Annotated in this window: 332 protein-coding genes and 5 pseudogenes; 150 read left to right on the forward strand and 187 right to left on the reverse strand. The window is 73.3% G+C overall.

Translation table 11 applies throughout. The features are described from left to right. Nucleotides 1-128: 128 nt before the first annotated feature. The gene (locus ACGF5U_RS18295) at nucleotides 129-299 is read left to right on the forward strand and encodes a hydrophobic protein (RefSeq protein ID WP_392818840.1); all 171 of its coding nucleotides are present in this window, start codon (nucleotides 129-131) and stop codon (nucleotides 297-299) included. A 313-nt stretch (nucleotides 300-612) separates the two neighbouring features. Beyond that, nucleotides 613-1,167, forward strand: coding sequence for a GNAT family N-acetyltransferase (locus ACGF5U_RS18300; protein WP_392715728.1), 555 nt, complete (start codon nucleotides 613-615; stop codon nucleotides 1,165-1,167). A gap of 90 nt (nucleotides 1,168-1,257) precedes the next feature. Here the strand turns inward: ACGF5U_RS18300 and ACGF5U_RS18305 are convergent, their stop codons facing one another. From ACGF5U_RS18305 to ACGF5U_RS18315, 3 genes are all read right to left on the reverse strand, one after another. Further along, a complete protein-coding gene (locus ACGF5U_RS18305; RefSeq protein WP_392715726.1) occupies nucleotides 1,258-3,111 on the reverse strand; it encodes a transketolase in 1,854 nt (617 codons plus the stop codon). 14 nt (nucleotides 3,112-3,125) lie between these two features. Further along, nucleotides 3,126-4,532 (reverse strand): NAD(P)/FAD-dependent oxidoreductase, encoded by a 1,407-nt coding sequence (locus ACGF5U_RS18310; RefSeq protein WP_392715724.1) that lies wholly within the window; start codon nucleotides 4,530-4,532, stop codon nucleotides 3,126-3,128. A gap of 242 nt (nucleotides 4,533-4,774) precedes the next feature. Next, on the reverse strand, nucleotides 4,775-5,149 hold the full coding sequence (locus ACGF5U_RS18315; protein ID WP_392715722.1) for a hypothetical protein: 375 nt from the start codon (nucleotides 5,147-5,149) through the stop codon (nucleotides 4,775-4,777). Between the two features lie 145 nt (nucleotides 5,150-5,294). On the opposite strand from ACGF5U_RS18315, the gene ACGF5U_RS18320 reads away from it, so the two are divergent. Beyond that, the gene (locus tag ACGF5U_RS18320) at nucleotides 5,295-6,098 is read left to right on the forward strand and encodes a class I SAM-dependent methyltransferase (RefSeq protein WP_392715720.1); all 804 of its coding nucleotides are present in this window, start codon (nucleotides 5,295-5,297) and stop codon (nucleotides 6,096-6,098) included. Between the two features lie 48 nt (nucleotides 6,099-6,146). Then, nucleotides 6,147-6,494, forward strand: a complete 348-nt coding sequence (locus tag ACGF5U_RS18325) for a VOC family protein (protein ID WP_392715718.1) — start codon at nucleotides 6,147-6,149, stop codon at nucleotides 6,492-6,494. A 79-nt stretch (nucleotides 6,495-6,573) separates the two neighbouring features. Here the strand turns inward: ACGF5U_RS18325 and ACGF5U_RS18330 are convergent, their stop codons facing one another. From ACGF5U_RS18330 to ACGF5U_RS18340, 3 genes are all read right to left on the reverse strand, one after another. Further along, nucleotides 6,574-7,077: a GNAT family N-acetyltransferase gene (locus tag ACGF5U_RS18330; protein ID WP_392715716.1), complete on the reverse strand. Its 504-nt coding sequence runs from the start codon at nucleotides 7,075-7,077 to the stop codon at nucleotides 6,574-6,576. 102 nt (nucleotides 7,078-7,179) lie between these two features. After that, nucleotides 7,180-7,707, reverse strand: a complete 528-nt coding sequence (locus ACGF5U_RS18335) for a GNAT family N-acetyltransferase (RefSeq protein WP_392715714.1) — start codon at nucleotides 7,705-7,707, stop codon at nucleotides 7,180-7,182. 249 nt (nucleotides 7,708-7,956) lie between these two features. Continuing rightward, entirely contained in the window at nucleotides 7,957-9,414 is a 1,458-nt protein-coding gene (locus ACGF5U_RS18340) for an MFS transporter (protein ID WP_392715712.1), read from the reverse strand. Nucleotides 9,415-9,702: 288 nt separating this feature from the next. Here ACGF5U_RS18340 and ACGF5U_RS18345 point away from each other — a divergent pair, with 288 nt between their 5' ends. Beyond that, entirely contained in the window at nucleotides 9,703-10,452 is a 750-nt protein-coding gene (locus ACGF5U_RS18345; RefSeq protein WP_392715710.1) for a GntR family transcriptional regulator, read from the forward strand. A 75-nt stretch (nucleotides 10,453-10,527) separates the two neighbouring features. Beyond that, a complete protein-coding gene (locus ACGF5U_RS18350; protein WP_392715708.1) occupies nucleotides 10,528-11,625 on the forward strand; it encodes an adenosine deaminase in 1,098 nt (365 codons plus the stop codon). A gap of 76 nt (nucleotides 11,626-11,701) precedes the next feature. Here the strand turns inward: ACGF5U_RS18350 and ACGF5U_RS18355 are convergent, their stop codons facing one another. The 4 genes from ACGF5U_RS18355 to ACGF5U_RS18370 are packed head-to-tail and all read right to left on the reverse strand — an operon-like array spanning nucleotide 11,702 to nucleotide 16,833. Further along, on the reverse strand, nucleotides 11,702-12,655 hold the full coding sequence (locus ACGF5U_RS18355; RefSeq protein ID WP_392715705.1) for an LD-carboxypeptidase: 954 nt from the start codon (nucleotides 12,653-12,655) through the stop codon (nucleotides 11,702-11,704). Continuing rightward, a complete protein-coding gene (locus ACGF5U_RS18360; protein WP_392715703.1) occupies nucleotides 12,652-14,646 on the reverse strand; it encodes a prolyl oligopeptidase family serine peptidase in 1,995 nt (664 codons plus the stop codon). The genes ACGF5U_RS18355 and ACGF5U_RS18360 overlap by 4 nt, the downstream gene beginning before the upstream one ends. A gap of 20 nt (nucleotides 14,647-14,666) precedes the next feature. Further along, nucleotides 14,667-16,007: a M20/M25/M40 family metallo-hydrolase gene (locus ACGF5U_RS18365; RefSeq protein WP_392715701.1), complete on the reverse strand. Its 1,341-nt coding sequence runs from the start codon at nucleotides 16,005-16,007 to the stop codon at nucleotides 14,667-14,669. Continuing rightward, nucleotides 16,000-16,833, reverse strand: a complete 834-nt coding sequence (locus ACGF5U_RS18370; protein ID WP_392715699.1) for a M55 family metallopeptidase — start codon at nucleotides 16,831-16,833, stop codon at nucleotides 16,000-16,002. The genes ACGF5U_RS18365 and ACGF5U_RS18370 overlap by 8 nt, the downstream gene beginning before the upstream one ends. Nucleotides 16,834-17,055: 222 nt before the next feature. On the opposite strand from ACGF5U_RS18370, the gene ACGF5U_RS18375 reads away from it, so the two are divergent. Continuing rightward, nucleotides 17,056-17,796: an SDR family NAD(P)-dependent oxidoreductase gene (locus tag ACGF5U_RS18375; RefSeq protein WP_392715697.1), complete on the forward strand. Its 741-nt coding sequence runs from the start codon at nucleotides 17,056-17,058 to the stop codon at nucleotides 17,794-17,796. A 14-nt stretch (nucleotides 17,797-17,810) separates the two neighbouring features. Here ACGF5U_RS18375 and ACGF5U_RS18380 read toward each other — a convergent pair whose 3' ends face one another. Then, nucleotides 17,811-18,281 carry an Lrp/AsnC family transcriptional regulator gene (locus tag ACGF5U_RS18380; protein WP_392715696.1) on the reverse strand — a complete coding sequence of 157 codons (471 nt, stop codon included), beginning with the start codon at nucleotides 18,279-18,281 and terminating at the stop codon, nucleotides 17,811-17,813. A gap of 185 nt (nucleotides 18,282-18,466) precedes the next feature. Between ACGF5U_RS18380 and ACGF5U_RS18385 the strand changes: the two genes are divergently transcribed. Continuing rightward, complete coding sequence (locus ACGF5U_RS18385; protein WP_392715695.1) at nucleotides 18,467-19,438, forward strand: DMT family transporter; 972 nt, start codon at nucleotides 18,467-18,469, stop codon at nucleotides 19,436-19,438. Then, nucleotides 19,431-20,624: an aromatic amino acid transaminase gene (locus ACGF5U_RS18390; protein ID WP_392715693.1), complete on the forward strand. Its 1,194-nt coding sequence runs from the start codon at nucleotides 19,431-19,433 to the stop codon at nucleotides 20,622-20,624. Before ACGF5U_RS18385 ends, ACGF5U_RS18390 begins: the two co-directional genes overlap by 8 nt. Nucleotides 20,625-20,679: 55 nt before the next feature. Here the strand turns inward: ACGF5U_RS18390 and ACGF5U_RS18395 are convergent, their stop codons facing one another. After that, nucleotides 20,680-21,249, reverse strand: coding sequence for a potassium channel family protein (locus ACGF5U_RS18395; RefSeq protein WP_392715691.1), 570 nt, complete (start codon nucleotides 21,247-21,249; stop codon nucleotides 20,680-20,682). Nucleotides 21,250-21,413: 164 nt separating this feature from the next. Between ACGF5U_RS18395 and ACGF5U_RS18400 the strand changes: the two genes are divergently transcribed. Beyond that, nucleotides 21,414-22,166 carry a 2OG-Fe dioxygenase family protein gene (locus tag ACGF5U_RS18400; RefSeq protein WP_392715689.1) on the forward strand — a complete coding sequence of 251 codons (753 nt, stop codon included), beginning with the start codon at nucleotides 21,414-21,416 and terminating at the stop codon, nucleotides 22,164-22,166. 55 nt (nucleotides 22,167-22,221) lie between these two features. On the opposite strand, the gene ACGF5U_RS18405 is transcribed toward ACGF5U_RS18400, so the two are convergent. Then, nucleotides 22,222-23,382 carry a glutamate--cysteine ligase gene (locus tag ACGF5U_RS18405; protein ID WP_392715687.1) on the reverse strand — a complete coding sequence of 387 codons (1,161 nt, stop codon included), beginning with the start codon at nucleotides 23,380-23,382 and terminating at the stop codon, nucleotides 22,222-22,224. 10 nt (nucleotides 23,383-23,392) lie between these two features. Beyond that, nucleotides 23,393-23,980 (reverse strand): hypothetical protein, encoded by a 588-nt coding sequence (locus ACGF5U_RS18410; RefSeq protein WP_392715685.1) that lies wholly within the window; start codon nucleotides 23,978-23,980, stop codon nucleotides 23,393-23,395. 216 nt (nucleotides 23,981-24,196) lie between these two features. On the opposite strand from ACGF5U_RS18410, the gene ACGF5U_RS18415 reads away from it, so the two are divergent. Then, complete coding sequence (locus ACGF5U_RS18415; protein ID WP_392715682.1) at nucleotides 24,197-24,760, forward strand: hemerythrin domain-containing protein; 564 nt, start codon at nucleotides 24,197-24,199, stop codon at nucleotides 24,758-24,760. A 159-nt stretch (nucleotides 24,761-24,919) separates the two neighbouring features. Here ACGF5U_RS18415 and ACGF5U_RS18420 read toward each other — a convergent pair whose 3' ends face one another. From ACGF5U_RS18420 to ACGF5U_RS18435, 4 genes are all read right to left on the reverse strand, one after another. Continuing rightward, nucleotides 24,920-25,711, reverse strand: a complete 792-nt coding sequence (locus ACGF5U_RS18420) for a class I SAM-dependent methyltransferase (protein ID WP_392715680.1) — start codon at nucleotides 25,709-25,711, stop codon at nucleotides 24,920-24,922. A gap of 71 nt (nucleotides 25,712-25,782) precedes the next feature. Then, the gene (locus tag ACGF5U_RS18425) at nucleotides 25,783-28,341 is read right to left on the reverse strand and encodes a SpoIIE family protein phosphatase (RefSeq protein WP_392715678.1); all 2,559 of its coding nucleotides are present in this window, start codon (nucleotides 28,339-28,341) and stop codon (nucleotides 25,783-25,785) included. A 125-nt stretch (nucleotides 28,342-28,466) separates the two neighbouring features. Next, entirely contained in the window at nucleotides 28,467-31,070 is a 2,604-nt protein-coding gene (locus ACGF5U_RS18430; protein WP_392715676.1) for an MFS transporter, read from the reverse strand. 499 nt (nucleotides 31,071-31,569) lie between these two features. Next, nucleotides 31,570-32,013: an SRPBCC family protein gene (locus ACGF5U_RS18435; protein WP_392715674.1), complete on the reverse strand. Its 444-nt coding sequence runs from the start codon at nucleotides 32,011-32,013 to the stop codon at nucleotides 31,570-31,572. 143 nt (nucleotides 32,014-32,156) lie between these two features. On the opposite strand from ACGF5U_RS18435, the gene ACGF5U_RS18440 reads away from it, so the two are divergent. Continuing rightward, the gene (locus ACGF5U_RS18440) at nucleotides 32,157-33,218 is read left to right on the forward strand and encodes an Rv2578c family radical SAM protein (protein ID WP_392715672.1); all 1,062 of its coding nucleotides are present in this window, start codon (nucleotides 32,157-32,159) and stop codon (nucleotides 33,216-33,218) included. Between the two features lie 137 nt (nucleotides 33,219-33,355). Continuing rightward, complete coding sequence (locus ACGF5U_RS18445) at nucleotides 33,356-34,966, forward strand: alpha/beta hydrolase (protein WP_392715670.1); 1,611 nt, start codon at nucleotides 33,356-33,358, stop codon at nucleotides 34,964-34,966. A gap of 30 nt (nucleotides 34,967-34,996) precedes the next feature. On the opposite strand, the gene ACGF5U_RS18450 is transcribed toward ACGF5U_RS18445, so the two are convergent. Continuing rightward, nucleotides 34,997-35,569, reverse strand: a complete 573-nt coding sequence (locus tag ACGF5U_RS18450) for a HEAT repeat domain-containing protein (protein ID WP_392715668.1) — start codon at nucleotides 35,567-35,569, stop codon at nucleotides 34,997-34,999. 409 nt (nucleotides 35,570-35,978) lie between these two features. Here ACGF5U_RS18450 and ACGF5U_RS18455 point away from each other — a divergent pair, with 409 nt between their 5' ends. The 9 genes from ACGF5U_RS18455 to pssA all read left to right on the forward strand — a co-directional run bounded on the left by ACGF5U_RS18455 (nucleotide 35,979) and on the right by pssA (nucleotide 46,900). Further along, nucleotides 35,979-37,760 (forward strand): 3-hydroxyacyl-CoA dehydrogenase family protein, encoded by a 1,782-nt coding sequence (locus tag ACGF5U_RS18455; RefSeq protein ID WP_392715666.1) that lies wholly within the window; start codon nucleotides 35,979-35,981, stop codon nucleotides 37,758-37,760. Nucleotides 37,761-37,851: 91 nt separating this feature from the next. Continuing rightward, nucleotides 37,852-38,688: a TetR family transcriptional regulator gene (locus tag ACGF5U_RS18460; RefSeq protein WP_392715664.1), complete on the forward strand. Its 837-nt coding sequence runs from the start codon at nucleotides 37,852-37,854 to the stop codon at nucleotides 38,686-38,688. Nucleotides 38,689-39,096: 408 nt separating this feature from the next. After that, on the forward strand, nucleotides 39,097-40,434 hold the full coding sequence (gene ccrA / locus ACGF5U_RS18465) for a crotonyl-CoA carboxylase/reductase (protein ID WP_392715662.1): 1,338 nt from the start codon (nucleotides 39,097-39,099) through the stop codon (nucleotides 40,432-40,434). Nucleotides 40,435-40,444: 10 nt separating this feature from the next. After that, entirely contained in the window at nucleotides 40,445-42,466 is a 2,022-nt protein-coding gene (locus ACGF5U_RS18470) for a protein meaA (RefSeq protein WP_392715660.1), read from the forward strand. Continuing rightward, entirely contained in the window at nucleotides 42,463-43,434 is a 972-nt protein-coding gene (locus ACGF5U_RS18475; RefSeq protein WP_392715658.1) for an HpcH/HpaI aldolase/citrate lyase family protein, read from the forward strand. The genes ACGF5U_RS18470 and ACGF5U_RS18475 overlap by 4 nt, the downstream gene beginning before the upstream one ends. Nucleotides 43,435-43,439: 5 nt before the next feature. Further along, complete coding sequence (locus ACGF5U_RS18480) at nucleotides 43,440-44,009, forward strand: MaoC family dehydratase (RefSeq protein WP_392715841.1); 570 nt, start codon at nucleotides 43,440-43,442, stop codon at nucleotides 44,007-44,009. Between the two features lie 2 nt (nucleotides 44,010-44,011). Then, nucleotides 44,012-45,217: an acyl-CoA dehydrogenase family protein gene (locus tag ACGF5U_RS18485; protein ID WP_392715656.1), complete on the forward strand. Its 1,206-nt coding sequence runs from the start codon at nucleotides 44,012-44,014 to the stop codon at nucleotides 45,215-45,217. A 170-nt stretch (nucleotides 45,218-45,387) separates the two neighbouring features. Beyond that, nucleotides 45,388-46,044, forward strand: a complete 657-nt coding sequence (locus tag ACGF5U_RS18490; protein ID WP_392715654.1) for a phosphatidylserine decarboxylase — start codon at nucleotides 45,388-45,390, stop codon at nucleotides 46,042-46,044. Next, nucleotides 46,037-46,900, forward strand: coding sequence for a CDP-diacylglycerol--serine O-phosphatidyltransferase (gene pssA, locus ACGF5U_RS18495; RefSeq protein WP_392715839.1), 864 nt, complete (start codon nucleotides 46,037-46,039; stop codon nucleotides 46,898-46,900). The genes ACGF5U_RS18490 and pssA overlap by 8 nt, the downstream gene beginning before the upstream one ends. Nucleotides 46,901-46,954: 54 nt before the next feature. Here pssA and ACGF5U_RS18500 read toward each other — a convergent pair whose 3' ends face one another. The 6 genes from ACGF5U_RS18500 to ACGF5U_RS18525 are packed head-to-tail and all read right to left on the reverse strand — an operon-like array spanning nucleotide 46,955 to nucleotide 52,409. Continuing rightward, entirely contained in the window at nucleotides 46,955-47,482 is a 528-nt protein-coding gene (locus ACGF5U_RS18500; protein ID WP_392715652.1) for a GNAT family N-acetyltransferase, read from the reverse strand. A gap of 54 nt (nucleotides 47,483-47,536) precedes the next feature. Next, the gene (locus ACGF5U_RS18505) at nucleotides 47,537-48,805 is read right to left on the reverse strand and encodes an ABC transporter substrate-binding protein (protein ID WP_392818843.1); all 1,269 of its coding nucleotides are present in this window, start codon (nucleotides 48,803-48,805) and stop codon (nucleotides 47,537-47,539) included. Nucleotides 48,806-48,807: 2 nt separating this feature from the next. Continuing rightward, on the reverse strand, nucleotides 48,808-49,869 hold the full coding sequence (locus ACGF5U_RS18510; RefSeq protein ID WP_392715648.1) for a branched-chain amino acid ABC transporter permease: 1,062 nt from the start codon (nucleotides 49,867-49,869) through the stop codon (nucleotides 48,808-48,810). Then, nucleotides 49,862-50,761 carry a branched-chain amino acid ABC transporter permease gene (locus tag ACGF5U_RS18515; protein WP_392715646.1) on the reverse strand — a complete coding sequence of 300 codons (900 nt, stop codon included), beginning with the start codon at nucleotides 50,759-50,761 and terminating at the stop codon, nucleotides 49,862-49,864. The genes ACGF5U_RS18510 and ACGF5U_RS18515 overlap by 8 nt, the downstream gene beginning before the upstream one ends. Next, the gene (locus ACGF5U_RS18520) at nucleotides 50,758-51,603 is read right to left on the reverse strand and encodes an ABC transporter ATP-binding protein (RefSeq protein ID WP_392715644.1); all 846 of its coding nucleotides are present in this window, start codon (nucleotides 51,601-51,603) and stop codon (nucleotides 50,758-50,760) included. The genes ACGF5U_RS18515 and ACGF5U_RS18520 overlap by 4 nt, the downstream gene beginning before the upstream one ends. Next, the gene (locus tag ACGF5U_RS18525) at nucleotides 51,600-52,409 is read right to left on the reverse strand and encodes an ABC transporter ATP-binding protein (RefSeq protein ID WP_392715642.1); all 810 of its coding nucleotides are present in this window, start codon (nucleotides 52,407-52,409) and stop codon (nucleotides 51,600-51,602) included. The genes ACGF5U_RS18520 and ACGF5U_RS18525 overlap by 4 nt, the downstream gene beginning before the upstream one ends. Nucleotides 52,410-52,599: 190 nt before the next feature. On the opposite strand from ACGF5U_RS18525, the gene ACGF5U_RS18530 reads away from it, so the two are divergent. Then, entirely contained in the window at nucleotides 52,600-53,796 is a 1,197-nt protein-coding gene (locus tag ACGF5U_RS18530; protein ID WP_392715640.1) for a helix-turn-helix domain-containing protein, read from the forward strand. A 216-nt stretch (nucleotides 53,797-54,012) separates the two neighbouring features. Here ACGF5U_RS18530 and ACGF5U_RS18535 read toward each other — a convergent pair whose 3' ends face one another. Next, nucleotides 54,013-55,167, reverse strand: coding sequence for a glycerate kinase (locus ACGF5U_RS18535; protein ID WP_392715638.1), 1,155 nt, complete (start codon nucleotides 55,165-55,167; stop codon nucleotides 54,013-54,015). Nucleotides 55,168-55,280: 113 nt separating this feature from the next. Between ACGF5U_RS18535 and ACGF5U_RS18540 the strand changes: the two genes are divergently transcribed. Both ACGF5U_RS18540 and ACGF5U_RS18545 read left to right on the forward strand, forming a co-directional pair. Continuing rightward, on the forward strand, nucleotides 55,281-56,975 hold the full coding sequence (locus ACGF5U_RS18540; protein ID WP_392715636.1) for a BCCT family transporter: 1,695 nt from the start codon (nucleotides 55,281-55,283) through the stop codon (nucleotides 56,973-56,975). 158 nt (nucleotides 56,976-57,133) lie between these two features. Then, on the forward strand, nucleotides 57,134-57,625 hold the full coding sequence (locus ACGF5U_RS18545; RefSeq protein ID WP_392715634.1) for an NUDIX domain-containing protein: 492 nt from the start codon (nucleotides 57,134-57,136) through the stop codon (nucleotides 57,623-57,625). 136 nt (nucleotides 57,626-57,761) lie between these two features. On the opposite strand, the gene ACGF5U_RS18550 is transcribed toward ACGF5U_RS18545, so the two are convergent. The 6 genes from ACGF5U_RS18550 to ACGF5U_RS18575 form a co-directional block, all read right to left on the reverse strand. Then, nucleotides 57,762-57,962, reverse strand: coding sequence for a DUF2191 domain-containing protein (locus ACGF5U_RS18550; protein WP_392715632.1), 201 nt, complete (start codon nucleotides 57,960-57,962; stop codon nucleotides 57,762-57,764). Nucleotides 57,963-58,079: 117 nt separating this feature from the next. Continuing rightward, nucleotides 58,080-58,646, reverse strand: coding sequence for a hypothetical protein (locus tag ACGF5U_RS18555; RefSeq protein ID WP_392715630.1), 567 nt, complete (start codon nucleotides 58,644-58,646; stop codon nucleotides 58,080-58,082). Nucleotides 58,647-58,744: 98 nt separating this feature from the next. After that, complete coding sequence (locus ACGF5U_RS18560; RefSeq protein ID WP_392818845.1) at nucleotides 58,745-59,053, reverse strand: cold-shock protein; 309 nt, start codon at nucleotides 59,051-59,053, stop codon at nucleotides 58,745-58,747. Between the two features lie 217 nt (nucleotides 59,054-59,270). Beyond that, nucleotides 59,271-59,771, reverse strand: coding sequence for a methylated-DNA--[protein]-cysteine S-methyltransferase (locus tag ACGF5U_RS18565; protein WP_392715627.1), 501 nt, complete (start codon nucleotides 59,769-59,771; stop codon nucleotides 59,271-59,273). Between the two features lie 23 nt (nucleotides 59,772-59,794). After that, on the reverse strand, nucleotides 59,795-61,273 hold the full coding sequence (locus ACGF5U_RS18570; RefSeq protein ID WP_392715625.1) for an AlkA N-terminal domain-containing protein: 1,479 nt from the start codon (nucleotides 61,271-61,273) through the stop codon (nucleotides 59,795-59,797). Between the two features lie 162 nt (nucleotides 61,274-61,435). Next, nucleotides 61,436-62,110, reverse strand: coding sequence for a hypothetical protein (locus ACGF5U_RS18575; RefSeq protein ID WP_392715623.1), 675 nt, complete (start codon nucleotides 62,108-62,110; stop codon nucleotides 61,436-61,438). 202 nt (nucleotides 62,111-62,312) lie between these two features. Here ACGF5U_RS18575 and ACGF5U_RS18580 point away from each other — a divergent pair, with 202 nt between their 5' ends. Further along, nucleotides 62,313-63,749 (forward strand): helix-turn-helix domain-containing protein, encoded by a 1,437-nt coding sequence (locus ACGF5U_RS18580; protein WP_392715621.1) that lies wholly within the window; start codon nucleotides 62,313-62,315, stop codon nucleotides 63,747-63,749. A gap of 9 nt (nucleotides 63,750-63,758) precedes the next feature. Here ACGF5U_RS18580 and ACGF5U_RS18585 read toward each other — a convergent pair whose 3' ends face one another. Then, a complete protein-coding gene (locus tag ACGF5U_RS18585) occupies nucleotides 63,759-66,665 on the reverse strand; it encodes a heavy metal translocating P-type ATPase (protein ID WP_392715619.1) in 2,907 nt (968 codons plus the stop codon). Between the two features lie 216 nt (nucleotides 66,666-66,881). On the opposite strand from ACGF5U_RS18585, the gene ACGF5U_RS18590 reads away from it, so the two are divergent. Further along, complete coding sequence (locus tag ACGF5U_RS18590) at nucleotides 66,882-67,154, forward strand: SHOCT domain-containing protein (RefSeq protein ID WP_392715835.1); 273 nt, start codon at nucleotides 66,882-66,884, stop codon at nucleotides 67,152-67,154. 323 nt (nucleotides 67,155-67,477) lie between these two features. Here the strand turns inward: ACGF5U_RS18590 and ACGF5U_RS18595 are convergent, their stop codons facing one another. Beyond that, nucleotides 67,478-68,356, reverse strand: a complete 879-nt coding sequence (locus ACGF5U_RS18595) for a F510_1955 family glycosylhydrolase (RefSeq protein ID WP_392715617.1) — start codon at nucleotides 68,354-68,356, stop codon at nucleotides 67,478-67,480. Nucleotides 68,357-68,408: 52 nt separating this feature from the next. Next, nucleotides 68,409-68,903: a hypothetical protein gene (locus ACGF5U_RS18600; protein ID WP_392818847.1), complete on the reverse strand. Its 495-nt coding sequence runs from the start codon at nucleotides 68,901-68,903 to the stop codon at nucleotides 68,409-68,411. A 139-nt stretch (nucleotides 68,904-69,042) separates the two neighbouring features. Here ACGF5U_RS18600 and ACGF5U_RS18605 point away from each other — a divergent pair, with 139 nt between their 5' ends. Then, the gene (locus ACGF5U_RS18605) at nucleotides 69,043-69,585 is read left to right on the forward strand and encodes a GNAT family N-acetyltransferase (RefSeq protein ID WP_392715613.1); all 543 of its coding nucleotides are present in this window, start codon (nucleotides 69,043-69,045) and stop codon (nucleotides 69,583-69,585) included. A 136-nt stretch (nucleotides 69,586-69,721) separates the two neighbouring features. Here the strand turns inward: ACGF5U_RS18605 and ACGF5U_RS18610 are convergent, their stop codons facing one another. Next, nucleotides 69,722-70,243 (reverse strand): O-acetyl-ADP-ribose deacetylase, encoded by a 522-nt coding sequence (locus ACGF5U_RS18610; RefSeq protein WP_392715611.1) that lies wholly within the window; start codon nucleotides 70,241-70,243, stop codon nucleotides 69,722-69,724. 128 nt (nucleotides 70,244-70,371) lie between these two features. Here ACGF5U_RS18610 and ACGF5U_RS18615 point away from each other — a divergent pair, with 128 nt between their 5' ends. Together ACGF5U_RS18615 and ACGF5U_RS18620 are read left to right on the forward strand one after the other, a co-directional pair. Continuing rightward, nucleotides 70,372-70,836: an SRPBCC family protein gene (locus ACGF5U_RS18615; RefSeq protein WP_392715609.1), complete on the forward strand. Its 465-nt coding sequence runs from the start codon at nucleotides 70,372-70,374 to the stop codon at nucleotides 70,834-70,836. 31 nt (nucleotides 70,837-70,867) lie between these two features. Next, nucleotides 70,868-72,478 carry a phytoene desaturase family protein gene (locus ACGF5U_RS18620; protein WP_392715607.1) on the forward strand — a complete coding sequence of 537 codons (1,611 nt, stop codon included), beginning with the start codon at nucleotides 70,868-70,870 and terminating at the stop codon, nucleotides 72,476-72,478. Nucleotides 72,479-72,581: 103 nt separating this feature from the next. Here ACGF5U_RS18620 and ACGF5U_RS18625 read toward each other — a convergent pair whose 3' ends face one another. The 4 genes from ACGF5U_RS18625 to ACGF5U_RS18640 all read right to left on the reverse strand — a co-directional run bounded on the left by ACGF5U_RS18625 (nucleotide 72,582) and on the right by ACGF5U_RS18640 (nucleotide 77,951). After that, nucleotides 72,582-73,607: an SDR family oxidoreductase gene (locus ACGF5U_RS18625; protein WP_392715605.1), complete on the reverse strand. Its 1,026-nt coding sequence runs from the start codon at nucleotides 73,605-73,607 to the stop codon at nucleotides 72,582-72,584. A 66-nt stretch (nucleotides 73,608-73,673) separates the two neighbouring features. Continuing rightward, a complete protein-coding gene (locus ACGF5U_RS18630; protein WP_392715603.1) occupies nucleotides 73,674-75,116 on the reverse strand; it encodes a phytoene desaturase family protein in 1,443 nt (480 codons plus the stop codon). A 140-nt stretch (nucleotides 75,117-75,256) separates the two neighbouring features. Beyond that, on the reverse strand, nucleotides 75,257-76,099 hold the full coding sequence (locus tag ACGF5U_RS18635) for an inositol monophosphatase family protein (RefSeq protein WP_392715601.1): 843 nt from the start codon (nucleotides 76,097-76,099) through the stop codon (nucleotides 75,257-75,259). Nucleotides 76,100-76,139: 40 nt separating this feature from the next. After that, nucleotides 76,140-77,951 carry a gamma-glutamyltransferase family protein gene (locus ACGF5U_RS18640; protein WP_392715599.1) on the reverse strand — a complete coding sequence of 604 codons (1,812 nt, stop codon included), beginning with the start codon at nucleotides 77,949-77,951 and terminating at the stop codon, nucleotides 76,140-76,142. Nucleotides 77,952-78,064: 113 nt separating this feature from the next. On the opposite strand from ACGF5U_RS18640, the gene ACGF5U_RS18645 reads away from it, so the two are divergent. The 6 genes from ACGF5U_RS18645 to ACGF5U_RS18670 all read left to right on the forward strand — a co-directional run bounded on the left by ACGF5U_RS18645 (nucleotide 78,065) and on the right by ACGF5U_RS18670 (nucleotide 83,338). Next, entirely contained in the window at nucleotides 78,065-78,508 is a 444-nt protein-coding gene (locus ACGF5U_RS18645) for a MarR family winged helix-turn-helix transcriptional regulator (RefSeq protein WP_392715597.1), read from the forward strand. After that, entirely contained in the window at nucleotides 78,498-79,073 is a 576-nt protein-coding gene (locus ACGF5U_RS18650; protein WP_392715595.1) for an aspartate carbamoyltransferase, read from the forward strand. The genes ACGF5U_RS18645 and ACGF5U_RS18650 overlap by 11 nt, the downstream gene beginning before the upstream one ends. A 186-nt stretch (nucleotides 79,074-79,259) precedes the next feature. Further along, on the forward strand, nucleotides 79,260-80,453 hold the full coding sequence (locus ACGF5U_RS18655) for a hypothetical protein (protein WP_392715593.1): 1,194 nt from the start codon (nucleotides 79,260-79,262) through the stop codon (nucleotides 80,451-80,453). A 13-nt stretch (nucleotides 80,454-80,466) separates the two neighbouring features. Next, the gene (locus ACGF5U_RS18660) at nucleotides 80,467-81,510 is read left to right on the forward strand and encodes a hypothetical protein (protein WP_392715591.1); all 1,044 of its coding nucleotides are present in this window, start codon (nucleotides 80,467-80,469) and stop codon (nucleotides 81,508-81,510) included. Nucleotides 81,511-81,548: 38 nt separating this feature from the next. Continuing rightward, nucleotides 81,549-82,652 (forward strand): hypothetical protein, encoded by a 1,104-nt coding sequence (locus ACGF5U_RS18665; RefSeq protein WP_392715590.1) that lies wholly within the window; start codon nucleotides 81,549-81,551, stop codon nucleotides 82,650-82,652. 23 nt (nucleotides 82,653-82,675) lie between these two features. Then, complete coding sequence (locus tag ACGF5U_RS18670; RefSeq protein ID WP_392715589.1) at nucleotides 82,676-83,338, forward strand: hypothetical protein; 663 nt, start codon at nucleotides 82,676-82,678, stop codon at nucleotides 83,336-83,338. Here the strand turns inward: ACGF5U_RS18670 and ACGF5U_RS18675 are convergent. The 7 genes from ACGF5U_RS18675 to ACGF5U_RS18705 all read right to left on the reverse strand — a co-directional run bounded on the left by ACGF5U_RS18675 (nucleotide 83,316) and on the right by ACGF5U_RS18705 (nucleotide 91,778). Further along, nucleotides 83,316-84,746, reverse strand: a complete 1,431-nt coding sequence (locus ACGF5U_RS18675) for an amidase (RefSeq protein WP_392715588.1) — start codon at nucleotides 84,744-84,746, stop codon at nucleotides 83,316-83,318. The two genes, ACGF5U_RS18670 and ACGF5U_RS18675, sit on opposite strands and share 23 nt — an antisense overlap. Nucleotides 84,747-84,845: 99 nt before the next feature. Then, nucleotides 84,846-85,844 (reverse strand): TIGR03842 family LLM class F420-dependent oxidoreductase, encoded by a 999-nt coding sequence (locus ACGF5U_RS18680; protein ID WP_392715587.1) that lies wholly within the window; start codon nucleotides 85,842-85,844, stop codon nucleotides 84,846-84,848. Nucleotides 85,845-85,855: 11 nt separating this feature from the next. Continuing rightward, nucleotides 85,856-87,259, reverse strand: coding sequence for a dihydropyrimidinase (hydA, locus tag ACGF5U_RS18685; RefSeq protein ID WP_392715586.1), 1,404 nt, complete (start codon nucleotides 87,257-87,259; stop codon nucleotides 85,856-85,858). 23 nt (nucleotides 87,260-87,282) lie between these two features. Further along, on the reverse strand, nucleotides 87,283-88,566 hold the full coding sequence (locus ACGF5U_RS18690; RefSeq protein WP_392715585.1) for an aspartate aminotransferase family protein: 1,284 nt from the start codon (nucleotides 88,564-88,566) through the stop codon (nucleotides 87,283-87,285). Further along, a complete protein-coding gene (locus ACGF5U_RS18695; protein ID WP_392715584.1) occupies nucleotides 88,563-89,405 on the reverse strand; it encodes a nitrilase-related carbon-nitrogen hydrolase in 843 nt (280 codons plus the stop codon). Before ACGF5U_RS18695 ends, ACGF5U_RS18690 begins: the two co-directional genes overlap by 4 nt. Before the next feature lie 471 nt (nucleotides 89,406-89,876). Next, complete coding sequence (locus tag ACGF5U_RS18700) at nucleotides 89,877-91,259, reverse strand: hypothetical protein (RefSeq protein ID WP_392715583.1); 1,383 nt, start codon at nucleotides 91,257-91,259, stop codon at nucleotides 89,877-89,879. 114 nt (nucleotides 91,260-91,373) lie between these two features. After that, complete coding sequence (locus tag ACGF5U_RS18705; RefSeq protein WP_392715582.1) at nucleotides 91,374-91,778, reverse strand: PPOX class F420-dependent oxidoreductase; 405 nt, start codon at nucleotides 91,776-91,778, stop codon at nucleotides 91,374-91,376. A 111-nt stretch (nucleotides 91,779-91,889) separates the two neighbouring features. Between ACGF5U_RS18705 and ACGF5U_RS18710 the strand changes: the two genes are divergently transcribed. After that, entirely contained in the window at nucleotides 91,890-92,321 is a 432-nt protein-coding gene (locus ACGF5U_RS18710; protein ID WP_392715581.1) for a hypothetical protein, read from the forward strand. Nucleotides 92,322-92,465: 144 nt separating this feature from the next. Here ACGF5U_RS18710 and ggt read toward each other — a convergent pair whose 3' ends face one another. Then, the gene (gene ggt / locus ACGF5U_RS18715) at nucleotides 92,466-94,268 is read right to left on the reverse strand and encodes a gamma-glutamyltransferase (RefSeq protein WP_392715580.1); all 1,803 of its coding nucleotides are present in this window, start codon (nucleotides 94,266-94,268) and stop codon (nucleotides 92,466-92,468) included. A gap of 127 nt (nucleotides 94,269-94,395) precedes the next feature. On the opposite strand from ggt, the gene ACGF5U_RS18720 reads away from it, so the two are divergent. Beyond that, nucleotides 94,396-95,244, forward strand: a complete 849-nt coding sequence (locus tag ACGF5U_RS18720) for a hypothetical protein (RefSeq protein ID WP_392715579.1) — start codon at nucleotides 94,396-94,398, stop codon at nucleotides 95,242-95,244. A gap of 162 nt (nucleotides 95,245-95,406) precedes the next feature. Here the strand turns inward: ACGF5U_RS18720 and ACGF5U_RS18725 are convergent, their stop codons facing one another. Continuing rightward, the gene (locus tag ACGF5U_RS18725) at nucleotides 95,407-96,648 is read right to left on the reverse strand and encodes a cytochrome P450 (RefSeq protein WP_392715578.1); all 1,242 of its coding nucleotides are present in this window, start codon (nucleotides 96,646-96,648) and stop codon (nucleotides 95,407-95,409) included. Nucleotides 96,649-97,124: 476 nt separating this feature from the next. On the opposite strand from ACGF5U_RS18725, the gene ACGF5U_RS18730 reads away from it, so the two are divergent. Continuing rightward, nucleotides 97,125-98,309: an Ig-like domain-containing protein gene (locus ACGF5U_RS18730; protein ID WP_392715577.1), complete on the forward strand. Its 1,185-nt coding sequence runs from the start codon at nucleotides 97,125-97,127 to the stop codon at nucleotides 98,307-98,309. Between the two features lie 189 nt (nucleotides 98,310-98,498). Then, on the forward strand, nucleotides 98,499-100,091 hold the full coding sequence (locus tag ACGF5U_RS18735) for an alpha/beta fold hydrolase (RefSeq protein WP_392715576.1): 1,593 nt from the start codon (nucleotides 98,499-98,501) through the stop codon (nucleotides 100,089-100,091). A 129-nt stretch (nucleotides 100,092-100,220) separates the two neighbouring features. On the opposite strand, the gene ACGF5U_RS18740 is transcribed toward ACGF5U_RS18735, so the two are convergent. The 11 genes from ACGF5U_RS18740 to ACGF5U_RS18790 all read right to left on the reverse strand — a co-directional run bounded on the left by ACGF5U_RS18740 (nucleotide 100,221) and on the right by ACGF5U_RS18790 (nucleotide 110,487). Then, on the reverse strand, nucleotides 100,221-100,661 hold the full coding sequence (locus ACGF5U_RS18740) for a DUF6278 family protein (protein WP_392715575.1): 441 nt from the start codon (nucleotides 100,659-100,661) through the stop codon (nucleotides 100,221-100,223). Between the two features lie 107 nt (nucleotides 100,662-100,768). Continuing rightward, nucleotides 100,769-101,548 carry an exodeoxyribonuclease III gene (locus tag ACGF5U_RS18745; RefSeq protein ID WP_392715574.1) on the reverse strand — a complete coding sequence of 260 codons (780 nt, stop codon included), beginning with the start codon at nucleotides 101,546-101,548 and terminating at the stop codon, nucleotides 100,769-100,771. A 39-nt stretch (nucleotides 101,549-101,587) separates the two neighbouring features. Further along, nucleotides 101,588-102,220, reverse strand: coding sequence for an MBL fold metallo-hydrolase (locus ACGF5U_RS18750; RefSeq protein WP_392715573.1), 633 nt, complete (start codon nucleotides 102,218-102,220; stop codon nucleotides 101,588-101,590). A gap of 60 nt (nucleotides 102,221-102,280) precedes the next feature. Further along, a complete protein-coding gene (gene pcaC, locus ACGF5U_RS18755) occupies nucleotides 102,281-103,588 on the reverse strand; it encodes a 4-carboxymuconolactone decarboxylase (protein ID WP_392715572.1) in 1,308 nt (435 codons plus the stop codon). 172 nt (nucleotides 103,589-103,760) lie between these two features. Then, nucleotides 103,761-104,312 (reverse strand): hypothetical protein, encoded by a 552-nt coding sequence (locus ACGF5U_RS18760; RefSeq protein ID WP_392715571.1) that lies wholly within the window; start codon nucleotides 104,310-104,312, stop codon nucleotides 103,761-103,763. Continuing rightward, entirely contained in the window at nucleotides 104,309-105,493 is a 1,185-nt protein-coding gene (locus tag ACGF5U_RS18765; protein ID WP_392715570.1) for an ROK family glucokinase, read from the reverse strand. The genes ACGF5U_RS18760 and ACGF5U_RS18765 overlap by 4 nt, the downstream gene beginning before the upstream one ends. A gap of 115 nt (nucleotides 105,494-105,608) precedes the next feature. Next, nucleotides 105,609-106,433 (reverse strand): ATP-binding cassette domain-containing protein, encoded by an 825-nt coding sequence (locus ACGF5U_RS18770; RefSeq protein WP_392715569.1) that lies wholly within the window; start codon nucleotides 106,431-106,433, stop codon nucleotides 105,609-105,611. After that, nucleotides 106,430-107,485, reverse strand: coding sequence for an ABC transporter permease (locus tag ACGF5U_RS18775; protein WP_392715568.1), 1,056 nt, complete (start codon nucleotides 107,483-107,485; stop codon nucleotides 106,430-106,432). Before ACGF5U_RS18775 ends, ACGF5U_RS18770 begins: the two co-directional genes overlap by 4 nt. Beyond that, nucleotides 107,482-108,498, reverse strand: coding sequence for a sugar ABC transporter substrate-binding protein (locus ACGF5U_RS18780; protein ID WP_392715567.1), 1,017 nt, complete (start codon nucleotides 108,496-108,498; stop codon nucleotides 107,482-107,484). Before ACGF5U_RS18780 ends, ACGF5U_RS18775 begins: the two co-directional genes overlap by 4 nt. Before the next feature lie 116 nt (nucleotides 108,499-108,614). Then, the gene (locus ACGF5U_RS18785; protein ID WP_392715566.1) at nucleotides 108,615-109,613 is read right to left on the reverse strand and encodes a substrate-binding domain-containing protein; all 999 of its coding nucleotides are present in this window, start codon (nucleotides 109,611-109,613) and stop codon (nucleotides 108,615-108,617) included. A gap of 154 nt (nucleotides 109,614-109,767) precedes the next feature. Beyond that, the gene (locus ACGF5U_RS18790; protein ID WP_392715833.1) at nucleotides 109,768-110,487 is read right to left on the reverse strand and encodes a GntR family transcriptional regulator; all 720 of its coding nucleotides are present in this window, start codon (nucleotides 110,485-110,487) and stop codon (nucleotides 109,768-109,770) included. Between the two features lie 157 nt (nucleotides 110,488-110,644). Here ACGF5U_RS18790 and ACGF5U_RS18795 point away from each other — a divergent pair, with 157 nt between their 5' ends. After that, on the forward strand, nucleotides 110,645-111,652 hold the full coding sequence (locus ACGF5U_RS18795; protein WP_392715565.1) for a Gfo/Idh/MocA family oxidoreductase: 1,008 nt from the start codon (nucleotides 110,645-110,647) through the stop codon (nucleotides 111,650-111,652). 81 nt (nucleotides 111,653-111,733) lie between these two features. Here the strand turns inward: ACGF5U_RS18795 and ACGF5U_RS18800 are convergent. The 4 genes and pseudogenes from ACGF5U_RS18800 to ACGF5U_RS18815 all read right to left on the reverse strand — a co-directional run. After that, nucleotides 111,734-111,970, reverse strand: a pseudogene (locus ACGF5U_RS18800) (PaaI family thioesterase); the annotation flags it as partial. 18 nt (nucleotides 111,971-111,988) lie between these two features. Continuing rightward, nucleotides 111,989-113,173, reverse strand: coding sequence for a cytochrome P450 (locus ACGF5U_RS18805; protein WP_392715564.1), 1,185 nt, complete (start codon nucleotides 113,171-113,173; stop codon nucleotides 111,989-111,991). 9 nt (nucleotides 113,174-113,182) lie between these two features. After that, on the reverse strand, nucleotides 113,183-113,908 hold the full coding sequence (locus ACGF5U_RS18810; RefSeq protein ID WP_392715563.1) for a response regulator: 726 nt from the start codon (nucleotides 113,906-113,908) through the stop codon (nucleotides 113,183-113,185). Further along, entirely contained in the window at nucleotides 113,905-115,110 is a 1,206-nt protein-coding gene (locus ACGF5U_RS18815) for a sensor histidine kinase (RefSeq protein ID WP_392715562.1), read from the reverse strand. Before ACGF5U_RS18815 ends, ACGF5U_RS18810 begins: the two co-directional genes overlap by 4 nt. A gap of 157 nt (nucleotides 115,111-115,267) precedes the next feature. Between ACGF5U_RS18815 and ACGF5U_RS18820 the strand changes: the two genes are divergently transcribed. Beyond that, nucleotides 115,268-115,492 carry a hypothetical protein gene (locus ACGF5U_RS18820; protein WP_392715561.1) on the forward strand — a complete coding sequence of 75 codons (225 nt, stop codon included), beginning with the start codon at nucleotides 115,268-115,270 and terminating at the stop codon, nucleotides 115,490-115,492. A 64-nt stretch (nucleotides 115,493-115,556) separates the two neighbouring features. Here ACGF5U_RS18820 and ACGF5U_RS18825 read toward each other — a convergent pair whose 3' ends face one another. The 4 genes from ACGF5U_RS18825 to allB form a co-directional block, all read right to left on the reverse strand. Next, on the reverse strand, nucleotides 115,557-116,543 hold the full coding sequence (locus ACGF5U_RS18825) for a DMT family transporter (protein ID WP_392715560.1): 987 nt from the start codon (nucleotides 116,541-116,543) through the stop codon (nucleotides 115,557-115,559). Nucleotides 116,544-116,630: 87 nt separating this feature from the next. Then, nucleotides 116,631-117,251 (reverse strand): dihydrofolate reductase family protein, encoded by a 621-nt coding sequence (locus tag ACGF5U_RS18830; protein ID WP_392715559.1) that lies wholly within the window; start codon nucleotides 117,249-117,251, stop codon nucleotides 116,631-116,633. A gap of 331 nt (nucleotides 117,252-117,582) precedes the next feature. Next, nucleotides 117,583-118,704: an allantoicase gene (gene alc, locus ACGF5U_RS18835; protein ID WP_392715558.1), complete on the reverse strand. Its 1,122-nt coding sequence runs from the start codon at nucleotides 118,702-118,704 to the stop codon at nucleotides 117,583-117,585. Between the two features lie 4 nt (nucleotides 118,705-118,708). Beyond that, nucleotides 118,709-120,043 (reverse strand): allantoinase AllB, encoded by a 1,335-nt coding sequence (allB, locus tag ACGF5U_RS18840; protein WP_392818859.1) that lies wholly within the window; start codon nucleotides 120,041-120,043, stop codon nucleotides 118,709-118,711. Nucleotides 120,044-120,371: 328 nt separating this feature from the next. Here allB and ACGF5U_RS18845 point away from each other — a divergent pair, with 328 nt between their 5' ends. Next, the gene (locus tag ACGF5U_RS18845) at nucleotides 120,372-121,178 is read left to right on the forward strand and encodes an IclR family transcriptional regulator (protein ID WP_392715556.1); all 807 of its coding nucleotides are present in this window, start codon (nucleotides 120,372-120,374) and stop codon (nucleotides 121,176-121,178) included. Nucleotides 121,179-121,264: 86 nt separating this feature from the next. Here ACGF5U_RS18845 and ACGF5U_RS18850 read toward each other — a convergent pair whose 3' ends face one another. Together ACGF5U_RS18850 and ACGF5U_RS18855 are read right to left on the reverse strand one after the other, a co-directional pair. After that, a complete protein-coding gene (locus ACGF5U_RS18850; protein WP_392715555.1) occupies nucleotides 121,265-121,945 on the reverse strand; it encodes an ABC transporter ATP-binding protein in 681 nt (226 codons plus the stop codon). Beyond that, on the reverse strand, nucleotides 121,942-123,027 hold the full coding sequence (locus ACGF5U_RS18855; protein WP_392715554.1) for an ABC transporter permease: 1,086 nt from the start codon (nucleotides 123,025-123,027) through the stop codon (nucleotides 121,942-121,944). The genes ACGF5U_RS18850 and ACGF5U_RS18855 overlap by 4 nt, the downstream gene beginning before the upstream one ends. A 112-nt stretch (nucleotides 123,028-123,139) precedes the next feature. Between ACGF5U_RS18855 and ACGF5U_RS18860 the strand changes: the two genes are divergently transcribed. Together ACGF5U_RS18860 and ACGF5U_RS18865 are read left to right on the forward strand one after the other, a co-directional pair. Further along, nucleotides 123,140-124,336, forward strand: a complete 1,197-nt coding sequence (locus ACGF5U_RS18860; RefSeq protein WP_392715553.1) for a sensor histidine kinase — start codon at nucleotides 123,140-123,142, stop codon at nucleotides 124,334-124,336. Continuing rightward, entirely contained in the window at nucleotides 124,333-124,959 is a 627-nt protein-coding gene (locus ACGF5U_RS18865) for a response regulator (protein ID WP_392715552.1), read from the forward strand. Before ACGF5U_RS18860 ends, ACGF5U_RS18865 begins: the two co-directional genes overlap by 4 nt. Nucleotides 124,960-125,242: 283 nt before the next feature. Here the strand turns inward: ACGF5U_RS18865 and ACGF5U_RS18870 are convergent, their stop codons facing one another. After that, nucleotides 125,243-125,644 carry a DUF5955 family protein gene (locus ACGF5U_RS18870; protein WP_392715551.1) on the reverse strand — a complete coding sequence of 134 codons (402 nt, stop codon included), beginning with the start codon at nucleotides 125,642-125,644 and terminating at the stop codon, nucleotides 125,243-125,245. Further along, nucleotides 125,641-127,569, reverse strand: coding sequence for a protein kinase (locus ACGF5U_RS18875; protein WP_392715550.1), 1,929 nt, complete (start codon nucleotides 127,567-127,569; stop codon nucleotides 125,641-125,643). The genes ACGF5U_RS18870 and ACGF5U_RS18875 overlap by 4 nt, the downstream gene beginning before the upstream one ends. A 273-nt stretch (nucleotides 127,570-127,842) precedes the next feature. Here ACGF5U_RS18875 and ACGF5U_RS18880 point away from each other — a divergent pair, with 273 nt between their 5' ends. Both ACGF5U_RS18880 and aceB read left to right on the forward strand, forming a co-directional pair. Beyond that, nucleotides 127,843-128,466: an NTP transferase domain-containing protein gene (locus tag ACGF5U_RS18880; protein ID WP_392715549.1), complete on the forward strand. Its 624-nt coding sequence runs from the start codon at nucleotides 127,843-127,845 to the stop codon at nucleotides 128,464-128,466. A gap of 298 nt (nucleotides 128,467-128,764) precedes the next feature. Further along, nucleotides 128,765-130,387, forward strand: a complete 1,623-nt coding sequence (gene aceB, locus ACGF5U_RS18885; RefSeq protein ID WP_392715548.1) for a malate synthase A — start codon at nucleotides 128,765-128,767, stop codon at nucleotides 130,385-130,387. 189 nt (nucleotides 130,388-130,576) lie between these two features. Here aceB and ACGF5U_RS18890 read toward each other — a convergent pair whose 3' ends face one another. After that, nucleotides 130,577-132,424, reverse strand: a complete 1,848-nt coding sequence (locus ACGF5U_RS18890) for a hypothetical protein (RefSeq protein WP_392715547.1) — start codon at nucleotides 132,422-132,424, stop codon at nucleotides 130,577-130,579. A gap of 246 nt (nucleotides 132,425-132,670) precedes the next feature. Between ACGF5U_RS18890 and ACGF5U_RS18895 the strand changes: the two genes are divergently transcribed. Beyond that, nucleotides 132,671-133,450 (forward strand): ricin-type beta-trefoil lectin domain protein, encoded by a 780-nt coding sequence (locus ACGF5U_RS18895; protein ID WP_392715546.1) that lies wholly within the window; start codon nucleotides 132,671-132,673, stop codon nucleotides 133,448-133,450. Nucleotides 133,451-133,693: 243 nt separating this feature from the next. Here the strand turns inward: ACGF5U_RS18895 and ACGF5U_RS18900 are convergent, their stop codons facing one another. Next, nucleotides 133,694-134,620: a fibronectin type III domain-containing protein gene (locus ACGF5U_RS18900; protein WP_392715831.1), complete on the reverse strand. Its 927-nt coding sequence runs from the start codon at nucleotides 134,618-134,620 to the stop codon at nucleotides 133,694-133,696. Nucleotides 134,621-134,885: 265 nt separating this feature from the next. On the opposite strand from ACGF5U_RS18900, the gene ACGF5U_RS18905 reads away from it, so the two are divergent. Together ACGF5U_RS18905 and ACGF5U_RS18910 are read left to right on the forward strand one after the other, a co-directional pair. Beyond that, nucleotides 134,886-135,512, forward strand: a complete 627-nt coding sequence (locus ACGF5U_RS18905; RefSeq protein WP_392715545.1) for a hypothetical protein — start codon at nucleotides 134,886-134,888, stop codon at nucleotides 135,510-135,512. 30 nt (nucleotides 135,513-135,542) lie between these two features. Further along, nucleotides 135,543-136,139, forward strand: coding sequence for a TIGR03086 family metal-binding protein (locus ACGF5U_RS18910; RefSeq protein WP_392715544.1), 597 nt, complete (start codon nucleotides 135,543-135,545; stop codon nucleotides 136,137-136,139). 234 nt (nucleotides 136,140-136,373) lie between these two features. Here ACGF5U_RS18910 and ACGF5U_RS18915 read toward each other — a convergent pair whose 3' ends face one another. The 7 genes from ACGF5U_RS18915 to ACGF5U_RS18945 form a co-directional block, all read right to left on the reverse strand. Continuing rightward, on the reverse strand, nucleotides 136,374-137,723 hold the full coding sequence (locus ACGF5U_RS18915; protein WP_392715829.1) for a nucleobase:cation symporter-2 family protein: 1,350 nt from the start codon (nucleotides 137,721-137,723) through the stop codon (nucleotides 136,374-136,376). Between the two features lie 404 nt (nucleotides 137,724-138,127). Beyond that, a complete protein-coding gene (locus ACGF5U_RS18920; protein ID WP_392715543.1) occupies nucleotides 138,128-139,513 on the reverse strand; it encodes an 8-oxoguanine deaminase in 1,386 nt (461 codons plus the stop codon). A gap of 205 nt (nucleotides 139,514-139,718) precedes the next feature. Then, nucleotides 139,719-140,642, reverse strand: coding sequence for a factor-independent urate hydroxylase (pucL, locus tag ACGF5U_RS18925; RefSeq protein ID WP_392715542.1), 924 nt, complete (start codon nucleotides 140,640-140,642; stop codon nucleotides 139,719-139,721). An 8-nt stretch (nucleotides 140,643-140,650) separates the two neighbouring features. Next, complete coding sequence (uraH, locus tag ACGF5U_RS18930; RefSeq protein WP_392715541.1) at nucleotides 140,651-141,040, reverse strand: hydroxyisourate hydrolase; 390 nt, start codon at nucleotides 141,038-141,040, stop codon at nucleotides 140,651-140,653. After that, a complete protein-coding gene (uraD, locus tag ACGF5U_RS18935) occupies nucleotides 141,037-141,603 on the reverse strand; it encodes a 2-oxo-4-hydroxy-4-carboxy-5-ureidoimidazoline decarboxylase (protein ID WP_392715540.1) in 567 nt (188 codons plus the stop codon). Before uraD ends, uraH begins: the two co-directional genes overlap by 4 nt. A gap of 200 nt (nucleotides 141,604-141,803) precedes the next feature. Continuing rightward, nucleotides 141,804-142,181 carry a helix-turn-helix domain-containing protein gene (locus ACGF5U_RS18940; RefSeq protein WP_392715539.1) on the reverse strand — a complete coding sequence of 126 codons (378 nt, stop codon included), beginning with the start codon at nucleotides 142,179-142,181 and terminating at the stop codon, nucleotides 141,804-141,806. Beyond that, nucleotides 142,178-142,432, reverse strand: a complete 255-nt coding sequence (locus ACGF5U_RS18945; protein ID WP_392715538.1) for a hypothetical protein — start codon at nucleotides 142,430-142,432, stop codon at nucleotides 142,178-142,180. Before ACGF5U_RS18945 ends, ACGF5U_RS18940 begins: the two co-directional genes overlap by 4 nt. A 130-nt stretch (nucleotides 142,433-142,562) precedes the next feature. Here ACGF5U_RS18945 and ACGF5U_RS18950 point away from each other — a divergent pair, with 130 nt between their 5' ends. From ACGF5U_RS18950 to ACGF5U_RS18965, 4 genes are all read left to right on the forward strand, one after another. Beyond that, entirely contained in the window at nucleotides 142,563-143,420 is an 858-nt protein-coding gene (locus ACGF5U_RS18950) for a TIM barrel protein (RefSeq protein WP_392715537.1), read from the forward strand. Between the two features lie 35 nt (nucleotides 143,421-143,455). Continuing rightward, on the forward strand, nucleotides 143,456-144,349 hold the full coding sequence (locus ACGF5U_RS18955; protein ID WP_392715536.1) for a 2-hydroxy-3-oxopropionate reductase: 894 nt from the start codon (nucleotides 143,456-143,458) through the stop codon (nucleotides 144,347-144,349). A gap of 293 nt (nucleotides 144,350-144,642) precedes the next feature. Next, the gene (locus ACGF5U_RS18960; protein WP_392715535.1) at nucleotides 144,643-146,100 is read left to right on the forward strand and encodes a catalase; all 1,458 of its coding nucleotides are present in this window, start codon (nucleotides 144,643-144,645) and stop codon (nucleotides 146,098-146,100) included. Between the two features lie 634 nt (nucleotides 146,101-146,734). Next, complete coding sequence (locus tag ACGF5U_RS18965; protein ID WP_392715534.1) at nucleotides 146,735-147,769, forward strand: N-acetylmuramoyl-L-alanine amidase; 1,035 nt, start codon at nucleotides 146,735-146,737, stop codon at nucleotides 147,767-147,769. Nucleotides 147,770-148,147: 378 nt separating this feature from the next. Here the strand turns inward: ACGF5U_RS18965 and ACGF5U_RS18970 are convergent, their stop codons facing one another. Together ACGF5U_RS18970 and gcl are read right to left on the reverse strand one after the other, a co-directional pair. Continuing rightward, complete coding sequence (locus ACGF5U_RS18970) at nucleotides 148,148-148,318, reverse strand: hypothetical protein (protein WP_392715533.1); 171 nt, start codon at nucleotides 148,316-148,318, stop codon at nucleotides 148,148-148,150. Between the two features lie 112 nt (nucleotides 148,319-148,430). Beyond that, the gene (gene gcl, locus ACGF5U_RS18975) at nucleotides 148,431-150,215 is read right to left on the reverse strand and encodes a glyoxylate carboligase (RefSeq protein ID WP_392715532.1); all 1,785 of its coding nucleotides are present in this window, start codon (nucleotides 150,213-150,215) and stop codon (nucleotides 148,431-148,433) included. Between the two features lie 200 nt (nucleotides 150,216-150,415). On the opposite strand from gcl, the gene ACGF5U_RS18980 reads away from it, so the two are divergent. Then, nucleotides 150,416-151,270 (forward strand): hypothetical protein, encoded by an 855-nt coding sequence (locus ACGF5U_RS18980; protein WP_392715531.1) that lies wholly within the window; start codon nucleotides 150,416-150,418, stop codon nucleotides 151,268-151,270. A gap of 182 nt (nucleotides 151,271-151,452) precedes the next feature. Here ACGF5U_RS18980 and ACGF5U_RS18985 read toward each other — a convergent pair whose 3' ends face one another. Then, entirely contained in the window at nucleotides 151,453-153,075 is a 1,623-nt protein-coding gene (locus ACGF5U_RS18985) for an AMP-binding protein (protein WP_392715530.1), read from the reverse strand. Continuing rightward, on the reverse strand, nucleotides 153,072-154,748 hold the full coding sequence (locus ACGF5U_RS18990; protein WP_392715529.1) for an AMP-binding protein: 1,677 nt from the start codon (nucleotides 154,746-154,748) through the stop codon (nucleotides 153,072-153,074). The genes ACGF5U_RS18985 and ACGF5U_RS18990 overlap by 4 nt, the downstream gene beginning before the upstream one ends. 112 nt (nucleotides 154,749-154,860) lie before the next feature. Between ACGF5U_RS18990 and ACGF5U_RS18995 the strand changes: the two genes are divergently transcribed. Both ACGF5U_RS18995 and ACGF5U_RS19000 read left to right on the forward strand, forming a co-directional pair. Next, complete coding sequence (locus ACGF5U_RS18995) at nucleotides 154,861-155,799, forward strand: LuxR C-terminal-related transcriptional regulator (RefSeq protein WP_392715528.1); 939 nt, start codon at nucleotides 154,861-154,863, stop codon at nucleotides 155,797-155,799. A gap of 182 nt (nucleotides 155,800-155,981) precedes the next feature. Beyond that, nucleotides 155,982-156,644: a LysE family translocator gene (locus ACGF5U_RS19000; protein ID WP_392715527.1), complete on the forward strand. Its 663-nt coding sequence runs from the start codon at nucleotides 155,982-155,984 to the stop codon at nucleotides 156,642-156,644. 38 nt (nucleotides 156,645-156,682) lie between these two features. Here ACGF5U_RS19000 and ACGF5U_RS19005 read toward each other — a convergent pair whose 3' ends face one another. After that, nucleotides 156,683-157,795, reverse strand: a complete 1,113-nt coding sequence (locus ACGF5U_RS19005; RefSeq protein ID WP_392715526.1) for a winged helix DNA-binding domain-containing protein — start codon at nucleotides 157,793-157,795, stop codon at nucleotides 156,683-156,685. A gap of 127 nt (nucleotides 157,796-157,922) precedes the next feature. On the opposite strand from ACGF5U_RS19005, the gene ACGF5U_RS19010 reads away from it, so the two are divergent. From ACGF5U_RS19010 to ACGF5U_RS19020, 3 genes are all read left to right on the forward strand, one after another. Further along, on the forward strand, nucleotides 157,923-159,035 hold the full coding sequence (locus tag ACGF5U_RS19010; protein ID WP_392715525.1) for a magnesium and cobalt transport protein CorA: 1,113 nt from the start codon (nucleotides 157,923-157,925) through the stop codon (nucleotides 159,033-159,035). Nucleotides 159,036-159,106: 71 nt separating this feature from the next. Then, nucleotides 159,107-159,694 carry a TetR/AcrR family transcriptional regulator gene (locus ACGF5U_RS19015; RefSeq protein ID WP_392715524.1) on the forward strand — a complete coding sequence of 196 codons (588 nt, stop codon included), beginning with the start codon at nucleotides 159,107-159,109 and terminating at the stop codon, nucleotides 159,692-159,694. Continuing rightward, nucleotides 159,691-160,068: a hypothetical protein gene (locus ACGF5U_RS19020; RefSeq protein ID WP_392715523.1), complete on the forward strand. Its 378-nt coding sequence runs from the start codon at nucleotides 159,691-159,693 to the stop codon at nucleotides 160,066-160,068. Before ACGF5U_RS19015 ends, ACGF5U_RS19020 begins: the two co-directional genes overlap by 4 nt. A 119-nt stretch (nucleotides 160,069-160,187) precedes the next feature. Here ACGF5U_RS19020 and ACGF5U_RS19025 read toward each other — a convergent pair. Both ACGF5U_RS19025 and ACGF5U_RS19030 read right to left on the reverse strand, forming a co-directional pair. After that, nucleotides 160,188-160,448 (reverse strand): annotated as a pseudogene (locus ACGF5U_RS19025) (NAD(P)-binding protein); the annotation flags it as partial. A 117-nt stretch (nucleotides 160,449-160,565) separates the two neighbouring features. Then, the gene (locus ACGF5U_RS19030; RefSeq protein ID WP_392715522.1) at nucleotides 160,566-161,531 is read right to left on the reverse strand and encodes an FAD-dependent oxidoreductase; all 966 of its coding nucleotides are present in this window, start codon (nucleotides 161,529-161,531) and stop codon (nucleotides 160,566-160,568) included. Between the two features lie 181 nt (nucleotides 161,532-161,712). Here ACGF5U_RS19030 and ACGF5U_RS19035 point away from each other — a divergent pair, with 181 nt between their 5' ends. After that, complete coding sequence (locus tag ACGF5U_RS19035) at nucleotides 161,713-162,723, forward strand: SPFH domain-containing protein (RefSeq protein WP_392715521.1); 1,011 nt, start codon at nucleotides 161,713-161,715, stop codon at nucleotides 162,721-162,723. Further along, nucleotides 162,720-163,616, forward strand: a complete 897-nt coding sequence (locus ACGF5U_RS19040) for a hypothetical protein (RefSeq protein ID WP_392715520.1) — start codon at nucleotides 162,720-162,722, stop codon at nucleotides 163,614-163,616. Before ACGF5U_RS19035 ends, ACGF5U_RS19040 begins: the two co-directional genes overlap by 4 nt. 7 nt (nucleotides 163,617-163,623) lie before the next feature. Here ACGF5U_RS19040 and ACGF5U_RS19045 read toward each other — a convergent pair whose 3' ends face one another. Next, nucleotides 163,624-164,538 (reverse strand): MBL fold metallo-hydrolase, encoded by a 915-nt coding sequence (locus tag ACGF5U_RS19045; RefSeq protein WP_392715519.1) that lies wholly within the window; start codon nucleotides 164,536-164,538, stop codon nucleotides 163,624-163,626. A gap of 103 nt (nucleotides 164,539-164,641) precedes the next feature. Between ACGF5U_RS19045 and ACGF5U_RS19050 the strand changes: the two genes are divergently transcribed. Next, complete coding sequence (locus ACGF5U_RS19050) at nucleotides 164,642-165,745, forward strand: AraC family transcriptional regulator (RefSeq protein ID WP_392715518.1); 1,104 nt, start codon at nucleotides 164,642-164,644, stop codon at nucleotides 165,743-165,745. Between the two features lie 55 nt (nucleotides 165,746-165,800). Here ACGF5U_RS19050 and ACGF5U_RS19055 read toward each other — a convergent pair whose 3' ends face one another. The 3 genes from ACGF5U_RS19055 to ACGF5U_RS19065 all read right to left on the reverse strand — a co-directional run bounded on the left by ACGF5U_RS19055 (nucleotide 165,801) and on the right by ACGF5U_RS19065 (nucleotide 169,861). Further along, entirely contained in the window at nucleotides 165,801-168,005 is a 2,205-nt protein-coding gene (locus tag ACGF5U_RS19055) for an HAD-IIB family hydrolase (protein ID WP_392715517.1), read from the reverse strand. Between the two features lie 387 nt (nucleotides 168,006-168,392). Beyond that, nucleotides 168,393-169,334 (reverse strand): carbohydrate kinase family protein, encoded by a 942-nt coding sequence (locus tag ACGF5U_RS19060; RefSeq protein WP_392715516.1) that lies wholly within the window; start codon nucleotides 169,332-169,334, stop codon nucleotides 168,393-168,395. Between the two features lie 233 nt (nucleotides 169,335-169,567). Next, a complete protein-coding gene (locus ACGF5U_RS19065; protein ID WP_392715515.1) occupies nucleotides 169,568-169,861 on the reverse strand; it encodes a hypothetical protein in 294 nt (97 codons plus the stop codon). Nucleotides 169,862-170,103: 242 nt separating this feature from the next. On the opposite strand from ACGF5U_RS19065, the gene epsC reads away from it, so the two are divergent. Both epsC and cysK read left to right on the forward strand, forming a co-directional pair. Further along, entirely contained in the window at nucleotides 170,104-170,682 is a 579-nt protein-coding gene (gene epsC / locus ACGF5U_RS19070; protein WP_392715514.1) for a serine O-acetyltransferase EpsC, read from the forward strand. Further along, a complete protein-coding gene (cysK, locus tag ACGF5U_RS19075) occupies nucleotides 170,679-171,605 on the forward strand; it encodes a cysteine synthase A (protein WP_392715513.1) in 927 nt (308 codons plus the stop codon). Before epsC ends, cysK begins: the two co-directional genes overlap by 4 nt. 6 nt (nucleotides 171,606-171,611) lie before the next feature. Here the strand turns inward: cysK and ACGF5U_RS19080 are convergent, their stop codons facing one another. From ACGF5U_RS19080 to ACGF5U_RS19110, 7 genes are all read right to left on the reverse strand, one after another. Next, complete coding sequence (locus tag ACGF5U_RS19080; protein ID WP_392715512.1) at nucleotides 171,612-172,829, reverse strand: FAD-dependent oxidoreductase; 1,218 nt, start codon at nucleotides 172,827-172,829, stop codon at nucleotides 171,612-171,614. 132 nt (nucleotides 172,830-172,961) lie between these two features. Beyond that, entirely contained in the window at nucleotides 172,962-174,263 is a 1,302-nt protein-coding gene (locus ACGF5U_RS19085; RefSeq protein WP_392715511.1) for an NAD(P)/FAD-dependent oxidoreductase, read from the reverse strand. A 151-nt stretch (nucleotides 174,264-174,414) separates the two neighbouring features. Further along, nucleotides 174,415-175,764, reverse strand: a complete 1,350-nt coding sequence (locus ACGF5U_RS19090; protein WP_392715510.1) for a cation:proton antiporter — start codon at nucleotides 175,762-175,764, stop codon at nucleotides 174,415-174,417. 286 nt (nucleotides 175,765-176,050) lie between these two features. Then, nucleotides 176,051-177,133 carry a prephenate dehydrogenase gene (locus ACGF5U_RS19095; RefSeq protein WP_392715827.1) on the reverse strand — a complete coding sequence of 361 codons (1,083 nt, stop codon included), beginning with the start codon at nucleotides 177,131-177,133 and terminating at the stop codon, nucleotides 176,051-176,053. A gap of 28 nt (nucleotides 177,134-177,161) precedes the next feature. Continuing rightward, nucleotides 177,162-177,707 carry a flavin reductase family protein gene (locus ACGF5U_RS19100; protein ID WP_392715509.1) on the reverse strand — a complete coding sequence of 182 codons (546 nt, stop codon included), beginning with the start codon at nucleotides 177,705-177,707 and terminating at the stop codon, nucleotides 177,162-177,164. Nucleotides 177,708-177,861: 154 nt separating this feature from the next. Further along, nucleotides 177,862-178,845 carry a methionyl-tRNA formyltransferase gene (locus ACGF5U_RS19105; RefSeq protein WP_392715508.1) on the reverse strand — a complete coding sequence of 328 codons (984 nt, stop codon included), beginning with the start codon at nucleotides 178,843-178,845 and terminating at the stop codon, nucleotides 177,862-177,864. A 60-nt stretch (nucleotides 178,846-178,905) separates the two neighbouring features. Further along, on the reverse strand, nucleotides 178,906-180,423 hold the full coding sequence (locus tag ACGF5U_RS19110) for an FAD-binding oxidoreductase (protein ID WP_392818849.1): 1,518 nt from the start codon (nucleotides 180,421-180,423) through the stop codon (nucleotides 178,906-178,908). A 730-nt stretch (nucleotides 180,424-181,153) separates the two neighbouring features. On the opposite strand from ACGF5U_RS19110, the gene ACGF5U_RS19115 reads away from it, so the two are divergent. Continuing rightward, complete coding sequence (locus ACGF5U_RS19115; RefSeq protein WP_392715506.1) at nucleotides 181,154-181,843, forward strand: response regulator transcription factor; 690 nt, start codon at nucleotides 181,154-181,156, stop codon at nucleotides 181,841-181,843. A 150-nt stretch (nucleotides 181,844-181,993) separates the two neighbouring features. Here the strand turns inward: ACGF5U_RS19115 and aroH are convergent, their stop codons facing one another. Both aroH and ACGF5U_RS19125 read right to left on the reverse strand, forming a co-directional pair. Then, nucleotides 181,994-182,395, reverse strand: a complete 402-nt coding sequence (gene aroH / locus ACGF5U_RS19120; protein WP_392715505.1) for a chorismate mutase — start codon at nucleotides 182,393-182,395, stop codon at nucleotides 181,994-181,996. Between the two features lie 258 nt (nucleotides 182,396-182,653). Continuing rightward, nucleotides 182,654-183,880 carry an MFS transporter gene (locus tag ACGF5U_RS19125; protein ID WP_392715504.1) on the reverse strand — a complete coding sequence of 409 codons (1,227 nt, stop codon included), beginning with the start codon at nucleotides 183,878-183,880 and terminating at the stop codon, nucleotides 182,654-182,656. 362 nt (nucleotides 183,881-184,242) lie between these two features. Here ACGF5U_RS19125 and ACGF5U_RS19130 point away from each other — a divergent pair, with 362 nt between their 5' ends. After that, on the forward strand, nucleotides 184,243-184,782 hold the full coding sequence (locus ACGF5U_RS19130; RefSeq protein WP_392715503.1) for a peroxiredoxin-like family protein: 540 nt from the start codon (nucleotides 184,243-184,245) through the stop codon (nucleotides 184,780-184,782). 129 nt (nucleotides 184,783-184,911) lie between these two features. Here ACGF5U_RS19130 and ACGF5U_RS19135 read toward each other — a convergent pair whose 3' ends face one another. Beyond that, a complete protein-coding gene (locus ACGF5U_RS19135; RefSeq protein WP_392715502.1) occupies nucleotides 184,912-185,322 on the reverse strand; it encodes a MerR family transcriptional regulator in 411 nt (136 codons plus the stop codon). A 195-nt stretch (nucleotides 185,323-185,517) separates the two neighbouring features. On the opposite strand from ACGF5U_RS19135, the gene ACGF5U_RS19140 reads away from it, so the two are divergent. The 19 genes from ACGF5U_RS19140 (at nucleotide 185,518) to ACGF5U_RS19230 (ending at nucleotide 212,854) form a co-directional block, all read left to right on the forward strand. Further along, complete coding sequence (locus ACGF5U_RS19140; protein ID WP_392715501.1) at nucleotides 185,518-186,012, forward strand: hypothetical protein; 495 nt, start codon at nucleotides 185,518-185,520, stop codon at nucleotides 186,010-186,012. Between the two features lie 571 nt (nucleotides 186,013-186,583). Next, complete coding sequence (locus ACGF5U_RS19145) at nucleotides 186,584-187,678, forward strand: PLP-dependent cysteine synthase family protein (protein ID WP_392715499.1); 1,095 nt, start codon at nucleotides 186,584-186,586, stop codon at nucleotides 187,676-187,678. Next, entirely contained in the window at nucleotides 187,678-189,015 is a 1,338-nt protein-coding gene (locus ACGF5U_RS19150; RefSeq protein ID WP_392715498.1) for an MFS transporter, read from the forward strand. Before ACGF5U_RS19145 ends, ACGF5U_RS19150 begins: the two co-directional genes overlap by 1 nt. 221 nt (nucleotides 189,016-189,236) lie before the next feature. After that, entirely contained in the window at nucleotides 189,237-191,528 is a 2,292-nt protein-coding gene (locus ACGF5U_RS19155) for an N-acetylmuramoyl-L-alanine amidase (RefSeq protein WP_392715497.1), read from the forward strand. A 277-nt stretch (nucleotides 191,529-191,805) separates the two neighbouring features. Next, on the forward strand, nucleotides 191,806-193,125 hold the full coding sequence (locus ACGF5U_RS19160) for a cation:proton antiporter (RefSeq protein ID WP_392715496.1): 1,320 nt from the start codon (nucleotides 191,806-191,808) through the stop codon (nucleotides 193,123-193,125). Between the two features lie 254 nt (nucleotides 193,126-193,379). Beyond that, on the forward strand, nucleotides 193,380-194,237 hold the full coding sequence (locus ACGF5U_RS19165; RefSeq protein ID WP_392715495.1) for an HAD family hydrolase: 858 nt from the start codon (nucleotides 193,380-193,382) through the stop codon (nucleotides 194,235-194,237). 44 nt (nucleotides 194,238-194,281) lie between these two features. Beyond that, entirely contained in the window at nucleotides 194,282-196,696 is a 2,415-nt protein-coding gene (locus ACGF5U_RS19170; protein WP_392715825.1) for a glycoside hydrolase family 65 protein, read from the forward strand. A 241-nt stretch (nucleotides 196,697-196,937) separates the two neighbouring features. Continuing rightward, nucleotides 196,938-198,278, forward strand: a complete 1,341-nt coding sequence (locus ACGF5U_RS19175; protein WP_392715494.1) for a diaminobutyrate--2-oxoglutarate transaminase family protein — start codon at nucleotides 196,938-196,940, stop codon at nucleotides 198,276-198,278. A gap of 65 nt (nucleotides 198,279-198,343) precedes the next feature. Continuing rightward, nucleotides 198,344-199,771 (forward strand): pyridoxal phosphate-dependent decarboxylase family protein, encoded by a 1,428-nt coding sequence (locus ACGF5U_RS19180; protein ID WP_392715823.1) that lies wholly within the window; start codon nucleotides 198,344-198,346, stop codon nucleotides 199,769-199,771. Next, the gene (locus tag ACGF5U_RS19185; RefSeq protein ID WP_392715493.1) at nucleotides 199,768-201,159 is read left to right on the forward strand and encodes a lysine N(6)-hydroxylase/L-ornithine N(5)-oxygenase family protein; all 1,392 of its coding nucleotides are present in this window, start codon (nucleotides 199,768-199,770) and stop codon (nucleotides 201,157-201,159) included. The genes ACGF5U_RS19180 and ACGF5U_RS19185 overlap by 4 nt, the downstream gene beginning before the upstream one ends. A gap of 181 nt (nucleotides 201,160-201,340) precedes the next feature. Continuing rightward, entirely contained in the window at nucleotides 201,341-203,173 is a 1,833-nt protein-coding gene (locus ACGF5U_RS19190; protein WP_392715492.1) for an IucA/IucC family protein, read from the forward strand. After that, nucleotides 203,170-203,739: a GNAT family N-acetyltransferase gene (locus tag ACGF5U_RS19195; RefSeq protein WP_392715491.1), complete on the forward strand. Its 570-nt coding sequence runs from the start codon at nucleotides 203,170-203,172 to the stop codon at nucleotides 203,737-203,739. The genes ACGF5U_RS19190 and ACGF5U_RS19195 overlap by 4 nt, the downstream gene beginning before the upstream one ends. A 201-nt stretch (nucleotides 203,740-203,940) precedes the next feature. Beyond that, complete coding sequence (locus tag ACGF5U_RS19200; RefSeq protein WP_392715490.1) at nucleotides 203,941-205,506, forward strand: pyridoxal phosphate-dependent decarboxylase family protein; 1,566 nt, start codon at nucleotides 203,941-203,943, stop codon at nucleotides 205,504-205,506. Nucleotides 205,507-205,607: 101 nt separating this feature from the next. Further along, nucleotides 205,608-207,410, forward strand: a complete 1,803-nt coding sequence (locus ACGF5U_RS19205; RefSeq protein WP_392715489.1) for an IucA/IucC family protein — start codon at nucleotides 205,608-205,610, stop codon at nucleotides 207,408-207,410. Nucleotides 207,411-207,420: 10 nt separating this feature from the next. Next, entirely contained in the window at nucleotides 207,421-208,230 is an 810-nt protein-coding gene (locus ACGF5U_RS19210; protein ID WP_392715488.1) for an ABC transporter ATP-binding protein, read from the forward strand. 43 nt (nucleotides 208,231-208,273) lie between these two features. Further along, complete coding sequence (locus tag ACGF5U_RS19215) at nucleotides 208,274-209,263, forward strand: ABC transporter substrate-binding protein (RefSeq protein ID WP_392715487.1); 990 nt, start codon at nucleotides 208,274-208,276, stop codon at nucleotides 209,261-209,263. Then, entirely contained in the window at nucleotides 209,260-211,341 is a 2,082-nt protein-coding gene (locus tag ACGF5U_RS19220) for an iron ABC transporter permease (protein WP_392715486.1), read from the forward strand. Before ACGF5U_RS19215 ends, ACGF5U_RS19220 begins: the two co-directional genes overlap by 4 nt. A 169-nt stretch (nucleotides 211,342-211,510) precedes the next feature. Continuing rightward, the gene (locus tag ACGF5U_RS19225; RefSeq protein WP_392715485.1) at nucleotides 211,511-211,924 is read left to right on the forward strand and encodes an SsgA family sporulation/cell division regulator; all 414 of its coding nucleotides are present in this window, start codon (nucleotides 211,511-211,513) and stop codon (nucleotides 211,922-211,924) included. Nucleotides 211,925-212,197: 273 nt separating this feature from the next. Continuing rightward, nucleotides 212,198-212,854 carry a fasciclin domain-containing protein gene (locus ACGF5U_RS19230; protein ID WP_392715484.1) on the forward strand — a complete coding sequence of 219 codons (657 nt, stop codon included), beginning with the start codon at nucleotides 212,198-212,200 and terminating at the stop codon, nucleotides 212,852-212,854. Between the two features lie 114 nt (nucleotides 212,855-212,968). Here the strand turns inward: ACGF5U_RS19230 and ACGF5U_RS19235 are convergent, their stop codons facing one another. Together ACGF5U_RS19235 and ACGF5U_RS19240 are read right to left on the reverse strand one after the other, a co-directional pair. Next, entirely contained in the window at nucleotides 212,969-214,345 is a 1,377-nt protein-coding gene (locus tag ACGF5U_RS19235; RefSeq protein WP_392717252.1) for a cryptochrome/photolyase family protein, read from the reverse strand. Continuing rightward, nucleotides 214,342-215,931, reverse strand: a complete 1,590-nt coding sequence (locus tag ACGF5U_RS19240; RefSeq protein ID WP_392717254.1) for an SDR family oxidoreductase — start codon at nucleotides 215,929-215,931, stop codon at nucleotides 214,342-214,344. Before ACGF5U_RS19240 ends, ACGF5U_RS19235 begins: the two co-directional genes overlap by 4 nt. 117 nt (nucleotides 215,932-216,048) lie before the next feature. Between ACGF5U_RS19240 and ACGF5U_RS19245 the strand changes: the two genes are divergently transcribed. Both ACGF5U_RS19245 and ACGF5U_RS19250 read left to right on the forward strand, forming a co-directional pair. After that, nucleotides 216,049-216,546 (forward strand): MarR family winged helix-turn-helix transcriptional regulator, encoded by a 498-nt coding sequence (locus ACGF5U_RS19245; protein ID WP_392717256.1) that lies wholly within the window; start codon nucleotides 216,049-216,051, stop codon nucleotides 216,544-216,546. Nucleotides 216,547-216,781: 235 nt separating this feature from the next. After that, nucleotides 216,782-218,887, forward strand: a complete 2,106-nt coding sequence (locus ACGF5U_RS19250; RefSeq protein WP_392717258.1) for an MMPL family transporter — start codon at nucleotides 216,782-216,784, stop codon at nucleotides 218,885-218,887. Here the strand turns inward: ACGF5U_RS19250 and ACGF5U_RS19255 are convergent. The 7 genes from ACGF5U_RS19255 to ACGF5U_RS19285 form a co-directional block, all read right to left on the reverse strand. Further along, nucleotides 218,856-219,821 (reverse strand): glutaminase, encoded by a 966-nt coding sequence (locus tag ACGF5U_RS19255; protein WP_392717260.1) that lies wholly within the window; start codon nucleotides 219,819-219,821, stop codon nucleotides 218,856-218,858. The two genes, ACGF5U_RS19250 and ACGF5U_RS19255, sit on opposite strands and share 32 nt — an antisense overlap. 25 nt (nucleotides 219,822-219,846) lie before the next feature. Next, entirely contained in the window at nucleotides 219,847-221,982 is a 2,136-nt protein-coding gene (locus ACGF5U_RS19260) for a xanthine dehydrogenase family protein molybdopterin-binding subunit (RefSeq protein WP_392717262.1), read from the reverse strand. Nucleotides 221,983-222,074: 92 nt separating this feature from the next. Next, the gene (locus ACGF5U_RS19265) at nucleotides 222,075-223,100 is read right to left on the reverse strand and encodes an FAD binding domain-containing protein (protein WP_392717264.1); all 1,026 of its coding nucleotides are present in this window, start codon (nucleotides 223,098-223,100) and stop codon (nucleotides 222,075-222,077) included. Beyond that, nucleotides 223,097-223,627: a 2Fe-2S iron-sulfur cluster-binding protein gene (locus ACGF5U_RS19270; protein ID WP_392717266.1), complete on the reverse strand. Its 531-nt coding sequence runs from the start codon at nucleotides 223,625-223,627 to the stop codon at nucleotides 223,097-223,099. The genes ACGF5U_RS19265 and ACGF5U_RS19270 overlap by 4 nt, the downstream gene beginning before the upstream one ends. A gap of 52 nt (nucleotides 223,628-223,679) precedes the next feature. Further along, nucleotides 223,680-224,171 (reverse strand): DUF5709 domain-containing protein, encoded by a 492-nt coding sequence (locus tag ACGF5U_RS19275; RefSeq protein ID WP_392717268.1) that lies wholly within the window; start codon nucleotides 224,169-224,171, stop codon nucleotides 223,680-223,682. 240 nt (nucleotides 224,172-224,411) lie between these two features. Next, nucleotides 224,412-224,597, reverse strand: a complete 186-nt coding sequence (locus ACGF5U_RS19280) for a CsbD family protein (RefSeq protein WP_392717270.1) — start codon at nucleotides 224,595-224,597, stop codon at nucleotides 224,412-224,414. A gap of 107 nt (nucleotides 224,598-224,704) precedes the next feature. Further along, entirely contained in the window at nucleotides 224,705-224,878 is a 174-nt protein-coding gene (locus ACGF5U_RS19285; RefSeq protein WP_392717272.1) for a hypothetical protein, read from the reverse strand. 212 nt (nucleotides 224,879-225,090) lie between these two features. Between ACGF5U_RS19285 and ACGF5U_RS19290 the strand changes: the two genes are divergently transcribed. Beyond that, complete coding sequence (locus ACGF5U_RS19290; protein ID WP_392717274.1) at nucleotides 225,091-225,519, forward strand: nuclear transport factor 2 family protein; 429 nt, start codon at nucleotides 225,091-225,093, stop codon at nucleotides 225,517-225,519. Between the two features lie 76 nt (nucleotides 225,520-225,595). On the opposite strand, the gene ACGF5U_RS19295 is transcribed toward ACGF5U_RS19290, so the two are convergent. From ACGF5U_RS19295 to ACGF5U_RS19330, 8 genes are all read right to left on the reverse strand, one after another. Beyond that, nucleotides 225,596-226,696: a glutamate--cysteine ligase gene (locus ACGF5U_RS19295; RefSeq protein WP_392717477.1), complete on the reverse strand. Its 1,101-nt coding sequence runs from the start codon at nucleotides 226,694-226,696 to the stop codon at nucleotides 225,596-225,598. A gap of 372 nt (nucleotides 226,697-227,068) precedes the next feature. Beyond that, nucleotides 227,069-228,295 (reverse strand): GNAT family N-acetyltransferase, encoded by a 1,227-nt coding sequence (locus ACGF5U_RS19300; protein WP_392717276.1) that lies wholly within the window; start codon nucleotides 228,293-228,295, stop codon nucleotides 227,069-227,071. 167 nt (nucleotides 228,296-228,462) lie between these two features. After that, nucleotides 228,463-229,704, reverse strand: coding sequence for a glycoside hydrolase family 6 protein (locus ACGF5U_RS19305; RefSeq protein WP_392717278.1), 1,242 nt, complete (start codon nucleotides 229,702-229,704; stop codon nucleotides 228,463-228,465). Between the two features lie 189 nt (nucleotides 229,705-229,893). Then, a complete protein-coding gene (locus ACGF5U_RS19310) occupies nucleotides 229,894-231,054 on the reverse strand; it encodes an XdhC family protein (RefSeq protein ID WP_392717280.1) in 1,161 nt (386 codons plus the stop codon). Between the two features lie 56 nt (nucleotides 231,055-231,110). Further along, nucleotides 231,111-232,553 (reverse strand): NCS2 family permease, encoded by a 1,443-nt coding sequence (locus ACGF5U_RS19315; RefSeq protein WP_392717282.1) that lies wholly within the window; start codon nucleotides 232,551-232,553, stop codon nucleotides 231,111-231,113. A 388-nt stretch (nucleotides 232,554-232,941) separates the two neighbouring features. Then, a complete protein-coding gene (locus tag ACGF5U_RS19320; RefSeq protein ID WP_392717285.1) occupies nucleotides 232,942-235,350 on the reverse strand; it encodes a xanthine dehydrogenase family protein molybdopterin-binding subunit in 2,409 nt (802 codons plus the stop codon). A 5-nt stretch (nucleotides 235,351-235,355) separates the two neighbouring features. Further along, nucleotides 235,356-235,973, reverse strand: a complete 618-nt coding sequence (locus ACGF5U_RS19325) for a (2Fe-2S)-binding protein (RefSeq protein WP_392717479.1) — start codon at nucleotides 235,971-235,973, stop codon at nucleotides 235,356-235,358. 2 nt (nucleotides 235,974-235,975) lie between these two features. Next, nucleotides 235,976-236,866, reverse strand: coding sequence for an FAD binding domain-containing protein (locus ACGF5U_RS19330; protein WP_392717287.1), 891 nt, complete (start codon nucleotides 236,864-236,866; stop codon nucleotides 235,976-235,978). A 351-nt stretch (nucleotides 236,867-237,217) separates the two neighbouring features. Here ACGF5U_RS19330 and ACGF5U_RS19335 point away from each other — a divergent pair, with 351 nt between their 5' ends. The 3 genes from ACGF5U_RS19335 (at nucleotide 237,218) to ACGF5U_RS19345 (ending at nucleotide 241,123) form a co-directional block, all read left to right on the forward strand. Then, nucleotides 237,218-238,942, forward strand: coding sequence for a PucR family transcriptional regulator (locus tag ACGF5U_RS19335; protein WP_392717289.1), 1,725 nt, complete (start codon nucleotides 237,218-237,220; stop codon nucleotides 238,940-238,942). A 220-nt stretch (nucleotides 238,943-239,162) separates the two neighbouring features. Then, nucleotides 239,163-239,978, forward strand: coding sequence for a pentapeptide repeat-containing protein (locus ACGF5U_RS19340; protein ID WP_392717291.1), 816 nt, complete (start codon nucleotides 239,163-239,165; stop codon nucleotides 239,976-239,978). Nucleotides 239,979-240,361: 383 nt separating this feature from the next. Continuing rightward, nucleotides 240,362-241,123, forward strand: coding sequence for a hypothetical protein (locus ACGF5U_RS19345; protein ID WP_392717293.1), 762 nt, complete (start codon nucleotides 240,362-240,364; stop codon nucleotides 241,121-241,123). Between the two features lie 111 nt (nucleotides 241,124-241,234). Here ACGF5U_RS19345 and ACGF5U_RS19350 read toward each other — a convergent pair whose 3' ends face one another. Next, nucleotides 241,235-242,419: a hypothetical protein gene (locus ACGF5U_RS19350; RefSeq protein WP_392717295.1), complete on the reverse strand. Its 1,185-nt coding sequence runs from the start codon at nucleotides 242,417-242,419 to the stop codon at nucleotides 241,235-241,237. Nucleotides 242,420-242,439: 20 nt separating this feature from the next. Further along, nucleotides 242,440-243,354, reverse strand: coding sequence for a GntR family transcriptional regulator (locus tag ACGF5U_RS19355; RefSeq protein WP_392717297.1), 915 nt, complete (start codon nucleotides 243,352-243,354; stop codon nucleotides 242,440-242,442). 185 nt (nucleotides 243,355-243,539) lie between these two features. Between ACGF5U_RS19355 and ACGF5U_RS19360 the strand changes: the two genes are divergently transcribed. Continuing rightward, nucleotides 243,540-244,403 carry a (2Fe-2S)-binding protein gene (locus tag ACGF5U_RS19360; RefSeq protein WP_392717299.1) on the forward strand — a complete coding sequence of 288 codons (864 nt, stop codon included), beginning with the start codon at nucleotides 243,540-243,542 and terminating at the stop codon, nucleotides 244,401-244,403. A 206-nt stretch (nucleotides 244,404-244,609) separates the two neighbouring features. After that, on the forward strand, nucleotides 244,610-245,704 hold the full coding sequence (locus ACGF5U_RS19365; RefSeq protein WP_392717301.1) for a DUF2637 domain-containing protein: 1,095 nt from the start codon (nucleotides 244,610-244,612) through the stop codon (nucleotides 245,702-245,704). A gap of 44 nt (nucleotides 245,705-245,748) precedes the next feature. Here ACGF5U_RS19365 and ACGF5U_RS19370 read toward each other — a convergent pair whose 3' ends face one another. From ACGF5U_RS19370 to ACGF5U_RS19380, 3 genes are all read right to left on the reverse strand, one after another. Beyond that, nucleotides 245,749-246,123 (reverse strand): ATP-binding protein, encoded by a 375-nt coding sequence (locus ACGF5U_RS19370; RefSeq protein ID WP_392717303.1) that lies wholly within the window; start codon nucleotides 246,121-246,123, stop codon nucleotides 245,749-245,751. Nucleotides 246,124-246,490: 367 nt separating this feature from the next. Continuing rightward, entirely contained in the window at nucleotides 246,491-248,233 is a 1,743-nt protein-coding gene (locus tag ACGF5U_RS19375; RefSeq protein WP_392717305.1) for a pyruvate dehydrogenase, read from the reverse strand. 27 nt (nucleotides 248,234-248,260) lie between these two features. Then, nucleotides 248,261-250,075 (reverse strand): protein phosphatase 2C domain-containing protein, encoded by a 1,815-nt coding sequence (locus tag ACGF5U_RS19380; RefSeq protein WP_392717307.1) that lies wholly within the window; start codon nucleotides 250,073-250,075, stop codon nucleotides 248,261-248,263. 236 nt (nucleotides 250,076-250,311) lie between these two features. Between ACGF5U_RS19380 and ACGF5U_RS19385 the strand changes: the two genes are divergently transcribed. The 3 genes from ACGF5U_RS19385 (at nucleotide 250,312) to ACGF5U_RS19395 (ending at nucleotide 252,322) form a co-directional block, all read left to right on the forward strand. Next, nucleotides 250,312-251,364 carry a helix-turn-helix domain-containing protein gene (locus ACGF5U_RS19385; protein ID WP_392717309.1) on the forward strand — a complete coding sequence of 351 codons (1,053 nt, stop codon included), beginning with the start codon at nucleotides 250,312-250,314 and terminating at the stop codon, nucleotides 251,362-251,364. A 62-nt stretch (nucleotides 251,365-251,426) separates the two neighbouring features. Continuing rightward, complete coding sequence (locus ACGF5U_RS19390) at nucleotides 251,427-251,909, forward strand: DUF456 domain-containing protein (protein WP_392717311.1); 483 nt, start codon at nucleotides 251,427-251,429, stop codon at nucleotides 251,907-251,909. A 47-nt stretch (nucleotides 251,910-251,956) separates the two neighbouring features. Beyond that, entirely contained in the window at nucleotides 251,957-252,322 is a 366-nt protein-coding gene (locus ACGF5U_RS19395) for a PPOX class F420-dependent oxidoreductase (protein WP_392717313.1), read from the forward strand. 106 nt (nucleotides 252,323-252,428) lie between these two features. On the opposite strand, the gene ACGF5U_RS19400 is transcribed toward ACGF5U_RS19395, so the two are convergent. After that, nucleotides 252,429-253,811, reverse strand: coding sequence for an FAD-binding oxidoreductase (locus ACGF5U_RS19400; protein WP_392717315.1), 1,383 nt, complete (start codon nucleotides 253,809-253,811; stop codon nucleotides 252,429-252,431). Nucleotides 253,812-253,979: 168 nt separating this feature from the next. Continuing rightward, nucleotides 253,980-255,146, reverse strand: coding sequence for a ribosome small subunit-dependent GTPase A (gene rsgA, locus ACGF5U_RS19405; protein ID WP_392717317.1), 1,167 nt, complete (start codon nucleotides 255,144-255,146; stop codon nucleotides 253,980-253,982). Between the two features lie 482 nt (nucleotides 255,147-255,628). Between rsgA and ACGF5U_RS19410 the strand changes: the two are divergent. Further along, nucleotides 255,629-256,324: pseudogene (locus tag ACGF5U_RS19410) on the forward strand (transposase). Here the strand turns inward: ACGF5U_RS19410 and ACGF5U_RS19415 are convergent. The 6 genes and pseudogenes from ACGF5U_RS19415 to ACGF5U_RS19440 form a co-directional block, all read right to left on the reverse strand. Continuing rightward, nucleotides 256,296-257,036, reverse strand: a pseudogene (locus ACGF5U_RS19415) (IS3 family transposase); the annotation flags it as partial. The pseudogenes ACGF5U_RS19410 and ACGF5U_RS19415 overlap by 29 nt on opposite strands. Nucleotides 257,037-257,103: 67 nt before the next feature. Beyond that, the gene (locus tag ACGF5U_RS19420) at nucleotides 257,104-257,304 is read right to left on the reverse strand and encodes a hypothetical protein (protein WP_392818851.1); all 201 of its coding nucleotides are present in this window, start codon (nucleotides 257,302-257,304) and stop codon (nucleotides 257,104-257,106) included. Between the two features lie 497 nt (nucleotides 257,305-257,801). Continuing rightward, on the reverse strand, nucleotides 257,802-258,335 hold the full coding sequence (locus ACGF5U_RS19425) for an SMI1/KNR4 family protein (protein ID WP_392717322.1): 534 nt from the start codon (nucleotides 258,333-258,335) through the stop codon (nucleotides 257,802-257,804). Between the two features lie 70 nt (nucleotides 258,336-258,405). Then, on the reverse strand, nucleotides 258,406-263,136 hold the full coding sequence (locus ACGF5U_RS19430; protein WP_392717324.1) for a putative T7SS-secreted protein: 4,731 nt from the start codon (nucleotides 263,134-263,136) through the stop codon (nucleotides 258,406-258,408). Then, nucleotides 263,136-263,783 (reverse strand): hypothetical protein, encoded by a 648-nt coding sequence (locus ACGF5U_RS19435; protein WP_392717326.1) that lies wholly within the window; start codon nucleotides 263,781-263,783, stop codon nucleotides 263,136-263,138. The genes ACGF5U_RS19430 and ACGF5U_RS19435 overlap by 1 nt, the downstream gene beginning before the upstream one ends. Next, a complete protein-coding gene (locus ACGF5U_RS19440; protein ID WP_392717328.1) occupies nucleotides 263,780-264,331 on the reverse strand; it encodes an SseB family protein in 552 nt (183 codons plus the stop codon). The genes ACGF5U_RS19435 and ACGF5U_RS19440 overlap by 4 nt, the downstream gene beginning before the upstream one ends. Before the next feature lie 72 nt (nucleotides 264,332-264,403). Here ACGF5U_RS19440 and ACGF5U_RS19445 point away from each other — a divergent pair, with 72 nt between their 5' ends. Next, a complete protein-coding gene (locus tag ACGF5U_RS19445) occupies nucleotides 264,404-264,556 on the forward strand; it encodes a hypothetical protein (RefSeq protein ID WP_392717330.1) in 153 nt (50 codons plus the stop codon). 242 nt (nucleotides 264,557-264,798) lie between these two features. On the opposite strand, the gene ACGF5U_RS19450 is transcribed toward ACGF5U_RS19445, so the two are convergent. The 3 genes and pseudogenes from ACGF5U_RS19450 to ACGF5U_RS19460 form a co-directional block, all read right to left on the reverse strand. Further along, on the reverse strand, nucleotides 264,799-264,921 hold the full coding sequence (locus ACGF5U_RS19450; protein WP_392717332.1) for a hypothetical protein: 123 nt from the start codon (nucleotides 264,919-264,921) through the stop codon (nucleotides 264,799-264,801). Beyond that, nucleotides 264,918-265,166 (reverse strand): ATP-binding protein, encoded by a 249-nt coding sequence (locus tag ACGF5U_RS19455; protein WP_392717334.1) that lies wholly within the window; start codon nucleotides 265,164-265,166, stop codon nucleotides 264,918-264,920. The genes ACGF5U_RS19450 and ACGF5U_RS19455 overlap by 4 nt, the downstream gene beginning before the upstream one ends. 489 nt (nucleotides 265,167-265,655) lie before the next feature. Next, nucleotides 265,656-266,012 (reverse strand): annotated as a pseudogene (locus tag ACGF5U_RS19460) (GTPase RsgA); the annotation flags it as partial. Nucleotides 266,013-266,661: 649 nt separating this feature from the next. Between ACGF5U_RS19460 and ACGF5U_RS19465 the strand changes: the two are divergent. The 4 genes from ACGF5U_RS19465 to ACGF5U_RS19480 are packed head-to-tail and all read left to right on the forward strand — an operon-like array spanning nucleotide 266,662 to nucleotide 271,528. Then, nucleotides 266,662-268,161, forward strand: a complete 1,500-nt coding sequence (locus tag ACGF5U_RS19465; protein WP_392717336.1) for a Y4yA family PLP-dependent enzyme — start codon at nucleotides 266,662-266,664, stop codon at nucleotides 268,159-268,161. Beyond that, the gene (locus ACGF5U_RS19470) at nucleotides 268,158-269,477 is read left to right on the forward strand and encodes a pyridoxal-phosphate dependent enzyme (protein ID WP_392717338.1); all 1,320 of its coding nucleotides are present in this window, start codon (nucleotides 268,158-268,160) and stop codon (nucleotides 269,475-269,477) included. Before ACGF5U_RS19465 ends, ACGF5U_RS19470 begins: the two co-directional genes overlap by 4 nt. Before the next feature lies 1 nt (nucleotide 269,478). Beyond that, complete coding sequence (locus ACGF5U_RS19475) at nucleotides 269,479-270,741, forward strand: aminotransferase class V-fold PLP-dependent enzyme (protein WP_392717340.1); 1,263 nt, start codon at nucleotides 269,479-269,481, stop codon at nucleotides 270,739-270,741. 22 nt (nucleotides 270,742-270,763) lie between these two features. Beyond that, complete coding sequence (locus tag ACGF5U_RS19480) at nucleotides 270,764-271,528, forward strand: class I SAM-dependent methyltransferase (protein WP_392717342.1); 765 nt, start codon at nucleotides 270,764-270,766, stop codon at nucleotides 271,526-271,528. A 54-nt stretch (nucleotides 271,529-271,582) separates the two neighbouring features. Here the strand turns inward: ACGF5U_RS19480 and ACGF5U_RS19485 are convergent, their stop codons facing one another. From ACGF5U_RS19485 to ACGF5U_RS19495, 3 genes are all read right to left on the reverse strand, one after another. Continuing rightward, complete coding sequence (locus tag ACGF5U_RS19485; protein WP_392717344.1) at nucleotides 271,583-272,824, reverse strand: cation:proton antiporter; 1,242 nt, start codon at nucleotides 272,822-272,824, stop codon at nucleotides 271,583-271,585. A 2-nt stretch (nucleotides 272,825-272,826) separates the two neighbouring features. Next, on the reverse strand, nucleotides 272,827-273,297 hold the full coding sequence (locus tag ACGF5U_RS19490; protein ID WP_392717346.1) for a cation:proton antiporter regulatory subunit: 471 nt from the start codon (nucleotides 273,295-273,297) through the stop codon (nucleotides 272,827-272,829). A 138-nt stretch (nucleotides 273,298-273,435) separates the two neighbouring features. Then, the gene (locus tag ACGF5U_RS19495; RefSeq protein WP_392717348.1) at nucleotides 273,436-274,032 is read right to left on the reverse strand and encodes a DM13 domain-containing protein; all 597 of its coding nucleotides are present in this window, start codon (nucleotides 274,030-274,032) and stop codon (nucleotides 273,436-273,438) included. 164 nt (nucleotides 274,033-274,196) lie between these two features. Here ACGF5U_RS19495 and ACGF5U_RS19500 point away from each other — a divergent pair, with 164 nt between their 5' ends. After that, nucleotides 274,197-274,634, forward strand: coding sequence for a VOC family protein (locus tag ACGF5U_RS19500; protein ID WP_392717350.1), 438 nt, complete (start codon nucleotides 274,197-274,199; stop codon nucleotides 274,632-274,634). On the opposite strand, the gene ACGF5U_RS19505 is transcribed toward ACGF5U_RS19500, so the two are convergent. After that, nucleotides 274,535-275,308: a helix-turn-helix domain-containing protein gene (locus tag ACGF5U_RS19505; protein WP_392717352.1), complete on the reverse strand. Its 774-nt coding sequence runs from the start codon at nucleotides 275,306-275,308 to the stop codon at nucleotides 274,535-274,537. The two genes, ACGF5U_RS19500 and ACGF5U_RS19505, sit on opposite strands and share 100 nt — an antisense overlap. A gap of 95 nt (nucleotides 275,309-275,403) precedes the next feature. Further along, nucleotides 275,404-276,552 carry a YihY/virulence factor BrkB family protein gene (locus ACGF5U_RS19510; protein ID WP_392717354.1) on the reverse strand — a complete coding sequence of 383 codons (1,149 nt, stop codon included), beginning with the start codon at nucleotides 276,550-276,552 and terminating at the stop codon, nucleotides 275,404-275,406. A 17-nt stretch (nucleotides 276,553-276,569) separates the two neighbouring features. Between ACGF5U_RS19510 and ACGF5U_RS19515 the strand changes: the two genes are divergently transcribed. Next, nucleotides 276,570-278,207, forward strand: a complete 1,638-nt coding sequence (locus ACGF5U_RS19515; protein WP_392717356.1) for an acyl-CoA dehydrogenase family protein — start codon at nucleotides 276,570-276,572, stop codon at nucleotides 278,205-278,207. A 245-nt stretch (nucleotides 278,208-278,452) separates the two neighbouring features. Further along, nucleotides 278,453-279,772: a GAF domain-containing protein gene (locus tag ACGF5U_RS19520; protein WP_392717358.1), complete on the forward strand. Its 1,320-nt coding sequence runs from the start codon at nucleotides 278,453-278,455 to the stop codon at nucleotides 279,770-279,772. Nucleotides 279,773-280,066: 294 nt separating this feature from the next. Here the strand turns inward: ACGF5U_RS19520 and ACGF5U_RS19525 are convergent, their stop codons facing one another. Continuing rightward, entirely contained in the window at nucleotides 280,067-281,110 is a 1,044-nt protein-coding gene (locus ACGF5U_RS19525; RefSeq protein ID WP_392717360.1) for a M4 family metallopeptidase, read from the reverse strand. Between the two features lie 118 nt (nucleotides 281,111-281,228). On the opposite strand from ACGF5U_RS19525, the gene ACGF5U_RS19530 reads away from it, so the two are divergent. The 11 genes from ACGF5U_RS19530 to ACGF5U_RS19580 all read left to right on the forward strand — a co-directional run bounded on the left by ACGF5U_RS19530 (nucleotide 281,229) and on the right by ACGF5U_RS19580 (nucleotide 291,525). After that, nucleotides 281,229-281,795, forward strand: coding sequence for a GNAT family N-acetyltransferase (locus tag ACGF5U_RS19530; protein ID WP_392717363.1), 567 nt, complete (start codon nucleotides 281,229-281,231; stop codon nucleotides 281,793-281,795). A gap of 328 nt (nucleotides 281,796-282,123) precedes the next feature. Next, nucleotides 282,124-283,821 (forward strand): nitrite/sulfite reductase, encoded by a 1,698-nt coding sequence (locus ACGF5U_RS19535; protein ID WP_392717365.1) that lies wholly within the window; start codon nucleotides 282,124-282,126, stop codon nucleotides 283,819-283,821. Between the two features lie 31 nt (nucleotides 283,822-283,852). Next, entirely contained in the window at nucleotides 283,853-284,032 is a 180-nt protein-coding gene (locus ACGF5U_RS19540) for a hypothetical protein (protein ID WP_392717367.1), read from the forward strand. Next, the gene (locus ACGF5U_RS19545) at nucleotides 284,029-284,730 is read left to right on the forward strand and encodes a phosphoadenylyl-sulfate reductase (protein WP_392717369.1); all 702 of its coding nucleotides are present in this window, start codon (nucleotides 284,029-284,031) and stop codon (nucleotides 284,728-284,730) included. The genes ACGF5U_RS19540 and ACGF5U_RS19545 overlap by 4 nt, the downstream gene beginning before the upstream one ends. Then, nucleotides 284,727-285,326, forward strand: coding sequence for an adenylyl-sulfate kinase (cysC, locus tag ACGF5U_RS19550; RefSeq protein ID WP_392717371.1), 600 nt, complete (start codon nucleotides 284,727-284,729; stop codon nucleotides 285,324-285,326). Before ACGF5U_RS19545 ends, cysC begins: the two co-directional genes overlap by 4 nt. Further along, nucleotides 285,323-286,267, forward strand: coding sequence for a sulfate adenylyltransferase subunit CysD (cysD, locus tag ACGF5U_RS19555; RefSeq protein ID WP_392717373.1), 945 nt, complete (start codon nucleotides 285,323-285,325; stop codon nucleotides 286,265-286,267). Before cysC ends, cysD begins: the two co-directional genes overlap by 4 nt. A gap of 2 nt (nucleotides 286,268-286,269) precedes the next feature. Further along, complete coding sequence (locus tag ACGF5U_RS19560; RefSeq protein ID WP_392717375.1) at nucleotides 286,270-287,604, forward strand: sulfate adenylyltransferase subunit 1; 1,335 nt, start codon at nucleotides 286,270-286,272, stop codon at nucleotides 287,602-287,604. A 213-nt stretch (nucleotides 287,605-287,817) separates the two neighbouring features. Then, nucleotides 287,818-288,930 (forward strand): aliphatic sulfonate ABC transporter substrate-binding protein, encoded by a 1,113-nt coding sequence (locus ACGF5U_RS19565; RefSeq protein ID WP_392717377.1) that lies wholly within the window; start codon nucleotides 287,818-287,820, stop codon nucleotides 288,928-288,930. Between the two features lie 25 nt (nucleotides 288,931-288,955). Continuing rightward, nucleotides 288,956-289,756 carry an ABC transporter ATP-binding protein gene (locus tag ACGF5U_RS19570; protein WP_392717379.1) on the forward strand — a complete coding sequence of 267 codons (801 nt, stop codon included), beginning with the start codon at nucleotides 288,956-288,958 and terminating at the stop codon, nucleotides 289,754-289,756. Beyond that, entirely contained in the window at nucleotides 289,743-290,633 is an 891-nt protein-coding gene (locus tag ACGF5U_RS19575; RefSeq protein ID WP_392717381.1) for an ABC transporter permease, read from the forward strand. Before ACGF5U_RS19570 ends, ACGF5U_RS19575 begins: the two co-directional genes overlap by 14 nt. A 7-nt stretch (nucleotides 290,634-290,640) precedes the next feature. Further along, nucleotides 290,641-291,525, forward strand: a complete 885-nt coding sequence (locus ACGF5U_RS19580; RefSeq protein ID WP_392717383.1) for a sirohydrochlorin chelatase — start codon at nucleotides 290,641-290,643, stop codon at nucleotides 291,523-291,525. On the opposite strand, the gene ACGF5U_RS19585 is transcribed toward ACGF5U_RS19580, so the two are convergent. From ACGF5U_RS19585 to ACGF5U_RS19605, 5 genes are read right to left on the reverse strand one after another with little or no spacing between them, the layout of a single operon-like run. Then, a complete protein-coding gene (locus ACGF5U_RS19585; RefSeq protein ID WP_392717385.1) occupies nucleotides 291,522-292,388 on the reverse strand; it encodes an STM4011 family radical SAM protein in 867 nt (288 codons plus the stop codon). The two genes, ACGF5U_RS19580 and ACGF5U_RS19585, sit on opposite strands and share 4 nt — an antisense overlap. A gap of 9 nt (nucleotides 292,389-292,397) precedes the next feature. Then, on the reverse strand, nucleotides 292,398-293,828 hold the full coding sequence (locus ACGF5U_RS19590; protein WP_392717387.1) for an STM4012 family radical SAM protein: 1,431 nt from the start codon (nucleotides 293,826-293,828) through the stop codon (nucleotides 292,398-292,400). Further along, a complete protein-coding gene (locus ACGF5U_RS19595) occupies nucleotides 293,825-294,631 on the reverse strand; it encodes an STM4013/SEN3800 family hydrolase (protein WP_392717481.1) in 807 nt (268 codons plus the stop codon). Before ACGF5U_RS19595 ends, ACGF5U_RS19590 begins: the two co-directional genes overlap by 4 nt. Nucleotides 294,632-294,650: 19 nt before the next feature. Continuing rightward, nucleotides 294,651-295,832, reverse strand: coding sequence for an STM4014 family protein (locus tag ACGF5U_RS19600; protein WP_392717483.1), 1,182 nt, complete (start codon nucleotides 295,830-295,832; stop codon nucleotides 294,651-294,653). A gap of 38 nt (nucleotides 295,833-295,870) precedes the next feature. Continuing rightward, a complete protein-coding gene (locus tag ACGF5U_RS19605) occupies nucleotides 295,871-296,875 on the reverse strand; it encodes an STM4015 family protein (RefSeq protein WP_392717389.1) in 1,005 nt (334 codons plus the stop codon). A gap of 204 nt (nucleotides 296,876-297,079) precedes the next feature. On the opposite strand from ACGF5U_RS19605, the gene ACGF5U_RS19610 reads away from it, so the two are divergent. Continuing rightward, the gene (locus ACGF5U_RS19610) at nucleotides 297,080-297,406 is read left to right on the forward strand and encodes a hypothetical protein (RefSeq protein ID WP_392717391.1); all 327 of its coding nucleotides are present in this window, start codon (nucleotides 297,080-297,082) and stop codon (nucleotides 297,404-297,406) included. Nucleotides 297,407-297,733: 327 nt separating this feature from the next. Here the strand turns inward: ACGF5U_RS19610 and ACGF5U_RS19615 are convergent, their stop codons facing one another. Continuing rightward, nucleotides 297,734-298,291, reverse strand: coding sequence for a DUF1697 domain-containing protein (locus ACGF5U_RS19615; RefSeq protein ID WP_392717393.1), 558 nt, complete (start codon nucleotides 298,289-298,291; stop codon nucleotides 297,734-297,736). Between the two features lie 28 nt (nucleotides 298,292-298,319). Then, complete coding sequence (mgt, locus tag ACGF5U_RS19620; RefSeq protein WP_392717395.1) at nucleotides 298,320-299,513, reverse strand: macrolide-inactivating glycosyltransferase; 1,194 nt, start codon at nucleotides 299,511-299,513, stop codon at nucleotides 298,320-298,322. Nucleotides 299,514-299,620: 107 nt separating this feature from the next. On the opposite strand from mgt, the gene ACGF5U_RS19625 reads away from it, so the two are divergent. The 3 genes from ACGF5U_RS19625 to ACGF5U_RS19635 all read left to right on the forward strand — a co-directional run bounded on the left by ACGF5U_RS19625 (nucleotide 299,621) and on the right by ACGF5U_RS19635 (nucleotide 301,587). Then, nucleotides 299,621-300,556 carry a phosphotransferase enzyme family protein gene (locus tag ACGF5U_RS19625; RefSeq protein WP_392717397.1) on the forward strand — a complete coding sequence of 312 codons (936 nt, stop codon included), beginning with the start codon at nucleotides 299,621-299,623 and terminating at the stop codon, nucleotides 300,554-300,556. A gap of 197 nt (nucleotides 300,557-300,753) precedes the next feature. Next, a complete protein-coding gene (locus ACGF5U_RS19630; RefSeq protein ID WP_392717399.1) occupies nucleotides 300,754-301,326 on the forward strand; it encodes an alpha/beta fold hydrolase in 573 nt (190 codons plus the stop codon). 24 nt (nucleotides 301,327-301,350) lie between these two features. Further along, nucleotides 301,351-301,587, forward strand: a complete 237-nt coding sequence (locus tag ACGF5U_RS19635) for an alpha/beta fold hydrolase (protein WP_392717401.1) — start codon at nucleotides 301,351-301,353, stop codon at nucleotides 301,585-301,587. A gap of 9 nt (nucleotides 301,588-301,596) precedes the next feature. Here ACGF5U_RS19635 and ACGF5U_RS19640 read toward each other — a convergent pair whose 3' ends face one another. Together ACGF5U_RS19640 and ACGF5U_RS19645 are read right to left on the reverse strand one after the other, a co-directional pair. Then, nucleotides 301,597-302,346 carry a 3'-5' exonuclease gene (locus ACGF5U_RS19640; RefSeq protein WP_392717403.1) on the reverse strand — a complete coding sequence of 250 codons (750 nt, stop codon included), beginning with the start codon at nucleotides 302,344-302,346 and terminating at the stop codon, nucleotides 301,597-301,599. A 117-nt stretch (nucleotides 302,347-302,463) separates the two neighbouring features. Beyond that, the gene (locus tag ACGF5U_RS19645) at nucleotides 302,464-303,705 is read right to left on the reverse strand and encodes an SAV2148 family HEPN domain-containing protein (protein WP_392717405.1); all 1,242 of its coding nucleotides are present in this window, start codon (nucleotides 303,703-303,705) and stop codon (nucleotides 302,464-302,466) included. A 553-nt stretch (nucleotides 303,706-304,258) separates the two neighbouring features. Here ACGF5U_RS19645 and glgX point away from each other — a divergent pair. Together glgX and treY are read left to right on the forward strand one after the other, a co-directional pair. Next, entirely contained in the window at nucleotides 304,259-306,382 is a 2,124-nt protein-coding gene (gene glgX / locus ACGF5U_RS19650) for a glycogen debranching protein GlgX (RefSeq protein WP_392717407.1), read from the forward strand. A 213-nt stretch (nucleotides 306,383-306,595) separates the two neighbouring features. After that, complete coding sequence (gene treY / locus ACGF5U_RS19655) at nucleotides 306,596-309,013, forward strand: malto-oligosyltrehalose synthase (RefSeq protein ID WP_392717409.1); 2,418 nt, start codon at nucleotides 306,596-306,598, stop codon at nucleotides 309,011-309,013. Between the two features lie 31 nt (nucleotides 309,014-309,044). On the opposite strand, the gene ACGF5U_RS19660 is transcribed toward treY, so the two are convergent. After that, nucleotides 309,045-309,593, reverse strand: coding sequence for a DUF1707 and FHA domain-containing protein (locus ACGF5U_RS19660; RefSeq protein WP_392717411.1), 549 nt, complete (start codon nucleotides 309,591-309,593; stop codon nucleotides 309,045-309,047). 143 nt (nucleotides 309,594-309,736) lie between these two features. Here ACGF5U_RS19660 and treZ point away from each other — a divergent pair, with 143 nt between their 5' ends. Continuing rightward, complete coding sequence (gene treZ / locus ACGF5U_RS19665; RefSeq protein ID WP_392717413.1) at nucleotides 309,737-311,575, forward strand: malto-oligosyltrehalose trehalohydrolase; 1,839 nt, start codon at nucleotides 309,737-309,739, stop codon at nucleotides 311,573-311,575. A gap of 146 nt (nucleotides 311,576-311,721) precedes the next feature. On the opposite strand, the gene ACGF5U_RS19670 is transcribed toward treZ, so the two are convergent. Then, nucleotides 311,722-312,348, reverse strand: coding sequence for a nucleoside/nucleotide kinase family protein (locus ACGF5U_RS19670; RefSeq protein WP_392717415.1), 627 nt, complete (start codon nucleotides 312,346-312,348; stop codon nucleotides 311,722-311,724). A gap of 41 nt (nucleotides 312,349-312,389) precedes the next feature. Here ACGF5U_RS19670 and ACGF5U_RS19675 point away from each other — a divergent pair, with 41 nt between their 5' ends. The 3 genes from ACGF5U_RS19675 to ACGF5U_RS19685 all read left to right on the forward strand — a co-directional run bounded on the left by ACGF5U_RS19675 (nucleotide 312,390) and on the right by ACGF5U_RS19685 (nucleotide 313,877). Further along, nucleotides 312,390-312,797 carry a VOC family protein gene (locus ACGF5U_RS19675; protein WP_392717417.1) on the forward strand — a complete coding sequence of 136 codons (408 nt, stop codon included), beginning with the start codon at nucleotides 312,390-312,392 and terminating at the stop codon, nucleotides 312,795-312,797. Then, complete coding sequence (locus tag ACGF5U_RS19680; protein ID WP_392717419.1) at nucleotides 312,794-313,057, forward strand: hypothetical protein; 264 nt, start codon at nucleotides 312,794-312,796, stop codon at nucleotides 313,055-313,057. Before ACGF5U_RS19675 ends, ACGF5U_RS19680 begins: the two co-directional genes overlap by 4 nt. 157 nt (nucleotides 313,058-313,214) lie before the next feature. Next, a complete protein-coding gene (locus tag ACGF5U_RS19685) occupies nucleotides 313,215-313,877 on the forward strand; it encodes an HAD family acid phosphatase (RefSeq protein WP_392717421.1) in 663 nt (220 codons plus the stop codon). 107 nt (nucleotides 313,878-313,984) lie between these two features. Here the strand turns inward: ACGF5U_RS19685 and msrB are convergent, their stop codons facing one another. The 4 genes from msrB to ACGF5U_RS19705 form a co-directional block, all read right to left on the reverse strand. Beyond that, complete coding sequence (gene msrB, locus ACGF5U_RS19690; protein WP_392717423.1) at nucleotides 313,985-314,392, reverse strand: peptide-methionine (R)-S-oxide reductase MsrB; 408 nt, start codon at nucleotides 314,390-314,392, stop codon at nucleotides 313,985-313,987. A gap of 7 nt (nucleotides 314,393-314,399) precedes the next feature. Next, a complete protein-coding gene (gene murC / locus ACGF5U_RS19695; RefSeq protein WP_392717425.1) occupies nucleotides 314,400-315,803 on the reverse strand; it encodes a UDP-N-acetylmuramate--L-alanine ligase in 1,404 nt (467 codons plus the stop codon). A gap of 43 nt (nucleotides 315,804-315,846) precedes the next feature. Continuing rightward, nucleotides 315,847-316,332, reverse strand: a complete 486-nt coding sequence (locus ACGF5U_RS19700) for an indole-3-glycerol phosphate synthase (protein WP_392717427.1) — start codon at nucleotides 316,330-316,332, stop codon at nucleotides 315,847-315,849. A 164-nt stretch (nucleotides 316,333-316,496) separates the two neighbouring features. Next, on the reverse strand, nucleotides 316,497-317,354 hold the full coding sequence (locus ACGF5U_RS19705; protein WP_392717429.1) for a pyrimidine reductase family protein: 858 nt from the start codon (nucleotides 317,352-317,354) through the stop codon (nucleotides 316,497-316,499). Between the two features lie 69 nt (nucleotides 317,355-317,423). Between ACGF5U_RS19705 and zapE the strand changes: the two genes are divergently transcribed. Next, nucleotides 317,424-318,461, forward strand: coding sequence for a cell division protein ZapE (zapE, locus tag ACGF5U_RS19710; protein ID WP_392717485.1), 1,038 nt, complete (start codon nucleotides 317,424-317,426; stop codon nucleotides 318,459-318,461). Between the two features lie 53 nt (nucleotides 318,462-318,514). Beyond that, nucleotides 318,515-318,940 carry an OsmC family protein gene (locus ACGF5U_RS19715; protein ID WP_392717431.1) on the forward strand — a complete coding sequence of 142 codons (426 nt, stop codon included), beginning with the start codon at nucleotides 318,515-318,517 and terminating at the stop codon, nucleotides 318,938-318,940. Nucleotides 318,941-319,032: 92 nt separating this feature from the next. Here the strand turns inward: ACGF5U_RS19715 and ACGF5U_RS19720 are convergent, their stop codons facing one another. From ACGF5U_RS19720 to leuC, 3 genes are all read right to left on the reverse strand, one after another. After that, entirely contained in the window at nucleotides 319,033-319,839 is an 807-nt protein-coding gene (locus ACGF5U_RS19720; protein ID WP_392717433.1) for a winged helix-turn-helix domain-containing protein, read from the reverse strand. Between the two features lie 334 nt (nucleotides 319,840-320,173). Then, nucleotides 320,174-320,806 carry a 3-isopropylmalate dehydratase small subunit gene (gene leuD, locus ACGF5U_RS19725; protein ID WP_392717435.1) on the reverse strand — a complete coding sequence of 211 codons (633 nt, stop codon included), beginning with the start codon at nucleotides 320,804-320,806 and terminating at the stop codon, nucleotides 320,174-320,176. 48 nt (nucleotides 320,807-320,854) lie between these two features. Beyond that, nucleotides 320,855-322,246: a 3-isopropylmalate dehydratase large subunit gene (leuC, locus tag ACGF5U_RS19730; RefSeq protein WP_392717487.1), complete on the reverse strand. Its 1,392-nt coding sequence runs from the start codon at nucleotides 322,244-322,246 to the stop codon at nucleotides 320,855-320,857. A gap of 335 nt (nucleotides 322,247-322,581) precedes the next feature. On the opposite strand from leuC, the gene ACGF5U_RS19735 reads away from it, so the two are divergent. Both ACGF5U_RS19735 and ACGF5U_RS19740 read left to right on the forward strand, forming a co-directional pair. Further along, on the forward strand, nucleotides 322,582-323,724 hold the full coding sequence (locus ACGF5U_RS19735; RefSeq protein ID WP_392717437.1) for an alpha/beta hydrolase: 1,143 nt from the start codon (nucleotides 322,582-322,584) through the stop codon (nucleotides 323,722-323,724). 174 nt (nucleotides 323,725-323,898) lie between these two features. Then, entirely contained in the window at nucleotides 323,899-325,140 is a 1,242-nt protein-coding gene (locus ACGF5U_RS19740; protein ID WP_392717439.1) for an acyltransferase, read from the forward strand. Nucleotides 325,141-325,236: 96 nt separating this feature from the next. On the opposite strand, the gene ACGF5U_RS19745 is transcribed toward ACGF5U_RS19740, so the two are convergent. Continuing rightward, complete coding sequence (locus ACGF5U_RS19745; protein ID WP_392717441.1) at nucleotides 325,237-326,601, reverse strand: class II 3-deoxy-7-phosphoheptulonate synthase; 1,365 nt, start codon at nucleotides 326,599-326,601, stop codon at nucleotides 325,237-325,239. 323 nt (nucleotides 326,602-326,924) lie between these two features. Here ACGF5U_RS19745 and ACGF5U_RS19750 point away from each other — a divergent pair, with 323 nt between their 5' ends. Both ACGF5U_RS19750 and ACGF5U_RS19755 read left to right on the forward strand, forming a co-directional pair. Beyond that, entirely contained in the window at nucleotides 326,925-328,466 is a 1,542-nt protein-coding gene (locus ACGF5U_RS19750) for an anthranilate synthase component I family protein (RefSeq protein WP_392717443.1), read from the forward strand. After that, a complete protein-coding gene (locus ACGF5U_RS19755) occupies nucleotides 328,463-329,185 on the forward strand; it encodes an anthranilate synthase component II (protein WP_392717445.1) in 723 nt (240 codons plus the stop codon). Before ACGF5U_RS19750 ends, ACGF5U_RS19755 begins: the two co-directional genes overlap by 4 nt. Here ACGF5U_RS19755 and ACGF5U_RS19760 read toward each other — a convergent pair. Beyond that, complete coding sequence (locus ACGF5U_RS19760) at nucleotides 329,180-330,661, reverse strand: PLP-dependent aminotransferase family protein (protein WP_392717447.1); 1,482 nt, start codon at nucleotides 330,659-330,661, stop codon at nucleotides 329,180-329,182. The genes ACGF5U_RS19755 and ACGF5U_RS19760 overlap by 6 nt on opposite strands. A gap of 229 nt (nucleotides 330,662-330,890) precedes the next feature. Between ACGF5U_RS19760 and trpD the strand changes: the two genes are divergently transcribed. Beyond that, on the forward strand, nucleotides 330,891-331,955 hold the full coding sequence (gene trpD, locus ACGF5U_RS19765) for an anthranilate phosphoribosyltransferase (RefSeq protein WP_392717449.1): 1,065 nt from the start codon (nucleotides 330,891-330,893) through the stop codon (nucleotides 331,953-331,955). Nucleotides 331,956-332,450: 495 nt separating this feature from the next. Here trpD and trpC read toward each other — a convergent pair whose 3' ends face one another. The 17 genes from trpC to ACGF5U_RS19850 form a co-directional block, all read right to left on the reverse strand. Further along, on the reverse strand, nucleotides 332,451-333,242 hold the full coding sequence (gene trpC / locus ACGF5U_RS19770) for an indole-3-glycerol phosphate synthase TrpC (RefSeq protein WP_392717451.1): 792 nt from the start codon (nucleotides 333,240-333,242) through the stop codon (nucleotides 332,451-332,453). Then, nucleotides 333,239-334,924, reverse strand: a complete 1,686-nt coding sequence (locus ACGF5U_RS19775; RefSeq protein WP_392717453.1) for a 2-isopropylmalate synthase — start codon at nucleotides 334,922-334,924, stop codon at nucleotides 333,239-333,241. The genes trpC and ACGF5U_RS19775 overlap by 4 nt, the downstream gene beginning before the upstream one ends. A gap of 117 nt (nucleotides 334,925-335,041) precedes the next feature. Further along, the gene (ddaH, locus tag ACGF5U_RS19780; protein WP_392717455.1) at nucleotides 335,042-335,902 is read right to left on the reverse strand and encodes a dimethylargininase; all 861 of its coding nucleotides are present in this window, start codon (nucleotides 335,900-335,902) and stop codon (nucleotides 335,042-335,044) included. Nucleotides 335,903-335,992: 90 nt separating this feature from the next. Further along, nucleotides 335,993-336,508, reverse strand: a complete 516-nt coding sequence (locus ACGF5U_RS19785) for a flavin reductase family protein (RefSeq protein ID WP_392717457.1) — start codon at nucleotides 336,506-336,508, stop codon at nucleotides 335,993-335,995. Nucleotides 336,509-336,514: 6 nt separating this feature from the next. Then, a complete protein-coding gene (locus ACGF5U_RS19790; RefSeq protein ID WP_392717459.1) occupies nucleotides 336,515-337,789 on the reverse strand; it encodes a cation:proton antiporter in 1,275 nt (424 codons plus the stop codon). Between the two features lie 37 nt (nucleotides 337,790-337,826). After that, the gene (locus tag ACGF5U_RS19795; RefSeq protein ID WP_392717461.1) at nucleotides 337,827-339,440 is read right to left on the reverse strand and encodes a tryptophan halogenase family protein; all 1,614 of its coding nucleotides are present in this window, start codon (nucleotides 339,438-339,440) and stop codon (nucleotides 337,827-337,829) included. A gap of 112 nt (nucleotides 339,441-339,552) precedes the next feature. Beyond that, the gene (locus ACGF5U_RS19800; RefSeq protein WP_392717463.1) at nucleotides 339,553-340,095 is read right to left on the reverse strand and encodes a YbaK/EbsC family protein; all 543 of its coding nucleotides are present in this window, start codon (nucleotides 340,093-340,095) and stop codon (nucleotides 339,553-339,555) included. Then, nucleotides 340,092-341,222: a branched-chain amino acid aminotransferase gene (locus ACGF5U_RS19805; RefSeq protein ID WP_392717465.1), complete on the reverse strand. Its 1,131-nt coding sequence runs from the start codon at nucleotides 341,220-341,222 to the stop codon at nucleotides 340,092-340,094. The genes ACGF5U_RS19800 and ACGF5U_RS19805 overlap by 4 nt, the downstream gene beginning before the upstream one ends. A gap of 33 nt (nucleotides 341,223-341,255) precedes the next feature. Continuing rightward, nucleotides 341,256-341,642: a nuclear transport factor 2 family protein gene (locus tag ACGF5U_RS19810; RefSeq protein WP_392717467.1), complete on the reverse strand. Its 387-nt coding sequence runs from the start codon at nucleotides 341,640-341,642 to the stop codon at nucleotides 341,256-341,258. Beyond that, on the reverse strand, nucleotides 341,639-342,661 hold the full coding sequence (locus ACGF5U_RS19815) for a TauD/TfdA family dioxygenase (protein ID WP_392717469.1): 1,023 nt from the start codon (nucleotides 342,659-342,661) through the stop codon (nucleotides 341,639-341,641). The genes ACGF5U_RS19810 and ACGF5U_RS19815 overlap by 4 nt, the downstream gene beginning before the upstream one ends. 188 nt (nucleotides 342,662-342,849) lie before the next feature. Then, nucleotides 342,850-343,059, reverse strand: coding sequence for an MbtH family protein (locus ACGF5U_RS19820; RefSeq protein ID WP_392717471.1), 210 nt, complete (start codon nucleotides 343,057-343,059; stop codon nucleotides 342,850-342,852). Nucleotides 343,060-343,112: 53 nt separating this feature from the next. Next, the gene (locus ACGF5U_RS19825) at nucleotides 343,113-351,074 is read right to left on the reverse strand and encodes an amino acid adenylation domain-containing protein (RefSeq protein ID WP_392717473.1); all 7,962 of its coding nucleotides are present in this window, start codon (nucleotides 351,072-351,074) and stop codon (nucleotides 343,113-343,115) included. 173 nt (nucleotides 351,075-351,247) lie between these two features. Continuing rightward, the gene (locus ACGF5U_RS19830; RefSeq protein WP_392818853.1) at nucleotides 351,248-365,614 is read right to left on the reverse strand and encodes an amino acid adenylation domain-containing protein; all 14,367 of its coding nucleotides are present in this window, start codon (nucleotides 365,612-365,614) and stop codon (nucleotides 351,248-351,250) included. Nucleotides 365,615-365,861: 247 nt separating this feature from the next. Further along, nucleotides 365,862-367,211 (reverse strand): serine hydrolase domain-containing protein, encoded by a 1,350-nt coding sequence (locus tag ACGF5U_RS19835; protein WP_392713701.1) that lies wholly within the window; start codon nucleotides 367,209-367,211, stop codon nucleotides 365,862-365,864. 154 nt (nucleotides 367,212-367,365) lie between these two features. Beyond that, nucleotides 367,366-367,791 (reverse strand): hypothetical protein, encoded by a 426-nt coding sequence (locus ACGF5U_RS19840; RefSeq protein WP_392713699.1) that lies wholly within the window; start codon nucleotides 367,789-367,791, stop codon nucleotides 367,366-367,368. Nucleotides 367,792-367,999: 208 nt separating this feature from the next. Next, nucleotides 368,000-370,648: an FtsX-like permease family protein gene (locus tag ACGF5U_RS19845; RefSeq protein ID WP_392713752.1), complete on the reverse strand. Its 2,649-nt coding sequence runs from the start codon at nucleotides 370,646-370,648 to the stop codon at nucleotides 368,000-368,002. A gap of 137 nt (nucleotides 370,649-370,785) precedes the next feature. After that, nucleotides 370,786-371,604: an ABC transporter ATP-binding protein gene (locus ACGF5U_RS19850; RefSeq protein ID WP_392713697.1), complete on the reverse strand. Its 819-nt coding sequence runs from the start codon at nucleotides 371,602-371,604 to the stop codon at nucleotides 370,786-370,788. Between the two features lie 345 nt (nucleotides 371,605-371,949). On the opposite strand from ACGF5U_RS19850, the gene ACGF5U_RS19855 reads away from it, so the two are divergent. Both ACGF5U_RS19855 and ACGF5U_RS19860 read left to right on the forward strand, forming a co-directional pair. After that, nucleotides 371,950-373,161 (forward strand): sensor histidine kinase, encoded by a 1,212-nt coding sequence (locus tag ACGF5U_RS19855; protein WP_392713695.1) that lies wholly within the window; start codon nucleotides 371,950-371,952, stop codon nucleotides 373,159-373,161. Further along, on the forward strand, nucleotides 373,149-373,814 hold the full coding sequence (locus ACGF5U_RS19860; protein WP_392713693.1) for a response regulator: 666 nt from the start codon (nucleotides 373,149-373,151) through the stop codon (nucleotides 373,812-373,814). Before ACGF5U_RS19855 ends, ACGF5U_RS19860 begins: the two co-directional genes overlap by 13 nt. 287 nt (nucleotides 373,815-374,101) lie before the next feature. Here the strand turns inward: ACGF5U_RS19860 and ACGF5U_RS19865 are convergent, their stop codons facing one another. Then, a complete protein-coding gene (locus ACGF5U_RS19865; protein WP_392713692.1) occupies nucleotides 374,102-374,533 on the reverse strand; it encodes a hypothetical protein in 432 nt (143 codons plus the stop codon). A gap of 73 nt (nucleotides 374,534-374,606) precedes the next feature. Continuing rightward, the gene (locus ACGF5U_RS19870; RefSeq protein WP_392713690.1) at nucleotides 374,607-374,816 is read right to left on the reverse strand and encodes a hypothetical protein; all 210 of its coding nucleotides are present in this window, start codon (nucleotides 374,814-374,816) and stop codon (nucleotides 374,607-374,609) included. 268 nt (nucleotides 374,817-375,084) lie between these two features. Here ACGF5U_RS19870 and ACGF5U_RS19875 point away from each other — a divergent pair, with 268 nt between their 5' ends. Both ACGF5U_RS19875 and ACGF5U_RS19880 read left to right on the forward strand, forming a co-directional pair. Next, nucleotides 375,085-376,524, forward strand: a complete 1,440-nt coding sequence (locus ACGF5U_RS19875; protein WP_392713688.1) for an MFS transporter — start codon at nucleotides 375,085-375,087, stop codon at nucleotides 376,522-376,524. 5 nt (nucleotides 376,525-376,529) lie between these two features. Beyond that, nucleotides 376,530-377,384 carry a thioesterase II family protein gene (locus ACGF5U_RS19880; protein ID WP_392713686.1) on the forward strand — a complete coding sequence of 285 codons (855 nt, stop codon included), beginning with the start codon at nucleotides 376,530-376,532 and terminating at the stop codon, nucleotides 377,382-377,384. On the opposite strand, the gene ACGF5U_RS19885 is transcribed toward ACGF5U_RS19880, so the two are convergent. Beyond that, nucleotides 377,341-377,916: an ATP-binding cassette domain-containing protein gene (locus ACGF5U_RS19885; protein WP_392713685.1), complete on the reverse strand. Its 576-nt coding sequence runs from the start codon at nucleotides 377,914-377,916 to the stop codon at nucleotides 377,341-377,343. The genes ACGF5U_RS19880 and ACGF5U_RS19885 overlap by 44 nt on opposite strands. A gap of 571 nt (nucleotides 377,917-378,487) precedes the next feature. Between ACGF5U_RS19885 and ACGF5U_RS19890 the strand changes: the two genes are divergently transcribed. The 3 genes from ACGF5U_RS19890 to ACGF5U_RS19900 all read left to right on the forward strand — a co-directional run bounded on the left by ACGF5U_RS19890 (nucleotide 378,488) and on the right by ACGF5U_RS19900 (nucleotide 381,864). Then, complete coding sequence (locus ACGF5U_RS19890; RefSeq protein ID WP_392713684.1) at nucleotides 378,488-379,870, forward strand: alkaline phosphatase PhoX; 1,383 nt, start codon at nucleotides 378,488-378,490, stop codon at nucleotides 379,868-379,870. Nucleotides 379,871-380,014: 144 nt separating this feature from the next. Then, entirely contained in the window at nucleotides 380,015-380,893 is an 879-nt protein-coding gene (locus tag ACGF5U_RS19895) for a polyphosphate kinase 2 family protein (RefSeq protein ID WP_392713682.1), read from the forward strand. A 170-nt stretch (nucleotides 380,894-381,063) separates the two neighbouring features. Further along, nucleotides 381,064-381,864 carry a polysaccharide deacetylase family protein gene (locus ACGF5U_RS19900; RefSeq protein ID WP_392713750.1) on the forward strand — a complete coding sequence of 267 codons (801 nt, stop codon included), beginning with the start codon at nucleotides 381,064-381,066 and terminating at the stop codon, nucleotides 381,862-381,864. A 142-nt stretch (nucleotides 381,865-382,006) separates the two neighbouring features. Here the strand turns inward: ACGF5U_RS19900 and ACGF5U_RS19905 are convergent, their stop codons facing one another. Further along, nucleotides 382,007-382,498 carry a MarR family winged helix-turn-helix transcriptional regulator gene (locus tag ACGF5U_RS19905; RefSeq protein WP_392713681.1) on the reverse strand — a complete coding sequence of 164 codons (492 nt, stop codon included), beginning with the start codon at nucleotides 382,496-382,498 and terminating at the stop codon, nucleotides 382,007-382,009. A gap of 60 nt (nucleotides 382,499-382,558) precedes the next feature. On the opposite strand from ACGF5U_RS19905, the gene ACGF5U_RS19910 reads away from it, so the two are divergent. Continuing rightward, nucleotides 382,559-383,689, forward strand: a complete 1,131-nt coding sequence (locus tag ACGF5U_RS19910) for a hypothetical protein (protein WP_392713680.1) — start codon at nucleotides 382,559-382,561, stop codon at nucleotides 383,687-383,689. Between the two features lie 26 nt (nucleotides 383,690-383,715). Here the strand turns inward: ACGF5U_RS19910 and ACGF5U_RS19915 are convergent, their stop codons facing one another. Then, nucleotides 383,716-383,907, reverse strand: coding sequence for a hypothetical protein (locus ACGF5U_RS19915; RefSeq protein ID WP_392713679.1), 192 nt, complete (start codon nucleotides 383,905-383,907; stop codon nucleotides 383,716-383,718). 42 nt (nucleotides 383,908-383,949) lie between these two features. Here ACGF5U_RS19915 and ACGF5U_RS19920 point away from each other — a divergent pair, with 42 nt between their 5' ends. Continuing rightward, complete coding sequence (locus tag ACGF5U_RS19920) at nucleotides 383,950-384,459, forward strand: hypothetical protein (protein WP_392713677.1); 510 nt, start codon at nucleotides 383,950-383,952, stop codon at nucleotides 384,457-384,459. A 55-nt stretch (nucleotides 384,460-384,514) separates the two neighbouring features. Here ACGF5U_RS19920 and ACGF5U_RS19925 read toward each other — a convergent pair whose 3' ends face one another. After that, nucleotides 384,515-385,192: an AIM24 family protein gene (locus ACGF5U_RS19925; RefSeq protein WP_392713675.1), complete on the reverse strand. Its 678-nt coding sequence runs from the start codon at nucleotides 385,190-385,192 to the stop codon at nucleotides 384,515-384,517. An 81-nt stretch (nucleotides 385,193-385,273) separates the two neighbouring features. On the opposite strand from ACGF5U_RS19925, the gene ACGF5U_RS19930 reads away from it, so the two are divergent. From ACGF5U_RS19930 to ACGF5U_RS19940, 3 genes are all read left to right on the forward strand, one after another. After that, complete coding sequence (locus ACGF5U_RS19930) at nucleotides 385,274-385,963, forward strand: peptidyl-tRNA hydrolase (RefSeq protein WP_392713673.1); 690 nt, start codon at nucleotides 385,274-385,276, stop codon at nucleotides 385,961-385,963. A 110-nt stretch (nucleotides 385,964-386,073) separates the two neighbouring features. Continuing rightward, on the forward strand, nucleotides 386,074-386,838 hold the full coding sequence (locus ACGF5U_RS19935; RefSeq protein WP_392713748.1) for a DUF4142 domain-containing protein: 765 nt from the start codon (nucleotides 386,074-386,076) through the stop codon (nucleotides 386,836-386,838). A 154-nt stretch (nucleotides 386,839-386,992) separates the two neighbouring features. Beyond that, nucleotides 386,993-388,309 carry a DUF692 domain-containing protein gene (locus ACGF5U_RS19940; RefSeq protein ID WP_392713671.1) on the forward strand — a complete coding sequence of 439 codons (1,317 nt, stop codon included), beginning with the start codon at nucleotides 386,993-386,995 and terminating at the stop codon, nucleotides 388,307-388,309. Between the two features lie 260 nt (nucleotides 388,310-388,569). On the opposite strand, the gene hemQ is transcribed toward ACGF5U_RS19940, so the two are convergent. Together hemQ and hemG are read right to left on the reverse strand one after the other, a co-directional pair. Then, nucleotides 388,570-389,283 carry a hydrogen peroxide-dependent heme synthase gene (gene hemQ, locus ACGF5U_RS19945; protein ID WP_392713670.1) on the reverse strand — a complete coding sequence of 238 codons (714 nt, stop codon included), beginning with the start codon at nucleotides 389,281-389,283 and terminating at the stop codon, nucleotides 388,570-388,572. Nucleotides 389,284-389,287: 4 nt separating this feature from the next. Continuing rightward, a complete protein-coding gene (hemG, locus tag ACGF5U_RS19950) occupies nucleotides 389,288-390,742 on the reverse strand; it encodes a protoporphyrinogen oxidase (protein WP_392713669.1) in 1,455 nt (484 codons plus the stop codon). A 147-nt stretch (nucleotides 390,743-390,889) separates the two neighbouring features. Here hemG and ACGF5U_RS19955 point away from each other — a divergent pair, with 147 nt between their 5' ends. Further along, complete coding sequence (locus tag ACGF5U_RS19955) at nucleotides 390,890-391,957, forward strand: DUF4349 domain-containing protein (RefSeq protein ID WP_392713667.1); 1,068 nt, start codon at nucleotides 390,890-390,892, stop codon at nucleotides 391,955-391,957. Nucleotides 391,958-392,047: 90 nt separating this feature from the next. Further along, nucleotides 392,048-393,481 (forward strand): FAD-dependent oxidoreductase, encoded by a 1,434-nt coding sequence (locus ACGF5U_RS19960; protein WP_392713665.1) that lies wholly within the window; start codon nucleotides 392,048-392,050, stop codon nucleotides 393,479-393,481. A gap of 28 nt (nucleotides 393,482-393,509) precedes the next feature. Here the strand turns inward: ACGF5U_RS19960 and hemE are convergent, their stop codons facing one another. Next, a complete protein-coding gene (gene hemE, locus ACGF5U_RS19965; RefSeq protein WP_392713663.1) occupies nucleotides 393,510-394,574 on the reverse strand; it encodes a uroporphyrinogen decarboxylase in 1,065 nt (354 codons plus the stop codon). A gap of 92 nt (nucleotides 394,575-394,666) precedes the next feature. Between hemE and ACGF5U_RS19970 the strand changes: the two genes are divergently transcribed. Then, nucleotides 394,667-395,347, forward strand: a complete 681-nt coding sequence (locus ACGF5U_RS19970; RefSeq protein ID WP_392713662.1) for a DUF3000 domain-containing protein — start codon at nucleotides 394,667-394,669, stop codon at nucleotides 395,345-395,347. Between the two features lie 471 nt (nucleotides 395,348-395,818). After that, nucleotides 395,819-396,481 (forward strand): response regulator transcription factor, encoded by a 663-nt coding sequence (locus ACGF5U_RS19975; protein ID WP_031131797.1) that lies wholly within the window; start codon nucleotides 395,819-395,821, stop codon nucleotides 396,479-396,481. Nucleotides 396,482-396,601: the final 120 nt, after the last annotated feature.

Below are 396,601 nucleotides of genomic sequence, written 5' to 3' on the forward strand. Positions count from 1 at the left end.
TTCCGGATCATGTCGTCCCACCCGGTGCGGCCGGTGCGCGGCGTACGGCCGACACGACGACGACGCGCGGCCGCGAGCCCCGTGTACACCGGCGCCACCTGGGCACTCGTAGGGCGGAGGTGCAGATCATGGTTCCCATCCTGCTGGTTCTGCTGCTGGCGATCCTTCTCTTCGGCTTCGGATTCGCCGTGAAGGCGCTGTGGTGGATCGCGCTGGCGGTCCTGGTCATCTGGTTGCTCGGGTTCCTGTTCACGGGCACGGCTGCCGGTGGCGGCCGGTCCCGCTGGTACCGCTGGTAGCGGCCGGGAGACCGCGGGGCGCGCGAAGGCGCCCCGCGCCCGACCGGCCGGGCGGGCCCCCCGCGCGCGGGGGGGGGGCGCCCCCCCCCCCCCGGGGGGGGCCGGGCGGGGGGGCAACGGTGGGGGGGGGGGGGCCCGGGGGGGCCGGGGGGGGGGGGGGGGGGGGCGGGGGGGCCCGGCCCCCCCCCCCGCCCCCGGCGGGGGGGGGGGGGCCGGGGGGGGGGGGCGCCGCCCCCCCCCCCGCTCCGGGGGCCTTCCGTCGCGGGGCGAAATCGTGTTGCGCGGTGGCGCCCCGGCCTTCGACGATCGCCGTATGACCGTGTTCCTGCAGACGCCCCGGCTGACCCTGCGCCCGTTCCACGAGGCCGACCTGGACGAGGTGGTCGCCCTCGACAACGACCCCGAGGTGATGCGGTACCTCAACGGCGGACGCCCCACGTCCTGCGACGAGGTGCGGACCCGGACCCTGCCGCGGCTGCTGGGGCACGGCTTCTGGGTCGCCGAGGCCGCCGGGGACGGCGCCTGGCTCGGCTGGTTCCAGCTGGAGCCGCAGGCCGCGCCCGGCGACGACCCGCACACGGTCGAACTCGGCTATCGGCTGCACCGCAGGGCGTGGGGGCGCGGGTACGCGACGGAGGGCTCCCGTGCTCTGATCGACAAGGCGTTCGAGGAGCTGGGGGTGCGGCGGGTGACCGCGACGACGATGACGGTGAACACGGGTTCGCGCCGCGTCATGGAGAAGTCGGGGCTGCGGTACGTCCGGACGTTCTTCGAGGAGTGGCCGGAGACCATCGAGGGCTCCGAACAGGGCGATGTGGAGTACGCCCTGACGCGGGAGGAGTGGCAGGCCGGCCGCGCCGGGCGCTGACGCCACGCCCGGCGCGGTCGGCACGGCGCGGTCGCGGCCGGCACGGCGCGGCCCGGTCGGGACGGCGCGGTCGGCACGGGGGCATCCGTGTCAGCCGTGCGCCACGACCCGTTCCACGAGCAGCTTCACGGCCGCGACGATCGCCTCGGCGTCGATGCCCGCCTCACGCAGCTGCTCGTCAGGGGTCGCCGAACCCGGCATGCCGCGCACCGCCAGCCGGGCTGTGCGGGGCGCCGGACGGCCGTCGGCGAAGGCGTCGGCCACCGCGTCGCCGATGCCGCCCTCGGGGTGGTGGTCCTCGACGGTGAGGAGGCAGCCGGTGGCTCCGGCCGCGTCGTCCAGCGTGGCGGTGTCCACGGGCTTGACGGAGTACAGGTCGATCACCCGCACCGGGATGCCGTAGTCGGCCAGCAGGTCGGCGGCCTTCAGCGCCTCGTGGACCGTCACCCCGGCGGCGACGACCGTCGCCCGGTCGTGGGCGCCGGCGCGCAGGACCTTGCTGCCGCCGACGGGGAACTCCTCGTCCGGCCCGTAGATCACGGGGGTGTCGCCGCGTGACGTGCGCAGGTAGCGGATGCCCTCGCGGCCCCGGTCGGCCATGGCCGCGACGAGCTTGGCGGTCTGGTTGGCGTCGCACGGGTACAGGACCGTGCTGCCGTGCACCGCGCGGAACATGGCCAGGTCCTCCAGGCCCATCTGGGACGGGCCGTCCTTGCCGATGGCGACGCCCGCGTGCGAGCCGACCAGGTTGAGCCGGGCGCGGCCGACCGCCGCCATGCGCACGAAGTCGTGGGCGCGGGTCAGGAAGGCCGCGAACGACGACGCGTACGGCAGGTAGCCGCGCGACTGGAGCCCCACGGCGGCCGCGACGAGCTGCTGTTCGGCGATGTAGCACTCGAAGAAGCGCTCGGGGTGGGCCTTCGCGAAGTACTCGGCCCGTGTGGAGTCGCTCACCTCGGCGTCCAGCGCGACCACGTCCCCGCGCGCCGCGCCCATGGCCTCCAGGGCCCGCCCGTAGGCGGTACGGGTGGCGACCTCGTCGCCCACGTCGAAGCGGGGCAGCTCGGGCTCCGAGTCGCTCACGGCGTGCAGCACCCGCCCCTCGGGGGGCCGCTGTACGTCCACGTGGAGGGCGCGCGGCCCGCCCAGTTCGGCGATCGCCTCCTCGGCGTCGGGTACGGGCTTGCCGTGCATGCCCTCGCGGTCCTCGACGGCCTCGACACCGCGCCCTTTGTGGGTGGTGGCGAGGATCGCGGCGGGCTGCCGGATCGTGGAGCGTGCCTCGGCGTACGCGGCGTCGACGGCCTGGACGTCGTGCCCGTCCACCTCGATGACGTGCCAGCCGAAGGCGTGCAGCCGCCGCGCGTAGGCGCCGACGTCGTGTCCGTGCCGGGTGGGGCCGCGCTGTCCGAGCCGGTTGACGTCCACGATGAGGGTCAGGTTGTCGAGGTGCTCGTAGGCGGCGTGCTCGACGGCCTCCCAGACGGAGCCCTCCGCCATCTCGCTGTCACCGGACAGGACGTACACGCGGTAGGGGATCCGGTCGAGCCGCTTCCCGGCGAGCGCCACGCCCACCCCGACGGGCAGCCCCTGCCCGAGGGAGCCGGTGGCGACGTCGACCCAGGGCAGCCGGGGCGTCGGGTGCCCTTCCAGCCGGCTGCCGAGCGTGCGGTAGGTGCGCAGCTCCTCGTCGTCCACGGCGCCGGCCGCCCGGTACATGGCGTAGAGCAGAGGTGACGCGTGTCCCTTGGACAGGATGAACCGGTCGTTGCCGGGGTGGTCGGGCCGGTCGAAGTCGTAGCGCAGGTGGTGGGCGAGGAGGACGGCGGCGAGGTCGGCCGCCGACATGGAGGACGTGGGGTGGCCGGAGCCCGCCGCGTCGGCGACGCGTACGGCGTCGGCCCTCAACTGCTGGGCGAGCGAGGCGATGTCTTCGTACTGCATGGCGCTCCTTCCGGTCACCGCGCGGGCCGGTCCTGACCGGACCCGCCGGGTCCGCCGGGTCCTGCGGGTCCGCCCGGTCCTCCGGTCGCGTGGACGAGTTCCGGCGACGCCGTGTCCAGCGGCACCTGCCAGGAGCGGACGAGGCCGAGCTGTACGGCCTGCCGGGGCAGTGCGGCGTCCAGCAGCCAGTCGGCGGCGACGCGCACCCGGTTGCCCGGCATCGCGGCCAGGTGGTAGCCGCGGGTGACGGCTCCGGCGACCGGCCCCGACAGCGGGACACCGAGCGGGTTGGCGGCGGCCTTGACCCCGCCGAGGTCCACGGCGAAGCCCAGGTCGCCGTGGTGGTACAGGGCGGGTTCGCCGTGTCCGAGGGACGCGGCGACGTTCCGTGCGGCCGTACGCCCCTGCCGGGACGCGTGCTGCGCCGTCATGGCCGTGAACTCGCCGGGCCGGCTCAGATCGGGTACGGCGGCGGCGTCGCCGCACGCGAAGACCTCGGGCCTGCCGGGGACGCCCAGCTCCGGCGAGACGAGGAGGCGGCCGCGCTCCACGGGCAGGCCGAGTTCCGAGACCAGCGGGTCGGGACGGACGCCGACGCACCAGATGAGCGACCGGGTGCGGACGAACTCGCCGTCGCTCAGACGGACTCCCCGGGAGGTGGACTCCTGGACGGACGTGCCGGTGCGCACCTCGACCCCCCGGTCGCGGAGCACCCGGTCGGCGGTGGCGGCCAGCCGTTCGTCGAGGCCCGGCAGGACGCGCGGCGCCACGTCGAGGAGCATCCAGCGGGGCCGTACGCCGGTGGGCCACACGGGCTGCCTGCGGACCAGCGCGTCGGTGAACATCTTGCCGTGCGCGGCGACCTCGGTGCCGGTGTAGCCGGCGCCGACGACGACGAACGTGCAGCGGGACGCGCAGTGGGCGGGATCGCCCTCCGCCGCCGCCAGCTCTATCTGCCGGGTGATGTGATCACGCAGGTACAGGGCCTCCGGCAGGCCCCGGAAGCCGGTGGCGTGCTCGGCCACGCCGGGGATCGGCAGCAGCTTGCTGACGCTGCCGACGGCCAGGACCAGCCGGTCGTACGCGATGGCGCCGCCCGCGCCCTCGGGGTCGGTGAAGTGCACCCTCCGGTCGTCCAGGTCGATCCGGTCGGCGTGGCCGAGGACCAGCCGGACGTGGCGGAGGGTGCCGGGCAGGGACACGGTCACGCGGCGAGGCTCCAGGATCCCGGCGGCGACCTGCGGCAGCAGCGGCAGGTAGAGGAAGTAGTCGGTCGGGTTGAGGAGCACGATCTCGGCATGGCCGCGCAGGCGGTGGCTCAGGCCGCGCGCCGCCTGATAGCCGGCGAATCCGGCTCCGACGATCAGAATGCGCGGCCTGTCGCCGGACGGGCCGGCGAGCGGGCTGGCGGACGGGGTCACGGGTGCCTCCAGCGTCATGTCCGGGTGCGGTCGGGTCGTCCGGCCGGGCCGGACGGGACCTTCCCGGTGCCCCTGAGACCCACCGCCAAACCGCGCCGCCCGGACCGCGCGAGCCACCCGAGCCGCGCGACGAGGCCTTGGCAGCCCGCACCGCCCGCGCGCCCCGTGAGGGAAGGCCGCGGCCCCGGGTGGGCCGGACGCGGGGGGTGTCCGCGCCCTGGCGGGTCGGGCGCGGTGGTGGCTCAGGCGCGGTGGTGCGGCGTCTCCGGGTCGGTGGGCGGCAGCGGCGGTACGCCCTCGTCTTCCAGCGCCCCTGTGTCCAGGGGCTCCGTGTCCTCGGGCTCCGTGTCCAGGGGCTCCGTGTCCAGGGGCTCCGTGTCCAGGGGCTCCGTGTCCAGGGGCTCCGTGTCCAGGGGCTCCGTGTCCTCGGGCTCCGTGTCCAGGGGCTCCGAGTCCAGGGGCTCCGTGTCCTCGGGCTCCGTCCCCTGCGGGGCCGTGCCTGGGGCGGCGGGTCGCGGTCCGCGTGCCGTCTCGCCCTCTGGGGCGTCGGCGGCTGACCGCCGCGCGGGGCCCCGCCCCACCAGCGCGCGGAGGGTGTCGAGCAGCTTCGCGTCCATGCGGCGGCGGGTACCCGCGCCCCCCGACCGGCTAACGACGCCCCACTCACCGTCCCAGCATACGAGAAGCGGGTCTCATCATTCGACATGATCGCGTACCGTGACGGCTCTGCCGCTCCATCGGACGAGAGGACGGAACGCCGCCATGACGGACGCTGTCTACACCCACGGGCACCACGAGTCGGTCCTGCGCTCGCACCGCTGGCGCACGGCCGCCAACTCGGCGGCGTACCTGCTCCCCGAACTGCGCCCCGGCCTGGACGTCCTGGACGTGGGCTGCGGCCCCGGCACCATCACGGCGGACCTGGCCGAGCGGGTCGCTCCCGGCCGGGTGACGGCCGTGGACGCCGCCGGTGACGTACTGGCGCAGGCGCGTGCCGTCGCCGTCGAACGCCATCTGCGGAACGTGGAGTTCGCGGTCGCGGACGTGCACGCCCTGGACTTCCCCGACGCCTCCTTCGACATCGTGCACGCGCACCAGGTGCTCCAGCACGTCGGCGACCCGGTGGCGGCGCTGCGCGAGATGCGCCGGGTGTGCCGGCCCGGCGGTGTCGTCGCGGTCCGGGACAGCGACTACGCGGCGTTCGCCTGGTACCCCGAGCCGCCGGTCCTGGACGAGTGGCTGGAGCTCTACCGCCGGGTGGCCCGCGCCAACGGCGGTGAACCCGACGCGGGCCGCCGGCTGCTGTCCTGGGCGCGGCAGGCCGGGTTCACGGACATCACCGCCACCGCGTCGACCTGGTGCTTCGCGACGGACGCCGAGCGCGCGTGGTGGAGCGGGCTGTGGGCCGACCGCACCACGGCCTCGGTGTACGCGCGGCTCGCCGTGGAGGGCGGCCACGCCACGGAACAGCGGCTGGCCGCGATCGCCGACGGCTGGCGCGACTGGGGCCGGAGCGACGACGGGTGGTTCATGGTGCCGCACGGCGAACTGCTCTGCCGGGTCTGACGGAGGAACGGATCTCACTCCCCGGCCGGGGCAACTACCCTCGTCCTCATGGAGATTCTCGGCACCACGCTGCGCGTCTGCGTCGACGACCTGGAGTCCTCGGTGGCGTTCTACGAACGGCTCACCGGCGGTTCCGCGCTCCGTTTCGAGCGCGGGGGCGTCTCCGTGGCGGCCGTCGGCTGCTTCCTGCTGATGAGCGGACCTGAGGCGGAGCTCGACATCCTGCGGAGGGTGACGGCGACGATCGCGGTCGAGGACGTGGACACGGCGCACGCCGCACTCACCGAGGGCGGCGCACGGGTGCTGGCGGGCCCGGTGCCGACGCCGGTGGGCCGCAATCTGATCGCGGTGCACCCGGACGGTTCGGTCTTCGAGTACGCCGACCGCCGCCGCTGAGCCCCGAGCCGCCGCCACGGGGAGTCGTGGGCGACGGCCGGTGGCGGCAGCCGGTGGCGACGGTCGTGCGCCGACGGCGTCAGGCGGGCATCTCCGCGGTGATCGCCCAGCGTTCGTGGTCGCGCCAGGCTCCGTCGATGTGCAGTATCGCCGGTGAGAACCCCTCCAGCCGGAATCCCGCGCGGCGCACGAGCGCCAGCGAAGCCGCGTTGCCGGGCTGGATGTTGGCCTCCAGCCGGTGCAGGGACAGCGGGCCGAAGGCATGGCGCAGGACGAGCCGTAGCCCTTCGCTCATCAGGCCGCGGCCCGCCGCGTGGGCGAAGGCGCCATAGCCCAGCGCGCCGCACTGGAAAGCGCCGCGGACGATGTTGTTGATGTTGACGAACCCGGCGACGGCGCCCGAGTCGCGGGCGCAGACGAGGAACGACTCCCTCGCCGGATCCTCGATCAGGGCGCGCGCCCAGGGCGTGTACGCCCCGGTCGTCTCGGGCGGGAACAGCCAGGGCCGGTGCAGTTCCCGGCTCTCGGCGGCGCGGGCGGTGAACTCGTCGGCGTCGGCGAGGCGGAGCGGCCGGATGCCCACCGTCGGCCCTTCGGCGACGAAGGCGGGGCGAGCACCGGAACGGGCGCCGAGCCGGGGACCGTGAGCGGGGCGGGGACCGGACCCGCCGATGGCGGACACCGGTCACGCCCCCGCGACGGACGTCGACCGGGGCTGGGGCTGGGGCCGGGGCTGGGGCCGGGGCTGGGGCTGGGGCTGGGGCTGCCAGAGGTAGCGGACGTCCGGCTCCCGCTCCTCGTTGCGCCCGCCGTCGGTGTACTCGACGGCGACGAAGCCGTGCCGCTCGTAGAACCGCCGCGCAGGTCCGTTGACCTGGAAGGCCCACAGGCCCAGTCCGTCGGGCCGCCGCCGCTTGGCGAGGTCCATGAGGCGGTCCCCCACCCCGCGGCCGCGCCACGACGGATCGAGGTAGAGCTGCTCCAGTTCCGCGCCGTCCAGCACCAGGAGCCCGACCACCGAGTCGTCGGCGACCGCCACCCACGACTCGGCGCGCGGCACGACCACATGACGGAACCAGGCCCGCACCCCGTCGTCGTCGTGCGCGCGGCGCACCTGCGGCAGCGCGGCGGTGAAGGAACGCAGCCATACGTCGGCCATGTCGGCCGCGTCGGAGTCCTCGGCACGCCGGAGGACGAGCTCAGTGGTGTTCACAGCGCGCGACTATCGCAAACAAACGGGCGCGGCGCATCCCGATAAGGGCGCGGGCCCCCGCGAGCCGCCCCGCCAGCCCGGCGGAACGCCAACCCGGCGCCCATGCCCGCCCGGCGGAACGCCCGCCCGGCGGAACGCCCGCCGCCCCCGGTGGCCGGGACGGTGGGTCCGGCCGCCGGGGGCGGCGGTGTGAGCGGGAGGGGGAACCCTCGCGGGCGGTGTCCGCCTCAGTAGCCGCTGGTGTCCGCCTCAGTGGCCGCTGACGATGAGCGGCTCATCGGACCCGGCGGTGTCGGCGGTGTCGGGGCGCCGGATGAGCAGCGCGGTGAGCACACCGACGCCGAGCATGCCCAGGGCGATGTACATGGCGTGCTGGTAGCCGGCCTCGGTGACGCCGCCGGCGTCGCTGCCCGCGGTGATCATCGCGGAGGCGAGGGCGATGCCGAGGGACGCCCCGATGCCGAAGCAGGCTCCGTTCAGACCGGAGAGGGAGCCGGGCTTGTCCTTCGGGGCGGTGGTGACGGCGAGACCGTTGAGGCCGGTGAGCATGAAACCGCCGTACGTCACACCGAGCGCGGCCAGCGAGGTGATCAGGATCCACTGGGTGTGCAGGAAGAGCGTGGCGACGAGGAAGATCGCGAAGTTGGCGACCGCGCCGACGACCACGATCGTGCGCCAGCCGATCCTCGGCCCGATGCGGCCGGTGAGCGGTGCGGAGATGACGCCGATGAGCTGGATCGGGGTGAGGAACAGGATCGCGGTGGTGACGGCGGTCATCCCGAGGCCGACCCGGGCGTCCTGGGCGAACAGCGGGATGGTGAGGGCGATCGCGCCGAACGCGCCGCCGAGGGTGCAGATGGTGGTGAGGAGCAGCGGCCAGGCGCGGCGCGACGCGAGCACGTCGATGTCGATGACCGGGTCGTCGGCGCTCTTCTGGGAGACGACGAAGAAGGCGAGCGAGGCCACGCCGCCGAGCAGGAAGCCGAGGGTCAGCCCGGAGGTCCAGCCCCAGGTGGCACCCTGGGCGAGGCCGACAAGGACGCCGGTGAGGCCGAGCGAGAGCGCGGTGATGCCGCGGGAGTCGAAGCGGCCGCCCGCGACGGTGGTCGGCGGGGTGTCGGGGACGTGACGGCGGACGAGCAGCAGGCCCGCGACGGCGATCAGGGCCGAGCAGACGAAGATGCCGCGGAAGCCGATGGTGTCGGCGATCTGACCGCCCGCGATGGCGTCGACGCCCGCGAGGCCGCCGTTGACGGCGGTGATGATGCCGGCCGCCTTGCCGAACCCGGCGGGGGTCAGCACCTGGTTGAGGGTGAGGAAGGCCAGGGTGAACATCGCGGCGGAGACGCCCTGGAGGACGCGGCCGAGGATGAAGACCTCGATGTTCGGCGCGAAGACGCAGAACAGGTTGCCGATGATCAGGACGACGGCGCAGATGAGCATCATCGGCTTGCGGCCGCGCCGGTCGCTGAGCCGGGCCAGGGTGACCTGGCCGATGGCCGCCATCAGGAAGAAGAGGGTCTGCGACAGGCCCGCGGCGGCGGGAGTGGTGCCGAGACGCTCGATGACATCGGGGAGTGCGGGGCTGAGCATGGTCGCGTTGATCTGGTAGCCGAGTACGGCCAGTACCAGGGCGAACAGCATCGGGCCACGGCCCGCGAGATCGGATTCGGCTCCGGAACGGGTCCGGGCGAGCATGGTCGACATGTCGGCCCCTTTGCCTTGGATGTCAGGTCGAGAACGGGTGCGATGAGCCTTGCCATCCATGCTTGTCAGACAAGTGCTGACCTCAGATTGGAATCTACGCGCGTAAAACGCAAGGTCCACCGGTCCGTGGAACCGGCCACAAACGGGCCGAAAGTCCCTCCCGGCCCCGTCATGCCGCCCCGCACCGCCACTTCCGCCCCGCCGATCCGGGCGACCCGCGCCCCGGGCGCATTGCCTCGGCCGGGCAGGCTCCGCTTAGCTTGGCGACAAGTGAGCCGAGGAGGAGCAGTGGTGGTCAGCGCAGAACAGCGGCGGCCGGTGGTGGTGCTGTACGAGCGGATCGCCGACGCGATCCACGCGGGCGTCTACCCGCCGGGCTCCACCCTGCCGTCCGAGCCCCGGCTCGCCGCCGAGCTCGGCGTCAGCCGCCCGGCCCTGCGCGAGGCGCTGCTCCTGCTCCAGGAGGACGGTCTGCTGACCGTGCGGCGCGGGGTCGGCCGCACGGTCAACGACCGGCCGCCCCGGCGCGGCTTCGAGCACATCCAGCCGCTGGAGGAGCTGATCGGCGGCGGCGCGCACGTCCGCGTACGGGCGCTGCTGCGCACCGTCGAGGAGCCGACCGACTTCACCACCCAGCACCTGCTCGCGCCCGCCCGCGCCGAGCTGCGGTTCTGGGAGTCGCTGCTGGCGGCGGACGGCGTGGCGGCGGCGCTCAGCCAGGAGTGGGCGGCCGCCGACGACGTGCTGGACCGGGCGCACCCCGGCTTCGCGCGGGCGCTGCGGGACGAGCCGGCCCCGGAGCGCACGTCGATGCTCGCCGTGCTGGTCGGCGCGGAGCGGGGAGTGGCGCTCAGCGCGCACAGCGCGGTGACGGCGACGCTGGTGGGGCAGCGGCGGGGCGAGCAGCTGAACCGGGCGGCCGACACCCCAGCCGTACTGATCACGCAGGTCGTACGGGTCGGGGACACGCCGATCCTGGCGGCCAAGCACATGCTGCCTACGGGTGCTCCCGCGCTTCCGCTGCTCCAGTCGAACTGAGCCGTCCGGCGCCGGGGCGGTGGCCCTGTCGGCCACGTCACGGCGCCCGTCCGGGGCGTGCCCTACACTCCCGTCATGCACTTGTCTGACAACCTCGCCCCCGCTGCCCCCGCCGTGAGCGACTGGATCCGCCAGGCGCCGAAGGCCGTCCTCCACGACCACCTCGACGGCGGCCTGCGCCCCGCCACGATCATCGAGCTCGCCCGCGCGTGCGGCTACACCGGTCTGCCGACCGAGGACCCGGACGAGCTCGCCGTCTGGTTCCGTGACGCGGCCGACTCCGGCTCGCTGGAGCGGTACCTGGAGACGTTCGCCCACACGTGCGCGGTGATGCAGACCCGTGAGGCGCTGTTCCGGATCGCGGCCGAGTGTGCCGAGGACCTGGCGGCGGACGGCGTGGTCTACGCCGAGGTGCGGTACGCCCCCGAGCAGCACCTCGACGGCGGTCTGACCCTGGACGAGGTCGTCGAGGCCGTCAACGACGGCTTCCGTGAGGGCGAGCGCCGCACCGGCGGGCGGATCACCGTCGGCACGCTGCTGACCGGGATGCGGCACACGGACCGGTCCCTGGAGATAGCCGAGCTCACCGTCGCCCACCGCGAGCGCGGCGTGGCCGGGTTCGACATCGCGGGCGGCGAGATCGGCAACCCGCCGGCCCGGCACCTGCCGGCCTTCCAGCACCTCAAGCGGCACAACTGCCACTTCACCATCCACGCGGGCGAGGCCGTCGGCGCCGAGTCGATCCACGAGGCGGTGCAGGTCTGCGGCGCCGAGCGGATCGGCCACGGCGTGCGCATCACCGACGACATCGCCGACGACGGCACGCTCGGCCACCTCGCCGCGTACGTCCGGGACAACCGCATCGCCCTGGAGGTCTGCCCGACCTCCAACCTGCAGACGGGCGCCGCGAAGGACTACGCCACGCACCCGATCGACCAGCTGCGCCGGCTGGGCTTCAGGATCACTCTGAACACGGACAACCGGCTGGTCTCCGGCACCACCATGAGCCGGGAGTTCCAGCACATGGCGGACGCGTTCGGCTACGGGCCCGAGGTCTTCGAGGAGTTCACGGTCGCCGCCGTGGAGGCCGCGTTCCTGTCGCTGCCCGAGCGCCGCCGCATCATCGACGAGATCGTCCGTCCCGGGTACGCGGCCCTCACCGACGCCGGCTGACACCGACCGACCGACCGCCGACCGACCGCAGACCGGCCCCCGCTCGCCGACGCGCGGGGAGCGTTCCGCCGCCGCGTCACGCGGAGCCGTCGGCGTCCAGCGCGGGCACCTCCACCGTGAGCGTGCCCGCGTCGGCGTCCAGCAGCGCCGGCACCCCGAGCGGCACGGTCAGGGTCGTCGGGCCGTGCCCGAAGCCCAGCTCCTCCACGACCGGGACACCGAGCCCGCCCAGCCGGTCCAGCAGGACCGCCCGCACGTCGTCGTAGGGGCCGCACTCCGCCCAGGAGCCGAGCGCGATCCCCGCCACGCCGTCCAGCAGCCCGCTGCGCAGGAGCTGGGTGAGCGCGCGGTCCAGCCGGTACGGCTCCTCACCGACGTCCTCGAGCAACAGCAGCCCGCCGCGCAGCGACGTCCGCCCGTCGGGCGTACCGATCCCGGCGGTGAGCAGCGACAGGCAGCCGCCCACGGTGACGCCGCGGGCCCGCCCCGGCACCAGCGCCCGTGCCTTCGCGTGGCCGAGCGTGCGCACCGTCTCGGGGGCGAGGAGCGTCGCCCGCAGCGCCTCCCGGGTGGCGGCGTCCTCCAGGAACGGCACCGCCGCGGGCATCGGCGCGTGCAGCGTGGCCAGGCCCATGCGCAGGGCGAACGCCTCGTGGAGCGCCGTCGCGTCGCTGAACCCGGCGAACACCTTGGGTCCTGCCGCCCGCATCGCGTCCCAGTCGAGGAGGTCGACCACGCGGTGCGCCCCGTAGCCGCCGCGGGCGCACAGCACCGCGGCGAACGCGGGGTCGCACCAGGCGTCCTGGAGGTCCCGGGCACGGGCCGCGTCGTCGCCCGCGAGATACCGGTGCCGGGGGTGGGTGTCCAGGGCGTGCGGCATGGCCACGGGGTCGAGGCCCCAGCCGCGCAGCAGGTCGAGCCCGGCCCGGAGCCGTTCGGCGCGTACCGGTCCGCTGGGGGCGACGACGGCGACCCGGTCGCCCTGGCGCAGCCGCCGGGGGCGTACGGACGGCCGGATCGGCACCGTCACTTCTTCAGCTCCAGCGGCGGGACGTCGAAGCGGGTGATGCCGAACGTCTGCAGGTACAGGGAGAGTTCGGACTCCAGGACGCGGACCATGGTGTCGGCCCTGCGGAACCCGTGGCCCTCGCCCTCGAAGGCGATGTAGGCGTGCGGGACGCCGCGCCCCGCCATCCGGGCCAGGAACCGTTCGCTCTGCACGGGCGGGCAGATCACGTCGTCCAGCCCCTGGAGCAGCAGGAACGGGGCGCCGATCCGGTCGACATGGGTGAGCGGCGACCGTTCGCGGTAGCGGCCGGGGACCTCCGCGAGCGGCCCGATCAGGGACTCCAGGTACCGCGACTCGAAGTCGTGGGTCTCGCCGGTGCCCCAGCCGGTCAGGTCCAGGATCGGGTAGAGGATCGTGCCGCAGGCGTAGACGTCGGTGGTGGCGAGCGACGCGGCGGCCGTCCAGCCGCCCGCGCTGCCGCCGCGGATCGCGAGCCGTGCCGGGTCGGCGGTGCCCTCGGCGGCGAGCGCCTCGGCGACGGCGGCGCAGTCCTCGACGTCCACGACGCCCCACTGTTCGCGCAGCCGCTCGCGGTAGGCGCGCCCGTAGCCGGTGGAACCGCCGTAGTTGACCTCGGCGACGCCGATGCCGCGTGAGGTGAAGTAGGCGATCTCCAGGTCGAGGACGAGCGCGGCGTGTCCGGTGGGGCCGCCGTGCGCCCACACCACGTAGGGCGGCAGTTCGTCGTCGGGGGCGACCCGGTCGGGGTTGTGCGGCGGGTAGACGTGGGCGTGGATCTCGCGGTTGTCGGGCCCGGTGAAGGTGCGGATCTGGGGTTCGGGGTAGTACGCGGGGTCGACCGGGTCGTCGTGGGCGGAGCCGACGACCCGGGCGCGCCCGGTGCCGGTGTCCAGCTCGACCACCTCGTAGGCGCTGCGGGGGCTGGCGGCTACGCCGATGACGCGGCTGCCGTGCGCGGCGAGGGTGGGCGCCCACTCGGTCCAGGGCCCAGCGGCGTCCACGAGTTCGCCGGTCTCGGGGTCGAGGATGGCGAGGGCGGTGGCGCCCCGGCCGTGGATGACGGCGACGAGGCCGCTGTCCAGCGGCTGGAACCACTTGAGGCCGATCTTCCACAGCGGCCCGCCGAACTCCTCCGCGCGTCCGGCGCACAGACCGGTCCCGGATGTGCCGGTGTCTCCGGGCCGTACGCGGTGCAGTTCCCACCAGCCGGTGCGGTCGGAGACGAACAGCAGGGAGCCGTCCGCCGCCCAGTCCACCTGGCAGATCGACTCGTCGGGGCCGCCGACCACCTGCGTTACGCCGGTGAACGGGCCCGTCCGCGTGATGTCGCCGACCATCGCCACCGTGCCGTCCCACGGCATGCGCGGGTGGTCCCAGGCGATCCACGCGGCCTGCCGCCCGTCCGGCGAGACCCGGGGTCCTGTGACGAACCGGTGCCGGTCGTCGGTCAGTTCGCGTACGGCGGCCCGGTCGTCGGCGGCCGACCCGTCGAGCGGCACCGCCGCGATCACCCGGCGGACGTCCTCGGGTCCTTCGCCGGTGAACTCCTCCAGGACGCACCAGACCTCGCCCAGGTCCTGGCGGATGACCGGGTCGGCCCAGCGCAGCCCGCCGCCGACCGGGGACACCGGGGTGAGGGGGCGCGGATCGGCGGTGCCGTCCGGTTCGTACGCGTACAGCCGCTGGTCGGGGAAGTGGCAGAAGACGACGAGCGGTCCGGCGCCGCCGGGTCGTGCCGTGCCGGCCCAGGGCTGTCCGCCGTACTCGATGACCCTGCTGCGCACGTTCCACGGCGCCGGCAGGACCGGTTCCTCGGTGCCGTCCGCGCGCTTGCGCACGAGGGCGCGTCTGCCGGCCTCGGCCGGGCGCGGCTCCGTCCACCACACCTCGTCGCCGACGACGCCGGCGTACTCCGGATGGCCGTCGTGCGCGGCGGCGAGGCTCGCGTCGATCGGTGACGGCCAGGTTCCGTAGGCCCCCATGGGCACCATGGACGGGTCCCCCCTCTGAACTATGCGGACTGCAGGTAGTGGTCGAGGACGCGCACACCGAAGTGCAGCGCCTCCACCGGAACACGCTCGTCGACGCCGTGGAAGAGCGCCGGGTAGTCGAAACCGATGGGCAGCCGCAGCGGTGTGAAGCCGTAGCCGACGATGCCGAGCCGGGAGAACTGCTTGGCGTCGGTGCCGCCGGACATGCAGAACGGGACGACGTGCGCGTCGGGGTCGAAGCGCTCGATCGCGGCGCGCAGCTTGGCGTACGTCGGTGAGTCGACGGGCGCCTGGAGGGCGACCTCCTTGTGCTGGAACTCCCACTGGACGTCGGGGCCGGTGAGCCGGTCCAGGGTTTCGGTGAACTCGGCTTCGCCGCCCGGGACCATCCGGCCGTCGACATGCGCGGTGGCGAGACCGGGGATGACGTTGACCTTGTAACCGGCCTGGAGCATGGTCGGGTTGGCGCTGTTTCGGATGGTGGACTCCACCAGCGCGGCGGCCGGTCCGAGCTTGGCGAGCAGTTCGTCCACGTCGAATCTGGGCGCGTCGAGGTCGGCGTCGATGCCGTGCAGGGCGGCGAGTTCGGTGAGGGCGGAGCGTACGGTCGGAGTGAGCCGTACGGGCCACTGGTGATCGCCGATCCGGGCGACGGCCGACGCGAGCCGGCTGACGGCGTTGGCGCGGTTGACCTTGGAACCGTGGCCCGCTCGGCCCTCGGCGGTGAGCTTGAGCCAGGCCGTGCCGCGTTCGCCCGCGCCGATCGGATAGACGGCCAGGTCGGGTCCGGCGTGGAAGGTGTAGGCGCCGGACTCGCTGATGCCCTCGGTGCAGCCGTGGAAGAGCGCCGGGTGGTGGTCGGCGAGGAAGCCCGAACCGTCGACGGCGCTCGCCTCCTCGTCGGCGGTGTACGCGATGACGATGTCGCGCCGGGGACGGATGCCGCGGCGCGCCCAGTCGCGGACGACGGCCAGGACCATCGCGTCCATGTTCTTCATGTCGACGGCGCCCCGGCCCCACACCACTCCGTCGCGGACCTCCCCCGAGAAGGGGTGCACGGTCCAGTCGTCGGGTTCGGCGGGGACGACGTCGAGATGGCCGTGGACGAGGAGTGCGTCGGCGGACGGGTCGGTGCCCTCGATCCGGGCGACGACGTTCGTCCGGCCGGGGGTGCGCTCCAGGAGCACCGGTTCGAGTCCGGCCCCGGCGAGGCGTTCGGCGGCGTATTCGGCGGCCGGGCGTTCCCGGCAGTCGCCGCTGCCCCGGTTGGTGGTGTCGATCCGGATGAGTTCGGAGGTGAAGGTCACCACCTCGTCCAGGGCGCGGTCGGTCACGCCGTCCCGCTGTGCCGTGTCAGCCATACTGCTCCTCCACTGCGGCCGAGACGATCGTGGTGACCGCCTTGAACGTGCGGATGGCCTCGTACATCGTGCCGCTGGTGTAGGCGACACGCCGTTCTCCGCCGGCCACCACGCCCGGGACGACGGTGGCGACCGCGGCGAGATGCTCCGCGTCGAACTCCAGCTCCACGGTGAACGGCCCTCCGCGCACCGGTTCGTACCGTACGGCGAGCCGGGTCGCGTCCTTGGCCGCGGCGCGGATGTCGGCCGCCGTACGGGCGGGGGTGCGGCAGACGGCGGCGTAGCGCGAGACATGGTCCTTGACCGCGACCTTGCGGGCTTCGGGTGCGTAGCCGAGTGCGTCGTCGCAGGTCAGGTCGTCGCCGGTGACCAGGATGACGGGCACGCCGTACTCGGCGACGACCTGCGCGTTGAGCAGGCCCTCGCTGGCGCGTACACCGTTCAGCCAGACGCCGGTGATGGAGTTGGCGAGATACGTGTGGGCGAGCACGCCCTCGGTGCCCGCGCCCGTGTGGTAGCCGACGAAGGCGATGCCGTCGACGTCGCCGTGCTGGACGCCCTCCACCATGGACAGCGACTTGTGACGGCCCGTGAGCATCTCGGCCCGCTCGTCGAGGCGCTCCAGGAGCAGGTTGCGCATGGTCCAGTGTGCCTCGTTGACGAGCACCTCGTCCGCGCCGCCGTCGAAGAAGCCGAGAACGGCCGCGTTCACGTCGGAGGTGAACATGGCCCGGCACCGCTCCCACTGGGGTGTCCCGGGCAGCACGTCGGCCGGCCAGGTCACCCCCGTGGCACCCTCCATGTCGGCGCTGATGAGGATCTTCATGGATCTCCTGTTCCCGCAGCTCAAAACAGCCGACGCCGCTACCCGGACGGCGGCGTTCGGCAGTGGTTCGCCAGTCTTGAGCAGAGCGTGCGCCCTGTCCAGCGCCACGTGCCGCACCACACCCCGGACTCCGCCTCGCCGCCACCCGGGTGCGTCGGGGGAGGCCGCGTGCGATACGACTGGCTGCCGAGGTGTACCCGCCATCGATCACGGGAGGCACGTATGTCACGTCCAGTCACCATCGTCACGGGCGGCAGCCGGGGCATCGGCGCGGCGACCTGCGTCCGGCTGGCCCGCGAAGGACACGATCTGGTGCTCGGGTACGTGCGCGACGAGGCCGCCGCGGACCGCACCGCCGACGCGGTGCGCGCGGCCGGGGCGCGCTGTGCCACCGTACGGGCCGACACCTCCGCCGAGGCGGACGTGGAGCGCCTGTTCGACCGCGCGGCGAGCGAGTTCGGGCGGGTCACGGGGCTCGTCAACAACGCGGGCGTGACCGGGCCGCTCGGCCGGCTCGCCGATGCGCGCACCGAGGTCCTGCGCCGCGTCCTGGACGTCAACGTCCTGGGGTACCTGCTGTGTTGCCGGCGCGCGGCGCGCGACATGGCGGCGCACGGCTCCGGGGCCATCGTGAACGTGTCGTCGGCCGCCGCGACGCTCGGCAGCCCCGGGGAGTACGTGCACTACGCCGCGAGCAAGGCGGCCACCGACGCCCTGACCGTCGGTCTGGCCAAGGAACTCGGCCCCGACGGCATCCGGGTCAACGCGGTCGCCCCCGGCACGGTCAAGACGGACATGCACGCCGCGATGGGCGACCCCGACCGTCCCGCGAAGGTCGCCGCCCGCACTCCGCTCGGCCGCGCGGGCGAGCCGGAGGAGATCGCCGCCGCCGTCGCCTGGCTGCTGTCCCCCGACGCCTCGTACACCACGGGCACGGTGCTGCGGGTGTCGGGCGGCCGCTGAGGGGCCCGGCAGGTTCAGCGGGCGGGCGGGGCGGGCCGGGGGTAGGTCCTGGACTGTTTGACACTGCCGAACGCGAAGCTCGACTCGATCGACGCGATCCCCGGGATGGCGTGGATCCGGGTGCGGACCAGGACCTCGTACGCCTCCAGGCTCTCGATGACCACCCGGAGCAGATAGTCGCTGCTGCCCGCCATCAGGTAGCAGTCCTGGATGTGCTCGATGAGCCCGACGTGCTCCTCGAAGGCGTTGACGGCTTCGGCCGTGTGGCGCTCCAGGCGGACCCGGACGAAGACGGTGATCGGCAGCCCGTAGGCGACCTGGTCGACCATCGCCGTGTAGCCGCTGATGAGACCGGACTCCTCCAGCCTGCGGACCCGGCGCAGGCAGGGCGACGGCGACAGCCGGACGCGGTCGGCGAGGTCCTGGTTGGACAGCCGGCCGTCCGCCTGCAGCTCCCGGATGATTTGGAGATCGACGGCGTCCATGGCCTCTCCCGCCCTTTCCTCGCGATCCTTGGCAGATTCTGTCCCTACGCTATGGCTGAGCGGCAGAAGTAGCAATCGGCTGCCCCGGCGGACGCCCTAACGTTGCCCGTTGGGCGGGGGGATCCTTCCGCACCGACTCCGCGCGGCGTGCACGGCGCACGCGCGCTTGCGTTGAAGGAACTCCCTTGGTCGCGACGAACATCGTGGGGGCGGACGCCCCCGTGCCGATACGGGCGCGGGTACGGTCCGCGGGCAGCGGGCCGTCCCCGCACACCGCGGGCATGGCGGCACTCCTGCTGACCGTGGCGATCTGGGCCGCGTTCGCGCTGAGCGCCCGCGCCCTGAGCGCCTCCACCCTGCTGCCCGCCGACGCGGCGCTGCTGCGCTTCGGCCTCCCGCCGCTGCTGCTGGCACCCGCGCTGTGGCGCCGCCGGCGCGCGCTCGCCGCGGTACGCCCCGGCGCCGCCGCGAAGATCGTGTGCGGCGCCGGGGTGCCGTTCTTCCTGGCCGCGATGTACGGCGGCTCGCTCACGTCGGCTGCGTTCGTCGGGGCGATCGTGCCCGGCATGGTGCCGCTGTTCGTGTCCGCGCTGATGGTCGCGCGCGGCGGCCGGGTTCCCCGGGGCACCCGGGCGGGCGGGCTCGTGCTGATCGCGGCGGGGGTGGTCACCCTGGTCGGGCGCTATGTCACCGCGCTCGACGCCGACGTGCTGCTGGGCTCCGGCACGCTCCTGCTCGCCAGCGGCCTGTGGGCGCTGTACACGGTGGGGCTGAAGGAGGTCGACCTCGACCCGGTGGGGTCGATCGGACTGCTGTGCCTGCCGTCGTTCGCCGTGATCGGGCTGCTGGTGCTGACCGGGGTGCTGCCGACCGGGTTCGCGCACGCGGCCGCGGGTGACATCGCCCTGTTCCTGGTCGTGCAGGGCCTCGGTGTCGGGCTGTGCGCCGGGCTGCTGTACGCGTTCGCGATCCGCAGGCTCGGCGCCGAGCGCAGCTCCGTCGTCGGCAGCCTCAGTCCGGTCGCCGTGGTCCTCCTCGCCGTCCCCCTGCTCGACGAGTCGCCGACGCTCGCCGTCCTCGTCGGCGTTCCCCTCATCACCACCGGCGTCGTCCTCGCCAACCGCCGGCCCCGAACGGAGGTCTCCCCCGATGCTTGAGCTGCTGCCTCCCCCGCCCGTCGACCCGCTGTGGAACCTGGCCGCCGAGTTCGGCGCCGACCCGCGCCCCGAGCGGCTGAACCTGGTCCTCGGCGTCTACCGCGACCACACCGGCGTCACCCCCGTCATGGCCGCCGTACGGGATGCCGAGATACGGCTGGCGGAACGATCCGCCTCCAAGGAGTACCGGGGCCTGTCCGGCAACATCGCCTTCAACGACGCCATGCTGGCGACGGTCCTGGGGCCCGACGGCCCTGGCGCGCGGGCCACCGCCGTCCAGACCGTCGCCGGTACCGGGGCGCTGCGGCTGCTGGCCGATCTGGTGCGGCAGACCCGCCCCGGCACCACGGTGTGGATCAGCGACCCGGCGTACGTCAACCACCGGCCCATCCTGGAGGCCGCCGGCCTCCACGTCCGCACGTACCGCTGGCTCGACGCCGACGGGCGCCTCGACTCGGACGGCCTCATCGGCGACCTGCGCGAGGCCCGCCGCGACGACGTCGTCCTGCTCCAGGGCTGCTGCCACAACCCGTCGGGCGCCGACCCGTCCGCGGCGGACTGGGAGGCGCTGGCCGCCCTGGCGGGGACGGCCGGCTGGATCCCGTTCATCGACCTCGCCTACCACGGCCTCGGCGACGGCCTGGAGGCCGACCTGTGGGCGACGCGGATGCTCGCGGAGCGGGTCCCGGAGATGCTGATCGCCGTCAGCTGTTCGAAGAACTTCGGTCTGTACGCCGACCGTACGGGCTGCGCGATCGTGCTGGGCTCGTCCCGTACGGCGCTGCGGCACGTCGAGACGGCCCTGCAGAACGCGGCGCGCACGCTCTACTCGATGCCGCCCGAGCACGGCGCCGCCATCGTCGCCACCATCCTGGGGGACGACACGCTGCGGGCCTCCTGGCGCGCCGAACTCGACACGATGCGGGACCGTATCGCCGCCAACCGGGCCGACCTGGTGGCCCGGCTGACCGCACTCGGCCATGGATCGAAGGCCGAGCCGCTGGCCCGGCAGAAGGGCATGTTCGCCGGCCTGCCCCTCACCCCGGAGCAGATGACCCGGCTGCGCGAGCGGTACGCGGTCTACGGCACCGCGTCCGGCCGCGTCAACATCGCGGGCATCCCGGCGGACCGCGTCGCGTGCCTGGCGCGAGGCATCGCCGGAGTGCTCGAACCGGTCGGCGTGTGACGGACGAGGCGGGATGGTCGGCGGCCCGTGCTCGCCATGGCACGACCGCCGTCCGTCAGCGGTGACGCGCGGGGGCGTCGCGCCGGCCGATACGGGTCTTGACGTGGCGTGAGAGGGCGGTCGCCGCGCCGGTCAGGAGCACCAGGTCGTAGACGATCTGGAGCAGCACGACCAGGCGCGCGGCCTGCCCCCGCGCGGTCACGTCGCCGTAGCCGACGGTCGCGAGGGTGACGACCGTGAAGTACAGGGCGTCCAGGCGGGTCTCCAGCCCCTCGAACTGGCCCGGGTGCCGGGCGAGGGCGCGGCAGGCCGTGGCGAAGACCAGCAGTGTCAGGCACATCAGGACGCCGAGGGCGATGCCGGAGTGCGTGCCGGGCCGGTCCAGGAGCACATCGCGGATGTGCTTGAGGATCAGGACGGCGATCACGGCGAGGGCCGTGACGAACACGGTCCAGCTCAGCACGGGGCGGTGCGGTCCGAAGACGCCGAGCGGCAGCAGGAAGTAGGCCGCCAGCAGGACCCCGGCGGCCCCCGCGACCACCGCCCACGCCCGGGCGGGTTCCGCGCGGCGACGGGGTCCCGCGCCCCGGTCGCCGCGCGGGGGCGGGCCGGCGGGTTCGGTCATGCGCCCATGGTCGGTGCCTCGCACGGCGGCCGCCCCGTGGCCGTGGCCAGGGGAGTGACGCGCCCCCCGGCGGGCCGGTCCCGCGTGCACCCGGCGGCGGTCCGCCCGACCATGGGTACGGAGAGGAGCCGCGAGGCACACCACTGAGGAGGGCGGCGGTCCCCATGGGCGACGTGATCGGCAGCGACGGTACGGCACGGGTCGGCCCGGTGGAGGCCGCCATGCGCGACCTGATCACCGAAGGGGCGCATGTGATGCGGCCCGACGCGGTCGGCGGGTACGTGGGGACGGGCCCCGGTGGGTGGGCCCGGTTCGCCGCCCACTGGGAGGAGCTGACGCCCGACCCGTACGCGGAGGAGAGCGGCACCCGGCGGCTGCGGCGCTACGGGCACTTCACGTACACGGCCGGGGCGGCGGAGCTGGTGCCCGAGGAGCACGAGACGTTCGTCCAGCCGGAGGACTCGAACCCGATGTACGTGGGCGTCGACCGGCACTTCGACCCGCTCACGGACGCCTTCGCCGCCGACCCGCTGCTGACGTCCCTGGTGGAGCTGCTGGGCGAGGTGGCCACCTGTCTGGACGGTACGGAGGCGTGGAGCGTGAAGGTGCACCCGTTCCGGGTGATCGCCTCGGCCGGTTCGACGGGGAACCCCACCCCGGAGGGCCGTCATCGCGACGGGGTCACGCTGGTGTCGTCGCTGCTCGTCGACCGGAGCAACGCCGACGGGGGCGAGAGCTCGGTGTTCGAACCGGACGGCACGATGGTGCTGACGACCGTGCTGGACGAGCCGGGCACGCTCCTGCTGGGCGACGACCGGCGCACGCTCCACGAGGTGTCGCCCATCCGGCCCGTGCACACCGACCGCCCCGCCCGCCGCGACGTGCTGGTCGTCACGCTGACGCCCGCGCCGGCGTGACGGTCTGACGGTCGGGACGCGGTGGGGACGGCCCTGAGGTCGGGACGCGCGACCGTCAGGGCCGGGTGTCGTCACCGCGGGTGCCGGCGGCCGTGTCCGCCACGAGCGCGTCCACGACCCGGCCGGGCCAGTCGTCAGAACCGGCCCCGGCCGCCTGACGCGACGCTACGGCGCGCTGCCGTTCCGCTCCCCCGCCCCGTACCGCCGCACGCCGCAGGAACGCCGCCACCCGCGCCATGTCGCCGTACTCCTCCAGCGCCGGACGGACCTCGGCCACGAGCCGCCCGGCCTGCTCGGCCACCGGCATCACACGCCCGCTGAGCGCGTCGACGCCCGTGCCGCTCCAGCCGTCCCTGGCCGCCCGCCAGTACGCGGCGCGCAGCAGCTCGCTCTCCGGACGGGGGCCGGGGTCGCCGCGCTCGACCCGAGCCGCCGACGTCATGACGAGCGCCCTGATCAGGGCCGTGACGGCGGCCGTGTCGTCGATGTCCGGCAGGACGTCCATGGCGCGGACCTCCAGCGTCGGCAGGCGCGGATTGGGGCGGATGTCCCAGAACGGTGTGGCCGCGTCCAGCATGGCCTCCGTGTCCGCCATCGCGGCGGCGAGCCGCTCGTGGTGGGCGAGCGAGGTGGCGTAGGGGGGCGGGCCGAGACACGGGAAGCGGATCCTGATCACGGACCGCCAGGAGGCGTAGCCGGTGTCACGGGAGCGGTGGTACGGCGAGTTGGCGGTCAGCGCCACCAGGAGCGGGAGCCAGGGCCTGAGGTGATTGCCGGTCAGTACGGCGAGTTCACGGTCGGGCAGTCCGACATGGGCGTGGAACGCGCAGATGGTGTAGTCATCCAGCATGGCCCGGTACTGGCGGACCCCGGCGCGGTAGCGCGGGTGGTCGCCGATCTCCGGGGGCTCGGCGTCGCCGACGACGGGCGTGCCGGACGCGCACAGGCCGAGGCCCTCCGCACGGGCGGCGCCCACGGCCGCGGCCCGGACCCGGGCGAGTTCCGCGCGGAGCCGGTCGATACGGGAGCAGGGCGGTGTCCTGCCCTCGATCTGGTACGCGGTGAACTCACCGGACAGCAGACCGTCCACGGCCGCCCCGGCCCGCGCGACGACCCGGTCGCCGGCCGCCTCCGGCCGTCGCGTGCCGGGGTGGACGAGGAGGAACTCCTCCTCGACGCCCACCGTCGGCGCGCCCTCCGGCCCGGAATCGGTCACCCCTTCAGCATCACGTGCCGTCCCGGGCCTGTCGCGCGCAGCCCGCCAACCGGTCGAGGAGCTCGGCGCGGTGCAGGTCCGCTATCGGGGCGAGAAGGTCGGGGTGGCGCAGGAGCGCGGCCGCCCGCAGATCCCGTTCGCCGGGGCTGACGAGCCGGGGGAACCCGACCGGGGCCCCGCCGGCCGCTGCGGCGGGCACCACGGCCGCGACGGCGCCGGCGGCCAGCGACGGACTGCCGAGCAGGGCGGCGGCCCAGCTGGCGACGGTCTCGTCCACCCAGGTGCGCCAGGCGTTTCCGTCCCCGGCCCCGCGATCCCCGGCCGTACCGTGGCCGTCCGCGCCGTCCGCGCCGTCCTCGTCCGTGCCGTGGCCGTCCGCGCCCGTGATCCAGTCGAGTCGGTGGGAGCCGCCCGCGCCCGTGACGGCGACCAGCGCGGCGTCCAGGTCCGTCGGGTAGCGCAGCCAGGCGGCGACGGTGACCGCCTGCCGTGCCTGGGCCTCGGCGAGGGCACGGTCGATCGCGCCGCCACCCGCCGGGTAGGCGTGCGTCAGCCAGCGGGTGGTCGCCGCGATGAGCGGGGAGAGGTCCGGGTGCACAGGGGGGTCCGTGGGTCGGGAGGGTCCGTGGGGCGGAGGGTCCGTCGGGCGGAGGGTCCGTCGGTCGGGGCCATGCAGCGTAACGCGCGGGACTCACGCCTCGAAATGAGACATATCACTCCCATGGGGTGGTAATCGCCCCTCACGGATCGTTCAGACCGCTGAGACCGCATGAGGCCGGCAGGGCCCGTGCGGCCGTTGCGAAGGAGCAGGCACATGGCACACGGCGGAAACGTCATCGAAGAGCTGATCAACGACCATCAGGAGGTCGAGGAGCTGTTCACCACGATCGAGGAGACCCCGTCGGGCGACAGCCGGCGCAAGGACCTCGCCGACCGCGTGACCATGGAGCTGGTCCGGCACTCGGTGGCCGAGGAGTCGTATCTGTATCCGGCGGTCCGCGAGCACATCCCCGGCGGCGACGCGCTCGCGGACAAGGAGCTGCGGGACCACGCGGAGGCCGAGCGCACCATGAAGGAGCTGGAGGAGTGCGCGGCGGACGACCCCCGGTTCGACGAGCTGGTCACCCGGCTGATGGCGGAGATCCGGGAGCACGTGACCGACGAGGAGAACAACCTCTTCCCCCGGCTGCGGGCGGCCTGCCCGCCGGACACGCTCATGAAGCTGGGCGACAAGGTCCGCCAGGCCAAGAAGACGGCGCCGACCCGCCCGCACCCGTCAGCGCCCGACAAGCCGCCGGCGAACAAGCTCCTCGCGCCCGGCACCGGCCTGGTCGACCGGCTGCGCGACGCGTTCACGGGCCGCGGCAAGCACACCTGAACCGCCCGGCGCCCGGCGCCCGGCGAGGGGAGGGAAGGGGAGGGGAGTGAACGACGCGGCGGCGCGCACGGCCCCGGGCGGCCGGGTCCGTGCCGCCGCCACCTTCACGCCTCCGCTGCCACCACCGCCGCTGCCGCTGGCGCCGCCGCTGCCGCCGCGTCAGCCGGTGGCGGCCGGGCGGCCCACCACGAGCCAGGTCGACGGGAGCTCGATCCGGGTGCCGTCCGGCGTGTGCTCCGTGGTGGCGAGCGGGAGCTCGCCGGAGGACAGGACGGCCAGGCCGGCCGTACGGAACAGCCCCGGGACGTCCGCGTCGGCGAGCGTGCCCGGGGCGATGCCGTGGCGGAAGACCGGCAGCATCTTCGGCGGGGGCCCGGCCGGGCCCCCGACCATCTCCTGGAGGGCCGCCCCGGCCGCTTCCGACGGTTCCACCACGAACGCTCTGCCGCGCCGCCCGACGAGCGTGGCGATGGACGCGGCGATGCGCCTGCGGTCGTCCGGCTCCGCCTGGTGCAGGACGCCCCGCAGGTAGACGTTGCTGTCGCCGAGGGAAGCGCGCAGCCCGGCGACGGTGTCCGCGTCGGCGGCGTCGCCGCACAGGAACTCCACCGCGTCGTGTGCGTGCTGCTTCCTGGCGTGCTCGACGGCGGCGGTGGCCACATCCAGCCCGATCACGCGGCCGGCCGGTCCACCGCCGGACGGCCCACCGCCGGTCGGCCCGCCGCCGGACGGTCCGCCGAACCGTTGGGCGATGAACGCGGTCTGGGTGCCGTTGCCGCACCCCAGGTCGACGAAGGGCAGACGCGGCTCCGTGAGGTGCGGCGCGAACAGGTCGAGGTGGACGGCCGCGGTGATCTCCGGCTCGGCGTCCCAGAAGACGGCGCCGGGCTCCCCCGGGGCCTCGCGCCAGAAGCCCTCCCAGGCGTCCTTGTAACGTTTCGTCACGCTCATGGCCAGCTCCCCGGTTACCGGTCCCCCCGCCTCGCGGCGTCATCGCCGTGACGGAACGGATCTCTGTGTCCTCAGAGTCCGGTCTTCCTCGGCAGCGCCAGTTCGAACCACACCGTCTTGCCGTCGGCCGCCCTGCTGGCGCCCCACGCCCGGGCCAGCGCGTCGACCACGCGCAGTCCGCGCCCGTGCGCGTCGTCCGGGCGCGCGCTGAGGAGCGTGGGCAGGGTGTGGCCGCCGTCGATGACCTCGCACAGCAGCAGGTCGGTGCGGACGAGCCGGAGGGCGATCCGGTGGCCGCCCGCGTGCCGCACCGCGTTGGCGACGAGTTCGCCGACGAGCAGCTCGACCGTGCCGTCGAGTGCGCCGAGTCCCCAGCGGGCCAGCCGGTCGCGCACCAGCCGTCGGGCGCGGCCCGCCGTACGCGGCTCGGCGGGGAGCTCCCAGTGGGCGACGTCGTCGGGCGCGATGCCGTTGAGCCTGGCCATCAGCAGGGCCACGTCGTCCTTGCGGCCGCCGCGCGTGTTCAGGGCCCGGATGATGGTGTCGCAGGCGTCGTCCATCGAGGCGGCGGGGTGCGCCGCCGACTCGCAGAGGGTCGCCAGGCCGACCCCGATGTCCTCGCCGCGCACCTCCACCAGCCCGTCGGTGCACATCACCAGCCGGTCCCCGGCGGCCACCGGGACCCGGACGGTCTCGAACGGCACTCCCCCGACCCCGATGGGGGCGCCCGACGGCAGGTCGAGCAGGTCACTGCGGCCGTCGGCGGCCCGGACGACCACCGGCGGCACGTGCCCGGCGTTCGCCAGCTCCAGTACGCCGCCGATCGGGTCGTACACGGCGTACAGGCAGGTGGCGAGATAGTGCTCGCCGAGGCGCTGCGCCAGGTCGTCCAGATTGCGCAGCAACTGGGCGGGCGGCAGGTCCAGCGCGGCCATGGTCTGTACGGCGGTCCTCAACTGGCCCATCATGGCGGCCGAGTTGAGGCCGTGGCCCATGACGTCGCCGACGACGAGCGCGGTGCGCGACCCGGGCAGTTTGACGGTGTCGAACCAGTCGCCGCCGACGCGGCCGAGCAGGGTGCCCGGCAGGTAGCGGGTCGCGGTGTCGCAGCCGGGCATGCGCGGGCTGACCTGCGGCAGCATCGCGTCCTGGAGCGTCTCGGCGACGCTCTCCTGGTACGTGTACATGCGCGCGTTGTCGAGGACGAGCCCGGCCCGCGCGGCGAGTTCCGCGCCCGTCACCCGGTCCATGTCGTTGAACAGGGCCCGGCCGGGGTGCCTCAGCAGGATCATGAAACCCAGCACCACATCGCGTGCCTTCAGCGGCACGACGAGCATGGAGCGGCCGTTGATCAGGGGCCGGATGTCCCGCTTGTCGAACTGGGCGGCGATGGCCGTGCCCAGCTCGTCGCTGATGCGGGGGACGAGGACGGGCTCGCCGGTCGTCATGCACTGGAAGAACGGGGTGTGCACCGGGAACGGCATGGCCTCGCCGACCGGCACCACGTCGTCCCAGCGGCCGGGTTCGTCGACATGCTCGACGGCGACCCGGTGCCACATGGTCGTGGCGTCGGGCGGCCCGTCGGGGAACCCCTCGCCCGCGACGACCTGTTCGCGCAGGTACGTGCCGGCCACGTCGGTGAAACGGGGCACCACCGCCGCGCTGACCTCGTGGATGGTCCGCGCCAGGTCCAGGGAGGAGCCGATGCGGCCGCTGACCTCGTTGAGGAACTCCAGCCGCTCGCGTACGGCGGCGTATTCGAGATCCTCGGCCAGATCGGCCAGATCGGCCAGATCTTCCGGAACGGCCGGGTCGGCCGGGTCGAGGGCGTGTCCGCGCTCGGCGGCCTCCTCGGCGGCGCGGCGGCGTGCGCGGCGCTCCGCACGCCGGGGGATGCCCCAGTCGGGTGTGACCGGCACCCGGTCCCGTTGGCTGAACTCCAGGACGGGATAGCCGAGGGCGAGGATCTGGGAGACGATCCGGCCGGCTTCCCTGACGCTCATGCTCGGCAGGATCTCGGGGAGCCGCCGGGCGAGCTCGCCCGAGCCCGGGAGGTCGGTGTGCGGCGCGAAGCCGGGGGTGATGCGCTCGAAGTTCTCCGCGTCGGCGAAGTCGCCGCGGAACCGATCGGCGTCCGTGGCGAGGACGAGCAGCCGTTCCCTTCCGGGTCCGGCGAGCGGGTACGCCCACCACAGCACATCGACCCGGGTACGGCCGTCCCGTCCGTCGTCCGCCCGGTCGTCGCCGGCGCCGCCGTCCGGTGCGGTGAGGCGGGCGCGGCCCGTGGCGGGGTAGGAGCCGAGCCCGCCGAGCCAGGTATCGGGGTGGCCGGGATACGCCGTGCGCCCCTCGCGCTCCTCGTACGCCCCTAAGCTCCCGTACGGGCCGCCGTGCCCGCTCCCGTAGGGGATGTCGTCCGCGTACCGGCTGTCATCGCCGAGCGCGCCGAACACGGGGAGCAGCTCGGCGGCGGGGCGGCCCAGCGCGTCCTGCCGGGCGGTCCCGAACAGCCGCCGCGCCCCGGTCGACCAGTGCGACACCAGGCCGTCGCTGTCCACGACGACCACGGCCAGCGGAACACGGCCGGCCGCGCCGAAATCCGGCGTCGCCTGCGGAACGCCACTGTCCATGGGTGGAGGGCTCCTTTCCCCGCCGCGACGATCCGCGGCCGGCGGCACCACGGTACGGCTCCGCGCCGGGCGTGCGCCGGGCATCGGCCGAATCCCGCGCCTACGGGCCGGTAACTGACCGATCGTCAATCACCGTGGCCGAGACGGAGATCGCGGTCGGTGCGGGCGCCGCCCGCCACCTTGAGCACGGTGGCCACCGGCGGGTAGCCGGACGCGATGACGGTGTAATCGCCGGACACCAGCTCCGTGAAGCCGAAGACGCCGTCGGCGCCTGTGGTGAGCGAACCGACCACATTCCCCGCCCCGTCGAGCAGGATCACCCGCGCCTCCTCGACGGGGCGGCCGCCGGGCGTCCGTACCGTGCCCCGCAGCGTGGCCGCGCCGACCAGTTCGATGTCCTGGCGGGTCTCGCCCGCCGGGCGCACGGTCACCGGGAGGGCGGTGGGCCGGAACGCGGGCGCGTTCGCGGCGAGGGTGTACTCGCCCGCCACGAGCCCGCCGACGGCGTAGGAGCCGTCGCGTTCCGTCCGGGCGCCCGCGACGACCTCGCCGCGCACGTCGGTCAGCGTGACGGCGGCGTCGCGTACGGGGCTGCCGTCCGGGGCGACGACGGTCCCGGTGAGCCGCCCCGCGCCGCCGAGCACCACGTCGAGCTGGACCGGCCGGTCGGCGACGGTGACCGGGACGGCTTGCGGCCGGTGCCCGCCGGCCGCCGCGATCAGCACGTAGGCGCCGGGGCCCGGCACGCCGAGCGCGTACCGCCCGCCCTCGCCGCTCGCGCCCCGCCCGACCTGGCGCCCGTGCGCGTCGACGAGGGTGAGCGCGGCGTGTGCCACCCAGGACCCGTCGTGGTGCCGGACGGTGCCGCAGACGGGGACCGCGGGGGCTGCGGCTGCGGCGGGGGCGGTGGCGTTGGTGGTACGGGCGGCTCCTGCCTGGACCGGGGCGGTACGGGCGGCTCCGGCCGGGACCGGGGCGGTACGGGCGGGTTCCGGCTTCCCGGCCGACGCGGGTGCGGGGGCGGGTACCGGGGGCGACGGCGCGGCGGGGGGCGTGGCCGCCGTCGCGGGGTGAGCCGGCGCGGTGGCGGATCCCGGCCCGCGCGCCGGGGGCACGGCGGCGCCACCGGCGGGCCGGGCCACCGGCGGCCGCTCCCGCAGGAGGAACAGCGCGAGAAGACCGGCCGCGAGCACGGGCACCAGCAGCAGGAGCGCGCGCGGCGCCCCGTCGGCGTACGCCTGGAGGTGTCCGTCGCGCAGCGCGGGCGGCACGGCGCGTACGGCCTCGGCGGTGACCGCCCACGGGCCGCCCGCCGGGGACGGCCCCGGGGCGGCCTCCGTGGGCGCGGGCAGCCGGGCGCCGATGACGGTCCCGGCGACGGCCGCGCCGGCGGCGCCGCCGAGGAGGCGGAAGAAGGTGTGCACTCCGGTCGCGGTGCCGACGTCGCCGGGCGGAACGGCGTTCTGCGCGGTGAGGATGAGGACCGGCAGGACCAGGCCGAGGCCGGCGCCCAGGACGGCCGCCCAGACGGCCGCGTGCAGGGGCGGAGTGCCGGGTTCCACCCGGGACAGCAGCCACATGCCGACGACGGCGACGGCGCCGCCGGTCACGGCATGGACCGTGGAGTGCCCGGTGCGGGCGCTGAGCAGCCCGGACACGACACCGGCCACGGCGAGAGCCCCGGCGAGGGGCGGCAGCACCAGCCCGGCCTCCACGGCCCCCGCCCCCTCCACCACCCGGAGGTAGGCGGGGAGGCAGGCGGGGACGACGGAGAGCGCGGCGCCGACGGCCGCCCCGGCGACCGCGGTGACGAGGAAGGCGGGGTCGCGGAACAGCCGGAGCGGGATCAGCGGTTCGGGTGCGTAGTGCTCGACGACCGTGAACAGCAGGAGCGTCCCCGCCGCTCCGCACGCGAGGCCGAGGGCGACGCGGGAGTCCCACGCGTACCGGGTTCCGCCCCATGCGGCGAGCAGGAGCAGGCAGGTGCCGGCGGCGGTGAACAGCAGCGTGCCCAGCACGTCCAGGCGCCCCCGTACGGCGGGCTTCGGCAGCCGTGGCGCGCACGTGACCACGGCGAGGGCGAGCAGGCCGAGTGCCGCGCCCGCCCAGAAACACCAGCGCCATGAGAGGTGCTCGGTGACGGCGGCGCCGAGCAGCGGCCCCGTCGCGGTACCCGCGCCGATGGCGGCGGCGACCGCGCCGATGTGGCGGGCGCGGCGCCGCCCCGGCACCAGGTCGGCGACGAGCGCCTGTGCCCCGATCAGCACGCCGCCCGCGCCCAGGCCCTGGACCGCGTGGAGGACGGTGAACTGGCCGGTCGTGCGGGACCAGCCGGCCAGGGCGGAGGCGACGACGAAGACGGCGATGGCCAGGAGGAGAAGCGGCTTGCGGCCGTAGCGGTCCCCGAGCCTGCCGTGCAGCGGCAACGCGACGGTGGCGGCGAGGAGATGGCCGGTGATCGCCCAGGTCGCACGGCCGTCCGCGCCCCGGCCGGGGCCATGGCCCCGGAGGTCGCCGACGGCGGCGGCGAGCGCGGAGACGGCGACGGTCTGCGCCGACGCGGCGAGGAACAGGGCGAGCAGCAGCCCGGTGAGGACGAGCCCTACGCGGCCGGCCCCGGGCCCGGCGGGGGCGGCCCGGTCGGGTGGCGGGGCGGAGGGGGGTGGTGCGGTGTCGTCCGGGGATGTCCCCGTGGTCTGTGCGTCGATCGCCGGCGTGATCCCACCCACGGAAAGCCGCTCCCCTCGTTTCGCTCACATGCGCGGCGTCATTCTTCGCATCACGTGTGGAGCCGGGGCAACCGGAGCATTCCCGGAGAGAGGGAGCGGACCGTGGGGATTCGGGTGCGGGTCGCATGGACGCGTACGCGGGGCGCGCGGCGGCACGAGTGCACTCCCCCGCCCCCCGCTTGTTCGCCCGTTCGGCCCCCATCAGGGGCTTTCCGGGGTGACCCCGCGTGCTCCGGGGCGCCGGCGAACGGTGTCGCGCGCCGTCGCGCGGGCCGCGCGCCCCGCCGGGCGGGGCGCGCGAGGCGGCACGGCTGCGACGCGGGCGCCGGGGAGAACCACCCGAACCGGTGACATCCCGGGGTGCGGGCCGGGGCCCGTGACCCACCGGTTCGGGTACGTGCCGCCCGACGACCGGTTCGGGTACGCGCCGCCCGACGCCGCGCGCGGCGCACGGGTGCCGCCGCCGGGCGCCGCCGGCCGGCGGCGCCCGCGAGATGCCCTACTTCTCGACCTCGGCGGCGAGCTTCTCCAGCACGGCGTCGTAGATCCGGCCGAGGCCCTTGGGGGCGAAGGCCCTCTCGAAGAAGCCGCCGATGCCTCCGGCGCCGTTCCAGACGGTGGTGACGACGGCCTTCGACCTGCCCTCACCGGCGGGGGTGACGGTCCAGGTGGTGACCATGGAGGAGTTGCGGTCCTTCTCCACGAGCTGCCCGTCGGTGGGCTCGGTAACCTCCAGCAGGCAGTCGCGGATGCGCTTGCTGGTGGCCTGGAGCTTCCAGCGGACGACCGTTCCCTCGCCGTCGCCGCCCTCGCGCACCTCGTACTCGCTGAAGTGCTCGGGCAGCAGCTTCGCGCGGGTGTCCTTGTAGTCGGCCAGCGCGTCGAACACCGTCTCCGCGTCCGCCGCGATGACTCGCTCCGTCGTGGCCTCGACCTGCGCCATGCCTTGTCCTCCAGCAGTCGTTCCTCAGGGGGCACCAGCCAACCACCTGAGGGGGAACCGCCCAAATCCGGGTGGCGGCGATCATGGGAACACATGTTCTATTGTGGGCGCGAGCCGTTCCCGCCCCACCGAGGAGGCGCCCCATGCGCTGGGAAAATCTGAGCGACAGCCGGGCGACGGCCGCGGAGGCCGCGCTGTTCGGCGCCGACGCCGTGACGACACGGACGTTCGACACGCCGGAGTTCCAGGGCATCACCTTCCACGAGGTCCGGGCCCGTTCGATCGTCAACCGGGTGCCCGGAGCTTCACGCATGCCGTTCGAGTGGACGGTCAACCCTTACCGGGGATGCACACACGCCTGTGTGTACTGCTTCGCCCGCAAGACGCACAGCTACCTGGACCTCGACACCGGGCTCGGCTTCGACTCGCAGATCGTGGTGAAGGTCAACGCGCCGGAGCTGCTGCGCGCCCGGCTGGCGTCACCCCGCTGGGACGGCGCGCACATCGCCATGGGCACCAACGTCGACTGCTACCAGCGCGCGGAGGGCCGCTACCGGCTGATGCCCGGCATCATCGCCGCGCTGCGCGACCACGCCAACCCGTTCTCGATCCTCACCAAGGGCACCCTGATCCTGCGGGACCTGGAGCTCCTGCGGCAGGCCGCGGACGTCACCGAGGTGGGCGTCTCCGTCTCCGTCGGGTTCACCGACGGCGAGCTGTGGCGCACCGTCGAGCCGGGTACGCCCGCGCCCGAGCGGCGCCTCGACGTCGTACGGACGCTGGGCGAGCACGGCATCGGCTGCGCGGTCCTCATGGCCCCGGTCGTCCCGTTCCTCGGCGACCGGCCGGACCAGCTGCGCGAGACGGTCCGCGCCATCGCGGACGCCGGGGCCACGTCGGTGACCCCGCTCGTCCTGCACCTGCGGCCCGGGGCCCGCGAGTGGTTCACGGCCTGGCTGCACGAGCACCATCCGGCGCTGGTGCGGCGCTACGAGGCCCTGTACGCGGACGGGGCGTACGCCCCCACCTGGTACCAGCGCCGGATCACCCGCCAGGTGCACGAACTGGCCGCCGAGTTCGGCATCGGGCCCGGACGGCGGGGAGCGGGCCGGCGCCCCGGCGGCGAACCGGCGGCGCCCGAACAGGCGGAACCGGCCCCCCGGTTCGCGCCCGGCCCCGGGCCGACGCAGCTGACCCTGCTCTGACCCCAGCCTGACCCCGCCCTGACCCCTCTCTGACCCCTCTCTGACTTGCGGCCCCCGGCCCCGCCAATCGGGTCACATAACGGCACAACATGCTCATCCAGCAGGATTCCGGCCAGCGGTCGCCGGAGACTGTCCGGATGCAGAAACGCGCAGGAGTACTGATCGCCGCGGGAGCACTCGTCGCGGGTGCGGTCACCGCGGCACCGTCGAGCGCCGAACCGGCCCCGGCCGGACAGGGGGCGGCACGGCCGACGGCCGCGCCCGCCTGGACCGGGTGCGCCACCAAGCAGTACCCGAGGCTGCAGTGCGCGTCGGTCCAGGTGCCCCTGGACCACGACCGGCCTGACGGGAAGCGGATCACGCTGGCGCTGTCCCGGATCCCGCACACCGCGAAGACGTCGCTGGGGCCGCTGCTCGTCAACCCCGGAGGGCCCGGCGCCAGCGGCAGGGCGATGGCCGGGTTCGTGGCGGCATCGCTGCCCGCCGACGTCGCGGCACGGTACGACGTCATCGGCTTCGACCCGCGGGGCGTCGGGGCGAGCAGGCCCGCCCTGGACTGCAGGCCCGGCCACTTCGACCCCGTCAGGCCCGACTCCGTCCCGGAAGACGACGCCGGCGAGCGGGCCAACCTGGCGCGGGCCGCGGCGTTCGCGCGGGGCTGCGCCGAACGGCACGGCGACCTGCTGGCGCACATCGACACGGTGAGCGCGGCCAGGGACATGGACGAGATCCGCCGGGCGCTGGGCGCCCCGCGCGTCAGCTACTTCGGCTACTCGTACGGGACGTACCTCGGCGTCGTGTACGCCAAGCTGTTCCCGGAGCGGGTGCGACGGCTCGTACTGGACTCCGTGGTCCATCCGGGCGGTGTCTGGTACGACGCCAACCTGGCCCAGGACATCGCCTTCGACGCCCGCCACAAGGCGTTCATGGCCTGGGTGGCCCGGCACGACGCCACGTACCGGCTCGGCACCGACCCGGCGCGGGTCGAGGACCGGTGGTACGCGATGCGGGCGGCCGTGAAGGAGAAGCCGGCGGGCGGGAAGGTCGGCCCGGCCGAGCTGGAGGACACCTTCCTGCCGGGCGGCTACTACAACGGCTACTGGCCGCTGCTCGCGCAGGCGTTCGCCGCGTACGCGATCGACCGTGACACCGCGCCGCTGGTCGAGGCGTACGAGGCGCTCGCGGCGGGCGACGCCGCCGGGGACAACGGCTACTCGGTGTACGCGGCGGTGCAGTGCCGGGACGCGGGGTGGCCCGGCGACTGGGGGGTCTGGCACCGCGACAACTGGTCCGTGCACGCGAAGGCGCCGTTCTCCACCTGGAACAACGCCTGGTACAACGCGCCGTGCGCGTTCTGGCCGGTGCCGTCGCTACGCCCGCTCGACGTCTCCAACGACCGGCTGCCGCCTGTGCTGTTGTTCCAGGCGACCGACGACGCGGCCACTCCGTACGAGGGCGGGGTCGCCGTACGACGGATGCTGAGCGGTTCCCGCCTGGTCGTGGAGGAGGGCTCCGGCAACCACGCGGTGACGCTGAGCGGCAACGCCTGCGTGGACCGGTACCTGGCCCGGTACCTGGCCACGGGTGAGGTGCCGCGGGGCGACGGAGGCGGCGGCGCGGACGCGGTGTGCGCGACACTCCCGGACCCGAAGCCCGCGCCCCGGACGGGCGGCCCGGCGAAGGACGGGACGAAGGCGGCCACGGGCGGGGCGGCCCTGCACGGTCTGCTCGGCCGGCCCGGCAGCTGAGGCGCGCCGACCGCCGCCGGCGGGCCGGGGTCAGGACCCGTTCAGCCGCCGGAGCGCCTCCATGGCGGCGCCGGCCAGGCGCGGGTGGCGGCGGGCGGCCTCCAGGGCGGGGCGCGCGCGGGGGTCGGCGAGCGCGCCCAGGCCCTCGGCGCAGGCCACGCCCACGCGCCAGTGCGGGTCGTCCGCCGCGAGCCGCCGTTCGAGCACGGTGATCAGGGCCGGTACGGATTCGGGCGCCCGTAGCGCGGCGAGCAGCCGCACCGGCACCATGGCGTAGGCGACGCGGAGCTCGTTGGTGGCGAGCGCGGCCGCGGCCCTGGCGGTACGCGGGTCGGCGAGCCGGGACAGGGCGTAGGCCGCGGACACGCAGCGCTCGGGGTCCCGGTGGTTGAGGAGCAGGACGAGCGCCTCGAACGCGCGCCGGTCCCGGGCGAGTCCGAGGCGGAACGCGGCGATCTCGCGGGCCCACAGGGGGCGGCCGGATGCGGTGAGGACGGCGGCGAGCTCTTCGTGATCCTCCGTCACGACGAGCCGTCCGTACGCCGCCGGGTCGTCGGCCTCGTCCTGCAGCCGGTCCATGAGCGAGCCGAGCTCCGCGTCCATGGCGGTCAGCGTAGCGACGGGCGGGCCCGGCGATCCAGATCACACTGTCGCGGGACTGGCGCGCTCGTTACCCGCGAGTTAATCTCAAGTGAGCGGGGCACACCCCCGCACCCCTCATGGCGGCCTGGTGACGCAGCCGCCGTGGGTGCCCGTCGGTTCAGCACTTTCCACGACGTGACTCCGGGACAGAGTCCGCCGTATCCCTCACCGCGCGATCCGTACCACCGGCGCGCGGTGCACCGCTCGACGCGATCGCTCGACGCCATTCCCGGCGCCCCGCCCGCCTCGTCCGGTACCGCCCGCACGGCGGTCCCGGCCGGCTCGGCGCGTCCGTCTTCTCGGCACCCCGCGTGCGTGCGTGTCCGCACGCGTCCCCTCATCAGTCGTCACTCATCCCTGGAGTCCCCTGATGGACACCCCTCTCTCCACCATCGCCGTCGTCGGTCTGGGCACGATGGGCACCGGTATCGCCGAGGTCCTCGCCCGTTCCGGCCGTGAGGTCATCGGTATCGACATCAGCGAGGCCGCCGCCCGGGGCGCGGTCACCGCGCTGGAGGCCGCCACCGCCCGCTCGGTCGCCCGCGAGCGGATCACCGAGGAGGAGCGGCGCGACATCCTCGCCCGGTTCCGTACCTTCTGCGACCTCCAGGCCGCGGCCGACGCCGACCTCGTGATCGAGGTCGTGCCCGAGTCGTACGAGGTCAAGCAGCAGGTGCTGGCGGCGCTGGACTCCGTCGTCCGCCCGGAGGCGATCATCGCCACCGGCACCAACGCGCTGTCCGTGACCCGGCTGGCCGCCGACTCCGCCCGCCCCGAGCGGGTCCTCGGGCTGCACTTCTTCAACCCGGCCCCGGCGATGAAGCTGGTCGAGGTGGTCTCCTCGGTGCTGACGGCCCCGCAGGCGGTCGAGGCGGTCACCCGGCTCGCCCACGACCTGGGCAAGGAGCCCGTCGCGGTCGGCGACCGGCCCGGGTTCGTCGCGGACGGGCTGCTCTTCGGCTACCTGAACCAGGCCGCGGCGATGTACGAGGCCAAGTACGCGTCCCGGGAGGACATCGACGCCGCGATGAAGCTGGGCTGCGGGCTGCCGATGGGCCCGCTGGCGCTGCTCGACCTGATCGGCGTCGACACGGCCCGTACGGTCCTGGAGGCCATGTACACCGAGTCGGGGGACCGGCTGCACGCCCCGGCGCCCGTGCTCAAGCACCTCAGCGAGGCCGGGCTGACCGGCCGCAAGTCGGGCCGCGGCTTCTACACGTACGAGGAGCCGGGCAGCGCCGTCGTCGTGCGGGACGCGCTGACGCCGCTGGAGACCGCGGAGGGCGGCGGCGGCCGCGAGGTCCGTTCGGTGGGTGTCGCGGGTTCCGGCACGATGGCGTCGGGTATCGCCGAGGTGTTCGCGAAGGCCGGATACGACGTGGTGCTCGCCGCCCGTTCGCTGGAGAAGGCCGAGACGGCGAAGGCCAGGATCGCCAAGTCCCTGGCCCGTTCCGTCGACAAGGGCCGGCTGACCGCCGAGGCGCGGGACGAGACGCTGGCCCGGATCGCCCCGGCCGGCTCGCTGGACGCGTTCGCCGAAGTGGACCTCGCCCTGGAGGCCGTCGCCGAGGACCTGGAGATCAAGCAGCAGTTGTTCGCGACGCTGGACAAGGTGTGCAAGCCCGGCGCGATCCTCGCCACGACGACGTCGTCGCTGCCGGTCGTCGCCTGCGCCCGCGCCACCTCGCGCCCGCAGGACGTCATCGGGATGCACTTCTTCAACCCGGCGCCCGCGATGAAGCTGGTGGAGGTGGTCCGTACGGTGCTGACCGCCGACGACGTCCACGCCACCGTCCGCGAGGTCACGGCCAGGATCCGCAAGCACCCGGTGGACTGCGGCGACCGCGCCGGCTTCATCGTGAACGCGCTGCTGTTCCCGTACCTGAACAACGCGATCAAGATGGTCGAGGACCACTACGCCTCGCTGGACGACATCGACGCCGCGATGAAGCTGGGCGGCGGCTACCCGATGGGCCCGTTCGAACTGCTCGACGTGGTCGGGCTCGACGTGTCGCTCGCCATCGAGCGGGTGCTGCACCGCGAGTTCCGGGACCCGGGCCTGGCGCCGGCGCCGCTCCTGGAGCACCTGGTGGCGGCCGGCTGCCTGGGCCGCAAGACGGGGCGCGGCTTCCGCGAATATGCCCGGCGCTGAGCCGTACGGGGAGTGGGGCGGGCTGTTCGACCGGTCGGGCGGCCCGGCCCCTCAGGCGCGCTCTCCTGCGCGAATGCAGTACGTTCGGGTCATGTCCCAGCCCGCTGACCCCGCCCGACGGCCCGTTCGCCCCACCTCCGCCCCCGACGCCCCGGAGACCTCGTCGGGCAGCCGCGCCGCCGCCCAACGGCTCAAGATGCGCCGCGAGCTGGCCGCCGCGGCCATGGAACTGTTCGCCACGAAGGGGTACGAGGCGACGACCGTCGACGAGATCGCCGCCCAGGCCGGGGTCGCCCGCCGCACCTTCTTCCGGCACTTCCGTTCCAAGGAAGAGGCGATCTTCCCCGACCACGACGACACCCTGGTCCGGGCGGAGGCGGTGCTGAACGCCGCTCCGGCGCACGAGCACCCGCTGGACACGGTGTGCCGGGGCATCAAGGAAGTCATGAAGATGTACGCGGCGTCCCCGGCGGTCTCCGTCGAGCGCTACCGCCTCACGCGTGAGGTGCCGACGCTGCGGGAGCGCGAGATCGCCTCGGTCGCCCGGTACGAGCGGCTGTTCACCCGTTATCTGCTGGGCCACTTCGACGAGCGGGACCACCACGACGGCAACGACGACCCGCTGCTGGCGGAGGTGGCCGCGTCGGCGGTCGTCACCGCGCACAACCATGTGCTGCGCCGCTGGCTGCGGGCGGGCGGCCAGGGCGATGTGGAGGCGCAGCTCGACCACGCGTTCGCGATCGTCAGGGACACCTTCGGCACGGGTATCGGCGCCGGCCGGGTGGGCGGGGCGAGGCCCGCGCCCGCGACGCGCGCCACGGCGTCCACCCAGGGTGACGTGGTGGTGGCGGTCGCCCGCACCGACGCTCCGCTGAACGAGGTCATGCGGACCATCCAGCAGGCGCTGAAGGACCAGCGCGACGCCTGACGCGTCGTCCCGCCCCTACGGTGGCCGCTCCCCTTCCGGGAGCGGCCACCGGTGTTTTCCCGCGTTCCGTCCCGGTTCCTCCGGACCTCTCGATCGATCATCGCTCATCCGTGAGCCGAGGTACGCATCTGAGAGAAATTGTTGGCACGCAGTGTCTTGCCACCTGGCACGGGGTGCCATACGTTGATGTTGTCCGGGCGGCCGGCGTGCCGGGACACCTCGCACGCCGGCTGTCCCCGCGACCCTCGTGGTCGCGCGCCCGGCGCCTGCGTCACAGGCAACCTCCGCGCACCACCCCGCGCTGCCAGCACCACCCGGCCGAACCGACGGCACACCTCCACAGCACCAGCACCCCGACGTTCCCCTCGACGTCTCCCCGTAGAGACGTTCCTCGCCGGAGGCAACACCGTGAAGGAAATCCTGGACGCGATCCAGTCCCCGGACACCACGTCCGCGGACTTCGCCGCACTGCCCCTGCCCGAGTCCTACCGCGCGGTCACCGTGCACAAGGACGAGACCGAGATGTTCGCCGGTCTCTCCACCCGCGAGAAGGACCCGCGCAAGTCACTGCACCTCGACGAGGTGCCCCTGCCGGAGCTCGGCCCCGGCGAGGCCCTGGTGGCCGTCATGGCCAGCTCGGTCAACTACAACAGCGTCTGGACCTCGATCTTCGAGCCGCTGTCGACGTTCGGCTTCCTGGAGCGGTACGGCAGGACGTCCGAGCTCGCCAAGCGCCACGACCTGCCGTACCACATCATCGGCTCCGACCTGGCCGGCGTCGTCCTGCGCACCGGCCCGGGCGTCAACTCCTGGAAGCCGGGCGACGAGGTCGTCGCGCACTGCCTCTCCGTCGAGCTGGAGTCCTCGGACGGCCACAACGACACGATGCTCGACCCGGAGCAGCGCATCTGGGGCTTCGAGACCAACTTCGGCGGCCTCGCCGAGATCGCGCTCGTCAAGTCCAACCAGCTGATGCCCAAGCCCGACCACCTCAGCTGGGAGGAGGCGGCGGCACCGGGCCTGGTGAACTCCACCGCGTACCGCCAGCTCGTCTCCCGCAACGGCGCCGGGATGAAGCAGGGCGACAACGTCCTGATCTGGGGCGCGAGCGGCGGCCTCGGCTCGTACGCCACCCAGTTCGCGCTCGCGGGCGGCGCCAACCCGATCTGTGTCGTCTCCAGCGAGCAGAAGGCGGACATCTGCCGCTCGATGGGCGCCGAGGCGATCATCGACCGCAACGCCGAGGGCTACAAGTTCTGGAAGGACGAGCACACCCAGGACCCCAAGGAGTGGAAGCGCTTCGGCAAGCGCATCCGCGAACTCACCGGCGGCGAGGACATCGACATCGTCTTCGAGCACCCCGGCCGTGAGACCTTCGGCGCGTCCGTGTACGTCACCCGCAAGGGCGGCACCATCACCACCTGCGCCTCGACCTCGGGCTACATGCACGAGTACGACAACCGGTACCTGTGGATGTCGCTGAAGCGGATCATCGGCTCGCACTTCGCGAACTACCGCGAGGCGTGGGAGGCCAACCGGCTCATCGCCAAGGGCAAGATCCACCCCACCCTGTCGAAGGTGTACTCCCTGGAGGACACCGGCCAGGCCGCCCACGACGTCCACCGCAACCTCCACCAGGGCAAGGTCGGCGTGCTGTGCCTCGCCCCCGAGGAGGGCATGGGCGTCAAGAACCAGGAGATGCGCGACCAGCACATCGACGCCATCAACCGCTTCCGGAACATCTGAGGTCCCTTAGATGACAGAGCGTCAGAAGGACCGGCCGTGGCTGATGCGGACGTACGCGGGCCACTCCACCGCCGAGGCGTCCAACGAGCTGTACCGGCGCAACCTCGCCAAGGGACAGACCGGCCTGTCGGTCGCGTTCGACCTGCCCACGCAGACCGGCTACGACCCGGACCACATCCTCGCCCGCGGCGAGGTCGGCCGGGTCGGCGTGCCGGTGTCCCACCTCGGTGACATGCGGCGGCTGTTCCAGGACATCCCCCTGGAGCAGATGAACACGTCCATGACCATCAACGCCACCGCCATGTGGCTGCTGGCGCTCTACCAGGTGGTGGCGGAGGAGCAAGGTCTCGACAAGGAGGCCATCACCAGGCTCCAGGGGACGACCCAGAACGACATCGTCAAGGAGTACCTGTCGCGCGGGACGCACGTCTTCCCGCCGGGCCCGTCCCTGCGCCTCACCACCGACATGATCACCTACACGGTGAACCACATGCCGAAGTGGAACCCGATCAACATCTGCAGCTACCACCTGCAGGAGGCGGGGGCCACTCCGGTCCAGGAGATCTCCTACGCCATGTCCACGGCCATCGCGGTCCTGGACGCGGTGTTCGCCTCCGGGCAGGTCCCCGACGACCGCAGGGGCGAGGTCGTCGCCCGGATCTCCTTCTTCGTGAACGCGGGCGTCCGCTTCATCGAGGAGATGTGCAAGATGCGCGCCTTCGGCCGCATCTGGGACCAGATCACCCGCGAGCGGTACGGGATCGAGAACCCCAGGCAGCGCCGGTTCCGCTACGGCGTCCAGGTCAACTCGCTCGGGCTGACCGAGGCGCAGCCGGAGAACAACGTCCAGCGCATCGTCCTGGAGATGCTGGCCGTCACGCTGTCGAAGGACGCCCGCGCCCGCGCCGTGCAGCTGCCCGCCTGGAACGAGGCCCTGGGCCTGCCCCGGCCCTGGGACCAGCAGTGGTCGCTGCGCATCCAGCAGGTCCTGGCGCACGAGAGCGACCTGCTGGAGTACGAGGACATCTTCGCGGGCTCGCACGTCATCGAGGCCAAGGTGGAGGCCCTGGTCGCCGAGTGCCTCGCCGAGATCGACCGGATCCAGGAGATGGGCGGCGCGATGGCCGCCGTCGAGTCCGGCTACCTCAAGTCGCAGCTGGTGTCCTCGCACGCCGAGCGACGGGCGCGGATCGAGGCCGGCGACGAGAAGATCGTCGGCGTCAACATCTTCGAGACGACCGAGGAGAACCCGCTCACCGCCGACCTGGACACCGCGATCATGACGGTGGACCCGGCCAACGAGGCGCGGGTCGTCGCGGCCCTGCACGAGTGGCGCGACAACCGCGACGAGACCCGCGCCCAGGAGTCCCTGGCCGCCCTCAAGGCGACCGCCGCGGGCGAGGGGAACCTCTTCGAGGCCACCCTGGAGTGCGCCCGCGCGGGCGTGACCACCGGCGAGTGGGCGTGGGCGCTGCGGGACGTGTTCGGCGAGTTCCGCGCGCCGACGGGCGTGTCGTCCGCGCCGGTGGCGGTGGCCGCCGAGGAGGGCACGCCGCTCGCCGCCGTACGGCGGAAGGTGTCCCGCACGGCCGAGGAGCTGGGCGCGGGGCGGCTGCGGCTCCTCGTCGGCAAGCCCGGCCTCGACGGGCACTCCAACGGCGCCGAGCAGATCGCCGTACGGGCCCGCGACGCCGGGTTCGAGGTGGTCTACCAGGGGATCCGGCTCACCCCGGAGCAGATCGTGGACGCCGCGCTCGCGGAGGACGTGCACTGCGTGGGCCTGTCGATCCTGTCCGGGTCGCACGCCGAGCTGGTGCCGGACGTCCTGACCCGGCTGCGGGAGGCCGGCGCGTCCGACATCCCGGTCATCGTCGGCGGGATCATCCCGAACGCCGACGCCGCCGACCTGAGGCGCGCGGGCGTGGCCGCCGTCTTCACCCCGAAGGACTTCGGTATCACGGAGATCATCGGCCGTATCGTCGACGAGATCCGGAAAGCGAACAAGCTCGACCCTCTGGAGGTCCCCGCATGACCGAGACCCAGCCTGTGAACCGGCTGCGACCGCGCCGCTCCTGCCTCGCGGTGCCCGGCTCCAACCCGCGCTTCCTGGAGAAGGCCCAGGGCCTCCCCGCCGACCAGGTCTTCCTGGACCTGGAGGACGCGTGCGCGCCGCTCGCCAAGCCGGACGCGCGCCACACCATCGTCAAGTTCCTCAACGAGGGCGACTGGACGGGCAAGACCAGGGTCGTGCGGGTCAACGACTGGACGACGCACTGGACGTACCGGGACGTCGTGACCGTGGTCGAGGGCGCCGGGCAGAACCTCGACTGCATCATGCTGCCGAAGGTGCAGGACGCCCAGCAGATCGTGGCGCTCGACCTGCTGCTGACGCAGATCGAGAAGACGATGGGCTTCGAGGTCGGCAAGATCGGCATCGAGGCCCAGATCGAGAACGCGCAGGGTCTCAACAACGTCAACGCGATCGCCCAGGCGTCCCCGCGGGTCGAGACGATCATCTTCGGCCCGGCCGACTTCATGGCATCCATCAACATGAAGTCCCTGGTCGTCGGCGAGCAGCCGCCCGGCTACGGCGCCGACGCCTACCACTACATCCTGATGGCCATCCTGATGGCCGCCCGCGCCAACAACCTCCAGGCGATCGACGGGCCGTACCTCCAGATCAAGAACATCGACGGCTACAAGGCCGTCGCGCAGCGCGCCGCGGCCCTCGGCTTCGACGGCAAGTGGGTCCTGCACCCCGGTCAGGTGGAGGCCGCCAACGAGGTCTTCTCGCCCTCGCAGGAGGACTTCGACCACGCCGAGCTGATCCTGGACGCGTACGAGTACTACACGTCCGAGGCGGGCGGCAAGAAGGGCTCCGCCATGCTCGGCGACGAGATGATCGACGAGGCCAGCCGCAAGATGGCGCTCGTCATCTCCGGCAAGGGCCGCGCCGCCGGCATGACCCGTACCTCGAAGTTCGAAGCCCCGGAGGCGTGAGCACCATGCAGTTCGGCCGCACCTATGAAGAGTTCGAAGTCGGCGCCGTCTACAAGCACTGGCCGGGGAAGACGGTCACCGAGTACGACGACCACCTCTTCTGCCTGCTGACGATGAACCACCACCCGCTCCACATGGACACCAACTATGCGGAGAAGACGACGGACTTCGGCAGGAACGTCGTCGTCGGCAACTACATCTACTCGCTGCTGCTGGGCATGTCCGTGCCGGACGTCTCGGGCAAGGCCATCGCGAACCTGGAGATCGAGTCGCTGCGCCACGTGGCGCCGACCTTCCACGGGGACACGATCTACGGCGAGACGACCGTCCTCGACAAGACCCCGTCGAAGTCGAAGAACGACCGCGGGATCGTGTACGTCGAGACCAGGGGCTACAAGCAGGACGGCACGCTGGTCTGCGTGTTCCGCCGCAAGGTGATGGTGCCCACCGAGACGTACATCAAGGAGCGCGGCGGCGAGCAGCCCGGCCGCCCCGCCGTCTCCGACCACCACCCTCAACCGACGCCCCCGCGGGGCGGCACCGCTCATTCGGAGCCGAAGGCACAGGAGAAGTAGTCATGGCCCGACTCGCGCAGACCCACGGTCTCACCGACGTCCAGCAGGAGATCCTGTCCACCGTCCGGGACTTCGTCGACAAGGAGATCATCCCGGTCGCGACCGACCTGGAGCACCGCGACGAGTACCCGCAGGAGATCGTCGACGGGCTCAAGGAGCTGGGTGTCTTCGGTCTGATGATCCCCGAGGAGTACGGGGGTCTGGGCGAGTCCCTCCTCACGTACGCGCTGTGCGTGGAGGAGATCGCCCGGGGCTGGATGTCGGTCTCCGGCATCATCAACACCCACTTCATCGTGGCGTACATGCTCAAGCAGCACGGCACGCAGGAGCAGAAGGACACCTTCCTGCCGCGTATGGCGGTCGGCGAGGTGCGTGGCGCGTTCTCGATGTCCGAGCCGGGGCTCGGCTCCGATGTGTCGGCCATCACGTCCAAGGCGGTCAAGGACGGCGACGAGTACGTCCTGAACGGCCAGAAGATGTGGCTCACCAACGGCGGGACGTCCACTCTGGTCGCCGTGCTCGTCCGAAGTGACGAAGGACACCCCGAGGGCACGGCCCCGCACAAGTCGATGACGACCTTCCTGGTGGAGAAGGAGCCCGGTTTCGGAGAGGTCCGACCCGGCCTCACCATTCCGGGGAAGATCGACAAGATGGGTTACAAGGGTGTCGACACCACGGAACTCATCATGGACGGACTGCGCATTCCGGCCAATCGGGTCCTCGGCGGCACCACCGGCCGAGGGTTTTACCAAATGATGGACGGCGTGGAGGTCGGCCGGGTCAACGTGGCGGCCCGTGGCTGCGGTGTCGCTCAGCGTGCCTTCGAGCTGGGTGTCTCGTATGCCCAGCAGCGTCACACTTTCGGCAAGCCGATCGCCCAGCACCAGGCGATTCAGTTCAAGCTCGCCGAGATGGCTACCAAGGTCGAGGCCGCTCATGCCATGATGGTGAACGCAGCACGCAAAAAGGACTCCGGGGAGCGAAACGACCTCGAAGCAGGCATGGCGAAGTACCTCGCCAGCGAGTACTGCAAGGAAGTCGTCGAGGACGCCTTCCGGATCCACGGCGGATACGGGTTCTCGAAGGAGTACGAGATCGAGCGTCTCTACCGCGAGGCGCCGATGCTGCTCATCGGTGAAGGTACCGCCGAGATCCAGAAAATGATCATTGGTCGTCGGCTGCTCGAGGAGTACCGGTTCCAGGGTTGATTGCCAGGTTTGGGGCGGTTTGGCCGCGAAGAAGATCACACCGAGTCATCTTCTTCCGGCCTCCGACTCGGCCTCTGGCTTGCCCAGTTGCGGCCCGCAACCGATAGCATCGCCCGAAAAGCCGCCGTCCCCCGTTCCCAGCGCGGCATCATCCGCTACGAAGGTCATCCATGCCCCACAGCCAAACCTCTGCACCTCGCGACAGCCTCGCCGGCGTACGCCTCGCGCGCGGAGCATCGCCGTGGCTTCTGCCGACCGTCGCCACCGCAGCAGTCAGCCTCGTCCGCGCGCGCCGTTCGAGGCGCGCCGCGGCCGTCGCCGTGCCCGCCACCGCTCTGGCGGCGGGCATGCTGTGGTTCTTCCGCGACCCCGAGCGCGAGATCGCGCAGGGCCGGGTCATCTCGCCCGCCGACGGTGTGGTGCAGAGCATCATGCCGTGGAAGGACGGACGCACCCGGGTCGCCATCTTCATGAGCCCGCTGAACGTCCATGTCAACCGCGCTCCCCTGGCGGGCACGGTGACCTCCGTCGAGCACATCCCGGGTGGGTTCGTGCCGGCGTTCAACAAGGAGAGCGAGAACAACGAGCGCGTTGTCTGGCACTTCGACACCGAACTCGGCGACATCGAGATGGTGCAGATCGCCGGTGCCGTCGCGCGGCGCATCGTGCCGTACCTCGCGCAGGGCGCCAAGGTCGAGCAGGGCGAGCGCATCGGCCTGATCCGCTTCGGATCGCGCGTGGACATCTACCTTCCGGAAGGTGTGGACGTCGCCGTCGAGGTCGGGCAGACCACGACCGCGGGGGTGACTCGAATTGACCGTGATTGACCCTGAGACACAGGCCGGCTGGGTGGCCGAGGCCGAGGCGGACACCGCCGACGAGCAGGAGGAGATGCCTCTCTCGCTCCGGCTGTCGATAGCGGACACGCTCACCCTCGGCAACGCCACGTGCGGCTTCATGGCGGTGTACTTCACCACCACCGGGATCCTCATCCCGCACCTCACGGGCAGCGAGGAGACCGGGATGGCGCGGCACTCCGCCGCGACCGCCGTGATCCTGATGCTGTGCGCGGCGATCTTCGACCTGTTCGACGGCCTGGTGGCGCGCAAGCTGCGCTCCTCGCCGATGGGCGCGGAGCTGGACAACCTGTCGGACCTGATCAGCTTCGGTCTGGCCCCGGCGTACTTCGTGCTCGTGTACGGGATGGTCGCGGACGACGCGCACCAGCGGGTGTCCGCGGTGGCCGCCATCGTGGTGCTGCTCGCGGTGGTGCTGCGGCTCGCCAGATTCAGCTGCGTGACGATGAAGGACGGCATGTTCCAGGGCATGCCGAGCCCGTTCGGCGCGCTCACGGTCGTGTCGATCGTGCTGCTGGAGCTGCCGTTCATCCCGACGCTGCTGGCGATCATCGGTACGGCCTGGCTGATGGTGAGCCGGGTGGAGTACCCCAAGCCGCGGGGTGTCCTCGCGGTGGCGATGCTCAGCTGGATCGTCGGCGCGATGGGGCTGCTCGCGGCCTGGGCGTTCGACGCGCCTGGCGGTCAGCTGCTGCTCCAGACGGGGTGCGCGCTCCAGGTGGTGCTGGGTGCGGTGATCCCGCTGTTCGCGACGGCGCGGCGGGTGAACACGTTCCGTGACAACCGGCGCGAGAGCCGGGAGGCGCGGGCGGCGCAGCTGCCGTAGCGGAAGACATGGCGAGGGCCCGGGTGCGGTGCGCACCCGGGCCCTCGACATGTCTCAGGACAGGGCCTTGTAGTAGTACGTGGTGGGGCGCGGGACGCCCGCCGGGTCGCCCGCGTAGCCGGGGATCGTCCCGGCCGGGGTCCAGCCCGCGGTGCGGTACAGGCCCTCCGCCGCGCTGCCGGTCTCGGTGTCGAGGACCAGCAGGGTGAGCCCCGCGCCGGCGGCGGCGCGCTCGGCGGTCGCGAGGAGCCGGCGCCCGAGGCCCCGGCCCCGGGCGGCGGTGTGGACGAGGAGCTTGGAGATGTCGCCGCGGTGGCGCTGGTTCGGGTACGGGGCCCGGACGAGGGTGATCACGCCGAGAACGGCGTCCTCGGGCCCGTACGCCGCCCAGACACTCCGTACCCCTCGCTCGGCCTCGTCGGCCGCCGTACGCCACCAGGAGGCCGCGTCGGCCTCGCTCAGCGGCGCGAGGAAGCCGACGGACGCACCGTCGTGCACGGCGTCACGGAGCAGCGCGGCGAGCCCCTCGGCCGCCAGGGCGCGGATCCGCGCGGCGGTGAGGGGCTCGATGCGATCGTTCATGGCCAGAGGTTCACACAGGGGTGTTTCCCCGGTGTCACCGGGGCTTCGCGGTGATCAGCCGGCCGGTGTGAAGTCCTGTGCCACCTCCGATGTGTACGGCTCACGGACGGTCCGCATGCCGCCGACGGCCTTGCGGTCCGGCTGCAGGATGGCGCTGTCCAGCGACGACGGGGACTTCGGGCGGCTGAAGTCGTGCTTCACGCCGAAGCCGGCCTCGTGGCCCTCCAGGGTGAGCAGGGCCTTGCCGAGGCCCTCCCGGGTGAGGTCCTTCGACGCGCACGCCTTCTTCAGGGCCTCGCCGAAGACCTGCGCCGCCGTCCAGCCCGCGACGACGCCGTTGTCGAGGGCGTCCTTCGGGTAGGCCGCGCGGTAGTCGGCGACCAGCTTCTTCGCGACGGGGGTGTCCGCGCCGACCGGCAGGCTCGGCGACGCCACGTAGTACATCTTCTCCAGCGCGGGCGCGGCCGGGGTGGCGAGCAGCTGCGGGGCGAAGGCGGAGTTGTTGCCGATCACCGGCACGTTCAGCTTCACCGCGGCGGCGACACCGACGAGGGAGGCCGCCTGTCGCGGGCCCGCGCTGAGGACGATCGCCTTGACCCCCGCCTGCTTGAGCGCCGCGACCTGCGCCGACATGTCGTTGTCCGTCGGCTTGATCTTCTGCTCGACGACGGTGAGCCCGGCCTGCCGCGCCGCGTGCCGGGACCCGGCGAGCGCGTTCTCGCCGTAGTCGCCCTCGAAGTAGACGTGGCCGAGCTTGTCGCCCTTCTTCAGGCCCTTCTCCGTGAGCAGGAAGTCGACCGCGTTGATCGTCTCGATGTCGTACGTCGTGCCGATGACCCTGATGTACGGGCTGCCCAGCAGCGACGCCGACCACGCCTGCGGCAGCACGAGGCCCTTGTCCTGGCCGTCGACGCGCTGCTCGACCGCCGCGACGAACGGCGAGCCGATGAACTGGGGGAAGCCCAGCACGTCGGACTCCAGCTCGGTGTAGGAGGCGAGCGCCTTCTGCGGGTCGTAGCCGTGGTCGCGCACGGTGAGCTCCACGGTGCGGCCGCAGACCCCGCCCTGGGCGTTGAGCTGCTTGACGTACAGCTGCTGGGCCTGGGTGACGCTCTTGCCGAGGGTGGCGTACACGCCGGTCATGTCGGTGAGCACACCGAGCCTGATCGTCTTGTCGCCGACGCCCTCGCCGGTCTTCACGCCGTCGGCGCCGGTGCCGGCCCCGTCGTCGCCGCTCTTCGCCTTGGCGCTGCAGCCGGCGGCGGTGAGCGCCAGCAGGACCGCGAGCGTGGCGGCGAGCCGCCTGCGGGACTGTGCGGGCATGGTCATCGTTCCTCCCCAGGGGTGGGTGCGGGACGCCGGGTGGCCGACCGGACCAGGCCACCGGGCAGGAAGAGCACCACCGCGACGACGGCGGCGCCGTAGAGATAGCGCGACGCCTCGCCCGGTGCGATCCCGCCCGTTCCGGGGGCGGAGACCAGGGGCAGGGTGTCGCTGTAACGGGTCAGCAGTTGCGGCAGCAGGGAGACGAAGACCGCCCCCAGCACCGCGCCCGCCACCGACCCCAGACCTCCGATGACGATCATGGCGAGGTACTCCAGCGACAGGAGCATCCCGAAGTACTCGGGCACGGTGCGCTGGAAGACCAGCGCCAGCAGGACACCCGCCAGACCGGCGTACATGGAGGAGAGCACGAACGCCGCCGCGCGGTAGCGGGCGACCGGGATGCCGAGCACCCCGGCCGCGATGCGATGGTCGCGGATGGCGTTGAGGGCGCGTCCCGGGCGGCCGCGCAGGACGCCCCTGGCGAACAGGGCGCAGCCCAGCAGCAGGGCCAGCGCCAGGTACCAGAGCTTCTCGGCGGCGCCGAACGGCACCTGGGCGACGAGGAGTTCGCTCTCGTCGAAGGTGACGCCGAGCAGGTTGAGCGGCGGCACGGCGCGGCCGTTGAAGCCACCGGTCAGATCGTGGGCGTTGAACAGGACGTGCTGCCCGATGAAGATCAGCGCGAGCGTCGCGATACCGAGGTACGCGCCGCGCAGCCGTCCCGCGATGGGGCTGAACAGGCCGCCCGCCGCGCCCGCCAGCGCCACCGCGCCGACGGCGGCGAGCCAGCCGGGCAGGCCCAGGCCGGTGAGCCCGTCGGAGCCGTCGCCGGCCAGGGCGCAGTAGCCGTAGGCGCCGACGGCGAGGAAGAAGGCGTGTCCCATGGAGAGCTGGCCGGTCGAGCCGGTCAGCAGGTTGATGCCGATGGCGCCGATCGCGGCGGCCATGGCGAACAGGCCCGCCTGGAGCCAGAACCGGTCCAGGTAGAAGGGCAGGGCGAGCAGCAGGACCGCGCCGATGGCGACGGCCCAGGTGCGCGGGGCGCGCAGCAGGTCAGACACGGGCCAGCTCCTTCGTACCGAAGAGCCCCGCGGGGCGGATCAGCAGGACCGCGACCATCACCAGGTACGGGGCGAGGTCGCCGATGCCACGGCCGAGGAACGTCAGATCGCCCTGGTAGCCGGTGGCGAGGGATTCGGTGACGCCGACGATGAGCCCGCCGACCAGTGCGCCGGTGGTGGAGTCGAGGCCGCCGAGGATGGCGGCGGGGAACGCCTTGAGCGCGGCGAGCGAGGTGGACCTTTCGAGCCCGGGGGTGGGGAAGACGGTGAGGAACAGCGCGGCGACGGCGGCGAGCCCGCCGGCCACCGCCCACGCGCCGAGCGAGACCCGGCCGAGGCGGACGCCCATGAGGGCGGCGGTGGAGGCGCTCTCGGCGGCCGCGCGCATCGCGACCCCCCACGACGTGCAGCGGAACGCGAGCAGGAACGCGGTGATGAGGAGGCCGGCCGCGAGGAGCGCCGCGATCCGGGTCTGGGCGATGGAGACCGGGCCGACGGTGACGACGGAGGCGCCCCAGGGGTCGCCGAGCGCGAGCACGTCCGTGCCGATACGGCGTGCCAGCTCGGTGGTGAGGAGGATGTCCACGCCGATGGTGACGATGGCGAGGACGCTGTGGTCGGAGCCCCGGTAGCGGCGCATCACCAGGAACTCGACGGCGGCCCCGACGACCGCGGCGCCGGCGATGCCGGCCAGCAGCGCCGGCCAGAAGCCGATGGACTCGTGGAGGACGGCGGTGACGTAGCCGCCCGCGAGGAGCAGTGAGGCGTGGGCGAAGTTGACGACTTCCGTGGCGCGGAAGATGACCACGAAGCCGAGGGCGATCAGGGCGTAGACGGAGCCCAGGGAGACTCCGTTGATGAGCAGTTCGGTGAAGGTCGTCCACGCGGTCACGGGGTGGCCTCCTGGCCGAGATAGGCCCGGACGACGGCCGGGTCGTTCTGTACGTCGGCGGGGGTGCCGTCGGCGATGCGACGGCCGAAGTCGAGGACGGTGACGGAGTCGGCGAGCCGCATCACCAGCCCCATGTCGTGCTCCACGAGGACGATCGAGATGCCCAGGGAGTCCCGGACCCCGGCGATCACGGCGGCTGTGCGGCGCCGTTCGTCGGCCGTCATCCCGGCGACCGGCTCGTCCAGGAGGAGCAGCCTGGGCTCCATGCACAGGGCGCGGGCCAGCTCGGCCAGCTTCTGCTGCCCGTACGGCAGGGATCCGGCGGGCCGGTCGAGCTGGTCCTCGATGCCGACGAACGCGGCGATCTCCCGGACCCGCTCCCGGTGCCGGGCCTCCTCCCGGGTCGCGGACGGCAGCCGCAGCCCGGTGGCGAGGAACCCGGCCCGGGTGAGCCGGTGGCGGCCCAGCATGAGGGCGTCGGCGACGCTGGCCCGGGGCGGCAGAGCGAGGTTCTGGAAGATCCGTGCGACGCCCAGCGCGGCGATGCGGTGCGGGGGCAGTCCGGTCAGCTCGTCGGCGCCGAACCTGACGCTGCCGGAGGTGGCCCGGTAGACACCGGACAGCACGTTGAAGCAGGTGGACTTGCCGGCGCCGTTCGGACCGATGACGGCGTGGACGGTGCCGGGCGGCACGGTGAAGTCCACCGCGTCGAGGGCGGTCAGGCCCGCGAACCGTACGGTCAGGTCGCTGACCTGGAGGGTGGGCACCCCGGCGTCGGCCTCGGCGCCGGGCGCGGCGGGGGGCGGGGTGTCGGGCGCGGCGGGGGGCGGGGTGTCGGTCATGGCGCCTCCCAGCGGGTGAGGGTGGGGTGCGCGGCCTCGGCACGCGCGGCGTCGGCGGCGGCGTCCTCGTCCACCACACCGAGGTAGCGGCGGCGCACCTCGTCGGTGGCGGCGAGCTCGTCGGCCGGGCCCGAGAGGGCGACCTCGCCGACTTCGAGTACGTACGCGTGGGAGGCCAGGCGCAGCGCGATCGCGGCGTTCTGCTCCACGAGGAGGACGGAGGTGCCCTGGGCGTTGATCTCCCTGACCGTGTCGGCGATCCGCGCGGCCATCAACGGGGCGAGGCCGAGGGACGGTTCGTCGAGGAGGAGGAGACGCGGCGATGCCATCAGGGCGCGGGCGACGGCGAGCATCTGCTGCTCCCCGCCGGACAGCAGCCCGGCGCGCTGACGGGCGCGTTCGGCGAGGACGGGGAACAGCTCGTGGACGCGGCGCAGCGCGGCGGCCTTCGCGGCCCGGCCTCCGGTCGCGCCGAGCGCGCCGGCGCGGAGGTTGTCCTCGACGGTCATCCGGGCGAACACCTCGCGCCCCTCGGGCACATGGCAGACGCCGGCGGCCACGACCCGGTCGGGCGGCAGGGTGTGCAGCGGGCGCCCGGCGAAGGTGATGGTGCCGCCGGTGGCGGCGCCGCCGTGGAACGCGAGGGTGCGGGACAGGGCGCGGAGCAGGGTGGACTTGCCGGCGCCGTTGGCACCGAGGACGGCGACCACGCCGCCCTCCGGAACGTGGAGCGACACCTGCCGTAGCGCTGTCACCGGTCCGTATCCGGCCGTCAGACCCCGCACGTCGAGTGCGGCATCGGCCATGGGTCCCCCTTCGGGACTCGTCGGATTGCCTGAGTGGCGCTCACCCCAGCACCGGCGCGGGCCGCGCGTCCACGCCCTGCGGGAGAAACGCTGCGGGTGACCAGCGGGTAGCCGAAGGGGTTGTGCACGCGCACAAGACCGCGTGTCAGGGGTCTGCCGGGGGCCGGCGGGCGGTGGCATGCTGCCCGCCATGGGAGGACGCAGACCCCGTACGGGAGACGACTGGAAGGTCCTCGCTCAGGCGTGCGCCGCGCTGTTGGAACGGCTGCCCGAGCTGGTGGACACACATCTGCGGGAGCTGAACGAGCACTCCCCCGCGTACGGCCGGATCATCGGCCACGACGAGCACTGGCAGGAGGCGCACGAGGCGATGCGCATCGGCATCGAGACGATCTCGGCGCCGCGCGCGTCTCCGCGCCGCGACCTGGAGCACGCCGAGCGGCTCGGGCGGCGGCGGGCCGAGCAGGGGCTGCCGCTGGAGCTGGTGGTCCGGGCGTACCGGATGGCAGGGCATCTGGTGTGGGACGCGCTGCTGGAGGACGCGACGGACGACGCGCGGCGGCTGGCGGTGCTGACGCAGGCCGCCACCATGGTGTGGTCGGCGGTGGACGCGCAGGCCGACATCGCGTCGGACGCCTACCGGACGACGGAGCTCGAGCTGCGCCGGCGCACCGACGAACAGCTCCAGGCTCTCCTCGACGCGCTGCTGGAGGGCCCCAGGTCCGCCGAGCTCGCCGCACGCGCGGCGGCGGGGCTCGATCTGCCCGAGCGCGGCCGGTACGCGGTGGTGGTGCTGCGCGGGGACCGGCGGGAGCCGCCCTCGTCGTCGCACCGGCGGGTGGTGGACGCGGGGATGCGGTTCGTGTGGCGGATGCGTACGGACTGCGAGATCGGCGTGGTGTGGCTGGCGGACGAGACGGGCCTCGACACCCTCGCCGGGCTGCTGGAGGACCGGAGCGCGGGCCCCGGCGGGATCAGTCCGGTGGTGGAGGGCCTCAGCGAACTCGGCCGGGCACGCCGGCTCGCCGAGCTGGCGCTGCGCACCTGCCCGCCGGACGCGCGCGGGGTCGTACGGCTGGACCGCCGGATGCCCGGGGCGCTCGTGGTGAGCCAGCCGGAGCTGGCGGGCCTGCTGGTCGCGGACGTCCTGGGGGCCCTGCTCGAGCTGGACCCGGCGGACCGGGCGGTGCTCCTGGAGACCCTGGACGTCTGGCTGGACTGCGAGGGTTCGGCCGGGCGGGCCGCGAGCCGGCTCTACTGCCACCGGAACACGGTGTTCAACCGGCTGCGCCGACTGGAACAGCTCACGTCCCGGTCCCTGTCCCGCCCCAGGGACCTGACGGAGATGACCCTGGCCCTGGACGCGTTCCGGCTGGCCCCGGGCTGAGCCGCTCTGGGCCCGGCCGGGTCCGGAGCGGGCCCGGCCGGTCCGGACTGAGACCGGCGGGGTCCTGGGAGACCGTCCGGGTCCCGACCGTCCTGGCCGAGACCGTCCGCCCCGGCACCGGGTGGGACCCGCGGGGCGGGACGGACGGGCGGACAGGCGGAGGGGTCAGACGGACGGACGGGTCAGACCGGCGGACGGGTCAGACCGGCGGACGGATCAGGAGAGGAAGTCGCGGGCGATGTTCGCCGCCACCCGCTCCAGCAGCGGACCCGCCTCGGCGATGCACTTCGCCGTGTCGGGTTCCAGTTCCGTCAGCGGGTAGGCGCGGCGGATGCCCGCCCGGCCCAGGGCCTCCGGAGGCAGGGCGAGGCGGCCGCACACCGCGACGACCTCGAGGCCGGCCTCGCGCGCCGCGGCCGCGACGCCCGCCGGGGCCTTGCCGTGCAGCGTCTGCTCGTCGAGCGAGCCCTCACCGGTGATCACGAGGGTGGCGCGGGAGAGCGCGTCCGTGAAGCCGAGGATGTCGAGCATGAGCTCGATGCCGGGGCGGAAGCTCGCGCCGAGCCCGACCAGCGCCCCGTACCCGATGCCGCCCGCACCGCCCGCGCCGGGCGAGACGGCGGCCTCCGCGGCCCTCGGGCCGATGGCCTTCTCCAGCACGGTCACGTAGTGCGCCAGAGCGGTGTCGAGCGTCTCGACGTCCTCGGGGCTCGCGCCCTTCTGCGGGGCGAACACCGCAGGGGCGCCCTTCGGGCCGGTCAGCGGGTTGTCGACGTCGCTGGCCAGGACCAGGTCCACGGTCTCGAAGCGGGGGTCGAGCCCCGACAGGTCGGCCGTCGCCAGGTCCCGCAGCCCGCCGCCGCCGGGCCCGACCGGTTCCCCGGCCGCGTCGAGGAACCGCGCGCCGAGGGCTGCCAGCATGCCGGCGCCGCCGTCGGTCGTGGCGCTGCCGCCGACACCGAAGACGATGGTGCGGGCGCCCGCGTCGAGCGCGGCCCGCAGCAGCTCCCCGGAGCCGTACGTGGTGGCCGTGAGCGGGGCGAAGACCCCGGCGGGCAGCAGCTGGAGGCCGGACGCCTCCGCCATCTCCACCACGGCCGTGCCGTCGCGCAGCGCGTACGCCGCGGTGACGGGCTCGCCGAGCGGCCCGGTGACCCGCGTCTCACGCCGTTCGAACCCGGCCGCGACCGCGGCCGCGACCGTCCCGTCGCCGCCGTCGGCGACGGGCAGGGTCTCCACCGGGAGGTCCGGGACGATGTGCCGGAGTCCGGCCGTCACCCGCTCCGCGACCTCGACGGCCGTGAGCGAACCTTTGAACTTGTCAGCCGCGACGAGAACCCGCGCGGCCTCAGTAACTGCTCCGTCCGCCACTCTTGCATCCCTTGCTATCGAACAGGCAGTCGCGCCAGAGCCGACCCTATCCGTACCGTCAGACGGCGTGCCACCCCCCGCTGTGACGAGATTTCGCACCATAGTGGGGCGTCATGAGCACGGAACCGATCGATCAACCGCAGCCGGGGGCCCCGTCCGGCACCCCCGTGACCGGCGCACCCGACCGCGCCCTCGTCGGTATCGGGATGGCCGCCGTCGCCGGTGTGGTCCTGTGGGCGTGGCTCGGCGACGAGTCCTTCGACAGCGTCTCGTCCACGAGTCTGACGTGGGTCCTGAACAACTTCGGCTGGCTCTTCGTGGTCGCCGCCGACGTCTTCCTCGTGCTGTGCCTGGTGATCGCGTTCAGCCGGTTCGGCAGGATCAGGCTGGGCAAGGACGACTCCGAGCCGGAGTTCGGGAACCTCGCCTGGATCGCGATGATGTTCAGCGCGGGCATGGGCATCGGTCTGATGTTCTACGGCGTCGGGGAGCCGCTCACGCACTACCTGACGCCGCCGCCTGCGAGCGGGGTGCGGGCCCAGTCCGCCGAGGCGGCGCGCACTGCCATGGAGTACTCGTTCTTCCACTGGACGCTCACGCCGTGGGCGATCTACGGCATCGCCGGCCTCGCCCTGGCGTACGCCGGGTTCCGCAAGGGCCGGGGCAACCGGCTCAGCGCCGCGTTCGTACCGCTCATCGGGGCGCGACGGGCCGTGGCGTGGCAGGGCAGGGTGATCGATCTGCTCGCCGTGTTCGCGACCGTCTTCGGTACGGCGACGAGCCTGGGCCTCGGCGCGCTCCAGGTCGCCGAGGGGCTCGACCTCACGGCGGGGGTCACCGCCGACAGGACCACGGAACTGATCATCATCGCGGCGCTGTCGGCGGCGTTCGTCGTGTCGGCCTTCTCCGGTCTGCACCGGGGCATCAAGTGGCTGTCGACGCTGAACATCGTGCTCGCGGCGGGACTGATGACATTCGTCTTCCTGCTCGGCCCGACCGTCTACATCCTGGACTCGATCCCGGCGTCCGTCGGCGGGTACCTGCAGAACCTGCTGCCGATGGCCACGCGCACCGGCGCCTTCTCGGACCACGCCTGGCTGGGCACCTGGACGATCTTCTACTGGGCGTGGTGGCTGTCGTGGGCGCCGTTCGTCGGGACGTTCATCGCCCGTATCTCGCACGGCCGGACCATCCGCGAGTTCCTGATCGGTGTGCTGCTGGTGCCGAGCGGTGCGACCGTCGTCTGGTTCTGTGTGATGGGCGGTTCGGCGCTCCGGCTGGAGGCGACCGGTGAGGCGGATCTCGCGGGCGCCGTGGAGGACGGTGCCGAGGCGTCGCTGTTCGCGATGCTGGACGCGCTGCCGATCGGGACGGTCACGTCGTTCGTCGCGATGGTGCTGGTCATGACGTACTTCGTTACGAGCGCCGACTCGGCGTCGCTGGTGATGGGCTCGCTGACCAGCCGTGGCGCGCTGCACCCGCCGACGTGGCTGGTGGTGGTGTGGGGCGTGCTGATGGCGTCGGTCGCGGCGGTCCTGCTGGTGGTGGGCGGGCTGAACTCGCTGCAGACGGCGACGATCCTGGTGGCGCTGCCGTTCGTGGTGGTCATGCTGCTGCTGTGCGGGGCGCTGCTGAAGGAGCTGCGCGAGGACCCGGGCGCGGGCCCGGCGCGGCACCACGCCCTGCACGGCCTGCGGGACGTCGTACGGACGATGGTCGGCGACGCCGTCACGGAACAGGGCCAGGTGCGGCACTACCGGCTGCGACGGGCGGCGAGGTCCCGCTCGGAGTCCGACGACGGGACATGACGTCCGGGGACGCGCCACGTGCCGCACCCGGCGCCTCGACCCGTACGACGGCCCGAGCGGCGGCCCGCGCCTCGGCGCGTGCGACGGCCCGTACGACGCCCGGGGGAACGTCGATCGACACCCGGCGAGGTCGCCCGATCACCCTCTAGGCTGGCCGCGTGACCTCCACCGACTACGCCGCGTACATCGCCGGACTCCCCCGCGTCCTCGCCGGCGCCGCCTGCCTGTTCCGTGACACCGAGGGCAGGGTGCTGCTCGTCGAGCCCAACTACCGGGAGGGGTGGGCGCTTCCGGGCGGGACCATCGAGTCCGACGACGGCGAGACACCGCGCGGGGCGGCCCGCCGGGAGACCCTGGAGGAGATCGGCCTGGACGTGGAGCCGGGGCGGCTGCTCGCGGTCGACTGGGTGCTCGGCCCGGCCCGCCCGCCGATCGTCGCGTACGTGTACGACGGCGGCGTGCTCGACGGTGAGCAGTTCCGGTCCATCCGGCTCCAGGAGGAGGAGCTCGTCTCGTGGAAGCTGGTGCGGCGCGAGGAGCTCCCGGCGTATCTGCTGGGCACGCTCGGCCCGCGTGTGATGGCCGCGCTGGACACCCTGGCGGAGGGGCGGGGGCCGGTCGAGCTGGAGAACGGCCGGCCCGTGCGCTGACGGGTGCGCCGGGCGACCGACGCCTACGCCACGTACGCGCTGCTGGACAGCGGCCCGGCGCAGTCGCCCGGACTGCGCCGGCTCGCCCTGTTCGGGCTGTTCGTGGCCGTGACGGCGCCCTGGCTGCGACGGCGCCTCAGCCCTGGGGGTCCGGCGGCTCGGCCTCCGTCTTGCGCGGGTTCTCGTCCCGCGTCGCCACCCGGGCCTCGGTGCGGTGGCCGCGCTGGATGTAGTCACGGACGACCAGCTCCACGGCGTCCTGCGGGCTGCCGACGCCCGCCAGGACCATGACTTCCACGACGAGTTCGGCATCGAGTGACACGGAGACCTTGGCCATGGGCGGACCCTAGCAGCAGACCTCGGAAAGCGATGCGGCGTCCCGGGATGAGAGGGAGGGAGGGCGGTGACGAGTGGGGCGGGCCCCCGGACTTCGGCGTCCAGGGGGCCCGGGACGTCACGAGTCGTACGTGATCTCGAGGTCCGAGCCGAACTCGTCGTCCGTCGAGGCCGGCGGCGTCGCCTCGTCGCGCGGCGCCATCTTGCTGATGCCGTCGAAGAGCGAGTAGTTGAAGCGGAAGCCGAGGTTCGCGGTACCGGTCTTACCCCCGACCTTCACGCGGAACGTGCAGTTCCCGTAGAGGGTGTAGTCCTTGTTGCGTACGTTGTTCTTGACCGAGGAGTGCCAGAAGTAGTCGACGGCCACGTTGCTGTGGCTGTCGTGGTACGGCAGCTGCATGTGACCCGCCTTGCAGGTCATCTTGCCGGTGGCGATGGCCTGCACCTTGGGCGACGTGCGGAAGGACCACGCCATCGTGGCGGGCTTGCCGACGGTGGCCGCCATGTTCACCTGTCCGGTGAACTTGCCGTTGGAGTCGGTCTTCTCGTAGTACGGGGCGGACATCTTGAAGACGTGCTTCGCCTGCTGCACACCCGCGTGGGCGGGGGCGGTGGGCACGAGCAGCGCCGCGGCGAGAGCGGCGGAGCCGATCGCGCCGACACGCTTGGTGGTTATGAGAGACAACGGTGGGTGTCCTGTTCCGTCCACCGCATGGGCAGGGGTAACCACCCACCCGCCATGCGTGGCTTATGGATCCGGCCGGTCGCTTACCGGGGCTCCGATCAGGAATCGAAGGTGATGTCGAGGCTGGAGGAGTAGCCCGGCCCGTCGGCATCGCCGCCGCCTCCCGGCAACGGCCCGGGACCGGACGGCCAGACGCGCACGGCCCTCCAGTGGAACTGGTCCTGTTCGGCCCGCTCCACCGTGAAGGTGACCGCTTCCCCGGCGGTCAGCGCGCGAAAACCCTCGGCCTCGACGGCCGAGTAGTGCGCCCATACGTCGTCCGGCAGGGCAGGGGTCGCCAGGACACCCCACCCCTCCTCGCTGTGCCACTCCTGCACGTGCCCACTGAGCACGTCGTCGGATGTCACACCGGACACGGCTCGCTCAGGCACTACTCCCCCAGTTTTCGTGATCGTCGACCCGGTCATGGCAGTGCCGCTGGTCAGGCGGCACGCGACCGGTGAGCCGCACACTACCAGCGCCGCCCCGGAGCTCCGCCGCCGCGGGGTTCTCGCATCCGTGGAGCGCACGCTGACGGACGATCGGACGCCGGCCGTCCGGTCGGGGGCGCCCGGTCGCGGGCCTCTAGAACAGCGCGCCGGCCGCCTCCGGCGCACCGCCCTCGAAGGCGAGCAGGCGCCGCTTGCGGTCCAGGCCGCCGCCGTAGCCGGTGAGGCTGCCGTTCGCGCCGATGACGCGGTGGCAGGGGACGATGATCCCGATCGGGTTCCTGCCGTTGGCGAGACCGACGGCGCGGGAGGCGCCGGGGCTGCCGAGTTCATCGGCGAGCTCGCCGTAGGTGCGGGTCTCGCCGTACGGGATCGTCCGCAGCCGCTCCCAGACGCGCCGCTGGAACGGTGTCCCGGCCAGGCGCAGCGGCAGGTCGAAGGCGGTCAGCCGGTGCGCGTGGTAGGCGTCGAGCTGCCGGATCGCCTCGCCGAAGGGGCGGGGGTCGGGGTCGCCGAACGTCTCCTCGGGTGGCCGGTGACGCTGGTCGGTCATGTAGAGCCCGCTGAGGACGCCTTCGGTGGCGACCAGGGTCAGAGGGCCGTACGGGCTGTCCACGACGGTGTGCTGACGGATCATCGGAAAACGCGTCCTCGGGTTCGTCACGGGGTGGGGAGACGGTTGATCGGGTGGCTGTCGGTCGCCCACAGGTACTGCACGGCGTACGCGCGCCAGGGCCGCCACGCGGCGGCGCGGGCCGTCAGCGCGGCGGGCGTCGACGGAAGCCCCAGCCCGGCGGCGGCGCGGCGCATGCCGAGGTCGGTGGGGAGGAACGCGTCGGGGTCGCCGAGCCCGCGCATCGCGATCACCTCGACGGTCCAGGGCCCGAAGCCGGGCAGCTCTCCGAGGCGCGCGCGGGCCTCGTCCCAGTCGCTGTCGGGGCCGAGCCTGAGCGAGCCGTCGGCGAGGGCGGCGACCAGGGTGGTGAGGGTGCCCCGGCGGCTGCGCGGCAGGGCGAGGGCCTCGGGATCCAGGTCCGCGAGCGCCCCGGGCGTCGGGAACAGGTGCGTGAGCCCGCCCTCAGGGTCCTCGACGGGCACCCCGTGCGCGGTGACCAGGCGCCCGGCGTGCGTGCGGGCTGCCGCGGTGGACACCTGCTGGCCGAGCACCGCCCGTACGGCGAACTCGGCGGCGTCGACGGTGCGCGGCACCCGGCGGCCCGGCGCCTTGTCCACGAGCGGTGCGAGCAGCGGGTCCGTGCGGAGCTGGTCGTCCACGGCGACCGGATCGGCGTCCAGGTCCAGCAGCCAGCGGCAGCGGCTGATCGCGTGGGTGAGGTCGCGCGGGTCGGTGAGGGTGAGCCGGCAGGCGATGTGGTCGGGCGTCGGGGTGAGGGCGGCGATGCCGTGCCCGTACGGGAGGGTGAGCGTGCGCCGGTACGCGCCGGCGCGCCACTCCTCGACCCCCGGGACCGCCGTCGCGGCGAGGTGGCCGAACAGGTTGTCGGGGTTGAGGGGCGCGCGGTACGGCAGCCGCAGCGCGATCACACCGGGGGTGCGCGGCGGTGTGGACGAGGCGCGCGCGACACGGGCCCGCAGGTCGCTCGGGGCGAGGGCGAAGACCTCGCGCACGGTGTCGTTGAACGTGCGGATAGAGGAGAACCCGGCCGCGAACGCGACCTCCGCCATGGGCATCGATGTGGTCTCGATGAGGATGCGGGCGGTCTGGGCGCGCTGCGCTCGGGCCAGGGCGAGCGGCCCGGCTCCGAGCTCGGCGAGGAGCTGGCGCTCCACCTGCCGCGTCGAGTAGCCGAGCCGGGCGGCCAGGCCGGGCACGCCCTCGCGGTCCACGACGCCGTCCCGGATGAGCCGCATGGCCCGCGCGACGGCGTCGGCGCGGGCGTTCCACTCCGGCGAGCCGGGGCTCGTGTCCGGGCGGCACCGCTTGCAGGCCCGGAAACCGGCCTGCTGACAGGCGGCCGCGCTGGGGTAGAACGTCATGTTCTCGGGCTTCGGGGGCACCACCGGGCAGCTCGGCCGGCAGTAGATCCGGGTGGTGAGGACGGCGGTGAAGAACCAGCCGTCGAAACGGGCGTCCTTGGACTGTACGGCCCGTACGCAGCGCTCGGTGTCGGTGTGCATGGTTCAAGCATCGGGCACGGTACGAGGCGGGGGCTGGCGGAAAACCGACATGAACCTACCGCTGCCAGCACCCGGCCGCGACTCCCTGGGCGCGGGCCCGCTCCCCTCCGGCGGGGCCGCGCCCAGGAACTCGGTGGAGCTTCCGCGACCGGAAGCCCGAGCTCAGTGGAGCTTCGCCACCGCTGTGGTGGTCGTCTTCTTGAACGCCTTCACCGGGGCGTGGCTGAGGGTTCCCATCTGCGCCCACTGCACGAGGGTGACCGTGCTTCCGTCGCGTCCGATGCCGATCAGATGGACGCCGTGCTCCGACTCCGGGACGGCGGTGTGCACGCCGTACACGTGCGCCCCCTCCTCGACCGCGAGCCTGCCGTAGTCCTGCCAGGACGCGGTGCCGCCGGGCGTACCGCGCAGCCAGTCGGCGGCGCAGCCCGCGGCGGCCTTCTCGGCGGCCGTGACGAGCTTGCGGGCGGCGGCCGCGTTCGGCGTCCGTACGGACACCTGCACCGCCCAGGTGTCGAGGTCCGTGCCGAACCGGCGGTGCCATGTGGTGCCCTGGGCGGGCAGCACCTTCTCCAGGCAGAACGGCTCGAACTCCGGCAGCCCCTTGGTCACCTTGCCCGCCGTCCAGGTGGTGCCCTTGGCCGGCGGCAGGTCCCGCGCGGCGAGGAAGCCGGGCGCCGTGGCCGCCCGCTTCGCCGTGCTCCCGGACGCGGCGGGCGCCGCCGCCGACGCGGGTGCGGCGGCCGGCTGGGCGGCGGCCTGCGCCCCCGCCGCGAGCGGGACAAGGAGCGCGCCGGCGAGGGCGGTGACCGTGAGCGTGTGCTTGCTGAGGTTCATGGGTGCTTCCCCGTTTCGTTCGTTCGGTCGGTGCGGCCAGCGTCCGGGCCGCGTCGCCGCGTCGGCAAGCACGGCGCGGGGGAACGGGACGGCGGGACGGGGACGCGTACCCTGGCCTGGGGAAACGTCAACTGCCTGGGACGGAGGGCGGGATGGCGGATCAGTGGGACGGCGAACGCCGGGACGGGGAACGGGGCGTGGCATGACGGGGCCGATCGAGGTCGAGGCGTTCGCGGAACACCTGCGGAACCTGAAGGACCGAACGGGACTGAGTTACGGCGCCCTCGCCGCGAAACTCCATGTGGGCCGGTCGACGCTGCACCGCTACTGCCTCGGGGAGACCGTCCCGGTCGACTACGCGTTGGTGAACCGCCTCGCCCGGCTCGCCGGTGCTCCCCGGGAGGAGTTGCTGGAGCTGCACCGCCAGTGGGTTCTGGCGGACGAGGCCCGGACCCGTGCGGTACGCCCGGTGGCCCCCGGCCCCGCCCCGGAACCGGCGCCTGCTCCAGCCGCTGAGCCCGAGCCGCCGCGCGACGCCGAGTCCGTGGCGACCGAACCCGTCGCAAACGAACGCGGCGCTACCGGACCCGTCAGCGAACCCGTCGTGAGCCAAACCGCCAGCGAACCGGTCGTGAGCCAACCCGTCGTGAGCGAACCCGCCAGCGAACCCGTCGTGAGCGAACCGGGCACGGCCGAACCCGTCGTCGCCGTGACGGGCGGCGGGCGGGGGCGCGGGCCCGAGCGGTCGGCGCGCATCGCCAGGGCGCGGTGGACCGTCGCCGCCGGTGCGGCCGCCGCGCTCGTCGCCGCCGTCGTCGCGGTGGACCTGGCGGACGGCGGATCCGGCGCGGGGCCGTCGGAGGCCCGCGCTCCGGTCACCGCCCCGGCCCCGCCCGGCACGGCGTCGACCTCGGCGTCGGCCACCGCCGCCCCGACGCCCACGCCGAGCGGCGGCGCGCCGGCCGGCCCGTCCGCCACGCCTCCCTCGCCCCGGCCCTCGGCCTCCTCCCCCGCGTCCTCCGTCACCGGCGCGACGCCCGCCTGGAGCGCCGACTCCCATGTGTGGGCGCAGGGCTGTGACCACCGCTATCTGGTGAACCGGCCCCCGTCCGCCGTTCCGCCGCCGCCGGTGGAGCAGGACGCCCGCCCGTGGGCGGCGTCGCTGGGCGCGGTGCACGGCGGTACGACGATCGTCCGCGCCACGATCACCGCCCCGCGCGGCGAGACCGTGGTGGTCCAGCGGCTGTCCGTACGGGTCGCCGCCCGGCGTGCGCCGCTGAGCTGGCCCGCGTACGCCATGGACAACGGCTGCGGCGGCATGCTGACCCCGGCCGCCTACACCGTGGACCTGGACGCGGCGCGGCCGCTGGCGCGGCCCGTCGACGGTTTCGACGGCGAGCGCCCGCTCCCCGCGACCCGCCTCCCGTACCGGGTGACCGACGGCGATCCGCTGGTCGTACGGGTGGAGGCGACGGCCGGGCGCTGCGACTGCGACTGGTACCTGGAAGCGGAGTGGACCAGCGGCGACCGGCGGGGGACGCTCACCGTCGACGACGGCGGCCGGCCCTTCCGTACGAGCGGCTACCCGGCCGCCGAGGAGTACGGCTACGCCGTGGAGAACGGCGCGTGGGGCCGCTAGGTGTATTGATCACGAGCGGGCGTCAGGTCCGTCGCCGGGGGCTCTGACGGTGCCGTAGCGGTCCGGGTCGGCGTCGAACGCGGCGGCGCAGTGCGCGGAGCAGAAGTACACGGTTCCGTTGCCGGTCTCGCGGCGTGCGGCGGCGGTCGCCGGGTCGATGGTCATGCCGCACACCGGGTCCACCACCGCGCCGACGTGCTCGGCATGCGGTCCGGCGTGCTCGGCGTGCTCGGTCTCGGCGTGTGGCTCGGCGTGTCCCGCGTGCTGGTCGGCGCGCTGTTCGGCATACGTCTCGACCTCCGGCTCGGCGGGCGTCGGCTGCCGCTCGGCGGGCGGCAGCGGTTCACCGCGCCAGCGGCGCAGCCGCGAGGAGTTGGTCACGACGGAGAGCGACGACAGGGCCATGGCCGCGGCGGCGATGATCGGGCTGAGCCGGACGCCCCACAGCGGGTAGAGGGCGCCCGCGGCGATGGGGACACCGACCGCGTTGTAGACGAGGGCGAAGAACAGGTTCTGGCGGATGTTGCGCAGGGTGGCGCGGGAGAGCCGGATCGCGGTGACGACACCGCTCAGGGACCCGGAGATGAGTGTGATGTCGGCGGCCTCGATGGCGACGTCGGTGCCCGTGCCGATCGCGAGCCCGACATCGGCTGCGGCGAGCGCCGGGGCGTCGTTGATGCCGTCGCCGACCATGCCGACCGTACGGCCCTCGCCCTGGAGACGGCGGATCTCGTCCGCCTTGTGCTCGGGGAGCACTTCGGCGAGCACACGGCCCACGCCGACCTGGCGGGCGATCGCCGCCGCCGTACGCGCGTTGTCGCCGGTGATGATGACGACCTCGACACCGAGGCGCCGCAGAGCGGCGATCGCGGCGGCGGAGTCCTCTTTGACGGTGTCGGCGACCGCGAGCACGCCCGCCGGCCGGCCGTCGACGGCGACGAGCACGGGGGTCTTCCCCTCGGCGGCGCACTCCGTCGCGACCGGTACGAGGCCGGAGGGGTCGACTCCGGCGCCGGTGAGGAGACCGGCGGTGCCGACGAGGACGGTGCGGCCTTCGACGGTGGCCCGGACGCCCTTTCCGGTGACCGAGTCGAAGCCGGTCGCGGTCGGCCGGTCCAGTCCCCGCGCGTCGGCGCCGTCCACGATGGCGCGCGCGAGCGGGTGTTCGCTGTCGGCCTCGGCCGCCGCGACGAGGCGTAGCAGTCCGTCCCGCTCCCGTCCGTCGGCGCCGGGCGGGCGGGCGCCGGGCGGGCGGACACCGGATGGCCGGACGTCGGTCAGGACGGGCTTGCCCTCGGTGACCGTGCCGGTCTTGTCGAGAACGACCGTGTCCAGCTTGTGCGCGGTCTCCAGCGCCTCCGCCGAGCGGATCAGGATGCCGGCCTGGGCTCCTTTTCCGGTGCCGACCATCACCGACAGCGGTGTGGCCAGACCGAGCGCGCACGGGCAGGCGATGATCAGTACCGCGACGGCGGAGACCAGCGCGAGGGTGAGCGCCGGGGCGGGACCGACGGTGAACCAGAGGGCGAACGTGCCGATCGCGATGGCGATCACGGCGGGTACGAAGTACGCGGACACGGCGTCCGCGAGCCGCTGGATGGGCGCCTTCGACGCCTGGGCCTGCTGGACCAGGCGGATGATCTGGGCCAGCATCGTGTCGGCGCCGACCCTGGCCGCGCGGACGCGCAGGGAGCCGGTGCCGTTGACGGTGGCGCCAATGACGGTGTCGCCCGCGTGCTTGGTGACGGGCATCGGCTCGCCCGTCACCATCGACTCGTCCACGGCGGAAGCCCCGGACAGGACGTCGGCGTCGACGGGGATCTTCTCGCCCGGCCGGACGACGAGTTCGTCGCCGACCTCGACCTGGTCGAGCGGTATCTCCCGCTCGTCGCCTCCGCGTACGACACGGGCGGTGCGGGGCTGGAGGCCCAGCAGGGCGCGGATGGCCTCGCCCGTACCCGCCTTCGCACGGGCCTCCAGCAGCCGGCCGAGGAGAATGAGGGTGAGGATGACGCCGACCGCTTCGAAGTAGACCTCCCGCACGTCGGCGGGCAGCAGCCGGGGGGCGAGCGTGACCAGCAGGCTGTAGCAGTAGGCGGCGGTGGTGCCGAGCGTGATGAGGCTGTTCATGTCCGCCGCGCGGTGGCGCATGGTCAGCCAGCCGGTCCGGTGGATGGGCAGGCCGGTGTAGAACATCACCGGAGTGATCAGCGCCAGTTGCAGCCAGTGGTCCATCAGCAGGTCAGGCACCCAGTCGGCGCCGAAGACCTCGTACGCCATCACGGCGAACAGCACCGGGGCGGTCAGCACCGCGCCGACGGCGACCCGCCGGGTCAGGTCCTTGATCTCCGCCTGTCGCTCGGCGGCGTCCGCCGCCTCGGCCTCGGCCGCCGTCCTCTCCGCAGGGGGGCCGCCGGCGGCCTCGCTGGGCGGTGCGGCGGCCGTGGCGCCACCGTCATGGCCGCCATGGCCGTGGCCGCGGGCGTCGGGGGGTTCGGAGGGTTCGGGGGGTTCGGAGGGTTCGGAGGGTTCGGAGGGTTCGGAGGGTTCGACGAGCAGCGTGCCGTGGATCATGTTCATCCCGCAGGCGAAGCCGTACGAGCCAGGCCGGTCGGGGTTCAGCCGTACCGTGGTACGGGTGTGCGCGGGCAGACCGGCGCCGACGGCGAGATCGGGGAACACGACGCGCGAGGTGCACTCGCCGGACTCCTGCCGGTCGAAGACCAGCTCGACCGGCGTACCTTGCCGGACCTTGATCAGGTCGGGGCTGTAGCCGCCCCGTACCGTCACGTCGACGCGCTGCACCCCGCCCTCGATCCGCGCGGCTCCGGCGCGGCGCGGCCCGAAGAAGAACCAGCCCAGCACCGCGATCAGCGCTGCCGAGCCCAGTAGGACGACCACATCAAGGGCAGCCACGGCGGCTCGCCTCCCCGCGTCGGCTCGGTGTCGGCTCACCTTCCAGCGTGCGCCTCCACGCGCCGTACGGCCCAGGGGCCGGTCGGCCCACCGGGCGGGGCCCGCCCGGCCCCGTGCCGGGGCCCGCGAACGGGTGCACCATGCGAGACAGGACACGAGTCCCCGCAGGAGCGGGCTCCCGGCCCGCACCGCGGCCACCTGAGCGGGTGAGTGACGATGATGGTCTGGTACGACCACGGCATGAACGGCTGGGGCTGGTTCGCGATGTCGGCTGGCATGGTCCTCTTCTGGGCGCTGATCGTCATGGCGGCCGTCCTGCTCTTCCGCGCCCTGAACCGGTCGCCGCACGAGCAGACTCCGTCCGCTGACCGGTCCCGCCCGGCGGGTCCCACGCCCGAGGAGATCCTCGGCGACCGGCTGGCCCGTGGGGAGATCGACGAGGAGGAGTACCGGCGGCGCCTGAGCGCGCTGCGTGCCGGCCCGCTCTAGGCGTCCGGCGGATCATGCTTGGGCCGCGTGCCCTGGCACGCACATCCGCGGCGTTGTCGTCGGTCGCCGATGCTCCGCAGTGGCTCCCTCCGCCTTGCGTCCGCATCGCACCAGACCCCGCTCACCAGCGGGAAAGCGCAACCGGCTCCCATGCCACCATGATCCGCCGGATACTCCCTACCCGGGCGACGACCGTGGCCGGGTCGCCGTGAGCACGCCGGCGACCGGGGGTGCCGGTGCTGCCCGGCCGGGACCGGAGGCGGGCGGCCGGGGCACTGGGCGACGATCGGCCACGGGGACGGCGACGGGCACGGCCACTGAGGTCAGTGACCGTCGCCCGCGTGGACCACGAGACGCTTGGTGAAGCTCTTGCCGCCGTCCCTGGACTCGTACACGCCGCTCTCCGTCGCGGCTAGGACGTGCTGGGCGTCGACCGCCGTCAGGGCCTGGACCTGGCCGCCGGGCACCGTGCCCGCCGGCTGCCAGGTCGTGCCGCCGTCGGCGCTCCGGCTCAGTTCGCCGGAGTCGCCGATGCCGTACAACGCGTCGGCCCCGGGCCAGGAGAGGAAGGCCATGGCGGGCGGCTCGCCCTCGGCGAAGGTCCGGCCGCCGTCGGTGCTCCGCGCGATGCCGTCGGCGGTCGTCGCCAGCACGGTGTCCGGGTTCTCCGGATCGACGGCGATGTCGAGGGCCTGGAGGCGGGCGCGGTCGTCCCAGGTGACGCCGTCCTCGCTGACGCGGAGCAGGGCGTTGGTGCTGTCGTAGCCGTAGACGGTGCCGTGCGCGTGGTCGAGGGCGTGGAAGTCGACCTCGCCGGCCAGCGACCGGGGCTTCCACGTCTTTCCTCCGTCGGTGCTCTCGATGAGCCCGAGGTCGCCGGGGCCTTCGGCACCGGACGCGGGGTGTCCGCTGGCGAGGAACCTCTTCGGCCCGGCCACGGTGAAGCCCATGAAGTCGTGGTGGCTCGGGCCCGCCGGTTCGGCGGCGCCGTTCTGGCCCACGACGAACAGCCCGTCGTGGGTGGCGACGTACAGCCGCCGGTCGGACGGGTCGACGCCGAGCCCGTGGACGTGGCTCACGGTTCCGAGGGACGGTTCGGGCGCGGCGGCGCCGGTGTCCGTGCCGCTCCCAAAGGAGCAGGCGGTGAGGCCGAGCGCGAGCACCGCGCCGAGGCCGATGGACCGGATACGAGTCGTGTTCATGTATGTGTCCTGAGCGGAGATGGGCTGTCGGGATTCGAGGCGTCCCGGGCGTCTAGATCCGCAGGACGACAGAGCCCATGGAGCTTCGCCACTCGGGGTGCACCGCACGGGGCGACTGAGGTGCGGGCTTCGCCGCCAGGAGCCCGGAGCAGGCCGCCGCTCCCCCGAGCCCGGCCGGGGCGGGAGCCGGCAGGACGTGCCCCTGCTGGGGCTGGCCGGAGACGCACTGCCCCGCGGGATGCGGCTCCTGCCCGTCGTGGTGGGGGCCTGGCGCGGCATCGTGGTGGGTACCGGGTGACACCGGAGCGTGGTGGGTACCGGGTGACACCGGAGCGTGGTGGGTACCGGGTGGCGCCGGAGCGCGGTGGTCCGTGGGCGCGGTCCGGACGACGGCGTGCGCGCTCAGGTGGCTCGCGGTCGTCTCGGCGCTCACCGCGTGCGTGTACAGCAGGCCGAACATCAGCGCGGCCAGCCACAGCAAGCCCGCGGGCCCCGCCGAGAGGCGGCTCCCTCCGGGCGTACCGGATCGCGACGATGCCATGGCCATCCCGCGAGGGTAGCCGCCGCTCCCGTGCCGCCCGCCGCCGCCTCCCAGGCCGCACTGCGCCCGCCTTCTCGGCGCCCGAGGCTGCGGATCCGGCCGTTATCGGATTGCCCCCGCCGGGCCGGCCGGATAGGAAGCTCGCATGCTGAGAGGTCACAAGGTCGGGCTGAGAGCCCGGCACGAGGACGACATCCCGGTCCTGCGGGCCGAGCTCTACGACGACGTGGTCAACGCCTCGCGGGCCGAAGGCGGACCGTGGCGGCCGGTCACGCCCGGCTCGAAGGACCCGCGGCTCGTGGTGGACGACAAGGAGCAGGGGCACGTTCCGTTCTCCGTGGTGGAGTTGGAAGGCGGCACGCTGATCGGCACCGCGACGCTGTGGGGGATCGACAACCACAACCGGTCCGCGCACATCGGCCTCGGACTGCTGCCGTCCTCCCGTGGCAGGGGCTACGGCACCGACGTGGTCGCGGTGCTGTGCCACTACGGCTTCGTCGTGCGCGGCCTGCGGCGGCTGCAGATCGAGACGCTGTCGGACAACGCCGCGATGCTGCGCTCCGCCGAGCGCAACGGCTTCGTCCGCGAGGGCGTGCTGCGGTCCTCGGCCTGGGTGATGGGCGAGTTCCTGGACGAGGTGCTGCTCGGGCTCCTCGTCGAGGACTGGAAGCCGGACTCGCGGGCGTAGGCCGCCGCCCGGGGCCGTGTCGCGGGCGGCGCGTCCGGACGCGTCGCCGTGTCGCCCGGCGTCGTGTCCGGACGCGTCACGTGCTCGGGCCGCCACGGCAGCACCCGAACGCACCCGAGCGCCGAAGAGGCAGGCTCTAGTCCAGCCGCCGGGCGAACGTCTCGTACGCCGCCTCGTCGAAGAGCACGAACCTGATCTCCTCGACCTCGGTCCCGGTGGCCCGCACGGTCTCGACGGCGACGCGGGCGCCGTCGTCCATCGGCCAGCCGTAGACGCCGGTGGAGATGGCGGGGAACGCGACCGTACGGGCGCCCAGTTCGTCGGCGACGCGGAGGGACTCGCGGTAGCAGGAGGCGAGGAGGCCGGAGCGGTCCTCCGTACGGGAGAAGACCGGGCCGACGGTGTGGATCACCCAGCGGGCGGGCAGCCGGCCGGCGGTGGTGGCGACGGCACGGCCGGTGGGGAGGCCGCGGCCGTAGTGGGAGGCGCGCAGGCGGCGGCAGTCGGCGAGGATCTCCGGACCTCCCGCGCGGTGGATCGCGCCGTCGACTCCGCCACCGCCCAGGAGGGAGGAGTTGGCGGCGTTGACGAGGGCGTCGACATGCTGCTCGGTGATGTCGCCGCGGACGAGCGTCAGGACCGGACGGTGCGTGTGCATGGGGCCATCCTGCCGCCTCGTCCGCGCCGTGCCGAGGTGCGGGCGGCGCCTCGGGCGGTGACATTGGACAGAGGAGGTCTGTCAGGGGCGGTGAGCGAGAACACGCCCCGTGGGTCAGCGGAGCGGACATGGCTGCACGGCATCATCTGATCGAACGACCGCCCGAGGCCGTCTGGGCGGTGCTCAGCGACCCCGGCATGTACGCCGAGTGGGTGGTGGGCACGGAGGACACGCACCCCCTCGAAGGCGTCTGGCCCGAGGTGGGCTCCTCGCTCCGGTACACGGTGAGACTCGGCCCGCGACGGTTCGAGGGGTCCACGGTGGTGCGCCGCATGGAGTACCCGGCCGTGCTGGAGCTGGAGGCCGACGGCGGCCCGGCGGGAAGTGCCCGCATCGCCATCGACGTACGGCCCTGGGGTGAGAACACCCTCGTCATCGTGGACGAGCATCCGCTGCGCGGCCTGGGCGGCCGGGCGCACAACGCGGTGCTGGAAGCGGCCCTCCAGTTGCGGCACCGCCGGATGCTCCGCCGGCTCGCCGAGGTCGTCGAGGGCCGGGACGGCCGGCGGGCCCGCGCCACGGCGTCCCGTTGACGGTGGACCGGCCCGCGCGGGAGGTGGTCCGGTGCCGGACGCCGTGGTGATCGGAGCGGGCCCCAACGGGCTGGTCGCGGCCAATCTGCTGGCCGATGCCGGCTGGTCGGTCGAGGTGCTGGAGGCGCAGCCGGAGCCCGGCGGTGCCGTGCGCAGCGACCGGGGTGTCGACCCCGCGTTCGTCAACGACCTCTTCAGCTCCTTCTATCCGCTGGCGGCCGCCTCACCGGTGGTGAAGGGCCTGCGGCTGGAGGAGTGGGGGCTGCGCTGGAGCCATGCGCCGGCCGTGGTCGCGCATCCGCTGACGGACGGACGGTGTGCCGTGCTGGAGCGGGACCGGCGGCGGACGTCGGCGGGCCTGGAGACCTTCGCGCCCGGGGACGGCGAGGCGTGGGAGCGCCTGTGCGACCTGTGGGACCTCGTCGGCGAGGACCTCCTGCGCGCCCTGTTCACCCCGTTCCCGCCGGTGCGGTCCGCTCTGCGCCTGGCGGGGCGGTTGCGGGGCGGCGGCGCGCTGCGGGTCGCCCGGACGATGCTGCTGCCCACCCGGCGGATGGGCGAGGAGGAGTTCGCCGGGGAGGGCGGGCGGCTGCTGCTCGCCGGCAACGCCCTGCACGCGGACCTGTCGCCCGAGTCGGCGCTGAGCGGCGGTTTCGGCTGGCTGATGTGCATGCTGGCGCAGCACCACGGCTTTCCCGTCCCCGTGGGCGGTGCCGGAGCGCTGACCCGGGCCCTGGTCCGGCGGCTCGTCGACCGCGGCGGCGCCGTACGCTGCGGGCGCCCGGTGGGTGAGGTGACGGTGCGCGGCGGACGGGCGCTGGGGGTGCGTACCGTGGACGGCGAATCGGTTCCGGCCCGCCGTGCGGTGCTGGCCGACGTGTCCGCGCCCGCGCTGTACGGGGGGCTCGTCGGCTGGGATCTGCTGCCGGGCAGGCTCCGGGACGACATGCGCAGGTTCCAGTGGGACTTCGGCACGGTCAAGGTCGACTGGGCCCTCGACCGTCCGATCCCGTGGGCGGCCGAGCCGGCCGCGCGCGCGGGGACCGTGCACCTGGCCGACGGCGTCGACGAGCTCACCCGCTTCGCCGCGCAGATCGCCGTGCGTCAGGTGCCCGACCGGCCGTTCCTGCTCGTGGGCCAGATGACGACGGCCGACGGTACGCGCTCGCCGGAAGGCACCGAGTCGGCCTGGGCCTACACCCATGTGCCCCGGGAGGTGCGCGGGGACGCGGGTCCCGACGGCATCACCGGCGTCTGGGACGACGGCGAGGGGCAGCGGATGGCCGACCGCATGGAGGCCGTCGTGGAACGTTTCGCGCCCGGGTTCCGTGGCACGGTCCGCGCTCGCCGAGTCCTGCCGCCACCCGCTCTGGAGGCACTCGACGCCAACCTGGGCGGCGGGGCCATCAACGCGGGCACCACGAGCCTGCACCAGCAGCTGGTGTTCCGGCCGGTGCCCGGCACGGGTCGCCCGGAGACCCCCGTACGCGGCCTGTACCTGGCGTCGGCGTCCGCGCATCCGGGCGGCGGCGTGCACGGGGCTCCCGGCGCGAACGCCGCCCGTGCGGCCCTGCGCGGCCGCCGGCTCGGCACCGAGCCGCTGCTGTCGGCCGGGCAGCGCCTGCTGGGCCGCCGCCGCTGAGCCGACGGCGCCGCCCGGCCCGCACCCCGGCCGTCGCCACCACGCCGCACAGCCCGCACCCCGGCCGTCGCCACCACGCCGCACGGACCACACCCGGCGGTCGTCAGCGCCCGTGGGGCCACCGGCATGCCGTGGCCCGCGACCGCCCGGCCGCCGTCGCCGCGGCGGCGGCGGCGCCCGCAAGGATCCCGGCAGCGGCCCCGGCGGCGAGCGCGCGCCGGCCCGCGGTGCGCGAGGCCCCGTGCCAGCCGCCGTGGACGGCGCCCGTGCCGGGAGGCGGCACATAGAGGGTGCCGTCGCTGTCCGGCGCGCTCGCGCCCCGTACGAAGTGCGTCCGGTCCACCTTGCGGGCCAGGGCCTTCTCCGTGAGGCCGGGCGCGACCACCGCCTGCAGGGCCAGGGCGCGGCCGAGCGGCCCCACGACGACCTCCCGTCGCGGGCGGGTCAGGAGACGGCGGATCGCGCGGGCGACCCGCTCCGGGGTGTAGACCGGCGGCATGGCGCGCACCGCGCGGCCCGTGCGGTTGGCGAGGTGCTGGAAGAACGGCGTGTCGATGGTGGCCGGCAGCACCGTGCAGACATGGATGCCGTGCCGCCCCTCCAGCCGGAGTTCCTGCCGCAGGGCGGAGTCGAAGGCGCGGACGGCGAACTTCGACATGGAGTAGGGCGAGTTGTACGGTGCGGCCACCAGCCCCACCGCCGACGACACGTCGATCAGCGTGCCGGTGCCCTGGCCGCGCATCACGGGCAGCGCGGCCCGCGCCCCGTTGACGCAGCCCAGGACGTTGACGTCGAGCACTCGCCGCACCTGGTCGAGCGGCAGTTCCTCGACGCGGCCGAACGCGGCGACGGCCGCCGCGTTGATCCAGACGTCGATCCGTCCGTACGCGCTGACGGCGCGCCGGGCGAGGGCGGTCGTCGCCGCCGGGTCCGACACGTCCGTCGGTACGGCCACCGCCCGCCCGTGCCGGAACGCCCGGCAGCGTTCCGCGACGGTCTCGAGGGCTTCCTCGGCGCGCGCGGCGAGTACCACCGAGGCGCCGTGCCGGGCGAGGTCGAGGGCGGTCGCGCGGCCGATCCCGCTGGACGCGCCCGTGATCACGACGACCAGGTCCTTAAGATCCTTCATCGCCGGTCCTCCCGGTCGGGGGATGTGCGACGGGTCGACTGGTCGGAGTACCCCCGGCCTGCCGTGCTACGCCCCCCGGGCCCTGCCCGTCCGGGTCCGGCCGGTCAGATGGCGCCAGACCGCCTTCGCCGCGTTGTGGCCGGACATGCCGTGCACGCCGGGGCCCGGCGGGGTCGCGGACGAGCAGAGGAAGACGGCCGGGTGCGGGGTGCTGTACGGGAAGAGGGACAGCCGGGGGCGCAGCAGCAGCTGCAGTCCGCTGGCGGCGCCGCAGGCGATGTCCCCGCCGACGTAGTTGGCGTTGCGCGCGGCCAGTTCGGGCGGCCCGGCCGTGGCGCGGGCGAGGACCAGGTCGCGGAAGCCCGGTGCGAACCGCTCGATCTGGCGCTCGACCGCCTCCGTGAGGTCGCCCCGCCAGCCGTGCGGCACATGGCCGTACGCCCAGAAGACGTGCTTCCCCTCGGGCGCGCGGGACGGGTCGACCAGGCTGGGCTGAGCGGTGATCAGGAACGGGGTGCGGGGGGCCGTTCCGCCGGCGGCCTGGCGCAGCGCGGTGCCGATCTCCCGGCTGCTGGGGCCGATCTGGACCGTTCCGGCGCGGCGCGGCTCCTCGGCCGTCCAGGGCACGGGGCCGTCCATCGCGTAGTCGATCTTGAATACGGAGGCGCCGTAACGGTAGTTGTCGTAGTACCCGCCGAATCCGGCGATGCGGGCGAGCGCGGTCGGTGACGTGTCGAAGACGTACGCGCGGGCGGGCGGCAGATCGTCCAGGCGCTTGACCTCGAACCCGGTGTGGACGGTGCCGCCGAGGTCCTGTACGTACGAGGCGAGGGCGTCCGAGATCGACTGGGAGCCGCCGCGCGGAAGGGGCCAGCCGTTCGCGTGCGCAGCGAGGGCGAAGACGAGCCCGATCGCCCCGGTGGCCAGGCCGTCGAGCGGGGCGATGACATGGGCGACGAGTCCGGCGAACAGGGCGCGCGCCCGGTCGTCGCGGAACCGGCGCATCAGCCAGGTGGACGGGGGCAGCCCGTCGATGCCGAACCGGGCGAGCGTGACCGGGTCCCGGGGAAGCGCGGTGAGCGGCAGGGACATGAAGTCACGGGCGAGGGTGTCCCATCTGCCGATGTACGGCGCGACCAGCCTGCGGTAGGCGCCCGCGTCCCGGGGCCCGAACGAGGCGGCGGTCTCCGCGACGGAGCGGGACAGCACCGCCGCCGTGCCGTCGTCGAAGGGGTGCGCCATCGGCAGGTCGGTGTGCAGCCACTCCAGCCCGTACCGGTCGAGGGGCATCGCCGTGAACGCGGGCGATCCGACGCCGAGCGGATGTACGGCGGAGCAGGGGTCGTGACGGAAGCCGGGCAGCGTCAGCTCCTCGGTCCGCGCCCCGCCGCCGACGGTGTCGAGGGCCTCGAACACGGCCACGGAGAAGCCCCTGCGGGCGAGTTCGGCGGCAGCGGTCAGTCCGTTGGGGCCCGCCCCCACGACGACGGCATCGAGCATCGACGGCACCTTCGGACTCCTTCATCAGCCAATGGCCAAGGCTCACAGGATATTCGGCCGGACCGGACATCCGGCGCCGGACGGCGGTTGTCGGCCACGAGGGGACGACGACGGGCGAACACGCGGCGGTGCGGCGCGGGTTCCGCGCGTCACCGCGCCTTCAGCAGTGACCTGATCCTTTCGGCCGTCCTCGTGTCCCGCGCGGCCGTGAACGGCAGGGCGTTGCCGCCCGAGACGCGGTACGGCTGCCCGGTGAGCGTGACATGGGTGCCGCCCGCCTCGGTGACCAGCAGCAGTCCCGCCGCGTGGTCCCAGGCGTACTCCCAGGAGAACGCGATCGCGTCGAGCTCGCCCCGCGCCACGTCGAGGTACGCGAGGCCCGCCGAGCCGCACGGCCGGGGCGCGACGCCCTCGGTGTCGAGGCCCAGGAGCGCGCGCTTCTCGTCGGGCGTGGTGTAGTCGGGGTGCGACGTGGCCACCCTGAGCGGCGCGCCCGGCTCGGGCGAGCCGGCCCGGAGCACCGTGCCGCCCAGCCGCGCGCCCCGCCCGCGCACGGCGACGGCCATCCGGTCCAGGGCCGGGGCGAACGTCCAGGACGCCAGCAGTTCGTCGTGGCGGGCGAGCGCCACGAGCGTGCAGAACCCGGGGTCGCCGTGCACGAACTGGCGTGTGCCGTCCACCGGGTCCACGATCCACACGGGCGTGTCGCCGTGCAGCGCGTCGTACACGGAGGGGTCGGCGTGGACGGCCTCCTCGCCGACGACGACGGAGCCGGGCAGCAGGGCCGTGAGCGCCCGCGTCAGATGCTCCTCGGCGTTGCGGTCGGCGATGGTCACCAGGTCGTGCGGGCCGCTCTTCTCGTCGACCTCGTGGGCGGCGAGCCGGCGCCAGCGCGGGACGATCTCGGCGGCGGCCGCCGCGCGGACCGCCTCTTCGACCGCGGCCAGGAAGCCCGCGTCGTCCAGTACGTCTCCAAGCGCGTCATCGATCATGTGTCCATCTCATCATGTCCCTCTGACACGCCGCGTGCGGTCACCGTCCCACGGCGTAACCCTGCATGCCCCGGGGGTTCGCCGCGGCCGACAGGATCCCGGTGCGCGGGTCGCGGGCGACGGCGCACAGCCGCCCCTCCGACCAGGGCGGGCCGACCGTGACGTCGTGGCCGCGCCTGCGGAGTCCGGCGACGACGTCCGCGTCCATGCGGGATTCGACGGTGACGGAGCCGGGTGTCATACCGCGCGGGTGGAAGGAGCCGGGGAAGGCGTCGTTGTGCCAGTTGGGCGCGTCGATGGCGCCCTGGAGGTCGAGTCCGCCGCGTATCGGCCGCCGCAGGGCGACCGCGAGGAAGAAGTGCGGCTGCCACTGGTCCTGCTGGTCGCCGCCGGGCGTGCCGAACGCCATGACGGGCTCGCCGTCGCGCAGGGCCAGCGTCGGAGTGAGGGTGGTGCGGGGGCGGCGGCCCGGAGTCAGCGAGTTCGGCAGCCCGGGGTCGAGCCAGGCCATCTGGAGGCGGGTGCCGAGCGGGAAGCCGAGTTCCGGTACGACGGGGTTGGACTGGAGCCAGCCGCCGCTGGGGGTCGCCGCGACCATGTTGCCCCAGCGGTCCACGACGTCGATGTGGCAGGTGTCGCCCACGGTGGCGCCGTCCGCCGCGACGGTCGGCTCCCCCGCGCCGACACCGACACCGACACCGGCACCGGCGGGGACGGCCGGCCGGCCCGCCGCGACGGCGGCCGCGTGCGCGCTCAGCACCGGTGTACGGCCGCCGGGGCTGCCCGGCCGGAGCGCGTACGACGCCGTGGCGCCGATGAGGGCGCGCCGTTCGGCGTTGTACGGGCCGGACAGCAGGGTGTCCAGGGGGACGTCGGCCGCGTCGCCGTACCAGGCCTCCCGGTCGGCCATGGCGAGCTTGCAGCCCTCGATGAGGAGGTGGACGTAGTCGGCGGAGCCGTACGGGGGCAGCTGTGCGGGGAGCAGGGCGAGCTGCTGGAGGAGGACCGGGCCCTGGCTCCAGGGGCCGGCCTTGCAGAGGGTCCAGCCGTTCCAGTCGTAGGTGACGGGGTCCTCGTACGTGGCGGACCAGCCGGCCAGGTCGGCGGCGCTCAGGGTGCCGGTGCGGTGGGCGCCGGAGGTGTCGAGGGTGGGGCGGGCGGCCTGCCGGACGAGCGCGTCGGCGATGAAGCCGGTACGCCAGATCCGCCGGGCGGCCTCGATCTGGGCGTCCCGGTCGCGGCCGCCCTCGGCCGTCGCCTCGTCGATCAGCCGCCGCCAGGTTCGGGCGAGGGCGGGGTTGCGGAAGAGCTCCCCGGGCGCCGGAGGCCGCCCGCCGGGCAGGTACACGTCGGCGGAGGACGTCCACTCGTTCTCGAAGAGCGGGCGTACGGTCTCCACGGTCGCGCCGACCCGCTCCACGGGTGCGTGCCCGTGCTCCGCGTAGGCGACGGCGTACCGCAGGACCTGGGCGAGGGACAGGGTGCCGTGGTCGCGCAGGAGCAGCATCCACGCGTCGAAGGCGCCGGGCACGGCTGCGGCGAGGGGGCCGGTGCCGGGGACGAGCCGCAGTCCGAGGGAGCGGTAGTGCGCGATGGTCGCGCCTCCGGGCGCGGGCCCCTGCCCGCACAGCACACGGACGTCCCCGCCGGCCGGGGCGAGGAGCAACGGGACCTCGCCGGCGGGCCCGTTGAGGTGCGGCTCCACGACGTGGAGGACGAACCCGGCGGCGACGGCGGCGTCGAAAGCGTTGCCGCCGCCCTCCAGGACGGCCATGGCGGACTGGGAGGCGAGCCAGTGGGTGGAGGACACCATGCCGAAGGTGCCCTGGAGCGTCGGCCGTGTGGTGAACATGGCGACGACCCTACCGACCGGCTTGCCCAACTCTCCTTGCCCGAGGCCGCCTTATCCGCGCACAGGAACCAAACTCGTTGCAGAATGGGACTGGATCGTTCTACATTGCAACCATGTCCGAGTCCCCTGACGACGTTTCGACCGAAGCGTTCTCCGATGCTCTCGTCCGCTTCGTCCGCTCCTTCGGCCTGCTCGACGCCGACCGGACACCCTGCGGCGCCCCCATGTCCACGGCTGAGGCGCACGCCCTCACCGTGCTGCGTGCCGGGCGCGTGCCGCAGCGGACCCTGGGCGAGGAACTGAACCTCACGAAGTCCACCACCAGCCGGCTGGTGGACCAGTTGGCGGCGCGCGGCTGGGCCGACCGCTCCCCGGACCCGGACGACGGCCGGGCGCAGCTCGTCGGGCTCACCGCGCCAGGGGAACAGGCCGCCGCCGAACTGGCGCGGCGCCGGGCCGACCGGCTTTCCGCACTGCTCGACCGGGTCCCCAAGGCGCGGCGCCCCGGCGTGATCCGAGCCCTGCGCCTGCTCGAGGAGGCAAGCCGTGAACCGTAGGAGCCCGACGACCCGCACGAGGCGGTGGCGCCGGGAGCGGCGGCACGACGCACCGACGGCCACGCCGTCGACGGCGGCCACGCGGAGCACAGCGGTCAGGCCCGCGACCGCGGTCGCGCTCCTGGCCTCACTCGTCGCGGGGCGCGCGCCGGCCGAGGGGTCCCGGCAGGAGCGGGTGGCGCGCGAGGGTACGTCGGTCATGCCGTTCGACCTGGACCGGACCACCCACCGGTTCACGCCGGAGCAGGACGGCCTGCGTGAGGAGGTGATCAGCGACGACCCGAAGGACGTCACCCAGATCCGGCTGATCCGCGAGCACCTGGAACACGAGGGACGGCGGTTCCGGCGGGGCGACTACGGCGACCCGGCCCGTATCCACGGCACCGCCATGCCCAGACTCGGTGAACTGACGGCGGGCGCGGGGCGCATCACCCTCACATACACCGAGCGCCCGGACGGGGCCGCCCTGCGGTTCCGCACCACCGATCCCGCACTGGTCGAGGCCCTGCACGCCTGGGGTGAAGCCCAGGTCTCCGACCACGGAGACCACGCGGAGCACTACTAGCGCACCCCGGCGGGAAGCATCTCCGGCAGGCTCCGGTTGGGCCATTCATCGCAATATGGCCGGCCCTCGGTGACATAATTCACCATCAGTAACGTTTCGTCACTCTCTGCGCTTCAAGCCTCGCGGGCGCGCTGCCGATGACCCGGCAGAACGTGAACCCGACCAGAGAAGACGGAGCGTACCGCCATGGGCGCGATCCCCTGGGCCGACTGGATCTACGCGCTGCCGCACCGGCGCGACGAGGTCAACCACCTCCACGACGCGGCTCTCACCGCGCAGGAGACGATCCTGAAGGACGGAAACACAGCCGCCACCCGGGTCGATCAGTACAAACGGATGGTCGCCACCAACCTGCTGCTGATGATGACCATCAACGAGGCCCATCTGGGCCATGACGACTATCTGCAGTACCGCCAGCACGTCCAGGCGCTGGAGGAGCCCGCGAACGGCTCACTGCCCGCCGAGATCGTCTCGTTCATCGCCGAATTCGCCGCCGGCAACTACGTCTTCAAGGCGCTCTTCCGCGCGAAGGACGCCCTCGTGAAGGCGATCCCCACATCGGTACGGCGGGGCATCGCCAAGGTGGCGCCCGAGGTGGTCGAGCCCGAGGCGACCCTGCCGGACGCCGGGGGCCGGTCCGGTGTCTCGTCGCCGGACAACGCGGGCCAGGCGATCGACCCGGAGAGCGAGACCGGCACCATCGAGCTTCCCGAAGGTGAGAGCGCCCCGCCCATCGGCGAGGAGACCGCCGAAATCGGCGAGGAGACCGTGGGCCGCGAGGTCGGCACCGAGGCCGCGGCCGAGAACATGGGCAAGGCCGCCCTCGGCGAGTGGGCCGGCATCGGCATCGGCCTCGCCATCGCGGTCGGGATCGACGTCGCCTTCGCCGCGCTGTCCGGAGCGAGCGAGAAGGAGCAACTGGACAAGGAGATCGAGCAGCTGCGGAAGGCGACCGACAAGATGAACGCCGCCACGGGCAAGCTCAGCCAGCGCATCACGGACGCCGAGCGCCTGATCATCGTGGAGCAGCGTCGACTGTCCGACTTCGTCGTCGGCATGGAGAAGATCTTCGGCTCCCGCCCCGAGATCCCCAGGCCGGCGAAGGTCGGAATGGCCTACTACTCGGAGTGGGTGGCATACGGCACGTCCACGGTGAACCACTACCACATCTTCAGCGACCTGAAGGCCAAGCGCGCCAACTACATGCTGCGCCACCCCCAGGCGACGATGAAGCAGTTCGTGGACTGGTACGTCGAGGGAGCCGGCGTCTCGATCGACGTCAAGAAGCTGGAGGAGTACGCGACGCTCCTCGACGAGGTGTCGAAGCGCGCATACCCCCAGGGCACGTCTCAGCAGCAGCTCTCCGACCTGAGCGTCTGAGGAGGGCCACCCCATGACCACCACGGCACCACGCTCGCCCGCCGCCCCCGACCTCACCGTGCGCCCCGACGAGCTCACCACCCGGCTCTCCTACGCCGAGGGAGTCCTGGCCACCCGGATCGCCCCTCTCCTGGGCGCACTGGAGACCCTTCAGTACGTCATCGCCGTCGAGATGCTCGCCCGGCTCGGACAGGCGTCGCTGTCCTCCCCTCCCAAGCCCTACCGCGAGTTCCACCAGAACCTGCACTCCGGCTCCTACGCGGCCGAACCGGCCGGCCGGCCCCTTCCCGGGTCCCTGCCCAGGACGGCATCCGCGCTCTTCCTGCACACCCGCCTCCCCAAGGTGTACACCGCGGCCCCATGGTGGTTCGGCAGCATCGCACGGGACGTCCTCGGCGGCGAGGACGCCTGCGCGGACCTGCTCCGCGCCGCCCGGCAGGAGGGTCTGACCTTCGCTCCCGAAGGACCCCCACGGCCGCTGACCGCCGCCGAACTCGGTCCGGATGTCGGCCTGCACGAGGTCGAGAAGCGGCTGCGGGGCTGCCCGGGATGGGCGCTGGTGAGGACGGCGGCACTGCTGCCTGCCGTCCTGGGGCTGCCCGCGCTGCGCCGCAGGTGGCACCGGCGACCGCAGGAGGGCCCCGAAGTGGCCTCGGCGATGGACCTCCAGGCGGCGAAGGTGGAACGACTGCTCGCCGCCGCCGAGGGCGCGCTGCCCGCCGCCACCGAAACGGCCGTCCAGCGGCAGCGGGCCTGCCACGCGCTCCTGAGCGGAATCGTGATGCCGCACAGGCAACTGCTGCCGAAACTCGCCGAAGCCGTCGAAGACACGCCGCCGGCCGCGGACTTCGCCGGGCTGCCCCGGGTGATGGGCCTCTTCATGGTGGCCGTGCCCACGCTCGCCCTGCCGGTCCGCATCCGCGACGAGGTGACCACGCATCCGCGCCCCGACGAAATGGCCATCGAGCACTGGCGGGACCGAGCCTTCGTCGAGGGACTCTCACCCGAATGGACGCTGGTGTGCCTGCAGCGGGCGCTCACCTCACCGGACTCCTGAACTCCCACCCCACCCTCCCTTCGAAAGCAGGTGAGTACGTGTCAGGCATGCCCGCCTTCCACTTTGCCGGCGACGCCGAGGTCAAGCGGCAGACCGTCGGATCGGTGATCTCCGAGGGCGTTTACCACGTCTCCGAACTGCACGCCCGAGCGGTCGCCCTCTACGGCTCCGCCCTGCTGCTCCACCAGCAGGTCACCACTCAGATCGACGGCCTGCGGTCCCGGCGGCGCGACTACCGCTCGCTCGCCGCGGCCGTCGCGATGCTCGCCGTCGTCTCCGAGGTCTCGCGCGACTCCGACGGGGACCTGGAGAAGCTCCTGACAGCGGCCGACGCCCAGGTCCCGAACCCGGAGAACCGGGGGCCGGGCACACTCCCGCTGGACATCGCCCAGACGGTCAACGGCTACGGCGGCGGGATGATCCTGGCCCAGTTGACGATCAGGGCCGGGCTGCTGGCCCGGCGGGGAATGCTGCGACTCGCCGGAGCCCTGGCCCCCGACGCGCTGGAGGCGCTGCCCGCGGCGCTTGAGGACCTCGGCGTCAGTGTCGCCGAACCGGCCGCCGAGGAAGCCGGGGCGGAGGTGGCCGCCGCCTTCGGTGAGGACGCCATGGAGGCGCTCTCGGGGGCCAGCGTCGCCGCCGCGGGCCTGGGATTCCTCGTCACCGCCGGGGTGGAGATCGGCGTGGGCTGGGTGACCGCGGAGAAGGACGCCGACAAGCTCAGGAACGCCATCGACGACTACCGGAAGAACATCGACCGGCTCACGACCTACTCCCGGGTGGTGACCGCCAGGTACAACGACACCTACGCCGCCATCGGCACGTGTCAGCGGCACATCAACGACATCGTCACGGCCCTGGCCCCCGTGTTCGGACCGCTGGGTCTCCCCCTGCCCGACCCCGACCCGACACGTGTCGCCGAGACGCTGCGCGTCGCACGCCAGGCCACCCGGCGCTACGGGCTCTACGCCGACGTGCGCATCCAGTGGGCGACATGGCGGCGGAGGCACGGCGACGGCACCGCCAAGGCCTTCGTCGACTGGTACCGGGAAGCGGCCCCCGAAGGCGTGACCCCTGAGCAGATCGACACCTGCGTGACCATCCTGCGCAAGTACTCCAAGACCTTCGCCGACTTCACCTGACAGCCCATCAGAGAGGAACTCCCATGACCACAACGGTCACCAAGGCCCGGGACACCGCCTTCACGGCGGCCATGGACGCCGTCCTTCACCATCACAGCGCGTTCATGGAGCACGCCCTGCTGGTCAGCGACTCCACCGACGGGACGGATGGCGCCTTCGTGCACCAGTCGTCCGTCTGTCCGCTCCCGGGTCCCCAGCTCCCCCTCGACCTGCTGAACCGGATGTTCCCCGACGCGCCCACCAGCGTGAGGGGCATCTGGGGAGACATGCTGAAGCAGCTCGACAACCACCAGCGGTCCATGGAGAAGGCGGTCCTGAACGCGACCGGGCAGCTGAGCAAGGACGGGGACACGACCGCGTGGAAGCGCGCACTGGAAGGCGAGAAGCGCGAACTGCGCACAGCCGTCGACGCGTCGGTCCGGGCGGCCTGCGAGAAGGTGGCGGCCCTCGCCAGGGACAACCCGAAGTGGCACGACTACATTCTGTCCTGGACGGCGGAGGTGGTGGGGTTCACCACCGACGTCGTGGCCACGGTCGTCAACTTCACCACCTACACCGCCAGGACGGGCGCCAAGGACCCCGAGCGCACCCAGGCGCTGATCGAGAGCTTCTTCACGCACTCGCGCGCCAATGTCGATCACTGGGTGCTGAGCAACCTGACGGTCATCGATCGCCCCGTCCGGTGAGGGACTGAGCCGGGTACCTCTCGTACCACCGCTGGTCGGCCTCCAGCTGGGCGGCGAGGGAGATGAGGCGTTCCTCGCCGCCGCCGGGGCCGAGTAGCTGCGCGCCGACCGGCAGCCCGTCCCGGGTGAACCCGGCGGGGACGCCGACCGCGGGCCAGCCGAGGACGTTCCACGGCCAGGCGTACGGGCAGGCCGCGGCCATCGTCAGGTCGGTGCGCCAGGCGGGCATGCCGTCGAAGGTGCCGACGTGCGGGGGCGGCGCGGCCGTGGTGGGTGTGAGGAGCACGTCGTACGCGCTGAACAGGGCGCCGATCCTGTGGTGTTGGCGCGCCTCGCGGGCCCGTGCCGCGCGCAGGGCACGGCCGCCGAGCAGATGGCCGGTGCGGGTGGCGGCGCGGGTGCGGGGGTCGAGCAGCGCGGGGTCGGGGTGCCGGTCGGCGTACGCCGCTATGCCGGCGGTGGCGCGGGGCAGGAAGCTCAGGCCGATGAGCCCGTAGCGCGGGCGGGCCTCCTCCACGGTGTGGCCCAGCCGGGCCAGGGCCTCCGCGAGGGCGGTGACCGCCCGTCGTACGTCCGGGTGGAGGGCGTTGCGGGTGGCGGTGAACGGGGAGCGCAGGGCGAGGGCGACTCGCAGCCGTCCGGGGTCGCGGCGGGCCGCTGCCGAGGCGTCGACGGGCGCCGGGCGGTGCCGTTCGCCGGGGTGCGACCCGGAGGCGGCGTCGAGCAGCAGCGCGGCGTCGGCGACCGTACGCGCCAGGGGGCCGTTGACGGTGAGGCCCTCGAAGCAGTCGGTGTACGGGTGGACGGAGACCCTGCCGCGCTGCGGCTTGATGCCGACGAGATGCGTCCAGGCGGCGGGGATGCGGATGGAGCCGGCGCCGTCGGAGCCGAGTGCGGCGGGGACGAGCCCGGCGGCGACGGCCGCCGCCGATCCGCCGGATGAGCCGCCCGGCGTGTGGTCGGGGTTCCAGGGGTTGCGGGTGGCGCCGAAGGCGGGTCCCTCGGTGAACGGCCACTGGCCGAGCTCGCAGGAGTTGGTCTTGCCGACGATCACCGCGCCCGCCGCGCGCAGGCGGCGGACCGGTTCGCCGTCGGCCGGGGCGGGCGGGATGTCTCCCGCGCAGCCGAAGCGGGTGGGGAGTCCAGCCACGTCGGTGTCGTCCTTGACCGCGACCGGGACGCCGAGCAGTGGTCGGGTCTCCCCCGCCGCGAGCCTGCGGTCGGCGTCCCGGGCCTCGGCGACGGCGGCATCGGCCCGTACGCAGCGGAAGGCGTTGAGGGTCGTGCGGGTCGCCTCGATCCGGTCGAGACTGGCCCGCACGAGGGCCTCGGAGGTGACCCGACCCTCCCTCAACTCCCGTGCCTGGTCGGCCAGTCCGAGATCGGCCGCCGCCGCGTGAGTGTCCATGCCGGCGAAGCCTACCGGCGCGTAGCCTCCGCGTCAGCGGCTCTCCCGGCCATCAGCGGAACGCGGGCGCGCATGCCGCCTGGCCCGGTCCCGCGTGCGTCAGGTGAGTGCCGGGATGATCTCGGAGCCGTACGCGTCGATGGTCGCCTCCTTGGCGTCGTGCATCGCGTAGACCGCGAACTGGTCGACGCCGAGGTCCCGGAGTGCCGTCAGCTTCCCGATGTGGGCGGAGGCCGGGCCGAGCAGGCAGAAGCGGTCGACGATCTCGTCGGGAACGAAGTCGGTGGAGGGGTTCCCGGCCCGCCCGTGGTGGCTGTAGTCGTAGCCCTTGCGGTCCTTGATGTACGCGGTGAGGGCCTCGGGCACCAGCCCGGAGTGCTCGCCGTACCGGCCGACGAGGTCGGCGACGTGGTTGCCGACCATGCCGCCGAACCACCGGCACTGGTCGCGGGCGTGGGCCAGGTCGTCACTGACGTACGCGGGCGCGGCGACGCAGATCGTGACGGACGCGGGGTCGCGTCCGGCCTCCTCGGCGGCCTGCCGGACCGCCCGTACCATCCACTCCGTGAGGAACGGGTCCGCGAGCTGGAGGATGAACCCGTCGGCCTTGCGCCCGGCCAGCGCGAGGGCCTTCGGGCCGTACGCGGCCATCCACACCGGCAGCCTGCCGTTCCGCACCCACGGGATGCGGACCGGTTTGCCGTCCACCTCCGCCTCCCTGCCCTCCGCCAGGTCGCGGATCACGTCGATGGCCTCGCCGAGCCTGGCCAGCGTGTCGGGTCTGCGGCCCGCGACGCGCATCGCGGAGTCGCCGCGGCCGATGCCGCACACCGTGCGGTTGCCGTACATGTCGTTGAGGGTGGCGAAGGTGGAGGCGGTGACCTCCCAGGTGCGGGTGCCCGGGTTGGTGACCATCGGGCCGACCGTCAGCTTCGTCGTGTGCTCCAGGATCCGGCTGTAGACGACGAAGGGCTCCTGCCACAGCACGGCCGAGTCGAAGGTCCAGCCGTAGCGGAAGCCGTTGCGTTCCGCGCGCCGCATCAGACCGACGACCTCCGAGGCGGGCGGATCGGTCTGGAGGACGAGTCCGAAGTCCATGCGGGAGCTCCTCAGTTCAGGTACTGGCAGGTGGAACGCGGGGTGTAGACGCCGTGTCCGGCCCGCCCGGTGTACGTGCGCCGGTCGATGACGACCTCGCCCCGGGACAGGACGGTCTCGACCTGGCCGGTGACGGTCCTGCCCTCGTACGCCGAGTAGTCGACGTTCATGTGGTGGGTCTCGACGGACAGGGTCTGCCGGGCGTGCGGGTCGTAGACGACGACGTCCGCGTCGGCGCCGGGCGCGATGGTGCCCTTCTTCGGGTACAGGCCGAACATCCGGGCCGGAGCGGCGCACGCGATGTCGATCCAGCGGCGGCGGCTGATGTGCCCGTCGACCACCGCCTGGTGGAGGAGGTCCATCCGGTTCTCCACGCCGGGCAGCCCGTTGGGGATCCGGGAGAAGTCGCCCCTGCCGAGTTCCTTCTGTCCGACGAAGCAGAACGGACAGTGGTCGGTGGACACCACCTGCAGGTCGTCGGTGCGCAGCCCGCGCCACAGCGCCGCCTGGTGCTCGCGCGGCCTCAGAGGCGTGCTGCACACGTACTTGGCGCCTTCGAAGTCCGGCTCGGCGAGGTTGTCGGTGGACAGGAACAGATACTGCGGGCACGTCTCGCCGAAGACGGGCAGGCCCCTGTCGCGGGCGGCGGCCAGCTCGGCGACCGCCTCCTCCGCCGACACGTGGACGACGTAGAGCGGCGCGCCCGCCACCCGGGCCAGCTGGATGGCGCGGTGCGTCGCCTCCGCCTCCAGCAGGACCTTGCGGACCTCGCCGTGGTAGCGGGGGTCGGTCTCGCCCCGGGCGAGGGCCTGCTCCACGAGGACGTCGATGGCGATGCCGTTCTCGGCGTGCATCATGATCAGTCCGCCGTTGACCGACGAGCGCTGCATGGCCCGCAGGATGCGTCCGTCGTCGCTGTAGAAGACGCCCGGGTAGGCCATGAACAGTTTGAAGGAGGTCACGCCCTCCTCCACGAGCAGATCCATCTCCTTCAGCGACGACTCGTCCACGTCCGAGAGGATCATGTGGAAGCCGTAGTCGACGGCGCACTTGCCGTCGGCCTTGGCGTGCCAGGCGTCCAGGCCCTCGCGCAAGGTGTGGCCCACGGTCTGGACGGCGAAGTCGATGATGGTGGTGGTGCCGCCCCAGGCGGCCGCCCGGGTGCCGCTCTCGAAGTCGTCGGAGGCGAAGGTCCCGCCGAACGGGAGCTCCATGTGGGTGTGCGCGTCGACGCCGCCCGGGATGACGTACTTCCCGGTCGCGTCGACGGTCCGGTCGGCGGTCCACGCCTCGGCGGCGCTGCTGCCGTGCGTGGCGAGGGCGGCGATCCGGCCGTCCTCGATCAGTACGTCGGCGTGGGTCTCCTCCGCGGCGGTGATGACGAGCCCGCCGCGGACGAGGGTGCGGGTGCTCATGGTGGTCGGCCCCCTTGCGTGGGTTACGGGACGGTGCGGAGGGCCTGTTCGAGGAGGGCGGCGCCCTCCTCGGCCTCGGCGACGGTCAGGGAGAGCGGCGGCGCGATCCGCAGGACGCTGGTGCTGTGGCCGCCGCCCTTGCCGATGAGCAGGCCGAGTTCACGGGCCGCCTCCAGGACCGCGGCGGCGGCCTGCGGGTCGGCCTCGTCGGTGCCGGGCCTGACCAGTTCGACGCCGATCATCAGGCCCCTGCCCCGTACCTCCCGTACGTGGGCGAGGCCGGCGCCGATGGCGCGCAGCCGCTCGATGAGGAGCCCGCCGACCCGCCGGGCGTTGCCCTGGAGGTCGTGTTCGAGGAGGTGGGAGAGGTTGGCGAGGCCGGCGGCCATGGTGACCGGGGAGCCGCCGAAGGTGGAGATGGAGTGGGCGGTGAGGCAGTTCATCACCTCGGCGCGGGCGACGACCCCGCCGATGGACATGCCGTTGCCGATGCCCTTCGCGAAGGTGAGGATGTCCGGCGGGCCGGCTGCCGCGTGGGCCTGCCAGCCCCAGAAGTGGTCGCCGGTGCGGCCCCAGCCGGTCTGCACCTCGTCGGAGATCCACAGGATGCCGTGGCGGTCCAGGACCTCCCGGAACGCCGCGTACAGCCCGTCGGGCGGGGAGGTGAAGCCGCCGACGCCCTGGACGGGTTCGGCGATCAGCGCGGCGACCTCGCCGGTGTGGCCGACGAGGTCCTCCAGGTCGGCGACGCACGCCGCGATGAACTCGGCGTCGCCGAGGTGGGCGAAGGGGCCGCGGGTGCGGACGGCGCCGTGCACGTACAGCGTCTGGAGCGGGGAGAGACCGGTGGGCGACCAGGAGCGGTTGCCGGTGACGGACACGGTCGAGAAGGACCGGCCGTGGTAGCTGTTGCGCATCGCCAGGATCTGGTTGGAGCGGCGGTACGCGGTGGCGAGGAGCAGGGCGGTGTCGTTGGCCTCCGTCCCGGACGTGGTGAAGAAGACCCGGGCGTCGGGGATGCCGGAGAGGGCCGCGATGCGCTCGGCGAGCTCGACCATCGGGCGGTTGAGGTAGAGCGTGGAGGAGTGGATGATCCGCCCGGCCTGCTCGCTGACGGCCTTGGTGACCTCGGGCAGGGCGTGGGCGGTCATGGTGGTGAGGATGCCGCCGAAGAAGTCGAGGTACCTGTTGCCCTCGGCGTCCCAGACGTGCCGGCCGTCACCGTGGGTGATCTCTACGGGGTCGTGGTAGTAGAGCGCGATCCAGTCGGGGATGACGGCCTTGTGCCGCTCGTACAGGCTGCTCACGGCCGCACCAGCCCCTCGTACGCGTCGGGCCGCCGGTCGCGGTAGAACGCCCACTGCTGCCGCACCTCGTCGATGACGTCGAAGTCGAGGTCGCGTACGACGAGTTCCTCCTCCTTGTCGGAGGCGACGTCGCCGACGAACCGGCCCCTCGGGTCCACGAAGTAGCTGGTGCCGTAGAAGTCGTTGTCGCCGTACTCCTCCTGGCCGACGCGGTTGATCGCGGCGATGAAGTACTCGTTGGCGACGGCGGCGGCGGGCTGCTCCAGCTGCCAGAGGTACGCGGAGAGGCCGCGGTGCGTGGCGGACGGGTTGTACACGAGCTGGGCGCCGTTCAGGCCGAGTTGGCGCCAGCCCTCGGGGAAGTGCCGGTCGTAGCAGATGTACACGCCGACCTTGCCGACGGCGGTGTCGAACACCGGCCAGCCGAGGTTGCCTGGCTTGAAGTAGTACTTCTCCCAGAAGCCCTTGACCTGCGGGATGTGGTGCTTGCGGTACTTGCCGAGGTAGGTGCCGTCGGCGTCGATGACGGCGGCGGTGTTGTAGTAGAAGCCCGCGCCCTCGACCTCGAAGACCGGGACGACCACGACCATGCCGGTCTCGCGGGCAAGGTCCCGCATCCGGCGCACGGTCGGACCGTCCGGAACGGGTTCCGCCCAGCGGTAGTGCTCCGGCTCCTGCACCTGGCAGAAGTAGGGGGCGTTGAACACCTCCTGGAAGCCGATGACCTTGGCGCCCTGCCGGGCCGCCTCGCGGGCGTGCTCCTCATGCTTGGCGATCATGGATTCGGTGTCGCCGGTCCAGGTCGCCTGGACGAGTGCGGCGCGCACGACGTGGGACATGAGCTGCTCCTTCGGCACGGCGTCAGGAAGCCTCTACGCACGTAGAGCGGTGCGTAGGAGGAGAACGTAAGCCTCGTCACATCGCGGAGCAAGACCGCCGCCGTCAACCGCTGGAGTCGATCATGTTTCGTACCCAAGTGGTCCACAACGGTCACGGGGCGGGTACGACCCGGTCAACGCCCCCGCCACCCCGGCGGCTCACGGGCGGACCCGGGGTGGCAGCGGGGCACGGGTGGCCGGGGGCGGGTGGGCGCGGGGGGGCGGTCGGGGGGCGGGTCGGGTGCGGTACGGGCCAAGGTGGCGGTCGGGTGCGGGTGGCCCGGGGTGGCGGTCGGGTGCGGGTGGCCCGGGGTGGCGGTCGGGTGCGGGTGGGCGCGTGGGTGGTGCTGGGGATCGCGGGTGGCCCGGGGTGGCGGTCGGGCGCGGGTGGGCCCGGGGCCGGGGGCCCGGTACGGGCCGGGCGCCTGGTGGTCAGGCGGTCAGGCCCGCCACCCGCAGGGCGTGGACGATCGCGCGCTCCTGGGCGTCCGGCACGGTCCGGGCCGCCGACAGGACCTGGGGCACCAGGCGGTCCGGGGCGTGCGCGGCGAACCTGGCCGTGTCCTCGGCCGTACGCGACCGGACCAGCGCCTCGACCAGCGACCTGGCGTGCGCCTGCCGACCCGAGTCGTCGAACTCCAGCACGACCGCCGCGGTGTCGCCCGGCGGCCCGGCCACGCCCTGGCGCAGCAGCCCGCGGGCGTCGGACTCGCGGCCCGCGGTGGTGAGCTCCACGGCCACGGAGGCGAGCCGCGCGGGCGGCAGCGAGGCCGCCTCCCACAGCAGGGTGGACCAGTCGGCGACCAGCCCGGCGCGTTCGAGTTCGACGGCGAGCGGCGGCAGCCACGACGCGGGGCGCAGGGCGGCCTCGCAGAGCAGCGCGTGTGCCTCGCCACCGCGCCCCTCGGCGCGCAGGCCGAGCAGGGCCGCGACCGTCTCGCGCGCGGACCGGCGGGCGGCGTGGTCGTCGGCGGTCGGCGCTGGTCCGGCGGATGCCGGCGCGGCCTCCGGGGTCTGCGCGGGTTCCGGTTCGGCGGCGCCTCCGAAGCGGGCGCCGCGCGGGGCCGGGGCGGCGGCGTTCGGCAGCTCCGGCAGGGGATCAGCGGCGCCGGCCTCCCCTGCGGCCTCCTCGAGCCACGCGTACCGCGCGCCACGAGGGCGTCTCCTGGCCCCGCCACGCCCCCACCGGCCCCGTTCTTCTCTCGCCTCGGCGGGGGCGGGTTTCGCCTCGGCGGAGGCGGGTCTCGCCTCGGCGGGGGCCGGGGGCTCCGGGGCCCGGTCCGCGCGGGCCCGCTGGCGGAACCAGGGCGCCTGGGCGGCGGCGAGACGGGCCCCGAGTTCCGTGATCCGCGCCGTCGCGCGGGCGTGGTCGTCCCGCAGCCAGGCCAGCTCGTGGGCGAGCCGTTCCGCCTCGGCCGAGCCGTCGGGCACCGTGCCGAGCTCGGCGACCAGCTCCGCTGCGCGCCGCGCCGCCCGCGCCTGCTCATGGGCCATGAGTTCGAGCCGCTGCCGGAGCGCGTCCCGCCCGCCCGGGCGCCGGTCGTGGGCCGTGGCGGCCGCCTCGTGGAGCCGCCGCGCGCGGGCGGCATCGGCCCACGCCGGGTCGGCGCCCGGTACCGCCGCGAGGTCCTGGAGCAGCGCTTCCACCACGTCCCAGGGCGGGACCTCGGCACCGGCGAGGCAGGCCCGCAGGCCGTCCGGGTCACGCTGCCGGAAGACGCCGTACCAGCCGCCGTCCTGGTCGATCAGTGCGGCGAGCCCTCGCAGCCAGCCCGCGAACTCCCGTACTTCCTCAGGTGGATGGTGCTCCGTCATCTACGCCCCTGCCCCTGCCCCCCGCCGACTGGACCTTCCGGTCGGGAGGCATTCGACCTCAGTCGTGTTACGGGACGGCTACGGGAACTTTTCCGGGCGGGGGCGCACCGGACCTCACGGCCGCCCAGCCGCGCCACCGGCGCCGTCGAGCCGAACGGCGATGCCCACGTGGGGCCGCTTTCCGCGCCGTACCACCATGGCGGGCCAGTCCACGGCCCAGAACTGCCAGGTGTACTTGCGGGCCAGCAGCCTCCGTACGCCCCGCAGGTCGTCCAGCAGCCTCGCGGTGCCCGGCACCCCGGTCGCGCCGTCCGCCACGCGGCCGCGCACGTCGCAGGGGGTGACGACGACGCGGCTGTCCCGGCGCAGCCGCTTGACCTTCCACGAGTCGGCACGCGTCCAGACGAACAGCTCGCCGTCGTCCACGGCGAACCACACCGGGGTGGCGACGCCGCTGCCGTCCTTGCGGAAGGTGGTCAGGCTGACATAGCGGCCCTGCCGCAGCTCCTCGGGAATCATGGGCTCACTCTTTCATCCCCGCCCGCCCCGTCATCCCCCTTCTCTCCGCTCCGCGTGGCCGGTACTCGCCGTTCCCGGTGGACGGTGCCCCGGAGCGGGCAGGACGGAGGTATGAGTTCCTGCCGCGTTCCGCCCGACCGCGACCTCGACGTCACCAAGACCGTGTACACCGTCGGCCGTGACCTCGGGGTCTCCGCCACCGTCATGCTGGCCGCGTTCGAGGCCGGCTGGGTGGAGTCCCATATGAACAACCTCGACTGCGGCGACAAGGACTCCCTCGGGGTGTTCCAGCAGCGCCCCAGCCAGGGCTGGGGCGCTCCGGAGCGCATAACCCGCGTCTCGTACGCCGCCGAGCGGTTCTTCGACCGTGCCGTCGAGGTCGAGGAGCGGCATCCCGGTCTCACGGCGGGGCAACTGGCCCAGCGGGTGCAGCGGTCGGCCTTTCCCGACCGTTACGACGCGGCGGAGGCCAAGGCCCGCGAGCTGCTGGCGGAGGCCAGGGACGCGGCGGAGGCCGCCGGGGCCGCGGAGCGGACGGACTGACCCACGACCGCCGCCACCGCCACCGCGACCGCGACCGCGACAAGCGTCACCACCGCGACAGCGCCGCCACCGCCGCGAAGGTCACCACCGCCGGCGCGGCCGCCGCCGACGTCACCACCGCCGGCGCGGCCGTCAGCGCGGCCGTCACCGCCCGCCCGCCGGGTGCACGACCATCGCCGAGCCGCCGCCCCTGCGGGTCTCCTCTGCGGCGGCCAGCCAGCGCCCGTCGGGCAGCCGCTGGACACCGGTCGCCGCGCCGATCTCGGGGTTCGGCCGGAACACGTGCCCGAGCGACTCAAGCCGGGCTCGCAGCGGGCTGTCGTACAGCCCGGGTTCGAGGTCCGTGACGGGCTGGTTGCGCTGGCTGGCGCGCGGCGCGGCGATCGCCTCGACGAGCGGCAGGCCCCGGTCGACGACACCGGTCAGCGTCTGCAGGACGGTCGTGATGATGGTGGCGCCGCCGGGCGAGCCGAGGGCGAGGACCGGCCGGTCGTGGCGGTCCAGGACGATCGTCGGCGACATCGAGGAGCGGGGGCGCTTGCCGGGGCCCGGGAGGTTCGGGTCGTGGACGGCCGGGTTCGCGGGGGCGAAGGAGAAGTCGGTCAGCTCGTTGTTGAGGAGGAAGCCCCGCCCGGGGACGGTGATTCCGCTGCCGCCGGTGGACTCGATGGTGAGCGTGTAGGAGACGACGTTGCCCCACTTGTCGGCGGTCGTCAGGTGCGTGGTGTTCTCGCCCTCGTACGTCGTCGGGGCGGCCGTCCCGCCGGTCGCGCACGGCACCGGGTCGGACGGGTCGCCGGGGGCGAGCGGGCTGGTGAGCGCGGTGTCGTCCTTGATGAGGCAGGCGCGGCTGTCGGCGAAGCGCTGCGACAGCAGGCCCCGTACGGGTACGTCCTCGAAGGCCGGGTCGCCGACCCACCGGCCCCGGTCGGCGAACGCGATCCGGCTGGCCTCGATGTACCGGTGGAGGTAGGTCTCCTGGGACGCGGCCCTCAGATCCGTGCCCTCCAGGATGTTGAGCGCCTCGCCGACGGTGGTGCCGCCCGACGACGACGGCGCCATGCCGTAGACGTCCAGGCCCCGGTAGGACAGCTTCGTCGGGCGCCGCGACACCGTCCGGTACGCGGCGAGGTCACGCGTCGTCAGGTCGCCCGCGCGTACGGTGCGGGTCGCGCCGTCCCGTACGGGCGGCGTGCGCACGGTACGGACGATGTCGTGGGCGATGTCTCCCCGGTACAGCGCCCGGGTGCCCTGGCGGCCGAGCTGCTCGTACGTACGGGCCAGGTCGGGGTTCTTGAAGACGGAGCCGACCACGGGGAGTTCGCCGCCGGGCAGGAACAGCTCGGAGCTGGCGGGGAAGTCCCGGAACCGCGCCTCGTTCGCCCGGGTCTGCGCGCGGAACGTCTCGTCCACGGTGAAGCCGTCACGGGCCAGCCGCTCGGCGGGCTTCAGCAGCTCCCGCAGGGACTTGGTGCCCCAGGCGTCGAGGGCCGCGTCCCACGTGGCGGGCGTTCCGGGCGTACCGACGCCGAGGCCGCTGGTCATGGCCTCGTCGAAGGGGACGGGGGCGCCGTTCTCCAGGAACAGGGACGCGTCCGCCGACCGGGGCGCGGTCTCGCGGCCGTCGACGGTGTGGACCCGGCGGGTGCGGGCCTCGTACAGGACGAGGTAGCCGCCGCCCCCGATGCCCGCCGAGTACGGCTCGGTGACGCCGAGCGCGGCGGCCGTGGCGACGGCGGCGTCCACGGCGTTGCCCCCGGCCCGCAGGACCGCGATGCCGGCGGCCGAGGCGTCCGGGTCCACGCTCGCCACGGCCCCTCCGTAGCCGACGGCGACCGGTTCCTTGGCGGGTGTGTCCCGGGTCGGCGGTGGCGCCGCCGCCCCGACGGCCAGCACCGTCACGGCGAGCGTGGCGAGGGAGACGTTCCGTGCTGTGGACCGACGCATCCTGACCTCCAGTCAACGAACGTCCGCGCAGCGTAACTTCGAGTCGGCCGCCGGACCAGGACGCCCCTGCCGGGTCCACCGGGGCCCCCTCGAACGGCGGTGCGTGTCGCCGCTAGGCTGCGCGCCCATGAACGAGGACCTCCGGAACATCGTGCTCGGTGTCGTCGCGACGGGGCTGAGCGCGTCGTTCGGCTGGCTGGCCCGGACAGCGCTGTCACGGCGCAGGCAGCGGCGCAGGCAGGACTTCTTCGGGCTGCCGGGGAACGCCGAGTGCCTGCTCATCGTGAACCGGGCGGCCGGCGGTGAACGCTCCGTCCACCGCTTCGACGTGTTCGCGCTGCTGGAACTGTCCGCGCTGATCAAGGACTGCGGCGCGCACGCCAGGATCGTGCAGGACGACACGGCCCATCAGGGCATCGGGGAGCGCACCGAGTTCTGCCTCGGCGGCCCCGCGTCGAACAAGCGGATGGCCGCGCACCTGCGGACCCTGCTTCCGGGTGTCGGGATCACGACGGAGGCCGATCCGGAGGGCACCTACCGCAGCGCGTTCCAGATCGGCTCCGAGTCCCACCTCATGGACCGGGGCATCGCCGAGTACGTGCTGCTGGCGCGGCTCACCACCGGCGACGGCGCGCGGCCGGTGTTCCTGTTCTGCGGGCAGAGCGCCATCACCAACCAGGCGGCCACGCGCTATCTCGTCCGCCACCACGAGAAGCTGGCGCGGAAGTACGGCCGGGGCCCGTTCGTCCTGCTGCTGAAGGTGGTCAACTCGGAGGCGTACGGCCCGGACGTCGTGGAACTGGTGGCCGATGTCACGCGAGCGGCCACCGCCCCGCGCCCCGCGACCGCCTCCTCCGCCTCCTCCGCCTCGACGGCGGCCCCGGACGCCGCCTCCGGAGCACCCGCGACAGCCGAGCCACCGGCCGCATCCGGCACCACCGCATCCGAAGCGGCCGGTACCTCCGACGCGTCCTAGTGCCGCGTCGGGCATCTCGCCCTGTTGTGACGCGCCGCCGGGTGCCGGTCCGGGCGACGCGGCCACGCCGTGCTGTCCTCGTGGCAGCGCGCATGCAGGTTCGGGAGACCGATGATGACGAGGGCCGGCGGCTGCTGCGGACCATCCGCAGACGCAAGACCTTCACGCTGCCCGAGCGCCGGGCGGTCGCAGGCGTACGGGCAGGGCCTGGTGTCCGTTGCTGATCAGGGAGGGAAGCGGCTTCAGCTCATCGGCGGGCACGGCGAGTTCGATCTCGGGGAACCTCTCGAAGAGCTGCTGGAGGGCGGTGGCGACTTCGAGGCGGGCGAGCGGAGCGCCGAGACAGAAGTGCACGCCGTGTCCGAAGGCCAGGTGCTCCTTCGTCGGCCGGGTGACGTCGAAGCGGTCGGCGGATTCCCCGTGCCAGTCGGGGTGGCGGTTGGCGGCGGCATAGGAGGCGAGGATCGCCTCGCCCCGGGCGATCACTTGGCCGTCGGGCAGAGGGATGTCCGTGAGGGCGTAGCGCAGCGGCAGGTGCTTGACCGCGGGTTCGTGCCGCAGGGTCTCTTCGACGACGCTGTTCCAGTCGGCGCGGCCGGACCGGAGATGGGCGAGCTGAACGGGGTCGGTCAGCAGGGCGGTGACGGCCTGGTCGATCACGTTGACGGTGGTCTCGTACCCGGCGGAGATCATCAGCAGGAGCGTGTCGCGGAGTTCGTCGTCCGTGAGGGTGCCGCCGTCCCCCTCCTCGTCGCGGGAGGTGATGAGAAGAGAGGTCATGTCGTCGCCGGGCTCGGCGCGTTTGGCCGCGATCAGCTTGTTGAGGGACTCGTACAGGGCGGCCGTGTTCGCGGTGGCCTGATCGGCGGTGAGTGTCGTGTCGAAGACGCCGTCGACTTCGGCGCGGAATCCGTCGCGCTGTTCGTCGGGGACGCCCATGAGCCGGCCGATCACCGCGATCGGCAACGGGTAGGCGAGGCGTTTGCGCAGGTCGACCGCTTCTCCGGCCGGCTCGGAAGCGAGGTCGTCGAGGAGCGCCGTGACGACCTCTTCGACTCCGGCCCGCATGGCCTGGACGCGGCGGGCGCTGAACGCCGGCGCGACGATGCGGCGCAGCCGTCGGTGGTCGCCGCCGTAGGCGGTGAACATGTTGTTCACCGCGACCCACAGGGCGAGAGGCCAGGTGGGCACGGTCTCGGCGAACGCCGGCCAGTGGGCGCGGGCGTCCTTGGAGACCTGCTGACCGGTGAGGAGTTCCTTGAGGAGAACGGGGTCGGTGACGGACCACGCGGTCACACCGAGGATGTCCACGCGGGTGGCCGGACCGCGGGCGCGCAGGGCTTGGTTCTCGGCGTGGTGGTCGGAGCCGGTGGGGTCCAGGACGAGTATCGGCTGCTGGGACACGGTGCTCTCCTTCAGTGGGCTGTCGGCGGAAAGGACGGGGGCTCCAGGGCGCGCTGGCGGGACCGGACCGCCGACGCGGCTCGGCGGGGACGGCGAGGTCTGTTCAGGGCTTGATGCCGAGCAGGGTTGAGGGGACGGTACCGGGAACGGAACACGACGTGGTCCGTTCGGCCGCAGGCCGACGGAATGCGCTCGCCGGTGAGACCGGATCACCTCGGGGTCGTTCGTGGGCAACCGAGGAGGGGTGCCGACCTGACCGGGGCCAGCTGCGCCGACGCGTCCTGTCGCCGCCGTACCGGAACCGAACGCCTGCTCCGAGGGTGCGCAGGTTCACTGAGGCGGCACCAGCCTCCAGGCCGGGAGGGCTGTCGCCGTCGTCACATCCGGCGACGGCGGAAATTCTCCGGTTCCCCGCAACCTGGCGGGGCTCTTCGCCCTCTCACCCAGCGACGAAGAACGCATCGGAGGTTTTCGAGTTGAGCCGCATACGCCCGCGTACCCCGCTCCGCACCGCCGCACTGGCCGGCACCGCGGTCCTCGCCGCGGCCCTCACCGCGTGCTCGGGTGGCGGTGGCCCGACCGCCACGGGCGCGGACGACAAGGCCAAGCCGGAGACCAGGATCTCGGTGAACCTGTCCGGCAAGCAGGCGGCGCCGGGTCAGCCGGTCAAGGTGACGCTGGAGTCGGGCAGGCTGACGCAGGTCACCGTGACCGACTCCAAGGGCGCGACCCTCGACGGCAAGGTGTCGGCCGACGGCCGGACCTGGACGTCGGTTCGCAAGGCCGCCCCCGGCACCGGCTACACGGTCGAGGCGCGGGACGAGGCCGGAGGCACCGCGAAGGCGGACTTCGCGACCGCCGCGCCGGAGAAGGTGAACAAGCTGACGCTGGCGCCGGGCAAGAACTCCACGGTCGGGATCGCCCAGCCGCTGTCGATCGTCTTCGACCACCCGGTGAAGAACAAGGCGGAGGTGGAGAAGAGCCTGAAGGTCACCACCTCGAACAACACGGTCGGCTCCTGGGGCTGGATGCAGGACTGGTCGGGCAAGGACCGGATCGACTGGCGGCCGAAGGAGTACTGGAAGCCGGGTACGAAGGTCACCCTGGACGCCGCGCTGAACGGGGTCGACTCGGGAGAGGGCGGCGGCTGGTTCGTCCGCGACTACCGGACCGGGTTCACCGTCGGGAAGAACCAGGTGGTGAAGGTGGACCTGGACAACCACCGGCTGAAGCTGATGCGGGACGGCGCGCTGGTCAAGGACGTCCCGATGTCGGCGGGTACGCCCGGCGGCGAGAAGGCGTCCTGGCGCGGCAGGATGGTGCTGATGTCCAAGGAGGGCACCATCAACATGCGCTCCGAGACGGTCGGGCTCGGTGACGCGTACGACAAGATGGTCGACTTCTCGATGCGGCTGACCTGGTCCGGGATGTACGCGCACGCCGCGCCCTGGAACGCCGCCTACTTCGGCAGCGCCAACCGCAGCTCGGGCTGCGTCGGCATGAGCGACTCCGACGCCAAGTGGGTGTACGAGCAGGTGCAGGTGGGCGACCCGTTCGAAGTCGACGGCGGCGACGCCAAGGGCACTCAGGCGCTGAACAACGGCTACGGCGAGTGGAACCTCTCCTGGTCGGAGTGGCAGACCAAGAGCGCCCTGCGCTGACCCCGGCCGGCGCGCGGCCCCACGCACGGCCGCTCCGGGGCCGGCGCACTGCCCCTGGCTCCCCCGGTCGGCGGCGGGCGGCGGGCCTCCTCACATCGTTACCCGGGCGTAACTTACCAATGGGTTACCCCGGGTAAGGGTTGGCGGTTACTTTCGGGTCACTTTCAACGACCGCGTGAGGAGTGACCCGTGGGACACCGCCGCAATGCCCTGCGTACGGCCGCTATCGGCACCGCCTCGGCCACTCTGGCGGCCGGGACGGCCCTCGGGCTCGCCCCCGCCGCTGCGGCCGGGACCGCCACCTACACCGAACCGGCCGGTATACGGTTCGTCGACATCGCCGGCGACGGCGGCACCGCCCTGAAGGCCAACGTGGTCACCCCGGCCGGCGCCGCCGCCGACCCGGGCCGCCGCTACCCCGTGATCGTCCTGCCCACCAGCTGGGCCATGCCCCAGGTCGAGTACCTCGCGCAGGCGCGGAAGCTCGCCGACGCGGGCTATGTGGTGGTCAGCTACAACGTGCGCGGCTTCTGGCAGTCGGGCGGCCAGATCGAGGTCGCCGGCCCGCCGGACGTCGCCGACGCCTCCAAGGTCATCGACTGGGCGCTCGCCCACACCCCCGCCGACCCTGACCGTGTCGGCATGGCGGGCATCTCCTACGGTGCCGGGATCAGCCTGCTGGCCGCCGGACACGACGGGCGGATCAAAGCCGTGGTGGCGATGAGCGGCTGGGCCGACCTCATCGAGTCCATCTACAGCGGCCGCACCCAGCACCTCCAGGCCGCCGCCCTGCTCGGCGGCGCCGGCCATCTCACCGGACGGCCGAGCGCGGAACTCCAGGAGATCCTGCGCGACTTCCTCTCCTCGAACCTCGCCGAAGAGCAGAAGATGATCGACTGGGGCCGCAAGCGCTCCCCCCTCACCTACCTGGACCGGATCAACGCCAACGGTGCCGCCATCATGCTCGGCAACGCCTGGGGCGACACCATCTTCCCGCCGAACCAGTACGCCTCCTTCTACGAGAAGCTCACCGGCCCCAAGCGACTGGAGTTCCGCCCCGGCGACCACGCCACCGCCGAGGCCACCGGTCTCCTCGGTCTGCCCAACGACACCTGGACCAACGCCCACCGCTGGTTCGACCACCACCTCAGGGGCGCCGACAACGGCGTCGACCGCGAGCAGCCGGTCCAGCTGACGTCACGGTCGACCGGCGGCTACGAGACCTATCCCGACTGGAAGTCGGTCGGCGCGAACGCCCGCAAGATCGCCCTGGGCGCCGATCAGCGCATCCACACGAACGTCGACTCCGGCGCCAACGGCGGCGTCGTGCTGCTGTCCAACGCCCTCGACCAGTTCCTGCGACTGCCCCCGATGACGTCGATCCCGCTGCTGCCCCGGACCTACGCGGCCGTCTGGCAGTCCGAGCGGTACGCGACCGCCCAGCACGTCAGGGGCACGGCCAGGCTGCACACCACGGTCACCCCGACAGGGTCGAGCGGCACCCTCGTCGCCTACCTCTACGACGTGGGCCCGCTCGGCCTCGGCAAGCTGGTCAGCAACGCGCCGTACACCTTCCACGGCCGGACCCCCGGCGAGCCGTTCACCGTGGACCTGGAGCTGTTCTCCACGGCGTACGACGTACCGGCGGGCCACCGGCTCGCCCTGGTCGTGGACACTGTCGACCCGCTGTACATCGAGCACAACCCGTCCGGCGCACGGCTGACCTTCTCCTCGCCGTCGGCCGACCCGTCGTACGTGTCGATACCGCTGCGCGAGAAGTGATCTCCGGCCGCGACCGAGGTCAGCGCAAACTCTCCAGCACCGAAAGGGACTTCACACACCGACACGCACGAACCGGGCATTAGCCGTATTTACTGAAGCAGTACGCGACACCTGGCCTGCCGGGCGCCGTCAGCCCTCGGCGGCCTCCGCGTACACCTGGGACAGCTCCGGCGAACCCGTCACCGCCCAGTCCAGTCCCGCCTCGACCACATGGATCTCCCGGCCGGAGACGAGGCGCACGACCGGCTGGCCGCCCGGCGGGACGTACCAGGAGGCGCCGGGGACGGTACGCACGATGACGGTGCCGAGGTACAGCCCGGCGTCGTTGCCGAGCCACGGCAGCTCCTCCGGATCGTCGCGCCAGCGCGGCGGCAGCTGGTCGATGGCCGCGAGGGAGTACGGGGTGTCGTCCAGCCGTACGCCGTACTCCTGCACGCGTGCGCGCAGCAGCTCGCACTCCGAGAGGAGTTCGGCCACCCCTTCCGGATCCTGATCGAACGCGCGGGCGAGCGGCGCACTGTGTCCGTCGTCGTGCCGTTTACGCCAGGCGTCCAGGAAAGGGATGTTCATACTGTTCAGACTCGCACCGACGAGCGCCGCGCACCACAGGGCGCGCGGACTCCGGCGGACACCGGCCGAACTCTCCGGCCACACCGCGGGGCCCGGCCGCGCGTGCCTCAGACGTCGAGGTCGACCACGACCGGGGCATGGTCGGAGGCGCCCTTGCCCTTGCGCTCCTCGCGGTCGACGAAGCTGTCCTCGACCGCGTCGGCGAACGGCTTGTTGCCGTACACCAGGTCGATGCGCATGCCCCGGTTCTTCGGGAAGCAGAGCTGACGGTAGTCCCAGTACGTGAACGGATGGTCGTACTTGAGGGGGCGCGGCACCACGTCGGTGAGGCCGGTGTCGCGCAGCCCGGCGAGCGCGGCCCGCTCCGGCGCGGTGACGTGCGTGGAGCCCTCGAACGCCGCGACGTCGAAGACGTCCTCGTCGGTGGGCGCGATGTTGAAGTCGCCGAGCACCGCGAACGGACGCGCCGCCGACGCGTCGTCGGCGACGGCCGTCTTGAGCGCCTCCAGCCAGCGCAGCTTGTAGGCGTAGTGCTCATGGGCGACCTCGCGGCCGTTCGGCACGTACACCGACCAGAGGCGGACGGGACCGCAGGTCGCGGAGATCGCCCGGGGCTCGCGCACGCCCTCGTACTCGGGGGCGCCGGGCAGGCCCATGCCGACGTCTTCGAGGCCGGCCCGGGAGATCAGCGCCACGCCGTTCCACCGTCCCGTGGCGTGCACGGCGGACTCGTAGCCCGCGTCGCGCAGCTGGTCCGCGGGGAACTGCTCCGGGGTGCACTTGGTCTCCTGGACGCACAGCACGTCCGTGCCAGTGCTCTCCAGCCAGGCCAGGAGCCGGGGCAGCCGGGCGGTGATCGAATTGACGTTCCAGGTGGCGATACGCATGACGGACAGCCTAACGGCGGGGTGTGACAGTCGCCGGGGTCAGAGCTCCGTGGAGTCCCCGGGCGTCAGCCGGCCGTGGTCGGAGCCGCCGAGTGCGCCGATCTGGCGGTCGTAGACGGGACGGGCGAGGTCGGTGAGCAGCGCGTCGTGGATGTCGACGGCGCGCCGCGGCGCGACCTCGCGCACGTAGTCGATGACCTCGGAGATCTTGTTCCACGGAGCCATCACCGGCAGCAGCAGGGTCTCCACCGGCCGGCCGGGCACGGTGAGCGCGTCGCCGGGGTGGAACACCGACTCCTCGACCAGATACCCGGCATTGGTGATCCGGGGGATGTCCGGGTGGATCACGGCATGGAGTTCGCCGTGCACCTCGACGTCGAAGCCCGCCGCGGTGAAGGTGTCGCCGTGGCCGACGGTGTGGACCCGGCCGGGGAAGGCGGCCGAGAGCTGGTCGGCGACGCTGCGCAGGGTCCAGATCTCGACGGCCGGGTCCGCCTCCAGGGCGGCGCGCAGCCGGCCCTCGTCGAAGTGGTCCGGGTGTTCGTGGGTGACGAGGACCGCGTCGGCGCCGAGGGCCGCGTCCGGCTCGCTGAACCCGCCCGGGTCGATGACGAGCGTCCGCCCGTCCTTGTGGAGACGGACGCAGGAGTGGGACAGCTTGGTCAGCTTCATACGGCCCATCCTGCCGCGCGCGGCCCGGTCCCGCCGGGTTCCCGGGCCGTTCCGGCGGGCTCAGAGGTCGGGCGTGGTCTCCTCCTGGATGACCTGCCGGGCGACCCGGAACGCGGCGTTCGCGGCCGGGACGCCGCAGTAGACCGCGGCCTGGATCAGGACCTCCCGGATCTCGGCCGGCGTCAGCCCGTTGCGGAGCGCGGCGCGGGTGTGGAACGCCAGCTCGTCCAGGTGGCCGCCCGCGACGAGGGCGGTCAGGGTGACGCAGCTGCGGGTGCGGCGGTCCAGGCCGTCCCGGGTCCAGACCTCGCCCCACGCGTACCGGGTGATCAGCTCCTGGAAGTCGGCGGTGAAGTCGTCGGCGGCGGCCAGCGCGCGGTCCACGTGCGCGTCGCCGAGCACCTCGCGGCGGATCTTGAGGCCCGCGTCGTACGGGTCGGGCCGCCGCGTTCCTGCGGGTTCGGCCGCCGGGGGCGGGGCCGCGTCGGCGAGCGGCGCGGCCGCCTGCGGCGGGGTGGCCGTCGCGGCGACCGGGGGCGGCACCGGGATGGCGGCCAGGGTGTCCTGCCAGCCGGACGAGAAGTGCCGTACGAGCAGGTCGGTGACGGCGCCGGGCTGTTCCACGGGCGCGAGGTGGGACGCGCCGGGGACGACGGCGAGCCGCGCGTCGGGGATGCCCGCGACGAGGGTGCGGGCCTCGGCGGGGCCGGTGACCCGGTCGTCGGAGCCGACCAGCACGAGGGTGGGTACGCCGACCCGGCCGAGTTCGGCGCGGACGTCGAAGGCGGCGAGTGCCTCGCAGGCGGCGACGTAGCAGCCGGCGTCGGTGGTGCGGACCATCTGCACGGCCCAGTCGACGATCGCGGGCTGGGCGGCGGCGAACCCGGGCGTGAACCAGCGCTCGGGCGCGGTGCGGGCGATCGGTTCGAGGCCGTTGGTGCGGACGATGACCCCGCGCTGCCGGAACTCGTCGGCGGTGCCGAAGCGGGGCGATGAGGCCACGAGGGCGAGCGAGGCGAGCCGGTGCGGCGCCCGCAGGGCGAGGTCGGTACCGATGGCCCCGCCGATGGAGCACCCGGCGTAGCCGAACCGCTGGACGCCGAGCGCGTCGAGGGTGGCGAGCAGCCGGTCGGTGAGGTCGGCGACGGCGACGGCCGGTTCGGCGGGGGCGCCGCCGTGACCGGGCAGGTCGAAGCGGAGGACCCGCCAGTGCCGGGTCAGCTCGGGTATCTGCCGGTCCCACATGTGCCAGGTGGTGCCGAGCGACGGGCCGAGGATGAGAACGGGTGCGTCGTCGGGTCCGTCGGTCCGGTACTGCAGCGTGGGGGCCGGAGGGGGCGTCGGGGGCGTCTGCGTCGTCTCACTCACTCGCTCCACAGTAGCGAGCGGGTCAATTCCAGCCGAGGGCGGCAGGCGCCGGGCGGCCGGAGGGCGGGTGACCGGGCGGAGGCGGCGGGGGTGACCGGATCGCGTGACCGGGCGGAGGCGGCGGACGGCCGGACGGCGGTCGCCGCCGGGTGGCCCTCGCGTGCCTCGCCGGTCAGGGCGTCGCCGTGGAGACGACGTAGACGCGCGGGACGGCCGGGTCCGTGAGGTCGACGGTGATGTCCCGGGTCGGCCGGGGCGGGTCCTGCCGGCGGGTGGTGCCCGCCCAGTCGCGGTCGTCGTCGAAGTCCCAGCCGACGATGCCGGCGTCGCGGTCGCTGACCGTGCGCTCGCCGGGCTCCAGCTCGGCGCGGCTGGTGCCGACGTCCTCCAGGAACTCGTCCAGGCGGGAGCCGGTGGTGGTGAACTGGACGTACAGCCTGCTCGACTTCCAGTTGCTGGTCTCGTAGTAGGCGACCTTCTTGGACTTCGCCGGGATCGGCACCTCGAAGACACGGCGCTTCATCTTGGACGGCCAGCTGTCCTGGAGGCCGACGACGGAGGACTCCGCCTCCTTGTCGCGTCCGCTGGAGCGGCTCTGCTCGGCCGAGACCAGCAGATAGCCGGCCGGGATGCCGATCAGCAGGACGATGATGATCGCGGTCGTCAGCCGGCGGCGGATCATGTGCCGCCGGTCCTCGGGGGCCGCGGGCGGGGAGACGCTCATGAGGGGGGTTCCTGGGTGGTGCCGGACGTGCGGGCGGTGCGGCCGGAGCCGCCGTTGCGGATGGCCTGGGCGTAGCGCTCGTACCGTTCGTACCGCTCCAGCCGGCGCCGGTTGGCGCGGCGGAAGCGGCGGGCGACGAGCCGGGCGAGGTCGGCGGCGCCTACCATACCGGCCTCGGGGCCGAGCTGGGCCTTGGCGATCCGGGCCTCGGGGCGGTAGCCGCGGCCGGTGAGGTGGCGGCGGAAGGCGTCCCTGGCGGGGCCGATGAGAAGGTCGTCGGCGGCGCTGACGCCGCCGCCGATGACGAAGCAGGACGGGTCGAGGGCGGCGGCCAGGTTGGCGATGCCGACGCCGAGCCACTGGCCGATGTCCTGGAGGAGTTCGACGCACATGGCGTCGCCCTCGCGGGCCAGCTCGGTGATGAGGGGTCCCGTGATGTCGGGGACGCTGCCCTTGACCCGCTCGATGATGTTGTACGCGACCGGGGAGTCGGCCGCCGCGAGTTCGCGGGCCTCGCGGACGAGGGCGTTGCCCGAGCTGTACTGCTCCCAGCAGCCGCGGTTGCCGCAGGGGCAGCGGTGTCCGCCGGGGACGACCTGCATATGGCCGAACTCGCCGGCGACTCCGTACTTGCCCCGTTTGACCTGGCCGTTCTCCAGGATCGCGCCGCCGATGCCGGTGCCCAGGGTGATCATGACGAGATGGTCCTCGCCGCGTCCGGCGCCGAACCTCCACTCGGCCCAGGCGGCCGTGTTGGCGTCGTTGTCGACCATGACGGGGACGGCGAGGCGGGCCTGCAGGGAGTCGCGCAGGGGTTCGTTGCGCCAGGCGAGGTGCGGGGCGAACAGGACGCGGCTGCGGTCGGCGTCGACCCAGCCGGCGGCGCCGATGCCGACGGCGTGGACGTCGTGCCGGTCGGAGAGGTCGAGGACGAGTTCGGTGATGGTGTCCTCGACGACCTTGGCGCTCTTCGACTTGTCGGGCGTCTCGGTCTTGATCTTCTCCAGGATGACGCCGTCGGCGTCGACGACACCCGCCATCACCTTGGTGCCGCCGATGTCGATGCCGACGGTGGGGACACGGGGCGCGGTCAGGTGGGAGCGGCGCTCGCGGGTGCCCACGGTCCGCAGGACGGTGGCCCGTGCGGAGCCGCGGGTGGTGAAGTCGCGGTACGTGCTCAACGGTCCTGGTCGTCCCTGCGGGTGGGTGGGCCGGGCGGCGCGGTCCCGGCGGCGGACGGCGCCCGCCGCCCTCGATTCTGCCAGGTGCGGGCCCGGGGGCGGCGGTGCGCCGTGCTCAGGCGGGGGTGGCGGGCGGCACGTCGTGGCCGCCGACGCGGGTGGGGGCGGGGGCCCTTTCGAGCTCGTGGCGGAGGTCCTCCAGTTCGCTGCCGCCTGCCATCTGGCGGGTGAGTTCGTCCAGGGTGATGGAGTCCCTGGTGTGGCTGCCGGCCATCACGCCGCGCTTGAGCAGGACGAACCGGTCACCGACCAGATAGGCGTGGTGCGGGTTGTGGGTGATGAGGACCACGCCGAGGCCGGCGTCGCGGGCCGCCGCCACGTACTTCAGGACGACTCCGGACTGCTTGACGCCGAGCGCGGCCGTCGGCTCGTCCAGGACGAGGACCTTGGCGCCGAAGTACACCGCGCGGGCGATGGCGACACACTGGCGTTCGCCGCCGGAGAGGGTGCCGATCGGCTGGTCGACGTCCCGCAGGTCGATGCCCATCCGGGCGAGTTCGGCGCGGGTCGTCTCGCGCATCAGGTCGGTGTCGAGGCGCTTGAAGGGGCCGGCGCCCCTGGTCGGCTCGGAGCCGAGGAAGAAGTTCCGCCACACGGGCATGAGCGGGACGACGGCGAGGTCCTGGTAGACGGTGGCGATGCCCCGGTCCAGTGCCTCGCGCGGCGACGACAGGGTGATCTCCTCGCCGTCGACGCGGAACGTGCCGGCGTCGTGGGCGTGCAGACCTGCGATGATCTTGATGAGGGTGGACTTGCCCGCGCCGTTGTCGCCGAGGACGCAGGAGATGCGGCCCGCGTGGACCTCCAGCGAGACGCCCTCCAGGGCGCGGATGTTGCCGTAGTACTTGCTGACGCCGTCGAGCTCCACGAGAGCGTTCACTTGGTGGCCTCCGCACGCTTGCGGACCCAGGCGTTGAGCAGGGTCGCGAGAAGGAGCATCGCTCCGAGGAAGAACTTGAACCAGTCCGGGTTCCACTCCGCGTACACGATGCCCTTGCTGGTCATGCCGAAGATGAACGCGCCGACGGCGGAGCCGATCGCCGAGCCGTAGCCACCGGTGATCAGGCAGCCGCCGATGACCGCCGCGATGATGTAGATCAGCTCGTTGCCGACGCCCTCGCCCGACTGGACGACGTCGAACGAGAACAGCAGGTGCTGTCCGGACACCCAGGCGCAGAAGCCGACGCCCATGTAGAGCCCGATCTTGGTCCGGCGGACCGGGACGCCGACCGCGCGGGCGGCGTCGGCGTTGCCGCCGACCGCGAAGATCCAGTTGCCGAAGCGGGTGCGCAGCAGGATCCAGGTGGCGAGGGCCACCAGGGCGAACCACCACAGGACGGTGGCCTTGAGGTCGACGCCCCCCACGGTGAACTGCGAGGCGAACAGGGCCTGCGCGGACGCGAAGCCCTCCATGTCGGCGATGGTCTTGGTGGAGACCGTCCCGCTGATGAGCTTGGTGAAGCCCAGGTTGAGGCCGGTGAGCATCAGGAACGTGCCGAGCGTGACGATGAAGCTCGGCAGTCGCGTACGGGTCAGCACGACCCCGTTGAAGACGCCGACGGCGACCGTGACCAGCAGCGACACCAGCACACCGACCCAGACGTTCGCGGTCAGCTGGTAGCTCACCATCGAGGAGATCAGTGCGCCGGTGGTGACCAGGACACCGGCGGACAGGTCGAACTCGCCGCCGATCATGAGCAGGGCGACGGGCACCGCCATGATGCCGATGGTGGAGGCCGCGTACAGGACCGTGCCGAAGCTGGAGGCCCGCAGGAAGCCGTCGGCGACGATCGCGAAGAAGAGGAAGACGGCGACGGCGCCGACGACGGAGCCGAGTTCGGGGCGGCCGAGGAGGCGGCGCAGCGGCGAGGTGCCGAGCAGCCGTTCGTCTCCGGTGGGAGCGTCCTTGACGGGTGGTGCGGTCGCGGTCATCGGGTCCCCCGGTCGGTGAGGTCCGCCAGCGTGGCCGCGTCCTTCGGCGTGATGATCTGCGGGCCGGTGAGGACGGGCCTGCCGCCGCCGAGGACGTCGGCGTTGTAGCGGTAGAGCCAGAGCAGGTCGACGGCCTCGTACCCCTGGAGGTAGGGCTGCTGGTCGACGGCGAAGCCGAGGGAGCCGCCGCGCAGGCCGGCGACCACCTTGGCGTTGAGGTCGAAGGTGTCGATCTCGGCGGTGGACCCGGCGGCCTTCTTCGCCCGGACGGCGGCGTCCGCGAACGGCGCGCCGAGGGTGACGACGGCGTCGATGGCGGGGTCGGTCTGGAGCTGGGCCTCGATGGATGCCTGGACGTCGGGCATGTTCGTGCCGTCGACGTACAGGTTCCGCACCGTGCCGTCGAAGGACTTCCCGACTCCGGCGCAGCGCTGCTCGTGACCGACGTTGCCCTGTTCGTGCAGCACGCACAGGGCCTTCCTGCGGCCGCGTTCGTCGAGCTCGTCGCCGACGGCCTCGCCGGCGACGGTCTCGTCCTGGCCGATGTGGGCGAGGGCTCCGAACTTCTTCGACTCGGCCGAGCCGGAGTTGACGGTGATGACGGGGATGCCCGCCGCGACGGCCTTGGCGACGGACGCCTTCATGGCCTCGGGCTTGGCGAGCGTCACGATCAGCCCGTCGACCTTCTTGGCGACGTAGGAGTCGACCAGCTGGGCCTGCTGCTGGCCCTCGTCGCTGTGGGCGTAGAGGAAGTCGATGTTGTCCTTGGCCGCGGCCTGCCGGGCGCCCTTCTGGACGATGTCCCAGAAGGTGTCGCCGTCTCCCGAGTGGGTGACCATGGCGATGGTCCACTTCGGGGTGGACACGGCGGCGCGGCCCTCCTCGGCGGCGGCCGCCTTGCGGGCGTCCTCCGCGCGCTTGCCGCCGGTGGCGCTGCATCCCGCGAGGGACGCTCCGAGCACCGCCGCCAGTACGGCGCCGACCGCGCGTACCCCTGTCCGAACCCTTGCCACGACGCCGTGCCCTTCTCGCAGTACTCCTCGGTGCGGCCGGGGCGCATTTCGCCACATCCCGACTGGCCAAGTATCGGTCATGGCCAGGGGCGGGGCGGTCATCGGGTGGGGCGGCCTCACCGGGTGCCCCGGGCGGTCAGCGCCTCCAGCGCCGGCACGTCCTTCTCGGTGACCAGGGCGGGGCCGGTCAGGACGGGCTTTCCGCCGCCGACGACATTGCGGTTGGTGCGGTGGAGCCAGAGCCCGTCGACGGCGAGGTAGCCCTGGAGGTAGGGCTGCTGGTCGACGGCGAAGCCGATCTCCTTGGCCTTGAGCTGGGTGACGACGGCCGCGTTGAGGTCGAAGGTGTCGATCTCGGCTGTGGAGCCCGCGCCGGCCTTGGCCTTGACCGAGGCGGCGGCGAACGGCGCGCCGAGGGTGACGACCGCGTCGATGTCCTCGGCGCTCTGCAGCTTGGCCTCGATGGAGGAGGTGGCGGCGGGCATGTTGGTGCCCTCGACGTTGAGGTTCTCGACGGTGCCCTGGAAGGTCTTGGCGACACCGGCGCAGCGCTCTTCGAGCGAGACGTTGCCCTGTTCGTGGATGACGCACAGGGCCTTCTTCCTGCCGCGCGCGTTGAGTTCCTCGCCGACGGCCTCACCGGCGACGGTCTCGTCCTGGCCTATGTGGCCGAGCGCCCCGAAGGGCCGGGAGAACTGGCCGCCGGAGTTGACGGTGACGACGGGGATGCCCGCGGCGACGGCCTTGGCGACGGACGCCTTGACGGCCTCGGGCTTGGCGAGGGTGACGATCAGCCCGTCGACCTTCTTGGCGACGTAGGAGTCGATCAGCTGGGCCTGCCCCTTGCCCTCCTTGTCGGCGGCGTAGAGGAACTCGACGCCGTCCTTGGCGGCGGCCGCCTCGGCGCCGCTCTGGACGATGTCCCAGAAGGTGTCGCCCTCGCCGGAGTGGGTGACCATCGCGATGGTCATGCGCTGGCCCGGGGCGGGGCTGCCGCCGGTCGCGCCCTTGGGCGGGTCCTCGGACTGCTTGCCGCCGGAGCCGCTGCATCCGGCGGCGGTGACGGTCAGTACGGCTGCGGTCAGCAGGGCTGCCGCCGTGCGGGTGGTGCGCATGGTGGGTCCGCCTCGTCTCCCCGGGCCGCCCGGTTGCGGCTGGGTGAGTTTCTACGGCGGTGGCACGACCCCGTCAATACTTTGTCCGAACATTCTTACGCGGCAGGCGCGGGCACACCGGGCGTCCGGCGCGCGGAGCCGGGCCGGACACGACCTACGGCCGGACGAGGAGCTGGAACTCGAAGGCGTACCGCGAGGCCCGGTAGACATGCGCGCCGAACTCGACGGGACGGCCCGTGTCGTCGAAGGTCGTCCGCTCCATGGTGAGCAGCGGCGCGCCCTCCTCCTCACCGAGCAGCTCCGCCTCCGCGCGGGTGGCGGCGCGGGCACCGACCGACTGCCGGGCGCTGTGCAGCGTGATCCCGGCACCGCGCATCAGCCGGTACAGGCCCGTGTCCGCGAGCCGGGCGGCGTCCAGGTCCAGCAGCCCGACGGGCAGATGGTTGCGCAGCCGGGCCATGGGCTCGTCGTGGGCGCTGCGCAGCCGCTCCACGAACAGCACGTCACTGCCCTCCGGGACGGCGAGGGCCGCGGCGACCACGGCCGTGGCGGGCTCGACGCGGTGGGCGAGGACCGTGGTGGCGGGGCGCTGTCCGGCCGCCTCCAGGTCGTCGTAGAGGCTGCTCAGCTCCAGCGGGCGCTTCACCTGGCTGTGCACGACCTGGGTGCCGACTCCCCTGCGTCGGACGAGCAGGCCCTTGTCGACGAGGGCCTGGATGGCCTGCCGGACGGTGGGCCGGGACAGGCCGAGCCGGCCCGCGAGCTCGATCTCGTTGCCGAGCAGGCTGCCGGGGGTGAGCGTCCCGCGCTCGATGGCCGCCTCCAGCTGCTGCGACAGCTGGAAGTACAGCGGGACCGGGCTGGTGCGGTCCACGCTCAGCGGCAGCTGGACGACGCGGCCTGTCTCTTCTCGGGTCTGCTTGGGCACGGGCTGAGCGTATCGGCAACGAAATGATGACGGGAAGTTGTGACGTCCGATTGTCAGGACAAATGCTTGACAGGGTGGCGGGGGCGGGCCCACCTTGGGGGCCATGCGCATCGGACTCATCGGAACGGGACGTATCGGCGCCTTCCACGCGGGCGTACTCAGCCGCCACGGGGAGGTGGGAGCACTCGTCGTCGCCGACGCCGACCCGGCGCGGGCGGCCGCCGTCGCCGACGCCACCGGCGCGACGGCCGCGCCGACCGTGGACGACGTCTTCGCCTGGGGCGTGGACGCCGTCGTGATCGCCTCGGCCACCGCCGCCCACGCGGAGCTCATCGCCCGCGCCGCCCGCGCGGGCCTGCCCACCTTCTGCGAGAAACCCATCGCCCTCGACCTGACCGGAACGCTGCGCGCCCTCGGCGAGGTCGAGGCGGCCGGCGTCCAGCTCCAGCTGGGCTTCATGCGCCGCTTCGACGCCGGCTACCGGGCGGCCCGCGACGCGGTACGGGAGGGCCGGCTCGGCCGGCTGCACACCGTCCGGGCGGTCACCTCCGACCCGGCGCCGCCGCCCGCCGCGTACCTGCCGCTCTCGGGCGGGCTCTACCGGGACTGCCTGGTCCATGACTTCGACATCCTGCGCTGGGTCACCGGGCGGGAGGTGGCCGAGGTGTACGCGACCGGCTCCGACGCGGGCCCCGCCATGTTCCGCGAGGCAGGCGACGTCGACACGGCGGCCGCGCTGCTCACCCTGGACGACGGCACCCTCGCCACGGCGACCGCCACCCGCTGCAACGGCGCCGGGTACGACGTGCGGATGGAGCTGGCCGGGGAGCGCGACCAGCTCGCGGTGGGCCTGGACGACCGCACCCCGATCACCTCGACGGAACCGCTCGGCCCGCCGCCGGCCGACAAGCCCTGGACGGGTTTCCTGGAGCGGTTCGCGCCCGCGTACGAAGCGGAGCTGGACGCGTTCGTGCGCCTGGCGAGCGGTGAGGCGGCCAACCCGTGCGACGGCCGCGAGGCCCTCCAGGCGCTGCGCGTCGCCGAGGCGTGCGAGCTGTCGCGCCGCGAACGCCGCCCGGTCCGGCTGGACGAGATCCCGTCAGGAGCCTGAGGCCCCGCCGGAACCGTCACCACGGCCGGGACCGCCGGGACCGCCGGGATCCGCACCACCGCCGGGGCCGCCGGGACCCGGCCCGGCCGACAGGACCGTGCCCTGGACGACCGCGCACAGGGCCTCGGTCCCGTCGTCGCCGACCGCCAGCAGGTCGCACCGCACCACCGCCTGACGGCGGCCCGCGTGGACCGCCTGGGCCCGGGCGACCAGCGTGCGTCCCGCCGCCGGACGCAGGTACTGGATGGAGAACCCGGCCGTCAGCACGGCCGGGCCCGACACAGGGAGAGATCGAGTGCGGGCGCGGGCGGGCCGGGTACGTGCTCGGTCAACGGGTCACCACCGGACGGGAAGGCGGCGGGTGCCGCGCATGAGGAGACCGGGCAGCCACGCGAGCGGCCCTTCGCCCGGATCGTGGTCGAGGGCGAGAGCGGGGAATCGTTCCAGCACGGCACGGATCGCGATGCGCCCCTCCAGCCGGGCCAGCGGTGCGCCCAGGCAGAAGTGCAGGCCGTGACCGAAGGCGAGGTGGCCGCCGGTGTCACGGCGGATGTCGAACCGCTCCGGATCCGGGAACCGGGCGGGGTCGTGGTCGGCCGCACCGGTGCCGACGAGCACGGCGCTGCCCGCCGGGATGACGGTGTCGCCGACGGCGACCGGCTCGCGGGTGAAGCGGAACGTGCTGGTCTCCACCGGTCCGTCGTACCGGAGCATCTCCTCGACGGCACCGTCGAGCAGTCCGAAGTCGGCCCGCAGCGCGGCCAGTTGGTCCGGGTGCGTGAGCAGCGCCCGCACGCCGTTGGAGATGAGGTTGACGGTCGTCTCATGGCCCGCGATCAGCAGCAGATAGGCCATGGCCCGCAGTTCGGCGGCGGACAGCCGGTCGCCGTCCTCCGCGCGGGTGCGCAGCAGCGCGGAGAGCAGGTCGTCGGCGGGGCCCGCGCACCGCTTGTCCTCGATGAGCCCGTCCAGGTAGGCGGCGAGCCCGTACACCGCGTCCCGTTCGGCCTCGGCGCCGGTCGGCGCCACGATCTCCGTGGACCAGGCGCGGAAGGCGTCACGGTCGGCGACGGGGACGCCCAGCAGTTCGCAGATGACGGTGATGGGCAGCGGGAAGGCGAGGGCGTCCACGAGGTCGGCCCGCCCGGCCGGTGCCATGGCGTCGATGAGGTCGTCGGTGACGCGCCGGATCCGGGGGCGCAGCGCCTCCACGCGCCGGGCGGTGAACTCCCGGGCGACCAGCTTGCGCAGCCGGGTGTGGTCGGGCGGGTCGAGTACCAGCAGATTCGGGCCGATGACCGCCTCGTCCAGCATGGTCAGGCCGAGCGTCGACGGCGACTTGGACAGCCGGGCGTCGGCGAGCGCGGCCCGTGCCTCCGCGTACCCGACGATCAGCCAGAAGGCGTCTCCCTCCGCGCCGCGCACCTCATGGACGGGTCCGCTCTCGCGGAGCTTCGCGTAAGAGGGGTAGGGGTCCGCGATGAAGTCCGGCCCGTACTCCCCCAGATCGATGACGGCCATCACCCCACCCTAGGTGGTGTCCTCCCGGGGTGTCGTCGTTCGCCCGGGTGTCGTCCGGATGTCGCCGCCGGGGTCCAGCAGCCCCGCGTCATGGACCAACAGGGCGATCTGCACGCGGTTGTTGAGGCCGAGCTTGGCGAGGATCCGGGAGACGTGCGTCTTCACGGTGGGCACGCTCATGTAGAGGCTCGTGGCGATGTCGGCGTTGGAGCCGCCCCGGCCCACCGCGACGGCCACCTCCCTCTCGCGTTCGCCGAGTTCACCGAGCCGGGCGGCGGCCGCGGCCCTGCGGGTGTGCTCCCGGCGGTCGTGGCCGGCCGCCACCTGGTCCATCAGCCGGCGCGTGACGGCCGGGGAGAGCACCGGTTCGCCGGCCGCGACCTTCCGTACGGAGGCGACGATCTCGGCGGGCGGGGTGTCCTTGAGCAGGAAGCCCGCGGCGCCGGCGCGCAGGGCGCGCAGCACCTGCTCGTCGGCGTGGAACGTGGTGAGGACGACGACCTCGGGGGCGTCGGGGCGGGCGCGGAGCCGTTCGGTGGCGGTGAGGCCGTCGACGCCGGGCATCCGGATGTCCATGAGGACGATGTCGGGGGCGAGCCGCCCTGCCAGTGCGGGCACCTCGGCGCCGTCGGCGGCCTCGCCGACGATCTCGATGCCGTCGGCGCCGCCGAGCATGAGCGTGAGTCCCGCACGGACCAGGGGGTCGTCGTCCACGATGAGCAGCCGGATCGTCATGAGGGCCACGGTAGCCAGGCGCGCAGGGCGAACCCGCCGTCGGGGCGCGGTCCGTGGTCGAGGCGGCCGCCGGCGAGCGTGGCCCGCTCGGTCAGCCCGATGAGGCCCTGCCCGGAGCCGGGGACGTGCGGGACGGGGCCCTCGGGGGCGGTGTTGCGCACCTCGACGGTGATCCCCTCGGCCGGGCGGCCGCGCACGGTGACGGTGACGTCGGTGCCCGGCGCGTGCTTGCGGGCGTTGGTCAGGCCCTCCTGGGCGATGCGGTAGACGGTGCGGCCGGTGGCGGCGGGGACGCCCGCCGGGTCGCCGACGCGGTTGTCGAGGGTGACCTTCATACCGGCCTGCCGGTCCTGGGCGACCAGCGCGTCGAGGGTGGCGAGGGTGGGCTGCGGCCGGTCGCCGTCGCCGGGGTCGCCGGGCGCGCGCAGGACGCCGATGATCTCTCGCAGGTCCTGGAGCGCCTCGTGGGCGCTGTCGCGGATGACCCCGGCCGCGCGGGCCACCTCGGCGGGTGGCGCGCCCGGACGGAACTCCAGGGCCCCGGCGTGGACGCTGAGCAGGGTGAGGCGGTGGGCGAGCACGTCGTGCATCTCGCGGGCGATGGCCTCGCGGGCGGCCCGCTGCGCCTGCTGGGCGCGGAGTTCCGCCTCGGTCTCGGCGCGGCGGGCGCGCTCGCGCAGCGCGGCGACGAGCCGCCGCCGGGAGCGGACGAGCATGCCCCAGCCGACGACGAGGAGCAGCAGGACGAACCCGAGGGCGAGGGCGGCGGCCGGATGGAGGGAGGGGTCCGGGCGGAAGACGGCCTGGAGGCTGCCGCAGACCAGGGCCACGGCCCACACGACGGCGAGGCGCCGGAACGGTACGCGGACGGCGACCCCGAACAGGGCGACGAGCACGGCGCCCCCGGTGGCGGGGAAGAACGTGCTGGCGATGGACACGCCGAGGGCGACGCCGACGGGCCACCGCCGGCGCAGCCAGAGCGCGAGGCAGGCCGCCGCGCCCGCGAGCTGGTCGGCGAGGACGATGGCGCCGGAGTCGTTGTACCGGCGGCTGGCCTCGGCGGCCAGCAGTCCCACGAGCGCCGCGAGGACGAAGGCGACGGTGTCGACGCCCCAGTCCCGTACGGTACGGCGACGGCGCCGCCCGGCCGCCGGATCCGTCAGGTCCGACGGCAGCAGCCAGGAGTAGTCGGCACGCGTCATGGCGACAAAGTTACGCAGGTGGGGGGCGTGGGGCCGCCCGTCGGGGGCGAACCTGGTACCGAAGTCGCACGGTCCGAGACTTTGGGACGACCCCCTGGCCGCGGCGCCATCCCGATGCCCGACGCGGCAGGTCCGGGGCGGCGAGCACGATCGCGGCATGAAGAAGCTGCTCGAAGTCGTCGGTTTCCTGCTGCTGGTCCTGGGCGTGTGCGGGGTGATCCGGGAGCTGACCGGCGGCTGGTTCCGGTTCATGGCCCTGACCCGGTTCCTGACCGAGAACGTGGGGTTCCTCCAGGGCCGGGAGATCTTCGCGAACGTGGTGATCGCGGTGGTCGGGTTCGCGGTGCTGATGATCGCCGACCAGCACGGCAGGGCGCGGTGAGCCGGCCGCCGGGGCGGAGGCCGGGGCGGCGGTGGCGAGCTGCCCGGGCGCGCGCCGCGCCGGATCAGTGCGCCGGGTCGGCGGCCCGGCGGCCCCAGGCGGTGCCCGCCAGGACCAGCGCGGCGCCCGCGAGTCCGGCGGGACCGAGGCGCTCCCCGCCGATGGCGATACCCGCGGCGGCCGCCCACAGCGGTTCCGTGCCGAGCAGCAGGCTGACCCGGGACGGCGAGGTGCGGCGCACCGCCCACATCTGCACGAAGAAGGCGATCAGCGTGCAGAAGACGGCGAGGAACAGCAGCCCGGCCCACTCGCGGGGCCCGAAGCCGACGGCCGTCGCCCACGGCGAAGCGCCGGTCCCGGGCACCGCCGCCAGCACGGCGAAGACCGCGACGGCGGCACCGAGCTGGACGGTGGTGAGCGACAGCGAGTCGGCGCCCCGTACGGATCTGATCCGCGCCATGGCGAGGACGTGCGCCGTCCTGGCGAGCGCGGCGAGCAGCATCAGCAGGTCGCCGCCCGACGGCGTGGTGAAGCCGCCGCTCTGGGTCAGCAGGACGACGCCCGCCACGGAGAGCCCGGCGGCGGTCAGGAACGACCGGGACGGCCTGGTCCGGGTGAGGGCCGCCTCGGCGAGCGGCGTGAAGATCATGGTGAGGCTGATGATGAGCCCGGCGTTGGTCGCTGAGGTGTGGACGACCCCGTACGTCTCCAGCAGGAAGATGCCGCTGAGGATCAGCCCGAGCAGGGCGGCGCCGCGCCACTGGGCGGCGGTCAGCGCTCGCAGCCGGCGCCGTCCGGCGGCGACGAGGGCGGGCAGCACGACCGCGAAGCGCAGCACCAGCACGGCCACCACGGTGTGGGTGGTGGTGATGCCCTTGGCGGCGAGGTAGCTGGCGCCCCAGACGACCGCGACGACCAGCACGGGCAGGTCGGTGAGCCGGGCTTTCGGCGTGGAGCTCCCCGGGATGGCGGTGCTCGGGGTGGCGGTTCCCGGGGTGGCGGTTCCCGGGGTGGCGGAGGGGGCGGCCGCGGGCGCGGTGCTCGACGTCATGGGCGGGCTCGGTCTCCAACGGACGGGGTGCCGTGGAGACTTCGGCGGCTCGCACGCGGGACGACGATCACCGTACCCGCGTGCCGGTCACTGGTCGAGCCCGAAGGTGCCGAACCGCGCGGGTCCGGTGGGGCGGTAGCTCTGGATGCTGACGCCGCTCGCGGTGGTGCGGTGGCCGGTGAGCGCGAAGGCGGTGGGGACGCCGCCGTCGGGGAAGAGCCTGCGGCCCTTGCCGAGGAACACCGGGTAGACGAGCAGGTGGTAGGCGTCGACCAGACCGGCCGCGATGAGGCTCTGGGCGAGCCGCGCGCTGCCGTGGACCTGGATCTCCCGGCCGGGCCGCTCCTTCAGCCGGCGCACCGCTTCGGCGAGGTCTCCCCGGACGAGTTCGGAGCCCGCCCAGTCGACCCTGTCCAGCGTCGTGGAGACGACGTGCTTGGGCAGGTTGTTGAGGCGGCTCGCGATGGGGTCGTCCGGGTCGGTGATCCGGGGCCAGTACGAGGCGAAGATCTCGTACGTGCGGCGGCCGAGGAGGAAGCCGTCGGCACGGTCGAAGACCTCGTTCATGAACCGGCCCATGTCGTCGTCCGCGAACGGGACGAGCCAGCCGCCGTAGTCGAAGCCGTCGCTGCGGTCCTCGTCGGGGCCGCCGGGGGCCTGCATGACGCCGTCGAGGGTGAGGAAGGCGGTGAGGGTGAGCTCTGCCATGGCCGGGCCTTTCGCCGGGGTGTCCGTCCTGTCTCTGCTGTCACAGGCTCGGACCTCGCCGGGGCCGGGAACTCATCGGCGCTCCGCACCGCGCCGAAACCTCACGTCGGTTTCCCGCCGGCGGAGCAATCGCGCGGCCGTCCGCGTGGACCTCGGTCGACGGTCGTCGCGGGAGTCGAGGGCTTCGAGGCACGCGAGGGAGCGCGCGGGGGCGCACCGGTGCTGTCGGGCCGGTGCGCCCCCGCGCGTACGGGCAGGTGTCGTGACCGCCCGGGTCCGGTGTCAGGAGGGAGTCAGGAGGGTGTCCGGCGGATCTCGCCGGACGCCTCCGCTAGCTCAGCTCCTGGTGACGGGTGGTCAGGCGCTTGGCGCCGTCCTCCGTGAGGGAGCCGAACAGCCTCAGGCGGGAGATGCCGCCGTCGGGGTAGATGTCGATCCGGACATGGGTGCCGACGGCCGGGGACGCCAGCACGAACCGGTGGTTGGTGTCCGGCTGGAGCCGGGTGCGGGGCAGGACCTCGGTCCACGGGGCGTCGTCGCCGTCGCGTACGGAGAGGGCGGCCCAGCCCGCGCTGTTGCCCTTGAGGTAGGCGGTGTCGATCTCGACCGCGCGGATCTCGGACTGCTCGGCGAGCCCGTAGCGGATCCAGTCGTTGCCCTTGTCGCGGCGGCGGCGGGTCTCCCAGCCGTCGTCCATCTTGCGGGAGCGGCCCGGCTGGATGGTGTTGGTCGCCGGCGAGTAGAAGCGGTCGGACGCGTCCTCGACGCGGCCGCCGTTCTCCAGGGCGGCGACGTCGAAGGTGCCGAGCACGGCCAGCCACTCGGGGTCGGGGGCCACCTCGCCGTACACCCGCAGGCGCGCGATGCCGCCGTCGGGGTGCTGGTTGACGCGCAGATGTGTGAACCGCCTCTCCACGTCCACGGCGAAGCCGTTGGCCGCGTGGCCGCCGATCGCGGTGCGCGGGACGAGGGTCGTCCAGACGACGTCCGGGCCGAGGAGCTGCTCGGGGGAGGGTGATCCGGCGACGGCGGTCGCCTCGATGGACACGGCCTGCGGGTAGTTGCCGCGGAAGTGGGCGGTGTCCACGACGATGCCGCGGACGACTCCGGGCGCGCCGAGGCGTACCAGCGCCCAGTCGTGGTCGTCGGCCGTCGGGTGCGGGGCTTCGGCGGAGGCACCACGGCGGCGGCGCGTCTCCCAGCCGTCCATGATCTTGCCCTTGTGGCCGAAGTGCTCCGGGTCGAACTCGGCCGGCTCGGGCTTGAGGAGGTTCTCGCGCTCGGCGAAGAACTCGTCGTTGGCGGCGATGACGCCCGCTCCGAGCCGCCGGTCGGCGAGGTCGGCGAGGCCGGTGAACGGGAAGTCGGCCGTGCGGTAGTCGGCGTACGGGTCGCCGCCTCCGTAGGGGCTGGCGTCGCCGGTGAAGCTGGGTATGCCGGAGGTGCCGGTCACGGTGTCACGTGTTCCTTTCGAGGAGCCGGCCGCTGGGCTCGGCGAGGGTGCCGTTGTCGGCGATGCGGGTGCCGCGCAGCCAGGTGGATCGGACGACGCCGTGCAGGGTCTTGCCTGCGTAGGCGGTGACCCGGTTGCGGTGGTGCAGTGCGGCCGGGTCGACGGTGAACGTCTCGTCGGGGGCGAGGACGGCGAAGTCGGCGTCGCGTCCGGCTTCGATGGCGCCCTTGCGGGTGAGTCCGGCGAGGGCGGCGGGGGCGGTGGACATCCAGCGGGCGACGTCCTCCAGGGTCCGGCCGCGGCGGCGGGCCTCGGTCCAGATCGCGGGCAGCCCGAGCTGGAGGGAGGAGATGCCGCCCCAGGCGGTGGCGAAGTCGGGGGTCTTGAGGTCGGCGGTGGAGGGCGAGTGGTCGGAGACGACGCAGTCGATCGTCCCGTCGGCGAGGCCCTCCCACAGCGCGTCCTGGTTGGCGGCCTCGCGGATGGGCGGGCAGCACTTGAACTCGGTCGCGCCGTCGGGGATCTCCTCGGCGGTGAGGGTGAGGAAGTGCGGGCACGTCTCGACGGTGACCTGGACGCCGTCGCGCCGGGCGGCGGCGATCATCGGCAGGGCGTCGCTGGAGGACAGGTGGAGTACGTGTACCCGGGCGTCGAGGCGCCGGGCCTGGGCGATGAGGTTCTCGATGGCGGTGTTCTCGGCGTCGCGCGGCCGGGACGCGAGGAAGTCGGCGTACCTGGCGCCGCTCTGCCGCGGCGCGGCGTCGAGGTGGTGCGGGTCCTCGGCGTGGACGATCAGCAGTCCGCCGAAGCCGGCGATCTCGGCGAGGGACGTGGCCAGCTGCTCCTGGTCGAGCTGGGGGAACTCGTCCACGCCGGACGGGGACAGGAAGCACTTGAAGCCGAAGACGCCGGCGTCGTGCAGCGGCCTGAGGTCCTTGACGTTGTCCGGCAGGGCGCCGCCCCAGAAGCCGACGTCGATGTGCGCCTTGGGGCGGGCGACGTCCCGCTTGATCCGCAGGTGCTCGACGGTCGTGGTGGGCGGCAGCGAGTTGAGGGGCATGTCGATGAGGGTGGTGATGCCTCCGGCGGCGGCCGCGCGGGTCGCGGTCCAGAAGCCCTCCCACTCGGCGCGGCCGGGGTCGTTCACATGGACGTGGGTGTCCACCAGGCCGGGGAGTACGACGTCGTCGCCGACGTCCTCCAGCCGGGCGCCCACGGGGACCTCGGCGTCGTACGGCAGGACCGCGGCGATGGTGCCGTCGGCCACGGCGACGGCCGCCGCCCGTGTCCCGTCGGGGGTGATGACGCGCGTCGAGCGCAGTACCAGGTCCACGTTCACGTCCACGCTCTCCCCATTCCCGATGTTTCGGTCATTCCCGTCCATTTCGGCGAACTTCAACGAACTGTTGAAGGAGTCTTCACCCGCCCGCCGCGCCCCGTCAAGAGCAGCCCGAGGCGCGGACCTCCGCTTAGAGGTTTCCATGAAGTGGAAGTACAATTCCGCACAGGAGAACGTAGCTCCGCACAGAAGACAGCGGGAAGGGAGCCCGTCGACACACGGACAAACAGCCCCTGACCGGCGAGGACGGGACCCAGGGCCCGATGTGGTCACGCAGGGCGCCCGGTAGGCTGCTGCCTTGTCCATCCGCCTCGAAAGGACCGTTGACGTGCCGACGTCCAGCGCCAGCACCACCGACGCCGCCAAGCCCGCGGGAGCGACCGGCGGCGTCCAGTCCCTTGAGCGTGCCTTCGACCTCCTGGAGCGGATGGCCGACGCCGGGGGCGAGGTCGGGCTCAGCGAGCTCTCCACCAGCAGCGGCCTGCCGCTGCCCACCATCCACCGCCTCATGCGGACGCTGGTCGCCTGCGGGTACGTACGCCAGCAGCCCAACCGCCGCTACGCCCTCGGGCCCCGCCTCATCCGGCTCGGCGAGTCCGCGTCCCGGCTGCTCGGCACCTGGGCCCGCCCGTACCTCGCGCGCCTGGTCGAGGAGACCGGCGAGACCGCCAACATGGCGCTCCTCGACGGCGACGAGATCGTGTACGTCGCCCAGGTCCCCTCCAAGCACTCCATGCGGATGTTCACCGAGGTGGGCCGGCGCGTGCTGCCCCACTCGACAGGCGTCGGCAAGGCGCTTCTCGCGCACACCCCGCCGGAGGAGGTGCGCGCCCTCCTCGCCCGTACCGGCATGCCCGCCGCCACCGAGAAGACGATCACCACGCCGGAGGGCTTCCTGGAGGCCCTGGAGCAGGTGCGGCTGGCCGGGTACGCGGTGGACGACAACGAGCAGGAGATAGGGGTCCGCTGCCTCGCGGTGTCGGTGCCCGACTCCCCCACTGCGGCGGCCATCTCGATCTCGGGACCCGCGGGCCGGGTCACGGAGGCGGCGACGGACAAGATCGTCCCGATCCTCCAGGAGGTCGCCCAGGACCTGTCGGCCGCCCTGGCCAACACCGGCGCGCCGCAGGTCTGACCCTCTCCCGCCCACGGACACCCCGAAGGGCCCCCTCGCCCGCGCGAGGGGGCCCTTCACCCGCGCGAGGGGGCCGTTCGTCGCGCTCAGGCCCCCGTCGGTGAGGACAGCCTGCCGTCCTGGACGGTGACCGTGCGGTCCATCCGGTCCAGGTGCGTACGGTCGTGCGTGACGAGCACGGTCGCCGTGCCGCGCGCACGGGTCAGGGTGACCAGCAGGTCCAGGACCGCCGCGCCCCGCTCGTGGTCCAGCGCGCTCGTCGGTTCGTCCACCAGCAGCACCGCCGGGTCGTTCATCAGGGCGCGGGCGATGTTCACGCGCTGCCGCTGGCCGCCGGACAACTGGTGCGGCCTGCGCCCCGCCTGGTCGGCGAGGCCGACCGCGTCGAGGAGCTCGCGCACCCGGTCCCGTACCGCGCGCGGGCGCCGGCCCGCGAGATGGGCCATCACCTGCAGCTGCTCGGCCGCCGTCAGCGACGGCAGCAGGTTCGGCTGCTGGAAGACGATGCCGACGTGGTCGCGGCGCAGCGCCGCCTTGCCGGCCCGGTCCAGCGTGCCGGTGTCGACCCCGGCCACGACGACCCGCCCCCGGTCCGGGGTCACCAGGGTCGCCGCGACCGCGAGGAGACTGGACTTGCCGGAGCCGGACGGGCCGACGACCGCCGTCAGGGTGCCCGCGGGCACCTCCAGGCCCACGGAGTCCAGCGCGGTCAGCCGCCCGTCCCCGTCGGGGTAGGTGAGCGTCACCTCGTCCAGGAGCAGGGTCATCGGGCACTCCCCAGCGCGGTCAGCGGGTCGACGGCGGTGATCCGCCGGATGGACAGGGCGGCGCCGAGCACGCCGAGGGCGATCAGCACGGCGGCCGGGCCGAGAACGGTCAGCGGGTCCAGGACGAACGGCACGTCGCCGCCGTCCACGAGCACCCCGATGCCCGCCGCGAGCGCGGTCCCGAGCAGCGTGCCGCCGGCCAGTATCAGCACCGCCTGCCCCAGGGCGTCCTTCAGCAGGTACGGGGTGGAGGCGCCCAGCGCCTTCAGCACCGCCACGTCGCCGCCGCGCTGGATCGTCCACACCGTGAAGAAGGCCCCGGTGACCAGCGCGGAGATGACGAAGAGGAAGCCGCGCATCAACTGCAGCGACCCGTTCTCGGCCTGGTAGGACCCTATGGCGGTGAGCGCCTCGTCGATGGTGCGGCTCTCCGTCCCGGCGGCCGCGTCGCCCGCCGTGAAGTCGGTGCCGTCGGCCGCGGTCAGCGCGATGACCGTGGCCTGCTCCACGGGCGTCGACCCGGTGTGTCCGATGCCCTGCCAGTCGTCCAGGGACGTCCACACGACCGGCGTGTGGCTGTACGAGGCGTCACCCGCGACCCCCGCGACGGTCAGGTCACGGCCGCCGAGCCGCACGCGGTCGCCCACCGCCACGCCCAGCTCGTCGGCGGCCGCATCGGAGAGCACCGCGCGCCCCGGGCCGAGCGCCGCCCCGCCGGGCGCGATCCCGGCGCCCGGCTCGGTGCCGAACGCCGAGACGGCCGCCGTACGGTCGCCGGCGCTCGCGTTGAGGGTGCTGATGCCGACCGGCTCGGCGGCGGTGACCCCCGGCTGCCCGGCCCAGGTACGCCAGGCGTCCTCCGTCACCGTCGACCGGGTGAAGGCGACCGCCCGCCCGGACGGCGGCGCGGCGAACGCGAGCCGGTCGGCGGGCAGCCCGGTGATCGCCGAGATGTTCTCCCGCGCGAGCCCGGCCGTCAGCCCGGACAGCAGCCCCACGAGCAGAGTGAGCAACACGATCACCGTGCTCATCAGTGCGAACCGCCCCTTGGCGAATCCCAGATCTCTCCATGCCACGAACATGCCGACCAGCCTGGCCGCGCGCGGACCCCCGCGGCATCGCGCCGCGGATGGGCCCGCGATCAAACTTTCGGTTGAGGGCGGCCGCCCGCGCCCCGCCTACGCTGGACGGGTCATGGATCCACGTTCCCTCACCCCCGCCCCGCGCGCGCTGCGCCTCTGCCTGCATCTGCTGACGGCCGGGCTGCTGGCGCTGGTGGCGGTACGGGCCGTCGCGGACGGCGGGCCGCGCGCGGCGGGGGTCGTCGCGGCGGCCGCCCTGACGGGGGCCGTCTACGGCACCGGCGCGCTGGTGCGGGCGGTACGGGAGTCGCAGACCGCCGCCACGGTCTGGCTGGGCGCGCTGTGCGCGGCCTGGCTGGTGCTGCTGGCCCTGACGCCGGACGGGCTGTGGGTCGCGTTCCCGCTGTACTTCCTGCACCTGCACCTGCTGCCCGCACGCCGTGCCCTGCCCGCGGTGGCGGTGACGGCGGGCGCCGCGGTCCTCGCGTACGTCGGCCATGGCGCGCCGCTCAACCCGGGCGTGTTCGTCGGGCCGCCGCTCGGCGCGGCGGTCGCCGTGGCCACGGTGCTGGGCTACCAGGCGCTGTACCGGGAGAGCGAGCGGCGCCGGCGGCTGATCGAGGAGCTGATCTCGACCCGCGAGGAGCTGGCAGCCGCCGAGCGGCACTCGGGCACGCTGGCCGAACGGGAACGGCTCGCCCGCGAGATCCACGACACCCTCGCGCAGGGCCTGTCGTCGATCCAGCTGCTGCTGCGGGCGGCCGAGCGGGCGCTGCCGGACGGCTCCCCCGCCGCCGGGCACATCGAGGAGGCGCGGCGGGCGGCGCAGGACAACCTGGCGGAGGCCCGGCGGTTCGTCCGGGCGCTGACCCCGCCCGGACTGGAGCACGGCTCACTGCCCGCGGCGCTGGAGCGGCTGTGCGAGCCTGCCGCCGGACACGGCCCGCGGCTCCGGTTCTCCGTGAGCGGCACACCGGTCGCGCTGCCCACGCCGTACGAGGTGGCGCTGCTGCGGATCGCCCAGTCGGCGCTGGCCAACACGGTGCGGCACGCGGGCGCCGGGCGCGCCGAGATCACCCTCACCTTCATGGACGCGTCGGTCACGCTGGACGTGGTGGACGACGGCAAGGGCTTCGACCCGGCGGCGCGCGCCCGTTCGTCGGACGGCGGATTCGGCCTCCCCGCGATGCGCGCCCGCGCCGAGACGCTGGGCGGCACGTTCGCCGTCGAGTCCGCGCCGGGCCAGGGCACGGCCGTGGCCGTCACCCTGCCGCTGCCGCTGCCGACGCCCGTGGGGGGACCCCGATGACGATCCGCCTGCTCCTCGCCGACGACCACCCGGTGGTACGGGCGGGCCTGCGCGCCGTCCTCGACACCGAACCCGGCTTCACGGTGGTCGCCGAGGCCGCCACGGCGGAGCGCGCGGTCGAGCTGGCCGCCGCCGGAGACGTGGACGTCGTGCTGATGGACCTCCAGTTCGGTGCCGGGATGCACGGCTCGGAGGCGACTGCGGCGATCACCGCCCGTACGGGCGGGCCACGGGTGCTGGTCCTCACCACGTACGACACGGACGCCGACATCCTGGCGGCGGTGGAGGCGGGAGCGAGCGGCTACCTGCTCAAGGACGCCCCGCCGGAGGAACTGGCGGCCGCGGTCCGCACGGCGGCGGCCGGGCAGTCCGCGCTGGCCCCGGCGGTCGCGCACCGGCTGATGGACCGGATGCGCACCCCGGCCGAGGCGCTCACGAAGCGGGAGCTCGAGGTGCTGCAGCTGGTCGGTGAGGGTCTCTCCAACCAGCAGATCAGCAAGCGGCTCTTCCTCAGCCAGGCGACGGTGAAGTCCCACCTGGTGCACGTCTTCGCCAAGCTGGGCGTCGACTCCCGCACGGCAGCGGTCGCCGCGGCGACCTCCCGCCGCCTGATCCGCCGCTAGCGAGCGTCCGGCGGATCATGGTGGCATCGGAGCCGGGTGCGCTGTCCCGCTGGTGAGCGGGGTCTGGTGCGATGCGGACGCACGGCGGAGGAGCGAGCCACTGCGGAGCATCGGCGACCGACGACACCGCAGCGGATGCGCGTGCCAGGGCACGCGGCCCAAGCGTGATCCGCCGGACACGACCTGGCCCGGGCGGCAGCGGCGAGTGCGAGCGGGGCGGGTGCGGGCGGGGCGGATGCGGGCGGCCGGGGCGGCAGCGGCGTGCGCGGTCGGGGCGGCGGGGTCACGGGCCGTCGGAGGGGGCGCGGGGTGGTGGCGTGCGCGGCCGGGGCGGCGGGGTGGCCGGGGGTGTTCCGGGGTGGTGGCGTGACGTTTCGCCGAACGCGTCGATCGCGTCGCGCACCTCGGTGAGCGCGGCGGCCAGCGCGCTCACCGAGCCGATCGCACCGGCGACCAGCAGCAGCGCCCGCCGCAGCCGGTGCGACTCGGGCGGCGCCCCGCCGGCCGCCAGGGCGCCCGCCGTCATGGCCGCGAGCGCGGCGAGCTCCTCCTCGGCGACGCCACGGTCCTTGACGTCGGCTCGCAGCAGCGCCAGTTCACGACGGAGCCGAGAGACGGCGGCGCCGAGCCGCTCGACTCTCGGATCGGCGCCGCCGTCGACGCCCGCGCCGCCGTTTCCGCTCAACTCGACTGTTCGACGTCCATCGCGCCGCGCCAGACCGTCAGGTCGAGGGTGACGTAGTCACTCGGATCGGACTCCGGGGAGAACCCCTGGACGGTGATGAGCGCGACATCGCCCGCGCCGTTCTGCAGGCAGAGCCGGGACCCCTTGGAGAGCTGGCTGCTGCGGACGTAGGTGGTGTAGCGGGTCTCGCTCAGGCACGTCGTCAGGCTCCCGTCCTGACCGGCGCGCAGGACGACGAGCCGGCCGCTGCTCGGCGTGGACAGGCCAGAGATGCCGTACTTGACGTCGCCGTTGTCGTCCTTGGGCTTGACCGGGTCGTCGGCGAGCGCGAGCTCGTACCCCTCGGTCAGGTCGATGGACCGGTACGAGACCGGCTCGGGCGGCGTGGAGGGGCCGCCGTCCGCGACCCCGCCGTCGCCCGCGCCATCGCCTCCGGTACCGCCTCCGGCCGTGTCGGCACCCGCCTCCTGGTCGTCGCCCGTGCTGCCGCTGTCCGGCGAGGCGGCCGGGGCGGCGCTGCCGGCCGCCCTGTCCCCGGTCTGTCGGCCCTGGTCGCCGGAGTCCTTGAGCAGGGCGTACGCGGTGACGCCACCGGCGACCGCGAACGCGACGACCGCCGCGAGGGCGATGAGACCGACACGGGGCCCGCGCTTCGGTGCCGCGCCACCGGGGGTGAGCGTGGGCGCGGGCGCCGGGTGCGCACCGTACGGCGCGCCGACGACGGGGTGTGTGTACGGGTGCGGTACGGGTCCCCGCGCGCCGGGCGGGGGTACGGGTCCCGGCGCCTGGCCGTGCGGCGGCGGGGTCGCCTGGTGCGGTCCCGCTGCGTCGGGGCCGGGGACGTGGCCGTGCGCCGGTGCCTGGCCGACCGTGGGCGGCGGGCCGAAGCCCTGCGGGGGCGCCGAGGGCGTGGCGTGCGCGGTCGGCGGATGGGCCGGTCCGGGTGCGGGCGAGGCGGGGGCGGAGGGGGCCGTGGCGGGGGGCGGCGGAGTGGTGGACGCGGCCGGGGCGGGCGCGGCCGCGCGGGTGGTGATGTCGGCGGCGACGGCGCCCGGCAGCCACTCCTCGGGGCGGCGCAGCGACGTCTGGTCGTTCGCCGCCTGGCACAGCGTCAGGACTTCGGCGACAGAGGGGCGTTCGGCCGGTTCCTTGGCGAGGCAGCGGGTCACCAGCTCCCGCAGCCGCTCGGGCAGCCCGTCGAGGGCGGGCTCCTCGTGGACGATGCGGTACAGCACCCCGTGCGAGGTGCCCTCGCCGAACGCGGGGCTGCCGAGCGCGGCGTACGCGGCGACCTGGCCGAGCGCGAAGATGTCGGTGGCGGGGGTGACCTTGCTGCCGGCGGCCTGCTCGGGCGCCATGAACGACGGGGTGCCGATGGTGACGCCGCTGCTGGTGAGCGAGGTGGCGTCGGCGGCGCGGGCGATTCCGAAGTCGATGACGCGGGGCCCGTCGGACGCGAGCAGCACGTTGCCGGGCTTCAGGTCCCGGTGCACGATGCCGGCGCCGTGGATGACCTGGAGGGCCTCGGCGATCCCGGCGACCAGCAGCAGCACGGTGTCGACGGGCAGCGGCCCGTGGTTCTGGACCGCGTCGGCGAGGGAGGGGCCGGGGACGTACGCCGTGGCCAGCCAGGGCTGCCCGGTGTCGGTGTCGGCGTCGATGACGGGCGCCGTGTAGAGGCCCTGGACGCGCTGTGCGGACTGCACCTCCTGGGCGAACCGCCGCCGGAACTCCTGGTCCTGGGCGAAGTCGGGCCGGATCACCTTGATGGCGACGGGCCGGCCGCCCGGTGTGTACGACAGATAGACCTTGCCCATGCCGCCCGCGCCGAGCCGTGCGGCGAGCCGGTATCCGGCGACTGCGCGCGGATCGCCGTCCTCCAGAGGCTGGAAGACCGTTCCTTGGCGCGACGGACCACCACTCATCAACCCATGTCTCCTGAACCGGACTTCACCCTGTGCACGTGCATGCTCGTCATGCACTCCCATGCCGGACCCGCACCCTATCCAAGGCGGGCCCCGCCGCTCCACGCGCGGCGGCCGCGAGAGCCGCGCGGGCCGTGCGATGGCCACGCGGACCGTGGGAGCCGCGCGGACCGTGGGAGCGGCGCGGGCCGCCCGTGCCGCCCGTGCCGCCCGTGCCGCGAGAACCGTGCGATGGCCACGCGGGCCGTGCGGTATGCACTCCTCATGGAACCCATGACGACTGGACCCCTCCCCCGGCCCGGACCGGCCGCGCCCCTGATCGCCGGGCTGCTGCTGGCGGCGGGAGGAGGGCGGCGGCTCGGCGGCCGCCCGAAGGCCCTGCTGGAGCACCGGGGGCGGCCCCTGGTGGAACACGCGGTGGCGGTGCTGCGGGAGGGCGGGTGCGGGGTGGTGCACGTGGTGCTGGGCGCGGCCGCCGACACGGTACGGGAGCGGGCGGCGCTGCCCGGCTGCGTACTGGTCGACAACCCGGAGTGGGAGCGGGGCATGGGCTCCTCGCTACGGCTGGGGCTGGAGTCGCTGGCCGGGTCGGGGGCGGACGCGGCGGTCGTGTCGCTGGTGGACCAGCCGGGCATCGGGGCGCGGGCCGTGGCGCGGGTGGTCGCGGCGTACCGGTCGCGGGCCTCGCTGGCGGCGGCGGTGTACGACGACGAGCGCGGCCATCCGGTGCTGATCGGGGCGGACCGTTGGGCGGACGTGGCGGCGAGTGCGGAGGGCGATCGGGGGGCACGCGTCTATCTCCGGACGCACGCGGAGGAGATCACGCCGGTGCCGTGTGCGGACGTGGCCGAGCCGTACGACATCGACACGGTGCGGGATCTGGGCCGCCTTGAGTGAGCCGGACGTATGAGCGGGGAGCGGGCCGGGCGTGGGAGCGGGAAGCGGGCCGGGCGTGTGAACCGGGCGTGCACGACGCGGCACTGAGAGCCACGTTCTGTCGACCCGAAGAATCTCGACATCAACAAACCATTGAACTTCCACCATAAGGAAACTACTATCCACTGATCAGAAGCGTTCGATCGTCAAAAGGCGCCTGCGACCGTTGGTCGGCTCCTGCGGCACTCAGTGCCGTCCGCCCCGGATCGTCGGCCGCGGTACGGCGCCCCGCCCAGCCCGCCGAAGGAAGTGACAGCACATGTCCGCACCAGCGCCGTCTCCGCTGGCCATCGTCGAAGCCGAGCCCCTGCCGCGGCAGGACGAGGTTCTGACCGACGCGGCCCTGGCCTTCGTGGCCGAACTGCACCGGCGGTTCACCCCGCGCCGTGACGAACTCCTCGCCCGCCGCGCCGAGCGCCGCGCCGAGATCGCCCGCACCAGCACCCTCGACTTCCTCACCGAGACCGCACGGATCCGGGAGGATGAGAGCTGGCGGGTCGCGCCGGCCCCGGCCGCGCTGAACGACCGCCGTGTGGAGATCACCGGTCCCACGGACCGCAAGATGACCATCAACGCGCTCAACTCGGGCGCCAGGGTCTGGCTCGCCGACTTCGAGGACGCGTCCGCCCCCACCTGGGAGAACGTCGTCCTCGGCCAGCTCAACCTGATCGACGCGTACGAGCGGAGGATCGACTTCACCGATCCGCGCACGGGCAGGTCGTACGCGCTGAAGCCCGCCGAACAGCTCGCCACCGTCGTGATGCGGCCGCGCGGCTGGCACCTGGAGGAGCGCCATCTCCGCTTCGACGGGCGCCCGGTGCCCGGCGCGCTGGTGGACTTCGGCCTCTACTTCTTCCACAACGCGAAGCGCCTGCTGGAGCTCGGCAAGGGCCCGTACTTCTACCTCCCGAAGACCGAGTCGTACCTGGAGGCCCGCCTCTGGAACGACATCTTCGTCTTCGCCCAGGACTACGTCGGCATCCCGCAGGGCACCGTCCGCGCCACCGTCCTCATCGAGACCATCACGGCCGCGTACCAGATGGAGGAGATCCTCTACGAGCTGCGCGACCACGCGTCCGGCCTCAACGCGGGCCGCTGGGACTACCTGTTCTCGATCGTCAAGAACTTCCGTGACGGCGGGCAGAAGTTCGTCCTCCCGGACCGCAACGCGGTCACCATGACGGCGCCGTTCATGCGCGCGTACACCGAACTCCTCGTCCGCACCTGCCACAAGCGCGGCGCGCACGCCATCGGCGGCATGGCGGCGTTCATCCCGTCCCGCAAGGACCCCGAGGTCAACAAGGTCGCCTTCGAGAAGGTGAAGGCCGACAAGGACCGCGAGGCCGCCGACGGCTTCGACGGCTCCTGGGTCGCCCACCCCGACCTGGTCCCGATCGCCATGGCCTCCTTCGACGCGGTGCTCGGCGAGAAGCCGCACCAGAAGGACCGCCTCCGCGAGGACGTCTCCGTCGCGGCCGGCGACCTGATCGCCATCGACTCGCTCGACGCGAAGCCCACCTACGAGGGCCTGCGCAACGCCGTCCAGGTCGGCATCCGCTACATCGAGGCCTGGCTGCGCGGGCTCGGCGCGGTCGCCATCTTCAACCTGATGGAGGACGCGGCCACCGCCGAGATCTCCCGCTCCCAGATCTGGCAGTGGATCAACGCGGGCGTCGTCTTCGAGAACGGCGAGACGGCCACCCCGGAGCTGGCCCGCAAGGTCGCGGCCGAGGAACTGGCCGCTATCCGCGCCGAGACCGGCGAGGAGGCCTTCACGGCCGGCCGCTGGCAGCAGGCCCACGACCTGCTGCTGAAGGTCTCGCTCGACGAGGACTACGCGGACTTCCTCACCCTCCCCGCGTACGAGCAGCTGATCGGCTGACCCGCACAGCAGCCGATCGGCCCACCCCGACACGACAGGCCCCGCCCCCGATCGCCGCACGGCACCGGGGGCGGCGTCATGTCGGTCAGGCGGTCGCCTGCGCGGTGGCGCTGTTCGCGGCGAGCCACCCGCCGCCCGCCCGCCGCCGGCTCCGAAGCGGAACGCGCCGGAAGTGGCCTCCCGCCCCGTTCAGACGTGTCCTTCCGCGCTCTCGGCCGTGAAGCGGGCGGCGATCGTCTCCAGGCCGCGCCGGAGTCGGCGGAAGTAGGTGGCTCGGCTCATGTGCAGGCGGTGGGCGACCTGGTGGTGGCTGTCGGCGCCGGCCAGGTAGTACGCCTGGAGGATCGCCGCCGCTTCGGCGTCGGCGTCGGCGTCGCTCGTGCCGAGCTCCAGCACCGCGTCGTGCAGCCAGGATCCCAGGCGCGCGGCCGTCGGCGTCACGGGCGAGCCCACGAGGGGGCTGCCGGCGAGGGAGCGCGGGTCCCGGATCCGGCTCAGCGCCCGGCTGACCTCGGCGACCAGGCGGTCGTCAGGGACGCGGCCGGGGTCGGCCGGGCGGCCGAGGCGGCGCAGCCACCAGGGCAGGGCGGTCGCGGTGAAGTCGTTGCTGTACACCTCGGGACGGCGCCCGCAGCGGTAGATGTCGTCGCGGATGCCGCCGTGCGGGCGGAACCCGAGCCCCTGGACGAGGCCCTGGTAGTCGGGGCTCGCCGTGGAGACGACCAGGTGCCCGGAGGCGACGGCGTGACGCAGGATGTACCGGAGGATCCGGGCGTGGGTCGCCGGCTCGGGGCAGTACGCGGCGCCGAGCAGGAGCCCGCCGCGCCCGTCGCCGCCGCCCAGCAGGCGCTCGGTGTGCTGCTGGAGCAGCGGCTCCGCCCCGTCGGCGGTGCGCTCGTCGAACGGGAGCAGCCCGGCCAGGCCGACGGGCCGGCCGTCGCGGTCGCGCGCCAGGTGGAACGCGCCGATGTCGTGGCTCATCCAGTGTTCGGCGAGCCGCCCGGCCCGGCCCGGGTCGAAGCCGCCGCGCAGCGCCCACCGGTGCATGAGCCCGGCGACCGCTTCGGCGTCGCCGTCCTGGGCGGGACCCACGCGGGCGGCCGACTCCGCGGGCGGGAACAGCGAGCCGCGCAGGCCGGGGTCCCCGGTCAGGAACAGTCCCTGCTCGACGAGGTCGGCGCGCTCGGCCTGGTCGCGTGCCCGCGCGAGGAGGGCGTGGCGGTACGTCACGGCGCGCGCCCGCACGGTGCGGTGCGCGGTCGGAAGGCGCCAGCGGTAGGCGAGTTCCAGGACCGTACGGTACGGCTCGCGTACGGTCAGCCCCAGCGGGCCGCGGCTCACCACGCTGAGCCGGGCGAGGGCCGCGAACAGGTCGGGCCCGCCCGCGAGGAGTCGCTCGTCGGCCGCCCCGACGGTGGCGAGGAGCCTGAGGGCATGGCGCGTGCGGCCGCCGCGCAGTTCGCCCGCGAGCCGCTGGAGGATCTCGTCGGCGACCCGGTCCGCGACGGCGCCGGGCGCGTCCGGTGCCGTCCCGGCGTGCAGGGCCCGGCAGGCGGCCGCCGCGAGGAGCGGCACACCGCCAGCGAGGCGCACGGCGAGCGCCCGCGCGTCGGGTTCCTCGATCCCCGCCGCCCGCGCGAGGGCGTCGATGTCGTCGTCCGGGAGAGGTGCCAGGGTGACGACGGCGGGGCTGTGGTCCGCCCAGCCGTCGAAGGCGGTGAGCGGGCGGCGGCTGATCACCACGGTGCGCGCGCCGGTGCGTTCCTCGTACGTCCGCCGCGCAGCGTCCGCCCGCGCCTCCCCGTCGACGCCGTCGAGGACGACCGGGTGCGCGGGGTCCTCCGGACGCGCCGGGTGCGCGGGGTGCTCCGTATGCGCCGGGTGCTCGATCGTCCATGCCCGCGCGGCCAGCCAGGTCTTCCCGATGCCCAGCGGCCCCGTCAGGTTCACCAGCCGGTGGGCCGCCACCGCCTCGCGCAGCCGGGTGAGGTCGGCCGCGCGCGCCCCGGCCACCCGTCTTCGTGCCGTCGTCTCCACCGCTCCGACGCCCCTCCCTGATCCCTTTGATCCCCTTGATCCCCGTGGTCCCTGTAGTCCCCGAGGCCGCCAAGATCCCCGTTGGTCGGAGTGAACCTAGCGACCGGACGTACCTGCGGTAAGGCGAAGTTGAGACTTCCGTGAGACTCCGCCCGCCCGCCGCGCCGGTAGCGTCCCGTCCGTCGCAGGACATGGGCGCCCGCACCTGTGATGTCCGCAGGAAACGACCGACCGAGAGGAACGACCGTGAAGTTGGCTCGATGGCTGGCCGCGGTGGCCGCGACCGTGATGGCGGGCGCGACGCTGTTCGGGGGGACGGCGACGGCGACACCGAGGGACGGCGCCCCGGCGGCGGAGACCGCCGTGACCGCCGCGACGGCGAGGACCACGGCGGGGGCGGCGGAGACCGCGCTCGCTCCGACGGTCCCGAAGTACTTCCTGGGCACGGGTTACGGCCCGTGGGCCATCGCCGTGGAGGCCGCGTGGGCCACCGCGTACGCCGCGGCGGAACGTGAGGGCTACCCGGCGGCCAACTGCAAGAAGTCGGCGGGTCCGAGGGGCGGCGAGCTGAGCCCCGGCTACTGGCAGGTACTCGTCGAGGTCTACTGCGTCCCGCCGCCGCAGCCGGGCGCCGGGCAGATCGTCGGCGACCACTCCGGCAAGTGCGTCGACGTCAAGGGCGCCAACACCAAGGACGGCACGCCCATCCAGCTGTACTCCTGCAACGGCACCGCCGCCCAGTCCTGGAAGCTGGAGGCCGACGGGACGCTCCGGGCGCTCGGCAAGTGCCTGGACGTGCAGTACGCGAAGACCGAGAACGGCTCGCTCCTCGGCCTCAACACCTGCCACGGCGCGGGCAACCAGCTCTGGGAGAAGCTCCCCGGCGGTCTGCTGCGCAGTGTCCACTCGGGCCGCTGCCTGGACGCCCTGGGCTGGGGCACCGGCAACGGCACCCGTCTGGGCATCTGGGACTGCACGCCGCACCACACCAACCAGCAGTGGACGGGCCCGGGTCTGGGCTCCTGACGCCGACGGCCGGTGACCCGGCCGCGGCGCTCACCGGGCGGCGACGCTCACCCGCCGCCACGCTCACTCGCCTCCGCGCCCGCGCGCGGGGGCGAGTCGCGCGTCGTCCGTCGTCCCTCGGCTGTCGTCCGTCGTCCGTCGTCTGCCGTCCCTCGTCTGTCGTCTGTCGTCTGTCGTCCGTCGTCCCTCGTCCCTCGTCCCTCGTCCCTCGTCCCTCGTCCCTCGTCCCTCGTCCCTCGTCTGTCAACGGCCGACGACGACCACGGTCCGCTGCGCCGAGAAGTCCCCCCAGGTCCCGTCGGGCAGTCTGGCGCGGAGTTTGACGCTGTAGCGGGTGCCGGGCGGGTCGGTCACGGTGACGGTGTACGTGGCCGTCCCGGACGGCGGTTCGGTGCCCCAGACGACGGTCGTGGCGAACGCGCCGTTCAGGTAGAGCTGGTGCTCCTTGACGGGTCCGCCGGTGGAGGGCGGGGTCCAGGTGAGCACGATCTCCCCGGGGCGGGCGCGGGCGGTGAGCCCGGTGGGTGCCGTACTGGCGCCGTCGCCGGGCCCGGGCGCGGTGGCGAGGTCCACGGGGTCGCTGTCGGGCGACGAGTTCTCGGCGGCGTCGCGCGCCCGGACGGTGAAGGTGTAGACGGTGCCGGGCCGCAGACCGGTGATCCGGGCGGTGGTCGCCGTCCCGGCCACACTGTGGATCCGTGAGTCCTCCTGGTAGATGTCGTACGCGGTGACGGCGATGTCGTCGCGCGCGGGCCGCCAGGCGAGGGTGACGGCCCGGCTGCCGTGCACGGTGCCCTGGAGGCCCACGGGACGAGTGGGGGCGGTGCGGTCGTCCGGCGTCAGGGCCGGAGTGGTGACGGTGACGGACGTGCTGGGCTCGGACAGGTTCCCCGCGGCATCACGGGCGCGGACGGTGAAGGTGTACGTGGTGGAGGGCGCGAGCCGGTCGACGTCGACCATGGTGCGTCCGGCCGGCAGGCTCACGACCTTCCGGTCCCGCTGGAACACGTCGTAGGCCGTGACCCCGGTGTCGTCGGCGGACCGCTCCCACATGACGTGCACGGAGGTGGCGCTGCCGGCCTGCGCGGTGACCCCGGTGGGGCTGGACGGGGGGCGCGTGTCCCGGGCGTCGTCGCCCTGGCATGCCGCGAGCAGGAGCGCGGCCGACATGGCCGACACCGCGAGGGCGGCTGGGCGTTGCTGCACGGGGGCCTCCTGCTGGACGGCGGGACGGTGGGACGGTGGGACGGTGAGGCCGTGGGACGGTGAGGCCGTGGGACGGTGAGGCCGTGGGACGGCGGGGCATTGGTCCAGACCTGTATGACACATCCGGCGGAGGGCTTCAAGAGGCGGTGGGCGACGGACTCCGGACGCGTTGTCAGTGGGGTGCGCTTCACTGGATTCGTCACTCTCTGTAACGACCGAAGGGGGAGTCGTGACGGATCGTTCGGTGTACATGACGCTGGAGGGGCTGCGGCGACGAGGCTGGACCGACGGGATGGTCCACGCCCTGCTGGGGGAGCCCGACGTGCAGGGGCGCAATCCCCGGCTGTGGTCGGTCGCGCCCGTGCGGCTGTATCTGCTGGCGCGGGTGGAGGCGGTGGAACGGACGCCGGAGTTCGGGCCGTGCGCGCGCGCCGGCGCCGGGCCGGACGCCACCGTGGCCCGGGCAGCGGCCGAGCGGCGGCGGCAGGCGGTGCTGGCCACGATCCGGGCGGAGCCCATCCGGGTGCCGATCCTGCCCGGACCGGAACTGGAGCGGCGGGCGGCTCGGCATGGGCGGCTGTTGCAGGCGAGAGGCACAAGCGGGCGGTGCCCTGGTGAGAGAGCGAGTGAGGCGGCGTGCGACACGCCGGGGGCGGCTCTCGTGCGGTGGCAGGTGGACTATCTGAGGCATGCGCTGAGGTCGTACGACGCGCTGCTGGACGGACTGTTCGCGGCGACCGGGCGGGGCGAGGCGGAGCGACTGCTGCGGGAGCGGGTGTACGGAGCGATCGCGCAGGCGTATCCGGGGCTGGCCGAGGAGTGCCGGCGACGGATCGGACGAGGCGCCGGGCGATGAGTTCCGGGCACCGCGGCGGTCTCCCCTTCCATGGACACACATGTCGAAGTAATCGACCTCGGGCCGGTCGCCCACGCAATGACCGCGCTGCTGGACGGGATCACCGACGACCGGCTCGGCGACCCGACGCCCTGCCCCGACTACACCGTGCGCGACCTCCTCGGCCACGTCATGGGGCTGACGCTCGCCTTCCGGGACGCCGCGCGGAAGGACTTCGGGCCCACCACGGACACGGACCCGGGGGCTGTCCGGCCCGTGCTCGACGACGACTGGCGGGCCGCGCTCCCCCACCGGCTCGACGAGCTCGCCGCCGCCTGGCGCGCACCCGAGGCATGGCACGGCACCACTCGGGCAGGCGGGGTCGTCCTGCCCGGCGGGGTCGCGGGGCTCGTCGCGCTCGATGAGGTGCTGGTCCACGGCTGGGACCTCGCCCGCGCGACGGGCCAGGCGTACGCGCCGGACGAGGCGGCGCTCCGGGCTTCGTACGCCCTGCTGGCCACCGACGCCGACACGCGCGGCGACGGCGGCCCGTTCGGGCGCCCTGTCCCGGTCCCGGACGGAGCACCGCTGCTCCACCGCGTGGTCGCGCTGAGCGGCCGCCGACCGGACTGGCGCCCGGAGCGGTAGGCCCTGACCGGGGCGGTGCGGCCGAGCCGGGGCGGGACGGACGAGCCGGGGCGGTGCGGCCGAGCCGGGGCGGGACGGACGAGCCGGGGCCGTACGGAGCATCCGGGCCGCCCGTACTCGATGCTCGGTCTCGGCGCGGCGGTCGCCGGACGACAGGACGCGGGCGGCTGAACCTGATGGCCTGGCCGGGCGTCTGACGCCCCGGCCAGGCCGTCAGGGGGCCGGGCGCACCCGTCAGTGCACCGGCGCCGTTTGGGTCGTGCGCGCGTCGGAGATCTCCTCGCCCGGCTCCATGGGAGCGGTCACGTCGTCGGCGTCGCGCCGGGAGCCGAGGTGGTTGAAGACCAGGTTCAGGAGGACGGCCGCGACGCAGCCCGTCGAGATCCCGGAGTCCAGGATGATCTTCGCGGTCTCGGGGAACGCGTGGTAGAACTCCGGCGCCGTGATCGGGATGATGCCGACGGCCAGTGAGACGGCGACGATGAGGACGTTGTTGTCCTTGTCGAGGCCGGCCTTGACCAGCGTCTGGATACCGCTGGCGGCGACCGAGCCGAACAGGACGACGCCTGCGCCGCCCAGGACCGGGCGGGGTACGACGGCGATGAGCGAGGCCGCGACGGGACACAGACCCATCAGGACGAGGAATCCGCCGCCCGCGGCGACGACGAAGCGGCTGCGGATCCTCGTCATGGCGACGAGCCCGATGTTCTGGGCGAAGGCGCTGCACATGAAGCCGTTGAACAGGGGGCTGAGGGCCGAGCCGAGCGTGTCGGCGCGCAGCCCGGCCGCGATGGTCTTCTCGTCGGCGGGCTTCTCCACGATCTCGCCGAGCGCCAGCATGTCGGCCGTGGACTCGGTCATCGACACGAGCATCACGACGCACATGGAGATGATCGCGGCGAGCGCGAACTGCGGGGCGCCGAAGTGGAACGGGGTGGGGAATCCGACGAGGGACGCCTCGGTGACGGGACTGAAGTCGGTGACGCCGAACGGTATGGCGATGAGGGTGCCCAGGACGAGGCCGATCAGCACCGCGATCTGCTTCAGGAAGCCGCGGGTGAAGCGGCGCAGCGCCAGGACGAGGACCAGGGTGATCGCGGCCAGCGTGAGATACGTGGTGGAGCCGTAGTCGTCCGCCGCGGGATTCGGTCCCTGGGCCCAGCCGAACGCGACGGGGAGCAGCGAGACGCCGATGAGGGTGATGACCGTGCCGGTGACGACCGGTGGGAAGAAGCGGACGAGTCTGCTGAACCAGGGTGCGGCGAGGAAGCCGAGCGCGCCGGCGACGATGATCGCGCCGAAGATCACGGGGAGTGCGTCGGCCTTGTCGGCGGTGGTGTCGACGATGGCGAGCATGGGCGCGACACCGGCGAAGGTGACGCCGTTGACGAACGGCAGCCGTGCGCCGATCTTCCAGATGCCGAGCGTCTGGAGGAAGGTGGCGAGGCCGGCGGTGAAGAGGCTGGCACCGGTGAGGAACGTGAGTTCGGTCGCGGAGAGCCCGACGGCGGCTCCGACGATCAGGGGCGGGGCCACGACGCCCGCGTACATGGCGGCCACGTGTTGCAGACCGCTGGTGAACATCTTCAGGGGCGGGAGCGTCTCGTCGACCGGATGCTTCCGGTCGTCGGGGGCGGCGCCTGCGTCGTTGCGGGACCTTGGCTTAGCGGCCACGGCGGGTTCCTCCGGTCGGTTACGCGTCGGCGGTGACACGGGTTTCAGGGAGGTGGTGCGAGTGGTGCGTGCGGCGTGTGGTGGAAGGAGTGCGGGTGCGGGCCCCGGTCCGTCCCGGATCGGTGTGTGCCGTGCCGTCGGAGTGGTGCGCGGGGGTACGGGTCGGGCAGGGGACGCTTCACCGTCCCGGGGGGTGCCGTTCCTCATTGCGGTACGGCACCCCCCGGTGCGGCTGCCGTGGACCCCGCTCGGGTCCACGGCGACCGGCCGAGGGCCGTCCCCCTCGGCCGGACTTCGTGGATCGGCGCCGGGGCTCAGCCCTGGGCGGCGATGCGGGCGAGGCGCTGGGCCTCGTCCCGGGTGGAACGCGCGATGGCGTCCTCGTCGACGGTCAGCAGGTGGTCGTTCTCCACGATCTGCCGTCCGTTGACGAAGGAGGCGGTGACCGGGGCGGCGGCGCCGAAGACCAGTGCGGTGACCGGGTCGGCGATGGAGGAGTGGGCGAGGGTGTCCAGCTTCCACAGCACGAGGTCGGCGAGCTTGCCGGGCTCCAGGGAGCCGATCTGGTCGGCGCGGCCGAGGACCTGGGCGCCGCCGTAGGTGCCGAGGCGCAGGGCCTGGCGGGCGTTCAGGGCGGCTTCGCGGTGGGCGCCGAGCCGGTTGATCAGCAGGGCGTTGCGCAGTTCGGTGTGGAGTTCGCCGGACTCGTTGGAGGCGGTGCCGTCCACACCGAGGCCGACAGGGACGCCGGCCTTGAGCATGTCGGGTACGCGGGCGATACCGGCGGCGAGGCGGGCGTTGGAGGAGGGGCAGTGCGCGACACCGGTCCTGGTCCGGGCGAACGCCTCGATGTCGGAGTCGTTCATGTGGACGCAGTGGGCCATCCACACGTCTTCGCCGAGCCAGCCGGTCGACTCGAAGTAGTCGGTGGGGCCCATGCCGAAGAGCTCATGGCAGAACTTCTCCTCCTCGACGGTCTCCGAGCCGTGGGTGTGCATGCGCACGCCCAGCCTGCGGGCGAGTTCGGCGCCCTGCCTGAGGAGTTCGGTGGAGACCGAGAACGGGGAGCAGGGGGCGACGGCGACCTGGGTCATCGCGTCGAAGGAGGCGTCGTGGTACTTCTTCACCGTCTCCTCGGTGGCGGCGAGGGCGCCTTCGAGGGTCTCGACGGCGAAGTCCGGCGGCAGGCCGCCGTCCTTGACGCTGCGGTCCATGGAGCCGCGGGCCAGCGTGAAGCGGACGCCCATCTCGGAGGCGGCCCTGATGATGGCGCCGGACAGGTCGCCGGAGTTCCTCGGGTAGACGTAGTGGTGGTCCATGGCGGTGGTGACACCGCCGCGGGCCATCATCGCGAGCGAGCCCTGCGCGGCCGCGTACCCCATCCGCTCGTCGATGCGCGCCCATGTCGGGTAGAGCGCGACGAGCCAGTTGAAGAGGTTGTGGTCGGTGGCCAGGCCCCGGGTGATCCACTGGTAGAAGTGGTGGTGCGTGTTGACCAGGCCGGGGGTGACGAGGTGGCCCGTGCCGTCGATGCGGCGTACCACGTCGGTCAGGCCGTCGGGGGCTCTGCCCGCTCCGATCGACTCGATCCGGTTGCCGGCGATGACGAGGTGACCCGAGGCGTACTCGGTGTCGTGGGCGTCCACCGTCGCGATGGCGACGTTGTCGATGACGATGCGCTGGGCTGCCGATGATGCCATGGTGCGTCCTTCGTCTGTCAGTGGCGGGAGGGCACGGCAGGACCCTAGGAGGATTTGAGTGCCGCGGCCGGTCGGCCGCGGGTGCCGAGAGAGTGAAGAACAGTCCGGGTCGGGTGCCGGTCCCGCCCCGCCGCCGCCCGCCGGATGCGGGGGCGGGCGGCGGCGGGCGGGCGGGGCCGGGCCCGTCCGGCGCGGGGGTCCCGCGTCAGAGGTTGGTCATGTCGACGGGGATGCGGGGTTCGACGCCGTCCCGCAGGACGGTGGCCTCGATCAGGCCGTACGGGCGGTCCGCCGCGAAGTAGACCTCGTTGTCGTTCTTGAGCCCGAACGGCTCGAGGTCCACCAGGAAGTGGTGCTTGTTCGGCAGGGAGAACCGTACTTCGTCGATCTCGGACCGGTTGTTGATGATCCGCGAGCCCATCTGGTACAGGGTCTGCTGCAGCGACAGCGAGTAGGTCTCGGCGAAGGCCTGGAGCATGTGCTTCCTGACCTGCTCGTAGGACTTCTCCCACTGCGGCATGCGCTGCTCGTCGTCGGTCCAGTTGAACCGCCACCGGGCGGACACCTGGGTCGCCAGGATGCGGTCGTACGCCTCCTGGAGGGTCGTGTACCTGTCCTTCACGTACCCCCAGAACTCCGAGTTGGTGGAGTTCATGACGATCAGGTCCTTGAGACCGGAGATGACCTCCCACCTCTCACCGTCGTAGGTGATCTCGGTGAGGCGGGTCTCCTGGCCCTTGCGGACGAAGGAGTGCTTGACCTCGTCGGAGCCGATGAACTTGGAGTTGGCGTCGGAGGTCTCGATCCGCTCCCAGGCGTACTCCTCGATGCGGATGCGCGCCCGGTGGATCGGTTCCTGGCTCGTCACGAAGTGCCGGGCGAGGTGGATGCCGAACTGCTCGGCGGACTCGATCCCGTACTCCTTGGCGAACGCGTACACCGTGTTCTTGGTGGTGTCGGTCGGCAGGACGTTGGCGTTGGACCCGGAGTAGTGGACGTCGTCCATGTCGCCGGAGAGGGCGACGGAGACGTTGAGGTCCTTGATGTGGTGCGTTGCGCCGTCCCGCGTGATCTTCACGACGCGGTTCTCTGCTTTGCCGTACTGGTTCTGGCCGAGAATCGTGGGCATGGTGTCTGCTAGCTCCCTCGGTAAACGGAGTAGCCGAACGGGTTGAGCAGCAGCGGTACGTGGTAGTGCTCGCCCGGTACGACGGCGAACGTGATCGCCACCTCGGGGAAGAACACGCCGCTGTCCCGTGTCGCGGGGGCGTCCTGCTGTGCCTCGGCTTGCTTGTTGACGAAGTACGCCTCGGTCTCGAAGTCGAGACGTACGTGGGTCGTGCCTTCCGGCAGTGCCGGGAGGTCCTTGCAGCGCCCGTCCGCATCGGTCGCGGAGCCGCCGAGCGCCACCCACTCCGCGGCGCCGCCCGCGCGGGCGGCCAGGGAGATGGCGACGCCCTCGGCGGGGCGGCCGACGCTGGTGTCCAGGATGTGCGTGGACACCGATGCGGTGGTTGCCGTACTCATGAGTTGTCTTCCTCCGCGTTCTCCGCGACCTCTGCGATCTCTGCGGCCTCTGCGGCCTCTGCGAGACGGGTCAGCCGGATGCGGTTGATCTTGCCCAGCTCGGTGCGCACGATCTCCCGCTCCCGCTCCGGCGGGTTGGTGATCCGCTCACGGACCGCGTCGCGCATCTGCTCACCGGTCCTGCCGGTGGCGCAGATGAGGAACACATGACCGAACTTGTCCTGGTACGCCAGGTTCAGTTCGAGCATCTCGGCCTTGAGCGCATCGGACGCGCCGGCCATGCCGCTCTGCTCACGGGAGGACGTGGGGTCCCCCGGCTTCGGGCGGCCGATCGGCGGGTGCCCCGCCATCGCCTCGGCCAGGTCCTCGGCGGTCAGCTCGGCCATGGCGGCGTCGCTGGCGAGGAGCAGGGCGTCGGTGGTGGCGTACGGACGCTGGGCGAGAAGCCTGCCGCCCCACGCCGAACTGGCACACACCTCGTGCAGGGCGGCGAGCGCGTCGCTGTCCGCCGAGGTGTTGAACCGGGTGAGGCCGGCGGGGGCTCCGGGAGCCTCCCCCGGCAAGCGCGGTGAACCTGAAGTCACGGGAAGCCTCCGTGGCTGTTTTTCGCTGTGCGTCGGACGGGCTGCGGATAGCTAACGCCCTACGACGAGGCGACGTCAACACTTTGTTGAAAACTCGGGAACACGAAAGCCGCCGTCCGGACACCCGGACGACGGCCGTGCGTCACCCCTCGATCATCCCGCCGCCCGGGACCCGGCGGCTACTCCGCCTTCGCGGCGTTCTCCCTGTTCAGGTAGTTGTAGACGGTGAACCGGCTGACGCCGAGCGCCCCGGCGACGGTCTCCACGCCATGCCGTACGGAGAAGGCACCGCGTGCCTCCAGCGTGCGGACGACCGCCTGCTTGGACTTGCGGTCCAGCTCCGAAAGCGGCATCCCGTGCCGCCTCTCCAGTGCGGCCAGGATGTGGTCCAGCGAGTCCGCGAGCTGCGGCAGCCGCACGGCGAGCACGTCCTCGCCCTCCCAGGCGAGCACCACGTCGTCCGGCCCGGCCTGCGCGGGGACGAGGATCCGGCCCCCCATCGCGTCCACGAGCGGCTTCACCGCGGTGATCAGCGGGTGGTCTCCCGGTGCCGTCATTTCTCGCCCTCCCCGATCACATTGACCTGGAGCGACACCCGGGTGGCTCCCGCCTCCAGGCTCCGCCGCAACAGCGTGTCGACGGCCGTGAGCACGGCGTCGGCGGCACCTTCCGCCGTGTTGCCGAACGGTCCGACGTCCACGGCGTCCAGCGCGGCGCCCTGGATGACCTCGCGAGCCACGACGGCATGGGCCGGCGCCTCGTCGAGATCGAACGGTTCAGTCGTGAATTCGACCCTCAATCGCTCCATGCCCCACACGGTAACGCCGCCGCCGAGGGGGTCCACTTCGCGGGCGCCTCTTGACAAGGCGGACACCCTGCTTGCAGTCTTCCGTTAAGCAGAAACGAACTTCCGCAATACGGAAGGAGCGCCGCCCCTCATGGCCCGCTTTTCAGAAGACGCAGGCAAGGACCAGCGCTTCGATGTGAACCTGTCGATCCTCTTCACCGAGCTTCCGCTCCTGGAGCGCCCCGCGGCCGCCGCCGCGGCCGGCTTCACAGCGGTCGAGCTGTGGTGGCCCTGGATCGACACCCCCACGCCGCCGCAGAGCGAGCTGGACGCGCTGAAGAAGGCGCTGGACGACGCCGGCACCCAGCTGGTGGGCCTCAACTTCTACGCCGGACAGCTGCCCGGCCCGGACCGCGGCGCCCTCTCCGTACCCGGTGAGGAGTCCGACCGCTTCCGCGCCAACATCGACGTGGTGGCCGACTTCGCCGCGTCCGTCGGCTGCAAGGCGCTCAACGCCCTCTACGGCAACCGCGTCGACGGCGTCGACCCGGCCGTCCAGGACGAACTCGCCCTGGAGAACCTGGTCCTGGCGGCCCGCGCCGCCGACCGGATCGGCGCGATCCTGCTGATCGAGGCCCTCAACCAGCCCGAGTCGCCGCGCTACCCGCTGGTGAGCGCACCGGCGGCCGTCGATGTGGTCGACAGGGTCAACGCGGCGACGGGCCTCGGCAACGCCGCCTTCCTGCTGGACCTCTACCACCTGTCGATGAACGGCGAGGACCTGCCCTCGGTCATCGACGCGTACGCCGCGAAGACCGGTCACGTCCAGATCGCCGACAACCCGGGCCGTGGCGCGCCGGGCACCGGCGACCTCGACCTCGGCGGGCTGCTGCTGCGCCTCCGGGACGCCGGCTACGACGGCTGGGTCGGCCTGGAGTACAAGGCCGGCGACCGCCCGAGCGCGGACAGCTTCGACTGGCTGCCCCGGCATCTGCGCGCGGCCAACTGACCCACCCTCGAGCTTTCTTGAAAGAGGTAACCCTCATGAGCACCACCCTCCCCAAGGTCGCCTGGATCGGGCTCGGCATCATGGGCTCGCCCATGTCCGAGAACCTGCTGAAGGCCGGCTACCAGGTCACCGGCTTCACGCTGGAGCAGGAGAAGCTGGACCGGCTCGCCAAGGCCGGCGGCACCGCGGCCGCCTCGATCGCCGACGCCGTACGGGACGCCGACGTCATCATCACGATGGTGCCCGCGTCGCCGCAGGTCGAGGCCATCGCGTACGGCCCTGACGGCATCCTGGAGAACGCCGCGGAGGGGGCGCTGCTGATCGACATGTCGTCGATCACCCCGCAGACCTCGATCGACCTGGCGAAGGCCGCGGCCGCCAAGGGCGTGCGGGTGCTCGACGCCCCGGTGTCCGGCGGTGAGGCGGGTGCCATCGAGGCCGTCCTGTCCATCATGGTGGGCGGCGAGCAGGCCGACTTCGACCGTGCCCTGCCGATCCTGGAGGCGCTCGGCAAGACCATCGTGCTCTGCGGCCCGCACGGGTCGGGCCAGACGGTGAAGGCCGCCAACCAGCTGATCGTCGCGGTCAACATCCAGGCGTGCGCCGAGGCCGTGGTCTTCCTGGAGAAGTCCGGCGTGGACCTCAAGGCGGCCCTGGACGTCCTCAACGGCGGTCTGGCCGGCTCGACCGTGCTGACCCGCAAGAAGGACAACTTCCTCAACCGCGACTTCGCGCCGGGCTTCCGGATCGACCTGCACCACAAGGACATGGGCATCGTCACCGACGCCGCCCGCAACGTCGGCGCCGCCCTGCCCGTCGGCGCCGTGGTCGCCCAGCTGGTCGCCTCGCTGCGCGCCCAGGGTGACGGCGGCCTGGACCACTCGGCCCTGCTGCGCGCCGTCGAGCGCCTCTCGGGCGCCCAGGTCTGACCCCGCCCGCGGCGAACCGCGGCCCGGCCGCCCGCGCGGCCCGGCACGCCGCGGCTCGCCCCGCCCCCGCGGCCCATCCCGCTCCCGACCCGGTCCTCCGCTCCTGACACGGCCCCGGGTCGGGCCAGACTTCCGGCGGCGTCGGCGCTGACACCTGTCCTGTCGCGCCCAGGCGCCGGCGCCGTCCGGAACCCTCCCCTCCTCTTTCAACAAACTGTTGACGTCAGCTTCGGGGCGTACTTACGCTCCTGTGCACCGCCAGCAGCTCCCGCACGAAAGGTCGACCCGACAACATGGCCCAGCGCGTGCTCACGACCGAGTCCGGCGCCCCCGTCGCCGACAATCAGAACTCCGCCACCGCCGGCGTCGGTGGCCCGCTCCTCCTCCAGGACCAGCACCTGCTGGAGAAGCTCGCCCGCTTCAACCGGGAGCGCATCCCGGAGCGCGTGGTGCACGCCCGTGGCTCCGGCGCGTACGGCTACTTCGAGGTGACCGACGACGTCACCGCGTTCACGAAGGCCGCCTTCCTCTCCGAGGTCGGCAAGCGCACCGACCTCTTCCTCCGGTTCTCCACGGTCGCGGACTCCCTCGGCGGCGCGGACGCGGTCCGCGACCCGCGCGGCTTCGCGGTGAAGTTCTACACCGAGGAGGGCAACTACGACCTCGTCGGCAACAACACCCCGGTGTTCTTCATCAAGGACCCGATCAAGTTCCCCGACTTCATCCACTCGCAGAAGCGCGACCCGTTCACGGGCAAGCAGGAGGCGGACAACGTCTGGGACTTCTGGGCGCACGCCCCCGAGGCGACGCACCAGATCACCTGGCTGTTCGGCGACCGCGGCATCCCCGCCTCGTACCGCCACATGAACGGCTACGGCTCGCACACCTACCAGTGGACGAACGCCGACGGCGAGGCCTTCTTCGTCAAGTACCACTTCAAGACGAACCAGGGGATCCGCTGCCTCTCCTCGGAGCAGGCGGCCGAGGTCGTCGGCAGCGACGCCAACTCCCACCAGACGGACCTGCTCCAGGCGATCGAGCGCGGGGTGAACCCGTCCTGGACCCTGTACGCGCAGATCATGCCGGCGGCCGAGGCGGCCGACTACCGCTTCAACCCGTTCGACCTCACCAAGGTGTGGCCGCACGCCGACTACCCGCTCCAGCGCGTCGGCCGGCTCGTGCTCGACCGCAACCCGGACAACGTCTTCGCCGAGGTCGAGCAGGCCGCGTTCTCGCCGAACAACTTCGTGCCGGGCATCGGTCCCTCGCCGGACAAGATGCTCCAGGGCCGGCTGTTCGCCTACGCGGACGCCCACCGCTACCGCCTCGGTGTCAACCACACCCAGCTGCCGGTGAACGCCCCGAAGGCCACGGTCGCGGACAACTACGGCCGCGACGGCTTCATGGCCACCCGCAACGGCTCCCGTCACGACAAGAACTACGAGCCGAACTCCTACTCCGGCCCGTCGCAGACCGACCAGGCCCTGTCGGCCGCCCTCGCGGTCTCCGGCCACACCGGCACCCACGCCGCCCCGGCCCATGTGAAGGACGACGACTTCTTCCAGGCCGGCGAGCTCTACCGGCTGATGTCGGACGAGGAGAAGGCCCGCCTCGTGGCGAACATCGCCGGCAGCCTGGCCCAGGTGTCACGCGAGGACGTCATCGAGAAGAACCTCGCCCACTTCCACGCCGCCGACGCCGACTACGGCAAGCGCGTCGAGGAAGCGGTCCGCTCGATCCGCGAGGACTGAGCCGGACACATCCCCAGACCGCGTACGGCATCCGGCGGGAGGTCGGTCGCCGTACGCAGTCCGCACCGCGGGCCCGGATGAGGGGTGGCCGGCGGTACGGACGGCGTGAGGACCGCGGTGGTGGGCGCACCAGTGCGGTGGTGAGGGAGCTTCGGTCGCCTTCTTGACCTGAAGGAAGGCCGGCCGGAACGCTCCCGTCGCCACCACCGCGGTCCATACCTCCCCCACGAACCCCGTCCGGCGGCGCGAACGTCCTGTCGCGCCAGCCTCGCACCGTCGGACGGTTTCACGTCCCCTCCCCGCACGGAGCGACACAGAGCGGCACAGAGCGATACAGAGCAGCACAGAGCAGCACAGAGCCAGAGCGCGGAACAGGTTTACGGTCCCTGTTCCGCGCTCTTCTCGTGCGCCGCCCTCCGTTCACGTGTTCCCGGCCCCAGCGGACACGGCGGACGGAGAAGAGAAGGAGGAGACAAGGGAGAAGAGGGAGAAGAGGGCGAGGAGGAGAAGGAGGAAGGAGAAGAGAAGCCGTCAGGAACGGCGGCGTCACGACAGGCGGGACGGGGAATGCTCTCCGTGACGGGTTCGCGACCCCGCGTGAACACCGTCCCCCCACACCGCCGTTGGAGGCTTCATGGCTGCCCCCTTATCCGCCGACCGCCTGCTGTCGGCCTTCCGTTCCGAAGGCGTCAAGGTCGTGGAGGTGGGCGACTGGCGTACCCACAACCGGAACCACGTCGGCCCGTGGGGCCCCGTGCACGGGGTGATGGTGCACCACACCGTCACCAGCGGCAGCGCACGTACGGTGGCGATCTGCCGTGACGGTTACAGCGGCCTGCCCGGCCCGCTGTGCCTGGGCGTCATCACCAAGGACGGCACCGTCCACCTCGTGGGCAACGGCCGCGCCAACCACGCCGGTGGCGGCGACCCGGCCGTGCTGGAGGCCGTGAAGGCCGAGTCGTACGGGACCAGACCGCCCGTGCCGACGAAGGGCAACAGCGACGGCATCGACGGCAACCGGCACTTCTACGGCTTCGAGTGCGAGAACCTCGGCGACGGCCGCGACCCGTGGCCGGCCGCCCAACTGGCGGCGATCGAGCGGGCGTCCGCCGCGATCTGCCGGGCGCACGGCTGGTCCGCGAAGAGCGTGATCGGGCACAGCGAATGGTCCGACGACAAGTCCGACCCGCGCGGCCCCGGCTTCACGTCGATGTCCTGGATGCGGAACCGGATCGCCGCCCGCCTCTCCGGCCAGAGCACGCCCACGCCCCCGTCACCACCCGTCGAGGAGGAGCCGATGACCGTGATCGACGCCAACAACACGCACGACGCCGCCCTGCCGAAGGGCACCTGGACGCTGCTGGCCCTGCCCGCGGAGGGCGGCCGCATCGCCGCCGGGCCCGGTTCGTACAGCGTCGGGGTGCATCTGACCATCACCGGGCTGCCGGCCGGCGCCCGGGTCACGGCCCGCTTCCACCGCGTCCACAAGGGCACCCGGAGCAACCGGCGTCCCCAGTACGCCTACGCCGACGCGCACGGCACGGTCGAGCACCGGTTCACGGACGCGGGCCGCCTGGTCGCGGGCGAGGAACTCCGCCTGGACGTACGGCCCGACGCCGCGTGCCGCCTCGTCCACCGCACGGTCTCGGGCCACACCTACGCCACCTGACCCGGGGCGTCCCGCCCCCGCACACCCCGGCCACCCCCCACACTCCGGCCACGCCGCACACCTCCGGCCACCCCGCACACCCACGCCGCCGTACACGACCGCGTCGCCACAGGCCCGCGCGGCTGCCACGCCCGCGCCCCGGCCGCCGCGCACACCCGGCCACCCGCACGCCCCGGCCGTCCCCGCGTCGCCGTACAGACCCGCGCCACCCGTACAGGCCGACAAACACCCGTACAGGCCCGCGCCGGCCTCGCACGCGGCCGCCCTGCACACTCGCGCCGCCATGCCTGGGCACGCCGCCATGCGTGGCCACGCCGCCTTGCATGACCACGCGGCCTCGCATGGCCACGCCGCCGTCCTCGGTCGGCCGGCTCGCGCTCAGTGGCTCACCGGCCGGGCGGGGTCGACCAGCTTGTCCAAGACCATCCGCACCGCCCGGTACGCGGTCTCGGCGATCTCGTCGGCGGCGTGGTCCTCCTCCGCTCGCGCCCAGTCGCGGGCGACCCGCAGTCGGCGGAGCAGTTCGTCGGCATCCACTACCTCGGCCATGCCCTTCGGCTACCCCGCTGGCGCGGTTGTGCACACGGACCGGCCCCCGCCCCGGTGGTCATCCGGGGCGGGGGCCGGTCGGTTCCCCTGCGGTGCGGTGTTCAGGTGCGGGTCAGGCGAGGGGCCGGACCGCCGTCGGGGCGTGACCGGGCTCGGTCGCCAGCTCCTCCCACTCCGTGATGTCGCTGATGTCCATGGTGCGGCTCATCGAGATGTTGGTGATCCGCTCCAGGATCGCCTCGACCACGACCGGCACCCGGTACTCGGCGGCCAGCTTCTTCGCCTCCTCGAAGGCGGGCAGCAGCTGGTCCGGCTCGGTGACGCGGATGGCCTTGCAGCCGAGGCCCTCGGCGACCTTGACGTGGTCGACGCCGTAGACACCGATCTCGGGCGAGTTGATGTTCTCGAACTCCAGGTTGACCTGGAAGTTGATGTCCAGGCCCGCCTGTGCCTGGCGGATCAGGCCCAGGTAGGAGTTGTTGACCAGGACGTGGACGTACGGGATGCGGTGCTGCGCGCCGACCGCCAGCTCCTCGATCATGAACTGGAAGTCGTAGTCGCCGGAGAGCGCGACGACCTGCGCCTCCGGGTCCGCCTTGGCGACGCCGAGCGCGGCGGGGATGGTCCAGCCGAGCGGGCCCGCCTGACCGCAGTTGATCCAGTGACGCGGCTTGTAGACGTGCAGCATCTGCGCGCCGGCGATCTGCGAGAGGCCGATGGTGGTGACGTAGCGCGTCTCCGGGCCGAAGGCCCTGTTCATCTCCTCGTACACGCGCTGCGGCTTCATCGGCACGTTGTCGAAGTGCGTACGGCGCTGCAGCGTGGCCTTGCGCTCCTGGGTGGAGGCGACCCACGCGGAGCGGTCGGGCAGCCTGCCGGCCGCCTTCAGCTCCTTCGCCACCTCGACGAAGAGCTCGAGCGCGGCCTTGGCGTCGGAGGCGATGCCGTAGTCCGGGGCGAAGATCTTGCCGATCTGGGTGGGCTCGATGTCGACGTGGACGAACTTCCGGCCCTTGGTGTAGACGTCCAGCTTGTAGCCGGTGTGGCGGTTGGCCCAGCGGTTGCCGACGCCGAGGACGAAGTCGGACTCCAGGAAGTTCGCGTTGCCGTAGCGGTGCGAGGTCTGGACGCCGACCATGCCGGCGTTCAGCTCGTGGTCGTCCGCGATGGCGCCCCAGCCCATCAGGGTCGGGATGACCGGGGTGCCGGTGAGCTCGGCGAACTCGACCAGCAGGTCGGCGGCGTCGGCGCTGATGATGCCGCCGCCGGCGACGATCAGCGGGCGCTCGGAGTCCAGCAGGAAGGAGATCGCCTTCTCGATCTGGGCGCGGGTCGCGGCGGGCTTGTAGACCGGCAGCGGCTCGTACGTCTCGGGGTCGAAGTCGATCTCGGTGAGCTGGACGTCGATCGGCAGGTCGATGAGGACCGGGCCGGGGCGGCCGGAGCGCATCAGGTGGAAGGCCTGCTGGAAGACGCCGGGGACCTGGGCGGCCTCCAGGACGGTGGTGGCCGCCTTGGTGACCGGCTTGGCGATCGACGCGATGTCGACGGCCTGGAAGTCCTCCTTGTGGATCACATGGGTCGGCGCCTGGCCGGTGATGCAGAGGATCGGGATCGAGTCGCCGATGGCCGAGTACAGGCCGGTGATCATGTCGGTGCCCGCGGGGCCGGACGTACCGATGCAGACACCGATGTTGCCCGGGTGGGTGCGGGTGTAGCCCTCGGCCATGTGCGAGGCGCCCTCGACGTGACGGGCGAGCGTGTGGTCGATGCCGCCGCCCTGTTCGAGGGCCTTGTAGAAGGGGTTGATCGCCGCGCCCGGCACACCGAACGCGTTGGTGACGCCTTCGCGCTTGAGGATCTCAACTGCCGCTCGGGCGGCGGTCATACGAGGCATGGGTGCTCCTGCTTCGGCCTGGCGGATTCAAGCTCTGTCGCGCCACCTGAGAGCTTTTTCCGTAATGCGGAAGTGTGTTTCTGTTATGTGGAAGCAATGTAGGCGGGCGCCCCGGAACACGTCAAGGGATGGCCGAACTCCCTCCCCAAGCGGCCGGGGTTGGTGGACGATGGGTGACGGAACGAAAGGGGCCGATCGCTGTGGGAGAGAACGTGCCGGTACGCTGCCCGGCCTGCCGCCGGGCGCATGTGTACGCGCCGCCCGTCTACCCGTGCGCGTGCGGGGCGCCCGTCGCGCCGCCCCTGCTCCAGGACGCTCCCGCCGAGCCGATCACGCACCGCACCTGGACCGACGAGTGGGTCGACGTCCGCTGCGCCGCCTGCGGCCGCCAGAACCAGTGGCCGCAGCCCGAGCTGGGCTGCCCCTGCGGCACGGTGCTGCGGATCCCGGTACGCCCGGTCGCCTCGGCGCGGCAGGCGGAACCGCCGTCCACCGGACCGTCACCGGCCGCGAGCCCCGGCGAGGCGGGGACCGGCGATACCCGGCCGGGCGACCCGCTGCCCGGGGAACCGGGGCCGGGCGCGACGGCATCGACCACCGGCGTGTCGACCGTACGGGCCACCGCACACATCCAGCCGGCCCCGGCCACGGCCGCCGGAGTGCCGCGCCCCTCCTTCAGCCCGGTCACCATCCGCACCGCACGCGACGCCGTGACCGCGGCCGCCCGCTACCTGCGCTGGCTCGGGTTCCGGGGCGTCGTGCAGCCCGAGGAGCGCCTCGGCGCCTCGCCGTCCGGCATCGAACTGCGCGGCCCCGGCCTGATCGCCCAGGTCGACCCCACGACACGGCCGGTGTCGCTGCGCGCCGTGGAGTGCCTGTGGCTGGAGGGCCTCGCGGCCTCGGCCCTCAGTGTCCACTTCTCGCTCGCCGGGTACGAGGAGAAGGCCCGCACCCGCGCGGACGGGGTCGGGCTGCCGCTGTTCGTCATGGACCTCACGGGCACGCCCCAGCCGGTGAACAGCGCGGCCGCCGAGCTGCTCGCGAGCGGGGCGTGACCGCCGCCCAGCGCCCCGCGACGCCTGGCCACGCACAGGGGTTGGCCGCGCGCAGGGGCAGCCGCCCGCGGGGGCGGCCACGCACAGAGACAGCCCCACGCGGGGGTCGGCCGCACGTAGGCGCCGTACAGCGCCGTGCCAGGTCGTAGCGCGCCGTACCTGCCCGCTCGTGAGCAATACACCTAGGCGTCGGCGCGTGAGCTCCCGTACCGCTCCCGCAGCTCCACCTTCCGTACCTTGCCGCTCACCGTCATCGGGAACGCCTCCAGGAGCTCCACCCGGCGCGGGATCTTGTAGTGCGCCAGCCGGTCGCGGCAGTACCCGGTGATCTCCTCGTGCGTGGGCGGGTCCGCCGGGTCGCGGGGGATCACACAGGCGAGGATCTCCTCGCCGTACCGCTCGTCGGGCACCCCGACGACCTGCACGTCGGCGATCTTGGGATGGCCGTAGAGGAACTCCTCGATCTCCCGGGGATAGACGTTCTCACCGCCCCGGATGATCATGTCCTTGATCCGGCCCACGATCCGGACGTAGCCGTCCTCCCGCATCACCGCCAGGTCGCCGGTGTGCATCCAGCCGCCGGCGTCGACCGCATCGGCGGTCTTCCCCGGGTCGTCCCAGTAGCCGAGCATGACGCCGTAGCCGCGGGTGCACAGCTCACCCGACTCCCCGCGCGGCAGCGTCACTCCGCTCGCCGGGTCGACCACCTTCACCTCGACGTGCGGGAGCACCCGGCCGACCGTGCCCGTACGGCGTTCCAGGTCGTCGTCGCGCCGCGTCTGGGTGGAGACGGGCGACGTCTCCGTCATGCCGTAGCAGATGGACACCTCGGCCATGTTCATCTCGGCGACGACCCGCTTCATCACCTCCACCGGGCAGGGTGATCCGGCCATGATCCCGGTCCGCAGCGACGACAGGTCGTACGCGGCGAAACCGGGCAGGTTCAGCTCGGCGATGAACATCGTCGGCACGCCGTACAGCGACGTGCACCGCTCGTGCTGGACGGCCTGGAGGGTGGCCGCCGGGTCGAACGAGGGCGCGGGGACGACCACGCACGCCCCGTGGGACGTGGCCGCCAGGTTCCCCATCACCATGCCGAAGCAGTGGTAGAAGGGCACGGGCAGACAGACGCGGTCCTGCTCCGTGTAGCCGATCATCTCCCCCACGAAGAAGCCGTTGTTGAGGATGTTGTGGTGGGAGAGAGTGGCGCCCTTGGGGAAGCCGGTGGTGCCGGAGGTGTACTGGATGTTGACGGGATCGTCGCAGGACAGCTCCGCCTCACGGGCCGTGAGCTCGGCGGCGTGGCCGGGAGTGGCCCGTGCGACGAGCCCGTCCCAGCTCGGGTCCCCGATGAAGACGGTCTCACGCAGCGCCGGGCACTCGCCGCGCACCTGCTCGACCAGCGCCCGGTAGTCGCTGGTCTTGTGCGCCAGGGACGCGACCAGGAGCGAGACGCCCGCCTGGTTCAGTACGTACGCCAGTTCGTGGGCCCGGTACGCGGGGTTGATGTTCACCATGATCGCGCCGATCCGGGCGGTGGCGTACTGCGTGAGCACCCACTCAGGGCAGTTGACCGCCCAGATGCCGACCCGGTCGCCCTTGGCGATCCCGGAGGCGAGCAGCGCCCGGGCGAGCTCGTCCACGGCCGCGCCGAACTCGGCGTACGTCCAGCGCCGCCCTGACGGCACGTCGACGAGCGCCTCGCGGCCGGGGAAGCGGGCGACCGCCCGTGCGAGGTTCGCGCCGATGGTGTCGCCGAGCAGCGGGGTCGCGCTCGTCCCGTGGGCGTAGGAGAGGCCGGTCACCGGAAGTCCCCCTCGTGGTACTCGTCGGTCGAGCCGGCCGCCGTGCGTTCCCTCAGCTCGATGCGGCGGATCTTCCCCGACACGGTCTTGGGCAGCTCGGCGAACTCGATGCGGCGGACGCGCTGGTACGGGGCGAGGACCTTGCGCGCGTGCGCGAACAGGGCCTTCGCCGTGTCCGGGCCCGGCTCCCAGCCGTCGGCGAGCACGATGTACGCCTTGGGTACGGCGAGGCGCAGCGGGTCGGGCGCGGGTACGACGGCGGCCTCCGCGACCGCCTCGTGCTCCAGGAGGGCGCTCTCCAGCTCGAAGGGGGAGATCTTGTAGTCGCTGGCCTTGAAGACGTCGTCCGCCCTGCCGACAAAGGTGAGGTATCCGTCCTCGTCGCGGGACGCGATGTCACCCGTGCGGTAGTAGCCGTTCGCCATCGCCTCGGCCGTCCGCTCGGCGTCGCCGTGGTAGCCGGTCATCAGCCCCACGGGCCGGCCGGACAGGTCGAGGGCGATCTCTCCCTCGGCCGCGCCGGGCTTTCCGGTCACCGGGTCGAGGAGTTCGACCCGGAAGCCGGGGCTGGGCCGGCCCATGGAGCCGGCCTTGAGGAGCTGCCCCGGGCTGTTGGAGACCTGGACGGCCGTCTCCGTCTGCCCGAAGCCGTCGCGGATCGTGACGCCCCAGGCGCGCCGGACGGTCTCGATGACCTCGGGGTTGAGCGGCTCGCCGGCCGCGACGACCTCCCTCGGCGGGATGCGCAGTGCGGACAGATCGGCCTGGATCAGCATCCGCCAGACGGTCGGCGGGGCGCAGAAGGCGGTGACGCCGTGCCGGTCCATCTCGGCCATCAGGCGGGCCGGGTCGAAGCGGCTGTAGTTGTGCAGGAAGACGGTCGCCTCGGCGTTCCACGGCGCGAAGAGGTTGGACCAGGCGTGCTTGGCCCAGCCGGGCGACGAGATGTTGAGATGGACGTCGCCGGGGCGCAGGCCGATCCAGTACATCGTCGCCAGATGGCCGATGGGGTACGAGGTGTGGGTGTGTTCCACGAGTTTGGGGCGGGCCGTGGTGCCGGAGGTGAAGTAGAGCATCAGCGGGTCGGTGGCCTCGGTCGGCCCGTCCGGCATGAAGCCCGCACCCTCCTCGTACGCGTCCTCGTAGGGCAGCCATCCGGACGGCGCGCCGCCGACCGCGATACGGGTGTAATCCCCCGGTACGTCGGTGAACTTGGCGGTGTCCGGTGCCCGGACGATCACATGGCGGGCCCGGCCGCGATCGACCCGGTCCCGGAGATCGGCGGTGCCGAGGAGCGGCGTGGCGGGGATGACCACGGCGCGCAGCTTCATCGCGGCGAGGGCGATCTCCCACAGTTCGGCCTGGTTGCCGAGCATCACGATGACGCGGTCGCCCGCCCTGACGCCCTGGGCGCGCAGCCAGTTGGCGGCCCGGTCCGAGCGGTCGGACATCTGGGCGAAGGGCAGCCGGGTCTCGGCACCGTCCTCCTCGACGATGTGCAGGGCCGTCCTGTCGTTGGCGGCGGCGATGGTGTCGAACCAGTCCAGTGCCCAGTTGAAGCGGGCGGGCCGTGGCCAGCTGAAGCCCTTGTACGCGGTGTCGTAGTCCTCCCGGTGCCGCAGCAGGAAGTCCCGGGCGGCCCGGAACTCCCGCGTCGCTTCGCTGTCCGACATGTGTCCTCCTCGTTGCGGGACCGGTCACCGGCATCGTGTAATCGGTGACGCAGGTCTCACTACCCCCGGACGGGGGTGAAGGAGCCCGCACGGGGGTGAGGGGGCGGTGCGCGTGGCGGAGCAGGCGGACGTGGCGGAGTTGCGGACGGCCCTGCTGCGTCTGCGCCGCGCCACCGGGCTGCCGGTCACGTTCGGCGGACTGCTCGGCGACCCGCGCCGGCTGCGCATCGGCGAGCTGAACGGCACGTCGTCCGAGGCGCTGCGCGGGCTCGCGGTCAGCTCGGGCAGCGGCCTGGGCGGCCGGTCCATCGCCCTGACCCGGCCCTGTGCGGTCACCGACTACCGCGCCGCCCGCCACATCAGCCACGAGTACGACGAGGCGGTGGCGGCGGAAGGGCTGCGGGCGGTGGTGGCGGTACCGGTCGTGGTGCGGCGCAGGGTGCGGGCCGTGCTGTACGGGGCGCTGCGCCACCCGCAGCGGCTCGGCGACCGGATTCTCGACGCGGCGGTGGCGGCCGCCCGCGACATGGAGCAGGCCCTGGTCGTACGGGACGCGGAGCCCCGGCCGCGGTGGGGCTGCCCACCCGGCGCGGGGGCCACCGGCCGGGGGCCGGCCGGATGGCAGCCGGGACCGGGCGGGCCGGGACCGGGGGTGGCGGGGCCGGGCGGGCTGGGACCGGGGGTGGCGGGACCGGGCGGTGGCTCCGCCGCCTGGGAGCACGTCCGTGCCGCGCACGGCGAGCTGCGGGCGCTGGCGCCCCGCATCGCCGACCCCGCGCTGCGCGCCGAGCTCCTGGCGGCGTGCGGTCGCCTCGCCACGGCGGCGGATCCCCCCGCCGGGGCCGGGCCGCCGCCCGTCGCGCTGGCGCCCCGTGAGCTGGACGTGCTGGCCGCGGTGGCGGCGGGCGCGACGAACGCGGCCGCGGCGCGGCGGCTGGGGCTCCGCCCGGAGACGGTCAAGGGCTATCTGCGCTCGGCGATGCGGAAGCTCGGCGCCCACACCCGGCTGGAGGCCGTGGTCGCGGCGCGCCGGGCGGGTCTGCTGCCCTGAGCGTCCGCCCGGCGAAGACCCGTGGGCGCACCGTCGCCTACGGACACCCCGATAGCCCCCCGACCGAACCCGCGACAGAACCCCCGGCAGAACCCCCGGCAGAACCCCCGGCAGAACCCCCGGCAGAACAGAACACGACTCCCCCTGACGGAAGAAGGCCCGCCGGGGATACCGTCGTCGGCATGGTGACGACGGACCGCTTCCTCGCCTTCGCGGCGATGTCACTGCTGGTGATCGTGATCCCGGGCCCGAGCGTGCTGTTCGTGATCGGGCGCGCCCTGGCGCACGGGCGGCGGACGGCGCTGGCGACGGTGCTGGGCAACGTCGCCGGCTCGTACCTGATCGTGGTGGCGGTCGCCCTCGGTGTCGGCGCGCTGGTCGAGCGGTCGGCCTCGGTGTTCCTGGCGGTGAAGCTGGCGGGCGCGGCCTATCTGGTCTTCCTGGGCGTGCAGGCGTTCCGGCACCGGGGCGCGATGAAGGCGGCGCTGGACAGGACGCCCGACCGGGCGGCGGCCGCGCCGCGCGTACGGCACGGGGATGTGCGCACCGCGCTGGAAGGCGTGGTCGTGGGCATCACCAACCCGAAGGGCATCGTCTTCTTCGCGGCGGTGCTGCCGCAGTTCGTGGACCACGCGGCCGGGCAGGTGGCCGCGCAGATGCTGCTGCTCGGCCTCGTCCCGATCGGGATCGGTCTGGTGACGGACACGCTGTGGGGGCTGGGCGCGGCGGCGGCGCGCGGCTGGTTCGCCGGTTCGGAGCGGCGGCTGTCGCTGGTGGGCGGCGCGGGAGGCTTCGCGATGATCGGGCTCGGTGTGACGGTGGCGGCGACGGGCCGCGCGGACTGAGCCGGGCTCGCCGCCCCGGGCGGCCCCGGTCGGCCCGCCTACGCGTCGGGCTCATCGAACCGTACGTCGCGCGACGGGGCGGCGCTCAGCGCGGCGAGGGTGCGCTCGCCCTCCGCCACGAGGGCGGCGCGCGCCGCACGGTCGAGCGCGGTGAAGGGCCGCACCGTGATCGTGGCCGTGTCGCCGGTCTCCTCCAGCCGCCAGGTCCCGGCGAGGAACCCGTCGACGAGGAACGTGCGGAGGGCCTGGTTCCCCGTCCACGTGCGGTTCTTGTGCTCTCCCGGTACGACGCGGGTGCGGTCGGCGTGCGACAGCAGCAGGTTGTCGAACTCCGGCAGGAAGCGTGGCGGCGCCGGCGTCTCCGGGTCCGGGCGGGGTGCGTCGGGCAGGTCGAAGAGCTCGGCCCCGTACGGGTCGCGGAAGGTCAGCAGCCGTGGCCTCAGCCGCTCGAAGGACTCCCGCAGCCGGGTCAGCCCCGACCAGGTCTGCATGTCCTTGACGGACGCGGGACCGAACGCGCCGAGGTAGCGCAGAACGGTGTCGTCCGCGTTCTCCGGCACCGGGCCGGGCGCGCGGCCGAGCCAGACCTCGGCGGTGGTGAGGGCGACCTGCCCGCCGCGCCCCCACAGGCCGCGCGGGGTGACCTGGACCAGCGGCAGCAGGCAGCGGGCCGCCACGGTGAGGGCGAGCGGGTCGGCGTCGGGCCAGCGGGCGAGCAGCGCCGTACGGATCTCCTTCGGGGTGCGCGGCCGCTCCTCGACCAGCTCCCGGGTCATGGCGGCCAGCACGTCCAGGTCCACCCCGGCGAGCCCTTTGCGGAACAGGGACACCTCGCGGTCGCGGGCCGGCTGGACGAGAGGCCGCAGGGCGAGCACATCGTCGGCGGTGTGCGTGTGCAGGGTGGAGCGCATGCTGACGATCCGGGCCACCTGCCGTGTCTCCATCAGTCCGGACAGCTCATCGGGCCGGAAGCCGTCGAGCCTGGCGGCGAGCGCGAAGTACGGCGGTCCGGGGTTCTGGGCCTGGAGCCCCACGAGGTGTTCGACGGCATGCAGGGCGGACATCGGGGTACGCCGCAGCAGGAGTTGCCGTTCGAGGGTGGCGCGGTTCAGGGCGCGGGTGGAGAGCACGGGCTGTGCGGTCGAGGCCATGCGCCGCACGGTACTCAGGCTTGCGGACACCTTCTGTCCGCAACCGCGTTCCCCACCCGTCATGCCCGGTCAAAACGGGGCGTATATCCTGCTCGGGACTTCGAGGAGTACAGGAGGTGAGACCGCGATGACCCTGCCGTCGCGAAAGCACAACTGGCGGCGCCGACCAGAACCGGAGGCGTCCCCGCCGATCGCCGTACCCGTGCCCCAGGGGGACCAGGGCAGCGTCGTCCAGGCCTCGCTGTACCGCGACGGATACAAGGTGTCCGCGCCGACCTCGCTCTCGGAGACGTTCCGGCAGCTGCGCGAGCAGCCGGACGGCATGGCGTGGATCGGGCTGCACCGCCCGTCCGAGACGCAACTGCTCTCGCTCGCGGCCGAGTTCGACCTCCACGAACTCGCCGTCGAGGACGCCATGGAGGCCCATCAGCGACCGAAGCTCGAACGGTACGGCGACACGCTCTTCGTCGTGCTGCGCGCGGCCCGCTACCTGGACGCCCAGGAGGAGGTCGAATTCGGCGAACTGCACGTCTTCGTCGGCCCCGACTTCCTGATCACCGTCCGCCACGGCGCGGCGCCGGACCTCTCGGCGGTGCGCCGCCGCATGGAGGAGACCCCGGAGCTCCTCGCCCTCGGCCCGGAAGCGGTGCTCTACGCCATCCTGGACGCGGTGGTCGACGGCTACGCCCCGGTGGTGGCGGGCGTGCAGAACGACATCGACGAGATCGAGACGGAGGTCTTCCGCGGCGACCCGGCGGTGTCCCGCCGCATCTACGAACTCTCCCGCGAGATGGTCGAGTTCCAGCGAGCCACCCGCCCCCTGGTCGCCATGCTGCACGGTCTGATGGCCGGCTTCGCCAAGTACGGCACGGACGAGGAGCTCCAGCGCTACCTCCGCGACGTCGCCGACCACGTCACCCACACCAGCGAACGCGTGGACGGCTTCCGCCAGGCCCTGACCGAGATCCTCACGGTCAACGCGACCCTGGTGACCCAGCAGCAGAACGCGGAGATGCGCGCCCTGGCGGAAGCCGGCTTCGAGCAGAACGAGGAGATCAAGAAGATCTCCTCCTGGGCGGCGATCCTGTTCGCTCCGACGCTGGTCGGGACGATCTACGGCATGAACTTCGACGCGATGCCCGAGCTGGAGTGGGCGTACGGCTACCCCTTCGCGATCCTGCTGATGGCGGTGGTGTGCATGAGCCTGTACTTCGTGTTCAAGCGGCGGGACTGGCTGTAGGCGGCACACCGGACACACCTGTACGGGCGGACCGCGCATTTACCAAACGGGTCGCCCCGAATGCTTGAGCCATGACACTTCCCGACGGTCGCCGCGGGCGCCCGAGAGACAGTCGCGCCCATGAGGCGATCCTGGCGGCCACGGCCGAGTTGCTGACCGAGGTGGGCTACGCCGCCACCTCCATCGGCGCTGTCGCCGCCCGCGCCGGTAGCGGTAAGGACACCGTCTACCGGCGCTGGTCCGGCAAGGCCGAGCTGGTGTACGAGGCCGTCTTCACCGCCACCGAGTCGGCTCCCGTCCCGGATACCGGCAGCCTGAACGGTGACCTGGCGGCGCTGGTGGAGAGCCTGCTGGCGGAGTTCACCGCCCCGGCCGCCGCCGCGGCCCTGCCCGGGCTCCTCGCGGACTTCGCCGCCAGTCCCGAGCTGCGGACCCGGGTCCGGAGCCACTTCCTGGCGCCCGCCAAGGCAGGCTTGACCGAGGTGTTCGAGCGCGCCGTCCAGCGTGGCGAAACGAACTCCGCCGTCCCGGTGGACCTGGTGCTCGACACCCTGGCCGGAGCGGTCTTCTTCCATGTCGGACTGGTCGGCGAACCCGCCACCCGGGAGCTTGCCGCTCGACTGGCCGCCTTGGTCAGCCGTGGAATCGAGGTCCGGTGAACGGCTGGTTCCTGGCCGCCGGCCTCACCAGCGCGGGCGTCGCCGCGATCCATGTCCTCGCCGGGGGCCGTGACGTGGTCCGGCCGCTGCTGCGCGGCGATCTGCCGGACGAGCCGCGCCGGGTGCTGCACGCCGTCTGGCACATGGTCACCGCCGACCTGGTCCTGGCGGCCGCCGCGCTGATCTGGCTGGCCCTGTACCACCGTCCCGGCGGCGACCTGGTGGCCTGGCTGCTGGCCGCCCACTTCCTGGCCTACTCCGTGGCGTTCCTGGTGATATCGCTGGCAGCCGACTGGTCGAAGCCGTGGCTGAGACTGCCGCAGTGGCTGCTGCTCCTCCCCGTGGGGGCGCTGGCCGCTGTCGGCGCCCTGTGACCGGCGGCCGTGCCCGGTTGATCACAGCGGCGGTCCGGTGGTCGGTGCGGCCGGCCGCGCGTCGGCGGCCGTGCGCGGCGCCCGGCGGGGCGGCTCACCGTGCGGGGGGGGCGCGGCCGCCGCGCCGCGGCGCCGCACGCTTCGGGGTCCGAGCGGCCTTCCAGCAGTGCGACGCGGGCTCCACGGCGCGCGAGGAGGATCGCCGCGGCGCTGCCGGCGAGGCCGGCTCCGCCGATGACGACGTCGTAGTCGCGCCCCGTGCTCTCAGGCTCGGTCATGAGCTGATCGCTCCCTTCGGGGTGTGCGGCCGTTCGCGGAAGTCGCGGCGCCACCGCCGCCAGGCGCGGGCCGGCCGCGAGGAGCTCCTTATCGACTGACATGCCATCAGTTCCCTGTGCGGGCAACCGAGTTGGCCGCGCTGCGGAGGTGGCGCCGGTGGGAGGTCACCGGTCGCCCCGCGCGGGGTGGAGGGTCCGGCCGGATACGGAACGGTGCCCTCACATGTGCGGTGTCAGGCCCTGTGCGGCGTAGTAGGCGTGCAGGGCCGCTTCACTGCCGGAGCCCAGGGCCGTCATGACGCGCTGGTAGCGGGCCGAGCGCAGGTCGCCGGCGATGATGACGCGGGGGTGCTGGTCGGCCGGGCGGCAGTAGCCGGCCGTGTCGCGGACGAGGTCGCCGGGCGGGGCGGTGGGGGCGTTGCCGATGGCGAGGAAGGCGGCGTCCGCCGCGACCTGTCGCCGTTCGCCGGACCGGTCCAGGATCTCGGCGGTCGCGGCGCTCGCCGAGGTGTGCAGGGTGAGGTGCTCGACGGGGAGAAGGGTGACTCGGGGGTCTTCGCGGAGCTCCTCGGTCTTGTAGTCGTCGCCGGGCGGGAAGGCGACGAGGAGTCGGGTGTCCGTATGCGGGTGGGCGCGCAGGAAGGTGCCGGTCGTGCGGTCGCCGCCGAGGATCAGCAGGGTGCGGCCTTCGGCGTCGTCGGCTCCGGCCCGCCAGAGCGGGGGCGGGGTGGGGACGGGCGGGGCGGTGATCCAGGGGACGTCGCGGGGCTGGAGCGGGCCGACGCCGGTGGCGACGACGGCGTACGGGGCGGTCAGGCGGGTGGCGGTGTCCAGGGTGGCGGTGCCCAGGGTGGCGGTGTCCAGGGTGACGGTCACATGGTTGCCGTGGGCGTGGAGTCCGGTGGCGTGGCGGCCGAGTTCGAGACGGCACAGCCGGGTGCTCGTGAGCTGTGCGGTGATCGCGTCGGCCAGCTCCACGCCGTCGGTGTAGCCGCCGAGGACGTTGTTCAGCGCCGTGATGCGGTACAGGTTGCGGCACAGACGGTCCGGCTCTATCAGGACCGAGCGCATGCCCACACTCGCGGCCATGCTCGCGGCGGCGCAGCCGGCCGGGCCTCCGCCGATGACGATCAGGTCGGTGTCGAGGGAGCCCGTCGCATCGGTACGGGACGGTGTGGCGGCCATGGGGCCATTCCAGCACCACCGCGAGGGGGCGCGCGGGGGCGGGTCGGCGCGGGGGCCGACCGGTGGCTCGCGAACGGCGGAGCCTGAACACCCGGTAGCCTGAACACCCGGTTTTCGTCATCTTGACGACAACCGGAAAGGCCATTATCGTCTTGGTGACGACAAAAGAGGGGGGCCGGTCGTGGCCGACGTCAGCAGGCGCCTGGGATGGCGCCACCTCCGTTCCGTTCCCACCACGCACATCCGCCATCTGCGGCGCGGGCGGCTCGCGCACGAGGGGGCGGGCATCAGCTTCTGGTACCGGGCGTTGACGGCGGCTCTGTCGGAGGTCCCGGTCGACGACCGCGAACTGGCGATGACGTTCCACGCCCGTACGGCCGACTTCCAGGACGTGACCGTGCAGGCCACCGTCACCTACCGGATCGACGCGCCGGAGACGGCCGCCGCACGGCTGGACTTCTCCATCGACCCCGACACCGGGGCCTGGCGCGGCGCGCCGCTGGAGCAGATCTCCACGCTGCTCACCGAGATCGCCCAGCAGCACGCGCTGGACGTGCTCGCCCGTACGCCGCTCGCCGAATCGCTGGTGAGCGGGGTCGCGGCCGTACGGGCGCAGATCGCCGAAGGGCTGGCGGGCGAACCCCGGCTGCCGGACACCGGGATCGGGGTCGTGGCCGTCCGGGTGGTGGCCGTGCGCCCGGAACCCGAGGTGGAGCGGGCCCTGCGCACGCCCGCCCGGGAGCAGATCCAGCAGGAGGCCGACCGGGCGACGTACGAACGGCGTGCCGTCGCGGTCGAGCACGAGCGGACCATCGCCGAGAACGAGCTGGCCAGCAGGATCGAACTCGCCCGGCGCGAGGAGCGGCTGGTCGAGCAGCGCGGCACCAACGCCCGCCGCGAGGCGGAGGAGAAGGCCGCCGCCGACGCCGTCCGCGCCGAGGCGGAGGCGGACCGTGTCGTACGGCTGGCCCTCGCGCAGGCGCGGGCCGAGCGCGAGACCGGCGCCGCGAAGGCGGAGGCGCGGGCCGCCTGGCTGCGGGCGCACGGCGAGACCGACCCGGCGACGCTGCACGCCCTGGCCGTCAACCGGATCGCGGACAACCTGCCCCGTATCGACAGCCTGACCGTCTCCCCCGACCTGCTCAGCGGGCTGCTCACCAGGCTGAGCGCCGGCACGGAGCGACGGCCGTGAGCCTCGCGCCCCGCGCGGTGCTGGTGCACCGCACCACCGAGTACGAGGAGCTTCTCGTACGGCACGGCACCCACGGCCACGCCGAGTTCTTCCTCCGCACCCACGGGCAGGGCATCGGCGATGTGCTCGAACGGCATCACCGTACGAAGCGGGCCCTGGCCGCCGCGGTGGCCGCCGTGCCGCTCACCTGGCGGCAGGCCAGGGTCGAGCGCGCCGACCTCGACCGCTTCCTCTTCGCGCCGGAGGACGTGGTCGTCGTCGTGGGGCAGGACGGACTGGTCGCGAACGCCGCCAAGTACCTGTCGGGGCAGCCGGTCGTCGGGATCGACAGCGAACCGGGCCGCAATCCCGGTGTCCTGGTCCGGCACCGGGCGGGGCGGGCACCCGCCCTGCTGAAGGCCGCGCTCTCCCGGCGGAGCGCGGTCGACGAGCTGACGATGGTGGAGGCCGTGACCGATGACGCCCAGCGCCTGGTCGCCCTCAACGAGATCTACGTCGGCCAGGCCGGGCACCAGACGGCCCGGTACCTGCTGGCACCCGAGGAGGACGTGCCTCCGGAGCACCAGGCCTCCTCCGGGGTCGTCGTCGGGACCGGTACCGGAGCCACCGGCTGGCTGCGCTCCCTGTCGCAGCAGCGGGGCGGGGCGCGGGCCATGCCGGGCCCGGCCGACCGCGCCCTCGCCTGGTTCGTACGGGAGGCCTGGGCGTCGCCCGCCACCGGCACGTCCCTCGTGGAGGGCGTGCTCGGCTCGGCGGCGCGGCTGCGGCTCACCGTCGAGTCCGACCGGCTGGTCGCCTTCGGCGACGGCATGGAGACGGACGCCCTCCAGCTGACACGGGGACAGACGGTCCGCCTCGGCGTCTCGGACACCGCGCTACGGCTGGTGACCTGACCGGGCGTCAGGCATCCGGATCCCCGGTGGTCCGCCAGGCGGCCCAGCTCTCGACGGTGAAGCCGCCGCCGTTCCGGCGCACCTCGACCGCGCCCGCCCCGGCGAAGTGCGCCGGGACGACCAGCTCGCGTTCGTCGGCGGCCCGTTCCAGCATCCGCCGCCGGCTGACCGCCGCCCGGCGCGGGTCCAGGCAGAAGCAGCTGCTGTGGGAGGGTTCGATGATCTGGACGGGGCTGTGCAGCAGGTCGCCGACGAACACGGCGCGGTCGCCGCCGGAGGCCAGGCGCAGCACGCACGAGCCGGGGGTGTGTCCGGGCGCGGGCTCCAGGACCAGGTGGGCGTCGATGCGGTGGGTTCCCTCCCACAGCACCACCTGCCCCGCCCGGTGCACGGGCGCGACGCTGTCCTCGTAGACGCGCCGGTCGTCCTCGCTCAGCCCGGCCCCGGAGGAACCGCGGGCGCCGTAGTGGGCGTCGTCGGCGGCGGGGATGAGGTACCGGGCGTTCGGGAACGCCGGTATCCACTCCCCGTCCTGCTCCCGGGTGTTCCAGCCGACGTGGTCGGCGTGGAGGTGGGTGTTGACGACGACGTCCACGTCCTCGGGGCGCACCCCGGCGTCGGCCAGCCGGTTCAGCAGGTCGGAGGGGCGCCGGTGGAAGTGGGGCGAGCCCGGCCGTTCGCGCCGGTGGCCGACGCCCGTGTCCACCAGGACGGTTCGCCCTCCGCTGCGCAGCACCCAGGTCTGGAGGGCCGCGACGTACCGGTCGCTCTCAGGCTCCCAGTGATCGGGCGCCAGCCAGTCCTCGTTCTCCTTCCACGTCTCCGCTCCCGCCTCCGGCACGAGGTCACGGGCGGGGGCGAACGGCCCCTGCCACTCGGTGACCCCGATGACTTCCACGTCTCCCAGCACGATGCTCCGCATGACCACCACGCTAGGGAGCGGGGTCCGAGCGTCTCAATGACCGATCGGCTCACCTGGATACGCGTTCGTCTCAGCACACGCGGGTCTCGGTACGCTGGGGCCCATGGATGTCGTGAGCGATGCGATCGCCGCCGTACGGGTCGGGAGGCCCGACTCCAACCGCATGAGGGTGACGGGCAGTTGGTGTACGCGGTTCGCCCCGTACGACGGTGCCGGCTTCCATGTCGTCCTACGGGGCACCTGCTGGCTGCTGCCGGACGGGGAGGGCGCCCCGGTGTCCCTCGGCACGGGAGACGCGGTGCTGCTGCCGCACGGCACGGGGCATGTGCTCGCGGACGCCCCCGCCGACGCCGCGACGGTCGAGCGGGCGGTGCCGTTCGAGCGGTGGCAGGCGGAGGGCGGGCCGGGTCCCACACCGGCACCGGGTCCCACGCCGGGGCCGGGGTCCACGCCGGGGCCGGGGTCCACGCCGGGGCCGGGGTCGGGAGCCGGGGCGGCGACGGGTCGGGAGGGCGGCGACGGGGCCGAGTTGCTGTGCGGCAAGTACCGTCTGGACCGCAGTCTCACGCATCCGCTGATGGCCGAGCTCCCCGTCGTCGTCCATCTGCCGCACCGGGTCGGCGACCACCCCGAGCTGCGTGCCGCCATCGATCTGCTGGGCCGTGAGCACCACGGCCCGCTGCCCGGTTCCTCCATCGCGGTGCCGGGGCTGCTCGACCTCCTCCTCGTCTACATGCTGCGGTCCTGGCTGGCCGGGAACGCCACCGCCGCCAGGCCGGTACCGGGATCAGGTCCGGCGGCCGGGTACGCGACCGGGGCCGGGTCCCGGGCCGGAGCAGCGGGCGGATCCGGTTCCTGGCCCGCCGCGTTGAACGACCCCGTCGTGGCCGCCGCCCTGCGGGCCCTGCACGACGCCCCGGCCGCCCCGTGGACCGTGAACCGTCTGGCGGCCGAGGCCGGCGTCTCCCGCGCCACGCTGGCCCGCCGGTTCACGTCGCTGGTCGGCCGCTCCCCCATGGCGTACCTCGGCTGGTGGCGGCTCACCCTCGCCGCCCGCACCCTGCGCGAGACGTCCGTCCCCCTGGAAGCCGTGGCACGGCAGGTGGGGTACGGCAGCCCTTACGCGCTCTCCCACGCGTTCCTCCGGCTGTTCGGGACGACACCCGGGCGGTACCGGGCGACCCGGCACGGGCCGAGGCCGACATGACGTGACGGACGGCACCGGTACGGAGTTTCCGGACCCGCCGGGCGAGAGCCCCCCTTCACCCCGTGCCGCCCGGCTGTTCCCCGATGGACGCCACGATGGCGCGGGCCCAGTCCCGGGGAGTCTCCCGGTCGAGGAGCGCGGCCAGGCGCGTGATGTGCGTACGCCGCTGAACGGGCGTCATGGCCAGGGCCCTGCACAGGGTGTCGACCAGGTCCCGGGGCGAGCGCGGTTCGGTGAGCAGGGATTCGGTGCCGAATCGCTCGGCGGCTCCGGTGTGGCGGGACAGGACGAGGACGCCCGCCCGGCCGGCGGCCGCCTGGGCGGCGACGTACTCCTTGGCGGTGAGGTTCATGCCGTCGGCGAGGGAGGTCACCCAGAACACGTCCGCCGCGAGGTACTCGTCCACGACCTCAGGGAACGGCAGAGCGCGGGGCCGGTAGTCGACCGGCTGCCACCCTCTGTCGCCCCACCGTGTGTTGACCGCGGCGACGGCCCGTTCGAGTGCGGTGCGGGTGGTGTCGTACGCGCGGATCCCGGGCTCGGGCGGCGGACACACGAGGCGGAAGCACAACCGCCTCCGCAGCTCGGGGGCCCGTTCGAGGAGCGCGCCGACGGCACGCACCTTCTGGACGGGTGCCTTGGTGTAGTCGAGTCGCTCGACCGACAGGACCAGCGGCGCGTCCGGGCGGGCGGTGAGGCGCGGGGCGCGGGCCACGGCCAGGGCGGCGACGGCCTCGCGGTCGATGCCCAGCGGATGAACTCCGGTACGTGGTGCGCGCGGTGGAGGCGGTGTACGCACCGCACCGGACGTACCAGTCGTGCCGGATGTATCGGATGGACCGGATGCGCGGGGTGGATCGGCGAGCAGGCGGCGGAAGTTGCGGGCGAAGGCGGAGGTGTGGAAGCCCGCCCAGTCGAGGTGGGAGAGGGAGGCCCGCAGTTCCTCGGCGGCCGGAAGGCGCCGGAAGGTGGTCGGCTCCGGGAAGGGCGTGTGGTGGAACAGGCCGACGCTCAGGTCGGGCCGGGCCGCACGGAGAATGCCGGGGACGAGCCAGAGGTTGTAGTCGTGCAGCCAGACGGTCGCGCCGTGTTCCGCGTGCGCGTCGATGTGCCGGGCGAAGGCGGCGTTGACCGCCTCGTAGTCGGCCCAGTGTGCCGGGTCGTGACGGATGAGGTGCGGCTGCGACATCAGCGCGGGCCACAGCGTCTCCTTGCAGGCGCCGTGGAAGTAGCCGGCCCAGCGCCGGGACGACAGCGGCAGCAGGGCGAGCGGCAGTCCCGTGGTGCGGGCCGCGGGGCGGGCGGCGGGAGCGTCGTCCACGGCGGCGGCCGCCCACACCCACACGGCGTCCAGGCCGCCCCTGCCGTCGGCGGCGGACGCGTCGAGGGCTGAGGCGCCGCGAACCGGCGCGCCCGGCAGCGGTGTGCCCTGCACCGGCGCGCCCAGGATCGAGGTCAGCGTGGGCAGGATGCCGTTCGGGCTCTCCGGTTGCCGCCACCGCCCTTCCGACCAGCGCAGCGGCGGGCGGTGGTAGCCGATCACGACGGAGGCCGGCGGCCGTACCCATCCGAGCCGTTCCAGGGCCGACAGGAGGGCTGCGGCGCCTTCGAGCGGCGGGCGGTGGAGCCGCGGCCCCGGGGGCAGGCGGGCGGACAGCGCGGGCTCGGCGTTGCCCATGACCACGCCGTGCGCACCGAGCCGGAAGAGCGACAGGTCGTTGAGCGAGTCCCCGGCGACCAGCAGGCCGGAGGCCGGCCACTGGAGCTTGCGGGCCAGCTGCCGTACGGCCTGGCCCTTGTCCGCCCGGGGCGGCAGGACGTCGAAGTAGCGCCCGGCGGAGTGGACCCAGGAGCAGCCCAGGGCCTCGACCGCGTCGGTGAGCTCGCGCGACAGGTCTTCCGGATGCAGGTAGAAGGAGCAGCGGCCGCCCTGCTCCACGCCGTCCTGGTACACCAGCCGGGGGAAACGGCGCAGGGCGTCCCTGACCCGGTCGTGGCCGGGCCAGCCGGCCCGGAGCCTGGCTTCCAGAACGTCGACATGGCTCATGTCGGTGGCGTCGACGACGCTGGAGCCGACGTCGCCGATGATCCAGCGGGGTGCGGGGATGAGCGGGTCCCGGGCGAGGAGGGACCGCACGGAGGCCAGGCCCCGCCCGGTCGCGAAGACGACCGTGATCTCCGGGTGCCGGTCCAGGGCCCTGCGCAGCCGCCGCCGGCCGTCCTCGTCACCGCCGAGCAGCGTGCCGTCCAGGTCGGTCACGAGGACCCGGACCTCCGGACGGGCGGGCCACGCCACTGCCCCGCCGGTCTCTCCCGTACGCCCTCCGTGCCGCCCGGCGTGCCCCGCGTCTCCCGTACGCCCTCCGTGCCGCCCGGCGTGCCCCGCGTCTCCCGTGCGCCCCGCATCTCCTGTGCGCCCCGCATCTCCTGTGCACCCCGCATCTCCTGTGCACCCCGTGTGCCCCATGGGCCCCGGGTGTCCCGTGTCCTCTGCCATCCAGCCTCCTGGTGGTCGAAGAAGCGCCGCCGCGGAGGAGGCCGCGGCGGACGACGTGCTGCGTCACCGCACGGCCCATGACGCCCGCCGGACAGTCATGGCGTCCGCCGCGCGGCCCATGACGCCCGCCGCACGACGCGCCCGTACCGGTCAGGCCGGGAGGCGCGACAGCCATGTCCGCAGCCCGGCGGTGTCCGGCGCGGCGCTCGAACCGGGGCCGGTCACCGCGGCCGTCCCGCACGCTACGCCCGCCGCGAGGCATTCGCCGAGCGACGCGCCCTCCAGCCGGCGGTGCAGGAACCCCACGTTGAAGCAGTCGCCCGCGCCGGTGGTGTCGACGGCCGGCACCGGCGGGGCGGCCTGCGCGGCGCGGCGCCCGTCCTCGGCGGCGACCGCCCCGTGGGCGCCCCGTTTGATCACCACTGTGGGCACGAGCCCGGCCAGCAGGTCGAGTGCCTCGTCCACGTCGGCCGCCCCCGTGAGCCGCAGGGCCTCCGCCTCGTTGGGCGCGAACACCCCCACCCGGGAGAGCACCTTGCGCACCTCGGGCATCGCGATGTGACCGGGGTAGTCCTGGCAGTCCATGAACATCCACGTGCCGTGGCGGGCGGCCACGTCGAGCGCCTCGGCCACCTCGGGGCCGTACTGGAGGTACGGCAGCATCACCACCGCCGGCCGGTAGGTGTCGACCAGTTCGGCGAGAGGACGTGCCGTGACCGGGTCCTCGTAGGCGATCATCGCCCGGTCGCCCGGGTTCGACAGGGCGACGGTCACGTTCCGTACGGGGCCCGGGTGCCGGCGGAAGGCCCGCTCGTCGATGCCCTCGGCGCGCGCCGCGGCGATGACCTCGCGGCTGAAGACGTCGGTGCCGAGATCGGCCGCCCACACCACGTCGCGCCCCAGTCGCCGCAGGCCCATGGCCAGGGTGAACGCCCCGCCGGGCACCATCCCCAGGCCGCCTGCCCAGACCTCGGAGCCGAACGCCACCGGGCCCGCGAGGTCCCGGAACACCAGATCGATCGCGTAGGCGCCGACGACCAGGACCGAGGGGCGCGCCTCCCCGTCCCGGTCCCGGCCGCTGCCCCGGCTCACCACAGCCTCTTCCGCTTCTCCCGGCGGTCGCGGGACGTACGCCTGTGGGTCATGTCCGGACTGTATGCGGTCACGGAAAGAAAGGGACCGGTAACTCAGGGAGATGGCCGGAACCCGTCACCGACGGACGCCACGCGGGGCGGCGAGCAGCCCGGCCGGACACCCGGAGGACACGCGGGAGGCCTGCGGAGCCCGTGTCACAGGGCGGGGTACGGCGCGACGCGGGGGCCGTGTCAGATGGCGGAGTACGGCGCGTGCGGGATACCGGCGCCGCCGCCGGCCCGTACGGCCTCCACCACGGCTTGGTGGAGCGTCCGGCTCTCCTCCTCCGACGCGCATGTCACGGGGCTGCCCGTCACGGTGAACCAGTCGGATCCACCCGAGAACTGCACCGCCACATCCGCCTGCCCCTCGAACCAGGTGGTGTGCACCGTCACGTCTCCCGTGACGACGCCCACCTCGACCGTACGGACGCCACCGGGTCCGGCGTACACCCCGACCGTCGTCCACGAAGCCCAGTCAGCCATGCCGATCACCCTCTCCTTGCCCGCACGCGGACCCCGCACCCGGCGAAAAGCCCCTCTTTCCTACCGTCTGCCACTCTGACACCGGAATTACGCGCAGAACATGGGTAATGCGTTTCTTTCCGGGCCGTACGGCCCCGTACGGCGGTTTCTCCGGGGCCGTACGGCCACCGGCCGCGGGGCTCTTCGGCCCCCGTGCGGACAGGGGGCGCCCGCCTAGCGTTCTCCTCCATGGAGGGCGCGCGATGATCCTGGAAGACCTGCGGGCGGCCTGCCGCAAGGATCCGGCGCTGCGTGGCGCACGCGTCGTCGAGGTGCTGCTGTATCCGGGGCTGTGGGCGATCTGGGTACACCGGGTCGCGCATCGGCTCCACCGTCTCGGCGTGCCGTTGGTGCCCCGGGCGGTGTCCCAGATCTGCCGGACCCTGACGGGCATCGAGATCCACCCCGGTGCGGTGATCGGGCGGCGCTGCTTCATCGACCACGGCATGGGTGTGGTGATCGGCGAGACGGCCGTGCTCGGCGACGACGTGATGCTGTACCACCAGGTGACGCTGGGCGGCACCGGCTGGTGGACCGACCACGGCACGGCACGGCGGCACCCGGCCATCGGCGACCGGGTCGTCCTGGGAGTCGGGGCGACCGTGCTCGGCCCGGTCGAGGTCGGCCACGACACCGTGATCGGCGCCCACGCCCTGGTCACGGACGACATCCCCGCGCACGCCACCGTCCGGACCGCCCGGCCGGACGTCTCCGTCCGCGTCCCGGGGCGGCCCGGCCGACCGCGGCCGTTCCTCGGCACATCTGAGAAAGGACGCCCATGACGGCGATACATCCCTCCGTGACGGCGCTCATCGGAGGCACACCCCTGGTGGAGCTCTCCCGTTTCGGTGAGGGGCTCCCGGCACGCCTCGTCGCGAAGCTGGAGTCGGCGAATCCCGGGGGCAGCGTCAAGGACCGTATCGCCCTCGCGATGATCGAGGCGGCCGAGGCCACGGGCGAACTGGCACCGGGCAGCCGGATCATCGAGCCGACCAGCGGCAACACCGGTATCGGACTGGCGATGGTCGCGGCGGCCAAGGGCTACCCGGTCACCTTCACCATGCCGGAGAGCATGAGCACCGAACGCCGGGCGCTGCTGCGCGCGTACGGCGCCGAGCTCATCCTCACCCCGGCCGCCGACGGCATGTCCGGCGCGATCTCCCGGGCCGTGGAACTGGCGGACGCCAACGGCTGGTTCATGCCGCAGCAGTTCCGCAATCCGGCCAACCCCGACGTCCACCGCCGCACCACCGCGCTGGAGATCTGGGAGGCCACCGGCGGCCGGGTGGACGTCCTGGTCGCCGGGGTCGGCACCGGTGGCACCATCACGGGTGTGGGCGGCGTCCTGAAGGAGAAGCGTCCGGACATCGCGGTCGTCGGCGTCGAGCCCGCCGAGTCGCCCGTGCTGTCGGGCGGCCAGGCCGGACCGCACGGCATCCAGGGGCTCGGGGCGGGCTTCGTCCCGGAGATCCTCGACACCGGGGTGTACGACGCGATCCGTACCGTCACCGTCCCCGAGGCACGGGCGGCCGCGGGCCGGCTCGCCCGCACCGAGGGCATCCTCGCGGGCGTCTCCAGCGGTGCCGCGCTGCACGCCGCCTCGGCGGTCGCGCGGGATCCCCGGCACGAGGGCGCGCTGATCGTGGTGGTGCTGCCCGACACGGGCGAGCGGTACCTCAGCACGCCGCTGTTCCAGGACGTGTGAACCCGCTCAGCCGTCGATCACCTCGTACCAGCGGTCCCTCAGGTCGGCCTGGCCGAGGCTGAGTTCCTCGAAGCGGCCCGCGAACCAGCTGGTGCCGCCGCCGTCCGGCCAGAAGGCGCGCCCCAGGGCGCGCTGGGCCTCCTGGAAGGCGTCGATGTACGGCCGCCTGGCGCGGATGAAGTCGTCCACCCAGGCGGTCTTCCCGTCGTCGCCGTGCCGGCGCAGGGCGTCCGCGAGCAGGATCGCGTCCTGGATGGAGGTGTTGAGGCCCTGCCCGCCGATGTTGTGCATGCCGTGGGCGCTGTCGCCGAGCAGGAGCACGCCGTCGCGCCGCCAGTCGACGGCGTTGACGGTCTGGGGCTCGATCGTGATGATCCGGTCCCGGGGTGCGGCGGCGCGCAGGGCTTCGGTGAGGACCGGGTCGTCGGCGCCGATGGCCCGTACGACCCAGTCCACGATCCGCTCGGGCGCGATGGGCCCGCCGGGCGCGGTGCCAGGGGACGGGTCGTGGCCGAGGGCGGCGGGGGTGAGATGGGTGAAGACGAACGTCGTGCCGGGCGAGGCGTCGGGGACCACCGTGGCCATGCCGTCGGGGCGCCGGTGGGCCCTGATGGTGCGGGGGAAGCCGCCGGGGGTGGGCACGGGGACGAGCCGGAGGGTGTGCTCCGCCTCGTCGATCCAGGTCTCCACGCCCGTCAGGTCGCGGGTCTCGGAGCCCTTGCCGTCGGCGGCGACGACCCAGCGGGACTCCAGGGTGTGCGGTGCGCCCGTGCCGTCCGCCGGGGCCACGACCGTACGGCAGCCGCCGACGTCCGTGGCGGCGAGCCGCCGCACCTCGGTGCCCAGCCGCACGCTGACCGCCGGATGGCCGGCGACCCGGTCCAGCAGCAGCCGCCGCAGCCGTCCCTGCGTGATGTTCAGGGCGTGACCCGCCGGGCTGCCGGGGAGGTCGGCGAACGCGCCGGAGAAGAGCCGGCCCGAGGGGCCGTACTCCTCGATGGCGGTGATGGCGCCCACCTCGTCCGCGGAGTGGGCGAAGCCCACCAGCCGGTGCAGCAGGTCGAGGGTCACCGGCTGGAGCAGGGCGCCCTGCGGGCTCCGGGTCGGGTCGCTCTGCCGCTCGACCACGGCCACGGACATGCCGTTCCTGGTGAGGAGTTCGGTGAGCACCAGGCCGGCCGGTCCGGCACCGATGACGACGACATCAGCGTATGAACGTTCCATGGGGGCTCTCTCGTCGGTGCGGCCCCCGCGCGCCCGGAGTGCGGGCGCGCGGGAGGCCGAGGGGGGTGACGCGGGGCGTGGCCACGGCGCGGGGTGGGGCCGCGGGCGTGGCGTCGGTGGGGTGAGGGGGCGTCAGACGCCGGCTTCGACGCGCTCCAGCAGCTCCAGGTCGGGGTAGACCGGGCAGCCGTAGTAGTACTCGAAGGGGGCGAAGGTGTCCCAGCGGCGGTCGTCCCGCAGGTGGCGGGCCAGCGCGTTGCCCTGGCTCCAGAAGTCACCGGCGAGGAGCAGCGACACCTGGCGCTCCTCGATGTGGTCGGGCAGCTCGCGGCGGTACTGGCCGAAGTTGAACTTGTAGTCGTAGAAGCCGTGGATGAGGCGGAAGTAGGTGTCGTAGCCGGTCTTGTAGAAGCTCTCGTACGAGGCCTGGAGCCGCTCGATCCGGTCCGGCTTCTCCAGGGCCGCGACGATGTTCCGGCCGGCCTCCCGGCCGGTGACCATGGCGAGGTAGACACCGCCGGAGAAGATCGGGTCCACGAAGCAGCCGGCGTCGCCCACGATGAACCAGCCGGGCCCGGCCAGCTGCTCGGACAGGTAGCAGTAGTCGGTCTCGATCCGGATCTTGGTGGAGGCCTCGGTGCCCTCCAGCCGCTGGGCGATGCGCGGCACCCGGCTGCGGTGGTCGTCGAAGATCTTCTCGGGGTCGCCCTGGCGGAAGGTGTCCTTGTGCATCACCGTGCCGATGCTGATGGTGTCGTCCCAGACCGGGATGGCCCACACCCAGCCGTCGTCGTGGTTGCCGATCTGGATGTCGCCCTGCTGTCCGGGGTTGGCCTGCTCGTCCAGGCCGGTGAAGTGGCGGTAGATGGCGACCATACGGAGCTGGTCGACGCTGCGCCGCAGGCCGAAGGTCTGCGCGATCTTGCCGCTGCGGCCGCTGGCGTCGACCACGTACGCGGCGCGGACCTCGCGTATCTCGCCCTCGTAGCGGTAGCGCACGCCCACGACCCGGCCGTCCTCGATGAGCAGGTCGTCCACGGTGGCGGGGTTCAGCACCCGGGCGCCTGCCTCCCGGGCGTGCTCCAGCAGGGCGTTGTCGAAGTGGGCGCGCTCCACCTGGAAGGTGCGGTGGTGCCGACCGGGTCCCTGGTCCTCGAAGGACACGCGGCGGAACATGCCGCTGGTGTCGGTGAACTCGGCGCCGCACTTGGGGACGTAGCCGTTCTCCCGGAACTTCTCCAGCAGGCCCATCTGGTCCAGCAGACCCGCCATGTACGGCAGCAGCGACTCACCGATGTGGAACCGGGGGAACGGCGCCTTCTCCAGGAGGAGCACCGACTTGCCCTCCGCCGCGATCGTCGCGGCTGTCGTCGCCCCGCCGGGGCCTCCGCCGACGACCACGACATCGACGTTCTCGTGCTTGATGTCACTCATTCTTTCCATCCCTCTTTCGTGAATGTCCACGTCGTTGAAGAAGCCGTTGCAGAAGCCGTCGAAGAACCGGTGGCAGAAGCCGTGGCAGGCGCCGTGGGAGAACCGGTCGCGGAAGCCGTGGCAGGCGCCGTTGGAGAAATCGCTTCGGCGGTCACGCGTCGGTCGCGGTGCCGGCCCGCGCCAGCGCGCGTGGTTCGTCGTCCCGGGAGCCGTCGGCCGGGGTTTCCGTCTTCTCGTCCTTGTCCGGCAGCGCCCACCGGTACAGGGGCATGGCCGCTGCCGTGGTCACGACGGCGACGAGTACGAGGATCGAGAAGACGTCCTGGGTGATCATGCCCTGGGCGAGACCGATGTTGATGAAGATGAGGATCATCAGTCCCCGGGCGTTCATAAGCCCGCCGACGGCATACGATTCACGCCAGGAGAACCCGACGGACCGCAGGGCGAGGCTGCACCCGAAGTACTTGCCGAAGAACCCGGCGGCAAGGATCAGCAGGAACGGCACCAGCATGGCCCAGCCGGCCAGTCCGTTCAACTGGGTATTGAGTCCGGAGAACGCGAAGAATATCGGCAGCAGCAGGACGCACACCAGATCCATCATCCTGCCGTGCAGGGCCTCCCGGAACGCCGGATTGCGCGGCATGGCGAGACCGGCGATGAATCCGCCGAACACCGAGTAGATGCCGATGTAGTCGGTGAAGTAGCCGGCGAGCAGCACGATACCGACGACCAGGTACATCTCGTCGAAGCCGAACCGGCCGGTGCGCTGGACGCGGGTGCCCAGGGGCTTCAGCAGCCGCGCGACCACGACCAGCATGAACACGGCGAAGGCGGCGGCCAGGCCGATCGTGCGGAACGCGTCACCGGCGCCCGCGTTGGCGTGCAGCGCGGACAGGACGGCGAGGAAGCACCAGGCGATCGCGTCGTCCACGGACGCGCCGAGCAGGGTGAGCCGGCCCAGCGGTGAATTCTGCTGACCCCGCTCGTAGAGAATACGGGCGAGCATCGGAAAGGCCGTGATGGACAGGGCGCCACCGATGAACAGCGCGAACTCGAACGGGCTGATGTCGGGGCGGGAGAGCCGGTCGTGGAGGAGATAGCCGACGCCCGCGCCGAGCAGCAGGGACGGCACGATTCCGGAGACGGCCAGAACCCCCGCGTCCCGGGTCTGCCGTACTCCACCGCCCCCGCCGTGGTCCAGTCCCGCGCCGACCAGGAACATGAACAGCGTCAGTCCGATGGTACTGAGAACGTAGAGCACGGGTTTGACGTCGGGGGTGAATATCGCCTGCTGGACTCCGGGGAAAAGCGCCCCGAAGAGCGTGGGTCCGAGAAGGACACCGGCGACCATCTCGCCCAGTACGCGCGGCTGTTTCACCAGCAGAGCGAGCCTTCCGCAGAGTGCGGACGCGGCGAGGATCACCACGATGGCCGGCAGGACGCGCAGGACGAGTTCCAGATTCTTGTCGGCGGCGAGCGCCAGATGCACGGTGTGCGACACGGATGACCCTTACGACAGAAGGAGGTACAGGTGTGGGGATGGCCGTCGGCAGGCGGCGGCCCGGTGGGAGGGACCGGTGAGGCAAGCCCGGTCTGGGAAGTTCGGTTGGCAAGCCCGGTCCGGGAAGCCCGGTCTGGGAAGTTCGGTTGCAAGCCCGGTCCGGGAAGCCCGATCTGGGAAGCCCGGTTGGCAAGCCCGGTCTGGGAAGCCCGGTCTGGGAAGCCCGGTGGCGCGGACGGCCCGCTGTCCGGGGACGGCGGAGGACACGCGGACGGGGGACGGACGTTCAGTCGCGGACCGGCCAGCCCTCCTCCGTGAGCCGCTCGGCGACGCGCCGGACCTCCCCGCGGTCGACGAGCAGCCTGAGGAGCCCGCTCCTGGTGGCCGTGGCGTGCTCGATCGTCATGTCCTCGACGTTGACGCCCAGCCGTCCCACGGCGGAGAAGATGCCGGCGAGTTCACCCGGCTCGTCCGCGACACCGATCTCGACCTCACCGAAAACGGCGGGCACCGCTCCGTGCTTGACGGGCAGGCACGCGTGTCCGCTGTTGCCGCGCCGCAGCACTCCGGTGAGCGCCCGGGACCCCTCGGCCCGCTTCTCCTCGTCGGCCGCGCCGAGGGAGCGCAGCGCCTCGACCGCCGTGGTGAGATCCGCGGCGGCGGCCTCCAGGACGTCGGCGACGGCCGTGGAGTTGCCGGTGAGGATCTCCTCCCACAGCACCGGGTCGGATGCCGCGATCCGGGTGACGTCCCGGATGCCCTGTCCGGCCAGCCGGGTCGCGTCGGACGGCGCCCCTTCGAGGCGGGCCGCCATGACGGCCGCGACCACGTGCGGGGCGTGGGACATCAGCGCGACCGCCTTGTCGTGCCGGTCCGCGTCCATGACGACGGGCACGGCGCCGCAGACGCTGACCAGCTCCAGGGCCGTGTTGAGGGTGGCGCGGGAGGTCGCTTCCGAGGGCGCGAGCACCCAGGGCCGCCCCTCGAACAGCGACCCGTTGGCGCCGAGCGGCCCTGAGCGCGCCCCGCCGGCGAGCGGATGACCGCCGATGAACGATCCGGCGTCGGCGAACGCCTCGACGTCGTACTGCGGATGGGCCTTCACACTGGCCACGTCGGTGTACGCGCGTGCGGTCCCGCCCCGCTGGAGTTCGCCGACGACGGCGCCGACCGCCGCCGGCGGTACGGCGACGACGGCCACGTCGACCGGGCCCTCCGGTGGCTCCAGCACTCCGGCGCCCAGGCCGGCCGCGACACCGGCGGCGGTGGCGGACCGGTCGCGCAGATGGACCGTGACGCCTCTGCGTACCAGCGCCATCGCCAGCGACGTGCCGACCAGTCCCGTGCCCACGACCATCGCGGTGCGTATCACGGCTTCCTCTCCCCCGTTCGTCGTGTCATGGCCGGTCGTGCCGGGTGCCGGGCGGTCCCGGCCGGTCGAGTTCCCGGTAGGCGCCCCGGAAGAAGAGCAGGGGCTCATCGGCCGGTTCGTTCGCGTACGCCTCGACCACCCGGCCGACGGTGATCAGGTGGTCACCGCCCGCGTGCACCTCGCTCGGCCGGCATTCGACCACGCCGAGGGCTCCGGGCAGCACGGGCGAACCGGTGGTGCCCAGGCGCCAGTCGGTGTCGCCGAACCGGTTCAGCCCGGGCCTGGCGAACCGCGCGGACAGCTCGCGCTGTCCCGCGTTGAGGATGTTCACCGCGAAGGCGTCGGCACGGGTGAGGTGGTCGCTGAGCTGCGACCTGCGGGCGACCGAGAACAGCACCAGCGGCGGGTCCAGTGACACCGAGCTGAAGGAGTTCGCGGTCATCCCGACGGGCCCGTGCGGAGTCATCGCCGTGACGACGGTGACGCCCGTGGTGAACCGGCCGAGCACGCCCCGGAGGGTGTCCGGGTCGTCGAAGTCGTGGAGGCCGTCCGGCGGACCGGGCGATGCCACGCGGCCGGGCGGCACCGGAGCGCCGGGCGGGGCCGGAGCGCCGGGCGGGGCCGGGGCATCGGGCGGGGCCGGGGCATCGGGTGAGGCGCCGGGCGGGGCCGGCTGTCCGGGCAACGTTGTCCTGCGCATGCCGCTCTTCATCTCGGTCCCCCGATCAGGCCGGTACGAGCACACGGTCGGCCACGCCGAGGACGGTGCCGTGCGCCATCGACGGCTCGTACTCGCTGACGAGGACCTCCCGGCCGTCGCGCTCGATGGTGATCACCCGGAGCCACTCGTCGCGCGTGGCGACGAACAGGCCGGTGTCCGAGCGGCGTACGGTGCCCGGCGGCTGGAGCGTCGCCCGGCAGGTGTCCCCGGCCACCCCGACGCTCAGCACCACGACGCGCTCGCCGTCGGCGCCGAGCGTGTACGCGCCGGGGTGGCGGTAGCCGGCGCGCACGGCCCTGCGTACGGTCTCGGCGTCCTGGGTGAAGTCGATGAGGTAGTCGGCGTCGGTCGGCCGACCGAAGTAGGTGCGGGCGCGTTCGTCCTGGGGGGTGCGCGTGAACGACCGGTCCGCCAGCTGCGGTACGAGCTCGGCCAGCATCCGCACGTTCAGCTGCTCCTGCGCCGTCCTGAGCTTCAGGGCGGTCTCCTGACCGGTGAGCAGCATCGGCTTCTGCATGAGGAGGGGGCCCGCGTCGACGCCCGGGGTGATCTCGATGGCCGAGACCGCGCCGAGCCGCTCGCCGTGGCGGACCATCCAGTAGAACGGGGCCAGTCCGGCGTAGCGGGGCAGCGGGCTGGGGTGGAAGTTCACGGAGGTGACCCGGGGCAGGGCGAGCAGCTCCTCCTTGAGGATCTGCTGGTAGTTGCCGACGATGAAGTAGTCGGCGTCGAGTGCCCCCAGACCGGCCAGCGAGTCGGGCGAGTTGACCTTCGCCGGGCGCAGGACGGGGACGCCGAGCGCGGCGGCCTGGGCGGCGAGGTCGACCTGGTCGGGGTCGTCCACGAAGTAGGAGCACAGCCGTCCCGGCCGGGAGGTCACCACACCGGCCAGCTCGACCTGCGGGTGCCGGGCCAGCAGGTCGAGGAACGGTGAGCCCAGCTTCGAGTTGACCTCCGAGAACAGGACGACACGGATTCGTTCGGTCACGCTTCTCATCCCCCATGTGAGTCAAGACGGTTCCGGCGGGCGCCGCGTCCGGCGCGCGGATCAGGCGTAGCGGCCGGGTGCGATCGCTCCGTTCGGGTCGAGCGCGCCCTTCAGCCGGCGGGCCAGGGCGCGGGCCGCCGGGTCGGGGCTCAGCCGGTCGACCCAGTCGGCGTGGTCGACGTCGAGCCGGTACGGGATGAACCCCGCCTCCGCGAACAGTTCGTACGCCCGGTCCAGGGCCCGGTGGGCCCGCTCGGTGCCGTCGGTGTCCCGCTGGAACTTGACGGACACGACGAAGTCGATGACATCGCTGCTCAGGGCGTTCACCGTGCACCCGGCACGGACGCCGGTCTCGTCGTGGATCCGGGCGAGCAGGTGGTGCGCGAGGGCGACGCTCTCGCCGTCGAACGGGACGAGCGGCAGGAAGAACAGCCAGCCGAGTCCCTTGTCGTCCACGTGCTCGGCCGGCTGTCCGACGGTGGCGTGGAGCATCGCGTCGTTGCCGCCCGGATCACCGGCGTAGGCGCCCCGCACCATCCTGGCGACGACGTCGTCGGGCGCGGCGTCGGTGTCCGCCAGGGCGACCTCGGTGAACAGCCCCGAGGCGACGGCCTCTTCGGCGATCACCTCGGCGACCGCGTCGGCCGAGCGCTCGGTGCCGTCCACGCACACATGGGCGAGGAACTCGCCGACGCGGCCGCCGTAGAACTCCGCGGACACCAGGTCGTACACCTTCAGGACACCGCCGACGAGGCCCTGTGCCGTCCATCGGCGCATCGTGTCGACGGCGGCGGCGAGGTCGTCGCGGCCGAAGGCGAGTCGCAGCACGCGCTGGGCCTCGGGCCGGGGCAGCAGCCGTACGGCGGCGGCGGTGACGACGCCGAGGTCGGACTGGAGGAACAGCGGCAGGAGCGAGGGGCCGAGGCCGTGTGCGTAGACGGGGGTCGCGCGGTCCTGCTCCGGCCACCAGCCGACGTGGACGGTCTCGCCGCCGGGGAGGACGACTTCGAGGCCCACGATGTCGTCGACGCGTTGCCGGCGCAGGCCCACGCCGCGGTCGAGTCCGTTGCCGACGACGCTGGTGTGGGCGGAGGAGGCGGTGACGTTCAGCATCCGCGACGTACCGGACAGCAGGGCGGCGAGGCGGCCCTGGGTGACTCCGGGTTCCACGATCGCCCAGCCCTTGTCCAGGTCGAGCGCGCGGACCTCGTCCAGGCCGCCCAGGTCGAGGGTCACGGCGTGGTCGCGGGCGGGTTCACGGGAGCCGAGGCCCCAGTTGCGGCCGGTGCTGACGGCCTGGAGCCCGCATTCGAGCCCCGGGTCGTCGAATATCTCCAGCACACGCGCTACGTCCTTCACGCTGGCCGGTTTTATGACGCCGTGCACGAAGCGAGGGCGGTACATCCCGACATTTTCCCGACGAACGGATTCGATGTGCGGGGCCGCTCCTTCATCGATCTGACCGGAAACGATCTGGACAGTGTCTTCCCCCAGTTCGCGGCGCACCGTGGAAAGCGCTTCGGCGATACGCGCGGTGCACGAGGACCGTTCGTCGGCGGTGATCTGCGGAATGGCCATGAGGTTCCTCACTGTGCCTGTCGGGCCCTGAATGCAGCGGCCATTTACTTCGTGACCGAGATTCTGCCGACGCCATAGGCCACGGGTAAGCCCCGAAGGGTTGCCCGAACATGCGTACCCCCGCCCGACGGTCAGGGGCCCCGATCGGGGGCCCCGAACGGGTACCCCGAACGGCGCAGGCGGCCGCGTCACCGGGCGTCCCGCGGGTCCCGCGCCCGGCCGGTGTCCGCAACGCTCGCGTGGTGAGGCCGAATTCACATTGCCGCAGGGCGATGCGTGTATACGGTGGCCTGAGCGGCACTGTTCCAGGAACGTCCCGCTCAGGGCGGTGCGGGCACGGAACGGGGGTGACGCCGCGCGTGAAGGGTCCGGGGAAGGTCCCGTCTGCCCGGGGCCCGGGGCTGCGCGAGAACGAGGCGCGGGAGGCCGCGCCCGAGGGGCGACACGGTGGCGGGCGGCGGGTGCGCACAGCGCCGCCGGCGCAGGTCCACGGAACGGACTTTCGCTATACGGTACGACCAGGCGCGGATCACATCCGTGAGCCGAACGGGGGTCGAGGATGCACTTATCCGATGGTGCGGCGCAGCGGCGCCGTCATATGCGCGACAGCCCCGGTGCACGTCCCCGTACACGTCCACGTCCGCTTGCCGGCGCAGGTTCGCCCGGGACGACCATGATCACGAGCGGTAAGCTGCCGCGAGCATCGGCTGCCCTATCGGAAAGCGAAGAGATGGAACAGTACCGGAAAGCCAGCAAGATAACCGTCGCGCTGTCGAGCGAGAATGAGTTCCGTCGGCTCGGGCTCGAACAGCTGCTGCGGCGCATCCCGTTCGTGGGGTCGTTCAGGATCCACCAGTCGGCGGCGGAACTCGCGTCGGCGGCCGACGCGGACGTCGACGTCTTCATCGTCCCGATCAAGGAACTGGACGAGGCGCCCTCGCTGTTCATCGAGCGGCTGCCGCGCCGCGGCAAGGTGCTGCTGCTCCTCAACGGCGTTCCGGACGAGTGCGTCTCGTACATCGCCGCCGCTCCGGCGCAGGGGTTCCTGTCGGAGCACGAACTGAGCGCGGAGACGCTCGCGGACGCCCTGAAGCGCATGGTCACCGGCGAGGTACCGATGCCTCAGGAGCTGACGCGGAAGCTGCTGGAGCGGGCCAGCGAGCCGTACTCGGCGGGTCCCGACAAGTCGCCGATCTATCTGACGCCCCGTGAACAGCAGGTGCTGACCCTGCTGGTGGACGGGTTGAGCAACAAGCAGATCGCCACGCGTCTGCGGCTGTCGCAGCACAGCGTCAAGCGGCTCGTCACGAACATCCTGGCCAAGCTGAACTCGCCGAACCGGACCTCGGCCGCGGCGAAGGCACTGCGGGAGGGGCTGGTCTACCGGGCGGACTCGACGGTCACCCACGCGGCCAGCTGACGTACCGCCGGCCACCTCACACCCACCCCCGACATCCCGGCCGCGGCCGGGCGGAGGGTACGCGCGTCGGCCTCGGTGCCGCGCGCCGCACCGCCCTCCACGACACCCCCACGCCCGCCCCCGCCCCTGTCCGGGCCTGCCCCCACCCGTTCACGCCGTCGACCCGGACCGGGCGGCGAGCACCACCTCCGGCCGAAGCGCGGCCGCGCCCCGCAGATAGCGGTGGCGCAGCGCGGAAGCGGGCCGGTCGGTTCGCACGTGCGCCATCATCCTGATGACCCGTGGCATCACACCCGGTACGTCGATCTCCACCGCGCACATCATCGGGACGTCCGTCAGGCCGGCCTCGTGCGCGGCCAGCGCCGGGAACTCGGCGACGAGGTCAGGCGTCATGGTGAAGAAGACGCTGACGAGGGACTCCACGTCCAGGTCGTTGGCGGCCAGCACCGAGGCGACCAGTTCCCTGGTGGCCTCCCGGATCTCCCCGGCATCGTCCCGGTCGACCTGGGTCGCGCCCCGGACCGCTCGTACCGTGCACGCGCCGCCGCTCATCAGCCACTCCCGTTCTCGCCGGCTCCGATGCCGCCTTCCGCCGGCCGGAGCCCCGATCCTGCACCACCCGCCCGTACGGGCACAGGCCCGATGGGGGCCCTAGATCGTGTACGTCACGCCCCGTCCTTCGGGGTACCCATCCGGGTCGCCCAGATGGCGCGGCGGCCCCGAACCGGCTGGTCCGGGACGCGGCCACGGCACGGGAGGCCGTCCTCGTGCCGTGGCCGCCCCTCACCGCACGGTGCCTGCGGGGGAGTTTCAGGCACCGGCGTGCTGGGACTCACTCGCGGGCTCGCCGGAGCCGGGGGCCGCTGCCACGACCCGGTCGGCGCGGGCGGCGCGCGGAGTGAGGAGGAAGGAGAGCGCCATCATCACGGCGCCGGCGACGGGGACGTACGTGACGTCGGAGAGCCCGATGATGACTCCACCGATCGCTCCGGCGACCCCGGTGCCCAGGTAGAGGCCCGAGATGTTGAGCGCGAGCGCGGTCATACCGGCCTGCGGTCCCGCGGCGCCCATGATGCTGCCCTGGATGGGCGGGTTGAGGCCCCAGGCGAAGACGGACCAGAAGGCGATCACGGCGCCGAGGGCGATCGGGCTGCCGAGGCCGCTGAGGGCCAGGGCCGCGGCGAGGGCGAGACCCACCGCGTGACCGCCGATGACCAGGCGCAGACTGCGCTGCGGTCCGAGGGCGTCCGCGGCCCGGCCGGCGAGCAGGGCGCCGGCCAGTCCGGCCACACCCACGATGAACAGCATCACGGACAGCAGCCCGTAGTCGCCGTTCGCGACCTCGTCGGTGAACTCGCCGAGGTACGTGTAGAACATCAGGCCGCCGCTGGCCGCCAGGAACGTGACGGTCACCAGCCGGAGCACGGCGCCGTTGCGCAGCGGGCCGAGCCGTTCGCGCAGCGGGGCGGGCGTGCTGCCGGCGATCTTCGGCGCCGTCACGGCCAGACCGAGGGCGGCGACCAGACCGACGGCGGCGATCAGCCAGAAGGTGGCGCGCCAGCCGAAGGCGCCGCCGAGCCAGGAGCCCAGGGGCACGCCGGTGAAGAGCGCGGCCGTCATACCGGCCGTGACCACCCCGAGGTAGCGGCCCTGCATGCCCTCCGGAGCGCCCATCGCCGTGGTGGTGAAGGCCGCCGACGTGACGATCGCCGCGGCGAGTGCGGCGAGCACCCGGGCCGCCATCAGCACCCAGTAGCCCGGGGCCACGGCGGCCGCGGCGTTGGCCACGACGAAGACGAGCAGGCCCACCACCATCACGGCGCGTTTCGGGAAGCGCTCGAAGACGACCGCGAGGGTGGGCGCGCCGAGCGCGTAGACGACGGCGAACACCGTCACCAGTTGTCCGGCGGCGGAAACGCTGACATCGAGGTCGGCAGCGATCGTCTTCAATACTCCGGCGATGATGAATTCATCGGTGGCAGTGGCCAACAATGTCAGGAACAGTACGAAAAGCCAACTGGGAAAAGTCTTCTTCATGATGGGCAAACCTCCGCCTTGCATGCGCCGAGCTGTCGGTGGCGACGGTTCGCACGCTAGGTGGTGACACTGGTGTCAAGGTCAAGCCCGGCAGCCGAGGGAAAGTGAAGTCGCAGGTCACAGCCGGTTGGCGGGAGACGTGGGCGCGGCGGGCACCGAGGTTCCCCGGTCGGCCGGGAGCCACGGGCATCGAGTTGACAGCCCGTCATCATGAATGGTCCGCTGCGTCGGCGCGGTTTCTTCGACGCCCTTGGTCGATGCCCCTTGTTCGACGCCTCTTGGTCGACGCATTTACTCGACGCATGTGCTCGACACGTCGAGGGAAGCGCGCGTCCTCACGAATCGGAAGGGACTGACGAAAATTGATCGGTACATCCGGAAGCATTCCCGCTCCGCCCCGTCCCCGCACCAAGGCCCCCGATCTCGCCGTTCCGCTCGTCGGCGGCGGGACATGGGATCTCGCGGACCAGTCGCCCCGGAACTTCACCATGGTGGTCTTCTACCGGGGCCTGCACTGCCCCGCGTGCCGGGGCCAGCTCACCAGGGTCGAGCAGCGGTTCGAGGATCTGCTCGCCCTGGGGGTGAACCCCGTGGCCATCAGCGCGGACGGCCGTGACCGTGCCGAAGAGGCCAAGCAGGGCTGGGGACTCGACCGGCTGCCCATCGGCCACGACCTCTCCGTGCCGACCATGCGGGAGTGGGGGCTGTTCGTGTCGCGGGCCGCCGACCGGCACGAACCGGACCGGTTCAACGAGCCGGGCCTCTTCCTGGTCAAGCCGGACCGCGAGCTCTACTACGCGGCCGTCACGAACATGCCGTTCGGGCGGCCGCCGCTGGACGAGCTCATCGGCGGCATGTCGTTCGTCATCGACAGGGCGTACCCGGCGCGCGGCGACGCCTGACGGAACGTCATAGCTGTTGCCATACACGGCTTTTCCGGGCCGCGTCGCGCTCCGGCGACATGCGACCGCGCCCGCCCGCCCGGGGGTTCGCCCCCCGGGTCCGGGCGGTGCGTGACGGCCGCCGCCCGGTCACACGCCCTGCGCGTGCCTCAGGAGCCGGTCGAAGTCGTCGGCGCCGGTGCGGGTGCGCAGCAGTTCGATCCGCTGGACGAGCTCCGCGCGGTGCCGCTGGAGCATCGCCGCCTTCTCGTCGATGACCGCGAGCCGTGCCTGGTACATCGCGATCGCGTGGTCGGCGTTGTCGCACGACATGAAGTCGACCATCTCCATGTCGAGGCAGGGCGCGACCTGCTGGATGTCGTCGATGGTCAGGCCGGCCTGCAGCAGCTCGCGGATGTTGAGCACCTGGTTGATGGCCTCTTCGCCGTACTCCCGCCAGCCCTTGTCGGTACGTCGGGCGTGGACGAGCCCTTTCTGTTCGTAGTAGCGGATGGAACGGCGGCTCACGCCTGTGCGCTCGGACAGTTCCCCGATCTGCACGACAACTCCATTCACAGCACAAGGTGTCAGGTCTGACATCAGTGTCATGCTCCAGCGCCGGATCCCATCAGGCAACCAGGGGTCACGGGGACCGGCGCGGGAGCGCGCAGGGGAGGGCGGGGGCCGGGAGCTGTTTCCGGCCGATTCCACGAGTGCCTTCACGGCGGGCCGACAGCCAGGGGTTAGCATCACGACATGGTCACGGCCCGGTCACTTCTCGGTGCGGGGCGCGTCCGCTCTGCAGCGGGGGCGCCCCGTTCGCCGTGGCCGCGTCTGCTGTGGCTGGGCGGGCTCCTTCTCGCGCTGCTGTACTCGCACGGCCTCGGTGTCGAGGGCGGTCAGGGGCATCTCGACCCCGGTTCGTCCACGTTCGCGGCCACGGCGGACAGCGTCCCCGGCGCCACCGTCCCGGGCGCCACCGTCCCGGGCGACGGCGAAGGGGCGTACGGCGGCGGGGCGCACCACGAGCACGAGAGCGAGACCCCGGTCCACTCCGGTGGCGCATGCCTGTCGGGCCAGCCGCAGGACGGACCGTTCGTCGCCGAACCTGGCCCGGCCCACTGGGACGCCGTGCCGACGGACTGTGCCCCCGCGGGCCTGGTGCCGGGCGGGCAGTGGCGTACGGGCGCGTCGGCCGACGGTACCCGCGCCGAGGACGGCGTCCGCCCGAGCGGCAACCTGCGCGTCTAGACACGGGCCCGGTTCCGCCGTCGCCCCCACCCGGGCAGGACGGCGGTGCCCCTGCCGTCCCCGGCCCTGGCCTGTCGGCCCCGACCGACCGCTGCGCTGCCGCAGCCGTGCGGAGTTCACCTTGCCGTCGCACCCCTCGCACCGCTTACCACCGTCCCGCCGGCCGTTCCGGTTGCTGCTCTGCCTGCTCGCCGCTCTGCTGTCGCTGATGGCGTCCGGGTGTACGGACCGGCTCGGCTCCCCCGGCCACGCCCATGTCTTCACCGCCGCCCCGGGTACGGCCGGCCCGCCGGCCTGCGATGTCCAGGAGGGTGCGACGGGAGCGACCGGGGAGCGCGGCTCCGTCCGTTCCGTACCGCCCGTTCCGCAGGACCCCGCCGCGGCGAAGGCGGCGGCCCGCCCGGCCCCGCGCCCCGGGGACGGGGGCGCGCCGCCGGGTGCCCCTGCCGCGCCGGGGACACGCGATCCGCTCTCCGTCAGCTGCCGGTGGCGCATATAGGCGCGCGCCCGGCCCGCTCACGCGCGGGCCACGCGATTCCTCGTGCGCCATCCACCCGACAGGAACGGACCCATGCGTTCTTTGATCACCACCGATGTGGCACCCGCCCGCTCGACCCTTTCCGGGCTGGTGGGCAACACCCCTGTTCTCCGCATCTCCGAGCCGCTCGCCCCCGCCGGGCGCGGCTTCTGGGCCAAGCTGGAGGGCTTCAACCCGGGCGGCATCAAGGACCGGCCCGGTCTCCATATGGTCGAACGCGCCCGGGCGCGGGGCGAGTTGCGGCCGGGCGGCCGGATCGTGGAGTCGACCAGCGGCACCCTGGGACTCGGCCTGGCCCTCGCCGGGATGGTGCACGGGCATCCGGTCAGCCTCGTCACCGATCCGGGCCTGGAGCCGTCCATGACGCGGCTGCTCAGCGCGTACGGCGCGCGGGTCGACGTGGTCGGCGAGCCGCATCCGGAGGGCGGCTGGCAGCAGGCCCGCCGTGACCGGGTGACCGAGCTGCTCGCCCGGCACCCGGGGGCCTGGTGCCCGGACCAGTACAACAACCCGGACAACACCACCGCGTACACGCCGCTCGCCCTGGAACTCGCCGCGCAGCTGGGCCATGTGGACGTCCTGGTGTGCAGCGTGGGCACCGGCGGCCACTCCGCCGGGGTGTCGCGGGTCCTGCGCCAGCTCTACCCGGAGCTGCGGGTCGTCGGGGTGGACACCGTCGGTTCGACGATCTTCGGCCAGCCCGCCCGCAGCCGGCTGATGCGGGGCCTGGGCTCCAGCATCTACCCGGGGAACGTCGCGTACGACACCTTCGGCGAGGTGCACTGGGTGGCACCCGCCGAGGCGGTGTGGACGTGCCGCAGGCTCGCCTCGTCGCACTACGCGACCGGCGGCTGGAGCGTCGGCGCGGTCGCGCTGGTCGCCGGGTGGCTGGCCCGTACGCTGCCGGCCGGCACCCGGATCGCGGCGGTGTTCCCGGACGGCCCGCAGCGCTACCTCGGGACGGTGTACGACGACGAGTACTGCGCCGCCCACGGGCTGCTGGGCGCGCCGCCCGCGGAGGATCCGGACGAGATCGCGCTGCCCGGCGACAAGGAGGTGACGCGGTGGACGCGGTGCACCCGGGTCGTCGACCCGCTGGACATCCCGGGCGCGCGGGAGGTGCGGTGATGACGGGGGCGTTCCGGCAGTTCGGCTCGTACGAGCGGAGCGTGCGGCTGCTGATGGTGAACCAGTTCACCATCAACCTGGGTTTCTACATGCTGATGCCGTACCTGGCGGCGCATCTGTCCGGAACGCTGGGGCTCGCGGGGTGGATCGTCGGGCTGGTCCTCGGCGTCCGCAACTTCACCCAGCAGGGCATGTTCCTGGTGGGCGGGACGCTCGCCGACCGGTTCGGTTACAAGCCGCTGATCGTCGCCGGGTGTCTGCTGCGGACGGCCGGGTTCGCCGCGCTGGGCGTGGCGGGCTCGCTGCCCGCGCTGATCGTCGCGTCGGCGGCGACGGGGCTGGCGGGCGCGCTGTTCAACCCGGCCGTCCGGGCGTACCTGGCGAAGGACGCGGGCGACCGGCGGGTCGAGGCGTTCGCGCTGTTCAACGTCTTCTACCAGGCGGGCATCCTGCTCGGGCCGCTCGTCGGGATGGCGCTGACCGCCGTGGACTTCCGGACGACGTGCCTCGTCGCGGCCGGCGTCTTCGCGGTGCTGAGCGTGATCCAGATCCGGGCGCTGCCCGCCCGCCGGGGCACGGACTCCCCAGCCGGGGGGAACGGCGGCGGTGGCGGTGGCGGTGGCGGTGGCGGTGGCGGTGGCGGCCGGGAACGGCGGGGCGTGCTCGCCCAGTGGCGCGGCATCCTCGCCAACCGGCCGTTCCTGCTGTTCTCAGCGGCCATGACCGGCTCGTACGTGCTGACGTTCCAGGTGTATCTGGCGCTGCCGCTGGAGGTCCGGCGGGTGAGCGGGGACGGAACGGGCGGCACCGGGGCCATGGCGCTGCTGTTCGTCGTCTCGGGGCTCGGCACCGTCCTGTTCCAGACCCGGGTGACCGCCTGGTGCAAGGCCCGGATGGAGCCGGGCCGGGCGCTGGTGCTGGGGCTGGCGACGATGGGGGCGGCCTTCCTGCCGGTGCTCGCCGTGGTGGCGGTGCCGGTGCCGGACGGGGCGGCCGCGCGCTGGGCGCTGGCGGCCGGTCCGCCCGCCCTGTCCGCGCTGCTGCTGGCACTGGGCACGATGATCGCCTACCCCTTCGAGATGGACACCATCGTCCGGCTCTCCGGCGACCGGCTCGTGGCGACGCACTACGGCCTCTACAACACCGTCTGCGGGGTCGGCATCACGCTCGGCAACCTGCTGACGGGGGCCGCGCTCGACGCCGCCCGCGCCGCCGGGCTGGCCGCGCTGCCCTGGTGCGTGCTCGTCGCCCTGGGCGTCGCCTGCGCCGCCGCCCTGCACCGGCTGCACCGCACCGGCAGGCTGGACGCGCCCGAGGCGCGGACCGTCGGCGTGTAGCCCGCGCGCGGCCGGGGTGAGGGGCGCGGCGGCCGGCCGGGGCACCGGCCGGCGTCGCGCCCGCTCTCCCGGTCGGGGTGGCGCAACACGGTCGTCGAATGGCTGTACATTCAGCGTGTCGTATGGGGGAGCCGCGACGCGTGAGACACCGGGACCACGGTGACCGTCCGCGTCGGCAGCACATCGCTGATGTCGAAGACAAGGTACTGGGGAGGGGCCGCATGAAGCGGCGTCGTATATGGGGCACTGCCGCCGCCGTGGTGGCCGGGCTGTCCGGGGTTCTCGTGTTCCAAGGGGTGACCGGCAACGCCGACGGCGCCGCGACCGGCGGCGACAGACCCGCCCCGGTCCAGGCCGACGTGCGCAGCACGGCCCTGAAGGCCGACGGCGCCCGGCGCACGGCCGTACTGGACCAGCGGGACACCGAGCCGTTCAGCATGCTCGGTGTGACCTGGAAGGACCCTTCGGCCCGGGTGACCGGCGGCAAGGTCGAGGCGCGCACCCGTGACGCCGGGTCCGGCCGGTGGTCGGAGTGGCTGACCCTGGACGCCGACAGCGGCCAGGGCGAGGCGGGCGCCGAGCGCGGCGGCACCGAACCCGCCTGGGTCGGCCCCTCGGACGGTGTCGAGGTCCGTGTGACGGCCGGCGGCAGCACGTCGGGGCGGCTGCCCGACGGGCTCCAGCTGGACATGATCGACCCGGGTGAGGGCGGCACCACGACGGCGATGGCGCCGGCCGCCTTCGCCGTCGAGGAATTCGAGACCGGCTCTCCCGAGCCGTCGGCGGCGCCGGGCACGGCGGAGCCGGACGCGTCCGAGCCGGCGGAGCCGACGGCGTCGACGGACCCGGCCGTCGAACCCACGCCGTCCGCCCCCGCCACGAAGTCGCCGACGCCCGGCGGGCCCGCGCCGTGGTCCACGTCGCCTTCGGCCTCGCCGTCGACCACCAGCCCGGCACCGAGCCCTTCGACCACCCCCGGGCCGCCGTCGACCATGCCGCAGCCGCCGATCACCTCGCGGGCCGGCTGGGGCGCCGACGAGTCGATCAGCCCCGAGGAACCGAGCTATCTGCCCGGCGGCAAGGTCAAGGCCGTGGTCGTGCACCACACCGCCGAGTCCAACACGTACACCTGCGCCGACGCGCCGCGGATGGTGCGCGGCATCTACGCCTACCACGTGCAGAGGCTGGGCTGGAAGGACATCGGCTACAACTTCCTCGTGGACAAGTGCGGCACCGTCTACGAGGGCCGCAAGGGCGGTGTCGACCGTCCCGTGCAGGGCGCGCACGCCTACGGCTTCAACGCCGAGACGACCGGCATCTCGGTGCTCGGCACGTACACGGAGGCCGCGCCGAGCACGGCCGCGATGACGTCCGTCGCCCGGATCGCGGCGTGGAAGCTCGGCCAGTACGGCGTCGACCCGACCGGTACGACGACGCTGACCGCCGGTGCCAGCGGCAGCAACTACTTCCACAAGAGCTGGGCCAGCGGGGCGAAGCTGACGTTCCCGACCATCCACGGTCACCGGGACGGCTACAACACGCAGTGCCCCGGCAACGCGTTCTACGACAGGCTGTCCACCCTCCGCGCCTGGGCCGGCGGCCCCGTCCAGGGCCTCGCCGTCACCTCCCTGGCGGGAGGCGGCACGGCCGACGGCACCCTGTACGTCAAGTCGGCCGTCGCCGTGAACTGGAAGGCGACCACGCCCGCTTCGCTGGTCTCCCGGTACGAGGTGCTGGTCGACGGCGCGGTCGCGGCGACCGCCGGTCCGACCGCGACGTACGCGAAGGCGACGCTGGCGGCCGGCGCCCACCAGGTGCAGGTCCGTGCCGTCCACCTGTCGGGCAGGACGACCGTCACCCCGGCCCGTGCGGTGGTCGCCGACACTGCGGTGCCCGCCTTCTCCACCGCGCCCTACCTGGCGCTGCGCACCGGCACGGTGAGCACGTCGTCGGTGCCCGTGGCGCTGGGCTGGAAGGCGACGGACAACGGCGCGCTGCGGGACGTGCGGCTGACGGCCCCGCTGACCCGGACGTACGGTCCGACGGTCACGTACGCCGCGCACACCGCCAAGCCCGGTACGGCGACGGCCTGGTCCATGACCGCCTATGACCAGGCGGGCAACTCCCAGGCGGCGTCGGTCACCGGCACCCCGGTGCTGCTGCCGGAGACCTCGGCGGTGAAGTACGGGGCCTGGGCGACCAAGTCGTCCAGCAGCCACCTCGGTGGCGCGGCGCTGGCGAGCGGCGCCAAGAACGCGTCGCTGACGTGGACGTTCACCGGCCGGTCGGTCGCGTGGGTGGTCTCCAGGACCGCGGCGTCCGGCCAGGCGTACGTGTACGTCGACGGGGTGAAGGCGGCGACGGTGGACCTCAAGTCCTCGACCACCCTCTACCGCCAGGCGATCTGGAAGAAGAGCTGGTCCACGAGTGCCAAGCACACGGTGAAGATCGTCGTGGTGGGCACCACCGGGCGGCCCACCGTCACCACGGACGGGCTCGTCTACCTCAAGTAGCCGCCGGCTGCGAGCAGCTGACACGGGCCGGGCGTTCGGTACGAGCGCCCGGCCCGTGCCGTCCGCCCGGCGGTTCACCGGAGCCCGGGCCGCCGGAGCACGGCACACCGCCGGACCCCGGTCCGTTGCCGGAACTCGGCAATCGGCGGAGGCGACCCGCTGCGTGCCAGGTCCCTGCCAAGGTCGCATATGGAACGTGTAAAGTCCTGCGCGGAGTGCCGGGAAGTCTGGTCGGCGAACCCAGGGAATTGTCACTTCGCTGATCGGGGAGTCCGTCATGGTGTTGGTCGCCGTCTTCGGTATCGCGCTGCTCATCGCGGCGCTGTTGTCCGGGCTCGCCGCCCGGACGGTGCTGTCGACCTCCTTCCTCTTCCTCGTGGGCGGCGCCCTCGTCAGCGACGGCTTCCTCGGACTCATCCACATCACCCCGGACAGCGAGATCGTGGCGGTCACCGCCGATCTGGCGCTGTTCGCCGTGCTGTTCACCGACGGCATGCACGTCTCCTTCCCGAAACTGAGGGCGAACTGGCGGAACCCGGCCCGCGCGCTGGGCCTCGGCATGCCGCTCGCCCTGATCGGGATGGCGCTGATCACCCACTACCTGGTGGGGCTCGACTGGACCACGTCCTTCCTCGTCGGCGCCGTGCTCGCGCCCACCGACCCGGTCTTCGCGTCCGCGATCGTCGGCCGCAAGGAGGTCCCGGCGAAGCTGCGGCAGCTGCTCAACGTCGAGAGCGGCATCAACGACGGACTCGCCCTGCCCGTGGTGCTGATCCTCATCGCCGCCGCCGGGCCCACGGCGAGCCACTCCGACGCGTCGTTCGGCACGATCGGTCTGGAACTCGGCCTGGGGCTCGTGTTCGGCGTCGTGCTGCCGCTGCTCGTCAACGGTCTCGTACGGTTCCGGCTGCTGGGCGCGGAGCCGAAGCTGCAGCCGCTGCTGCCGCTGGCGATCGGCGTCATCCTGTACGGCGCCTGCCACCTCACCCACGCCAACCCCTATCTGGCCGCGTTCTCGGCCGGCGCGGTCATGACCGCCGTGTCGCCCGAGGCGAAGAACGCGTTCGAGCCGCTCGGCGAGGCCCTGGCGGAGCTCGCGAAGTTCGCCGCGCTGCTCGTCTTCGGCGCGCTGCTGACGCCGCAGCTCTTCGGCGACCTGTCGTTCGGCGGGTACGTGGCGGTCGTCCTGGCCATCGTGCTGATCCGGCCCGCGTCGATGCTGATCTCCCTGATCGGTACGCGGTTCGACCGCCGCGAGAAGCTGGTGGCCGCGTGGTTCGGCCCGAAGGGGTTCGCCTCGGTGGTCTACGGACTGCTGGTCCTCCAGGCGGGCATCCCGCAGGGGCAGGAGGCGTACACGCTGATCGCCGTCTGCATCGCGTTCTCGATCATCGCCCACAGCAGCACCGACGTGCCGATCGCCCGGATCTTCCACGTCGACGACCTCGCGGGCATCCCGTCGCCCCACGACGACGACCGACCGGACGTCCCCGCGTCGCGGCGCGGCGACACCGAGGCCGCCCCGGCCGCCGGCACGTCCACCGATTCGTCCCCGGCCGCCTCCGGCGCCAACGGCGACGGGCCCTCGCGCACCTGACGGACAGGCCGGGCGCGCCCCTGCCGGAGCGCACCCGCCGGGGTGCGCCCGGCCGTCGCCGCGGGCCCGGCACCCACCGGGCACACACCTCGCCGGCACGGGCAACCGGGCCAACACGCTCACGCTCATGCCCGCACGGCCCTGCCACGGGGCGGGCGGGGCGCCATCATGGTCGGTGAACGGTTCTGTACGTCGCCGCCGCGTACTCCGGGCGTTTCCGGGGACTCGGCAGGCCGACGGGAGGAGACGCCGCCATGACCGTACGCCCGGCCCGCAGCCCGGAGCGGATCCCCGCCCCGCGGACCGTCCGTGCCGTCGTACTCGACACGGACGGCGTCATCACGGACTCGGCGCGGGTGCACGCGGCGGCCTGGAAGTCCGCTTTCGACGCGTTCCTGCGGGACCGTCCACCCTCGGACCCGGCGCTGCGCCGGCCTTTCGACCCGGTGGACGACTACCTGCGGCACGTGGACGGCAGGTCCCGCCGGGACGGTGCGGCGGCCTTCCTCGCGTCGCGCGGCCTCGACCCGTCGGACGACGACGTCGCGGCGGTCGCCGCGGCCAAGGACCGGCTGTTCACCGAACGGCTCGCCGAGGGCGGCATCGACGCCTATCCGGGCACGGTCCGGCTGCTGCGGGCGCTGCGCCGGGCGAGGGTGCCGCTCGCCGCCGCGTCGGCGTCGCGGCACGCCCGGGAGCTGCTGGCGCACGCGGGCGTGCTGGACCTGTTCGACGCCGTCGTTGACGGGGGTGAGGCGGCGCGGCTGCGGCTGCCCGGCAAGCCGGAGCCCGCGCTGTTCCTGGAGGCCGCCCGCCGCCTGGGCACACCGCCGGAGGGGTGCGCGGTGGTGGAGGACGCCCTCGCGGGGGTCGAGGCGGGGCGGCGCGGCGGATTCGGCCTGGTCGTGGGCGTGGACCGGACCGGCGGGCCGGGCACGGGTGACGCGCTGCTGCGGCACGGCGCCGACCTCGTCGTACGCGATCTCGGCGACCTGCTCGACGGCGATCTCATCGACGGCGGCCTGATCGACGCCGGGATGCCCGACGCCGGGATGCCCGGCGGTGGAGTTCCCGTCGATGGAGTTCCCGACGCCGGAGGGGACGCGTCGTGACGGAGCTGACGGACCCGGCGGACCGGGTGGAGGGGGCGGACCGGGTGGAAGGGGCGGACGGGGGCGACGGGCCGGGGTTCGGGGACTGGACCTGGGAGTTCGAGGGCTACACGCCGGAGAAGGAGAGCCTGAGGGAGTCCCTGTGCACCCTCGGCAACGGCTACTTCGCCACGCGGGGCGCGCTGCCCGAGTTCGACGCGGACGGGACGCACTACCCGGGGACGTACGTGGCCGGCTGCTACAACCGGCTGACCTCCGAGGTGGCCGGGCGGCAGGTGAGCAACGAGGACGTCGTCAACCTGCCGAACTGGCTGCCGGTGCGGTACCGGATGTGCGGCGAGGAAGGGCCGGGGCCGTGGCTGGACCCGTCCCACGAGTTCGTCACGGACCACGGGCACACGCTCCACCTCAGGTCGGGGACGCTGGAGCGGCGCACCCGGTACGAGGACGACAGCGGGCGGCGGCTGGCCGTGCGACAGATCCGGCTGGTCCATATGGGTGACCCCCATCTGGCGGCCACGCGCACCGAGTTCACGGCGGAGAACTGGGTGGGCACGGTGGAGGTGGAGACGGCGCTGGACGGCGCCGTGGCCAACACGGGCGTGGCCCGCTACCGGCAGCTGGCGTCCCGGCACCTGGTGGACCACAGCACGGGCGACGACACCCCGGGCACGGTGTGGCTGCAGTGCCGTACGTCGACGTCGGGCATCCGGATCGGCATGGCCGCCCTGACGACGGCGCCGGTCGAGGCGACCGTGGAACACGGCGACCGGTCCGTGACCCAGCGGTTCGTGCTGGCGCTGCGGCCGGGTGCCACCGCGTCGGTCGACAAGACGGTCGGGTTGCACACCTCCCACGATCCGGCGATCTCCGACCCGCTGCACGCCGCCGTCGACCGGGTGAACCGGGCACCGGGGTTCGACGCGCTGCTGGCCTCGCACAGGGCGGCCTGGACACAGCTGTGGCGGCGGGCAGAGCTGGAGGTTCCGGAGAAGGCGGGCCGCATCCTGCGGCTCCATCTCTTCCATGTGCTGCAGACCCTGTCGCCGCACACCGCCGACCTGGACGTCGGCGTCCCGGCGCGCGGTCTGCACGGCGAGGCGTACCGGGGGCACATCTTCTGGGACGAGCTGTTCGTGCTGCCCTATCTGAACCTGCACTTCCCCGAGGTGTCGAAGGCGCTCCTCACCTACCGGTACCGGCGGCTGGAGCGGGCGGTCTTCCGCGCCCGCGACGTGGGCCGCAGGGGGGCGCTGTTCCCGTGGCAGAGCGGCAGCGACGGGCGGGAGGAGACGCAGCAGCTGCACCTGAACCCGCGTTCCGGACGGTGGCTGCCGGACCACTCGCATCTCCAGCACCATGTCGGCTCGGCCATCGCCTACAACGTGTGGCACTACTTCGAGGCGAGCGGGGACACCGAATTCCTGCACACCAAGGGCGCCGAGATGCTGTTGCAGATCGCCCGGTTCTGGGCCGGTTCGGCCTCGTACGACCAGGGGCTCGACCGCTACCGGATCCGCGGGGTCGTGGGTCCCGACGAGTACCACGACGCGTATCCCGGGGCGGCACGGCCGGGTCTGGACGACAACGCGTACACGAACGTCACGGCGGCGTGGGTGCTGGCGCGCGCCCTGGAGCTGCTGCGGGACCTGCCGGAGCCGCGCCGTCTGGAGCTGGCCGAGCGGACGGGGCTGGAGCAGGACGAGCTGGAGCTGTGGGACGAGGTGTCCCGGCGGCTGCACGTGCCCTTCCACGGCGGCGTCATCAGCCAGTTCGAGGGGTTCGGGGAGCTCGCGGAGCTGGACTGGGCGGGGCTGCGCAGGCGGCACGGGGACATCCGGCGGCTCGACCGGATCCTGGAGGCGGAGGGCGACACGGTCAACCGCTACCAGGCGTCCAAGCAGGCCGACGTCCTGATGCTGGGCTATCTGTTCTCGCCGGCCGAGCTACGAGGTCTGATGCGCCGTCTGGGTTACACCCTGGACGACGAGACCTGGTGGCGGACGGTCGACTACTACCTGCATCGTACGAGCCACGGGTCGACGCTGAGCGTACTGGTGCACGGCTGGGTGCTGGCCCGGGTGCGTCGCGCGGAGGCGTGGCGGTTCGTCCAGGAGGCGCTGGAGGGCGACATCGCCGACCTCCAGGGCGGCACCACGGGCGAGGGCATCCACCTCGGCGCCATGGCGGGGACGCTGGACCTGGTGCAGCGGGGGCTGACGGGTCTGGAGACCCGGGGCGGGGTGCTGCGGCTGGATCCGGTGCCGCTGCCGGAGCTGTCCGAGTACGACTTCACGCTGCGGTACCACGGGCACTGGGGTGTGCGGCTGCGGATGACCCCGGGCAGGCTGCATGTCGCCGTGCCGGACTCGGGGCGGGCGCCGATCGACATCGAGCTCCCCGACCGCGCCGTATTCATCGAGCCAGGCCGGTCGGCCGAACTGCTGCTGCCCGACTGAGCAGCCCGGACGGGGGGAAACCTCTCCTACACCGCCTACCGGCGCGTACGGCGCGACAGGCGGCGCGCGCGGGGGTGGTTGACCTCGACCTGACCGGGCATCGTACGACTCAGAGCATTGATCTTCTTGGAGGTTAGGCTAACCTAACTTGGCGTGGGCGGCTGTGAGCACGTTTCACCGCGGCCTCAGTCGTGCGCCACGGCGCGCGAACACCTGGCAACACGACCGAAGGGCACCTGCCATGCCGAACGGTGCGCTGCGCGCCGAGCTTCTCGAGCGCCAGGAGCGACGCGAGTCCTCCGCCCGTACCTACGCGAGCACCCTGCCAGTCGCCCCCGTTCACGCCGCGGGCGCCGTCGTCACCGGCGCCGACGGCCGCACCTACCTGGACTGCCTCTCGGGCGCGGGCACCCTCGCGCTCGGCCACAACCACCCCGAGACCGTCGCCGCGCTCCAGGCGGTCCTCGCGTCCGGGGCACCGCTCCACACCCTGGACATGATCACCCCTCAGAAGGACGCGTTCTGCGGGGAGTTACTCCGGCGGCTGCCGGGCACCCTGCGCGAAGCGGCACGGCTGCACTTCTGCAGCCCGGCCGGTACGGACGCGGTCGAGGCGGCGCTGAAGCTGGCCCGGCACGCCACGGGCCGACGCGGCGTCGTCGCCTTCACCGGCGCCTACCACGGGATGACGCTCGGCGCGTCCGCCGTCTCGGGGCCGCCGCGGATGAGCGGCGCCGTGGCCGCCGACGCGGTACCGGTGACCCGGCTGCCCTTCCCCTACGGGCTGCGCTGCCCGTTCGGCACGGGCGACGGCGAACGGTCCGGGGAACTGTCGACCCGGCTGCTGGAGAACCTGATCACCGACCCGGACAGCGGAGTCGCCCCGCCCGCCGCCGTCATCCTGGAGGTCGTGCAGGGCGAGGGCGGCGTCATCGAGGGCCCGGACGGCTGGCTGCGCGAGATCCGCCGGATCACCGCCGAACACGGCATCGTCCTGGTGGTCGACGAGGTGCAGACGGGCGTCGCACGCACCGGCCACTACTGGGCCTGCGAACGGGCCGGTGTCACCCCCGACATCCTGGTCATCTCCAAGGCCGTCGGCGGCGGACTGCCGCTCGCCCTCATCGCCTACCGGCCCGACCTCGACACCTGGCTCCCGGGCCACCACACCGGGACGTTCCGCGGCAACACCCTCGCCATGGCGGCCGGCCTGGTGACCCTGCGCACCGTCGCCGACGGGCAACTCGCCGAACGGGCCCTGAAACTGGGCGAGCGGATCCGCCGGGGACTGCGCGAACTCGCCGCCCACCACCCCGAGTTCGGCGAGGTGCGCGGGCGCGGACTGATGATCGGCGTGGAGCTGTTCGACCTCGACGCCGCGCCGGGGCGCGACGGGGTGCCACCCGGCCATCCGGCGCTGGCGCGGGCCCTGCGCACGGCGTGCGTGGACCACGGACTCCTGCTGGAACTCGGCGGACGCGACGACACGGTGCTGCGCCTGCTGCCGCCGCTGATCCTCACCGACGAGCAGGCCGACTCGGTCGTGGAACGGCTCGCCGCCGCCCTGGAGAGCGTCCGGTGAACCCGCACGGGGCCCGCCTGTACGAGGCGGACAGCGCCGTTTCGGGCGGCGCCGGAGGACCGGCCATGCTGGGCAAGCTGACCGGTGTCGTCCTCGACGCGCTCGCCGACGGCGCCGCCGCCCGGGGCGGCCCGCTCCCGGCGGGCGGCCCGGAAGCGGTCGCCGAGCGGGTCAGGGCCGCCTGCGCCCCGGTGCTCCCCGAGTACGGCACGGGCGCCGAAGAGGCGCTGCGGACCGTCGTCAGGGCCGTGGCCGAGGGCGCCGCCGACCCGGCAGACCCCGCCTGCGCGGCCCATCTGCACTGTCCGCCGCTGGCGGTGGCCGCCGCAGCCGATCTGGCGGCGTCCGCGCTGAACCCGTCGATGGACTCCTGGGACCAGGCGCCCGCCGCCGCCGCGCTGGAGGCCGAGGTGACGGCCGCGCTGGCCCGGCTGGTCCATCCCCTGGCCGCCGCGCCCGACGCGCTGGTCACCAGCGGCGGCACCGAGTCGAACACCGTGGCGCTGCTGCTGGCCAGGGAGCGGGCCCACGCGGCCGGCGCCCCCGGCGTGCGGGTGGTGTGCGGCGAGACCGCCCACCACAGTGTGCGGCGGGCCGCCTGGCTCCTCGGCCTGCCGACACCGGTCGCGACCGCCTGCCCTGGCGGCCTGATGAGCCCGGACGCGCTGGACGCGGCGCTCACCGGACTCGCGGGTCCCGTCCTGGTCGTGGCGACGGCCGGGACCACCGACGAGGGGCTGATCGACCCGCTGCCCGCGCTCGCCGAGGTCGCCGCACGCCACGGCGCGGAACTCCACGTCGACGCGGCGTACGGCGGTCCGCTGCTGTTCAGCGACCGGCTCGCCCCCCGGCTGGCCGGTCTCGAGGCGGCCGTCTCGGTCACCTTCGACCTGCACAAGCTCGGCTGGCAGCCGGTGGCGGCCGGGCTGCTCACGGTCCGCGACACCGCGCTGCTGCGGCCGCTCGGCACACGGACCGGCTACCTCAACGCCGACGACGACACCGAGGCGGGGCTGCCCGACCTGCTGGGCCGCTCCCTGCGTACCACCCGCCGTCCCGACGTGGTGAAGATCGCCGCGACGCTGCGGGCGCTCGGCCGCACCGGCGTCGGTGCGCTCGTGGAGCACTGCGTCGACACGGCACGGGAGTTCGCCGGGCTGGTCGACGCCCACCCGGCGCTACGGCGCCGCCCCGGCGACATCGGCATCAGCACCGTGCTGCTGCGCCCCGCCGCCGCCGACGCGCTGCCGCCCGCCGCGGGCGACGCGCTGGTGGCCGAGGTCCGACGGCTGCTGCTCGCGGAAGGGCGCGCCGTCGTCGGCCGGGCCGCCGCCGACGACGCCGGAGGCGCGCGCCGGCTCTGGCTCAAGGTCACCCTGCTGCACCCCCGCGCGGCGAGCGGCGAACTGGCCGGGGTCCTCGCCCTGATCGCCGACACCGCCGACCGCATACGCACCGCACCCGTACCGGAAGGACCGGAAGGACCACGATGACCCCGCACACCACCGAGGAAGCCACCGTCGATCTGCTCGGTGTGGGCATCGGCCCGTTCAACCTGTCCCTGGCGGCGCTCGCCGACGGGGTACCCGGGCTGAACGCCGTGTTCCTGGAACAGCGCACCGCCTTCCACTGGCACCCGGGCCTGCTCATCGACGGGGCCACGCTGCAGGTGCCGTTCCTCGCCGACCTCGTCAGCCTGGTCGACCCGACGAGCCCCTGGTCGTTCCTCAACCACATCAGGACCCGGGAGCGGCTGTTCCCCTTCTACTTCGCCGAGCGGTTCCACATCCCGCGCAACGAGTACGACGCCTACTGCCGCTGGGTCAGCGAGGAGCTGCCGTCCTGCCGCTTCGGCCACCAGGTCGACACGGTCCGCTGGGACGCGGGCCGCGCCGCGTTCCAGGTGGACTTCACCCGGCTCGGCGCGGACGGCGACGCCGTGGGCGTGGGCCGGATCCTCGCCCGTCACCTGGCGCTCGGCGTCGGCACGGCCCCGCACGTACCGGCCCCGCTGCGCGGACTGACCGAGCGCCCGGACGCGCCCGTCCTGCACTCGGCCGACTATCTGACCCACCGCGACCTGCTGCTGGGCGCGGGGCACGTCACCGTCGTCGGCGCCGGGCAGTCGGGCGCCGAGGTGCTCCTCGATCTGCTGCGGGCGCGGCCCGAGGGCCGTGAGGGCCTGACATGGCTGGCCCGTACCCCGGCTTTCGCGCCGATGGAGTACAGCAAGCTGGGCCTGGAGCACTTCACACCGGACTACACGCGGTACTTCCACGGGCTGCCGGAGCCGACCCGGGACCGGCTGCTGCCCCGCCAGTGGCAGCTGTACAAGGGCGTCAGCGGCGACACGCTGGGCGAGATCCACGAGGAGCTGTACCGCAGGGCGCTCGGCGGCGGCTGGCCCGATGTGACGCTCACCCCGGGCGTCACGGTCACCGGGGCCGAACAGCGCTCCGGCCGGGTGGAGTTGAGGCTCACCCACGCAGAGCAGGAGTCCGATGCGCGGCTCACGACCGACGCGGTCGTCCTCGCCACCGGATACGCGGAGCGGCCGCTGGACGGGCTCCTCGATCCGCTGCGGCCGCACATCGTCCGCGACGACGGGGGGCGCCCGCGCGTCGACACGGAGCAGCGGCTCGTCCTGGACGAGGCCGTCGGCGGATCGGTGTTCGTGCAGAACGCCGAACGGCACACGCACGGCGTGGGCGCGCCCGACCTGGGGCTCGCCGCCTGGCGTTCCGCGCTGATCCTCAACACGCTGGCCGGGAAGGACGTCTACCCGCTGCCGAGGCGTACCGCGTTCACCACCTTCGGTCTGCCGGGGGCCCGGGGGGACGACGCCCCGCCGCCCGTACCGGCGGCCTCCCGCCACCGCTGACCGCCCTCCTCGGCGCGGGACGGCACCACGGCGACGAGCCACCGGCGACGAGCCCGCCGGACCCCGCCGGAGCCCACCGGAGCCCACCGGCGGCGAGCTCAGCGCCGACGGGCAGAGCACCGCGAACACCGCGTACACCGCGTACACCGCGAGAACCGCGACGAGCAGAGGAAGAGTGCGCATGAGCCAGAGCCCGAGCCAGAGCCCGAGTCAGAGCCCTAGCCGGCCCCGGGAGCACCGCTCCAGCCCTTCGAGCCACGACGACCGGGCCGCGCCGGTGGACGCGGCCGCGGTGGCCGACCGCGCCGCCGCCGACAGCCTGCTGCGCTGCTGGGTACGGGAGACGGGGGTCGCCCGGCCCTCCGGCGACCTGCTGCGCCTGGACCTGCCCGCGTCCGGCACGGCGGTCGAGGCGCCCGTCCTGTACTGGTCGCCGGTCGGCTGGCACCGGTTCGGGCCGGCCCGTCTGGCCACCGGGACTCCGGCCTCCGCCACCGTGATCGCGACGCTCCTCGGTGTCGAGGCCGCCGGCGGCGACCCGGCCGCCGTCGGCGACCTGACCGGTCGGGTCGTCGACTCCGTTAGGCGCGTGGCGGAGTTCGTCCGGGCCCGTGCCGCGGTGCCGGACGACCCCGAGGGCACGACCGGTTTCCTCGCGGGCGAACAGGCCCTGATCACCGGTCACCCGCTGCACCCGACGCCGAAGAGCCGCGAGGGGCTCACCGACGCGGAGTCCGCCCGGTACTCGCCGGAGACGCGCGGCGCGTTCCCGCTGCACTGGTTCGCCGCCGACCCGTCCGTCGTACGGTCCGACTCGTCGCTCGACCGGTCGGCGCAGGAGCTGCTGGCCTCGTTGGCGGGCGACGCCCTGACCCCGCCGCCCGGCACGGTCCTGGTCCCGGCGCACCCGTGGCAGGCCCGGGAGGTACGGCACAGGCCCGCCGTACGGGCGCTGCTGGACGCCGGACTGCTGCACGACCTGGGACCGGCGGGGCCCGCCTGGTCGCCGACGTCATCGGTCCGCACGGTCTACCGCGCCGACGCGCCCGTGATGCTGAAGTTCTCGCTGGGGCTGCGGATCACCAACTCGCGGCGCGAGAACATGCGGTCCGAGCTGTACCGGGGCCTGGCCGTCGACCGGCTGCTGACCGCCGGCCTGGGCGCCGCGCTGCGGGCCGCGCACCCCGGGTTCGCCATCGTGCGGGACCCGGCGTGGCTCGCGGTCGACCCGCTCGACACGGACGGCGACGGCACCGGGGGCGGGGCCGGGGCCGGGGAGTCCACCGGCCTCGACGTCGTCGTCCGCGCCAACCCCTTCCAGGAGGGCGACGAACCCCAGGGCGTCTGCGTCGCCGGGCTCGTCTCGCCCCGCCCCGACCTGCCCGGGGGCCGCTCCCGGCTGGCGGCGCTCGTGCACGGCGTCGCCGAGCGCACCGGCCGCCCGGTCGCCGAGGCCGCAGAGGACTGGTTCGTCCGCTACACCGAGCGGGTCGTCGCACCGGTCCTGTGGCTGTACGCCAGGTACGGGCTCGGCCTCGAGGCCCACCAGCAGAACACCCTCGTGGTGCTGGACGACGAGGGCCGCCCGGCCGGCGGGCGCTACCGCGACAACCAGGGCTACTACTTCTCCCCCGCCCGCAGCGACGCCCTGTACGGCTGGGTGCCGGGCATCGGCCGGGACCTCGGCACGTACGTCGCCGACGAGGTCGTCGACGAGCGGCTCGCCTACTACGTCGGCGTCAACAACCTGCTCGGGCTCGTGGGCGCGCTGGGCTCCCAGGGCCTCGCGGACGAGGAACGGCTGCTGCGCCGCACGGAGGAGTTCCTCGCGGCGCGGGCCGACGAGCACGGCGACCGGCTCCGGCTCGCCGCCCTCCTGCGCGACGAGCCGACGCTGCGCTGCAAGGCCAACCTGCTGACCCGGGTCCACGGCATGGACGAGCTGACCGGCCCGCTGGAGTCCCAGTCGGTGTACGTGGACATCCCCAACCCGATCGCGGAGGTACGGAAGTGAGCGGAGGTACGCCGACCGGGGGTGGGCACCTCGTCATCACGGACCCACCCCTGCCGCAGGGCACGTTCACGCTGCGGGCCGTCGACCCGGACGCCGACGCGGAACTGGTCCACGGCTGGATGAACGACCCCGAGATCGCACGGTACTGGGAGCTGGCCGAACCCCTCGACCGGATCACCGGCTATCTGCGCGAGCAGGTCGCCGCCGCCCACTCCACGCCGTACATCGGCTGTCTCGACGGGACGCCGATGAGCTACTGGGAGCTGTACCGCGCCGACCTCGACCCGCTGGGCCGCCACTACCCGGCCGAGCCGCGCGACGCGGGCGTGCACCTGCTGCTCGGCCCCGCCGGGTTCCGGGGCAGGGGTCTGGGCGCCGACCTGTTGCGGGCGGTGTCGGAGTGGCTGCTGGGCACCGACCCGTACGCGCGGCGTGTCGTCGCCGAGCCGGACGCCGGCAACGTCCGCTCGGTGCGGGCGTTCCAGCGGGCCGGTTTCCGGATGGTCCGGCAGATCGACCTGCCGGACAAGCGAGCGGCGTTCATGGTCCGTGAGCGCGCGACATGAGGGAGCGCGGGCGCCCGGTGCCGCCGGCCGCGGCGGGCCCGCGCCGGGTGACGCGCGCGGGGCCCGTACCGCCCGGCCCGGTTCCGGGCCGCGCGCCGGTACCGCCCGTCCCGCACCGAGCCCGACGCCCGTGTCAGCCACCCGCCCCCGACCCGTGCCCCCGCCCGCTCCCGCGACTCGGGACGACAGGAATGACCTCCCATGACGATGCCCGGTGGTGCCGTGTCCGGCCAGGTGCCCCCCGTGCCGGCACCCGCCCGCACATCCGCGCCCTCCCCGCTGCTGGACCCCGATCTGCTCGCCGCCGACCCGGCGGGACTCGCCGACGTGGGCCGTCTGGTCGCCGAGATCACCCGGGAGGCGGCGACCGGACTGCGCCGCCGCGGCGGCCCGTTGCCCCGGCTGACCCCGGACGAGCTGACCGAGCTGGTCGACAGGCAGCTCCCGCACGGTGTCGTGCCGCGCACCGGCGGCGGTCACGCCGCCGTGCTGGCGCTCGCCCGCGCCTGTGCCGAGACGACCGTGGACCTCGCCGATCCGATGGCCGCCGCGCACCTCCAGCCGCCGTCGCTGGCCGTCGCCGCCGCGGCGGACATCCTGGCCGGGATCTTCAACGCGTCCGTGGACACCTGGGACAGCGGGCCCTACGCGGTCGAGATCGAACGGCGGCTCGTACGCGGCCTGGCCCGGCTGACCGGCTACGGGCCGGAAGCGGGCGGGGTGCTGACGGCGGGCGGCAGCGCCTCCAACCTCCAGGCGCTGCTGATCGCCAGGGACGCGGCGGCCGCCAAGCTGCGGGACGTCCGCGCCGCCGGGCTGACCGGACTCGGCCGCGACCCCGTGGTGTTCTGCTCCGAGCTGGCCCACTTCTCGGTGGCGCGGGCCTGCGCCGTGCTCGGCATCGGCGAGGACGCCGTACGGCCGGTGCCCACGGACGGCAGGCACCGGATGCGCCCGGACGCGCTCGACGCGCTGCTCGGCGGGGCGGACCCGGGCGCCGAACTGCCCGTCGCCGTCGTCGCCACCGCGGGCACCACCGACTACGGCTCCGTCGACCCGCTGCCGGAGATCGCCGCCGTCGCCCGCGAGCACGGCGTACGGCTGCACGTCGACGCGGCGTACGGCTGCGGCGCCCTGTTCTCCGACCGGCTGCGCCCGCTGCTCACCGGGATCGAGGAGGCCGACACCGTCACGCTCGATCTGCACAAGACGGCCTGGCAGCCCGCGGCCGCCAGCCTCCTGCTGGCCCGTGACGCCGCCGACTTCGCCCCGACGACCGGGCTGCGCGTGGCCTACCTGAACCCCGACGACGACGGCGAGGCCGGCTACGACGGGCTGCTCGGGCTGTCGTTGCAGACCACCCGGCGGGCCGACGCGCTGAAGGTCGCCGCGACGTTCCTGGCCCTCGGGACCGACGGCATCGGCGCGATGCTCGACGCCTGCCACGACCTGGCCCGGCACGCCGAGGCCGCCGTGACCGCGCATCCCCGGCTCGCGCTGACGGCGGGCGCGACGCTGTCGACGGTCGTCTTCCGCTACCTGCCCCGCGACCCGGCGGACACCGACGCGGTCAACGGCGAGCTGCGCCGCCTGCTGCTGCGCGAGGGCTCCGCCCTGATCGGGCGCACCGACGTGGCCGGCGCGGACGGCGGGCGGACCGTGCACCTGAAGCTCACGTTACTGAACCCGCAGGCGCGGGCGAGCGACATCGACGCGCTGCTGGCGGCCGTCGTCCGCGCCGGACAGGCCGTGGAGGGCACGTCGTGACGAACCGCGACCACCGCCGCCCGGGGCGCCGCGGCCGAGGCTTCCGAGGCCCCGGCGATGGGCAGTACGTCCCCGCCACCGACGAGAAAGGCACCGCCCGTATGACTGACGGTCACCCCGTCCCCGCACTCGCCGACGTCTCCCCCGGGTCCTGGCGGGAGGCGAACCGGCGGCTGCTCGCCAAGACCCTCTCCGAGTTCGCCTTCGAGGAGCTCCTCCAGCCGCTGGAGCTGGAGGAGGCGGGCCGCTTCCGGGTCGACCTGGCCAGCGGCGTCAGCTATGTCTTCTCGGCCACCAGGGGCGCCCTCGGCTCCTGGCGGGTCGACCGGGAGTCGGTGACCCGGGGCGCGGCCGGGCTCCTCGGCAACGAGATCGAGACCCCGGCGTGGGACGCGCAGCAGTTCCTGGTGGACTGCGCGGACACCATAGGCACCGACGCGCCGACGCTCGGCATGTACCTCACCGAGGTGTCCGCGACCCTCGCCGTGGACGCGGCGCGGATCGAGCACGGCGGCCAGAGCGCGGCCGAGCTGCGGGGGCTCGGCCACGCCGAGCTGGAGTGCGCCATGACGGGGCACCCGACGCTGGTCGCCAACAAGGGCCGGATCGGGTTCTCGGCGACCGACGTCCGGGCGTACGCGCCGGAGTCGCGGCAGCTGGTCACGCTCCGGTGGATCGCCGTCCACCGGGGCCTGGCCGAGTTCCGGGGCATCCCGTCCCTGAGCGAACACGCCGTCCTGGAGCACGAGTTGGACGAGGGGACGACGGCCGCGTTCCGTGCCAGGATCGAGGAGGCGGGCGGCGACCCGGACGCGTACGTGTGGATGCCCGTCCACCCGTGGCAGTGGGACCACGCCGTCCAGGTCCTGTTCGCGGGCGAGGTCGCCCAGCGGCGGATCATCCCGCTCGGCGCGAGCGCCGACACGTATCTGCCGCAGCAGTCGGTGCGCACCATGACGAACATGGCGCGGCGCGACCGGTTCGACGTCAAACTGCCCCTGAAGATCGTCAACACGCTGATCTGGCGCGGCATCCCGCCGCACTGCACCCAGGGCGCGCCGCTCACCACCCAGTGGCTGACCGGGCTCCTCGACAGGGACAAGCTCCTGCGGGACGAGCTGCGGACGGTGTTCCTCGGCGAGGTGGCCTCCGTGACCGTGCGCCACCCGTACCTGGACCGGGTGCCCGGCATGCCGTACCAGCATCTGGAGACCCTCGGCTGCATCTGGCGCGAGTCGGTGTCGTCGCGGCGGGACCCCGGCGAGCGGGTCCGGACGTTCGCGTCGCTGCTGTACGTGGACGAACGGGGCGCGTCGTTCACGGCGGAGCTGGTCCGCGCGTCCGGGCTGCCCGCCGACGAGTGGCTTCGACGGCTGTTCGAGACGGTGACGCACCCGGTGCTGCACGTGATGTACACGTACGGGATCACGTTCAACCCGCACGGCCAGAACACGCTGATCGGCTACGACGACCACGACGTGCCGCGCCGGCTGTTCCTGAAGGACTTCGTGGACGACGTGTCCGTGTCGCACACGCCGGTGCCGGAGCGCGGGCCCGAGCCGGACGGCTACGACCACATCCTGCCCCGCAAGAACCCCGTCGTCATCCGCCAGCACGTGGTGGACCAGCTGCTGCTGGGTCACTTCCGCTATCTGGCGCCGCTCGCGGCGGAGCACCTGGGCGTACCCGAGGAGCGGTTCTGGCGGCTGGTGCGCGAGGCGATCGTCTCGTACCACAAGCGGTTCCCGGAGAAGGCCGACCGGTTCGCCGCGTTCGACATGCTCGCGGACGCGTTCCCGCGCTATCCGTTCAACACCGACCGGCTCGTCGTCACCCGCTACGTCGACCGGGCCCTGCGCCACGCGCTGCGCCCGAACGGCACCGTCCCCAATCCGCTGGCGTGAGGGCGGGGTCATGAGCATCGAGATCAGCGCGTCGGACCTCACGCTCGGCCACGGCGGCGAGCCGGTCGCGCGCGGGATCAGCGTCTCCCTGGCACCCGGCCGGGTGACCGCGCTCGTCGGTCCCAACGGCTCCGGCAAGTCGACGCTGCTGCGGACGCTGGCCCGGCTGCACGTGCCGGACGCCGGGCAGGTGGTGCTGGACGGCCGCGACCTCGCCGCGTACAGGCAGCGGGAGCTGGCCAGGAAGCTGAGCTTCCTGACGCAGTCGCCGCTCGTTCCCGCCGGGGTGACGGTGGCGGAGCTCGTCGCCTACGGGCGCCATCCGCACCAGGGGCTGCTGGCCCGCGCCACCGGCGACGAGGACCGGGCGGCGATCGGCTGGGCGCTGGACGCGACGAACCTGCGTCCGCTCGCCGAGCGGCCCCTCGACCGGCTGTCCGGCGGCGAGCGCCAGCGGGCGTGGATCGCGATGGCGCTGGCGCAGCGCACCGGTCTGCTGCTGCTGGACGAGCCGACGACCTTTCTGGACATCCGCTACCAGATCGAGGTCCTGCGGCTGGTGCGGCGGCTGGCCGACGACCACGGGATCACCGTGGCCGTGGTGCTGCACGACCTGAACCAGGCCGCCGCGTTCGCCGACGCCATGGTCGTGCTCGCCGGGGCCCGGATCGTGGCGTCGGGGCCGCCCGCCGCCGCGCTGACGGAGGAGACGATCCGTACCGCGTTCGGCATCGACACGACCGTCACCCACGACCCCCACACAGGTGTGCCGACCTGTCTGCCGACCTGGCGCGAGCCGACGGCGACGGCGGCCACCTGAGCACCATCCGTCCCTTCCGCACCGAACGAAGGAACCACCGCGCATGCGCACACGACCACATGCCCGTGCCCTGACCGCGCTCGCCGCCGCCGCCGCGCTCGCCCTCACCGCCGTCGGCTGCGGCTCGTCCGGTGAGCGGGCCGCGGGCGGCGGCCCGGAGAAGGAGGGCGGCGGCACCGTCACCGTCTCCCACATCAAGGGCGAGACGAGGCTCGACAGGCCCGCGACGAAGGTCGTCGCCCTGGAGTGGACCTACGCCGAGGACCTGCTCGCCCTCGGTGTCTCCCCGGTCGGGGTCGCCGATGTCAAGGGGTACGACCAGTGGGTCACCGGCGGCCCGAGGTTCGACGAGTCCGTCAAGGACGTCGGCACCCGGCAGGCGCCCAGCCTGGAGACCATCAAGGTGCTGAAGCCGGACCTGATCATCACCTCCAGGCTGCGGTCCGAGGCGAACTACGAGCAGCTCGACGAGATCGCGCCCACGCTGATGTTCGACCCGTACGCGAAGGACGGCGAGTTCGAGGAGATGCGGACCACGCTGAAGACCATCGGCACGGCCGTCGGCAGGGCGGACGCGGCCGACCGGGCGCTGAAGGAGCTCGACGCCCGGCTCCAGGCCGCCAGGACGAGGATCGCCGACGGGAGGAAGAACGGCGCCGAGGTCACGGTCGCCCGCGGCTACACCACGGACGGGGCCGCCGTCGTGGAGGTCCTCACCGACTCCACGATCCCCGGCGGGCTGCTGCCGCGCCTCGGGCTGAGGAACGCCTGGACCGGCAAGGCCGACGCGTACGGCATGAGCAGGGTCGACATCGAGGGCCTCAAGCCCGTCGAGAAGTCCAGCCTCGTCTACGTCGCCGCCGAGAACGACGACGTCTTCGCCACGTCCCTGCCGAAGAACGCCCTCTGGCGGAACCTGGACTTCGCCAGGAACAAGCGTGTCCACGCCCTCGACCCGGGCACCTGGTTCTTCGGCGGGCCGTTCTCCACCGCCCAGGTCGCCGACGAGATCGCGAGCGCCCTCACCGCATGACCGGAATCGCCACACCTGCCGGGGACACGGCTCGGGGCCGCACCGGGAAGGCCCCGCGCCGCCCGGCCGGGCCGGCCGGACCGGCCCCGGCCGTCGCCGGCGGGATCGCCGCCCTGCTGCTCGTCGCCGTCCTGCACCTCGGGTACGGGCGCAGCGGCGTCGGCCTCACCGATCTGCTGGGGCTCATCGCCGGCGGCGACGACCCCGAGGCGCGGGCGGTGCTGGTCGGCGGAAGGCTGCCGCGCACGCTGGCCGGTCTGGTCGCCGGTGCGGCGCTCGCCGTGTCTGGGTGCCTGCTCCAGTCGTCGGTGCGCAATCCGCTGGCGTCGCCGGACACGCTCGGGGTGACGGCGGGCGCGTACCTGGCGGTCGCCGTCGCCGCCGTCACCGGGTTCTCGCTGGGCGATCTGCCGCGCGGCGGTGTGGCGTTCGCCGGGGGGCTGCTGGCGGCCGGGCTCGTGCACACGGTGGCGGGCGGCGCACGGGGACGGCCGGCCCATCTGGTGCTGGCCGGCGTGTCGGTGACGCTCGCCCTGTCGAGCGTCACCGCCGTGCTGGTGGTGCTGTTCCAGGAGGAGACCGGCGCGGTGTTCTTCTGGGGGCACGGCTCACTGGCGGTCGCCGACAGCGGACGGTCCCTGACGGTGCTTCCGCTGCTGGGGGCCGGCCTGGTGGGCGGGCTGCTGCTCGCCCGGACACTGGACATCCTCGGTACGGGCGACGAGACGGCGCGCGGTCTGGGCGTCGACGTCGGCCGGGTCCGGCTGACGGCGGTCGTGCTGTCCGTGCTGCTCGCCGCGTGCGCGGTGACGGTGACCGGCCCGATCGGCTTCGTCGGGCTCGCGGCGCCGCACCTGGTGCGGTTCGCCGGAGTACGCCGGCACGCGGCACTGCTGCCCGCCGCCGCCGTGTGGGGCGCGACGCTGCTGCTGGCCGCCGACCTGCTGGCCCGGGTGACGTCGCCGACCGGAAACGAGGTCCCGGCCGGTGTGGTGACGGCACTGTTCGGCGCGCCGCTGTTCCTGTGGCTGGCGCGGCGGCTGCCGTCGGAGCCCGCGGCGCCGGGCACGGTCATGCCGGGGCGGCGCGGACGGCGGCTGCCGTACCCGCCGCTGCTGGCGGGCGGTGTGCTGCTGGTCGCGGCGCTGCTCGCCGGCGGCCTGGCGCTGGGCGACATCGCGGTGCCGCTGGCCGAACTGCCCCGCATGCTCGCGGGCGGCGGGGACGAGGTGCTGCGGGGTGTCGTCCTGGAGTACCGGCTGCCCCGGCTGGCCGTGGCGGGCCTGGCGGGCGCGCTGCTCGCGGTGGCGGGCGGCATCGTGCAGACGGTGTCGCGGAACCCGCTCGCGGACCTGACGGTGATGGGTGTCAGCGGCGGTGCCGGTTTCGGCGCGGCGCTGCTGCTGGTGGCGCTGCCTTCGCTGCCGTACGCGGTGCTGCCGTTCGCGGCGCTGCTCGGCGGTACGGCGGCGTTCGCGCTGACGTACGGCCTGTCGCGGCGCCGGGGGTCGGTGGCGCCGGAGCGGCTGGTGCTGGTCGGCATCGGTACGTTCGCGCTGACCACGGCGGCGACCAACTACCTGGTGGTCGGGGCCCGGTTCCAGGTGGCGCAGGCGCTGACCTGGCTGTCGGGCTCGACGTACGCACGGGACACCACCGACCTGTCGGTGCTGGCGGCGGCGGCCGCGGCGGGGGTGCCGCTGCTGCTGGTGTCGTTCCGCCGCCTGGACCTGCTCGCGCTCGGGGAAGACGCGCCCCGCACGCTGGGCCTGCCGCTGGAACGCACCCGGCTGGCGGTGCTGGTCCTCGCGGTGGCCCTGGCGGCCTGCGCGGTGGCGGTGGTGGGGACGGTGGCGTTCGTGGGCCTGGTCGCGCCGCACGCGGCGCGGATGCTCGTCGGTTCGCGTACGCACCGGCTGCTGCCGACGGCCGCGCTGCTGGGCGCGTCGCTGATGATCGCGGCGGACACGGTGGGCCGGACCGCGATCGCCCCGGCGGAGATCCCGTCGGGCCTGCTCGCGGCGCTGATCGGCACGCCGTACTTCGTCTGGCAGCTGCGGCGAGGCCGCAGGCGCTGAGCCCCGGTGGCGGGCGGCGCGGTGGAGCGACCCGTCCGGGGGAAGTCTCCGCCGTTCCGCATCCGCCGGCGCCCCCGTCCCCGAACTCCCGCCTGAGACACGTACGTCACGGCCTGCCACGGGCCGGTGGACGCACAGCGACAGGTGGAGACAGGACAGGGAGACCCCCGTGATCGAGAGCATCGTCCACGCGGTCCCGGCGCGGCTGCTCGGCACATCCCCCGGTGTGCGCCGCTCCGTCAGAGTGGTGCTGGCCTATCACGAGGACGACCCGCTCGCCGTCCACCTCACGTTCCCGTCGCACGCCGTCTGCGACGGCGCCCCGGCGACCTGGACGTTCGCCCGCGAGCTGCTCGCCACAGGGCGGCACGGCGCCGCCGGGCAGGGGGACGTGGAGGTCCGCCCGAGCGGCGGCACCTGGACGCTGCTCGTGCTCAGGGCGCCGGACGGGCTCGCCCACGTGGAGCTGGGCACGAGGGGAGTGGACGCGTTCCTGCGGCACAGCCACCGGCTGGTCCCGGCGGACCGCGAACGGGAACTGCTGCGGCTTGACGCCCTGATCGCCTCCCTGCTGGGCCCCTGACCGGCGGCGTTCGGCGGGCGGGCGCGCCGCGCCGAGAGTTCGGCTCATTCTTTCGGGTGACCGACCCATCCGGGGCGGGCGGCGTTCCGAATAGGGGCCGTGAAGAGCTTCGGGAGCGGGTACGAGCGGCCGGCCGGCCGCTCGGTGGACGGGCCGACGCCCGGCACCACCGGTGCTCGGCCGGTGGTGGTCACCGTGGAGTGCCATGCCGCCCGGCTCCCCTTCGCACGCACGCCTTTTCTCTTCCGACACCCCCGTTCTCAGGAGCAGACCATGAACACCATCCGCATCCGTCGAGCCGCTCTCGCCGTCGCCGCCGCGGCCCTGCTGCCGCTCGGCCTCACGGCCTGCGCCGACGACGGCGGCAAGGACGGCGCCGCGGACTCCTCCCCCGCCGCCTCCGCCCCGTCGGACGCGGGCGGTTCGGCGGACGGCTCCATGACCGGTGCCGGCGACAAGCCGTTCGGTCCGGCCTGCGCGTCGGTCCCGAAGGACGGCGCGGGCTCCTTCGACGGAATGGCGCAGGACCCGGTCGCCACCGCCGCGTCGAACAACCCGGCGCTGTCCACGCTCGTGAGCGCGGTCAAGCAGGCGGGCCTGGTCGACACCCTCAACAACGCCCAGAACATCACGGTGTTCGCGCCGACCAACGACGCCTTCGCCAAGATCCCGAAGGCCGACCTGGACAAGGTCCTCGCCGACAAGGAGACCCTCACCAAGATCCTCACGTACCACGTGGTGGGCGAGAAGCTCACCCCGAAGCAGCTGGAGGACGGCTCGTTCGAGACGCTGCAGAAGGGCACGCTCACCACGTCCGGCTCGGGCGAGTCGTACACGGTGAACGACACGTCCACCGTGGTGTGCGGCAACGTGCCGACCGCCAACGCCACCGTCTACATCGTCGACACCGTCCTGATGCCGAAGGAGTGATCCCGGGCGGGCCCCGGCGGCCCGCGCCGCGCGACCTCGCCGGGTCGCGCGGCGCGGGCCGGTTCCTTTCGCGGCCGGTGCCCGCCCCCCCGCCGGCCGGGATCGCGCGGCGGCTCAGGGCTCCCCGCCCCGGGCGCGGCGGAAGCGGGCGAGGGCGTCGGGCAGGGCGACCAGCGGGTCGGGGTAGTCCAGGCGGGCCCGCTCGGCCTCCGGCAGCTTCCACGGTTCGTGCGCGGCGGGGCCCGCGAGGGAGGCGAGTTCGGGTACCCAGCGGCGGACGTACGCGCCGTCGGGGTCGTAGCGCCTGCCCTGGAGCACCGGGTTGAGGACCCGGTTCGGCCGGGTGTCGGTGCCGGTGCCGGCGGCCCACTGCCAGTTGAGCTGGTTGTTGGCGAGGTCGCCGTCGACGAGCAGCTCCAGGAAGTGCCGGGCGCCGACCCGCCAGTCGAGGTAGAGCGTCTTGGTGAGGAAGCTCGCGGCCAGCAGGCGTCCCCGGTTGTGCATCCAGCCCTCGTGGGCCAGTTGGCGCATCGCCGCGTCGACCACGGGGTATCCGGTGCGGCCCCGCCGCCATGCCTCGGCGTCCTCGTCGGCGGCCCGGCCGGTGCGCCAGCGGTCGTGCCGGGTGCGGTAGTCGTCCCGGGCGGCGGCGGGGCGGGCCGCGAGCAGCTGGCGGTTGAAGTCGCGCCAGCACAGCTGCCGTACGAACGCGTCGGCGCCGGGTCCGCCGGCGCGGCGCGCCCGGTGGACGGCCTCGGTCGCCGAGACCGTCCCGAAGTGCAGGTGCGGCGACAGCCGGGAGGTCGCGTCGCCCGCCAGGTCGTCGTGCCGGTCCTGGTACGCGGCGATCCCCTCGCGCAGCCAGGCGGTGAGCAGCGCGCGGCCCTCGCGCTCGCCGCCCGCCGCGAGTCCCGGCGACACCCCGGCCACCGAGGCGCGGGAGGGCAGGTCCTCGGAGCCGACACCGTCCGGGACGGGCACGCGGCGCGGCGCGGCGAGCGGCTCGCGGAGCCGTTCGGCGTTCCAGCGGCGGAAGTACGGCGTGAACACGGCGAAGTGGTCGGAGGCGGCCGGGGTGACGGCGCCGGGCGGCAGCGCGGTGACGACGGCGTCGTGGACGCGCAGGCGGCGGCCGTCGGCCTCCAGGGCGGCGCGCAGCCGGTCCTCCCGGCGCTGGGCGTAGCCGCTGTGGTCGGCCGCCGTGTGCACCTCGGCGGCGTCCGTCTCGGCGGCGACGGCGCGGACCGCGGCGACCGGGTCGCCGGAGCGTACGACGAGCCGTCCGCCGCGCTCGCGGAGCGCGGCGTCCAGGTCGTGCAGGCAGTCCGCGAGGAACGCCTCCCGGTTGGGGCCGGGGAAGCCGGTGGCGGCGATGGCCGTGTCGCGGACGAAGAGGGGCACCACACGGTCGCCCGCGCGGACGGCGGCGCGCAGGGCGGGCTGGTCGTGGACCCGCAGGTCGGCGGTGAACAGGACGATCGCCACGGTCATCGGACCGGCCCCCGTGGCGCGGGTTCGCCGGACTGTTCCTTGGCGGCCGCGAGGGTGATGTTGCGGGCCATGCCGCCGAAGACGACGCCGTGGAAGGGCGCCACGCTCCACCAGTAGGCGTGCCCGAGCAGCCCGTGCGGATGGAACAGGGCGCGCTGCCGGTAGCGGGTGCGTCCGGCGTCGTCCTGTTCGGCGTACATCTCCAGCCACGCCAGTCCCGGCAGCCGCATCTCGGCGCGCAGCCGCAGCAGGCGGCCGGGTTCGATCTCCTCGACGCGCCAGAAGTCCAGGGAGTCGCCGACGCGCAGGCGCTGGGCGTCGCGGCGGCCCCGGCGCAGTCCGACCCCGCCGACGAGCCGGTCGAGCCGGCCGCGTACGGCCCAGGCGAGCGGGAAGGAGTACCAGCCGTTCTCGCCGCCGATGCCTTCGATGACCCGCCACAGCCGGCCGACGGAGGCGTCGACGGGTTGTTCCCGTTCGTCGGTGTAGAGGCTGCCGCCGGCCCAGTCCGGGTCGGTGGGCAGCGGGTCGCTGGGGGCGCCGGGCACGGAGGCGGAGGTCCAGCGGGTCGTCACACCGGCTTCGCGGACGCGCCGCAGCGCGAGGGCGAGGGCCTCGTCGCACCCGATGGGCCGGCCGGGCGGGTCCGGCACGTAGCGGGCGATGTCGTGCTCGCGGCACACCACCTCGTGGCGCAGGGACTCGGCGAGTGGGCGGGCGATGGAGCGCGGCACCGGGGTGACGAGCCCGATCCACAGGCTGGACAGGCCGAGGGTGAGCACGGGCACGGGCAGGATCAGCCGCCGGGGCAGGCCAGCGACGGCGGCGTACCGCCGCATCATGTCCCGGTAGGTGAGGACGTCGGGGCCGCCGATGTCGAAGGCGCGGTGCACGTCGGGCGGCATGACGGCGCTGCCGACGAGGTAGCGCAGGACGTCCCGGACGGCGATGGGCTGGATCCTGGTGCGCACCCAGCTGGGGGTGACCATCACGGGGAGCCGCTCGGTGAGGTAGCGGAGCATCTCGAAGGACGCGGAGCCCGACCCGATGATGACGGCCGCGCGCAGGACGGTCGTGGGTACGCCGGAGTCCAGCAGGATGCGGCCGACCTCGGCGCGGGACCGCAGGTGCGGCGACAGCCGGTGTTCCGGCACGCCCGCCGGTGTGAGGCCGCCGAGGTAGACGAGGCGGCGGAGGCCGGCGGCCCGCGCCTCCACGGCGAAGATCGTGGCGGCCGTGCGGTCGGTGTCCTCGAAGCGGGAGCCGGTGCCGAGCGCGTGGACGAGGTAGTAGGCGACGTCGGCGCCGCGCATCGCCGCCCGTACCGACTCCGCGTCGGTGACGTCACCGCGGACGATCTCGACGCGGCCGGCCCAGGGGTGGTCGCGCAGCTTCTCCGGCGAGCGTGCCAGGCAGCGCACCCGGTGTCCGGCGTCGAGCAGTTCGGGCACCAGCCGTCCGCCGATGTACCCGGTCGCCCCGGTGACCAGGCAGAGCGTGCCCGACCCGCCTCCCGTGCCGGTCTCCGTGCCGGCGTGTGTGCGGGTCTCCGCGCCGGTCTCCGCGCCGGTCTGCCTGTCCGTCATGCCGCCTCCGCGCCCTTCACCGGTTCCCACCGTCGCACTCACCCGGGACTTCCGCCCGCGCCGCGCGTCCGGATGCGGGGCCGGGTCGCCACGGCGGGGCTTCTATAGGCTGACCGGGTGGCCAGTACAGACGACCGAGCAGCCGGCATCCCCGCGGAAGAGCGCGGGGCGGCCCCGGATCTGCACGCGTTCGCCGTGCAGCTGCGCCGGATGAACGGCGAGATCAACCGGCTGGTGCACGGATTCGCGGCGAGCCAGGGGCTGCACGCCACGGATGTGCAGGCGCTCGCGGCGATCCTGGACGCGGAGGAGCCGCTGACGCCGGGCCGCCTGCGGGAGCGGCTCGGTCTGACGTCGGGGGCGGTGACGGCCTGTCTGGACCGGCTCGAGCGGGCCGGTCATGTCCGCCGGGCGCGGGAGAGCGCCGACCGCAGGGTGGTGCACCTGCACTATGTGGAGGGGGCGAGGGCCGCGGCACGGACGTGGTTCCAGCCCTTGGCGCAGGCCACGAGCGGGACGCGGGAGCGGTTCGACGCGGCGGAGCTGGCGACGGTGCTGCGCTTCCTGACCGAGCTGAACGGGCGACTGGGCGAGCAGCGGGTGCCACGGGGCTGAGCGGCGGCCCCGCCCGGCGCGCCCGGGTTCCGGTGCGTCCCGGCGCGCCCGGGGTCCGGTGCGTCCGCCCGGCGCACCCGGGGTCCGCTGCGTCCGTCCGGCGCACCCGGTCCGGTGCATCCGTCCGGGGGACCCCCGGTGAAGTGGGAGACGAGTGCGCGCCTACTATCTCTCAATCATTGAGATACTTTCTCATTGAGATACCTGCGATCCCCCGGTCCGCCCCTGGAGTGCGATGTCCCCCCTCACGCGATACGCCCGCCGGCTGCTGCCCGCGGTCCTGCTGCTCGTCTGGCTCGCCGTCGGCGGCGGCCTCGGCCCCTACGCGGGCAAGCTCGGCGAGGTCGCCACCAACGACCAGGCGTCGTTCCTCCCGAGCGACGCCGAGTCCACCCGGGTGGTCGAGGCCCAGCGGGCGTTCCGGCAGGAGGAGTCGCTGCCCGTCGTCGTCGTGTGGACGGCGGACGGCGAACCGATGGGGCCGGAGCGGGCGGCCGCCGCGACCCGCGCCCTGGCCGCCGTCGACGGCACCCCGGACGTCGCGGGACCGGTCTCCCCCGCCGTCGCCTCGCGGGACGGCCTCGCCCTGCGGGGCGTGGTACCGCTCCGCCCCGACCTCGGCGACGAGCTGCCCGAGGCCCTGGAGCGGGTCAGGGACGCCGCCGGCGCCGTACCGGACGCCCAGGTGCGGCTGGCCGGACCGGCGGCCACCCAGGCGGACCTCTCGGACGCGTTCGCGGGCATCGACGGCCTGCTGCTGGGCGTCGCGCTGGCCGCGGTGCTGCTGATCCTGCTCCTCGTCTACCGCAGCGTGCTCCTGCCCCTGGTCATCATCACCGGGGCGGTGTTCGCGCTGGCCCTGGCCTGCGCGATCGTGTACGCCCTCGCCGACATGGGCGTCGTCCGGGTCGACGGCCAGGTGCAGGGAATCCTGTTCATCCTCGTCATCGGCGCCGCCACCGACTACGCCCTGCTGCTGGCGGCACGGTTCCGGGAGGAGCTCGCCGCCCGCGGGGAGCGCTTCGCCGCGATGCGATCGGCGCTGCGCCAGTCGTTCGGCCCGGTCACCGCCAGCGCCGCGACCGTCGCCCTCGGGCTGCTGGCGCTGCTGCTCAGCGATCTCACCAACAACCGGGCGCTCGGGCCCGTCGGCGCCATCGGGATCGTCTGCGCCGTGCTGTCCGCGCTGACGTTCCTGCCCGCCGTCCTGGTGCTCCTGGGCCGCGCCGCCTACTGGCCCGCCCACCCGAAGCCGGCCGCGCCCCGGGCCGACGGGAAGGGCGGCGGGCACGGCGTGTGGACGCGGATCGCCGGGCTCGTGGACCGCGCTCCGCGCGCCGTGTGGGCCGCCACCGCCACCGTCCTGCTGGCCTGCGCGGCCTTCGCCCCCGGCCTCACCGCCAAGGGCGTTCCGCTGGACGAGATCTTCGTCGCCGACGCCCCGTCCGTGGCCGCCCAGGCGACCCTGGGCCGGCACTTCCCCGGCGGCTCGGGCAACCCCGCCGTGGTGATCGCCGACGCGGACCGCGTGGCGGAGGTGACCGCGGCGGCCGCGCGGACCGAGGGCGTGGCGTCGGCCGCCCCGGTCACGGCGTCGGGGCGGCCGGGCGGCGGACCGCCGCTCGTGGTCGACGGACGGGTCCGCGTCGACGTCACGCTGGAGGCGGCCGCCGACAGCGACGCGGCGAAGGAGACGGTCGTCCGGCTGCGCACCGCCCTGCACGCCGTTCCGGACGCGGAGGCGCTGGTCGGCGGGTACACGGCGCAGAGCTACGACACCCAGCGGACGGCCGAACGCGACCGGTCCGTGATCGTTCCCGTCGTCCTGCTGATCATCCTGCTGATCCTGATCACCCTGCTCCGGTCCGTGCTGCTGCCGGTGCTGCTCGTCGCGACGGTGGCCCTCAACTTCCTCGCGACGCTGGGAGTCGCCTCCCTCGTCTTCGAGCACGTGCTCGGATTCAGCGGCACCGACGCCTCGGTCCCGCTGTACGGGTTCGTCTTCCTCGTCGCCCTGGGCGTCGACTACAACATCTTCCTGATGTCCCGCGTACGGGAGGAGGCCCTGGCGCACGGCAACCGGCGGGGCGTGCTGCGCGGACTCACGGCGACCGGCGGTGTCATCACCTCCGCGGGCGTCGTGCTCGCCGCGACGTTCGCGGCGCTGGCGGTGATCCCGCTGGCCTTCCTCGTCCAGATCGCGTTCATCGTGGCGTTCGGCGTGCTCCTCGACACGCTCGTCGTACGGTCCCTGCTGGTGCCCGCGCTGGTCGTGGACATCGGCCCGGCCTCCTGGTGGCCGGGCGCGCTCAGAACACGGACAGGCCCGTCAGGGTCGTGAAGCGGTCGAGCGCGGCGACTCCGGCGACCGAGTTGCCGCGCTCGTCCAGGCCCGGACTCCACACGCACAGGGTGCAGCGGCCGGGGACGACGGCGATGATGCCGCCGCCGACGCCGCTCTTGCCCGGCAGGCCCACGCGGTAGGCGAAGTCGCCGGCGGCGTCGTACGTGCCGCAGGTGAGCATGACCGCGTTGACCTGCTTGGCCTGGCTGCGGGTGAGCAGCGACGAGCCGTCGGCGCGGATGCCGTGCCGGGCGAGGAAGCCGGCCGCGAGGGCGAGATCCGCGCAGGACGCCTCGACGGAGCACTGCCGGAAGTACTGGTCGAGCAGGTCGGGCACCGGGTTGCCGATGTTGCGGTACGACGCCATGAAGTGGGCGAGTGCCGCGTTGCGGTCACCGTGCGCGGACTCGGAGGCGGCGACCTTCACGTCGAAGTCGAGGGCGGGGTTGCCGCTCTCGGCGCGCAGGAACGCCCGCAGGGTTCCGGAGGCGTCGCCGGTCAGGGTGTGCAGGCGGTCGGTGACGACGAGCGCGCCCGCGTTGATGAACGGGTTGCGCGGGATGCCGTTCTCGTACTCCAGCTGGACGAGCGAGTTGAACGGGTTGCCGGATGGCTCCCGGCCGACGCGCTCCCACAGTGCCTCGCCGTCCAGCGCGAGGACGAGGGCCAGCGTGAACGCCTTGGTGATGGACTGGGCGGAGAACGGCTGCCGCCAGTCCCCCACCCCGTACACCGTGCCGTCGAGTTCGGCGACGGCCATGCCGAAGCTGCGCGGGTCGGCGGAGGCGAGCGCCGGAATGTAGTCGGCGGGGCGGCCCCGGCCCGGAGTGGCGGCGATGTCGGCCGCGATGCGGTCGAGGACGGGCTGGAAGGACGGGGCCACGGGCGTGCTCACTCCGGCGTGTGCGGTGGTGCGTTCGATCGCCCCCATTGTGCATGCCCGCGCGCACCACCGGTCAGGCGAGCGGGCCGGTCTCCGTACGCAGCGCCGGAAGCACCCGGTCCGGGGTGAGGGGCAGTTCCCTGAACCGCACGCCGGTGGCGTGGTGGACGGCGTTGCCGAGGGCGGCCGCCATGCCGACGATGCCGAGTTCGCCGATGCCCTTGCTGCCCATGGGGTTGAGCCGGGTGTCCTCCTCGTCGATCCACCGGGCGTCGACGGCGGGGACGTCGGCGTGCGCGGGCACGTGGTAGGAGGCGAGGTCGTTCTCGGTGAAGTCCCCGTGCGCGGGGTCCATCGTGCTGTGCTCGGTGAGGGCCATCCCGAGGCCCATGATCATGCCGCCGACCAGCTGCGACCTGGCCGTGCGCGGGTTCAGGACGCGACCCGCGGCGAACACGCCGAGCAGCCTGCGCGCCCGGACCTCGCCGGTGACCGTGTCGACCTCCACCTCCGCGAACTGGGCCCCGAAGGCGTGCCGGGCGAACGGCGGGGTGCGCCGTGCCTCGTCGGCCGTGTCGGCGGTCGCGCTCAGCCCGTCGGCCGGCAACGGCCCCCGGTGGTCCGCGAGTCGCCGCACCAGCGCCGTGCACGCCGCGTGGACGGCCCACCCCCAGGAGGCGGTGCCGCTGGAGCCGCCGGCGAGCGGTGCGCGCGGGAGGACGCTGCTGCCGATCTCCATGCGGACGGCGGCCATCGGCACGTGGAGGGCGTCGGCGGCGATCTGGGTGAGGACGGTACGGGCTCCGGTGCCGATGTCGGTGGCGTTGACCCGCACGGCGAAGCGCCCGTCGGGCAGGGTGTGGGCGCTCGCCGTGGACGGCGAGACGTAGGCGGGGTAGGTGGCGGCGGCCACGCCGGTGCCGACGAGGAGCGGTCCCTCGCGGCGGGCGGCGGGGCGGGGGTCGCGCCGCGCCCAGCCGAACAGGCGGGCGCCCTCGCGCAGGCACTCGACCAGATGGCGGCTGCTGAAGGGCTGTCCGGTGTCCGGCTCGGTGTCGGTGTCGTTGCGGACGCGCAGCTCGACGGGGTCGATGCCGACGGCGTCCGCGAGTTCGTCCATGGCGGACTCCAGCGCGTACATGCCGGGCGTCTCGCCGGGGGCCCGCATCCAGGACGGGCTCGGTACGTCGAGCGGCACGACGCGATGGGTGGTGAGGCTGTGCGGCGAGCCGTACATCACCCGGGCGGGGACGGCCGCCTGTTCCACGAACTCGGTGATACGGGAGGTGTGGGTGGTGACCTCGTGGCTGACGGAGACGAGGGTGCCGTCGCGCTCGGCGCCGAGCCGCACACGGTGCAGGGTGGGGGCGCGGTGCCCGACGACCGCCGGGAGCTGGCGGCGTGGCAGGGCCAGCTTGACGGGTCGGCCGGTGCGCAGGGCCGCCATCGCGGCGAGCACCACATGCGGCCGGGGCGTGCCCTTGCAGCCGAACGCGCCGCCGACGTGCTCGGAGATGACCGTGACCCGCTCCTTGGGCAGCCCGAAGAGCGTGGCGAGTACCGCGCGCACGAGCGTGGAGCCCTGGCTGGAGTCGTGGACGGTGAGCCGTTCCCCGTCCCAGTGCGCGGTGGCCGCGTGCGGCTCCATGGGGTGGTTGTGGAGCGGCGGCACCCGGTACCGGGCGTCCAGCCGCACGGGCGCGGCGGCGAAGGCGGCGGCCGCGTCGCCGCGCTCGCGGTGCGCCGGGTAGCCGCCGTTGGCCTCCTCGGGCGTGTACGCGTCCGGGTGGTCGTCGGAGAGGACGACGTCGTGCGGCTCGGGTTCGTCGCCGTGGTCGGCGCAGGTCACCCGTACGGCGTCGGCGGCGGCGCGGGCGGCCTCCAGGGTGTCGGCGACCGCGAGCGCGACGTACCAGCCCCGGTGCGGAACGGTGTCGTCCTGGAGGACGGCGAGGTTCGGGTCGTCGGGCGGCGTGGCGAAGCGGGGCGCGTCGTACGGGGTGAGGACGGTGACGACTCCCGGCAGGGCGAGGGCGGCCCGGGTGTCGACGGCGGTGATGCGGCCGCAGGTCACCCCGGCGGGCACGGGCCAGGCGTAGGCGCAGCCCGGCGGGCGGTGCTCGGCGGCGTAGCGGGCGGCGCCGGTGACCTTGTCCCGGCCTTCGATGCGCTCGGCGGGCGCGCCGAGGGCCGTCGGGGTGGGGCGCATCGGAGTCCTCTCCGGGTCGGGTCGGTGCGGTTGTCCGGTCGGACCGCTCGGGCGCGGTCGGCGGTGGGCGGGCGGTCAGGGCGCGCAGACGGTCAGGGTGCGGGCGGCCCGGGTGCGCCGGCCGGTGCGGCGGCGGACGCGACCAGGTCGGCGATCACGGTGCGGGCCAGGTTGCGGGCGAGCACCACCTTGTACGCGTTGTCGCGCAGCGGTTCGGCGGCCGCGAGTTCCGCGTCCACGGCTCGGGCCACGGCGTCCGGGGTCGGCGCGGCGCCCCGCAGGGCGGCCTCGGTGCGGTGGGCCCGCCAGGGGCGGTGGGCGACACCGCCGAAGGCGACGGCCACGTGCCGTACGGTCCCGTCGCCCGCGAGGGCGACGACGGCGGCGACGGAGGCCAGCGCGAAGGCGTACGAGGCCCGGTCTCGGGCCTTGCGGTAGGCGGAGGGCAGTCCGGCGGTCGCGGCGGGGAGCAGCACGCCGGTGATCAGTTCGCCGGGCCCGATCACGGTGTCCCGCTCGGGGCGGTCGCCGGGCAGGCGGTGGAACTCGGCCACCGGGACGGTGCGTTCGCCGTCGGGTCCGCTCAGCTCGACCTCCGCGTCGAGGGCGGCGAGCGCGACGGCCATGTCGGACGGGTGGGTGGCGATGCAGAGGGGCGAGTGGCCGAGTACGGCGTGGTCGCGGTGCACGCCGTCGCGGGCACCGCAGCCGGTGCCCGGGGCGCGCTTGTTGCAGGGCATGGACAGGTCCTGGAAGTACGGGCAGCGCGTGCGCTGGAGGAGGTTCCCGCCGGTGGTGGCGACATTGCGGAGCTGGCCGGACGCCCCGGCGAGCAGCGCCCGCGACAGGACCGGGTACCGGGCGCGGACGAGCGGGTGGGCGGCGAGGTCGCTGTTGCGGACGGTCGCGCCGATCCGCAGCGCGCCGCCGGCGCCCTCCTGGACCTCGTCCAGGGGGAGGCCGCCGATGTCCACGAGCGTGTCGGGGGTCTCGACGCCGAGCTTCATCAGGTCGACCAGGTTCGTGCCGCCGGCGAGGTACCGGGCGCCGGGGCGGCCGGCGTGGGCGGCGGTCGCGTCCTCGACGCTGTGGGCCCGTACGTAGGCGAAGGGCTTCACCGGATCACGTCCTCGACGGCCTGGACGATCTGGGGGTAGGCGCCGCAGCGGCACAGGTTCCCGCTGAGCCGTTCGCGGATCTCGTCGGCGGTCAGCGCGACGGGGCCCTGCGCGGGCGGCGCCGCGGGGTCGGTGGCGTACGACGGGTGGCCGGCGGCGGCCTCGTCGACGGTCCCGACGGCGGAGCAGAGCTGCCCGGGGGTGCAGTAGCCGCACTGGAAGGCGTCCCGGTCGATGAATGCCCGCTGGAGGGGGTGGAGCCGGTCGCCGCCGCCCTCCGCGAGGCCCTCGACGGTGGTGAGGGACGCCCCGTCGTGTGCGACCGCGAGCAGCAGACAGCAGTTGGCCCGCCGGCCCGCGACGAGCACGGTGCAGGCGCCGCACTGGCCGTGGTCGCAGCCCTTCTTGGCACCCGTCAGACCGAGCTGTTCCCGCAGCACGTCGAGGAGGGTGGCGCGGTGGTCGACGGTGAGGGTGTGGGGCACTCCGTTGACCTGGAGGGTGATGCGCGAGTGGGTCGGCTGCACGGCGGGGACGCCTTCCGTGAGGGTGCTCGGTGCGGTGTGCGGGGCGCGCCCGTCAGGGGGGTTCCGGGCCTTCCTCCGGGGGCGGGACGATATGGACCGCCGCCTCCTCCGCGGACGCCGCCGCGCCGTCGATGCCGACGTCCCGGGCGATCACGTCCTTCTCGGCGTCGGGGTGGGCGCCCTCGTCGGGTGCGACGAGGCGTCCGGCGCGGTCGCGGCCGACCTGGTCGTCCCTCGGCTCACCGTTGCCGCCCGGGAGGTCGCCGATGCCGTCGTCGTCGACGCCCGGCCCGTCGTCGTCGGCGATCTCGCGGGAGATCCGCCGGTCGAGGGACTCGCCTTCGCGCTGTTCACGGGCGGTCGTGCCGACCTCGTCGACGGCGACCGGCCGCTCGGGCGGTGACCAGCCCTCGTCGTACGGGTCGGCTCCGCGTTCGAGGAGCGTGTCCTCGGGGTCGAGGATGCCCTCGTCATCGGAGACCTCGGCGGCCTCGGACGGGGCCGGCTGGTAGACCTCGTCGCCCATCGTCTCTTCGGTTCCCATGGCGTGGCTCCCGTGTGCTCCTCGGTGCTGCCGTCGCGTACGCCTGCTCGCGTATCCAGCCTGGGACAGGTCACACATCCCGGCATTCCGGGGACCGTGGAAAAGGCGCGGAAGAGCTGCGGAGAAGGCGCGGAAGAGCCGGGGAGGATCCCCCGAGGAGCCCCCGAAGACCCCGGAACAGGGTGACGGCCCGGCGGAGCGCTCCGCCGGGCCGTCATCCGTGTCGCCGTGGCGGCACGGTCACCGCTTGAACGCGTGCCTGACCCTGCTCGCCGCATCTCGCAGGTCGCCCTTGGACCGTTCGCCACGGCCCTCTCCGGTCAGCCGCGCGTTGCCGACGGCCCGGCCGACCTTCTCCTTCACGGCGCCCTTGACCCGGTCGACCTTGGCGGCCGCACCACTGGTGGCCTTCTTCTTCGCGGACATGCTGTCGCGCTCCCTCGGTCGGTGGTGGTGAGGCGATTCCTCGCCGCTGAAGCGTCTGCCCCGGCTCGCGCCGGGCAAACGGCAGCAATGAGAGCAAAAGATGGCACTCAGGACCGTTCGGGGTAGTCCCAGCCCAGTACGGGGACGTCCCAGTCCAGGACGCGGTCGGCCTGCCGGTGGGTGATCTCGGCCAGCTTTCTGGCCTCGTTGAGGACGTCTCCGTGCTCCTGGACCAGTTGGTCGTATATCGGCGAGCCGGGTCCGGCGGGGTGAGGGGGCACGACGGGTTCTCCTTCGCGGCGGAACGGCGGGGGCCGGGCGGCCCCGGCGCCGTAGCGCCTGCCCGCCACGGCGGCCACCCATGCGGAACCCATGCCACCGGTTGACCCCGAAGGCCGTGACGCGCATCACCTCTATTCAAGTTTGACCACTCCACGCCCGTGGCATACCTTCTTCGTAGTCAAACTTGACTACCCAGACCGGAGGAGCCTGCGTGACCCTTCTGCCCGACACCGGATACACCCCGACCGCCGACGACCGCGCGGGCCTGGACGCCTGGTTCGCCGAGTACGACGCGCGCAGCGCCCGGCGGGACGTCGAGGGCATGGCCGACATGGCCGTGTTCCCACTCAACCTGGTGAGCGACGACTCCGCGGGCGACGGCCGGTCGGCGCAGTGGGACCGGCCGCACTTCGTCCGGACCATGACCCACGTCATGGGCGACGGAGGTCAGGACATCGCCTTCGAGTCGACCCGCACCCCCGTCTTCCTCTCCGCCTCGATGGCGGTGGTGTTCACCGACTCGGTGATGACCACGGACGAGGGGACCCGGCGGCTGCGGTACGCCGACATCCTGGTGCGGCGCGGCGGGTCGTGGGCGTTCCAGACGATGATCCAGAGCGGCTGGGGCGACAACCTGTGACCCCCGGCCCCCGACCGGAGCGCCGGCCCGACCGGAGCGCCGGCCCTTCCGGCTCAGGCCCCGTAGGGGGCTCCCGCTAGCGCACGCCCTCCCGGGTGCGGCGCACACACTCCAGCACCACGGCCCTGAGGCTGCCGTGCCGGCGCAGCAGCCGGCGCTGGACGGCGGCGCCGTTGCCGCCGCTGAGCAGGTCGTCCAGGCCCTTGCGGGCGTAGGCCAGGTCGCCGTTGTCGTCGAGGGCCGTCTCGACATGGGCGAACAGGGCCCGTACGACCCGTTCGGCGGGGGCGGGCCGCATGGTCAGGGGGTGGATCAGCTCGTCCTCAAGGCCGGAGCGGCCCGCCCGCCAGGCCGCGGCGCGCAGCAGGCCCACGCCGTGCGGGGCGGGTGGTTCGCCGGCCCGCCACTGGCGGGCGGCCGTGTCGACCAGGGCGCGGACGAGGGTGGCGACGAGCACGGTGGTGGAGGCGTCCAGGCAGACGTCGGCGGCCCGGACCTCGACGGTCGGGTACTTGCTGGACAGCCGCGCGTCGAAGTAGATCATCCCCTCGTCCTGGAGCACGCCCGTGCCGACCAGTTCGCGCACCTGCTCGTGGTAGCGGGCCGCTGAGCCGAACACCTCCACGGGCCCGGAGGACGGCCAGCGGCCCCACACCCGGCTGCGGTAGCTGCTGTAGCCGCTGTCGTGGCCTTGCCAGAACGGGGAGTTGGCACTGAGGGCGAGCAGGACCGACAGCCAGGGCTGGATCCGGTCGATGACGGCGACGCCCTCCTCGTCCGACTCGACCGAGACGTGGACGTGGCAGCCGCTGGTGAGCTGCTCCAGCGCGGTGAGGCCGAAGTGCTGCTGGATCCACCGGTACCGCTTGCCCTCGTTCACCGCGAACGGCGCCGGCAGCGGCGAGGTCGCCAGGGCGGCCACCGCCGCCCCCGCCTCGGTCGCGTGCCGGGCCGCCTCGACGCGGCACCGCTCGATCTCCGCCGCCAGCTCCCCCATGGCGGTGCACGGCCGCGTGGCGAACTCCAGCTGCTGCCGCTGGAGTTCCTTGGTGAAGGCGTGCGTCCGGCCGCGGTTCTCCTTGGCCGCGACGGCGAGCACCGCGTGCGAGCGCGAGCACGGCTCGCCGGTCCGGGGATCCACCAGGAGGAGTTCTTCCTCCACTCCGACACTGCGCAACTCCACGCCGCCTTTCCGATCAACCCTGCCGGGACTTAACGACGGAACTGCTGGACCACGGGCGGCGCTGCCGGGCTCGGGACGGAACTGCCGGGCTCGGGACGGGACCGCCGGGCCGGGACGGAACTGCCGGACCTGCCGGGCGCACCATCATCCTGCCTGAGGCCGCACACCGCACCCGTGCGGAAGGCCGGGGGCGCGGATCTGGCGAGTTCCCGACGCAACCGGCTGGAACCGCTGCGCCGTTCTCCGACCGGCGGCGGACAGGGCGTCCCCCGCCCCGACGAGCCCGCCCGGGACGGCCGCCTAGCGCCGGGTCATGGATTCTCCCGATGCGGCCTCACGCGGCGGCGGCCGGATCCTGGTGGTCCGTCAGAACTCGTCGCCCGTGGCGGGGAGCAGACGCGGCCGCAGGGCGGCGTCGAGCCGGTCGGCGGCGCCCTCCGTGTGCTCGGCCACCACACCGGCGGCGACGAGGCGCCGCACCTCGGTGCCGCCCAGGTAGCAGGCGGCCAGGTCCCGTGCCTCGAAGGTCAGGTCGGGTGCGGCGTCCGTGGCCGCGCAGGTGCCGCCGTGCGGGGACGTGGTGAGCCGGAACCGCCCGTCGTTCGCCGGGACGTGCCGGTCGAGGACCTCCAGGACGAGATCGGCGGCGGTCGTCCAGGTACGCGCGGTCAGGGCGGCGCGTACGTCGACCAGCCGCACCCACAGGCCGGGGTACCAGCCCGTGACGCGCACCTGGTCCCGGTCGGCGGCGAACAGCAGCAGGGGATCGTCCACGGGCCTGCCCCAGGCCCGTACCGTGCCGGTGAGGTCGATCGACGCGACGTACCGCCACAGCGCGGCGGCGGCCTCGGGCGTGTCCGCCTCCAGCTCGTCCACCCGCACCACGCCCGCCACACCGAGGTTGTCGTCGCCGCCCCTGGTGCGGTAGACGACGTACCCGGCGACGGGGTCGCCGAGCGTGACGACCCGGGGCGGACCCAGCTCGTCGTCCTCCTCGTCCTGGTCGACGAGCCACTCGTCGCGCCAGCGCTGCTCGCCCCGGCTGATCCGGCCCGCCCGCGCGGTGCGGCCGGCGTCGTAGTACGGGGTGAGGGCCTCGGGCACGTCGGTGGTGTCGAGCAGGCGCAGCGGACGTTCGTCGGGGGCGATGCGCAGGGCGAGCGGGCGCCGGGAGTCGATCTCCAGGGACAGGCCCTGGGTGGCGGGGCCGAAGCCGAACCGGCCGTAGATGGCGTCCTCGGAACTCCAGAGCGCGGCGAGCGGGACACCCCGGTCGGCACACCGCCGGAACAACTCGGCGATCAGCGCGCTGAGCAGCCCGCGCCGCCGGTGGGTGGGGGCCACACCGGCGAACGCGACGCCGGGGCACGGCAGTTCGCCGCCGGGTACGGAGAGGGTGAAGGGACGTACGGCGACGAGCCCGACGAGGCTGTCGCCGTCGTAGGCGCCGATGCGCTCGCACCTCAGCAGCAGTTCCCGGTGCTGCTTGCGCCGCTCGTCCTCTGGGCGATGATGGAAGAGGAGGTATTCGAGCTCCAGCGCACGATCGACATGCGCTTCCGGTACGTCACGAATCTCCGCACGAATATCCATGAAACGGACTCTAGTCGCCGTATAGCGGACGTACGCGGGGAGTTTCGGCCGGTCCGCCGCCCTTTCCCGCCGGGGAACCGGCCGGAATCGGCCGACGGGCCGAGACAGCGCGGAACGGGGCGGGGCAGGGCGGGCCGGTACGGGCGGGACAGGGCGGCGGGGCCGGATCAGGAGCGTGCGATGAGCGGGGGGTTCGCCAGCCGTACGAGTTCGAGTGCCTGCTCGCGGAACCAGTCGCCCGCCCTGGGGTCGACCATGCCGCGCGCCGGGTCCTGGGGGCCGGGCGTACCGCGCAGGCACAGGCCGTCGGACTCGCCCGGCGTCTTGATCCACAGTCTGGCGTCGTGCAGCGGCTCACCCGTGGCGGTGGTGGGGCGGGCGCCGGCGCCCCGGTCCGGCGGGTTGCACCAGTCCTGCGGGTCGGGGTAGACCCCGGCGGGCGGGGTCCACGGGCCCCGGCCGTTGCGGCTGGAGTCGGTAACGAAGCGCTTCATCCGGGTGGGGTCGGCGGGGGCGTTGCGCGCCACCCAGGCGTCGGCCTCCGCGCGGGGCGTCCACTGGTCGGGGCAGTCGGCGGCGCTGCCGCCGCCCTGCACGTACGCGACACAGGCCGATATCAGCGTGCCGTAGCGGACGTTGGCCTCGTCGGTCTGGTAGTTGGAGGCGTTGGTGTAGAAGCCGGTGGCGTTCGCGACGCCTCCCCTGACCAGGCGCGGGACGATGCTGCGCACGCTGTGCCAGGCGGGGTGGCCGGTGTCGAGGTAGACCCGGGTGCGGGCCAGCGGCTCCAGGGTGTCGACGGCGTGGCGTACCTCGGTGTAGCGGGCGGCGGTCAGGGTGCCCTGGGCGTCGTCCTGGCCGCAGTCGGAGGGCAGCAGGGCGAGCGAGTCCGGTTCGAGGACGACCATGGCGGGGCGGTCGCCGATACCGCGCGCGACGGCGTCGATCCACGCCTGGTACTCGGCGGTGGTGGAGGCGCCGCCGCCGGAGTAGTTGGAGCAGTCGCGGCCGGGGACGTTGTAGAGCGCGAAGACCGGCAGGGTGCCCTTGCGGGCGGCGTCGAGGGTGACGCGCCGGGCGTCGGACTCGACCTGGGCCGGGGTCTGGTCGCCGTACCAGACGGCCTGCGGGGTGCTGACCATGGCCATGAGGCCGGCGGCGTCCGCGTACCGGCCCTGGTACATGAGGTCGCGGATCTGTGTGTACGCCTCCGGGTTGGGCGCGGGGGTGTACAGCCGGGTCGCGGCGGACCGTGAGGTGCGGGCGTCGCCTCCCTCGACGGCGGACGCGGCGGCCGGGGCGGAGGCTTCGGAGCCCGCGGCCGATGCGGAGCCCGCGGCTGAGGCTGACAGCAGGGTCGCCGCCAGGGTGAGCGGCAGGGCGAGCAGGATCGCGGCTCTTCGTCGCATGAGGGATCAGCCCTTCGTGGCACGGAGGTTACGGGTGCGGGAGCGCTCCCATGAGCCTGTCGGCCCCGACGCGTACGCGTCAAGAGATGCGCACCGTCCCGTAAGACTCTCGAAAGATCCCCCGCCTCTCGCGTCCCGATTCCCGACAGTACCTGAACGGGCGTACGCGGTCGGCGTGTTGCGACGCGCTCAGGCGACGCTGCCGATCTGTCCCGCGGGGGCGTGCGGGACATCGTGGTGGATGGGGGTGTGCGCACCGGTGAGCGAGACACCGCTGCCGCCGCGCCGTGCGGCGACGATCTCGGCGCCGATCGACAGCGCGGTCTCCTCCGGGGTCCGGGCGCCGAGGTCCAGACCGATCGGCGAACGCAGCCGGGCGAGCTCCAGTTCGGTGACGCCGACGCCCCGCAGGCGCCGGTTGCGGTCCTCGTGGGTACGGCGGGACCCCATCGCGCCGACGTAGGCGACGGGAAGCCGGAGGGCCCGTTCGAGCAGCGGAACGTCGAACTTGGCGTCGTGCGTGAGGACGCACAGGACGGTCCGCCCGTCGACCTCGGTGGACTCCAGGTACTCGTGGGGCCAGCCGACGACGATCTCGTCCGCCTCGGGGAAGCGGGCGGCCGTCGCGAAGACGGGGCGCGCGTCGCACACGGTCACGTGGTAGCCGAGGAACTTGCCGACCCTCACGAGCGCCGCCGCGAAGTCGATGGCACCGAACACGATCATGCGCGGGGCCGGGACGCTCGATTCGACGAGCAGGGTGAGCGGCTGCCCGCAGCGGGACCCTCCCCCGGACTCCGTCCGGGGGTCCTGCCAGCCGATGGTGACGGTGCCGGTGCGGCCGGCGTCCAGCAGGGCGCGGGCCTCGGCCGCCGCCGTGCGGTCCAGTTCCGGGTGGCCGCCGAGGCCGCCCTCGTACGATCCGTCCGGATGGACCAGCAGAGCCTGCCCCAACAGGTCCGCCGGTCCTTCCGTGATCCTGGCCAGGGCCGCCGCCTCCCCTCCGGCGGCGGCCGCCAGCGCGGCGGGGTAGACCCCGCCGCGCACCGGGGTGACGAGGATGTCGATGACACCGCCGCACGTCAGACCGACCGCGAAAGCGTCCTCGTCGCTGTAGCCGAAGCGCTCCAGGACGGTCTGACCGTCCTCCAGCGCCTGTCGGCAGAGTTCGTAGACGGCCCCCTCCACACATCCGCCGGAGACCGAACCGATGGCCGTGCCCTCGCTGTCGACGGCGAGCGCGGCACCCGGCTGCCGGGGCGCGCTGCCGCCGACCGCCACCACGGTGGCGACGGCGAAGTCACGCCCCTGCTCGACCCAGTGACCGAGCTCTTCGGCGATGTCCAGCATGGCGGCCTCCTTGGATGAGCCGGGGGAACGGACGGACGGATGGAGGGGGTGCCGCCTCAGTGGGCGGTACCGGTGGCGAAGTAGAAGACGAACACCGCCGAGAGCACCCACATGAAGATGCTCGGCTCGCGCCACTTGCCCTGTGCGGCCTTGATCGCGCAGAAGGCGATGACGCCCGCGCCGACACCGGTGGTGATGGTGTAGGTGAACGGCATGAGCACGACCGTCAGGAAGACCGGCACGGCCACCGACCAGTCGCCCCAGTCGACGTGGCGGGCGTTCTGGAGCATCATCGCGCCGATGACGACCAGGGCGGCGGAGGCCACCTGACCCGGGACGAGCTGGGTGAGCGGGGTGAAGAAGAGGCAGGCGGCGAAGAAGAGACCGGTGACCGTGGCGGACAGGCCCGTACGCGCGCCCTCACCGACACCGGTGGCGGACTCGATGAACACGGTCTGGCCGGAGGCGCTCGTGGCGCCGCCGATCGCGCCGCCCGCGCCGTCGATGAACAGCGCCTTGTTGAGGCCGGGCATCCGGCCGGTGGCGTCGGCGAGCTTCGCCTCCTGGCCGACGGCGATGATCGTCGCCATGGCGTCGAAGAAGCCGGCCAGCACCAGGGTGAAGACGATCATGCCGACGGTGGTGTAGCCGAGCGTCTCCCAGCCGCCGAACTCGACCTCGCCGAAGAGCGAGAAGTCCGGCATGGAGACGACGCTGCCGTGCAGGATCGGCGCGCTGCCGCCCCACGCCGCCTCGTCGATCAGCCCGGTCGCGGTGGCGACGACGGAGATGACCGTACCGGCGATGATGCCCAGCAGGATCGCGCCCGGGATCTTGCGCGCCTGGAGCATGAAGATGAGCAGCAGGGTGATCGTGAACAGGACGACCGGCCAGCCGGTCAGCGAGCCGCCGACCCCGAGGGTCACCGGGCCGCCGCCCTCGCCCTTGCCGACGAAGCCGGCGTTGACGAAGCCGATCATCGCGATGAAGAGGCCGATGCCCATCGTGATGCCGTGCTTCAGCGCCAGGGGTATCGCGTTCATGATGACTTCACGGACGCCGGTGACCACCAGGAGCATGATCACGCCGCCGTAGATGACGCACATGCCCATGGCCTGCGGCCACGTCATGTCGGGGGCGACCTGCGTCGAGAGGACGCCGGCCACGCTGAGCCCCGCCGCGAGCGCGAGCGGGACCTTGCCGATGAGACCCATCGCCAGGGTGGTGACCGCTGCGGCGAGGGCGGTGGCGGTGATCAGGGCGGGCTGGCTCAGCTTGTTGCCGAGCACGTCCTCGCCACCGAGCAGCAGCGGGTTGAGCAGCAGGATGTACGCCATGGCCATGAAGGTCGTGACGCCGCCGCGCACTTCGCGCGCGACCGAGGATCCTCTGTGGGTGATGTGAAAGTACCGATCGAGCCAAGATCGTCCGGCGGGGACGCGCGAGCCGGAGCCCGCGTCTTCCGAGACGGTCTTCGGCTCCACTGACGATTGGGTCATGGTGCCTACTCCCAAGGTTCAAAGGGGCACCCGCATGAGTTCTCACTCAAGGGATTGCGGGATTTGGGATGGTGCTTGGCTGCACGACCCGGGGGACGGCCCGAGGCGAACTGGGGTACTACGGGTGGGGCTCTTCGGGGGTGGGGGGTTGGGAGGTGGGGGGTCGGAGTTGCGGACAGGGGTGGATGGAACGGGTGAAGCGAGTGGAACGGGTGGAACGGGTGAAACTGGTGGAGCGGGTAAAACTGTTGAGACTGGTGGATCTGGTGGGGCTTGTGGAGTTGTGGAGTGATGCCGGGGGCCGCGAGCGGTGCGGTCCGGTGTCTCTCCGGGCGGCGCGGGCGCTGGAAGTGTGACGTTCCCGGGCGACCCGCACCGCCCGGAGGGTCTATGCGGTGCCGGTGAGGTGCTCGGGGCGTACCGGCGTCCTGTTCAGCTCCAGGCCCGTCGCGTTCCGGATCGCCGCGAGGACGGCCGGGGTCGACGACAGGGTCGGGGCCTCGCCGATGCCGCGCAGCCCGTACGGGGCGTGGTCATCGGCCAGTTCGAGCACGTCGACCGGGATGGTCGGCGTGTCGAGGATCGTGGGGATCAGGTAGTCCGTGAAGGACGGGTTCCTGACCTTCGCGGTCTTCGGGTCGACGATGATCTCCTCCATGACCGCGACGCCCAGGCCCTGGGTGGTGCCACCCTGGATCTGGCCGACCACGGACAGCGGGTTGAGCGCCTTGCCGACGTCCTGGGCGCAGGCCAGCTCGATGACCTTGACCAGGCCCAGCTCGGTGTCCACCTCGACCACCGCGCGGTGCGCGGCGAACGAGTACTGGACGTGGCCGTTGCCCTGGCCGGTGCGCAGGTCGAAGGCCTCGGTCGGGCGGTGGCGCCACTCCGCCTCGATCTCGACGGTCTCGCCGTCCAGGACGTCCACCAGGTCGGCGAGGACCTCGCCGCCGTCGGTGACGACCTTGCCGCCTTCGAGCAGCAGCTCGGCGGTGGCCCAGGCCGGATGGTACGTGCCGAACCTGCGGCGGCCGATCTCCAGGACCTTCTCGCGGACCAGCTCGCAGGAGTTCTTCACGGCGCCGCCGGTGACGTACGTCTGGCGGGACGCGGAGGTGGAGCCGGCCGAGCCGACCTGGGTGTCCGCCGGCTGGATGGTCACCTGCGCGACACCGAGCTCGGTACGGGCGATCTGGGCGTGCACGGTCACGCCGCCCTGACCGACCTCCGCCATCGCGGTGTGCACGGTCGCGACCGGCTCACCGTTGATGACCTCCATGCGCACCTTGGCGGTGGAGTAGTCGTCGAAGCCCTCGGAGAAGCCGACGTTCTTGATGCCCACCGCGTAGCCGACGCCCCGTACGACGCCCTCGCCGTGCGTGGTGTTCGACAGACCGCCGGGCAGCGCGCGGACGTCGGCGCCCTCGGTGGTCTCCCACTGGCGCTCCGGCGGCAGCGGGCGGGCCTTGACCCGGCGCAGCAGCTCGGCGACCGGTGCCGGGGAGTCGACCGGCTGCCCCGTCGGCATGATCGTGCCCTGTTCCATGGCGTTGAGCTGCCGGAACTCCACCGGGTCCATGCCGAGCTTCGCGGCGAGCTTGTCCATCTGCGCCTCGTAGGCGAAGCACGCCTGGACCGCGCCGAAGCCGCGCATGGCGCCGCAGGGCGGGTTGTTGGTGTAAAGGGCGATGGCCTCGATCTCGACGTCGTCCACGACGTAGGGACCGACGGACAGCGAGGACGCGTTGCCGACGACGGCCGGCGACGCGGAGGCGTAGGCGCCGCCGTCCAGCACGATCCGGCACTTCAGGTGCGTGAGCTTGCCGTCCTTGGTGGCGCCGTGCTCGTAGTAGAGCTTCGCCGGGTGGCGGTGGACGTGCCCGAAGAACGACTCGAACCGGTTGTAGACGATCTTGACCGGCTTGCCGGTGCGCAGCGCCAGCAGACAGGCGTGGATCTGCATCGACAGGTCCTCGCGGCCGCCGAAGGCGCCGCCGACGCCGGAGAGCGTCATCCGGACCTTCTCCTCGGGCAGGCCGAGGACGGGGGCGATCTGGCGGAGGTCCGAGTGCAGCCACTGCGTGGCGACGTACAGGTCGACGCCGCCGTCCTCGGCCGGTACGGCGAGGCCGGACTCCGGGCCCAGGAACGCCTGGTCCTGCATGCCGAAGGTGTATTCGCCGGTGACGATGACGTCGGCGCGCTTGGCGGCCTCGGCGGCGTCGCCCCGGATGATCGGCTGGCGGTGCACGATGTTGGGGTGCGGAACGTGCCCGGAGTGGTGGTCGTCGCGGCCCGGGTGCAGCAGCGGGGCGTCGGGAGCGGTCGCGGACGCCTCGTCGGTGACGACGGGCAGCTCCCTGTACTCGACCTTGATCTTGGCGGCCGCGCGGCGGGCGGTCTCCGGGTGGTCGGCGGCGACCAGCGCCACCGGCTCGCCGTGGTGGCGTACGACGCCGTTGGCGAGGACGGGGGTGTCCTGGATCTCCAGACCGTAGTTCTTCACCTCGGTCGGCAGGTCCTCGTACGTCAGGACGGCGTACACACCGGCCTGGGCGAGGGCCTCGGAGGTGTCGATGGAGACGATCTCGGCGTGCGCGACGGTGGAGCGCAGGATCTGGCCCCACAGCATGTCCTCGTGCCACATGTCCGAGGAGTACGCGAACTCACCGGTGACCTTGAGCGTGCCGTCGGGGCGGAGAGTGGACTCGCCGATGCCGCCCTTGGTCCGGGAGCCCTGGGTGACCTGGGTGGGGGTGCCTGCCGGAGCGGCGGCGACGCGTGCGTTCAGTGCCATGGGGGTCAGACCGCCTCTCCCTGTCGTTCCTGACGGGCGGCCGCGAGGCGGACGGCGTCGAGGATCTTCTCGTAACCGGTGCAGCGGCAGAGGTTGCCGGAGAGCGCCTCGCGGATGTCCTCGTCCGTCGGGGACGGGTTGCGCTCCAGCATCTCGTCGGCCGCGACGAGCAGGCCCGGGGTGCAGAAGCCGCACTGGACGGCACCGGCGTCGATGAACGCCTGCTGGATCGGGGAGAGCTCCGTGCCCTCGCCGGTCTGCGAGTCGCCGGCCGCGTCGGAGGGGCGGGCGGTCCAGCCCCGCGCGTCCTGCAGGTCCGTGCCGGAGGAGCCGCAGGCGCCGGTGCCGCACGCGCCGCCGTGCTCGGCACGCTGCCTGGCGTAGTCGGCGAGGCCCTCGACGGTGACGACCTCACGGCCTTCGACCTGGCCCGCGGCGACCAGACAGGAACAGACGGGTACGCCGTCGAGGCGGACCGTGCAGGAGCCGCACTCACCCTGCTCGCAGGCGTTCTTGGAGCCGGGCAGGCCCAGGCGCTCCCGCAGGACGTAGAGGAGGGACTCGCCCTCCCAGACGTCGTCGGCCTCCTGCGGACGTCCGTTGACGGTGAAATTGACGCGCATGGTCATGCAGCTCCTTCAAGCGTGCGGGCGCTGCCGCGGTACTGCTCCCAGGTCCAGCCGAGGGTCCGGCGGGCCATGATGCCGACGGCGTGACGGCGGTACTTGGCGGTGCCTCGTACGTCGTCGATCGGGTTGCAGGCGGCGGAGGCCAGCTCGGCGAACCGCTTGGCGATCGACGGAGTGATGATCTTGCCGCTGTCCCAGAACCCGCCCTCTTCGAGCGCGGCGTTCAGGAAGTCCTCGGCTGCCGCGGCGCGCACCGGGGTGGGCGCGGCGGAGCCGATACCGGTCCGGACGGTGCGGGTCTCCGGATGCAGGGCCAGGCCGAACGCGCAGACCGCGATGACCATGGCGTTGCGGGTGCCGACCTTGGAGTACTGCTGCGGACCAACGGCCTTCTTGATGTGGACGGTCTTGATGAGCTCGTCGGGCTGGAGCGCGTTGCGCTTGACGCCCGTGTAGAACTCGTCGATCGGGATGTACCGGCTGCCGCGGACCGACTCGACCTCCACCTCGGCTCCCGCGGCCAGCAGGGCCGGGTGGGCGTCACCGGCGGGCGACGCGGTGCCCAGGTTGCCGCCGACGCCGCCGCGGTTGCGGATCTGCGGCGAGGCGACGGTGTGCGAGGCGAGCGCGAGGCCGGGCAGTTCGGCCCGCAGCTGCTCCATGATCTGGGTGTACGGAACGGAGGCGCCCAGCCGGACGTTCTCCTCGCCGACCTCCCACTCGCGGAGCAGCTCGATGCGGTTCAGGTCCAGGAGGTACTCGGGCCGCCGATGGTCGAAGTTGATCTCGACCATGACATCGGTGCCACCCGCGATGGGCACAGCCGTGGGGTGCTCCGCCTTGGCGGCGAGCGCCTCCTCCCAGCTGGCGGGGCGAAGGAAGTCCATGAGTGGCTCTCTTCTACGTGATGACGTGATCCGCGCTGGTCCACGCCGTTCGGTGCGATCGGCGCGGTTCGCGTGATCTGTGTGATCGGGCTGTTCGCTGGGGCGCGGGGGACGGCCGGGCCCTGGACGGGATGTTCATCTGGTGTTAACGCGTTCTGGGCCAAGTACACCCAGCGGTGCTCCACCCGGTGCAGTCACCGAAACCATGAAGGAGTTGGCTGGCCGCCCTCCTCGTCTTGTAGATTCGAACGAAAGGCGAGGATCAGTAACCTCTCCGTTTCCCCCTGGAAACGGTGGCCACGAGTCACCGGCCACAACGAGACACCCACGAGACAGATCGGCGGCGACGACATGCGGCTGCGCGCATTGCTGGAGACCGACGCGCTGGGGCTGCGGCTGCTCGGCGGCGAGGAAGAGCTCGACCGTACGGTCCGCGGCGTCATGACGACCGACCTGAGGGACCCCAGCCGGTACCTCTCCGGCGGCGAGCTGGTGCTCACCGGTCTCGCCTGGCGGCGGGACTCCGCCGACTCCGAACCGTTCGTACGGATCCTCGCCTCCGCCGGGGTCGCCGGTCTCGCGGCGGGCGAGGCCGAGCTGGGGGCGATCCCGGACGATCTCGTCCAGGCGTGTTTGCGCCACCGCCTCCCCCTGTTCGCGGTGAACGAATCCGTTGCGTTCGCAACGATCACTGAGCATGTCGTTCGACAGGTTTCGGGCGAGCGCGCCGGTGATCTCGCGGCTGTCGTGGATCGCCACAGAAGGCTGATGACCTCCGGCCCGGCGGGCGGCGGACCCGAGGTCGTCCTCGACCTCCTCGGCTCCGACCTGGACCTTCACGCCTGGGTTCTGTCACCGACCGGACGGCAGATCGCCGGCGCCGGAGCCCCCGTAGGCACCGACGTCGGCGCCGTGCTCGCCGGCGAGCACCTGGCGGCCACCCGCACCGGACGGCGTGGCCCGCACCGTGCCGTCGTCGGCGGAACCACCTACTCACTCTTCCCGATCCGTAACACCGGGCGCGGCGCCGGCCCCGCCTCCCGGGACGTCCGCGAGACCGTGCTCTCGGACTGGCTGCTGGCCGTCGAGGCGGACGCCGGGGACTGGCCCGCCGCGCGGCTGGATCTGCTCCAGGGCGTCACCCAGCTCATCGCCGTCGAACGGGACCGGCGGGACGCGGCGCGCACGGTACGGCGCCGGCTCGCCCAGGAGGTCCTGGAGCTCGTCCAGACGGGCGCAGCCCCGGCCGAGATCGCCGCCCGGCTGCGGGTGGCGGCGCCCGTCCTGCTGCCCGGTCTCGGCACCGCCCCGCACTGGCAGGTCGTCGTCGCCCGCGTCGAATGGGGCGAGGACGGCGGCACGTCCGTCGACCCCGGCCCGGTCGCCCAGGCGCTGCTGGAGGAGATCCTCGTCGACCCCGCGACCGTCGGCCCCGACTCGGCCGACCGGATCGCCGTCGCCCACGCGGGCGACGAGGCCATCGCCCTGGTCCCGCTCCCGGCGGCCCTCGGCACCCCGGAGAGCGGCGAGGACACGGACGGCGACCCCGGCACGCGGGAGAGCGCGGACCCCGCGGCCGCCGGGCTCCACGCGGACGCGCTGCTCGCCGCCGTACGCACACCGTTGTCCGCGGGCCTCGCCGACGACGGACGCCTCACCCTGGGCGTCAGCGCCGCCGTCCACTCGGCGGAGGGCCTGCGCGGCGCGCTGGAGGAGGCACGGCACGCCCGCCGGGTCGCCGCCGCACGCCCCGGGCGGGTGTGCGCGGCCGGCCACCACGAGCTGGCCTCGCACGTACTGCTGCTGCCGTTCGTGCCGGACGACGTACGGCGGGCGTTCACCGCCAGGCTGCTGGACCCCCTGCGCGACTACGACCGGCGCCACCGGGCCGAGCTCATCCCGACCCTGGAGGCCTTCCTCGACTGCGACGGCTCCTGGACGCGGTGCGCGACCCGACTGCACCTGCACGTCAACACGCTGCGCTACCGGGTGGGCCGCATCGAACAGCTCACCGGCCGCGACCTGGCCCGCCTGGAGGACAAGCTCGACTTCTTCCTCGCCCTGCGGATGTCCTGACGACCGGTCGGACCGGACGCTCGTCGGCGGTCCGGTCGTCCGGGCGTTGTCCGGTCGGGCGGGCGTTGTCCGGTCGCCCGGGGCTGTCCGGTCGCCCGGGGCTGTCTGGTCGGCCGGGTCTGTCCGGTCGGCGCCGTCGGGCCGTTCGTCCCGTTGCTCCCCGCTCGCTCGCTCCTCTCCTCTCCTCTCCTCTCCTCTCCTGGAAGGAAACGACTCCGCCATGTCTGACTTGCGCGGTGACTGCGCCAGTTGCTTCGGGCTGTGCTGCGTGGCACTGCCCTTCGCCGCGTCGGCCGACTTCGCCGTCGACAAGGCCGCCGGGCAGCCCTGTACGCATCTGCGGGAGGACTTCCGCTGCGGCGTCCACGCCCGGCTCCGCGACAGCGGCTACCAGGGCTGCACCGTCTACGACTGCTTCGGCGCGGGGCAGAAGGTCTCCCAGGTCACCTTCGGCGGCCGCGACTGGCGGCGGCACCCGGACACGGCCGGCGAGATGTTCGCGGTGTTCCCCGTCGTCCGGCAACTCCACGAACTGCTCTGGTACATCGCCGAGGCGCTCACCCTGGAACCCGCCCACTCCCTCCACGGCGAACTGCGCCGGGTCCAGGACACGACCGACCGCCTCACCCGCCGCCCGGCCGCCGAACTCGCCACGCTCGACGTGGCCGCGCACCGGCGGATCGTGAACGACCTGCTGCTGCGCGCCAGCGACCTGGTACGGGCGGGGGTTCCCGGCAGCCGCGGCCGGAGGAAGAACCGGCGCGGCGCCGACCTCATGGGCGCCCGGCTCAAGGGCGCCGACCTGCGCGGTGCCACCCTGCGCGGCGCCTACCTGATCGCGGCCGACCTGACGGACGCCGACCTCCGCCAGGCCGACCTGATCGGCGCCGACCTGCGGGACGCCCAGCTCGCCGGCGCCGACCTGACGGGCGCCTTCTTCCTCACCCAGCCGCAGCTGAACGCCGCGCGCGGCGACGCCCGGACCGTACTGCCGCCCCACCTGACCCGGCCGCCCCACTGGAGCAGCCGGGGCTGAACGGCGCGACAGGCCGCGCGAAGCCCGCAGCCGCCGACCGCCCTCATCCGTCGCCCGTCGCCCGTCAGCCGTCGCCCGTCGCCCCGTCAGCCGTCAGCCAGGGCGGTGTCGGCGGCATTCACCCTTTCGACGGAACCGAACCCCTCGCCACCTCACCGTTCCGAGGCCGAGGGCGCGCGAACCAACTGGCCCTGCACGGCCCGCTGATGAGCGGGGCGGCGCCGGGACGGCCCGACGCGCCCCCGTACCACTACCGCGACTCCGGCCGATTGTGAATCAATTCACCTGATCCCCTTGGCCGGGCGTGCCGATCCGTGCTGAGATGCGTCCGGACCCAACAGCTCGATGGCGCGCTCGGGGAGGGCAATGTGGCGCATACCGCCATGTCTGGTTCCGGAACGACCGATAGCGACGATCCCCTCCAGACCGCGGTATGGCGGCTGCGCTCGCGCGGCTGCTGGGCCGACGCGGCCGAGCTGCTCGCGCCACGCGCGGAGCGTCCGGCCGTCGCGGTCCAGCGGGCGTCGCTGCTGATCGAGCGGTGCCTGTACACGGAATCGGGCTGGGCCGAGGCGGAGGACGCGCTGCGGGCGGCGGAGGCCGTCGCGCGGGAGGACGACGAACGGGGCGCCGCCGCGTGCGAGCGGGGCTACCTCGCCTACGCGGCGACCCTGCACGGCGTACGGGACCGGGCCGACGAGGCACGGGCGGCGCTCGGTCGCGCGGCGGCGCTGTTCGCCCCCTCCGCGCCGGGCCGGCCGCTGCTGGACTTCCGGCGCGGGCTGCTCGCCCAGTACCTCGCGGACTCGCCGCAGGCCGCCCGCGCCGCGTACCGCCGCGCGCACGCGGGCGCCACCGCCCAGGGCGACACCCTGCTGCTCTCCTTCACCTGGCGGCATCTGGCCGGGCTGGCCCTGCGGGACGGCGAGTTGGCCGAGGCGCGGCACGGCTTCGCCGAGTCGCTGCGGCTGCGTGAGGAGCTCGGCTACCTGGTGGGCACGGCTCCCGCGCTGGCCGCGCTCGCGGACGCCGAGCCCGAGCCGGAGGCGGCGCGCCTGCGGGCGGAGGCGCGGCGGCTGTTCCAGCTCCTGGGGGGCGTGCCGACCTGGCTCGCCACGCAACTGGCGCCGCGCCCGGCTGCCTGAGCGGCCCGGGACGGCGCTCGCCGGTATCGCGGTCCGCCCGCGCGGCCACCACGGACGCGCCATCGAGCCGCCATCGAGTCGCCACCGAGCCGCCACGGAGTCGCCGCGCGGTCATCGGGGGCGCAGCCGGATCAGCGACTCGTCGGTGCCGATGACTGTGGAGCCGTCCCGCAGCACGGCGACGGCCCGCACCGGGCGGCCCGGCCGGAACGTCGAGGGCCGGGCGGCGCCCGGGCGGTGGAGCGTCACCAGCCCGTCCGCCCAGCCGGTCGCGAGCGTCACCCCCGCCCTGGCATCGCCGCCCGTGTCCGTGCCCGTCTCCGTCTCCGTGCCCGTGCCCGTGTCGGCCGCGTGGAGCGCGACGACCGGGTACGGGCGCCGGGTCACCGGTGACCGGTGCGGCGGGCGGCCGGGGCGCCAGCTCCGTACCGTTCCGTCGGCGCCGCCGCTGTGGACGCGCGGAGCCCCGGTCACCGCGAGGGCGGTGACCCGGCCGGAGTGCGGAGCCGACTGATGGAGGCCGTCGAGGCCGAACGCGTGCAGCGAACCCATCCGGTCGCCGGTGACCACCAGGTCACCGGTCGCGGCGAGCGCGGTGGCCGGGTGGTCGGCCAGGGTCGTCGCGACGGCCAGGACGAGCCGTGGGGCCGATCCGGGCGGCCCGTCCGTACGGAGCCGGCCGCGCTCGTCCAGGCGGAGTCGCGTGCCGTCCGGCAGACAGGCCAGGGCTTTCACGCGCGGGTCCTCCACCACGATCAGCCGGTCGCGGTGATCCGTGGCGAGGGCGGCCACCTGGGCGTCGCGGGTGCCGGTCACCCGCCAGGGCGTGTCGGCGGACAGGTCGGCGAGCGCCGGGGCGAGGCGGGGGTCCGCCCCGTCGGGCAGCGCCGCGAGCAGGAGCAGGGCGCGGTCGGCCGGCGTACGGCCGGCGCGGACGAGCGACTGGCCGGCCCGCAGCCACGCGCGCCCGAGCCCGCCGAAGTCGTCGTCGCCCGCCGCCTCGTAGGCGAGGGTGATCCGCTCCGGGTCGGCCGCGCAGACCGCGCCGGGGTCGGCCGGCTCGTAGGATCCGGGCGGGCGCGCGGGGGCCCGGCTCTCACCGGGCGGCTCGACCGTCACCGTCGCGCCCGTCCACTGGCGCAGGCTCGCGGCCAGTTCGGCGCTGTCCGGGTCCCGGGCGGGCAGGGTGACCCGTATCGGGCGGCGCGGGCCGGACAGCAGGGCCGTCAGGAGCTCCCCCGGGGTTCCGGCGACGACGCCCAGTTGGTTGGCCGCCGCCCACACCGCCGCGCGCACGTCCGGTTCCGCCCGCCCTCTCAGCCCCTGGCGCCCGTGAAGTGCTCACGCACCAGGGACCGCACCACGGCGAGGTCCTGGGCGGTCAACGCGTCCAGCAGGGCGCTGTGTTCGGCTGCGTCGGCGACGAGGTCGGCGCGCCGGGTGACCGGCGCGGCGGTCAGCGGCCACTGGGACCTGCGGTGGAGGTCGTCGGCGACGGCGACGAGCTGTGCGTTGCCGGCCAGGCTCAGCACCGCCCGGTGGAACGCGCGGTCGCTCTCGGCGTAGTGCGCGAGGTCGCCCCGTGCGGCGGCGGCCGCCGTGGCCTCGGCCAGGGGCCGCAGCTCGGCCCAGCGCGCCGCCGGGACGGTGCGGGCCAGGCGGAGCATGACGGGCACCTCGATCAGGGCCCGTACCTCGGCCAGTTCGGCGAGCTCGTGCGGCGTACGGGTGAGGACGCGGAAGCCCCGGTTGGGTACGACCTCGACGGCGCCCTCGATGGCGAGCTGCTGCATCGCCTCGCGGACGGGTGTCGCGGAGACGCCGAGGCGCTCGCCGAGAACGGGTGCGGAGTAGACGGCGCCGGGCCTCAGCTCGCCGCTGACGAGGGCGTTGCGCAGGGCGTCCAGGACCTGGCCCCGCACAGAGTGGCGCTGGACGGTGCGCGGCGCGGCGCCCGGGGCCGGTACGGAAACGGGAGCGGGAGCGGACGCGGACCCGGACCCGGGTGTGGGCGCGGGCACGGGTGTGGGCGCGGGCACGGACCCTGGCATGGAGCCGGACCCGGGTGTGGGCGCGGCGTCGTGGCCACGGGCCCCGCGGGCTGGGGACGGGACGACGCCCGGGGCCGGGGGCTCGCTGTGGGTGTGTTCGCCGCGGGCCTGGTCGGGGACGCGCATGCCGGCGTACGCCTGGGAGGAGGTCGTCGCCTCCCTCGCCCTGCCCTGCTCCACTCGGGTCCTCCTGCCGCTGCTCGCACGGGCCCGGCTCGCGGTGAAAGGGCCCTGTGTGCACCATAGGCGCACCGGGCGCCGTTCGGGGATTCCATGGCCGCCGGACGCCGCTCGAACGGTAAACACCGACCAGATCGGGTAAGGTTAGGCTAACCTGCCAACGATCGCGATTCGGTGGTCCCCACATGCCCGCTCCCGCGCTCTCGCCCCCGCTCCTCCCCGCCCTGACCTCGCCCTTCGCCGACTCCTACGACCGGCTGGCCGAGGTGTTCCCGGGTCTGCGGGTCCAGGAGCTCGCCCCCGGCGAGGAGGCCCCCAGGGGCGCGGGCTGGGTCGGGGCGGACGAGCTCGCGGCGGGCGGCCCCGCCCTCGACGCCTTCCTCGCCTGGGACGACGCACAGGTGCTGCGCGACTACGGGCAGCGGGCCCGCCCCGACGTGATCGCCAGCTTCGGACTGCGCCGGTACGCCTGGCCCGCGTGCCTGCTGGTGACCGTGCCGTGGTTCCTGCGCCGCCGGGTGCCGCGCGTCCCGGCCGACGGCGTCTCGTTCCAGCGGGCGCTCGGCCGCATGGCCGTACGGGTGACCGAGTTCGCGTGCCTGCCCGGCGACCCGGCCGCCGGACTGCCGGGCGCCCGGGTCGTGGCGGACGAGGAGGCGCTGCGGGGCGAGGTGCGGGCGGCCGTCGCCGAGCACATCGGCCCCGTCCTCGACGGCTTCGGGCCGCGCATGCGGCGCGGCAAGCGGGCCCTGTGGGGCATGGCGACCGACGAGATCGTCGAGGGCCTGTGGTACGTGGCACACCTGCTGGGCGACGAGCCCCGCGCGATGGCCGAGCTGGAGCGGCTGCTGCCGGGTACGGCCAAGCCGTACGTCGGGGCCGCCGGCTTCCGGAACCTGACCGGACCGGGCGGCGAGGCGCTGCCGACCCGTGACCGGGCGAGCTGCTGCCTCTTCTACACGCTGCGGCCGGAGGACACCTGTGTGACGTGTCCGCGCACCTGTGACGCGGAGCGGGTGCGGAAGCTGCACGCGGCCGCCGCCGACTGAGCGACACGCTCGCGGGTCACGCCACCCGCACGAGTGGGATTAATCGAACGCAACTCGGCTTCACCATATGGAAGTTCGAGTAGATCGCACCTATTCGTATGCCTCGCCGCCCCAATGGCGTTCTCTTGCCTCGAAACCCCGTGAGCACCCCGGGCCTTCGGCCAATATGGCGCCGAAACGCCCTACTGCGATGCGAGGGACACCGCATGAGACTGACCGACATATCGCTGGACTGGCTGCTTCCGGGCGGTGTGATGCTCGTGGGGGTCGTGGCGGCGGTGGCGGTGCTCGCGCGCAACAAGCGCGCCGGTGACAAGGCCGCGGCCGACGACTCCTGGGAGCGCAGCGAGGAACGCCGCAGGCGCAAGGAGGCCATCTACGGCATCGCCTCCTATCTGCTCCTGTTCTGCTGTGCCGCGGTCGCCGCCGCACTCTCCTTCCACGGCCTGGTCGGCTTCGGCCGGCAGAATCTGAACCTGTCCGGCGGCTGGGAGTACCTGGTTCCGTTCGGGCTCGACGGGGCCGCCATGTTCTGCTCCGTCCTCGCCGTGCGCGAGGCCAGCCACGGCGACGCGGCACTCGGCTCGCGCCTGCTGGTCTGGCTGTTCGCCGGCGCCGCCGCCTGGTTCAACTGGGTGCACGCGCCACGGGGCCTCGGCCACGACGGCGCCCCGCAGTTCTTCGCGGGCATGTCGCTCTCCGCCGCCGTGCTGTTCGACCGGGCGCTGAAGCAGACCCGGCGGGCGGCGCTGCGCGAGCAGGGCCTCGTGCCGCGGCCGCTGCCGCAGATCCGGATCGTCCGCTGGCTGCGGGCGCCGCGCGAGACGTTCGCCGCCTGGTCGCTGATGCTGCTGGAAGGCGTCCGCACCCTGGACGAGGCCGTCGACGAGGTACGCGAGGACCGTCGCGAGCGGAAGCAGAACAGGCACCGCCGCCGCGAGCAGGAGAAGCTGGAGCGGGCACACATCAAGGCGCTGAACCGACAGCACCGGGCCTGGGGGCTCGGCCGTGGCGGTGGCCGCCAGGTCGAGGTGCAGGCCATCGGCGCCGCGCCCGGCCCCACGGCGGCCGCCATCGGCTCCGCGTCGGGCTCCGCGTCGGCCGCCGTCGGGGCGTCCGTCGCGGAGCCCGCCATATCCGAGCCCGGACAACTGCCGCTCCGGTCCCGGCCCTCCCTGCAGGCCGTGAGGGGACCTGAACCCCGCACGGTCGATCTCACCGCCGAGGACGACACCCAGACGATTCCCCGGCTCGACTCACTGGAGGAGAAGCTCAAGAACCTGGAGCAGCAGTTCGGCTGACCCGGGTCTCCCACCTCACGGACAACGGTCGGGCCCGCCTGGTCTCAGGCGGGCCCGCCGGTCAGTTCGAACCAGACGACCTTGCCCACGCCCTGGCTCTGCACACCCCACGCGTCGGCGAGCGCCTGTACCAGCAGCAGCCCCCGGCCGTGCGTCCCGTCGTCGATGGCGGGGGCGTACGGGGTGGGCATGGCGGCCGCGAAGTCCCTTACCTCGACTCGTAACCGGGTGGTCGACAGGGTGGCCGTGAGGACCGCGCCGTGCTCGGTGTGTATGAGCGCGTTGGTGACCAGCTCGCTCGTCAGGAGCTCCGCCACATCGGCCGAGCCCTCCGCTCCCCAGTGTCGCAGCAGCTGCCGCAAGGCGTGCCGCACCTCGGCCACCGCCGTCAGATCCGCCCCGGCCACGTCTCTGCGCAACTGGGCCGCCTGGTGCCCCGGCTGATGTCCCGGCTGATGTCCCGGTGGCTGCGCCGGGTGCCCGCCGTGCACCGGATGACCCGGGTGGCCTGGCTGGATGGGATGGCCCGGGTGTATCTGCCGGCCCTCCTCCGCCTCAGGTATTCGCTCGCACCCGCTCACCATGGTCTCGGTCCCTGCCTGACGCCCACTCATAGTTCCCCGCCCTCCCCCACGTCTCTGCTTCGCTCGACAGGGGGCACCCCCGACTCCTCGGCCCTTCCCCTCGAACAGGCTCACGGGATGCATGCCCCCGCCCCTCGCCCATCACGCCTTCGCCCCCCTCCGGGCGGGCGCACGGAGGGGGGCAGTGGGGCACGCGGGGGCGTCAGATTCCCGGAACGTTGCGCAGATTGGAGCGCGCCATCTGCAGCATGCGGCCCACTCCGCCGTCGAGCACGATCTTGCTGGCGGAGAGCGCGAAGCCGGTCACCATCTCGGCGCTGATCTTCGGCGGAATGGACAGCGCGTTCGGATCGGTCACCACGTCGACCAGGGCGGGGCCCTTGTGCCTGAAGGCGTCCTTGAGCGCGCCCGCGAGGTGCTTCGGCTTCTCCACCCGTACCCCGTAGGCGCCCGCGGCGCGGGCGATCGCCGCGAAGTCGGGGTTGTGGTTGGTGGTGCCGTACGACGGGAGGCCCGCCACCAGCATCTCCAGCTCCACCATGCCGAGCGAGGAGTTGTCGAACAGGACGATCTTCACCGGCAGGTCGTACTGGACGAGGGTGAGGAAGTCGCCCATCAGCATCGCGAAACCGCCGTCGCCGGACATCGACACGACCTGGCGGTGCCGGTCGGTGAACTGGGCGCCGATGGCCTGCGGCAGCGCGTTCGCCATGGATCCGTGGCTGAAGGAGCCGATGATCCGGCGCCGCCCGTTGGGCGTGAGGTAGCGGGCGGCCCACACGTTGCACATCCCGGTGTCCACGGTGAACACCGCGTCGTCGTCGGCGATCTCGTCCAGGACGGCGGCGACGTACTCGGGGTGGATCGGCGTGTGCTTCTCCACCTTCCGGGTGTACGCCTTGACGACCCCCTCGAGCGCGTCCGCGTGCTTCTTCAGCATCTTGTCGAGGAACCGGCGGTCGGACTTGGCGCGCACACGCGGCGTCAGACAGCGCAGCGTCTCCCGGACGTCGCCCCAGACGGCGAGATCGAGCTTGGAGCGCCGCCCCAGGTGTTCGGGCCGTACGTCGACCTGGGCGATCTTCACATCGTCGGGCAGGAAGGCGTTGTACGGGAAGTCGGTGCCGAGCAGGAGCAGCAGATCGCATGCGTGGGTGGCCTCGTACGCGGCGCCGTAGCCGAGGAGGCCACTCATGCCGACGTCGAACGGATTGTCGTACTGGATCCACTCCTTGCCGCGCAGCGCGTGCCCCACCGGTGCCTTGACGCGCTCGGCGAACTGCATCACCTCGGCGTGCGCGCCCGCCGTGCCGCTGCCGCAGAAGAGGGTGACCCGGTCCGCCTCGTCGATCATGCGGACGAGCGCGTCGATCTCGCCGTCACCCGGCCGGACGGTGGGGCGGGTCGTGACGAGGGCGTGCTCGCTCGGCTTGTCGGGGGCGGCGTGGGAGGCGATGTCGCCGGGCAGGGAGACCACGCTGACGCCGCCCCGGCCCACCGCGTGCTGGATCGCCGTCTGGAGCAGGCGTGGCATCTGCTGGGGGCTGGAGATCAGTTCGCTGTAGTGGCTGCACTCCTGGAACAGCCGGTCGGGGTGGGTCTCCTGGAAGTAGCCGAGGCCGATCTCGCCGGAGGGGATGTGCGAGGCGAGGGCCAGGACCGGCGCCATCGAGCGGTGCGCGTCGAAGAGGCCGTTGATGAGGTGGAGGTTGCCGGGCCCGCACGAGCCGGCGCAGGCCGCGAGCCGCCCGGTGATCTGGGCCTCGGCCCCGGCGGCGAACGCGGCGGCCTCCTCGTGCCGGACCTGGATCCAGTCGATGCCGCTCGTCCGGCGGATGGCGTCCACGACCGGGTTGAGGCTGTCGCCGACGACTCCGTACAACCGCTGGACGCCGGCGCGGACGAGGATGTCGACGAACTGTTCTGCCACGTTCTGTTTGGCCATGCCTCCATCAAGTCACGGCATGCCCGGTTACGCCTCCCAGATGGCCACCGCCGTACGGTCATCGGCGTACCCCTTCACCCTCAGCTGGGTGTCCGCCAGGAACGCGGCCAGTCCGGGCGGTTCGTGCGGCCCCCAGCGCCCGGCCAGCTCGCGGGCGAGCGCGGGCTCGTCGCGCAGGGGCTCGGCCAGTCCGGCACCGGCGAGCAGCAGCGTGTCACCGGGGCGGGCCACGGATGCCCGGAAGCGGAACGGTTCGGCGGGCGGCGGCAGCAGGTCCTCGACGTACGGCGCCGAGGGGTGGGCCGGAATGCCGAGCCGCATGGTCAGCCGGTCGCCGGCCGGAGTCCCGTCGGCGGGGCCGCCCGTGGGGCCGTCCGCAGTACCCGGGAGGTGACCGGCGGTCGCGGAGGGGCCGTCCGGGGGACGGACGGGTGACACGGGCGGGGTGGCGCCGTGCGGCGGGGAGCCGAAGCCCACGACGGGCTCACCGGTGACGGCCGCGGGCTCGGGCACGGGCGGCTCCAGGTCCTGCCAGGCCCCGTCGCGCAGCCGGAACAGCCCGCCGGCGCCGACGCCGAAGAAGACCCGTGTGCGGCAGCCCGGGTCGGCGGTGAGCAGCAGACAGCGCAGGCTCGCGGTGTACGCCTCTGGGCCGACGCCGAGTTCGGCGGCGCGCGCCCGGAGCCGGCCGAAGGAGCGGTCGGTGAGCCGGTGCAGCCCCGACTTGAGGTCGCCGCGGCGGCCCGCCCTGATGTCCTCGGAGAGCCGGGCGTGACTGCGGCCGACGGCTTCGCCGATCCAGCGGCAGGCGTCGGCGGCCGCGAGACGGGCGCCTTCGGTGGCGCGCGCGCCGGTCGCGACGGCGACGAGGAGGAGGGCGGTGTCGCCGGTGCCGAACCGGGCGGTGAGCAGGGCGTCGCGGCGGTGCTCGCCCCGGTAGCGGGCGGAGTCGCCCCGTACGGACGCGGCGCGGAGGGTGAACGTGCCGTACCGGGCGCCGTCGAGGACGGTGTCGGCGACGAGCGCGCCCAGGTCGTCGGGGTGCGCGGCGGGCAGCGCGGTCGGCTCGGGGTCGTAGGTGGGCGGCCCGTCCCCCACATGGCCGACGCGCGGCCGTGGCAGGCCGGGCGCGGTCCCCGACCCGGACGGCGGCCCGACGGCGGCCCCGGACTCGGTCCCGGTCGCGGTCGTGGGCCCGGACGCCGTCGCGGATGTGGGCCCGGATGCCGTCATGGGCGGGGTCCCGGACGCCGTCGCGGTCGTGGGCCCGGATGCCGTCATGGATGTGGGCCCGGATGCCGTCGTGGTGGGCCCGGATGCCGTCGCGGATGTGGTCCCGGACGCCGTCGCGGTCGTGGGCCCGGACGCCGTCGTGGGCGGGGTCCCCGTGGTCCGTTCCGGAGGCCGGGCCGGGTCGGGCGGTGGGCCAGGCTCCGGCGGTACGGCGGGGGCCTCGGACGCTGGCGGGGCGGGCGCGGGGAACGCGGCGGGGGTGGTGGGCGGTGCCTGCGGGAACGTACGGGGTGTTCCCGTCCGGTCCACCGGCGGCTCCCAGGGGGCTCTGTCCCACGGTTCCCGTCCCGGCGGGGCGGGGGGCTCCTCCGGCGTGCGCGCCGGATCCCGCGCCGGGTGCGGTGACCGCCGGGCGCCGGTGCGCGCGTCGTCAGGAGCGGTGCGGGGATCGGTGGTGACGGTGTCGGCCGCCGAGGCGAACCGGTCGTCCAGCGTGTCGCCCGGCCCGCCCCGGCCGTTCCAGCCGGCGGTGTCCGGCACGGTCTCGTCGTACAGCTTCTCCCACCAGCCGTCGTCGCCGGTGGCTGGCGTCTCCCCCTGTGGGTTCATGCCCTTATTGTCCACAGTGAACAGGGGGCGAAAACGGGGCTCGTGGAAAAAGTGGTCATCATGAAAGGGCCCGCCGGGCGGTCCCTCCTCCCCGTCGGGAAGGCACCGGGCGGGCTCGCCCGGCGATCAGGGACGAGGCGGGTTTACGCCGTGGCCTCTTTCCGTCAAGGTGGCCGCGGAACGGATGCGTCCGGTGGGGTCTCAGGGCCGCCGGAACACAGGGGTGGGGGGTAAGGGTGCTGACGGCGATAGGGCTCGACGAACGCCAGGAGTCCGCGTACCGCGCGCTGGTCGCGCTGGGCGCGGCCGAGGTCACCGACCTCGCGCACCGGCTGTCGCTGCCGGAGACCGACACGGAACGGGCGCTGCGGCGCCTGGAGGCGCGGGGGCTGGCCGCGCGGTCGTCGGCACGCGCCGGGCGCTGGGTGGCGGCGCCGCCCGCGGTGGCGCTCGGGGCGCTCCTGACCCGGCAGCGGCACGAGCTGGAGCAGGCGGAGCTGGCCGCCGCGACGCTGGCGGAGCAGTACCGGGCGGACGCGGCCGAGCCGGCCGTGCACGACCTGGTGGAGGTGGTGACGGGCGCTCGCGCGGTGGCGCACCGGTTCCTCCAGCTCAGGCTGGGCGCCGTCGAGGAGGTGTGCGCCCTGGTCACCGGCCGGCCCACCGCGGTGACCGGCGCGGAGGGCGAAGCGGAGGAGCGCGCGTCGGGCCGGGGCGTGACCTGCCGGGTCGTGGTGGAACGTGCGGTGCTGGCGCTGCCCGACGGGATCAGCGAGCTGACGTCGGCGCTCGGCCGGGGCGAGCGGGTACGGGTGGTGGACCGGGTGCCGACGAAGCTGGTCGTCGCCGACCGGACGCTGGCGATGGTGTCGCTGACCAACGGGCGTGGCACCGAACCGGCGGCTCTGGTGGTGCATGCCAGCGGGCTGCTGGAGTCGCTCATGGGCCTGTTCGACGCGGTGTGGCGGGACGCGGTACCGCTGCGGCTGGGCGCGGCGGCGGTCACGGGGACGGACGGCGGACCGGCGGGCCCGGGGTCGGCGGCCGGGGCGGTGACCGGGGTGACGGAGGCGGCCGCGCCGGGGCCGGACGCCACGGACCTGGAGATCCTGTCGCTGCTGCTGGCGGGCATGACCGACGCGAGCGTGGCGAAACAGCTGGATCTGGGGCTGCGGACGGTGCAGCGCCGGGTGAAGGGCCTGATGGAGCTGACGGGGGTGACGACCCGCCTCCAGCTGGGCTGGCACGCCTACGAGCGGGGCTGGGTCGCCCGCGAGCCCCGCTCCTGAGGCGGAGCCCCGGGCGGCCGGTGCGACCTGCGGGCCGGCGGGCGTTCCGGCAGGCTGGACAGATGGATGCGTGGCAGCTCATCCTGGTCGGCCTCGTCCTGCTGCTCGGCCTGTTCGGCGTACTGGTCCCGGGCGTGCCGGGGACGTGGCTGGTGTGGGCCGCCGTGATGTGGTGGTCCCTGCATGTACGCACCGGTCTGGCATGGTGGCTGCTGGTCGGCTCGACCGGGTTGCTGCTGGTCACGCAGGTCGTGGTGTGGCAGTTGCCGGTGCGCAGGCTGCGGGGCGTGGGAGTCACCCGGCGGATGGTGGCGTACGCGGGCGTGGGGGCGCTGGCCGGGTTCGTGCTGCTGCCGGTGATCGGCGCGGTGCCGGGGTACGTGGGCGGGATCTATCTCGCGGAGCGGTTCAGGCTGGGCGGGCACGGGCCGGCCGTGGCGTCGACCCGGCGGGTGATGCGGGCCGTCGGTACCAGCGTGCTGGTGGAGCTGTTCGCCTGTCTGCTGGTCGTCGGGGCGTGGCTGGGCGCGGCCGCCGGCGGTTGATCCGCGATCTCGCAGCGCCGCGCGCCGTGGGACGGAATGCTGGACGCATGACGGAATTCAGCGCGGTGCAGAAGGCCTACTTGAAGAGCCAGCGTCTGGGGCGGCTGGCGACCGTGGACGGCCGGGGCCGGCCGCAGGCGAACCCGGTGGTGTTCTTCCCGCAGGACGACGGGACGATCCTGGTGGGCGGCGTCGTCATGGGGCGTACGAAGAAGTGGCGCAATCTGCAGGGGAACCGGAACGTCGCCCTCGTGGTGGACGACCTGGTGAGCGAGCACCCGTGGCATGTGCGGGGCGTCGACATCAGGGGCGTGGCGGAGCTGCTGACGGGGCCGCACGAGCTGGGGCCGCGCTTCAGCCAGGAGGTGATCCGCATCCATCCCCGGCGGATCATCAGCTGGGGCCTGGAGTAGGGCGCGCCGACCGGAGGCGGGCCCCGCCTCCGGGAGGAGGGTCCGCAGAAGGCGCCTCCCAGGGGGTGTCCGGCGGGTCTTGCCGGGCACCCCCTGATCAATACACCTAGGCGGGCGCGATGTTGTGGTTGTGGCGGAACACGTTGTCCGGGTCGTAGCGGGACTTGATCTCGGCCAGGCGCCGGGTGTTCTCGGCGCCGAGGCCGGCGACGACCCGGTCGCGGCCCTCGTCGCCGATGAAGTTGAGGTAGACGGCGCCGGTGGACCAGGGGCGTACGTCGGCGCGGACGTCCTTGACCCATCGGCGGACCCGTTCGTCGTCCGCCGGGTCCTCCCAGATGCCGAACGGGTGCACGGCCCATGGCGCGTCGCGGTACGGCACCGGGTAGTCGGCGGGGCCGGAGGCGATCGCGCCGCCCTGCGGGAACAGCACGTGCTGGGTCCCCGTGGGCACCGGCATCGTGGCGGCGCGGGCGCAGAAGACGTCGACGAGTTCGTCCGGTGCGCCGGTCAGGTACTCGGCCGACCAGTAGTTCCGCATACCCGGCGGGTCGTCGATCATGCACTGCAGGTCGGCGTACGGGATGGCGGTGACGACCTCCGCCTCGTGCCGCAGCGCGAGCAGCGGTTCGGCGAGGGCGCGCAGCTCGGCCTCGGGTCCCGCGTAGGTGACGAGCACACCGCACACGAGGTGTCCGACCAGGCTTTCCGGGACGAACGGCTCGGGCGGGGTGGTGATGTACAGCACGCCTCCGCTCACCTCCGGCGGTCCCGACGCGATCAGGTCCCGGTAGCCGCGCACCACGTCGGGCCCGGACTCGGGCAGGTACAGGAGCAGCGCGAACGACATCTCCGGCAGGTCGTGCAGCCTCAGGGTGAGCGAGGTGGCCACGCCGAAGTTGCCGCCGCCGCCGTGCAGGGCCCAGAACAGGTCGGTGTTCTCCTCGGGGCCCGCGCGCAGGGCGGTGCCGTCGGCTGTGACCAGTTCGACGCCGAGCAGATTGTCCACGGCCAGGCCGAACTTCCGGTCCAGCCAGCCCGTTCCGCCGCCGAGGACGAAGCCGCCCACCCCGGTGGTGGAGGCCCTGCCGCCGGTGGTCGCGAGCCCGAAGGGCTGGGTCGCCCGGTCCAGGTGGCTCATGGTGGCGCCGCCGCCGATCCGTACCGCCTTAGCGGCGGGGTGGACGGTCACGTCGTGCATGCGGCGCAGGTCGATGACGAGTCCGCCGTCGTTCAGGGCCATGCCGGCGACGCTGTGGCCGCCGCCCCGTACGGCGATGTCGAGGTCCAGGTCACGGGCGAAGCGCACCGCGCGTACGACGTCGGTCTCGTCGGCGCACTGGGCGATGACGGCCGGCCGGCGGTCGATCATCGAGTTGAAGACCTGCCGGGCCTGGTCGTAGCCGGGATCCTCCGGGGCGAGGACGTCACCGGTCAGTTGTTCTCGCAGATCGGCGAGCGCCGTGCCCGCCTTGGAGAGCGGAGCCATGGCGGGCCCCTTCCTCGGGGCGATAGAACATCTCCAGCCTAGGGGGAAGGGGCCCGTGCGGCGCGTCGGGGCACATGACGGAGCGCCCGCCCCAGGTGCGTCGGCGCACATGGGGTGCGGCGGCACGCACGCCGGGGCGCTCACCCGTGCGCGCCTCTCAGCGCCTGTTCAGCGGGCGCGTCCGCGCTTGGCCTCCATCGCGGCGCGGCCCTCGGCCCCCTTGCGCTTCCAGTCCTTGCGGATCTCGGCGCGCAGCCGGGCGTCGGTCTTGGCCATGATGCGCTGGTTCTCGCGCACCAGCTTGCGGTAGCTGTCCAGCCGCCGCTGGTGCAGCGAGCCGTCCTCGATCGCGGCGAGCACCGCGCACCCGGGCTCGGTCTCGTGCGCGCAGTCGAGGAACCTGCAGGTCCCGGCCAGCTCCTCGATCTCGGTGAAGACCTGCCCGACCCCGGTTCCGGCGTCCCACAGCCCGACGCCGCGCAGGCCCGGCGTGTCGATGAGGACACCGCCGCCGGGCAGGGCGAGCAGGTTGCGGGTGGTGGTGGTGTGCCGGCCCTTGCCGTCGATCTCCCTGGTGGCCCGTACGGCCATCGTGTCGGTACCGGTCAGGGCGTTGGCGAGGGTGGACTTGCCCGCGCCGGACACCCCGAGGAGCACGGCGGTGCCGTCGCCGAGGAGCGCGGCGAGGACGTCGACGCCCTCGCCGGTGGCGGCGCTGACCGGCAGGACCTGGACGCCGGGTGCGACGGTCTCGACGTCCTGGACGAGGTACGACAGTCCGACCGGGTCGGGCACGAGGTCGGTTTTGGTGAGGACGACCAGCGGCTGGGCGCCGGACTCCCCGGAGTCCACCGACGTACGCAGCAGTGCCTCACCGCTCGAACTGGACATCGCGAGCGCGAGGAACCGTTCGATCCGCCCGAGGTCGAGTTCGACCGCGAGCGACACGCAGATGACGATGTGATCGATGTTGGTGGCCAGCACCTGGCCCTCGGAACGCTTGGAGGACGTCGACCGGACGAAGGCGGTGCGCCGAGGCAGGATCGTCCGCGCGTACCGCGGATCACCGCCCTCGGGGTCGACGGCGACCCAGTCCCCCGTGCACACGACCTTCATCGGGTCACGGGGAACAACGAACTCGGTGTCGGCCGGAATGACGCCAGCGGGGGTGGCGACGTCGCACTGGCCACGGTCGACCCGTACGACCCTGCCGGGGACCAGACCCTGCGCGGCGTACGGAGCGAACTCGGCCGCCCAGCCTTCGTCCCAGCCGTAGGCGGCAAGGACGTGCTGAGCATCGGAAGTAGAAGACGTGTTGAGCGAAGCGTTGAACAAGGGGAACCCTTCGAAGGGTGGCCCCGGCGGCGCGCTCTGCGCGCGGAAGTCGAGTGGGTGTCAGCCGGAGACCACAGGGGTGGAAACGATGAACTCCTCAATGCGGGCAGCGCCCGTCACCATGACAGTCATCAATGTCCTCACCCCCTGCTTCTTCTCAACGAACCAACACCGCGCCCTCGGCACGACACACAGCCGCGCCTTGGAACGAGCAGAACCATAGCCCCGCCCCAGGGCACGGCACCACCGATTAGATTCGGGGCCTCACCTGTACGACCCCGACAGTCGGCGGACCAGCGTCACGCCGCGAGCCGTAGTGAACCGTTCCGGGTTCGATAGAGATCTCAGATGTTGGTTGTGACCTGGGGTTTCGTGGTGCTCAGGTAGTGGTTGGTTTCGTATTCGGCGGGCGGGAGGTGTCCTGTCTCTGGGTTCTGGATCATGGGATTGGTGTGAGCGATCTGGTGGGGGACGCGCGGCATCTGTCGCCGTCGGCACAGGAAGCCTTGCGGCTGCGGGCGGTGGCGGGGCGGGGGACCGTGAGGACGTGGCGGCGGTGTTCGGGGTGTCGCTGAAGGCCGTCGACAAGTGGTGGGCGAAGTGGCAGGCCGGCGGGCGGGAGGCGCTTGTGATGCGGCCGCGGGGCAAGCCGGTCGGTGTGTACCAGGTGCTCGGGGAGGCCGAGCAGGCCGCCGTGCGGCAGGCGGTCCTCGATCACCCGCCCTGCGACCTGGGGCTTTCCGGTCAGCTATGGACGCGGCTGCCGGGCGAGCTGATCGCGAAGCTGTACCGGGTGCGGCTGACCGAGGTGGGTGCGGGCAAGTACCTGAAGCGGTGGGGACTGCCCTTCCAACTTCGACCACAAGGTCCACCTCGTGGTCGACGGGCGCTCCGCCCACCGCTCCAAGAAGGTCCGTGACTGGCTCGCTGCCCACCCCGACGACGTCGAGCTGCACTTCCTGCCCCCGTACTCGCCCGAGCTGGTCCCCGGCGAGCTGGTCAACGCGGACCTCAAGCACAGCCTGCCCAAGCAGCACCGGGCCCGGAATCAGGCAGAACTCGCCGCCGAGACCCGCCGTTTCTTCCGCAGACGTCAGCGTCAACCACACATCATCCGCGTCTACTTCGGTGGCCCGCACGTCCGCTACGTCATGGACGAGAACCCCATGAGTTTCTGATCAATATGCGTCGCCGACCGATCCGATCGAGGCGGCGATGCCGGCTTCCGCAAGCGCTCGGCCAGCGTGAAGGACGCATATGGCGACCCCGCGTCCGAGTGGTGCACCAATTCGCCTGGCAGGAGCAGGCGTTGGCTGCGATCGCGTTGCCACAGCCTATGTCCAGGGCGTGCAGGACGAGCCGGGTCTGCTTCGTGGTCGAGGCGGACCAGCCGACGATCCGGCCGGAGAAGGTGTCCACGACGAAGGCGACGTAGACGACGCCGGAGGACGTGGTGACATGGGTGAAGTCGGCGACCCAGCAGCGGTTCGGCGCGCTGGCGACGAAGTCGCGGTCGACCAGGTCCGGCGCCCTTGGCGCGGTGGGGTCCGGGATCGTGGTGATCACTCTCTTGCCGCGGACGGCACCGGTGATGCCGAGTTCACGCATGAGGCGTTCGACAGTGCAGCGGGCCACGGTCCGGCCCTGGCGGTTCAGGTGCCGCCAGATCTTCCTCGCGCCGTAGACGCGGTAGTTGGCGTCGTATGCCTCCTGGATCAGGATCTTGAGTTCGGTGTCCTGAGCGGTGCGGGCCGAGGGCGCCATCAGGCGTTTGTGGTGGGCGTAGTAGGTGGACGGGACAATCTTGCAGTCGTGCTCGGTCAGAACACGGCAGATCGGCTCGACTCCGCCGAAGCGGTCCCGGTGCTCGTCGATGAACGCTACGAGCGTGTGTGTGGCCGGTCGAGCTCGGCCGCGAAGAAACTCACCGCCGCCTTCAGGATCTCGTTGGCCCGCTTCAGCTCGGCGATCTCTTCATCGCCTTGATCTGCACGGACTCCTCCGTCGTCGTCCCCGGCCGGGTGCCGGCACCGATCTCGTCCTGGCGGATCCACTTGCGCAGTGTCTCGGTCGTGCCGATGCCGGGCCTCGCGGCGACCGCTTTCATCGCGGCCCGCTCGGTGTCGTGATCCGGCCGCACCTCGGCGACCATCCGCACCGCACGACGGCGCAGCTCAAGCGGGTACTGGGAAGGACGCCATGACTCGATCCACTCAAATAATCGAGTCTCTATCGAACCCGGAACGGTTCACCTCCGTGCGGTGGTTCTGTTGCGGGTCTGACAGTGAGGATGTAGGCGGCAGCGCCCGGGGGTCTGACTCCTGGTCGGTTGTCCGGGTGGTGAATCGTCGGCCCCCGAGGGATGCCACCGCACGGGCTCCCAGGTGTCCGTGGTCACCTCACACCGGCCTCAACACTGCCTTGTCGTCTACCCGGGCAGCACCACGATGTTCCATGCCTCGTACGGAAGTAGGCTTCGAGGCGTCCGTCCCGCTCTTGATCACCCGGGGGAGGCATCACCGATCGGCTCAGATCCGAAGCGTCCTTCGCGCACCTGTGCGGCAGCCCTGATCCCCGTTCGCCAGGCCGCACCAATCAGCAATCGGACGCCATCCGACTACGCCGAACCCTTGGGGCCGACAGAGCGCCGCGTCGTCATACCGCACCGAGCTGGCGGAATTCATGTGTAGCGCGGGGAAACAAGGACGAGAGGATGCTCGACTGCAGCTCTCCATCAAGGGAGGATGCGAGGAATTGCGTGCAGGATACGGAGAAATGCTCCCACCGGTCACCGCGGGCCTCGTTCACCATGACGGTCCATTGGTCCGGCTCAATGCCTGGCCGGACAAGCCAGTAGAGGCATTCTCCGTTGTCTGTGGTCGCCCATGGGATGACTCGAGATCCCTCGATCTCCAGTTCCGCTGGCTTCTTCTCGAATTCCCACAGGTCTTCCAGGTCTTCGACCTGGTGCTTCGCCCATTCGATGAGGTCATAGTTGCTGTTGGGACAGTCGGGCTCTAGAACGTACAGGTAGTCGTCCCAGTTACTTCCTCCATAGACGTGGATGAGCTTCTTGTAGTCGGCGGGCAGCTCATCCCCAAGGCTGCGCTCGACCTCGCCCCAGTCTTTCTGACGGGGTTCGCTCGGTGCCGGGGCGATTTCGAGAAGACGGGTAAGGGCGTTGGTCATGGCGGTGTCCTGTTCCTAAGGATCGATGAGTCCGGACGACAGGGAGGTTGGCTTCATTTGACTGATCTCGTCATCCACCCCTCTTCTGGTTGGGTATGAATGCGGTATTTCCGGACTCGGTTATTCCGGTGCTTCTGTGCTGAGTGAACTGGAAACCGTCTGAGCCGTAAGCCTCGATGTACACCCCTGTGGGGATTTTGTCGCTCCCATTATACCGAGGGGTGACGCTGTACTGGATAGTCTCTCCGGACTCGACTGCGGCCCTGATTTGGTTTTCGATATGTCTCATGACGGGGGAATTGGCGTAGGCGTGCATGGTAACGAAATTTGCCGGATTATAGTTGGATCCGCCGAGCTGTGCGCCGAGGAGATGGGCTCGGTTGTACCCCTTGTCCTTCTCCCAACCGGGAGGATCACCGTGCGGGTCCGTGGGATTCTTCCCCATCATGTCGTCTCCCAGCGTGGCGTGCATTCCTGTCGGCCGCCCGAGGTCGTCCAGTTCGCCGTAAACGACCCTGCCGTCCCACGTGGGGTCGTCCGGCTCGTTCTTCTTGCAGGGTAGAAGCCCGAGGGGATCGGCCCACAGTAGAGGGTTGTGGACGTATGCTGTCGGGTTTGGGGCCGGGGCAAGGCCGAGAGGGTCCTGGCTGAGGTAGCGGGCCGTTTCTGGGTCGTAGTAGCGGAAGTAGTTGTAGTGGAGGCCCGATTCGGGGTCGAAGTACTGGCCCGGGAAGCGGAGCGGGGTGTATGCCGTGGCGTCGCGGTTCCATGTCGTCGTGCCCCAGAGGGTGGTGCGGGTTCGCCAGGCCACGTCGCCTTGTTCGTCGACGAGTTCCGTCGGGCTGCCGATCAGGTCGGTGACGATGGCGAAGAAGCGTTCGTCGTCCGTGTCCGTGCGGCGTTCCGTCTGGGACAGGGGGCGCGGGCCCACGTGGTCCCAGGTCAGGACGACGTTCGCAGTCGTCTGCTCACAGAGGGTCGTGCCGTCCCAGGTGAAGTGGACCGTCTCGACCGGGGACTGCTTGGATATTCGGCGGCCCAGGGGATCGTACGCGTACCGCCAGACCGTGCCGTCCGGTGTGGTGACCGCGGTGAGGCGGTCCTCCGCGTCCCACTCGTAGCGCCACGTGTCGGGCTTCCGGGAGAGCCGGGCCTTCTGGCGCAGGACGATCCGCCCCTGGCCGTCGTGTTCGTAGCGCACGGCACCCGCGCTGGCGATCCGAGTGCCCTCGTAGGCGCGTGGGCCCGTCGCGGAATGGGACGGGTGCGTGGCCGGCCACGAGGCCTCCGTCTGGTTTCCGGCGTCGTCGTAGGCGTACTGTTCCGTCCAGCCCCGCGCGTGGACGGCCGTGACGCGACCGGCCGAGTCCACGTCGAAGCCCCGGGAACCGGAGAGTGCGTCGCTGATGCCGACCAGACCGCCTCCCGCCCCGTAGGTGTATGCGCGGTGCTGGAGGCGACGGTCCCGGGACGTGATCTCCTGGGCCGTCAAGCGGCTCATCTCGTCGAACGATGACGTCAGCGCCACGAAGTCCGATACCGTGCGTTCCACTTCGCGGCCCAGGGCATCGAAGGAGAATGCGATCTCGCGCCCGGACGCGTTGAGCTTCGTCCTGCGGCCCGCAGCGTCGTACGACCATTCACTGACCGCACCGCCAGGCGTCGTCCTCCGCACCCTGCGGCCCAGTGCGTCGTACGCGTACGTCAGCGTCCGGCCGTTGACCTTCTCGGACTGCAGACGGCCATAGCGGTCCCGCAGTCGTTCCAGCCCGGCGTCCGGGCCCACAGCCACCGCGAGTTCGTCGAAGACGTCGTACTCGAACGTCGTGACCGCGTTGCCTTCGACCTCCTTGCGGATCACCTGACCGAGGGCATTGTGTGTGAAGTCGATGCGCTGGCCCAAGCCGTTCGCCCGGGAGACCAGACGGCCCGCAGCGTCGTAGTCGTAGCTCAGCACCCGGTCATCGAAGTCCGTCTCCGTGACCAGTCGCCCCGCCGCGTCGTAGGCGTAGTCCCACGTCAAGCCCTGCGGGTTGGTCACCCGCGTCAGCCGCAGGTTGGTGTCGTGGGTGAACTCGTAGCGGACGCCGTCCGGGCCGGTGCGGGAGGTCAGCAGGTCGAAGTCGGTGTACGTGAAACAGGTCGTGGCGCCCATCGCGTCGGTGTGACTGAGACAGTTGCCCTCGCCGTCGTACGTCCAGGACTCCACCGTGCCGTCCGGTACCGTCCGGCGGGACAGCCGACCCTCGACCGTCCACTCCATCCGGGTCACCGCGCCAAGAGGGTCGGTGATCTGTACCGTACGGCCGAAGGCGTCATGCTCGTAGCGGGTCGTGGCACCGAGCGGATCGGTGACCTCGACGGGGAGGCCCCGGCGGTCCAGGATTAGACGGGTGGTGGCGCCGAGCGGGTCCGTCACCGAGGTGAGCCGACCCGACGCGTCGTAGGCGAACTCCGTCGTTGCCCCGGAGGGATCGGTGACCGACGTACGGTTGCCGCGCTCGTCGAAGGTCTGGCGCGTGACGTTGCCGTCGGTGCCGACGATGCGTACCGGGAGCCCGATCTCGTTGTACTCGGCTCGCGCCTGCCGTCCGTCCGGGCGCTCGAGCACCGTCCTCCGGCCGTGCTCGTCATAGGTGGAGCGGCTGACATGGCCCAGCGGATCCGTCCGAGACAGCAGGCGGTTGTGACGGTCGTACTCGAAGCGAGTGACCGCCCCCAGTGCGTCGATCTCGGCGACGACCTGGGCACGGTCGTTGATGAGGTGGCGCTCGGTGTGCCCCAGGCCGTCCGTGACGGTGGTCATGCGGAGCCCGGTCGCCGGCTCTGCATCGTCCCAGGTGAACGTGGACTCGAGGTGACCATCGGCGCCTGACTGGTAGGTGCAGCGGTCCTGATCGTCGTAGACGTAGTCGAAGCGGCTTCCGTTGGTGTCGGTCCACGAGGTGATGCGACCGTGCTCATCGCAGCCGAAGCGCAGGGGGCGACCGGAGGAGTTGACGACCTCGGTCAGGTGGCCGTTGGTGTAGCCGTAGCGGAGGATCTCCTGGTCGGATCCGTCCGCCGCCGCGCCCGCGAGGTGCAGGGCGGTCACGCGGCCTTCGCTCGTGGTGAGCTTCAGGTGGTAGCCGCCGTGGTGGACGATCGAGGTCGGGGCGCCCGCCTCGTCGTGCTCGAAGCTGATCCAGCGGCCGTTGCGGTCGTCGATCTGGGCCAGGAGCGCCAGTTCGCCGCTGTGATCGACGAAGTGCCAGGCCCTACCGGTGTCGGGATCGGTGATGGTGTACCCGTCTTCGACCCGGTCCAAGGGCCATTGCCGACCGTGCGTGGGCATGACCGGGACGCCGGGCGCGGGGTGCGGATAGGCGAGCAGGCTGCCCTCGTCACAGTTGAAGATCACGCCCTCGGAATCGATCTCCAGCCGCTGGTCCACCGTGCTCGACCAGGCCGCACCGAACCAGCGGCCCGAGCGGCGCGCGGAGTCGAAGGTACGCCGGAAGACGAGGGGCAGTGAGGCGGGCAGGACGATGTCCGTCTGCGGAAGCAGCATGCGGCCCGTTGCGATGTCGATCGGGTCCTTCTTGCACACCGTCTCGCCGCACGTCTTACCGTTGCTGTCCGGATCCTTCTCGTGATCCCCGCGGCTGCCGCCCGGCTTGTTCCCGTCGGGCAGGTGCCGGGTGCCGTTGAGGCCCGCGCGCAGGCCTCCCCGCACCGCCCCCGCGCCCTTGGTGCCGATCAGCTCGGGCACCAGCCGGCCGAGGAACTCCGACGGGTCGCCCTTCGCCGCGTCCCAGGCGTTCTTCAGCGCCCTGTCCGGATTCGCTGCCGTGGACACCAGACCGGCGAGCGTCATGTTGACGCCCTTGTAGTACTCCGCCGGGTGCGTCAGGTTGTACGGGTCTATCGGGTTGACCGAGCGGACGAAGTTGATCAGGCCCGCCGTGCCCTTGACGACACCTCCGCCGAAGTGGGCCAGCTCAATGCTCTGACCCAGGCCGTAGTCCGCCAGCTCGAGCTTTGCCTTCTCGACCCCGGTCGGCTCCTTGGGGGCGTGTGCGAGAGCGGCGTGTACCGCGGTCTTCGCGGTCTCGCCGGCCTCGTTCCGCGCCCGCCGGGCGTCGTTCAGAATCTCCCGCGCCCGCTGCCGCTTGGCCCTGCCCGGGTCGGAGAACTTCCCCGGCTGGGGCAGCGGGCTGTCACCGTTACGGGCTGCGTTGTAAGCGTCGACCTTCTTGTTGTACGTGTCGACCGCCGTCTTGGAGTCCTTGTCGCCCTCCTTGTAGAGGGCGACAGCCTCTCGCGCCTTGCCTTGCGCACTCACAACCGCTTTGGAGTATGTCTCCAGAGCCTTGGCCGCGCTCTCCATCGCGTCCGCCGCGTGCAGCCAGTCGGTCGGCAGGGTCTGGAACCGTTCCCGGAACGCGTTGGCCGCCTCACCCTTCCAGTCGTCTGAGCCCAGCTTCTTCATCCCTCCACCGACCAGGTCGAACGCCTGCTGGAAGTCCCGCAGGTTCTTCACCGTCGCGGCGATCTCCTCCGGCCTGCCGTGGATCAGCTCGTTCGCTTCCTCGGTCTGCCCGAGCTGCTGCTCCCCGACCTCCGCACCGAGGGAAGAGGCGGTCTCGTCACCCCAGTCCTCGACCGCGTCCGCCCAGTCGTGCGCACCGATCTTGTCAAGGCCCTGGCCGGCCTTGTCGGTGACGTAGTCGACGCCCTCGCCGACGATCTCCTTGCCCTTGTCGAAGCCCCGGTCGACTCCGTCGACGATCTTGTCGCCCCACCCCCGCCAGTCCACCATCAGCCGTTAGCCCCCCACCGCGGCTGCTCGGCCTGATCAATGGTCGCCTGGTCGGGATCGAGCATGTCCTTGAGTTTCTCGTCGATCCCGCCCCGCAGCTTCGGGTCCAGCACACCGGAGCGCTCCATCGAGTCGAGCATCGCGTCCTCGACGTCGTACACGGTGTTCTGCCAGGTCTGCTTCACCTCGCCGTGTGCCTCGGAGAACGACTCGCGGCTCCAGTCCGCGTTGTCCCACATGTGCTGGTCACGGATCGAGTCCCAGCGCATCTGCTTGACCTCGTCCTCGGACAGATGCGGGTTCCCGTTGAGGGAGTTCGCACCGATCTTGAACGAGTCCTTGACGTACTGCTCCTGCTCCGCGAACGAGCCCGCCGACAGGCCCACCCCCTGCGCAAAACCGTTTCCCCGCAAGGTCAGCGCACGCACGCCCCACTCCCACCGGTTACAGAACGTCTCGAACTCCGACGTCAGACCACCGTGCCCCAACTCCAGTCCCGACAGGGCCAGATCGGAGAACCCCCTGCCCACCGACGCCTCACCGATCATCCCGAGATCCTTCAGCTCGGAATGCGCCAGGTTGATACCCTTCGTGATCTCCGCCAGTGCCGCCGCCGGCGCCGCGAGCTCAGGCTCACTCCCACTCACGGTGTCTCCCCCTCAAGTTTGACTGCCACCTCGTCCGGGACGATCCCAGGCACCGGTGGAAACAGGACCCCGGTCGCGCTGCCCGCATCCAGCGCGACGCCGCCCGGTCCGGGCAGCAGCGGCACCATCACGTCAAGAAGCCGCGCCCCCAGGATCGTCCGGTACGTCCACTCACGCCCCGCGTCTCCCCGCACCGCCGCGAACCGCGCCAACGCCTCCTCGTCCGAGAACGCGCAGATCCACCGCACTCCGTTGAAATCCGCCGTCCACAGACTCCCGTACTCGTCGAACGGCACCACCACGGCAGTACGCCGGAACTCCCCCAGCAAACGCGCAAACTCCCGCCGCGCCGCCGCCACCTCGTCAGCCTGCTTCGGATCCGGCGGCACGCTCCGCGTCTCAGCCGGCGAGGCCGCCAGAACCTGCTCCGGTCTCGGCAGCGCTGCAGAACCCGAAGCATCCGCCAATTCGTCCAGCCTCGAAACCCGTTGACGCTTCGGTATCTCGTCCCCGTCGTCAGTCACGTGAACATGCTGCCATGTGATCATTTTCCACTCCAGGACAGGACGCGTACGAACGATCACGGCCGCCACGAGAACCGTCGGCTGACGGCCTGCACGGTGAACGACCTGTTCTTCCCCGGCGCCTGCCAAGCCGTCCACATCGTCCGCCGCCGAACCAGTCGCCAGACCGGGCAGATCAGCCTCAAGACCGTCTACGCCGTCACCAGCCTCACCGCGAACAGGCAAGCCCAGCCCAACTCACCCTGCTGATCCGGCAACACCGGAGCGTGGAGGCACTGCATCACGTGAGAGATGTGCCCCTCACCGAGGACGCCTCCCGACTACGGACGAGGAACGCTCCCCGCGTGAGGGTCACCTGCAGAAGCCTCGCAATCGGCGCCCTCCGCCTGACCGGCATCCGAACATCGTCGCCGGCCTCCGCCAGACACCCCGGAACGACACCAGGCCTCTCGCCCTCCTCGAACTCACGTGATCAAGAGGACGAGGCCGGTCTACACCAAAGCCCTGGGCTCGCCGCGCGGCACGGCCGCAGCAGTGGCCAGCACGACCCATGCGGCCTTGATGCCGCTGTCCGTGACATGGAACCCCCACTGCCCCCGGGTCAACTCGTTCACGATGTGCAGGCCCCGTCCGCGCTCGGAGAGCGGCCCAGGCGCATCTCGTACGGGCCGCACGCGTGCTCGTGCGCGTTCGCCACGAGCTCCGAGACTGCCAGAGCTCCATCGCTGATGACGTCCCGGGAGAGACCCAGGTCTTTGAGAACACTACGCAGAACCGCGCGGGCTTCGCCGGTCGGGTTGATGGTGTGGTCGGTCCAGCGGTACACGAGGCCGAGAGCGGCGAACGGTGCGCTGATCATAGGGCGGCGGACCTCCTTGGGTGACGTCGGTGGCCGTCTCCCGGAGCTGCGACGTGGTCGCGGAAGTGCATCGGGTACGCACCGAAAGGCGTGCGGCCGCAGGACGCGCCCTGGCTTCGGGCGCGCGGCCCCGGGAGCATCGTGGCTCAAGCATCAGCCACAAGGCCGGTCGCGAGTCACGCACTCAACGATGGCCGCCGGTTCCCCTGGCGCTCATGGGCGTTTATGAGCGCAGGTGCAGACGAGCAACAAGGCGCACCAGCGAGACCGCCGCCCCTCCGCCCGCCTTCGCTTCCGCCCGTCTGGTCACGCTCGGCCACGAACCGGCAGGCAGCCTCCAGCCCTTCGAGGCCGAGCAACCGGCTGCGCGGCCGGGCGAGCGCTCCGTGCCGACGGCGACAACTGTGCGCACCGGCGACCGAGCCAGGAGGCGTCAAGGCCGAGGTACTCAGCCGTCGCCGCGAGGCGCTGTCCGGCCTGCTCGGCCGCCGTGGCCAAGTGGTGGCTGACATGCCGCTGCGACGAGGTCGAGCGGACGAAGGCGGTGCGGCGCGGCAGACAGGCGCGTACGTAGCGGGGCTCGCCGTCGGCGTCGACGGCGGCCCAGTCGCCGGTGCAGATGACCCGCAGGGGGTCGTGCGGAGTGACGAACGCGGTGTCGGCGCGGACGACACCGTCCGGGGTGACGACATCGCACTGGCCCCGGTCCACCCGGACGACCCGGCCGGGGACCAGTCCCCGGTCGGCGTACGGGGTGAACTCCGCCTGCCACGCCGCGTCCCAGCCGTAGACGGCGAGCGGGTGCGAGGAGGACGAGGAGGATGCCTGAAGTGAGGTGTGGGACAAGGGGGGAGACCCTTCGCGAGGGTGGCCCCGGCCCGCGCGTGCGGCGCGGAGGAGAGAGGTAGGTCAGCCGGAGACCACGGAAGCGGAACTGGTGGGCTTCTGGATGCGGGCAGTGCCCGTCGCCTCGACAGCCATCGGTCACACCTCCTGTGTCTCGTTCGCCCGGTGCCGGCTGGTCGTTCGGCCGCCCGGGATCGCGCTGAGCGTAGAACGACGGCCCTGTCGGGCGCCACGCATTTACCGCGCGGATCCGTCGTCGGCGACCGGGGCCGGGTAAGGAGCGTGCATACGGCAATCGACGCAGCCGGAGCCCCGCTTCTCGACGTATTCCGACGCGTCGTTCTCTCCGACGATTCTCATCACTTCCTCCGCCGATCGCAGCAGTCGGCAGCCCGGACGACCGGCGCGAGCCGGACGGTCACGCCGGGGGCGCAGCACCGGCGCAGCGTGGACCGCCTGCGGAGTCACACATTCCGATCGAGGGGAACGGGTGAGACAACGGCCAGATCGTTATGACAACCATTCCCATGTAGTGGCATGCTCGTCCTCCGTACGCCGCCCCGCCACACTCGGCCCAGCACGCAGTCACGCAGCTCAGTCCCTTCGAGAAGACCACCAGTCCCTTCGAGAGGACCAGGACCAGACCCGTATGAGCGATCCGCTGTATCTCGCACCACGCCTGGAGTCCCGGCTGGCGGCACTGCTGGATTCCCCCGACTCCCCCGCCTTCCTGCACCCGTTGGTCGCCGCACTGGGCTCACCCCTGAACATCGTCCTGCCGGACCAGATCGCCGAGAACGTGCGGCGGTTCCAGGACGTGTACGCACGGCACCGGCTCACCGGACAGATCTCCTTCGCCCACAAGGCGAACCGGTCGAGCGCGCTGGTCCGCCGGCTCGCCGCCACCGGCGCGGGCGTCGACGTCGCCTCGCTCGGCGAGTTGCAGCACGCGCTCGGCAGCGGCTTCACCCCCGACCGGATCGTGGCGACCGGTCCGAAGGACCCCCGGTTCCTGTGGCTCGCCGCCCGCAGCGGTGTCACGGTCGGCGTCGACTCACCGGGCGAACTCACCGCGCTGGCCGCGCTCGTGGAGCGCTTCGGGCTGCCGCGCGCCCGGATCATGCCACGCCTGTCGGAGTTCACGGCGCCCGGTACGACGGTCCTCGCGCGGCGCAGCCGCTTCGGTACGCCGGTGCCCGAGGTCGCCGCCCTGCTCGACCTCGCCGAGAAGCACCGCGACAGCGTCGAGTTGACCGGTGTCTCCTACCACCTGGACACCGTCGCCCTGGCCGAGAAGGCCGTCGCCCTCGAAGGGTGCCTGAAGGTGCTGGACGAGTGCCGCCGCCGGGGGCTGCGGCCCAGGGCCGTCGACATCGGCGGCGGGTTCGGCGTGGACTACCTCGCCGACGGCTCCCAGTGGGAGCGCTACACCAGCGAGCTCACCCAGGCCCTGCTCGGCAGGCGGCCCCCGCTCACCTGGCGGGACCACGGTTACGGCCTGCGCGGCGAGAACGGCACCCTGCGCGGCTCCCTCGGCGTCTACCCCGGGCACCGCCCGGTCGCCGGCCCGCGCTACCTGGACGAACTCCTCACCCAGCCGGCCCCGTCGCTGGGCCGCCCGCTGGCCACCCTGCTCCTGGAGAACCTGTACGACCTGCACACCGAGCCGGGCCGCGCGCTGGCCGACCAGTGCGGGGCCACCCTGGCCGAGGTGCTGGAGGTGCGGCGCTCGGCCGACGGCGACCTGCTGGTCCGGCTGGCGGCGAACGCCCGGGACGTGGGCCTGGAGGACCACGGGCTGCTGGTCGACCCCGTCCTCGTACCGCGCCCGGAGCACGGGAAGGAGAACGGCGGGGAACCGGCGCCGGGCGGGGAGCGCGGGCCCGCCGGTGTGTACCTCCTCGGCAACCTCTGTCTGGAGGCCGACCTCATCAGCCGCCGCAAGGTGTTCCTGCCGTCGACGCCGCGCCCCGGCGATCTGCTCGCGTTCGCCAACACCGCCGGCTACTTCATGGACTTCACGGCCGATCACGCCCTGTACCAGCCCGTCGCCCGCAAGGTCGCCGTCTACGAGGACGACGGCGGCGGCCGGCGCTGGTGCCTGGACGAGGAGTACTGGCCCCATCTCACCGGGGGGGACGCCCTATGAGGTACGACCACATCACCGACGCCATCGGCGACACGCCGCTCGTCCGCATCGACCCCGAGGTGCACGGGCTGGCCCACATCGACCTGTACGCGAAGCTGGAGATGCTCAACCCGTTCGGCTCCGTCAAGGACCGGGCCGCCTGGCATATGGCGCGGCCCCAGCTGGACGCGGCCCGGCGCGAGGGCCGTACCGTGGTCGAGCTCTCCAGCGGCAACACCGCCAAGGCGCTCGCCGTGATCGCCGGCATGCACGGACTGCCGTTCAAGAGCGTCACCAACCGGATGAAGGTCCCGGAGATCAAGGACCTGCTGCTGCTGCTCGGCGCCGAGATCGAGGAACTGCCGGGGCAGGCCGAGTGCCTGGACCCGACGGACACCGAGGACCCGCTCACCCGGATCCACCGGATGCTCTCCGCCGACGACGGCGAGTACCTGCACACCGACCAGTACTACAACCCGGGCAACGCCGAGGCGCACGCCTCCGGCACCGGCCCCGAGATCGTCAAGGACCTCGGCGGCGCCGCCCCGGACTGGTTCATCGCCTGCGTCGGCACCGCCGGGTCGTCCAGTGGCACCGCCCGCGCCCTGCGCGCCCATGACCCGGACACCGGGGTCGTCGGGCTCGTCGCCGGCAAGTCGGACTTCGTCCCTGGTATCCGGAACATCGACGAGGTCCACGAGGTCGGCCTGTTCGACCCGGACACCTACGACACGCTCGCCTCGGTGACCTCCGACGAGGCCATCGACGGCATGCTCACGCTGGCCCGCCGCTGCGGCATCCTCGCCGGACCCACGGGCGGGGCCGCCTACTTCGGAGCGGTACGCCATCTGCGCGCCGTCGACGCCGGGCTGACGGAGCGGCAGACGGCCGTGTTCATCGTCTGCGACCGTATCGAGAGCTATATGAGCTACGTGCGGCAGCGCCGCCCCGAACTGCTGCGCCGGCCGCCCCGCCCCAACTCGCCCGCCACGGTGACGCCGGCCGAGCTGGAGGCCGTGCACGTCATCGGCGTCGAGGAGGCGCGGGCCTGGATCGCGACGGAGCGGCCCGTCGTGGTGGACCTGCGCGGCGCGTTCGCGTTCGCGGCCCTGCACATCGAGGGCTCGGTCAACATCGTGGACGAGCTCTTCGCCGAACTCCTCCACGGCGGCGTGCCGTTCGGCCGTTCGCAGCCCGTTCTGCTGGTCTGCCCGGTGGGCGAGCAGTCCGTGGCGTACGCGGCGCTGCTGACCAGGATGGGGCATCGCGACGTACGCAGCCTGGCCGGCGGCATCATCGCCTGGCGGGACGCCGGCGCTCCGATGGTGAGGGACTGACATGCGGATCTCCCCGTCTCCGTCCCCGTCCCCGTCCTCCTCCCCCGCTCCGCCGCCCCGGCGCCAGCCGCCCGGGCCGTCCGCCGCGCTGCGCGAGTGGCAGCGGCCGCTGCGCGAGCAGTTCCCCATCGTCACCGGGCATCCGGGGCTCGCGTACCTGGACAGCGCGGCGACCGCGCAGAAGCCGAAGGCCGTCCTGGACGCCGTGCAGACGTATCTGACCGGCTGCAACGCCAACGCGGGCCGGGGGACGTACACCTGGGCCAACCGCACCACGGCGCTCATCGAGGAGACCCGGGAGCGGGTCAAGGCGTTCCTCGGCGACCCGGAGCCCGACCGGTCGTCCGTGTGGTTCACCAGCGGCACCAGCGACGGGCTGCGGACGGTCGCCCGGGACTGGCTGACGGCCGAGCTCCGCGACGGCGACGAGATCGTCGTGCCGTTCGCCGACCACGAGGCCAACCACCTGCCGTGGCTGGAGGCGCGTGACCTGCTCGCCGCGCGGGGCGTCCGCGTCACCGTGCACGCCATGCCGTACCAGCAGGATTCGCACGACTACGACACGGAGGCGCTGGCGGCGCTGGTGGGCGAGCGCACCCGGTTCGTCGCGGTCACGCACGTCCACCACGTGTACGGCGCCGACATGAACGTCCACCGGGTCCGGCGCGTGGTGGGGCCCGACGTACCGATCTGTCTGGACGCCGCGCAGAGCGTGGGCCACCTGCCGGTGGACGTCGCCGCGCTCGACGTGGACTTCGTGGTGTTCTCCGGCCACAAGGCGCTGGCGCTGCCCGGGACGGGCGTGGTGTGGGCGCGCGGGCTGCGGGGCGGGGAGTTCCGGCCGGGCGGCTGGCAGGGCACGCCCAACACGACCGGGATCGTCAGCCTGCGGGCCGCCATCGACTGGCTGGAGGCGGCGGGCCCCGCGCGGATAGAGGAGTGGACGGTCGGCCTGGGTGCCCGGCTCACGGACGGGCTCAGCCGGCTGGACGCGTACGAGGTGCTGGGCTGCGGGCTCAGTCTGACGGCGGAGTCGACGGTGCAGCGCAGACAGGGCCTGGTGACGTTCCGGCACCGCGCGATCAACGCGAACGACCTCGGGTTCATCCTCGCGTCCCACGGGCTGCTCGTGCGCGCCGACGGGCTGTGCCAGGCGCGGGCCGGTGAGACCGACAGTTCGGTGCGGGTGAGCCTGCACGTCTACAACACGCCCGAGGAGGTCGACCGGCTCCTCGGTGTGCTGGCCGGCCTGGACCGGGCATGAGGAAAGGAAGCAGAGGACGACCATGGCACGACGGTTGACGGCCGAGCGGGCGGGCGAGTGGATCCGCAGGTGGGAGCTGCAGCAGCAGCGGTACGCGTGCGACCGCGAGGCCCGCTTCACGGTCATCGCCGACGTGGTCGAGACGGCGACGGCGGCGCTTCCCCGGCCGCTGATCGCCGACCTCGGCTGCGGGCCCGGCTCGCTGGCGGCCCGGCTGGCCGAGCGCCTGCCGCAGGCGGAGCTGGTGGCCGTGGACACGGATCCGCTGCTGCTGGCGCTCGGCCGGGCGCACCACGGCGGTCACGTCCGGTTCGCGGACGCCACGATCGGCGCGCCCGGCTGGCTGGACTCGCTCGCCCTCGGCCGCCCGCTGGACGCGGTGGTGTCCGCGACGGCCCTGCACTACCTGCCGGAGCCCGCGCTGCTGTCGGTGTACGAGCAGGTGCGGGCGGTGCTGCGGCCGGGTGGCGTCCTCGTCAACGGCGACCATCTGTTCCAGGAGGATCCGGCGGTCGCCGCGCTCGCCGGGGAGGTCGCCCGGCGGCACGCCGAGCGCCACGGGACGCACCAGCACGAGGACTGGCCGAGCTGGTGGTCGGCGGTGGCCGACGCGCCGGAGCTGTCGGCGCCCCTGTCGGAGCGGGCCAGGCGGGGCTCACCGGCGGGCGGCGACAACGGGCTGACGCTCCACCGCCATGTGGAGCTGCTGCGCAAGGCCGGGTTCACGGCGGCGGGCCCGGTCTGGCAGTACGGGCACAGCTGCGTACTGGTGGCGGTGACGGTGTAGGGGTGACGGTGCGGGGCCGGGAGGTGCCGGGATGGCGGTGCGGGCCGGCCGTGTTCACAGGGCCTTGGGCTCCGGGAGCCGCGTCCCCTCGATGATCTCCTCATGGCCGGGGGGCGGTGCCGGGCGGCGCCGGGGCCTGCGGGCCAGGACGTCGCGCAGACCGTGCGCGGCGGGCTGCACCCAGCGGGCGCTGAACGAGCCGAGAATGACCAGGATCAGCACGTACGCCGTGGCGAAGGGGCCGATGCGGGGCTCGGCACCGACCGCGAGGCCCGCGATGACGATGGAGAACTCGCCCCGGGCGACCAGCGCGCCGCCCGCGCGCAGGCGGCCGCGCGGGCCGATGCCGGAGCGGCGTGCCGCGTACCAGCCGGTGAGGATCTTCGTGACGGCGGTGGCGAGGGCGAGGAGCAGCGCGGGCAGCAGGACCGGCGGGATCGCGCCCGGCGCGGTGGACAGTCCGAAGAAGAGGAAGAACACCGCGGCGAACAGGTCCCGCAGGGGGCTGAGGAGTCTGCGGGCGCCCTCGGCGACCTCCCCCGACAGAGCGATACCGACGAGGAACGCGCCGACGGCCGCCGAGACCTGGAGCCGCTGGGCGAGCCCGGCGACCAGGACGGTGAGTCCGAGGACGACCAGGAGCAGCATCTCGGGGTTCTCCGACGACACGGCGCGGCTGATGTGCCGTCCGTGGCGCAGGGCGACGTACAGGATGACGCCGACGGTGCCGAGGGAGATGAGGAGGGTGATGCTGCCGCCGGCGAGTCCGGCTCCGGCGAGCAGCACGGTCAGCAGCGGCAGGTAGACCGCCATGGCCAGGTCCTCGATGACGAGGACGCCGAGCACCACGGGGGTTTCGCGGTTGCCGAGCCGGCGCAGGTCGGTGAGGACCTTGGCGATGACACCGGACGAGGAGATCCAGGTGACACCGGCCAGGGCGACGGCGGCGACCGGGCCCCAGCCGAGCAGCAGCGCGGCGGCCGCGCCGGGCAGCGCGTTGAGCAGGAAGTCGACTCCGCCCGACGGATATTGGGTGCGCAGGCTGGTGACGAGTTCGGTGGCGCTGTACTCCAGGCCGAGCATGAGCAGCAGCAGGATGACGCCGATCTCGGCGCCGACCGCGACGAAGTCCTCGCTGGCGTCGAGGGGGAGGATGCCGCCGTCGCCGAACGCCAGTCCGGTGAGGAGGTAGAGCGGGATCGGGGAGAGACCGATGCGCTCGGCGAACCGGCCGATCAGGCCGAGGGCGAGGATGACCGCCCCGAGTTCGATGAGGAGCGCGGTGGTGTCGTGCATGGTCATTCTCCGCCGACGATCGCGGCGAGGTTGTCGACGCCCTCGCGGGTGCCGACCACGACGAGGGTGTCGCCGATGGCCAGCCGGAAGTCGGGGCCGGGCGAGGGGTGGGCGCTGGTGCGCCGGAGCACGGCGACGATGGACGCGCCGGTGCGGGTGCGGGCCCTGGTGTCGCCGAGCAGCCGGCCGCCGTAGGGCGACCGGCTGGTGACGGGGATGTGCTCGGTGATCAGGTCGAGGCCGTCGGTGTTGAGGACTTCGAGTGGCGACGGGTCGATCAGATGGGCCAGCGCGGTGGCTTCCTCGGGGCTGAGGGGCACCGACGCCTGGCAGGTGTCGGGGTCGTCGGCCTCGTAGAAGCCGAGGAACCGGCGGCCGTCGTGGTGGACGACGACGGAGAGGTGGTGGCCGTCCTCGGTGGTGACGTCGTACTGCGTACCGACGCCGGGCAGCGGGGTGCGACGCGTACCCATGATCGCCCCCTCCGGGTATGCGGCGCCCGGGCGCCGTGACGCGCGCGGGCGACGAAAGGGATCTTCTTCACGTTATCAATACGATCCCATCATCGCCCGGTATGACGCGTTACGCCGCTTACGTTCCCGTCGGGGCGGTCATGCCGCCTTCAGGGCCGCCGCTCCGAAGGAGACGTCGAAGCGGTCGCACCAAATGCTGACGCTGGTGTACCTGTTCAGGTCGAGATCGGCGGGCAGGACGTAGTTCTGGTCGCCCTTGTTGCCCTTGAGCTTGCCGAGGCTGACATACGCGCCGTCGTCGAAGACGTGCCAGCCGTCCTTGCCCTCGATGACCGGCGCGTCGGTGAGCCAGACACGCAGATCGGGGCCGTTGCTCGTGTCGAGGTTCTCCAGGCGCAGCACGCGCGAGCCGTCGGCCAGCCGCACGATGCGCACGTCCCCGGTGGTGGTGTGCTCATGGCTGATCAGCGTGCCGCTGGAGACGGTCGCGGGACCGGCCGGCGCGGAGGGCGCCTGGGACGGCGTGGCCGACGGGTCGGCCGCGGGGTTCCCGGGGTCGCCCGTCGGGGCGGCGGCCGGGGGCGCCGAAGCCCCGGGCAGCGCCTCGCTGACCGTCTCGTTCGTCACCAGCTTCCACGGCTGGAACCAGTACAGCCCCAGTCCGGCCGCCACCACCGCGACGACCACCGCCGCGATCACCACCGGCCTGGTCACCAGACGTCGTACACCGGCCATGGCCGCCTCCTCGATCTCCGTCGCCTATGCCGTTTCTCGTTCTCTCCGGCTCCTGTCCTTATTGAACGCGGCGCGCGGCCCGCCGACTGCGCCGATCCGGTGACGAAAGTCTTACGTCCGATTCGTACAAGACCGGCCTGCGGCCGCGTTCGTACGGTGCGGGCATGACTTCCGCACCACGACTCGACGCCATCGGCCTCGTCGTCTCCGACATGGCCGCCTCCCTCGCCTTCTACCGCCGTCTCGGCGTGGACGTCCCTGACGGGGCCGAGAACGCCCCGCACGTCGAGGCAGCGCTGCCGGGCGGGACGCGCCTCCTGTGGGACACGGAGGAGGTCATCCGTTCCTTCGACCCCGGCTGGACGCGCCCCTCCGGCGGCGACCGGCTGGGGCTCGCGTTCCGCTGCGCGAGCCCCGCCGAGGTCGACGCGGTGTACGAGGCCCTGGTCGCCGCCGGTCACCGCGGGCATCTGGAGCCGTGGGACGCGGTCTGGGGGCAGCGCTACGCGATCGTGCTGGACCCGGACGGCTGCGGCGTCTCGCTGTTCGCCGACGCGGGCGGCACCGACGCGGGTGACGCGGGCGGCACCGACGCCGTGTAGGCGCGGAGAGTCGTACCGGCCAGGGCCCGCGTCTCGCGCGCCAGATGCGCCTGGTCGGTACAGCCGGCCGCGAGCGCGGCGTCCGCGTACGGCACCCCCTGGCGTACGAGCGCCAGCGCGCGCTGGAGGCGCAGCACCCGGGCCAGGGTCTTGGGCCCGTACCCGAAGGCGTCCATCGACCGCCGGTGCAGTTGCCGGGCGCCGAGCCCGACGGCCCCGGCCGTCTCGGCGACCGTACGGCCCGCGTTCAGCCCCGCGACAACGGTGCGGAGCAGCGGGTCGGCGAAGCCCCGCGCCGAGCGGGCCAGCCGCAGCGCGGCCTCCTCCAGGGCGGCGGCCGGGTCTGCGGCGGCGCCCACCCGGTCGGCGAGCCGCCGCACGCCATCGGCGGGCCACAGGTCGGCCAGGTCGACGCGCCGGTCGCGCAGCTCGTGGGCGGGGACACCGAGCAGCGCGGGGGCGTCCCCGGGGGCGAAGCGCACCCCGGCGTAGGGGGCGCGGGTGTCGGGGAGGTGGGCGTGCGTGTCGGGCCCGGCGACCAGCAGCCGGCCGTCCGTCCACAGCAGATCCATGCACCCGTCGGGCAGGACGGGGCTGACGGACACCGCGTCCGCGGTGCCGGTCGTCGTCCAGACGAAGGCGCCGTCGAGCCGCGCGGGGCGTTCCTCGTACACGCGTCGAGCCTAGACGTTCGGCGTGGCCCGTACCGCCGGGGCCGTGCGGGCAGCCGAGGCCGTGCGGGCAGCCGTGGCCGCCGGGGTCACGAGGGTCAGGCGCCCTTCTGGCCCCGTTCCTGGCGGTCGCCGTTCCGCTCCCGCTGCAGGCGGGACTTCACGTCGTCGGGCGGCAGGAACCGTGACCAGCGTTCCGGGAACTCGGACGGCATGTCGGGGTCGTCGTCGTCCAGTTCCTCCACCGCCGCCTTGGCGCGGGCGACCAGCGCCGCCGCCTCGGCCGTACGGGCGCGCTCGTTCTCGGCGCGGGCGGCGGCCGTGGCCACCGACGGCCAGACGCGGTCGATGGCGGCGTTGACGGCGGCGCCGACGAGCACCGCGAAGGCGGAGATGCCGATCCACAGCAGCACCGCGATCGGCGCCGCGAGCGAACCGTAGATCGTCGGGCCCTCGACCGTGCTGGTCAGATAGATACGGAGCAGGAAGCTGCCCAGCACCCACATGCCGAGCGCGACGAGCGCCCCCGGGACGTCCTCGATCCACGGCGAGCGCACCGGGACGGACACGTGGTACAGCGTCGTCAGGAACGCGATGGACAGCAGGATGACGACGGGCCAGTACAGGATCGAGACGAGCTCCGTGCCCCACGGGATCAGCTCGACCACCCGGTCCGGGCCGACGACGGCGAGCGGCAGGACGACCGCGCCGATCAGCAGGGCCACGATGTACAGCAGGAAGGCGAGCAGCCGGGTGGCGACGATGCCCCGGTGCCCGTCCAGGCCGTACATGACGGTGATCGTGTCGATGAAGACGTTCACCGCCCGGGAGCCCGACCACAGCGCGATCGCGAAACCGATGGAGATGAGGTCGGGTCGGCCGCCCTGGGTGACGTCCTCCAGCAGGGGTTTGGCGATCTGGTTGACGCCCCGGTCGGACAGGACGGTGCCGACCGCCCCGAGGATGTTCTTCTCGATGGAGGCGACGGTCGTGGTGCTGGTCCAGTCGTCGATGTAGCCGAGGAGACCGAGCAGGCCGAGCATCAGCGGGGGCAGGGACAGCAGGGTGAAGAAGGCCGCTTCGGCGGCGAGACCGAGGATCCGGTACTCGATGCACGAGTTGACGGTGTCCTTCAGAAGCAGCCAGGCCATCTTCCGCTTCGACACGTTGCGGTAGAGGACCCGGGCCCGGTGGAGCCGGCCCCCGGGCCCGGGCTGCGACTCGGGTGTTTCATTTGCTGCCTGCACCTCCTTACCGTATCCGCATGGCAGCCACCACCCACACCGTGACCAATCAGCCTCCGCCCCTGGTGGGGTACGACGTCTTCACCGCCGACCGGGCCCTGTCCGAGGCCGTGGAACGTCATGTCCCGACGGACGTACGGGACGAGGCCCGGCAGGAGCTCTCGGCGCTCGGCACGACGGCCGGCTCCGCACAGGCGCAGGAGTGGGGGGTGCTCGCCAACGAGAACCCGCCCAAGCTGCGCACCCACGACCGGTACGGCAACCGGATCGACGAGGTCGAGTTCCATCCGGCGTGGCACCGGCTCCTCGGCCACGCGGTGACCTCGGGCCTCACCGACGCCTGGGGCAGGCCGTCCGGCCATGTGCGGCGCGCGGCCGGGTTCCTGGTCTGGACGCAGGCCGAGGCGGGGCACGGCTGCCCGCTGTCGATGACGCACGCGGCGGTGCCCGCGCTGCGCACCGACCCGGCGCTCGCCGCCGAGTGGGAGCCGAAGCTCACCTCGCCGGTGTACGAGGGCGAGGAGCTGCGCCCGGCCGCCGACAAGGGCGGTGTGCTCTTCGGGATGGCCATGACGGAGAAGCAGGGCGGCAGCGACGTACGGGCCAACACGACGACGGCGACACCGCTGGCCGCGCCCGGGGAGTACGTCCTGACGGGGCACAAGTGGTTCTGCTCGGCGCCCATGTCGGACGGTTTCCTGGTGCTGGCTCAGGCCCCGGCGGGGCTGACGTGCTTCCTGGTGCCGCGCGTCCTGGAGGACGGCACCCGGAACGTGTTCCGGATCCAGCGGCTGAAGGACAAGCTGGGCAACCGTTCGAACGCCTCCAGCGAGGTCGAGTTCGACGGGACGTGGGCGCGCCGCGTCGGTGAGGAGGGGCGCGGGGTGCGCACCATCATCGAGATGGTCGCGGCGACCCGCCTGGACTGCGTCATCGGGTCGGCGGCGCTGATGCGGCAGGGCGTCGCCCAGGCGGTGCACCACGCCGCGTACCGCAGCGCGTTCGGCGGGGTGCTGATCGAGAAGCCGCTGATGCGCAACGTGCTGGCCGATCTGGCGCTGGAGTCGGAGGCCGCGACGACGCTGGCGCTGCGGCTGGCGGCCGCGTACGACGCCGACACCGATGAGGAGCGGGCGTTCCTGCGGCTGGCGGTGCCCGCGGCCAAGTACTGGGTGACCAAGCGGTGCACCCCGGTGGCGGTGGAGGCCCTGGAGTGCCTGGGCGGCAACGGCTACGTCGAGGAGTCGGGGATGCCGCGGCTGCTGCGGGAGTCGCCGCTGAACTCGATCTGGGAGGGCTCGGGCAATGTGCAGGCGCTTGACCTGCTACGGGCGCTGCGGAGGGAGCCCGAGGCGCTGAACGCCTTCCTGAAGGAGGTGGGCGAGGCGCGGGGCGCCGACCACCGGCTGGACGGGGCGATCAAGGCGCTGCTCACCGAACTGGCGGATCTGGACGGCATCGAGGCGCGGGCCCGCAGGCTGGTCGAGCGGATGGCGCTCGTCCTGCAGGGGTCGCTGCTGGTGCGGTGGGCGCCGCCGTGGGTGGCGGACGCGTTCTGCGCGTCCCGGCTGGGCGGGGATTCGGGCCTGGCGTTCGGGACGCTGCCGCACACCCTGGACCTGGCGGCGGTGGTCGAACGGGCGCGGGCCGTGCACTGACGGCCCACGCCCGGGCAGAGCGGACGGGGTGGTGCTGCGCCGACACGGCACCAACCCGTCTGCGGTACCGAAGAGGCCGGTACGACCCCACTGTCGTACGGGCGGACCGCCGTTCGCGAGGGTTGCAAGGGGTTGCAGCGGTCACGGCGGTGTGGGAGATATCAGCCCGCGCCACGGGGCCGGCGGGGCAGGATGGAATGACGGATACCGGCCACCGTGCGCCGAACGCCTGTGGGGAGGTGCCCGTGCGGAACACCACGGTCGACATGACACGGCTCGCCGCCATGGACGCGCGCGAGGCGACGAGGCTGCTCAAGAACGTGCGGGACGCGGCGCTGCGGGGCGACCGGGCGCCGCTGGCGCCGCGCGCCGACATCGGCGAGTCCTGGCAGCGGATGCTCCGCAAGGGCGTCGATCCGGACAGGGACCGCCGTTCGGGTCTGCTGTCGCTCGGAGAGCTGGAGCGGCGCCGGGGCACCTCGCCGCTGGCGGAGCTGCTGCCGGTGCTGCGGGAAGGGCTGATGCCGGGCGGCGGCGGGGCCGGGGGCGTCGACCCGGTGCCGCACATCATGGTCGTGGCGGACGCCGAGGGACGTGTGCTGTGGCGGGAGGGCCATCCGTCGGTGCTGCGGAAGGCGGACGGGCACGGGTTCGAACCGGGCGCCGACTGGCGGGAGTCGACAGTCGGCACGAACGGTGTCGGCACCCCGCTGGTGACCCGACGGGCGACACAGGTGCACTCGGCCGAGCACTTCGTGGCGACGCACCACTCGTGGACGTGCGCGGGCGCGCCGATCACCGACCCTCGAGACGGGCGGCTCATCGGCGTCGTGGACGTGAGCGGCCCGGTCGCGACGATGCATCCGGCGACGCTGCTGCTGGTCAGGTCGGTGGCCCGGCTGGCCGAGGCGGAGCTGCGGCACCGGCACCACGTGGCGCTGGCGCGGCTGCGCGCGGTGGCCGCGCCGCTGCTGTACCGGCTGGACGGGCGGGCGCTGGTGGTGGACACCGACGGGTGGACGGCGGCCGTCACCGGGATGGCGCCGCTGGACCGGCTGCCGCTGCCCGGGGCGTTCGGGCCGGGCCGGGTGTGGCTGCCGTCGCTGGGCATGTGCGGGGTGGAGCCGCTGCCGGGCGGCTGGCTGCTGCGGCCCGACGACGGCGCGCGGGCCCCGGACCCGGCGGCGGAGGTGAGCAGGGTGGTCCTGGACGTCGGCCGGGCGCGCCGCTGGTCGGTGGAGGTGTCGGGTCAGGCGGGCCGCTGGACGCAGGAGCTGAGCCCGCGCCACGCCGAGCTCCTCTATCTCCTGGCGGTGCACCGGAACGGGCGGACCGCGGCGGAGCTGGCGGGCGACGTCTTCGGGGACCGCGGCCGCACGGTGACGGTACGGGCGGAGATGTCGCGGATCCGGCGCACCCTCGCGGGGGTGCTGGCGCACCGGCCGTACCGGTTCCGGGACGAGGTGGAGGTGGAGCTGATCCACCCGGCGGACCCGGGCGAGCTGCTCCCCCACTCGACGGCCCCCGCCGTCCTGGCGGCACGCTCCGGCACGCCGGGCGGCTGAGCGGCGGTGAAGGACGGCCCGGGGCGCGAAGGGCGGACGGCGCGCGCGGCCGGCACGCGAAGGCCGGACGGTGGCGTTCGCGGCGTGGCGGCGGACCGGAGCGGTGGACCGCGCCCGGGGTGGGCGGACCGGAGCGGCGGACCAGGCCGGTGGACCGGAGCGGCGGACCAGGCCGGTGGACCGGAGCGGCGCACCGGAGCGGCGGACCAGGCCGGTGGACCGGGCGGTCGAACGGTGCGGTGCACCGTGCCCGGGGGCGGCGGGCGGTCTCGCGCCGCGCCGCCCCCGGGGTGGTCACACGCCGGGGATCTGCCGGGCCTGGAACGCGGCACGGACCTCGGCGGCCGCGCCCTCGCCGTACATCTTCCGGGCCGTGGCGATCGTGGTGAGCGCCGCGTCCCGGAAGCCGGTGTCCGGCGCGAAGCCGAACTGGGCGTTGACGATGATCCGGTCCGCGGTGCGGGCGCCGAGCGCGTGGCGGATGTCGAGGAGGGCGCGGGACCAGATCTGGCCGTCCCGGTGTACCTGGCCCACCTTGTCCGCGTACGTCTTGTCGGTGTCGATCCGGCGCAGACAGTGCGGGGTCGTCCCGGTGTACGAGACGGCGTCCCAGTCCGCGACACAGGCGAGGTCGGCCCTGCGCTCCCAGCCGTACCGGGCGATCGCGTGCTCGCCGACCGTCACGGCGAGGTAGTCGCCGAACGCCTCGCCGATGGCCCCGGCTTCCACGGAGGTGCCGAAGCCGGGCACCTGGGCGTGGTGGACGGCGTGCCCGTACTCGTGGAGGACGACCTCGGCGTCCTCGGCGTCGTCGACCCCGCCCTTGCCGAACCGGATCTCGGCCTTCTTGTCGGTGAAGTACGAGTTGTCGGCGCCCCACTGGTTGATACGGACGGGCTGCGGGCGGTCGTTGGCGCCGGGCAGCTCGCTGCCGAACCCGAGGCCCTGCAGGTACTCCTGCGCCTCGTTGACCCAGAAGTAGGCCATGACCTGCTCGAACCGGTCGTCGTGGCGGTCGTAGCCGGCGACGTCGGCGACCTTCGCCGACGCGCCGGTGTCGGACCGTACGACGACCCAGCGCCCGGAGAGCGAACCGCTGCCGTCGAGGCCCCGCAAGGGGGCGGTGGCGTAGGCGGAGGCCGGGACCGAGTCATCGCCCTTGCCGTCCTTGCCGTCGACCAGGCTCTGGTCGCCCGTGGACTGGACGGGATTGACCATGAAGATCCGGGCCTGCGGCTCGGACGAGGCCGTCGCGGTACCTGCCGGACCGGCGAGGGCGGCGGTGGCGGCGGTGGCGGTGGCCAGCGCGAGCAGGCCGCGGGATATGCGGCGGGCCATGGACATCCTCCTGTGTATGGGATGCGGACAGGGCGCGGGGGGTGGCTGAGCGCTGCGTGATCTTCCCGTACCGCCCCTGCTTTGGCCATAGCCCCGGCGGCGTGGTTCTCTGGCGCACATGAGCATCTCTGTGACGACCTGGTCCCTGGAGCAGACCTCGCCGGACGACCTCCGGCCGGCCGCGGAGCCGGGCGGCGACGTCCGGATCGAGCGCGCGGAGGTGCCGTCGCCGGAGTTCAGCCGGTTCCTCTACAGCGCGGTGGGCGGGGACATCCGCTGGACGGACCGGCTCGGCCTGTCGTACGGGCAGTGGCGGGAGATCCTGGAGCGCCCCGGGGTGGAGACCTGGGTGGCGTACGAGAAGGGGACGCCGGCCGGGTACGTGGAGCTGGACCCGCAGGACGACGGGACCGTGGAGATCATCTACTTCGGGCTGATCCCGGCGTTCCGGGGGCGCCGGATCGGCGGGCACCTGCTGTCGTACGGCACGGCCCGCGCCTGGGATCTGGCGGAGCGGTGGCCCGGGCGGGCGCCGACGAAGCGGGTGTGGCTGCACACCTGCTCGCTGGACGGGCCGCACGCGATGGACAACTACCTGCGGCGGGGCTTCCGCCTGTTCGACACGAAGGTCACGGAGGAGCCGGACTCGCCGGCGCCCGGTCCGTGGCCCGGCGCGCACGGCTGACACACCTGCGGACGGCCATCCGCGTGACCTGCCCCACACTGGTCCGCGATGTGGGACAGGTCTGTCCACATCTCGGACAAAGGTGGACTGAGTCCAAACTCCCATGCCAGGCTTCCGTCATGTCTCGAGCTGGAATTGCCTTGGTGAGTCGGCGGCACGTCGACCTCGGCCGCATGTCCAGCGCCATCTGTCCGGTGAGCTGAGAGACCCAGCAGCGCCGAGATCCCGACCTTCTGAATCCACCGCGCACCGCTGCGCAGGACCCTGTCCTGGCGCGCGCGTGTGCAGGTCAGAGCCGCCCTCCTGCAGTCCCGAAGGACGTATAGCCATGGCCTCCACCCCGGAAAAGCCCGCCCCCGCCGCACCCCGCCGCAAGGCCGGGCGTCACCGTGGCGAGGGTCAGTGGGCCGTGGGCCACTTCACGCCCCTCAACGGCAACGAGCAGTTCAAGAAGGACGACGACGGTCTCAATGTGCGGACACGCATTGAGACGATCTACTCCAAGGCCGGATTCGACTCGATCGACCCCAACGACCTGCGCGGCCGGATGCGCTGGTGGGGCCTGTACACCCAGCGCAAGCCCGGGATCGACGGCGGCAAGACCGCGATCCTGGAGCCGGAGGAGCTGGACGACGAGTACTTCATGCTGCGCGTCCGGATCGACGGCGGACGGCTGACCACGCGCCAGCTGCGGGTCATCGGCGAGATCTCCCAGGAGTTCGCGCGCGGCACCGCCGACATCACCGACCGGCAGAACGTGCAGTACCACTGGATCCGGATCGAGGACGTTCCCGAGATCTGGAACCGGCTGGAGGCGGTCGGCCTGTCGACCACCGAGGCGTGCGGCGACACCCCGCGCGTCATCATCGGCTCGCCGGTCGCCGGTATCGCCGAGGACGAGATCATCGACGGCACGCCCGCCATCGAGGAGATCCACCGCCGCATCATCGGCAACAAGGACTTCTCGAACCTGCCCCGCAAGTTCAAGTCGGCCGTCTCCGGCTCGCCGCTGCTCGACGTGGCACACGAGATCAACGACATCGCGTTCGTCGGTGTCGAGCACCCCGAGCACGGCCCCGGCTTCGACGTCTGGGTCGGCGGCGGTCTCTCCACCAACCCGAAGATCGGTGTCCGGCTCGGCGCGTGGGTGCCGCTGGACGAGGTGCCCGACGTCTACACCGGCGTCATCTCCATCTTCCGCGACTACGGCTACCGCCGGCTGCGCACCCGCGCCCGGCTGAAGTTCCTCGTCGCCGACTGGGGCGCCGAGAAGTTCCGCCGGGTCCTGGAGGACGAGTACCTGAAGCGCCCGCTGGTCGACGGTCCCGCCCCCGCGCAGCCCGTCCAGCAGTGGCGCGACCACGTCGGCGTCCACCGGCAGCAGGACGGCCGCTACTACGTGGGGTTCGCCCCGCGCGTCGGCCGGGTCGACGGCGCCACGCTGACGAAGATCGCCGAGGTCGCCGAGGCGCACGGCTCCGGCCGCGTCCGCACGACCGTCGAACAGAAGATGATCGTCCTCGACGTCGAGGAGGCGCAGGTCGAGTCGCTCGTCGCCGCACTGGAGGCGATGGACCTGCGGGTCAAGCCGTCCCCGTTCCGGCGGGGCACGATGGCCTGCACCGGCATCGAGTTCTGCAAGCTGGCGATCGTCGAGACCAAGGCCCGCGGCTCCTCCCTCATCGACGAGCTGGAGCGCCGCATCCCGGACTTCGACGAGCCGATCACCATCAACATCAACGGCTGCCCCAACGCCTGCGCCCGCATCCAGGTCGCGGACATCGGTCTCAAGGGCCAGCTGGTCCTGGACGACGACGGCCGGCAGGTCGAGGGCTTCCAGGTGCACCTGGGCGGCGCGCTCGGCCTGGAGGCCGGTTTCGGCCGCAAGGTCCGCGGTCTGAAGGTGACCTCCGCCGAGCTCCCCGACTACGTCGAGCGGGTCCTGAAGCGCTTCCAGGCGGAGCGCGAGGACGGCGAGCGCTTCGCGACCTGGGCCGCCCGAGCCTCCGAGGAGGCCCTGTCGTGAGTGTCGGCGAACGGCAGCGAGAGGAGGGGCCGTGAGCGAGCGAGCCGCCCCGTTCCACTGCCCGTACTGCGGCGACGAGGACCTGCGCCCGAGCGAGCGGGGCCACGGCGCCTGGGAGTGCGCGGCCTGCAATCGAGCCTTCCAGCTGAAGTTCCTGGGCCTGCTGGCCCGGGGGCTCCAGCGCCACGACGACGGAGGGGACCGGACGTGACCGTGACGGAGACCGACGAGGATCTCAAGGCGCTCGCCGAGCAGGCGGGCCGCGAACTGGAGGACGCCTCGGCGCTCGACATCCTCAAGTGGGCCGCCGACACCTTCGGCGAGCGCTTCTGCGTCACCTCCTCCATGGAGGACGCGGTCGTCGCGCACCTCGCCTCGCGGGTCCTCCCCGGCGTGGACGTGGTGTTCCTGGACACCGGCTACCACTTCGAGGAGACCATCGGCACCCGTGACGCGGTCGAGGCCGTGATGGACGTCAACGTCATCACGCTGACGCCCCGCCAGACCGTGGCCGAGCAGGACGCCGAGTACGGTCCGAGGCTGCACGACCGGGACCCCGACCTGTGCTGCGCGCTGCGCAAGGTCAAGCCGCTGGAGGAGGGCCTGACCCGCTACCGCGCCTGGGCGACGGGGCTGCGCCGCGACGAGTCCCCGACCCGGGCGGACACCCCGGTCGTCGGCTGGGACGCCAGGCGCCGCAAGGTGAAGGTGTCGCCCATCGCCCGCTGGACGCAGGACGACGTGGACGCGTACGTCACCGAGCACGGCGTGCTCACCAACCCGCTGCTGATGGACGGCTACGCCTCCGTCGGCTGCGCGCCCTGCACGCGCCGCGTGCTGGAGGGCGAGGACGCGCGGGCCGGCCGCTGGGCGGGCCGGGCCAAGACGGAGTGCGGGCTGCACGGATGACGACGACCGAAACCCGGGAACACCGGACCGCTCAGGAACACCAGACCCCTCGGGAGAACCACGTGACTGGGGCCACCATCTGGCTCACCGGTCTGCCGAGCGCAGGCAAGACCACCATCGCCCACGAGCTCGCGGGCCGGCTGCGCGACGAGGGCCACCGCGTCGAGGTGCTCGACGGCGACGAGATCCGCGAGTTCCTCTCGGCGGGCCTCGGCTTCAGCCGCGAGGACCGGCACACCAACGTGCAGCGGATCGGCTTCGTCGCCGAGCTGCTCGCGTCGAACGGCGTCCAGGTGCTGGTGCCCGTCATCGCCCCGTACGCGGACAGCCGGGAGGCGGTCCGCAAGCGCCACCAGCAGCAGGGCACCGCCTACGTCGAGGTGCACGTCGCCACTCCGGTCGAGGTGTGCTCGGTACGCGATGTGAAGGGGCTCTACGCGAAGCAGGCCGCCGGTGAGATCAGCGGGCTGACGGGCGTCGACGACCCGTACGAGGAGCCGGAGAACCCGGACTTGAGGATCGAGTCCCAGAACCAGACCGTGCGGGAGTCCGCGGAAGCGGTCCACGCGCTGCTGACCGAAAGGGGTCTCCTGTGACCACCGCAGCCACCGTCCACGAGGGACACGAGGAGACGGACAGCCCGTTCGCGCTGTCGCACCTGGACTCCCTGGAGTCCGAGGCCGTGCACATCTTCCGCGAGGTCGCGGGCGAGTTCGAGCGGCCGGTGATCCTCTTCTCCGGCGGCAAGGACTCCATCGTCATGCTGCACCTGGCCCTGAAGGCGTTCGCGCCCGCCGCGGTCCCCTTCTCGCTGCTGCACGTCGACACCGGGCACAACTTCCCCGAGGTCATCGAGTACCGCGACCGGACCGTCGCGCGGCACAACCTGCGGCTGCACGTGGCGTCCGTCCAGGAGTACATCGACGCGGGCAAGCTGCGCGAGCGCCCCGACGGCACCCGCAACCCGCTGCAGACCGTGCCGCTCACCGAGGCCATCCAGCAGCACCGCTTCGACGCCGTGTTCGGCGGCGGGCGGCGCGACGAGGAGAAGGCCCGCGCCAAGGAGCGGGTGTTCTCCCTCCGGGACGAGTTCTCGCAGTGGGACCCGCGCCGCCAGCGCCCCGAGCTGTGGCAGCTCTACAACGGCCGGCACGCGCCCGGAGAGCACGTCCGGGTGTTCCCGCTGTCCAACTGGACCGAGCTGGACGTGTGGCAGTACATCGCCCGCGAGGGCATCGAGCTGCCCGAGATCTACTTCGCGCACGAGCGCGACGTGTTCAGCCGGAGCGGCATGTGGCTGACCGCCGGCGAGTGGGGCGGCCCCAAGGACGGCGAGCCCGTCGAGCGCCGGCTCATCCGCTACCGCACGGTCGGCGACATGTCCTGCACCGGCGCCGTCGACTCCGACGCCACCACGCTCGACGCCGTGATCGCCGAGATCGCCGCGTCCCGGCTCACCGAGCGGGGCGCCACCCGCGCCGACGACAAGCTGTCCGAGGCCGCGATGGAAGACCGCAAGCGCGAAGGGTACTTCTAGACATGACCAGCACCACCGCCGCCGAGCAGCTCTCGGCCACCACCCTGCTGCGCTTCGCCACCGCCGGCTCCGTCGACGACGGCAAGTCCACCCTGGTGGGCCGGCTGCTGCACGACTCCAAGTCGGTCCTCGCCGACCAGCTGGAGGCCGTCGAGCACGCCTCGCGCTCCCGGGGCCAGGAGGGGCCGGACCTCGCGCTGCTCACGGACGGGCTGCGGGCCGAGCGCGAGCAGGGCATCACCATCGACGTGGCGTACCGTTACTTCGCCACGCCCCGGCGCCGGTTCATCCTCGCCGACACGCCCGGCCACGTGCAGTACACCCGCAACATGGTCACCGGCGCGTCGACGGCCGAGCTGACCGTGATCCTGGTGGACGCGCGCAACGGCGTGGTCGAGCAGACCCGCCGGCACGCCGCGCTCGCCGCGCTGCTGCGCGTCCCGCACGTGGTGCTCGCCGTCAACAAGATGGACCTCGTCGCCTACGCCGAGCCGGTCTTCGCGGCGATCGCCGAGGAGTTCACGACGTACGCCACCGAGCTCGGCGTGCCCGAGGTGACCGCGATCCCGATCTCGGCGCTCGCCGGTGACAACGTCGTGGAACCGTCCGCGCACATGGACTGGTACGGCGGCCCGACGGTGCTGGAGCACCTGGAGACGGTCCCGGTCAGCCACGACCTGACGGGCTGCCACGCGCGCCTGCCCGTCCAGTACGTGATCCGGCCGCAGACCGCCGACCACCCGGACTACCGGGGCTACGCGGGCCAGATCGCCGCCGGCACGTTCCGGGTCGGCGAGGAGGTGACCGTGCTGCCCTCGGGCCGTACGTCGCGGATCTCCGGCATCGACCTGCTCGGCGAGCCGGTGGACATCGCCTGGACCCCGCAGTCCGTCACCCTCCTGCTGGAGGACGACATCGACATCTCGCGGGGCGATCTGATCGTGCCGAGCGGGGACGCCCCGGCGACCACGCAGGACATCGAGGCGACCGTCTGCCATGTCGCCGACCAGCCGCTCACCGTGGGCCAGCGCGTCCTGCTCAAGCACACCACGCGTACGGTCAAGGCGATCGTCAAGGAGATCCCGTCCCGGCTGACCCTGGACGACCTGTCCCAGCACCCCGAGCCCGGCCGGCTCGTCGCCAACGACATCGGCACGGTCAAGGTCCGCACGGCGGAGCCGCTGGCGCTCGACTCCTACGCCGACTCCCGCCGCACCGGGTCGTTCCTGCTCATCGACCCCGCCGACGGCACGACGCTCGCGGCCGGCATGGCGGGCGAGTCCTTCGCCACCAACAAGGCCACCGTCACGGTCGACGACGACGGCTGGGACTTCTGATGGCGGACATCTACCGCACGTTCGCGAAAGAAGGCGGCCGCGTCGGCAGCGGCGCCCTCGGCGCGGGCACCGGAGGAGTCGCGCGATGTGCCCGATGAGCCGCGGCCCGGCCCCGCACCACCCCGCACCACACCCCGACGCCGACCGCCCGGCCTCGCCCCGCAGCTGAACAGGGGGCGCAGGCACCGGGCCCCCCGAGAGGAAACGCCTCCCGTGCCTGCCACGTCCCGTACGACCACGCTGCGCCGCGCCCTCGCCGCCGCCGTCGCCCTGCCGCTGCTCGTCGGAGCGCTCTCGGCCTGCGGTTACGGCTCCCAGGCGCCCAAGGGGGACGGCAGGGCGGTCGCGAAGGGCGAGAAGCTGTCGGCCGACTCCGTACGGCTCGGCTACTTCCCCAACCTGACCCACGCCACGGCGCTCGTCGGCGACCAGGAGGGCTTCTTCCAGCGGGAGCTCGGCGGCACCCAGCTCAAGGTGTCCACGTTCAACGCGGGCCCGTCCGCGATCGAGGCGCTCAACGCGGGCTCCGTCGACATCGCGTACATCGGTCCGTCGCCCGCGGTCAACGGCTACACCAGGTCGGGCGGCGAGAACCTGCGGATCGTCGCGGGTGCGGCGTCCGGCGGCGTCAAGCTCGTCGTCGACCCCGACAAGATCAGGACTCTGGCGGACGTCAAGGGCAAGCGGATCGCGACCCCCCAGCACGGCAACACGCAGGACGTCGCGTTCCTCGAATGGATCGCCGACCAGGGCTGGCAGGTCGACGCGCAGAGCGGCAAGGGCGACGTCTCCGTGGTCCGCACGGAGAACAAGATCGCCCCTGACGCCTTCAGGTCCGGCTCCATCGACGGGGCCTGGGTCCCCGAGCCGACCGCGTCCAAGCTGGTCAGCGAGGGCGCGAAGGTGCTGCTCGACGAGGCGTCGCTATGGCCGGACAACAAGTTCGTCATCACCAACGTCATCGTGTCGCAGACGTTCCTCAGGGAGCACCCGGACGTCGTGGAGGCGGTGCTGCGCGGCTCCGTGAAGACCAACGCCTGGATCAACGCCCACCCCGCCAAGGCGAAGGCGTCGGCGAACACCAGGCTGGCGCGGCTGACCGGCAAGGCCCTGCCCGCCGAGGTCATCGACCCGGCGTGGCCGTCGATCCGGTTCCTGGACGACCCGCTCGCCGCCACGCTCCGCGCCCAGGCCGACCACGCCGTCAAGGCCGGGCTGCTCGAACGGCCCGACCTGACCGGGATCTACGACCTGCGACCGCTCAACAGGGTCCTCCAGGCCGCGGGCAGGCCCGCCGCCGCCGACGCCGGCCTCGGCGTCCAGTAACCCGTACGAGACCGAACCCCAGGAGGTGACGACCATGGCCACGACGCTCACGACACCGACGGCCGAGGACCGTACGGCGGTGGACCACGCCGCCCGTATCGAGCATGTCTCGAAGTCCTTCGCCGGGCCCGCAGGGCAGCAGCTCGTCCTGGACGACATCAGCCTCGATGTCGCCCCCGGCGAGTTCGTCACCCTCCTGGGTGCCTCCGGTTGCGGCAAGTCCACGCTGCTCAACCTGGTGGCGGGGCTGGACAGGCCGACCGCCGGATCCATCACCACCGACGGTCGCCCGGCGCTGATGTTCCAGGAGCACGCGCTGTTCCCGTGGCTGACCGCGGGCAAGAACATCGAACTGGCGCTGCGGCTGCGCGGGGTGCCGAAGAACGAGCGGCGCGGCGAGGCCGAGCGGCTCCTGGAACTGGTGCGGCTGGGCGGCGCCTACCGCAAGCGGGTCCACGAGCTGTCCGGCGGTATGCGCCAGCGGGTCGCCCTGGCCCGGGCGCTGGCCCAGGACAGCCGGCTGCTGCTGATGGACGAGCCGTTCGCCGCGCTCGACGCGATCACCCGCGACGTGCTGCACGGCGAGCTGACCCGGATCTGGAGCGAGACGAACGTCTCGGTGCTGTTCGTCACCCACAACGTGCGCGAGGCGGTGCGGCTCGCACAGCGCGTGGTGCTGCTGTCGTCACGGCCGGGCCGTATCGCCCGCGAGTGGGCGGTCGGCATTCCGCAGCCGCGCCGTATCGAGGACGCCGCCGTGGCGGAGCTGTCCCTCGAGATCACCGAAGAACTGCGTGGGGAGATCCGCCGTCATGGCCAGCACTGATACGACGACGACCGCGAAGGCCGACGACCTCGCCGGTCTGGAGGCGGGCCTCGACGCTCTGGACGCGGTCGAGGTGCGCCGGACCCCGGTCCGCGAGGTGCTGGTCAAGAAGGTCCTGCCGCCCCTGGTGGCGGTGGCCCTGGTGCTGGCGCTCTGGCAGGTGCTGGTGTGGGCCGAGGTCACCGACGCGTACAAGCTGCCCGCGCCGTCCGCGGTGTGGGACAGCCTGTCCGAGATGTGGTTGCAGGGGACGCTGTTCGGCGTCATGTGGACGAGCGTGTCGCGGGCCCTGCTGGGCTTCGCCCTGGCCCTCGCGATCGGTACGCCGCTGGGACTGCTGGTCGCCCGGGTGCGGTTCGTCCGGTCGGCGATCGGCCCGATCCTGTCCGGGCTCCAGTCCCTGCCGTCGGTCGCGTGGGTGCCGCCGGCGGTGCTCTGGCTGGGCCTGAACGACTCGATGATGTTCGCGGTGATCCTGCTCGGCGCCGTGCCGTCGATCGCGAACGGACTGGTCTCGGGCGTCGACCAGGTGCCGCCGCTGTTCCTGCGGGCCGGCCGCACGCTCGGCGCGACCGGTCTGCGGGGCGCCTGGCACATCGTCATGCCGGCGGCGCTGCCGGGCTACCTGGCAGGTCTCAAGCAGGGCTGGGCGTTCTCGTGGCGGTCGCTGATGGCCGCCGAGATCATCGCCTCGTCGCCCGATCTGGGTCTGGGGCTCGGCCAGCTGCTGGAGAACGGCCGCAACAACGCGGACATGCCGGGGATCTTCCTCGCCATCCTGCTCATCCTGATCGTCGGTATCGCCATCGACCTGCTGATCTTCAGCCCGCTGGAGCGGTCGGTACTGCGCCGCCGCGGCCTGCTGGGCCGGAACTGAGGCACCCGTGACCGCTCCCGTCCTGCTCGTCGTCGCCCACGGCAGCCGCGATCCCCGGCACGCCGCGACCGTGCACGCCCTGGTGCGCGCGGCGGCCGCGCTGCGCCCGGGTGTACGGGTCGAGACGGCGTTCCTCGACTTCAACGTCCCATCGGTGCCGGGCGTCCTGGACGCCCTCGCGGCGGAGGGCGTACGCGACGTGATCGCCCTGCCGCTGCTGCTGACCCGGGCGTTCCACGCCAAGGCGGATATCCCGGCCGTGCTGCGCCAGGCCCCTCCCGGCCTGCGCGTCCGGCAGGCGGAGGTACTCGGCCCGTCGCCGCTGCTGCTGCGGGCGCTGGAGCGGCGACTGTACGAGGCGGGCCTGACCCCCGCCGACATGGGCTCGACCGGGGTCGTCCTGGCCTCGGCGGGCTCCACCGACCCGGAGGCGAACGCGGTGATCGCTACCGCACCTTCCCGGGGGACAACCCCCGAACCCCCGGCCGGAACACCCGAATGGCGGCACGCCGTCGAAAGAATGAAGCGCTCGACCGGGGTCGTCCTGGCCTCGGCGGGCTCCACCGACCCGGAGGCGAACGCGGTGATCGCTGAAACGGCGCGGGAGCTGCGGCGTGCCGGTTGGTGCGCCGTGCGGCCCGCGTTCGCCTCCGCATCTCTTCCCCGTACCGAGGACGCGGTGCGGGCGCTGCGGGCCGACGGCGTCCGGCGGGTGGCGGTCGCCCCGTACGTGATCGCGCCGGGCCGCCTCCCGGACCGGATCGCGGCGGGCGCCGCCGACGCCGATGTGCTCGCCGATGTGCTGGGCCCGGCCCCGGAGCTGGCCCGGCTGCTGCTGGCGCGGTACGACGAGGCGCGGACGCCCCGGACGGCGGCCCTGGCGGCGGTCTAGCGCTGCCGGCCCACCGGGTGCGGGGCCGCGGGGACGCGTTCCAGGACACCGCCCGCGAACACGTCGTACAGGGGCAGCGTCTCCAGGTGGACGTAGCCGATGTGGCAGTCGCAGGCCGCCAGCGGACAGGGGCGCGGGGCCAGGGCGGCGCGGTAGGAGCCGTCGTAGAGGTTGCCGAGCTCGGCGGGGACGAAGTGGCAGCGGCGTACCGTGCCGTCGCCGTCCACCGAGACGACCGACTCGCCCGTGCGGCACGGCAGTCCGCCCGAGCGGTGCGGATGGCGGCTGTACGGGAACAGCGGGTCGAGCGCGGTCCAGGTCTCGGCCTCGTCGTCCGTGTAGGTGTGTCCTTCGGCGGCGTTCACCCAGAGGTAGACGTGCGCGGGCAGGGCGGCGCGCAGCCTCCTGGCGTGCGCCAGGTGTGCGGGCAGGCCGACGACGCCGACGCTGAAGCGGATGCCCCGGTCGGCGAGGTCCCGCGCCTTCGTCAGGAACCGGTCGTACGGGGTCTGGCCCGGGTGGTAGGTGCACCAGAGGGCGACGGTGCCGGGGTCCGCGTCCGCGAGCCAGTCGGTGCGGCAGCTCAGGTTGGTCTGGATGGCGACCCGTGCGATGTGCGGCCGGTGCGACAGCTCCACCAGGGCCTGCCGGTACCAGGAGCGGACGAGTCCCTCGCCCCAGGGGGTGAACAGGACCGAGAGCCGGTCCCCGGTCCGGGCCCCGGCCCAGCCGGTGAAACGGGCGAGCGCGGCCCGGTCGGCGCGCAGCTGCTCCGGGGTGTCGCGGCGCTTGGCGAACGGGCAGTAGGGGCAGTCGTAGTCGCAGGAGGCGAGCGGCCCGCGGTAGAGGATCGTCAGGTCCACGGCGGGCGCCTACTTGAGCTCGTACGCGGCCATCGCGGCCCGTACGGCGGGTGAGAAGAGCTCCGGGCCGAGCGCGTCCGAGTGCGCGAGGCCCTCCGGTGACAGCCGGACCAGCCCGTCGGCCCCGGCGTCCTCGTCCAGCCAGCCGCGCGCCGCGAAGGCGGCGAGCTCGGCGGGGAAGTCGTCGTGCGGGTCGGCGCCGAACCGGTCGCGGTAGTCGGCGACCGGCATGCCCCGGGCCTGGAGCAGGGACTGCAGGAGGTGCCGGCGGCGCGCCTCGCCCCCGTCGCCGTATGGGCCGTCGACGTACCGGCCGTGCACGGCGCGGGTGAAGTCGTCGGTGGCCGTGTAGTCGTCGATGATCGTGCGTATCTCCCGCATGTCGACGGCGTAGTCGAAGGAGTAGTGGAGCGTGGAGGTGTAGGAGCGGGCGCCGCAGCCGAGACCGATCATGCCGTCGGTCTGGCAGGCGTGGTCGTCCGGGCCCTGGGCGGGGGCGTCGGCGCGGCGGAACATCCGCAGGGAGACCTGCTCGTAGCCGTGGGCGACGAGGTGGTCGCGGCCCTGGCGGTAGAGGCCCAGGCGCTGTTCGTCCCAGTCGCGGTCGGTGAGGGCGGTGCGCCGGGCGAGCCCGGTGAGCGGGCGGACGTACAGGGGGTAGAGGTACATCTCCTCGGGCCGCCAGGCGAGCGCCGCGTCGAGCGAGGTGCGCCAGCTGTCGGGGGTCTGCCCGTCGATGCCGTAGATGAGGTCGATGTTGAGCACGGGGATACGGGCGTCCCGGACGCGGGCCAGGGCGGCTTCGACGTCGGCGCGGCGCTGCGGGCGGACGGCGGCCCTGGCCTCCTCGTCGATGAAGCTCTGGACGCCGAGGCTGAGCCGGGTCGCGCCGCGCTCGGCGAGGACGGCGAGCCGGTCGGCCGTGGCGGTGGCCGGTGACGCCTCGACGGAGAGCGGGATGGCGCGGAGGTCGGCGCCCATGCGCTTCTCGGCGATGTCGCAGAGCCGCTCCAGCTCGCCGGCGTCCAGGAACGTCGGGGTGCCGCCGCCGAACGCGGCGTTGGCGAAGCGCACGGGGTCCGTGTCCCCGAGCGCGTCGCGGACGGCGGTGGCCTGCCGGTCGAGTGCGTCGAGGTAGCGGGTGGTGAGCCCGGCGGGGGCGCCGATGCGGGTGAAGAGATTGCAGAAGCCGCAGCGGACCTCGCAGAACGGTATGTGGAGGTAGAGGGAGAGCGCGTCCTTGCGTTCGTCGCGCCACAGGTCGCGCAGGGCGGGCCGGTCGCTCTCGGGGAACGGCCGGTAGGCGGTCTTGTGCGGGTAGGCGTAGACGTAGCTCTGGTACGGACGGGGCGCGGCCGGGCCCGAGGGGCTGGTCGGGGCGGTGGGGCTGGTCGCGGCGGTGGGGCTGGTGGGGGCAGTGGGGCTGGTGGGGCTGGTCATGCGGTGGGCTCCAGGAAGAAGTGGGCGTACGGCACGGTCCACACGGCCTCGTGGCCGAGACGGTGGCCGGTGTAGCCGTCCTCGCCGTAGGTGGTGCCGTGGTCGGAGCAGACGATGGTGAAGCACCGGCGGCGCGCGCTCATGGCGGCGAACAGCCGCCCGATGTGCCGGTCGACGTACTCGAGGGCGGCGGCGTGGGTGGCGCGGCTGTCCCCCGCTTCCCTGGTGGCGCCGGGAAGGTGGAACCAGTTGGGCTGGTGCAGCGCCGACGCGTTGAGGAAGAGGAACAGCCGCTGGTCGACGGGGAGTGCGGCGACGACCTGTTCGGCGCGGGCGACCTGTGCCTCGAACGAGGTGGGCGACGTGACGCCGAACTCAGGCTCCCAGTGGCTCTCCTGGAACAGTCCGGGCAGGACGCCGCCGAGTGCGCCCCGCTTGTTGAAGAAGCCGACGCCTCCGACGCACACGGTGCGGTATCCGGCGGCCGCGAGGCCGGACACCAGGTCGGGCGTGTCGAAGACGAAGGTACGGCCGGCGGTGGTCTCGCTGCCGGCGAAGCGCGCGGCGAACAGCCGGGGGTGCGGGCCCGGGGCGGCGGGCGTGGGCAGGAACCCGGCGAACATGGCCTGATGGGAGGCGTAGGTGAAGCTGCCCGGCGCGTGCCGTCTCTCCCAGGTGCCGCCGGGAAGGTGGCGGGCCAGCCGCGGGATGCGCCCGGCGGCGGCCAGCTCTACGGCCACGTCGTGGCGGAGGGTGTCCAGGGTGACGAGGAGGATGTCGTCGCGGCCGACGACCTCGTTCATGTCGGGGAGCCGGCTGGTCTCAGGCGGTCGCACGGTGGTTCCTCGCGTGGTGGTGCGGTACGGGGTGGTGCTGTTCGTCGTGGTGCGGTGCGTCGTGGTGCGGTGCGTCGTGACGCTGTACGGCGGCGACTTGGGCCGCGTAGGTGTCCAGACCTTCGGCGCCGCTGCCGGGCAGGCCGGTGAGACCTGGCAGGAGATCGCCGAAGGCGTTGACCTCGGCGACGGCGAACCGCCGCCACCCGACGGCCGGGAGGAGATCGACGCCGACGCAGAGCGTGCCGGGGAAGCAGGCCGCCGCGCGTTCGCAGATCTCCAGGGCGCCGGTCCAGTACGGGCCGGCCGCCTCGATCGCGGCGGACAGGTCACCGCGCCGCCCGCCGAGGTGCAGGTTGGTCATGGGGTGACGGCTGGTGCGGACCACGGCGTGGGTGGCCCGGCCGCCGGTCACGACGACGCGCAGGTCGGCCGCCCTGCCGTCGCCGAGGGACGCCTTGGGCCACCAGCGCTCGACGTGCAGCCCGTCGGGTGCGAGCGCGTCGACCAGCGCGGCGGCCTCCCGCTCGCTGGTGACGCGGCGCACCCGCAGGGAGTTGTACAGGCGGCCGTCCGACGACTCGACCGAGGTGGTGACCCGGATCCGGCCCCGGGCCGACTCGACGGCCAGCACTCCCGACGCCGAGGAGCCGTGGGCGGGTTTCACGAAGACGCGCGGCATGCCGTGCTCGCTCATCAGCGCCCGTACGTCGTCCCAGCCCCGCACCGGTGTGCGGCCCCCGGACGTCGGTGAGGCCGGGACGGGCACCCCGGCCCCGTCGAGGACCGCGTGGCAGCGCCGCTTGTCGAAGAGGACGGCCAGCTCGTCGGGGTCGTCCAGCCGGACGCCTCCGGTCAGCGTCCGCAGGGCGCCGGTGAACCGCGCGTACCAGCGGGCGCCGCCCTCGACCCGCGTGGGGTCGTCCACGCCCCGCAGCGCCCGGTCGACCTCGGCGTTCTCACCGGGTGAGTCGAGCCGTACGGTCTCGTACGGCTCGAACACCGCGCCGCCGTCCCGCAGCACGTCCACCCAGGCCACGAGGCGCGGCGCGGGCAGCCCGGCGTCCCGCACGGCCCGGGTGAACAGTCGGACGCGGCGGTTCTCCGGGTTGCCGACGACGGCGAACCGCGGCGGCCCCGCCGAGGTGCCGGCGCACCGCGCCGGCACCTCGGGGGCGCGGGCGGGCCGGGGGCCGGCGGCGGCCACTACTCCCCCACGGCGACGTAGCGCCACACCCGGCCGCTGCCCGTGTCCTCGTGCTCCTCGGCGTCGTCCTGGTCGAGTTCGAGGCTCACTCCGGCCGGTTCCAGGATGTCGCGGAAGCGTGCCTTCAACGGTGCGCTGAGGTAGTTGTGGTGGAGGTCGAGCTTCTTCAGATGTGTGAGCGGCTGGCCGCCGAGCAGCGCGGTCGCGCCCTCGTCGGTGAGGACGCCCATGGACAGGTCGAGCGTCTCCAGCCGGGCGACGACGGGCGCCGCGGCCATGGCCGTGGCGATCTCGTCCTGGATCTCGCTGTTGCGCAGGGCGAGTCGGCGCAGGGCGGGCAGGCGCGTCCCGGCGAAGAAGGGTGCCAGGTCGCCGATCTCGCAGTCGCCGCCGTAGTCGGACGTGCCGAGCCACAGGTCGAGCCGCTCCAGGGCGGGCAGGTCGCTCGCCGCGATGCCGCGCACCGCCTCGGCCGGCATGCCACCGGTCTCGACGGTGAGCGAGCGGAGGCGGCTGTGCCGGACGGTGGGGAACACGAGGTCGGTGCCGCCGCGCACCCCGAACTCCTCCAGTTCCGGGAACCCTTCCAGCAGCCTGCCGACGTTCCCCTGGATGATCCAGGAGATCTCGCACTCGTCGTACTCCATGTCGCCCAGGAACAGGGCACGCAGGGCGGGCAGTCGCCCACGGGCGCCGATGAGCGCCTCCAGCACCGGGTCCGGGCCGTTCTCGTACGGGTCGCTCCAGGCGCCGACGACGATCGCCCGCACGCGGGTGGTGTCGACGGTGGCGCCGAACCGTGCGAAGGCCTGCTCCCAGCTCTCCTCGCTGTCGTACGACTCGACGGAGATCCGCCAGGCGACGGAGTCCGGGGCCGGGAAGGAGGCGTCGCCGCCCTCGGCCTTGGACTTGTCCTTGGCCTTGGCCTTGTCGAGGTCTTCCGCGCGCGGGAAGTCGAAGACGGGCAGACCGTACAACTCCCGCAGATGACTCGCACTGCTCATGCCTGCCTGCTCCTCGCTGTCGAAGGCCGATGTGCTGCAAGTTCTACCAAGCGGCACTGACAACGACCGTGGCCGGGCAGCCCTCGGCGAGGGCCGGTTGTCAGACCCCGCGCCTACGGTCGGATGCGAGTCGGACGTGCGGGCGCCGACCGTGCGCACCGGGCGTTCGGGGCGGCTCACGGCGTCTCGGGGAAGGGGACAGGTATGTACCGGCAGGGAGATGTGCTGATCGTGCCGATCGCGGAGTCGGCGGTGCCGCCGGGCGCCGCCGACGGGCCGCAGGAGCCGCGCGACGCCCGGGGCAGGCTGGTGCTGGCGCTGGGCGAGGTCACCGGGCACGCTCACGCCGTCGTCGGTCCGGGCCTGTTGGTCCGGCATTCGGGGCCGTTCGGGCCGATGTTGCTGCACCTGCCGGACGGGGGTCGGGTGGTGCACGAGGAGCACGCGGCGATCCCGCTGCCGAAGGGCTGGTACCAAGTGGTGCGCCAGCGGGAGTACGTGCCGGGTTCCGTGCGGATCGTGGCGGACTGAGCGGGATGAGGACCGGAAGCGAGGGGGAGACGATGACGGACGTCGAACGGTGGAGGGCGGCCGCCACGGCCACCGGGCCCGCGGACCGGGCGGCCGCGGAGGCGGGGGTGCGGCGGGCGTACCGCGCGGCGGGGCTCAGGGAGCCGGAGCGCATCCGGTGGGCCGGCTCGCCGTGCGAGGCGCTCGCAGACGTTCGGGCTGGCCCCGGAGGTGTACGAGCCGCTGCGCCAGACGTGACGCCCGGGGCGCGGGGAGTACGGGGAGCACGGGGGTGGCCTGCGGTGGCCGTGTCCGGGCGGAACCCGGGGCCGGTCGGCCCGGTCGGTGTCACGCTCCCTCGCGGGTCAGCTCCACCAGCTTGAGGACGGTGTTCCAGTTGCGGGATGTGGCGACCAGCCCCTTCACCACGGCGGGCCGGGCGAGCGCTTCGGCCAGCCTGGAGCGGCCGAGGCCATCGGGCGCGTACAGGTACAGGGCACGGTCGCCGAGCCGGAACTCCTCGGGGAGGTGGGCGTCCCGGTCGATCGCGGCGAACCGCTCGGCGGTGACGGGCCGGGAGAAGTAGGTGACGTGCAGTTGCCTGGCCTCCAGCTCGGCGGCCGGGAAGGGGCAGTGCTCCGCGACGGCGCGCAGATACGCGCCGTCGCGGACGATGCAGCCGACGGGGAAGCCGAAGTGCCGCTCCACCGCCTGTTCCAGCGCGGTGGCGAGGGTGTTCTCGTCCTCTCCGGACGCGCTGGTGAAGACGGCGTTGCCGGACTGCAGGTAGGTCTGTACGTCGCTGTGCCCCAGTCCGGTGAGGACGGCGCGCAGCTCGGCCATGGGGACCTTCTTGGAGCCTCCCACGTTGATCCCGCGCAACAGGGCGGCGTATCGGGTCGTCATGGTCACACACCTTAGGACGGCCTTCGGGTCACGGAATCTCCGCCTCGATCAGGTCGGCGGCGCGCCCGGTGCCGCCCTCGCCGGCCATGCGGGCCTGGATGTCGGCGAGTCGCCGGGCCACGTCCGGGTCGTCGGCCAGCTCCAGGACCGCCGCCCGCAGGGTCTCCGGCGTGGCGTCGGCCATCGGGAGGTGGCGGGCCACGCCGAGGGCGGCCAGCATGTCGGCGTTGCCGAACTGGTCGGTCATCTGGGGCACGGCGACCATGGGGGTGGCGGTGGCGAGGCCTTCCTGGCTGCCGCCGGCGCCCGCGTGGGTGATGAAGGCGTCGGCCTGGCGGAGGATCGCCAACTGGGGCACCCAGGGGTGGGCCTCGATGTTGCCGGGGAGTTCGCCGAGTTCGGCCGGGTCGACGTACCGGCCGATCTGGAGGACGACGTGCCACCCGGGCAGGTCGCCGAACGCCTCGACGCAGGCGCGGTAGAAGGCGGGCTGTTTGGTGACCACCGAGCCGAAGGAGACGAGCAGCACCCGCTCGGCGCCGGCCGGCCGCCGCCACTCGCCCTGCTCGCTCCGGTCGCCCTGGCAGGCGCCGACGAAGGTGTGCACGGACTCGTCGACGCGGTCCGCGTTCGGCTGGAGCGCCCGCGGGATGAGGACGATGCTGCGGCGCGGTCGCCCGACGAACGGGTCGGGGTGCGTGGCGACGCCGTTCTCGGCGAGCCAGGCCGCGAAGCGGTCGTAGTAGGCACGGCCGCGCTCCGACGCCCTGAGCCGCGCGGTCATCGGCTCGCCGACCTCCTCCTCGTAGCCGTCCCAGGCGACGAGGTTCGGCGACAGGGAGACGGCGGGCACGCCCCAGCGGTGGGCGAGGACCCGGGCCGGGTAGGAGGTGATGTCGTGCAGGACGAGGTCGGGCTCGTCCCCGGCGAACGCCTCGGCGAGCTGGGGCAGGGCCTGGATCGCGTCGTCGAGGAACGGCTCCAGGTTGTCGATGAGTTCGGTGCCCCAGGCGTCCGGGTCGTCGTCCGTCGGAAGTGTGGAGGTGTAGATCACGGGTCGCGCTCCGGTCGCCGCGACCTGCTCCGCGAAGGAGGCGGGGATCGCGTAGCTGACGCGGTGTCCTCGGGCGACGAGTTCCCGGATGACTTCCAGGCTCGGGTTCACGTGCCCGTGGGCGGCGATGGAGAACATGGCGATATGGGCACGGCGTGGTGTCGGCATGCCCCGACCCTAAACGAGACGAGACGTCTCGTGCAACTTCAGAGAGCGCGCGCCCCGGATGCGAGACTGTGGCCGGTACGTGGGCGAGCGGAGTGACGGGAGAGGCGATGGACGAGGCGCGGGCGCGGACGGTCCTGGCCGCCGCCGGACTGCCGGGTCACGGAGGGCGCGACGCACACGCCGGGCGCGACGGACACGGACGCGGCGGGCATGGTGGACACGGCGGGCATGGCGGACACGGCGGCGCCGAGCTGCTGGCGCTGGGCGAGAACGCGGTCTTCGGCGTCGGCGGCCTCGTGGTGAAGGTGGGCCGGGACGCCGAACTCCTGGAGCGGGCCGAACGCGAGGTGGCCGTCGCCTCCTGGCTCGCCGACGAGGGAGTCCCCGCGGTACGGGCCGCGGAGCCGAAGGCCCGCCTGGTGGACGGTCATCCGGTGACCGTGTGGCACCGGCTGCCCGACGCCGTGCGGCCGGCGGAACCCCGGGACCTGGCGCCGCTGCTGCGCCGGGTCCACGCGCTGCCCGCACCGCCCTTCGGGCTGCCCGGGCGGGATCTGCTCGGCGGTGTCGAACGGTGGCTCCGGCTCGCTGGCGACGCGGTCGACCCGGCGGACGCCGCGTACCTGCGGGAGCGGCGCGACGGGTTCGCCGCGGCCGCCTCGGCGCTCGTCCCGCACCTTCCGCCGGGGCCGGTCCACGGCGACGCGCTCCCCCGCAACGTCCATGTGGGGCCGGACGGACCGGTGCTGGTCGACCTGGAGACGTTCGCGTCCGACCTGCGCGAGCACGACCTCGTGGTCCTGGCCCTGTCCCGGGACCGCTACGGCCTCGACCCCTCGGCGTACGACGCGTTCACCGCCGCCTACGGCTGGGACGTACGGGACTGGGACGGATGCGCGGTGCTGCGCGGCGCCCGCGAGACGGCGAGCTGCGCCTGGGTGGCCCAGCACGCCCCCTCGAACCCGAAGGCGCTGGCCGAGTTCCGCCGCCGGGTGGCCTCACTGCGGGACGGCGACCCGCGAGTCCGCTGGTACCCGTTCTGACACGACGAGCCGAGACGGGACACTCCGGAGCCGAACGTGTCCCGGGCCGGACGCTCCGGGGCAGGACGTTCCCGGGGCAGGACGTTCCGGTCCGGTTCCTTGGAACACGGTTGCCGTGACCGGACGTTGTGGCCATGGCGGCCCGGCCGGATCCGCCCGCGCCGGGCTCGATTCCCGTCCGTGATCGGAGTGTTGTGATGCGTGTGGAACTCGACCAGGTGACGCTCGATGTCACGGACAGCGGGACGGGACCCGCGGTGCTGCTGGTGCACGGCTTCCCCGACACGCGCGCCTGCTGGCGCCGCCAGGTGTCCGCGCTGAACGCCGCCGGATACCGGACGATCGCCCCCGACCTGCGCGGCTTCGGCGGATCGAGCAGGCCGGATGGCACCGCGGCGTACAACCCCGCGCACTCCGTGTCCGATCTGCTGCAGCTGCTCGACCGGCTGGAGGTGGAGCGTGTCCATCTGGTGGGCCACGACTGGGGTTCCGGCATCGTGCAGCAGCTCGCGATGGCGGCGCCCGACCGCGCGGCGAGCCTCACCCTGCTGTCCGTCGGCCATCTGGGCGCGATGCGCGACGCGGGCTGGGAGCAGCGCCGGTGGTCCTGGTACATGCTGCTGTTCCAGCACGAGGGCCTGGCCGAGGAGTGGCTGTCCCGGGACGGCTTCGCCCGGGCGAGGGAGTTCCTCGCCGAGCACCCGGACGCCGACGAGGTCATCGCCCGGCTGGCCGACCCGGCCGCGCTGACGGCCGCGCTCGCCATCTAGCGCGCGGGGCTGCCGCCCGAGGTGATGTTCGGCCCCGAGCTGCCGATCCCGCCGCTGCCCGGCCCGGTGCTGGGGCTGTGGAGCTCCGGCGACCGCTTCCTCACCGAGCCTTCGATGGCGGGCACGGGCAAGTACGTCTCGGGCTCGTGGCGGTACGAACGGATCGAGGGCGCGGGCCACTGGCTCCAGCTGGACGCGCCGGAACGGGTGAACGCGCTCCTGCTCGACTTCCTGGCCGAGCACACGCCCGACCGACCGTGACGGGCGTGCTCAGCCCGCCGTGACCGGCGCCGGGCCCGTCTCCCGGGCGGGCTCCAGGGAGCGCAGCGGCCAGGCCGGGTCTATCACGGCGTCGGGTGTGCCCTTGCGGCGCAGGAAGCTCTGGAAGTCGGCGGCCCACCGCGCGTACCACTCGACCTGCCGGGCGTGCAGCTCCCGCGGGGTCAGCTCGGCCACCGAGGCGTGCCGTCCGGCTATCGCCCGGGCCACCATGACCGCCGCCAGCGCGTCGGCGGCCGCGTCGTGCGCGTCGGCCAGCAGCACGCCGTACTCGGCGCAGACCGCTTCCAGGTTCCGCTTGCCGCGCCGGTACCGGTCGACGGCCCGGTCGATGGTGTACGGGTCGACGACCGGGCCGATCGGCGCACCGCCCAGCCGGTCGCTCAGCGACGGCAGCCCGTACCGCCGCAGTTCGGCGCTGAGCAGCGTCAGGTCGAACGCGGCGTTGTACGCGACGACCGGGACGCCGCGCGCCCAGTGGCCGGTCAGGGCGTCCGCGACCTCGTCGGCGACCTCCCGGGCCGGCCGTCCATCGGCCGCGGCCCGCTCACTGCTGATGCCGTGGATCGCCGAGGCCTGCTCGGGAATGCGGACACCGGGGTCGGCGAGCCACTCCCGGCGCCGTACGGCGGTGCCGTCGCCGACCTCGACGACCGCCGCCGTCACGATCCTCGCTTCGAGCGGTTCCGTCCCGGTCGTCTCCAGGTCGAAGCCGACCAGTGTCTCCCCGTGCCAGCTCATGCGGTCCTCCTTCATGGCGCCGCGGCGCCCTCCCCCCGCGGGCCTCCCCCTGTGGGCCGGCCTCCCCCGTGGTCGCTCCACAGTGCCACGCGGCACTGACAACGCCGGGCGGCCGGGTCAGGAGACGGGGCGGGAGTCGCTCCACACCGACTCGAACTCCTCGCGGTACGTCTCGAAGAGTCCGTGCTCGGTCTCCGCGCCGGAGGTGACGACGGACCGCCGTCCGCCGCGCAGTACCAGGACGGGCGCTTCCATGCCGCGGGCGCTGCGCAGATAGGACTGGACGATGCCGACGCCGTCCGGTCCGTCCCCGTCGACCAGGTACGCGGTGAAGCGGGGCGTCTCGTCGAAGACCTGGATCTCGAAGGCGCCCGGGTCGCGCAGCTTGGAGCGGACCCGGCGCATGTGGAGGATGTTCATCTCCACGGAGCGGCTCAGTTCGCCCTTCTTGATGCCCAGCTCCCGTTCGCGCCGTTTCACGGCGCTGCTGGCGGGGTTGAGGAACAGCAGCCGTATCCGGCAGCCGGACTCGGCGAGCCGGACGAGCCGCCGTCCTGAGAAGTTCTGTACGAGCAGGTTCAGGCCTATGCCGATGGCGTCGACGCGCCGGGCGCCGCCGAAGAGGTCCTCGGCGGGCAGCTGCCGCTGGAGCCTGACCCGGTCGGGGTGGACGGAGACGACGTCCGCGTACCGGTCGCCGACGAGGTCCTCGACCGCGTCGACGGGCAGCCGGTGCGCGGACGGGACCCCGGAGCCGCTGCCGAGGATCTCCAGGAGCCGGGCCGACGCCCGTTCCGACTGGTCGAGCACCGTGCGGGACAGCGCCCGGTTGCGGGAGACCACGTTCCGGGTGACCTCCAGCTCGTCGAGGGCGAGCTCGACCTCGCGGCGCTCGTCGAAGTAGGGCTCGAAGCAGGGCCAGTGCTGCACCATCAGCTCGCGGAGCTGGGGCAGGGTGAGGAAACTGAGCACGTTGTCGTCGGCGGGGTCCAGGAGGTAGCCCTTGCGCCGGGAGACCTCCCGTACGGCGACGGCGCGCTGCACCCACTCCTGTCCGGCGGGGCCGGCGGCGGCCACCACCCAGTCGTCGCCGTGCATGGGTTCGTAGATGGGCCTGAGCACGGCGGCCACCACGGCACGCAGCCGCTGTTCGACCAGATTCAGCCAGATATAGGCGCGTCCCGCGCGCTGGGCGCGGGTGCGCACCTCGCTCCAGGCCTCGGCGCCCCAGTCGAGTTCCGCACCGATCTCCATCGGCCGGGCGAGTGACACCGCGCCGGGCGGGACATCAGCGGGGTCAGGGGAGTCCCCCTCGTGACCTGAGTCACCTGGGGGCAGCTCCAGACCTCCCGAGCTCACCCGCGCACCGCCTTCTGGTTCCTGGACGCCCGTCTCCAACGATCAAGGAAGGGTACTCCGGGAGCGGGATGCGGTGCAGCCGGATGCACAGGCTCCTTTCCCAACGACCTTGATTGCGGCGGCCGTTTGACGGGAGGTCGCCGTCCGGAGTGAGCGGATTCATAATGGTTGGGCGCGTGCGGGGCCCGAACCGGGTCCCGGGGAGCCGGGGCCGCCCCGCGCGGAGCGGACACGGGAGCGCCGGGGGACGGCCGGGAACGCGAGGTTGACCCGGGCAACCGGACGCCACCCGATGCGCTGATCGTATGAACGGCTCCCCCGAACCCGGGGCCGCACGGGCGGGATCCGGGACGGCCGTACGACTATTTCCGGCCAAGTCGCCCATCTCGCCGTCACGGCTCATGGGGCGGGCCGCCGCCGGCCCACCGCACCTCACCGGTTTCCCGGTCACCCGGTAGCACGGGTGGAAGTCCTAGGACGCGGCCCGACTTTCGGGGAGTATCTGGCTCAAGTGACCCCCAGCAGCCGGATCAGAAGTGGAAGAGTCTTATCTATGCAGGTCTGGCCGGGACAGGCGTATCCCCTCGGCGCCACCTACGACGGCGCCGGTACCAACTTCGCGGTCTTCTCGGAGGCCGCCGACCGAATCGAGCTGTGTCTGCTCCATGACGACGGCTCGGAGACCGCGGTGGAGCTCCGCGAGACCGACGCGTTCGTCCGGCACGCGTACCTGCCCGGTGTGATGCCGGGGCAGCGGTACGGGTTCCGGGTCCACGGACCGTACGCGCCGGAGCGCGGGCTGCGCTGCAACTCCGCGAAGCTGCTCCTCGACCCGTACGCGCGGGCGGTCGCCGGCGCCGTCGACTGGGGCGAGGCGGTGTACGGCTACCACTTCGGCAGGCCGGACTCCCGCAACGACCTCGACTCGGCGCCGCACACCATGACGTCGGTGGTCGTCAACCCGTACTTCGACTGGGGCGACGACCGGCCGCCGCGCACCGACTACCACCGGACGGTGATCTACGAAGCCCATGTGAAGGGCCTGACGATGCTCCATCCGGCCCTGCCGGACGAGCTGCGCGGCACCTACGCCGGGCTGGCCCACCCGGCCGTCATCGAGCACCTGACGGAGCTGGGGGTCACCGCGCTCGAACTGATGCCGGTGCACCAGTTCGTCAACGACCACCGGCTGGTCGACGCCGGTCTCGCCAACTACTGGGGCTACAACACCATCGGCTTCTTCGCCCCGCACAACGCGTACGCGTCGTGGGGCGACCGGGGACAGCAGGTGCTGGAGTTCAAGTCCGCGGTCCGCGCGCTGCACAAGGCGGGCATCGAGGTGATCCTCGACGTGGTGTACAACCACACGGCTGAGGGCAACCACCTGGGCCCGACGCTCTCCTTCCGGGGCCTGGACAACCCGTCGTACTACCGGCTCGTCGAGGACAGCCCCCGGTACTACATGGACACCACCGGGACCGGGAACTCGCTGCTGATGCGGTCCCCGCACGTGCTGCAGCTGATCATGGACTCGCTGCGGTACTGGGTGACGGAGATGCACGTCGACGGGTTCCGCTTCGACCTGGCGGCGACCCTGGCGCGGCAGTTCCACGAGGTGGACCGGCTGTCGTCCTTCTTCGACCTGGTGCAGCAGGACCCGGTGGTCAGCCAGGTGAAGCTGATCGCGGAGCCGTGGGACGTCGGCGAGGGCGGCTACCAGGTCGGGAACTTCCCGCCGCTGTGGACCGAGTGGAACGGCATGTACCGGGACACCGTCCGCGACCTGTGGCGGGGCGAGCCGCGCACACTCGCGGAGTTCGCGTCCCGGCTGACCGGCTCGTCCGACCTGTACCAGGACGACGGGCGGCGGCCGCTGGCCTCGGTCAACTTCGTCACCTGCCACGACGGCTTCACGCTGCGCGATCTCGTCTCGTACAACGAGAAGCACAACGACGCCAACGGGGAGGGCAACCGGGACGGCGAGAGCCACAACAGGTCGTGGAACTGCGGGGTGGAGGGCGAGACCGACGACGAGGACGTCCGGGAACTGCGGCTGCGCCAGATGCGCAACTTCATCGCCACGCTGATGCTGTCGCAGGGCGTGCCGATGCTCAGCCACGGCGACGAGTTCGGGCGCACGCAGCACGGCAACAACAACGCGTACTGCCAGGACAGCGAGATCGCGTGGGTGGCGTGGCCGGAGCCGGACGCCGCCGAGGCCAGGTCGCTGCTGGAGTTCACCCGGTCGATGGTGTGGCTGCGCCGCGACCACCCCGTGTTCCGGCGGCGCCGGTTCTTCCACGGGCGGCCGGTGGAAGGCACCCACGACGAGCTGTCGGACATCGCCTGGTTCACGCCCGAGGGCGAGGAGATGACCGCGCGGGACTGGCAGGCCGCCCACGCCAAGGCGATGTCGGTGTTCCTGAACGGCCACGCCATCTCGGAGCCCGGGCCCCGTGGCGAGCGGATCTCGGACGACTCGTTCCTGCTGATGTTCAACGCCGGGGCGGAGGACCTCGACTTCGTGGTGCCGGTCAACCACGGACGCCAGTGGCAGGTCGTCGTGGACACCGGCCTCCCCGAGGGCGTGCCGCCAGGCCAGGGCGACAAGGTGGCGGCCGGCGAGCGGCTCACGCTCCTCGGCCGGAGCCTGACGGTACTACGCCGTCCGGCGTAACGGCGGGCGCGGACGCACGGCCGCCCACCGGGTCACCCGTGGTGCGGCGCGCCCGGGTGACCCGGCGCCCGTCCGGGCCGTTGACCTGGCGTCCGTCGGGCCCGGTACCCCGGCCCGGTGGCGTGGTTCCCGGCCGGGCGCGTACGTCCACCGGACGAGGTGATCGGACCAGCTGATGAGAGACACGCCCCGAAGCCGGGTACGTACGTTCGCATGACGCCCAACTCCACGTACCGGCTCCAGCTCCAGCCGGACTTCCCGTTCTCCGCCGCCGGGGAGGCGGTCCCCTACCTCGCCGGGCTCGGGGTGTCGCATCTGCATCTGTCGCCGGTGCTGGAGTCGGTCCCGGGGTCGACACACGGCTACGACGTGACCGATCACCGCCGGATCCGGGCGGAGCTGGGCGGTGAGGAGGGCCTGCGGGAACTGGCCCGTACGGCCCGTCGGCACGGCCTCGGTCTGGTCGTCGACCTGGTGCCCAACCACATGGCGGCGGCGCTGCCGCACAACCGCCCGCTGTGGGAGGTGCTGCGCGACGGCCCCGGCTCGCGGTTCGCCCGCTGGTTCGACATCGACTGGGCGGCGGGCGACGGCAAGGTCATGCTGCCGGTGCTGGGCGGCCGCGTCGGTGACGTGCTGGACGACCTCCGGGTGGCCGACGGGCGGCTGCGGCTCGGCGCGCAGGAGTTCCCGCTGCGCGAGGGCACGGAGGGGCTGCCGCTGCCCGAGCTGCTCGACGCCCAGTGGTACCGGCCGGCCTGGTGGCGGCTGGCCCGCACGGAGCTCAACTACCGCCGGTTCTTCACCATCTCGGACCTGATCGGGGTACGGGTGGAGGACCCCGAGGTGTTCGCCGCCACCCATGCCAAGATCCTGGAGCTGGTACGGGACGGGGTGATCGAGGGCCTGCGGATCGACCACCCGGACGGGCTCGCCGACCCGGAGGCGTACCTGCGTCTGCTCGACCGCGAGACCGGCGGGACGTGCTGGACGGTCGTGGAGAAGATCCTCACCGGTGACGAGCGGCTGCCGGCCGCGTGGCCCGTCGCCGGCACCACCGGCTACGACGCGCTGCACCGGATCGACGGACTGTTCGTCGACGGGGCGGGCGCCGCCGAACTGGCCGAGCGGTACCGGCGGTTCGCCGCCCCGGCCGGCGACCGGGGCGGCCACTGGGAGGCGACGGCGCGCCGGGCCGCGTACAAGGTGGTGACGCACGAGCTGGCCGCCGAGGTGGCGTTCCTGACCCGGACGGCCGGGCGGATCTGCGCCTCCGACGCGTCGCTGCGGGACCACGCGCCGTGGGCGCTGCGCGCCGCCGTGCGGGAGCTGCTGATCCGGGTGCCGGTCTACCGCCCGTACCGGATCGGCGCGGACGACGTCCTGACCGTCGACGCGGCGCTGCGGGCGAAGGGCACGTTCGCCGTGCCGGAGGAGGCGGTCGCGGTCGACGTCGTCCGGGACCTGGCGCTGGGGCGGCTCGGGGACGGGCCCGACCACACGGCGTTCCGGGTCCGGTTCGCGCAGACGGCGTCGGCGCTGCGGGCGAAGTCGGTGGAGGACACGGCGTACTACCGGTACACGCCGCTGCTGTCGGCGAACGAGGTGGGGGGCGATCCCGGCCGGCCGGCCGTGTCCCCCGAGGAGTTCCACACGTACTGCGCGCGGCTCGCGCGGGACTGGCCGACGACCGGCACGGTCCTGTCGACCCACGACACCAAGCGGAGCGCCGACGTCCGGGCCCGGATCGCGGTGCTGTCCGAGTGCCCGCAGCGGTGGCAGAAGCTGCTGGAGGAGGTGACGCGGGTCCCGGCCCCGGACGCGCAGCTCGCGTGGACGGCGTGGCAGACGGCGCTGGGGCTGGCCGTCCCGGACGCGGACCGGCTGGGCGGGGCGCTGCTGAAGGCGGCACGCGAGGCGGGGCTGCACACGAGCTGGACGGAGCAGAACGCGGGGTACGAGCGGGCGGTCGAGGAGTTCGTGGCGGCGGGACCCGCCGGGCCGCCGCTGTACACGGTGGCGCTGCTGGCCCGTGAGCTGGACCCGCACGTGCGGGCCAACGTGCTGGGCGCGGCGCTGCTCCACCTCACCATGCCGGGGGTGCCCGACCTGTACCAGGGCACCGAGAGCACCTACCTCGCGCTGGTCGACCCGGACAACCGGCGGCCGTTCCGGCCGGCCGCGCCCGACGAGAAGACGGCCGTGACCCGGGCGGCGCTGGCTCTGCGGCGGCGGTTCCCGGACGTGTTCGGCGCGTCGGGGACGTACGCGCCGGTCAGGGCGGCCGGTCCGGCGGCCGGGCACTGTGTGGCGTTCTGCCGGTCGGGGCGGGTCGTCACGGCGGTGACCCGGCTCTCGCTGCGGCTCGCGGAGACCGGGGGCTGGGGCGACACGTCGCTGACGCTGCCTGAGGGGCGGTGGGCGGACGCCCTGGACACCCCGGACGCCCGGGGAGCGGCGGACACCCCGGCCCCCGGCGCTCCGGACGCGGCGGACGCCTCGGATGCCCCGGGCGGGGCGCACGCGGTGGGCAGGGGGGGCGCGGCGCGGACGTTCGTGGGCGGTGAACCGGTGCCCGTGGCGGAGCTGTTCGCCGACCGGCCGGTGGCACTCCTGGTCCGCGCGGAGTGAGCGCGGACGAGGCCCGGCGTCCCGCGCGGGTTCAGTGCGAGGCGAGCCGGAAGCTCATCTGGCCGAACGAGACCATGTCGCCGTCCTGGACGACGACCGTGCCGGTCACGCGCCGGCCGTTGACCGTGGTGCCGTTGGTCGAGCCGAGGTCCTTCAGCAGCCAGACACCGCTCTGGAGGGTGAGTTCGGCGTGCAGCCGGGAGACGGTCTCGTGGCTGAGCCGGAGCCCGTTCACCGGGTCGCGTCCTATGCGCAGCGGATGCGGTCCCGGTGCGGGCAGCAGCAGTTTCGGCAGCCGCTCCGCCTGCCAGGCCCTGCCCAGCCGTACGGTGAACGCGGACATCCGCTCGACCACGCCGAACAGCCGCTTCGACCAGCGGCCGTCGGTGTGCAGGTCGGCGGTGAGCGCGGCCAGTTCGTCGGCCCGGCGGGCCACGAGGGCGAGCTCCATGCGCCGCAGGAACGTGTCGTGCGACAGCTTCCCCTGCGCGGCGCCCTCCCTGAGCAGTTCCAGCGCACGGTCCCGCTCGGTGTCGGAGAGCCGGGCGGGCTGTGTGGAGGACTCGAAAGCGGACGTCACAGAGCTGATTGTCGGCCGGACGGGCCCGAAGTGTCCAGACGGGGGGCCGACAGGGCCCGTTCGGCGAAGTGCCGTGCTTACCGTTCTCGATCTTGCCAGGATGGGGCGGGACCGAGGAGTGGCCGACGACGAGGGGATCGCCAGTGCTGTTCGAGGTGTGGGCGCCGCACGCGGCCGAGCGGGCCGACCTTCTGCTGGAGGGTGCGACGCACCCGCTGGAGCGTGATCCGGAGCGGGACGGCTGGTGGCTGACGACGGTCACGCCCGGGAACGGCACCACCACCGGTGGAGGCGGTACGCCCGGCGGCGGATCCGGCGACGGCGGGCCGGGCGGAGGTGGTGGGCCGGGCGCGGTACCGGACGGGGCGCGGTACGGCTTCTCGCTCGACGGCGGGCCCGTGCTGCCGGATCCGCGTTCACGCCGTCAGCCCGACGGCCCGGACGGGCTGAGCGCGGTCGTGGACCACTCCGCGTACGAGTGGCGGCACGAACCGCCCGCGCGGGGCCTGCGCGACGCGGTGCTGTACGAGCTGCACGTCGGCACGTTCACCCGTGAGGGCACCCTCGACGCGGCGGCCGGCCGCCTGGACCACCTGGCCGCGCTCGGTGTCACACATGTGGAGCTGATGCCGCTCTGCCCGTTCCCCGGTACGCACGGCTGGGGGTACGAGGGCGTGTCGCTGTGGGCGGTGCACGAACCGTACGGCGGCCCCGAGGCGCTGAAGCGTTTCGTCGACACCGCGCACGGTCTCGGGCTCGGTGTCGTCCTCGACGTGGTCCACAACCATCTGGGCCCGTCGGGCAACTACCTCCCGGAGTTCGGTCCGTACTTCACCGAGACGCACCACACGCCGTGGGGCGCGGCCGTGAACCTGGACGCGCCGGGGTCGGACGAGGTCCGCGCGTATCTGCTGGGCAGCGCGCTCGCGTGGCTGCGGGACTACCGGATCGACGGGCTGCGGCTCGACGCGGTGCACGCCCTCGCCGACACCCGGGCGCTGACGTTCCTGGAGGAGCTGTCGGCGGCGGTGGACGAGCTCTCGGCCGAGCAGCGCCGGCAGCACTTCCTGATCGCCGAGTCGGACCTCGCCGACCCCCGGACGACGACCCCGCGCGACCAGGGCGGCCTGGGGCTGCACGCCCAGTGGAACGACGACTTCCACCACGCCCTGCACACCGCCCTGACCGGTGAGTCGCAGGGCTACTACGCGGACTTCGCACGGGACCCGCTGGCCGCCCTGGCCAAGACGCTCGGCCATGTCTTCTTCCACGACGGCACGTACTCGGCGTTCCGGGGCCGTACGCACGGCCGGCCCGTGGACCGGGTGAACACGCCCGCGCACCGCTTCCTCGGCTACGCCCAGACCCATGACCAGATCGGCAACCGGGCGCAGGGCGACCGGCTCGCGGCGTCCCTCTCCCCCGGTCTGCTGGCCTGCGCGGCGGCGCTGGTCCTGACGGGCCCGTCCACACCGATGCTGTTCATGGGCGAGGAGTGGGGGGCGCGTACGCCGTGGCAGTTCTTCACCGACCACACCGACCCGGGACTGGCGGACGCGGTACGGCGGGGGCGGCGGCGCGAGTTCGCCGCGCACGGCTGGTCGGAGGACGAGATCCCCGATCCGCAGGACCCGGCGACGCGCGACCGGTCGTGCCTGGACTGGACGGAGCCCGACCGGGAGCCGCACGCCCGGCTGCTGGCCTGGCACCGCGAGCTGATCGCCCTGCGGGCGGCGCACCCCGACCTGACCGATCCGGATCTGATGGCGGTGCGGGTGGTGTACGACCAGGAGGCCCGCTGGCTGGCGTTCCGGCGCGGGGACGTCCGGGTCGTGGTGAACCTGGCCAAGGAGCCGGTACGGATCGGGCTGGGGCGCGACCGCTTCCGGGTGGTGGCGGCCTGGGAACCGGTCGAGTCGCCCGGCGCCGACGGGGAGCTGGTGCTGCCGCCGGAGTCGTGCGTGGTGCTCGCCGACGCGTGACCCGGCGTCAGTTCGAGGTGCCGGTGCCCGTGCCGCGCAGGTGGCGGGCCGGCGCGGTCCGGCACACGGCGGCGGCGTGCTGCCCCCTCCCGCGCGAACACGTGGCGGGTGGGCCGGTCCGGTCGGTCGAGGTGGGGCGCGCTCGGTCAGGGGACGGGGACGACGAGGTCGGCGCGGTCGCGGGTGGCGGCCACGAGGCGGGCGTTGGCCTCGTCCGACTCCCGCACCCACCGCTCGGCCGCCGCAGGCTCCTTGCCGAAGCGGACATGGCGGTCGATCAGGCGCCGTACGCGGCGGCCCTCGTCCGCCTCCAGGAACCAGACCTCGTCGATGAGGGCCCGGACCGGCGCCCAGGCGGCGTCGTCGTGCAGCAGGTAGTTGCCCTCGGTGACGACGAGCGGGATGCCGGGGGGTACCGGGATGCTGCCCGCCACCGGTTGCTCGATGGCGCGGTCGAAGGCGGGCGCGTAGACGGTGACGTCCGGATCGGCGGCGCGCAGCCGGGCGAGGAGCGCCGCGTACCCGGCGGCGTCGAACGTGTCGGGGGCGCCCTTGCGGTCGGCGCGGCCGAGGCGGTCCAGCTCCTCGCGCGCGAGGTGGAACCCGTCCATGGGGACGAGGACGGCGAGCCCGTCGAGCCGGTCGACCAGCCGGGCCGCCAGGGTGGACTTGCCCGCGCCGGGGGCTCCCGCCAGGCCGAGGACGCGGCGGGTACCGGGGACGGCGAGCCGGCGGGCCCGGGCGGCGAGCAGGTCGAGCTGCTGCGACTCCATGGACGGCATTGTCCCAGGCGGCCGCGTGTAGCCTCACCGTCATGCCGCACATCGCTCTGGTGACCCTGGTCGTCCACGACTACGACGAGGCGATCGCCTTCTACACCGACGCCCTCCGTTTCGCTCTGGTGGAGGACACCGATCGCGGGGACGGCTCGCGCTGGGTCGTGGTCCGGCCGCGCGGCGCGGCCGACGGTACGGGGCTGCTGCTGGCCAGGGCGAAGGACCGGGCGCAGGGGGCGAGTGTCGGGGCCCAGACCGGCGGGCGGGTCGGTTTCTTCCTGCACACCGAGGACTTCGCCGCCGACCACGCGCACATGGCGGCGGCCGGGGTGCGTTTCCTGGAGGAGCCGCGGCACGAGCCGTACGGCACGGTGGCCGTCTTCGAGGACCTGTACGGCAACCGCTGGGATCTGCTGGAGCCGGCGGACGCCCGAACGCCCCGATGAGGGAGGCGGAGGGCGGGACGGACAGGCGGGCGGAGCGCGCCTGGTTCAGCCGCCCGCTGCTGGTCTTCCTGCTGGGTTCGCTGCTGCTGTCCGTGCTGTCGCACGCCTTCGACGGCGGTGTCCGGCTGGCGCTGACGGCGGTCGGCGGGGCGCTGGAACTGACCGGTGCCACCTGGGGGGTCGTCAGCTGGGTGGCCGTCAGGCGGGCGCGGCGCCAGGGGGCGACGGCGGACGAATCGGGCGCGTCTCCCCCGGTCTGAGCGCGAGGGTTGTCCCATCGCTCAATCAGTGGCTACCGGGCGGTAGCAATATGGCCGCCCCCCGTCCACCATATGACGCGAACATGACGATTCACTCGGTGGCCGAGCCGTGCCACCGCACCCCCTGCCCGTGCACCCCGACGGAGGAGTGAATTCCATGCATGGACGCACCCGCACACGACGGTGGACCGTCACCCTGGCCACGACGGCCGCCCTCGCGCTCGCCTGGCCCGCCGGGGCCGGCGCCGCCACCCCCGCCGCCCCCGTGGAGCGGCCCGCGCTCGCCACGGCGTCCGCGACCACCGGCATCGCCCAGCTCCGGGGCGTCGACTACGCGACCTGGCAGCGCGATGTGGCCCAGGTCGTCGCCGCCGCCCGCCCCTCCATCGAACGGCGGATCTCCGACGGATCGGGCGAGAGGCTCGCGCTGGTCCTGGACATCGACAACACGTCCCTGGAGACGGACTTCCACCCCTTCTGGACGTACCCGACCCCGGCCGTACGCCCGGTCCTGGACCTGGCGCGCTACGCGCACGCGCGCGGCGTCGACGTCTTCTTCGTCACCGCCCGCCCCGGCATACTGCACGCGCCCACCGCGTACAACCTCAAGGCCGTGGGCTACCCCGTGACCGGTCTGTACGTCCGCGACCTGCCGGACCTGTTCGAAGAGGTGGCCGCCTACAAGACCGCCAAGCGCGCCGAGATCGAGGCGAAGGGCTACACCATCATCGCCAACATCGGGAACCGGCCCACCGACATGACGGGAGGTCACGCGGAGCGCACGGTCAAGCTGCCGGACTACGACGGCGCCCTGTCCTGAGCTGTCAGGTACGGAAGCCGCGGGCGCCGTCGCACGGGACGGCGGCGCCGCCCGGAACCGATTCCGGGCGGCGCTCGTCAGGGGGCCGGACCCGCCGGCCGGGCGGCTCAGCCCTCGTCCGGGACCAGCCGCAGGGAGATCGAGTTGATGCAGTACCGCTGGTCCGTCGGGGTGGGGTAGCCCTCCCCCTCGAAGACGTGCCCCAGGTGGGAGCCGCACCGGGCGCACCGGACCTCCGTGCGCGCCATGCCGAAGGAGCGGTCCTCCAGGAGCTCGACGGCGTCCGAGTCGCGCGGGTCGTAGAAGCTCGGCCAGCCGCAGTGCGACGCGAACTTGGTCGTGGAGGTGAACAGCTCGGCGCCGCACGCGCGGCAGGAGTAGACGCCCTTCGTCTCGGTGTCCGTGTACTCACCGGTGAAGGGGCGCTCCGTGCCGGCCTCGCGCAGCACGTGGTACTCCTCGGGCGTCAGCTCCGCGCGCCACTGCTCGTCCGGCTTCTCGACGTCGTACGCCATGGGTGGCTCAGCTCCCTCGGTTCGACAGGCGGGCCAGGATCCGCGGGCCGATGTCGGTGACGTCGCCCGCGCCCATCGTGAGAACGAGATCGCCGGGGCGTGCCATTCCCGCGATCACGTCCGGGACGGTCGCCTTGTCGTGGACCTCGGTGGCGTCGGCGCCTGCCGCGACGGCCGCGTCCAGGATGAGCGCGCTGGTGACGCCCGGGATCGGGTCCTCGCGGGCCGGGTAGATGTCCAGGACCACCGACCGGTCCGCGAGCGCGAGCGCCCGGCCCATCTCGGCGCCGAGCTCCCGGGTGCGGGAGAACAGGTGCGGCTGGAAGACCACCAGGAGGCGGCGGTCGGTTCCGGCGGCGGCCCGCATGGCCTCCAGGTCGGCGGTCATCTCGGTGGGGTGGTGGGCGTACGAGTCGATGACCTGGACGCCCGCGGCCTCGCCCTTGAGCTGGAGGCGGCGGCCCACGCCGGTGTAGGCGGTCAGGGCCTCGGCCAGCGCGGCCGGGTCGATGCCGACGCGGGCGCCGGCGGCGAGCGCGGCGGCCGCGTTGTGGGCGTAGTGGCGGCCGGGGACGGAGACCGTGAACGTGTGCGCGACGCCGTCGAGGACGACGGTCACCTCGCTGGTCATGCCCCGCGCGGTGATCTCCCGGATCCACACGTCCGAGGTCTCGGACTCGCCGACGGTCACGATGTCCAGGTCCGGCTGCCCGGCGACGATGCCGGCCAGCGTGCGGGCGCCCGCGTGCTCGCCGACGACCAGCGTGCCACCCGGGCGGATCTTGGCGACGAACGCCTCGAACGAGGCGTAGATCTCCTCCATCGACGCGTAGTTGGCGTGGTGGTCCAGCTCGACGTTGAGGACGATCGCGACCTCGGGGTCGTAGGCGTGGAAGCTGCGGTCGCTCTCGTCCGCCTCGGCGACGAAGATCTCGCCGGTGCCGTGCAGCGCGTTGGTGCCCGGACCCGCGAGGTCGCCGCCGATGGCGTACGACGGATCGAGGCCCAGCTCCGTGAGGGCGACGGCCAGCATCGACGTGGTCGTGGTCTTGCCGTGCGTACCGGCGACGGCGACGGCGCGCAGGTCCTTCATGCACGCGGCCAGCGCGTCGGAGCGGTGGACGACCGGGATGCCGAGCTCGGCGGCGCGGGCGAGCTCCGGGTTGTCGGCGCGGATGGCGCTGGAGACGACGACGCAGCTGGCGTCGTCGGCGAGGTGGTGGGCGGCGTGGCCGATGTGGACGGTCGCGCCGAGCGCCCGCAGGGACGCGGCGGTCTCGGACTCGCGCGCGTCACTGCCGGCGACCTTGGCCCCGCGCTGGGCGAGGATCCTGGCGATGCCCGACATTCCGGCGCCGCCGATGCCGATGAAGTGCGGCCGCTCCATGGCAGCAGGGATGGCGGGTGCCATGCGTGATCTCTCCCCGGGATGTGGCGTACGTGAGGGGGCCAGCCTATGCGGTCCGGTCGGGCTCGCCGTGCGCGAACAGCTTCAGCACCGGTACGCCCACCTTGTGCCGCGCGCGGGAGGCCCAGTCCCGGTGGAAGAACTCCTCCACGTAGTGCGGGGCGGTCAGCACGATGACCTCGTTCGCCTCCGACTCCTCCACGACGGCCTTGAGCTTGTCCAGGGGGTGGTCCTCGATCACCTGGCCCACCGCCTCGCAGCCGGCGTCGCGCAGCGCCTGGAGCGAGCGTTCGAGCCCTTCCTCGGCGGGACGCCGCGCGGCCTTCCCCGCCGGTTCCTCGCCCTCGCGGGCGGCTTCCCTCAGTTCGCCGATGGCGACGTCGTCGATGGCGCGCAGCAGGACGTCGGCCTGGTCGCCACGGGGCTGCATCAGCACGATGAACGAGACGTCTTCGTCCCCGTGCAGGGTGGTGACGAATTCCACGTCCACGGACGACAGGGGCTTCTCGATCATCAAAACGCTTGTGAACACCTCAGGAGCCCTTCTGCGGAAACCATCCTTCCCCGTGCCCGCACGGGGTCTGCGAGGTAAGTGTGCCCACCGGAAGCTAACCGGAACGGTAAATTCCGCTCGATTGGGCCGCCCGGCCGCCCACCGGGGCCGCCCGGCACCCGCCAGGGCGGCCCCGCCTGCCGTCAGGGGCGCCGGTACCGGGTGAAGAGGAACCCCTCCTCCTCCAGTACGGACGCCAGTGCGAACCGCGCCGGGACCGCCAGGGACGGCCCGCCCGCGATGCGCTGGGCGCCCCCGGCCGTGAGCAGCGGCGACACGGTGAGGCACAGCTCGTCCAGCACCCCCGCCGCCACGAACTGCCCGAGGAGCCTCGGCCCGCCCTCGGTGAGCTGGCGCGTCAGCCCGCGCCCGGCCAGCGCCCGCACCGCACGCCCGGGATCCACACCGGGCCCGTCGCCCGCGACGATCACCTCGGCGCCCGCCCGTTCGGCCGCGCGCACCCGGTCGGGCGGCGCGGCCGCGCCCGTCAGCACGAGCGTCGGCACCAGCGGCGCGCTGAACAGCGGAAGCGTGAAGTCCAGGTTCAGCGAGGCACTGACCACGGCGATCGCGGGCGCGGGCCCCTGCCCCGCGGCGGCCCGCCGCCCGGCGAACGCCTCACGCGCGCGGGCCGGGCGGTACTGCTCCAGACGGACCGTCTCGGCACCCACGACGATCACGTCGGCCAGCGCCCGCAGCGTGCCGAAGATCCGCATGTCGGCGGCGGACGAGATGGGCTCGGACCGCCCGTCGTGCTGGGCGGCCCCGTCCAGGGACGACACCATGTTGGCGCGCAGCCAGGCGCCGTCCGGGGGGTAGGCGTACGCGTCGGCCAGCTCGTCGAGCGTCCACTCGTGGTCCCGGGCCCGGCGCGCGCGTGCCCCGCCGCCCGGGGCATCCTGGTCGGCGCGGGCGGCTCCGGCGGGGTCCCGTACGTCCGAAGCGCCCGGAGAATCCGGAACGGATGGTGTCTGGTCGGTCACAGGGAACAGGCGTCGCATGCCGTGCAGTCTGACACGGCCCTTACAGTGGGAAACGTGTCGACCAGTGCCCTGACCGAAGCGGTCCCGATGTCCTTGTGCGCCCGCGAGCCGCACGTTCCCGCCGACCGCCTGGTCGCCGAGATGGTGCCTCCGCCGCGCTTCGACTCGGTGCGCTTCGACACGTACATCCCGGATCCGAACCAGCCGAGCCAGACCCGGGCCGTCGAGGTCCTGAGCTCCTTCGCGGCCGGGCTCGGCGGGGCGCACGCGAGCGGCGCCGGCCGGCGGCGCTGGTTCGCCCGGAAGCCGGCCGCGCCGACGGGCCCGCGCGGGGTGTACCTGGACGGCGGATACGGCGTGGGCAAGACCCACCTGCTGGCGTCCCTGTGGCACGCCACGCCCGCCGAGCCCGCCCTGAAGGCGTTCGGCACGTTCGTGGAGCTGACCAACCTGGTCGGCGCTCTGGGCTTCCAGCAGACCGTGGCGACGCTGGGCGGGCACCGGCTGCTGTGCATCGACGAGTTCGAGCTGGACGACCCGGGCGACACCGTGCTCGTCTCCACCCTGCTCGGCAAGCTGGTCGACGCGGGCGTGGCCCTGGCGGCGACGTCGAACACGCTGCCGGGCAAGCTGGGTGAGGGCCGGTTCGCCGCCGCCGACTTCCTGCGCGAGATCCAGGGCCTGTCTGCGCACTTCCGGCCGCTGCGCATCGACGGCGACGACTACCGCCACCGGGGGCTGCCCGAGGCGCCGGCGCCGTACTCCGACGAACAGGTGACGAAGGCCGCGTACGGGACGCCGGGCGCGTCGCTGGACGACTTCCCCGAGCTCCTCGACCACCTGTCCCGGGTCCACCCGAGCCGCTACGGGGCGCTGACCGACGGCGTCGAGGCCGTGTGCCTCACCGGTGTGACGGCCGTGCCCGACCAGTCGACCGCGCTGCGGCTCGTGGTGCTGGCCGACCGGCTGTACGACCGGGAGATACCCGTCCTCGCCTCCGGGCTGCCCTTCGACCGGCTGTTCAGCGACGAGATGCTGAACGGCGGGTACCGGAAGAAGTACTTCCGGGCGATCTCGCGGCTCACCGCGCTGGCACGGGACGCGAAGGCACTGGTGGCCCAGTAGGTTGGGGTGCCGTAACCCCTTGTGAGGCGTTCCACCATCCGAAGGGATCCGGCATGGCAACCAAGCGACACGCGCACACCGTCTGGGAAGGCAACCTGACCGAGGGCAGGGGAACCGTGTCCCTCGACTACTCGGGCCTCGGTTCCTACGAGGTCTCCTGGCCGGCCAGGGCCGAGGAGGCGAGCGGGAAGACCAGCCCCGAGGAGCTGATCGCGGCCGCGCACTCCAGCTGCTTCTCGATGGCCTTCTCGGGGGCGCTCGCCAAGAACGGCGGCGTGCCGACCCGGCTGAACACCAGGGCCGAGGTCACCTTCGTGCCCGGCACCGGCATCACCAACGTCCACCTGACGGTGGAGGGTGAGGTCCCGGGCATGGACGAGGCCACGTTCGTCAAGATCGCCGAGGACGCCAAGGCGAACTGTCCGGTGAGCAAGGCGCTCGCCGGTACCGAGATCACGCTCAGCGCGTCGCTCGCCTAGAGCCGCGCGCCACGCGCGCGCCGCACCCGCCGCGAGGTCCGGCCGCCGTCCCGCACCGGGGCGGTGGCCGTCCCGTTCCCGGGCGCGCCCGGTCAGAGGCGGCCGGTGGCCTCACCGTGCAGCAGTGCCCCGCCGAGCGGGGTGATGGTGTGCTGGACCTTGTTGAAGGTGCGCAGGGTGGTGATGAGGCCGGCCGCGCGCAGTATCGAGGTGTGCTGACTGGCGGCGGCCGACGAGATGCCGACCCGCTCGCCCACCTCCGTCGTGGTGAGGCTGCTGGTGAGGATCTCCAGCACGGCGGCGCGGGTGCGGCCGACGAGCGCGTCGAGCGCGTTGTCGGTGCCCTCCCTCGACTCCCACAGCGACTCGGCCCACTCGGGCCTGACCGGGATCGGGTAGATCAGCGACACCGTTCCGCCCGGCCCCTGGCCGTCGGTGGTGAGCACGGGTGGACGACCGGCCAGGAACAGGGACGGCACCAGGGCGAGCCCGGTGGCCTCCAGCTTCATGTCCTCGCCGGTCCCCGGTATCTCCAGGACCGGCGGGTTCCATCTGATCGCCGGGTGCAGCGTCGTCAGCAGCTTGCCGACGCCCTCGCTCAGCATGATCCGGCCGCGGGCGACCCGGTCCGCGTCCAGCCGTTTCGCGATGGCCTTCCAGTACGGGGCGACCGCCACCCGACGGAACTCCTCCAGGTCCCGCACCACTTGGGGTGGCACGGCGGCCGGTCCCCCGGCCGGGTCGCGGCGGGACGTCCGCCGCAGGACCTGGTCCATGTCGGGGAACGGCCGGACGACCTGGGCGAGTTTCACCAGGGACCGTACGTCCCCCATGCCGCCGACCTTCTTGCGCCAGCTCCGGAACGCGGAGCCACCCCCTCCCGCACTCAGCATGTCCAACGCGAAAAGGGTTTCCCGCACCTGACTCGAATCGACGCTGACATGAATTCTTGACAGACTCTCGGATGTCACATACAAGCTACGCATATTCCCCCGCAGGATCCGTGCGCATGTAGAGCCGGTTCTGTTCCGGCCGGCAACGAACACTTCCACCCATGAAACAAGCCCGTGAAACGCGTGACTGCCTTCAACACCTTCCGACAGCTCTCGCCACTGGGCCACTGGTTTTCATCATGCGCGGCCTCCCGGGTGTTGTGGAAGTGGGGTCCACACGTCTTCGAGGGTTCAGCTGACTGCACCACCGGCGGGTGGCCGGGCTGTAGGTACCGGGCCGTCAGGCGCCCCCTACGGCCCGTGGGCCGGCCTCCACCGCCCTCGGCCCGCGCAGGTCGGGCAGGTACGCGGCGCGGCCGCGCTCATAACGGGAGATCAGCTCCGCGTGGCGCAGCGTGGCCGAGATCGCGTCATGGCCCGCGAGCAGGAGCCGCCGCGCTCGGGCGTTCACGGTGAAGTCCCACCTCTCCGCCCCGAGCGTGACGACGCACCGCTCCAGATCCACCGTGAGCCGCACGCCGGGGTCCGATTCCACCGCGGCCGCCAGCCGCTCCACGACGGGCAGCGGCTGATCGACCGGCAGGAGTCCGTTATTGAGTGCATTACGCTGGAAAATATCACCGAACCCGGCGGCGATCACCACCGCGAACCCGCCATCCTTGAGCGCCCATACAGCATGCTCGCGAGAGCTTCCGATACCGAAGTTCCGGCCCGCCACGAGCACCGTGGCACCGGCGTTCTCCGGCCGGTCCAGCACAAAGCCCGGCTCTTTTCGCCAGTTGGCGAAAAGAGCGTCCTCGTACCCTGATTTCGTCACCCGCTTGCAGAATTCGGCCGGGACGATCTGGTCCGTGTCGATGTTGTCCCGGCGCAGGGCGACGGCCCGGCCGGTGTGCTGCTGGAAGGGCTGCATGAACTCTCCTGGGGTCCGGACCGGAAGCTCGGGGGTCGGGGATCGGGGTCAGAGGTCGGCGGGCGCCGCCAGCCGGCCCGCGACGGCGGTCGCCGCCGCCACGGACGGCGACACGAGGTGCGTACGCGCTCCGGCGCCCTGCCGGCCCTCGTAGTTCCGGTTCGACGTCGAGGCGCAGCGCTCGGCGCCCGACAGCCGGTCGGTGTTCATGCCGAGGCACATCGAGCAGCCGGGCAGCCGCCACTCGCCGCCGGCCGCGGTGAACACCGCGTCCAGGCCCTCCTCCTCGGCCTGCCGCCGGACCTGCGCCGAGCCGGGCACGACGATCAGCCGGGTGGTGCGGGCGACCCTGCGGTGGCGCAGCACTCCGGCGGCGGCCCGCAGGTCCTCCAGCCGGCCGTTGGTGCACGAGCCGAGGAAGACGACATCGATGGGGATGTCACGGACGCGCGTGCCGGGCACGAGGTCCATGTACTCCAGCGCGCGCCGCGCCGCCGCACGGGCCTGGGGGTCGGTGAGCGCGCCCGGGTCGGGCACGACACCGTCGACCGGGACGACCTGGCCGGGGTTGGTGCCCCAGGTGACCAGCGGGGTCAGCCCGGAGACGTCGACGGCGACCGTACGGTCGAAGGGGGCGCCGGGATCGGTGCGCAGGGTCCGCCAGTGGGCGAGCGCCTCGTCCCACAGGGCGCCCTCCGGGGCGTGGGGCAGGCCCTTCAGATACGCGAACGTCGTCTCGTCCGGAGCGATGAGACCGGCCCGCGCCCCGGCCTCGATGCTCATGTTGCACAGGGTCATCCGGGCCTCCATGGAGAGCCCCCGGATGATCTCACCCCGGTATTCGATCATGTGGCCGCTGCCGCCGTTGGTACCGATCTCGGCGATCAGCGCCAGGATGAGGTCCTTCGCGCCGACGCCGGGCGGGAGCGTACCGGTGAACTCCACGGCCATGGTGCCCGGCCGGTCGATGGTCAGGCACTGCGTGGCCATCACGTGCTCGACGTCGCTGGTGCCGATGCCGAACGCCAGGGCGCCGAAGGCGCCGTGCGTCGAGGTGTGGCTGTCGCCGCAGACGACGGTCATCCCCGGCTGGACCAGGCCCAGTTGGGGCCCGACGACATGGACGATGCCCTGCCGGTCGTCGCCCATCCGGTACAGCTCGACGCCGTGCTCCTCGCAGTTGGCACGGAGCGTGTCGATCTGGGTCCGGCTGACCGGGTCGGTGATCTCCCGGGTGTCGGTCGGGACGTTGTGGTCCTCCAGCGCGAGGGTCAGCCCGGGCCGGCGGAGCGTGCGGCCGGCCAGCCTCAGCCCGTCGAACGCCTGGGGGGACGTGGCCTCGTGCGTGAGGTGCAGATCGACGTAGAGCAGGTCGGGCTCACCGGGTTCCCGGTGCACGACATGGTTCTCCCACAGCTTTTCCGCGAGCGTTCGGGGGATGGTCATCACGTTCCCTCGGTCGTAGGCACGTGCCCTGCGTCGTCGGCACGGGAAGCACAACGCAGCCGAGCGTCGCACCGGGGTCCGGCCGGGGCCAGATGATTAAGCGGAGGTCGAATCTCCCCCCTTCCCGACTCCAGCTGTCTGCAGGGCCGGGGGTACAGCCGTCCCCACCACGGTTCGGGCGCTGGCGACACTGCGCCGGGCACCTCCCCCGCCGGACGATGGACAAGGCCCGGCAACCGGGTCTCAACCGGGCTTTGTCCATGGGGAAGGGATGTATCGGGATCATGCGGGGGAAACGTGGTGTACGTCGCAGGCGGATGGTCTCCGCCGTGGCGCTCACCGTCGCCGCGGTACTCGGCACCGGGGGCTGGCCGGCCGGCAGCGGCCAGTGGATCGCACCCGACACGCCGCCCGGGATCGAGTCCTGGCAAGCCGAACGCGCCCGGGGCGAACGGCTCGACGGCCGGCCCACGGGACCGCTCCTCCCCGACCCGCGCACCGCGTCGCCCGCCGATCTCGCCCGGTTCTTCGGCGCCATCGGCGACGACCGGCTCCGGGCGCTCCTCGACCGCCACCCGCTGACCGTGGGCAATCTGGACGGCGCTCCCGTCCCCGTGCGGTACGCGGCCAACCGGCGCGCCCTGGCGGCCGAGCGCGACCGCCAGCTGGACCGGGCCGCCGACACCGCGCTGCCCGAGCGCGACCGGCGGCGGGCCCGGGAACTGGCCGGCCGGTACGGCGAACTGCTGAGGCCAGGGCGGCAGATCCTCGCCTTCGACCCGCGAGGGCGCGGACAGGTCGCGGAGGTGTACGGCGACCTGACGACGGCCGAGCACACCGCCGTGGTCGTACCGGGATCCGACATCGACCTGATGAACTTCGACCGGGCCCGCGACCCGTACGGCACACCGTCCGGGATGGCCGGGTCCCTCCGCGCCGAACTGGCGGCGGCCTCCCCCGGCGCCCGTACGGCGGTGGTCGCCTGGGCCGGGTACACCACCCCGGTCGGCATCGGCCCCGACGCGGCCACGGCGAGGATGGCGGAGGCCGGCGCCAAGCGGCTGACCCGGTTCCTCGCCGGGCTCACGGCGGCCGGCGTCCCCGCCCCCACCGTCCTGTGCCACAGCTACGGCTCCGTCGTCTGCGGGCTGGCCTCCCCCCGCACCCCGGCCGGCTCCATCGCCTCGCTCGTCCTCGCCGGAAGCCCCGGCACTCGCGCCGACACCTCCCGGGACCTGCGCACCACCGCCGACGTCTGGGCGGCACGCGCCGACGACGACTGGATCGGATACGTCTCCGGGATCGCGTTCCTCGGCCTCGGCCACGGCACCGACCCGGCCGACCCCGCCTTCGGCGCCCGCCGCGTCCCCACCGAGCGGGTCACCGGCCACACCGGGTACTTCGCGCCCGGCACCGACGCGCTGCGCGCCTTCGCCGACATCACGCTCGGACGCCTCCCCGGCCCGCGCTGACCCGCCCGCGCCCCCCGCTCCGTCTTCCGTCCGCCTCCTCCGTCCGCCTCTTTCGTCCGCCTCTTTCGGCCGCCTCTTTCGGCCGCCTCTTTCGACCTTTCGACTCTTCTGCACCTTTCGCTTGTTTCGCTTCTTTCGCTTCTTCTGCCTCTTCGAGTCACCGAGGAACCCGCCATGGCCACCGCGCCGCTCTCCCCTGTCCGCACCCGGCTGCGCCGCACCGTGCACGACATCGACGCCAGGACCCCCGCGCACCGCGACCGCGGCATCGACGGACTGCGGGCGCTCGCCCTGCTCGCCGTACCGACCGGGCACTGGCTCGTCGGCGGGTTCACGCTCGACGCGGACGGCGCCCTGCGCAACGCGAGCCCGCTGTCCTGGCTCGGCCAGCTCGCTCCGGCGAGCTGGCTCCTCCAGATGCTCGGCATCTTCTTCCTCGTGGGCGGCTACGCCTCCGCGCAGTCGTTACGGCGGGCCACCGCCGACGGGCGCCCGCCCGGCGTGTGGCTGCGGTCCCGGCTGCTGCGCCTGGGCCGCCCCGCCCTCGCCGTCACGGCGATCTGGGCCGCGCTGATCCCGCTCCTCCTGGCCGTGGGCGTGCCCGCCACGACGGTGCGCACCGGGGCGACGCTCGTCATCCAGCCGCTGTGGTTCCTCGGCGTGTACGCCGTGATCACCGCGCTCACCCCGTTCTGTACGCGTGCGTCGCGGCGGCTCGGGGTGTGGGCGGCCGCACCGCTGCTCGCGTCCGTCGCCGTGGTGGACCTCCTGCGGTACGGCCCGTACGCCGACGCCATGCCGGGCTGGCTGAGCCTGCTGAACCTGCTGCCCGGCTGGATGTTCGCGTACCAGATCGGGGTCTCCTGGAACGAGCGCCGGGTGAGCGCGCGGGCCGCGTGGACGCTGCTGCTGGGTGGCGTGGCGCTGTTCGCGCTGCTGCTGACGGTGTTCGGGTACCCGGCGAGCATGGTCGGGGTACCGGGCGAGGCCCGCACCAACTCGCACCCGCCGTCCCTGCTGGTGCCGGCGCTGGCCGCCGCGCAGAGCGGCGCCGCGATCCTCCTGCGCGGCCGGATCGCCCGACTGCTGCGCCGGCCCGCGCTGTGGGCGCCCGTCGTGCTGATCAACCTGTCGGCGCTGACCATCCTGTGCTGGCACCAGACGGCCATGCTCGCGGTCGCCGTCCCGGGCTCCCTCTTCGGTGAGGTGGCGGGGCTGACGGGCGCCCCGGACAGCTTCGGCTGGATCGCGGCGCGGCTCGCCTGGCTGCCGCTGTTCGCGCTGGCGTTCGCCGTGATCGCGTCCTGGACGCGGCGGTTCGAGGGGCCGTGGCCCGGCTCGGGCCGGCTGCGCGGTGCCGTCGCCGCCGTACTGGCCTCGGTGTTCGCCGCGTTCGCGCTCGGCCTCATGTCCTGAGCCCCGACGGCTGCGACCCGGACGGGACGGCGGGCCGGAGTCAGCGGGCCGGGGTTGGCGGGCCGGTTCAGCGGACCGGTTCAGTGGGGGCCGGGGTCAGCGGCGGGCCCGCAGCATCTCGGCGGTACGAAAGGCCAGTTCGAGGGACTGGGTGTGGTTGAGGCGGGGGTCGCAGGCGGTCTCGTAGCGCCGGTGCAGATCGCCGACCCGGACGTTCCCGCCGCCGCCGACGCACTCCGTGACGTCGTCGCCCGTCAACTCCACGTGCAGACCGCCCGCGTGGGTGCCGAGCTCTGCGTGCACCGCGAAGAACCCCTCGACCTCCCGCACCACGTCCTCGAAATCGCGCGTCTTGTGGCCGCTCGGCGCCTCGAAGGTGTTGCCGTGCATGGGGTCGCAGACCCAGGCGACCGGGACGCCGTTGGCGGTGACCTTCTCCACGAGGGCGGGCAGCCGGTCCCGGACGAGACCGGCGCCCATACGGACCACGAACGTCAAACGGCCCGGCTCACCCAGCGGGTTGAGACGCTCCGCGTAGGCGAGCGCCTCGTCCGCCGTCGTCGTGGGGCCGAGCTTGACCGCCACCGGGTTGCGGACGCGCGAGAAGAACTCGATGTGGGCGCCGTCCAGGGCCCGGGTGCGCTCACCGATCCACAGCAGATGGCCGCTGGTGGCATACGGCAGACCGGTGCGGCCGTCGGCCCGGGTCAGGGCCTCCTCGTACTCCAGCAGGAGGCCCTCGTGGCTCGCGAAGAACTCGACGGCCCGCAGCGCCGACGTACCGGCACCGCAGGCGCTCATGAACCGCAGCGCGCGCGAGATCTCCTCGGCGAGCGCCTCGTAGCGGCGGCCGGCGGGCGAGTCGGCGACGAAGCCCCGGTTCCAGGTGTGGGCCTGTTCGAGATCGGCGGCGCCGCCCGTGGCGAAGGCCCGCACCAGGTTCAGGGTCGCGGCCGACGACTCGTACAGGCGCCACAGCCGCCCGGGGTCGGGGCGGCGCGCCTCGGGCGTGAAGTCCAGGCCGTTGACGGCGTCACCCCGGTAGGCGGGCAGGGTGACGCCGTCACGGGTCTCCGTGGGGCGTGAGCGCGGCTTGGCGTACTGCCCGGCGACCCGGCCCACCTTGACGACGGGCACGGCGGCGGCGTGGGTGAGCACCACGGCCATCTGGAGCAGCGTCCTCAGCTTGGCGTCGATGGCGGCGCCGGTCGTCCCGGCGAACGTCTCGGCGCAGTCACCGCCCTGGAGGAGGAACGCCTCACCGCGCGCGACGGCGCCGAGTCGGCGGGTGAGCCGGTCGCACTCCTCCGCAAGGACGAGGCCGGGCGCCGCCCGGAGGGCGGTGACGACCTCGCGCAGCCGCTCCCGGTCGGGCCACTCGGGCTGCTGGGCGGCGGCCAGCTCCCGCCAGGACGACACGTCCCCGGAAGGCGGGGCACTCGAAAACAGCGGCTGATTCATCGCGGCCCTTCGGAATCGTCGAACGGAAACGGGTGAGCGGCGGATGCCGGTTCCCCGGCGGAATACGCCGCCGGCCGGAACCCGGGAACGGGAACACGAGAACCGGAACGCAGGGGAACACGGGAAGAGGGAGAAGCGGATCGCCGCCCGGACACAGGGATTGCAACGCGCCCCGGGAAATCGGGTCAAGGATTCGCCGAGTGGTCCGTACAACGGTGTGCCGATTGGTCTGGTAGTGGTTCCACGCGCGGTGTTTCGCTTGCGGGAATCGCTCACCGTCCCGGTCGGGAACGGTGAGCACGGCCGAGCTGACAAGGATTGCCATGGCTGCCACACCGCACGCCGTGCGCGTCACCTCCACGGAGCTGCCGCCGCACCGGCCCCTCGATCTGTACACCGCCCTGCTCGCCGAGTGGGGCGAAGGAGAGGTGTTCCTCTTCGAGTCCCTGGCCGGTCCCGCCGATGACCGGCGTGCGTCCGCCGTCGTCGGACACGGCCGGCTCGCGGAGATCCGGGTCTTCGCCGACCGTGTCGAGCTCGACGCGGCAGAGCCGCTGCTGCGGGAACTGGTCGCGGTCGCGGACGCCACCGGGATGCGCGGCGCCGCCGCCCCCGACGACCGTGTCGTGGTGCGCCGCTTCCGGGAGCCGGAGCGGATCTGGGACCTGCTGCGGGGCGCGCAGGCGCTGTTCGCCGTCGACAGCGAGGTGCCCGGGGACGCCTACGCCTTCGGGTTCCTGACGACCCTCGCGTACGAGGCGGCCTGGCACATGGACGAACTGCCCGCCCGCGACGCCTCGCGCGCCAGCGGCCCGGACATCACGTTCACGCTGTTCCGCGACACCGTCTGGTACGGCGATGACGGTACGGCGCCCCGCCGTCTGGCCGCCGAAGCGCCCGGCCTGTTCCCCGCCCCGGCCGGACCGTCCGCCGGCGACCTGGCCGTTCGGTCGGCCTCGGCCGTCGCCTGGGCCGGCGACCCCGCCGCAGCCCCGGACGGCGGGGAGGCGTGCCCGGCGGCGCCGGTGCCGCGCTCCGTACGCGACAGCGTCTCCCGGGAGACGTTCCTGAGCTGGGCCGAACGCTGCCTGGAACACATCCGCGTCGGTGACGTCTACCAGATCCAGATCGGTCACCGGGTCGACGTCGACACCGACTTGACACCCGTCGACGTGTACCGGCGGCTCCGCTTCCGCAACCCGTCGCCGTACATGTACCTGGCGCCGAGAGCGGGCGGCACGCTCATCGGGGCCAGCCCCGAGCTGTTCTTCCGCACGGTCGGCGACGCGATCGAGATGCGGCCGATCGCCGGTACGACCCGCCGGGCCGGCACCGACGAGGAGAACCAGCGGCGGATCAAGGAGATGCTGAACAGCACCAAGGAGCAGGCCGAACACGTGATGCTGGTCGACCTGTGCCGCAACGACATCGGCCGGGTCAGCAGGCCCCGCACGCTGTCCGTCGACGATCTGATGACGGTGGAGGCGTACTCGCACGTGTTCCACATCGTGTCGACGGTGACCGGGCGGCTGGAGCCCGGCGCGGACGTGTGGCGGTCCCTGTGCGCCACGTTCCCGGCCGGCACGATGACCGGCGCGCCGAAGCTGCGCGCCATGGAGATCGTCGACGGGTTGGAGACCGAGCCGCGCGGCGCGTACGCGGGCGCGGTCGGGCTGGTCGACGTACGGGGCGGCTGGAGCGAACTCGCCCTGTGCATCAGGACCGTGGTGCACGACGGGCGCACGTTCTCCACGCAGAGCTCGGCGGGCATGGTCGCCGAGTCGACGCCGGAGGCCGAATGGAACGAGACGCTGGCGAAGATGGGCGCCGCCTACTGGGCGCTGACCGGTGAGGAGCTGTCATGACGAAGGTGCTGCTGGTGGACGCGTACGACAGCTTCGTCCACATCATCGACCAGTATCTGCGGGGACTCGGCGTCAGCACCGACGTGGTGCGCTCCGGTGCGTACACGCCGGCCGAGCTGGCCGCACGCGGCCCCGACGCGGTGGTGCTGGGCCCGGGACCCGGCCACCCGGCGGCGAGCGGACACGTGGAGCTGGTACGCGAGTTCGCCGGGCGGGTGCCGCTGCTCGGCGTGTGCCTGGGGCACCAGGCGATCGCGCTGGCCTTCGGCGGCCGGGTGGAGGTCGCCGACCACCTGATGCACGGCCGGACCAGCACCGTACGGCACGACGGCGAGGGCGTCTTCCACGGGCTCGGCACGAGCACGGTGGCCACCCGCTACCACTCGCTGATCGTGGCACGGCCGCTGCCCGGCGTGCTGGTGGAGACGGCCACGGCGATGGACGACGGCTATGTGATGGGCGTGCGCCACCGCGACCTCCCGGTCGAGGGCGTGCAGTTCCATCCGGAGAGCATCACCACCGAAGGCGGGGAGCGGCTGTTCCACAACTTCCTCGCGGCGGGCGCGATGGGCCCGGCGGGCGGAGTCGGCGGTGCGGGCGGGGCTGGCATGGCAGATGTGGTCGGTATGGCGGGCAGGGAAGGTGTGGTGGGTATGGCGGGTGGGGCAGGTATGGCGGGTGGGGCGGCCGGGGCCGGTGTGGCGGGCGGGTGGTCATGACGCCGTGGTCATGACGGCTGCGGCGGTGACGGTTGCGGCGGCGGTGGTGGCGGTGGCGACCGTCGTGGTGGACGCCGCCGCGTACCTCGGCGCGTACACCGCGCCCAGCGCCCGCACCGCCTCGGCGATCCCGGTACGGGGCACGCCCGTGTACCCGACGACCAGGGCGGGCGCGGCCAGCTCGGGCCGGGCGTGGTGGCGCCGGCCTCCACGGACCAGCACCGACCTGCGCAGCGCCCCCGCCACGAGCTCGGCCTCGTCGACATGGCGGGGCAGCCGCACATAGGCGTGCAGCCCGGCCGCCCGGCCGATGAGCCGGGCGCCCGGCAGATACCGGCGCACCGCCTGCTCCAGGGCCGTACGGCGAACCCGGTGGCGCGCCCGCTGCCGGCGCAGATGCCGGTCGAACTGCCCCGAGCGCAGCAGCTCGGCGAAGGCCAGCTGGGTGAGGACGTCCGAGCCCAGGTCGTGGTGCGAGCGGACGCGCTCCAGCGCGGGCAGCAGCCGGGGCGGCAGCGCGAGCCAGCCCGACCGCAGGCCCGGCGCCAGCGACTTGCTGGCCGTGCCGCCGTAGACCACGTGCTCGGGGGCGAGCCGCTGCAACGCGGGCGGCCGGGCGCCGTGTTCGAGCCACAGGTCCCCGTCGTAGTCGTCCTCGATGATCCAGGCGTCGGTATCGGCGGCCCAGCGGACGAGGGCCTCGCGGCGCGCGTCGGAGAGCGTGACCCCGGTGGGAAACTGGTGCGCGGGGGTCACCAGGACGGCCCGTGCGCCGCTGCGGGTCAGCGCGTCGACGTCGATGCCCTGATCGTCCACGGAGACCGGTACGGTCCCCAGCCCCGCCTCCTCGATGAACCTGCGCTGCTGCGGGTGGCACGGGTCCTCCACGGCGACCGTCCGTACGCCGAGCTCCGGCAGGACGGTGCACAGCAGCCCCAGGGCCTGCGCGAAGCCCGACACCACCATCACCCGTCCCGGTGCGGTGCGCACGCCCCGCGCCCGGCCCAGGTACCGGGCGAGTTCCTCCCGCAGCGCCGCGGTGCCCGACAGCGGCGGGTAGTCGAGGTCGTCCGGGTCGGCGGCGTGCACCGCCCGCTGGTAAGCGGCCAGCCACTCGCGGTGCGGGAACCCGGAGAAGTGCGAGCCGCCGGTGCGCAGGTCCCAGCGGACACGCGGGGCCGGCCCGTCGTCCAGCAGCGTCGGCACGGCCGGCGAACCCGCCGTGACGTGCGGGGCGACGCGGGTGCCCGAGCCGCGCAGCGCCTCCAGCCAGCCCTCGGCGATGAGCCGCCCGTACGCCTCCACGACCACGCTCCGCGAGACGCCGAGGTCCTCGGCGAGCTGACGGCTCGACGGCAGGCGGGTGCCGGGCCGCAGCACGCCCTCGGCTATCTCCGCGCGCAAAGTCTCCTGGATCTGCGCGGTGAGCGGTGCTCCGGATTCTCGGGACACGTCCATGAGCGCGTGCCAGGCCATTGTTTCGCTCTCCTCGAAAAGACGGCTCGGGAAGTGGCGGAATGGGGGTTGGGGTGGGGGGGTGGGGGGTTGGGGTGGGGGGTTGGGGTGGGGTGGGGATGTGGCGGGGTTTTCTCGCGGTCGCGGATCGGTGGGAGCAAGTGGACCGGTCGCCTGCCTGTCGATTGGTCTGGCGGCGAATTCCGTAAGCCCAGCAGACTTGCCGCACACCGGAGAAGGGAGAGGGCTCATGACGGATCGGAAAACGACGGCGGTGCGTTCCTGGCCGGATCTGCTGACGGCGCTGCTCGCCCGGGAGCACCTCTCGCCGGACGACACGGCCTGGGCGATGGACCAGGTGATGCGTGGCCGTACGACGCCCGCTCAGCTCGCCGGGCTGCTGATGGCGCTCCGTGCCAAGGGCGAGACGGTGGACGAGGTCGAAGGTCTCGTCCGGTCCATGTACGGGCACGCGGTCACGCTGGACGTGCCCGGTCCCACGCTGGACATCGTCGGCACCGGCGGTGACCGCTCGGGCAGCGTGAACATCTCCACGATGTCCGCGATCGTGGCGGCCGGGGCGGGGGCGCGGGTCGTCAAGCACGGCAACCGGTCGGCGTCGTCGGCGTCCGGCTCCGCGGACGTCCTGGAGCGGCTGGGCGTCGTCTTCGACCTGGCCCCCGGAGCCGTGGGCCAGCTGGCGGCCGAGGTAGGCATCACGTTCTGCTTCGCGCCCCTGTTCCACCCGTCGATGCGGCACGCCGGGCCGACCCGCCGGGAGCTGGGCGTACCCACGGTGTTCAACACCCTGGGCCCGCTGACGAACCCGGCGCGTCCCACCGCGCAGGCGGTGGGCGTCGCCGACGCCCGGTGGGCGCCGCTCGTGGCCGGAGTGCTGGCCCGGCGCGGCGTCGACGCGCTGGTGTTCCGCGGCGACGACGGCCTCGACGAGCTGACGGTCACCACAACCTCCAGGGTCTGGTCGGTGGTCGGGGGCGAGGTGCGCGAAGAGGTCTTCGACCCGAGGGAGATCGGTGTCCCGCTCGCTCCCCCCGAGGCGCTGCGCGGCGGCGACGCGGAGCACAACGCGGGCGTCGCCCGCGCGCTGCTGGCCGGCGAGCCCGGCCCGGTGCGTGACGTGGTGCTGCTGTCGGCGGCGGCCGGTCTCGCCGCGCTGGAGCCCTCCCACGGGCCGGTGGCGGGGCGGCTGGCCGCCGGTGTCGAACGGGCCGCCGAGGCGATCGACTCGGGTACCGCGGCGGCGGTGCTGGAACGCTGGTCGGCGCTCTCCACGAAGCTCGCCGAGCCCCGCTGACGGGCGCCGGGCGGGGGGGCAGGCGTGGCCGGGGCTCTGGCCGCGCCTGTGCCGTTCCCGGTCCGGGTCCCGGGCTCGGTCTCGGTCCAGTTCCCGGTCTCGGTCTCGGTCCAGTTCCCGGTCTCGGTCTCGGACTCGGACTCGGTTTCGGTCTCGGCTCGGTTTCGGTTTCGGTCTCGGCTCGGGCTCGGTTTCGGGCTCGGTTTCGGGCTCGGTTTCGGGCTTGGTTTCGGGCTTGGTCTCGGGCTCGGGCTCGGGCTCGGGCTCGGTCGGTTGAACGTGGGTGCCTGCGTGGGGTCGGGGGTCTTCCGTCGGGTTTCCCCCGGTGGGGGGTCGGGGCCGTTACGGGCTCACCTCCTCGGGGTCGGCGGCCTCGGGCCCTGGTCTTGGGCGCCGTTCCGAAGCCGCCAACCCCTGCGGGGGCGACCCTCCACGGCCCCTTTCCCCATGAAGTGCGGCCCCCGGGGTGCGGGATCGCCGTGCCCCGGGGGCCGGTCAGGTGGCTCGGCGGAGCGCCGTGAGCGCGGCGGCCGGTCCCGCGGGGGACGTGACAAGGGCCTCGCCGACCAGGACCGCGTCGGCGCCGTGGGCGGCTACGGCGGCCACGTCCTCGGGGCCCCGGATGCCGGACTCGGCGACGCGTACGACGTCGGCGGGGATGTACGGGGCCAGGCGGGCGAACGTGCCCCGGTCGACGTCCAGCGTGCGCAGGTCACGGGCGTTGACACCGATCAGGCCCGCGCCGGCCGCGAGCGCCCGTTCCGTCTCGGTCTCGTCGTGCACCTCCACGAGGGTGGTGAGTCCCAGCTCGGCCGAGAGGGCCAGCAGTTCGCGGAGTTCGCCCTGGTGCAGCGCGGCCACGATCAGCAGCGCCAGGTCGGCGCCGTGGGCGCGGGTCTCCCACAGCTGGTAGGGCGTGACGACGAAGTCCTTGCGCAGCACCGGCACGCGGACGGCGGCGCGCACCGTGTCGAGGTCGGCGAGGGATCCCCGGAACCGGGACTCCTCCGTCAGGACGCTGACGGCGGCGGCACCCGACCGCTCGTAGGCGCGGGCCAGTTCCGCCGGGTCGGCGATCTCGGCGAGCGCGCCCTTGGAGGGGCTCGCCCGCTTGACCTCCGCGATGACCTGGACGCCGCCGGGGCGGCGCAGCACGGTGCGGGCGTCCAGGGCGGGCGGGGCGTCGGCGACCCGGTCGCGCAGGGCGCTCTCGGGGACGCGGCGCCGGCGCTCGGCGAGCGCGGCGCGCACCGTGTCGGTGATCCGGTCCAGCACCGTGCCGGTCATACCGGCATCGAGGGCACGACGGTCAGCTGGGCGGCGCGCGTCTCGGCGGCGCGCAGGGCACGGCGTACCGCCTCCGCCCGGTCGCGGTGGAGGCCCACGCCCCAGAAGGGCCGGTTGCGCACGACGTATTCGAGGAACGCCACGACGCCGTCGGGGCGTCCGCCGCGGGGTGTGACGGTCACCTGCCGTACCGCTCCGGCGCCGGTCGCGAGGATCTCGGCGTAGCCGCGCCACGCCGCGTCCCCCGCGGTGGCGTCGGGGGCCTCGGGTCCCGGGGAGGCGGGGCGTGCGGCGCCGGACAGGCCGGGGCGTACGTACTTCTCCTCGAAGGTGTGCCACAGCCGTGTGGCGGACACCTCGCCTCCGCTGTTCTCGCAGACCTGCTGCATGACGGCGGCGAAGTCGATCTGGAGCCGCCGCGGCAGGTCGACGCCGTACTCGGTGCGCAGGAGGTGCGCGATGCCGCCCTTGCCGGACTGGGTGTTGATCCGGATGAGCGCCTGGTAGTCGCGGCCGATGTCCTGCGGGTCGATGGGCAGGTAGGGCACGTCCCACGCCTCTTCCGGGTCGCGGCGGGCGCGCAGGCCCTTGGCGATGGCGTCCTGGTGCGTACCGGCGAAGGACGTGTAGACGAAGTCGCCGGCCCAGGGGTGGCGCGCGGGTACGGGCAGGTGGTTGCACTCCTCGACGACGCGGCGGACGCGGTCGATGTCGCTGAGGTCCAGCATCGGGTCGACGCCCTGCGAGAACAGGTTCATCGCGAGGGTGACGAGGCAGACGTTGCCGGTGCGCTCGCCGTTGCCGAAGAGGGTGCCCTCGACGCGCTGTGCGCCCGCGAGGAGCGCCAGTTCGGCTGCGGCGACACCGCTGCCCCGGTCGTTGTGGGGGTGGACGGAGAGCAGGACGCGGTCGCGGTGGAGGAGGTTGCGGCTGACGTGCTCGATCCGGTCCGCGAACTCGGCGGGCGGGAACACCTCGACGGTGGCGGGCAGGTTGACGCGCAGGGTGTGCGCGGCGCGCGGCGCCCAGTGGTCGAGGACGGCGTTGCAGATCTCGAGGGCGTAGTCGGGTTCGGTCTGGGTGTACGACTCGGGCGCGTACTGGAGGTACAGGTCGGTGCCGGGGAGCGTGTCCTGGAGGCGCAGCGCCTGCCGCGCTCCGTCCAGGGCGAGTTCGAGGGTCTGTCTTCGGTCGGTGCGCAGCACCAGCCGGCGCTGCACCTCGGAGGTCGGGTTGAAGACCTGGATGATCGCGCGGCGGGCGCCGCGCAGGCACCGCACGGTCCGCTCGATGAAGTCCTGGCGGATCGGGGCCATCACCTGGATGACGACGTCGTCGGGAATGGCGTCGGTCTCGATGAGATGGCGCACGAAGTCGTAGTCGTCGCGGGAGGCGGTGGGGTAGCCGACCTCGATCTCCTTGAAGCCCATGCCGACGAGGAGGTCGAACATGCGGCGTTTGCGTTCGACGTTCATGGGCTCGATGAGCGCCTGGTTGCCGTCGCGGAGGTCGACGCTGGCCCAGAGCGGTGCGTGGGTGGCCCGGCGGTCGGGCCAGGTGCGGTCGCGGAGCCCGATGGGTTCGTACGGCCGGTACTTGGCGACGGGCAGGGCGCTGGGCCGCTGGACGCCGATGTCCAGGGTGTGGCCGTGCGGTGCCGTGTGCACTGTGCTGTCCTCCATGGGGAGGCCTCCCGTTGGACGGTGGACGGTGGAAGCGCCGCGCCGCCGGGGCACGGAGGGGGGCGGCGGCCGCGGCGCTTCGGCTTCGGGGTGGGGTGGGGGCGGTCCCCGGGGGTGTCAGGCGGCGGGGTTCTCGCGGAGTTCGAGCGTGCAGCACTTGACGCTGCCGCCGCCCTTGAGCAGCTCGGACAGGTCCATGCCGATCGGCTGGAAGCCGCGGGCCCTGAGCTGCTCCGCGAGGCCGGTCGCCGCTTCGGGCAGCACCACGTGCAGGCCGTCGCTGACCGCGTTCAGTCCGAACACGGCGGCGTCGGCGGCGCTCGCGAGCACGGCGTCCGGGAAGAGCCGCTCCAGCACGGCGCGGCTGCCCGGCGAGAACGCCTCCGGGTTGTACATGACCTCGTCGGTGTCGAGGACCGCGAGGGCGGTGTCGAGGTGGTAGTAGCGCGGGTCGGTGAGCTCCAGGCCGATGACGGGGCGGCCGAAGAACTCCTGTGCCTCGGCGTGGCCTTCGGGGCTGCTGCGGAAGCCGCGCCCGGCGAGCACGTAGGTGCCGGTGACGAGGAAGTCGCCCTCGCCCTCGTTGATGTGCCGGGGGTCGTGCAGCTCGGTGAAGCCGTGGGCGCGGAACCACTCCAGATAGGCGGGGCCCTCGGGGACGCGCTCGGCGTTGCGGAACCGGGCGCCGAGGACCCTGCCGTCCACGACGGTCGCCCCGTTGGCCGCGTAGACCATGTCCGGCAGGCCGGGTACCGGGTCGATCAGCTCGACCTCGTGGCCGAGTTCCCCGTACAGGGAGCGGAGCCGCTCCCACTGGGCGACGGCGAGGTCCGTGTCGACCGGCTTGGACGGGTCCATCCAGGGGTTGATGGCGTAGGTGACCTCGAAGTGGCCGGGCCGGCACATGAGGTAGCGGCGCCGGCGCTGGACGCGCCGGGTGGGCGCGGCCGATGCCGAGGTGGCCGGACGTGCGTTCATGACACTCCCGTCGGTGGTGGGTGGGGTGGGACGCGGCGGAGGTCCGGCGGATCGCGCCGGCCTCCGCCGCGGGTCGGTCGGGCCGGCCGGTCAGTCGGTCGGCCAGGACGCGAAGCGGCGCAGTCCGTAGAGCAGGGGCGGCCGGTCGTCGGCGGGTTCGCTGATCCGGTAGACCTCGCCGAACACCATCCGCTGTCCCCCGATCCGTACGGTCTGGGTGACGCGGCAGTCGGCGACGGCGCGGGCGTCCCGCGTCAGATGCGGGCCTCCCGCGTCGTCGGGGGTGTGCCAGGTGACCAGGTCGAAGCGGTTCGGGGCGCCCGACGCGAACAGTGCGGCCGTGTCCCGGGCGGCGGCGTGCAGCAGGTTCACGGTGAACCGGCCGCTGTGCATGGCGGCGGCCAGGGTGGGGCTCTCCAGGCGCATGCCGACCAGCAGGGTGGGCGGTTCCACGGACGCGCTGCACAGCGCCGAGCAGGTCATGCCCCACGGCTTGTCGTCGCCGTCGGCCGCGGTGATGACGGCGACCCCGCTCGGGAATCCGGCCATGAGGGAGCGGAAGCTGTCGGGGGTGCCGGGTCGGGAGATCGAGGTGACGAGTTCCAAGGGGGCTCACCGCTCCGCTGGTTGAAGGGTCGGCTCCGCGTCGCTGGGGACGGGGCGGGCGCGCCGGTCGACGGCCCACAGCAGGGGTCCGCTGAGGCCGGTGGTGACCAGCGCCATGATCACGAGTGCCAGGTACAGGCCGGGGCTGAGGATGCCCGCGCTGTAGCCGGTCTGGAGGACGACGATCTCGGTGAGGCCGCGGGTGTTCATCAGGACGGCCAGCCGCAGGGCGGTGTGGTGGCTCTGTGCTCCCGCGCGGGCACCGAGGTAGCCGCCCACGAGCTTGGAGAAGACGGCCAGGACGATGCCGAGCACGATGGCCCGCCAGGAGAACACCGCGTCCGGCCCGGTGGCCAGCGTCGTTCCGGTGACCGTGAACAGCACGGGCAGCGCCAGCCGGCCCGCCGCGCCGAGCGTGTGCGCGGCCCGGGTGAAGGGGCCCTTCTCGCCGTCGGCGGGCAGGGCGAGCCCGACGAGGACGGCGCCGAACACGTCGGTGAGCCCCAGGCTGCCGGTGGCCGACGCCGCACCGTACGCGGCGAGCGCGACCAGCGGGACGAGCAGCCGGGGACGGTCGGCGGCGAACCGCCGGACGGCTCCCGCGCCGGCGAGCCCGCGCAGGGCGGACACGGCGAGCAGACCGCCCGTGAGGACGGCGCCGGCCCGCCCGTACCCGGAGTCGCCGGTGGCGAGCCCGACCGCGACGGCGAGCAGCACCCAGGTCACGGCGTCGATGGTGACGGCGCAGGCCATGGCGAGCCGCCCGGTGCCGGTGTCCTGGAGGCCGCGGTCCTTGAGGATGCCGGCGAGCACCGGGACGGCCGTCACGGCGAGCGAGACGGCGAGCATCAGCACCAGCGCGGGCACCGGGGCGTCACCGCGCAGGCCCGGCCCGCCGTACTCCAGGACCCAGAGGGCCAGGGCGGTCCCCATGGCCATGGGCAGCAGGGCGGACCCGGCGGACACCCAGGCCACCGCCCGGCCGGAGAGCCGGGAGGCGCCGCCCCGGATCTCGTGGGCGGCCCCGACGAGGAAGAGCGCCAGGCCGAGGTGGCCGAGGCCGCTCAGCAGCCCCACGCCCGCGGACCCGGGCCCCGATGTCGCCCCGGCGCCGCCCCAGCCGACCCGGCCCGCGAGGACGGCCCCGAGCACGAGGCAGAGCGCGATCTCGCCCACCACGTCGGGCTGTCCGAGCCGGCGCGCCGCCCAGCGGCCCAGGAGGGCGGTGGGGACGACCGCCGTGAGGACCAGGGCCGGCACGATGACGGTGTGGGCGTCCACGTGTCTCCTCGCGGGTATGACGGGTGGTCGGCGGTCGTCAGTGCATCTGGGACAGGTACTCGTACTGGCTGGGGAGCCGCTTCACGAGTTCCTGGGACTGGTCCCGCAGGAGCTGGAACTCCTTGGCGGCGCGGGTGTCGTCCATGTGCGCCAGTGCCGGCGCGGGCTTGAGCGGCAGACCGCCGAGGCCGAGCAGCATGGAGAGGTACGAGTACGCCTCGAAGCCGTGGTACTGGGGGTAGATCGACTCGGTGGTCGGCAGCTTCGACTGCCATGCCTCCAGGCGCTCGGCGAGCCCGTCGGGGATCGCCCGGGTCTTGGCGTCGCGCCAGTAGGCGTTGTCGGCGCGGGCCGCGGCCTTGTAGTGCAGGACGAGGAATTCCCGTACGCCGTCCATCGCATGGGCGAGGGCCGTGTTGTAGGACTTCCGCAGATTCGGGTCCCAGTCCGCGTTCGGGAAATGCTTGACGAGCTGCTCGATGCCCTGCTGGATGAAGAAGATTCCGGTGGATTCCAGCGGCTCGACGAATCCGCTGGAAAGGCCGATCGCGACACAGTTGTTGACCCAGGCGTTACGGCTGCGGCCCACCCGCATACGGATGTGGTTGGCCTCCAGATCGGCGGCCTCAGGACCGACGAATTCCCTCAGGGTGCGCTCGGCGTCCTCGGGGGTGGTGTAGTCGCTCGCGTAGACGTAGCCGGTGCCGATCCGGCCGTACAGCGGGATCGTCCAGATCCAGCCGGCGTCCTGGGCGGTGGCGGTGGTGCAGGGGCGCAGGCCCCGCTTCTCCATGTCGACGGGCACGCGCAGGGCGACCGCGCTGTCGTTGGGGAGGGTGTCCTGGTACGAGATGAACGGCTCCTCCAGCGCCTGGTTCAGCAGCAGCCCGCGGAAGCCGGTGCAGTCGATGAACAGGTCGCCGGTGATGTCGCCGTGCTCCCGGGTCCGCAGGTGGCTGATCCAGCCCCGGTCGTCGCGCACGACGTCGAGCACGTCGTCCTCGATGTGGCGGGCGCCGCGCACCGTGGCGTACTCGGTGAGGTAGTCGGCGAGCAGCGACGCGTCGAACTGGTAGGCGTACGGGAACTGGGTGTCCTGCTCGGCGAGCGTGGTGCGCTCCAGCTGGTTCGTGGAGCGCTCCACGAAGTCCTGCTCGAAGAGGGTGCCGTCGAGGTAGCGGGGCGAGCGCTCGTTGTCGCAGATCGCCGCCATCAGGAAGACGTCCTTGTCGAACCGGTCGGCGCTGTTCTCGCCGGAGCGGTTGGCCAGCCACCAGTCGGTGAGCGGGAACCCGTCGACCACGCGGAGCCGCTCGAACGGGTGGTAGAAGTAGTGGCCCTTCTTCCGCCAGTTCTCGAAGCGGATGCCCAGCTTGTACGTGGCGTTGCACTTGGGCATCCACTCGTGCTCGGGCAGTCCGAGGTAGTCGAAGAAGTGCCGGACGGTGCTGAAGGTGGCCTCACCGACGCCGATCGTCTTGATCCGCTTCGATTCGACGACGGTGACGGAGACGCTCTCCCCGAGAGCGGCCCGCAAATAGGCGGCGGTCATCCATCCCGATGTACCGCCACCGACGATCACTACATTTGAAAGCACGGAAATTCCTCCGCTACGAGTGGCTTCGGGCGAGCGTTCGATACCGGACAGCATTCACCGGCACCGACCTCGCTGACAGGCTTTTAAGTGGTGTTGAAAACACGCACTACAGGGGTGCGGCGCCGCCGGTTTTTCGTTTTGGCGCCGGGTACTTCGGGCGGCTTCGTCACACCGAAATCGGGACGATCTTGGGATTCGCCAGGAGCCGGTAGTCCTCGGAGGCCAGCGCCACCGAGAGGTCGAGGCGTGCCGCGTTGAAGTACAGCGTCGGCAGGTCGAACAGCGCGGGGTCGGCGAGCACGCTCAGGTCGTCCCGGAAGGAGAACGGGATGATGCTGCCGCTGACACAGCCGCTCAGCGTCTCGGCGAGTTCGCGGCGGGTCAGCCTGGCCCGGCGCCCGCCGCATTCGCCGGCCACCCGTTCCAGGTCGACGCGGCGGTCCCCCGGGACGACCACCAGGACGTGCCGCTCGGCGGGGATGCCGCCCACCACGGTCACGATCATGCACTTGGCCGCGGCGGACAGCGCGTGGCCGCGCAGTTCGCTGGCGCGTGCGGTACGGCCCTCCGGGGCGTGCGCCAGCAGGTCGTAGCGGGCGCCGCCGGTCCGCAGGAGGCCGAGCAGCCGGGCCGTGGTGTCGTCCTGCGGCGTCTCGGCCCGTGGCGTCTCGGCCCGCGGCGGTCCTGTCGGGGGCTGCCGGACGCTCATGCTCCTGCCGTCCGCGGGGCGGGGCTGACGGGCCGCATCCACGCGTGCCGGTCGGCCAGCCGGCCGCGCTGGACACCGTCGAGCACCGAGGACAGCCGGGTGGTGACCTCGCCGGTGGTGCCGTCGCCGATCGTCCACTCGCCGTCGGCGCTCGCGACCTGGTTGACCGGGCTGATCCGCGCCGCGGTGCCGCAGGCGAACACCTCGGTGATCTCGCCGGAGGCGCAGCCGTCGCGCCAGTCGGCGACGCTCACCGGGGCCTCGTCGGCGGGCACGCCGAGGTCGGGGGCGAGCCGCAGGATCGCGTCACGGGTGACACCGGCGAGGAGGCTGCCGCTCAGGGGCGGGGTGACGATCCGGGCGTCGCCGCCCGAGCCGTACACGAAGAAGAGGTTCATGCCGCCCATCTCCTCGACCCAGGTGCGTTCCACCGGGTCGAGCCAGACGACCTGGTCGCAGCCCTTCGCGCGGGCCTCCTCCTGGGCCAGCAGGCTCCCCGCGTAGTTGCCGGCGCACTTGGCGGCCCCGGTGCCGCCGGCGGCGGCACGGGTGTACTCGTCGGTGATCCAGACCCGGACGGGGCGCTGGTCGCGGCCGAAGTAGCCCTCGGTGACGAACGCCATGAGCAGGAAGCGGTACTCGCGGGCGGGCCGCAGCGCCAGGGTGCGTTCCGTGGCGAACAGCACGGGCCGCAGGTACAGGCTGGTGTCGGGGTCGTCCGGGATCCACGCGTGGTCCTGGGCGACGAGGGCGTCCACGGCGGCGAGGAACAGTTCCTCGGGCATCTCCGGCATCATCAGCCGGCGGGCGGACGAGCGCAGCCGGCGGGCGTGCGCGTCGGGCCGGAAGACGGAGATTCCGCCGGTGTGGGTGCGGAACGCCTTCAAGCCCTCGAAGACGACCTGCCCGTAGTGCAGGCCGACGGTCGCGGGGTCGAGCAGCATGGGCCCGTAGGGCTGGAGTTCGCCGTCGTGCCAGCCGAGCTCCTCGCTCCATTTGACGGAGACCATGTGCTCGGTGAAGGCGGTGCCGAACGCCGGTGCGGCGGTGCGGCGGGCCCGTTCCTCGGAGGAGACGGGGTGGGCGACGGGTTTGGAGACGATCAGTGGTGCGGTTCCGGTGTGCACGACGGCCTCCTGTGGCGTGTCGTGGGGGCTGGGTCAGACCAGCGGGGCGAAGAAGTAGGTGTCCCGCCGGGTGAAGCGCTGCTCGTCGTCGAGCACGAAGAAGTCGGCGAACTCCAGGGACACCTCGCGGCCGTCCTTGAGGACGCCCTCGAAGACGCCGTTGACGGCGACGCGGCCGGACTCGGCGACCGCCGAGGTGACGGTGTGCGCGCCGCGCGCGATGACGCGTTCGCCGTTGTAGAAGGCGCTGAGGCCCTCGTGCCCGCGCATCGGCGGGTAGCCGGGGCGGCGGTAGACGGCGTCCTCGGCGAACAGGGCGATGAGCCCCGGCACGTCGTCCGCGTCGACCCGCCGGTAGTACTCGCGTACCTTCGCGACGCCCGCCTCGACCGCCGCCGTGTCCTGGGTCGTGGTGCTCACGCGTCGTCACCTCCGAGGCCGGCCATGGCGACCAGGGTCTGCCGCTCGCCGGTGTAGGGGCGGCGTCCGTGCGAGACGAGGATGTTCTTGACGACGAGGAAGTCGCCGCGCACCCACGGGAAGGCGTGGACGCACTCCTCGAAGGCGTCGTTGATCTGCTTCATCTCCTCGTCGGTGATGGGGGTGCCGTCACCGAAGTAGGCGCCGCGCGGCATGTCCTCCTCGTCGAACATCTCGGTGAGGGCCGCGCGGGCGGCGGGCGGCAGGCTGGAGCTGTGGAACAGGTGCGCCTGGTTGAACCAGGACTCGCGGCCGCTGACCGGGTCGGTGACGACGGCGGGCCGGCGGTGCCGGGTGCGCAGTCCGTCGTCGTCGGTCCAGGTGTACTCGATGCCGTTGGCGTCGCAGTACCGTTCGACGTCCGCGCGGTCCTCGGTCTGGTACGACTCCTGCCAGGTCAGGCCCATGCCCTCGCGGTAGCAGCGGGTGTACAGGACGCCCTTGTCGCGGAAGCGGGCCACGAGGTCGGCGGGCAGCCGGTCGAGGACGGAGCGGCTGTCGGCGAGCGGGGTCTCCCCACCGGTCTCGGCGGCGATGACGCTCGCGAAGAACAGCAGGCGCGGGTAGTTGCGCGAGTAGGCGCTCTCGTTGTGCTGGACGATGGTCTGGTTCGCCGGGTACTCGGTGGAGGTGTAGACGTTGCCGTCGACCTGGCTGCGGGGCGTGGACCGCTCGGTGTAGGTGAGGAGTTCACCGCCGATGCGGCCCGCGACCTCGTTGAGGAGGGCGGCGTTGTCCACGACGCCGCGCACGAGCAGCGCGCCGTGGGTGTCCAGGGACTCCATGAGGGCGTCGCGGTGGTCTTCGGCCCACTGGGCGAAGTCGGTGATGCGGGTCGCGGCGGCGTCGGCGGCCTCGTAGACGACCACCTTGGTGTGGTCGGTGCCGTCGAGGCGTCCGGTGAAACCGCCGAGCGCCCTGAGCCGCTCGGGCAGTACCTCGGTCAGGACCTCGGTCATGTGCGGGTTCCTCCGTGGTGTCGGGTGGTGGTGCGGGTCGCCGGTGTCTCCGGCGTTTCGGGTGCCGCGGGTGCTTCCGGGGTTCCGGTGCTTCGGTGCTCGGGGGCTTCCGGGGTTCCGGTGCTTCGGTGCTCGGGGGCTTCCGGGCGCTTCCGGGTGCGGGCACGCCGGTCGGCGGGGGCGGGTGGTCAGGCGCCCATGGCCTCGATGAGGCTCTTGGGGCGCATGTCGGTCCAGCTGTTCTCCACGAACGTGAGGCACTCCTGGCGCGGCCTCGGGCCGAAGGCGGTCTCCCAGCCCGGGGGGACGTCGGCGAACGCGGGCCAGAGGGAGTGCTGGCCCTCCTGGTTGACCAGGACCAGGTAGCTGGACTCGTCGTTCTCGAACGGGTTGGACATGCCGGTTCCTCTTCTCTCGTCGTACGGGTCGTGGCCCGGGTTCAGGTCCGGGTTCAGGCGATGAGCGCGCGCAGCTCGCTCAGGAGGTCGTCGGCGAGGCCGGCGACGGTCCGCTCGTCGTGGACGGCGTGGGAGTAGCGGATGGAGAGGCTGCAGCGGCCGTCGCCGACGGCGGCGGTGATGTCGAGGAGGTGGGTCCGCTCGCCCCGGTCGCTCTGCTGGGCGGTCGCCGCGCCGACGGCCGTGAACGGCCCGCCGCCCTGGGCGGTTCCGGCGTCGCCGCCGTCGCCCGTGCCGTCGAAGCGGCCCAGGTAGTTGAAGATCACTTCGGGTGCGGCGGCGGTGGCGAGGGCGGGGTGGCCGGCGAAGTGCCTGAGCGCGCCGAAGCCGATGCCGCGCCCGGGTACGGCCCGCAGGAGCCGGCCGACGGCCTTGGCGCGCTGCCGGGGCGCGGCGTCGGCGGGAACGGTCAGATGGACCGGGTGGACGGTGGTGAACCAGCCGACGGTACGGGACAGGTCGACGCCGTCGACGAGCTCGTCCCGGCCGTGCGCCTCCAGGTCGATGGTGACGCCGGCACCGCCCGTACGCCGGGCCAGGCTCGCCGTCACCGCCGTGAGCAGGAGGTCCTCCGTGCGGACGCGGTGGGCGGCCGGGGCGGTGCGCAGCAGCGCGTCCGTCTCCGTCTCGTCCAGCTCGACCGTGTACTCGGCCTCGGACGCCACGGTGTTCGCGCCGTCCGCCCGGTCGCGGGGCAGCGGCGCCGATGCCGTGGCCACCGTCCGCTCCCAGTAGGGGAGTTCGGCGTCGAAACCGCCCCGCGCGGTGTGCTCGGCGAGGCGGGCCACCCAGGTGGTGTAGGGCGTTCCGACGGGCTCCGGCCGGATGGCGGCACCGCTGACCGCCTGCCCGTAGGCGGACGCGATGTCGGCCAGCAGGATCCGCAGCGACACCGCGTCGGTCACCAGGTGGTGGACGGCGAGGAGCAGCCGGGAGGTGTGCGCGGTGCCGCCGTCGAAGAGTACGCACCGGGCGACGGGTCCCCCGGCCAGGTCCAGGCTCGTCTGGGCGGCGGTGACCAGCCGGTCGACGGCCGCGTCCACGTCGGTCGCGGGCAGTCCCGAGAGGTCCTCCCGGACGACCGGGACGGCGTCGGGGCCGGCGTCGGCCGCCGCCTGGGTCCAGCTTCCGTCGCCGGTCCGGGCGAACCGCAGCCGCAGCGCCTCGTGATGGGCGGTCACGGCCGCGACGGCCCGTTCCAGCGCGTCGAGGTCGGTGGCGTCCGACAGTTCCAGCAGGACGGACATGTTGTAGTGGTCGGGGGCGGCGCGATGGGTGTCGAGGAACCACCGCTGTACGGGCATCAGCGGCACCGGCCCGGTGGCGGTGGCGGCTTCGGCGGCCGGAGCCCCGGTGGCCGGGGCCCTGTCGGCCGGGGCCCCGTCGGCCGTCTTCGCCGCGTCGGCCAGGGCCGCCAGGGCCCGGACCGTGCCGTCACGGAACACCTCCTTGGAGGTGATGGGCACACCGGCGCGGCGCAGCCCGGCCACCAGCTGGATGCTGAGGATCGAGTCGCCGCCCAGCCGGAAGAAGTTGTCGTCCACGCCGACGGACGCCAGGCCGAGCAGTTCGGCGAAGACGCCCGCGACGAGCCGTTCCGTGTCGGTGGCCGGTGCGGTGGCGCCCTCGTCGGCGGCGGCCGCGTCGGGGGCCTCCGGCGTGGGCAGCGCCGCCCGGTCGACCTTGCCGTTGCCGGTGAGCGGCAGCCGGTCCAGGACGACCAGGGCGGACGGCACCATGTACTGCGGCAGGGTCCGCTCCGCGTGGGCCCGCAGGTCGTCGGCGTCCAGGGCGGGGCCTTCGGGGCGCGGTGCGGCGTAGCCGACGAGCCGGAGGCCGCCGCCGGGCCCCTCGGAGGCGATGACGCAGACCTGGCCGACACCGGGCGCGGCGGCCAGCGCGGCCTCCACCTCGCCGAGTTCGACGCGGTGGGAGCGGATCTTCACCTGGTCGTCGGTGCGGCCCAGGTATTCCAGGTGCCCGTCCGCCGTCCACCGCACCAGGTCGCCGGTGCGGTACATCCGGGTGCCGGGTGCGCCGTGGGGGTCGGCGACGAACCGTTCGGCGGTGAGCTCCGGGCGGCCGAGGTAGCCGCGGGCGAGCTGGTCGCCGGCCACGTACAGCTCGCCGGGGACGCCCACCGGGACGGGGCGGAGCAGCCCGTCGAGCACGTGGGCGCGCATGGTGGAGGTGGGGGTGCCGATGGGGACGGCGCCGGCCGGGTCGGGCGCGCCGGGGCGCAGGGTGTGGACGACGCAGCCGACGGTGGCCTCGGTGGGGCCGTACTCGTTGACGACGCTCGCGCCAGCGTGCCGCGCCCGCCATGGGGCGAGCGCCTCGCCGATGAGCTGTTCGCCGCCGACGACCAGGTCTCCTTCGGCGAGGATCTCGTCGGGCAGGTCCTCCAGCAGCGCCACATGGCTGGGGGTGGCCTTGACGAAGGTCGGTGCGGGCAGTCCGGCGTCCCGCCACAGGGCGGGGTCCAGCTCGTCGAGGGCGCCGACGTACACGGCGCCGCCGACCGCGAGCGGGGCGAACAGGGTGGTGACAGTCAGGTCGAACGAGATGGAGGAGTGCAGGACGGCGCCGCCGCGCAGGCCCGGGTAGGCGCTCTCGCACCACTGGAGGTACGTGGTGAGCCCGTGGTGGGGGACGACGACGCCCTTGGGGCGGCCGGTGGAGCCCGAGGTGTAGATGACGTAGGCGGCGTTGTCCGGGCGCAGCGGCGCGCGCCGGTCCCGGTCGGTGACCGGGTCGGCGGGGAGCGCGGCGAGGGCGGTGCGGGTGGTGTCGTCGTCCAGGACGAGGTGTCCGGTGCCTTCGGGGAGCCGTACGAGGAGTCCCGCGGCGCGCCGGGTGACGATCTGCGCGGGGCGGGCGTCGGCGAGCAGGGCGGCGACGCGTTCGGCGGGCAGCGACGGGTCGACGGGGAGGTGGGCGGCGCCCGCCTTGTGCACCGCGTACAGGGTGACCAGCAGGTCGGTGGAGCGGGGCAGGGACACGGCGACGACGTCGTCGGGGCCGACGCCGAGGGCGATCAGGCGGCGGGCGAGCCGGTTCGCGCGGGCGTCGAGCTGGGCGTAGGTGAGGGTCTCGCGGTGGGAGACGACGGCGGGGGCGTCGGGGGTGCGGGCCGCCTGCCGTTCGAACAGCTCGGCGGCGGTGAGGTCCGGCACCTGCCGCGCCTCGCCCGTGCCGAGGGCGGCGAGGGTCTCGCGTTCGGGGGCCGTGAGCATGCTGAGTCCGGCCATGGGCCGGTCGGTGCCGCCGGCCGCCGCGAGCTGTTCGGCGAAGGCCCCGAGGTGGTCGGTGAGCCGGGCGATGGTCCGCTCGTCGAACAGGTCGGTGCTGTACTCGACGGAGCCGCGCAGGGTGCCCGCGTCCTCCTGGAAGTTGAAGGTCAGGTCGAAGAGGGAGAAGTCCCGGGACAGGGGCTGTTCGGAGAGTTCCAGGCCGTGCAGCAGCATCGGTTCGGCGGGGGTGTTCTGGAAGGCGATGAGGGCCTGGACGAGCGGCGGGCGGCTCAGGTCGCGTTCGGTGACGACCGCGTCGACGACCCGGTCGAAGGGCACCTCGCCGTGGGCGAACGCCTCGAGTACGGTCTCGCGCACGCTCTCCAGGAACTCGCCGAACGACCGCCGCTCGTCCACGTCGTCGCGCAGGACGAGGGTGTTGACGAAGAACCCGATGAGGTCCTCGACCTCGCCCCGGTCGCGGCCGGAGCTGAGGGTGCCGACGGCGATGTCGCGCTGCCCGGTCCAGCGGGACAGGACCAGTTGGCTGAGGGCGGTGACGGCCATGAAGAGGGACGCGCCGTGTTCCCTGGCGGCGTCGGCGAGCGCCTTGGTGGCCTTCGGCGACAGCCGGAAGTCGTACAGGGCTCCGGCGTAGCCGCGCACCGGCGGGCGTGGCCGGTCGGTGGGCAGTTCCAGGACGGGCGGTGCCGCGAGCTTGCGCTTCCAGAAGTCGAGCTGCGCGTCGAGGCGTTCGCCGGCCAGGTGCTCGCGCTGCCAGGCGGCGTAGTCCGCGTACTGCACGGGCAGCGCGGGCAGGGCGCAGAACTCCAGGACGGCGGCGGCGTCCCGGGAGCCGCTCTCCAGGGCCGCGCTGTACAGGGCGCCGAGTTCGCGGGCGACGACGCCCATGGACCAGCCGTCGGTGACGATGTGGTGCATGGTGACGGCGAGGGCGTGCTCGTCGTCGGCGGCGCGGACGAGCAGGGCGCGCAGCAGCGGTCCTCGGGCGAGGTCGAACGGTACGGCGATCTCGGCGCGCAGGACGTCGCGGAGCTCCTGTTCGCGGGCGGCGGGGCCGGTCTCGGTGAGGACGGCGAGGGGCACGGGGACGTCGTACGGTTCGCCGACGATCTGGACGGCGTCGCCGCCGGTGCCGGTCGCGAAGGTGGTGCGCAGGACCTCGTGGCGGTGGACGAGCGCGGTGAGCGCGGTGGACAGGGCGCCGGTGTCGAGGGGGCCGCGCAGGCGCAGGACGCCGCCGGCGTTGTAGGCGGCGTTTCCGGACTCGAACTCGTCCAGGAACCAGAGCCGGGCCTGGGCGAACGACAGCGGGAGTTGCCGGTCGCGGTCGGTGGGGCGGATGCGTGCGGTGTGGCGGGCGGCGCGGCCTTCGGCGACGCGTTCGGCGAGTCCGGCGATCGTGGGCCGGTCGAAGAGGGCGCGGGCGGACAGTTCGATGCCGAACGTCTTCCGTACCCGTGAGATGACCTGGATGCTGAGGATGGAGTTGCCGCCGAGCTCGAAGAAGTTGTCGAGGACGCCGACGCCTTCCAGGTCCAGTACCTGGGTCCAGATCCCGGCGAGGGTCTCCTCGACGGTGTTGCGGGGCGCGACGCGGGCGGTGGCGGAGGCGAACAGCTCGGGGTCGGGTGCGGGCAGGGCCTTGCGGTCGACCTTGCGGCTGCTGGTCATGGGCAGGGCGTCGAGGGCGACGACGACGGTGGGCACCATGTAGTCCGGCAGGGTGCGGGCCAGCAGTTGCCGCAGTTCGACGGTGGTGGGCGGCTGCGCGCCGGGGGTGGGGACGACGTAGCCGACGAGCTGCTTGCCGCCCGCGCGGCCCTCGCGGGCGGCGACGACGGCCTGGGCGACGTCCGGGTGTGCGGCGAGCGCGGTCTCGATCTCGCCGAGTTCGATCCGGAAGCCGCGCACCTTGACCTGGTCGTCGGTGCGGCCCAGGTACTCGATGGTGCCGTCGGGGGTCCAGCGCACCAGGTCGCCGGTGCGGTACATCCGCGAGCCGGGCTCGCCGTAGGGGTCGGCGACGAACCGTTCGGCGGTCAGGCCGGGCCTGCGGAGGTAGCCGCGGGCGAGTTGCGGCCCTGACAGGTGGAGTTCACCGGCGACGCCGACCGGGACGGGGCGCAGCAGCCGGTCGAGGACGCGGACGCCGGTGTTGTGCACGGGGTGGCCGACGACGGGCGTGGGGCTCTCGGCGAGCTTGCACCAGAGGGTGTCGACGGTGGCCTCGGTGGGGCCGTAGAAGTTGTAGACGGTGGTGCCGGGGGTGTCGCGGAGCTGCTGCCACAGAGTCTCGCCGACGGCCTCGCCGCCCAGCATGAGCACGGCGGGGCGGTGCTCGGGGCGGGTGAGGAGCCCGGCCGCGAGTACCTGTTCGGCGTAGGTGGGGGTGAGGTCGAGGAGGTCGATCCGCTCCTTGGCCGCATAGGCGACGATGGCCTCGGGGTCGCGGCGCGTCTCGTCGTCGATGACGTGCAGTTCATGGCCGGCGACCATCCACAGCAGGCCCTCCCACGAGGTGTCGAAGGAGAACACGGCGGTCAGCGCGGCACGGAAGCGGCGGCCGCCCGCGGCGCGCTCCTCGGGGCGGATGAACTCGGCCTCGTGGTTGCGGTACAGGTTGAGCAGTCCCGCGTGGTCGGTGAGGACGCCCTTGGGGCGGCCGGTGGACCCGGACGTGTAGATCAGGTGCGCCGGGTTGGCGGGGCGCAGCGGTGCGGTCCTGTCGGTGTCGGTGGGCGCGGTGGCGGGGCACAGGTCGAGGGCGTCGCGGGTGGCGGGGGCGGTGACGTCGAGGTACGGCAGGGTGTCGGGGACGCCGAGCCGTCCGGCGGTGTCCGCGCCGGCCACCAGGATCAGCGCGGGCGCGGAGTCGTCCAGCATGTAGGCGACGCGGTCGCGCGGCAGGTCGGGGTCGACGGGCACGTAGGCGGCGCCCGCCTTGAGGACGGCGAGGATGCCGACGACCATGTCCTCGGTACGGGGCAGGGCGAGCGCGACGAGGTCCTCGGGGCCGATCCGGCGGCCGGCGAGGTGGTGGGCGAGCCGGTTGGCGCGCTCCTCCAGCTGCCGGAACGTCAGCGCGGTGGCGCCGCACACGAGGGCGGTGGCGTCGGGGGTGCGGGCGGCCTGCTCCTCGTACACGGCGGGCAGGGTGAGGCCGGCGGGCAGCGGGCGGGCGGCGCCGCCCCAGCCGGTGAGGAGGGTGCGTTCCTCGTCGGCGCCGAGCATGGAGACGGTGGCGAGCGGCCGGTCCGGGTCGGCGGTGAGCCGTTCGGCGAGGGTCCGCAGATGGCCGCAGAGCCGCTCGACGGTGGTCGCGTCGAACAGGTCGGGGTTGTACTGGACGGCGCCGAGGAGTCCGCCGTCGCGCTCCCAGAAGTCGAAGTCGATGTCGAACAGGGACTGTTCGCGGGCGAAGATGTACTCGTCGGTGGTCAGGTCGCCGAGGCGGATCGGTTCGGCGGGGGTGTTCTGGAGGGACACCATGGCCTGGACGAGCGGCGGCCGGCTCAGGTCGCGTTCGGTGACCAGGGCGTCCACGATCCGTTCGAAGGGCACCTCGGCGTGGGCGAACGCCTCGAGGACGGTTTCGCGGACGGTGTCCAGGAACTCGCCGAAGGTGCGCCGCTCGTCCACGTCGGAGCGCAGGACGAGGGTGTTGACGAAGAAGCCGACCATCGGCTCGGTCTCGGCGCGGTCGCGTCCGGAGACGGAGGTGCCGACGGCCACGTCGCGCTGTCCCGCGTAGCGGGAGAGGACGAGCTGGCTGAGCGCGGTGACCGCCATGAAGAGGGTCGCGCCGTGGTCCCGGGCCAGTTCGGTGAGGTGCCGGGTGGTCTGCGCGTCGAGAGTGAACAGGTGCTGGGCGCCCGTGGTGGTGCGGACGGCGGGCCGGGGCCGGTCGGTGGGCAGCTCCAGCGGGGCGACCCCGTCGAGCCTGTCGGTCCAGTAGGCGAGCTGGCGGGCGGCTTCGTCGCCGGCGAGCCGTTCGCGCTGCCAGACGGCGAAGTCGGCGTACTGGAGGGGCAGCGGCGCGAGCCCGGCCCGTTCCAGCAGCGTCGCGGCGTCGCGCGGGGTTCCGTCGCCGGTGGCGGCCGCGTACAGGGCGCTCAGCTCGCGGCCGATGACGCCGGTCGACCAGCCGTCCGTGACGATGTGATGGATCGTCAGGGCGAGGATGTGGTCACGCTCGTCCAGCCGGACCAGCAGGGCCCGCAGGAGGGGTCCGGTGCGCAGGTCGAAGGGGCGCGCCACCTCGGCCCGCAGCAGGCTCCTGGTGATCTCGTCCCGGTCGGGTTCCGGTGCGGCCGGGACGACGGCCACCGGCAGCGGCACCGTGAAGGGGTCGCCGATGTGCTGGACGGCGACGCCGTCGACCGCGTCGAACGTGGTGCGCAGCGACTCGTGCCGGGCGACGAGCGCGGTGAGCGCCGCGGACAGGGCGGCGACGTCCAGGCCGCCCCTGATCCGCAGCGAGCTGCAGGCGTTGTACTCGGCGCTGCCCGGCTCGAACTCGTCCAGGAACCACAGCCGTTGCTGCGCGAACGACAGCGGCAGGTCCCGGTCACGGCCCGCCGGGCCGATGCGGTCGGGCCGCCCCTGGGCGTCGCCGCCGGCCAGACGGGAGCGCATCCTGTCCCGGACGTGCTCGGGCAGGGACTGGATCCAGCTCTCGCGTGATGCCGCCGCGTCCATGCGTGTGTCTCCTCTACGGGTACTACGTGGTGTCTTGGGGGTGGGCGCCGCCGCCCGGGGCGGTGCGCGCCCCGGGGGCGGGTCCGGCGGACCCGGCCGGGGCCGCCCGAGGCGGGGATCCTGGGCGGGGCCCGAGGGGGGATCCTGGGCGGGCCCCGGGACCCGGGCCCGGGTCACTCCAGCTCGGACAGGACCTGCGCCTCGACCGCGGCGGCGAGGTCGGCCACCGTCGGGTTGTCGAAGAGGGTCCGCGCCGGCAGGTCCACGGCGAACACCTCACGGACACGGGAGATGACCTGGATGCTGAGGATCGAGTCGCCGCCCAGGTCGAAGAAGTTGTCCTCGACGCCGACCTTGTCCACGCCCAGCACATCGGCCCAGATTCCGGCGACCAGCTCCTCGCCGGGGCCGCGCGGCGCCACGTACGCGTCCAGGCCGGGCCCCGCCGCCTCCTCGGGCGAGGGCAGCGCCCGCCGGTCGACCTTCCCGTTCGGGTTGAGCGGGAAAGCGTCCAGCACGATCACGGCCGAGGGGACCATGTACGCGGGCAGCGACCGGGCGGTGAACTCCTTCAGCGCGTCCGGGTCGAGCAGCTCGGCGTCCGCCTCCGGGACGGCATAGGCCACCAGCCGCTTGGTGCCGGGGTGGTCCTCGCGGGCCAGCACCAGCACCTGGGCGACGCCCGGGTACGCGGCCGCCGCCGCCTCGATCTCCCCCAGCTCGATGCGCAGGCCCCGGATCTTCACCTGGAAGTCCGTACGGGAGACGAAGTCGAGGTTGCCGTCGGGGAGCCAGCGCACCAGGTCGCCCGAGCGGTACATCCGGGTGCCCGGCTCGCCGAACGGGTCGGCGACGAACCGCTCCGAAGTGATCGCCGGCCGGTTGACGTAGCCCCGGCCCATGCCGTCGCCGGACAGGTACAGCTCACCGGCGACACCGGGCGGCACGGGGCGCAGCTCCGGGTCGAGGACGTAGACGCGGGTCCCGGCGACGGGGGTGCCGATGGGCATCGGTCCGCTGCCGGAGTAGTTGCCGTTGACGATGAACAGCGAGGTGAACACGGTGTTCTCGGTCGGCCCGTACCCGTTGATCATGCGGACGCCGGGGAGGCTCTCCACGACCTTCAGGCAGTGCGCGGGGGAGAGCGTGTCACCGCCCGACATGATGAGCCGCAGTCCGGAGAGGACCTGGACGTCGCTGTCGACGATCTCGTGGAAGAGCCCGGCGGTGATCCAGACGACGGTGACGCCCCGGGAGTGCAGGAACGTCCCGAGCTCGGCCGCCGACATCGTGCGCGACGGGCTGACCGCGAGCGCCGCCCCGTTGAGGAGCGCGCTCCAGATCTCCAGCGTCCCGGCGTCGAAGGACACGGTGGCGAGCTGCCCGACGACGTCCCGCTCCGTCATGGCGAGCTTCGGGTCGCGGGCGATGCGCAGCACGCCCCGGTGCGGCAGGACCGCGCCCTTGGGCCGGCCGGTGGAACCGGACGTGTAGATGACGTGCGCCAGGTTGTCCGGGTGCACGGCCACGTCGGGCGCGTGCTCCGGCAGCCCGGCGAGCGCGGACCGCTCCGCCGGGTCGTCCAGGACGAGCAGCCGTACGGGGGCGTCGGGCCCGGCGCCGACCGCGTCCTCGGGCAGGGCGGCCGCGCACGCGGTGTCGGTGACCACCAGCCCCGCGCCCGAGTCGGTGACCATGAACGCGAGCCGGTCGGCCGGGTACTCCGGGTCGAGCGGCACGTACGCGCCACCCGCCTTGAGGACGGCCAGCAGGGCCGTGAACAGTTCGGCGCCGCGGCCCAGGCACACCCCGACGCGGGTGTCGGGGCCCACGCCGAGGGCGGTGAGCCGGTGGGCGAGCCGGTTGGCGCGGGCGTCGAGTTCGCCGTAGGTGACGAGCTCGTCGCCCACGACCAGCGCGGTGTTGCCGGGGGCGCGGGCCACCTGCTCGGCGAACACGCCGGTGAGGGTGGCGCCTTCGTCGCCGGGCGCGCCCCGGCCCCACTCCTCCAGGACCCGGTGCCGCACGTCGGCGGCCATGGGCTCCAGCCGGGCCAGGGTGCGGCTCTCGCCGTCCGGTTCGGTGACGAGGGCGCGCGCGTGGTGCAGGAGGTCGTCGCGCAGGGCCTCCACGGTGGTCCGGTCGAAAACCTCAGGGTCGTGCAGCAGGATCAGCGTCAGCGTGTCGGTGCCCCCGGTGTACGCGGCCAGGTTCAGCGGGTAGTTGGTGGCCTCGACGGCGCTGATGTCGCTGATCCGCAGCCCCTTGCCGGCGGCCGCCTCGGTGTCGACCGGGTAGTTGGCGAACACGATGAGGCTGTCGAACAGGGCCTGTTCCGTGCCGAGTTCACTGAGGGCCTGGACGCGGGTGAGGGGCAGGTGGTCGTGGCGGCGGGCCTCGACCTGTTCGGCCTGGAGCCGCTGCAGCCAGTCCACGACGTCCATGCCGGGTTCCATGCGGACGCGTACGGGCAGGGAGTTGATGAACAGGCCGATCATGTCGTCGGCGCCGGGCAGGTCGGTCGGCCGGCCGGATGTGGTCGCGCCGAACACGACGTCCCGCTGTCCGGTCCGCCCCGCGACGAGCAGCGCCCACAGGCCCTGCACGACCGCGTTCACGGTCAGCCGGTGCCGCCGCGCGAACGCGTGGAGCCGGGCGGACAGGTCGGCGGGGAGCCCCACGTCGACCCGCTCCGACGAGCGGCCCTGCCCGGAGCGGGCGGCGGGCCGGTCGTACGGCAGGGCGACGGGCGTGTCGAACCCGGCGAGTGCGGTGCGCCAGAACTCCTCCGCCTCCGGGACGCTCCGGTCGCGGCTCCAGCGGGCCTGGTCGGCGAGGCGCCTGCCGCCGCTGACCGCCGGGAGCGGGGCGCCCGCCGCGCGCGCGGTGTAGTCGTCGAGGACGAGGGAGAGGACGCGGGCCAGGCTCCAGCCGTCGAGGAGGAGGTGGTGGAAGGTGAACAGCACCCGCACCCGCTCGTCGCCGAGCCGGACCAGCGCCAGCCGCGCCAGCGGCACCGCCCGCAGATCCAGACCCCTCGCCCGGTCGTCGGCCACATACGCGTCCCAGCGCGCCGCCCGCTCCTCATCCGACAGGCCCCGCCAGTCCAGGATCTCCACCGGCAGACCCACCTCCCGGCGCACCACCTGCACCGGCTCCGCGACGCCCTCCCACACCACGCCCACACGCAACGCCTGCACCTCGTCCACCACCCGCTGCCACGAGGCGGCGAGGTCGGTGACGTCCGCGACGCCGTCGACCACGAACATCATCTGTTCGAAGTAGGCGGGTGATCCCTGTTCCATGAGGGCGTGGAAGAGCATGCCGGACTGCATGGGCATCAGCGGCAGGATGTCCTCGACGTTCCGCCCGTCACCGGCGACCCGGTCCACCCCGGCCTGATCCAGACCGGACAGCGGGAAGTCCGAAGGCGTGCAGCCACCCGCGCCCGGCTCCTCGCAGTGCGCCACGAACTCCTCCAGCGCCGCCACGAACCGCGCCGCAAGACCCTCCACCACACCATCGGCCAGCACCCCCGCCGACCAGCCCCACTCCACCAGCAGCCGGCCGTCCACCACCCGCCCCACCACGTCCAGCACATACGGACGCGGATCCAGCGGACTGGTGTCGCCGTCCTGGAGGAAGTCGGCTCCGCGCAGCAGCGCGCCGCCGGAGCTGTCGGGTGCCGAGGTCGCGCTGTCGAACTGGCCGAGGTAGTTGAAGGACACCTGCGGCTGTACGGGGTCGGTGACCGTGGACGCGGCGTCCGCCAGCCAGCGCAGGGCGCCGTGGCCGATGCCCCGGTTCGGGACCGTACGCAGCCGCTCCTTCGCCGACCTCACCACATCGGCCCAGGCGTTCCCGGGCCCGGCCTCCAGTTCGACGGGGAACACCGACGTGAACCAGCCCACCGTCCGCGACAGGTCGACACCGCCCGGCAGCACCTCCTCACGCCCGTGCCCCTCCACGTCCACCACGACCCGCTCGGCGCCGGTCCACTCCCCCAGCACCCGGCCGAGCACCCCGAGCAACACCTCGTTGACCCGCGTCCGATAGACCGCCGGCACCCGCTGCAGCAGCGACCGCGTCACGTCCACCGACAGCTCGGCGGAGACGACCCGCAGCGGGCCGGGCTCGACGGAGGCGTCGACGCCCGGGAGGGCGACGGCGGCCCCGGCACCGATCCGGTTCCAGTACTCCCGTTCACCGTCGAAGCCGCCGGCCTCCACATGGGAACGCAGCCGCGCCGCCCAAGTGCGGAACGTCGTGGTCTTCGGCCCGAGGTCCACCGGCTCGCCCGCGACGAGCTGTCCGTAGGCGACGCCGAGGTCCTCCAGCAGCACCCGCCACGACACGGCGTCGACCACGAGGTGGTGGGCGACCGCGACCAGTTCGCGGGAGCCGGGCCCGAAGTCGAGGACGAGGAACCTGACCAGCGGCCCTTCGGTCAGGTCCAGACCGCTCTGGGTCGCGGCGACGACACGGTCCGCCTCGGCGCGCGCCGCCTTCGCGGGCAGACGGCTCAGATCCGTACGGTGCAGGACCTCGCCCGCCTGCTCCACGACGTCCTGGGTCCAGCCGTCCTCGTGCCGCGCGAAGCGCGTGCGCAGCGCCTCGTGGTGGTCCACCACGGCGGCGACGGCGCCCGCCAGCGCGTCCAGGTCGGCGCCGGGGTCGAGGGCGGCGGCCATCGACATGGTGAAGTGGTGCGGCGCGCGCGGGTGGGTGCGGAAGAACCACTCCTGCACCGGGGTGAGCCCCACGGGCCCCTCGACCGGCGCGGCGGTGTCGTGCTCGCCGCCCGCCGTTCGGGCGCCTGCCGTCTCCAGGGCCTCCAGGCGCTCGGCGAGCGCCCGTACGGTCTGGCAGTCGAAGACGTCCGACGGGGAGAGGGAGAGCCCGGCGGCGCGGGCGCGGGAGACGACCTGGATGCTGAGGATCGAGTCGCCGCCCAGGTCGAAGAAGTTGTCCTCGACGCCGACCTCGTCCACGCCCAGGACGTCCGCCCAGATGGCGGCCAGCCGCTCTTCGAGCGGGGTGCTCGCGGCGACGCGCGCCCGTTCCGTGCCGTACACGTCGGGGGCGGGCAGCGCCTTGCGGTCGACCTTGCCGTTCGGTGTCAGCGGCAGCGCGTCGAGGACCGTGAAGACCGAGGGGACCATGTAGTCCGGCAGCGCGGCGGACAGGAACGCGCGCAGCGCGGCCGGGTCCACGGCGTCCGCGTCCAGCCCCGCGGCCGGTGACACGTAGCCGACGAGGCGCCCGGAGCCGGGGCCGTCGGTGCGCAGCACCACCGCGACCTGTCCGGCCTGGGGGTGCGCCGCCAGGGCGGTCTCGACCTCGCCGGTCTCCACGCGGTGGCCGCGCACCTTGACCTGGGCGTCGGCGCGGCCCGCGAAGTGCAGCCGGCCGTCGGTGTCCCAGCGGACCAGGTCGCCGGAGCGGTACATGCGGGCGCCGGGCGCGCCGAACGGGTCGGCGACGAACCGCTCGGCGGTCAGCCCCGGACGGCCCGCGTAGCCCTGCGCCACCCCGTCGCCGCCGATGTACAGCTCGCCGACGACGCCGGGCGCCACCGGGCGGAGCCAGTCGTCGAGGACGTAGGTGCGGACGTTGGCGTAGGGGCGGCCGATGGGCGGGGCGCCCGGGTCGGCGGCGTCGAGCGGGTCGCTGAACGTGGTGGCGATGGTGGCCTCGGTCGGCCCGTAGCCGTTGATCATCCGCCGTCCCGTGGACCAGCGGGCGACGAGGTCGGCGCTGACGGCTTCCGCGCCGACCAGCAGGACGCGCAGGTCGGGCAGTTCGGCGCGCGGCAGGGCGGCGAGGAGCGCGGGGACGATCAGGGCCTGGGTCACCCGTTCGCGTTCCAGCAGGTCGAGGAGGTCCTCGGCGGCGATGCCGCCGGCCGGGGCGAGGACGAGGGTGGCGCCGTGGGCGAGTGCCCAGAGCAGTTCGAAGACGGAGGCGTCGAAGCTCGGGGACGAGCTCTGCAGGACGCGGTCGCCCTCCCGGACACCGAACGTGTCGGCGATCCCGGCGACGAGGGAGCTGAAGCCGTGGTGCGGGACCTCGACGCCCTTGGGGGTGCCGGTGGAACCGGACGTGTAGATGACGTACGCGGGGTGGCGGGGGTCGGGGTCGATGCCGGGCAGGGTGTCGGGCAGCCCGTCCAGCGTGTCGCCGAGCTCGTCCAGGTGGATGACGTCATGGGTGCCGGTGGCGGGCAGCCGCTCGGCGTGCGTCCGCTCGGTGAGCAGGAGCGCGATCCGGGAGTCGGCCACCATGTGGGCGATGCGGTCGGCCGGGTAGGCGGGGTCGACCGGCACGTACACGGCGCCGGACTGGAGGACGGCCTGCGTCGCGACGAGCCAGGGGATCCCGCGTTCCAGGGCGACACCGACGCGGTCGCCGGGGCGTATGCCGCTGCCGATCAGATGGTGTGCCAGCCGGGCCGCCCGCGCGTACAGCTCGGCGTACGTGAGGGTGGTGTCCCCGGCGACGACGGCCGGCAGGCCGGGGGTGCGGGCGAGCTGCGCCCGGAAGATCCCGCCGAGGGTGAGGCGGTCCAGGTCGCGGTCGGCGCGCCCCCACTCCTCCAGGACCCGGTGCCGGTCCGCGGGCTCGGTCGGGGCGAGCGCGGCGAGGGTGCGGCCCGCGGCGGTGACGACGGCGCGGGTGTGGTGGGCGAGGTCGTCGGCGAGCGCCTCGACGGTGGCCCGGTCGAAGATGGCGGGGTCGTAGACGAGGACGTGGGTGAGCTGTTCCCCGCCGTACGTCATCAGGTTGAGGGGGTAGTTGGTGGCCTCGACGGCGCTGATGTCGCTGATCCGCAGGCCCTTGCCGGCGGCCGCGTCGGTGTCCACGGGGTAGTTCTCGAAGACGGTGAGCGTGTCGAACAGCGGCTGGTCGCCGGGGAGTTCACTGAGGGCCTGGACGCGGGTGAGGGGCAGGTGGTCGTGGCGGCGGGCCTCGACCTGTTCGGCCTGGAGCCGCTGCAGCCAGTCCACGACGTCCATGCCGGGTTCCATGCGGACGCGTACGGGCAGGGAGTTGATGAACAGGCCGATCATGTCGTCGGCGCCGGGCAGGTCGGTCGGCCGGCCGGATGTGGTCGCGCCGAACACGACGTCCCGCTGTCCGGTCCGCCCCGCGACGAGCAGCGCCCACAGGCCCTGCACGACCGCGTTCACGGTCAGCCGGTGCCGCCGCGCGAACGCGTACAGCTGGCCGGTCAGTTCGGGGGTGAGCCGCAGGGTGAGCCGCTCGGTGGAGCGGGCCCGCCCGGAGCGGGCGGCGGGCCGGTCGTACGGCAGGGCGACGGGCGTGTCGAACCCGGCGAGCGTGGACCGCCAGAACTCCTCGGCGGCCGGTACGTCGCGCTCCCTGAACCAGCGGGCCTGGGCGGCCAGTCCACGGCCGCCCTCACGGACGGCCGGCGGGGTGGCGCCGTCCGTGGTGTGCGCGGCGTAGTCGTCGACGACGAGGGAGAGGACGCGGGCCAGGCTCCAGCCGTCGAGGAGGAGGTGGTGGAAGGTGAACAGCACCCGCACCCGCTCGTCGCCGAGCCGGACCAGCGCCAGCCGCGCCAGCGGCACCGCCCGCAGATCCAGACCCCTCGCCCGGTCGTCGGCCACATACGCGTCCCAGCGCGCCGCCCGCTCCTCATCCGACAGGCCCCGCCAGTCCAGGATCTCCACCGGCAGACCCACCTCCCGGCGCACCACCTGCACCGGCTCCGCGACGCCCTCCCACACCACGCCCACACGCAACGCCTGCACCTCGTCCACCACCCGCTGCCACGAGGCGGCGAACGCGTCCGGGTCGGTGACGCCGTCCACGACGTACATCAGCTGCTCGGTGTACGCGGGTGATCCGGGCTCGGCGAGGGCGTGGAAGAGCATGCCGGACTGCATCGGCATCAGCGGCAGGATGTCCTCGACGTTCCGCCCGTCACCGGCGACCCGGTCCACCCCGGCCTGATCCAGACCGGACAGCGGGAAGTCCGAAGGCGTGCAGCCACCCGCGCCCGGCTCCTCGCAGTGCGCCACGAACTCCTCCAGCGCCGCCACGAACCGCGCCGCAAGACCCTCCACCACACCATCGGCCAGCACCCCCGCCGACCAGCCCCACTCCACCAGCAGCCGGCCGTCCACCACCCGCCCCACCACGTCCAGCACATACGGACGCGGATCCAGCGGACTGTGTTCGCCCGAGGGGCCGGGCAGCACGGAGTCGAGCAGCGGGCTGTCGGCGGTCATACCGTCGAACTGGCCGAGGTAGTTGAAGGAGACCTGCGGGCGCGCGAGCCGCCCCAGGTCGCCCGCGGCGGAGTCGGGGTCGCCGAGCCAGCGCAGGGCGCCGTGGCCGATGCCCCGGTTCGGGACCGTACGCAGCCGCTCCTTCGCCGCCTTCACGACGTCGGCCCAGGACCGGCCGGTGCCCGACGCGAGTGCGACGGGGTACACGGAGGTGAACCAGCCCACGGTGCGGGACAGGTCGACACCGCCCGGCAGCACCTCCTCACGCCCGTGCCCCTCCACGTCCACCAGCACCCGCTCGGCGCCGGTCCACTCCCCCAGCACCCGGCCGAGCACCCCGAGCAACACCTCGTTGACCCGCGTCCGGTACACCACGGGCACCCGCTGCAGCAGCGACCGCGTCACGTCCACCGACAGCTCGGCGGTGGCCACGCGGACGTCTCCGGGCGTGGCCGGGGCGCCGGTGACGGGGAGTTCGGCGGTGGCCTCGGCGCCGACCCCGGTCCAGTACTCCAGTTCGTCGTCGAAGCCGCCGGCCTCCACGTGGTCGCGCAGGCGCGCCGCCCACTCCTGGTACGAGGTGGTCTTGGGCCCGAGGTCCACCGGGTCGCCCGCGACGAGCTGTCCGTAGGCGACGCCGAGGTCCTCCAGCAGCACCCGCCACGACACGCCGTCGACCACGAGGTGGTGGGCGACCACGACGAGTTCCGCCGGGGCGTCGGGGAGCGTGAACATCGCGAAGCGGATCAGGGGGCCGTCGGACAGGTCGAAGCCGGTCTGGTAGCCGGTCACGGTGTCGTCCACGGCCGCCCGAGCGGCCGCGCCGCCGAGCCCGGACAGGTCGTGGTGGTCGAGGGTGACGGCCGTGTCGTCGGCCGCGTTGTGCTGCCGCCATCCGGCACCGGTCCGGGTGAAGCGCATCCGCAGGGCGTCGTGGTGCGCCGCGACGGCGGTCACCGCGCCCGCGAGGGCCGCCGGGTCCGTGCCGGGGCGGAGGGCGAACCGGAGTGCCTGGTTGAAGTGGTGCGGGGCTTTCCGGTGCGTGCGGAAGAACCAGCGCTGAATGGGCGTGAGTACCACGGGGCCCTCCACGGGGGGCTGGTCGGGTCCGTCGTCGTGACCGTGACGGTCGCCGTCGGCGTGGGCGGCGTGGGCGTCCTGGAGTGCGGCGGCGAGGCCGGCGACCGTCTGCCGTACGAAGATGTCCTGCGAGGTGAGCGTGATCCCGGCCCTGCGGGCGCGGGAGACGACCTGGATGCTGAGGATCGAGTCGCCGCCCAGGTCGAAGAAGTTGTCGTCGGGGCCGACATGGGCGACGCCGAGGACGTCCGCCCAGATGGCGGCGAGCTCGGCCGCGAGCGAGGTGGGCGCGGCGGGAACCGCGGGGGCGCCGTCGGCGGGCGCGGTGCCGGACGCGGTGCCGGTGTCCTGTCCCGTCCCGGCGCTGGTGCTCCGTTCGCCGGGCGCGGGCAGGGCCTTGCGGTCGACCTTGCCGTTCGGTGTCAGCGGCAGCGCGTCGAGGACCGTGAACAGCGCGGGCACCATGTGGCTCGGCAGGGCGGCGGACAGGAACGCCCGCAGCGCGGTGGCGTCCGGCGCGGTGGCATCGTCCGGGGCCGCGCCGTCCGGGGCGGTGGCGCTGTCCGGGGCGGTGTCCGCGCGGCGCGGCACGACGTAGGCGACGAGCTGCTTGCGGCCGCCCCGGCCCGGGCGGGCCACGACGACGGCGCGGGCCACACCCGGGTGCGCCGAAAGGGCCGTCTCGATCTCGCCGGGTTCGACGCGGAAGCCCCGGATCTTGACCTGGTCGTCGCCGCGCCCGTGGAACTCCAGCAGGCCGTCGGCGCGCACCCGCACCAGGTCGCCGGAGCGGTACATGCGGGCGCCGGGCGCGCCGAACGGGTCGGCGACGAACCGCTCGGCGGTCAGCCCCGGACGGCCCGCGTAGCCCTGCGCCACACCGTCGCCGCCGATGTACAACTCGCCGACGACGCCCCGCGCCACCGGGCGGAGGCGGCCGTCGAGGACGTACAGCCGGGTGTCGGCGATGGCGCGTCCGATGGGCACGCCGTCACCGGTGAGGTGCTCGGCGCGGACGGGTCCCGCGGCGGCGAAGGTGGTGGTCTCGGTGGGGCCGTAGCCGTTGACGAGGGTGAGGCCGGGCAGCCGTTCCAGGACGGTCCGGCAGTGGGTGACGGAGAGCGCGTCGCCGCCGGCGATGAGGTACCGCAGTCCGGCGAGTACGCCCGGGTCGGTGTCCACGACCTCGTGGAACAGCCCGGCGGTCAGCCACAGGGCGGTGACGCCGTGGGAGGTGAGGAAGGCGCCCAGGTCGGGTGTGTCGAGGACACCGGGCGGTGCGACGGCGAGGGTGGCGCCGTTGAGGAGGGCGCCCCAGATCTCGAAGGTCGCGGCGTCGAAGGAGACGGAGGCGAGCTGGGCGACGACATCGCCCTCGGTGAGCCGGATGTACGGCGTCTCGCGGACGACGCGGTCGATGGCCCGGTGCGGGGTCAGGGTGCCCTTGGGGGTGCCGGTGGACCCGGAGGTGTAGATGACGTAGGCGACGCTGTCGGGGGTGAGGGGCGAGGCGACCCGGCCGGGGTCCTGGGCGTCGATCAGGGCGCGGTCGGTGTCGACGAGGAGGGCCGGGACGTCGGGGGCGTCCGGTGCGAGGGCGCTGTCGGTGACGAGCAGCGTCATGCCGGAGTCCTCGGCCATGAACGCGCGCCGCGCGGCCGGGTACGCGGGGTCGAGCGGCACGTAGGCGGCGCCCGCCTTGAGGATGCCGAGCAGGGCGACGATCAGTTCGGGGCCGCGCTCCAGGCAGACGCCCACCCGGTCGCCGGGGCGGGTGCCCCGGGCGCGGAGCCGGTTGGCGAGACGATTCGCCCTGGCGTCGAGTTCCGCGTAGCCGATCCGGGTGTCTCCGTGCAGCAGCGCGACGGCGTCGGGCGTGCGGTCCACCCGCGCCTCGAACAGCTCGGGGAGCGTGGCGGGGGCGATCCCGCGCGCGGAGGCGTCCCACTCCTCGCGCAGCAGCCGTGCCTCAGCGCCGGTCAGCATGTCCGTGGCGGCCACGGGCCGGCCGGGCGCCGCCGTGAGCCGGTCCAGGAGGGTGCCGAGGTGACCGGCGAACCGCTCGATCGTGGCCGGTTCGAACAGGTCGGTGCTGTACTCGACGGAACCGGTCAGGCCGCCGCCGTCGGCGGGCCAGAACTCCAGGGTGAGGTCGAACAGGGCCGCCTCGCGGGGCAGCACGGCCTGCGACACCTCGACGCCCGGGAACTCGGGCAGCGCGGCGGGGGCGTTCTGGAGGACCAGGACCGCCTGGACGAGCGGTGGGCGGCCGGGGTCGCGGTCGGGCAGTACGGCGTCCACGATCCGGTCGAACGGCACGTGCCGGTGGGTGAGCGCCTCGCGGAGGGTGTCGCGCGTCCGGTCGGTGAGGTCCTCGAACGTGAGGTCCTCGTCGATGTCGGCGCGCAGGGCGAGGGTGTCGACGAAGAACCCGACGAGCCCGTCGAGTTCGGCGCGCTCCCGGCCCGCGTCGACCGTGCCGAGAACCAGGTCGCGCTGCCCGGACCAGCGGGACAGCAGCAGCTGCACGGCGGCGGCGAGCGGGGCGAAGAGCGTGGCCCTGCGGTCGTGGCCGAGCGCGGTGAGCCGGCGCACGGTGTCCGCGTCCACGGTGAACAGGTGCCGGGCGCCCGCCGACGTGCGGACAGGCGGGCGGGGCCGGTCGGTGGGCAGCTCCAGCGGCTGAGTCCCGGCGAGGCGGCGGGTCCAGTACGCCAGGTGCTCGTCGGCGGCCGGGCCTTCGGCGCGCTCGCGCTGCCAGGCCGCGACGTCGGTGTACTGGAGCGGCAGGTCGGGCAGTCCGGCGGCGGAGGCCAGGTCGGCGGCGGCGACCGGGTGCGCGGTCGCGTCGGCGTCCGCCGTGAGCGCGGCGGTGTACAGCTCGCCCAGCTCGCGGGCCATGACGTCCATCGACCAGGCGTCGGCGGCAATGTGATGTGCCGTCAGGACGAGCAGGTGCTCCTGCGGGGCGGTGCGGACGAGCAGGGCCCGCAGCACGGGTCCGGTCCGCAGGTCGAACGGCGCGGACACCTCGGCGCGCAGCGTCTCGTCCAGGCGCCGGGCGCGCTCGGCGGCGGGCAGGCCGGACAGCTCCGTCACGGGTAGGGGTACGGGGTCGGCGCCGGGCTCCGCGACGACCTGGAACACCGTGCCGTCCACCTCCGTGAAGGTGGTGCGCAGCGGCTCGTGCCGGGCGACCAGCGCGGTCAGCGCGGCGGTCAGCGCGCCGGTGTCCAGGGCGCCGGTGAGCCGCAGGCCGGTGGCGCAGTTGTACGCGGCTCCCCCGGGCTCGTACGTGTCGAGGAACCACAGCCGCCGCTGCGCGGACGACGCCTCGACGGAGGCGCCGCGCGGTACGGGGACGGGCCCGGCGGCGCGGCCGGTGAGGGCGGCGTCGGCGAGGTGTTCGGCGAGCCGGGCGGCGTAGGCGGTGACGGTGCGGTGGTCGTGCAGCCAGCCGGGCTCGGGGGCCGCGCCGGTCGCGCGCTGCACGGCGAACGCCATGCGGAGTCCGGCGATGGAGTCGCCGCCCGCCGCGAAGAAGTCGTCCTCGGCCCCGACACGGTCCACGCCGAGGACGTCGGCCCAGATCCCGGCGAGGGTGGACTCCAGTTCGGTACGGGGGGCGACGTACGCGGCGGGGCCGGTGGGGGCGGGCTCGGGCAGCGCCTTGCGGTCGACCTTGCCGTTCGGGGTGAGCGGCAGCCGGTCCATGGCGACGAACGCGGCGGGCACCATGTGGGCGGGCAGCCGGCCGGACAGGTAGCCGCGCAGTTCGGTGTCGTCCGGGGCGGCGCCGGTCCCGGCGGCGGTGTAGTGGGCGACGAGCCGGGGGGCGGCGGCACCGCCGGACATCACGGAGACGACGGCCTGGAGCACCCGTTCGTGCTCGATGAGCGCGATCTCGATCTCGCCGAGCTCGACCCGCAGGCCCCGGATCTTCACCTGCTGGTCGGACCGGCCAACGAACTCGTACGCCCCGTCGCCGAGCTGACGCACCAGGTCGCCGGTCCGGTACATCCGGGAGCCGCGCGGCCCGTACGGGTCGGCGACGAACCGTTCCGCGGTCAGCCCGGCCCGGTTGACATAGCCGCGGGCCAGGCCGTCACCGGCGATGCACAGTTCACCGACCGCGCCCTCGGGGACGGGGCGCAGCCGCTCGTCCAGCACCATGACCCGTACGCCGTCGACGGCGCGCCCGATGCCGGGGGAACTCTCGGCGTGCGTGGGCAGCGGGTCGCTGAGGGTCGCGGTGACGGTGGCCTCGGTGGGGCCGTACGCGTTGAACATGTGCCGCCCGCGCGCCCAGCGGGCGACCACCTCGGGCGGGCACGGCTCGCCGCCGGTGGCGAGAGCGCGCAGCCGGGGCAGCTCGACCGGCGGGATCGTGGCCAGCACGGACGGCGGGATCATGGCATGGGTGACGGAGGCGTCGGCGAGCAGCCCGGCCATGGCCTCGCCGACGGCCTGGGCGGGCGCGGCGGGCAGGACGAGTGTGGCGCCCGCGTACCAGGTCTGGACGACGTCGGCGATGGCGACGTCGAAGTTGGGCGAGGCGAACTGCAGGACCCGGCTGTGCTCGTCGATGCCGAACGCCGTGGCGTGGGCGGCGCCGAGGCCGTGGATGCCCCGGTGGGTGACGGCGACGCCCTTCGGGGTGCCCGTGGAACCGGAGGTGAACAGCACGTACGCGGTGTTGTCGAGGTGCACGCCGACCCGCGGCGCCGGGTCGTCGGCCGGTTCGGGGTGGCCGGGCGCCGGGGCGCCGTCAGCCTGCCACGGGGAGTCGAGGAGCAGCGTGTCGGCTGCGGCGGGGGCCCGGGAGCCGAGGGCGCTCTCGGTGACGACGAGTCCGATGCCGGCGTCGGCGACCATGAACGCCAGCCGGTCGGCGGGGTAGTCGGGGTCGAGGGGTACGTAGCAGCCGCCCGCCTTGAGCACCGCGAGCAGCGCGACGATCAGCTCGGGTCCCCGGCGGACGCAGACGCCGACCCGGCTCTCGGGCGCGACACCGCGGGTGACGAGGCGGTGGGCGAGGCGGTCGGCGAGGCGGTCGACCTCGCCGTAGGTGAGCCGCCGGTCCCCGCACTCGATGGCCGGGTGGTCCGGTCGGCGCGCCGCCTGGGCCTCGAACAGTCCGTGCATGGTGATGCCGCGTGCCGTCCGTCGGTCGAGCGGGAAGGAGCTGCTGTCAGAATTCATGCCGAGACCCCATAGAGCGCCGAGAATGTGTGCGGCCTTTCGTCAGCGGAATTCCGTCTGCCGTATGACGAGATCCGTATGCCGAGAGCCGTATGACGTGTGCGGTATGACGTGTGCCGAGAGCCGTATGACGTGGGCCGAGAGCCGTGTGCGGGACGCCGGGTGCGGGAGGTGTGCCGAGCGCGGACGGTGAAGAGGGAGATCTCCGCGCGTCGCCCGCCGTGTTTCGCCGTGCGGGGCGTTTTCGTCAGGGCGTCACGGTGCGTTCCCTCGTGTCGCGCATGAGCGTGCGTCCGCTGTACTGGAGGGCCGCGATCCCGCCCGTGACCGGGTCGCGCAGGAACCGGCCCTGTACGTGGGCACCGGGCGTTCCCGGCGCGCCGGTGAAGACCCGGCCCGCGCGGGGGACGGCCGGTTCCCTGGCGCCTCCGGGCAGGGCGAGGACGAGCCGCCCGTCGCCGTCCAGGGCTACCGTGACGGCGAGTTCGCCGTTGCGGTAGGTGCCCGCGCAGTCCTGGAAGGCGTCGGCGGGGACGGCCGCCGGGGCGTCGGGCCGGTGGACGCCGACGCCGACCTCCGGGGCGCCGACGAGCGCGTCCCACAGGTCCTGGCCGCCGGCCGAGTTGGTGGTGAGCGCGACGACGACACCGCGCTCCGGGTGGATCCGCAGATGGCAGGTCGTGCCGTCCAGGCCGCCGTCGTGGCCGAGCCACCGGTCGGTCGCGGGTCCGTAGTGGCCGAGGCCCAGGCCCCACGCCGCCGCCAGCCCGAACGGCTCGGCGCCCGGCACCGGCCGGGCCAGCTCGCGCAGCACGTCCGGGTCGACGAGCCCGTCCGGCAGGCCGTCGCCGGGCTCGGCCAGCAGCGGCCGGGCGGCCCGCACGAGGTCGGCCGCACTGCCCGCGAGGCCCCCGGCGGGCGCCGAGCCCGGATCGGTGGCGCACGGGACCCGGTGCACGACCCGGTCGCCGCCGGGCGCCGTGCCGATCCGGTGGCCGGGCGCGGCGGTGACCGTCCGCGCGCCCCCTGCCCCGCCCGGCAGGAGGCCGACGCGGGTGCCGAGCGGGCGCAGCAGATAGTCCTGGACGGCCTGCCACCAGGGCAGTCCGGTGGCGGTCTCGACGGCGCGACCCGCCAGCGCGTAGCCGGTGTTGGCGTACGAGAAGGAGCCGGGCTCCGGCCAGGGCGCCCCCGCACGGTCCTGGCCGGCCGCCAGGAATCCGGCGGTCCAGCGGGCGAGCGAGGGCGCGTCCGGGTCGTCGTGGTCGGACGGGAGCCCGGCGGTGTGGCTCAGCAGGCCGCGCAGTGTGGCCTGCTGGACCTGGCCGCCGACGGCGGCGAGTTCCGGGATCCACTCCCGTACCGGGGCGTCGAGTGCGAGGTCCCCGTCGGCCACCAGCTGGGCGACGGACAGGGCCGTGAGCGTCTTGGTCACGGATCCGTACGCGAACACGGAATCGGTGGTGACCGGGGAGCCGGTGCCGTATTCCTCTTCACCGTGTTCCCAGGTTTTCAGGGTGCCGTGGCGGAGGACGGCGAGCTGGCAGCCGACGACACCGGATTCCGCCGCGAGTCGCGCCAGGCGTGTACCGGACATCGTCAGCCCCTCCCCGTTCTCCGGGACTTTCCCGAAGCCCTCCGTCGGCGGCTTTTCCGCTGCCGCCTCAGGAATTCTTCAACAGGGGGGATGTGCCGGACAGGGGTTTAAGCGCTGTTGTAAATACGCAGCCCAGAGGCATGATCGCGGCCGGTCACCGTTCCCGGCCGGGCAGCACCGCGGTCGCGATCAGCAGCAGCAGCACGCCTCCGGCCGCGTTCCACAGGCCGCGCTCCAGATCGGTGAACCCGAAGGAGACGGGCGCCACATGGACGGCCTGCTGCACCACCCACAGCACGCCTGTCGCCAGGGCGACGAGTCCGGCGAGCGCGAGCAGCACCTTGGAGCGCGCGATGAGAGCGAGCACGCCGATCGCCGCCGCCGCCGCGAGGGGCAGCAGCATGGACGTCCACAGCGGGCCCGCCGCACCGGCGGCCGCGGCGTCGTCCAGGCCGGTGAACAGGTCCTGGGCGGGGACGGACCTCGGGTCGCGGTTCTCGTACCAGGGCTGGAAGGCGCTCAGGACGAGCGCCGCCGCTCCCGCGAGCCCCAGCAGGCTCGCCACCGTCGTACGGGCCATGGTGGTGGCCTCCTTCCGGGTCACAGGTCAGGGATCACAGATCAGGGGTCGGAGATCAGGGGTCACAGGTCAGGGGTCCACAGGTCAGCGGTCACGGGTCACAGGTCACAGGTCAGCGATCAGGTCAGCGATCAGGTCAGCGATCAGGTCAGCGGTCAGCGGTGGTCGGGCCGGGCACCCGGGTCAGGTCACGGGGCCCGGCGCCGGGTCACCGGCCGAGACCGGCCGGGCGTCTTCTGCTGAGCGCCGCACGGGCGGGCAGCAGACAGCCCGCCAGCGTGGTCACGACCACCGTGACGACGATCGCCCCCGCCTCCAGCGGCGGGATGTAGGGCAGCGAGCCGGTCAGCGAGAGGCTGAAGGCGGTCAGTGGGATCGCCGCCGCGAGACCGCCGACGGTCAGGCCCGTGAGGACGACCAGCGCCGCCTCCGTCCGCAGCATGCGGCGCACCTGGCCGCGGCCCGCGCCCACCAGCCGCAGCAGGATGAGCTCTTGGCGGCGGCCGATCATGATGAGGACGAGCGTGCTGAGCACGGCGATGACGGTGAACGCGCCGATCACGCTGACGGCGACCACGGTGATCACCTGGCCGACGCCCCGGTCCTCGGCCCGCAGGTGCTCGGTGGCGGGCCGTTCGGTCACCGTCACGTCCAGCAGGGAGCCGGCGAGTTCGCGCTCCAGGGCGGCACGGACCGCCGCCGCGCCCGCCCCGGGCTCCAGCGAGACGAGGACGCGGCTGCCGAGCGGGGCCGCCATGTGCGGGGCCAGTTCGTCGGCCGCGAAGAGGAAGTCGCCGAGCGCCAGGGACCGTTCGTACACGGCGGCCACCTTCAGCGGGACGGCGGCGCCGTCGCCGTACCGGACGGTGACGTCGGAGCCGACGGACACGCCGAGGGAGCGCGCCCGGTCCTCGCCGATGGCGACGGTGCCCCGGCCCAGGTCCTTCAGGGTGCCGGCGGTGACGGCCGGGTCGAGCGTGGCGGGCAGCGCGGACGGGTCGACGCCCATGACGGGCAGCCGGTCGAGCTTGGGCTCCCCGGTCTCGCGCCGGGCCAGCACGACGGTGCTGTGCAGCACCTCGGTGGCCTCCTGGACGCCGGGCACGCGCCGCACCGTGCTCACCGTCTCCCGGGGGATGCCGGGCCCGTCGGTGGTGACGGCCAGCGACGCGCGCAGCGCCTGAACGGCCTGCTTTCCGCCCTGCCGGTCGAGGGTCGCCCCGGCCGACAGCTGGACGCCGACGAACGCCACCACGAGCACGATCGGGGTGATGGCCGCGCCCAGGCGCCGGGAGTTGGCCTGCGACGCGGCGACGGCGAGGTAGCCGCCGGGGCCGAGGCGGCGGGCGGGCGTGCCGAGGATCCGCATGGCCGCCCTGGCGATCCACGGGCCGAGCAGCGCACAGGCGATGACGAGGGCCATGGCGGCGGTTCCGGCGGCCATCGCGGCGAGTTCGCCGTACTGGAGGGCGGCCGTACCGGCGGAGCTGAGCCCGGCGAACAGCACGACGAGCCCGGTGATGGTGCGGCCGCGCCCCGGCTGCTCGGGCTCGGTCAGCGCCTCGCCCATGGCCTGAGCGGGGCGCACCTTGGCGATCCGTCCGCAGGCGATCGCCGCCGACACCCGGGCGACCAGCAGGGTCACCGCCGCGGTGAGGACGGGGGTGGCCATCATCCAGTACGGGGTGGGCAGTTCGAGGCCGATCGGGACGGCGTCGCGGGCCCGCAGCAGATGGATCAGCAGCAGGAACACCGGTACGGCGGCGACCGCGCCGAGGAACGCGGCGGTCACGGCGACGACCCGGACCTCGCGGCCCACGGTGAGCCGCAGTTGGCGCGGGGTGGCGCCGACGGCGCGCAGCAGCGCCATCTCGCGGGACCGCTGGTGGACGGCCTGCGTGACGGTGCCCGCGACGACCAGGACGGCGATCATCAGGACGGTCGCGCAGACCGTGGCGAGCAGCATGAGCAGGGCGGTGCGGCTGGGGGCCGACTCGACGAACTCGGGTTCGCCGCGGCCGTTCCCGGTCAGGACGCGCAGCGCGGCGGAGTCCTCCGCGTACCGGCTGCCGGCGGAGGCGTCGCGGGCGGGTGTGCCGCTGTCGAGGGCCTGGCGCAGGGCCGGGTACAGCTCGTGGACGGAGACGCCGGGGTCGGCGACGACCCCGACGGCGTCGGTGTCGTCGGGGTGTCCCGCGAGCTGCCGGGCGTGGGCGTCGGTGAAGAACACGGCGCCCTGGTGGGCGAGTCCCGTGCGGTCGCCCTTGCCCCGGGGCGCGGCGATGCCGGACACCTCGTAGGTGACGGGGTCGCCGTACGCCTGGAGGCGGACGCGGTCGCCGACTCCGGCGCCCGCGCGGGCGGCGAGGTCGCCGTCGAGGACGATCTGCCCGGCGGTGGCGGGCGCGCGGCCCTCGCGGAGGGTGAACGGGGCGAGGGCGGCGACCTGCCAGCCGTGCCCGTAGACGGGCGCGGGCCCGGAGTCGCTCGTCCGGCCGGGCACCGCCGTGCCGGGCCCGCCGTCCTCGGGGAGTGTCGCGAGGGCCAGCGGGACGGTGTCGTCGGCGACGGCGGCGCGTACGCCGGGTACGGCCTCGATCCGGGGCAGTACCGAGCGCGGCACCCGGACCCGTTCGGTGAGGGAGGCGTTCACGGTCGTCGGGGCGTCGCCCCACGGCTTGGCGGTGTAGCGGGTGGTCTGGTCGCCGGCCACGACGGCGGTCGTCGCGGCGTACCGCTCGACGCGGGCGTGGCCGACGAACGCGGAGAGCGTCGCGAGGGCGAAGCTGCCCAGCAGCATCGAGGTCAGGACGAGCGCGGCGAACACGGCCGCCCATGCCTTGCGGTGCATCCGCATCGAGCGCCGGGCGAGGAAGCGGGTCGCGCGGGCGGTGCCCGCGGGGCCGGCGGCGGGGCGGCGCCCTTCGCGGTGCGGCGCGGCGGAGGCCCGGGAGGTGGCGGTGGCGGTGTCGGTGGTCATGCGGTCGGCTCCCCTCACCGTTCGCCGAGCCGGGCGAGTGCCTGTGCGACGGCCTCCGGCTCGGGGCGGTCGATACGGTCGACGATCCGGCCGGCCTCGATGAACACGGCCTCGTCGGTCCAGGACGCGGCGACGGGGTCGTGGGTGACCATGACCACGGTGTGGCCCTGGCGGTCCACGGCGTCGCGGAGCAGCGCGAGGACGTCGCGGGCGGTGATCGGGTCGAGGGCGCCGGTGGGTTCGTCGGCGAAGATCACGGCCGGGTCGGTGACCAGGGCGCGGGCGATGGCCACGCGCTGCTGCTGGCCGCCGGAGAGCCGGAGCGGCGAGTCGTCGGCGCGGTCCGCGAGGCCGACGGCCGCGAGGACGTCCAGGGCACGGTCCCGTACGGCGGGGTCGTCGGGCCGCTCGCCGCTCAGCAGCAGCGGCAGCGCCGTGTTCTCGCGGACGCTCAGCGACGGTACGAGGTTGAGCGCCTGGAACACGAAGCCGACGCGGTCCCGGCGCAGCCGGGTGAGGGCGGCCTCGCTCAGCCGTGACAGGTCGGTGTCGCCGATCCGTACCGTGCCGGAGGTCGGCTGGTCGAGGCCGGCCGAGCACTGCAGGAACGTCGTCTTGCCGGACCCTGAGCGGCCCATCACGGCGAGGAAGCGGCCGCGTTCCAAGGTGAGGCTCACGTCGTCCAGCGCGTTGACCTGCTTGCCGCCCCGCCGGTAGCGGCGGGTGACCGACTCCAGGGTCAGCGCGGCGGCCGGGGCGGCGGTCTCCGGGTGCGGTGCCGTCGTCGTGCCGGCCGCCGCCGAGCCGCGTTTCGCCGTGCGAAGCCTGACCATGCTGTGCCCTCCGGGCCCGTCGCGGGCCTGTCCGACCGGTGCTCCCGGTCTCTCGTCACCACCGGTCCCGGCGTCCGGGACCAGGCGGTTTCCACCTGTCGACCACGCTAGGGAGCGCGGCGGCGCGGCACGAGGGGGCGCGCACCCGAACCGGGGTTCAGCCAGCTCCACCATGGTCCGAGGTGACCGGTACACCGCGCGTGGGCACGGTGATCCGTATGCTCGACGGTGCGCCCGGACACACACCCCGCGCCGTCGCCGGACGGACCGTACGCCGGGACGGACGGTACGCCGGGACGGACCGTACGCCGGGACGGACCGCGCGCCCCACGACAGGGAGTCACGATGCACGATCTCGCGTTACAGATCCGGCGTTCCTGGCTCGCCGGTCTCCATCTCTACATCGGCCTGCTGGTCGCCTGGGTGTGTTTCGTGGGCCTCTTCGCCTTCCTGGCGGGCCTGTTCTTCACCGTGTCGGTGATCGGGGCGCCCGCCTGGCCGGAGATCGTGCGGCTGCTGCGCCGGCTGGCCGGGTACGAGCGCGTGCGGGCCGGTGCGCGGCTCGGCAGCCCGGTCCCCGAGCAGTATCTGCCGCTGGACGGTTCGCCGACGGACCGGCTGCGGCTGGCGCTGACCGACCCCGGGACGTGGCGGGACGCCCGCTGGCTGCCGGTGGCGACGGTCTCGTACATCGTGTTCGCGGTGCTGACGGTGGTGCTGTGGCTGTTCGGGATGGTGGTGGACGGGGTGCGGATGGGTGTCGGGGGCGCCCTGGACCGGCGCCGCGAGGAGCACCACGGCACTCCGCCGAGGACGCGGGCGCCGCTGGTGCTGCACGGCATCGAGAAGCTGGCCGACGTGCAGGCGGCCTGGACGGCGGCGCTGCTGCGGCCGTCCCCTTCGAGCCGGCTGACCGAGCGGATCGCCGAGCTGTCCGAGAGCCGGGCCGGCGCGGTGGAGGCGCACAGCGCCGAACTCCGGCGCATCGAACGGGACCTGCACGACGGGGTGCAGGCGCAGCTGGTGGCGCTGTCGCTGCGCATCGGGCTGGCGAAGCAGCTGGTGCGCAAGGACCCGGACGCGGCGCTGACCCGGCTGGACGAGGCGCAGTCGGGGCTGGAGAACGCGCTCGCCGAGCTGCGGCACGTGGTACGGACGGTGCACCCGCCGGTGCTGACGGACCGCGGCCTGGCGGGCGCCGTACGGGCGTTGGCCGCGTCGTCGGAGATCCCGGTGGAGATGCACCTGAGTCCGGTGGAGAACGGGCACCGGCTGCCGGCCGCCGCTGAGGCCGCCGCGTACTTCGTGGTCGCCGAGGCCCTGACCAACATCCGCAAGCACAGCGGCGCCTCGCGGGCGTCGGTACGCTTCACGCGGGGTGGTGGGCTGCTCGTGGTCACGGTCGTCGACGACGGTCACGGCGGTGCCGACGAGCGCGGCGGCAGCGGTCTGCTGGGTATCCGCAGACGGGTCGCCGCGTTGGACGGAACAGCGAGCCTGACCAGCCCTGTGGGTGGGCCGACCAAGCTGAAAGTGGAGCTGCCGTGCGGATCGTGATCGCGGAGGACAACACCCTGCTACGGGAGGGGATGGTCCTGCTGCTGACCAGTAACGGCCATGAGGTGGTGGCCTCGTGCGCGGCGGGGCCCGAAGTGCTGCCCGCGCTGCGCGAGCACCGCCCCGACGCCGCCGTGCTGGACGTGCGGCTGCCGCCGACGTTCCGGGACGAGGGGCTGCGCGCGGCGGTGGCGGCCCGGCGGGAGTTCCCGGACCTGCCGATCCTCGTCCTGTCGCAGTACGTGGAACAGGCCTACGCGGCCGAGCTGCTGGCGGGCGGTGCGCGCGGCATCGGCTATCTGCTGAAGGACCGGGTCGGGCGCGTGGAGCAGTTCCTGGAGGCGCTGGAGCGGATCACGTCCGGCGGTACGGCGCTCGACCCGGAGGTCGTGACGCAGATCCTCAGCCAGAAGACGGCCGCCCGGCCGCTGGAGGGGCTGACGCCGCGCGAGACCGAGGTGCTGGAGATGATGGCGCAGGGCCTCGCGAACGGCGCCATCGCGGAGCGCCTGGTCATCACCGAGCGTGCGGTGAGCAAGCACATCAGGGGCGTCTTCGACAAGCTGGGACTGCCCCCGGAGGGCGGCAGCGTCCACCGCCGGGTCCTGGCGGTGCTGGCGTTCCTGAGCAGCAGCACGCCGGAACCCTCGTAGGAGCGGCGCCCCTCGTGGGAGCGTCCGGCGTCGGGCGGCCGTGCGGCGGGCGGCCCGTGGCGGGCGGCCCGTGGCGGCGCCGCCGGCCGGGCGGCCCTGGCCCGGGGACGCCGGGCGGCCCTGGCCCGGGGGATCCGGTGCGGGGCTGTCCTGCGCGGGGCTGTCCGGAACGGAAATGACCCGGGTGCCCGGTGAGCTCTCGCTCCCGGACACCCGGGTCGTGGGATGTCGCGCGACGTCGACGGGGGATGACCAGTCACGCGGATCCCGGTCCTGTGGGAACGGCGTCAGAGGTAGTCGCCGGCCGACGTGCAGGTCTTGCGCAGCTCTTCGAGGCGCTTGTTCTGGTCGGCGACGTACGCGGAAACCGATGCCGGGCTGCGGTCGGCGGGCGACGTGGCGCGCAGTTCCTTCGCCGCGTCCCGGGCCGCGTCGGCGAGCTTGTCGTCGCCCGCCTTGTCGGCGAGTTCGTCCAGCTTGTCGGCGCGCGCCTTGACGTCCTTCTGCGCGGCGTCCGCGTCCTTGGCGTTCGGGTCGAACAGCGCCAGGTCCAGGATCTCCAGGCAGGTGTCACCGCGGTCGAGCACCTTCTGCGGCGTGTCCTCGCAGGAGACAAGGCCGATGCCGGCGGGGACGACCAGCAGGGCCGCGACAACCGCCCTGACGGCCGTCTGCCGCTTGCCGCGCAGGAAGCCCCTGCGGTCCTCGCTCGTCTTCATGGTGTTCCGTCTCCTCGGAAACTCGAAAGGTCGGGATGTGGGATGTCGGGGTGCCGGATCGCCGGGGCGGTGGTCAGTCCTCGGCGTTGCCGGCCCGCTGCCAGCGCACGACGGCCCAGACGACGGCGATCGCGTCGAGGGCGAAACCGCTGATCATCACCGCGGTGTGGGTGCCGCCGGTGACCGCGTGGGAGACCACCGACGTCAGCATGGCGCCCACGAAGAAGACGAACAGCGGGGGAATGATCCAGCCGCTACCGGCCTTGCGGGTGGTGCGTGCCATGGCTGCCTCCAGTCGTACCTGTCTCGTCGCACGGTCACGGCCGCGCTGTTACGACATCCATGCTGTCGGCCGGGGAGGCGCGCGTCAGTACACCGCGTACCCGAACAGGGGTGGAGCCTGCACCACCGCCGGGTGTTCAGCGCGGTGTGCGGGAGGCCCCTTTCCCCATTGCCACCAGGGCAGTTACACCCAGCCTTAAAGACCTGCCGGAAACGACGGGGCGGTGACAGCATCGTCGGGCGTCGGACCACAGGAGGGTGCAGCGAAGGTGGACACGAAGGTGGACACGTCGACCGAGCCGGTGCCCCTGCGCCGCAACCGGAATTACCACCTGTTATGGAGCAGTCAGGCACTGTCGGAACTCGGTGCCCAGATATCGCTGTTCGCGTTGCCGCTGCTGATTCTGCTGTTGACGGATTCGGCGGTGCAAGCCGGTGCCGCGAGTGCCGTCAGTGCCGTGACGCGGCTCGTGGTCCTCATTCCGGCGGGCGCTCTGATCGACCGCTGGAACCGGAAAACGGTGATGCTCGTCTGCGAACTGGCGCGTGTTCCGGTGATGGTGGCGCTGGCCCTGGCCGTACTCCAGGACGGTACGACGTTCGCGCACATTCTCGCCGTCGCGGTGGTCGACGGCGCGGCGGCCGCGATGTTCGCGCCAGCCGAGGACGCGGCGCTGCCGCAGGTGGTGGCGAAGAGCGATCTGTCCACGGCCGTTTCGGTGAGTGCCGCGCGCAGTTACCTCGCCACTCTGGTCGGTCCGGGCATCGGCGGTTTCCTGTTCAGCGCGCACAAGGCGCTGCCGTTCCTGGTCAACGCCGTCACGTACGTGGTGTCGTTCGTGATGATCCTCTTCCTGCGGCTGAGGGCGGCCGCCGCGGCGCCCGCCGCCGGTGAGCGGTCCCTGCTGCGGGAGATCCGCGAGGGGGCCGCCTGGATCGGCGGCCGGCCGGTGATCCGGGCGAGTCTGCTGGTCGCCGTCGTCGTGAGCGTCTGCTTCAACGCGCTGTACCTGATCGTGCTGACGGCCGCGCAGCGGTCCGGCGTACCGGCGACCGAGATCGGCGCCATCGGTGTGATGGTGGGGATCGGCGGTCTCGTCGGGGCGATGACGGCGCCGCGCGTGCACCGGCTGCTGACGCCGCGCGCGTCGATCGTGCTGCTCGGCTGGGTGGGCACGGCCCTCACCCCGCTGCTGCTCCTGGGCACGAGCGGCTATCTGTACGGCGGTGTCCTGGCGCTCGTCGCGCTGTGCGCGCCGGTCGTGCAGACCGCCGTCGTCGCGTACCAGATGTCGACCACCCCCGACCGGCTGCGCGGCCGGGTCAGCGCCGCGATGGGGCTGGCCGGGGGGGTCGCGGGCGCGGCGGGGCCGCTGCTGGGCGGGGTGCTGATGGACACGGGCGGTACGCGGGTCGCGGTCCTGACGTGTACGGGTGTGCTGCTGGCCGCGGCGGTGGCGGCGGGGTTCAGCCCGGCGCTGCGGGCCTTCACCTCCGTGGACGGCGCCCCGGCCGACACCCCGGCCGACCGGGCCGCCGACGCCCCGCCCGAGCCCCGCTCGGGCGCGGGCTCCGAGCCCGGCTCCGCCTCCGCATCCCAGCCCGGTTCCGAACCCGGCTCCGGCACCCCCTCCCAGCCCGGCTCCGGCCCCGGCTCCGGCTCGCAGGAGGAGCCCCCGAAGCGCCCCGTACCCACTCCGGAAAGGTGACCCCGGTGAACCGGTCCTCCTCGTCCCGCCCCACCACCTCCCGCCCCACCACCTCCCGTCCCGCCGCCGCCCGCGCGGCCGGCGGCTCCCGTGGCGGGCGCACGGCGCCACGTGCCGCGGTGGCCAGACCGGCCAGGCCGGGGGCGGCGGTACGGCTGTTCTGCTTCCCGTACGCGGGCGGCGGCTCCAGCGTCTTCCGCTCCTGGAGCGGCCTGCTGGACGAGAGCGTCGAGGTGTGCCCCGTGCTGCTGCCGGGCCGCGAGGAGCGGTTCGGCGAGCCGCCCCGTACCGACATGGACGTCCTGGTGCCGCAGCTGGCCGAGAGCCTGGCCGGCTGGCTGGACAAGCCGTTCGCGTTCTTCGGGCACAGCATGGGCGGCCAGATCGCGTTCGCCCTGGCCCGTCATCTGTGCGCGCACGGCCCGGCCCGGCCGGAGCGTGTCTTCGTCTCCGGGTGCGTGCCCTTCCGGGGGCCGGTCGAGCGGCACACGCTGCCCGACGAGGCGTTCCTGACGGAGATACGGAACATGAACGGCGCGCCGCCCGCGTTCCTGGACAACCCGGAGCTCGTGGAGCTGCTGCTGCCGACGCTGCGGGCGGACTTCACGCTCTCCGAGACCTGTGCGTTCCCCCCGGACGCGACGCTGCCGGTGCCGCTGACGGCCTTCGCCGGGACCGAGGACCCGGAGGCCCGGCTGGACCAGGTGAAGGAGTGGTCGCGGCACGCCGGCGGCCCGTTCGACGCCTACGAGCTGGCGGGCGACCACTTCTTCCTGCACGATGCCGCGCCGCTGCTCGGCATCGTGGGGCGGCTGCTCACGGCCGGGCGTGAGCGGCGGCCCGCTCCAGGCACGCGCTGATCTCGCGGGGTCCGGCGTCGGCGATCAGGTCGACGACCGCTCCCCCGTGGAGGATCACGACGGCATCGGCGCGGGCGGCCGCCGCCGGTGCCGTCGTCGCCATGACCGCCGCCACACCGTGCCGGTCCACCGCCTGCCGCAGGACCGCGCCGTCCGCCTCCGACGCGTCGTCCGCGAGCAGGACCCGGGCGTGGCGGTCGAGGGCGGCCGTGAGGTCGGCCGTGTCCACGGGCGTCCCGAGCCAGGCCACGGTGTCGCCCTCGCTGCCGGGGCGGCGCGTGGCCTCCCCGTGGCGGACGACCGTTCCTGTCGTCGGCCGGGTCGCGCCGGAAACCACTTTCAGCAGGGTGGTCTTTCCCTGCTTCGGCCCGCCCATTACCGCGAGGAACTTCCCCTTCCGCACCGCGAGGCTGATATTGCGCAACGCATATACCGCAGAAGAAGAGGAGTCCGTGTCATAGGTCTTCGAGATGTCCTCGAGGGCGAGGATTTCGGACGCGTGACCGACCGGATCCGACGGCACGTGGCTCATTACTGCACTCCCCTGTCGCGGAAATACTCCCCCGTCTGACGCCCCTTACTGGCGTGAACGATCGGCAGATTACCGAGGGCCAGGAACAGTGAACAGAGGAGTGAGCAAGTGGATTACAGGTACAGCTGACTCTCCCCCGGCCGTGGAGCGAGCCCCCTGCGACGGGTTCCGGGAACTCCGCCGAATCAATGAACGCGGGAACGGGTGGAACGAGGGACCGATAGGTTCGCACATTCATTCGCCGATGGATATGCGCGACACGCGAATTGGCGGGACCGAAGGGCGCGGACGGGTGGCACACGGGCCGAGGACGGCGGGCACACGGGCGGAGGACGGCGGGCACACGGGGCTCGGACAGGCCTCGGACGGCTGACGGACGGGCCTCGGACAGAGCTCAGACGGCCGCGCACGGGCCTCGGACGACACGAGGGCCGGGCGGTGGCGACAGCCACCACACCCATCGGCCTGTCAACAGGGACAACACGGTTCGCACAGTTCACCCGCGCCCAGCCTGCGTGATACACACGTCCGAGTCACGTCACATCTCCTGTCCGCCAGCAGGGAGTTGCCCATGTCCGCAACACGACGTCAGATTCTCGCCCGCACCGGTGCGTCGGTCGCCGGGATCGCCTTCACCGGAGCACTCTCCGAACTCTTCGCCGGTACCGCGACCGCGGGTGACCGGTCGGGTCACGGCCATTCCGGCACCTACGGCTACGGCCCGCTCGTCCCCGACCCGGCCGGGCTCCTCGATCTGCCCCACGGCTTCCGCTACCGGGTCCTCTCGCGCGAGGGCGACCCGCTCCGCTCCGGCGAGGGCACGGTGCCCGGCAACCACGACGGCATGGGCGCCTTCGCCGGGCGCCGGGGCCGTGTGCACCTGGTCCGCAACCACGAGAACGGGCGGGGCGCCGCCCTCGGCGTCCCCGCGGTCCCCGGCCTCACGTACGACCCGGCCGCCCGGGGCGGCTGCACCACCCTCACCCTGAACGGCGGCGGGGACATGCTCGGCGAGCGGGTGTCCCTCGCGGGTACCGCCGCGAACTGCGCGGGCGGGCACACGCCCTGGGGCACCTGGCTGAGCTGCGAGGAGAGCGAGGACCGGGCGGGCACCCACGGCTACACCAAGGACCACGGGTTCGTCTTCGAGGTCGACCCGGCCGACCCGCACCGCACCGGGGCCGTACCGCTCACCGCGATGGGGCGTTTCCAGCACGAGGCGATCGCCGTCGATCCGCGCCGGGGCATCGTGTACGAGACGGAGGACGCCTTCGAGCGCCCGTTCGGCCTCTTCTACCGCTTCCTGCCGCACAGGCCGCTCGGCGGCACCGGCTCCCTCCGCGCGGGCGGCGCCCTGGAGGCCATGCGCGTCCCGGGCGTGCCGGACCTGTCGGCCGTCCAGGAGACGGGCACGGCCTTCGACGGCGTCGAGTGGGTGCCCGTACCGGACAGCCAGGCGCGCCAGACGCCCATCCGGCTCCAGGACTTCGGCCCGCAGGGCGTCACGCACGCGCAGAAGCTGGAGGGCTGCTACTGGGGCGGCCGCTCGGTCTACTTCGTCTCCAGCTACGCGCGGGCCGCGCAGGGCTCGGCCGCCGACCACTTCGGGCAGGTGTGGCGGTACGAGCCGGACCGGTGCCGGCTCACGCTGGTCGTCGTCTTCGGCCCCGGCACGGACGTGCGGCTGCCGGGAGAGTCGCCCGACAACATCTGTCTGACGCCCGGCGGCGGCCTGATGGTGTGCGAGGACGGTGACGGCGCCCAGCACGTGTACGGGCTGACGCGGCGCGGCGAGGTCTACGCGATGGCCCGCAACGCCAAGTCCATCGGGACGCCGTCCGAACCGGTGTGGGGCGAGTTCACGGGCGTCACCTTCTCGCCCGACGGCGGGACGATGTACGTGAACTGCTACCGGCCCGGGACGACGTTCGCGGTGACCGGCCCCTGGCGTTGACGGCCGACGCCCGTCCCACGCCTCGCGGGCGGCACGGATCCGGAGCACGATCGAGACAGCGCCCCCGGTGCGCCGGGGGCGGCCGGGGAACGGGCGGCCGGGGAAGAAGGGGCGGCCGCGAAGGACGGACGGGAAGGGCGGACGGTGTCGGAGAAGCAGCGGCGGCCGGAGCCGCCGGCACACGGGGAGCTGGGGGAGCTGCTGCGCGTCCCCGGCGGCGAGCGCCCCGACCTGTCCGCGTACCCCACCGACGGCAGGCCGGCGGGCCCGCGCACCAAGGAGGACGGCCGGGCGGAGGCCGGCGCCACCGGTGTGCTGCTCGCCGGTCTCCAGGACCGGCTGTACGCGGCGAGCACGGCGGGCGACCGGCGCCGCCTGCTGCTGATCCTGCAGGGCATGGACACCAGCGGCAAGGGCGGCACGGTGAAGCACGTGGTGGGCGTGTTCAACCCGTCGGGGTGCCGGGTGAAGGCGTTCAAGGCGCCCACGCCCGAGGAACGGCGGCACCCCTTCCTGTGGCGGATCGCCAAGGCGCTGCCGCAGCCGGGCGAGATCGGCATCTTCGACCGCTCGCACTACGAGGACGTGCTCGTCGCCCGGGTGCGCGGGCTGGCGCCGCGCTCCGAGATCGAGGGCCGGTACGAGGAGATCAACCGGTTCGAGCGGTCGCTCGCCGACGACGGCGTGACGCTCGTCAAGGTGTTCCTCCACCTGGGCCGGGACGAGCAGCGCCGACGGCTGCTCCAGCGGCTGGACAACCCGGACAAGCACTGGAAGTTCAGTCCGGCCGACCTGGACGAGCGGGCGCTGTGGCCCGCGTACCAGGAGGCGTACGAGATCGCGCTGGAGCGGTGCTCGACGGCCGTGGCGCCGTGGTACGTCGTGCCCGCCGACCGCAAGTGGTACCGCGACTGGGCCGTCGGCGCGCTGCTCCTGGAACGGCTCACGGAGCTCGACCCGCACTACCCGCCGGCCGACTTCGACGTGGCCGCCTGCCGTCGGAGGCTGCTGGCGGATCCATGACGGCCACCGCCGTACCGGCGACGGACACCGCCGTACGCGTGCCCTGGCCGGGCACCGCTCCAATGATCGGTTAATTTCACCGGGTGACCATTTTTGTACGAAAGCTGCTGACGCCTGTCCTCCTGAGCGCTGTCCTCGTGGGCTGCGGTGACAGCGGCGGCGGAGACGCCATGGACGTGGCACCGCCGCGCGGCAGCGCGGCCGCGACTCCCCCGGCCTCCGGGCACCCCTCCTCCACCGCCCCGACCGCCGGGGCGCCCGGCGCCCGGAAGCCGCCGACGATGGCACCGGGCCCCGGCGGGCTCACCCCGGTGTTCGAGCGGGCGGCCGACACGGCGGACAAGGTCGTCGCGCTCACCTTCGACGCCGACATGACGGCCGACCAGGGGCCCAGGGCGGCCCGTGGTGAACGGTTCGACAACCCGGAGCTGATCGCCACGCTGCGCCGCCTCCAGGTCGACGCCACGATCTTCATGACGGGCCGCTGGGCCGAGGAGTACCCGGACCAGGCCAGGTCGATCGGCACCGACGCCCGTTTCGAGATCGCCAACCACTCGTACAGCCACCACGCCTTCAAGGCCCCCTGTTACGGGCTGCCGGTGCTCAAGGGGGCGGACATGGCGGCCGACGTGCGCCGGGCGTTCGACGCGTTCCGCGCCGCCGGCGCCCGCAACGTCGTGCCGTACTTCCGCTTCCCCGGCGGCTGCTACGACGAGCCCGCGCTGCGCGCCCTCGCGCCGTCGGGCGTGACGGCCGTCCAGTGGGACGTGGTCAGCGGTGACGCCTTCGCCACCGACGCGGACGCGGTGGCACGCCAGGTGATCTCCGGCGTACGGCCCGGGTCCCTGGTCGTGCTGCACTGCACGCGCAGCGCGGCGCCCGTCACGGAGGAGGCCGTCCGGACGATCGTGCCCGAGCTCCGGGCGCGCGGCTACCGCTTCGTCAAGGTCTCCGACCTGATGGCCCGCTGACCGGCCGCCCGGCGTTCAGGGCACCAGGCCGCCCTGCGTCGCCGTCACCCGGCGCTCCCGCCACCCGGCGTCCGGTGTGCACATCACCCGGGCGCTCACCTCACCCGGCGCCCCGGTCGCCTCAGCACCGGGCGCCCGCGCGTCAGCTCTGCACCTCGCGCACCCAGGCGGAGAGACCGGCCACGAACCCGGCCCGCTGCTCGGGCGACAGCCCGTCCAGGGCGCGCAGCAGCGGTTCGGTCCTGCGGACGACGAAGGTCTCCAGGGACGGGCGGTAGTCCTCCGCCAGCGACACGAGGACCCGGCGGCGGTTGGCCGGGTCCTCGGCGCGCAGCACGATCCCGGCCCGGCTGAGGCCGCCGACCAGCTCGCTGGCGGTGGGCAGCGAGACCCGCAGCCGTCGCGCGATCTCACCCACGGGCAGCGGCGGTCCGGCGAGCAGCTGGGACAGCACGGCGCCATGACGGGGTGTCAGCCCATGCGCCTCCATCGTGTCCCGCAGCGGCGCGGGCATGAGCTCACGGACCACGGACGCCCGGAAGAACGGCTCCAGCAGGGGCACCAGCACCAGGATGTCGGCCAGATCCGGTGCGGACGGCAGGGGCGGCTTCCCGGAGGCGTGCGTGCGCGGCATACTGCGAGTGTAGATGGTTTGGATTCCCAAACTGTTTGGACAACTGAAAGGTGCTGGCGCATGCCGTCCACCGGCTACAGCGATGCCCTCAACGACGCCCTGGAGCGGATGGAGGACCTCGGATACGAACGCGGCCAGGGGGTCGACCTGGCCAACCACGGCCCCATGGGAGCCGAGGCACTGGCCTTACTCGGACAGGAGGACCAGGTCGCGGACTGGGTACGGCGCTACCGGCGCGCCATGGAGCACCATGAGCCGCCCGCCGCGCGCTTCGCCCTGGACGCCGCCGACGCCTCGTCCTGGCGCCCGGCGCTCGGCGCGTTCCACCGGGCCGGGGACTGGGAGAACCTGTTCGTCCGCGAACTCGCCGAGGCACACTGGCGCGACGTCCTGGTCCGCTGGTGGCCACGGCTGCTGCCGGGTCTGTTCGCCGGGCTGACCCATGGCCTCATCCGCACCGCGCACGCCGTACGCGGCCTGTACGCGGTGGAGAAGCCGACCCGCCTCCAGCTGGACGAGCTGGCTCGCGGCCTGGCGTACTGGGCCGCCCGCTGGACCGAACTGCCCGGCGTCCCCGCGCTGCGCGGCCCGCACGACCTGGGCACCGCGATCGCCGCCCTGCCCCGGGTTCCGGAGGAGGGCGGCCTCGGGCCCGCCACCGTCCGCGCCCGCCTCGACGGGCTGGCCGGCCTTCCCGGCTACGAGGAGTCGCTGGAGTGGCTGGCCCCGGAGCAGGCGTCCCGGCTGCTGAGCGAGATGACCCTGCGCTTCGCCGACGTGTACCTCGGCCACCCGGAGGTGTTCCCGGTGCCGCTGATCCACGGGGTGACCGCGCCGGCGGCCGTACGGCTCGTGCTCCCCCACCTGCCGTACGAGCTGCACGAGCCGACGCTCGCCCGGCTGTGGCAGGTGCAGGCGGCGTTCCTGCTGGCCTTCACGACCGACCGGCGCGACGAGGACACGACGGCGTGGCGTCCGGAGGTCGCCGCAGCGCCGCCGCTGGACGAGCTGGGGGCGCGGGCCGCCGAGCACGGCGACGAGCACGTCGTCAAGTTCACGGAGGCGTGCCTGCGGGAGTACGCGCTGCGTCCCGACCCCCGCTACCCCGCCGCCGCGTTCGCCGCGCAGCGGCGCATCACCCGGCTCGACGCGGGCGGCGCCGTCGGCGCCCTCCGCCCGGTCACCCCGTAGCCCCTCATCCGCCGCCGGACACTTCCCTACCCGGAGCAGGCCGTGCGCTCGGCCTCCCGCCATTCGCACACGGGGCACAGGGTGATGCCCTTGGTGGCGGCCGGGTACTCGGTCGGCTCCTGGCACAGGACGCAGTCCGCGTACGGCGGCCCGGCGGCAGCCTCGGCGGGCCGCCGCTCCGGGGGCTCGCGGTACGCGCGCTCGGTGGGCTCGTCCATACGTACGACTCTACGCTCCACACGATGGTTAGGCTCATGGCCATGAGCGGAGATCATCATGACGAGCCGGTCTTCGTCCGCTCCAACTGGGGGACGAATCGCTATGTCTACAACACGAGGAATCCGGTCGGCCTCGCGCTGACCGTCGGGGCGCTGCTGTTCGCCGGCGGCGGCATGTACACCCTGCACGACAGCTCCCGGTGGAGCGAGGGGGAACTGCGGGACGCCGTGCACGCCGCCGCGCGCTCGCTGGAGGCGGAACCGAGGGTGACGTACCTCCACTACGGCTACGACGACATGATCGAGGAGGCGATCGAGGCGGCCGGCGAGGGCCCGTCGAACGGATGGGGCCTGAGCGTCTCCCGGGACCGGTGGGCGGAGGAGGCCGGACCCGACCGGTTCGACATCACCACGAGCGACACCAAGGCCGCGTACTGCATGACGGTCGCGCCGCCCGAGCCCGATCACCTGGCCACCTACCCGAGCACCGCCCCCGGCGCGCCGCGCACGCCCGTCGACCTGACGGTGGAGGTGGCGGAGGGCTCCTGCTGACCGGCGTCCCCGCGGAGCGGATCCCGGCCGCGGCCTCGATCCGCTCCGTACGGGTTCAGTTCTGGGCCGCCTTCTGGGGGGTGAGTTCGCTCGGCCTGACGACGACGAAGCCCTCGCCCCGCAGCATCAGCTGCACGGCCTCGCCCGAGCCGCCGCGCAGCATGGAGCCGATCGACTGCGAGCGGTGCAGCGAGGTGTCGAGGTGGGCACTCCAGCCGACGACCGCGTCGGTGTCGACGTACACCGGCTGCTGCGGGCTCACCGGGATGACGAGCGGGTCGCCGTCGCAGACCAGCGCCAGCTTTCCGTACCCCGTGAAGACGCTGTTGAAGAGGCCGCCCCCGGCCATGCCGGCCCCTTTCACCGTCCTGATCTCGTACGCCAGGGTGGAGTCGAAGCACAGGACGTTGCGGCCGTTGACGGTGAGGGCGTCACCGTGCTCGATGTCGACGAGGAAGCAGTTCTGCGCCTCGTGCGCGAACCACGCCTCCCCCTGGCCGCGCACGGCCATGAGCGGCAGCCCCTCGCCGGTGACGGCGCGCTTGAGCATGCCGCCTATCCCCTGGCCCTTGCGTTCGAACTGGAGGTCGCCGCGGAAGGCGATCATGGACCCCTGCCGGGCGAGCATCTCGCCGTTGACCGCGTACTTGACCGATTTCGAGTTCTGCAGCGTCATGCCCGGTGCGGTGGCCTGCTGCGCCAGGTACTGGGACGCGAAAAGATCGCTCTTCATGCCGGGCATCGTCGCCCGGAACGACCCGTTCTGCCAACAACGCCCCGGAACGGTGCCGGTGGCGGCTGGCAGACTGGCCCGGTGACCAGCGCTGACACCGACACCCGCGACACCGCACCGCAGTTCGTCCTGCCCCTGGTGGTACGGATCGAGAGGACCGGCCCGCCGACGCGCACCGACGCGCTGGAGACGGCGGCCCGCGCGGTGGTGACGATGCTCTCCGACGACCGGTCGCTCGGGGACGGCGAGTGGGCCCAGGCCGTCCGCGACTGGCAGGACGCCCGCATCCGCAAGGTCGTGCGGCGGGCGCGCGGCGCCGAGTGGCGGCGGGCCGAGGGGCTTCCGGGCATCACGGTCACCGGCGGCACGGCGGAGGTACGGGTGTTCCCACCCGTCCCCCTGGACGGCTGGCCGAAGGAGCTGGCCAGGCTCCAGGTGTCCGGTACGGAGCTGGAGGAGGCGGCCGGGCCGCTGCCGGAGCCCGCCCCGCAGCAGGCGCTGCTATGGCTCAACCCGGAGCTGCGCATGTCGACCGGCAAGGAGATGGCGCAGGTCGGCCATGGTGCGCAGCTGCTGTGGTGGGCGATGACCGACGCGGACCGCGCCTCCTGGCGGGAGGCCGGTTTCCCGCTCGCGGTGCGCACGGCGGACCCCGGCCGCTGGGCTGGACTGTCCGCCGGCGGGCTGCCGATGGTGCGGGACGCGGGCTTCACCGAGATCGCGCCGGGTTCCTGCACGGTGGTGTCCGACTTCCCCGTTCGGGGCGACTGAACGGTCCCTCGGCGGTATACGTACCTCCCAATACTGCCAAGTAGGTTGAACCACCGGCCGTCGGCCGGTTGATTCGGCCGTGCACACATCCGGCTCGGGAGGCACATTTGCTGCGGCGCATCAACGGCACGGCACTCATCATCGCGGCCCTGGTCGCCACGGTCGGGGCGCTCGCGTTCCCGGTCTGGTCGTACGCGGACCGCTCGGGTACCGGACAGGCCAATCTCAACGCGTCGTCCGTGGCGACCCAGTGGGGGCCGCTGTCGGCGACCGACCGCGACTTCCTGGTGAAGGTGCGACTGGCCGGCCTCTGGGAGCTCCCGGCCGGTCAGCAGGCCATCGAGCGGGCCCCCAGCCAGGCGATCAAGGACGCCGGGGACCACCTCGTGGTCGGCCACTCCGACCTCGACCAGCGGGCCCGTGACGTGGCGGCCAAGCTGGGCGTGGAACTGCCCAACCAGCCGACGGAGCAGCAGCAGGGCTGGCTGCGGGAGCTGTCGGCGGCGAACGGCGAGGAGTACGAGCGGAAGTTCGCCAACATCCTGCGCAACGCGCACGGCAAGGTCTTCGGGCTGGTGGCCGAGGTCCGGCACACCACGCGCAACACGCTGATCCGCCAGCTGGCGAGCGACGCCAACCAGACGGTGCTCGACCACATCACCATGCTGGAGGCGACCGGTCTGGTCGACTTCGACGCGATAGCCAACGAGGCGGCCGGCCGGGCGACGGCGAGCCCGTCGGGTCCGCCCGCGCCCAACGGCAACCTGCCGCCGGCCCCGGCGCCCGCGGTGCCGACGGGGGCGGGCCAGAACTTCACGTCGCTGCCGTCGACACAGCCGGGCCCGCCCACCGCGATCAACACCAACCGCCCCTGACGCGCCGAGGGGCCGGGGCGGCCCGGCCCCGATCGGCCTTCGGCGCGGCGGGCCGAACCTCAAATCAAGCTCTGAACCCGGCCGTCGGCGGATTCGACACCCGCTGACGGGGCCATGACCCCTGCGACGCGACCTGCGGCGCGAGGAGGGGGCCATGGCGGAACGGACGACGGGGCTGGGGGTCGGCATCGGCTGGCGCCCCGAGATCGCGGACACGGTGGAGGCCCTGCCGGGCGTGGACTGGGTGGAGGTCGTCGCGGAGAACATCTGCGCCGGCCATCTGCCCGACTCGCTGCTCCGGCTGCGCGAGCGCGGCGTCACGGTGGTTCCGCACGGTGTGTCGCTGGGTCTGGGCGGCGCCGCCCGCCCGGACCCGGCACGGCTCGCGGCGCTGGCGGAGAAGGCGACGGCGCTGGGCGCGCCGCTGGTCACCGAGCACATCGCGTTCGTCCGGGCGGGCGGCCCGCTCACCGCGTCACCGGCGCTGGAGGCGGGCCACCTGCTGCCGGTGCCGCGCACCAGGGAGGCGCTGGACGTGCTGTGCGAGAACGTGACGATCGCGCAGGAGGCGCTGCCGGTGCCGCTCGCCCTGGAGAACATCGCGGCGCTGTTCGCCTGGCCCGACGAGGAACTGACGGAGGGGCGGTTCCTCGCGGAGCTGGTGGAGCGCACCGGTGTGCGGCTGCTGATCGACGTCGCCAATCTGCACACCAACCGGGTCAACCGGGGCGACGACGCGTCGAAGGCGCTGGCGGAACTGCCCGTCGAGGCCGTCGCGTACGTCCATGTCGCGGGCGGGGTGGAACGCGACGGGGTCTGGCACGACACGCACGCCCACCCGGTGCCGCGCCCCGTCCTGGACCTGCTGGGCGAGCTGGCGTCCCGGGCGGCGCCGCCTGGCGTCCTGCTGGAGCGGGACGACGACTTCCCGCCGGCCGCCGAGCTGGGCGCGGAACTGGCGGCGATCCGCGCCACGGTCGCCGGGACGGCCGCCCCCGCCCCGGTCGAGGCCCCGGCGGTGCTCGCGGGGCCCGTGCGGCAGGAACGGCCCGTGCCTGAGGCGTCCCGGGAGCGGCTGGGGATCGCGCAAGCCGCGCTGCTGTCGGCGCTCGTCGCGGGAACGCCCGCGCCGGAGGGGTTCGACCACGGGCGGCTGAGGGTGCAGGGCCGGGCGCTGCTCGCCAAGCGGGCCGGGGTGGTCGCCAAGGTGGCGCCTGAGCTGCCGGGCATCCTGGGCGACGGCTGGCGGGAGGCGTTCTTCGGGTACGCCAGGACCCGGCCGATGGGGGGCGGTTACCGCCGGGACGCGCTGGACTTCGCGGGGCATCTGCTGGCGGCGGGGCGCCTGGAGGACGCCGCGGCCAGGCGGCGGCTCGCCCAGTGGCACGAGGAGCGGGCGACCGCCCGCCCGCCCACGAGGGCCGGGCGCCTGGTGCGGGCGGCCCGCGCCGCGCTCACCGCGCGACGGTGACGCCGGGCATCGCGCGACGGTGGCGCCGGGCATCGCGCGCCCGGCGCCGGATGACGCCGGTGCGGCGCGCGAGAACGCGCGCCGCACCCGGAGCCGGACCCGGTGTCGCTGGACCGCCGGACGGGATCGCCGTCCGGCGTCTGATCTTCCGGGTCGAGGGGTGACGGCCTCCACCGGCGCCGCCAGCTGGCGCCGCCACCAGGCATGGCCCAGGCCACCGCCGTGCCCAGGGGTTTCCGGCACATCGTGCCGGACACGCCCTACGCCAGGCCGGCCACCAGGTCGGCGACCGACTTGCGGCGGCCCGTGTAGAAGGGGACCTCCTCGCGGACGTGCATCCGCGCCTCGCTGCCGCGCAGGTGACGCATCAGGTCCACGATGCGGTAGAGCTCGTCCGCCTCGAAGGCGAGCAGCCACTCGTAGTCGCCGAGCGAGAAGGAGGCGACCGTGTTGGCGCGGACGTCCGGGAAGCCCCGGGCCATCTTGCCGTGGTCGGCGAGCATCCGGCGGCGGTCCTCGTCGGGCAGCAGGTACCAGTCGTAGGAGCGCACGAACGGGTACACGCTGACGTAGTCGCGCGGTGTCTCGTCGGCCAGGAACGCCGGGATGTGCGACTTGTTGAACTCGGCGGGGCGGTGCAGCGCCATGTTCGACCAGACCGGCTCCAGCGCGCGTCCCAGCCTGGTACGGCGGAAGAGGTTGTAGGCCTCCTGGAGCTCGTCCGAGGTCTCGGCGTGCCACCAGATCATGAGGTCGGCGTCGGCGCGCAGCCCGGACAGGTCGTACGTGCCACGCACGGTGATGTCCTTGGCGGCGAGCTGGTCGAACAGCTCCTGGACCTCTTCGGCGTAGCCGGCGCGGTCCTCGGGCAGCAGGTCGCGCAGCTTGAAGACGGACCACAGGGTGTAGCGGATGACCTCGTTGAGGTCCTTCGCCTTCTTACCGGCGTTCGGGATCTTTTCGGGCGCACTCATAGGGCTATTCTCGCTCGTCACTCAGGGTGCCCTGCGCCAGGGTCGGGGTGGTGAGGATCTCGTCGGCGGCGCGCCGGCCGCTCGCCACGCACGCGGGGATGCCGACCCCGTCGTACACGGCGCCGCAGACCCGCAGCGCGGGCAGCTTGGCGACGGCGTCGCGGATGCGGGCGACCCGGGCGAGGTGGCCGACCGGGTACTGGGGCAGGCCGCCGATCCACCGGGTCACCTCGGTCGCGACGGGCCGTGCGGTCAGCCCGGTGGCCGTCGCGAGGTCGGTGAGGGAGACGGACACGAGGTCGTCGTCCTCGCGCTGGAGGTGCTCCTCCTCGCCGTACCGGCCGACGGAGGTGCGCAGGACGAACAGGTCGGGTGCGCCGTCGGTGACCCACCGCCACTTCTGCGACGAGAACGTGGACGCCTTGATCGTGCGGCCGTCCACGGGCGGGACGAGGAAGCCGGACCCCGCCGGGAGCGCCGCTTCGGCGTCGGCGCGCCGGAACGCCAGCGTGACCAGCGCCATCGACGCGTACTCGACCTCGGTGAGTTCGGCGGCGGCGGCCGGCGACTCGGCGGCGAGGAGCGCCGACGACGACCACGCGGGCGTCGCGAGGATCACTCCGTCGGCGTGGATCAGCCGGTCGGCCGTGCGGACGTCCCAGCCGCCCGCCCGGCCGCCGCCGCGCCCGGGACGGCGGGTCAGGGCGTGGACGCGGGTGTCGAGGAGGATCTCGCCGCCGAGCGCGGCGATCGCGTCGGCGACGGCCTGCGGAAGCCGGCCGACACCGCCCTCGATCCCCATGAACGCCGGACCGGTCTGCGCCCCGGCGGCCTCCTGGACGGCCCGTACGGCCTCGCTCAGCGTGCCGTGCGCGCGGGCCTCGTCGAACAGCTTCGGTACGGCGGCGCGCATCGAGATCCGGTAGGCGTCACCCGCGTACACCCCGCCGAGGAGGGGTTCCACGAGCCGGTCGACGACCTCGCGGCCCATCCGCGCCGCGACGTAGGCGCCGATCGCGATGTCGTCGCCGAGGTCGGCGGGCGGCAGTTCCCGGTCCTGGCCGACGCGGCGCAGGCCCTCGTCGGACAGGAGGCCGCCGAGTACCCGGGCGTCGCCCGGCACGCCCATCACATGCCCCTTGGGCATGGGGCGGAGGGCGTCCCTGGTCCATACGGACGCGGTGGTGGTGGCCGGGGGTGTGAGCCGGTCGCCGAGCCCGACGGCACGGGCGAGGTCGACCGCCTCGGGCCGGCGGGCGAGCATCGACTCGGCGCCGAGGTCGACGGGGGCGCCCGCGATCTCGCCCGCGTGGAGTTTGCCGCCGAGCCGGCCGGTGGCCTCGAGCAGGGTCACGCGCCGGCCAGCCGTCAGCAGCCGGTGGGCGGCGGCGAGCCCGGAGATGCCGCCGCCGATGACGACGACATGGCCCGCAGGCCCCGTAGGTGTGTCCGCGTTCATGACTCCACTGTCTCAAACCCGTTTCGAGTCCCGACCGTGACCGGTTCGTGAACGCCGGGGGGAAACCGGTTCGCCCGCCCCGTACGTCGAACCGGCACCACGCTCCACCGTCATCATCACCACAGGCTCACTGGGGGGACCGGAACCTTGCGACAGACACCAGACTCACGGCGGATACGACCGCTGCGGCGTTCGCGGCGGACAGGTGCCGTCGTCCTGCTCGCCGCCGCGCTGGCACTGGCCGGGTGCGGCGCCTCCGACGAGCGGGCCGACGCCGGGGCGAAGGGCGCCTCCGCCGCCGACGCGGCCTCCCGGCCGGACGAGTCCGCCGCCCTGGACGGGAACTTCGAGGCGGACGGCAAGACCGGGACGGGCGGCTCCCCCGCGCAGCGGAAGCCCGCCGTGCCGCAGCAGCACATCATCCGTACCGCCGAACTGTCCGTGGAGGTGCCGGACGCGGCCAGGGCGCTGGCCAGGGCGCGGACCGTGGTGCGGGACGCGGGCGGGCACGTCGCCAACGAGTCCACTGAGCGGGTGGACGACGACCATGTGACGTCGCAGGTCGTGCTGCGCGTGCCGCAGGCCGCGTACGAGTCGGTCCTCAAGGATCTCGCGGGCTCCGGCAAGCTGCTGGCGCGGTCCGCCGACGCGAAGGACGTCACCGACCAGGTGGTGGACGTCGAGAGCAGGATCGCCACGCAGCGGGCGAGCGTCGAGCGGGTGCGCAAGCTGATGGACCAGGCGACGAAGCTGAGCGACGTGGTCACCCTGGAAGGGCAGTTGAGCAGCCGTCAGGCGGATCTGGAGTCGCTGCTGGCGCAGCAGGCGGCGCTGAAGGACCGTACGACGCTGGCCACGATCACCCTGCATCTGACCGAGCCGGAGGCGGGGACGGCCGAGGGCGACGACAGGCCCGGTTTCCTGGAGGCGCTGGGCGGCGGCTGGAGCGCGCTGGTCACGGTGGCGACCTGGGCGGTGATCGTCCTGGCGGCGGCCGCGCCGTGGCTGGCCGTGCTGCTCGTGGCGTACGCGCTGTGGCGGTGGCTGATCCGGCCGAGGCTGCGCGGGCGCGCGGAGCCGGTGGCGGTGGCCGCCCCGACGGCCGACGCGGCCGATCCGGCCGATCCGGAGCCGTCCACCCCGTCCACCCCATCGACCGAGACCGCCGAGAGCACCAAGGCCGCCGAGACCGCCGAGACCGCCGAGCGGGACTGAACGGACGGACAGGACCGGCCGGACCGACGGCCCCGGCCGGTCCACGGGAGTGACGGCGCCGAACGGCCTTCTGCCCGTAGCGTGTTCCGCATGGGACAGCAGGCACAGGAACGGCTGGTGGTCGTCGGTGGCGACGCGGCGGGCATGTCCGCCGCGTCGCAGGCCCGGCGGCTGAAGGGTCCGCGGGAGCTGGAGATCGTCGCGTTCGAGCGCGGCCACTTCACGTCCTTCTCGGCGTGCGGCATTCCGTACTGGGTGGGCGGTGACGTCGCCGAACGGGACCAACTCGTCGCGCGGACGCCCGAGGAGCACCGGGCGCGCGACATCGACCTGCGGATGCGGACCGAGGTGACCGGACTCGACCTGCCCGGACAGCGCGTACGCGCCCGGGAGCTGGAGTCGGGCAGGGAGTACTGGACGGGGTTCGACAAGCTGGTCCTGGCGACCGGCGCCCGGCCCCTGCGCCCCCCGCTGCCCGGCATCGACGCTCCGGGCGTGCACGGCGTGCAGACCCTGGACGACGGGCAGGCGCTGCTGGACACCCTGCAGGGGACGCCCGGCCGGCACGCGGTGGTCGTGGGCGCCGGCTACATCGGCGTGGAGATGGCCGAGGCGCTGCTCAACCGGGGCTACGAGGTCACCGTCCTGAACCGGGGCGAGCAGCCGATGGCCACCCTGGACCCGGACATGGGCCGGCTGGTGCACGAGGCCATGGACGGACTCGGCATCACCACGGTCGGCCGCGCCGAGGTCACCGAGATCCGCACGGGCGGTGCGGGTTCCTCCCCGCCCGAGCGGGGCCGGGAGCCCGGGGGAGGCCGCGTACGGGCGGTGGTGACCCGGGACGGCACGGAGTACCCGGCGGACGTCGTCGTGCTGGGCATGGGCGTCGTGCCCGAGACGGCACTGGCGCGGGCGGCGGGGCTGCCGCTCGGCGCGTACGGCGGGCTGCTCACCGATCTGTCGATGCGGGTGCGCGGCCAGGAGAACGTGTGGGCCGGCGGCGACTGCGTGGAGGTGCTGGACCTGGTGTCCGGCCGTGAGCGGCACATCGCGCTCGGCACGCACGCCAACAAGCACGGCCAGGTCATCGGGGCCAACGTGGGCGGCGGGTACGGCACGTTCCCGGGCGTCGTCGGTACGGCGGTGAGCAAGGTGTGCTCGCTGGAGATCGCCCGCACGGGCCTGCGCGAACGGGACGCGCGGGCGGTGGGGCTGCGGTACGTGACGGTGACGGTCGAGTCGACCAGCCGCGCGGGCTACTACCCGGGGGCGGCGCCGATGACGGTGAAGATGCTCGCCGAGCGGCGCACGGGCCGGCTCCTCGGGGTGCAGATCGTGGGCCGGGAGGGCGCGGCGAAACGGGTCGACATCGCCGCGGTGGCGCTGACGGCGGGCATGACCGTGGAGCAGCTCACGGCGCTGGACCTGGGGTACGCGCCGCCGTTCTCACCGGTCTGGGACCCGGTGCAGATCGCGGCCAGGAAGGCGGTCGCGGCGGTACGGCGGGCGGGCTCCGACTGAGGGCCGCGCCCGCCGCCCGCGCGGTTCCTCAGCGGGCCGTCCGGGTGTGGACGTACTCGACGAGGCGGGTCAGGGCGTCCGGGTCGGTGCTGGGCAGGACGCCGTGGCCGAGGTTGAAGACATGGCCCTCCAGCCCGGCGGCGGCGTCCAGCACCCGGCGGGTCTGGGTCTCGACGGCCTCGCGGGGGGCGAAGAGCACGGCGGGGTCCAGGTTGCCCTGGAGCGCCTTGCCGGGGCCGACGCGGCGGGCCGCCTCGTCGAGCGGGACGCGCCAGTCGGCACCGACCACGTCGGCGCCCGCCTCGCCCATGAGTCCGAGCAGCTCGCCCGTACCGACGCCGAAGTGGATGCGCGGCACGCCGTAGGAGGCGACCGCGTCGAAGACCTTCGCGGACGCGGGCATGACGGCCCGGCGGTAGTCGGCGGGAGCGAGGGCGCCGACCCACGAGTCGAAGAGCTGGACGGCGGAGGCGCCGGCCTCGATCTGGACCTTGAGGAACGCGGCCGTGATGTCGGCGAGCCGGTCCAGCAGGTCGGCCCACAGCTCGGGGTCGCCGTACATCAGGGCCTTGGTGTGCTCGTGGTTGCGGGACGGGCCGCCCTCCACGAGGTAGCTCGCGAGGGTGAAGGGCGCGCCCGCGAACCCGATGAGCGGCGTCGCGCCGAGCTCGCCGGTGAGCATGCCGATGGCCTCGGTGACGTACGTGACGTCGTCGGGCGTCAGGTCGCGCAGCCGCTCCAGGTCCTCGCGGCGGCGGATGGGCTCGGCGACGACGGGGCCGACGCCGGGCTTGATGTCGAGGTCGACGCCGATGGCCTTGAGGGGGACGACGATGTCGCTGAAGAAGATCGCGGCGTCCACCTTGTGGCGGCGCACCGGCTGCAGCGTGATCTCGGTGACCAGCTCGGGCCGCATGCACGATTCGAGCATCGGGATGCCCTCGCGGACCTTCAGGTACTCGGGGAGCGAGCGCCCGGCCTGCCGCATGAACCAGACCGGCGTGTGCGGCACCGGTTCGCGCCTGCACGCCTTGAGGAACGCGGAGTCGTACGTCTGTGTCTGCTGGGCCAGGGGCCGGTCGTTGGCACTCACGCCCAGAATCTTCGCACGTGCGGGCAACCGGCTCGCGCGGCGAGGGGTGTCCCTCCCTGCGCGAAGCCCTCCTTCCGCCTACTCTTCCCCGCATGGCTGCGGCTCAGGGACAGTTCTCCGATCACACCGACGGCACCGAAGGCACGAACAGCGGGGAGGGAAGTCCCGTCCCACCCCCGTTCCGGCTGGCGGTCGACGCGCTCAGGGCGGCGCGCCCCCGGCCGGAGGTCGAGGTGGAGCCGACGCGGCCGCCGCAGCGGCTCGCGCCGTACGCGTACGCGGTCGAGGCGGCCGTCGTGGCGGACGACGAGGACCTTGCGGACGGCCGTCTGGTACTGCTGCACGACCCGGCGGGCCACGACGCGTGGCAGGGCACGTTCCGGCTGGTGACCCTGGTGCGGGCGGAGCTGGAGCCGGAGATGGCGGCGGATCCGCTGCTGCCGGAGGTGTGCTGGTCGTGGCTGACGGGGGCGCTGGAGGCGCGCGGCCTGACGTACGGGGAGCCGAGCGGAACCGTCACGCGGGCCGGGTCGCACTACTTCGGGGGGCTGGCGGAGCGCCGTCCCGCGACCCAGATCGAGATCCGCGCGTCCTGGACGCCGCAGGAGGGCCGGGGCGGGGTGCCGGACACCGCGGCGCATCTGGCGGCGTGGTGCGATCTGCTGTGCCAGGTGGCGGGGCTACCCCCGTCGGGGCCGGCTTCACTGGAGGGTGGGGCGGGCGGGGCGGGCGTGGTGTCGCTCCCGCAACGCAGGGGGCCGCAGCACCGTTGAGCATCCCGAGCGCCCGCGCGTCCGCTCCGCACCTGCCCGCACCCCTCGCTCCGCTCCGCGCCTGCCCGCACCCCTCGCTCCGCTCCGCGCCTGCCCGCACCCCTCGCGTCCGCTCCGGACTCGTCCATCCCTCTCCCGTACGCCCGTACTCGCCCGCGTCCCTCATGCCACCCCGTACTCGCCCGTGCCTCTCACGCGCGTCCGTACGACTCGGGCGACCGGGGTCGCGGCCGGGTGCCAGGTGCGCGTGGGGTGCGCGTGACAGGGGTGAGCGCGCGCTCGGCGTGTTCACGGGCGCTCGTAGGATGATCGATCACGCGTCCGAATTGCCCCAATTGTTACTCACCAAATCGTGATCTTCCTCTAAAGGCGGACGGGATAGCTGCCGAAGAGGTCTGTGACCCTTCAAGCACGGTTCGCCCCGGCTTCTTCCCCGAGCCGGCTGTGTCCCGCACCTTCCCAGGAGGCCTGGTGTCCGTTCTCCTCGAGCAGCCCGCAAGCCTGGTCGCCTACCGCCCGAACAAGCCGACGGCCATGGTCGTCGTGGCCGACCCGCGCGTCCGCTCCACCGTGACCCGCCACCTGTGGGCGCTCGGAGTACGTGACGTCATCGAGGCGTCGTCCATCGCGGAGGCTCGTCCCCGAATCGGCAACCCGCGCGACATCTGCGTTGCCGACGTCCACCTGCCCGACGGTTCCGGGCTGACCCTGCTGTCCGAGACCCGAGCCGCGGGCTGGCCCAACGGCCTCGCCCTGTCCGCGGCCGACGACATCGGCGCCGTGCGCAACGCCCTCGCGGGCGGCGTCAAGGGCTATGTCGTCACCGGCACGCGCACCAACATCGGCCACCCGACCCGTCCCGGCGCCGCCCCCATCGGCGCCGCGGCGGCCCGACTGCACCGGCGTCCCCCCGGTGCGCCGAGCCACCCGGGCGGCTACCGCGAGCTCTCCGGCCGTGAGGTCGAGGTGCTCCGGCTCGTCGCCGAGGGCCAGTCCAACAAGGCCATCGGCGTGTCGATGGGCCTGTCGGCGCTGACCGTGAAGAGCCACCTCGCCCGCATCGCCCGCAAGCTGGGCACCGGCGACCGGGCCGGCATGGTGGCCGTCGCCCTGCGCACCGGCATCATCCACTGACGTCCACGAAGGCTCGGGGCCCGGGGGCGGGGCGGTGGCCGGGCGGGGGCCGGCCCGGGCCCACGCCCCAAGGCGGCTGGACCCCCCCCCCCCCGCCCCCCCCGCCACCCCAACGCCGAC

The organism is Streptomyces sp. NPDC047886 (assembly GCF_043204435.1).
GTDB lineage: Bacteria > Actinomycetota > Actinomycetes > Streptomycetales > Streptomycetaceae > Streptomyces.

Excerpts from the sequence above, each read along its gene's own strand:
- ACGF5U_RS18450 (WP_392715668.1), bottom strand. The coding sequence starts at position 35,569 with ATGGACGCGGAGCTCGGCTCGCTCATGGACCGGCTGCAGGACGAGGCC.
- ACGF5U_RS19775 (WP_392717453.1), bottom strand. The coding sequence starts at position 334,924 with ATGGAGGACAGCACAGTGCACACGGCACCGCACGGCCACACCCTGGAC.
- ACGF5U_RS18615 (WP_392715609.1), top strand. The coding sequence starts at position 70,372 with ATGGCTGCACGGCATCATCTGATCGAACGACCGCCCGAGGCCGTCTGG.
- ACGF5U_RS19150 (WP_392715498.1), top strand. The coding sequence starts at position 187,678 with ATGACGGGGGCGTTCCGGCAGTTCGGCTCGTACGAGCGGAGCGTGCGG.
- ACGF5U_RS18540 (WP_392715636.1), top strand. The coding sequence starts at position 55,281 with ATGAGCACGGAACCGATCGATCAACCGCAGCCGGGGGCCCCGTCCGGC.
- ACGF5U_RS19455 (WP_392717334.1), bottom strand. The coding sequence starts at position 265,166 with ATGATCAGCGCACCGTTCGCCGCTCTCGGCCTCGTGTACCGCTGGACC.
- treY (WP_392717409.1), top strand. The coding sequence starts at position 306,596 with ATGACGCCCAACTCCACGTACCGGCTCCAGCTCCAGCCGGACTTCCCG.
- ACGF5U_RS19010 (WP_392715525.1), top strand. The coding sequence starts at position 157,923 with ATGACCCTGCCGTCGCGAAAGCACAACTGGCGGCGCCGACCAGAACCG.
- ACGF5U_RS19360 (WP_392717299.1), top strand. The coding sequence starts at position 243,540 with ATGCCCGCTCCCGCGCTCTCGCCCCCGCTCCTCCCCGCCCTGACCTCG.
- ACGF5U_RS18460 (WP_392715664.1), top strand. The coding sequence starts at position 37,852 with ATGTCCCAGCCCGCTGACCCCGCCCGACGGCCCGTTCGCCCCACCTCC.
- ACGF5U_RS18900 (WP_392715831.1), bottom strand. The coding sequence starts at position 134,620 with ATGTCGGCCGCGCTCCTGCTCGCGGCATGCCAGGGCGACGACGCCCGG.
- ACGF5U_RS18820 (WP_392715561.1), top strand. The coding sequence starts at position 115,268 with ATGAAGAAGCTGCTCGAAGTCGTCGGTTTCCTGCTGCTGGTCCTGGGC.
- ACGF5U_RS18815 (WP_392715562.1), bottom strand. The coding sequence starts at position 115,110 with ATGACGCGTGCCGACTACTCCTGGCTGCTGCCGTCGGACCTGACGGAT.
- ACGF5U_RS19760 (WP_392717447.1), bottom strand. The coding sequence starts at position 330,661 with ATGGCCTGGCACGCGCTCATGGACGTGTCCCGAGAATCCGGAGCACCG.
- ACGF5U_RS18315 (WP_392715722.1), bottom strand. The coding sequence starts at position 5,149 with ATGGACGCGAAGCTGCTCGACACCCTCCGCGCGCTGGTGGGGCGGGGC.
- ACGF5U_RS18485 (WP_392715656.1), top strand. The coding sequence starts at position 44,012 with ATGGCCCGACTCGCGCAGACCCACGGTCTCACCGACGTCCAGCAGGAG.
- ACGF5U_RS18370 (WP_392715699.1), bottom strand. The coding sequence starts at position 16,833 with ATGAAGATCCTCATCAGCGCCGACATGGAGGGTGCCACGGGGGTGACC.
- ACGF5U_RS19715 (WP_392717431.1), top strand. The coding sequence starts at position 318,515 with ATGGCAACCAAGCGACACGCGCACACCGTCTGGGAAGGCAACCTGACC.
- ACGF5U_RS19885 (WP_392713685.1), bottom strand. The coding sequence starts at position 377,916 with ATGAGCCACGTGCCGTCGGATCCGGTCGGTCACGCGTCCGAAATCCTC.
- ACGF5U_RS19215 (WP_392715487.1), top strand. The coding sequence starts at position 208,274 with ATGCGCACACGACCACATGCCCGTGCCCTGACCGCGCTCGCCGCCGCC.
- ACGF5U_RS18825 (WP_392715560.1), bottom strand. The coding sequence starts at position 116,543 with ATGACGTCGAGCACCGCGCCCGCGGCCGCCCCCTCCGCCACCCCGGGA.
- ACGF5U_RS19590 (WP_392717387.1), bottom strand. The coding sequence starts at position 293,828 with ATGACCAGCCCCACCAGCCCCACTGCCCCCACCAGCCCCACCGCCGCG.
- ACGF5U_RS19160 (WP_392715496.1), top strand. The coding sequence starts at position 191,806 with ATGGTGTTGGTCGCCGTCTTCGGTATCGCGCTGCTCATCGCGGCGCTG.
- ACGF5U_RS19915 (WP_392713679.1), bottom strand. The coding sequence starts at position 383,907 with ATGGACGAGCCCACCGAGCGCGCGTACCGCGAGCCCCCGGAGCGGCGG.
- ACGF5U_RS19610 (WP_392717391.1), top strand. The coding sequence starts at position 297,080 with ATGTACCGGCAGGGAGATGTGCTGATCGTGCCGATCGCGGAGTCGGCG.
- ACGF5U_RS19490 (WP_392717346.1), bottom strand. The coding sequence starts at position 273,297 with ATGGGTACGCGTCGCACCCCGCTGCCCGGCGTCGGTACGCAGTACGAC.
- ACGF5U_RS19640 (WP_392717403.1), bottom strand. The coding sequence starts at position 302,346 with ATGAGCTGGCACGGGGAGACACTGGTCGGCTTCGACCTGGAGACGACC.
- ACGF5U_RS19890 (WP_392713684.1), top strand. The coding sequence starts at position 378,488 with ATGTCCGCAACACGACGTCAGATTCTCGCCCGCACCGGTGCGTCGGTC.
- ACGF5U_RS18865 (WP_392715552.1), top strand. The coding sequence starts at position 124,333 with ATGACGATCCGCCTGCTCCTCGCCGACGACCACCCGGTGGTACGGGCG.
- ACGF5U_RS19910 (WP_392713680.1), top strand. The coding sequence starts at position 382,559 with ATGCCGTCCACCGGCTACAGCGATGCCCTCAACGACGCCCTGGAGCGG.
- ACGF5U_RS19525 (WP_392717360.1), bottom strand. The coding sequence starts at position 281,110 with ATGGCCCGCCGCATATCCCGCGGCCTGCTCGCGCTGGCCACCGCCACC.
- ACGF5U_RS19210 (WP_392715488.1), top strand. The coding sequence starts at position 207,421 with ATGAGCATCGAGATCAGCGCGTCGGACCTCACGCTCGGCCACGGCGGC.
- ACGF5U_RS19795 (WP_392717461.1), bottom strand. The coding sequence starts at position 339,440 with ATGCTGTCCGGTATCGAACGCTCGCCCGAAGCCACTCGTAGCGGAGGA.
- ACGF5U_RS19515 (WP_392717356.1), top strand. The coding sequence starts at position 276,570 with ATGGCAGCCACCACCCACACCGTGACCAATCAGCCTCCGCCCCTGGTG.
- ACGF5U_RS18830 (WP_392715559.1), bottom strand. The coding sequence starts at position 117,251 with ATGGCAGAGCTCACCCTCACCGCCTTCCTCACCCTCGACGGCGTCATG.
- ACGF5U_RS18520 (WP_392715644.1), bottom strand. The coding sequence starts at position 51,603 with ATGACCGACACCCCGCCCCCCGCCGCGCCCGACACCCCGCCCCCCGCC.
- ACGF5U_RS18390 (WP_392715693.1), top strand. The coding sequence starts at position 19,431 with ATGCTTGAGCTGCTGCCTCCCCCGCCCGTCGACCCGCTGTGGAACCTG.
- ACGF5U_RS18500 (WP_392715652.1), bottom strand. The coding sequence starts at position 47,482 with ATGAACGATCGCATCGAGCCCCTCACCGCCGCGCGGATCCGCGCCCTG.
- ACGF5U_RS19475 (WP_392717340.1), top strand. The coding sequence starts at position 269,479 with ATGCGGATCTCCCCGTCTCCGTCCCCGTCCCCGTCCTCCTCCCCCGCT.
- ACGF5U_RS18470 (WP_392715660.1), top strand. The coding sequence starts at position 40,445 with ATGACAGAGCGTCAGAAGGACCGGCCGTGGCTGATGCGGACGTACGCG.
- ACGF5U_RS18605 (WP_392715613.1), top strand. The coding sequence starts at position 69,043 with ATGCTGAGAGGTCACAAGGTCGGGCTGAGAGCCCGGCACGAGGACGAC.
- ACGF5U_RS18660 (WP_392715591.1), top strand. The coding sequence starts at position 80,467 with ATGACCACCACGGCACCACGCTCGCCCGCCGCCCCCGACCTCACCGTG.
- ACGF5U_RS19315 (WP_392717282.1), bottom strand. The coding sequence starts at position 232,553 with ATGACCCAATCGTCAGTGGAGCCGAAGACCGTCTCGGAAGACGCGGGC.
- ACGF5U_RS18435 (WP_392715674.1), bottom strand. The coding sequence starts at position 32,013 with ATGGCGCAGGTCGAGGCCACGACGGAGCGAGTCATCGCGGCGGACGCG.
- ACGF5U_RS19330 (WP_392717287.1), bottom strand. The coding sequence starts at position 236,866 with ATGGACTTCCTTCGCCCCGCCAGCTGGGAGGAGGCGCTCGCCGCCAAG.
- ACGF5U_RS19380 (WP_392717307.1), bottom strand. The coding sequence starts at position 250,075 with ATGAACCCACAGGGGGAGACGCCAGCCACCGGCGACGACGGCTGGTGG.
- ACGF5U_RS18530 (WP_392715640.1), top strand. The coding sequence starts at position 52,600 with ATGGGAGGACGCAGACCCCGTACGGGAGACGACTGGAAGGTCCTCGCT.
- ACGF5U_RS18415 (WP_392715682.1), top strand. The coding sequence starts at position 24,197 with ATGGCACACGGCGGAAACGTCATCGAAGAGCTGATCAACGACCATCAG.
- ACGF5U_RS19325 (WP_392717479.1), bottom strand. The coding sequence starts at position 235,973 with ATGCGCGTCAATTTCACCGTCAACGGACGTCCGCAGGAGGCCGACGAC.
- ACGF5U_RS18775 (WP_392715568.1), bottom strand. The coding sequence starts at position 107,485 with ATGACCGCGACCGCACCACCCGTCAAGGACGCTCCCACCGGAGACGAA.
- ACGF5U_RS19220 (WP_392715486.1), top strand. The coding sequence starts at position 209,260 with ATGACCGGAATCGCCACACCTGCCGGGGACACGGCTCGGGGCCGCACC.
- ACGF5U_RS19365 (WP_392717301.1), top strand. The coding sequence starts at position 244,610 with ATGAGACTGACCGACATATCGCTGGACTGGCTGCTTCCGGGCGGTGTG.
- ACGF5U_RS18655 (WP_392715593.1), top strand. The coding sequence starts at position 79,260 with ATGGGCGCGATCCCCTGGGCCGACTGGATCTACGCGCTGCCGCACCGG.
- ACGF5U_RS18305 (WP_392715726.1), bottom strand. The coding sequence starts at position 3,111 with ATGCAGTACGAAGACATCGCCTCGCTCGCCCAGCAGTTGAGGGCCGAC.
- ACGF5U_RS19335 (WP_392717289.1), top strand. The coding sequence starts at position 237,218 with ATGCGGCTGCGCGCATTGCTGGAGACCGACGCGCTGGGGCTGCGGCTG.
- ACGF5U_RS18850 (WP_392715555.1), bottom strand. The coding sequence starts at position 121,945 with ATGACCCTGCTCCTGGACGAGGTGACGCTCACCTACCCCGACGGGGAC.
- ACGF5U_RS19920 (WP_392713677.1), top strand. The coding sequence starts at position 383,950 with ATGAGCGGAGATCATCATGACGAGCCGGTCTTCGTCCGCTCCAACTGG.
- ACGF5U_RS19815 (WP_392717469.1), bottom strand. The coding sequence starts at position 342,661 with ATGACCGAGGTCCTGACCGAGGTACTGCCCGAGCGGCTCAGGGCGCTC.
- ACGF5U_RS19425 (WP_392717322.1), bottom strand. The coding sequence starts at position 258,335 with ATGACCAACGCCCTTACCCGTCTTCTCGAAATCGCCCCGGCACCGAGC.
- ACGF5U_RS19740 (WP_392717439.1), top strand. The coding sequence starts at position 323,899 with ATGGCCACCGCGCCGCTCTCCCCTGTCCGCACCCGGCTGCGCCGCACC.
- ACGF5U_RS19115 (WP_392715506.1), top strand. The coding sequence starts at position 181,154 with ATGGAACAGTACCGGAAAGCCAGCAAGATAACCGTCGCGCTGTCGAGC.
- ACGF5U_RS19495 (WP_392717348.1), bottom strand. The coding sequence starts at position 274,032 with ATGGCCGGTGTACGACGTCTGGTGACCAGGCCGGTGGTGATCGCGGCG.
- ACGF5U_RS18365 (WP_392715701.1), bottom strand. The coding sequence starts at position 16,007 with ATGGCTGACACGGCACAGCGGGACGGCGTGACCGACCGCGCCCTGGAC.
- ACGF5U_RS19185 (WP_392715493.1), top strand. The coding sequence starts at position 199,768 with ATGACCCCGCACACCACCGAGGAAGCCACCGTCGATCTGCTCGGTGTG.
- ACGF5U_RS18505 (WP_392818843.1), bottom strand. The coding sequence starts at position 48,805 with ATGCCCGCACAGTCCCGCAGGCGGCTCGCCGCCACGCTCGCGGTCCTG.
- pucL (WP_392715542.1), bottom strand. The coding sequence starts at position 140,642 with ATGCCCACGATTCTCGGCCAGAACCAGTACGGCAAAGCAGAGAACCGC.
- mgt (WP_392717395.1), bottom strand. The coding sequence starts at position 299,513 with ATGCCGACACCACGCCGTGCCCATATCGCCATGTTCTCCATCGCCGCC.
- ACGF5U_RS19050 (WP_392715518.1), top strand. The coding sequence starts at position 164,642 with ATGGATGTCGTGAGCGATGCGATCGCCGCCGTACGGGTCGGGAGGCCC.
- ACGF5U_RS19830 (WP_392818853.1), bottom strand. The coding sequence starts at position 365,614 with ATGAATTCTGACAGCAGCTCCTTCCCGCTCGACCGACGGACGGCACGC.
- ACGF5U_RS18945 (WP_392715538.1), bottom strand. The coding sequence starts at position 142,432 with ATGGAGCGATTGAGGGTCGAATTCACGACTGAACCGTTCGATCTCGAC.
- ACGF5U_RS19395 (WP_392717313.1), top strand. The coding sequence starts at position 251,957 with ATGACGGAATTCAGCGCGGTGCAGAAGGCCTACTTGAAGAGCCAGCGT.
- ACGF5U_RS18455 (WP_392715666.1), top strand. The coding sequence starts at position 35,979 with ATGGACACCCCTCTCTCCACCATCGCCGTCGTCGGTCTGGGCACGATG.
- murC (WP_392717425.1), bottom strand. The coding sequence starts at position 315,803 with ATGGCACCCGCCATCCCTGCTGCCATGGAGCGGCCGCACTTCATCGGC.
- ACGF5U_RS18380 (WP_392715696.1), bottom strand. The coding sequence starts at position 18,281 with ATGGACGCCGTCGATCTCCAAATCATCCGGGAGCTGCAGGCGGACGGC.
- ACGF5U_RS19440 (WP_392717328.1), bottom strand. The coding sequence starts at position 264,331 with ATGATCACATGGCAGCATGTTCACGTGACTGACGACGGGGACGAGATA.
- ACGF5U_RS18745 (WP_392715574.1), bottom strand. The coding sequence starts at position 101,548 with ATGCGTATCGCCACCTGGAACGTCAATTCGATCACCGCCCGGCTGCCC.
- ACGF5U_RS18490 (WP_392715654.1), top strand. The coding sequence starts at position 45,388 with ATGCCCCACAGCCAAACCTCTGCACCTCGCGACAGCCTCGCCGGCGTA.
- ACGF5U_RS18590 (WP_392715835.1), top strand. The coding sequence starts at position 66,882 with ATGATGGTCTGGTACGACCACGGCATGAACGGCTGGGGCTGGTTCGCG.
- ACGF5U_RS18955 (WP_392715536.1), top strand. The coding sequence starts at position 143,456 with ATGAGCACCACCCTCCCCAAGGTCGCCTGGATCGGGCTCGGCATCATG.
- ACGF5U_RS19870 (WP_392713690.1), bottom strand. The coding sequence starts at position 374,816 with ATGGCACGCACCACCCGCAAGGCCGGTAGCGGCTGGATCATTCCCCCG.
- ACGF5U_RS18340 (WP_392715712.1), bottom strand. The coding sequence starts at position 9,414 with ATGTCGACCATGCTCGCCCGGACCCGTTCCGGAGCCGAATCCGATCTC.
- ACGF5U_RS19705 (WP_392717429.1), bottom strand. The coding sequence starts at position 317,354 with ATGCGACGCCTGTTCCCTGTGACCGACCAGACACCATCCGTTCCGGAT.
- ACGF5U_RS19320 (WP_392717285.1), bottom strand. The coding sequence starts at position 235,350 with ATGGCACTGAACGCACGCGTCGCCGCCGCTCCGGCAGGCACCCCCACC.
- ACGF5U_RS19560 (WP_392717375.1), top strand. The coding sequence starts at position 286,270 with ATGACCAGCACCACCGCCGCCGAGCAGCTCTCGGCCACCACCCTGCTG.
- ACGF5U_RS18525 (WP_392715642.1), bottom strand. The coding sequence starts at position 52,409 with ATGGCCGATGCCGCACTCGACGTGCGGGGTCTGACGGCCGGATACGGA.
- ACGF5U_RS19605 (WP_392717389.1), bottom strand. The coding sequence starts at position 296,875 with ATGAGCAGTGCGAGTCATCTGCGGGAGTTGTACGGTCTGCCCGTCTTC.
- uraH (WP_392715541.1), bottom strand. The coding sequence starts at position 141,040 with ATGAGTACGGCAACCACCGCATCGGTGTCCACGCACATCCTGGACACC.
- ACGF5U_RS19015 (WP_392715524.1), top strand. The coding sequence starts at position 159,107 with ATGACACTTCCCGACGGTCGCCGCGGGCGCCCGAGAGACAGTCGCGCC.
- ACGF5U_RS19615 (WP_392717393.1), bottom strand. The coding sequence starts at position 298,291 with ATGACGACCCGATACGCCGCCCTGTTGCGCGGGATCAACGTGGGAGGC.
- hydA (WP_392715586.1), bottom strand. The coding sequence starts at position 87,259 with ATGAGCACCCGCACCCTCGTCCGCGGCGGGCTCGTCATCACCGCCGCG.
- ACGF5U_RS18475 (WP_392715658.1), top strand. The coding sequence starts at position 42,463 with ATGACCGAGACCCAGCCTGTGAACCGGCTGCGACCGCGCCGCTCCTGC.
- ACGF5U_RS18750 (WP_392715573.1), bottom strand. The coding sequence starts at position 102,220 with ATGAAGCTGACCAAGCTGTCCCACTCCTGCGTCCGTCTCCACAAGGAC.
- ACGF5U_RS19845 (WP_392713752.1), bottom strand. The coding sequence starts at position 370,648 with ATGCGGATGCACCGCAAGGCATGGGCGGCCGTGTTCGCCGCGCTCGTC.
- ACGF5U_RS19535 (WP_392717365.1), top strand. The coding sequence starts at position 282,124 with ATGGCCTCCACCCCGGAAAAGCCCGCCCCCGCCGCACCCCGCCGCAAG.
- ACGF5U_RS18990 (WP_392715529.1), bottom strand. The coding sequence starts at position 154,748 with ATGTCGGACAGCGAAGCGACGCGGGAGTTCCGGGCCGCCCGGGACTTC.
- ACGF5U_RS18710 (WP_392715581.1), top strand. The coding sequence starts at position 91,890 with ATGAGTTCCTGCCGCGTTCCGCCCGACCGCGACCTCGACGTCACCAAG.
- hemG (WP_392713669.1), bottom strand. The coding sequence starts at position 390,742 with ATGAACGCGGACACACCTACGGGGCCTGCGGGCCATGTCGTCGTCATC.
- ACGF5U_RS19110 (WP_392818849.1), bottom strand. The coding sequence starts at position 180,423 with ATGGCCATTCCGCAGATCACCGCCGACGAACGGTCCTCGTGCACCGCG.
- aroH (WP_392715505.1), bottom strand. The coding sequence starts at position 182,395 with ATGAGCGGCGGCGCGTGCACGGTACGAGCGGTCCGGGGCGCGACCCAG.
- ACGF5U_RS19855 (WP_392713695.1), top strand. The coding sequence starts at position 371,950 with ATGCACGATCTCGCGTTACAGATCCGGCGTTCCTGGCTCGCCGGTCTC.
- ACGF5U_RS18580 (WP_392715621.1), top strand. The coding sequence starts at position 62,313 with ATGACGGGGCCGATCGAGGTCGAGGCGTTCGCGGAACACCTGCGGAAC.
- ACGF5U_RS19625 (WP_392717397.1), top strand. The coding sequence starts at position 299,621 with ATGGACGAGGCGCGGGCGCGGACGGTCCTGGCCGCCGCCGGACTGCCG.
- ACGF5U_RS18570 (WP_392715625.1), bottom strand. The coding sequence starts at position 61,273 with ATGCACACCGACACCGAGCGCTGCGTACGGGCCGTACAGTCCAAGGAC.
- ACGF5U_RS19275 (WP_392717268.1), bottom strand. The coding sequence starts at position 224,171 with ATGGGAACCGAAGAGACGATGGGCGACGAGGTCTACCAGCCGGCCCCG.
- ACGF5U_RS19680 (WP_392717419.1), top strand. The coding sequence starts at position 312,794 with ATGAGGGAGGCGGAGGGCGGGACGGACAGGCGGGCGGAGCGCGCCTGG.
- ACGF5U_RS19005 (WP_392715526.1), bottom strand. The coding sequence starts at position 157,795 with ATGGCCTCGACCGCACAGCCCGTGCTCTCCACCCGCGCCCTGAACCGC.
- ACGF5U_RS18595 (WP_392715617.1), bottom strand. The coding sequence starts at position 68,356 with ATGAACACGACTCGTATCCGGTCCATCGGCCTCGGCGCGGTGCTCGCG.
- ACGF5U_RS18695 (WP_392715584.1), bottom strand. The coding sequence starts at position 89,405 with ATGTCCCACGTCGTGCGCGCCGCACTCGTCCAGGCGACCTGGACCGGC.
- ACGF5U_RS18350 (WP_392715708.1), top strand. The coding sequence starts at position 10,528 with ATGCACTTGTCTGACAACCTCGCCCCCGCTGCCCCCGCCGTGAGCGAC.
- ACGF5U_RS18705 (WP_392715582.1), bottom strand. The coding sequence starts at position 91,778 with ATGATTCCCGAGGAGCTGCGGCAGGGCCGCTATGTCAGCCTGACCACC.
- ACGF5U_RS19065 (WP_392715515.1), bottom strand. The coding sequence starts at position 169,861 with ATGGCTGACTGGGCTTCGTGGACGACGGTCGGGGTGTACGCCGGACCC.
- ACGF5U_RS18425 (WP_392715678.1), bottom strand. The coding sequence starts at position 28,341 with ATGGACAGTGGCGTTCCGCAGGCGACGCCGGATTTCGGCGCGGCCGGC.
- ACGF5U_RS19820 (WP_392717471.1), bottom strand. The coding sequence starts at position 343,059 with ATGTCCAACCCGTTCGAGAACGACGAGTCCAGCTACCTGGTCCTGGTC.
- ACGF5U_RS19485 (WP_392717344.1), bottom strand. The coding sequence starts at position 272,824 with ATGCACGACACCACCGCGCTCCTCATCGAACTCGGGGCGGTCATCCTC.
- ACGF5U_RS19685 (WP_392717421.1), top strand. The coding sequence starts at position 313,215 with ATGCATGGACGCACCCGCACACGACGGTGGACCGTCACCCTGGCCACG.
- ACGF5U_RS18625 (WP_392715605.1), bottom strand. The coding sequence starts at position 73,607 with ATGAAGGATCTTAAGGACCTGGTCGTCGTGATCACGGGCGCGTCCAGC.
- ACGF5U_RS19670 (WP_392717415.1), bottom strand. The coding sequence starts at position 312,348 with ATGGAGTCGCAGCAGCTCGACCTGCTCGCCGCCCGGGCCCGCCGGCTC.
- ACGF5U_RS18325 (WP_392715718.1), top strand. The coding sequence starts at position 6,147 with ATGGAGATTCTCGGCACCACGCTGCGCGTCTGCGTCGACGACCTGGAG.
- ACGF5U_RS18440 (WP_392715672.1), top strand. The coding sequence starts at position 32,157 with ATGCGCTGGGAAAATCTGAGCGACAGCCGGGCGACGGCCGCGGAGGCC.
- ACGF5U_RS18320 (WP_392715720.1), top strand. The coding sequence starts at position 5,295 with ATGACGGACGCTGTCTACACCCACGGGCACCACGAGTCGGTCCTGCGC.
- ACGF5U_RS19635 (WP_392717401.1), top strand. The coding sequence starts at position 301,351 with ATGTTCGGCCCCGAGCTGCCGATCCCGCCGCTGCCCGGCCCGGTGCTG.
- ACGF5U_RS18680 (WP_392715587.1), bottom strand. The coding sequence starts at position 85,844 with ATGGACTTCGGACTCGTCCTCCAGACCGATCCGCCCGCCTCGGAGGTC.
- ACGF5U_RS19250 (WP_392717258.1), top strand. The coding sequence starts at position 216,782 with ATGTCCCCCCTCACGCGATACGCCCGCCGGCTGCTGCCCGCGGTCCTG.
- ACGF5U_RS19755 (WP_392717445.1), top strand. The coding sequence starts at position 328,463 with ATGACGAAGGTGCTGCTGGTGGACGCGTACGACAGCTTCGTCCACATC.
- ACGF5U_RS19340 (WP_392717291.1), top strand. The coding sequence starts at position 239,163 with ATGTCTGACTTGCGCGGTGACTGCGCCAGTTGCTTCGGGCTGTGCTGC.
- ACGF5U_RS19925 (WP_392713675.1), bottom strand. The coding sequence starts at position 385,192 with ATGAAGAGCGATCTTTTCGCGTCCCAGTACCTGGCGCAGCAGGCCACC.
- ACGF5U_RS18760 (WP_392715571.1), bottom strand. The coding sequence starts at position 104,312 with ATGAGCGTCTCCCCGCCCGCGGCCCCCGAGGACCGGCGGCACATGATC.
- ACGF5U_RS18360 (WP_392715703.1), bottom strand. The coding sequence starts at position 14,646 with ATGGTGCCCATGGGGGCCTACGGAACCTGGCCGTCACCGATCGACGCG.
- ACGF5U_RS19400 (WP_392717315.1), bottom strand. The coding sequence starts at position 253,811 with ATGGCTCCGCTCTCCAAGGCGGGCACGGCGCTCGCCGATCTGCGAGAA.
- ACGF5U_RS19030 (WP_392715522.1), bottom strand. The coding sequence starts at position 161,531 with ATGGCCGCCACACCGTCCCGTACCGATGCGACGGGCTCCCTCGACACC.
- ACGF5U_RS18880 (WP_392715549.1), top strand. The coding sequence starts at position 127,843 with ATGACGACTGGACCCCTCCCCCGGCCCGGACCGGCCGCGCCCCTGATC.
- ACGF5U_RS19000 (WP_392715527.1), top strand. The coding sequence starts at position 155,982 with ATGGTGACGACGGACCGCTTCCTCGCCTTCGCGGCGATGTCACTGCTG.
- msrB (WP_392717423.1), bottom strand. The coding sequence starts at position 314,392 with ATGGCGTACGACGTCGAGAAGCCGGACGAGCAGTGGCGCGCGGAGCTG.
- ACGF5U_RS18645 (WP_392715597.1), top strand. The coding sequence starts at position 78,065 with ATGTCCGAGTCCCCTGACGACGTTTCGACCGAAGCGTTCTCCGATGCT.
- ACGF5U_RS19260 (WP_392717262.1), bottom strand. The coding sequence starts at position 221,982 with ATGCGCCCCACCCCGACGGCCCTCGGCGCGCCCGCCGAGCGCATCGAA.
- ACGF5U_RS19155 (WP_392715497.1), top strand. The coding sequence starts at position 189,237 with ATGAAGCGGCGTCGTATATGGGGCACTGCCGCCGCCGTGGTGGCCGGG.
- ACGF5U_RS19575 (WP_392717381.1), top strand. The coding sequence starts at position 289,743 with ATGGCCAGCACTGATACGACGACGACCGCGAAGGCCGACGACCTCGCC.
- ACGF5U_RS18860 (WP_392715553.1), top strand. The coding sequence starts at position 123,140 with ATGGATCCACGTTCCCTCACCCCCGCCCCGCGCGCGCTGCGCCTCTGC.
- ACGF5U_RS19480 (WP_392717342.1), top strand. The coding sequence starts at position 270,764 with ATGGCACGACGGTTGACGGCCGAGCGGGCGGGCGAGTGGATCCGCAGG.
- ACGF5U_RS18565 (WP_392715627.1), bottom strand. The coding sequence starts at position 59,771 with ATGATCCGTCAGCACACCGTCGTGGACAGCCCGTACGGCCCTCTGACC.
- ACGF5U_RS18960 (WP_392715535.1), top strand. The coding sequence starts at position 144,643 with ATGGCCCAGCGCGTGCTCACGACCGAGTCCGGCGCCCCCGTCGCCGAC.
- ddaH (WP_392717455.1), bottom strand. The coding sequence starts at position 335,902 with ATGAACGCACGTCCGGCCACCTCGGCATCGGCCGCGCCCACCCGGCGC.
- ACGF5U_RS19140 (WP_392715501.1), top strand. The coding sequence starts at position 185,518 with ATGGTCACGGCCCGGTCACTTCTCGGTGCGGGGCGCGTCCGCTCTGCA.
- hemQ (WP_392713670.1), bottom strand. The coding sequence starts at position 389,283 with ATGAGTGCGCCCGAAAAGATCCCGAACGCCGGTAAGAAGGCGAAGGAC.
- trpD (WP_392717449.1), top strand. The coding sequence starts at position 330,891 with ATGACGGATCGGAAAACGACGGCGGTGCGTTCCTGGCCGGATCTGCTG.
- ACGF5U_RS18670 (WP_392715589.1), top strand. The coding sequence starts at position 82,676 with ATGACCACAACGGTCACCAAGGCCCGGGACACCGCCTTCACGGCGGCC.
- ACGF5U_RS19430 (WP_392717324.1), bottom strand. The coding sequence starts at position 263,136 with ATGGTGGACTGGCGGGGGTGGGGCGACAAGATCGTCGACGGAGTCGAC.
- ACGF5U_RS19470 (WP_392717338.1), top strand. The coding sequence starts at position 268,158 with ATGAGGTACGACCACATCACCGACGCCATCGGCGACACGCCGCTCGTC.
- ACGF5U_RS18400 (WP_392715689.1), top strand. The coding sequence starts at position 21,414 with ATGGGCGACGTGATCGGCAGCGACGGTACGGCACGGGTCGGCCCGGTG.
- glgX (WP_392717407.1), top strand. The coding sequence starts at position 304,259 with ATGCAGGTCTGGCCGGGACAGGCGTATCCCCTCGGCGCCACCTACGAC.
- ACGF5U_RS18950 (WP_392715537.1), top strand. The coding sequence starts at position 142,563 with ATGGCCCGCTTTTCAGAAGACGCAGGCAAGGACCAGCGCTTCGATGTG.
- ACGF5U_RS18600 (WP_392818847.1), bottom strand. The coding sequence starts at position 68,903 with ATGGCCATGGCATCGTCGCGATCCGGTACGCCCGGAGGGAGCCGCCTC.
- ACGF5U_RS19530 (WP_392717363.1), top strand. The coding sequence starts at position 281,229 with ATGAGCATCTCTGTGACGACCTGGTCCCTGGAGCAGACCTCGCCGGAC.
- ACGF5U_RS18795 (WP_392715565.1), top strand. The coding sequence starts at position 110,645 with ATGCGCATCGGACTCATCGGAACGGGACGTATCGGCGCCTTCCACGCG.
- ACGF5U_RS19905 (WP_392713681.1), bottom strand. The coding sequence starts at position 382,498 with ATGCCGCGCACGCACGCCTCCGGGAAGCCGCCCCTGCCGTCCGCACCG.
- ACGF5U_RS19970 (WP_392713662.1), top strand. The coding sequence starts at position 394,667 with ATGGCTGCGGCTCAGGGACAGTTCTCCGATCACACCGACGGCACCGAA.
- ACGF5U_RS19175 (WP_392715494.1), top strand. The coding sequence starts at position 196,938 with ATGCCGAACGGTGCGCTGCGCGCCGAGCTTCTCGAGCGCCAGGAGCGA.
- ACGF5U_RS19840 (WP_392713699.1), bottom strand. The coding sequence starts at position 367,791 with ATGGCCCGTACGACGGTGGCGAGCCTGCTGGGGCTCGCGGGAGCGGCG.
- ACGF5U_RS19045 (WP_392715519.1), bottom strand. The coding sequence starts at position 164,538 with ATGCGGAGCATCGTGCTGGGAGACGTGGAAGTCATCGGGGTCACCGAG.
- ACGF5U_RS18875 (WP_392715550.1), bottom strand. The coding sequence starts at position 127,569 with ATGAGTGGTGGTCCGTCGCGCCAAGGAACGGTCTTCCAGCCTCTGGAG.
- ACGF5U_RS18785 (WP_392715566.1), bottom strand. The coding sequence starts at position 109,613 with ATGCGCACCACCCGCACGGCGGCAGCCCTGCTGACCGCAGCCGTACTG.
- ACGF5U_RS19940 (WP_392713671.1), top strand. The coding sequence starts at position 386,993 with ATGGCGGAACGGACGACGGGGCTGGGGGTCGGCATCGGCTGGCGCCCC.
- ACGF5U_RS19800 (WP_392717463.1), bottom strand. The coding sequence starts at position 340,095 with ATGAGCGTCCGGCAGCCCCCGACAGGACCGCCGCGGGCCGAGACGCCA.
- ACGF5U_RS18480 (WP_392715841.1), top strand. The coding sequence starts at position 43,440 with ATGCAGTTCGGCCGCACCTATGAAGAGTTCGAAGTCGGCGCCGTCTAC.
- ACGF5U_RS19850 (WP_392713697.1), bottom strand. The coding sequence starts at position 371,604 with ATGGTCAGGCTTCGCACGGCGAAACGCGGCTCGGCGGCGGCCGGCACG.
- ACGF5U_RS19500 (WP_392717350.1), top strand. The coding sequence starts at position 274,197 with ATGACTTCCGCACCACGACTCGACGCCATCGGCCTCGTCGTCTCCGAC.
- ACGF5U_RS19145 (WP_392715499.1), top strand. The coding sequence starts at position 186,584 with ATGCGTTCTTTGATCACCACCGATGTGGCACCCGCCCGCTCGACCCTT.
- ACGF5U_RS19190 (WP_392715492.1), top strand. The coding sequence starts at position 201,341 with ATGAGCCAGAGCCCGAGCCAGAGCCCGAGTCAGAGCCCTAGCCGGCCC.
- ACGF5U_RS19375 (WP_392717305.1), bottom strand. The coding sequence starts at position 248,233 with ATGGCCAAACAGAACGTGGCAGAACAGTTCGTCGACATCCTCGTCCGC.
- ACGF5U_RS19345 (WP_392717293.1), top strand. The coding sequence starts at position 240,362 with ATGTCTGGTTCCGGAACGACCGATAGCGACGATCCCCTCCAGACCGCG.
- ACGF5U_RS19595 (WP_392717481.1), bottom strand. The coding sequence starts at position 294,631 with ATGAACGAGGTCGTCGGCCGCGACGACATCCTCCTCGTCACCCTGGAC.
- ACGF5U_RS19675 (WP_392717417.1), top strand. The coding sequence starts at position 312,390 with ATGCCGCACATCGCTCTGGTGACCCTGGTCGTCCACGACTACGACGAG.
- ACGF5U_RS19165 (WP_392715495.1), top strand. The coding sequence starts at position 193,380 with ATGACCGTACGCCCGGCCCGCAGCCCGGAGCGGATCCCCGCCCCGCGG.
- ACGF5U_RS18920 (WP_392715543.1), bottom strand. The coding sequence starts at position 139,513 with ATGGCATCATCGGCAGCCCAGCGCATCGTCATCGACAACGTCGCCATC.
- ACGF5U_RS19960 (WP_392713665.1), top strand. The coding sequence starts at position 392,048 with ATGGGACAGCAGGCACAGGAACGGCTGGTGGTCGTCGGTGGCGACGCG.
- leuD (WP_392717435.1), bottom strand. The coding sequence starts at position 320,806 with ATGCAGCCCTTCCAGCAGCACACCGGCCGGGCCGTCGCCCTGCGCCGG.
- ACGF5U_RS19240 (WP_392717254.1), bottom strand. The coding sequence starts at position 215,931 with ATGACGGACAGGCAGACCGGCGCGGAGACCGGCGCGGAGACCCGCACA.
- ACGF5U_RS18375 (WP_392715697.1), top strand. The coding sequence starts at position 17,056 with ATGTCACGTCCAGTCACCATCGTCACGGGCGGCAGCCGGGGCATCGGC.
- ACGF5U_RS19280 (WP_392717270.1), bottom strand. The coding sequence starts at position 224,597 with ATGTCCGCGAAGAAGAAGGCCACCAGTGGTGCGGCCGCCAAGGTCGAC.
- ACGF5U_RS19085 (WP_392715511.1), bottom strand. The coding sequence starts at position 174,263 with ATGAGTGACATCAAGCACGAGAACGTCGATGTCGTGGTCGTCGGCGGA.
- ACGF5U_RS18640 (WP_392715599.1), bottom strand. The coding sequence starts at position 77,951 with ATGTTCACCACACGGCCGACGCTCCAGGGCACCTTCGGCATGGTGTCC.
- ACGF5U_RS18610 (WP_392715611.1), bottom strand. The coding sequence starts at position 70,243 with ATGCACACGCACCGTCCGGTCCTGACGCTCGTCCGCGGCGACATCACC.
- ACGF5U_RS19390 (WP_392717311.1), top strand. The coding sequence starts at position 251,427 with ATGGATGCGTGGCAGCTCATCCTGGTCGGCCTCGTCCTGCTGCTCGGC.
- ACGF5U_RS18855 (WP_392715554.1), bottom strand. The coding sequence starts at position 123,027 with ATGTTCGTGGCATGGAGAGATCTGGGATTCGCCAAGGGGCGGTTCGCA.
- ACGF5U_RS19745 (WP_392717441.1), bottom strand. The coding sequence starts at position 326,601 with ATGAATCAGCCGCTGTTTTCGAGTGCCCCGCCTTCCGGGGACGTGTCG.
- ACGF5U_RS19255 (WP_392717260.1), bottom strand. The coding sequence starts at position 219,821 with ATGGGGGCGATCGAACGCACCACCGCACACGCCGGAGTGAGCACGCCC.
- ACGF5U_RS19750 (WP_392717443.1), top strand. The coding sequence starts at position 326,925 with ATGGCTGCCACACCGCACGCCGTGCGCGTCACCTCCACGGAGCTGCCG.
- ACGF5U_RS19235 (WP_392717252.1), bottom strand. The coding sequence starts at position 214,345 with ATGACCGTGGCGATCGTCCTGTTCACCGCCGACCTGCGGGTCCACGAC.
- ACGF5U_RS18940 (WP_392715539.1), bottom strand. The coding sequence starts at position 142,181 with ATGACGGCACCGGGAGACCACCCGCTGATCACCGCGGTGAAGCCGCTC.
- ACGF5U_RS19230 (WP_392715484.1), top strand. The coding sequence starts at position 212,198 with ATGAACACCATCCGCATCCGTCGAGCCGCTCTCGCCGTCGCCGCCGCG.
- ACGF5U_RS18965 (WP_392715534.1), top strand. The coding sequence starts at position 146,735 with ATGGCTGCCCCCTTATCCGCCGACCGCCTGCTGTCGGCCTTCCGTTCC.
- ACGF5U_RS19305 (WP_392717278.1), bottom strand. The coding sequence starts at position 229,704 with ATGCGACGAAGAGCCGCGATCCTGCTCGCCCTGCCGCTCACCCTGGCG.
- ACGF5U_RS19180 (WP_392715823.1), top strand. The coding sequence starts at position 198,344 with ATGCTGGGCAAGCTGACCGGTGTCGTCCTCGACGCGCTCGCCGACGGC.
- ACGF5U_RS18675 (WP_392715588.1), bottom strand. The coding sequence starts at position 84,746 with ATGGACACTCACGCGGCGGCGGCCGATCTCGGACTGGCCGACCAGGCA.
- ACGF5U_RS18740 (WP_392715575.1), bottom strand. The coding sequence starts at position 100,661 with ATGAACATCCCTTTCCTGGACGCCTGGCGTAAACGGCACGACGACGGA.
- ACGF5U_RS18575 (WP_392715623.1), bottom strand. The coding sequence starts at position 62,110 with ATGAACCTCAGCAAGCACACGCTCACGGTCACCGCCCTCGCCGGCGCG.
- cysK (WP_392715513.1), top strand. The coding sequence starts at position 170,679 with ATGACGGCGATACATCCCTCCGTGACGGCGCTCATCGGAGGCACACCC.
- ACGF5U_RS19205 (WP_392715489.1), top strand. The coding sequence starts at position 205,608 with ATGACTGACGGTCACCCCGTCCCCGCACTCGCCGACGTCTCCCCCGGG.
- ACGF5U_RS18805 (WP_392715564.1), bottom strand. The coding sequence starts at position 113,173 with ATGGCCGTCATCGATCTGGGGGAGTACGGGCCGGACTTCATCGCGGAC.
- ACGF5U_RS18720 (WP_392715579.1), top strand. The coding sequence starts at position 94,396 with ATGAACGAGGACCTCCGGAACATCGTGCTCGGTGTCGTCGCGACGGGG.
- ACGF5U_RS19200 (WP_392715490.1), top strand. The coding sequence starts at position 203,941 with ATGACGATGCCCGGTGGTGCCGTGTCCGGCCAGGTGCCCCCCGTGCCG.
- epsC (WP_392715514.1), top strand. The coding sequence starts at position 170,104 with ATGATCCTGGAAGACCTGCGGGCGGCCTGCCGCAAGGATCCGGCGCTG.
- ACGF5U_RS19865 (WP_392713692.1), bottom strand. The coding sequence starts at position 374,533 with ATGAAGACGAGCGAGGACCGCAGGGGCTTCCTGCGCGGCAAGCGGCAG.
- ACGF5U_RS19080 (WP_392715512.1), bottom strand. The coding sequence starts at position 172,829 with ATGGAACGTTCATACGCTGATGTCGTCGTCATCGGTGCCGGACCGGCC.
- ACGF5U_RS19825 (WP_392717473.1), bottom strand. The coding sequence starts at position 351,074 with ATGGACGCGGCGGCATCACGCGAGAGCTGGATCCAGTCCCTGCCCGAG.
- ACGF5U_RS19125 (WP_392715504.1), bottom strand. The coding sequence starts at position 183,880 with ATGAAGAAGACTTTTCCCAGTTGGCTTTTCGTACTGTTCCTGACATTG.
- zapE (WP_392717485.1), top strand. The coding sequence starts at position 317,424 with ATGTCCTTGTGCGCCCGCGAGCCGCACGTTCCCGCCGACCGCCTGGTC.
- ACGF5U_RS18635 (WP_392715601.1), bottom strand. The coding sequence starts at position 76,099 with ATGATCGATGACGCGCTTGGAGACGTACTGGACGACGCGGGCTTCCTG.
- ACGF5U_RS18970 (WP_392715533.1), bottom strand. The coding sequence starts at position 148,318 with ATGGCCGAGGTAGTGGATGCCGACGAACTGCTCCGCCGACTGCGGGTC.
- ACGF5U_RS19900 (WP_392713750.1), top strand. The coding sequence starts at position 381,064 with ATGGACGTGGCACCGCCGCGCGGCAGCGCGGCCGCGACTCCCCCGGCC.
- ACGF5U_RS18700 (WP_392715583.1), bottom strand. The coding sequence starts at position 91,259 with ATGACGGAGCACCATCCACCTGAGGAAGTACGGGAGTTCGCGGGCTGG.
- ACGF5U_RS18420 (WP_392715680.1), bottom strand. The coding sequence starts at position 25,711 with ATGAGCGTGACGAAACGTTACAAGGACGCCTGGGAGGGCTTCTGGCGC.
- ACGF5U_RS18295 (WP_392818840.1), top strand. The coding sequence starts at position 129 with ATGGTTCCCATCCTGCTGGTTCTGCTGCTGGCGATCCTTCTCTTCGGC.
- ACGF5U_RS19300 (WP_392717276.1), bottom strand. The coding sequence starts at position 228,295 with ATGGATATTCGTGCGGAGATTCGTGACGTACCGGAAGCGCATGTCGAT.
- trpC (WP_392717451.1), bottom strand. The coding sequence starts at position 333,242 with ATGACCGGCACGGTGCTGGACCGGATCACCGACACGGTGCGCGCCGCG.
- ACGF5U_RS18445 (WP_392715670.1), top strand. The coding sequence starts at position 33,356 with ATGCAGAAACGCGCAGGAGTACTGATCGCCGCGGGAGCACTCGTCGCG.
- ACGF5U_RS18300 (WP_392715728.1), top strand. The coding sequence starts at position 613 with ATGACCGTGTTCCTGCAGACGCCCCGGCTGACCCTGCGCCCGTTCCAC.
- gcl (WP_392715532.1), bottom strand. The coding sequence starts at position 150,215 with ATGCCTCGTATGACCGCCGCCCGAGCGGCAGTTGAGATCCTCAAGCGC.
- aceB (WP_392715548.1), top strand. The coding sequence starts at position 128,765 with ATGTCCGCACCAGCGCCGTCTCCGCTGGCCATCGTCGAAGCCGAGCCC.
- ACGF5U_RS18550 (WP_392715632.1), bottom strand. The coding sequence starts at position 57,962 with ATGGCCAAGGTCTCCGTGTCACTCGATGCCGAACTCGTCGTGGAAGTC.
- ACGF5U_RS18395 (WP_392715691.1), bottom strand. The coding sequence starts at position 21,249 with ATGACCGAACCCGCCGGCCCGCCCCCGCGCGGCGACCGGGGCGCGGGA.
- ACGF5U_RS18915 (WP_392715829.1), bottom strand. The coding sequence starts at position 137,723 with ATGTTCACCAGCGGTCTGCAACACGTGGCCGCCATGTACGCGGGCGTC.
- ACGF5U_RS19465 (WP_392717336.1), top strand. The coding sequence starts at position 266,662 with ATGAGCGATCCGCTGTATCTCGCACCACGCCTGGAGTCCCGGCTGGCG.
- ggt (WP_392715580.1), bottom strand. The coding sequence starts at position 94,268 with ATGCGTCGGTCCACAGCACGGAACGTCTCCCTCGCCACGCTCGCCGTG.
- ACGF5U_RS18910 (WP_392715544.1), top strand. The coding sequence starts at position 135,543 with ATGGACACACATGTCGAAGTAATCGACCTCGGGCCGGTCGCCCACGCA.
- ACGF5U_RS19310 (WP_392717280.1), bottom strand. The coding sequence starts at position 231,054 with ATGCTGGACATCGCCGAAGAGCTCGGTCACTGGGTCGAGCAGGGGCGT.
- ACGF5U_RS19630 (WP_392717399.1), top strand. The coding sequence starts at position 300,754 with ATGCGTGTGGAACTCGACCAGGTGACGCTCGATGTCACGGACAGCGGG.
- ACGF5U_RS18810 (WP_392715563.1), bottom strand. The coding sequence starts at position 113,908 with ATGACGATCCGGCTGCTCATCGTGGACGACGACCCCCTGGTCCGTGCG.
- ACGF5U_RS19835 (WP_392713701.1), bottom strand. The coding sequence starts at position 367,211 with ATGTCCGGTACACGCCTGGCGCGACTCGCGGCGGAATCCGGTGTCGTC.
- cysC (WP_392717371.1), top strand. The coding sequence starts at position 284,727 with ATGACGACGACCGAAACCCGGGAACACCGGACCGCTCAGGAACACCAG.